The sequence below is a fragment of the Cellvibrio sp. UBA7661 genome (assembly GCA_002483365.1).
GTDB lineage: Bacteria > Pseudomonadota > Gammaproteobacteria > Pseudomonadales > Cellvibrionaceae > Cellvibrio.
The window spans coordinates 1-386712 of the sequence record DLHT01000005.1; the positions used below are offsets into that span (position 1 = coordinate 1).

Consider the following 386712-nt stretch of genomic DNA (forward strand, 5'->3'; position numbering starts at 1 on the left):
TCCTGCGATTAACAATCAGATATTTATGAAAAACCAACTCAATTTATTTTTTCTCGCGCTCGGATTTTTCAGCCGGATTCCAATGCCGAAGTGGGTGGAATATTCACCGGAAAAACTCAACCAATCCAGCCGTTACTTAACGCTCGTCGGTTGGTTGTTGGGCGCGCTGGTCGCCGCTGTATTTTGGGGAGCGCAAACGCTTTTTCCTGAAACCATCAGTTTGTGGTTGGCCATGCTATTTAGCCTGTTACTCACCGGTGCATTTCATGAAGACGGATTAGCGGACACTGCCGATGGTTTGGGCGGCGCTTTTGCGCGCGATAAAAAACTCGCAATTATGAAAGACAGCCGCATTGGCACCTATGGCGCTTGTGCACTGTTCATGGCATTGATTGGAAAATATTTATTACTGATTGAAAATGCCGACATTCTGATCGCGCTGCTTATCGCCTACCCGTTATCGCGTGCAACTGCCGTAAGTCTGATTGCCGATATGCAGTACGTCACCGATGATGACACCAGTAAAAGCAAGCCCATCGCCACCACACTCGGCAAAACCGATCTCACCATTTTGCTCGTCAGCGCACTGCCGGTGTTTTTGTTGGTGGATCACACCAGCGCAGTGTATTTTCTTGCCTGTTTGTTGCTGGTGCGCACCCTGGCAAAAGTGTATTTAAAAAAACAACTGGGCGGTTACACCGGCGATACCTTAGGTGCTGTGCAACAAATCAGTGAGCTGGTTATTTACGGAGTTTTGCTCGCATCATGATTGAACTCATTCTTGGGGGTGCGCGTTCCGGAAAATCACGCTATGCAGAAGCGCGCGCGCAGGCATCCAACAAATCGGTGTTGTATATCGCCACTGCAACAGCGCTGGACGATGAGATGGCTGCGCGCATTGCGCATCACCAACAACAACGGCCACAACATTGGCAACTGCTTGAATGCCCGTTAACGTTAAGTGAAACGCTTGCACAGGAAGCGCAAAAAGACCAAATCATTTTGGTGGATTGCTTAACGCTGTGGCTGAACAATCAGTTGTTTCATTATCCGCATCAAGATTTTTCCACGCTGTACGATGCATTGCTTTCCAGCATCGCCAATGCAAAAGCCGATATTATTTTTGTCGCCAACGAAGTGGGCTTGGGCATTATTCCATTAGGTGAAATCAGCCGCACATTTGTCGATGAAGCCGGGCGGTTAAACCAACGCATCGCACAAGCAGCCGACAAGGTATTTTTTATTGCCGCAGGCCTGCCGCTACAACTTAAAGGTGATTAACGTGAGCAACCGCATCATCACCCTTATACGCCACGGAAAAGTGAATGGCCCCGCCGCGCTTTATGGTGCAACCGATATTCCGTTGAGTGCAACCGGCCACAGCGATTTAACCAGCACATTACAACACCTGCATTCGCATAGCCCCATCAATCACCTCATCAGCTCACCGCGAATTCGCTGCCTGCAAGTCGCGCAGGCATTTTCTGCGCAAAATAAAATTCCGCTGCACGTTGATGACAACTTTCAGGAAATGGATTTTGGTATTTGGGATGGAGTCCCGTTTGATGAACTGGGCGATGAATGGAACAATATCGAAGCTTTCTGGCATTCACCTCACAGCATGCACCCACCACAAGGCGAATCCCTCACAGATTTCGCCGCGCGGGTGATTAGCAGCTGGGAATCACTGATGAACAATCCCAAACCGGGTCACAACGCAATCATTTGCCACGGCGGCGTGATCCGTATCCTCATCGCCCACATACTGCAACTGGATTGGCGCAACCCCGCCCTGTTTAAACAATTACAAATCGATTACGCGAGTTGTACGAGAATTGAAATTGGTGATTATGATAAGACGCTGCCGGTGATTAAATGGATTGGTGCACGCTACTCGTAATGCCAATTTTTTAGGCTATCGTCATAAGATCAATCAACAAGCTGCTTTTATTTTTTTTGGAATTTCCGTGAATATTCAAGACGACATACCGCAAACCCTACCCGACCACAACCAGACGCTGGTGCAACGCACGTTGCAAGAGTGGAAGCAGCTTGCGCTCTTGGGTGCGCCGATTTTTATTGCGCAGCTTGCGCAAATGGCGAACGGGGTTATTGATACGGTGATGGCGGGTCATGCCAGTGCAGAAGATTTGGCCGGGGTTGGTATAGGGACGAGTATGTGGGTGCCGGTGCTGTTGTTTTTTGTGGGTGTGTTGGGCGCGCTGCAACCGACGATATCCGGTCACCGTGGTGCCGGGGAATTTCACAAAATTATGCCAGCGGTTTGGCAAGGTATTTATATTGCCATCACCGGAATGGTGTTGATGGTTTTGCTGCTGGTGAATCTTGCCCCTGTACTGACATTGCTGAAACTGGATGCAGCAACCACAGCAATTGCGGATGGTTATTTAAGTGCGTTTGCCTGGGGTGTTCCGGCGTTGCTATTACTTACCGCACTGCGTGGCCTTACCGACGGGCTAGGTCACACACGTGTGATCATGGTGTTTTCATTAATCAGCACGCTACTGAACCTGCCACTGAATTACGCGTTTATTTATGGGTTTGATTTTGGATTTTTTCTACTGCCAGCGATGGGTGGTATTGGTTGTGGTTGGGCAACCAGTATTTCTAACTGGGTGGCGACACTTGCGCTGCTGGTGTATTTAAACCGCAGCAACATTTACAAAAATTTCCATCTGATTGGCAATTGGGCATCCCCCAAATGGAATGAGATTAATCGTTTGCTGAAGCTCGGGCTGCCGATTGGGTTTACGCTGTTTATTGAAGTCAGTATGTTTTGCATGATCGCATTATTTTTGGCACCGCTGGGCGCAACCACGGTTGCAGGCCACCAGATTGTGTTGAACGCGATATCGCTGCTGTTTATGTTGCCCATGAGTTTGGGCATGGCAATTACTTTGCGCGTGAGTTTTTTGGTAGGCGCGCAAGATACCGATGAAGCGCGTTTGCTTGCACGCAGTTCATTACTTCTCGCGCTGGGAATTGCGTGTATCAATGCACCGATTTTATTTTTTGGCCGCGATTGGCTTGCCAGCCTTTACACCTCTGACCCCGAGGTACAAAAGGTGGCTGCACAGTTGTTTATGTTCGGGGCTATTTTCCAAATCGCCGATGTTATTCAAGTGACCATGATCAATGTGCAACGCGGCTATAAAGACACCAAAATCCCGATGTTTATTATGCTGATTTCGTTCTGGGGAATTTCACTGCCGTTAGGTTATGCACTGACGTTTAAAGATTGGATTACCAACCCGATTGGCGCTCCGGGGTTCTGGATGGGATTGACCGTGGGATTAATTTGCGCCGCAATATTACTTACCACTCGGATGTTGCGTTTTAAACCGGCAGCAAGCGATCACTCATCTTTTGTTGACGCTCACTAATCTCATGTTGAAGAGCCAAAGGAGACGATTATGATCAGTTGTAACCAGCACGATTACATCGAAATAGTGTGCATGTATCGCTACCCGATCAAACTCACACTAATAACTGGCGATACACTGGAAGGAATTGCGCTGGACACCCAGCGCAATGATCACAAGGAAGAATGCTTAAAAATAGACATAACAGGTGTTGAAGAATTAGTGGTCTTGGAGCACATCAAAACGCTGGAAGTGCTGGTAGAAAATCCTCATCTACAAAAAATCGGCTTCTAATAAGCCACGCTGTTTATCTTCACCAACCACACGCCTGCCCTTTGTTTTGCTCATCCAACCAAGTTTTGAGCGGCGCAAAATAATCCAGAATGGCAGAGGCATCCATCTCGCGGGTGCCGATGGATTCTTCCAATACATCTTGCCAGGGTTTACTTGCACCGGCCGCTAACATCGCCTGCAATTTAGCACCCGCTTCTTTGCTGTTGTAAATCGAACATTCATGTAAGGGGCCGTTAAAACCCGCTGCATCGCATAAAGCTTTGTGGAATTGGAATTGCAAAATATGGGCGATGAAATAACGGGTGTAAGGCACATTAGCGGCGATATGGTATTTTGCGCCCGCATCAAAATCCGTTTCAGTGCGCGGCACCGGTGATTGTATACCTTGATATTGGTTGACTAACTGCCACCAGGCTTGGTTGTATTGCTCCGGCTTTACTTTTCCGGAAAACACTTGCCAGCGCCATTGATCAATAATTTTTCCAAAAGGTAAAAAGGCAACTTTATCCAGCGCCATTTTCATTTGCTGGTTGATAACTGCTTGCTGATTTTTTTCCACCTTATCGATCAAACCAATTTGCTTTAAATAATCAGGTGTCATGGAAAGCACAATGGTATCGCCTATGGCTTCATGGAAACCATCGTTTGCACCGTTTTGAAATAAATAAGGTTTGTCGTTGTAGGCAAGGTAATAATAAATATGACCGAGTTCGTGATGGATGGTAGTAAATTCCGCTTCCGTCGGCTCTATACATTCTTTAATGCGCACATCGTCTTTTGCATCCATATTCCAGGCACTGGCATGACATACCACTTCGCGGTCACGCGGTTTGGTGAGCATGGATTTTTCCCAAAAGCTTTGCGGTAATTCACGCAACCCGAGCGAGGTAAAAAACTGCTCGGCTGTTTTCGTAATCGCTACTGGATCTTTTTTGCTTTTCACTAACGCCGCTGTCACATCAAGATCACCAACCCCCGGATAGGGCGTCACCAGATCATAAATATTACCCCACTCCTGACTCCACATATTACCCAGCAGATGCGCAGGGATGGGTTTATCGAGTGGCACTTTATCGACACCATAATGTTTCGCGAGATCTGTACGCACTTTGCAATGCAAGGATTGATACAGCGGCTCTACTTGCGACCAAAGACGCTCTACATCTTTTTCAAAATCGGCAGAGGGCATGTCGTAACCGGATTTCCAGGATGCGCCCAAATCGCTAAAACCATAAGCCTGCGCGCCTGCGTTAGCAATCTCGATAAAACGCGCGTAATCGTTTTTGTACGCCGGTGAAACGGTTCGCCAACCCGTCCAGGCATCCAGTAATTCATCGTAAGTGCGGCTTTTGACCAATACATCGGAAAGCTGGTTTAAATCGCGGCAATCTTGTTTGCCATTGATTGTTTTGCAATATTTTCCTGCGCCGTAAACACCTTCCATGCTGGTGCCCAATTGCGCAAGCTCTGCGCGTTCCGCTGCTGTATCGGGCGGTAACAATGTTTTACCCAAGGTTAAATTGGTATACGCCTTGGCGGTAGATGCTGACATGGGTGACTGTTTGAATTCGCGCGCTTCTGCCAACACACCTTTTTCAAATTCCATGTACCGCTCATAGGTTTTTGCAGCGATTAGCGCAGTATCTTCATTGATGTATGTGACATAGGCCCATTGCGCCGCATTCATTTCGCGGTTCATATCCAGATAGCGCTGATTAACATCTGCGATGAATGCATCGGCAGATTTTGTAGTGGCTTTATGTTCGCTTTTTGTATCTGCCGATGGCTGGCACGCCGCTAAAAAAACACTTGCTACAAACACCGCCATCACACGATAGACCATTATTTTTTGTCGTTTATTCATCACACAATCTCTATCACAAATTTGGTTTTTAGTTAACGAATACCCGCCATACCACGCTTGAGCAAAGGCGAAACAATCAACAGACAAATACCGGCACCCACGCCCATCCACATCAAGAATTCAAACAATTCGGTATAGGTTGCCAACATGGCAGCAACATCGGTTTTATCCGATGGATCAATCGCCGCCCATTTGGATATACGAGTTGCCAGAGTTTCAGATAATGCCGTTGCGACAAACCAAATGCCCATACTCGCGCTGACCACACGCGGCAGCGATAATTTCGTCACAGCCGATAAACCAATTGGTGAAAGGCACATCTCACCAACACTGTGCAACAAATACGCGAGCACCATCCAGATAATTGCTACTTTGCCCACTTCATTAGGAAATTGTGCACCTAATACCAACGCCCCAAAACCCAAACCCGAAAACATAATGCCGATGGAAAATTTCACCGGTGTTGAGGGGTTCATACCACGCGCATCCAACCACGGCCACAAAAATGCCAGAGGAATAGCGAGCAAAATAATGAATGCGGGATTTAATGCAGGAAATTGGCTGGCGACAATCGTACTGCCAAACACCTCACGATCTAATACGCGGTCGGCAAATAACGTCATGGATGCAGCGGATTGTTCGATCAAAGACCAGAACACAATCGCGAAAAGGGTGAGTACCATTAATACCAAAGTACGGGTAAATTCCGCGCTGCGGTGACGTAAAAAGCCGTAGGCTACAAAACCCAACAGGGCCAACATTGCTACATACAAACAATATTCTGTGGCAGTTTCTGATAATTGGATCACCTGATTTTGCGTCATGACATTACCCAAGCCAATGGCAATCACTAACGCGGCTAATATCATCACCGATTTTTTTGATTCCCAAGGTGCAGAGTGGATCATGGAGTAGGCCAAAATTCCCACAATACCCACCAGCAGAAAAATATTTTGCGTGATGTGCACAATAGGTTCGCTTTGCACCAACCACCAGATAACCGGAAGCGCACACAAACTGCCCAGATAAATCCACCACTCGCGTTTAATACCCGCGCGCTTTTCTCTTAACCATTCAGGGCAAGGGGACTCGGTATACTCTTTGATGTAACGCTGGCCGTACATAAATACCAACATCCCAATCACCATACCGATACCAGCAAGCCCAAAACCGTACTTCCAGCCGTAAGTCTCGCCCAGCCACCCACACAATAAAATAGCGATAAAAGAACCTACGTTGATACCCATATAAAACAAGGTGAATCCAGAGTCGCGGCGCGGGTCATTCGCTGGATAAAGCTGTCCAACAATCACTGAAATATTCGGTTTTAAAAAACCGACACCCACCACAATCAGCGCAATCGCCAAATAAAAAATATTTAACGCCGCCGTATCCTGAATCGTAATGTCATTGGCGAGCACCGTACCGGCAGCCAACACTTCACCGGTTTTCAAGCTAAGTGATTCAACCAATACCGTACCGGCGGGATAATGCACAGCTTGCTGCCCTTCAAATGCCATTAAGAAATGGCCGATCGATAAAATAACAGCACCCAACATTACCGCGCGGCGTGTGCCTAAATAACGGTCGGCGATCAAGCCACCAATTACCGGCGTCGCGTAAACCAAACCGGCGTAAGCACCCAGAATGTCCAGACCGGCACCGTCGGAAAATAAATGGTATTTAGTGAGATATAACAACAGGAGATATTTCATCCCGTAAAATGAAAACCGCTCCCACATTTCCGTTGCAAAACACACATAAAGCCCTTTGGGATGGCCAAGAAAATCATTGTTATTTTTTATCATTATCTACGCTCACGTTAACTCACATTAATTCATATTAACGATACATCACTGCACCAATTCAATTAATCCAGCAATAGAGTCCACTATATAATTTGGTCTCACAGGCGATTGCTCTGCGTAGGCTGCACGATATTTTCCGGTGCGCACCAGGCAACCACGAATACCCATTTGTTGGGCACCACCTACATCGCTGTCAATATCATCGCCCACCATCAGCGCATCCATAGTATCAACACCGGCAGAATTCAACACGCGCTTAAAAAAACCGCGATTAGGTTTGCCCATCACTTGCGCCTCTTTATTGCATACATACTCAAGGCCAGCGACAAAAAATCCGATATCGGCCTTGAGCCCTTCCTCAGTTTGCCAGAAGCGATTTTTATGCAGGGCAATTAATTCTGCACCGGAATGCATCACATTAAACAAACGGTTGATCAGGGTAATATCCCAGGCATCGCCTATATCACCCAGTACAACATAATCCGGTGTGTATTCGTCCCAGAAAAACTCTGAAAAATCCTGTTTGATACTATCAGCCACCACAGGCCATATACGCACCGGCCGCTGCAGTTTTTGTTGCAAACTCAATAATTCGAGCTTTGCCCCAACAGGTGCACTGATCAGCTCATCCTCTTCCAGACTAAAACCCATTACCCGTAATTGAGCTACCAATTCGTCCTGTGGTTTGGTCGTAGTGTTGGTGAGAAAACGCAATTGTATACCGCGTTTACGCAATTGCCGTAGGCATTCAATCGCGCCGGGAATTGGCTGTTTGCCCACGTACAGGGTTCCATCCAGATCAAGCATAATTAACTCGGGAATTCGTTTCATAACAATGAATCCTTTATATGTCCGGATTGAGTTCACCCGCACAAGGGGTTACCAGAAAACTATAGACCTATTCACTCTGGCCCGTTCTCTACGCAGACTACAAAATCAGCGATCACAAAACTATTTCCTGAAAAACGCGGCTTACAAACTATGATCCCCCGCAATCACGAGCAATAAACATTCCATCAAATCCCCACACGCCATCCAGTAAATAGCAAGGATAGGAACAACCTGTAGTACAGCGTATACTGCCCGCTCTTTTAAATCACTGCTGAGGAGCGGTCATGTCGAAGTTCTGGAGTCCTGTGGTGCGCGAACTGGAGCCTTATGTGCCCGGCGAACAACCGCAAATTGATGGGTTAATCAAATTAAATACTAACGAGAGCCCCTACCCGCCCTCGCCTAAAGTGATTGATTTGATAACCCATGACGCCATCGACCGATTGCGCCTTTATCCAGATCCCAATTCCAAAAAACTGAAAACGACTATCGCCAATTATTACAAGGTAATGCCCGATCAGGTGTTTGTAGGCAATGGTTCAGATGAAGTATTGGCTTTGTTATTTATGGCGTTTTTTCAACAGGGAAAACCGCTGTTGTTTCCAGACATCAGCTACAGTTTTTATCCTGTGTATTGCAAATTATTCGGAATTGAAGAAAAAACCATTCCACTTCGCGATGATTACACCATTGATTTTGCCGATTATCCAACCGACAACGGCGGCATTATTTTCCCCAACCCTAACGCCCCTACTGCGATTGGTAAACCACTGGCAGAGATAGAAGCATTACTGCAAAAAAACACCGGGTCTGTTGTGGTGGTAGATGAAGCTTACGTCGATTTTGGTGCAGAAACAGCGATCACGCTGGTTGATAAATACCCCCATTTATTAGTGGTGCAAACGCTATCCAAATCACGTTCGCTGGCGGGAATGCGCGTCGGATTTGCCGTAGGGAATAAAGACCTGATTGATGCACTTGATCGCGTCAAAAACTCATTCAATTCCTATCCAATAGACCGCATTGCAGAAGCGGCAACTATTGTTGCATTTGAAGATGAAGTCTACTTCCAATCCTGCCGCGATAAAATTATCACCACGCGCAACTGGACAGTAAGCGAACTGGAAAAGTTGGGCTTTAAGGTACTGCCATCGCAAGCAAATTTTGTGTTCGCAGAACCTATTGGAAAGAATGCAGCCGATGTAGCCCAGCACCTGCGCGATCACAAAATTTTGGTGCGCTATTTTAACAAGCCGCGCATTAACCAATTCCTGCGTATCACTATTGGTACCGATGAACAAATGCAAGCCATGATCGCTGCCTTGAAGACCTATTGAGCGGATAGGTCTACACCAGCAACATAAAAAAAGCCCGGATTCGTAGCCGGGCTTTTTTATATACGCCAGTATGATAGCCGGCTTAACTCATCTCGGATATTTGCGTATTCTGGATAGAAAAATATTTATCCATACCCGTCCACTCAAGAATTTGCGCAACGTCTTTATTGCAGTTGCACAGTTTAATGGCATCGCGCGCTGATCCTTTACGTTCTTTAAAAAGCAACAACATCCCCAGGCCTGTCAAACTCAGCGCCGGTGTTTCATTCAAATTAAATTCAAACTCTTTGATATCAGTCCCTTCAGTTTCCTCAAGCAACCGGCTCCACTCTTTGCGCAGGTTATTGTCTATATTTCCATGAATACTGACACGCAAACCGCGCCCGCTATTAATCGATACCCAATCCAGGCTGGGCGAATCTGAAAAGGTAATCGAATTGACTGATGAGGCCAATTTCTTTTTTGCCGGAGCCGTTTTACCTGAGCCAGCTCTCAAGGGGACATGTGCGCGCGGAACCGCTACATGAGCAGCTGTTTTCGCAGGCACAGGTTTGGTTTTATCAAGCCAGCCTTCAGGCACCACATCATCCCAACTACTTTCCTGAGGGCCTTCGCCTACAACATCATCAATAACACGGCCACTGGTACGCTTTGCGCGTGCCGATTCATCATTGGCTCGCACAACCTTTCGCTCACCTACAAAAGGAACATGATGGCGCATAGAGCACTCCATAAATGCAATGCACTGCAAGGACTGACAGAACTATTTAAATTTTAGTGCAGCTATAGCCAAAAGCGAGTGTGGTATAGCGCAACACACTGGTTTCAAGAAGCTCCCTACGCGAAAGCGACCGTTTTTCACTCAACTTATGAAAACATATTATTGGCACATATTTCATCTTTTAGCCAAAATATGCTGCCATTTGGGAATTTTGGAAACACATACCCATTCTCACAGACACCAAAGTCTGGAATGTTTTTAGCGCAAACACGTCTTACCAATTTATTTATCATAAAAAAAAGCGCTAACGCACTTTTTTGTTGTAAAGTGCTGATTCGATATAGAAATTTGGGACGTGCAGGCACCGGAAGAGTGCCATTAGTTAGGTTTTTTAGTGTTAGTGGTCTGCCCTTATGAGAGAAAAATGTCATGGCAAGATGCACTAAATAGCGAAAACGATCACCCCAATTGAGCGATTATGCAGACGAGTGAATCAGGGCAGCCAAAGAATACTGCCATTGAGTTGATTAAAAAGTTCCAGCAACTTTTTACTGACTTAAACCATAAACAAATTGCCGAACGTTTGGTAAAACTGGTCATTGCCAAGCGAACCATCAGCCGCGCCGTGTTAATTGTTGAGCGCGACAGCCATCTTTATGTTGAAGCTATAGCGTCATCCGGTTTTGATGAGCCTTTCGTCAATGGCGTTGCAACCTCACTCAGCCGCTTGAATTATCTCCCGCATCAATACATACATCAGGTTTTTGATACCGGCTTACCTTGTGCATTGGATCAAGACACCATCAACCGCATGGGCGCGCTGTTCGTACAAAAAGGCACTCATTCCTGTTATCTGCACCCCATCAAAGAAAGACACAAAACCATTGCCGTGTTTTATATGGAGTCCACTCAGGGTTTGCAGCAACTGCAAAAAACCGTTGCCGAATTGGATACCGTATGGACCTTTAGCTCGCTACTCGTCCGTCAAGTAATTGATATGTGGCACCACGAGGAGCAAGCCGAGCGATTCCGGGTTGCAGAGCAGGCCCTCTGGGCAAGCGAAACCTATCTCAATGCTATTTTGCGTTATTCTCCTGCACTGATTTCGGTTAAAGATCTGGATGGCAACGTAGTACTCGCCAGCGAACACTTCAAACAAATGGCCAACATTGATGAAACAGGTTTCGTTGGCAAAAACGTGTTTGATGTCTATCCAAAAGACGTTGCTCAATCCATGTGGGAAATCGATAAGGCCACCAAAACCAAACAACAGACTTATGAAGTTGAATTGGATTTGATGCACAAAGACGGCAGCCAACACACCTATCTGATGGTGAAATTCCCGCTGCGCAGTAAAGACAATACCGTTTTTGGTGTCTGTACTATCGGCACCGACATTTCCGAACGTAAACTCGCTGAAAATGCGTTGCGTGAACAACAATCGCGCCTGAATTACATGGCATTTCACGACTCGCTCACATCCCTGCCTAACCGTTCTCTTTTTTACGACCGCATTTATCACGGTCTTGCACGCGCACGCCGCAGCGAATCAAAACTCGCGCTGATGTTGTTGGATATCGATCGCTTCAAAAATATCAACGACAGTCTGGGGCACGATGCAGGTGATATTTTATTGAAAGCTATTGCGATGCGCCTGAATGAAGGCGTGCGTGATATGGATACAGTGGCGCGTTTGGGGGGCGATGAGTTTGTAGTCGTACTTGAAGGCATACACGACATGGAAGATGTAGTGTTCGTTGCCAACAAACTACTCACGACGCTGTCGCGCCCGATTGAAATTAGCGGCCATAATATTTCCACCACGGTCAGTATCGGTGTCAGTATTTTTCCAGAAGATGGCGGTGATACTGACGAGCTACTGAAAAACGCCGACATCGCCATGTATAAAGCGAAAGAAGCAGGCAAAAACAACTGCCAGTTCTACACCAAAGGCATGAACGCTACTGCAGTGAATTATCTGCTGCTGGAAAACGATTTGCGCCGTGCGATAGAACAGCAACAACTCGTACTTTACTACCAGCCACAAGTAGATTTACGCACTGGCGAGATGATGGGTGTAGAGACATTGGTGCGCTGGCAACATCCGGATCGCGGTTTGGTATCCCCTGCGCATTTCATCCCGCTGGCTGAAGAAACCGGTTTGATCGTACCAATTGGTGAGTGGGTACTACGCGAAGCCTGTCGCCAACAAAAGCTCTGGTTGGATGCCAGTAAGTATGTTGGCAAAATTGCGGTGAACTTATCGCCACGCCAATTCCGCCAGAAAAACTTTCCCGGCAAGGTAGAAGCCATACTCAAAGAAACGGGCCTTGAAGCAAAATATCTGGAACTGGAAATCACCGAAAGCTGCGCAATGGAACACGCGGGAGAAACGATCAATCAATTAAACCAACTGAAACAAATGGGCATGTTTCTGGCCATTGATGACTTTGGTACTGGCTATTCGTCACTTGCGTACTTGCAGCGCTTCCCTATCCAGAAGCTGAAGATTGACCGCAGTTTTATCAATGACATCCACGATGACGATAACGATGCGGCCATCGCGAAATCGATTATCGGCCTTGCCCACAACATGCAGATGCGAGTAGTCGCAGAAGGCGTAGAAACCGAACAGCAAGCGGAATGGTTGCGCGATATGGGCTGCGACCAGGCGCAAGGCTTCCTCTATGCCAAACCCATGACGGCAAAACAACTGGAAAACCATTTCCACAATGGCCGCTTTTATTTCGACGGCACGATTGTCCACCTGGACACCCAAATGAAACTGGGAACCTGACAGCTCCCTTTTTAATTGATGTGAATCACTTTGATTGATGCGGACTAGCCTTTTCCACGTGTTTTATTGGCATTGGGACGCGCGTTTTCTTCAACAAATGCCACTATCGCATCAGCAACATCTTTACCGGTTGCCCCTTCTATACCTTCCAATCCCGGCGACGAATTCACTTCCATTACCAAAGGCCCCCTGCTGGAGCGCAATAAATCCACCCCAGCCACTTGCAGGCCCATGGTCTGCGCCGCTTTGATGGCTGTGCGTCGCTCGGTAGGGGTCAGTTTAGCGAGCTTGGCCGAACCACCGCGATGCAGGTTAGAGCGGAACTCGCCCTCGGCAGCCGTGCGCTCCATGGCAGCTACCACTTTGTCGCCAATGACAAAGCAGCGCAGGTCGCTGCCATTGGCCTCCTTGATGAACTCTTGCACCAGAAACTCGGCACGCAACTCGCGGAAGGCTTCAATCACACTCTCCGCTGCCTTCTGGGTTTCGGCCAATACTATTCCGCGCCCCTGGGTGCCTTCGCACAGCTTCAGAACCAGTGGCGTACCACCAACCAGTTTAATCAGCTCTTTGGCATCGTGAACGTTGTAGGCAAAACTGGTTTTAGGCAGACCAATACCTTTGCGTGACAGCAACTGCAATGCGCGCAACTTGTCACGTGAACGGCCCAAGGCAATAGACTCGGTGAGGCAATAAACCCCCATCATTTCGAATTGGCGGATTACCGCCAGACCATAATGCGTCACTGACGCTCCGATTCTGGGAATAACAGCGTCAAAATCTTCCAGAAGTTCGCCCATGTACCAGATCGCAGGACTGTCTGAGGCAATATCGATATAGCATTTAAGAATGTCGAGCACGCGCACTTCATGGCCACGTTTAGTGCAAGCCTCCACCAACCGACGGGTAGAATACAAGCGGCGATTACGCGACAAAATGGCGATTTTCATAGTAAACCTGATCAGAAAAATAAAGGGATTAAGGAAACCGGACGATGCACGGAAGCTACTGCTACCGGCGTCTGTAGATAATTTACATAGATGCTATAGGAGGATGGTTTTTGTTGCCGCCCAACAAAAAGGATTTACCGCTATCGACCAGAAAGCCTTGTTTAAGGGCGCTGCGGCCCAGCAGCATACGAAAGCGCATATTCTCGCGGTCAGTCAAGGTCACTTCCATTGAGAACGTCATACCGTTGATCAATAAGGTGGTATCGATCACCACGCGCTCTTCTTTATGTCCGCCAGAATCAGTCACCATGCGTACGTCTTTCACCGGAGCCTCACACTCAATGCAAGTCAGGCTGTCTTTCTGCAAGGGATGCAGGCCGAAACGCACCCAAGGCTTGCCGTCTTTTTCGAACGGCGTAACGTAGTAGGCATGCAGGGCACTAGTGCGCGCACCTGTATCAACCTTGGCTTTGATAGCGCTAATTCCAAGAGCAGGTAGCCCCACCCATTCACGCCAACCGACGACTTCAGGCTGTTTTTTTATCACCACCAGAACCTCCGGATTATCAAGTGCAATTGCCTTGGAACTGATCCACCCAAATAACGATGGACAGGCGCGCTTTGTACCTCAGATCCAAGCCAAGGTAAAAAGAAAAATTTTGATCCTACCCAGCAATTTTTCTTTTGTTTTTTTATGGGCTATGGTAAATAGCGCGGGTCAAATTTCCCCGTCGGGGAATCGATCCACCTACCCTCTCTCTGTCAATGTTGGAGTAGTTTTATGTCAGTTGATGTAGAGTCACAAGATACTGATCTGATCAGTGATGTTAGCATCGAAACCGAAGATGAAGAGGCTACCCCGAAACTTACGGGTAAAGAAGCCAGCCAGCACACACTGGAAATGCGCCGCAAAATCGAAGATCGTCTGGAGCGCCGCCGCATTAAGGATCAACTGGGATACGATGATCTCTCTGATTTGGACTTCTAAGCTTCAGAATGATAAGTAAATGCCCCCGGGGCAAACAAAGAGCGCGTGGAATAAAAGCGTAACAGCAACCTGATACAGGTATTCGGTCAATATCCACAAGCGCCATCAACACCCAATACTGCCTTTATCTTTTCACAGATAAAGGCAGTATTTTTTTGTCTATTTTGCGGGAATCAAAAACCCGAATAGCTCGATATCGCCTGTCATTTTTATACTTAAAAAGTCTTCGATATTTGTTTGCTATTCCAAACGGATATTATCCAAAAAAAAGGTTCGCGGTGCAGGTAATTTAGCGGCAAATAAAGCAAAGCCCGTTATTGCGTCCAACTGTATATCACGCTTCTTCGGTGCGCTACGGATGTCATCTACCTTGATACGAATTTCGTTCCAACCGGTCATTAACATCACAGGATGATTGAACCTGTCTGCTAATTCATTGTTGCCCATGTCATGTTGATAATCGGAAATTTTTAGTACCAGAACCAAAGGCTCCGGATCTGGATTATAAAAATCCATCACTAAAAATTGATACCCTGTCCAATTCCCATAAGGACTAACCAAACTGATACCCGCATATTGTTGCGTACTTAATTGCACCGCTAACACCTGTGAACCAGAGCGCGCACCAGTGTTATCTTGATGAACAGTTGTAGTAGCACCATTCACACGAATCTGTGCTATTTCCGCACGCGATTCAAAGCGGTTAATCATCGGAAATTGTGTTCGCATGGTTATATCTGCCCATGCAGAATCGATAATTAACCATGCCGGTGGCAATACACAACACGCGCTGGCAATGCGTAAACACCATATCTTTCTCGTTGGCTTTTGTCCCCAAAATAAACCCAGCCATGCACCAAAAAGATTGTGCAATACATCGTTCCAACTCACATTGCGCCCGACAAAAGATTGGGCGATTTCAATAAGTCCCCCCAAAACCAATACGCCAACCGAAACCCCTAACCACTCGCGCCAACTCACCAGAGGCTTAATGGATTGAATCAGTAACAATAAAACTGCAAAAAAAATGATGTGCCCAAAATCCCACAGATTTTTAATAACCTCTGGAGAATAATAATCTGCGCCACCCCAAAAAAATAAAGGTGCCAAAATCACAATGACCACACCCAATAGCCACGAAGGCAAACTCACTTTCAACGCAAACTCCATTACTGAAACAGCGAACATTAGAACAATTTATTACAAATCCCTGGCGTCTGGCTTGGCAATCTGTAATGACTAAATCGATGCAAGGTTTAGTATTAGACCAATGCAGGCATTCTGTGCAAATGACATCGCTACCTGATACCCCGGTCGCAACACAACGACATTAACGAATTGCGAATGAACGACATCACAAAAACAAGGTCACTTTATTTAACTACATAACAGGATTTACGATTATGAACAGCATAACCCGTTCACTGCAAAGCAGAATCAAAATCGCCCTATCATGGCTTGTGTTTTCACTGGCACTGATAGGATTAGGTGCCCACGCAAAATCACCCATCAACCCTAACCCGACGGGAACAACTTACATTGTCAAACCCGATTATCGCAAATGCGCATTTCCAATGTGTGGCGGTTGGCATTTAACACCAGTAAATCAATATTCAATTCAGCTGGAAACTGAAGACCAGGCGTATGAAAACTCAGCGCTACTACCCAATAGCATTTATGTGGCCTACATTAATTACAAGCGGCTCGGGCTTACCAAAAAGCAAATCGCCGAGCTTGGAAATGCCATCCGCACCGAACAAGTGTTAGTACGAGGCACACTGACCAAATCGCCCACCAGCGGAAAAATCATCACCAGTACCAAAACATTGGTTGCCAATGGTGCCTGGATCAGTGCAAATAAAAATGTACCAGTAGGCACTTATTTAAATATCACCAGCACCGGCATTTTTTGTATCACCACGCCCTGTCCTTCATTTAATGCGGCGTTGATCAACAGTGATTACAACACCCACTTCCATGATTTTTCACTGGAAAAAGCAACTCTAACAGAAGAACAGGAAGCGGCTGCCTGGGAAGCGATTTCAACAACAGGTTTGATTGTCACGGGTACCACCTATGAGACAACGGGTTTCAATGAAACCGGAGCAGAACCCGCAAAAGGCACCGGTGTTGCTGCTACCCAAGTCTTTTTTGCTTACCCTGCAAAAAAAGCAGGCGCAAAAAAATAATAGTGTCATTCACTGCAAAGCAACAACTCAAACAAAAATCCCCGGCTGTTAACTACATGCCGGGGATTTTTTATTCCGGGAAAGCAATAATCCAAACCTGATCAGTACTGCGATTGCCCCATACCATTAAATTGTTTAGCAAGATTGGTCGCATAGTTGTCTGTCATACCGCTGATATAATCAATCACCGCCATTAACGCCAAATATTTATAGTTGTCGCCGCGTTTACTGACATCAGGGTGGAAATTATTTTCACCAATCAACGCCATCACGCGATTATCTTTATAGGTCATTTGCGCTGGATCACCGAGCGATGCATAGACTGCAGAGCAAATTGTACTTAACAAAGTACCAATCACCGCATAAGCACCAATCTCCAATTCAACACGACGCGAGTGATTAAATATTTTTTGCTTTGCCAGATCTTTCGCTGCTTGTACCGCATTTTTTACTTTCGGGTCGCACAAGGAAATTAAATCACCTTCTACTTCGCCGTGTAAAAACGCATCCTGATGCTGAATAAATGCTGCAGTTCCGGCATTGATAAACGCATCAATCACCTTGCCGCGCACCAATGCCGGTTTGCGACCATCGTTCACTTTTTTCAGCAACCGCTCCAGGTCAGCTAATTGCGGGGAATCGGCAATCACCGGGTGCAGCAATTCATAAATTTCTGCCCAGTTGAGAATGCCCATTTCCAGCCCGTCTTCCAAATCGATAATGCCGTAACAAAAATCGTCGGCCGCTTCCATTAAATACACCAGCGGATGACGGCAATACCAATCACTGCCCAATTCAATCAAACCGGTTTTTTGTGCTATCTCGTGAAAGTGCTCAAGTTCGGATTGAAAAATACCGTATTTGGCATCTTTCGGGCGCTGCCCCAGCACAGTCGGGGTGGATGTCCAGGGGTATTTAATCGAGGAGGCAAGCGTTGCATAGGTCAAGCGCATACCATCGTGAAACTGGTGATATTCCGATGTCGTTAACACGCGCAAGCCTTGGGCATTACCTTCAAATACGCGAATGTCATCCTGCTCAGAGGGCGATAAATGTTTTAAAAACTCGGCACCTTCTTTTTGAAACCAGTTGCGGATTGCATCCTCACCCGTGTGACCAAAAGGCGGGTTGCCAATATCGTGCGCAAGGCAAGTCGCTTGCACTATATCGCCAATATCCGTCGGCCAAATATGCGCAGGCAAATCGCCTTTATCTTTTAACGCCTGCCCAACACGAATGCCCAGTGTGCGCCCCACACAAGCCACTTCCAAACTGTGTGTCATACGGTTGTGGATGTGGTCATTAGTAGCGAGCGGATGCACTTGTGTTTTACGCGCAAGCCGACGAAACGCACCAGAAAAAATAATCTTGTCGTGATCCGAGTGAAACGGCGAACGCCCTTCTTCATGCTTTGCCACACGCTTGCCCAAACGGTCTGCGCACAGCAATTGGTTCCAATTCATGGTCATACATAAATCCCTAACAATGTTTAAGACATCCAGTTTTTCTGGATTTTTTAGTGCGTACTTTGCCTACGTCAGGGACAACAGGCCGATAAAGTGTTCATCTCAAAAAGTCGTAATTTTGAGATGAACTATGAATTATCGCCTCTCATATCTCAATATTTTTAAATTTTGAGATGAAATGAGATGCGAAAATCAGCGCCAAACCGCACCAACTTAGCCCCCGCTTAAAATTCTCACGCACAACTTCAGCGCATAAAAGCCTTCTCAAAACACGACCAGAATTGCCTCTCCCCTATTTTTACTACGTCATTTAACTCATTGAATAATATAGATTTTATGCTTACCCAAGGGCGACATTCAGGGCGCAATTTTTGATTGGCATAGTTTCTGCTGAATACAAACTTGTATCCAAGATTGTATTTAAGATGTAACTGCGGGAACGATAATGATGCAAACAACAGGTTGGACTATTAGTGAGTGGCTGAATGCCTACCGTGACCACGGCTTGGTAGCACGCGCGGCGTTACAGCAGTTGCGTGCGCAACTTGATTCCGATGATAAAGCCTGGATTTATATTGTTTCTGCCAGCGAATTGGATGCCCAGATCAGCGCATTGGAAACCCTGGGCGATGCGCATAGCCTGCCTCTCTACGGCGTTCCCTTTGCAGTAAAAGACAACATTGATGTCGCCGGTATTCCCACCACCGCAGCCTGCCCTGCGTTTACTTATATCCCTGAAGCCGATGCCACCAGCGTCGCGCGCTTGAAAGCGGCGGGTGCCATTGTGCTCGGCAAAACCAACCTCGATCAATTTGCTACGGGGCTTGTGGGAACACGCTCGCCTTACGGCGCTGTGCCTAATGCATTTAATGCGGATTATGTATCCGGCGGTTCAAGCTCCGGCTCTGCCATCACCGTTGCCAAAGGTGTCGTGCCTTTTAGCTTGGGAACCGACACCGCAGGTTCAGGCCGCGTGCCCGCAGGCTTTAACAATATCGTCGGATTAAAACCCACTAAAGGCCGTTTCAGCACCAGCGGTGTTGTGCCTGCGTGCCGCAGTTTGGATTGCGTTTCTATTTTTTCACTCACTGTTGATGATGCAGAAAAAGTGGCATCAGTGATGGAAGGTTTTGATGTAGCCGATGGTTACTCGCGTACCGCACCTGCAAGCGCGACTTATTTTTCTGCCACCCCGCGTTTTGGTATTCCGGCAGCGCCCAATTGGTTTGGTGATGAACAAGCCAAAACCGCGTGGGAGAACGCACTGCAAAAAATGCGTGCACTGAATGTGGAATTAATTGAAATAGATTTCACACCCATGTTTGCACTCGCGCAGCTTTTGTACGGTGGCCCCTGGGTTGCCGAACGCCATGCAGCGATTGGCGATTTTATGCAAGACCACGCGCAGGATATGAATAACGTGGTGCGCAGTATTGTTGAAAAAGCTGTCGATTTTTCTGCAACCGATGTGTTTAAAGCCGAATACAAGCGCGCTGAACTTGCCCGCCTTATTCAAACCCAAATAAAAAATGTGGATGCACTGTTAGTGCCCACCTCACCACGCCATCCAACCATTGCCGAGGTTGCTGCTGACCCCGTTGGTGTCAACAGCCAACTCGGTACTTACACCAATTTTGTCAACCTCGCTGATCTTTCTGCACTCGCCTTGCCTGCGGTGATGCGTGCCGATGGCTTGCCGTTTGGTATCACCTTGATTGCACCCGCATGGCAAGACGCAGCGCTCGCTGCGTTTGGAAAAAAATGGCACGCGGCGACGCAATTGCCTCTCGGTGCCATCGATAAAAAACAAAACCCGTTTACCGCCTCTACAGAATCGCCAAAAGGATATGTCCGTTTGGCCGTTGTTGGCGCACACCTCACGGGAATGCCATTGAATGTGCAATTGCAGGAACGCAATGCGTTGTTTGTTGAAAGCACGTTCACTGCAAAAAATTATCGTTTGTTTGCATTACCTAATACTACGCCACCCAAACCGGGGTTGATTCGCACTGAAAGTGAAGGTGCTGAAATTATTGTGGAGTTATGGGATGTACCTGTGCAGCACTTCGGCAGTTTTATTGCGCTGATTCCTGCTCCGTTAGGCATTGGCACACTCACACTGCACGATGGCCGCGAAGTAAAAGGTTTTATTTGTGAAGGCGCTGCTGTGAATGGTGCGAAAGATATTACGCATCTGGGTGGATGGCGGGCGTACATAAAATCGTTACAAAAATAATCCCTCCCCCGCCCCTCCCTTTGAAAAAGGGGAGGATAGGAGGGGATTTAAAAAAATGACAGCCGGAGAAGAACCATGTTAAAGACCGTACTGATTGCCAACCGCGGGGAAATCGCGGTGCGTATTGCCAAAACGTTGAAAAAAATGGGCATCGAATCTGTTGCAGTGTATTCCGATGCCGACCGCAATTCAGCGCATGTCACCGCCTGCGATAAAGCCATTTGTCTCGGTGGCAATACCGCAGCAGAAAGTTATTTAAAGGCGGATTTAATTCTGGCTGCAGCAAAAGAAACTGGCGCACAGGCAATTATTCCCGGTTACGGATTCCTCTCTGAAAACGCAAAATTTTGTGAACAATGTGAAGCAGGAGGTATCGCCTTTTGCGGCCCTACACCGGCACAAATTCGTCAATTTGGTTTAAAGCACACCTCGCGTGAGTTGGCAGAGCAAGCGGGTGTTCCGCTCACCCCTGGCACCGGTTTATTAGCCTCTGTAGAAGAAGCCACTACCGCTGCGGCAAAACTGGGCTACCCAGTCATGTTAAAAAGTACCGCGGGTGGTGGTGGTATTGGTTTAACGCGCTGCAATAGCGAAGCCGAATTAATTAATGCCTATGAAAGTGTTAAACGTTTAGGGCAAAACTTTTTTAGCGACTCAGGCGTATTTCTTGAGCGATTTGTGGATAACGCCCGTCACGTAGAAGTGCAAATTTTTGGTGATGGCAAGGGCAACGTACTGGCACTGGGCGAACGAGATTGTTCACTGCAACGCCGCAACCAAAAAGTGGTAGAAGAAACGCCTGCTCCGAATTTGCCTGCTGCAACACGCGAGAAATTACTCGCGGCCTCAGTCAGCCTCGGCAAAATGGTGAACTACCGTTCAGCAGGCACCATTGAATATATTTACGACCCGGCACGCGATGAATTTTATTTCCTCGAAGTCAATACCCGCTTGCAAGTTGAACACCCGATTACCGAAGCCTGCACCGGTGTAGATCTGGTGGAGTGGATGATTTTAACCGCCGCAGATACACCGCCAAAATTGGATATTCAAATCAATCCAAAAGGCGCAGCAATTGAAGTGCGTTTGTACGCTGAAGATCCGGTACGTGATTTCCAACCATCACCCGGTGTATTAACTGACGTGCATTTCTCACCCAATGCACGCATCGACACCTGGGTTTCTACCGGCACTGAAGTATCGCCCTACTACGATCCAATGATCGCCAAAATTATTGTGTACGGCAAAGATCGCGCTGATGCTATTGCAAAAATGAGCGAAGCCTTAAACGAAACACGTGCAGCCGGTATTGCAACGAATCTTGATTACCTTCGCCAAATTATTGCAACAGACTTTTTCGCCAAGGGCGATGTTGCAACCAATAAACTTGCGAGTTTTGAATACAGCGCGCCAGTAGTGGAAGTATTGCAGCCAGGTACTTACACCAGCGTACAGGATTACCCCGGCCGCGTGGGTTTGTGGAGCATTGGTGTTCCGCCTTCAGGGCCGATGGATGATTATTCTTTCCGTTTGGCTAACCGTATTGTGGGCAACCATGACAGTGCTGCTGCACTTGAGTACACCATTATCGGACCGAAATTAAAATTCCATCGCGATGCGATTATTGCGCTCACGGGTGCAACATCGCCTGCAAAAATTGATGGTGAATTAATTCCGTTCTGGCAACCAGTAACCATTAAAGCCGGACAAATTCTGGAAGTCGGAAAAGCCGAACAAGGCTGCCGTGGTTATCTTGCTGTGCGCAATGGTTTTGATGTGCCGGTGTATTTGGGTAGCCGCTCTACGTTCGCGCTTGGTCAATTTGGTGGCCACGCAGGCCGCACACTGCGCGCGACCGATATGCTGCCAATCAGCAATCCCGCTATCGCAGCCTGTACCACTCCCGCACCAATTTATGAAGCTGCCGCTGCGCCAGTTGAATTGATTCCGTCCTGCTTTTCAAAAACAGACGCGTCAAACGAATGGGAAATTGGTGTGCTCTATGGCCCACACGGTGCACCGGATTTTTTCAAACCCGAAGCGATTGAAATGTTTTTTTCCACTGCGTGGGAAGTGCATTACAACTCTAACCGTTTAGGCATTCGTTTAAATGGCCCCAAACCCACATGGACACGTAGCGACGGTGGCGAAGCCGGTTTGCATCCATCGAATATTCACGATACCGAATACGCGATTGGCTCAATTAATTTCACCGGCGATATGCCCGTCATCCTCACCAAAGACGGCCCAAGCCTGGGTGGATTTGTTTGCCCGGTGACAATTGTAAAAGCAGAACTCTGGAAAGTTGGCCAAGTAAAACCGGGCGATAAAATCCGCTTCAAGCGTTTAAGTTTTGATACTGCATTGGCGATGGAATTAGCGATTGATCGCGCCATTGAAAACCTGAGCGTACAGTCTGCTGTGTTACCGGCTCCAATTATTGCACCGGAAAATACTATTTCTGAATGTATTGTTGCTGCTCTGCCACCGCAAGCTAGCCGCCCGTTGGTGAGTTATCGCCAAGCCGGTGACAAATATATTTTGCTTGAGTACGGCGACAACATTCTCGATCTGAGTTTGCGCTTGCGTGTTCATGCCTTGATGGAAGCGCTTAAAGCAGCGCCGATTGCGGGCGTGATTGAATTATCACCCGGTGTACGTTCACTGCAAATCAATTACGACAGCCGCGTAATTCATCAGCGCGATCTAATTAACCGTTTGTTAATTATTGAAGAAACACTGGGCGATGCGCGCGATATTAAAGTGCCAAGCCGGATCGTGTATTTGCCAATGGCGTTTGAAGATTCTGCAACACTGGATGCAGTTGCACGCTATCGCCAATCGGTGCGTGATACTGCGCCCTGGCTGCCAAGCAATACCGAATTCATGCGCCGCATTAACGGTTTGGATTCAGTCGATCAAGTGAAACAAATTTTATTTGATACCAGCTACATGGTGCTCGGTTTGGGCGACGTTTACCTCGGTGCACCCTGTGCAGTGCCGGTTGATCCGCGTCATCGCCTACTCACCTCCAAATACAACCCTGCGCGCACCTACACCGCAGAAGGTACCGTCGGTATTGGTGGTGTTTACATGTGTATTTATGGCATGGATTCACCCGGCGGTTACCAGCTCGTAGGTCGCACCCTGCCTATCTGGAATAAATTTCTGAAAAACCCCGTTTTCAAAAATGGTGAGCCTTGGCTGCTGAAATTCTTTGACCGTGTGCGTTATTACGAAGTCAGTGAAGAAGAATTAACCGCACAGCGCGAAGCCTTCCGCGAAGGCCGTTTAAGCCTGCGTATTGAAGAAGATTATTTCAGCCTTGCCGAGCATGAACAATTTCTGCAAGAAAACGCAGCGAGCATTGCCGAATTCAAAACCAAACAACAAGCTGCTTTCACTAAAGAAGTCGCACTCTGGCAAGCCGATGAAGAAAAAAATGTGGATGCAGCGCTGCAAGTCAAGATCAACACCAACCCGATTGAAGTGGATGGCCATGCAGTCACTGCAGACATCAGCGGCAATATTTGGAAGTTGCTGGTGGAGCCGGGGCAATTGGTGGAGCCAGACCAACCATTATTAATTGTTGAAGCAATGAAAATGGAGTTCTCTGTCTACGCCGACCGTGTTGCAAAAATCAGTGCGATTCACGTAGAGCCAGGCAAGCAAGTTAACGCAGGCGATTTGTTGTTGGTGTTGGAAGTGAATTGATTTAAAACACGAACGTAGGTTGGTGGTGAGCGAAGCGAACCCCAACATGACAGGGTTCAACATTTACGCGTTGCTTATGTTGGGGTTCGTTCCTCACCACCAACCTACGGAAAAAAATATGAAACTGCTCAAACACGACAAGACCAAAAAGAAAACCGATGAGCCGCGCACCAATTTAACGGAGCGGATTTATCAAACCATTAAGGACGATATTTTTTCGTTCCGCTTGTTACCGGGCGACCGGTTTAGCGAAAACGAAATTGCCGAGCGTGTTGCTGCAAGCCGTACTCCGGTACGTGAAGCATTGGCGCGGTTGCAGCGCGAAGGTTTTGTTGAAGTGTCTTTTCGCAGTGGCTGGCAAGTCAGGCCATTTGATTTCAACCAATTTGAACAACTTTACGATGTGCGCATTATTTTGGAATTGGCTGCCGTTAAAAAATTATGCGAAATGGAACCCGCACCCAATCTGGAAGATTTAAAACGCATCTGGCTCGTCAAGCCGGAAGACCGATTGGAAGATGGACCTAGTGTATGTGCACTTGATGAACGCTTTCATGAACAACTGATTGAAGCAACAGGCAACCGGGAAATGGCGCGCATTCATCACGAGATTACAGAGCGGTTGCGCATTATTCGCCGCATCGATTTCACCCAACGCAATCGCATAGAAGCAACTTACGATGAACACGCAAAAATTTTGCGCACAATCATGGAGCGGCGCGCAGAAGAAGTGAAAAGTTATTTAAAAACGCACATAGAGGCGAGTAAGTCCGAAGTGAGGAAAATTACGCTGCACATGTTGTATGAAGCACAGCAGCAACACCCGGACTAATAAACAGCATTACTAAAAGCAGTAATACACAGAGTGACAAAGTGCTTATTGCAGATAAGCACCCAGCACGGAAGCAAATCTGTCACCCACGATTCGCGTTAAAGGCGTTACCGGAAATTTTGTTTACACCACTGAGTCATTAAAACCATCAGGAGAAAGACCCATGAAGCTGAAGAAAATAGCAAAACATGTCGGGGCACTCGGTATCGCCTGCGGCTTAACCATCGCCTCTTTTAGTGCAGCAGCTGCCGATACAATCAAAGTCGGTGTACTTCACTCACTGTCAGGCACTATGGCCATTTCAGAAACCACACTGAAAGACACCATGTTGATGTTGATTGAAGAACAAAACAAAAAAGGCGGATTGCTTGGCAAGAAACTGGAAGCCGTTGTTGTTGACCCGGCATCAAACTGGCCACTGTTTGCAGAGAAAACCCGTGAGCTGCTAACCAAAGATAAAGTGTCTGCCATCTTCGGCTGCTGGACTTCAGTATCACGTAAATCTGTTCTGCCTGTTATTGAAGAATTAAACGGCGTGCTCTTTTATCCGGTGCAATACGAAGGTGAAGAATCATCACGCAATGTGTTCTACACCGGTGCTGCTCCAAACCAACAAGCCATTCCGGCAGTTGATTATCTGATGAATGAAATGGGCGTGAAGCGTTGGGTATTGGCCGGTACTGACTACGTGTATCCACGTACTACCAACAAAATTTTGGAAGCCTACCTGAAAGCCAAAGGCGTTAAACAAGAAGACATCATGATCAACTACACCCCATTCGGTCATTCCGATTGGCAAAACATTGTGTCTGACATTAAACGTTTTGGTTCAGCCGGTAAAAAGACTGCGGTGGTATCAACCATCAACGGCGATGCCAATGTTCCTTTCTATCGTGAACTGGGCAACCAAAAAGTAACTGCTGAAGATATTCCGGTTGTTGCGTTCTCTGTAGGTGAAGAAGAACTTTCTGGTATCGATACCAAACCCTTGGTTGGCCACTTGGCAGCATGGAACTACTTCATGAGCGTTGAGAACGATGCTAACTCTGCGTTCATCAAAAAATGGAAAGCGTTCATCAAAAATGACAAGCGCGTCACCAACGATCCAATGGAAGCACATTACATCGGTTTCAATATGTGGGTGAAAGCGGTTGAGAAAGCAAAATCAACTGATCCGGATAAAGTGATCGATGCCATCGTTGGTGTTGAAGTTCCAAACCTGACTGGCGGCGTAAGCAAAATGTTGCCAAACCATCACATCACTAAACCCGTATTAATTGGTGAAATTCAAGAAGACGGCCAATTTCTCACCGTGTGGGAAACCGAAGGTCTGGTTGCTGGCGATGCTTGGTCTAACTTCCTTGATGGCTCAAAAGACCTGGAGTCTGATTGGGTTAGCTTGAAGTGCGGTAACTACAACACCAAAACCAAAAAATGTTTAGGTGCTGCCGCTCAATAATCTCTCGTTAATGACCCGTCTTCCCAAGCATGGCTTGGGAGGGCGGAATCAAAAAAAATATCTAAAAAATAATAACGTTTTCCCAAACTATTTTTACTATTGCTTTTATCGAGACACGATTATGCGGAACACCATGCAGCTATTTGGACAATGGCAAGCGCCGTTAATACTGTTGTTATCACTTTGCTACTCTGCATCAGGGTTTGCACAAGACAGCAGTAACACCGCAACCGCTGATGTTGCGCCGACAGAAATACATTCACAGGAAACGCACGCAGCAGCAGCCGAAAATGAATTCGATTCGCTGGTTAAAGCGCTCACCCAAGGCAGCTTGCCCAAGCGGGCACAGACCGCCAAAAAATTAGGCAAGCTCGATGATCCGCGCGTTGCCAGTGTGATTGCTGCACTGCAACAAGGAAACCTTTATGCAGAAAAATCCAGCAACCCGGTTGTGGCGATTGCAGATAAATCCGGCAATTATACCAATGCAATCAGTGGCGAAAAAATTGCTGCCGATGCAACCAACACGCTAAAGCGCGTCCCCATCAACAACAGCATGCGCACCCAATTGCGCACCATTCTGGCCGCATTAAACCTGAACGATAAAAGTGCCGCCGTCCGTTTGGATGCAGTTAACCGCATGATTGCAGACGGCGTAGACAATGACATTATCAGCTTATTACAAGAGCGCCAAAAAACCGAACCCGATGACGATGTGCGCACCGCTATTACTGCTGCGGTCGCATTAATGAATTTACAAAGCAGCGACCAACAAGTGCGTTTGGATGCAATTACGATTTTACGCGGCAGTTTGCAGCAGGAAGTACGCACTGCATTACAGGAAATAGCCACTAACGATGCTGATACAAAAGTAAAACAACAGGCGCAGTTTGCGCTGGATTCGATTGAAGACCGCATTGCGGCTTATCGATTTACTGAAAATGTGTTTTTCGGCCTGAGTTTAGGTTCGGTACTGCTGCTTTCTGCGATTGGTCTTTCCATCACCTTCGGTGTGATGGGCGTAATTAACATGGCGCACGGCGAATTGATGATGATCGGCGCGTATGTAACCTGGGTTGTGCAGCAACTTTTCCCTAACCAGATTGCGTACAGCTTAATGATTGCAATTCCCGCCGCGTTTATTGTCGCAGGGCTGGTAGGGATTGCGATTGAACGCGGCGTGATTCGCTTTTTATACGGCCGCCCGTTGGAAACATTGCTTGCCACCTTTGGTATCAGTTTGGTGTTGCAACAAGCCGCACGCAGTATTTTCTCGCCACTTAACCGCGCGGTGGAATTGCCTGAGTGGATGAGCGGTTCACTGGTTATTAATCCGGTGCTCTCTATCACCTACAACCGTTTATATATTTTTATTTTTAGTTTGCTGGTGTTCTTTGCCCTGCTCGCCATTTTGAAAAAAACCACACTCGGTTTGAAAGTCCGCGCCGTTTCGCAAAACCGCGCCATGGCACGCGCTGTCGGTGTGCGCGCCAGCTGGGTCGATGCAATGACCTTTGGCCTGGGTTCCGGCATTGCCGGTATCGCAGGAGTTGCATTGTCGCAATTAACCAACGTCGGCCCCAACCTCGGCCAAGCCTACATTATCGATTCATTTATGGTGGTGGTATTTGGTGGTGTCGGTAATTTGTGGGGCACATTGGTTGGCGCAATGGGGCTGGGCATTATTAATAAGTTTTTAGAACCTTATGCCGGTGCGGTACTCGCCAAAGTATTGGTGTTGGTGTTGTTGATTTTGTTTATCCAAAAACGACCCAAGGGAATTTTCCCGCAGAAAGGCAGAGCAGCAGCTGACTAGTTTGTGGCACCTGTAGGTTGGTGGTGAGCTTGCGAACCCCAACATTCGCAATTGCAAACCGCACAATGCGCAGTCGCGTAAAAAATTAACAATCGCATTTTTATTTTTTTGGTTTGTTCGGAAAGATGGTCATGTTGGGGTTCGTTCCTCACCGCCAACCTACAAATTGAATGAGTTTATAAGAGAGAATCAAATGTTAACCCAACGTTTATTACTCAGTGATCGCGGCGGCATGATTGTGCTGGGGCTGGTTTTGTTGGCGATGGTGCTGGTGCCCATCTGCAATTTACTTGTGCCGGAATCATCCGCATTCCATGTATCCACCTTTATGGTGACCTTGCTCGGCAAATTTTTATGTTATGCGCTACTGGCGTTAGCGGTGGATTTAATTTGGGGCTACTGCGGAATTTTATCGCTCGGCCACGGCGCTTTTTTCGCGTTGGGTGGCTATGCAATGGGCATGTATTTAATGCGTCAGATCGGCCCGCGCGGCCAATATGGCGATCCAATCCTGCCGGACTTTATGGTGTTTTTAAACTGGAAAGAATTGCCTTGGTACTGGCAAGGTTTTGATATGTTTTGGTTTGCGATGCTGATGGTTATTGTTATTCCCGGAATACTCGCGTTTATTTTTGGCTGGCTCGCATTTCGCTCACGCGTGACCGGCGTTTATTTTTCCATTATCACCCAAGCGCTCACCTACGCATTAATGCTGGCGTTTTTCCGCAATGAAATGGGCTTTGGTGGTAATAATGGTTTGACTGACTTCAAAGATATTTTAGGCTTCCCCATCGCCGCCAACGGCACGCGCATTTCATTGTTTTTGGCATCGGGCTTTATGCTGATACTTGCGTATCTCGCGTGCCGTTACATTGTGACATCGCGCATGGGTAAAATTGTTATTTCCATCCGCGATGCCGAAAGCCGCACACGTTTTTGTGGTTACAAGGTGGAATCTTACAAGCTGTGGTTATTTGTATTTTCTGCGGTACTCGCAGGTATTGCTGGCGCACTTTATGTGCCGCAAGTCGGGATTATTAATCCCGGTGAATTTTCACCACTCAACTCCATCGAGCTTGTCGTATGGGTTGCAACCGGTGGGCGCGGTACTTTGTTCGGTGCAATTGTCGGCGCATTTTCGGTTAACTACGGCAAAACTATTTTCACTTCCTACTCACCCGAAACCTGGTTGTTTGCATTAGGTGCGCTGTTTGTGATTGTGACGCTGGTACTACCGAAAGGTTTGGTGGGCTTATTTAATCGCAGCAAAAAATTACCGCCTGCAAACACAACAAGTAACGACAAACCATCCACAGAGTCATCAACCAAGGAGACTGTGTAATGAATATTTTTTCACAAGCACGTCGCAGCCTTGGCCAGCCAGATCCAAACTTTGGTGCACCGTTAGATACCACCAAAGGCACCATCCTGTACGTTGAAGGGATCAGCGTCAGCTTTGATGGCTTTCGCGCACTCAACAATTTAAACCTGTATATCGATGAAGGTGAATTGCGCTGCATTATCGGCCCCAACGGCGCAGGCAAAACCACCATGATGGATGTGATTACCGGCAAAACCAAACCCGATCAAGGCAGTGTGTATTTCGGCCAACAAATTAATTTGCTGGAACTTTCCGAGCACCAAATTGCGCGCGGTGGTATTGGCCGTAAATTTCAAAAGCCAACCATTTTTGAAGCGCTGACAGTGTATGAAAATCTTGAGCTGGCCACTGCCGCCGATAAACGCGTGTGGTGGACACTCACCCAACACTTAAATGGCACACAGAAATTCCGTATTGATGAAGTTCTGGTACAAATTGGTTTACAAGAACACCGATACAAAAACGCAGGCGCCCTTTCTCACGGCCAAAAACAATGGCTGGAAATTGGCATGCTGCTGATGCAAAACCCGCGCGTGTTGTTGGTAGATGAACCGGTTGCGGGTATGACCGGCGAAGAGACAGAAAAAACCGCGGAATTATTATTGTCACTCGCAGGTGAGCATTCTGTGATTGTGGTAGAGCACGATATGAAATTTGTGCGCTCCATTGCGCGCAAAGTTACCGTATTGCATCAGGGTTCGGTATTAACCGAAGGGACTATGGATCAGGTACAGAATGATCCTAAAGTTATCGAAGTCTATCTAGGCGAATAACGCGCAGGCGAACGAGATTGGAGTAAGCAATGCTAACCATTAAAAACATTAACCAATTCTACGGTCAGAGCCATATTCTGTGGGATTTATCGCTCACCGTAAAAGAAGGCACCTGCGGCTGTTTGATTGGCCGCAACGGCGTAGGTAAAACCACCCTGCTCAAATGCATTACCGGTTTATTGCCCGTGCGCGATGGTGCTATTCAATTAAACGGTTACGACATCAATAAACTCTCTACTGAAAACCGCGCGCGCGGTGGTATTGGCTTTGTTCCACAAGGCCGCGAAATTTTTCCACTGTTAACTGTGGAAGAAAATTTAAAAATCTCTCTCGGCGCACGCAAAGACAAATCGCGCTTTATTCCCGGTTTGATCTACGAATTGTTTCCAGTATTGAAAGAAATGAAACACAGACGCGGCGGCGATTTGTCCGGCGGGCAACAACAGCAGTTGGCGATTGGGCGCGCACTGGTGCTCGACCCCAAACTATTGATCCTCGACGAACCCACCGAAGGTATCCAACCCAACGTGGTGCGCGATATTGGCGAGGTAATTCGCAAACTGAATCGTGAATTGGGTTTAACCGTATTGCTTGTCGAACAAAAACTTCCTTTCGCGCGCCGCGTTGCCGATGATTTTTTTATTATGGAAAAAGGCAGCGTAGTCGCCACTGGGCCCATCGCCAATTTGAATGATGATTTGGTGCAGCGGTATTTGAGCGTATAACCATTTATGCCCATAAGACATCGGGCGCGGTCTTTTTTGGCTACGGCCAAGGCTCAACCGAGGCCATAGGCCTCCTCTTCCTCCCCTCCTTCCCTACAACCCCCTTTCCTGCTCTTCCCTGCACCTGCTGCTTATTAATCTATTGCACTTGCCACGTTATATACACCTTGACTATAAGTAGTCTTTAAGCGATCCTATGGGGACTTGTACACCAGTTATTATCAACCTCCTGCGGTACGGGAAATTGGCATATACGTCTATGCTTAAACAACCCATTACTCTTATAAGAAGTCATACCAATGAATGAAAATGTGCAAAAGCTTTCCGTTATTGAAAAAGTGGGTTACAGCCTGGGCGACCTGGCCGCTAACCTGATCTTCCAAACCCTGGTTACCTTCCTCGCCTTTTTCTATACCGATGTCTACGGCATATCGCCCGGTAAAGCCGCGATGATCATGGCGGCTGGTGGTATTTTTGGTGCTTTCTTTACGCCGGTCATGGGGATCATCGCTGACCGCACCAACACCCGCTGGGGTAAATTCCGCCCTTGGTTGTTATGGACCTCGATTCCGTTTGGTGCCCTTGCATTGCTCGCCTTCAGCACACCGGATTTTGATGAAAACGGCAAAGTGATTTACGCCTTTGCGACTTACATTTTGTTGCTGGTGATCTACGCCGCCAACAACCTGCCCTACTCTGCGTTAAGCGGTGTACTGACTGGCAATATGGCCGATCGCAACAGTTTGTCTGCGTACCGTTTTGTCGCAGTGATGGTGGCGCAATTTATTATTCAAGTATTGCTGTTACCACTGGTATTGATTTTGGGCGATGGCGATAAAGCGGTTGGCTTCCACAACACCATGCTGGTGTTTTCCATCACCGGAACGATTTTCTTTTTGATCGCGTTTATCACCACCAAAGAACGTATTTTGCCAGTGGTCGAAGCACGCAACAGTATCGCGCAAGACCTTTCCGATCTTATGAAAAACCTGCCATGGGTGGTGATGCTCACCGTCACCATTCTGGTGTTTGTAACGCTCGCGTTAAAAGGCGGCATGTACATTTATTATTTTGAAAATTATTTGAGCGAGCCGCACCTCGCGCAGTTTTTAAATGATATTGGTTTTAACGGTTTTATCGCCGGACTGAATAGCGTACTGACCAGCATTGGTCTGTCTGAATTCCAATGGCCGAAAGATGCGCCCACCTCTACCTTCAGTTTGTTTAACGCTGGCGGCATCATCATGATGATTGTCGGCATCGGCTTCTCCAAAGGCTTGGCCGACAAATTCGGCAAACGCAATGTGTTTGCCTCAGCCCTGTTTCTTTCTACTGTGTTTGTATTTGCGTTCAAGTTTTACTCTGCAGAAAGCATTGGCATTGTGTTTTTATCGCAAATCCTGCACGGCTTTTTCTACGGTGTAACCATTCCACTGCTGTGGGCGATGATCGCCGACGTTGCGGATTACTCCGAGTGGAAAAATAATCGCCGCGCAACCGCGATGGTGTTCTCTGCCATGATTCTCGGCTTAAAACTCGGCCTGACCATCGGCGGCTCGCTGGTTGCCGGTTTACTCGCGCACTATGGCTATCAAGCCGGTCTTGAGCAGCAAAACCCCGAAACTATTGAAGGTATCAAAACCGGCGTGAGCGTATTTGCATCGCTGCCGTTCTTTATGGCGGTGGGCTGTATGTTCTTCTACGCGATCAATAAAAAATTGGAAGTGCAAATAGAAGCCGATCTAAATGAACGCCGCAAAGCGGCAGGAAAATAATTTTTAATCAATTGTTACCGTAATGTAGTGAGGTATAACTATGGCCGCTGAAGAAACTCTAGCTCCGGAAATCATCGCCGATTTAAAAGCGCGCGCGATTTCTGCACCGCTGGTTGAACATATTTACACCGCTGATCCATCAGCACATGTGTTCGACGGGAAAATTTATATTTATCCGTCGCACGATATTGAAGCGGGCATTCCGTTTAACGACAACGGCGATCACTTCGGCATGGAGGATTACCACGTAATCTCGCTCGATTCGCCCGAGAGCCCCGCTGTGGATAACGGTGTCGCCTTACATGTAAAAGATGTGCCTTGGGCAAAACGCCAAATGTGGGCACCCGATGCCGCGCATAAAAACGGCAAATATTATTTGTATTTTCCTGCAAAACGCGCAGACGATATTTTCCAGATCGGCGTAGCAGTTGGTGATTCACCGGTCGGCCCATTCAAAGCCGAACCCGAAGCCATCAAAGGCAGCTACTCTATCGACCCGGCAGTTTTTGAAGATAACGATGGCAGCCACTACATGTACTTCGGTGGCATTTGGGGCGGCCAGTTGCAGAGTTATCGCAACAACCAATATGACGCGAAGCGCGGTGAACCGGCCGATAACGAGCCAGCGCTGGGCCCCATCGTTGCGCGCATGAGCGACGACATGCTGCAATTTGCCGAAACACCACGCGAGATTAAAATCCTCGATGAGAACGGCCAGCCCATTCTTGCGGGCGACCACGATCGCCGCTTCTTTGAAGCATCCTGGATGCACAAATACAACGGCAAATATTATTTCTCTTACTCCACCGGCAACACCCACTTTTTGTGTTACGCCACAGGTGACAACCCTTACGGCCCGTTCACTTACCAAGGCCGCATTTTGGAGCCGGTCATCGGTTGGACAACGCACCACTCCATCGCCGAATACCAAGGCCAGTGGTATTTGTTCTATCACGATTCGGTATTGTCCAAAGGCATCACCCACTTGCGTTCAGTGAAGATGGCACCACTCACGCACAACGCCGATGGCAGCATCCAAACCATCGTTCCTTATCGCGATTAAACACCCACCGACACAATCCCTCCCAACCCCTCTTTTTCAAAGGGAGGGGCTCAGCTCCCCCTCTTTCAAAAAGAGGGGCTGGGGGGGGGTTAATAAATCAGCCATCACTTGTAATCCCCTTGATCGTCGCCATATTGAATACAGCGAAAAGCGGTATGACATCAGCTGGTAATAGGGGTAGAATGCCGCCACTCGCTGGTTGGACAGACTATCCCCCTCAGATAGTACCGTCCAGCGACTGGGGCCGATTTGGATTCGACGCCGGTAACAAAGCCCGAGGTGCATGTCGTGATGACAGCCAATCACGTTAATCCAAAGCTGTACTTGAATAGTCGCAAACGACGATTCTTACGCTTTAGCAGCTTAATTGCTGCTAACGGTCTCTGCCAAGGTGCCAGTACCGCGATAGAGCCCGTCATATAGAACTGGATCGCAGCAAAGCTTGCCTGGGGTGGCGCTGTTAAAACTCTACAGGATCGCGCTTTTCGTCCTGCCTGTTGGGCTGATAAGCGTTAAATCAATAAACGGACCTAAACATGTAGAGCCGAGGATGGAGTGCTGGCGGACGGGGGTTCAAATCCCCCCGGCTCCACCAAACACCCAGATAAAAAACCCGATCAGAAATGGTCGGGTTTTTTATTGCTCGTCACTAAGCAAAATGACTGGACCAGCCACTGATGGGCGGTTGCTTACACATGAGATACAATCATTGACAATCTTTGTATGCCGACCTAGCATTTTTCAAAGCAATATCCTTGGAGGCCACCATGCATATATCACTAACACCGGAACTCGAATCACGCGTTAAAGCCAAAGTAGAAAGCGGCCTTTACAACAATGCCAGCGAAGTTATTCGTGAGGCCTTGCGCTTTATGGATACCCACGAAGACTGGATTCATGAGATCAAACTGGCTCGTTTACGGGAGCAACTAAAAATTGGGGTAGACCAGTTGAACCGGGGCGAAGGCACTGCCATAGAATCCAAAGCTGCGCTCGATACTTTGTTTGATAGCATCAAAGACTAATTGCTGTGCCCAGTTATCAACTAATCATTGCCCCCGCTGCGAAAGCAGACCTAAAAGAAATCTATCAATATGGCCTGAGGCTATGGGGGCAGACTCAATCCAACCACTATCTGGAAATCCTGAAAGAAAAATTCTGGTCACTGACTGAACAACCACTCATGGGAACTGAGCGGCCTGAACTACTCGATGGTACACGCAGCCTGCCAATTGAAAGCCACGTGCTGTTTTACCGTGTTACGCCCAAGAGCGTGGAAATAATCCGCGTGCTACATGCCCGCCAAGACCCTGCACGTCATTTGAAATAATCAGCTAATCGCCGTTCAACTGCGCCGGGGGGATTTGAACTCCCGTCCAAGTTATCCCCGGTAATGGCATCAAACTCTCCAAGCGTCTATAGTCCGCTCTACTTACTGAAAGATTGTAACAACATAATTATTTTGAACTTTATTGGGTTATTTATGAACTCACTCGACAACCTGAAGTTAGCGCTACGCAAATTTGCCGAAGAACGAGACTGGGACCAATTCCATTCCCCCAAAAACCTCTCTATGGCTTTGGCTGGCGAAGCTGGAGAGCTGCTTGAACAATTCCAGTGGCTCAATGAAGATCAATCAAAAAACCTTTCAGATGAAAAACGTCTTGCAGTTGCAGATGAAATTGCAGATATCCAACTATACCTGATACGGCTTGCGGACAAATTAGAGTTGGATATTTTGGCTGAGTGCACCAGAAAAATTGCAATTAATGCTGAAAAGTATCCCATTGATAAATCAAAAGGCAAATCTGATAAATACACCAACATATAAAACGGAATTATTGAATGTTAGTTTACTCTGCCAGTAAAGACGATTTCGTTCGTGATATGCGCTCAAACAGAATTGAAGAAATTATTCAAAATGAAGTTTCACGAAAGCTAAATAGAAACTCACCCAAGAACGAAATCCTCTCTTGGAAAAACTCTTTGGATTATATGTTCAGAATATTAGTAGACCCTGATATTCCACCAACAGCCGGCGTCGCTATTGAATACAACATTCCATTAACCAATCGTAGAGTGGACTTCATCCTTACAGGTAAAGATGCAAATCGCAACGATACCGCCGTCATTATTGAACTAAAACAATGGCAAGAGGTTGATAAAACCCAAAAAGATGGAATCGTAAAAACCTTTTTAAATGGGGGAATTAGAGAAACCAATCACCCATCTTATCAAGCGTGGTCATATGCAGCATTAATAACTGACTACAACGAAACGGTTAGATCTGAATCAATTAGTTTGCAACCTTGCGCCTATCTGCACAATCTAAAATCCACCTCAGCGATTAACGATCCTTTTTATTCGCCCCATACTGATAAAGCTCCAGTGTTCATTTCTGATGACGCTCTGAGACTTCCCAATTTTTTAAAGCAACATGTCAAGTATGGTGATTCTGACAACATCATGTATCGAATTGAGCATGGAGTCATAAAACCATCCAAAACTTTGGCCGATAGCCTCGCATCAATGCTTAAGGGAAACAAAGAGTTTATCCTTTTAGATGAGCAAAAGTTGGTATATGAAACTGCTCTGGATATTGCACACAAAGCAAAAAACGGAAAAAAACAAACTCTAATTGTTAAAGGTGGCCCTGGCACCGGTAAATCTGTAGTCGCGATTAATCTTTTGGTTGAACTTACCAATAGAGAGATGGTAGTTCAATATACCACCAAAAACTCTGCTCCCCGCGAAGTTTTTAAAAGTAAACTAACCAAAACGTTGCGGCGAACAGCAATAGATAATTTATTTAGAGGCACAGGCAGCTACGTTACAACACCCACACAAATTTTTGATGCGCTTATTGTCGATGAAGCCCACAGACTTAATGAAAAATCAGGTTTGTACGCAAACCTTGGTGAAAATCAAATAAAGGAAATCATTAATTCATCCAACGCAAACATTTTCTTTATCGATGAAGATCAGCGAGTTACATTTCAGGATATAGGATCAATCGAAGCCATAACCCAGTTTGCCCAACGCGCCAATTCAGAAGTAACTATTCTTCAACTAGATTCACAATTTAGATGTAATGGTTCAGATGGATACATTGCCTGGCTTGATAACACGTTGCAAATTCGCGAAACCGCAAATACAGATCTGTCGGATATAGATTACGAGTTTAAGGTTTTTGATAATCCCACAGAGATGCGAAAAGCCATTTTTGAGAAAAATAAGCTGAGCAATAAAGCTCGAATGGTTGCTGGATATTGTTGGGATTGGAAAAGCAAAAAAGAAAAATCCAATTTTGACATCACATTCCCTGAGTTTAATTTCGAAGCGAAATGGAATCTAACTGACGATGGCAGTCTATGGATGATATCCCCAAATTCAGTTAATGAAATTGGTTGTATTCATACATGCCAAGGTCTTGAGGTTGATTATATTGGTGTCATTATTGGACCAGATTTTGTCATTCGTGATGGTCAAGTTGTCACAGATGCAGGAAAAAGATCATCAAAAGATAAATCAATAAAAGGCTACAAATCACTTTTGAAGTCTTCCCCAGTAGAAACCAAAAAGAAAGCCGATCAAATTATAAAAAACACTTATCGGACATTGATGACTCGCGGCATTAAAGGCTGCTATCTGTATTGCACTGACCCGGAAACCAATGCATATTTTTCGGCATTTCAACAATCGATCAATGAACCCCAATACTCATCCTTAGAGAAAGTTCCTTATGAAGGACTTGGCTACGCAGTAGTTTCCTTCGAAACAGCCCGCCCTTATGACGGCTTCGTACCCGTATTTGATATTGCAGCCGCAGCAGGTAGCTTTAGCCCACATCAAGATGCAGAAACTTGTGATTGGGTTGAATTACCCGAAGAATTTGCGACTAAAGAAGGAATGTTTGTTATTCGAGTAATCGGCGAATCCATGAATAGAAAAATACCCAACGGATCATGGTGCTTATTTAAATCAAATCCTGGCGGTACTAGAAACGGCAAAGTTGTACTTGTGCAACATAATCATATCTCTGATGTTGATCATGGTGGCTCCTTCACAGTTAAAGTCTATAAAAGTGAGAAGCGCCAAATTGACGATCAACTCATTCATGAAAAAATCGTTTTGTCGCCAGACACCAATTCCTTTGGTTATTCAGACATAGTCATAAAAGAAAATGATTTGGAGGAGTTTAGAGTCATCGGCGAGTTTGTAGCGGTTCTTTAGAAGGATATTGAATTACGTCAAGATGCTAGTCATTAACTTTATTTCGAGTAAAGTTAATGAGACATCATAAAATCCTAAATTTTCTTATGTTAAGAAATTATGTTGCTATAGCCAGGAAAAACCATGCCCAACACCTCCATCACCCAAGCCGCCGATTACATTCAACAAGCCGATGCGCTCATCATCGCTGCTGGTGCTGGCATGGGTGTAGATTCCGGTTTGCCGGATTTTCGTGGCAATGAGGGTTTTTGGAAAGCCTACCCTGCGCTTGCAAAAGCGAAAATAGATTTTACGCAAGCGGCGTCGCCCGATACGTTTGTGCGCGATGTGAAATTAGCTTGGGGGTTTTATGGGCACCGGCTCGCGCTTTATCGCAACACTATTCCCCACGAAGGCTTTGCGATTTTAAAACGCTGGGGCGAAAGCAAAGCGAAAGGTTATTCGGTATTTACCAGCAATGTGGATGGGCAATTTCAAAAAGCAGGTTTCGCTGCGGATAATATTTACGAGTGCCACGGTTCTATTCATCACGTGCAATGTCTTGAGCCCTGCTCCGCTACTATTTGGGAGGCAAATTCATTCTTACCTGAAGTCGATCACGAACAGTGTCAGCTTATTAATAAGCCTCCGCAGTGCCCCTATTGCAACCGAATCGCGCGGCCAAATATTTTAATGTTTGGCGATTGGGGTTGGATTAGCGACAGATCGGATCAGCAAGCCGAGCAATTACAACTCTGGTTGCAGCGCTGTAATAATCCAGTGGTGATTGAGCTAGGTGCGGGCACACATATTCCATCGGTGCGCCGCTTTTCCGAACAGGTTGTAAAAAATGTTAATGGAAAATTAATTCGTATTAATCCGCGCGATTATGAAGTACCGCCCCAAAATGCGGTGGGCATTAGCATGGGAGCGAAAGAGGGATTAATCGCCATTGAACAAGTCATCAAGCCCCAACAATAATAGCCGCACAGACTATCGCTATACTGGAAACACAATGTCCACCCACACCGTCCTCTCCACCGCTGTTGAATCCACCACTGAAGAAAAAAACAGTGAGTTCATTACTTTTTTGCATCCTGTCACTTCGCGTGAAGAGGCGATGGCGTGGGTGGATGTTTATCGCAAGCAGTACCCGGATGCGGCGCATGTGTGTTGGGCGTATGTGATTGGCAATACACGGCAGCCGCAGACGCAGGCATTTAGTGATGACGGTGAGCCTTCGGGTACGGCGGGTAAGCCGATGTTGCATGTATTAACCGAGCGCGATGTGGGTAATTCGCTCGCGGTGGTGGTGCGTTATTTTGGTGGGGTGAAGTTGGGTGCGGGTGGTTTGGTGCGCGCCTATTCCGCTGCGGTGTCGCAGGCGGTGAATGCGGCGGTGTTAGTTGCTGTTACGCCCAAGGTGGAATGTATTGTCAGCGTAGATTTTGCGCGAGAGGCGAAGGTTCGCCACTTGGTTAGCCAGTTTCAGGGCGAGATACTGGCGGTGGATTACGCGGCACAGGTGAGTTTGCAGATCCGTTTGGAAGAGGCGCAGTTGGATGCGTTTAGTGTGCAGGTGGTGAATGAAACTGCGGGCACGGCGATAGTGAAGTTGAGTCCTCTGAATCCCCCCTAGCCCCCCTTTTGCAAAGGGAGGATTCAAATAATTTTCTCTCCTGTCGAATTCCGACAGCCTGCTTCGACTAACCTACAGAACACTTCAGTACACAAACATCCATCTCAATTTTTAATGAAGGAGAACGCGTTATGAAAGTCATGGTTATGGTTAAAGCATCGCCCGGTTCTGAAGCAGGCAAAATGCCGAGTGAGGCGCTGCTGAATGCAATGGGCCAGTTTAATGAAGAGTTGGTGAAGGCTGGCATTATGGAATCTGGCGATGGATTAAAGCCCAGCAGCGAAGGTTTTCGTGTGCGTTTTAGTGGCGATAAACGCGTTGTCACCACCGGCCCTTTCACTGAAACCAATGAGCTGATTGCCGGTTACTGGATTTGGAATGTGAATTCCATGGAAGAAGCAATTGAGTGGGTAAAAAAATGCCCTAACCCAATGGAAGATGAAGAGTCTGATATTGAGATTCGCACGTTTTACACGATGGACGATTTCGCCGAGGCCGATGTAGATGGCAAGGCCGCTGCCCATGAAGACGCATTGCGCCAAACTCTGGCCATGCGCAAAGTACAGGTAAATAATTATTTATTTTTCTCCGGCCGCTGCGATGAAGCCTTAGCGTTTTACAAACAACATTTAAGTGCAGAGATTAAATTTCTAATCCGCTTTAACGAAAGCCCCGACCCTATGCCAGAAGGTGTATTGCAGCCGGGTTTTGAAAATAAAGTCATGCACGCTGAATTCAGTTTGGGCAATGCAAGCATTATGGCATCTGACGGTTGTAACGATGCCGAAACATTCAGCGGTTTCCGCATCGCACTGGATGTTAATGATGAAGCCGAAGCGCGCCGTATTTTTGCCGCACTGGCCAGCAATGGCGGCAAAGTGGATATGCCGTTAATGAAAACCTTTTGGTCGCCGTTGTATGGGCAAGTCACTGACCAATTTGGTGTTGGTTGGATGGTAATGTTGCCAGGTGAAGAGCCCGCCTAACTCTGGATGCTTGACCCTGATTGGGTATTCACACTGTGCTGGCACGAGCAGCACAGCGTGAAAAAATAGAAACAGTGTAAAAAAATAGAAGCAGTATGAAAAAAATAAAAACAATAAAAATTAAACCGGCGTGTTTTTGTTTTTCTTTTGCAAGTGTGTAATACGCCACCAGGTGAGCAGTGCTGCAGCGGCAGGCACAACAAACACCAACAAAAAGATGGGCAGCTCTTGCATAAAAGTGTAACCCGCGTAGTTGATACCCACCCACATATTGATGGCGGCGATCACAAACCACAGGGGAACAAATATCAGCAATGCTTTTGCGATGGGTTTAACGCCCTCGCCACCAAACACGCGCGCAACCAGTTGGCAAAAAAACAACAGAACAAAACCGCCAACCAAAACCATCAGTGTGTGCATAACAACCTCGTTATCTTGTCTGTGTTAATACGACGGTAAATTTAATCCCCGTGCGACCAATTCCACCATGGCGATTAACTCGTCATCTACTTTATCGACCATGTCCTGCTGCCACTCGCCAGTGTGTAATGCCTGCTCAAGTTGGAAACAATTCACTTCCAGTTGGTTCATTCCCAAACTGCCCGCAAGTGACTTCAGCGAGTGCACTTGATTGAGCGCTTCCGCTGGATTTTTTTCCAGTAATATTTGTAGCTGTGCCGGAAATTCTGCCCGCTCATGGGCAAAGCGTTCAAGCAAGCGCCGGTAGAGTTTTTCATTGCCCATCAAATTATGCAGGGCACGCTGTGTATCTATGCCGCCGTTATGCAAGAACTCCATACTGCCCGCACTGGAAACCAATTCCGGTGCTACACGGCAGGCATGCCCCCACTGTTCCAATGCGCGGCGCAGCAGAGCCGGTTCAATCGGCTTGGAGAGATAATCATCCATACCTGCTGCAAGGTAAGCCTCTTTATCGCCAGGCAACGCATTGGCTGTGACAGCAATAATAGGTAGATGTTTGCCTACTGCCTGTTCGCGGATGTGCGCCGTGGTTTCTACACCGTCCATACCGGGCAGTTGGATGTCCATCAGCACCACATCAAATGCCTGTTGCGCTAGCGCATGCTGTTGTAGAGCGGCAAGCGCCTCGGGCCCTGAACCAACACATACCACTTCTGCGCCCATGGACTCCAGCAGCGAGAAAATAATTTCCTGGTTGAGCAGGTTGTCTTCTACCACCAGTATTTTGCAATTGATGGCGGCCAATGCAGGATCGGGTATATCGGGCTGTATTACCGGAGTAATCGTCTGGGGGCGCGCCTTTTCCAGTTGCACGCGCAGGCGAAAACTACTGCCGTGACCGGGCGCGCTTTGTACATCGATACGCGCATTCATGAGATCCGCCAGGTTTTTACAAATCGACAACCCCAAGCCCGTGCCTTCAAAACGGCGCGCGCTGGAAGAATCGACTTGCTGGAAAGGCTGGAACAACTTGGCCTGTTTTTCAGCATCGATCCCTATACCAGTGTCCTGCACTTCAAACAGGACTTCCACGCGATCCTGCCAATCGCGCACTTTGAAGGCATTAATACTGATGCTGCCTTGATCGGTAAATTTCACCGCATTGGCGCAGAAGTTAATCAGGATTTGCCCCAGCCGCAGGGCATCACCCAAGAGCAGCGGGGGGATTTTTTCATCGATGTTCACATTGACAGCGAGCCCTTTGGCGGCCGCTTTTTCCCAGACTTGGTCAATGGTTTTATCAATCAATTGCACAACCGAGAATTCGCTATGGTCAAGGCTGAGCTTGCCCGCTTCCATACGCGAGAAGTTCAGGATGTCGTTCACAATGTCCAATAAGTGCTCGCCCGAGCCGCGCATTTTTTCCAGATAAGTGCGCTGTTTTGCTTCCGGGTTATTGGCAAGCGCTACATGGGCAAGGCCGATAATGGCATTTAACGGAGTGCGGATTTCATGGCTCATATTGGCGAGGAATTCTGCCTTGCTTTGCGATGCTGCCAGCGCTTCGTCTTTGGCCGCCATTAGCTCGCGGGTACGCTCGTCAATCATCTGCTCCAGATTTTGGTTCACCTCTTCCATGCGCTGATTGGCAACGATACGTTCCGTTACATCCACCCAAATACAGGTAATCGCCTGGGGTTCCTGATCCTGCCCATAGGTGATGGGAAAGCGGACTATGCGGTAATAGCGCGGATTGCCGTCCGGATGCTGGAGTTGCAACACCACATCCTTCCAATAAGAATCGGCCCCCACCTGCTCTTCAGCTTGCAGCAGTGGCTTGAGCCAGTTGGGAGCCGCTATTTCATGCAGGTCGATGCCCAACAGGTCATGCTCATCCAGCATCAATAAACTGCAAAACGCCGGATTCACAATAACCAAGCGGTGATCCATAGAAGTCATGTGGGTGGCAGCAGGCAAATTGTCCAATAGCGAGCGGAAGTGGCTCTCGCGAATCGCCAGACGGCGGCGGTTGATCATGCCCGTGATCGTCAGCAGGATAATCAACAGGTTGGCGCTCAGGCTCAGGCCGACAATGATGTTGCGCGATGCCTGATAAGGAGCCATAGCTTCATCAATATCCTGCTCGACAATCACCCCCAATTCCATTTCATCAATCCAGCGCCCTGCACCCGCGACTTTCACGCCGCGGTAATCCTCATAGCCTACCTTCACTAGCCCCGCTTCATGGTTGATCAGGAAGTCCACCATGTCGGTCAGTGGGCCAGCATCACTACTGTTGGCAGCGCGGCGCACTTTTTCGCCCAACCCGATCAGCGGTTGACCATGGCTGCTGTCATTATGGAAACGCAGCGGCGTCATCAGCCGACCGTGGTTATCAATTGCATAAATTTCACCGGAACCACCGGTGCGGCCTTTAAAAAAAATCGGGAAAAAACTGGCCTGGGTATTAAAACGCAAGCAGAAGTACCCGGGTGCTGTCACCTCGGGTTCAAGCAGAACACACATGTTTTGCATGAGCGTGCCCGCAGGTTGTGTTCCGCGCGGCCCTGAAATCGGGCGCAAGGCCGCAACCGGGCGCGAAATAGCCGGGTGGTTTGCCAGTGCTTTATCCAGAACCTCATGGGTCTCGGCGAGCTGGACTTTTTGTTTGTGGTAATTCTCTGAACTGGCTGCAACCAAAATACGTTCATGGTTAATCACCGAAAAGCCATCAAAGCCCATAACCATTAGCACCGGGTACAACCATTCGCGCAGGGCTTCATGGGTCGCGGGGTTATCGCCTTTCTCCAGCAAAACCTGCGTCAGTAAATTTTTGCCTTGGGATGAATTAGCCAGCATCTGGATGGCAGCGACATTCTGCTGCTGCCAGATAGTGATCAGTTCAGAGAATGAATTCAGCGAGGTTTGCAGGTGTTCGCGGATCACCCGCTCCTGGCTGGCGTGGATATGGCGCAATGCAACGGCAGTAAAAAAAAACAGCAGTGCTATGGCTAGCACTGCTGATATCAGGGGGGGATTGACCAGCGAGACAAATGAAAAATAACGCTTTAACCGGGATTTTTGCGCTACCCGGAACTTGAAGTTCGGCATATGGCTAACTTACGTTGTAGATCCTGATCGACCCAGCTCATCAAATCGCGCCCGGACATGGGACGCGCCAGCAGGAAACCCTGAGCCTGTTTACAACCCAGGCTTTTGAGCAAGTGTAGCTCGGCTTCTGTCTCTACACCTTCGGCAACCGTGATTATTCCAAGGCGATGCCCTAATTCGATGGCCGATTTCAAAATATTACGCATGTACTGCCGCTCGGGCGCACCCTGAATGAAAGAGCGGTCGATCTTCAACTCGGAAAAAGGGAAGCGCGACAACTGCTGCATGGATGAAAACCCGGTGCCGTAGTCATCAATAGAAATACCAAAACCTTTCAGGCGCAGGCGGCTGATGGTTGCCAGTGCCGCCGGCAAATCCACCACCAATGCGCTTTCGGTGATTTCAAAGGTAATGTAATGGGCGGGGATTCCCTGACGGATCACCCGTTGGATAATTTCATTGGCGAGATTGAATTCCGCGAGGGACTTGGCCGAAAGGTTGATGGCCACCGGAATATATTGCCCCTGCTCCCACCACTCATTCATGTCCTGCAACACTTGCTCCAGCACGGATAATGTCAGCGCGCCGATCAGTCCATGCTCCTCCGCAAGCGGAATAAATACCGCGGGTGAAATCCATTCGTCGTTGGCATTTTGCCAGCGCGCCAAGGCTTCTACACCGGCAATCTGCAAGGATTCCAGATCCACTTTGGGTTGGTAATGCACCTGTATTTGGGCGCGATCTATCGCAAGGCTCAATTGCGCCGCATCGGCTGATGCCGGTTTTTGGGTAGAGAGGATTTCCTCAGCGCTGACACCAATACTGTATTTGGTCAGGGCATCGGCCAAGTCAACCGGATTGACCGGCTTACGGAATGCACCCAGAAGCGACACCCCCAAGGCTTCGGCCATAGTGGCAACGGCGCTGATCAGGACTTCATCAGAACTGCTGGCGAGGACAACGGCGGGTTTGTTGGGCAAGAGTGCCAATTGTTGCAAGACTTCAATGCCGTCCATGACCGGCATTTCCAAATCCAGCAACATGACCGCAGGAACTTCTTCCATCTGCGCCAATTGATCAAGCGCAAGCCTGCCATTGGCAGCCTCATACACACGGCTCACCCCAAACGCTTTCAGGCAGAGATGGGCGCTGTATCGGTGCATGCTGCTGTCATCCACTACCATCACGCCCTGCTGATGGATCTGTCTGTGCAGATCAATCGATGCCAGGGTGGCCGAGGTATTGAGTGAAATCATAGGTTGCTCTCTAGCCTCAAAATCGCTATTGAAAAGGTGCGGAAAGATAACAGCTTTACGCAAACTTAGGGATACCGCGAGGGTATTCACAATCATTCATTACACCGCTAACTTTTGTAGAACCTGTACAGCGTCTGCTGGTTTGCGATAAATCGATGGACGCACCGTCGACAATTTAAGATTTAAACCCGTTATGCTTTCGCAATGACCAAGAATCAACCAGCCACCAGGGCGCAAGCATTGCAGTAAATTCTCAATCACTTTTTGCTTGGTAGGTTGGTCAAAATAAATCAGGACATTGCGCAAAAAAATCACATCAAATTGTTCGTCATTTTTACGTGTATGCATCAAATTATGTTGCTCAAAACGGATGCGTGAACGCAGTGAAGGCACGACTGCCAACATGCCTTCGTATTCACCAATACCGCGGCGACAATAATTTTTTAAGTAATTTGCCGGAATATGATCAATGCGCTCAGCGCGGTAAACACCGGTGCGCGCGTGCTCAAGTACTTTGCCGGAAATATCGGTTGCCAAAATATCCCAGTCGGTTTTACCCATCACATCGGATAACACCATTGCAATGCTGTGGGGCTCTTCACCGGTAGACGATGCAGCACACCAAACACGCATGGGTTTGTTGCGTTGCTGCGGAATAATTTCATCGCGCAAGAAATCAAAATGTGCGGGTTCGCGGAAAAAATAGGTTTCATTAGTCGTGAGCAAATCCAGCATGGTGCTGCGCTCCTGCGCACCTTCAGGGCTGGACACATAAGCGAAATAAGCTTCGTAGGTTTTGTGGCCATACAACTCCAGTCGACGCCAGAGACGGCCAGTTACCATGGCCGTTTTCTCATTACCAATCACAATACCTGCCGTGCGATAAACGTAATCACGGATTTTGTGGAAAGCAAATGGGCTGATGTTGTTATGTGTACTCATAATCCTGTATCGCTAACTAAGTGGACATTATGGGCACAGGCAGTGCCAACTCCGGGAATTCCTTGATTAACCAGCGGGTGATTCGCCGTTTGGCGGCTCACCTTCAGTGGTTCCCAGTGTGGCGGTTTGGCAAAAAAGCGGTGAGAGTAAAACTACTCACATACGGTGGGGGAAAACCCCTAATTAGCGGCTGGCGGCCAACTGCATGAAGTCGCGCATCAGCTCCATGGCGGAGTTCACGCGCAGCTTTTCCATAATGCGCGCGCGGTGGTTCTCCACGGTGCGCACACTCAGATTGAGCTTGTTGGCGATGTCTTTACTGGGCAGGCCGTCGAGTACCGCTTGCAGTACTTCCTGCTCTTTGGGGGTGAGTAGCGCGATGCGCGCCTCGCGGGTGGATAAATCTATGCGTTTTTGATGCAACTGGCGGCTGAGCGATAAAGCCGCTTGCAGTTTTTCCAGAAATTGGTGGCCATTGATGGGCTTTTCCACAAAATCAAACGCGCCTTGCTTCATGGCCTCTACTGCAGCGCTGACTTCGGCATAACCGGTAACAATAATCAACGGCGGTGGCACCGGATAGCGCTGCTGCAGGACTTTATGCAACTGCAACCCACTGACACCGGGCATACGCATGTCAGTAATTACACACTCGCAGGGGCGTGGTGTGTAGGCATCCAGAAAGGCCTCGGCGCTCCCGAAACACACTGGCTCAACCCCTATGGGCTCTACAATGCCACTCATGAGTTCGAGGGTAATACTGTCATCGTCAATCAGGTATGCCGTTGCTATAGCCGTTTTACTCATGAAACACTCGTCGATCCTGTCAATTAAATTGGCACCAAAAGAGTGTAGCAGAACACTGGCGCATTACCCGTTGGGATGCATTGGATTGCGCTTGCATCTGCGCCTTATGTCCGTTAAAAAGCCGCCCCCCAAGCACTATCACCTCTTTTTCCGTAGTTTTTTTACGGCAAAATTCAAATCTGCTATGCTAATCTCTCTATTTCCAGAGGAAAGCGCCATGCTGAACAAATTCTCCGTAAAAAACTTCCGGAATTTTTCCGACTGGCTTACTTTTGATCTATCAAGTCAACAATATGAATTTAACTCTCATGTAGTTCACGGTGGGAGTGTCCTGCATGGCATGATTTACGGACCCAACGGTGGAGGGAAGTCCAATCTCGGTCTGGCGATGGTTGATCCAATCTTGCACCTCATAGACTCCCCTAGCTTTCTCAACTCACTGGACAACAATTACCTCAACGGCGGCATGGGCATAGAACTCGCTGAATTTGCCTTCGACTTCAAAATTGATGGAATCGACATCAACTACCGTTATGGTAAAAAATCCCGTGCACAAATGGTTTATGAAAATCTAATTATTGATGGTAATGAGGTATTAGACATAGACCGCCGCGAATCACCCCATGCCACCATTCATTTACAAGGGGCTGAATCACTTAAAACCGATGTAGGCCACTCTGAAATCTCCTTGCTTAAATACGTGCGCAATAACGCTATTTTAGATGAGACACCAATTAATCAGAGTTTGGCCAAACTATTCGATTTTATTGAGGGCATGGTTTTTTTCCGATCACTGGATTCCAACCGAATTGGTGAATATGTGGGAAAAAATATCGGTGTGAAACGCTTATCTCAAAGTATTATTGAAAGTGGATCACTAAAAGACTTCGAAAAGTTCCTTAGTGAAGCTGGCATAGAATGCTCACTCATCGTTGATGTAGGTAACAACGGCGAAAAAAGTATTTTTTTTGATTTTGGCAGCACTAAATTGGAATTTGGTTTAGCGGCTTCTACTGGCACACTTTCGCTAGGTATTTTCTACTTTTGGTGGCTACGTTTTCAAAACAAAAACATCACTTTTGCCTACATCGATGAATTTGATGCTTTTTATCATCATGCTTTAGCATCTAATATCGTCGATAAAGTCGCACATTCTAGCTGCCAAACCATTATGACAACACATAATACCGGTGTAATGAGCAATGATCTTTTGCGCCCGGATTGTTATTTCATTCTGGATAAAACCATCAAACCGATTACAGCACTGACTGGCAAAGAGCTGCGCAAAGCGCATAACTTGGAAAAAATTTACAAAGGAATGTCCAGCTAATGGAGCGCACGCTGTTCGTATTTGAGGGTGAACACCGAGAAAAATTGTATTTTGAAAGTTTGGAAAAGGCCTTCTTTGACGGCCAGCAAAGTCGCATTCTGGTGAGTTTTCAAAATGATATTTACGAACTGTACAAACAACTCACTCGCGAAGATGATCTGGATCCTTTCGAGCTAATTAAAGAACTTAACCATCTAGACCAAAATACGGAGTTGCTTGCCAATTTAAGGCGTGACCAGATCGGGCAAATTTATCTGTTTTTTGATATGGAGCCGCACGACAAAGAATTCGATCCACAGAAACTTTTAAACATGCTTACCCTATTCAATAACGAGACAGAGCAGGGAAAACTTTTTATCAGCTATCCCATGATCGAAGCTATAAGAGATATCAACGATCACACTGAATACCTCACGCGCACAGCAAGACTAGATGATTGTGCAGGCAAGCATTACAAACCGCTATCGGCAGAGCGCGGCAATCCCATTTATCAGGATGCTCGGAAAATTAACAGGCCTCTCTGGCAAGGTCTGATAAGCGCCAATCTACAAAAAGCCAATTTTTTAATTAGCGGCAGTTGTGGCCAAACCCCGGTCATTGACCAACAGCTGATTGCGCAGGCTCAACTTGACCAATTTTTACCGAAAGGTGAAATATCTATACTTGCTGCCTTCCCGATATTTTTGGCCGACTATTTTGGAAAAAAAGTGTTACTTGGCGATGTAACACCACTAAATTCACGATGATATACCTATGAATAGATCCCCTTCCCCCGCTTATCTGCAACGCTTCGGTGGCATTGCCCGCCTTTATGGCGAAAACGCGCTGACGGCGTTGCACAACGCCCATTTTGCCGTTGTCGGCTTGGGCGGTGTGGGCACTTGGGTGGCCGAGGCACTGGCGCGCTCGGGGGTGGGTGAACTCACGCTGATCGAGATGGATGAGGTGTGTGTCACCAATACCAATCGCCAATCCCATGCTTTGCAATCGACCATCGGTCAATCCAAAAACCAGGTCATTAGCGCACGCCTGCGCGACATTAACCCGGACATCATCATTCACTCGGTAGAAGACTTTATCGATGACCAAAATATTCACCAGCTGCTGGGCAAACAGCACCATGTGATTATTGATGCGATAGATGCCGCGCATTTAAAAGCACGGCTGGTGGCCTATTGCTCGGCAGTAAAAATTCGCCTGATTGTGATTGGTTCATCCGGTGGTAAACGCGATTTGCAGCGCATCACCGTAGATGATCTGGCGCGTGCGCAAAATGACCCCATGCTGCACAAAATTCGCCAGCAGTTGTATCGCCACTTTAATTTTGCGCGCGATACCAAACGCAAATTCCGTGTGGATGCCGTTTATTCCGACGAACAAATGGTCTACCCGAAACCCGATGGCAGCGTATGCCAAACCAAACAGCATTTGCAGGATGGCGTGAAACTGGATTGTACCGGTGGTTTTGGCTCCAGCATGATGGTGACAGCGACGTTCGGTTTACTCGCGGCATCGCGCGCGATTGAGCGCTACCTTAATCAGCAGCACTAACAACGCAACAATACATGACCAGGCAAATAGGCGTGCCCCCTTATTCTGTTCGCATAAAAGGGGGGGCTCTGAATGTTCCAATTCAGCAAAGTTTGCAACGAATCCAATATTTCAATTAAATCTATTAATGCTGCAGTTAAATTTCCTTTTTTCATTAAAATTGAGTTAAATCAACTAATCCGCCTTAATTGCCTTTTTGTTTTTGGCACTCCGCACAAATCAAGCTAGTATGAAATCGGGCTCTCATATGCCGGAGGCACACCGATGCAGGATAAGCAACATCACACGACACCGCTCACCGCTGAACAGCAATTAGAAAAAAAGAAAGAGTGGCGGCTTTATATTTTTATCATCGTCTTTTTATTCCCCATACTCACGGTTGCCATTGTGGGTGCGATGGGTTTTTCCATTTGGTTTTACCAACTCATGATGGGGCCACCGGGACCTCACTGATATAGGGAATGAATAATGAATCACGCAACAAAACCAGCAAACACATCGTTACACACCATCCCCTTACGTGACCTCACACATACTCCCGCGCAATTGCATATTGCCAGTTTGGTAGCTCATGTGCGCCCCGAACAATTGGCAGCGACGCGCAATTGGTTACTCACACACGCATCAACCCATAATGCGATCCACATTGAAATACACGCCGAAGATACGCAGGGAAAATTCGTATTAGTGACCGAAAGCGAAGAAGAAAAAGCCATTGTGAATTTTTTGGATGATCTGCGCGCACAGCCCGGTGTGCTCAATGCCGCGCTGGTGTACCACGAGTATTTGTCTGCGCAGGATCTACAAGAGTCTGCACAGGATTCACAACCATCTGTACAAGATGCGGAAGAACCTACCTATAACACGCAAAACGATTTGCAACCGGAGGAAAACGCGCAATGAATATTTCACGCCGTTTATTTGCCAAAGCCAACGCCGCTGCAGTAGCGGCAGCCGCGATTGGTTTACCTGTTCCCGCAAGCGCGAGTAATTTAATTACCAACCGCGAACTCACTAATTTGCAATGGAACAAAGCGCCTTGCCGTTTTTGCGGCACTGGTTGCGGCGTAATGGTGGCCACCAAAGACAATCGTGTCGTTGCGACCCACGGCGATGTAAAAGCAGAAGTGAACCGCGGCTTGAATTGTGCGAAGGGTTATTTCCTCTCCAAAATTATGTACGGCAGTGACCGCTTGCATGAACCGCTGCTGCGCATGAAAAATGGCAAATACGATAAAAATGGTGATTTCACGCCCGTGAGCTGGGATACCGCGTTTGACATCATGGCGCAAAAAATGAAAGACGCCATCGCGCAGCTCGGCCCCGAAAGTATCGCCATGCTCGGCTCCGGCCAATGGACGGTATGGGAAGCTTACGCGGCAAGTAAATTATTCAAAGGCGGTTTGCGCTCCAATAACCTCGACCCTAACGCGCGCCACTGTATGGCCTCAGCGGTAACCGGTTTTATGCGCACCTTTGGCATGGATGAACCCATGGGTTGCTACGACGATTTTGAAGCCGCCGATGCGTTTGTGCTCTGGGGTTCAAACATGGCGGAGATGCATCCGATTTTGTGGAGCCGCATCACCGACCGGCGCATGTCGTTTCCCCATGTGCAAGTCGCGGTGCTATCACCTTATGAGACACGCAGTTTTGACTTGGCCGATGTGCCGCTTATTTTCAAACCCAATACCGATTTAATTATTTTGAATTACATCGCCAACCACATTATCCAAAGTGGAAAAGTGAATCAGGAGTTTGTGAAAAAGTACACGCGTTTTGCCAAAGGGCAAGACGATATTGGTTACGGTTTGCGCGCTGAAGATCCACGCCAGAAAAACGCTAAAGGTGCCGACAAAGCCAATACCTGGAGCGATATTACCTTTGAGGATTTTGCCAATTTTGTAAAACCCTACACGCTCGAACACACCGCCAAAGAAACCGGTGTTGCGCCCGAACATTTAAAACGTCTTGCCGATATTTATGCCGACCCGAAAATAAAAGTGATGTCGCTGTGGACCATGGGTTTTAACCAGCACACCCGCGGCACTTGGGCCAACAACATGGTGTACAACCTGCATTTGTTGACCGGAAAAATTGCCGAACCGGGCAACAGTCCCTTTTCATTGACCGGCCAACCTTCCGCTTGCGGCTCCGCGCGCGAAGTGGGCACCTTTGCACATCGTTTGCCTGCCGATTTGTTAGTCGCCAACCCTAAACACCGCGCGATTGCAGAAAAAATCTGGAAATTACCCGAGGGCACTGTGCCCGATAAAATCGGTTTTGCAGCGGTAACCCAAAGCCGAAAATTAAAAGACGGCGTCATCCGTTTTTATTGGACGCAAGTGTGCAACAACATGCAGGCCGGGCCGAATATCGCCCAGGAAATTTTACCGGGCTGGCGTAACCCCGATGCGTTTGTGGTGGTGTCAGATGTGTACCCCACCGTTTCTGCACAAGCAGCCGATTTAATTCTGCCCAGCGCCATGTGGGTAGAAAAAGAAGGTGCCTATGGCAACGCTGAACGGCGCACACAATTTTGGCATCAATTAGTCAAAGCACCGGGCGATGCAAAATCGGATTTATGGCAACTGATTGAATTTTCCAAACGCATCAATACCAATGATGTCTGGCCAGAAGCATTACTCAGCAAAGCGCCCGAGTATAAAAATAAATCTCTCTATCAAATTTTATTTACTAACGGCCAGGTCAACCAATTTGCCAACAGTGAGCGCGATGTCGCTTATTTAAATAGCGAAGCCGATGCCTTTGGTTTTTATATCCAGAAGGGCTTGTTTGAAGAATATGCACAATTCGGACGCGGCCACGGCCATGACCTTGCCGATTTTAATGCGTACCACAATGCGCGCGGTTTGCGTTGGCCAGTGGTAGACGGAAAAGAAACGCGCTGGCGCTATCGCGAAGGTCATGATCCCTATGTGGAAAAAGGTACAGGTGTACAGTTTTATGGCCACCCCGATAAGCGCGCCATTATTTTTGCATTGCCGTACGAGCCGCCTGCGGAATCACCCGATCAGGAATATCCATTCTGGTTGAGTACTGGCCGCGTACTGGAACATTGGCACACCGGCACCATGACCAACCGCGTAGAAGAATTGCACGCAGCGGTGCCCAATGCGCTGGTGTATATGAACCACGAAGATGCTGAAGCGATGGGAGTCAGGCGCGGCAGCGAAGTGCGGGTAATTAGCAGACGCGGCGCTGTACGTGTGCGTGTGGAAACACGCGGCCGGGTAAAACCACCGCGCGGTTTGATATTCATTCCGTTCTTCGATGCAACCCGTTTGGTCAATAACGTCACACTCGACGCAACCGATCCGATTTCACTGCAAACCGATTTTAAAAAGTGCGCGGTAAAAATCGAACTGATCAATTTGGCGTGATGCAGAGGATTATGATGATGAAAAAAATAGTATTCGCTCTCAGCATCTTCTGCGCGCTTTGTATCGCCTTTATCAATGTGCATGCGCAACAAACTACTGAGCCCATGACTGCAAAATTGGATGTGCCAGCACCCGATGGCATTCGCCCCGGAGGCACTTTGAATCAGGAATTACCGGCACCAAAAATTCCGCGCGATCGCATCAGTACTGGTCCGGCGAGCCGCAATTATCCGGAACAGCCACCGATGATTCCGCACAATATCCGCGGTTACCAAATCGATAAAAATTTTAACATGTGTTTGACTTGCCATAGCCGTAATGCCAGTCCGCAAACCGGTGCCACCATGGTCAGTATTACTCATTATTATGACCGTGATGGTCAGGCGCTCGCGGCCGTTTCACCGCGCCGCTATTTTTGTGTGCAATGCCATTTGCCCCAAGCCGATGTGGAACCGGCGCGCACCAATAATTACCAAAGTATTGATGCGCTTTTGCAAAGTGGCAGCGGGGAATAACTCATGTGGAAATTGATTAAAGATTACTGGCAGCGATTCAAACGCCCCGCCACTTACATCGGCATGGGCACTTTAAGTATGGGCGGTTTTATTGCCGGAATTATTTTTTGGGGCGGATTCAACACCGCACTCGAACTGACCAATACCGAGCAATTTTGTATCGGTTGTCATGAAATGAAAAATAATCCTTATCAGGAACTGTCCAGCACTATCCACTACACCAACCGCTCTGGCGTGCGCGCCATGTGCTCGGACTGCCATGTACCCCATGATTGGACAGACAAAATTGCGCGCAAAATGCAGGCATCAAAAGAAGTCTGGGGAAAAATATTTGGCACCATCAACACGCGCGATAAATTTCTCGCCAAACGGCGTGAATTGGCCGAGCGCGAATGGGCGCGCCTGAAAGCGAATGATTCATTGGAGTGCCGCAATTGCCATGCATTGGAATCCATGGATTTCACCCAGCAGTCGCCGCGCGCGCAAGCTATGCACTCCACCCTGCTCGCCAGCGGTGAAAAAACCTGTATCGATTGCCACAAAGGCATCGCGCACCATTTGCCGGATATGGCCGGTGTACCTATGGTGACGCAAGTCTGGCAAGACAAAATGATGGAGGAGCGTTTACAGGAGCCTTGGCAACAATCAATTAGCCGGATTATCGCGCAAGGGAACGCAGCAGAAAGTCATCCTCAATCCGCGCAATAATCACTTTCAAACCATTATTGCGCGATGGGGTCAGGTGTTTTTCCAATCCCAGAACACGCAGCGCGTGCTGCAAATCCAAACCCGCCAATTCTGTGCGGGTTTTTCCATTGATCTGTATCAGTAACAATGCGGCCAAACCATTCATGACGCTGCTGTCGGAATCAAACCCGAGATAGTGCTGCTCGCCTTGCTGCTCATGCGCCAGCCATACAGGAATTTCACAGCCTTTGATCAGGTTGGCGGGCAAACGGATATCGGCTTTGGGCTGGATTAACTTGCCCCATTGGATGATCAGTTTGTATTGCTGCTGCCAGTTGGTCACAGTCTTTAATTCATCCAGATTGATCTGGCTCAGGTCATCGCGGGGAATCACGTTTTTGATCTCACGGAAAATGGATGGCGGCAATTATAAGGGTTATAGGGGTACATAAGGGCGCGCGAAAACTTTAAGAATCTTTACCTGGTGCCCGCCCACAGCAGCGACCGTCAAGGCTAGAATAGCGCCATAACGTACAATCGCTGGTCACAGCGAATAACAATAAGCGTATTGATTACGCCCACCACCGCTGCATGCTCTCGCAGACAACCAATTTGCTGTTGATGACGAGGGTTTATATGAACGTGTTTTTGAATTCTTTATGCACCGCGGTGTTCGCACTGGGCATGATTGCCTGTAGTAAACCTGCTACAGAAACCACCCCTACTACCACACAGGAAACCAACGCGACGGTTGCTACTTCCAGTGCTCCGGCCGCTGCCCCCAACTACAAAGTGATTGCTTATTACATGGGCGATGGCTCGGATTTGTCGCGCTACAATTTCAGTCAATTGACGCACATCATCTACAGTTTTTTGCATTTGAATGGCAACCAATTATCGTTTGATAGCGAACAGGATAAGCTCGCCCTGCAGCGTCTGGTAGCGCTCAAACACCAGCATCCACATCTGAAAGTGATGTTGTCGCTGGGTGGTTGGGGCGGCTGTGAAACCTGTTCAGACGTTTTCAATTCTGCTGAAAACCGCAACGCCTTTGCGCAATCGACCTTAGCCATCATTAAAGAATACCAAGCCGATGGTATTGATCTGGACTGGGAATACCCCGTTGTCCCCGGCTTCCCTGGCCATAAATTTGCGCCCTATGACCGCGAGAATTTCACCGCGCTGATCCAGGAATTGCGCAACGCATTTGGCGATCACTATGAATTGAGTTTTGCAGCGGGCGGGTTTGACCAGTTTTTGGAAAACGCGGTGGATTGGAATGCAATTATGCCGCTGCTCGATAACGTCAATTTAATGAGTTACGACATAGTCAACGGCGCTACACCGCACACTGGCCACCACACCGCGCTCTACTCAACTCCTGAACAAAAAGATTCCACCGATAACGCCGTGAAATTTTTATTGGCCAAAGGCATAGCGTCAGAAAAAATTGTTATTGGTACTGCGTTCTATGCACGCATGTGGGAACAGGTTGCCGATACCAATAATGGGTTATATCAACCGGGTGTACACATCGATGGGGCAGACTACAAAGAATTCGCAGCGCGTTTTAGCACCGAAAACGGTTTTGTCTATCACTGGGATGATGTTGCCAAAGCACCGACTTATTACAACCCAAGCACAAAAGTATTCGCCACTTTTGATGACCCGCGTTCAATGGCGGAAAAAGCGCAGTATGTGAAAGAACATAAGCTCGGCGGCATGATGTTCTGGCAATTACCTCATGACACTGATGAGAATGGATTGCTGAATGCTATCTATACGCATCTGGTTGGCAGCGCACAGTAACGATCACACGCGCCTTGTCATACGTGTAATAGTCAGTTGCACCTGCTTTGCTGTAACTATTTTTTGGTAGTTACAGCAAAACGCGATAAAAAAGTTATAAAAAAACCGGTTTTTCCATGAGCGCATCATTGCCACTGTCAGCTTGCGGAAAACTATGCTTTACTGACAAAAATTAACACACGGCTACATCCCCTATTATGACTATCCAGCACGACATTCTAAAAGCAAGGCTGCTTGGATTACTCATTATCATTACTTTGTGCGCTCTGGCTTTCCAGCATTATGGGCCGGAGCGCACCCTTATTGTGGGGCAAGATTCAGGTCTCTACTTCGAGGCAATTGATGATCGCGGAAACGGCGGAAAATCGGTTGCCACCCTGTCCCGCGACGGTGAAAAATTTATTCTGGATTGCGACATCATCGCATCGGAATATGCATGGCCTTACTGCGAAATCAGTTTCAATCTTGCCGACCAAAAGGGTAAGGGCAAAGACCTGACCAATTATGAGCGTGTAACACTCTACGCAAAATATTCCGAGCCGCAGACATTTGGTGTGCGTTTCCAACTGATCAACTACAACCCTGCCTATGCACGCAAGGGTGAAGACAATTCGCTGAAATACAACGCGATCGAATTATTCGATACCCATGAACGCTACCCGCAAGTGATCGATATGAGCCATATGCAGGTGCCTACCTGGTGGCTGAGCCAAGGCAAAATCCCGCCGGAATTTTGGGGGCCAGAATTCAATGAAGTGCGCGGCGTACAAATTGCTACCGGCGAGCAAGTCAAACCGGGCAAGTACCAGATGATTATTGAACGCATTGAAATCAGCGGCAAATACATCAGCGACCGCACCTTGTATCTGTTGTTGCTCGCAATCTGGACACTGGCAGCCATGTCGTTTTTTATCAGCACGCTGCATAAGGCGAATATTGAAGTGATGCTCAACAAACAGCGGCAACACCAACTTGAGGCGTTGAATCGTTTATTGAATCAGGAGCATAAAGAGCTGGAAGAACGGTTGACGCGTGACCCGCTAACCGGAGTCTTCAATCGCGATGGTTTGGCTCCGATATTCCAGTTGGGATTCGACTCGGATGTGACGCCACTCTTGTCGTTGATCTTTATTGATATCGACCATTTCAAGAAAGTAAACGATACCTACGGCCACCCGATTGGCGACCAGGTGTTATTAGCGTTCGCCCAAACATTGAGTGCCAACACCCGCACCCACGATTTACTGGCGCGCTGGGGCGGCGAAGAATTTGTACTGGCCTGCCCGGATACCTCGCTTGAAAATGCTCTTGGGCTCGCGGAAAAATTGCGCCGCGCTATTGAAGAAAGCGAGTGGCCCAAGCAATTGAAACTTACCGCCAGTTTTGGTGTGGCGCAGATGATGGAAGGCGAATCGCCTACCGATTTTATCGCCCGTGCAGATAAAGCGTTGTATGTCGCCAAAGCCCAAGGGCGCAATTGCGTGCGCGCCTCCAACCAGGGACCTGCTACTTTAGTTGCAGTGAAATAAACGGCGCGTATTCGCAACCGTTTTAGCCGCGACCTCCTCCACTGATACTCCGCGTAAATCTGCCAGCGCTTGTGCAATTAACGGCAGTGCTTGCGATGTATTGCGCATACCCTGCCTGCCACTGGGCGGCATATCCGGCGCATCTGTTTCCAACACAATCGCGTCAAAAGGCACACGAGCAAAAGTCGCGCGTGTTTTCTGTGCGCGCTCGTAAGTAATCACCCCGCCTGCACCAAGACAAAAGCCCAGGTCAATCAACTGCATCGCCGTGTCATAGCTGCCACTAAAGGCATGCACAACACCACCGTATTGCGGCTTGTGTTTTTTACACAGGGCAATCAATTCGTTATGGGTTTTGAGGCTGTGCACAATCAAGGGTTTGCCTAACCGGTTCGCCAGATCAATATGCCAGCTGAAAATGCCTAGCTGTTGCGACAAGGGCAGATCGATCGTTTTATCCAAACCGCATTCACCCACCGCGACACAGCGGTGCCGCTCCTGCTCAGGGAGCCCAGCCAGATAAGTGTCTATTTGCGTTTCATAACGGCGCAATGAGTCTACATCCACCGGCACCTGATGAATCCAGCAGGGATGAATTCCAAACGCCCAGTAAAAACCCGGCATCGCCAATGACAGCTTCACCAATCTGTCCCACTGCTGCGGGTAAACACCGGGCATCACCAAGGCTTTCACACCCGCTGATTGGGCTGCCTGCCACACTTCCATGCGGTCAGCATCAAACTCGGGAAAATCAAAATGACAATGGCTATCAAAAAATGCGATGGAGTTGGACATAGTCATGTCTGCTTTTACACTCTTTCGGGATTACTTGGGCAAAGCCCTGCTTTAGCGACTATCATGAGTCTATAAAAAAGGGGGCAAACTGATTGGCCCTGACAAAAGTGACCACGGGAGAATCTGCCGGCAATTATGCTGACTGACTCAAAAAACAAATACCAGCGCGGAATGGTGTACCTGTTTGCCATACTCGCCGGCCTGTTCATTGCACCTTTTTGTGTGATTCGCTACCTCAATGGAGAAATCAGCAACGCCATTGTGGATTTGGCGATTGTGATTGCCGCGCTTGGCAGTGCGATTTACACCTACCGCCTTGGGCAGGCAACACAGCTGGTATCCAATATTACCGCACTGCTGTATTCCTCTGGTGCAGTTGCGGTTGCCCATCTGAATGAACCTATTTTTGTGTTTTGGGTATTTCCCTCGTTAATCGCCAATTTCTTTTTGCTGAGTACCAAAGCGGCGCTCATTACCAATTCGCTGACCATTATCGCGATATTGCCTATCGCGCTTGGTATGACAAGCACGACAGAAACCCTGGCGATGGTTGCCTCGCTGGTGATGTGCAGTTGCATGGCGTATGTATTTGCCTTGCTCACCCACCAACAACAGTCCTTGTTGCAAGGTTACGCCACGCAGGATGCGCTGACCGGCCTTGGCAACCGGCGTGCGATGGATGAAGAACTGGGCTTGTGTGTGGAAGATTATGAACGCGCCCAAACACCTGCCACCCTGATCGTTATCGATCTGGATTTTTTCAAAATGGTGAACGATAAGTTCGGTCACAACGTGGGCGATAAAGTGTTGATCGACCTGGCTGAATTACTGTCAAGACGTGTGCGCAAAACCGACCGCGCATTCCGCTTCGGCGGTGAAGAGTTTGTCGTGCTCGCGCGCAATACCACACTGGCCGATGCGCTGGTAATCGCCGAGCAATTGCGCCTGCAAATTGAAGCCGAACTCAAAGATCCCGAAGGAGCCATCACCGCTTCGTTTGGCTGCGCCCAGTTACAGCCCGACGAAAGCCCGGAAGAATGGTTTGTACGTGCAGACAAAGCGATTTACCAAGCCAAACAACAAGGTCGCAACTGTGTGGTTGCCGCCGATTAAGTAGGATTGATTGCTGCGCAGTGAGAAGCAGCGCCCGCTTTGCGATTCTTAATTCCTCCCCGTTCCCCCCTGCGCTATGCTGGCTACTGAATCGATTCTCGTTACAGGGTTGTCCATGCAGTCACTCATCCAACGCATTATTGAACAAGTAGACCAGATTGTTTTAGGCAAAGACCAACAAGTTCGTCTCTCACTTGCCTGCCTGTTTGCCGAAGGCCATTTATTGATTGAGGACCTGCCCGGCATGGGCAAAACCACCCTCGCCCACTGCCTTGCGAAAGTGCTCGGGCTGAAATTCGAGCGGGTGCAATTCACCAGCGACTTACTGCCTGCCGATATTCTTGGCGTGGCGATTTTTGAGCGGGAGCAAGGGGTTTTTAAATTCCACCCCGGCCCTGTGTTTACCCAAGTGTTGCTGGCCGATGAAATCAACCGCAGTTCACCCAAAACCCAAAGCGCATTGTTGGAGGCGATGGAGGAAGGGCAAGTGACGATTGAAGGTAAAAGCCGCCCATTGCCTAAACCCTTTTTTGTAATCGCTACCCAAAACCCGCTGTTCCAAAGCGGAACCTTTCCTCTGCCAGAGTCGCAACTCGACCGCTTTTTAATGCGCATCTCTCTTGGCTACCCCAGCCCGGCATCGGAGCGCATGTTGTTTCAGGGGGTTGATCCGCGTGCGCGTATCCGCGAGTTGAACCCACTGGTCACACATGAACAATTGGCGGCGATCCAAAGCGCAGTCCATCAGGTAAAAGCCAGCGATGCACTGCTCGATTACGTGCAGCGTTTGGTCGCCTTTACCCGCAGCGATAGCCAGTTCAGTTACGGACTATCACCGCGTGGCGCGCTGGCCTTGCTGCGCGCAGCCAAAGCCTGGGCACTGATCCACAACCGCGACTATTTGGTACCGGAAGATGTGCAGACAGTATTGCCCGCCGTGGTTGGCCATCGGGTGCGCGGCCGCGGCCACAGCCAGGATACCGAACCGCTGGTGAAGCAACTGCGCGACAGTGTGAATGTATTGGGTTGATCGATTTACCCTATGAACACTCTATTGGCAGCATGGCGACAGGCATGGCAACAGCGATTTTATCGCTGGGTAGACAAACGCACCCCGCGCGCGCAACAGGTACGGCTCAACCGCAAAAACCTCTACATCTTCCCCAACCTCGCTGGCGGCTTGTACCTGTTGGTGATGCTGGTGATCTGGATGCTGGGCACCAATTACCAGAACAATCTGATCCTCGCGCTCGCCTACCTGATGGGCAGTATTTTTGTGGTGGGTATTCACCACACCTTCGCCAATATGGCGGGCGTAAGTGTGCGGGTGGTGGATGCCAAACCCACCTTCGCCGGTGAGCAAGCCATCTTTGTCTTGGAACTGAACTGCACCCATAAAAACGGTTGCGACAACCTTGAGCTGCGCTGGCAAAACAACAGTGGCGAAACACAAACCATCAGCCTCAACCCCAACGAACCACAGCAGGTCAACCTGCGCGCACCGAGCAAACTGCGCGGTTATTTGCGCCCGGGGCGGTTATCGATACAAAGCCGCTTTCCGCTCGGGATTATCCGCTGCTGGACCTGGGTGAATCTGGATACCCAAGCGCTAATTTACCCATCGCCCATCGTTACCGACGAACCCCACGCCCAAGCCAGCGACGGAAAAGGTGAAGGCGGTAGCAGCCAACGCGGAGGCGATGATTTCAGCGGCCTGCGCGACTACCAACCGGGCGACCCCATCAAGCACATCGCCTGGAAGCAATACGCGCAAGACAAGGGTTTATTCACCAAGGATTACGAGGCACAGCGCTCGGCCGACAAATGGCTGGATTGGAATAGCCTGAACCATCCGCAGGAAATGCGCTTATCCGGCCTGTGCTACTGGGCGCTGGAATATGAGCGCCAACAAATTCCCTACGGGCTGCAATTACCGGGGCTAAGCCTTGCCCCCACGTGCGGTGAACATCACCTGCAAACCGTATTAAAAGCATTAGCGGAATTTAATTTACCGCGCGAGGCTGACCATGTTCGCTAAGCGCCAATCGCCCTTTGCCGCCAAAGTGACACCCAAGCAGCGCGTGCCAGACTATTTAGCGCGCGACAAACTTATCTGGCTGCTGGCGATGCAGGTGTTGGTGATACTGCCACTGCTGTTTTACCTGCCGATCTGGTTGTGGCTGGTGTGGGCGATTGCCGGATTCTGGCGCACCCAAATGTTCCGCGGCCGCTGGGGCGCGCCGGGTGGCGTGATCAAGACCTCGCTGGCATTGATTTGTGCTGCCGGGCTGCTCGCCAGTTTTTCCGGCAAGGCGGGCACTGAGACGATGGTCGGTCTGTTGGTCTGTGCCTTCGCCCTGAAATTATTGGAGGTCAACTCTGCGCGCGATGCGCAGCTGCTGGTGTTTATCGGTTTTATCATCAGCGCCGCCCAACTGCTGTTCAGCCAAACCCCCCAGGCAGCACTCTATTGCATGGGCTGCCTGATGGTGCTCATCACCTGTTGGCGTTCGCTCTACCTCACGCGGCCGGAGCCAACCAAACGGCGTTTCCAGCAGGGAGCCAAAGTGCTGCTGCACGCCCTGCCGATCATGTTGGTGATGTTTGTTGTGATCCCACGCTTGGGCCCGCTCTGGGCCATTCCCAGCCAAAACGCCGCCAAAACCGGATTTAGCGATAGCCTCTCGCCGGGCGATTTAGGCAATTTGGCGCAAGATCGCTCACCCGCCTTCCGCGTGGAGTTTGAGGGGAATCCCCCCGCTGCCAACCAGCTCTACTGGCGCGGCTTGGTGCTGGACACCTTTGATGGTCGTACCTGGCGTATGCGCGATTCCTGGGGTGGGTTCCCGCCGCGCCGTGCCGATTCGCAAAACATCAAACGCGATCCAATCAGTTACAAGGTCATCATGGAGCCCCACGGTCAGATCTGGTTATTCAGCTTGATGACACCCCAAAGCGCCACCAATACGGCCAATTCCATCCGTATCACCAGCGATTATTTGTTGATGCACCATATGCCCGTCGCACAGCGCATGGGCTATAGCGTTACCTCTGCACTGCAGGTCGAGTGGCCAGAAGCCCCACGACTGAACAGCAGCGAACGCGAGTTCTACACGCGTATTCCACACGAATTTAATCCGCAAACCCAAGCCATCGCCCGTGCCTGGCGCGAGCAAAATATCGGCGATGACCAAATCATCGCAAAGGCATTGACGCTGTTTAATCGCGAGTTCACCTACACATTGCAACCACCGTTGTTAGGCGAACACTCTGTGGATGAGTTTCTGCTGACGACCAAGCGCGGCTTCTGTGAGCACTTCTCCAGCAGCTTTGCGTTTTTGCTGCGCGCAGCGGGAATACCGGCGCGGGTGGTGGTGGGTTATCAGGGCGGGCGCTGGAATCCGCTGGAAAATTATCTACTGGTCAGCCAATCCGATGCCCATGCCTGGACCGAAGTCTGGGTTGAAGGCAAAGGCTGGCAGATGATCGACCCTACCGCAGCAGTTGCACCCAATCGTATCGAACAGGGAATAAATGAAGCCCTTGGTTTGGAAGATCAGGAGCTGGTCGCCAATGCCTGGCAATCCTCCAGCGTGCTGTACAACCTGCAATTGCGTTGGGATGCTGCCACTTATGCATGGCAGCGCTGGGTATTGAATTACGACACTGAAACACAAGAAGGCCTGCTGAGCCGTTTATTAGGCGGAAAAGAACCCTGGCGGCTGGCGCTCTGGCTGATTGGACTGGGGGTAATAGGCGCAACTATTTTTGCCTGGTCGCTCATGCGCAACCAACAACAGGTTGAGCTGCGGCCAGAGACAAAAGCCATCCGGCAACTGGAGCGCAAACTTTTGCAACTGGGCTACCAGCGTAACCCGGGAGAGACATTCGGTGATTTTGTGAAAAGGGTTGTGCACAGCGAACCGCAATTGAAGGACGGTTTAATCAGCATCGCCCAGTTATTTGAGAAGGTCGCCTATCAAAATCGCACCGAAGAGCTAATGCAATTGGAGCAGGCGATCAAACAATTTCCGTGAAAATAAGAAACACTCTTGCTCTGGGCTTTTTTTTGATGGGGATAAATTTTAATAAAAAACTAATTGCCAGTCGTTGGTGATAGGTCACCTGTGTTCGCTAATTGCGTTGCAATTTCCGCTTGCTTTGATTTGCGTTTAAGCAAATAAACCAATCCCGCCGCAGCAACTAATAACGCGAGCCCCACGAGCGGACGATAAAAAATCCATGCAATGCTGATGGTCGTTAACGCCAGAATTAATCCCAATAAAAAACTGACAATGCCTGTGCCTATCGCAACAATATTGCCAAACAGTGGAGCAATATCTGCCAGTACCGATAAGGGTTTGAAAATCATATTGAATGCGATTATCAGCAATAGACTGCCTGCCAATCTAATCATCCAGGTCAAGGTTGCATTATCGCTTTTGGCTTTTTCAAACATGGTATCTGCCGTATGCATGCCCGCTTGTAATAATGCAATTGAACGTCCATTACTAGCGATATGCTCAGTGAGTGTTGTCCCTGTGAGATCGCCGATAACACTATAGGTTTGTGCAGGAATATAACTAAATGAGATTTGTTGGTCGCCAATCTTGGGTTCCCGTTCATCCTTCCCGTAATAAAAACCATCGCTGTTTTGCGCTACACCTTTTGGTAATTCAATATTGCGTGGGATCACCAGTGGTTGAAAATTATTGATGCTATTTTTATGGGTTTCCGATAATTGGTATTGGCCAATATTAATCTGATCGGCTGTCCAACGCTCAGATTGATAACGCCATTTTTCCGGATTTTGATGGCCGCTGGGTTTTTTAAATGCGGATGAGTCTATGTATTTATCGGACCACACTTTTTCATAATTATAGGTGGTGATAGTTTCCGTATCGCCGCCCATATTTTTCTTTTCTTCGCTGTGCGATGTTTCTTCCCACTGATAGGTTTCCACTTTTCGCTGCAATTTCAATGCTTGCACACTCACAGGCAAGAGATTGTCGCTGAGTGTTTGTGTGCTAGTGGCTTCACCGGTTAGATGCACCAACTTGCCATTCATCTGCGGCGCTGCCTCCTGCGCATTAATGGAAACAACCAGGCCCTGCGACTCCACCAGTGCTTTGTGAGTTTTGACTGCGCGCCCTTCATTCCAGAACAGCAGGCATATACCAATAACAATAAACAGGATGCCGAACAGCAACCCTTTAATTGATGATCCAATTCGGCTAAACCAGGATGTGTGAGTTATTTCGGTAAATCTATCGCCCATGATGATCTCCTTACTTTCGTTATTATTAAGACTGGTTAGCGGCTGCGTATTGTTAACAGCTTGATTGGCTTCAGGCAATTATTTTTCTTTTCTGGCCTAATCTTTCTTGCCTTAATTTCCCCTTAAGTTTCCTTCCCTACTCTGCATCTTAAGAAATCCCAATCCGAGGATGCAGAGATGAAAGACTTGACCGCCACCTTAACCGAAACCCCTTCCAGCAGCTGGCATATGCCACGCCTGCCACAGATCAAAATTCCGCGCTTTGGATTGCAAACCCCCGGCTCACCCGAGCGTGCGGCAGTTGAGGCTTACATTCACGACCGCTTTGCCGGTGTGCACCACGCCGAGGTCACGCACTTTCTGCCCAACATTATCAGCTTGCGCTGCGGTGGCGAATATTCTGCAGCAGTCGGCTTGGCACCTGCCGGTAACGGAAAGGTATTTGCGGAACACTATCTGGATGCACCGGTTGAACAGGTCATCAGCGAAAAACTTGGCTTGCAGGTTCCGCGCGACCAGATCATTGAAATTGGCAACTTGGTATCTACCTGGAAAGGCAGCAGTTTGTTGCTGTTTATTGTGATTGGCGAAGTGATGGAGCGTTTGGGTTATCACTATGTGATGTTCACCGGCACACGCGAAGTGAAAGCGTTGCTCGCACGCTTGCGTTACTCACCGATTGTACTGGCCGATGCAGACCCCAGCCGCGTGCCCGATGGCGGTGCCAGTTGGGGAACCTATTACACCAACAATCCACAAGTCATGTTTGGCGATAACCGCCCCGCGATGGCTGCTGCGCGCAAAAATCCGATGTACCGCGCAACCGTCGCTGCCATCAGCCGCCCGATTGAAAAAATATGCGAACAATTCCGCGCAGCCAACGCATCTACCACACGCGCTGGTGTAAACAAAACGGAGCTGAATGATGAATAAAATTCTTACTGCAATCGCGCAACACGCTGCCGCTACACCAGACAAAATTGCACTTACCAGTCAGACGACCCAAGGTAATGTACAACTGACATACGCACAACTTGCAACACAGATTGAGGTATTGGCAGCGTGGTTACATGAACAACCTATTAGCCGCGCTGGCCTGTGGGGCGAAAATTCCATCGAGTGGATTGTTGCCGATCTCGCCGCGTGGAAAGCGGGCATCACCTTGGTGCCACTGCCACGTTTTTTTTCGCGCACACAATTGCAACATGTCATCGCACAGGCGCAATTGCCCTGCCTGTTAGTGTGCGGTGATATTGAACAAGTCACCGATATAGAAGAGCGGAAAACTTCACCGGTTGCTGCCATTTATCTTGATAAATTCGTCGTACATGAACAAGTCGCGCATGACAATTCGACGGAGCTCGACACTGTTGCCAAAATTACCTTTACCTCTGGCACCACCGGCACGCCCAAAGGCGTGTGCTTATCCACTGCGGCGCTGGAAAATGTCGCACTGGCATTGGCCGAGAGAATCTATTCCGGTGTCAACACTGACAACCTCAACACACATTTGAATTTATTACCGCTGAGCACATTGCTGGAAAATGTGGCCGGTGTGTATGTACCGCTTTACCTTGGCAAACGTGTGGTGGTGTTAGCAGGTAGCGCATTGGGGTTAACGGGCAGCTCACAATTATCACTGCCCATACTGTTGCAAATGCTGCATCACTATCAACCCAATAGCCTGATTGTGTTGCCGCAAATTCTGCAAGGTTTTGTTGCCGCCAGTGCGAAAGGTTTTACCTTACCTGCGTCACTGGAATTTATCGCCGTCGGCGGTGCACGCACACCCGCATCGTTAATTGAACAAGCCCGCGCAATGAGCATACCGGTGTATGAAGGTTATGGTTTATCCGAGTGCGCATCGGTCGTGAGTTTGAATTCACCTGTCGCCGACAAAATTGGCAGCGTTGGTAAAGCGCTGGGTCATGTTGATATCAAAATTGATAACGGCTCCATCATGGTTCGCGGCAATGTATTCAGCGGCTATCTTGGTCAAGAAACACTATCAAACGATGAATGGCTAGATAGCGGTGATTTAGGTTTTATCGATGATGACGGTTTTATTTTTATCACTGGTCGCAAAAAAAATCTGTTGATCAGCAGTTTTGGCCGCAACATTTCGCCTGAGTGGATTGAAGCTGAATTATCACTCTGCCGCTCCATTGCCCAAGTGATGGTAATTGGCGATTCGCAACCTTTTTGCAGTGCGATCATTGTTCCTGCATCTGCCCAAATAACGGCAGAACAGATTATCCGGGACATACACAGCATCAACCAACATTTACCGGATTATGCGCGCATTCAAAAAATTATTTTTGCTACAGAACCCTTTACCCCTTCCAACCAATTACTGACTGACAATGGCCGTTTACGCCGCGCCGCCATTCTTGGCCAATACCTGAATGCGATTGCGGCGATTTATTCCAACGCAACGGCTCAATCATTTTCCTCACAACAACACCCAGGAGTTGTTTATGACATTTTTTGATCGCTTGCAAAACGAAACACAGGCTGAGCGCAATTACTTGTTAAGTGCTCCTATCATTCAACGCTGCATCGGCCTCGGTCAATTTAGCCTGGATGAATACCGTGAGTTTTTAACCCAGGCTTATCACCATGTTAAACATACAGTGCCACTATTGATGGCAGTGGGCAGCCGCTTGCCATCGCAAAAAGAAAATTACCGCGAAGCTATTGCTGAATATATTGAAGAAGAATTGGGCCATCAGGAATGGATATTAAATGACATAGCCGCGTGCGGTGCTGATAAAGAAGCCGTGCGCAATGGCCGCCCGAATGCTGCGACCGAATTAATGGTGGCTTACGCTTACGATACCGTGATGCGCAATAACCCTATGGCTTTTTTTGGCATGGTGTTTGTACTTGAAGGTACGAGCATTAACCTGGCAAGCCAGGCAGCAGACATCATTCAAAAACACTTGGATCTTCCTAATAAGGCGTTTTCGTATTTGCGCTCACACGGCAGCCTTGATCTGGAACATATGATGTTTTTTGAGAAATTAATGAATGGCCTGACCGAGCAAAAAGATCAGGACGATATTGTTCATGCAGCAAAAATGTTTTTCACACTCTACGGCAATATTTTCCGCTCAATTGAGCAACAAAGCATTGCACAAGCAGCGTGAAAAAATCTCTCGCATTGAGGAGTACAAAATGACACTCAAAGGCAAACTGATTTTATTAACCGGTGCCAGCGGTGGTATAGGCCAGGCAATTGCACGGCGGCTCGCTGCACAGGGTGCACGTTTGATTTTGGTGGGGCGTTCCACAGAACAACTGAATGCATTAGCACGGGAACTGCATGTGTTAGCGAATGAAGGTTTTGTGTTGCAGGCAGATATTACCCAACACAGTGGCCGCGAAACCATTCGCACCGCCCTGCTCGCGCTGCAAGAGCCGTTGGATGCGCTCATCAATTGTGCCGGTGTCAATTTATTTGGCTTTCTGGAAGACAGTGATCCGGAGGCCATTGCACAACTGATCAATACCAATGTCACCGCCACGATTTTGCTCACGCAATTAAGCTTACCGTTTTTGCATAAAAGCACGGGGCGCATCCTGAATATTGGTTCCAGTTTTGGCAGCTTGGGGTATCCAGCATTCAGCGCTTATTGTGCGAGCAAATTTGCATTGCGCGGTTTCAGCGAAGCGTTGCGGCGCGAATTGGGCGATAGCAATATCCAGGTTGCACACCTTGCACCGCGCGCGACAAATACCAGTATCAACAGCGATGCAGTGTGCGCAATGAACCGCGAGTTAGGTAATGCGATGGACGATCCCGATATTGTCGCGGCACAGGTGGAAATGATGCTGTCAGCCAAACGCATGCGCGACCGCAATATCGGCTGGCCAGAGCGATTATTTTTACGGATCAACAGTATTTTTCCGCGCATTATCGATAACGCATTGCGTGGCCAGTTACCGATTATTCGTCGCTATGCGCAGCGATTGCCCGACGCTGGTGTAGCCACTAACACTATTTCGACCCGCTTATCCTAAAGGTGACATCATGAAAAAAAATCTATTGCAATTAATCGCCATGTTTATGATCAGTTGTGTTGCTGTCGTAAGTTATGCGGACGACACAACCGGTATCCAAACCCTGCAAACTCGCTGGGCCGACATTAAATACCAAACGCCGGAAGCCGATCAGGAAAAAGCGTTTGTGAGTTTGGTTGCAGAGGCAGAACAGTTGCGCAAGGCAAATAACACTGCGCCTTACTTCATCTGGGAAGCAATTATCCGCTCCACTTACGCCGGTGCAAAAGGCGGTTTGGGTGCGCTGGATGAAGTGAAAAAAGCAAAAAAATTATTGGAACAATCCATCAAACTTGATCCGGCAGCGATGAACGGTTCAGCCTATACCAGTTTGGGTTCGCTCTACTATCAAGTACCCGGCTGGCCTGTGGGTTTTGGCGATGACAAAAAAGCCAAAGACATGCTGTTAAAAGGCTTGAGCTATAATCCTGATGGCATAGACTCCAATTACTTTTATGGCGACTATTTGTTAGAGCAAAAAGAGTACAAGCAAGCTGTGGCTGCATTTGAAAAAGCACTCAAGGCGGCACCTCGTCCGGGCCGTGAATCTGCCGATGCAGGCCGTAAAGGTGAAATAGAAGCCGCCATGGCCAAGGCAAAAAAACATTTATGATGGATTACTACATCGATGCAAATACTGTTAGTGGAAGATAATGAACTGCTCGCGGAGGGAATAGTCAGTGCCCTGTCGCGGGCAGGTTTTACCGTTAATTGGTTAGCCACCGGAAAAGCCGCCTCCACACAAGTGGTTGCTGAACCGCCCGATATTTTATTGCTCGATCTCGGCTTGCCCGATATGGACGGGATTGATGTATTGAAACTGGTGCGGCAGAAAAAATTGCCGACGCAGGTATTAATTTTGACAGCACGGGATAGCACACACGCCAAAGTGATCGGGCTGGATTCCGGTGCCGATGACTATCTCACCAAACCTTTTGAATTGGATGAATTACTCGCACGCTTGCGTGTGCTCGAACGGCGGCTGGGTAACGCCACCTCATCCATGATTAGTATCGGCCCACTGAGCCTCAATACTGCTCACCACGAAGTCTTATTGGAAGGCAAACCCCTGGTGTTATCGCGGCGCGAATATATGTTGCTGAAGGCTTTGGTTGAGCACGTTGGCGTTATCCAAACACGTGAAGGTCTTGAAGCGAAATTATATTCCTGGGGCGATGAAGTGGCGAGCAACGCCATTGAAGTACACATCCACAACCTGCGAAAAAAATTGCCCCCGAATTTCATCCGCACCCTGCGCGGCATAGGTTACATGGTGCCGCGCCAATGAAATCCATTCGTGGATTTTTAGTCATCATTTTATTGGCGATAGTAACACTCGCTAATTTCGCCGCGGCCTTGCGCGGCTATTTAAGCAGCATGGATGAAGCAGAGCGTTTGTTTAACCAGCGCTTGTTACAGCAAGTGGACTTATTAAATTACACCCTGCCACAATTACTTTCCCACACACAAGCGCAACCTGCTCCCACCGTTTTTCCGGCGCGCGCTATTGCTGCAGAAGCATCGCTGGAATTCCAATGGGTATCACAGGATGGAAAGTTACTTGCACGTTCTGCCGCAATGCCTGAGAAGCTCATTGTTCCACTGGAAGAAGGTTTTCGTTTTATCAACTTTAACAACTATCGCTGGCATTTATTAGTAACGCCCAGCGCCGATAAAAAAAGTTGGTTTATTATTGCCGAGCGCGATGACCAACGTTACCGGCTCGCTGAATCCATGATTTTGCAAGCTGTATATCCAATGGTGTTGGCGATCCCGATTATTGGTTTGATTATTTGGTGGATATTGGGTGTTGGATTAAAACCCATTACAACGCTCGCACGTGAATTACAACAGCGTGAAGCAACTGATCTTCGCGCTATCGATCTCAATAGTATTGATCAGCAGAACACGCCCAAAGAATTGGCACAACTGGCACAATCCGCCAACGACTTATTGCGCAGGCTGGATGCATCTTTCGCGCGCGAAAAACGTTTTTCCGGTGATGCCGCCCATGAATTGCGAACCCCCATCGCAGCATTAAAAATTCACTGTGAAAATTTGCTGCACGAACTACATCCTGCGCCAGCATCGGTGATGAAATTAAAACAAGGTATTGAGCGGATGAGTTATTTGGTTGAGCAAATTCTGTTGCTCAACCGCACTGCGCCCGATCACTTTATGGGAAATTTTGAGACGATCAATTTAACGCAGTTAGCCAAGCAGGCAATTGTTGACCACAGCGAAGCACTGGACGTAAAGCATCACCAGATTGAATTTGAAGGCGACGAATGCTGGATTTCCGGTGATCGCGCTGCACTCACCAGCCTGTTAAATAATTTACTGGGCAATGCAATTAAATATACACCGGCAGGCGGGTGCATTGCTGTTAATACCTGGTTGCGCGGGCGCGATGTTGTACTGGAAGTCATGGACAACGGTCCCGGAATTCCCGATACGGATCGCGCACGCGTGTTTGACCGGTTTTATCGTTTGGGTGGCGACCGTCACAATTCCAAAACCCCTGGCTGCGGACTGGGTTTATCCATTGTGCAGCAAGTAGTAGATCTTCATTCGGCACATATTGCACTTACACAATCGCGTTATGAACAGGGCTTGCTCGTGATGGTCACGTTTGCCGCGATTAACGCGCCGGAAAGTGAAAAATGATTGCCCACAACATCATCATTACCCGTGTATCAGGCAGAGAATAATGAACAGGATAATCACTAGTACGCTCTTGGCTTTTGCTCTGTTCTGCACAGCAGCCAACGCAGAAGTCCCTACATTTACTATCGAAATACGTGAGCATTTATTTTATCCCTCGCAATTGGTGATTCCAGCCAATACCAAAGTGAAATTAATTGTGATCAACCGCGATGCCACGCCGGAAGAGTTTGAAAGTTATGAGCTCAACCGTGAAAAAGTGATTATGGGTGGTGCCAAAGCGATTATCTTTATTGGCCCGTTAATTCCGGGGGACTATCCATTTTTTGGTGAGTTCAATCCAAAAACAGCGCAAGGTATCATTCGGGTGGAGAACTAATATGCTCGATGCCGTATTGCTCATTTTGCGTGAAGTGCTTGAGGCAGCATTAATTCTTAGCTTGCTGTTGGCACTTGGCAATAAACTCAAGTTTCATTATCGCTGGAGTTTTTTTGCGCTGGCGATAGGCATACTGGGCTCCTGGCTACTCGCTCACTTTGCCTATGATATTGCCGATGCAATGGAAGGAATGGGGCAAGAATTATTGAATGCCGCATTATATGCAGCTGTTATCCTGAGCCTTATCGCACTGGCACTATTAATCCTGCCATTATTATTTACTCCCGCAACAAATTTATCGGCCTCCAGAATACTGGCAAAAAATCGCACCGGATTATTTCACAACTTATTTGTCATTATCGTCAGCTTGTCACTGATGCGGGAAGGTTCTGAAATTTGGATTTATCTTTCTGCGTTTACCCACAATCCGGATGCTATGTCATCCGCGCTTATGGGAGCAGCAATAGGCACCGGCATTGGCATGAGCTTGGGGGCAATTATTTATTATGTGTTTGCATTTATGCGGGAAAAATATTTTCTCCCTGTTTTTTTAGTGGTTATTACACTGCTTGCAGGTGGACTCTCTATGCAAGTGGCCAAACAGTTAATGCAAATTGGGCTGCTTGATTCAGGCCTGCCTTTGTGGGATAGCTCATTCCTGATTGATGAACACTCCTGGCTGGGCGAATTGCTTTATGCACTGGTCGGCTACGATTCCCGCCCGGCACCTGTTCAGGGCATTTTTTATTTATTCACTGTTGCGCCCATTCTGCTCGCCAGTATGTGGCGATTAGTGCGCTCGCGAGTTAATACACATGTGTAAATCAATTATTCGTAAGACACCACTACTGATAGTGCTGCTGTTAAGCACGCTAAGTACAACGCACATTCATGCAGAAATGAATCGCGTTTATCACCCTTACGTGGAACAAGGTGAACGTGAATTGGAATATGGCTTTACCCTGCGCGATGCCGGTGGCGAGAACGTGTTACTCAACCGCGCAGGGTTCGGTTATGCATGGAACGATAAATTATTTACCGAGGTGTATCTGCTCACTGAGTCAATAACCCATGATGGTGAACAAATTCGCGGTTATGAATTTGAGGCCAAATGGCAACTGACCGAACAAGGCGAATACTGGGCAGACTGGGGATTATTATTTGAGGCAGGTACCGCCAAAGACATTAATAGCCATGAGTTTGCTGTTGGCCTTTTATGGGAGAAAGAATTAGCTAACCGCTGGGTAGCAACCGCCAATGCTATTGCCGAATATGAATACGGCAGTGATATAAAAGATGAATTTGAAACTGCCCTTCGCGCACAATTTCGCTATCGCTACAGCGCTGCAATTGAACCTGCGCTTGAATTTTATTTGGATGACCAGGACTGGGCAGCAGGCCCTGCTGTTATGGGCATCATTAAATTATCGGGCCGTAAACAATTGCGCTGGGAGCTGGGTGTTTTATTCGGTTTGGACGCCGACACACCGGAAAACAATTTGCGAGGTGCAATTGAATTTGAATTTTAAAAAGCCGCTATATCTCACTACTCATTTACTACTCACTAGCAGTAGACACAATTATTCAGTCATATTTATCTAGCCCCTAGCCACGCACCCGCACTGGTTGCCAATAAGCCACAGATTAACCACTCATTTAGCGGCTCACCCAAAATAAGTGATGCACCTATACCAGCAACCGCGGGCACAAGTGCCATACAGGCACCGGTTCGGGCTGGGCCAAGTCTCGTCATGGCGGCCATGTAAAACACCATCGCAATCACAGCGACGACAACCCCTTGATAAAGTCCTTGCAGAAGAATGTCGTTGAGGGGAGCCGTCATTATCGCCTTGGGTAGCAACACGACGTAAACCGGTAAAAAAATGAACGCAGATAAAAGCGCGCCACCAATCGCCGTTTCCCACGCACCATAACCGGAGCGTTTGGCAAGAATGGTGTAAAGCGCCCAAAGTAGTGAGGAGGCAATCAACAACAAATCACCCGGCAAGGTATTTTCGCTACGGGAAAAAATATCCACCCCCAAACAAATAACCCCTACTGCAATTACCGGCAAGGCGACACGCAGGTTGCGGCGCAGAGGCTCACGCAGCACAACAAACGCCATAAGCGGAACAAAAAAAGGCAGCAACCCGGAAATGAGCACCGCACCATGTGCCGCAGGTGCATGCTTAAAGGCAAAGTAAACCGTCACGGAATAACCAATCCCACCCGATAAAGCCAGAGACAACATTTTGGTATTCAACAAGGGAACCCGCTTCCAGAATAACCACAGCGGCAGTAACACCAGAGAGGCAACACCAAAACGCAGTGCGGTAATATCAAAAGCATTCAGCACACTGGTTCCACCTATGCGAGAAACCAGTACAAAACCAGACCAGATTAAAACGGCACCCGCAACAAACAAATAGCCACTTTTGGCAGGAGATGATTGCATCTAAAGCACCACAAACCACAGGAGTTGAACAGACAGCGCGACAAAGCGCCACTGAAAGGAGCCCAAGTATGAGTGAGCCAATAAAAGCCGGCAAACAAAATGCTCGCTCTTATGTATCTTTTTATAGTAATTAAACGAATGGCCAATATTTTTATTCAACCCGAATAGCACACACAAAAAAGCCGCTCATTTTTGAGCGGCTTTTTCAACGAGTTTTATCACGTGGGCAATATTATGCCTGGCGTTTTCTTCTCACCAAACCCAGGCCTAACAAACCAAAGCCCAGCAATAACAAAACATTGGGTTCAGATACGGTAACTGCCGGAGCTACCGCATCTTTGGTCACAACATTCAACGTAGAACTGTCAATATAAAAATCACCCACAACACTTTTCACCGTGACAACCAACAGACCATCAGCATTTAACTCTACTAATGAGCTGAATGAAAAATCGTGGAACCAACTGGTAACAGGTTTCACATCCGCACCGGTAATTTTAGTTAAATCGAAAAAAATGTGCGCGTTTTCAGGGCCATCACTTTTTTTCAGGTCATCGTCACGGAACTCAATCAAAATACTTGCACTTTCTGCAGAACCCAACACAAAACCCTGATCCAGAATATTGTGAGTCCATGAGAAAGTCTGCTTGCTGCCAACATATTGGCCAGCGCCAAAGCTTTCTACATCGGTAATCAAGCCAGCAAAACTGTTAGCTGAAAAAACGCAGACCACTGCAACCAGAAAACGCTTAAAAGATTTAATCATGTTTGATTTCCGTTTTTAATAAAAACAGGCAACAGGCTATTGCCTTACCTCATTACAACAACGCCAATAACAGCGTTGCGTACACAGTTACGTTCAGCGAACGTACTACCAAGAACAAAGGGAGACCTGAAATAGGTCTCCCTTTGTTTTGAATTTTTAAATATTGATCAAGCGCGAGCTTTTCTTCTCATCAAGCCCAAGCCTAACAAGCCAAGACCAAACAGCATCAGGCCACTTGATTCTGGCACGCTGATTTCTTTGGTGATTACGCTCAGGGTTGATTTACCCACGATGAAATCACCCATTGTGCTGGTCACTTGTACAAACAAAGTACCATCGGCATTGAGTTTTGCCAGTGAGCTAACGCCCAGGTTGCCGAACCAAGCTACTGTTGGATTAGCTACACCGCCATCTTCCATATCGAAATTGCCGAGTTGAACCAAAGCAATTTCAAACGGCATATACCAAGGATCATTTTTGTCATCTTTGAGTTCAATAACAATACTTGCACTTTCTGCAGAACCCAATGCAAAACCGGTATCAAGAATATTGTGAGTCCAAGAAACACTTTGGCCAAAAGATACTGCTGTAGAAACACCTTCACGCTCAACATCAGTAATCAAGCCAGCGAAAGAATTAACAGAAAATACGCAAGCAACTACCGCTACAAAACCCTTCAAAGATTTAATCATGTTTGATTTCCATTTTTAATAAAAACAGGCAACAGGCTATTGCCTTACCTCATTACAACAACACCAACAACAGCGTTGCGTACACAGTTACGTTCAGCGAACGCACCACTCAAAACAAAGGGAGACCTGAAATAGGTCTCCCTTGTTGTGAATTTTTAAATATTGATCAAGCGCGAGCTTTTCTTCTTGCCAGTACCAGTCCAATCAAACCAATCATCAACATCACCAATGGGCTGGATTCGATCACATTGGCTTTGGCAGTCACAACAACACCATCAAGGAAATTACCCAAAGTACCTGCATCGTAGGTTGTGAAGGTGATGGTGCTGAGGGTGCTGTTAGCAACAAAACTGCCGGTGTACTGCTTCCAGCTACCGACAACATGATCGTTTATCAAGGCAGCCAAGGTACCGGCGCTAAAATGAAATTGCTCATTGGAATTGACACGCGCGCTATAGAAAAAAGACACATCGTATGTCTGGCCAATGATGGTGGCAAAATTTTGGTAGATGGAAAACACGGAACCATCGAACGGGTGGGCATTCAACTCAGCGTGTTGATTACCTTCAGGCGCTACTACACCGCCGTAGTGATCCCAAATTTCAATATTGTCGCCTTCCCAGCCATTTACACTGGCCGATGAAAAATAAGCCCAGTTGCCAGTAGCAACATTGTTCTCTTCAAACCCGCCATTCACGATCAAATTAGCGTTTGCGCTGACTGCGAGCAGCAAACCCGCCATCACACCAGCAACACGAACATAAACAGACTTGATTGACATAGGAATTTCCTTTGGAAAATGGATGCGGCATTGGCACTAGCGTATTAAGGCGCAGGTGGCATGCAAATCAACAATTTAATGTAAGCAAAAAACACACCAAAGATAAAATCCCCATCAAAATCATCAAAATAAAGATAACCGTGTCACACAAAATCAAAACGACTGTAAATAAAATCGACAATTGCCTGGCTAATTCTTATGTCTATTGGAAACCTGCACTGAATCGATAAGCGCTGCACAAACCTTGGGCTGAACGGTGCGCTCGATTTAGTGAGAATCGATGCTTATACTGCCGTCCGTGCATTTCTGGCCATGCACCTCCCCGAATTAACCAACACTCACAAGGAGTTACTTATGAAACATATCCTCTGGTCCGTCCTGACATCGATCGCCCTTATGTTTTCCCTGTCGGCGCAAGCCGCCCCCTTGCTGGTCAATCCTGACCCTATTGCTGTACCTGCCGGAATCACCGAAGTCCAAATCACCAGCGACATCAAGCGCGCATTGGTTAGTCGCGGTTGGGTTGTGAGCGGCGAAAGCAAGGGCAAGATTGATGCAACCCTCAATATTCGTTCACACTCTGCCCGTATCGCGATTTACCACGATCTGAAACAAGTGCGCATTGAGTACGTATCCAGCGAAAACCTGAAATACAAAGAAAAAGACGGTAAGCGCTATATCCATCGCAATTACCTGAGCTGGGTCAATAATGTGGCCGGCGATATCAGCAAAAACATGCAATTGAGCGCACTTAACTGATAACGGATGTAATGGTTTTACGATGACCTCCCTCGCGCTGCCAATATTCACTTCTATATGCCCGCATCACAGCGTGGTGATTATTGGCGGCGGCCCCGCCGGGAGCGTTGCAGCCTCCAGGCTGGCGCAAAAAGGTATTCATGCCCTCGTACTGGAACGCGAAAAATTTCCCCGCTTCCATATTGGCGAATCACTTCTCCCCAATGGCAACCACATACTGAAAAAAATTGGCGTGTGGGACAAGATCGCCAATGCCGGTTTTATTGAGAAACGCGGTGCCCAATTTACCCTCGCTGACCGCTCGCGCACAGTTCGCAACGTGTTTGCACAAGGCTGGATTCCCGGCCTGGATATGACCTATCAAGTCGAGCGCGCCCGGTTTGATGAAATCCTCCTGCGCCACGCCCAACAACTGGGTGCACAGGTTCAGGAAGAATGCCGTGTCACCACCGTATCCCGCACCGGTACCCATTGGCGCATTGAAGCCGAACACCAGGGTCAAACAACCACGTTTACTGCTGACTGGGTGATCGATGCCAGCGGCAGGCATTGTGTGATGGGGCGGGCAATGAAGCTGGAAAAATCCCCCTTGCCCTACCCCGGACGAATGGCGGTGTTTAATCACTTTGAACACATGGTGCGCGACCAAGGGGAGATGGCTGGCGACATTATCGTCATGCGCCTGAGCGATGCCTGGTTCTGGGCAATTCCCATCTCGCCCACGGTTACCTCCGTTGGTGTTGTCCTGCAAAAAAATAGCGGCCGTCAGGCGGGCGAACCCTGGGAGTCACTGTTCTGGCGTAAGGTCGGCGAATCCCCCTTTCTGACGCAGGCGTTAGCGCACGCAAACGCAGTGGGTGAGTATCGTATTGAGTCTGATTACAGCTTTTCCCACACTGATTTTGGCCGGAACCACTGCTTGCTTGCAGGTGATGCAGCAAGCTTTATCGACCCGGTTTTTTCCTCTGGCGTTTATCTCGCGCTTGAATCAGGGGTGCTCGCCGCCGATAAAATCGCCGGAGCAATAGCAAAGCCGCCCTCTGCGCGCGCAGAAGCAAGGCTTTATGCCAGCTACACCAACGCGATGAAAACCCGGATTGGCTATATGCGCCAACTGATTGATGCTTATTACGACGATGAAGCCTGCGAGGTCTTTATGTCGCCGCGCCCAACCTTGCGTTTGCCACAGGCGATCAATTCCATTCTGGCGGGCGGGCTCACACCGGGTTTTGCCGTGCGCTGGCGGTTGTGGTTGTTCAAACAAATTTGCGCGCTGCAAAAGCGCCGTGTGCTAGTGCCAAAGATTAATTGGCAATTGCCATCCGAAAACACTTTAGAAAAATAAAATACGGTAGAAAAATAAAACCAAAACCGCCCAAGGATTCGGCACCGCAATCCGTCTATTAGATGAACCACATGATTATGTGGCGCAACTCGATGTCTTCGCCTTCATATACCGCACTTGCGGCCAACACGAGATCACCGGATGGTATCGCCAACATCAGATGCACTCATCAAAGCAGCGCAAGCGGGTGACCGCGCGGCCTTTGCACAGGTCTTAAGCGACTATTACGACACCCTTTATCGCTTTGCCTACCGCTGGTGTGGCAATCGCAGTGATGCTGACGATGTCACCCAACAAGCCTGCATCAAACTCGCACAGAGTATCGGCCAATTCCGTTTTGATGCCGCATTCAGCACCTGGCTTTACCGATTAGTCGTTAACTGCGCCAAAGACTGGCAACGCAGCCAGGGGCGACATCAGCATGATGACATCGACCAGTTAACTCACGAAGCCCGCCCTGACCAGAGCGCTGAAACCGGCATTTACTTGCACCAGATTTTGACATGGCTGGATTCCCTTGCCGAAGGATTTAAGGAAACCGCGCTTCTGGTTCACGCCGAAGGGCTAACCCATGCCGAAGCCGCCAGCATCTTGCAGATCAAAGAATCTACCGTGTCCTGGCGGCTTCACGAAATTCGCAAACAACTGCAGCATTTTCAACCGCGCGATGGACGTTGGGAGGCCTCTCTATGAACAAACAGCCTATTAATGACGATGAGCTGCAACAACACTTGCAACAGCCCGCTCCCGCACCGGATGCCAATGCCAAAGCGCGCCATATGGCGGCTGCGATGGCAGCGTTTGATGCGCAGCAGGTCACCCCACAAGGTGCATCATCCAGCAGCGAATCTGTAGTGGAAGATTTATCGACAACAATAGAAACCGGGGTCGATGAAAAAAAATCCAATCTTCTCCAAGGATTTTTACAGCGCCTGCGTCTTACCCGTGACACCAACCACCACGGGAGCGAACCCATGCGTCATTCCAATGTTGATAACCGTTCTATTTGGCAAAAACCGGCGCTGCTTTCCGCTATTGCCGCCTCCAGTCTCGCCGTTGTTGCAGGGCTTACATTTACCCAACATTTTGTTATCCACTCAGGTGAGCAACCGCTTCAAGAATCCATCGCACTGGATTCTGCCAAGAAATCCCAACCAATAGTGATTGCCGATAACCAAACGGAATCTGCCGCACAACCTATGGCGAGCATTGCACTACAAGAACAAGAACAAGAAGCCAAAGAAGAGATTGTCGTCACCGGTGTTCGTCAAACATTAGCGCGCTCGCAAGAATTGGGACGAACCGCAGCCGCCGCTAAAACAGCGCCAGTTGCGCCGATAGAAATGCGCGAAGCAATGGTAAGTGCAGCGCCTGCTGCTCTGGCTGATCAGGTGAATATGCAACCGCCACAAGAATTCCGCGATCGCTTTGAAGATTTCAAAGAAAACGCCGTTGTGGCTACTAGCGAAAATCCGGTCTCGACATTTTCAATTGATGTGGATACTGCCTCTTACAGTTTTGTGCGGCGCATGCTCAATAACGGTCAATTACCCGAAAAGGACGCGGTGCGTAGCGAAGAATTAATTAATTATTTTGATTACGCCTACCCTGCGCCCAAAGACCGTACAACACCCTTTGCAACTTACACCACAGTAGTGGATTCGCCATGGAAAGCAGGAAATAAATTAATTCACATCGGCATTCAGGGTTATCAATTAGCGGCGAGTGAAATCCCGCAATCGAATCTGGTGTTTTTGTTGGATGTTTCCGGCTCTATGGATGAACCCAGCAAATTGCCGCTGATAAAACAATCCATGAGCTTGTTGCTGGATACGTTAAAACCCGACGACACTATTGCCATTGTGGTGTATGCCGGTGCCGCAGGCACTGTACTTGAGCCAACCAAGGTAAAAGAAAAAAATAAAATTCTTGCTGCATTAAATAATTTGCAGGCAGGTGGCAGCACCGCAGGAGCCGAAGGGATCGCACTCGCCTATCAATTAGCGGAAGCAAATTTTAATGCGCAGGGTGTCAACCGCATTATTCTCGCCACCGATGGCGATTTTAATGTCGGCCAAACCGGCGATGAAGCGCTGCAGGATTTTGTTGAGCGCAAACGCGAAAAAGGCATTTATTTATCTGTACTCGGTTTTGGCCAAGGCAATTATCAGGACGAAATGATGCAAACCCTGGCACAAAACGGCAATGGTACCGCAGCCTATATCGATACCCTCAGCGAAGCGCAAAAAGTGTTGGTCACTGAAGCGACATCGAATTTATTTCCTATCGCCAAAGATGTAAAAATCCAGGTGGAATTCAATCCGAATACGGTAAAAGAATATCGCCTGATTGGCTACGAAACCCGCGCGCTTAACCGCGAAGATTTTAGCAACGACAAAGTCGATGCTGGCGAAATTGGTGCGGGACAACGTGTCACCGCCATTTATGAAATTACCCCGGTTGGTGCGAAAAGTGGATTACTGGAAGAAAGCCGCTACCAAAAAGCGATCAAGGTTGATGCAGACAACAACAGCGAATACGCCTTTTTACGTTTGCGTTATAAATTACCGAACGCAGACCAATCAAAACTGATTGAAACACCTATCGAGAAAAACGTATTACTGGAGGAAAACTCTGCTTATCAGCAAGAAGTGAATTTTTCTATCGCTGTTGCGGGTTTTGCACAGCTGCTGCGCGGCAGCCACTATGCTGGCAATTTCACTTACGACAATGTTATTGCGCTTGCGCAAGCCAACAAAGGCAAAGATGAGTACGGTTATCGCACCGAGTTTGTACAGTTGGTAAGAAAGGCGAAAATCGCCAAGTAACAATCTATTTACATCGCAAATAAAAATGGCGCTCATTGAGCGCCATTTTTTATTAATTATTTATCCCAGATTTCCTTGGAGTGAAAAGCATATTGATATAAAGCGTAATATTGCATAAACAGTAACGTACCTAAACACAAGAGCGTTATTGAGATGAGTATATATACCACATTGTCGCCTTCAGAAAATACACTCCAGTCCTGAGTAATTAACGTATAAGCATCCCAAGCAATCGCGCAAGGTATGAAATATCGCCAGAACTTACTGAATATAATTTTTTTATTGTGCGCAAAACCAAAAACACCCAGTGTTATCACTGTATAAACAATCAATTCACCACATTTATCGACGATACTGGACCCCGCATCAGCAAAAACAGACCAAAGCGACAAGCACACCAAGGGTAGAAATATCCAGAAAAATATTTTCCAGCCTATTTTCCTTCGCAACACTCCCGTTTCAGACGTTAATTCTGACTGTGGTGCTTCATATGGATTAATCATTATTGGCCTCCTTGTTTTTTCACACTGAAACTCGCACTGACTTTACTTAGCAACGCTTTATTTTGTTCAAAGCGGGACGTTAACGTCCATGCATAAACAATATAAAAATGGGTATCACTTTCTATGGTAGTCAACAAATAAGTCACTTTTACATTTTCAGACAAGCCTGCCACAACTTGCTGCTCCGCTGGCAAGCCACCAACCTGCAGTGCGGTTGGGGTGCTGACACGATGAAAATCCTTCACAGTCTCTTCCATATTGCGAATGTGTATATCCAAATAATCACTGCGTGTGAGCGACGCATCAAAATCACTTTTATTGTCATCGATCACAATCGCATAAACTTCACCGATTTGATTGGAAACTCCCAGAATCGCAACATCATTCAAGTTGCGATCCCCTTTCCAATTATCCGGCACCGTTAAGGACACACGTTTATCGTCGCTGTACATACGCTTTCTTAACGCATTGCGGTTTGTCTCCGGTTGCACTGTCACTGCACCACTACCGCCGCGGCATTCAGGCACACGGTATTTATCCGGCATTGATCCACCCAGACAGCTCCAGATAATGTCGCCGTCTTCTTCTACCGGTGTCCAGATGATGATGTTCTGTCTGGTTTTTTCCAAATGCGGAATGCGGAACTCCACAATCATTTGTGCATCTTCACTCAGTGTGATGGCGCTGACAAATTCATTGCTGATGTTATCGGGCAAACCAGCCAACACATTTTCATTGGGATAAAACTCTTTTTCCTGAATCACCGCAGTGACTTTATCGCGGGTTTGGTTTACCAGCGGCAAACCGGCATGCACTTTGGAACGCGCGGTGTAATCTTGATACGCAGGCAGGGAGACCGCCGCAAGAATTCCCACAATAAATATAAAACCGATAAAACACGCAACACCGATTGCAACTTTGAACCCTGTGCTGGCAGCGGGTACTTGCCCGTATTTTTGTTGCCATGTTTGGCGCGATGTAAACCAAAACACAAAGGCTTCAAAAAAGGAAATAATGCTGGGAATCCAGGTAACCCAAAACAGCAGATAAAAAACACCCCACCACTGCCCCAAATAAAAACGGTGAATACCAAAACCACCCAGGAAAAACGCAAGCAGCCCTGCGGTCGTTTTGTCTTTGCTATTGAGCTGCACTTGTTTTGCATGGCAATAAGGACAATACGCCACGCCAGCTGCGATTCCGCGCCCGCAGTTGTAACAAAAATATTCCCGCACCGGATGTGCATTGGTTGCAGGTGCAGAATAAGGCGATGCAGATTGTTGATGCGGAGCACTATCGTTAGGGGCACTATCGGTAAATGAAGACTCCGCTGCAGATGAGTTATCAACCGCTGGGGTTAATGCCGTCGCCTCAACCGGCGCAACCGTTAATGCTGGCCGCGGTGCGACAGGGCTAAGCGCATCACTGGGAAATAACTGTTCGCCATGCGCAACAATTTCGCATTGGCCACCCGCTTTGTGGATAGCATTTTTGTATTTGGCTGCGGTGGCAGCATCAACATTGGCTTTGAGCAGGCTACGCGGTTTACGCAGCATCTTTTCAATGATGGGAACATCTTTTTTAAACGTGGCGGCAAGGTTGCGCACCAGTGCGGAACGCTCGGTTCCTGGCAGGGGGTCATTCAGTAAATAAATATCCAGACGATCTTCAGACATGGGCGCGCATCCTTATTTCTTTTTATCTTCGCGTGCCGACAGTAACCATTACAACTACCGCCGACACGCAGACTGATTGGCAATCCTATCCTTAGTAAAAACAAGGAGAGTTAGCGCGCCATATTAGCTTTTGTAAGGCATGCTTCCAAGATAATCCTTTTTGCCTACATCAACGCCGTTGTGACGCAGAATTGCGTAGGCAGTCGTGAGATGGAAGTAAATATTTGGAATGGCATGCTGGATCGCAAATTCAGTTCCGGTGAGATATTTACCTTCCCAACGCGGCTGGCTGATATGGCGCTCTGCCGCACCGGCAAAGTCGTCCGGTGTGAATCCGGCAAGATAATCCAACACCGATTGGATACGCGCTTTCAATTCCGGCAGGCTGGTTTCAGTATCCGGGTGCACCGGTGCGGATTCCACTTTTCCTGTTAAACGTGCAACACCCAGCTTGGCGGTATCGCAAGCAATTTGTACCTGACGGATAAGATTAAATTGATCCGGTGCCAAGCGGGAATTCAACAGCACTGATACGTCGAATTTTTTAGCCTCGGCATAAGCTGCGCCCTTGTCGAGGATTGCATTGAGGTTATTAAGCGCCTTGGTGAATTGCACGACTGTAAGTTCGTAAAACATGGATTTCTCCCGTGGATACAGTGAAAAGAATGTGATCTGGGCAAGATGCCCAATAGATACACAAAAGGAACTACATAAAAGGAACTACATAAAAGGAACTTGGGCAACTTGGGGCTGCAGGCTCGGCTATTCAATCCCACCAACCGAAAAAGGCCGTAAAACTAATGCAAGAAAATGCAAAGTTTGCATTTGCCGATTGCATCACTTTTATCTGAAATTATATAGTTCCCCTGAACAATCAATGACTTAGAGAAATTAACGACCTAGCAAAGGCGCACATCACTATGCCCCACAATATCAGCCTCATCACCACCATTGCCGCAGGCCTTGGCTTGGCCATGATCCTCGGTTTTCTGGTAACCCGTCTGCGTATGCCACCTTTGGTTGGTTATCTGATTGCAGGCATTATTGTTGGCCCTTATACACCTGGGTTTGTTGCCGATATGGAACTAACCGCACAGCTGGCCGAGATCGGAGTCATGCTGTTGATGTTTGGTGTCGGTCTTCATTTCTCGATTGATGATTTACTCGCGGTAAAACGCATTGCCATTCCCGGTGCCCTGGTACAAATCGCAGCAGCAACAACCCTCGGCGCAGGTGCAGGCTTATGGTGGGGCTGGAGTTTGGGAGAGTCGCTGGTCTTCGGCCTTGCTTTATCGGTCGCCAGTACGGTGGTTTTACTTAAAGCATTGGAAGCACGCGGGGTAATTGACAGTATCAACGGAAAAATCGCCGTCGGCTGGCTCGTAGTTGAAGATCTGGTGATGGTGCTGGTGCTGGTGTTGCTACCCGCATTTGCAGTTTTGCTTGGCGGCCATAACGGCGACGGCCATGCCCCCGTGAATGACAACCTTACCCTCACCATTTTGATTACCATCGGCAAAGTGGTTGCCTTTATTGCATTCATGTTGATTGTCGGAAAACGTTTGTTACCGAAATTGTTATGGTGGGTTGCCGGTACTGGTTCGCGCGAATTATTCAGCTTGTGCGTCATTGCCACAGCAGTCGGGGTTGCCTATGGATCGGCTGCGCTATTCGATGTTTCTTTTGCACTGGGCGCATTCTTTGCGGGCATGATGCTGCGCGAGTCAGAGTTCAGCCATCGGGCAGCAGATGATTCACTACCACTGCGCGATGCGTTTGCTGTGTTGTTTTTTGTTTCTGTCGGCATGCTGTTCGATTTTAATATCCTGCAGACTGAACCACTTAAAGTACTCGCCGTTGTTGCGATCATTATGTTTGGTAAAACGATTGTCGCCGTTGCATTGGTATTGGCGTTTCGCTATCCGCTTAATACCGCATTGATTGTGGGTGCGAGCCTCGCGCAGATCGGCGAATTTTCATTCATCCTGGCCAGCGTGAGCATGAGCCTGGGGCTGATGGAGTCCAGTGCGCAAAATTTAATTTTGGCAGGGGCGCTCGTTTCCATCGCATTAAACTCGCTGATCTTTACCTGTATCGAGCCATTGCAAAAATGGTTGCGTGCACGCTCGGCTTACGCGCGCTCGCTTGAAGCCAGCGACGATCCACTTGCCGTATTGCCCATGAGTACCGATGACGTTTTTTTATCAGGCCAAGCCGTACTTGTGGGTTATGGGCGTGTTGGCAAGCGCATCGCCCGTATGCTTGATGAAAAACAAATTCCCTATGTGGTGGCTGATACCAATCGCGAAATAGTCGAGAAACTGCGTAAAAATAATATTCCGGCCGTGTGTGGCGATGCCGCTGATCCTAATGTATTGATCCAAGCGCATATAGCCAAAGCAGGCATGCTCATTGCAGCAACGTCAAACACTTTTCATGTGCGACAAATGGTTGAAACCGCACGCACATTGAATCCTAAAATTGAAATTGTGATCCGTACTCACAACGAAGAAGAAGCTGATCTGTGGATGAAAGAAAACATCGGCAAAATATTCCTGAGTGAGCAGCAATTAGCGAGCGGTATGGCAACCCATGTGCTGCAACGCATGGGCAAGGGTGACCAACCGAAGGAATCGCATCAGCACTAATCATGCATAGCTACTGGCATCACCAGTAAGCAATCATGCGTGAACCCATAAAAAAAACGGGCTGGATTTCCAGCCCGTTTTTTTTATCTTCGGATAACACACATTTACCTATTACTGTGAGCTAGCCGCATCGATTGCATCGTCAACTTCTGCTGGCGATAAAAACCGTTGCGCGGGTTCAACCGGTGCAGGTGGTGCAAAAGTATCACCGCTTTTCATCAGTTGGCTGCTATCAATACCGACACCACTGCCAAGCGCATCAGCAACTGCTTTTTTCAGCACAATAATGGCTATACGGCGGTTGATCGGCTCGTTGGGTTTATCAATCACCAAGGGCGCAGCTGATCCCATACCTTGTACCGTTGCCACTTTAGCCTCGGGATAAGAACCTTCCAGCAATGCTCTGCGCGCTGCATTGGCACGGTCAGCCGATAACTCCCAGTTAGTGTAAGTCGCACCTGCTCCGTAAGGTGTTGAGTCGGTATGGCCGGTAACGCTGATTTTGTTTTGTACCTTATTCAAAATCGGTGCCAGCGCGTGCAAGACATCAGACGACCACTTTTGCAGATTCGCGCTTCCCACATCAAACATAGGACGCTGGTCTTTATCAACAATCTGGATACGCAAACCCAGCGCAGTAAAATCAATCAGGATCTGGTCTTTTATTTGCTGGAACACAGAATCCAACGCGTTAATTTCTGTTTCCAATTGTTTTTTCAATTCTTCCAGCTGCTGCGCTTCTATGCGTTCAATTTCTTTTTGCAGCTGTTCTTCTGATAAATCCTGTGCAACAGACTGATCATTGGCGCGCTCATCATTGGGGCTATCTGACTGCGTCATTTCCAGTGGCGTATCCTGATTAATCAACCCCAGGTCAGCTCCACCCTCTCCCACAACATATTTACTACCGGGATCATTGAAGTGCGCCGCAATCGCTTTCTGCTCTTCAGGTGATGTGCTGCCCAAAAGCCACATCAACAAAAAAAACGCCATCAGCGCCGTCATAAAATCTGCCAGCGCCACTTTCCATGAGCCACCATGATGGCCATGCCCATGCCCTTTCTTCTTTTTGATAATGAGAGGTTGCTGGTTCGCGCCCTTTTCCATCGACAATTACCTTGCAAATGCCTTAACGAGTTATCTCTTGGCGCGATATTGTTCTTCCAGCTCTTTAAAGCTGGGGCGGACACTGTGAAATAACACTTTGCGACCGAACTCAACTGCAACTTGCGGTGGTACACCATTCATTGATGCAACCAACACCGCCTTGATACATTCATAAGCGCGTGACTCATCGCGGTTTTTACCACTTAAATAAGATGCAAAAGGAGCGATAAATCCATAAGCAAACAAAATCCCCAACAAGGTTCCCACCAACGCTGCTGCAACCGCAGCACCAATTTCACCCGCTGGGCCGCCGATTTTCCCCATGGTGATGATCACTCCCAACACTGCCGCCACAATACCGAAGCCAGGTAAACCATCCGCCGCGTTTTGAATTGCACCCGGAATAACCGCAGCCTCCTGATGATGTCCGTCTAACTCCTGCTCCATGAGAGACTCAAGCTCGTGTGGTGCCATATTGCCGGCCACCATGATGCGCAAGTAATCGCAGATAAACTCCACGATATGGTGGTCTTTCATAATCTCCGGATAATTGGCAAAAAGCGGACTACTTTCAGGCTCTTCTATATCCCCTTCAATTGCCATCAAACCTTCACGGCGGGTTTTATTGAGGATGTCGTATAGAAGGGTCAAGATCTCCAGATAAAAGGTTTTATTAAATTTAGATGGTGTCAGTAATGCGCCTGCAGATTTAATAACACCCATGGTGACTGATAACGGATTGCCGATAATCATTGCACCAAAGGAAGCACCACAAATAATCATCACTTCAATCGGCGACATAAGCGCCATAGGATTACCACCGTGGATCGCAAACCCACCGATCACACACCCCAGGACAACAATAATCCCTAAAATAATATTCACGCAAAAACCCCCAGACAGGTAAAGGTTTAGATTAAAGCGGCAAAAACGATCAAATAAAATTCAACTCGACCATAACATGATGACCAGCACGGTTTGAGTATAGGCAGGTTGATTTGAGGATCAAGAAAATGGTGAATTAATCGCATTTATGCCCGTTGAATATCAGGGCTTCACTGGCTGACGACATATCCACAAGCATTGAATAACCCTAAAATACAGATCCCATTATTCCTCACTGGCTCGATAGGTAATTCACCATGAAGATTGACCAACTCCCCGCATCAACCCAACAAGCGCTGGAAGCCGCCACATTTCGCCGCCTCCTGGAACATCTGGACAGCCGCAAAGATGTACAAAATATTGAGCTCATGAACCTCGCCGGTTTTTGCCGCAACTGTTTAAGCAAATGGTATGTCGCAGCGGCAAAAGAAGCTGCGATTGAATTGGATTACGAAGATACACGCACACACATTTATGGAATGCCTTATGCGGAATGGAAAGATAAATTCCAGACAGAGGCCAGTGCCGCCCAACTGCAACAATTCCAGCAGGCGGCACCAGACAATAAATAAACCGTTAGTTCAACTGATAAGCAGTGACGGTGTTTTTGAAAAAGTTCGGCACAAATACCTGATTGGTATTAGGGTCGTAACCAATATCGGCAGTATTGATTTTTTGCGCTTGCGAATCGATCAATATCTGGATCTTGCCATCGGCTGAAACGTAATACACCAACCCCGGCCAGCAAGACACAATAAATTCACCGCGTTTGGCCAGCATCTCTATACCATCAATCCCTTGGGCAAAACCTTTGGCAAGCACCAGAGGTTTTTTATCTGCACCGAATAACAGCAATTCAGGGCCTGCACCGACAACTAAACTGGGTCCAAATGCTTTAAGGCCATTGGCATTGGCTACGTTTTCAAGATAGAGGCTGGGAACATCATCAACAATCCGGTGCACTTTGTTAGTACGCGTATCAGACACATAGACAACCCCAGTCGAATTGACCGTCACATCATTTAAGAAGACCGCGCCTTCAATTGGGATTTTCTTCAGCAGCTTCTGCGCTTTGATATCAACCACTGCTACAGCAGTAATATCAGCAACATAAAGGCGGTTCTCAAATATCGCCATGCCTTTGGGCGCATCGAGCCCGACAAGCCAGTCTTTTTCTATCACCGAGCCATCGGTCGCAAGCTTGGCAACACCGCCTTTCCCATCGGCGACATTACCTTCACCATCGATGAGGGATACAAACAGATAAGGATCATCTTTATCGGCAACATACAAAACCGATTCAGGCGTTGGCAAATCAGGTGTTTGCCATAACTGTTTAAGGTTATGTTGGGCAAATGCAGGTAGCGCCCCGAAAAGCACTCCAACCATAGAAAGCGTGTAAATCCAGTATTTCATTGCGATACCCCATTATTTTTGTAGTCATGCACCACCTGAAACGCAAAGGTCCCTATGACAGTGCCGTCACAACACAAACTACGTTAAATGATGTACTCCCAGTACACAATAAAGCGCTCCCTGAACTAGCCCCATGGTGCCATTTTCATTTTATGCACCGCAAAGTTCTTTGCAAATCCTTGCATGCACCACTGATAAACACCCATTTTCAGCCCAGGAATGCAATAAGAGTGCGAGATAACTTATTGCGCTTGTATAGCCTAAGCTCTACCCTAGCAGTCAACTACGACGACATATCCACTCATTTTGCTCATAAGCCCAATAACCTATGAAAACCAGTGCAGATAAACTCGCGCCCAAATCCAAAGCCACTATCAAAGATGTCGCCAAGTTAGCCGGGGTATCGTTTAAAACCGTTTCGCGAGTCATCAATAAAGAAGGGACTGTCGGACAAGAACTGCAAGACAAAGTCATGCAGGCTGTCAAAGCACTGAATTACCAACCTAATCTATCTGCGCGCTTGCTGCGTGGTGCGGCATCCTCCATCGGTTTTATCTACGACAACCCCAACAGCAACTACGTAATTGATATGCAAAAAGGGATTTTAGGTGAATGTCGTCGTCAGGGGTATGAACTGGTCATTCACCCTTGCGATTCAAAATCCGATGACATCATCGATGAAGTGCTCAACATGATTGATCGCAGCCAAGTGGGTGGACTGGTGTTAACACCGCCCATATCTGAAATGCCCGAAGTATTATCGGCCCTGAGCAAGCGCAAGCTACCATTTGTACGGATCTTATCCGGCTCACAACCGCCCGATAAAAAAGGCCCCTGTATTTTCATCGATGACCGTACAGCGGCATATAAAATTACCCAATACCTGATTGACCTTGGGCACAAATCCATCGCATTTCTCGGGGGGGAAGAAACACACAAATCGAGTATTGAACGTTTGGAAGGTTACAAGGCAGCATTAAAAACCAATAAATTGCCGCTTGATAAAAAGCTGATAATACCCGGTGAATATTCGTTTGAGTCCGGTGTAAAACGCACTCGTCAACTTTTGTCATCCGCTATAAAAGCGACTGCCGTCTTTGCATGTAACGATGAAATTGCAGCAGGCACTCTGTTTGCCGCCCGTATTCAAGGTGTAGATGTACCGCAACAATTATCGATAGTTGGATTTGAGGACAGCCCCTTCTCCCGTCAAGCCTGGCCAAACCTGACAACAGCGCAACAACCCAACCCGACCATCGCAGAACGCGCGACCAATTTATTAATCGATACCATCCGCAATAAGCGCGATGTAGAAAGCGAAGGCTTTTATCCGCAACTTATTGTGCGCGACTCTACTTGCCCAGCGCCGAGTAAACGCTAAACCTCAAACCTAATAATTAGACCTGATAAATAAAAAAGGGGATCGATTACTCGATCCCCTTTTTTACACATCCAGAATACAGACAACTCTGGGATTGACGATTATTTTGGTGCGCCACTCAACTGTTGTTTAATCTGCAGAATTTCGCGATTGGTACTGCGACGGAAATCATCGATAGCAGAAATAGCTTCTTCACTGTTACGCATACGACTATTTAACGTATCCAATGCCGTCATTTCCAAACGCATCTTATCCACTGCCTCTTTCAGATTTTGCACATTTTGTGTTTGCTGGCTGGTACTGGTCGCCATGCCATCAATTTTCACAGCGGCAGCGTCGGCAACGGCTTTATTAGCAGCAATTTCTTGCTTCAGTGTCGCAATTCCCGCTCTGGCATCTGTACCCAATTTCAGCGCATTGGCAGTATCACGGGTAACGGCTGTTGTTTTTTCGGTGTTCGCAGCAATCGCTTTGCGGTTGGTCTCTACCAAACCAGCAATACGACGCACTTCTGTATCCAATTTTTTGAGATTGGACTGTAAGGTCACTACAGATGCACTCGACTCTTCCGATGTCAAACTCAGCTGCTGCTCTAACCCCTGAATACGTACATCGGCTTGCTTCAGCATTGTTTGTGCTTGAAACAATTGCCAACCAAGAAAACCGGCACCGGCAGCGGCAATCAGCGCAATCACCAAAGCAATAGCCGGTAAACTACTGGAAGGTGCCGGTGCAGCATACGCGGGAGCAGCAGGTGCAGACCTGCGTGTTGGGCGATTTGACGTATCAGGTTCTGATTCTTGATAGCGACGCGACGGGGATTCTGCTGGTTCAGACATTCCGCCTGTCGATAATGTGGGTTCTCTGCGTTCCATAACAACTGTTACCTTCGATGATGCAGTGAGAAAAGTTCGCCAACCAGCGAACAATATGTGGTCGCATTTTATAGCACTGGCCTCCACAAACATAGGCCAGTCATTTTATTCTGGCCATAAAAAAACGGGCATTAAAGCCCGTTTTTTCTGCAAATCGCACTAGCCTTTATTTAGCGTAGTTAGCGTTCACGAATTCCCAATTCACCAGCGACCAGAAAGCGCCAATGTAGTTTGGACGTGAATTGCGGTAATCAATGTAGTACGCGTGCTCCCACAAATCGAGAGTCAAAATTGGAGTCACGGATGCATCAGTCAGCGGAGTAGCGGCATTGCTGGTATTCACAATCGCAACAGAACCGTCCGCTTTTTTTACCAACCAAGTCCACGAAGATCCAAAGTTGTTGATAGCTGAGTTGGTGAAATCTTCTTTGAATTTATCGAAAGATCCAAATGCCTTAGTGATCGCATCAGCAACTGCACCTGTTGGCGCACCGCCACCATTAGGGCTCAAGCAGTTCCAGTAAAAAGTGTGGTTCCAGATTTGCGCGGCGTTGTTAAACACTGGGCCAGTAGACGATTTAATAACGTCTTCCAAACTTTTACCTTCAAATTCAGTACCTGGAACCAAGGTGTTCAGTTTATCCACATAGGCTTTGTGGTGTTTACCGTGGTGATAATCCAGGGTTTCAGCAGAAATGTGTGGTGCCAGAGCGTCTTTGGCGTAAGGCAGTGCAGGTAATTCAAAAGCCATGATGTTTCTCCTAGTTCACGGTTGTATAGATTCAATCTCTGTTAAAAAAATCTGGTAGCAAATAATAACAACTAAACACAGACTCGCTTACTAAAAATTCGCGATTGCAAAAAAATGGGAAAACCAATCGCTGAAAACAATTACGGCCCACTAGGGGCCGTAACGATTGAGCGCGTTGATTACATCATGCCGCCCATACCACCCATGCCACCCATATCGTGGCCACCAGCAGCTGGCTTATCTTCTGGCAAATCAGCAACCATTGCTTCAGTGGTGATCATCAAACCAGCGATAGAACCAGCAGCTTGTAATGCAGTGCGGGTTACTTTAGCTGGATCGAGAATACCCATTTCAATCATGTCGCCATATACGCCAGTTGCAGCGTTGTAACCAAAGTTACCGGTGCCTTTTTTCACGGAATCAGCAACGACCGATGGCTCATCACCGGCGTTAGCAACGATTTGACGCAAAGGCGCTTCCATTGCACGGCGCGCGATGGTGATACCTGCGTTTTGATCTTCGTTGTCACCTTTCAGGTCAGCGATAGCAGCCACTGCACGAATCAGAGCGGTACCGCCTCCTGGAACCACGCCTTCTTCTACCGCAGCACGGGTAGCGTGCAGGGCGTCTTCAACGCGTGCTTTCTTCTCTTTCATTTCAACTTCAGTTGCTGCGCCCACTTTGATTACTGCAACGCCGCCAGCCAATTTCGCTACACGCTCTTGCAGTTTTTCACGGTCGTAATCAGAAGAAGTTTCTTCGATTTGTACACGGATTTGTTGTACGCGAGATTTGATCTCGTCCGCATTACCAGCGCCATCAACAATAGTGGTGTTGTCTTTGTTCATGGTGACGCGTTTTGCAGTACCCAAGTGCTCCAAAGTTGCGCTTTCCAGATCCAGACCCACTTCTTCAGAAATCACAGTGCCGCCAGTCAGTACGGCGATATCTTGCAGCATAGCCTTACGACGATCACCGAAACCTGGAGCCTTCACAGCAGCTACTTTCACGATGCCGCGAATGTTGTTTACTACCAGAGTAGCCAGCGCTTCGCCTTCAACGTCTTCCGCAACGATTACCAGTGGTTTGCCTGACTTGGCAACGCCTTCCAACACCGGCAGCAATTCGCGAATGTTAGAGATTTTTTTATCGACCAACAGGATGAACGGGTGATCGTGCTCAACGCTCATGTTGTCCTGATTGTTGATGAAGTAAGGAGACAGGTAGCCACGATCAAACTGCATACCTTCTACTACGTCCAGCTCGTTTTCGAGACTGGTACCTTCTTCAACGGTGATAACACCTTCTTTACCTACTTTTTCCATGGCTTCTGCAATCAGCTCACCAACAGAAGTATCGCTGTTAGCAGAGATGCTACCTACTTGAGAGATAGACTTGGTATCCGCACAAGGAACAGCAATAGATTGCACGTGTTTAACAGCAGCGGTAATCGCTTTATCAATACCGCGCTTCAGGTCCATTGGGTTCATGCCCGCAGCAACCGATTTCAAACCTTCATTAACGATTGCTTGAGCCAAAACGGTTGCAGTAGTAGTACCGTCACCCGCATCGTCAGATGCTTTGGACGCAACTTCTTTCACCATTTGTGCGCCCATGTTTTCAAATTTGTCTTTCAGGGAAATTTCTTTGGCGACAGAAACACCATCTTTAGTGATGGTTGGTGCGCCGAAAGACTTTTCCAGCACAACGTTACGGCCTTTTGGGCCAAGGGTTGCTTTAACAGCATCGGCCAAAATATTTACACCGGCCAACATACGTTGACGTGCGCTATCACCAAATTTCACTTCTTTAGCTGACATATCTTCACTTCCTACAGTCTTTTGTTAACACATGGAAACCGGCTATTGCGGTCTCACGTTAAATTCTTTGGCATTCGAATCAGATATTCGAATTACACCAGAACCGCTTTGATATCGGATTCACTCAGGATGACCAGTTCTTCACCGTCGATGGTAATGGTGTCGCTGCCAGCGTATTTGCCGAATACCACTACATCACCCACTTTCACATCCAGAGGACGCAATTCACCACTCGCCAGTACACGGCCATTGCCTACGGCTAATACTTCACCTTGATTCGGCTTTTCTTTCGCTGCGCCAGACAGGATGATGCCGCCAGCGGTTTTGGTTTCTTCTTCTTTGCGACGAACTACAACACGATCATGCAACGGACGAATTTTCATGGAACTTTGTCTCCTAACAAAACAGATTAAACACTCGCGGAACCCATCACCCGACACTCTACACATGAGCAAGGCATCAAGAGTGGGAGCAATGTGATCCGCGTGATGACATATAAGGACAGCCCGGAAAGTTTCAAGGCCATCAGTTAAGGCCACCGTTTTACAGGGGCTTCCCCCCTTAGTCTTAAACAAGGGCGGTGACCTAAAAGCGGTGACACCTATGTGGGGTTGGGTTTAAGGATTTCAACAGAAGGGTAGAGAAAATTTATGATATCCCGGCTTTAAGCCATTTCTGGTACCGGATAGGTTCTGGTTCAACTGGATTCTGGCTTGAATAGATTTCAGCGCTTTGTGGATGGAGAATCCTTTGGCGATGATTCGGGGCGTTGATCGATCAGGATCGCCTCTTCTGCCGGGTCACTCTTGGTATTCGCAGGCCCTTGGTGTTCGTACACATTGCCTTCTTGATACCCCCCGGATGTGCGCCTGAAAACCCCCGATGCAAACGGGTTAGCGCCGAAAGCCTGGCTATTGGCGGCAATTTTCGCCAGCCAACGGCGGAGTAGCCATTTACGCACCCAGGGAATAAAGCAGAGTATTGCCGCCACGTCGGAGATAAACCCGGGAATGATCAACAGTACCGCACCAACGGCTTTGAATAAGCCATCGGCTAGCGACTGTGCAGGCACCGCCCCGCCACTACGCACACCTTGAGCTGCGCGCAACATACTGGATGCACCTAAATAACGCAGCAAATTGAGCCCCACAATAATCATCCCGACCAACCAGGCAATCACCGCCAACGCACCAATTTCACTGCCGATAACAATCATCAGCCACAGCTCAACAAAGGGTAACAACAAGAGTGGGAGAATCGGCAGGCGCATTAGCGTAATCCAAAATGACAGTGCAGGCAGTCTACCATTTGTAACTCACTCCCAGCGACATGCGGGTGTCTTTTGGCTGGCGGGCAGGCTGAGGGTCTTTATCAAGCCAGTAATCGATTTTAAATTCAGAATAAATACGTTTGAGGATCATAGTGCTTAAACCCGTTGAGGTTTTTAACTGTAGATTCGGATCATCCTCGGTAGATTGCAGCACTTCATTGTTGTGAAAAATCCCAACCCCCCAAGGCAAGTTATAACTAAAATCCAAGGCGACACCCAAAGCGACAAAATCATCTTCCAATACATAATCACCAGTCACCCCTTCGAGCAGTTGATAGGACTCATCATGCAGTGCCAAACCCGACCTAAGCGCTAACGTCATCGTTTTATTTTCATAAAACTGATAGCCAGCACCGGACCCAAGCCGTTCATAAGAACGCATACCACGCTGGGGGTCTGCCCCTATCAACACACTGTTATACCAAAACCAATGCTCGCCCATAAACCAATCAAGTGAGTAATGCAGATTCCAGCGCTCCTGTGCAGTAGCGTAATTCCATGAAGCACGCGCAAATTCGCCACTGATAACATGACGAAAATCATTGCGACGTAAATTAACTTCACCCTGCGCATTCCATTCATTGCGCACCTCATTGCCACGAGAATACGCACCCCATAAATGAATACGGCCATGGTGCACGTAGGAATCTTTCACGTAAGTATCGTAGGGAATTAACGTTTTTATCCGCAGCAAAGAGGCCCGTTTTACAGGAGCTGATTCGCCACAGCGATAGCGTAAGTATTCGGCATCCATTGGCTCCAAATAACATGGATTGTTATTACCATTAATTTTCAGGGCAACATGGGTTTGAATATTTTTGATATTGGTTTTCTTGATATTTTGATCGCCAAAATTTTTGGATCGCCACAATAAATTGTCAGCATCAATACTAACCAGCTCACCTTCCAGACGATCGCCATTCAATAATTCAACGACTCCTGCATGACTAACGGGCGCAAACGACAAGAACAACAGACAAACAATCAATAACGTTTTGGACACAGTCCACCAATTGAGCAACAGAAGTGGTTTAATCAGGAATCGATTGTCATTAAAGTAACCTCTTGTCGTTACTGCAATCACATAAGTGTTAATAGTGTAAATTTAGGTTTCCGAGGGTTTAGCGGCGTAAACTTGCAAGGAAAATTGCTAACGCACGCACCAATCACGTAAAAACACGTCATCTATACAGTAATCACCATGAATAATTCAGGCTCAAATCGCGACGCTATTTATCTCGCCCTGATGACCATCCCGGCAGGCAAAGTGATCACTTATGGGCAACTGGCCGCACTAGCCGGCCTGCCCGGTGCTGCTCGTCTGGCAGGCACTGTTCTTTGTGGCTTACCCGAAAACACAGCACTACCGTGGCACAGGGTTGTTAACGCGCAGGGTAAAATTTCAATGCCGGAAGGCTCTCCCGGCCATAAAGAACAAAGGCATCGATTAGAAGCAGAGGGCGTAAAATTTAACAATCAAAAAATCAGTTTGCGCATTTACGGTTACAATAACTAAACACTCACAATCAAAAAACCAGCTTATCTATGACATCCTCACATTCAACAGAAAATAACTACAAAGGCTGGAGTGGAATAAAGCGCGCGTTCGCCACCCCTTCTGCGCTCACACTATTTTGTCTTGGCTTGGGTTCAGGCTTACCCTTTTTATTAGTGGGTGGAATGACATTGTCCACATGGTTGCGCGATGTCGGATTTGAGTTAAGTGTGATTGGCTTAATCAGCTTTGTCGGTTTTTTTTATGTGCTCAAATTTTTATGGGCACCATTGATCGACAAATACAGCCTGCCTTTTTTGGGCCGTCGAAAAGGCTGGCTGGTTCTGTCCCAAATTATCCTGATTGTCACACTGAGCGCTATCGCTTTGCTTGGCCCGGAATCATCGCTGGGTGTTTTTATCGTACTGGTAGGCGTTGCTGCATTTGCAGGTGCAACACTGGATACTGTTGTCGATGCTTATCGTATTGAAATTGCACCGATCGAGTTTCAAGCAGCACTCGCGTCTACTTACATCCTGGGATATCGCATCGGATTAATTTTATCAGGTGCCGTTGCATTTTATCTCGCTGAGCTATGGGGATGGACCAGCGCTTACTTAATGATGGCACTCTGTATGGTAATCCCACTGATTGCCGCAGTTATTTGCAAAGAGCCGACCACCCCACAAACAATCGTAGTGCGCGATGTGCATATTGTTGATGCTTTCATCAAACCGTTTCAGGAATTTTTTTCACGCAACGGTGTAATACTTGCACTGGCATTATTAGTGTTTGTCGGTTTATTTAAACTACCCGACCAAATGATTGGAGTTATGGCTGGGCCATTTTATTTGGACTCAGGTTATACAAAAGCAGACATTGCCACCGTATCTAAACTATTTGGCGTATGGGTGGGAATTGCGGGAGCATTTTTAGGTGGCATTTGCGTAGCAATATTCAGTATGCGCAGCATGCTATTTGTAGCCACAATAATTGTTTCTGTGTCCAATATTGCCTACTTATTGATGGCAAATAACCCTGGGCAAGACTGGGCATTTTTTACAGCTATCAGTGCCGATAACATTTCACAAGGGTTCGCTGGTGTAGTATTGGTCGCATTTATGTCTAGCCTGACCAACCAGAACTTTACCGCAACGCAATATGCGTTACTCGCCTCATTGGCAAACTTACCGGGTAAATTTATCGGCGGTTTGTCGGGTTATATTGTTGAGGCAAGCAGTTATTCCTGGTTCTACATTTTTAGCAGTTTGTCGGTGATTCCAACGCTGCTGATTCTCGCTTGGTTATGGAACCGGCTGCACAAAACTTCCGCGTAAAATAAAAAAGCCCTGCATAAGCAGGGCTTTTTGTTGATGCACCCACAAAAATTAATCGCGGAAGTTTTCAAACTGCATTGGCATGCCCAGTTCTGCTGCGCGTAACGCAGCAATACACTCTTGCAAGTCGTCGCGCTTTTTGCCTGTTACACGCACTTGCTCGCCCTGAATACTCGCCTGTACTTTTAGTTTTTTATCTTTTACCAGCGCAACAATTTTTTTGGCCAGTTCTTTGTCGATCCCGGTGCGAACAGTGACCTCACGCTTCACTTGCTTACCCGCACTTTTGATTTGTCCTATTTCAAGACAGCTGACATCGATACCATTTTTTGCCATAGCAGGTCTAAGTAAATCGAGCATTTGATCCAGCTGCATCTCAGCATCTGCCGTGATGGTAATTAGATATTCCTTAAGTTCGAAGCTCGCATTCACACCTTTAAAATCAAAACGATTGGTAATCAAGCGTTGGGCCTGATCAACCGAGTTGGTCAACGCGTGCTTATCAACTTCCGAAACCACATCAAACGATGGCATAACTAACCTCAAACTTTTTCAATTTAACGTTTGTACATATGTTTATTTTGTACACATCTCAATAAGGTGCATTACACGATCAGGGTCGCAAATGCGATTGCACACACCCAAAACAGAAGTGAACGTGTATAAAGCGGCATACTGGATTTAACCAACGCGAACGAATATGCAGGCTCCGAGTGAGTAGTAATTACATCACCCGTTAAATCTTCAATAATATCCTGCGCCTCTTCTTCCATTTCTTCCTGCATTTCTGCTTTTTCAGCAGGAGCCATTTGTGCCATAGCCGCATCCGAACATTCTGTCGGTGCACCTAAAGCGCCACGCAGGCATTCATTCAATACGTGTTCGGATGAGCTCTGTATATCCAATAAATTTTTACGAAGTGGGCAGGTTTCAAAATTGCCGACTAGCGCCCAGGTCACCCCCATCAAGCGCACCGACGGCAACTCTAATAACCACAGCCATTTGCTCGCAGCCTGTGCGGCATCACTGCCATGCTCAGAAAATTCGCGATAAAGCACGCTCAGGCGATACAACAGCGCACCAAACGGACCCGCAATAAAAAACCAGAATAACACGGCAAAAATACGCTCAAAACCGCGGTAAGCGATAATCTTTAGTGCTTCGCCATGCAAAGAACGCCAATCAGCATTATCACTACCAACCGTTTCAACATCGGTATTACCACGCAGCCTATCAAGTAATTGCACCGCTGCTACAGAATCACCACGCGCCGCCAGAGCAATATACTCCTGGATATCAGCAATCAGATTGCCGCGCCCCAAACTATAAAGCAGCACCAGTGAATACAGCAGAAACAAACCAAACCAAGGCTTATCAAACGCCTGGTTGATTACGACAAAAATCAACACCAGCACAGCCAATGGAATCACTAGCGCTACAGCAAGTGGCAAAGCAGGTACAGCAGCAAGGCCTGGCACTTTTTGCAGGCGGTTAATAAGCCATTTGAACCAACCATCGTGGTGGATGATGCTGGCCGATCCCAACCAGTAAATAATGGCAAGCACTGCAACTAAACTAAGAAAAATCATATGGCCCCACATTCATGAATCAATCCGGCCTACATCAATCCGGAATAGGTTAACCGGGTGAATAATTGAGCGAATCTCGATAACGCCGCCAATCAAATGCAGGCCCCGGATCTGTTTTTCGCCCGGGCGCTATATGCTCATGCCCGGTAATGCGCCCATGCGTTAGTTTAGGATAAGTTTGTAGCAACTGGCGAGTAACTTTATCCAATGAACGGTATTGTGCATCGGTATAGGGAATATCGTCTGCGCCCTCCAGCTCTATACCAATACTGTAATCATTACAGTTGGTAACCCCCTCAAAACTGGAATTACCTGCATGCCAGGCACGATCGTTGAATGAAACAAATTGGATTACTTCACCGCTGCGTTCAATAAATACATGCGCAGAAACTTGCATGCTGGCAATCGTTTCAAAATACGGATGCACACCCACATCCAACTGATTTTGGAAAAATTGCTGCACATAGCCTCCACCAAACTCTCCCGGCGGCAAACTTATGTTATGAATCACCAACAGGCTAACAACTGCACTTTCAGGTCGTTGGTTGTAGTTGGGCGATGGGTATTTTGTTGCCCACTCAAGCCAACCGTTAATGATGGTCACTGTATCTATCCTCTTTAGCCTGCAAATCAAGCAGGAATGGTGCGATCAGCTGCCCACTGGCGCAATCCTGCTATTTGCTCCGCCATCACCACAGACAGTGGACTGGTTGCAGCAATTTCCTTTAATAAAATTGCATCCGTTAACGCCTGGCCTTCCGCTGCCGCAGAATAAAGTGCCGCAATAATTGCCTGTTCAATTTCAGATCCGGAAAAACCTTCCGTTGCTGCGGCAAGTTGTTCAAGATTAAAAAGCGTCAATGTGCAATCGCGTTTAAGTAAATGGATCGCAAATATATCTTTGCGCACATCCAACTCGGGTAAATCGACAAAAAAGATTTCATCCAAACGGCCTTTGCGAATTAACTCGGGAGGCAGGCGCGAAATATCATTACTGGTCGCCACAATAAATACACGCGTGCGGCGCTCTGCCATCCAGGTCAACAGCGTTCCCAATAAACGCTGGGATACACCGTTATCGTGACCATCTTGTGCCATCCCTTTTTCGATCTCATCCAACCACAACACGCAAGGCGACATAGCATCTGCTAATTTTAATGCCTCACGTAAATTACGCTCGGTTTCACCATGGAATTTATTGTAGAGCGCACCTACATCCATACGCATCAACGGTAATCCCCATAAACCTGCCACAGCTTTAGCCGCAAGACTTTTACCGCCGCCTTGCACACCCAGCAATAAAATACCTTTTGGACGATCCAATTTTGAATCATCTTCATTAAACGCATCGCGACGCGTAAGCAACCAACGTTTTAAATTATGCAAACCACCTACGCTGGAAAAATCTTCGGTTTTTTGTTCAAAACTGATGACACCTTCCATATCCAGCAACGCAAACTTTGCTTTGTTTATGCGAGGTAAATCTTCTTCGTTAAGCGAGCCATCATTCCAGATAGCACCGCGCACCAAGCGGCGCACATCGCTCACACTCATTCCCTGTAAATTATTTACCAGTTTTTTCAGCGTAATGTTGTCAGTTTTTACTCTTGCACCCGCATGACGGTCAGACCAATCCTTGGCTTCTTCGCGAACAATTTCCATAATTTTGTCATCATCCGGCAAAGTCAAAGAATAAGAGGCGCTATATCGAGAAAGCTCAGGCGGTAACCGCAATTGATGACTCAACAACACCAATGTATGCGGCACTGCGAAATGATTCAGCGCGATATCTTTTAATAAGCGTACGACATGAGGTTGCTCGTTTAAAAATGGATGTATATCACACAATGCAATCATGGATGGCTGTTGCTGTTGCTTGATGTGACGCAGCATTTCCTCCGGATCATTTAATTCACTGCCTTTGGGCACCAGCTGTGGGCCGAAATTTAACCGAACCAAACCATCGGTGACTGACCAACGATGCAAGTCTTTACCTTGTTTATTGGCAACCTTTAGCAAGACATCCAGCGCTTTTTTTTCTTCATAGGTTTCTATAACCAAAAGCGGGATGCGCGCATCCAACAACAATTTGATTTCATCGACATCGTGCACGTTTGTCTCCTTCCTGCATTACATTATTGTGCTGTTGATTAGTAAGAATGCAGTGGGCGGCGCTGGCTTGCAATAGTTTTCCGTTACTGGTGTTTAAACCAGGTTTTCTGTTTAAATGACACTATTGCCAGAGGAACAACCACTATGCCCAGCAGACATTTAAGCCTGATTGACAATTTGATTATCAACGCTGACCGCGCACTACGCACACTGGCTGCAGGTAGCGATATGACCTGTGAACGCCCATCACCGGCAACTTCCATTCATGAGAGCCAACTAAGCGACGTTGAACGCAAAAAAGCAGCTGCACTGATGCGCGTGAACCACACAGGTGAAGTCTGTGCCCAAGCGCTTTACCAAGGTCAGGCACTAACAGCCAAACTACCAAATGTGCGCACAGAGATGGAAAAGGCAGCGGATGAAGAAATTGATCATCTGGTGTGGTGCCAACAACGCCTTGACGCACTGGGAGGCCATACAAGTTATCTGAACCCGCTTTGGTACGGACTATCATTTGCGATTGGGGCAGGCGCGGGGTTGATTAGCGATAAGGTGAGTTTGGGATTTGTCGCGGCAACAGAGGATCAAGTCTGCAAACACTTGCAAAGCCACCTGACACAACTACCCGAAGCAGATGTCCGCAGCCGCGCTGTTGTAGAGCAAATGCTGATCGATGAGGCGCAACATGCTGAAGTTGCGTTGGACGCAGGCGGCTATCGTTTCCCAAGGCCTGTCAAGGGCGTAATGACGTTGGTATCAAAAGTAATGACGGGCACGAGTTATCACATCTAAACCGAACCAGATATTACTCCAATAAAAATGCCCGCGATTGCGGGCATTTTTTTGGACAACCGGATCTGATCAAGCCTCACTAATCTCATATGAATGCGTAATCTCAACACCACCAGCTTCCAACATAATAGAGGCGGAGCAATATTTAGTTGCTGATAGCTCTACTGCGCGTTTGACCTGCGTTTCTTTTAGATCTTTTCCCTTTACCAGAAACTTCATATGGATTTTAGTAAACGGGGAAGGAACACCTTCTGCACGTTCCGCCTCCAATTCGCAACGGCAATCTGTCACTTGCTGGCGAGCCTTGGTCAAAATACTCATCACATCAAAAGACGAACATCCACCTAAACCAAGTAATAACATTTCCATAGGGCGCACCCCTGTATTGCGCCCACCGTGATCAGGAGGGCCGTCCATTAACACCGCATGACCGCTGCCTGATTCACCTAAAAATTGGGCACCATCCACCCACTTCACCACTGCTTGCATAATCACACCTGTTAACACTATTAGCACCCGAAAGAAGGCGCTAGCGTAACATAGACAAAGATCAAACTGAAAATGTCACCAAAATCAACACGCAGCCCCAAAAAGGCGATTTTATGTAGACAATTCAATTATCTAGGCTTATAACTGCATCACAAATTTTCAGGTTGTAGGGACATGTCTATAGCCGCCCAATCACCTTGTCGTCATAATAAATTTTTATTTGCATTCGTAATATAAAAACTTATCAACTGTCACTATTGATCACTTAGGGAGCCACACCTTGGTCGCTGTCTCACTCACACCGCACATTAAGAATGTGGAAGAATTTTTAGTTCATTGTCATCGTCGCCGTTATCCTGCAAAAAGCACCATTATTTATGCTGGCGACAAAAGCGACTCCCTGTATTACATCGTGAAAGGCTCGGTCACTGTTTTGATTGAAGACGACGAAGGTCATGAGATGATCGTCGCCTACCTGAACGATGGCGACTTCTTTGGTGAAATGGGCTTATTCGATGAAAAAGACTCACGCAGCGCGTGGGTTCGTGCAAAATCCGAATGCGAAGTGGCCGAAATCAGCTACGCTAAATTTCAGGAAATCTCCGAGACCCACCCTGAATTCTTATTTGCACTAGGCAGCCAAATGGCACGCCGCCTGCGGGCAACCACTCGCAAAGTGGGGGATCTGGCATTCCTTGATGTCACTGGCCGCGTCGCTCGTACTTTATTAGAACTTTGCAAAGAGCCAGATGCAATGACTCACCCCGATGGTATGCAGATCAAAATCACCCGTCAGGAAATTGGCCGGATTGTGGGTTGTTCGCGCGAGATGGTTGGCCGCGTCTTGAAAACTCTCGAAGAACAAGGCTTAGTAATGGTAAAAGGAAAAACGATGGTAGTTTACGGTACACGCTGACATAGCATCACCCGGACAATAAAAAAGCCCGCAATTGCGGGCTTTTTTATTGTTGCTTCAGCTAGGCTGACTAACAAGCTAAGCGAAAAACTCCGCCAGAGCAACGCCGGGTTCATCTGCACGCATAAATGCCTCACCCACTAAAAAAGCATTAACGTTTTTAGCGCGCATCGCAGCAACATCTGCCGGTGCCAAAATACCACTCTCGGTTACTACAAGGCGATCACTGCCAATACTATCCAGCAATCGACAAGTTGTATCCAATGTAACTTCAAAAGTATGCAAGTTACGGTTATTAATACCAATTAGTTTATTGGGCAACTCCAACGCTATATCCAACTCAGCCTGGTCGTGAACTTCTACCAATACATCCAAACCAATTGATAAAGCCAATGTATTCAGCTCTTTCAATTTTTCAGGTGATAAGGCAGCAACAATAAGAAGCACACAATCCGCCCCCATCGCTCTTGCTTCATAAATTTGATATTCGTCGACTAAAAAGTCTTTACGGATCACAGGCAAACTCACGGCAGCTCTCGCTTGCTGCAAATAAATATCTGCCCCCTGAAAAAAATCAACATCAGTTAATACTGACAAGCACGCCGCACCGCCTGTTTCATAGGAGCGTGCAATTTCATCAGGCACAAAATGCTCGCGAATAACGCCTTTACTGGGCGAAGCTTTTTTAATTTCGGCAATCACTCCGGCTTTGCCTTGGGCAATTTTATTTTCAATTGCTTTCACAAAACCGCGAGCAGCAGGTTGAGCAGCGGCACGCGCTTTTAATTCATCGAGCGAAATGTGTTGTTTACGTTCAGCAATTTCTTCCCATTTGCGCGCGATGATTTTGCGCAGCACGGTTGGTGTATCAGACATGAAATTTTCCAACAAAAAGTCAATAAGTTGATCCTGCCATCAACTCTAAAAACAGAGTCAATTATTCAAGATGCTGTTATTCAAGGTATTGAGTGAACGCCGCCAATTCGCGAATTTTTTCACCTGCCAGACTACTACCGATGGCATCACGAGCCATCTCTACACCATCCGATAAACTACTGGCAACGCCACTCACATAGATCGCAGCACCTGCGTTTAATGCGATAATATCAGCAGCCTTCTCGGCATACTGACCACGACGATTGCCCAGTGCATCGCGAATCAACAACAGCGAGTCTTCAGCATTACTTACACTCAAACCAATAAGGCTTTTGGACTGCATGCCAAAATCTTCAGGTTTGATAATGTATTCCCGGAGGTCACCATTTTTTAATTCTGCAACCTGTGTTTCGGTGGCAAGGCTAATTTCATCCAACCCATCTTTTGCATGTACCACCATCACATGCTCGCTGCCCAAGCGCGCCAATACTTCCGCCATTGGCTTGCACAATTCGCCATTGAATACCCCAATAACCTGGCGCTTCACACGAGCCGGGTTAGTCATAGGACCAAGCATATTAAAAATCGTACGCATTCCAAGTTCTTTGCGCGGACCAATAGCATGACGCATCGCACTGTGATGTGCTGGTGCAAACATAAAACCCACACCAATTTCGCGCACACAGCGAGCAACTTGTTCAGCACTGACATCTAATTTAATACCAGCCGCCTCCAGAACATCCGCACTGCCTGTTGAGCTGGATACGGAGCGATTTCCATGTTTGGCAACACGGCCACCAGCTGCCGCGACTACAAATGCACTCGCAGTAGATACATTAAATAAATTGGCACCATCTCCACCGGTGCCGCAAGTATCCACTAAAAATGGAACGTCAATATCAACGGGAGTGGCCAATTCGCGCATGACCATTGCCGCACCGGTGATTTCATCCAGCGTTTCGCCTTTCATGCGTAATGCCACTAGAAAGCCGCCAATCTGGGCAGGTGTAGCACCACCGGTCATAACCTCACGCATGACTGAAATCATTTCTTCAGTACTTAAATCAATACGTGCGACTAACTTTGTTAATGCTTGCTTGATTTCCATTGCCATATACCTTTTTCTTCTGCCGCAAAAGAATTAATACGCGGTTAAAAAATTACGCAGCATGTCATGCCCGTGCTCAGTCAAAATTGACTCAGGATGAAATTGCACACCTTCGATCGCGAGTGTCTTATGTTTGACTCCCATGATTTCTGCCATGCTGCCATCTTCATTTTGTGTCCACGCTGTGATTTCCAAACAATCCGGTATTGATTCCTTTTCTATTACTAATGAGTGATAACGTGTTGCTTGGAACGGATTTTTCAAACCGGCAAACACACCTTTGTTGCTGTGATATACCGGTGAGGTTTTTCCATGCATTACAAATGGTGCGCGAATCACTTTACCACCCAATGCCTGACCAATACTCTGATGCCCCAGACACACTCCCAGCAATGGAATTTTACCGGCGAAAGCCTTGATCGCATCAATTGAAATACCTGCTTCCGTGGGCGTACATGGCCCGGGTGAAATCACAATTTTTTCAGGTGCTAACGCAGCAATTTCTTCAACAGTGATTTCATCATTACGCACAACTTTAATATCGGCACCCAACTCACCAAAGTATTGCACCAGGTTGTATGTGAAAGAATCATAGTTATCAATCATCAGAATCATTTTGCATCACCTTTCACTACTGCGTTATTTGCACTACCTGCCGCGTTGCCGACCATATCAACTGCTTTGAAAATAGCACGCGCTTTGTTCATTGTTTCTTTCCATTCAAGCGCAGGAATTGAATCGGCCACCACGCCAGCACCCGCTTGAACGTAGAGTTTTCCACTTTTAATAACTGCAGTACGAATCGCAATGGCAGTATCCATGTTGCCATTCCAGGAGATATATCCAACAGCGCCGCCATAGATGCCGCGCTTTTCAGTTTCCAGTTCATCGATGATTTCCATCGCACGGATTTTCGGCGCACCACTTAACGTACCCGCAGGTAATGCAGCGCGCAGCACATCCATTGCACGTAATCCGGACTTTAATTTCCCCGTTACATTAGAGGTGATATGCATAACATGCGAGTAGCGCTCGACCACCATTTTATCGGTGAGTTTTACGCTGCCGATTTCCGCCACACGGCCAACATCATTGCGCCCCAAATCAATCAGCATGAGATGTTCAGCAATTTCTTTAGGATCATTGACCAACTCAACTTCCAATGCTTTATCTTCTTCAGGTGTGTGGCCGCGACGACGTGTACCCGCTATAGGCCGTACAGTCACTTCGCCGTCTTCCAAGCGCGCCAGGATTTCCGGACTGGAACCAACCACATGATGATCACCAAGATCCATAAAATACATGTAGGGCGATGGGTTTAAATTGCGCAATGCGCGATAAAGATTGATGGGCTCTTGCGTGAAATCAATCGACATACGCTGCGAAATAACCACTTGCATGGTATCGCCTGCAAGCACGTAGTCTTTGATCCTATCAACCATTTTGTGAAACTTGGCTGCCCCAACATTAGAAACAAAATGCGGTTCGTTATTTCCATTATTACCCAAGCATAAACTGGGTTTTGCAGGCGTTTCACCCCGCAGTTTTTGCTCCAACTCATCAAGCCGTGCAGTTGCTTTTGCAAATGCATCCTCAATTTCAGGATTAGCGTGGATTACGAAAATTAATTTGCCTGCGAGATTATCGAACACCAGCACTTCGTCAGATACGCTGAGCAAAATATCCGGGGTGCCTATAACATCTTTTGGCATGCTCGCTTTTAAATGTGGCTCTACGTAACGCACACAATCGTAAGCAAAATACCCCACCAAACCACCTGTAAATCGCGGCAAGCCAGGCAATTCCGGCGCACGATAACGCTGCTTGAATTCTTCAACAAACGCGAGTGCATCTGCGCAGGTGTGGGTCTCGACAACAACACCGTCGCGTTCAATTTGAATTTGACCACCAAAGGCTTTGAGTACCGTGCGTGCGGGCAAGCCAATCATGGAGTAACGGCCCCATTTTTCCCCGCCTTGCACAGACTCAAACAAATAAGAATACACACCAGAGCCCAGCTTGAGATAAGAAGAGAGCGGCGTATCCAGATCAGCCAGCACCTCGCGCGTGACGGGAATACGGTTGTAACCTTGAGAGGCTAATTCAGCAAACTGTGCTTGTGTAATTTGGGCCGAATGAATAGTGGGTTCGGAATTCATGACATTACCTTTAATACTCGCCAATCAATATGGGCAAGTTTTTATCTTTAATATTGTATTTGCGTGCCCTATTAAAAAGTCCCCTGAAAGGAAAACATTTAACAGCAGCAATACGCGAACAGAGAAAGGCAAGCTTGGCACAGCACCCGAAATAATAGGCACAGGCAAAGCAAAATGAATTAGCGACGCCATCGGGCGGCAAGGTAGGCAGCGCACTCTGTAATAAGGAAAGTTGCGTGTTTCACGAGGGGGATTCCTGTTTGAATTGAGGGCAAGTGTACTGAATTAATCGGTACATGCCTACCCTCTGCAATCGCTTGCCCGCCTATTTATAACGGTGTTATACCAGCATTAATTGCTGCCTCATTTGAGCGATAACCTCAGCATAATCAGGCGCATTAAAAATAGCTGAACCAGCAACAAAGGTATCCGCCCCCGCTGCGGCAACTTCCCGAATATTGTTCAAGCCGACACCACCATCAACCTCAAGGCGGATTGGCAAGCCACTCGCATCAATCAGGGCGCGCGCTTCGCGTATTTTATCCAACACATATGGGATAAATGACTGACCACCAAAGCCGGGGTTCACCGACATCAACAACAGCATATCGAGTTTACCCATGACGTACTTGATGTGATCAAGCGAGCTGGCTGGCGTCAGAACCAAACCCGCCTTGCAGCCCCTGTCTTTAATCAACTGTAAAGAGCGATCCACATGACGCGACGCTTCTGGATGGAAGGTGATGTAGGTAGCACCCGCATCAGCAAACTGCACAATCAACTCATCAACCGGCTCCACCATCAGATGTACATCAATAGGTGCAGTCACTCCATATTTGCGCAAAGCTTTGCAGACCATCGGACCAACGGTGAGGTTAGGGACATAATGATTATCCATGACATCGAAGTGAATAATATCCGCACCCGCCGCTAATACCGCATCAACCTCTTCACCCAAACGGGCAAAATCTGCAGAGAGAATGGAAGGCGCTATTTGGTAATCCCGCTTAAGATTCGTCATACAATCAAGTCCTGCATACAATTAAAGTCCTGCATAATTATCCCGATAACCTAAGTATCCAGACAAAGTCAGGTGGCTGCGCGCATTCTACGTGATAAGGCTAACCACACAAACCCATTACCCGAGTTGAACCATGCCAGTGAATGCACGGCTAAGGCCAATAAAACATCGCTATTTAAATGATAAATTGCTGATCCTGCTCGGTTTTTTGTGGTTCTTGGCGGCATCAATGTCCCATGCCCAAGAAGAACCCTCAACCACGCTGGATGCAAACACAGAGTCATCAACCAGCGGGGCCTCATCCAGTGCGCGTTCTTCAGAACCGCCGCTTTATCCTTCAAGAGATATTCGCGATAAAACCCTCATAGCCAATGCAATGGACGACGAAGCACAATGGCTGGACACCGAACACGGTAAAATTCTGGCTTTGTATCGCCAAACAGAAGCACGTAAAACCTATGGGATATTGGTGTTATTTCATGCTACTGAAAACCCGCAATCCTGGCCCCCCATCCTGGAAAACCTGCGGACACAGCTACCACGCTATGGATGGGAAACCCTGGCAATCAGCTTACCTCAACAATACCCGGCATTTATTCCAGCGCGACCAAGCTCATCATCCAGCAGCGTTTCAGCATCCAATACGTCTGACGATACAACTGCAAACAATCAACCCGCAGACAGCTCCACCACTGACGAAAATTCTACCCCCACAGAAGATACAACCTCCGCAAGCAGCTCCTCTGCAATTGCCGAAAGCGCATCCAGCTCGGCAGTATCATCCACCATCGCACGCGATGTATTAGTCACAACCTATGTAAACAGCGCATTTGAATTTCTCAAAAGCAGAGGACAATTCAACACGGTTGTATTAGTAGATAACAGCTCAGCAGAATTTGTACTGAAGGATTTATTACCCCAAATACGCGACAATCCAGCAGATCCATCCACGGTTGATGGACCACTGCAAGCTCTGGTAATAACCAACCTGCAACAACAAGAGCACATCAAAAAAGCAGAACTAGAGGAGATTTTTAGTAAAACACAACTACCGGTGTTGGACATTTTCTTTAGCCCTGACAATCAGGAACAGGGAATTGCCCGTGATTTGCACCAAGCAACAGCACTGCGCAAAAAAGTAATCGATTACCAGCAACTGCTATTGGATACCCAACCCAAATTGGTTGAACAAGATCGCCAAAGTTTTTTGCTTGGAAGAATCAGGGGCTTTATGAAACAAAAAGCGACAGGATCTGAAGTAAAAACATCAAACAGCACTGAAAATTAACTATAAAAAAACGGAGCCAACTTCCAGTTGGCTCCGTTTTTTTATGTCATCACAATATGGTCAGCATCCGGCATAACCACATTGTGACTTCTGCAGCCCTAACGCCGCATGACCCGAATAAAGCAAGTAGCAAAATTAGGCGCTTCCCTTGACCCTGCTTGGTCAACCAACCTTCCCTGACGACCTCCTTGTTAAAAGCTATTCTCCAGTAAAAGCAAATAGGAAAATAGTCGCAAACTTCACTAGTTCTTGTAGGAAATCACCCACACCGCACAGCGGTTATTGGCTGGCACGCGGAGGAAAAACGGCAACATATATAGACTTACAGATCAACAGACATAAGGCTTGAGCCGCTGATGCAAAGCACCAATGACAGGAGGCACAGCGCTGCGTGTTGAAAGGTAGTGCAGATTAAAAAGCTGAAAATAATCGAGCAGCACATCTGAAGCCAAGTTCTCACCAGCCATTTGCAAGCAAAGCCCCGCTGCTTCAGCAGTTGAAAGATAATGCTCCTGGTGTGACTTTCGCACCGCATAGCTGCGCATTAACGCTTCAGGCAACACAATGCAAGGAATACCCTCCAACCACCGACTCAAATGAAACATCCGGCCACTTTGTTTCCAGGTTCCATCCAACAATATGAAGGTAATGACTCTATCATCACTGGGTAGCTCATAAATTAGATCACGAGGTTTAGCTGCACCTTCATTTGCATCGGCAGGAAATACGATCACACAATAACGGCGGGGATCAGCCAACAATACCAATAGCTCACGTACAGGTTCGGTACGACTCCAACAAAACACATGGGTTCGGTGAGGAAAAACATCCGCAATCAAGCGGCCACTATTCGTCGGTTTAAAAACCTCATCGCGGTGCATAACCAAAACGAATTCACAACGAGCATCAACCTTTGGGCGCCAAGGGCAAAGACAAGCAAAAATTGCCAACTGACAGCTATTACAGCGAGAAACAGATTTACCTCTTGCCAAAAATTCCCGCGTCGATTCACTCAAGCGTTGTGCGCGCAAACGCAAATATTGATTGGAGTATTCATTAACGCTCATCAATTACTCCCGCCACAAAAAGTATCTACGACAAACCAATTCACTACACCATTTTTTACGCGAAAAAAAAGCGCTCATACTGAGCGCTTTTCATTTTGGTGCCCTGGGCCGGACTCGAACCGGCACAGCATTCGCCACTACGACCTCAACATAGCGTGTCTACCAATTCCACCACCGGGGCATAAAACTCTGAAAGCAATTATTTCTTTTCTTCAACTTCTACTGGTGCAGTCTCATTTTGCACCGCAGGAACATCCGAGGCTGCTGCAGGAACATCTACTGGAACATCAGATGTAGGAATATCCGATGCTGCCGGCACTTGTTGTGATGCAGGAATAACAACACCTTGGGTTGCCACTTTAGAATGATTTTTGGCAATTATTGCCAAACCAAAACTAGTGCAAAAAAACAGCGTTGCAATTATCCATGTTGCACGGGTAAAAAAGTTACCGCTGCCTTCACTGCCAAATACTGTTTGTGATGCGCCAGCACCGAAAGAGGCACCAGCCGCTGCACCCTTACCTTGCTGCAACAAGATCAATCCAATGATGACCAAAGCAGCGAGTGAGTGGATAATAAGTACAAATTTTTCCATACAAAGCTCTCTTGAGCGCTTAGTGTTAGTAGAACGGAATCAGTCTGCCGCTCTACATATTGCTAAAAATTCTTCGGCATTCAAAGATGCACCACCAAGTAAGGCACCATCTATATCAGGCAATGCAAACAACTGTTGTGCGTTGTGCGCTTTAACACTACCACCGTATAGAATTCTGATTTTTTCAGCTAGTTGGCCTAACTGGGCGCGCATAAAACAATGCACTTCTTCTGCCTGTTCTGGTGTTGCAGTCTTACCTGTGCCTACAGCCCATACAGGCTCATAAGCAAGTACCGCATTTTCAAAAACCTCTTTGCCGGTATGGGCAAATACTGCATTTAACTGCCTGTTGATGGTTTCTAAATGTCGCCCTTGCTCTCGATCCTGCAAAGACTCACCAACACATAGTATCGGTATTAATCCTGCTTTTTGTACAGCTACAAATTTTTGAGCTATTTGCTCATCAGATTCATGCTGCATACGGCGGCGCTCATTGTGACCAATAATTACAAATTTGCAATTCAAATCTGCAAGTATCGATGCGGATACTTCTCCCGTAAAAGCGCCTTTATCATGCTCATTTACAGTCTGAGCACCCAGCATGATTGATGTGTTTTTCAGTAAACCACAAACCTGCTGCAAATATGGAAAAGGTGGGCAGATAACGACTTCAGCATTACCTCGCCAGCCAGCAACAATTCTGACCAACAATTCTGCATTTTCTTGCAGACTTCCATTCATTTTCCAGTTGCCAACCACCAGTTGGCGACGCTTGGCGTTACTTGCTTTGTTCAACAGCAATACCTCCCCCAAAGCGGGCGCCAATGGTAGCTAAGATGATTTGAACATACAACCAAATCTTCGCTTACATTCTGATTTTTATCGTTTTTATTGTGCATAAACACACTACAGATAACGATTGTACATAAACCCTACAACTTGCAGGGTTCTTACTCTCAAGAAAGTGCAGACTCTACAATTGCAGCTAGCTCCTGAGCCAATTCCTTTACCTGCTTCTTATCTTCTCCCTCGACCATAACCCTGACTACGGGCTCAGTGCCTGACGGTCTGAGCAGTACACGCCCGGTTCCTGCCAATTTTTCCTCTGTCAGCTTTACTGCAGATTGCACAGTTTCGTTGGTAGCCAGATCAACCCTTTTAGCCATATGTACATTAATCATCACCTGTGGCAATTTATTCATCGCCTTTTTGATACGATGTAAAGGTTCGCCGATGGTCGTTATCGCCAGAAGCACCTGCAGCGCAGAAATAATGCCGTCACCTGTCGTTGTGACATTACTACAAACTATATGACCAGAATTTTCTCCACCCAAGCGCCAACCGTTATTGCGCATCATTTCAATGACATATCGATCACCAACTTTAGCGCGAGCGAAGGGAACATTGAGCTTTTTAAGTGCCAGCTCAAAACCAAAATTACTCATTAATGTACCCACAACGCCGTCACAACCACCGGTATATTCCTGTTGATAGGCCGCGATAATGTAGAGAAGCTCATCGCCATCAACCAATTCACCTTTGTGATCAACAAAGACAACACGGTCTCCATCACCATCAAATGCAATACCAAGGTCAGCGCCCAACTCAATCACCTTTTCCTGCAAGGCTTCCGGTTTGGTTGAGCCGCAACTACGATTGATATTGGTACCATTAGGCTCTACGAAAAGGGATGTTACATGCGCCCCCAATTCAGTGAATACATCAGGGGCAATGTTGTAGGTAGCTCCATTGGCGCAATCCAAAACAACGTGCATGCCTTTGAGATTGAACCCCCAAGGCATAGTACCCTTACAAAACTCAATGTAACGGCCAGATGCATCCGCAATACGGCGAGCCTTTCCTAATTTTTCAGCGGTGGACATTGGCTTTTCAAGCTGCGCCTCAATCAAATTCTCCAACTCATCTGGCAACTTACTTCCATTGCCGCCAAAAAATTTAATGCCGTTATCGACATAACTGTTATGCGATGCACTGATTACTATGCCGGCCTGAGCTTTGAAAGTGCGAGATAAATAAGCAACACCTGGCGTTGGCATTGGCCCCAGTAACCCCACATCAACACCTGCATTAATCAATCCTGCCTGCAAGGCAGATTCAAACATATAACCTGAAATACGCGTGTCCTTGCCAATTAAAATCATATTCTGACCATCAAACCTATCTTTGAGCACACAGCCAGCTGCCCAACCCAACTTGAGCATAAAATCAGGGGTGATCGGAAATTCGCCAACCAATCCGCGAATGCCATCTGTGCCAAAATACTTGCGAGACATAATTCCTTACTCCGCTAATTACCATTACACCGCGACTATTCAGTCACAGCTGCAAGAACATTTAATACATCAATCGTAGCAGCAACATCGTGCACGCGAATAATCGCAGCGCCTCGCTCAGCCGCCAGCATCGCCAATGCCAAACTGCCAGGCAATCTTCCATCAACAGGACGATTCAACAATTGCGCAATCATCGACTTCCGCGACATACCTACCAATACCGGATACCCAAGTGCACCCAATTCCGGGAGGCGTTGCAAAAGCGCGAGATTATGCGCGAGAGTTTTCCCAAATCCAAATCCTGGATCGAGGATAATTTGCTCGCGCGCGATTCCAGCATGAAAACAAGCCTCAACCCGCTCCAGTAAAAATGCCTTTACTTCGTCAACAACATCGCCGTAATCCGGCTTAAATTGCATATTTTGAGGTTGCCCTTGCATATGCATCAAACAAACAGGCAATTGGCTTGCCGCTGCTGCTTCCATAGCCCCCGGCCTCAGCAGCGCTCTCACATCATTAATTAAACCTGCCCCTTTACTTGCGGACTCACGAATCACTGATGACGTACTTGTATCAACAGACACTAACGCATCAAGGTTTGCCACTAATGCTTCAACTACAGGAACAACCCTATCCAGCTCTTCTTGCTCAGACACTGGCGCAGCACCAGGGCGTGTCGACTCTCCTCCAACATCAATAATACGCGCGCCATCTGCCAACATTTGCTCAGCCCTGCGCAAGGCCGCATCGATTGATAAGCGATTATTAATGTAACTATTGCCGCCATCTGAAAAGGAATCAGGTGTCGTATTCAAAATACCCATGACGACGGGACGGGAAAGATCCAGCAAGTGCTTGCCGCATCGAAGAGTTGATGAGTTGGGATCAAACAAATTATTCACCTCAAAAACGGTAATCAATAAAACAAGAACCCCGAGCAAGCCCGGGGTTTTTGATGAGACTGTAATTTATTTAGTGAGTATTGGCTGGGCCACCGATGGGGCCATTAGGAGATTCTCCTGCGTCCTTCTCATGCAAATGACCATTAAAATCATCGTCGTTCCACTCGCGAGGAGGACGCACTTTACGACGAGCCATGAGATCATCAACTTGTTCCGCATCAATAGTTTCATACTCCATCAATGCATCTTTCATTGCTTCCAAAATATCGCGATTGTCTTCCAGAATTTTCTGTGCGCGGGCATAACACTCATTAATAATACGACGCACTTCTTCATCAATATTTTTTGATGTTTCATCCGAGTATTGTTGTGTCGCCATACCTGGATACATTCCCTCTTCCTCACCGTAATGCAGAGGACCCAGTTTTGCTGACAATCCCCATTTGGTAACCATATTACGTGCAATGGCAGTGGCACGTTCAATGTCGTTAGAGGCTCCTGTAGTAATCCCATCGGATCCCAAGGTCATGTCTTCTGCAATTCGGCCACCAAATAACGTACAAATACTGGACTCAAGCGCACGACGACTTAAGCTGTATTTATCGGCCTCTGGTAAAAACTGGGTTACCCCCAATGCACGACCACGCGGAATAATAGTCACTTTATGCACCGGATCATGCTCTGGCACCAAACGACCAACAATAGCGTGGCCAGCTTCATGATATGCAGTATTTTCTTTTTCTTTTTCGCTCATCACCATGGTACGACGCTCTGCGCCCATCATGATTTTGTCACGCGCTTTTTCGAAATCTTCCATAGTGACCAAGCGCTTGTTAGCGCGCGCTGCCATCAGTGCAGCTTCGTTAACCAGGTTTGCCAATTCCGCTCCCGAAAAACCCGGTGTACCGCGCGCGATAACTGACGCACTAATGCGTTCATCCAGCGGGACTTTGCGCATATGTACTTTGAGGATTTGCTCGCGGCCGCGGATATCAGGAAGACCTACGTAAACCTGACGGTCAAAACGACCTGGACGCAATAAGGCTTTATCGAGCACATCTGCACGGTTGGTTGCAGCAATAATGATTACGCCATCATTGCCTTCAAAACCATCCATTTCTACCAAAAGCTGATTAAGGGTTTGCTCACGTTCATCGTGACCACCACCATGACCACCACCGCGATGGCGACCTACTGCGTCGATTTCGTCGATAAAAATAATGCAAGGGGCCTGCTTCTTCGCTTGTTCAAACATGTCGCGGACACGGCTGGCACCAACACCCACAAACATTTCAACGAAGTCTGAACCGGAGATCGAGAAAAAAGGTACTTTGGCTTCACCTGCAATCGCTTTGGCAAGCAATGTTTTACCAGTACCCGGTGGGCCAACCATTAATACACCTCGCGGTATCTGGCCACCCAAACGTTGGAATTTGGATGGATCGCGCAGATATTGAACAAGCTCCTGAACCTCTTCTTTCGCTTCATCAACACCGGCGACATCGGCAAATGTCGTTTTAATTTGATCTTCGCCCAGTAAGCGCGCTTTGCTTTTACCAAAGCTCATAGGACCACCTTTTCCGCCAGCTCCGCCTTGCATTTGGCGCATAAAAAACCAAAACACTGCAATGATAATCAGGATTGGAAAACTGGCGACAAGCAATTGATTGAAAAGGCTGGGTTTTTCCAGCTCTTTACCTTCAAAACTAACCCCATGATTATATAAATCATCGATCAACTTATCGTCGCGCACATAAGGGCGGACAGTGACAAAACTCGTGTTGTCTTGCAGGACACCTTCAATGGTATCGGGAGTAATCACAACCTCGCGCACCCGATCATCTTTAACGGCTGAAATAAACTCGGAGTAATTGAGTGTATTACTGTTAGACGGCTTATTGAAACCATCAAATACGCTAAAGAGGACCACGGCAATGATCAGCCAAAGCACGAGATTCTTGGTTATATCGTTCAAGGAGGAGTCCTCACAGTTACATCACAAAGGTTAAATCACGTTTACTGACATTTTGGGGCATAGCACACAAATTACAAGATGCTGAGCCGGAAGATATTACTTATTCGAACCATCAAAATAGGCTCGGGTTACACGGTCAGGGGAGGAATGGAGTAGAATGCTGCCCTATTTTTCTTAAACCCCATACAGACCACTAAGGTAAGTTTATGCCGATTAGCCCTGAGCGTAAAAAACAATTTCGTACTATTGGCCACAAGCTAAATCCTATCGTGACTATTGCAGGCAATGGTCTAAGTGACGGAGTACTTGCCGAACTTAATCGCGCACTGGATGACCACGAATTAATCAAGGTGAAGCTTGCGATTGCCGAGCGGGAAGATCGCAAAGAAGTTGTTGCTGAACTCGTCGCCCTGCCTAATGTTGAGCTAATCCAGGAGATTGGCAAAGTAGTTTTACTCTATCGCCATAATAAAAGAGCCAACCCCAAGCTCTCTAACTTGCATCGCTAAAACCTGTATATCAGACATAAAAAAACCGCCATTAGGCGGTTTTTTTATGTCTATAAAACTCATTGGATTAAAGGTGTTCAACCTTATCAATCTCATAATCAACGTCGCCACCGGGAGCTCGAACCACAACCACATCGCCTTCCTCTTTACCAATCAAGGCGCGGGCAATGGGTGAGTTGACTGAAATTTTATTGGCTTTCACATCTGCTTCATCATCACCGACGATCTGATAAGTTACAGATTGATCAGTATCCTGATTAATAATGGTCACCGTAGTACCAAAAATCACTTTCCCTGTATGCGGGATTTTAGTGACATCAATAATTTGGGCATTACTGAGCTTGCCTTCGATTTCCTGGATACGACCTTCGCAAAAACTCTGTTGCTCACGCGCAGCAGAATACTCTGCATTTTCCTTCAGGTCGCCGTGCTCACGCGCTTCGGCGATTGCTTGCACAATGCGCGGGCGCTGGACTTTTTTCAGGTCTTCCAATTCAAGCGCTAATTTTTCGGCGCCCTGAACAGTCATTGGGAATTTAGTGCTCATGGACAATCCTTATTTTTTCAGTTGCTGATGCAAGTCTTGCAAGCGACGCACTTCAATATGCTGGCCTTGCTTCAGCGCCATGCAAACTGCCTGGCTTGCAGCCAAGGTTGTGTTGTAATAGACGCGATGGTTTTCTGCGCTACGACGGATCGATGATGAGTCGCGTGTTGCCTGGCGACCTTCTACGGTATTCAGGATCAAATCGATCTCATCATTCTTGATCATATCCACGATATGCGGGCGACCTTCCTGAACTTTATTCACGATTTGCACCGTCAAACCGGCCTGTTGCAATACATCGGCAGTGCCACGTGTTGCTACCAGTTTAAAGCCAAGTTCCACAAGATCTTTACCAACACCAACAATTCCGTCTTTATCCATATCGCGGACACTCAGAAACGCAGTACCCGTAGATGGAATGCGATTGTTGGCACCCAATTGCGATTTGCCGTAAGCCTCACCGAAGCTGTCGCCCACACCCATAACTTCACCGGTCGATTTCATTTCTGGCCCGAGGATCGGGTCAACTGCCGGGAATTTGTTGAACGGGAATACCGCTTCTTTCACGCTGAAATAGGTCGGGATAATTTCTTTGGTAAAACCCTGCTCCTCCAACGAAACACCTGCTTGGCAACGCGCCGCTACCTTCGCAAGGGACACACCAATACATTTCGAAACGAACGGCACAGTGCGCGATGCACGTGGGTTGACTTCAATCACGTAAATTTTGCCGTCTTGATATGCCAGCTGGGTATTCATCAAACCGATAACGCCCAACTCAATCGCCATTTTCTTAACGATCTCACGCATATCGTCCTGCACATTAGCTGGCAGGGAGTAAGGTGGCAGTGAACACGCAGAGTCACCGGAGTGAACGCCACATTGCTCAATGTGTTGCATGATGCCGCCAATGACGACTTGCTTGCCGTCAGAGACAGAATCGATATCCACTTCGATGGCGTTATTCAGGAAGTGATCGAGCAACACAGGCGCATCTTCAGACACTTGCACTGCGGTACGCATATAAGTGCGCAGCTCTTCTTCTTTGTAAACAATCTCCATCGCGCGGCCGCCCAATACATAAGATGGACGCACAACGAGTGGGTAACCGACTTTGTCGGCTGCCAATAATGCTTCTTCGAGTGAACGTACAATCGCGTTTGGCGGTTGCAGCAAATCCAGTTTATTAATCATTTGCTGGAAGCGCTCGCGGTCTTCTGCCTTATCGATTGCATCCGGGCTGGTACCAATAATCGGTACGCCTTCTGCTTCCAGTGCGCGCGCTAATTTCAGTGGAGTTTGTCCACCGAATTGCACGATTACGCCAACCGGTTTTTCTTTGTGAACGATTTCCAACACGTCTTCCAGTGTCACTGGTTCAAAGAACAAACGGTCAGAGGTGTCGTAATCAGTAGAAACAGTTTCAGGGTTACAGTTCACCATAATGGTTTCGTAACCGTCTTCGCGCATGGCTAATGCAGCGTGCACACAGCAGTAATCGAATTCAATACCTTGACCGATACGGTTAGGACCGCCGCCGATAACCAGAATCTTTTTCTTGTCGCTCGGGTTAGCTTCACACTCTTCTTCGTAAGTCGAATACATGTAAGCAGTCGAGGTTGAGAATTCAGCCGCGCAGGTATCAACACGTTTGTAAGCTGGGCGAATATTTAAACCCTGGCGATAGTGACGCACTGCTTTTTCGGTAGAGCCAAGCAACAATGCCAAACGCTTGTCAGAAAAACCTTTACGCTTGAGTTGGAAGAATTTATCTGCATCCAAATCAGTCAGTGATTTGCCGCGCAGTGATTGCTCGATATCAATCAACTCTTTAACTTGCACCAAAAACCATGGATCGATTTTGGAAAGATTAAATGCATCGTTAACGCTCAAGCCCATGCGGAATGCATCGCCGAGATACCAGATACGTTCAGCACCCGCGGTAGTCAATTCGCGACGAATTTTTGCCTGACCTTCTTCGCTAGTGACATCCACTTTGGATTCAAAACCGGCAGAGCCCACTTCCAAACCGCGCAGCGCTTTTTGCAATGACTCCTGGAAAGTACGGCCAATTGCCATGACTTCACCAACGGATTTCATTTGCGTGGTCAAACGCGCATCGGCATCACCAAATTTTTCAAAGGTGAAGCGCGGAACTTTGGTAACAACGTAATCGATTGATGGTTCAAACGATGCTGGAGTTGCCCCGCCAGTGATGTCGTTTTTCAATTCGTCGAGGGTATAACCTACCGCCAATTTCGCAGCGATTTTTGCAATAGGGAAACCGGTTGCTTTGGATGCGAGTGCCGATGAACGTGATACACGCGGGTTCATCTCGATCACCACCATACGGCCATCGACCGGGTTCACCGCAAATTGCACGTTGGAACCGCCAGTTTCCACACCGATCTCACGCAACACCGCAATCGATGCATTACGCATGATTTGGTATTCCTTATCGGTAAGGGTTTGCGCAGGTGCAACGGTAATTGAGTCGCCGGTGTGAACGCCCATCGGGTCAAAGTTTTCGATGGAGCAGACGATAATGCAGTTGTCGTTCTTATCGCGCACCACTTCCATCTCGTACTCTTTCCAGCCGAGCAGTGATTCGTCGATCAACAATTCATTGGTGGGTGACAAATCCAAACCACGGGTACAAATTTCTTCAAATTCGTCCCAGTTGTAGGCGATACCACCACCGGAGCCACCCATGGTAAATGATGGGCGGATAATGCAAGGGAAGCCGAATTCTTTTGGCGCTTCGCGCGCTTCTTCCAAGCTGTGAACGATTTTTGCGCGCGCGCAGGAAAGACCAATGCGCTTCATCGCCTGATCAAACAGGTTGCGGTCTTCTGCCATGTTAATGGCTTCTTCTTTAGCGCCGATCAACTCCACATTGTACTTTTCCAGCACACCGTTTTTGGCCAGTGCCAGCGCGCAGTTCAATGCGGTTTGGCCGCCCATGGTGGGCAGGATTACGTCGGGGCGTTCTTTCTCAATGATCTTGGCAACGGTTTGCCACTCGATTGGCTCAATGTAGGTTGCATCTGCCATCGCAGGGTCGGTCATGATGGTGGCCGGGTTTGAGTTCACCAGAATGACGCGATAACCCTCTTCACGCAGGGCTTTACAGGCTTGGGCGCCAGAGTAGTCGAACTCACAAGCCTGGCCGATAACAATCGGGCCAGCGCCGAGAATCAAAATACTGTTTATGTCGGTACGTTTTGGCATGTCGGCTCCGATTAAGACTTGCGGGCTTGCATCAATTCAATAAAGTGATCGAACAACGTGTCGGCTTCGTGCGGGCCGGGGCTCGCTTCAGGGTGCCCCTGGAAGCTGAACGCAGGCTTGTCGGTGCGATGGATACCTTGCAGGGAACCATCAAACAGCGACTTGTGGGTCGGACGCAGATTGGCAGGCAAGCTGCTCTCTTCCACCGCAAAACCGTGGTTTTGCGCGGTGATCAATACACGCTGGGTGTCCAGATTTTGTACCGGATGGTTACCACCGTGGTGACCGAATTTCATCTTGATGGTTTTGGCACCGGATGCCAGCGCCAACAGTTGGTGGCCGAGACAGATACCAAATACCGGAATATCGGTTTCAAGGAATGATTTGATCGCCTCGATGGCATAGGTACATGGCTCAGGATCGCCAGGGCCGTTAGAGAGGAAGATACCGTCTGGATTCATGGCCAACACGTCAGCCGCTGTCGTTTTGGCGGGAACTACCGTCAGGTCGCAACCGCGGTCTGCCAGCATACGCAGGATGTTGCGCTTAACGCCGAAATCGTAAGCCACGACTTTGAATGGCTTGGCGCCATCCAAAACCTTGTGTCCTTCGCCCAGCGCCCAGCTGCTTTCATTCCACTGGTAGGCTTTGCTAACCGTAACTTCTTTTGCCAGATCCAAACCTTTCAGGCCGCCAAAGGCTTTGGCAGCGGCCAAGGCTTTGGCTTCATCCACATCATCACCCGCCATCAAGCAACCGTTTTGCGCACCCTTGTCGCGCAACAAGCGGGTCAGGCGACGGGTATCTATATCAGCGATACCAATCACATTGCGCGCTTTAAGGTAATCGGAGAGGCTTTCTGTATTGCGGAAGTTGCTCGCCAACAGCGGCAAATCACGGATCACCAAGCCAGTCGCCCAAATGCGCTCGCACTCTTCGTCTTCTGGATTGGTACCGGTATTGCCGATATGGGGATATGTGAGGGTAACGATCTGTTGGGCATAGGATGGATCGGTAAGGATTTCCTGATAACCGGTGATTGCAGTGTTGAACACTACTTCACCAACAGATAAACCCTCGGCACCTATAGCGGTACCACGAAACACACTACCGTCGGCGAGGACCAGAATGGCCTTCTTCGGGGCGGATTCCTGAGTAGTCAAAACAACCTCCTGGGCTGGCTGGGTTTTGGCTTGAAAGCGGCTAGCTGCCAAACGTTGTTTCAATCAGACCTTTATATCTACACCCGGTTCGAATTCACTTTCTTTGGGCTCAACAATCCGGTCGCATTGCTCCTTTTTGGGGTAATCAGCGCGATAAGTCGTTGTATATAAAGGCAAGATTAATCTGAATGCAAAACGTTTGGTTGTAAAAAAGCGAGATGAAACCCAAATCTCATCTCGCTTTTTTATGTTCTTGTGCGAACCATTTTGTATTTTTCTGCTACCTACCTTTCGGCTCGGCGCAATCTGGCTGCGAATTCTACGGGACTCCCGCCAACCTGTCCATCAGAATTGCCATCAAGTGCGGCTTGCACGCATCAGTCTGTCTGCAACATCGGACCACTCTTCTGTTGATGACAGCTGCCAATTTCCCACTCATCGTTTCCATAACCTGGGCTGCACTGGTTGGACTCAATTGTTTATGGGGATTTGCCGAAGGGGCGGCAAGGCAAAGATCGCCGTACCTGAGCAGGTTTAGCAAAGCGGGATGAGCAGGCATCCGCAGGGCGATGGTATTCCTTCCCCCTGTGATAACCCCATGCACTGAGTGCCGTTTTTCAAGCACTAGCGTCAGTGGCCCCGGCCAGAACTGCCTAGCCAACTCCCACGCCGATGCAGGAATACTCAGCGCCCAATCTTCAAGCTGAGCCGCATCACCCAGATGCACAATAAGAGGATGATGGTCGGGGCGTTGCTTGGCCGTGAAAATTGCGCGCACAGCCTCAGGTTGACGCGCATCGGCCGCCAAGCCATAGACAGTCTCGGTAGGCACTGCGACCAATTTCCCCCCGCGAAGCAACTGAACAGCCTGGGCTAGATCGCTTTCCACATTGGCATTCAACAATATCGTCATGAATCGCTACTCGATCAGGGATTACAAAGCGGACAAGTCGCCGGATCGGCATAAACCGCAGTTACCGGCGTAGACAAGCGATAGCCGCAGCCTCTGCAGTGCGCAACCTGCGCTCGCGCGCTATTGGTTGGGTAGCCACAATCACCACAGGGCAAACCGGTTTCCGTCTGGTCAGGCCAAAAACCCGGCAGCGCGCAAACACTGCACCGGCTATCCATCCGCGCCAACAAATTGGTTGTGGCACGGGCGATGTTAAGCCTGCGCAAAGGCGATTGATGCGCACGCAAGTCATAGGCTATACGTAATTGCGGCGGAATTTGTTCACCGTACCACTGGGCAAGCTGCGCATCGGCATCGGCGCGCGAGATAACCGCTTTGGCGATGCGCCCCTCTCCAATGAGCATGACTCCCTGCCCTGCGGGCAAATCCGACCAAAACCGGGCGACCGCTTCGCTATCGCCATACTGGCATTCCGAGACTGCCACCGGTTCTGCATGACAGCCCACAACAAACCAGTCGCCGCTGGCAGGCACACAAGCCACCAATTCCTGATTGATGACACTTAACCCCCACAACACCGAGCCAAAACTGCCTTCGCTGCCCAAGCCAAAGTCGGCGCCGGTCAACTCCACCGCTAACCGCGCCTTGCGCAGCACACATTCAAGGGGCGACAGGCGGCGCTCTACTTCACCGCTAAAAGTACCCAGGCTATCGGTATCAAAAGCCGTGGTATTGGTCAGGCGAGCCTGCCAGCGCTCAGCCAGTAACGGGGCGATGATAGATGCCTTGTCGTGCAGGCTTAGCAGGCCAAAATGCGCACCGTGAAATGGCTCAATGTGCGGGCTGGATGACATCAGAAATAGCCCTCGCGCTTTTTCTTTTCCATAGAACCTACCTGGTCTTTATCCAGCATGCGCCCTTCCCGCTCGCTGGTTTTGCTCAAGAGCAATTCCTCGATAATCGCGCTCACATCTGTGGCATTACTCAGCACTGCACCGGTTTGCGGATAACAACCCAAAGTGCGACAGCGCACTTGCCGCACCGCGATGGAGTCGCGCTCGGCGGGTGTCAGAAACGGCAGCATGCGCTCGTCATCCAGAATAAACACCTGCCCCGACTCCTCGCTGATCCAGCTCTGGCGCGGCGCGGCAAAATAGAGCGACACCAGGTCGATATTCTCGCGCAGGATATAGAGCCAAATATCCAACTCCGTCCAGTTGGAGAGCGGAAACACGCGCACGCTCTCACCGGGGTTTAAGCGGGTGTTATACAAATCCCACAGCTCGGGGCGCTGGTTTTTTGGGTCCCACCCCTGATGGGCATCACGCACCGAGAAGACACGCTCTTTGGCGCGGGATTTCTCCTCGTCGCGGCGCGCGCCACCCAGCGCCGCATCGAACTTGTACTGGCGCAGCGCCTGTTTGAGCGCCTGGGTTTTCATTTGGTCGTTGTACTTTACCGAGCCGGACAAGATGGGATGAACCCCCTGTGCCAGCGCCTCTTCGTTGATATGTACCTTAAGCTTCAGGTTCAGGCGTTCGGCCAAGCGGTCGCGGAACCGTGCCATCTCGGCGAATTCCCAAGTGGTGTCGATATGCAGCAAGGTGAAAGGCACTGGCGCAGGCCAGAATGCCTTGCGCGCCAAGTGCAACATCACCGTGGAATCCTTGCCGATGGAGTAGAACATGCATGGGTTTTCAAAGCTCGCAGCCACTTCGCGCAAGATAGCAATCGCTTCAGCTTCAAGAGTCTGAAGATGAGTCATCAATCTGCTCATAAGCTGCCCCGCACTGAAGTCGGCGTTGATGTCAGTGTCGGCGCTGGATACTCATGTCTGGGCAACGCGTGCCATTGCCCACGGTAATAGCGGCTGATGCTGCGCTCCTCCCTATCCCACTGGAACACATAGAGCCATTCGTTGTTGATGAGCGCGGCAATATCCGGGTGGCGCTGGATAATCGCCGCAATCGCCTGCCGGGGTGCAGCCAAATAGACATTCAAGCGCACCGGTTGATGGCGCCAGTCTTTGCCATCGTGCAGGGATTGCAGCGGCAGGCCGATGCGCAGATCGCCGCCGTTGCCCTCAAATACCCCCAAATTGCCACCCACCACATTGTGCAGCAGCTTGTTGCCGCTGCCGTAATGCAGGTTGTCGGTCATGGAGGCGTAGTACTGCAGGTTGATCCACTGGGTGACCACCATGGGCGCGGTGATGATTAATTCGAGCGTCGCAAAATCCTTATCCGCCTGCCAGTGATAGTCGTGCAAAAAGGCGCGGCCGCCCAGATTCAGACCGCGGGTCGCCGCCCGGGGCGCGACAATAAAGGCGGCGTTATTGGCCAAGCCCCACTCAGGGCGCAGCTGCGCCCAGTCGCGGGTGCGCTCGGCAAAGGCGCGCGCGCGCGCATCGGGTGTTGTGGCGCTAATCGCCATGGCACCGGCACGCTGCGCCCGCGCCCGCTCACTGGCCGCCTGCAGCCAGCGCTGCCAGGTTTCTTCGGCAGCTTGGGTGGGCTCATCGGGTGCGGCAAACCACTCAATGTCATCGCTGGTGGTGTTGTGCAAACAGGGGACAAAACGGGTCGTCGCAGGGATGTGAATAGCCTGCGCCGCCAGCGCCTCGCGCACCGGCAAGAGGTTGAGGAAATAGGCCAGCACGCGCACATTCACCTCGCCCGACTGCCCGCCGCAAGCACCGCAGTCCAAGCCAGCAGCGAGCGGGTTGTTGGCGGTGCAACTACCGTGGGCGACCAGTAACACCCGCGGGGCAAAGCCTTGGGTCAGCCCCATATGGCGCAGCACACCGGCAAGCAGATTGGCGATCTCTTCGGGCGACAGTGGTTCGCCATCGCGCTGCAATTCCCAGCCGCTGATATTGGCAAACTGGTTGAGCGGGTTGGCATCGTGCTGGTAGCCAAAACTCTGGGCGAGCAGGCGCAGGCCATCCACTATGCCCTTGGCCTCCACCCAGCCGAAACTGGCAGCAGCCTGTGCGCCGGTATTGGCTTTGGCGCGCTTGCTCAGCAGCGGTTTGAGCTGGCGCTGCTGGCCACCGGCTTGCAACACCGGGCGCGCACTGAGGGCGGGCTGCAAGAGCGCCGGCAACTGCGGCCGCTGCAGAGGCGTCGCCATAGGTTGATATGCAATCGGCAGACCAAAAAAGCCGGCAAAGCCGAGGGTTTGGATATCTGGCGAGACCGATTCCAGCGCGCGGCGCATAGGCTCGGAGCGCACATCAATACAAAATACCGCCTGCAGCGCCGGCGCAAGGTTGGCGCTGGCCTGCGCCATGGCAGGTGTGAGCGGTTCAACGCGGGTGAGCTGCTGGGCAAAATGCGTCTGCTGGCTCAGCTCCAGCGCGCGCTGCCATACCCAAAGGTACTGCTGACGCTGGTGACACACAGCCTCGCGCAACATGGCTTGCTGGAATTGCTCGATAAACTGCGCACGCACCGCGATGTTTTGCTGCGCAGGCTGCGCCAGCCACCACCAGAGCGCCCACTCCCAAGCAAGCCGCACCGCAAGCAAATCGCCCAAGCAATTCAAACCTTGGGCGTCAGTCGCTCCCTGCTGGGCGTTGCGGGCAAACACCGCCGCCCAACCATTAATGTCGAGCAGCAGCGCCAAACAATAATTTTCAAAGCCCGCCTCATCAATCACGCCTTGCTGTTGTAGCTCGCTGTACATATGGCTGATAACCGCCGCCGGGTTTTCTGGCAGACTGAGGAAAAAGCCATGCAGTTCGGGCGCTTCCATCAAAATCGCCAAGCCCGCGTCTTGCTGGATGATCTCGCGCCAAAAGCTGTAAAAACTGCCGGGTGCGTCCAAGGGTTTGGGGTGACGCTCGGGGTAGCTGTAGAACAGGCCGCAGGATTGGCTGATCTGCTGGGTGATCTCGTCGCGCCAGGGCATTTTGGTGGCTTGGGCGGGCTGCTCATCCAGCCAATCGCTCAGGTTTTTCCACTGGGGCAAATGCTCCGGCTCGTTCAGGTAATCCACCAAGGCTTGGGGCGATGCCGCTACGCCCAACTCACGCGCCGCCAGTATCAACTGCTCGGTGCTGATAGGTTCAGGGAAGTGGCGACGGTAATAGGCTTTGGGCATGAGCAGGCGCACAGCGCGCAGGCTGGCCAAACGCGCTGCCACCTGGCTCATGGGCGTGTCACGCCAGTGCCACCAAGGGTTTACGGCGACGGTTTTATCCAGCGGCCAGATTGGCGCGATACGCGCGCTGGCCGCTTGGGCAGCGCGCAAGGCAAAGGCATCCAGCGCTAAGGCGGTGTTCGGCAAACGATTAGCAAGCGCACTCATGATTTCACCTCGGCATCAAGAAAAGAGGGTTGGGTGGCACCGGGGGTCAGGGTCACTGGCCACCAGCGCAGGGTGAAGCGGGTCATCCATTCGTCCAGATACAGACCGGCGTTTAAGGCGATCCACAGGCGGCGCACCTGGGTATTGAGCGGCCAGCGCTGCAGGCTGTAACTCGCCAGCATAAGCACCAGCAACAGGCTGCAGACCCACAGGTCAGCCCAGAGATTGGCCGCTCTGGGGGCAAGCTCCAGCGCCTGCGCCAAACCGGTTTTGAAGGCGAGGTAAAGCGCAACCAAGGCCGCCGCCAGCAGCAAGCCAGCCAGCATCGGGCGCCACCAGTGACGGGAAAGCGCCGCCTGTTGCGCCAGCCCTTGGGCAACCAGGGTGATAAGCGCGACAGACAAAATCACCCAAGGCACTAGCGAACCGCTGATCGCGTTCGAGCCACTAATCGCGTTACTGTCGGCAGCCGCAAACAGGTAGCTGTGCGCCAACCAAACCAGCCCGGCTACCAGTGGCACCACCAGCAGCGTCGCCCCCAGCCATTGGCTCAAACTTGGCAGGCGCGCACTGCCCAAGGCATCGCCCACTGACTGTTCCAGCTGCTCATTGACCGCGTTGCCAGCGGCCAAAAACGCGCGCGCCTTGTAGCAGGAGTGGGCGATCAGGTGTAGCAGCGCGAGTTCGTACAAGCCGAGCGCGCACTCCACCAACATCAACCCCATTTGTGCGCAGGTGGACCACGCCAAGCGCACCTTGATGCTGATACGAGTAGTCATAATCAGCGCCGCGAGCACCGCCGATGGCCCCGCCACCAGCAGCAACAACCACTGGGCGACCACCACTTGGCTGAGCAAGGGCGCAAACAACAGCAAGAGCACACCACCCAAATTAATCACCCCGGCGTGGAGCAAGGCGGAGACTGGCGTGGGCGATTCCACCACCTGAATCAGCCAACCCTGCAGCGGCAACTGGGCGCATTTGAGCAGCGCCACCTGCGCCACACAGAGCGCCGCCAGAATCAGCGGCCAGCTCAGTTGATCGGCCTGAAGCTGGGCGATTTGCGCCATAATCTGTGACAAGGAGAAGCTATTGAATTGGCTGTAAAGCAAACCAATCGCGAGTGCCAGCAGCAGCTCGGAGGCTCGCGCGATAAGGAATTTTTTGTGCGCAGCCAAGAGGGCGCGAGGGCGATTCGGATAAAACAGCAGCAGCTGATTCAAACTCAGGCTGACACCCACCCAAGCAGCCCAAAACAGCACCAGGTGATCCACCAGCAGCAGGGTTTGCACTGCGAGCAGCGTCAGGGTAAGCCAGCGCAGAAAACGCGCGCCGTCGCTATCGCCTTGAAAGTTAGTGGCGGCATAGCGATAGATAATCCAGCCTAAAAAGTTCACCAGTACTAACAGCGTCGCCTGCAGCACGCCCAAGCGCAGCACACCGCTTTGCAGTGGCTGCTCCAGCGCCAGCAACCAGAGCCCCGCCGCGAGCAGCAGGTTAAAACCCGCCGCGCCTTGTGCCAGCGCCCACCCCCAGTTGCGCGCCGCCATTGCGCTAATGAGCAGCGGTATTAACAACAGCGCCCAGAGCGCAAAATTCCAAGGAACTAATTCGTTGATTGTCATCATTTACCCCCACGAGTGATCTATCGGGGGTTATTTTGGGCTAGCTGAAACCATCGGTAAAATACATAATTATCAACGTATCGTTCACTTTTAAAGAACAATAACGTCACAGGCATTGCTATGAGCAAACTCAATTACCATCACCTCTACTATTTCTGGCGCGTGGCCAAACAGGGCAACCTGACCAAAACCGCCGAGACGCTGCATATTTCCCAGTCGGCACTCTCGGCGCAGATTCGCCAGTTGGAAGCCACTATGGGCGTGGAATTGTTTGTGCGCGAAGGCCGACAATTGCGGCTGACCGAGAGCGGACAAAGTGCGCTGGTGTATGCGGAGGAAATTTTTAAACGCGGTGAGGAATTGGAGTCGCTACTGAGCCGGGGCATTCAGCCGGAATTGCTCACAGTGCGCATTGGTGTACTCACCACTATGTCGCGGAATTTTGTGGAGAGTTTTATCGAACCGCTGATTCGTCGCCCCAATACCAAGTATATGTTGCACGCGCGCGGCCAGGTGAATTTGCTCAACGCCGTCGCCAATCATGAATTTGATTTGGCGCTCACCAACATTCAGGTGCTGGGCACCAACAAAGAACTCTGGCAGTGCCAACTACTTGCACGCCAACCCGTGGCGATTGTCGGCCCGCCCGACCTGCCGCTCGGTAAAGCCTTTTCCAGTCGCTACAAGGATCACGAATGGGTCGCGCCCGTCAGCGAAAGCCCGGTTCGCTCAGCGTTCGACAGCTTCTGCGCGCAACATCAATTCAAACCGCGCATAGTCGCCGAAGCCGATGACATGGCCATGCTACGCCTCTTGGCGCGCGACACCGGCGCGCTCGCGGTAATGCCCAAGGTAGTGGTGAAAGATGAATTGCAGCAGGGCCGGCTGGTGAACTACCTGACCCTGCCTAATGTGTATGAAAATTTCTACGCGGTGACAGTGAAACGCCAAATACAAAATCAGCTGGTGAGCGAGCTGATTAACAGTGCCATTAAAACTTAACGCTGTTTCGTTTGAAAATAGTGAGCGATGGGAGACCAACACAGCAGAACACAGGCCCCAATAACAACGCCTGCTATTCCATTCAGCAGCGATGACGTTAGCCATCCAAGGGGTTCAGTGGCATGAGCAACCGCCTCAATTACATGATGGATGGGGACAATGTTGTGCGTCACAATTCCACCACCCACCATAAACATGGCTGCAGTACCCAGTACTGATAAAAACCGCATCAATTTTGGTGCAGCAGCCAGCAAGACGTTACCAAAAAATTGGGCAGTGGCATTTTGTTTTTTACACAGATGCGCGCCCATATCATCCAGCTTCACAATCAACGCAACAAAACCGTATACACCGATTGTCATTATAATGGCGATACTCACCACAACAGCGGCTTGTTTGGTGAAAGTGGCAGCGGCAACCGTCCCTAATGCAATCACAATAATTTCTGCCGAGAGAATAAAATCTGTGCGCACAGCACCTTTGATTTTTTCTTTTTCAAACGCAACCAAATCCACCGCAGGGTTGGCGACAGCCTCAATCAACTCATGATGTTGTTTATCTTTTTCGTTGGAATGGAGAAATTTGTGCGCGAGTTTTTCAAAGCCCTCGTAACAGAGAAATGCACCACCAACCATTAACAGTGGTGTAATCAGCCATGGAATAAATGCGCTGATGAGCAAGGCAGCCGGAACCAATATTAATTTATTGAGCGCTGAACCTTTGGCGACCGCCCACACCACCGGCAACTCGCGTTCGGCGCGAATACCTTGCACCTGTTGCGCATTAAGGGCGAGATCGTCTCCCAATACGCCGGCAGTTTTTTTCGCGGCTACTTTTGTCATCACCGCCACGTCATCCAACACAGTGGCGATATCATCGAGCAACATTAATAGACTGGAACCTGCCATAACACACCTTGTTTGGTAGGTTGGGCAACAATACCCAACAGATTTACATCAACAAACATGATTGTTGGGCGTGGCTGCCCAACCTACGCGAAAACTACCGCAAACCTAAAACATCCTGCATATCAAACAACCCCGGCGGTTGTTGTTTGAGCCACACGGCAGCGCGCACCGCGCCATTGGCGAAGGCTAAACGGCTGGAGGCTTTGTGGGTGATTTCTACGCGCTCTCCGTCGGCCATAAACATAACAGTGTGATCGCCCACCACATCGCCGCCGCGCACAGTGGCAAAGCCGATGGTATCGCGCGGGCGTGGGCCAATTTGACCTTCGCGGCCATACACTGCCACTTTTTCCAAATCGCGCTCCAGTGCATTGGCGAGTACTTCGCCCATACGCATGGCAGTGCCGGAGGGTGAATCTACTTTGTGGCGATGATGCGCTTCGTAAACTTCTACATCGTATTCATCGCCCAACACACGCGCGGCTAAATCCAACAATTTAAAACACAGGTTGACGCCGGTAGAAAAATTGGCCGACAACAGCAGCGGAATTTGCGTTTGGTACGCGAGTAAATCTGCTTTTTCTGCAGCACTAAAACCGGTGGTGCCAATCACAATCGATTTGTTGTGTGCCGCGCAGGTTTTAACATGATCGAGAGTTGCAAGCGGTGAACTGAAATCAATCAGTACATCAAACTGATCAATCACTGCCGCAATGTTATCGACCAAAGTGATACCCAATTTGCCTACACCACCTAACTCACCCGCATCAGCGCCGAGCAGTGAACTACCCGGGCGCACTGTGGCCGCGCCCAAGGTTGTTTGTGGATTTTTTTGGCAGGCCTCAATCAAGGCTTTACCCATACGGCCTGCAGCACCGGCGATTGCGATTCGTGTCATTTTTTTATCTCAACAAGAAAGGATTTGAACAGGATGATTTAAAAATTATTCATCATCTTCTGTATTAAATAAGTGCCCAAGCTTACCTTTTTTGGTTTCCAGGTATTTGGCGTTGTGTGGGTTGCGGCCGGTTTGGTGAGGCAAACGCTCAACAACGTTCACGCCCATATCCTGCAGGGCTTTTACTTTGCGCGGATTATTGGTCAGCAGTTTTAGCGATTTGATTTTCAGGTGCTCAATCATGGGTTTGAGAATGGAGTAATCGCGCATGTCTGCACCAAACCCCAATTGCTCATTGGCTTCTACTGTGTCAGCGCCTTGATCTTGCAAATGATAGGCTTTGATTTTATTGAGCAGACCAATGCCGCGCCCTTCCTGACGCAAATAAAAAATCACACCGCGTCCGACTAAGGCAATTTTATGCATCGCTGCTTGTAATTGCGGGCCGCAATCACAGCGCAAACTAAATAGCGCATCGCCGGTCAAGCATTCAGAGTGCACGCGCGCCAGCACTGGCTCATCGCCAGTGACATCGCCCATGGTGAGCACCACATGTTCTTTTTCATTTTCAGCATCGCAAAAACCGTGCATGACAAAAATGCCCCAAGGCGTAGGCAACTTGGAAGATTCTACAAAACGAACGGTCACAGGAACCTCACAGAAAACGCAATCAGTTGCAGCACTATTAGTGCGTAAACTCCGGCTAGCGCATCATCAATCATGATGCCAAAGCCACCGTGAACTTTTTTGTCCAGCCAACTAATTGGCCAGGGTTTTACAATATCGAACACACGAAACAAAACAAAACCAATTACGATCCACATCCATCCTGCTGGTGCCATAAACATGGTAATCCAGAAACCGACAAATTCATCCCATACAATTCCGCCATGGTCATGCACCCCCAGAGTTTTGGATGAACGGTCACACCAAAATACGCCCAACGCAAAAGTCACCAGTAACCACAGCACGTACAGTGGCCATGTCAGGTCTTGAAGCAACAACATAAATAATGGAATAGCGGCGAGTGTACCGAACGTGCCGGGCGCTTTAGGCGCAAGCCCGCTACCAAAACCAAATGCAAACACATGGTAAGGATTGGCAAATACTTGTTTGAGGCTGGGTGTTTTCATTGTTTAACACGCATCATCGGCAGCAGCATCAGAAATGTTGGTAGCCGGTTTTGGTTATTGCAAATGGCTGGCCTTCATATTCACAAATCACTTTGTTGCCAGCGACCATCTCACCAATAACAGTTGCATTCAGTTTGCCTTGAGCAATTAACATGGCAATGTCGGCCATTTTTTCAGGTGATACGGTAAAGCAAAGCTCGTAATCATCACCGCCACTGAGTGCCCACTCCAATGCTTTGGGTACGTCATCCAGCGATTGCAATGCAGGGGACAAAGGCACATTTTCTACATCAATCACCGCACCCAGATCACTGGCATCGCAAACATGTTGCAAGTCAGCGACCAATCCATCGGAAATATCCAGTGCGCTGCTGGCAATTGTGCAAATCAACGCTGACTCAACCAAACGTGGTGTAGGGCGATAAAAACGTTGCAACAAATAATCCGTATGTTCATCGGCAAAGATGTGCGTCTTTTGGATTGCAGCCAATGCAGCTGCACCATCGCCAAGAGTGTTGGTTACTAAAATAAAATCGCCAACATTAGCACCATCGCGTCGCAGCGCAGCGCCCGGCGTGGTCGCGCCCATCACCTGAATCGTAATACTGAGAGAACCTGAGGTTGTATCGCCGCCCACCAACGCAATGTTGTATTTGCGCGCGCATGCAAATAATCCACGGCTAAAACTGCGCAGCCATTCTTCATTGGCGTGCGGTAACGTCAGCGCCAGCGTAAACCAAAGTGGCTCAGCGCCCATTGCCGCAAGATCACTTAAATTAGTCCGCAGTGCGCGCTCAGCAATTAACTCCGGATCTGCATCTGCGGGAAAATGCACGCCTGCAACCAAAGTATCCACTGATACTGCCAATTGCTTACCCGCAGGAATTTGCAACAAGGCACAGTCATCGCCAATTCCCAGCAATACACCTGCGGCAGGCTGCTCGGCTTGCTCGCGCTGGAAAAATTGTCGGATAAGCTGGAATTCGCCGGGCACAATCAAAAGTAATGTTTAGTAGATATAGAGATGATGGAACGCCGCCAATTAACGGCTGCGTTCCGCTTTAACTTCAATCTCGCGCAGTACCAGTGCAGTCTTATCGAGCACACCGTTGATAAATTTGTGACTGTCTTCAGCACCAAATTTTTTCGCCAGAGATACGGCCTCATTGATGACCACTTTGTATGGCACGTCAATGCGGAACTTCAATTCATAAGTGGCCATACGCAGCAGCGCACGGGTGATGGGATCCAGCTCGTCCAGTGAGCGATCAACAAGATAAGGCGAAAACAGCGCTTCAAGATCGCTTAAATGTTCAGGCACAGCGTGCAAAATTTCATGGAAATATTCCACGTCTACTTTGCTCATATCATTGTCAGTGCGAAATTCCGCTTCGATCGCATTAATACTGGAACCTGCCATTTGCCATTGGTAAAGCGCCTGCATTGCATAATGGCGAGCCATACGGCGGATGGCGGCGGTGTGCCCCTTTTGCGCAGAAGCTCCGGCTTGACCTGAAGAAGTAGTCATGAACAATTACCTGATAAAGAACTTGAATGCCCGCGTGCACGGGCATGACATAAAAATAACAACTGAAATTCAGTTTTTAAAACTAGATTTTGCCGAAGAGCGAAACCATTTCCAGCGCGGTTGATGCAGCTTCCACACCTTTGTTGCCCGCTTTGGTGCCAGAGCGTTCGATGGCTTGCTCGATGGAATCCACTGTCAATACACCAAAGGTTACCGGCACACCGTATTGCAAAGACACTTGCGCCAAACCTTTGGTGCATTCGCCTGCAACGTAATCAAAATGCGGAGTGCCTCCACGGATCACAGCACCCAATGCGATGATTGCATCGAATTCTTTTTTTGCTGCGATTTTTTGTGCCGTCAATGGAAACTCAAACGCACCTGGTGCGTAATAGATGGTGATGTTTTCATCTTTAATGCCATGACGACGCAAAGTGTCCAATGCACCGTCTTTTAAACTTTCTACTACAAAGCTGTTCCAACGGCTGACGATCAACGCATACTTACCGGCAGATGCAGAAAAATCACCTTCAATCACTTTGATATTGCTCATAATATTTTCTCAAAAATAATCAAACATCTTGTTCAACAATGCGGAGGGGCGATAGCAAATCAATCACCTTCCGGACAAATATATTCCACCACTTCCAAATCAAAACCCGAGAGGGCTGAATAACGCATCGGGGCGGACATCACTCGCATTTTGCGCACACCCAGATCGCGCAAAATCTGCGAGCCGGTGCCGACTTGTTTGTAGAGCACTTCGGAACTGCGGCGCATTTGCTTACCTGATATCAGCCAATCGATGCTGTCTTCCACTTCTGCGGTGGATTCATCGTGACAAATCAGCAGTACAACACCTTTGCCCTCTTCACTGACTTTGCGCAGTGCATCCTGATAGGTCCAGCTTTTACCACCAGCAACCGAGGTGCGCTTGAGGCTCAGCACATCGCGGGCGATATCCATCACGTGCACCCGCACCAGCGTTGGCTCGGCGTTAATCTCACCTTTGGTCATTACAAAGTGCAGGTCGTCGCGCGCCAGATCGCGGTAGGTATGTAAATCAAAATCGCCGTAAATCGTCTCAACCTTGCGAGTATTGATACAGGCAACGGTCTGTTCTTTGGTGGCGCGATAGTGAATAAGGTCGGCAATGGTACCGATTTTCAGCCCATGCTGCTCAGCAAATTGCTCAAGATCAGGCCGGCGCGCCATAGTGCCATCGGGGTTCATCACCTCAACAATGACCGCTGCCGGCTCAAAACCGGCCAAACGCGCCAAATCACAACCGGCTTCTGTGTGACCTGCACGGCTCATCACGCCGCCGGGCTGCGCCATGAGCGGGAATATATGGCCGGGCTGGACAATATCGCTCGGCTTGGCATTGGCCCTTACTGCCGCACGCACAGTGAGCGCGCGATCCGCTGCAGAAATCCCCGTACTGACCCCTGCAGCCGCTTCAATGGAGAGCGTGAAATTGGTGGTGTGCTGGGATTTGTTGTCGCTCACCATCAGTGGTAAATCCAGCTGTTTGCAGCGCTCAGGAGTGAGCGTGAGGCAGATCAGGCCGCGCGCATAGGTCGCCATAAAGTTGATATCTTCTGGGCGCACCTGCTCGGCAACCATAATCAGATCGCCTTCATTCTCGCGGTCTTCGTCATCCATCAGGATAACCATCTTGCCGTGGCGCAGGTCTTCGATCAGTTCTTCAATGGTATTAAGTTGCATAGGAAATCCCGAATTGCCAATTACATAAATCCATTCTTCGCCAAAAACTCCAGGGTGATGCCCTGCCCTTCGCCCTCTGCCGCTTTGTCACCAAGCATCAAACGCTCCAGATAACGGGCAAGCACATCGACTTCCAGATTGAGTTGGGTACCGGTTTTGTAGCCATCCATAATTGTCCATTGCAAAGTATGGGGGACGATATTCAACTCAAACTCGGCTCCATCCACTTTGTTAACCGTAAGACTAGTACCATCCACGGTGATTGACCCTTTATGGGCAATATATTTTGCCAATGATTTGGGCGCACGAATGCGGAAACGCTCCGAGCGGGCATCGGGGTGACGGCTCACCACCTCACCAACGCCATCCACATGGCCGCTGACAATGTGGCCGCCCAGGCGCGTTTGTGGAGTCAGCGCCTTCTCAAGGTTGACGCGCTGACCGACTTTCCAACCGGGCAAGGTGGTATTGTCCAGCGTTTCGCGCGAGACATCTGCCCAGTAACCATCACCCGGCAATTCAACCACAGTCAGACACACGCCGTTGGTGGCGATGGAATCCCCCAGGCGCACGTCACCCAAATCCAGATTGTTGGTTTTGATGCGCAAGCGCAGGTCGCCATTTTTGGGCTGCAGGGCGACAACCTCGCCAATCGCTTCAATAATCCCGGTAAACATAATCTGCCTCGGCTCTGTGCGAGTAGTTAAACCACGTTGCTGTCTATAACAGGTTGCTTATATAGATAGTGCTGTAGAAAAAGTGGTGGAACGATAAGGGTGTTAAACGATGATGCTGTTGGGCTTGCCTGTCACGACAACAGGAATGCGCAAATCAATCACTTTGGTTTTGGCCAAGTGATCGTGGATACAGCGCTTGTCCGCGCGGAAAATAAATACGATATCCGCCAGACGCAGCAGCAAACCAATCACCGGCACCATGCCCATCAACCATTGCGATACATAACGCTGCAAGATCAACATCAGAAATGGGGGTTTCTGATTATCCATAGTCACAATCGCAATACCCAGAATTCGCTTGCCGATGGTTTGGCCAAATTGATGGAGTAAAAAACCGTGCAACAGGAAAAAAGTAATAATCGGGGAAAACGCGAGCAAACGCTTGCTGGAGTCCGGCAGGTTTTGCAGCTTTTGGATCATCTCGGCTTGTGCCGCTTCCATATCGTTTGATTGGGAAGGCTCAAGACCAAGGTATTGTAATAAAAACACCAGAGCGACCATCATCAATACGGTATCAATCACAAACGCGCCAAAGCGCTTCCCGTAAGAGGCGGTGTTATCCATAGCCGGTTGATGGGAGCGGAATTCAGGCTGGGAATCAGGGGTTTGATCGTTCACAAATTTACCTTCACGACTAGTATTCAGTATCCGGCACGGCGGTGATGCGCCAATCGCGGCCAACGGCGCGGATATCGTTGATCTTTAACGCAAGCGATGCCGACATAGTTTCTAACGGCAAACCAAACAAAGGACGCGCATGGCTGCCGAGCAGTTTGGGAACCATGTAGATAATAATTTCATCCAGCAGGCCGCGGCGTAAAAAACTGCCTGCGAGCGTCGCACCGGCCTCCACCAACACTTCATTGCATTGGCGCTGGGCGAGTTCGCGCAACAGCGCTTGCAAGTCGATGCGGCCATCTTTAGCGGGCAACGCAATCAGCTCGACAAAATCTGGCCAGCCACTCAGCTGCGCTGCATCCACTTGCCCGTTATGCACCAGCAATATCGGGGTGGATTGTTTAAACATCAAGGCATTGCGCGGTGTGCGCAACTGTGAATCCAGAATTACCCGCAGCGGTTGTTTGGCCGCTGCGGCTTCCGCATTGGGCAAACCCAATTCATCAACCCGCACAGTGAGTGAGGCATTGTCCTGAAGAATGGAATCTACGCCGGAAATAATTGCACACGAACGGGCGCGCAGACGCTGCACATCGGCACGTGCTTTGGGGCCAGTAATCCACTTGCTTTCGCCCGACTCCATCGCCGTACGGCCATCGATACTCATCGCCATTTTGCAGCGCACATAGGGCAGCTTGCGCTCCATGCGGCGGATAAAACCCGGGTTTAATGCGCGCGCATCGTTTTCCAGTACCGGGCCATCAACCACAATGCCCGCCGTGCGCAAAATTTCGATACCACGGCCAGACACCAGCGGATTGGGATCTTCCATCGCATACACCACGCGGCTCACACCAGCATCCACCAAAGCCTGCGAACAAGGGCCCGTACGACCGTGATGACTGCAAGGCTCAAGGCTCACATACGCCGTCGCACCGCGTGCGTTATCACCTGCTGCCAGCAGCGCATTCGCTTCAGCGTGAGGTTCACCTGCGCGCTCATGCCAGCCTTCTGCAATCACCTGCCCGTCTTTTACCAGCACACAGCCCACACGCGGATTGGGCATGGTGGTGTAAAGGCCGCGTTCCGCAAGACGGAAAGCGCGCGCCATAAAATCAACATCAGCTGCAGTAATAGCCATTGGGGGAAAATCGTTGGTTAAAAGAAAGCGGCGTTTTGCACCGCAGGTTATTGCTTGGTCTGCTCTGTTTCAGGCTGCTGCTCAAGGCGATCAATTTCCTGGCGAAATTCGTTTAAATCCTTAAAGCGGCGATACACAGATGCGAAACGCACATAAGCAACTTCATCAAGTTTTTGCAGCTGCTCCATCACTTTCTCACCCACCAACAACGCTTTCACTTCACGCTCGCCAGTGGCTTGTAAAAAGTGCTTGATATGGTTGATAGCAGACTCAATCGCCTCGATGCTAACCGGGCGTTTTTCCAGTGCGCGCAGCAAACCGGCGCGGAGTTTGTTTTCATCAAAAGGTTCGCGAGTGCCGTTCTGTTTGATGATGCGCGGCATCACCAGTTCAGCCACTTCAAACGTGGTGAAACGTTCATGGCAGGATAAACACTCGCGGCGACGGCGAACCTGATCGCCCTCTGCCACCAAACGAGAATCGATAACTTTGGTATCTTCCGCGCTACAAAACGGACAATGCATGATCAGCAGCCCCAGCGATGGTTAAAGTGGGCGCATACTAGCACAAAATGCGGGGTTTTCGTCCTCTGAGCCAATGGCTTTCGCGTGGGTGCTCGCCCGGATATTCGCTAATAGATTCCCCCTCTCTCTTGACTCTTCCCTTGAAAAAATACGGCCATTCCCAATATGCATATCGCAAGGACACTACCATCAGGAACAACAGCAACATGAACAATAGCCATTACGTTCTGTTAGGAATCACGTTCATTTTTTTCGCCTTGGTTTTTATTGGCAGCACTTACATCAAGTACCTACGCAGCAAACGGCATAACACCGAGCTGTGGGGCACTATCTTTGAGGGGATTACCAACAAGCTCGTTAATCTGGATGCGATTAAAAAGCCTGAGGTATTTATCGAAAAGAAAGCAAAGCGAAACGGCTTGGGAATTGATGACGAAACCAACGAAGCTGAAGATAAAAAACCGACCAAAGACCACTAACTAGCAACAATCTTACGGTACAGACTGATCATGCCGTCCTGCGCAAAATCACAAACGCGATCCACACGAAAAAAGCAGAAAACAACAAGCCGATAAAATGGCTGCGCACAATGCCCACTTCAAGCACGGCGATGTTGTGATTATCCGGGTTCACATAGACGCGAATATGCTGGCCTTTTTTTAATTCAACCTGCGGACGGCTAATGCCATAACCTATTTGCGAACCGCGGTATTTATTACCATTAACTTCATAACGGTATTCCAACCAGACACCGCCAAAATAATTCAACCCGCGACGCATTTCCTCAGTAACAACACCATCATAAACATCCCACTTTGCAGCAGCATTACTTCTGAGCATGTTGCTTGCACTAAACAAAAACAACATGCCCGCAGCAAGAATGCCCAAGCCGAAAAACAAAGAGCGTAAGCGTTGGTATTTTTTCTCTATTTCGGGATTCATTTTTTCATTTTCGATAATGTCAGGCGCTGGGCAACAATGCCCAACGCAATGATTTTTGAACACTTGATGCTGGGCATCGCTGCGCCCAGCGCCAACCTACACGTTATAATTTGCTCACTTCCGCAGCCGCCAACAACAACGCACCTACGCCATACAGTTGTGTATCTTCCGGTAATATTTTTTCGGGCGATGCACCCACTTGTTGTACCCAACCGAGCTTGCCGGATTTATCGACTGCGGATGCCAAGCCTTTCCAACCGGAATGGACAGCAGGCAAATAATCATCACGATTTAATAATCCGTTGTTGATTCCCCATGCAAGGCCGAAGGTCATAAAACCGGTACCACTGGTTTCGGGAACATTGAATTCGTCTTTATCCAATAATGACGATGGCCAAAAACCGTTAGGCTGCTGCAGTTTTACCAGACTCGCCGCCATGGTTTTGAACAGGTTTTCGTATTTTTGTTTGCGCGGATCATTTGCCGGAATTTGTTCAATCAACAATGGCAAACCTGCGAATACCCAACCGTTCCCACGGCTCCAGAATATTTTTTTACCGTTTTTACTGCGACGCTCAAAGAAGCGGCCATCGCGATAAAACAAATGCTCATTTTTATCGTACAGATAATCAATTGTTGCCTGATATTCTTCATCTACATAATTCAGGTAGGCAGGATCACCAGTTAACTTACCTACTGCAGCCCACACTGGCGGAGCCATAAATAACGCATCGCACCAACACCAGCGGCGCTGGCAAGTGGCTTCACCTTGGCCAGTTGGATCTGATGCATATTCAAGGCTGTGGGTCGCGCGGTTCGCCATAATTTGTTTAAAGACTTTTTGCGTTGGCGCGATCAGTGTTACATCATTTTCGCGCGCAGCAACTGCAGCGTAGGTGTAGCCAATAACCTGATCATCCGCATGCCAGTCTTTATCGCCGATTTTCCATTTATTCGCCTCACCTTTTGCAAACAAAGCGTGTAGATAATCGGGATTGTTAGTGTGCTCTGCCCAGCGGGTTAAGCCGACAAAAAACGCCCCCTGAATCCAGCCGTGCGGATTTTCTGTGTGATCACGAAAAGTGCGCACATAATCGAAAGTATCCATATGCGCCAACTGCCAATCCGCAGCGCGATTGGCAATCATCGTAATTTCAGAAGTATTGGGAGTAGAAAATTGGTCTTTTGGTGCTTCGGCTGTGCGGTTATTCGGGGCAGTTGCGCAACCGTTTAATAACGCAACAATCGCGGTAAAAAATGAAAGTGTTAGCAACGGCGATAGCAGAGATAACGGCGATAAATAGCGGGTTAATAGCGTTTTCATCCGGGTCTCCTACGGAAAAATCCAGTTTGTTTATTGTTATGTCAGGTCTTTTCATTTTTCTTGTATAGCGGATGCTAAGGGATGACTTTAGTAAAAAGAAGGGCTTTACCGAGCTTTACGTTTTTATTGAGTTTTACGTTTTTATTGAGCTTCACGTTTGTATTGCGCTTTATTTTTTAAGGACAATACCGGCAGCAGCATCCCTGCAGACAGCATCAGCATCATTATTTAACCGCTTCAATCCTGTTGCGCCCGGCAGATTTGGCAAGATACAAAGCCCGGTCAACACGCGCAAAGAAATGCACTAATGTTTCTACCCCGCCAAATTCCGCCACACCAAAACTGCCAGTGATGTGCAAGGTTTTAGTGCCTAATTGGAATTGCTCTGCCGCCATGACTTCGCGCAATTTTTCTGCCACACCCTGGGCGGCATCGAGCGAGGTTTGCTTTAATAAAATCAAAAATTCTTCACCGCCCCAGCGGCACAATACATCGCCATTGCGCAAACTATTTTCAAGTAGCCGCGCAACACGCATGATTACACGGTCACCGGTTAAGTGGCCGTGGTTGTCGTTAATTGTTTTGAAATGATCGATATCAAGCAAAATCATCGACAGCGGTGTTTTTGCCCGATGCGTTTCATGCACAGCCTGTTCAAACATCAATTCAAATGCATGGCGATTAAGTAATCCGGTCAGCGAATCCGTCGCGGCAACATTTTCCAAACGGCGCTGGAAACGGTTAACGCTGTATAAACACAACAACAACACTAACGCCGTTACCAACGCACTGATTGCAATATTCCCCGCCAGTACTTGTTGCACTTTGGCCATCTCGGCATCTTCGGTTTGCTCCACCACCAAATACCAATTGAACTCCGGAATATAGCGAGAACTGAGCATAATTCTGCCCGCTGCATTTTCATATTCCAGATGAGTGGGCTGGGTATTTTTATTGATAATTTGATCGGCAATGGTGGTAATTCCAGGCAACTCATGGATAGAACCTTTGTGCAATTCCCCCGTTTTAGCCGAGACAATAATATCGCCCTGGTTATTCACAAAATAAACCCGACGATTAAAGCGTTTCTGGATATCATCAATCACCCGCGCAAGGGATTCCAAAGGAACACCTATTCCCGTTGCGCCAATAAAATGTCCCTCGTAATCAAATACGCGATAATTAATAAACACCGTCACGGTGTCGTTATTGGCCAGATCTACATCCAGATTCATTTCGTAATTTTGTTTCATGTCGCGCACGCGAAAAAACCAGGTATCGCGCGGCTCGGTTTCCTTGATGGTTTTTAGAATGCCCTGTGAATAATAATAATGACGGGTTTTATCAGAGACTAAAAAACTGCTGACTGCACTGTATTCCTGTTTCACTTCATTTAAATAACGTGCAATTTGCGATGGTTCTTGCTCACCGGACAAAATCCAGTCGCGCACGAATGTATCGCTGGCCATTAGTGAAGAGATAAACGTAGGGCGCAGTACATCGCGCTGGATTTCTGAATAGATATTATCGCCCGTGAGGGGTAGGCCTTGATCGATAATAGAATGACGGATTTGATCGCGGGACACCCAATAGCTGGCCAAACTGGTGGCAAGAAAACCCATGATCAAAATTGCACCCAACCACACCAGCAAACTGTATTTCTTCCAGAACACGCTGAACATCAATCCACTTCCCGCTTTAAATTTTCAGGAAGTCTAGCAGAGCATTCCGGCACCACTTGATTGTTTTATCTGACCGCCCATAAAAAACCCGGCCTAAGCCAGGCAAAAGACAGACCCAAACAGACAATCAACTTTCACGCAAACAGATCAACCACCGGAGCTACACCGTACATTTACAGGCCTTGAGTGCTGCCTTGTACTCGACCTCCAATGCTTTCAAGTTGGCCAATGCCGTAGCGGCGGCCGTTGCCAAGCCTTGTGTTTTGGCTTTCTCCGCGGCTGTTGCAGCAACGGCCGCATTGTAGGTGGCCGTTGCTGTATTTGCCGTCAGGGTTGCAGGGGCGATTAACTGCTGCGCAGTATTGGCTTCCGCAAGGGCAGCAGTAATTTGTTCGATCAATGTGTTGTACTTGGTCACCAAATTATTGTAAGCCGTTAATTTGGCAGACTTGGCGGTAGAAGTGGCTGAATTATAGGCTGCCAACGCTGTATTCAACTGGGTAACCAGCGGATCAACTTTGGCGACCAATGCGTTGTATTTGGCAACGGCTTTTTCATAATTTCTGGTGGCTGTAGTCAAGCTTCTTGTCGCCGCAGTCAGATTGGTTTTCGCCGTCCTTTCTGCTGCGTTTTTTTCTGCAACAGCAACTTTATTGGCCGCTACCGCTGCTGCTGCAGATGAATGTGCGGCGCGCGCAACTTCCACTTTATTTTTCAACACGGCTGCATCGGAATTACTCACACTGCCTGCAGAGCTGGATGATTTACTGGACGATTTACTGGATGAAACTGTTGCACTGGAACTGGATTTTGATGACGATGACACTGCGCTTGATGCAGGCACACCGGCATAAAAATTGGCGATCTGCGGGCCGGTAATATTGAGCGCATAACGCGCATCGGCACCACTGGCTGTGTTGTTGCGATCAACTCCGCAGCGCTGGTTTTTACAGGTCACCAAATCAGGATTGGAAAATTTGTAAACCTTGCCATCCCAATAATCCACATTGAATTCATTTTGATACGCCATCACCGTCGTAAATGAATTAACAACGCCGTGCCCCAATGCGTAATGCAATACGCCGCCAACACCATCCTGTTTGCGCGAATGTTTTAAACCCATGTTATGGCCGAGCTCGTGGGCGGTAACAAAGTCGCCGCAAGAATTAATCGCCACATGGGAAAACATATACGCTTTGTGGCCAGCACTCATGGCACCGTTACTGCCGCCCACCCAGGCAACGCCACAACTGCCGTGAATTTGTTTGTAGGGGCGATACAAAATAACCATATCGGCTTTTGCTTGTTCACGCGCAGCAGCAACGCCACTAAAGGCTGCATCCTGATTAAAGGTAATCGCATTCAATGCAGTTTCAGCAGCATTGTCATCGGTGTAATTGACCTTCATGGTTTTAGCGACGCGCACTTCAATATCAACGCCGCTATCGGCGTAAATTTGATTGGTGACTTGAAAGATTTGATTGATACGGGTGGTGGGATCACCACTATAAAGCGCTGCAGCACCATCGGTATAAACGACAAGTACATCAATCACAGTGGAGGCAGCTAATGCAGGTAATGCCAGTGCAGATAAAAAAATCGCGGAGGTCGAGCGAATGCATTGTTGGGCAAAGGTTTTCATAAAAAGCTCTCTGTTGACTTTACTAAAAACCCTCCGTGATTAACAAAATAAGGAAACCATTTTCCAAATTTTGATGCGCATCCATTAAAGCCAAACCGCACTAACCGCTATGTTTTTTTACTCATTACCATCTGCCCCAATAAAATTTTTTGATTGTATTACTCATGATCATGCGCATGAGGAATTTCAAGATAATCGTTTTTTCCCGGCGCCGATAATTCAAACTCGGAAGGGTTTTTATACACCCAACCACTGCCGTTCACTGACTCCAGCGTGTAACTGCCTTGCGGTGTGGTGATGGTGGCAAATACTGAATTGCCGCCATAAGTCATCACCACCGGATATTCATCGCCATAGCCTTCCAAATACCCGCGCCAGCTGTAATCCCCGTTGGGATTTTCATGGATGGACGCCACCTTGGCGACCAGTTCACTTCCGCCTGGCAACATCAATTTCACCTGCTCACCCACACCGGGATACGCGGGGGAATCCATATCCACACTCACCGGTTCGTAATCCACTACTGCATCTGGCAAAGGGATGGCAGGGGAAACCTGCGAGTCGGTCTGCCATGCCTTTATTACCGTGCTCGCATCCAACACCGTGCTTGTATCAGAAGTTGTTGCCTTTGCTTGCCCCGCCACTTGCCCAATCAGGGCATCCTGCGCGTGCTGTAATGCAGCTTCGGAATTAACTAACACATCAGGATCAAGCGCGAGATTGGCAACAGGCGCTGGCTGCAGCTCTTGCAAACGCTCATCCGGCTGCAACAAGTGGCTATGACGAGTGAACTGATACAACACCAGCAATACCGCAATCACAACAAACACCCAGTAGAGGCGTTTTAGCTTGCTGCCGGAACTGCGTGACATACAGGCATCCTGATCAATAATTCACCTGTATAAAATTAAGCCGGAAATGGGAAAATATCGAGTTTTTATTACCACAAGTGAAAAATAATCTAATTTTTATTTATTTTTATAAATTGGATTATTAAAAATCCACTTCAGGTAATTAAAAATGTTGGCCTTAGCTGATAAAAACGATGAGCAACAGGCAATAAAAAAGGCAGCCGGTCAGGGCTGCCTTTTTGGTTGCGCTAATCTTGCGATTAGTTAGCGTAAACCGGGAAGGTTTTGCACAGATCAGCAACCTTGCCCCTGACCTGGTCAATCACTGCGTCAGCATTACCGGCTTCCAGCGCATCGAAAATGTCGCAGATCCAGTGGGTCAGTTGCACACACTCGGCTTCTTTGAAACCGCGGGTAGTGATCGCCGGAGTACCTACGCGGATACCCGAGGTCACAAACGGTGAACGTGGGTCGTTAGGTACAGCGTTTTTGTTCACTGTGATGTGCGCTTTACCCAATGCTTCGTCGGCATCTTTACCTGAGTAGGATTTGCCGATCAGATTGACCAGCATCAGGTGGTTTTCAGTACCGCCAGAAACGATGTCGATGCCGCGCTCCAAAAAGGTCTTGGCCATCGCCTTGGCATTCACCACGACTTGTTGTTGGTAAGCCTTGTATTCCGGAGTCATGGCTTCTTTGAAGCTGACCGCTTTGGCGGCGATCACGTGCATCAAAGGACCGCCCTGACCGCCTGGGAATACCGCTGAATTGAGTTTTTTCTCAATCTCTTCGTTGGCTTTGGCAAGGATGATACCGCCACGTGGACCGCGCAGGGTTTTGTGGGTGGTAGAGGTGGTTACGTCAGCAATTTGAACCGGGTTTGGATACAAACCGGCAGCGACCAGACCAGCCACGTGCGCCATGTCTACCATCAGGTAAGCGCCTACTTTATCGGCGATATCGCGGAAGCGTTGCCAATCCAACACTTGTGAGTAAGCAGAGAAACCGGCAACGATCATCTTTGGCTTGTGCTCAACCGCCAAGCGCTCGATCTCTTCGTAATCAACCAAACCGGTTTCCGGATTTAGACCATATTGCACAGAATTGTAAATTTTACCCGAGAAGTTCACTTTGGCACCGTGAGTCAGGTGACCGCCGTGGGCCAGGCTCATACCCAATACGGTATCGCCCGGTGCACAAAGCGCAGCGTAAACCGCGGTGTTGGCCTGTGAACCTGAGTGAGGTTGCACGTTGGCGTAGTCGGCACCAAACAATTGCTTGGCGCGCTCAATCGCCAATGCTTCTGACTGGTCAACGTATTCACAGCCACCGTAGTAACGCTTGCCCGGATAACCTTCGGCGTACTTGTTGGTGAGCTTGGTACCTTGCGCCGCCATAACCAGCGGGCTGGTGTAGTTTTCAGACGCAATCAGCTCGATATGCTCTTCCTGACGGCGACCTTCATTTTCAATAGAGGCCCAGATATCGGGATCAAAAGAAGCAAGCGTTTGGTTTTTATCAAACATAGGTAGTTCCTGTGGAAAGTCCTGAGTTGACCAGCAAGCCAGAAATGGCCGCCGTGTTAATGGGAAGGGGAGAAAGATAGGCACGCATTGTACACCAGCCGCCCAAATGCCTTCCACGCAAAAAACTCATCCCCAGCATCAATTCCATTCATGCAGATAACAATTTCTCCACATCGGGACGGTAGAAATTGCACCAATAGCGTGCAAAAAAGAGAAATTTCGAGAAATCTGGACAGGAATTCTCCGCGCCACACCTACATTTACGCGCCATTTTTTGAGTGTGTTTCTGGCTTGTCGCACAGATTTATCTTTTTTTTAGCATGCTTGAGTCAATTAGGCCTCGCTTTTGCAGTGATTGGTGTGATCTTCCTTATCTAACAACCTCTGGTCTAGCAGTCTCTGGGGGCTGACAGCTTTCAGGCTGACCAGTTTTTATTAAGGACAACACATGTCATCGGGATTTTCCAAATGGGTCGCTGGATTGGGTGTGGTCGTCGCCGCACTCGGTGCGCCAGCACAAGCACAAACTGCACACCACAACCTTGCCAGTTACACCATCGGTGCTGGCGATGAAATACGCATTACGGTTTATGGACAGTCAGAATTGGCCGCCGAAACCCAGGTCAGTGCCGATGGCATGGTCATGGTTCCACTATTGGGCAATCTGCCTATCGCTGGAAAAACCAGTGCGGACGCCGCCGCGCTGATCGCCAGCCGCTATGAAGCGGGCAATGTCTTGAAAAACGCCCAGGTCAACCTGCTGGTCACCAAGTACCGCAGTCAGGTTGTGGCCATTCTGGGTAAGGTGAATAACCCCGGCAAACTGGTACTTGAAGGGCCAACCAGCCTTACCCAGGCGCTGGCATGGGCGGGCGGTATTTCACCCTCGGGCAGCGAGCGGATTGTACTGATGCGCATCACCCGCGAAGGCAAGCAGGAGCGTACCGAGTACGACCTGCAACAGCTGCTGCATCAGGAAAATGAATTGTTGCCTACCGTCTGGCTCAGGAATGGCGACACCATTTATGTGCCCAACGCTGGTCGCTTTTATCTGAACGGCGAGGTTCACACCCCGGGAATGTATCCACTGGATCGCCCGCTGAGCATACGTCAGGCGCTGAGTGCGGGTGGAGGCCCAACCGCACGCGCCAGCGAAAACAGTGTGAAGCTATTCCGCCAGCAAGAGAACGGGGCGGTGAAAGAGTTAAAAGCCAAACCCGATGACCAGGTACAGGACGGCGATGTACTGGTGGTTAAGGAAAGCCTTTTTTAACAGGAGCGCTTGAATGAATCTCACTACCCTGATCGGCATTCTGCTCGCCCGCAAGTGGGTAATTGTGACCAGCTGTGTACTGGCTCTGGCAGCTGCCCTGCTGCTCACCCTGCTCACCCCTAAATCGTTCACTGCCTCGACGGATCTCTTGATCGATAACCGCGGGTTAGATCCGATCAGCGGACAAGCCCAACCGGGGCGCATCACTTCAGGTTATCTGGCAACCCAGGCGGATGTGATCCGCAGCCGCAATGTCGCCACGAAAGTGATCACTGACCTGGCGCTGGAGAAAAATCCCGCCATAGCTAAAGCAGTGAAATTGACAGGCGATGCAAGCAGCGACCAACGCCGGATTCTCGGGTTTCTCGCGCAGGGATTAGGGGTAACGCCCAAACGCGACAGCAGTGTGCTGACCATCAGCTTCCAGGCGCAAAACCCTGAGCTGGCGGCGAACATCGCCAATGCCTTTGCCCAGGCCTACATGATCACCAATCTGGAGCTGCGCATTGAGCCTGCCAAGCAAACCAGCCAGTGGTACAACCAGCAGTTGACCGGACTGCGCGATGAACTGATCGAAAAACAAAATACCCTGTCCAGTTATCAGGAAGAGCACAACATTCTGGCCTCATCGGATCGGCTGGATCTGGAGTCCGCCAAGCTTGCTGATTTGTCGTCGATGTTGATCGCAGTGCAAAGCGAGCGGTTGAACTCCCAAAGCCGCAGCGACCAGATTGCCAATGCCAAAACCGGGGATTTCAAAAGCCGTGCCATGGATAACCCACAAGTACAAAGTCTGGCGGCCGATTTAGCACAGGCACAAGCCCGCTTGGGCGAGGTGGGGCGCCAGGTCGGCGAAAACCACCCCCAATATCGTCAGGCGCTAAGCGAAGTCGATACACTCAAAAAGCAAATGAACCTGATGATTGATGTGATTACCGGCAGCTTGCAATCGTCGGTTGAACTCGCCATCGCCCGGGAAGAACAACTCAAAACAGAGTTGGCCAACCAGAAAGAACTGGTGCTGCAACTGAGCCGCAACCGCAACCAGCTTGCGCTGCTCAAGCAAGAGGCCGATAACGCCCAAGCCGCTTACGATGCAGCACTGGCGCGCAGTGCCCAGTCGCGCCTTGAAAGCCAGATCGCTACTACCGATGTCGCCGTGCTTAACAGCGCGCTCACTCCCTCGCGCCCGACCTCACCCAAACCGGCCATGACTCTGGTGCTCGCCTGCGTTGCCGGATTACTGCTAGGCACTGCCTTCGCCCTTGGCTGGGAGTGGCTCGACCAGCGCATTCGCCATTCGTTTGACCTTGAACAGGGGCTCGGTGTGGCCGTGCTTGCCTACATTCCCAATGAGGGTTCAGGCGCGCGTGCCACAACCGGCATGCTCAAGAAAACCGGTATTTTTAAGGAGGCGACATCATGAATGACCTTGCTCAGCGCATGACAGCCAACGCGCTTCACAGTGATCCGCTTCACCCCACAATCAACACCAACCAGATGGGGCCTATGTTGGTCGCGATGGGCAAACTCAGCCCCAAAAATCTGACACAAATTCTGGCGACCCAGAAGAAACTGGGCATACGCTTTGGCGAGGCTGCACTCAGTTTGGGGTTGGTGAGTGAAGATGACATCAACACCATCCTGGCCGAACAGTTTTCTTACACCCAGACACCCACAGTATCGAGCAAGCTGGATCATCGCCTGAGCGCCCTGTTCCAACCCGATGGCCGCCAAGCGGAAGCCTTGCGCAATTTGCGCAGCGAATTAATGCTGCGCTATTTCAACCCCAAACCGCACAGCTCATTGACACTGGTCAGTGCCGAGGACGCCGAAGGTTCAGCGCTGACCGCGGCCAATTTGGCGATCAGCTTTGCGCAACTGGGGCTGCGCACCCTGTTAATTGATACCAACCTGCGCGCACCACAGCTCAACCCCATGTTTAACCTGCCGGAGAATCTGCCCGGCCTGTCAGACTGGGTTGCCAACCGCACTTCGGTAGCACCGATTAACATCGATGCCGTGCGCTCGCTCTGGTTACTGCCCGCAGGAACCCGCGCGCCCAATCCCCAAGAGTTGCTGTCGGGCAAGCATTACCAGGAGCGGCTGGATGCATTGACGCAACGGTTTGACATCACCCTGCTCAGCACTGCCCCTATGGATTCCAACCGCGATGCCCAGATTGTCGCTGCACAATCGGGAGCGGCCTTGCTGCTGGTGCGCCAACACCAGACCAAAACCCAATCACTCGCAGCCATTTGCCAGCGCCTGCGTGAGCTGGGTGTGCGCCTGCTGGGATCGGCTTTGCTGGGTTAACCCCGAATACCTGTGACGACGTTGATGTAGGGAAAGGTCCAGATGAACGATTCAATAGCCAGTACGCTCCCGGACAAACGCCTGCCGCAATCTGCCCGCGCCTTGGGTACAGAGACTGGCCATGAGCAGCTATGGGTGACAGGTGTTTTGCTTGCGGCAGTGGCCTATCAGGCGTTGCTGTGCCTGATGAATACGTTTGGGCTGCACACCTCAGTGGCGATTGTCGGGCTGACCGAAGTGCTGATCATGCTTGCCTGTGTGCCGTTATTGATGCGCCGGTTACTGCCGGGGCTCATCATGATCGCGCTGCTGGCCGGAGCCTATTTTTGTATCGCTGCACTGGCCAGCGGCTGGCTCAACCCCAAAACCTTCCGCGACCTGATCATCCCCCTGTGTTTCTTCTGGTTTGGCTGCAATATCGGCCGGCCTGAAATGATCGACCGCGCTCTGCCGCCGATTATTGTGGTGGTCATCGCCCTGGGGCTATTTGAATTATTGATGCTCGATACCTATACCCGCTTTTTCGATATTTTCAGTTACTACGTCAGCACCGGAAACCTCGCACCAATTACCGATTTTGTACGCGACAGCAAATTGCAGCTCAATGGCACCCGCCCCGAGGGAATTGGCCGCACCTTGCTGCCCGGGTTGCTGGGCAACCACCGCGTATCGTCGGTGTTTCTGGAGCCGGTGTCGCTGGGCAACTTCGCCACTATTGTTGCGGCTTGGGGCTTTAGCCGTGACGGCAAAGACTGGCGCAAATCGGTCTTTTTCATCGGCGCGGCGATAGTGATGATTGTCCTGTGCGATTCCCGCTTTGCACTCCTGCTGTTACCACTGATGCTCGCCACACGCCTGCTGCTGCGCGGCCCCCTGCTCAATCTGGCCATGCTCGCCCCGTTTGTTGCGGTATCGCTGGTCATGCTGGCTGGAGCCATCAGTGAACATCATGGCGATGACCTTATGGGGCGTTTGACCGTGAGTGGTTTGTCGCTTCTGGAGTTTGATACAGACCTGTTGTTTGCGTTCACCGTGCCACCCTATTTTGGTGATATGGGCTACGCCTATCTGATTGCCGGCTTCGGTTTGCCCTTGTGCCTGTTGCTGTGGTTCAGCCTGTGGTTACAACCCTTGCCTGATGAACGCAGCCGTCGCTTCCGCGCACTTGCATCACTTTATATGGCGTTGATTTTAGCGGTCAGCGGAACATCGCTCTTTGCATTCAAAACCTCAGCGCTGCTGTGGTGCATGCTCGGCTGCATGCTGCAAAACCCGGCACCGCGCCGCGTCGGTATCGGGGGCGTTGCCGCCAACCCTGCCACCAATCCCCTTTTGCATAACGGGAGCTAGCCCATGTCGATCAGTGTCACCCATGTGGTCCGCCAATATTTACCCTCCATCGGCGGGATGGAGGAAGTGGTGCGCAATATCGCCCGCCACCAGTTGCGCTCCGGTCACAAGGCAACGCGCATCGTTACGCTCGACCGGTTATTCCGCAACACCGATGAGCGTTTACCCGCGCAGGAATCCATAGACGGCGTAGAAGTGATCCGCCTGCCCTACAAAGGCTCCAGCCGCTACCCTCTCTGCCCGGCAATCCTCCAGCATCTGGGCGATAGCGATGTCATCCATGTCCACGGAGTAGACTTCTTTTACGATTTCCTCGCCGCCACCAAGTGGTTGCACAAGCGCCCGCTGGTGCTATCCACCCATGGCGGTTTTTTTCATACCGATTTCGCCTCGCGCGCCAAGCAAGCCTATTTCAAAACCATTACCCGCCTGTCATCCAATGCCTACAGCAAAGTGGTCGCCACCAGTGCCAACGACGGCCATCTGTTTAGCCAGATCATGGGAGAGCGCAAACTGCAGGTCATTGAAAACGGGGTGGATATTGAAAAGTACGCCAATCAGGCCGCCAGTGTATTGCAGCCCAGCATTGTGTATTTCGGCCGCTGGTCAGTGAACAAAGGGCTGCTGCCAGCTCTGGAACTGTTTGCCGCCCTGCACCGCAAAAACCCGCAATGGCGCTTTGCCATCGCCGGGCGCGAATACGACCACAATGCGGAAGAGTTGCTCCAGCACATTGAATGGCTGGGCTTGAAAGATGCCGTACAGCTAATCGCCAACCCCAGTGATGACGAAATCCGCCGCCTGATCCGGCAGGCCAGCTACTTCCTGTGCCTGTCGCGCCACGAGGGTTTTGGTATCGCCCCGATTGAAGCGATGAGCGCGGGGCTAACGCCTATCCTGAGCGATATACCGCCGTTCCGCCGTTTGGTTGAAGCATCCCGTCTGGGATTCCTGACCCCGCTGGATGCAGCACCGACTGCTGCCGTAAACAACCTGCTCAGCCTGCATGAAGAAGGTGAAAGCAGCTACCAATTGCGCCGCGCAGAAGCGATGGATTTTGCCCGGCGCTACGCCTGGCCCGAGGTGGCTGACCGCTATCTGGAACTTTACCAACAGGTGAGACGACGGCCATGAACAGGTTTCTGGTATTGGCATTGAGCATCGTTTTGCCAGCGCTGACCTCCGGCAATAGCTGGGCGGGCTGTCTGGATAAAACCCGGCTCACCGGTGTGAATCTGGCCGGTGCCGAGTTCAATACCCGAAAGCTGCCGGGCGTTGTGTTTAAGGATTACACCTACCCCACCAGCAAAGAGATTGCCTACATCGCAGCTCAGGGTGCCAACATCATCCGCCTGCCGTTTCGCTGGGAACGCTTGCAGCCGAGCCTTGGTGGCAGTTTTGATGCCGCTGAACTCAAGCGTATCCAAAACGTGGTAGCGCAAGCACAACTGAATGATTTGTGCGTGCTGCTGGATGTTCATAACTACGCCAAATACTACGCAGATCCCATTAATACCCCGCAAGCACAGGAGGCCTTTGTCCAGCTGTGGGTGCGGTTGGCAGGGCAATTGGACAACCCTGACTATGTGGCCTTGGGGCTGATGAATGAACCGGCGCATATCCCTCTGGCAACCTGGGCCGCATTGGCCAAGCGCACTCTGGCTGCGCTGCGTGCGGCTGGCTCCACCCACTTGGTGATGGTGGGAGGCGGCGGCTGGAACGGATTGCACAGTTGGTTTCACGAACACGATGGACTCTCTAACGCCGAGGCATTCGCAGGACTGAATGATCCACTCAAGCGCAGCGTGATTGAAGTACATCAATATGCCGACACCTATTACTCCGGCATGGCACAAGACTGCTACCCCCCCGACCACTTCAACGCGCGCTTTGAACGCATTGGCCAATGGGCACAAGCAAATGGCCTGACATTATTCCTTGGCGAATTTGGTATGGCGGCAACCGAAGGCTGCCTGCAAACACTGGAGCGATTTCTGCAGTTGATGAAAGGCAACGAGTGGAAAGGCTGGAGTTATTGGGCGGCCGGTAGTTGGTGGGGCGCTTATCCGTTTGCACTCAATACCAACGCCGATACCCCATCGCCCCAATGGACTCCGCTGAAAAACCAGTTTTATCGCGGTGATGACCTGAGCGCCCCGCAGGCTCCGGGTGAGCCGCCGCAATGAATGTTCAAGATTACCGATCGGGATACATTAAGGAGTTATCTATGACCCCAACCGAATCAATGGCTGGCCCCAAGCCTGTCTTTTTGGTGCTTTCCGCACACGATTACCGCTCACCGCGCCGCGCCAACATTCACTTCATAACCCGCGAGCTGGCCAAGCTGGGCACTACGCGCTTTTTCTCTCTGCGCTACAGCAAACTGTCGCGCTACACGCACGATCCACGCCTGTCGCTCGATAGTGAAGCCAACAAGATAAGCGTATTTCAGGGGGTGGAATGTTACCTGTGGAAAACCTTGTACCATCCGTTCAACACCCGCCGCAGCTGGCTGCGCCCGGTCGAGAACCTGATGTATGCGCTCTACAGCCGCGGCCGCAATCCGGTATTGCGCCGCTGGATCAAAGAAGCGGACGTGATCTTGCTGGAAAGCGGGGTTGCACCAATCTTCTTCGGCTTGATTAAACGCCTCAACCCGAGCGCGAAAGTGCTGTACCGCGCCTCCGATGCGCTCGATACCATCAATGTGGCCGACTATGTGAACGAAGCCTTTGCACAGGCCGCACCGCAAATGGACACCATCGCCCTGCCATCCAAAGCTCTGGCCGATGGCATTCCCAGCCGCCACAATCTGGCGTTTGTACCCCATGGAATCGACCACGCCGTTGCCGAGCAAGCTGACCCCTCGCCCTACGGTGAGGGTATACATGCAGTGTCGGTCGGCTCGATGTTGTTCGATCCGGAATTTTTTGTGCTGGCCTCGCGCCGTTTTCCGCATATTCACTTCCACATTATTGGCTGCGGCCAACCTGCCCATCCGGATTACGGCCCCAATGTGCATCTGTACGGCGAAATGCCGTTTGCCCAAACGCTGCCCTATATCAAACATGCGCAGCTGGGAATCGCGCCCTATTCCAGCGTCAACCTGCCGGTTTACCTGCGCGATACCTCCATGAAGCTGATCCAGTATGCATTTTTCGGCGTGCCCGCGATCTGCCCGCATTTTATTGCCGCCGACTACAGCAACCGTTTCGGGTACGACCTGGGCGATGAAAACTCTATCGCCGCTGCGATTGAGCGGGCATTGCACCCCACCCAGCCCTTGCGCACCCAACCCGTGCTCAATTGGCAGCAAGTTGCCGAGCGCATGCTCAGCCCACGCACCTTCACCGATACGGAGATGGCGTGATGAATAGCGCGATCAACCAAACCCCCCATGACCGCCTTGCCTTGGGCGGATTTAGTGTGCTGCGCACTACCGGCCCGCAATTGATGGATAAGCTAAGCCGCAAACTCAATCAGGGTGAGCAAACGGCGCTGTTTTTTGCCAACACCAACTTCATTGTCCAATGTCAGGGGCTGCAAGCCGGTATGGTGAAAGACACACTTGTCATCAACGATGGCATAGGTGTGGATATCGCCACCTGGCTGGTACACCGCACCCGTTTTCCAGAGAATCTCAACGGCACCGATTTCACGCCAGCGTTTTTACAATCCCTTGGGCAACAGGGAAAGGTCTTCCTGTTCGGCGGCAAACCGGGCGTTGCACAGCGCGCCGCAGACACCCTGCGCACCCAATTCGGGGTCAATATAGTGGGCACCTGCGATGGCTACGCACAAGCTGCCGATACCGACCTGTTGGTTGAACGCATCAATGCCAGTGGTGCAAACGTCTTGTTGGTAGCGATGGGTAATCCCTTGCAAGAGCGCTGGATACTGCAACAGCGCCATCGCCTGCAACCCACGCTGCTGTTCGGCATTGGTGCGCTGCTGGATTTTCTCGCAGGCGACAAAGCCCGCGCACCCGAGTGGGTAAGGCGCTTCCGTTTGGAATGGCTTTACCGCTTGTGCCTTGAGCCAGCGCGGCTGGCACGTCGCTATACCCTGGACATTGGCCGCTTTCTCGCACTTTGCCTGCGCACCGGTAAACGCCTTGATACCGGCAATAGCCACTGAGGAATTTCACTATGCGAATTCTTGCCTCACCGGCATTTAGCAACGAAAAGGTCAATCCCTACAACGCACTCCTGTACCGGGAACTGCAACACCTGGGCGTGGACGTTAGTGAATATCGCCACGCCGATGCGCTCAAAAGCGATGCGCAGCTGGTGCATTTCCATTGGCCGGATGGCTATATCAACCAACCCGGGCTGGGCAAAAGCTGGCAGCGGATTTTATTGTTGGGCGCAATTGTCTGCCTGCTCAAACTCAGGGGCATAAAGTTGGTCTGGACCGTACACAACACCGCCCCGCACGATGCACTGCACCCACGCTTGTCACGTTGGTTTATGCAATGGTTTATCCGTCGCTGTGACGGTTTTATTTTTATGAGCGAGGCCAACAAGGCAGCGTTTTACCAACGCTACCAACCCTCGCATGATAGCCATTACGCCATTATTCCCCACGGCCACTATCGCAATTGCTACCCCGCAGCAATCGCGCCGCAAGAGGCAAAGCAAACACTGGGTTTGAACACCAAAAAGAAAGTGCTGTTGTTTGTGGGCATGATCAAACCCTACAAAAATATTCCCGGTTTAATGAACGCGTTTAACAGCGCACATTTGGGCGATTACCAATTGGTTATTGCAGGTAAACCGGATTCCCCCGAGTTGCGCGAAATTCTGGAAAACCTGAAGCAGCCAAACCATCGTTTATTTTTGCAATTTATTCCGGACGACGAACTTAATCTTTATATGAGCGCTGCCGATGTCGTGATCTTGCCGTACAAAGCCATCCTTAATTCCGGCGCACTCTTGCTTGCACTGTCGTACAACCGCCCGGTGATTGCGCCGCATATGGGTGCTGTGGCGGATTTGCAAAAAAGCCTCGGCTCACACTGGATATACGGCTATACCGGTGAGTTGACATCGGCTTGTTTACAACACGCGCTGATCGCATTGGAAAACAGCACACGCCCACAAGAATGTCCACTCGATAATTACGATTGGGACAAATTGGCTCGCAGCACTCTGGATTTTTATCGCCAGTTAACTGCACGCCCCGGTAAACCTGCGCTGACACATTCCTGAAACACAATATAAATACCGGTAGAGCAGGCTTTACTGGCTAACCTGTATGAACACATGACCAAAGGCAATTCAAAAACGTTATGAGCCTGAAAAAGAATTTTGGCAAAAGTACGCTGTGGATGAGCGCAGCCGCAAGCGGTAACAGTGTTATCAGTTTTATTATTTTTATCATCCTCTCGCGTTTGCTTACGCCGGAAGACATCGGCCTGGTTGCCTTTGCCTTGATCGTGGTTGAACTGGGAAAAATTCTGGTTAATGCCGGTTTACCGCAAGCCATAGTCCGCTACCCCGAATGGGACGAACGCTACGCTGCCACCTGTTTTTATCTCAACCTATTGTTGGCGGCGTTGGTAACCGCGTTGGTGTTTTTTATTGCCGCACCGGTGATCGCTTACTACTACGACACACGCGCAGAATTACTGGTGCAAGTGCTCTCTATTATTTTTGTGCTGGAAGGTATTAAAGCGGTACACGAGGGCAAACTCAAACGCGAGTTTAATTTCCGCGCTATCGCACTGCGTACAGTTGTCGGCAGTTTGTTTGCAGGCGCAGTGGGCGTAGCGCTGGCATTTTTGGGTTATGGGGTATGGGCGCTGGTATGGCAGCAACTCATCAACCAATTACTCGTCACGTTAATCACGCTGAAAAGTGCACATTGGCTTCCCGGTTGGCATTTCTCACGCGCACATAGCCGTGCGCTCTTGCGTTTTTCAACCCCACTCACACTCGCACAAATGCTCAGCAACATTGCAACAAAAATATATGAAGTGCTGGTGGGTTTATTACTCGGACCGGCAGCACTGGGCTTTTTCAGGGTGGGTGGCCGCGCGTTATTTATTTTGCAGGAAATTGTCCTCAAACCTTTTGAGCAAACCCTGTTGCCTGCGCTTTCACGCCTGAACGAGCAAGATGCCCGCGCCCATGCCACACTGCGGGTAATACGTATGAGTGCATACTTTACCTTTCCGATTTTTTTTGGTGCCGCAGCAGTGGGGCCAGAATTTATTGAGCTCGCGTTTACCAGCAAATGGGCGCAGAGCGGGCAATTAATGACACTGTTAGCATTGGGGATCGCCCCACTGGTAATTAGCTATCAGGTAAATTCCGCACTCACCGCCAGCGGGCACTCGCAAAAAGTCATGTGGTTGGCCTGCATCGCATTTACACTGAATTGTGTATTAGGCTTTTTATTAGTGCGCTACGGAATTATTATGGCCGCCGCTGGATTTGCGCTGCGCGCCTACCTCAGTATTTTTTTCAATATGTGGTTTTTCAAACAGGTATTCGCAGTAAGTATCGGACGCCAGTTGCGCACTATCGCCCCCACATGTTGCGCTGCGTTTATTATGTTTGCTGCGGTGCTCGCCATTAAATATCTGGTGCTTCCTGGCGATATACATTTAGGTGTGCGGTTATTGTTATTGGCTGGTGCAGGAGGAATTATTTACGTTGTGATCATGTCGTGCATTTTCCGTCAGGAAACCAAACATTTTCTGGGTGAAAGTGCCTCTATGGCACCTGCTAAAGCAAAACCGGCAATCCACAAACTTCAGCGCCTTTTGGGGTTAGCTTAAACCAAGCCATGCCGCACAAAAATGAGTGAACCAAAAAAATTGGGCTTGATGGGAAATAAATATCACCTATCAAGCCCAACTCTTGGTGCACATTTAATTACATAAAAAATTACGCAAAATTATTTTTCGCCAACGCAATTACCGACGGCAACGCAATTGCTATACGTTTGCGCAGGGTTTGCTGCATGGGCAAGAGTTGCAAGAACTTTTCTGCCACAACCTCTGGCTGTTCAGTTAATTCTTTGGGCGATGACAATAAATCGGCATCCACCAAATTAAAATGCTGGAACAATCCTTCAAATTTATCCTGATACGCAAAACAAAATGCAGGTGTTGTTCCAGTCATTGCAAGAATCGCTGCATGCATTCTTCCGGTAGCCAGAAAGTCTAACTCTGCTGTGACCGCACGAACTACACCCGGACTTACCGGCGGCAATGCGTAGATTCGCTCGCGATCCCGTTCAGGAACATCAGCAATGGCTAACTGCAACAATTTTTCATCTGGCATTTGCGAGCGAGTATCATGCGGAATTAACACAATCGAAATAGAGTGACGCAATAGGCTCTTCACAAACACCTTAAGCGCACGAATAATTTCTGGATCTTTTGCGGCGTGTAAACAGTTGGCATTCAGGCCGATAACCTGATCACCCGCGGCGCGACGCATGCTAATCCAATGCGTTGCGCTTAAGGCTGCTGGATGATCAGCGCGAGGCTGCAATAAAAAAGCTAAATCTGCGACCTGACGAATGGGTCGGTTCAACGTCTCTTCCATGCGTAACTTTGATACCGGATCGCGTGCACAAATAGTTACCGATTCCGGTAAATTACGCAGTGCATTTTTTGTCTTCTGTTCAGGGCGCATATTATAACTGGCACCCAGGAGCGTGGCTTTTTTGCCCAACCTGGCTGCCTCAGCCAACAGAGATAAACGTGCGCACACCGAGTTGGGATTGTAAGCGCCATCAATTACATCCGCCCCAGTGAAATAACATTCTGCATATTCAGGTAAGCGTGCAACTAATAACATCTGTTGCAATACAGATTGTTTATAAAAAAAACGCTCAGCCGTAATACATTTGTCGATAGTCTCGTCGAGCCCCCATCTACTCCTGTCGAGCAAATCCACTTTTGCAATACCTGCATCGCGCAAGCTTCGGATCGATCCGGAAACCATCGCCGCATCACCTAAACTGCCAGGCGCAGCGCACGGAATGATTAGCGCAGAGCGCTCACTGGTCTCTTCTTTTCCCCGTAATCCCGACAGCGCATAACCTAGTGAAACTGCTAAATTACCCATAATTTTTTCCTCACAATCCTATGCCAAAAAATTAAAACGTAAAATTAAATCCTATCGCTGCTAATGCGTAGTCATAATCGCGATATAACAACGGAGATTCACGATCAACCCACTGACTATTCATCCGGATTGCCAGACTGTCCGATAATCGGTACGTCAAGCGCAATGGGCTGATAATCGTAATATTTTCGTCGCGCGCTGGATCATCCAGCCGCGCTAAATAGGCAAGGTCGCTATAACTCGCATCCATGCTGAGCGACCACTTGGCAGAAGGTTCCCAACTCAATACCACTTTGCTGGTGCGAATATCCGCCGGAGAATCAGAAGTCTCACCCACTGCAGGTTCACTTTGGCTGTAGCTGAGTGCGAGGTTGAGTTTGTTGCTAATGTTCCATTCGAAATCGACTAACGCCTGGGTTCCCGTTCCTTCGTTGATATCACCTTCGCGCTTAAAACGTCCGGCAGTAAACCCCATCCGGGTTTTGCGTGTGAATGCCCAAACACCTTCCAAGGCTAATTGACGATACTCAAAATCCAGTACGCGCACGTTTCTATCAGGATTAATGAGCACGGGTTGTAAATAAAGCCGCTCACCATCGCGCAAACGTATACCTAAAGAAGATTGGTTTGCCGTGGTATAAGTGCCCGCGGCAAACCATTCTTCTTCATCAAAATTCAGCGATTCACGCAGGTCGTTGGAATGGGTCTGTTCGGCCTGCCGCACACCCATCACAAACCCCACACTGTTGTTGGCGTTCAACGTGATTTGGCCTTGCAGATTTTCAAGTGCCACTATGTCTTTATCTGCAAACTCCAAACGATCAACAGCATAAGCATCGCGCGTCCAGGCGACCGACGTTTTTACCCGTCGATTCCAATCGCTGCGCCAACTCGCCTGCCCTTCGTAAAAATTTGCATCCAAATCTTCACGCTCGGCATACTCATAACGGTTAGCGCTGGCATTCAAGGAAAAATTCTGTTTGCTAAAACGTTCTTTCAGTGCAAGTGATGTATACAGATGCGTGTAGTGTTCAGAATCTGTATCCGCACTGCGCGCAAAATTACTGTCCCAATATTCTTGCGCGCCCAGAGTCAAACTGAAGCGATCTGTTGCAGCAACGCTAATACCGGGTGCCCCCAAAAGCAGCATTGCTGCAAGTGTGTTTACTGCGCCTTGTGTAACAAATGTTTTCTTAATCAAGCATTTTGTCATCGACATTTGTTTTGTTGGCATTTGTTGCATAAACACCAGCTCAATATGCATTGGTATTAACGAATCCTTTAAAAATGGTTTTCCATAAAATTTTGATATCCAAGATAACCGACCAATTGCGAATGTACTCCAAATCATAGGCAATACGGCCAGACATTTTATCGAGCGTTTCAGTTTCACCGCGAAAACCATTCACTTGCGCCAAACCGGTAATGCCGGGTTTTACTTTGTGGCGCAACATGTAGCCTTTAATTTGCCCGCGATAATATTCATTGTGCGCCACAGCGTGAGGGCGAGGCCCCACTAATGACATGCTGCCGGAAATAACATTAAACAATTGTGGAAGCTCATCGAGCGAGGTGCGGCGTAAAAAATTTCCGTAGCGAGTAATGCGCGGATCAGCGCGTTTTGCTTGCGCAACATTTGCACCATCTTCACACACAGTCATGGAGCGAAATTTCCACACTTTAATTTTTTCACCACCCATACCATAGCGGGTTTGTTTGAAAAAAATCGGCCCGGGAGAAGTCAGTTTTACACCCGCGGCAATTATCAGTATGGGAATCGCCAACACCAATAAAATACCCAGACCCAACACCAAATCCTCCAACCGTTTGGCCCAGCTATTATCTACCAGAGGTGAATCATAAATACTCAGTGCCGGAATACCTTGCAAACAGGTCATGCGCGAATGCAACAGATCAAAATTAAATACATCGGGAATAACGTAAGGCGATACAGTGGTATCGGCAAGGCGATCAATAACAGCGCGCATACGCAACTCTGCGCGCATCGGTAGTGCAACAAAAACAAGATCCAACTTGCCATCATGAGCGTCTTGATACAGTTGGTCCAATCCGCCTTTAACATTAATATTGCCACCTACAAGACGACGGCCTATATCATTATTGGATACGCGGTCATCATAAAATCCCACGACCTTGTAGCCCAACCAGGGCATGTCGGACATCGAATTAATTAAACGCAAGCCCAAATCATTTGCACCAATAATGGCAACACGGCGCGGCTCGGTTGGCTTTGCGCGCAAACGCGCTAATACCAAACGCCTGCCGATATGCATACCCACCATCACTACCGGTGTTGTCACGAGCCATGCCGCTATAGGAAGCACACCGTAATTAACAAAGGGATACACCGCTGCCAGTGCCAGCACCAAAAACAATAAAGTCGCAAACCAGGCCAAAAATAAACGCACCGCAAGATCGCGCATGGAATGGCCGCGCCACAAATAATAAACTTCATTACTCTCGGCAAAAAAACTGAACACAATGACGGCGGCTATAGCAAATGTGGTGTACACATTATTCCAATGCAGCCCCGTTAAGCTGAGACAAGCCCATAGCATGAACACAATAATTGCGCTGTCGATCGCGCGAAAAAGGGCCAATATTTTGGAGTGATGAAAACGAACCACAGGCGGCTCGCTCGACAAGTTGCTGATAGGGCTAACCGGGTTGACCGCAACACTTTCTACCGATAAATCGCTCATTACTACCTCCATGCGAATGACTCATGAGTAAGTCACGAATATGCAAATGACGTGTTGTGTATAAAACGTTATTGGGCGGCAACAATTTTTAGCGATACACGGCCAATCCTTGTCTGCCTCAATGAGGAGAAAAGCATTTTTCAGGCCAACAATCAGCGATATTTTTTTACAAAACACATTTCCCGAACAATGCACATCAAAAGCGTGAAAAAAATCCGCTAGAAAAAAGTCGAACCTCACAAATCAATACATCGAAACAATAAAAATAACGAGTTTGTACATTGATCACTGTCGTCGCCCCAGGATAAAGCAACGTCAAAACACGAATGCACCAAGGAGAGCTCTGTAATTTTTACCCGGCCCGACCAATTTTTACTTAAAGCCGATGTAACCTTTATAATGGCTGTCGCTTATAACCACAGTCTGACCGATTTGCGCACTGCTATGACCCAATTGAAATATCTCACCGGCTACTCCACCGAAACCCTCACCCAGGTTCAGCAGATCATTGCCGAAGGACGGCTGAAGGAAATTTTGCTCAAGCGCTACCCGCAGGTGCACGATGTCCGCACCGACAATGCGCTCTACCAATACACCCAAACCATCAAAAGTGAATACATGGGCAAGACCCAGCCCTTAAGCAGGGTGAGCTATGACAGCAAGATCAAAGTCATCCAGCACGCGCTTGGCCAACATCACTACATCAGCCGGGTGCAGGGCGCGAAATTAAAAACCGTCAATGAAATTAAAATTGCCAGCGTTTTCCGCAAAACCCCGGAAGCTTTCCTGAAAATGATAGTGGTGCATGAACTTGCACACTTTAAAGAGAAGGAACACAACAAAGCGTTTTATCAGCTCTGCCAACATATGGAGCCCAATTACCATCAATATGAATTTGATTTGCGCTTGTATTTAACCCAGATTGAACTTTTTGGGGATATTTACGCCGGATAACATCCGGCCGTCATTAATATCAGCTGCGTAGCACAATACGCATAATCACCAATTGACAAGAGAGGTAACCGTGGCGATAGAAATTCATTTACGGGATTTGTTAACCCATTTTGGATTGGGAAACAGTGAACAAGCTTATGTCGCCAGCATCATCCTGGTAATCATATTGACATCGCTGGTGATTCATTGGGTTTTGCACCGCGTGGTGTTGAACATTGTGCGCGCCAACACGCAAGACTCACAGCAAGTCTGGGCGCGCGCACTCTATCAGCGCAAATTATTTACGCGCCTCGCATTAACACTGCAAGGCATCATCATCTATACACAAGCGCGCTTGTGGCTGGATACCGATGCAGGAGAACTACCCGCAATTGAAGTCATTACCCATTTGTGGATATTGCTGTTCGGCTTGCTCTCATTTTTCTCATTATTGGATACGCTTGAAGATGTGAGCGCAGCCAGTGAGTCGGCACGCCGTTTGCCACTGCGCGGTTTATTTCAGGGAGTAAAATTAATCGGTGCCATCATCGCGCTGATTTTTTCTATTGCATTATTGATTGGCAAATCGCCGCTGATTTTATTCAGCGGTTTGGGAGCCATGACCGCAATTTTATTATTGGTATTTAAAGATCCCATTTTGGGGTTGGTAGCAGGCATCCAATTGTCGGCCAACAGAATGCTCAGCTTGGGCGATTGGTTGGAAATGCCTAAATACGGCGCTGATGGTGAAGTGACCGATATTAATTTAACAACAGTAAAAATTCGCAACTGGGATAAAACCATCACCACCGTGCCTACCTATGCGCTGATCTCCGATTCATTTAAAAATTGGCGCGGCATGTCAGAATCGGGGGGGCGACGTATCAAACGCGCAATCCATATTGATGCAACCAGTGTTAAATTTCTGACTGAAGACGATATTAACAAGCTGCGTAAAGCACATTTACTGAGTGATTATATTGAAAATAAATTAACCGAAATTGCCCAATACAATAGCGCTAATAACATCGATACCAGCAACCCCGCTAATGGCCGCCGCCTTACCAATTTAGGTACTTTCCGTGCATATCTAAACGCCTATTTAAAAACAAGCATTCACATTAATCTGGATATGACCCACATGGTGCGCCAACTCAGCCCGGGTGCCGAAGGTATTCCGTTAGAAATTTATGCGTTTGCCAATAACACGCAATGGACTGAATATGAAAATATACAATCCGATATTTTTGATCACATTTTTGCGGTCTTGCCTGAATTCGGTCTGCGGGTTTACCAATCGCCCACAGGTTACGACATGCAGCAAATAGGAAAAACATTCACCAAAACAACAACCACTATCGCTAATAACGAATAAAAAATGACAAATTAAAAAAGCCGGTCAACTGACCGGCTTTTTTCTCGCAAGGGTTACAAACTTTTTACATACTCTACCAACGCCCAGCGTTCATCTTCGGACAGTTGTGTACCGTATTCATGCCCCGCATTGGAATTACCCGGCAGGCGGGTATTGAAAAAACTGGTGTTGTCCCCCGAGTGAGTCTGGTAACCCACCTTGTTTGTATCCAGTTCAATATTGCCCACATAAAACGATACCGGGCGCTGTGCGGCAGGCAGCAGCAAATCATAAATCGTGGGCACAGAACCATTGTGTAAATAAGGCGCAGATGCCCAAACACCGTTAATTGGCCGCGCTTTATAACTGTTATAGACGGACTGTTGTGGCGGATCATCATTGGAGCGATATTCTTTAAAGAGTGCTTTTGTGGTTTGCCAAGGCTGATTCAACAAAGCACCGGTAGCCGCATGCGTTACCAAATCCAAAGGCGATGTTTCGGCAGGCAATTTATCGCCAAACAATACCATTGCTTTTTCACCTTCCAGAATGCCGCTTTTGACTTTGTGCTGGATAAAATTTTCCGCCATTAACGGGTCAGTCCCCACTTCTTTATAAGGCGTGAGCACTGCGCGCAATTTACGTTTTTTATGGGTGGGATCAACAATGCTGTGACACTCAAGACAATATTGATCGTAGAGTTTTTTTCCTGCTGCAATTTTTGCCTGATCGAATTCACCGGCCAATTCTGTTGGCCATTTGGGTGCAACCAATTGATAAAAATCGCGCTGCATATTGCCAAGATTACTAATGCGGATCGACGATGGATAAGTCGTTTTATTTTTGTGGATACTGACAGTACCGTAAACCGCTAATGCCGTAATAGCATTTTGGAACAGCGGGCCGGGTTCTTTGTTCGGTGCCGAGGCATTCCACTGCACAACATTCAGGTGGGAGGCATCCCACAATACCGGATAGCTTGTGGGCGCATTAGGCATACGAATATTTTCTGGCATCGCCAAGGCTTCTGCCGCAATCGCATTAAAAATTTGCCCGAAGGCATCGAGCCGCCCATGGCCATAAGGGACATCTGTTACATTAACGGCGTAGTGTTGTTCCAGTTCTGCAATACGGATTTTTAGCTGTGCCGCAAGTTCATCCACACTAACAAGGTCTTTGGCTTTTGTGGAGCTAGCAGCAACATTCGCTGAAAAACGCGCAAATTTTTCGCTGTCTTCAACAGTTGCTTTTAATGCTGCAAGGAGTTGTTGTTCAAAGCCGGTGAAATCAATTAACGCCTGGCCACCATCGATACGGATACGTTTGCCATTAATAATCACTTGTCCGGTATGGCAGGCGGCACAAGTCAATCCGACATAATCACCATTTTTACGATCGCGATCACGCACCACACCAACCGGTAGGCCATCAGGATTGTACTCATCAGCCAAGGCCGTAATAAAACCCAACGCGCGCATATTGTTATTATCGCGCAACAGTGTGGTGCTCCCGGCTTGTTCCAGGGCGATAAACCAACTGTAAGGAATTATTCGGGAACCAAAAGAGGTGAAAGAAAGTTGCTGGCGGGTTTTATGATCCCACCCTTGGTCAAGATACAGAGTGTCATCTGCCTGTAGCGGCATTGCGAATAATAATAACCAGGGAATTATTTTTTTCATGCTGCATCCTCCAACATTGTTTAATGACTGGCCCCATATCCCGATGAGGCCAAATCCATTAAATTCCGCTGATGAATGCGAATTCCCTGCAAGACAATTTTTTATAACTGCAATCTATGAAGACTATAGCCGATGAATCCTCATCCGCATATTACCGCACCTAACATGTCACTCTGATTAACGCCGCCCGCCCAACAGCGATCCAAGAATGCCGCGCACAATTTGCCGCCCCAGATTGCTACCAATGGCGCGCGCCGCACTTTTGGCAAACGCATCTACCGCTGAATCTCGCTTGGCACTGGTGCGCCCTGCTTGTTGCTGAGCTTTTTGTTGTTCTTTTTGCTGCTGCGCATATTCTTTTTGTTGCTGTTTAAATATGCGCTCCTGCTCTGCACGCAATTGTTCCTGAATTTTTTGTTGCTGATCCGATTGGGTTTGCTGGGCAACGCGATTTTTTAACACTTCGTAGGCCGATTCGCGATCAATTACCTGATTGTAGATCGCCTTGTAAGGTGAGCGCGCCATCACATCACTTCGCTCTTCATCTGTCAGAGGGCCAATACGTGAGGCGGGCGGCGCAACCATCACACGTTCAACCGGCGTGGGTGATCCTTTTTCATCAAGTACCGACACCAAGGCTTCACCTATTCCCAATTCGGTGATAACTGCTTCGGTGGAAAATGCCGGATTAGGCCGGAATGTTTGCGCTGCAACTTTTACCGCTTGTTGGTCTTTGGGTGTGTACGCACGCAATGCGTGTTGAATACGATTGCCCAATTGGCCAAGCACTGAATCCGGAATATCGGCAGGGCTTTGGGAAATAAAATAAATGCCTACACCTTTAGAGCGGATCAATCGCACCACTTGCTCAATTTTATCAACCAACAGCTTGGGCGCTCCGTTAAAAAGCAAATGCGCTTCATCAAAAAAGAACACCAGCTTGGGTTTATCCGCATCGCCCTGTTCAGGTAAATTTTCAAACAACTCGGAAATCAGCCAGAGCAGAAAAATGGCGTAGAGTTTAGGTTGATTGACGAGCGTGGTTGCATCCAGAATATTGACAACGCCGGTTCCCTCCAGTGTCACTTGCATCAAATGATTTAAATCCAATGCGGGCTCACCAAAAAATTGATCAGCGCCTTCTTGTTCCAACATCATCAACCGGCGCTGTATTGCAGCAATACTGGCTTCACTGATTCCACCGTATTCATCTTCCAAATTTTTGCGCTCATCTTTCATCCAGTTGAGCATGGCTTGCAAATCTTTCAGATCCAACATCAACATGCCTTGATCGTCGGCAATTTTAAACGCAGCGTAAAGTACACCGGTTTGGGTTTCGTTGAGGTCAAAAAAATTAGCGAGCAATAAAGGCCCAAAATCTGAAATCGTTGCGCGTACAGGATGGCCTTTTTTTGCGTACAGATCCCAAAAAACACACGGAAATAACCGCTGCTGATAATCCGTAATATTCATCAGCTGTACGCGCTCATCGACCTTAGCGTGCGGCTTGCCCGCTTTGGCAAGGCCGGACAAATCGCCTTTGATGTCCGCCATAAAAACCGGCACACCCGCTTTGGCAAAACCTTCAGCGAGCACTTGTAAACTCACTGTTTTGCCAGTGCCAGTTGCGCCCGCAATCAATCCGTGGCGATTTGCCATACGCAAATTCAGCTGTGCATGTTGTTGCCCATTTCCGCCAATAAGAAAGTAGTTGCCCATAATGCATCCTGAAAAATAATGTTTGTTTATACTAACAACTTAAAAATTTCACGTTTTCCGGTTGAAACGACTGACCGCTATCACTGACAGTTTTGCTGCCGTAATATTGGCGGGATCAAACGCATGCATTCAACTCCATCACGTCCAATTACGATAGGCTAAAGGGATTGCGTTTGTTGTTGCGCATACAGCTTCTTAAGCTGATGCTTGGGTGTTTTTGTCAACGCGTGCATAAACCCAAATGATAGCGCATCTATATTATGTTGCTCTCGCAACTCATCAAGCATGCTTAACCATAAATGTGCAGTTACTTCAGCATCGGCCAATGCGCGGTGATAAATACCATCACTGGGTAAATTTTTATATTGTGCCAGGGTCGCCAATTGGTGATTGGGAGCCAATTGAAAAATGCGGCGGGCCGCCAACAAGCTGCAGACTATACCGCCAGAAAAGTATTTTTTAATACGCCGGAATTCTGCACGCAAAAATCGCTCATCAAAACTGGCATTGTGTGCAACCAAATTATGCCCGGCAATAAATTCATAGAAATCTGCCATTACCACGGCATTACTGCGCGCCTCTTTCACCATGGAATTGGTGATTCCAGTGAGATTTTCAATAAATAATGGAATGCGGATTCCCGGGTTCATCACTTGCTGGAAACGATCAGTAATTTTGCCGCTTTCAATTAACACAGCACCAATTTCTATCGCCCTGTCACCCATATCCGGTGAGAGGCCTGTTGTTTCAAAGTCAAATACAACCAAGTGATCAGCTGATTTTTGTTGCACATCCATCACCATTTGCGCGGTTCACCATACCTATTTATATCTTTAATATTAATTCACCAGAAAAAAAGGGATGCACTGACAAGCCAGTGCATCCCTTTTATCTTGCTGCAACATAACCGCAGCACCGCAATTAATCCGGAAGGGTAATATTCAATTCCAATACCGAACAATTATCGGAATTGTCGAGATTGACTGTTACCTGATCCGATTCGATATGAATATATTTACGGATCACCGCAATAATTTCCTGCTGCATTTGCGGCAAAAAATCCGGCTGATTCAGGTTGCGCTTGGTCCGTTCATGCGCAACGATAATTTGCAAGCGCTCTTTGGCCACAGAAGCCGATGAAGGCGCGCGTTTTTTCATTAAAAAATCCAGAATGCTCACGGCTTACACCCCCAGCAATCGTTTCAGGAAACTTTTCTTCTCCGCTTCAAGGAAGCGATGAGGAATATCTTTACCAAGCAAACGATCAACTGCATCGCTATACGCTTGGCCTGCCTGTGTTGCCTCATCAAGAATTACCGGTGCGCCCTGGTTAGAGGCTTTTAATACCGCTTCTGATTCAGGAATCACCCCCAGCAATGGAATTGCCAGAATTTCTTCTACATCATTTACGCTGAGCATTTCACCAGCATCAACGCGCGCTGGATTATAGCGGGTCAACAACAAGTGCTCTTTGATTGGCTCCAAACCTTGTTCTGCACGACGGGATTTGCTTTGCAAAATACCGAGGATACGATCCGAATCGCGTACAGAGGATACTTCAGGGTTAGTCACTACAATCGCAACGTCTGCAAAATAAAGTGCCATCAATGCGCCCTGCTCAATGCCTGCAGGAGAATCACAAACAATGTATTCAAAATCTTTAGCAAGTTCATTGAGAACGGCTTCAACACCTTCGCGCGTCAATGCGTCTTTATCGCGGGTTTGCGACGCAGGCAGTATGTACAAACCTTCGGTGCGTTTGTCTTTAATCAAAGATTGGTTAAGCGTGGACTCGCCTTTAATCACATTAACAAAGTCGTACACCACGCGGCGCTCACAACCCATAATAAGATCCAGATTACGCAGACCTACGTCAAAATCAATCACGACTGTTTTATGACCGCGCATAGCCAAACCAGTACTGATTGCTGCGCTGGATGTGGTTTTGCCCACACCGCCTTTACCTGATGTAACAACGATAATTTTGGCCAAGGGAAGGCTCCTGTTTGTATTCAATGTCTAATTAAGAAAATGGTTTTAAACGAAAATAAAAAATAGAACGGATTAAATGCGTGAACACAACAGCATTTAATTATTTACCAGCGCTTCAACAATCACTTTTTCTCCGCTCAGAGAAACTTGCACTGGTTTTTTTAATAATTCTTTCGGCAGTGAATCCTGCAATACAAAATTGCCGGCAACGGAAACCAACTCTGCTTCCATCTGCTGGCAAAAGATACGGGCGCTTTCGTCGCCTTTTACACCTGCCAGTGCACGCCCACGCAAGGTGCCATAAATATGGATATGGCCATCGGCCAATACTTCTGCACCCTCACTGACTTGCGCAAGGACAATCAGATCGGCACCTTCGGCATAAATCTGCTGGCCGGAACGCACCGGGCGGGTAACCACTTTGCTTTGGCGCTGCACCAGCCGCTCTTCGATCACTGTCTCAACCACGGTTTCGACAACCGTTTCTACCACACGCTCCACAACCGGTTCAGCTGATTTTGCCACCTCGGCTTTTGGCAGCTTGAGCGCTCGTTCGCTGGGGGTTGGCAGTACCGCCAACCCGGTCTTATTGACCGCCGCTAACAATACCTCAGGTACGCCGCTAAAACCTAGTGGTTGTAAATCCAGCTCGCGACAAATGGCAAGTAAATCAGCAGGCTTTTTCAGGCTCTCGGGGTTTTCAAGGCGATCCAGATTGATCAGTACAGGTGAGTTATTAAAAAACTGCGGCGCCTGGACGATCTTTTCTTTCAATTCAGCCAACAGGCTCTTGGGTTCGTAACGCACAATCGCCAATACCACCACGGTAACGGCACTGCCTTTTAATTGGAAATTCACATCGATCATGCGTGGCTCGCTTATTGGGCTCGGCTGTGGGATAAATCCCGGAGGGCATTTTTCACGAAAGTGCGCATTATCGGGGTGCCACCTGATTAGTCAAGCAAGGCTTGCACCTTGACCCTTATGTCGCTCGTATACAGTTCAGCTCGCGTTAAGCGCGAGACTCCTATAAAGAATCCATACCTGTACCTGCGCCCTCATTGAGGGTCATTATTGGCTAACCCAGCGAGCGCTATCATGAACAGCCATTTACTCCACAAGCCCGGTAAACTTGCATTGACCATCAGCCTGTTATTGCCGTTGTTGGTAGGCTGCACAACCAGCCAAGCCGTTGACCGACCGGGCTACAGTGCGAGCGCAGCACAAGCCAATTTCAGTGAAGCCCAAGTGGATGCACTGCTCGCCCCTATCGCCCTCTACCCGGATACCGTTTTATCCCATGTGCTTATCGCCTCTACTTACCCTCTGGAAGTAGTGGAAGCCGACCGCTGGGCGCGCAACAACAGCCGTTTGAAAGGGGATGATGCTGTTTCGGCAGTCGATAACAAAGACTGGGACCCCAGCGTCAAGGCACTGGTCGCCTTCCCTGACATCCTGAAACGTATGAGTGATGATCTGGACTGGACCCAACAATTGGGCGATGCCTTCCTCGCCGATGAAGAAGGCGTTATGGATAGCATCCAAAAACTGCGCAACCGTGCTTATGCCTCGGGCAACCTCGACAAAGTCGAGCATGTACGGGTGATACGCGAAGAAAAAACCATTGTGATTGAGCCCTCGGTTGAGCGCGTTGTGTATGTGCCCGCTTACGATACCCGCGTGGTGTATGGCAACTGGTGGTGGCCGGATTACCCGCCCGTGTATTGGCATTACCCGAGCAGCTATGTGTTTGTGTCAGGGTTTTATTGGGGACCAAGGGTATATATCGGCCCAAGCTTTTACTTCAGCGGTTGTCATTGGCGCGACCGCCGCGTGGTCGTGATTGATCGCCACCACCATCACGGCCAGCGCTTTTACGATAGCCGCAGCGTAGTGCGTTACAGTCAGGCCAAACACTGGCATCACAATCCGGTGCACAGACGCGGCGTTGCCTACTACGACAACCACACCCGTGAACGCTTCCAAAGTCCACGTGAAAGTTATCGCGATTCACGTGAATATCGCGCCAACTTACGCAACGACTTTCAGGGCGGTGAGCGCGGACGTGCAATCGAACCCAACCGTGCGCGCGACCAACGTCAGGGGCGCGACGAACAATTCCAGCAACGCCTGCAGCGCAACCAAGCGGGACAAGTGCAAACCAACCGCGAACGCCCGCAACAACAATTGCGTGACCAACACCGTGCAGAACAACCCCGCGTAGAACAGCCTCGGGCAGAGCAGCTGCGTGAGCGTATGAACAACCGTGAAGGTCGCCAGATTGACCGGACGGTATCACCGCGTACCCAGATGCAATCGCCGGAGCGCGCCGAGCGGACTGAAAGCCCGAAAGCCCAACGGATGGAGCGCACCACCAACACTGAGCGAGACCGCACTCTTGATCAACCTCGCTATGAGCGCCCGCAAACAGAACAGAGAATTGAACGTCGCGAGACATTGCGCATGGAGCGCCCTGAACGACAGGAAAGACTGGAGCGAACAGAGAGACAGGAACGAGCGGAAAGACCGGAACGAGTAGAAAGGCCAGAGCGGATCGAGCGTTTTCAACGGGAAGACCGCCCAAGCCCGCGCAACAATGAGCGCAGCGAAATACGCGGTGGCCGCGAGCGTTAATGATCCAAACGATTGATCCGACGAGATACATATAGCCCTGCACCTTAATCCCGGTCGGGGCTATAACTTATCGATAGTAATTCCACCTCCCGAATGCCTGTGCACAGCCACAGCAAACTTTTATACTACTGCAATATTCATCCACTAGACTGCAACCCCTGCCCCGTATAAGAGCCCAAAGTTGTTTATGCAGAAAATCGCATCCCTCTCGCGTATTACCACCTTAATAATCCTGATATCCGGCTTATTAGCTTGTAGCACCACAAGCAATAAAATTGCCCGTGAAGCCAATAGCTGGCCGCAAGGCATGCCATCGCGTGCGTACTTTGTAAAAGTATACGAGGCAGACAAGGCCAACAAAGACATCCAGACCCAAGAGGAATACCTCACCTGGATTGTGCGCTTTTATAACGGCTGGGAATTGTATCGTCGCGGTTGGATTAAAATGACCGACGAACTCGTCGCTCAAGTTGAAGATCCCCGTCAGGTCAAAGAAATCAAACACAAGATTGACCGCATAGGCAGACTTGTCTCTGGTGAGTGGGCAAAAAAATCCGATACCCGCACTATTTATTTGCGCCATGTTTCTATTTGGGGCAACGCTTTATTGGAATCGCTTGACCGCAATGAAGCGCTTCCACTTATCAATCGCGTCAATCAGGATGTTGATGATTTACTTGCACACAAAATTAACGCCGATGTCATCACCGCCGAACGTTATTTTCCGCCAGATGAAAACGATCCATTTCTTTAACAATTCCATTTCTACAATATCAAAGATTAAAAAAATCCCCGGTCGATTTACATCGCCGGGGATTTTTCATTAATACCTGCAAAAATTTTATGATGCCAACACTTTGATCGCAATTTCAGAGCCGGGCAAACCATCTTGGGCGATCAGGATAATCATCCCTAAAAACACCGCTACCACTACCAGATACCATAACACCGAGAACCAGATACCGTAGGATTTTAACGGTGTAATATCTTCTGCCAAGCCCACCTTCCAACCTGTAACAATATCAATCACACCCAGCACAATAAAAAAGGTGATGAAATAAAAACCCAATTTCCACGCTAACACAAAACACACTGCAGAAATCGCAAGCAGCGCAACCAATGCCAGATAGTTACGCCCGGAAAACACCAATGCCTTCACTACTCGCCCACCATCGAGTGGATACACAGGAATCAAATTAAATAAATTTAACAACGCACTGGTCGATGCAACCAAACCGGCAAAGTGGCTGTCGGTAACGAGATACACAATGTAAAACACAACGGTCATGATTAAACCGAACACCGGCCCCATCATGGAAATATAGACATCCTGCCAGCGGGTTTTGGGCATATCGCCAACGGCAATGCCGCCCACAAACGGAATCAAGTACATGCCTTTCGTTGGCAGTCCGCATTTTTTCATCGCGCGCAAATGACCATACTCATGAAACACCAATACCCCAATCAACGCGAGCGCAAACTCCAGAGTGAACATCACGCTGTAGACTGCTACCGATGCCGCAAGCAAAGCGACCTTAAACACCTGCACCGCTTTTAATAATTTGAAGGCAATCAAACCTATAGATAACCACGAGGTTGCAGGTTTTGTGTGTGCAGGTTCTTGTGTTGCGATGGAGTCTGCAGGTGCCGCTTGCTCATCAACTACTGGCAAAACCAATGGCGCAGTCGCATGCAATACCTGCAACTCATCCACCCAAAATTCATAGGTCACTTGCGCTGCCGCCACATCCATACGATACGCCAAACGCGCTTCACCCACGCCATCCAGATTAAAACGGTATTCGTTTTGTGGGCCAAAATTGCGCGCGTGAACCACCGGAGTAGCATCAACCAACACCACTTCTTCACCTGTACCCGGTGTTAATTCAACACGTATTTGCCTATCGGCATAATCAAACGACAACAACTGCATGCTCTTTTGCATAACGACAACTCAACTACAGCTTAAAAATCAAAGATCGGGATTTGCTGGCCTCAGCCTGCGCTTGGGCATAAACTATGCGCTTTATTTGCAGCACACTCTATTTGCAGCACACTATTCCAGATTTTTCACTCCTGCAGACTTCTCGCTACAGTAGACTTCTATAGAACAGGCACAAAAACAGGCACAGGCTTCCCATGTTACAAATCGGTAGAATCAACCGCTTAACCATCATCAAACACACTGACTTCGGCATTTTTCTTGATGGTGGCAAGTTTGGCAACATTTTATTACCCAAACGCTATGTCACCGACGACATGAAAATCGGTTTACCGCTGGATGTTTTTATTTATCTGGATTCCGATGATTGCATTATCGCCACCACACTCACGCCAAAAGCCATGGTCGGTGAATGTGCATTTTTAGAAGTCAAAGAGGTCAATAACGTCGGTGCATTTCTCGATTGGGGCTTACCCAAAGATTTGCTTGTACCCTATGGCGAACAACACAAACCTATGGAAGCTGGCCGCTCTTACGTGGTGTGCATTTATCTGGATGAATACACCGGCCGCATTACCGCATCATCGCGCCTGAGCCGCCACCTTGAAGAACGCGCAAGCGGCCTGCGTGCGCAACAAGCTGTTGATTTATTAATTTGTGGCCGCAGCGATATGGGCTACAAAGCCGTTATCAACCACACGCACCTGGGTTTGGTTTTCCGCGATGAAGCCTTCCGCACGCTGCTCTACGGTGAAAAAGTAAAAGGTTATATCAAAAGCATCCGTCCCGACCGCAAAATTGATTTGAGCTTGCAAGCGCAGGCACGCGACAGCAAAGATGATTTAGCAGAAAAAATTCTCGCCGATTTACAACGCCGCGGCGGCACTTCTTACCTGACAGACAAAAGCGAACCAGAAGAGATCTATAAAGCATTTAATGTTAGTAAAGGCAATTACAAAAATGCACTGAGCCTGCTTTACAAACAACGTAAAATTTTAATCACCAAAGAAAAAATTACGTTGGTGCAATAAGAATCAAGGTGAAGCAAGAGTAAAGGTGGAGCAATAACAACAATGACTGATGTAAATAAGACCATCCGCTGGGGCATTATCGGTGTCGGTGATGTGTGTGAAGTAAAAAGTGGCCCCGGCTTTTACAAAGCGCCCCATTCAGAACTTATTGCAGTGATGCGCCGCAATGGCGAAAAAGCCAGGGATTTCGCACAGCGTCATCAGGTAGCGCACTGGTACGACAATGCTGAGGCACTGCTCGCCAATCCGGATGTCAATGCAATTTATATCGCCACACCACCGGCGCAACATAAAGACTATGCCATCGCCGCATTACACGCCGGAAAAAACGTGTATATCGAAAAACCGGTGACGCTTAACGCTGGCGAATGCGATGCAATTATCGCAGCAGAAAAATCCAGCGGTAAAAAAGTCAGTGTTGCGCATTATCGCCGTTACGTACCCTGCTTTATGAAAATGGCAGAGCTGATTCGTACCGGCGCCATTGGTGATGTGCTAATGGTGCAGGTGGATATGTTGCGCCCCGTTAACGATAAAATTATTGCAAAAACCGAGGAAAATTGGCGAGTAAACCCAGCGCTATCGGGCGGCGGTTTATTTCACGATTTATCCCCTCACCAGCTTGATCTTATGTTGTATTGGTTTGGATCAGTCGTACAAGCAAGCGGTTTTGGTTACAACCAACGGCAATTCAATGCAGCAGATGATTGCGTACATGGCTGGGCAAAATTTGATAGTGGCGTAGTGTTACAAGGGCGCTGGCATTATGCAGTTGCACCGGAACAAACACGCGACCTGTGCGAAGTTATCGGAACCGCAGGGAAATTATCGATCAATTTTTTTGGCCAACAAGTTATTCGCTTGAGCAATGCAAAAGGCGAACAGGAAATAGTTATTCCCAATCCGCAACACATCCAACAGCCGATGATTGAACAAGTAAATCGCTATTTCCGCGGAGAACGGGATAACCCATGCAGCGTGAGCGAAGCCAAAAAAGTGATGGAATTGATTGATTGTTTTAGCAAGCCGTTAATGTAATTACAGCTACAATGTAGCCCGTATGGAACCTAGCGAAATAGGGATTCAACCCAACGCCCCACACCCCGCAATCCGTTTCACTCCTTGCGGGCTACTTGCCAAATAGATACGGAAACAGTTTTTGTTTTTCTTCTGCCGTTAAACTTTCTACTCGCGCCTTATTAATCTCTGGAATTTCATCCACATCAGAGAAATATTCCAGTGCTTTTTCCAGGCTCGCCTCGCGGATGATATGCAACACAGGATAAGGCGCACGGTTGGTAAGATTTTCTGCATCGTCCGGTTCGGCATCGGCAAAGCAATAATCCGGATGAAACGTGGCGATCTGATATACACCGATCCAACGATTGCGTTTGAGCAGTTGGTCAGCCCAATTTAAAAACTGGTTGTAATCAAAAAAATCCTGCAGATGATTAGGAATAATGACCAACGTGGTTTCTATCTCGCTGGCTGATTTTTCGTCGAGCAATTCCATTTCACGCTGCAGATCTTGCAATAAGGCTTCATCTTCCTGCGCATTGCTAACAACAAAACGTACGCGATTTTCACGCGTAGGCTTAGCGGAAAACGGGCAGAGATTTAAGCCAATCACGACCTCATTTAACCAACGAGCCACATTGGCGATCACCAGCGCGCTTGTGTCCATCCCTAAACCCCGGCAGCACGCTGCTGCAATAACAATCCGAGCCCCTCAATAAAATCGAGCACCAAGTTATCATCGCAAACTTTGTAATGCTCGTGACCGGGTTTGCGGAACAGTGCAGACAAATCGGATTTGGTTAATTCAATGGTTGCCAACTTAAGCGCATCGCGCACATCCTGCTCATGCAAATTAAAAGCGATACGCAATTTTTTCAGCACATCATTGTTGGAAATTTTGTGGTGTTTTTCGATGACTTCCGGTTGGGCATCGGCCTTTTTGCCGCGCTTTTGGTCGATTAAATTATTCAGAAAAATAAGCAGGATATGTTCCGGCATAGCTTCAAAGCCGGGTTGATAATCGGTTTTAAGCAGGTTAACGACTTCTTTTTCGCTTAACTCAATATCCGATTGTGCAAACACGACCTGAATTTGTTCTACGGTTAACGGCAAGGATTGCGTCAGTTTACGGAAAATATCATTGGTTCTCATAGGGTGGCTCTTTGAATGAATCAGTTAATTCGGGCATTCTACCGTAATCGACCCCATTCAAGTGAGCCGACCGATGAATCCTTTTACCGAAGTAAACCCGCATGATCCGCAGCTCAGGGCTGAACGCAAACGTGCCAAGCAACTTTGTCAGCAACTCAACGCCCTGCCCGCCGATCAAACCAAAGCGCGCAAGCCGATTTACCAACAACTCTTCGGGCAAGTATCAAGCGCTTACATCGAACCGAATTTCTTCTGCGATTACGGCAGCAATATTTTTTTGGGTGAAAAATTTTATGCCAATCACAACTGCATCATTCTGGATTGCGCCGAAGTCCGTATTGGCGACCGCGTCATGTTCGGCCCAAGCGTACAGATTTATGCAACAACCCATCCACTCGACCCGCTTGAACGCGCAACCGGCAAGGAATTTTGTGCAGCCGTCACCATTGGTGATGATTGCTGGATTGGCGGCGGTGCAATTATTTTGGCAGGCGTAACCATCGGCAAAGGTTCGGTCGTTGGTGCAGGCAGCGTAGTGACAAAAGATATTCCCGAAGGCGTTGTTGCGGTGGGAAATCCTTGCTCAGTAATTAGATCAACAGGTAACAATTAAGTACTACCGGATCAACATCCCACCGCATTATCAAGATCGCAACATGTCGAAATTTCTTACAAAAAGACCTTGCCAAAAAATATAAATTTCTATAAGCGATTGAAATTTATAATTATTTTCAATATGGCACCTGATGTGCTATTTGGGCGCCGAGGTGATGGCACCTCAATTAACTCTTTTCAAAGGAAACGAACCACTATGAAAATGTTTTTTACTGCCCTTGTGCTGTTGGCCACCTGCTCTGCAAACGCAGCTTTAATTGATTTCACTTCTGAATCTATTGGCTACAAAGCGAATGGATACACAGTAAGCGGCGTGCAGCTGTTTGACACCATGGGCAGCGAATTAGATGTGTATGATTACGGTCATCAATCACACGGAAATGCTCTGGCAGTGAATAGCGACGACCAAAGCCAGTTGAAAATGATTTTCTCAAATGTTTACAGCTTTCTGTCACTTGACTTTGGAAACGATGATGCCGGTTACTCCAACGCAGGCGACCTTGCAATGCTGTCATTGTTTCTGGATGGCGTAAATGTAGGTAGCACCACCGTCGTACTTAACCGCGATGACTACATGAACCAGTCAATCAGCCTGTCTGGTATCAATTTCAACTCAGCAATTTTCGCTTATGTTGATGCTACGTTTAATCCAATTAACCTGATTGAAGTTGTCGATAATATTTCTTTCGACGGCATTCAAAGTAACGTTCCAGAATCAAGCAGCTTTATTCTGATGATGATGGGTTTGTTGGGCGTATTCCTGACTCGCCGCCGCATCAAGTCAAACGCTTAAAAATGGATAATTCTCGCAACCAGTTATGATTGCCTTCATCCTCCTGCAAGCGCGCAGGAGGAGTCGCGACCTCAAATAAAACGCATTCTTTTTTCCCCTCAGCTCTCTTCATAAAACCGTAGCAAATCAACACGTCAAATCGACCACAACGCTCTTTTCCCTTTGCGTTCGTGCGAACATCCTATATTTTCCTTGCCCTCAGTAGCCATTTTTCTTAAGGTGTCGCAGCTTTTCAAGGCGCAATACAGCCGTACCTATTCTTATAACGAACAGCTGCAACATCCGCATATGGCAGCGTTTTACACGAGAGGTCAGTTATTTATGCAAACGACGCTACTATCGCAAGCGCTCGATTTACTCATCTTTGGCATGGGCACCGTCTTTATATTCCTCGGGCTTCTGGTGATCGCAGTCAATGTATTGTCGCGCTTTATCAGTACATTTTTCCCCGAACCCATCATGCCGGATGCGCTTGCTACGCCGATAAAATCCACTGCATCGGCTATTCAAAACGATATCGATAACGACACCCTTGCCGCCATCCAGGCCGCTATTCATCAACATCGCAACAAGCATCCACGCGCCTGATTCCGGAGTTTACCAATGACTAACAATAACCCACTCGGTATTACCGATGTTGTGCTGCGCGATGCGCACCAATCCCTGTTTGCTACACGTATGCGTTTGGATGACATGCTGCCTATTGCGGAAAAGCTGGACAGCGTCGGATTCTGGTCGCTCGAATCCTGGGGCGGTGCAACCTTTGATGCCTGCATCCGCTATTTGGGTGAAGACCCGTGGGATCGCATCCGCGAATTAAAAAAAGCTATGCCCAAAACGCCGCAACAAATGTTGTTGCGTGGCCAAAATTTATTAGGCTATCGCCATTATGCCGATGACGTGGTGGAAACCTTTGTTGAACGCGCAGCACTGAGCGGCGTAGATGTATTCCGCGTATTCGATGCGATGAACGATATGCGCAACATAGAAATTGCCATGAAAGCAGTAAAACGCCATGGCAAGCACGCACAAGGCACACTGTCTTACACCACAAGCCCGGTGCACACACTCGATGGTTGGATTGCACAAGCCAAACAAATTGAAGACATGGGCGCAGATTCTATTTGCATTAAAGATATGGCCGGCCTGCTCAAACCCTATGATGGTTTCAAACTGGTCAAGCGCTTGAAAGAAGAGTGCGATATTCCCATCCATATGCAATGCCACGCTACTACAGGCCTTGCACACGCCACCATTTTGAAGTGTGTTGAAGCGGGCATCGATAATGTGGACACCGCCATTTCATCCATGTCCATGACCTACGGCCACAGCCCGACTGAAACGTTGGTGGCGACACTGGAAGGCACCAACCGCGATACCGGATTAAATTTAATTTTGCTGGAAGAGATAGCCGCCTATTTTCGTAATGTCCGCAAAAAATACGCGAAGTTTGAAGGCTCGTTATTGGGTGTCGATGGCCGCATTCTGATCGCCCAGGTTCCCGGTGGCATGCTCACTAACATGGAAAGCCAATTGCGCGAGCAAGGTGCGATTGATCGCTTTGATGAAGTACTGCAAGAAATTCCGCGCGTGCGCGAAGATTTGGGTTTTATTCCGCTGGTCACGCCCACTTCGCAAATCGTTGGCACCCAAGCCGTGTTAAACGTATTAAGTGGCGAGCGCTACAAAAATATTTCCAAAGAAACCGCGGGGGTTTTGCGCGGCGAATACGGTTCAACACCCGCGCCGATCAATGCCGAATTACAAGCAAAAGTGTTGCAAGACGGCGAGCAAGCTATCACTTGTCGACCGGCCGATAATATCGCACCGGAATTGGAACAATTGCGTGCCGATTTGGAAAAAGAAGCCGCGTTGCGCAACATCAAATTGCGCATCAATGAGCAAGCATTGGATGACGTACTCACTTATGCGCTCTTTCCGCAAATTGGTTTACGCTTTTTGGAAAACCGCAATAACCCCAACGCATTTGAACCTGCGCCCACCGGTAAAGAAAGCAGCATAATCACCAGCGCAAGTGGTGAGGAAATTTATACCGTAGATGTAGAAGGCAAAAGATTTACCGTTACCGTCAGCAACGGCGGCGACATCACCGGCATCAAACCGCTACAAGCAACCAGCAATAGCGGGACAACAAAACCCGTATCAACCGCGCAAGCACGCAATTTGCCTGCACCATTGGCGGGGAACATTATCAAAGTGTTTGTGAATGTAGGGGATGAAGTCAAAGAAGGCGATGTCATTTTGCTGCTTGAAGCCATGAAAATGGAAACCCAAATCAGCGCGCCCTGCTCGGGCACCATCAGCAGCGTTGAAGTTAAATCCGGTGATTCTGTTGCAGTAGGAAAAACACTGCTCGCCATAATACCGGCAGGAGAATAACCAATGGATACCTTACTGAATCTTTGGCATTCCACTGGCATTTACCACATCCAATCCGGGCATGCGATCATGATGGGCATTTGTCTGGTGCTGTTATTTCTCGCCATTCGCAAAGGTTTTGAACCTTTATTGTTAGTCCCTATCGGTTTCGGTGGATTATTGGCGAACTTACCGGCAGCCGGCCTGGCGCTTTCCGCGGTTGAACAAGCGCTACAAAACGGCACGCCGGAAATTGGCGCAGCACTTGCGCAATTAGCAGGATTACATGCAACTGACCCGGATGCATTGATTTACAAAACTCTCGCCAATGGTGATCCACAACTTTATCAAACCGCCATTCACATGGCACAGGTTGCAGGCTATGGCGATGGAATGCTCTATACGTTTTATAAAGTGGCAATTGCAAGTGGTGTAGCGCCACTGATTATTTTTATCGGTGTCGGTGCCATGACTGATTTTGGCCCACTACTTGCCAACCCAAAAACATTACTGCTTGGTGCCGCCGCACAATTTGGTATTTTTGCAACCGTATTGGGCGCAATTGGCCTGAGTTATTTCGGGATGGATTTTTCCATCGCCGATGCGGCCGCTATTGGTATTATCGGTGGTGCCGATGGCCCCACTGCCATTTATGTTGCCAGCAAATTAGCGCCTGATTTACTCGGCGCGATTGCAGTAGCGGCTTACAGTTACATGGCGCTGGTGCCGCTGATCCAACCGCCGATTATGCGCTTGCTGACCACCCAAGCTGAGCGCGGCATTGTGATGCAACAATTACGTAACGTTAGCAAACGCGAAAAAATTGTATTCCCGATTGCAATGCTAGGCTTGGTCGGATTAATCCTACCCGATGCAACACCGCTGCTCGGTGCATTTTGTTTGGGTAATTTAATGCGCGAATGTGGCGTGGTCGATCGTCTGTCCGATACTGCACAAAACGCATTAATTAATATCACCACGATTTTTTTAGGTTTGTCAGTTGGTTCCAAACTCGCTGCCGATAAATTCCTCGATCCTAAAACCCTCGGCATTCTTGCACTCGGTATTGTCGCGTTTGGTATAGGCACAGCTGCGGGTGTACTCATGGCAAAACTGATGAATGTGTTCAGCACAAACAAAATCAATCCATTAATCGGTTCCGCAGGCGTATCTGCTGTACCTATGGCGGCGCGTGTTTCCAACAAACTCGGCTTGCAGGCCAATCCGCAAAATTATTTGTTGATGCATGCAATGGGGCCAAACGTTGCTGGTGTGATAGGTTCTGCGATTGCAGCGGGGGTGATGATTACGATAGTGTCTAACCTCCCGGCAAATTAACCCACTGAAGAAAAACAAAAGGCTGCAAAAGAAATTTGCAGCCTTTTCTATACGCGCTCACTTACCGTTATGCGCACTGAAAAATCAGTTTTTCCACAACCCCAAATCACCCAGCAGCTGCAATGAAAACGCGCGGCGGAAATTTTTAATCATTGTAAAATTTTCCGCTTCAACATAGATCGCAAAAGCCGCAGCAGGTTTTGCATGCTGGTCTTTGGTATAACCGACATACCAACCTTCAAAAGCACCATCAAAGTTTTCTGGATCGATTGGACCCGCGCCCGTTTTGGCATAAAGAGAAAAATTATCTTTTGTTTCTTGCAGCGCGATTTTCTCAAATGCAGCGTAGGTTGTAGCTTTCACGCCACAACGGTTTTTGAGTAAGCAAACAACGAAACTCACCTGTTCCTTCGTCGATATTTTAAGCTGGCCATCCAACCAAAAAGAATCACTGGGCGGCGCAAAGTTTTGATTGCCATAACTAAACTGAGCCAACCATTTTTCGTATTGCTCCGATGTAATACGCGACACCAACTCTTGATAATACCAAGCCGCTGAATGCTTAAACGCGGACGCCAACGTTTGATCTTGCTTCCATGTAGCTGGCCAAAAATCCTTAGCTGGACGTTTTGCTGGAACCCATACAATTTTTTCATCAACCGATTTTGCTGCACCTGTTTCCAGCGCAATCAACGTATGGGGAATTTTAAAACTGGAATAAGGCGCATGCCGTTGATCCAATCCCTTTTTGTTGATCACATGGCAAGTGTTTGTTTTTAAATCCACAGCCAGAAAAGTGACTTTGTTAGTGCCAATGTGCGCAACATAAGGAGCGGTATCAATAAGTTTTGTCGTTTTACATATATCAGCAACTGCCACCAATGGCAGAAATGCAAGTAAACCAATCAACAACTGACTTTTCATTCAACTAACTCCCTATCTAATTATTTTCAATCCAAAATAATATGCGGTAAAAATCGCGATGAATCTTTGGTGATGAGCGTTGCATCTTCGCGGATACAAATACCCGCAGCGCTATCGCCTACTACCCAGCTGCCCAGCATTGCGTAAGTATCGGCATTGCGGTATTCATCGCGATACTTTGGCAGTGCGTGAAAAGCCTGGCGAATGTAGCGGCCATCGCTGTAAGGACCTGCGGCAGAAATTTTCTCACCGTTTACGGTAATTAAATCGACATTCGCACCTTCGCGGGAGAATAGCGGTTTGCGCACCCATCCTGCGCCAAAAGGTTCGCTGGATGCCGTTTCAAAAAACGCGGGCAATAAATTGGGATGATTGGGGTAGCGTGCCCACAACAGTGGCAAAATACCTTTATTGGATAACAGCATTTTCCACGCGGGTTCTATCATTTGGGTATTAGCGGCGGTGATTGCGCGAGCGAAATCTTCCTGCACCATAAATTCCCAAGGGTACAACTTGAACAAACCTTTAATTGGCTGATCATCCAGATCGACAAACTGTTCGTTATCGCCGTTCTTATCTGCAATAACACCAATATCTTCCAATGGAATATAGCGAACATCCACACCGGCTTGTGCAGCCATATCCATTAAATAATTTACTGTGCCGCGATCTTCAATATTGTCGCGCACGCTGGTGAAATAAAAGGGTTGCGGCACATTCAGTTGCGCAAAGGCAGCTTCGATTTTGTCGTGCAGGGAATTAAATTGATCGGCATGCTCAGGCAACACACCGTTTTTAATTTGGTCTTCCAACCACACCCATTGGAAAAAACCGGTTTCAAATAAAGATGTAGGCGTGTCGTAATTGAGTTCAAGTAATTTTGCAGGGCCGGTGCCGTTGTATACCAAATCCATCCGGCCGTATAAATGCGGATCGCCTTTGTTCCAGGAATTCCACACGTAGCTCCAATAATCGCGCGGAATATTCAGCAGCGTGAGCATTTCTTCGCTGCGGGTAATATCGCCCACCATATCCATCACCATTTGGTGAAGCTCTTCAGTGGGCGCTTCCAGATCATTTTCAATTTGTTGCAAAGTGAATTGGTAATAAGCGGTTTCATCCCAGTAGGGTTCGCCGTCGAAGGTGTGAAAATTAAACCCTACTTCTTCGGCGTAAGCGCGCCAATTAGCGCGCTCGGCAACACTGATGCGTTTCATGCATTAACCACCAAAACTATTACGCGACGCCGCTTGCGCACCAAAACCACCACGGCGTACCACTTGGCCTACTTGCGGTTTCACTTGCGATGGCTTCAGTGAGATAGGACCAATGCCTCCTGCAACCGGCGTGTTGGTTGCCGTGCGGAAAGTAGCGCGGTCATCACGCGATTTGTACAGCGGTTGTGTAGGCACATTGGTTCCAGCGCCCGCACCTGCTGCTGCGGGTTGCTGTAAATTGGCACCGCCGCGATTCATCATTTGCCCGGCGAGATACCCCATCATCATCGGCATAAATACGCTGCCGCCCGATGTGGTTTGTTGCGGTGCGGTTTCGCAATTGCCTGCACCAAAATCCACTTCGCATTCTTCTTTGTTTAAATATTTTGGCGCAACTTGCGGGTGCAGCGCTTGCGCAGCGGCGTAATCGGCCTCGCACTGTGCGGCACTATTTAATGCAGCGGCACTGCATTCACTGGGGTCGGTAAATACCATTGCCTGCTCACGCTCTTCACCACAACCGGCGAGCAACAAAGTAGCAACAGGAACCATCAATACCAAAGCGGCTTTTTTACTGCGTTTCATCATTTATTTCCTGTAAAAAATTAATAACTCATACACGCGGCGTTGATCAGACCAACTGCAACAGCAGTGGCGGCAACAAAAATACCGGTGGCGATTTCACCTTGATTAATACGCTCGGGCAATTGCTTGACTGCCACACGCAACACTACAAAGGTCAACGCCTGAACGATTAACGCAACAGCGCCCCATACCGCACAATCCAGCAATGACAGCGAGTTTGTAATGGCACTGGACAACGGCAGTGCAAAACCAATCAAGGCACCACCAAAGGCAAGCGCCGCAGCGGGATTGTTCGCTTTTATCAGCGCCAGCTCATCTTGTGGTGTTAGCCAGGTGTAGATACGTATAAAAATCAGGACTAATACAATCGCCACCGCAAAATAGACAAGAAAAGGTGGAATACCGTTGAGTGATGACAATGTTGTGGCAAGCATGTGATGTCCTTGATTGAAAAAATGAAATTGAAAAACCGAAATCGAAACAATACCGGGAAAGGAAATTGGGCGGATTCTGACACAAATCAAGTGTCGACTCTATCTTGCTGAACTTGTGAATACTACCTATAACTTTTAACAATGATTGGCCGCCATTTCTGGCAGACTTGTTAAACACACCAGATGCATCAATAGCCCAGGGAATTGTATGAACGCTTTTTTACCGCATTCGTTGTTATTGGCGTTGTTATTGGTGATCGCACTGCAACTCACCGCTTGTAGCGAGCAGAACACCAACCTCGCGCTGGGCACACTGGAGCGCGACCGCGTTGTACTCAAAGCCACCGCTGCAGAAATCATCACCCAATTACCGATTACTGAAGGCAGTGAAGTAAAAGCGGGCGATTTATTGGTACAGCTCGACAACCGCCGCCAGCAGGCGCTAGTCGCCAAGGCCGAGGCCAACCTCGCCAGCGCCCAGGCTAACCTCAACAAACTGCAAAACGGCGCGCGCCCGGAAGATATTGCGGTGGCTCGCTCGCAAGTCAAAGGCGCCGAGGCGCAATTAATAGAAGCGCAAAAAACCTTTGCCCGCGCCGAGACACTGGTAAGTAAAAAACTCGCGGGCGCGGCCGAGTTGGATAGCGCCCGCGCCAAACGCGATTCAGCGCAAGCCAATCTGGATAAATCCCACGAAAATTTATTGCTGCTGACTAACGGCACCCGCGAAGAGGACTTGCAGCAAGCCGAAGCGCAAGTTGCGCTCGCCAAGGCCGCACTGGAATTGGAGCAATACAATTTGAGCGAACTGAGCATTCGCGCCACTGGCGATGCGCGGCTGGATCACCTGCCCAAACACTTGGGCGAACGCACCAGCATAGGTGAAGCGGTCGCGACCCTGCTCGATAAACATGCGCCCTACGCGCGGATTTATGTCCCTGAAACCCATCGCCTGAAAGTGAGTGCGGGGCAGGAATTGGTGATCCATGTGGATGGGCTGGATCAACCCCAAACCGGAAAACTGCGCTGGATCTCCCAAGACCCGGCCTTTACGCCCTACTTTGCACTCAACTCCACAGATCGCGCTCGCCTTGTCTATTTGGCGGAAGTGCAGCTGCCCGACTCAGCGGCCAATTTGCCCAGCGGTTTGCCAGTACAGGTTGAGCTGCCCCATGACTGATTCACTACAAATCGGGGCGAATGAATGGGCGATAGAGACACGCGGTATGACCCGCCGTTTCGGCGATTTTGTCGCGGTAGATTCGCTCGATTTACGCATCCCCCACAAAACGATTTACGGCTTCCTCGGCTCCAACGGCTGCGGCAAATCGACCAGCATGCGGCTGATCACCGGCCTGCTCACCCCCAGTGCGGGCAGCGTGCGGGTATTGGGAATGGATATTCCCGCACAGGCGGAATTGCTGCGCCGTCGCCTCGGTTATATGACGCAAAAGTTTTCGCTTTACGACGATTTAACCGTGCAAGAAAACCTGCGTTTTATGGCGCAGATCTACAACCTTGAAAGCCGCAGCGTAAAACAGCTGATCGACAGCCAGCTCAGCCGCTATCAATTGGATGAGCGCAAAACCCGTCTGGCAGGTTCGCTTAGCGGCGGGCAACGCCAACGGTTGGCCTTAGCGGCAGCGACTTTACATCAACCCGAATTATTGATTCTGGATGAACCCACCTCCGCCGTAGACCCGGAAAACCGGCGCGACTTTTGGGAGAAGTTATTTGACCTCTGCGATAGCGGCACCACCATTCTGGTTTCCACCCATTACATGGACGAAGCCGAGCGCTGCCACGGTTTGGCGATTATGGAGGGCGGCGTGAAACGCGCCGATGGTTCACCCACACAACTGATGCGCGAACTGGGTGCCAAGGTGGTGGAGATAGACGGCGAGAATTTGCGCCTGCTTAAACAGCAATTGGGCAAACTGCCGGAGGTGGTCTCCACCGCGCAACAGGGCACACACTTGCGCGTACTTATCAAAGAATCTATTGATGAGCCGGAAAGCTGGCTGCGCATTACACATCCCACATTAGTCGCCAATCGCCAGATACATGCGGTAAGGCCAAGCCTTGAAGATGTGTTTGTCCACTGCACTGGCAGCAACGCCGTTGGGCAAGGGGCTCGTCAATGAAGGGAACGGCAATGAACGCTCTCGCCCGGAGCTTGCAGCGGATCGGCGCCATTGTGTTTAAGGAGCTGCGCCAGCTCACGCGCGACCGCCCCACCTTTGGCATGGTGGTGATGGTGCCGCTGATCCAACTGTTGTTGTTTGGTTTTGCGATCAACACCAATGTGCGCGATTTGCCAGTGGGCGTGGTGGATTTAAGTCACACGCAAACGGCGCGGGCACTGATCAGCGACCTTACCGCCACCCAGGTGGTGAGTTTTACCGAAACCTATCAAACACCCGCACTGGCGGAAGATGCGATCCGCCGCGGCCATGTGCATGCGGTGCTGGTGATTCCCGAGGATTTTGGCCAGCGCCTGCAAGACCAACGCCCTATCGCCCAATGGTTGATTGACGGCTCGGATACTATGGTCAGCAACGCCCTGCTCGCCCTGCAACAAATGCACTTTGCCAGCGGTTTTGAAGCGCAGCCCATCGCGCGCAAAAGTACCTTTGAAATCGCACTCTTTTTTAACCCGGAGCGGCGCTCGGCAGTGAACATTGTGCCGGGGCTGGTGGCGATTGTGCTTACCATGACCATGGTGATGTTCACCTCGGCAGCGCTGGTGCGTGAGCGCGAACGCGGCAATCTGGAATTGCTGATCACTACGCCGGTGCGCTCCAGCGAAATTATGATCGGCAAAATTGTGCCCTATATTTTTGTCGGCCTGATCCAGATGGCGATTATTCTCGGCCTCGGCCATTTGATTTTTGATGTACCGGTGAATGGCCGTTTGGATCAATTGGTGCTCGGCGTATTTGCGTTTATCAGCGCCAGCCTCACACTCGGCCTGCTGGTTTCTACCATCGCAAAAACCCAATTGCAGGCGATGCAACTCACGGTGTTTTTGCTGATTCCATCGATACTACTTTCCGGCTTTATGTTCCCTTACGAGGGCATGCCCGAAGCGGCGCAATGGATTGCCGAAGCGCTACCCGCAACTCACTTTATTCGCATGGTGCGTGCCATTGTGTTGCGCGGCGCAACCTTGGAGGATTTGCAGCCAGACTTGTGGTGGTTGATCGGGTTTACGGTGCTGGGTGTTATTGCCGCCGCCAGCCGATTCAAGAAACGGTTGGATTAACTTCAACTCACACTTTTTTACGTTTGGGGCGTGTCGATAAAAGCCTAGCGCGCAATTCAATAGGCTTTTATCACCAGCTTGGCGTTATCATAGCCACTCATTTAATGACGCTAATGCTGCTGCGAATCGCTCATTTTGCACGCGACTGTTGCTTGGGCAGTAATTGATCACCCGGAGTTTTTATGAATTCTATGCGTAACCTGTTATCGGCTATTTGTTGTATGAGCCTGCTCTCTTGCGCGCAAACACCCACAACACCGCATCAAACCGAACAACAATCTGCTGCCAAAACGGCAGAAAAAAATACACCCACTGCATCTACCAATACGGCAGCGGCTTCACCTCTCCAGACTGCCGCGCCCATGATTTCCAACGCGGACTTTTCCGCTTGTTTGAAAACATTTTCAAACAAAGCAAAACATGAGGGCATTTCCGACAACATCATCCGCACCGGTTTGGGCAACGCCAAACTGAATAAACGCGTGTTGGAATTGGATCGCCAACAACCGGAATTTACCGCGACCTTTGCCGATTATTTTAATCGCCGCGTCACGGCACAACGGGTCGCGCAAGGCCGTGAGCTGTGGAAAAAACACAGCGCATTACTGAGCCACGTTGAACAGGAATACGGCGTGCCCGCGCCTTACTTGCTGGCATTTTGGGGATTGGAAACCAACTTTGGCAGCTACTATGGCAACATCCCCGTTGTGGATTCACTCGCTACACTCGCGTGCGACCCAAGACGCAGCGAATTTTTTACCATCGAATTAATTAATGCACTGCGCATTTTGGATAAAGGCGATATAGCGCCAAACAAAATGGTAGGTTCCTGGGCAGGTGCAATGGGCAACTTCCAATTTATGCCATCTGCCTATTTAAAAAATGCCGTGGATTTTGATGGGGACAACAAGCGCGATTTGTGGAACAGCAAATCCGATGCGTTCGCCTCTGCTGCGTATTTCTTAAAAAGTCTGGGATGGAATAACGATACCCGCTGGGGGCGCGAAGTAAAATTGCCGCGCAATTTTCCCTTTATGGAAGCCGGTTTGAAAAATCACAAATCCATTGCCGAGTGGAGCAAATTGGGCGTGATGCGTGCCGACAATACACCACTCCCGGCAGCGGAAATAACTGCATCATTACTGGTGCCTGCAGGCCACCAAGGTCCGGCATTTTTAGTGTACGACAACTTCAATGTCATCATGCGCTGGAACCGTTCGGAATTTTATGCGATTGCAGTTGGGCAGCTGGCCGATCAAATTGCCGGTGGCGGAAAATTAATGCAACCGCCGCCCACCGATGCACCGCGCTTACATCGCCAACAGGTCATTCAACTGCAAGAAACACTTAACCAAAAAGGTATTGACGCAGGAAAGCCCGACGGTATTTTTGGCCCCGGCACTCGCCGTGCGCTCAGTGAATTCCAACATCAACAAGGCCTGATTGCCGATGGTTTCCCCAACCGGAAAACACTCGATTTATTAGGCATTCACTATTAATTCTGTAACCGGCTATTTTATTCACAACATTATTTACTGCTTGAACCTGCAAGCGCTACACGAGGGATAATCTCATGAAAGTCGATAATATTTTGCAAACCATTGGCAACACTCCGCACGTCCGCATCAACCATTTATTCCGCAGCGATATTGAAGTGTGGATGAAGGTGGAACGTTTTAATCCCGGCTCCAGCATTAAAGACCGTATCGCACTCGCGATGATTGAAGATGCCGAAGCAAAAGGCTTGATCAACAAAGACACCGTAATTATCGAGCCGACATCGGGTAACACCGGTATTGGCCTTGCGCTGGTGTGCGCGGTAAAAGGGTATCGCCTTATTCTCACCATGCCGGAATCCATGTCAGTTGAACGCCGCAAAAATATGAAAGCGTTAGGCGCTGAATTGGTGCTGACACCAAAAGAATTGGGCATGGGTGGTTGTATCGCCAAAGCCAATGAATTACTCGCCGAAAATCCTAACAGCTGGATGCCACAACAATTCAACAACCCCGCCAACGTGGAAGTTCACCGCAACACTACCGCACAAGAAATTCTTGCGGATTTCCCCGAAGGTCTTGATTACATGATCACCGGTGTCGGCACCGGCGGCCACATCACCGGCTGTAGTGAAGCATTGAAAGAAAAATTCCCGCATTTAAAAACCTTGGCGGTAGAACCGGAAAAATCCCCGGTGATCAGCGGCGGTCCAAAAGGCTTACACCGCTTGCAAGGCATTGGAGCCGGATTTATTCCACAGGTGTTAAACAAAGAGACGCTAGACGGCACAGTACTGGTCAGCGAAGAAGCCTCGTTTGAAATGGCTCGCCAATGCGCATTAAAAGAAGGGATTTTTGTAGGCATCTCCTCCGGGGCGACGCTTGCCGCTGTCGCGCAAAAACAAGCAGAGATGAAACCCGGCAGCCGAGTGATTATTTTCAGTTACGATACCGGTGAGCGCTATTTATCGATTGAAGATTTGTTTTGATAAAACGTGTAAACGCAAAACAAAAAGGGCGCAATTACTTGCGCCCTTTTTGTTTCTACCGGTTTTTATTTAAAGCACTATTTGCTCTGCATCACCCGACATTACTCTACCGCAACCACTACAACTGATTTAGCGGGCAGTGATAATGCGAGTTTGCCATTTTCTGCTTTTGCAGAATAAGCGGCAGGTTTAATCGCGTCTGGTTTTGCAAATGTATTGTGTGTATCCATCGCTGCTGCGGTCAGTATTTCTCCGTTAACACTTTTCATGTTTACGCCCGCAAGGCTTACATTCACGGTTTCCGCTTTGTTCGGATTGGCGTTAACCAGCGCGATATAAATTTTGCCATCTTTAGCGCGCGCAGCTGTTGCACTCACCGCAGGAATAGATGCATCACCCAAGGTGTATTTGGGTACATCTTTTAATTCCAGAGGCAAGCTGGTTGCATCCTGGAAGGGCTTGTACATTTTGAACACGTGATAGGTCGGCGTCAGGATCATTTTTTCCTTATCGGTCAAAATCATCGCCTGCAATACGTTAACCATTTGCGCAATGATACTCATGTGCACACGGTCGGCGTGTTTGTGGAAAATATTGAAGTTGAGCGCCGCTACGATCGCATCGCGCATGGTGTTTTGTTGGTAAAGGAAACCAGGATCGTCATCACCGGTTACGTCGTACCATGTGCCCCATTCATCCACATAGAAACCAACTTTTTTCTCGGGATCATTTTTATCCATCACTTTTTTGTTGTTGACAATGAACTGATCCATTTTCAACGTGTTAACCATGGTGGACATCCACTCTTTTTCCGGGAAGCCGGTGGCTGCGCCTTTTACCGTCCAATCGCCGGTTGGCAAGGTGTAGTAGTGGAAGCTCACCGCATCCATACGCATTGCCCAATTCGGTTTTACGTTGGCAGTGAGGTGATCTGCCCAGCTGGTATCTTCAGTGTGGCCGCCGCTCGCAATTAAAATAGGCGTGTTGTCTTTTGGCGTTTTGAGGAAGCTGGCGTACTGTTTGTACAGATGCGTGTAGAACTCTGGCGTCATGTTACCGCCACAACCCCAGGCTTCGTTACCAATCGCAAAATAGTGTACGCGGAAGGGTTTATCGCGGCCGTTTTTGCGACGCAGCTCGGCCAGTGTAGATTTGCTGTCTGAAGTCATATATTCCAGCCACTCAGCCATCTCTTGCGGGGTGCCGGTACCCAGGTTGCCATTCACATAGGCTTCCGCGCCAAGCATCTCAACCAGATCAAAGAACTCGTGCGTACCCACGGCGTTATCTTCTATCACGCCGCCCCAGTTGGTATTCACGCGTGCCGGGCGCTTATCGCGCGGGCCAATACCTTCGCGCCAGTGATATTCATCGGCAAAACAACCGCCTGGCCAACGCACCAGCGGAACTTGCAATTCTTTCAGCGCACCCACGACGTCATTACGCCAGCCTTTGGTATTGGGGATTTTGGATTTGGGGCCAACCCAAATGCCTTCGTATATACCGCGCCCAAGGTGCTCAGCAAATTGGCCATAGATATTTTTATTAATGACAGGACCGGGCTTGGTGGTGTCTACACTCACTTGGGTATTGGCAAACACCAGCGATGAGGCACACAGCCCTATAGCGGCGGCAAGCGGCTTGATGAAACGCATAGAAGGTTCTCCATTGTTTGTATTTATCGTTAACTTCAAATGATGAAGGATAATCATGGCATCATCATATTGTCATACAAGTTAACCTAATTTTACCCATTAATCGAATTGCTGCCAGCGCCTGTCAGGATATTCGCCTGCCGGAGTCCGGCCCCGGCTGTCATTTTTCATATACTGTGTTTAAATACAGTATCGATCCAATATTGACCTGCCCCATGCGTAAAATTATTCATCTGGATGCCGACTGTTTTTTTGCAGCGATTGAAATGCGCGATGACCCTTCGCTGCTCAATCGCCCGATTGCCGTGGGCGGCCGCAGTGAAAGCCGCGGGGTTATTTCTACCTGCAATTACGAAGCACGAAAGTTCGGTGTGCGCTCCGCCATGCCTAGCAGCCACGCCAAACGCCTCTGCCCGGATTTGATCTTATTACCCCACCGTATGGACGCGTACCGCGAAGCTTCGCTGCAGATGCGCAGTATTTTTTACGAATACACCGAATATGTTGAGCCACTATCATTAGATGAAGCTTTTTTGGATGTCAGCGATTCAGAATTTCATCACGGCAGTGCCACCTTGATCGCGCAGGAAATCCGCGCGCGCATCCATAAAGAAATCGGGATTACTGTCTCTGCCGGTATCGCACCGAATAAATTTCTCGCCAAAATCGCCAGCGACTGGAATAAACCCAATGGGCAATTTGTTATTACGCCGGCGAAAGTACCTGATTTTGTGGCGCAATTACCGGTTAATAAAATTTATGGCGTAGGCAAAGCTATGGCGAGTAAATTAGCTGAACTGGCTATTTTTACCTGCAGCGATTTGCATAAATTTTCAGTATTTGAATTAACCCAGCGTTTCGGGCAAATGGGCGCGCGCTTGTATCATTTGAGCCGCGGCATTGATGAGCGCCCCGTAAACGTTGACCGCCGCCGCAAATCGTTAAGCGTCGAAAATACCTTTGCGCAGGATTTGCCCGGCATAACCCAATGCCTGAATGAAATCCCCTCACTCAGCCAACAATTGGCGATTCGCTTACGGCGAGTCGATGATGATTACAAAGTGGTTAAGCTGTTTGTAAAAATCAAATTTTCCGATTTCAGTATCACCACCATCGAGCGCAGTGCCAGCGCGGTATCGCTCGCAGAATTACAAAGCTTGTGCACTGAGGCTTATGAACGCAAAGGAATGCCGGTACGTTTGCTTGGGGTGGGAGTACGATTTATTGATTTGCGGGAGAACAATCATTTTTTTCAGCTGGAATTGTTTAACACAGAATTACATGCATACCATAAGCAACACACCATTCCTGTTTCCGTAACAGAAACGCCGCTCTCGCTACCAACACAGTAAAAATAAAAACGGCCCCCAATGGGAGCCGCTTTCATCACCCGTTACACGCTTTTATTTCACTCGGGTTTCAATGGTATAAACCCCGGAAATATCACGGTTAAATGCAGTGAAATCGTCTTTATAGAATTCACGGAAATCATCCAAGGTGCCGTTATTGATATTTTCATCACGGTTAGCAGGCACCCAATAGTGAGGGACATTTTTTCCATCTGGCCCGGGAACACCTTCTGGCGCATTACGCCAGGTGAGCAAGAACGAAATATTGCGTGCATCGACATCCGCCTTTAACGCCGCAATTAATTTACGGTACCACTGATTATCAAATTTACCTGCTTCAATATCCGGTGCGCGAATGCCAATTTCAGAGATTACCGGAATTTTTTCGCGCTCATCAGCCATACGCGCAACCAACGCAGCATTGGCAACTACATTTTTAAACCAGTTTTCGTTGTTTTCAACTTCACCGTAAGTATCGAACCCCAGCACATCAACATAGGCATCACCAGGGTAACGCTCCAAATAATTTGCTTCTGTTACCTCCCAGAAATTATTGGGTGAATACGCGTACAAAAAATTGTGCACGCCTTTGGTATCGCGCAAATATTCCACAGTGTATTGATAAAGTTGTTTATATTGCTCGGGGGTTGATTGTTCATTGCCCCACCAAAACCAGCTACCGGTATTTTCATGCAGTATGCGGAAAATCACGGGAATTAATTTGTCATTATCATCCTTCAAATTGTTAGCCCAATCGGCAAGCTGATCAAGATAACCGTTATACACGGCATTGGCTTCACCACCGGGTAACGCGGCGACAACCGCCGGGGTTTTATCCCAGGAGGTACCTGCTGGCCATTCACCTGCTTGTTTATCGCCAATTTGTTTAGACGTTAAAGGATTATCAAAATGCGAGCTCACGGTAATAATGCCACCGCGCGCATAAGCTTTTTTAATTTGCTCAACCACATCGCCTTCAGATTTTGGTGCAACGATAGAGAGCGTATCCCAACCATATACGGCAGCAAAATCACCTACCGCATTAAATGTATCGGATTGGGTTCCATCGGTGGCAGTGATAGTCAAGCCTTGCGTGGTTTCGTGCTGATGGCCAAACATAATCGATTCTTTGCGCTGTTTTTGCATGAACGCAAACAAGGAGCGGGTTTCGCTTGTGGCTTTTTTATCAACCAGAGCAACCTCGATTACAGTATTGCTTTGCTCCGCCACAATCTGGTTTACCACACTGGTTTCGGCAGACGCCGATGAAGAAACCACTGCAGAAGTCGATGAAGAGTCAGATGATTGATTACAGCCTGAAATAGTCAGCAGCATCGCTGCTAATAGCGAAAATAATAAATGCTTCATTGTTTTCCTCTCTGGAGTCTGGATTTTTAACCTTCGTTACGCAGCGTTAACGGCTAACGAAAAGGCAGTGGTTTTTTATAAAAATAATCGCTGCTGTGTTTTAAAAACGCACAACCGGCACGTCAAAGATCAGGCACCGGTTGTCAGAAGAGAGGTTTATCACCAGAGGCAAAAATTGCGTTCCGTTATGTAGATTGGTAGCGCACCCGGATTCCCAAATCAAATGACAAACGCAATTCATCTGCAGTCAGCTCACGCGGGAAAAAACATCCGGAAATATGCGCCTGGCAAAAACTGGCTCCTTCTAATTGGGTGGTCCGGAAGTCAAGGCCACGCAAGTCCGCTCCACGAAAATAGGCATCGCGTAAATCCAATCCGCTTACATCCAATTCGCGCAAATCCAAACCGCGGAAATCGCCGCCGCGCAACACCCCCTCTTTTATTTCACCACGCGCTTTGCGCTGGTTGAATTCTGCCACGCGCTCTGCTCGCAGCAGTCCGTAATAAGGGTTGTTGTGGATGATTGGTTTTGTCATAGCAGGCTCCATTTTTGCAAACACTTGAAGGATCAATACTTGCTTTGACTATAGCCCATTGATGAAGATTTGCTTAACCGATTCCACCACCGGCAACATTATACTGTAAACGGTTACATCCGTGTTTAAGAAGTGTAATTATCCTGTTAAATGCACCTGGAGGACTGTTGGTATTTTATCTGGCAAGCGTTACACTTACTGACAAGTTGCAAAATAGCAACGCGCCCAATTTTGAAGGTCATTGTTGTTTATCAATCTAGCCTTTGGGCAGGCAATCCTCGGTCAAACTTATTTCATCAGGTATCACCTGATGGGGTAACAATCATCAACCAGTCTCCTTTTCACAAGGTTCAGCGGCTCTTATGACGAGCCACGCTGTTGACATGCGTTGAGCGTTAATTTTTTCTTGCCATCGCACAGCCTCATGCGGATCTGCTGTGGCTTCGGCATTATTGAGGAATTGTGAGAATGAGCTTTATCCACGACGACTTTTTGCTCGATACCGAGCAGGCGAAAATTCTGTTCCATGAATACGCCAAGCAAATGCCCATCATTGATTACCACTGCCACCTCCCCCCGGAACAAGTAGGCCAAAATAAACAATTCAGAAATCTCTACGAAGTGTGGTTGGCAGGAGATCACTACAAATGGCGCGCTATGCGCTCAAACGGTGTGGACGAACGCTACTGTACTGGCGATGCCAGCGACTGGGAAAAATTTGAGAAATGGTGCGAAACCGTACCTTATACCCTGCGCAATCCGCTTTATCACTGGACGCATCTGGAACTGCGCAAACCCTTCGGCATTACCGACCGCCTGTTGGATAGCAGCAACGCCAAGCGCACCTGGGATGAATGCAATGAATTACTTGCCACACCGGAATTCAGTGCGCGCGGCTTGATGACACAGGCAAATGTGAAGATGGTGTGTACCACTGACGATCCGATTCACGACCTTGCGCACCACAAAACCGTTGCTGCGGATACCTCGTTCAAATCAGCGATGTTGCCAACCTGGCGGCCTGATCGCGCCATGATGGTGGACAACACCGAGGCCTATAACAAGTACCTTGATCGTCTTGCCATTGCGGCAGATATAAACATCAATACATTTGCTGATTTGATAAAAGCACTGGATATCCGCCACGATTATTTCCACGCAAATGGCTGCCGTTTATCGGATCACGGCTTGGAAACTGTCTATGCAGCCGATTACACGCAAGAAGAAATCAACGCGATTTTCCTGAAAATCCGCAACCACAAAGATCTGGATGCAATTGAAATTGAAAAATTCCAATCGGCGATGATGGTCGAATTTGCACTGCAGGATCACGCTAAAGGTTGGGTGCAGCAATTCCATATTGGTGCGATTCGCAACAATAACCCACGCCTGTTCCGCACTCTGGGAGCAGATACCGGATTTGACTCCATTGGCGACCACAACTACGCCAAACCGCTGGCCAAATTTTTGGGCCGTCTGGACGATCAAAACAAACTCGCCAAAACCATTATTTACAACCTGAACCCGCGCGATAACGAAGTGATCGGCACCATGATCGGCAACTTCCAGGACGGATCATCGGCTGGCAAAATCCAGTTTGGAAGCGGTTGGTGGTTCCTCGACCAGATGGATGGTATGACCCGTCAAATTGAGGCGCTTAGCCAGCTTGGCCTGCTGAGCCGCTTTGTGGGCATGCTGACGGATAGCCGCAGCTTCTTGAGCTATTCACGCCACGAATATTTCCGCCGCATTTTGTGTGGAATTTTGGGGCGCGATATGGCCAAAGGGTTAGTGCCTAACGACACCAAAATGGTAGGCAAAATGATTCAGGACATTAGCTTCAACAACGCGAAAAATTATTTCCCGTTTGTTGTTCCGGATTAATGATTAACGCGTTTTCACAAAGCCCGGTTCGCCGGGCTTTTTATTATCCATTCAACAGCAATCACTTAAAAACCACAGTTTCCTTAAAACCAACAATCATCTTAAAACCAACATCATCCGAAACGCTCTTCCAATAAACCGGTAACGTCAGTTTGAAAAATAAATAAATGGCCTGCTTGCGGCTGCTGCTGTAAAGCGGCATCGCTTAATCCCGCGCGCGCGCTGGTGACTGCAAGTAGACTTAAGTGCGCCCCGCCAAAAGCAACACAGGTTGGCTGGCTCACCGGCATTGGCAGAATAAAATCGATTTCTCCCAGAGGTGAATATCGCACTACCCTGCTCCCACCCCATTGCGCATTCCAAACACAACCTTGCGCATCAACACAAGCACCATCCGGCTCTATCCCTGCATCAGTTTGCGCAAACATATGTTTATTGGAAAGCTCGCCCGTCACCGCATCAAAATCATATACATTGATGGTGTGAGTGGGTGAGTCGGCGTGATACATCTTGCGCGAATCCGGGCTCCAACACAGCGCGTTGGAAATATGTAAACCGGTTAGATGTTGCTGCACATTTCCATCCACACTTAAGGAATAAAGCGATGCATATTCCCACGGCGTTTTTTGCTGTTCGCGGATGCTACCCATCCAGAAACGCCCCTGGCGATCACAACGCCCGTCATTGGAGCGATTGCCAATTAAATGCGCTTCCGGTTTTGCGATCCATTCCACTTCGCCCGTGTCTGGCGTAAACCAGGCAAACCCGGATGCAAATGCGGCGAGCAAACGCGAATCATTTTTTGCAAACGCAAAGCACCCAAGTTTTTCGGGCACATTCCAGTGCGATAAGGTTTTATCTTCCAGTTGATAACGATAAAGTTTTTGTGCGTGAATATCCGTCCACCAGAAACAACCATCCTGCGGATTCCACTGCACACCTTCACCCAACACATTCGCGCAAGGGACAATATCAACTAGCGTAAACGCAACCATAAGAAACACATCTTGTTAAAGTAAAAAAACAGATAAAAAAATGCCCCTGAACAGGGGCATTTTCCAAACAGGGCAAATACGGTTTACCACCAGGTAGCGTAGATCACAATCAACACCAACACTACCCCCAATGAAGCAGTATTAAAACCCGATGTAGTAGAGAAACTGACTCCGTTCAAATCGACTGCATTTGGTTGATCTTTTGCTCCACCCAAATAAGTCACTGCAGCAGCCAATACACAACACAGAATAAAGACCAAACCTACACGATCCATAAAGGGAACTTCGGGAATATAAATCTTAAACAGCCAGGAGAATGTAACCGACGCAATTGCTGCGGTCAGCGCAGAAGCTGCGGTCGCCTTCTTCCAGAAGAATCCAAACAGGAAAATCACCACAATACCCGGCGTAAAGAAGCCGGTAAATTCCTGAATGAATTGGAATGCCTGTTCAGATTTACCAACCAAAGGTTTAGCCAGCAACACTGCAATAATCATCGCAATTGCCGCAGTCAAACGCCCCACAAATACCAGCTTGTGTTCCGAGGCTTCAGGATTAAATGATTTTTTATAAATATCCATCGTGAAAATCGTGGACACGCTGTTGCTCATGGAACTGAGTGAAGATGCAATAGCAGCAACCAATGCAGCAAACGCAATACCTAATAAACCGTGCGGTAATAGTTTCATCATTTCAGGATATGCCTGATCAGCTTTTGTTAAATCTGGCGCAAGAACGACTGCGCAAATACCAGGCAACACAACAATAATGGGTACAAATAATTTTACGTAAGCCGCAAATGCCATACCTTTTTGCGCTTCCTGAAGACTTTTTGCAGCCAATGCACGCTGAATAATGTATTGGTTAAAACCCCAATAGCTGATATTCATAATCCACAAGCCACCAATCAATACCGAGATACCCGGCAGATTTGCGTAACTTGGGTTTTCTGGCGATAAAATCATATCGAATTTTTCCGGTGCTTTTTCCAGCAACGTAGAGAAACCGGAAACCACACCAGCACCATCAGAAATTTGGTTCAAGGCAAGATAGCTCACCAAAATCCCGCCCAATACTAATAGCGCAACCTGAATAATATCGGTCATGGCGACTGCTTTGAGTCCGCCATAAATGGAATAAGTCATGGAAAACAATGCAAGAAAGATCATCCCATAAAGCATATCCACACCGAGGAATTGCGAAATAGCGAGTGACCCCAAATATAACACCGAGGTTAAATTCACAAAGGTGTAAAGCGCGAGCCAGAAAATCGCCATCACAGTACGCACACGTCCGTCATAACGATTTTCCAAAAATTGCGGCATGGTATAAATGCCTTTGGCGAGGAAAATAGGCAAAAAATACTTAGCAATAATGATCAAGGTAATTGCTGCCATAAGTTCGTAAGCAGCAATCCCCATGCCTATCACATAACCGGAACCAGACATACCGATAATTTGTTCCGCCGAGATATTTGCTGCAATTAATGACGCACCAATCGCCCACCAAGGTAAGGATTTGCTTGCAAGAAAATAGTCATTGGCGTTTTTTTCGTGGCCTTTTTCATCGCGGGAAACCCACCAGGCAACACCCAGCAACATCAGTGTGTAGGCGACCAATACGCCAATATCCAAGCCGTTAAGAATCATGATTAACCTCTATGTAGCAGTACTTTGCACAAGCACGTGTTATTAAAAAATTTTGTTTTTATCAGGTCTGCGATTTTTTATGGAAGACTTTCTTGTGGCTGTGTTTATCCAATCGCTTTTTAACAATAGCTCTCTTTTTTTACTATTTTTTTCTCTGTTTTTATCTGTTTTTTTCTCTGTTTTTATCTGTTTTTACGCTGACTTTCTAACAAACGCTCCGTCTAAAAATTGCCCTTTTTAATAGCAAGAAGCATTCATCAGTTTGCTGATGAATGCTTCTTGTAATACACACCACTAACGCCAGTATGTAGGGGCTGTGCGTTAAATTCTCCCGCCATCGACAATAAATTCTTGCGATGTGATCATGGCAGAATCATCGGCCGCGAGGAACAGCGCGAGATTGGCAACATCATGTGCACCCAAACGCTTTTTCAGGCACACACGCTTCATCAATTCCGCTTCTTCTTCCGGGGTCAGCCATTTTTCCAATTGTTTGGGCGTTGCCACCCAACCCGGCAAAATAGAATTCACCCGAATATTATCCACGCCGTAATCCGTTGCCAGCGCTTTGGAGATCCCCAGAATTCCCGCCTTGGCAGTGATATAACTGGCCAGATTTGGCGGGCCAAATTGTACGTTGATCGAACTGATATTGATGATCGATCCACCACCCAATGCAACCATCATAGGGTGTACGGTTTGTGCCGCAAAAAAGGCGGGATGCAAATTAATCGCCAGACCGCGATACCAATTATCTGCCGTCATCGTACGGGTGTCGTAGCGCTGGTCATTGGCAGCGTTGTTCACCAGCACACTGATATCACCCACCATTTTTTGTGCGTTGAGCACACTCTGTTTGAGTGCGGCTATATCGCTTACATCGCACAGTTCAAACCAGGGACGAGCAAAACCTTTTTGTTCCAACTCGTCACACAATGCCAAAGCACCCGCTTCATCGATATCAATGAAAGCGACCTTTGCCCCCTGGGCCACAAATGCTTCCACCAAGGCTGCACCTATCCCGGTAGAGCCGCCGGTAATAAACACACTACGCCCAACCAGACTGGGGTAACGGGCGTATCCTTGGTGATTTGAAAAGCTCTGCATGTTGAATTCTCTCTGCTTGAACAGGTTCGCTTACCGATAGTAGCTTAGGTAGAAAACTCGGACCCTTGCAGTTTATTTCGGTTTTACCAGAGAGACATTAATTAGCTGCATAACCTCTTGCAGCAACACTTTTACTGCCCTGCTCGCCTCCTCTTTGTCACCCGCGCAAATAGCATCATAAATGCGCTTGTGATCGTCATAGTCAGCGGTCAATACACCTTTGAGCTGGTTGGTACTGGCAATACTGACGCGTAAGGCAACCTGAATGAACTCGCGCAACTGGAAGAAGAAGCGGTTGTTACTGGCAGCCAGGATCGCGCAATGGAACTCGATATCCGCAGAGAGTGGGTCATCATGCCCTTCATCCGCGCGCTTCATCCGCGCCAACGCATCGCCAATCGCTTTGATACCAGCGGCATCCTGATTATTTTCAGCAGCCAATACAGCTGCTTCCGGCTCAATCGCCATACGCAATTGGGTAAATTCACGCAGCAGCTCAAGCGATGGCCTGGCATTTAACGTCCAGCTCAGCACATCGGCATCAAACATATTCCAATGGCTGGAAGGCATTACCCGGATTCCCTGCCGCGGGCGCGATGCAATCAGCCCTTTGGCTGTGAGCATTTTTACCGCTTCACGGGTCACGCTGCGGCTGATATTGAATTGCTGCGATAGCTCAGCTTCCGTAGGGAATGACTTATCTATCGCATATTGACCTTGGACAATTGCCGCTCCCAGCTGATGAGTCAACTGGTGTGTGAGGTTGCGCCCTGTATCCAGCATAGTTAATTAGCCTATTTATATTATATATTTGCACTATATCCGGCAAGTGCTTTTATGTCTGCCCCTTTGGGCGAAAAAACATAGTTTATGTCGTTGATTACGCCGGATGTCGCCGTTCGGGGATCTAAAAAATAAAAACCCGCACCTGTACACAGGCGCGGGTTATTTAACAAGAGGATGCCATTTTAGTCACGCAAAAAATATTTACTGCTGACCGGCATTGTGGCTTCAGGCCATTCCTTACGAGCTATTCCTTACTGTTGATGTTTTCTTCAATCTCTTCCAGATTGGAGTGACGGACATCCTCACCGTTCACCAGATAGATCACATATTGCGCAAGGTTGCGCGCGTGATCACCAATCCGCTCCAGTGCGCGCAGCGACCACATGATATTCAACACGCGGGTAATACTGCGCGGATCTTCAATCATAAAAGTCACCAGCTCACGCATAGCAGTGCTGTATTCCATATCGACTTGCCTGTCGGTTTGCACCACATTGAGTGCTAAATCCATATCCAGACGCGCAAATGCATCGAGTGCATCCTGCAACATGCGCGACACATGGCCACCAATATGGCGCACTTCAATGTAACCGCGAGGTGCAAGGCCATCTTTATTCATGGCGATTGCCTGACGTGCAATTTTGGTTGCCTCGTCACCGATACGCTCCAAATCGGTAATCGCTTTGGTAACCGCAATCACCAAACGCAAATCACTGGCCGCAGGTTGGCGACGCGCAAGAATACGCACGCATTCTTCATCGATCGTGATTTCCATTGAATTCACTTTCAAATCAGCGCGCACAACTTGTTCTGCACGTTCAATATCCGCATCGATCAGCGCCTGGATTGCATCGTTTACCTGACGCTGCGCCATACCGCCCATTTCCGATAAATGCGTGCGGATGGTTTCGAGCTCGATATTGTATTGTTGCGAAATATGATGAGTGTGACTCGTAATATCCATAACCATGATGCGCCTCCGCATTAACCGTAACGGCCGGTGATGTAATCTTCAGTTTGTTTTTTACTTGGGTTGGTGAAGAGTGTGTCAGTCAAATCATGCTCAATCAAATCACCCATGTACATGAATGCGGTGTAATCCGATACGCGCGCAGCTTGCTGCATGTTATGGGTCACAATCACAATGGTGTACTGATTTTTCAATTCGTTGATCAGCTCTTCAATCTTTAATGTTGAGATAGGATCAAGTGCTGATGCAGGTTCGTCCAACAAAATAACTTCCGGTTCAATCGCAATTGCGCGAGCAATCACCAAGCGCTGCTGCTGACCACCAGACAATCCAAATGCGTTATCGTGCAAGCGATCTTTCACTTCATCCCACAACGCTGCGCCGCGCAATGATTTCTCTACAACTTCATCGAGAATCCGTTTGGATTTCACACCTTGTAAGCGTAGACCATAAGCAACATTTTCATAAATAGATTTGGGAAATGGATTGGGTTTTTGGAACACCATTCCCACTTGGCGACGCAGTTCGGCAACGTCAACACTCTTGTCATAAATGTTGCTGCCATCCAACAAGATTTCGCCTTCTACGCGGCACGCATCAACCAAATCATTCATCCGATTGAAACAGCGCAGCAGCGTTGATTTTCCACAGCCGGAAGGGCCAATAAATGCAGTGACCTTTTTTTCCGGAATTTTCATATTAACAGCGTTAAGCGCACGCTTTTGGCCGTAAAACAAGTCGAGGTTTTTTACTTCAAGCTTGATCGATTCTGCTGATGCAGTTGGCAATGCTGTTGGGCTCATAATCGGGGCCTGTTTAAGACTCGGTTAAATTTTGATTAACAATATATTTCAAATAAATGACAGATTTATTACAAAGCCTGTCATTAGTCCGATGCGCTACGATATTTCTCACGCAAATTATTGCGGATTTTGATTGCCGTAATATTCAACGCAATGATTAATAGCACCAACGTCAATGAAGTCGCATATACCAGTGGGCGCGCTGCTTCTACGTTAGGGCTTTGGAAACCCACATCGTAAATATGGAAACCCAAGTGCATAATTTTTTGGTCAAGATGCAGGTATGGATAATTCCCGTCGATGGGTAGCGCGGGTGCCAGCTTTACAACACCAACCAACATTAACGGCGCAACCTCGCCTGCCGCGCGTGCGATTGCCAAAATCAGCCCGGTCATCATCGCCGGCGTTGCCAACGGAACTACTACCTTCCACAGGGTTTCCGCTTTGGTTGCGCCTAATGCAAGGCTGCCTTGGCGAATCGTACTTGGAATGCGCGACAACCCTTCCTCAGTAGAAACAATCACGATTGGCAATGTTAATAATGCCAGTGTGAGCGAGGCCCAAAATAATCCCGGTGTACCGAATGTTGGTGACGGCAGTGATTCTGCATAAAACAATTCATCGAGGCTGCCACCTAATGTGTATACAAAAAAGCCCAAACCAAATACGCCGTACACAATCGATGGCACACCGGCAAGGTTGTACACCGAAATACGGATTATTTTCAAAAAGGTTCCCTGCTTGGCATATTCACGCAAATAAATTGCAGCGAGCACACCAAAGGGCGTAACCATAATTGACATCACAATAACCATGGTCAGGGTGCCGAAGATTGCAGGGAAAATACCACCTTCAGTATTGGCCTCACGCGGTTCATCGCTCATGAATTCCCAAAAGCGTTCAACGTACTGACCAATCTTGGCGACAACACCCATTTCATTCGGACGGGTTACGCGGACAATATGATCAAATGCAATAACCACTTCTTTGCCATCGGCCGTACGTGCAACCAATTGGTCGCGCGTTGCCTGCGCAAGAATTTCGTCGCGCTCTTTTTTAATCACATCGTATTCTGCTTCCAGTGCTGCACGACGCTCTGCAAATTCTGCATCGGCACTCGCCATTTTTGCACCGGTTGCGCCATCCAACTCCAAGCGGCGGCGTTCCAAACGCAACTCATCCATTTTGTTGTTAATACGGCCGATATCCACTTTTTCGATGCGGCTGACTTTGTGGTGTAAATCGAGTGCACGCTCCAAACGTTGGTTAAGTTGATCCCAAAAATCAGCGCTTTTTAATTCGCTGACAATTTTTCCCTGCTCTTTAATTAACACGGGATAACCGTAAAAATTACCCCACTCGCGACGCTCGATTGAAATTGCATCGGCCGGGTATTGCCATTCATCCATACCGGTTTCAAGAAACCAGGAAAAATCGCGACCATTAACATCACGGTTACCCATTTTGAATAGATAGCGAGTGATTAGCTCTACATCCTGCGCAACGGTATAACCACCATCGCGCGCTACTGATGCAGGGATAATTTCATCGCGCACCACTTCGCCCATCACAATCTGGCGATTGCCATCACGATCGACAACGGATGTTTGCAAAATATCGGCAGGCCAAAAATGGCCGAAGCCACGCACCGCAATCAAACCCAGCAAGCCCAACACCATTAACATACAAATGGCTACAGCGCCGCCGTTTAACCAGATCCATGGCGAGCCACTGTTGAACCAGGATGTTTTTCGTTTCAATAATTTTTTCATCACATTTTTCCGAAAAAGTTATCCAACATTACAGATTGCTGTAGCGTTGACGTAGGCGCTGACGAATAACTTCAGCCAACGTATTCACAACAAAAGTCAGTGCAAGCAAGACTAACGCAGCAAGGAACAACACACGGAAATGTGTACTACCGACTGCCGTCTCCGGCAACTCCACTGCAATATTTGCAGACAAGGTACGCATACCTTCGAAGATATTAAAATTCACAACAGGGCTATTACCGGTTGCCATTAACACGATCATGGTTTCACCTACAGCGCGACCAAAGCCCATCATTACAGCCGAAAAAATGCCTGGACTTGCGGTGGGTAACACTACACCCACCATGGTTTGCCAAGGTGTTGCGCCCAGCGCTAATGAACCTTGTGTGAGATGACGCGGCACACTGAATACCGCATCTTCTGCGATAGAAAAAATACTGGGGATTACTGCAAAGCCCATGATGATGCCAACAACCAATGCATTGCGCTGATCGTAATTAATTCCATTATCGGTAAACCATTGACGCATGCTGCCATCAAAAACCCAGATCTCGGTTAACGGGCTCATCGCAACACAGGCCCACACCGTCGCAATAATTGGCAACACAACAATCACTGCTTCCCAACCTTCCGGAATCCGGTTGCGGATCGATTCAGGAAACTTGCTCCAGATGAATCCGGTAACCAACATAATGACGGGCAACAAAATGAGAATGCTGAAAATGGCTGGCAAATGGTTTTCGATAAACGGTGCAAGCCATAAACCTGCAAGGAAACCAAGAATTACCGTTGGTAAGGCCGCCATAATTTCGATAGTTGGTTTTACAATTCCGCGCAATTTAGGTGTCATGAAATAGGCGGTATAAATTGCGCCCATTACACCTAGCGGCACAGCAAATAAAATCGCAAAAAAAGCCGCTTTCAAGGTGCCGAGAGACAAAGGAACAAAACTCATTTTGGCTTCAAAGTTATCGCTGCCTGATGACGCCTGCCAAATATAATCAGGTTCGTCACGCCCTTCGTACCACACTTTTTGCCACAGCGAACTGAATGAGACTTCAGGGTGTTTATTCCATACATCCAATAACGCTACATTTTTACTTTCATCAATCATCAGCGCGCGATTGTTAATCGGTGAAATCGCAATTTTGTCGATCGCTTTGTCGCTAATAGATTCATTGAATAGCGTGCGATGAGAAGTACCGTAGTAAATTCCGATATTGCCTTTATCATCGCCCGCCCAAAAACCACGGCGAGCAAACTCTGGAGCAAAACCGGTAACCGAACCCTCTAGCGAATCGAAATCGCGCACATGCGTTACATGATATTCATTGTGAGGATCGCGCACTAAAAACCATTGGCTGACATGCCCTTCACTGGTACCAACGACCAATGATCCGGTACCGACCAAAAATTGCATCGCTGTAATCTTGCCATTAGCAACCACAACCGCATCTTTGCGCTCTGCGCTGGATGGACTGATGATTTTGTACAACACCATCTGTGATTTATCAGTCGCTATCACTAAATGTTGTGCGCGCTCATCAATTTGCATGTGAGTACCAGTAACACCTTGCGGCAACGGAGGCAGGGTAAAAATTTCCTGCTCCAGCGTTACTGCACCAGTAATTAAATTGCGGCTACTACTGAATACTCCCAACAGCAAACGATTATCTTCCGTCAGTGCACCAATCAATGTGCCACTGGAAGTCTCCTGAATCGCCAATACTTTTAATGCTGCACCCTGTGCATCAAGCTGGATAGGTTGATCGCCCAATGGAAATTCAAGGCTGGGGGTAATTTGACGTTTATCATTTGGATAACTTAATGCGTATTCGGTTTTTGCAACGGCAACCTGACCATTGCTGTAACCATATGCAACCAGTCCGTGATCGGCTGTACTGGTGGCCAATACTGAAAAATTAGCACCATCCGCTTTTGGCATTTGGGCTGATAACAAAGTTTTTCCATCATCAACCGTAAAAAAACTGACTGCACCGCTGCGCTTGAAGTTGCCACCAATTTCCTCATAGCGTTCAAGCGTAAGAAATTCAGTTTCGTCCTGTGGTGCGTTATGCAGAGCTTCGGGGGTATAGGTTTTAACAATCTCTACCGACGCACCGCGAAACAGCGGAGCAATTTCAGAGAACAAGTAAAAAAATATCAAACCTAATGAAAAAACAACCGCCATACCGGCAGTCATTACTCCATACCGTGAAAGGCCATCCTTAAATTGACGGATACGGCGCAGACGCATGCGCTGTTCGAGTGTCGGCATCAAGCTGACAGATTCTTTTACCAATTGGGCGGGTTCGGACATGATCTGCTCACTGTTAATCTTATGGCTCGGAAATCCTAGCAACCAAAAATGACACTTTTGTTACAAAACCCTGCTTCACTGTCATTTTTCTGTAACACAGTTTTTTAGGGCAAAAAAAAGCCGCCCGGTCAGGCGGCTTTCATTAAGCAATAATTACTTCTGCAACTCAGCGAGTGCTTTGGTAACCATTGCCTCTGGCAGCGGGATATATCCATCGCGCACAACGGTTTCCTGGCCTTGCTTGGACAGAATCAGTTTCAAGAATTCAAGTTGCAGGGTATCCAACTTACGATTTGGGTGTTTGTTGATGTAAACATAGAGAACACGAGCCAATGGATAAGTACCATCCAATGCGTGTACTGCATCTGGAGTAACAAAAGGCTGACCATCTTTTTTGGATAATGGCAGTGCGCGAACACCAGACGTTACATAACCGATACCAGAGTAGCCGATACCGTTGATAGATTCAGAAACACCCTGAACTACCGAAGCAGAACCCGGTTGCTCATTAATACTGGATTTGAAATCACCTTTGCACAGGGCTTCGTCTTTGAAGTATCCGTAAGTACCTGATACTGCGTTACGGCTATAGATGGTGAAATCGCGATTTGTCCATGCACCTTCCAAACCCACTTCACCCCAACGGGTAATGTCTTTAGGCTCTCCGCATTTGCGGGTGGCAGAAAAAATGGCATCCACTTGTTGCAGAGACAATCCTTTTATCGGGTTATCTTTATTAACGTATACCGCCAAAACGTCAATTGCTACAGGTACTGGCGTTGGCTTGTAACCATGCTTGGCTTCAAACGCTTGAATTTCTTCTGATTTCATTTCACGGCTCATTGGGCCGAAATTAGCGGTGCCTTCGATCAAGGCTGGTGGTGCAGTCGAAGAGCCTGCTCCCTGAATTTGGATATTAACGTTCGGATACCACTTTTTGAAATCTTCTGCCCACAGAGTCATCAGGTTGTTCAGGGTATCTGAACCTATTGAGTTCACATTCCCTGATACACCTGTAGTCGCTTTGTATTCCGGCAATTTTGGATCAACCGCAGCTTGCAGCACAGCGGCACAAGCCATAGAGCCAGCAAATACCAGCCCTTTGATAATGTTCTTGGCGTTCATAGAGCGCTCCGTTAGTCATTGCGTAGATTGGTTAGATGGCAAGGCTTGCCTCACCATTAATAGCTACTCTAACGGCCAAATATGACACTAATGTGACCGCACGATATTTTTGTCATAAATATGTCGCACAAACGTCACAAACCAGCCCCAAAAATAACAACACCAGCCGTAGCTGGTGTTGTTAGAACATTATCGTTATTTAACGACACGCAATCCTGGTCGCTTTGCGCCATCACCAACAGACTTGAGCGATGGAGTTGATGAGGGAGGCTGTGGAGCGGGAGGCTGAGGGTTAGCCTCTGGCTCAAACATCATCCCCTGGCCATTTTCCCGTGCATAAATCCCTAAAACCGCGCCACATGGAACATAAAGATTATTAACGACACCACTAAAACGGGCATTAAAAGAAACGGCTGTATTATCCATAAATAAATCTTTAACAGCGCTGGGGGAAATATTCAGAATGATCTGTCCGTCTTTGTTTACATGTTGTTGCGGGACTTGGGTTCCCTGTACGTGGGCATCAACAAGAATATGGGGAGTGCAATTGTTATCCAGTATCCATTCATAGATGGCACGCAAAAAGTAAGGGCGGCTGGATGACATGGACATAAGCAGTTTTCCTTGGAATAAAACAATGCCGACAAATTACAGGGATTTATCAACAGACTCAAACAAAAAAGGGCGACTTTCGTCGCCCTATTTATCAACCCACTGATTATCAGTGAATGTCTCTCCAAAACTCGCGATTCAGGAAGTAGACAAAAATAAAGAGAATAACCAGAAAGCCCAATACGTAAAGTCCAATTGATTGGCGTTTCACGGCAACAGGCTCGGCAACATACTCAAGGAAATTCACCAGATCGTAAACTGCCTTATCGAACTCTGCCGATGTCATGGTGCCCTTGATTTTGCCCTCTTTCAAAGCGCCACAATGCTCATCCATTTCCATCTGACCAATATCATTGCGCAAAGCACCGCCATGATGATTGAGCTTTGGACCAGCACCGCACTCCAGCAAACCTTGTGGACCGATCAATACATGCGGCATACCCACATTAGGGAACACACGGTTGTTGACACCCCAAGGACGGGTTTCATCCTTGTAAAAGTTACGTAAGTAGGTATACAACCACTCTGGTGAGCGAGCACGAGCAACAAGCGTCAAGTCTGGAGGAGCAACACCAAACCACACTTTCGATTGTTGCGGCTTCATGGCAATCTCCATCAACTGGCCGATGCGCTCGTTACCGAAGATCAAGTGTTGTTCCATCAGGCTGTGTGGAATATCCAAATCATCAGCCACGCGTTCATAGCGTGAGTATTTAGCTGAGTGACATCCCATGCAGTAGTTAACGAAATACTTTGCTCCACGCTGCAGAGACTCTTTGTCTTTCAAGTCAGGCTCCATTGCATCACAAGGAATAGCACCACACTTAAATGCACCTTCTGCAGCAACTGCTTTAATTGGCACAATCGCCAGAATCAAGAAAAGAACGAAACCAGCAGCAACCAGCAGTCCCGGCAAGCCTTTGGCTTGGGTGCGAGTAGGCTCTACCAGATCCTTATCGCGCGCAGCCAGCAACGGCAATACAGCAAAAATAATTGCCAAGACAAAACAAAGCACTAACAACAACGCCGGAACATCACCGCCAATATAATCAATCCCCATCCAGGCAAAAATCACCGCAAACACGCCGCACAGAACCCAAGAGATTTTAGACTTGGCTTTTTCCGGGCTAGTAGTGGTCCATACAGGCATAGTTAGGAAGTATGCAAAATAGAAAGTAGTCGCAATTTGCGATAACAAAGTTCTACCTTCAGTTGGCGCCTTAACCCCCAAGTAACCCAGCACTACGAACATGGCTGCAAATGCAATCAACATGATGCGCGGGATATGGCCGCGATAGCGCATAGACTTCACCTTGCTGCGATCCAACCATGGCAACACAAACAAAATCGCAATCGCAGCGCCCATAGCTACAAAGCCCAACAATTTCGCAGTCAACACCATCGGCCCCAATTCAATTTGCAGGGTTACTGCACGCAATACTGCATAGAAAGGAGTGAAATACCAGACTGGTGCAATGTGTAATGGGGTTTTCAGGTTATTTGCTTCTTCAAAGTTGGCGTACTCCAAGAAGAAACCGCCCATCTCAGGCATAAAAAACATAATGAAGCAGAAGGCAAACAGGAACACAGTGATGCCAACCAAGTCATGCACCGTGTAGAAAGGATGGAAAGGAACGCCGTCACGCGGAATACCGTTTTCATCTTTGTTCTTTTTAATTTCTACGCCATCAGGGTTGTTAGAACCAACCTCATGCAAAGCAAGGATATGCATGACTACCAATGCCAACAGTACGATGGGCAAAGCCACCACATGCAAAGCAAAGAAACGGTTCAAGGTAATACCAGAAATAAGGTAATCACCGCGGATCCATTCAACCAAGTCATTACCTACAACCGGAATAGCACCGAACAGAGAAACGATTACTTGAGCTCCCCAATATGACATTTGTCCCCAAGGCAACACATAGCCCATGAAGGCTTCAGCCATCAAGACAAGATAAATCGTCATACCGAAGATCCACACCAATTCACGTGGGGCCTTGTATGAACCGTACATCATGCCGCGGAACATATGCAGATAGACAACAACGAAGAATGCTGAAGCGCCGGTGGAATGCATGTAGCGCAACAGCCAACCGTAATCTACGTCACGCATAATGTATTCAACGGAAGCAAATGCACCTTCTGCAGAAGGGTTATAGCTCATTGTTAACCAGATACCGGTTACCAGCTGATTAACCAACACCAGCAAAGAGAGCACACCAAAGAAATACCAGAAATTGAAATTTTTGGGCGCGTAATATTTGCCCATATGGGTATCCCAGGCACGCTGTACCGGGAGGCGCTTATCAACCCATTGCCACAATCCCACTAACCAATTCATATCAAGCCCCCTGGTCTTCACCAATGACAACAACAGCATCGCTTTCATATTTATGAGGAGGAACTTCCAAGTTCAGCGGTGCAGGTACGCCGGCATATACGCGGCCAGCCAGATCATATTTGGAACCATGACAAGGGCAAAAAAAGCCGCCTTGCCATTTATCACCGCCCAAATCGGCAGCACCGACGTCAGGGCGATACACCGGGGCACATCCAAGATGCGTACAAATCCCAAGCAGGATTGCAAACTCCTTATTGATTGCACGCTCAGGGTTCTTGGCGTATTCAGGTTGCTGAGGCTCACTTGATTCAGCATCCAACAACACACCCTGCTGCTCTACTTTCTTCAAGCTATCCAACGCTGCTTGCGTACGGCGAACAATAAACACAGGCTTGCCGCGCCACTCAACAGTAACCATGGCACCTGGCTCGATTTTACTAAGGTTGTACTTCACTGGCGCACCAGCAGCTTTTGCCTTGGCACTCGGGTTCCATGAACCCACAAAAGGAATAGCAGCACCCACTGCACCAACCGCACCCACTGCACATGTGGCTCCGATCAATACGCGACGGCGCGTTTTATTTACTGCGTCATTACTCATGACGATTTTCTCCCCTAAACACGGCTAGCAAATTGCCTAATATTATCGTCCAGCGACCTATCACAAAAACAGTTCAGAGTCTGACGAAATAAGGAATATTGGGTGACTCAAGAAAAGGCGGGCAATGGTAATGAATTAACGCACTGCTTACAAGAATAACCACACATAAACAGTGGGTTATAAGCCCGCAATTTTAGACGTAAAAAAACGCCCAAGCCAGTAAAGACTTGGGCGTTTTTGATGATCATCAACCAGCCAGCGAATAACCGACTGGCAAAAATCATTAACGCTTGGAGAATTGTGGCTTCTTACGTGCTTTACGTAAACCAACCTTCTTACGCTCAACTTCACGAGAATCGCGAGTAACGTAACCAGCTTTACGCAATTCGCTGCGCAGAGACTCGTCATACTCCATCAGAGCACGAGTCAAGCCGTGGCGAATAGCGCCCGCCTGACCAAAGCTACCGCCACCAGAGACAGTAACTTTTACGTCAAATTTTTCTACCATACCAACCAATTCCAGAGGCTGACGCACTACCATGCGCGCCACTGGGCGGCCGAAGTACTCATCCAATGGACGATCGTTAACAATAATTGCACCAGTACCTGCGGTGATAAATACACGCGCAGTAGAGGTTTTGCGACGGCCGGTGCCGTAAAATTGTGCAGACATGTCAGCTCCCCTTAGATGTTCAGTTCTTTAGGTTGCTGAGCAGCATGTGGATGCTCATTACCTGCATAAACTTTCAGTTTTTTGAACATAGCACGACCCAGCGGCCCTTTTGGCAACATGCCCTTAACGGCAGTCTCAATAGTGCGCTCTGGCGCTTTTTCAATCAACTTTTGGAAGCTGATAGATTTAATACCACCCACAAAACCAGTGTGAGAGTAGTAAATCTTGTCAGTTGCTTTACGACCAGTCACGCGCACTTGAGCAGCATTGATCACTACGATGTAATCACCGGTATCAACGTGTGGAGTGAATTCTGGCTTGTGCTTGCCACGCAAGCGTGAAGCAATTTCCGCAGATAAACGGCCGAGTGTTTTTCCCGCCGCATCCACGATGAACCAGTCATTAACGACAGATTCTGCTTTGGCAATATAGGTCTTCATGTTATTCCTGCCTAAATCGGATGTGGATAATAGCCCCTAAAATAGGGAGGCGGCATACTACACAGCCAATGCTTGTTTTTCAATCACTATTTATTACTGGCAGATTATTCCGGGCGATGAGGGCGGGCAAGATACTCATGGCTTTGCATTTCAAGCAAGCGACTGACGGTACGCTGGAACTCAAAATCCAACTTTCCTGTTGAGTACAATTCAACTAAAGGCTTCGCAGCTGATATGACCAGCTTGACCTGACGATCGTAGAATTCATCAACCAGATTGACGAAGCGCCGTGCCTGATCATCTTTTTCACGCCCTAAAGCAGGCACATTACTCAGAATTACGGAATGGTATTCTCGCGCAAGTTCAATGTAATCATTCTGCGAGCGGGGGCCATCACAGATATCAACAAAATCAAACCAGACAACCCCTTCAGCTACATAGCGCGAACGAATCATCCGGCCTTCAACTTCCAAATCAGCATTCTCATGAATATCACTATTGGTAGAAACCAAGCTTTTAAAGCTACACATCAGACTCTTATCAGCCTCATCATCCAAAGGAGAATGATAGAGCTCAGCCTGTTCCAGCGCCCTTAAACGATAGTCAACTCCCCCATCCACATTGACCACAAGGGTATGTTTATTGAGCAAATCGATTGCGGGCAGAAAGCGCGCTCGCTGTAACCCATCTTTATATAAGCCATCCGGAACGATATTTGATGTGGCCACCAAAGTAACGCCGCGCGCAAACAACTCTTCCATTAGCGTGCCCAGAATCATTGCATCAGTAATATCTGATACAAAGAATTCATCGAAGCAAATAACTCTCGCTTCAGCTGCAATGATATCCGCCACCTTTTTTAGTGGATTTTTCTGACCATCCAAGCGCTTTAACTCAGCATGCACACGGCGCATGAAACGATGAAAGTGTGCGCGCATTTTTTGTTCGAAAGGCAGGCTTTCAAAAAAATTATCCATCAGATAGGTTTTGCCGCGCCCCACTCCACCCCAGAAATATAAACCACGCACTAACTCTCGCTGCTTGGGCTTGATGAATCGTTTTATAAGCGCACCAAGAACGGACGCTTTCTGCTCCGCACGCCACGCAGCAACCAATTGTTCATAAAGATGCTGCAAGTGCGCAACTGCAGCGGCCTGCGCAGGATCATGACGAAAATCCGGGCGGGCAAGATCGCGCTCGTAGCGCTGCGTAGGAGAGAGCACGATAGATGAAGAAGGGGAGGAAAGATTAGAGACTGTCATATACGGGCAGATTCATTAACACTGGCAACCACTGTAATGAGAAGTTACCAGTAGCGCTATTTATTTAAATTACATAACCACGGGTCTAAGTTACATAACCACGCGTCAAAGAGCGGAAAGCTGTTCCAACAAAATTCTCGTTAAATCCGTTTTCATTTGAACTAAATAGCCATGAAAGAAATGTCCGGCTTCAGGATAGCGTAATAATTCATTAGGGCTGTCCAACGTTCCGAGCCAGGTGTAGACACCTTCAGCAAACACACGCTCATCCTTATCACCCTGTATGACCACCAGTGCACAGGGAAACCGACCATTGTGATCATAGGGATAACGTTCCACTGGCGGCGCAACCAGGACGAGATGTCGAACATTATCGACCTGATAACAGGCTTGTGCAGCAATAGAAGAACCAAATGAAAAACCAGCGAGCAAGAGCGCAATATCCGGCATGACTTGCTTGACCCATGTAATCACGGCAAGCAGATCTTGCAACTCACCTATAGCATTATCAAAAAGACCTTCACTGCTTCCTACGCCACGAAAATTAAATCGCAAAACATGGACACCAAGATCGCGATACGTCCGCATTAAGGTGGTCACCACTTTATTATCCATAGTGCCGCCATGGACGGGATGAGGATGACAAATAACCACCAAGAGGTTTTGCCCCGCAAAATGGCCGGTCTCATCACCCTGATGAACAATGGATTCTATCTGCCCGGCAGGCCCGGAAATCAAAACACTCTCTTCTTTTGCGAACGGAAAAATCATTTGTAGCCCCGCCATAAGGTGCATCCACGCACAGCCCGATAATTTTTGCCCATTTTAATGAGAAAATGGACTTATAATAGAGATATCAATATCTTCGGCTGCAAATGATCCATAAAACAGCCATGCTTAGTAGGAGATTTCCGTGTACTCATTTAGTGCTGTCGTTATTACCGGTGTGATTTGTTTGTTGGTAGGTGCAGGTCTTGGTGCCCTGACTCTTTATGTTTTTCGTACAAAATTACTGGGGCGCGGCATAGAACAACGCCTGCATGAAGCAGAGAGCTCACTGCAAGGCTATCAACGCGATGTTGCCGAACATTTTGCCCAAACCTCACAATTGGTAAATAACCTGACCAATGCCTATCGCGATGTTCATGAACATTTGGCGAATGGCGCATTGAAACTGGCCACACCCGCTATTAGCCGTCAAATACTGGACTCAGCCAATAACAATCTTGGTTCGGACAGCAAAGCCTACATTAATGAGCAGCGTATTGAACCGCCAAGAGACTGGGCTCCAAAAGCGCCCGGCGCAAAAGGAATGCTCAGCGATGATTATGACCTTCGTGACGATCAACAGGAAAAGGTCAGCATGCCAACCGAGTCAGCAGATGACTATGATTTTGATGGTAAAGCCAATCGCTATTAAATAGTTTCCGGGCTAACTGATAGCCCCGGTTGCGAACAGGACGTCGAACCCTTTTGTATAACCCCGCATCGCGGGGTTTTTGTTGGCCTGTAAAAGGCAACCTGAAAAATATCGACGGAGACGTTTTGCATGTCCTTAGAGCGAGTGCTGCAATTTATTGGCTGGCCAGTTACCGCAGGCATTATCATTGCGCTACTTGCACTTTTACTTTTCCCTCAATTGCGCCAACCTGCCGTTTTACCAGCAGCTAACAATTTGCCAGTGCAATACGGCATGGTGTCTTATGCCGATGCCGTTAACCGCGCAGCACCCGCGGTGGTGAATGTGTACACCGAAAAACGGGTATTGCAACGCTATCAAAACCTCTACAACCATCCGCTTTATCGCCAACTCTACAATAGATCCAACACACCACAACAACAGCGGATGCAAAATACGCTGGGTTCTGGCGTTATCGTAGATGCTCAAGGTCACATACTCACCAACAAACATGTTGTGAATGGTGCCGATAAAATTTTAGTCCTGCTTTACGATGGCCGAGGAGCATCAGCCGAATTAATAGGCACAGATCCGGAAAACGATTTGGCAGTACTGAAAATCAACGCTGATAATTTAAATCCAATCACTATCGGCAACTCCAATCATATTCGTGTAGGTGATGTGGTGCTTGCGATAGGCAACCCATTCGGTGTGGGCCAAAGTGTTAGCCAAGGGATTGTCAGCGCAACCGGACGATGGAATTTAGGTATTAATAGCGCCGAAAATTTCATCCAAACTGATGCCGCAATTAACCCAGGCAACTCCGGTGGAGCCTTGATTGATGCCTATGGCAATTTAATAGGCATCAATACCGCAATGCTGGATGAAACCGGAGCATCAGTTGGAATCAGTTTTGCTGTTCCCGCTGAAAAAGCGATGAACTCCCTCCAGCAAATTATCGAATATGGCGAAGTGCGGCCTGGTTGGTTAGGCCTGTCAGTTAATTCATTAACCAACGATCAAATTCAAGAATTGGGCGTAAATGGTTTGATTGTGACCGGCATTGAAAGCAAAAGCCCCGCAGAGAAAGCAGGCTTTCAAAAAGATGATGTCATTACACATATTGATGGTGTTGCGCTACTTGATGCACCATCACTGCGCAATTCCCTGCGCAACATCCAACCAAATGCAGAAATTACTTTCAAAGTAATACGCAACGGTGAACCCAAAGAACTCATTGCTATTGCAGGTTTTCCACCCACAAAAACCTGAGTAGATTATTGCTTTGTATTAATAAAAAACGGGTGCAATTTTGCACCCGTTTTTTTAACACAACACTGAATTATTGATTCAATCTTCTCACTCAATAATCCGATACTCCGCCGAGCGCGCATGCGCTTCAAGATATTCGCTGCGCGCAAGCACCGATGCTGTTTTGGACAACTCTGATGCACCCGATGCCGAGCACATAATAATCGAGCTGCGCTTTTGGAAATCGTACACACCCAGTGGCGATGAAAAGCGCGCAGTACCTGAGGTGGGCAATACGTGGTTGGGGCCAGCGCAATAATCGCCCAGTGCTTCAGGGGTAAAGCGCCCCATAAAAATCGCGCCCGCGTGGCGCACTTTCGGCAACCAGGCTTCCGGGTCAGCAATCGACAATTCCAAGTGCTCAGGTGCGATGCGGTTACTCACGGCAATCGCCTGCTCCATATCTGCAACTTTAATCAAGGCACCGCGATTTTTTAACGACACACTGGCAATAGTTTCACGCGCAAGTGTTGGCAATAATTTTTTAATGGATGCTTCAACTTTATCTAAATATTCCGCATCCGGGCACAGTAAAATCGATTGCGCCTGCTCATCGTGCTCAGCCTGACTGAATAAATCCATGGCAATCCAATCGGGGTCGGTCAAACCATCGCACACCACCAAAATTTCGGAAGGGCCGGCAATCATATCAATCGCCACCTGACCAAATACGGCGCGCTTGGCGGTGGCAACATAAATATTGCCGGGGCCAACAATTTTATCAACTTTGGTAATACTTTCCGTTCCATAGGCGAGTGCCGCAACTGCTTGCGCACCACCAATCGTAATGACACGATCCACGCCCGCAATCGCTGCAGCTGCCAACACCATTGGGCTGATTTCACCATCAGGCGCGGGCACTACCATCGTTAATTCATCAACGCCCGCGACCTTTGCCGGAATCGCATTCATCAACACCGATGAAGGATAAGACGCTTTACCACCGGGCACATACAACCCTACACGTTCCATCGCCGAAATTTGCTGTCCAAGCACAGTGCCGTCAGCTTCCGTGTAGCGCCATGAACTTTGCAATTGATGCTGGTGATAACTGCGAATACGTTCAGCAGCAACTTCCAGGGCAGCACGTTGCTCAGGGCGAATTTGTGTCAGTGCATTTTGTAATTCTGCTGGCGTGACAACAAAATCATTAATGCTTTGTGCTGCACGACGGTCAAATTTATTGGTGAATTCCACCACTGCAACATCACCGCGTGTTTTCACTTGATGCAAGATGTCATCGACAACTGCTGCAACACGGGTATCACTTACCGATTCCCAGGCCAACAATTGATCCAACTGCTGATTAAAATCGCTTTGGCTTGCATCCAAACGGGTGATGATAGAGTCAGACATGGAATTCTCTTTTAGACACAGAGTTAGACAAGATGAACTGATAATGCCGCTGATCAATTGCAAATGCACATTGGCATTTGCAATTGAGGACATAAAAAACTAATCGACTGCAACTGCCTTGGCGATATGGTCGATAATGTTTTGGATTTGTACGTGTTTCATTTTCATCGATGCTTTGTTCACGATCAAACGCGAGCTAATATCTGCAATAAAATCGCGCGGCTCCAAACCATTCGCACGCAGGGTATTGCCGGTATCGACAATATCCACAATTTCGTCGGCCAAATTCATAATCGGAGCCAATTCCATCGCACCGTAAAGCTTGATGATGTCCGTCTGGCGACCTTGGGATGCGTAATATTGTTTGGCGATATTCACATACTTGGTGGCAACACGAATACGACCAGCTGGCAGGGATTCGCCCTTCACGCCGGCAGTCATTAATTTGCAGCGCGCGATATTTAAATCGAGCGGTTCATACAAACCTTCAGCGCCGTTTTCCATCAAGGTATCTTTTCCGGAAATACCCATATCGGCCGCACCAAATTGCACGTAGGTGGGAACATCTGCACCGCGCAACAATAAAAAACGCACATTGGGTTGGGTAGTTTCAAATACCAGCTTGCGACTTTTTTCCATATCTTCAAGCGGGCGAATATCCGCAGCCGCCAGCAGTGGTAATGTCTCTTCCAGAATGCGCCCTTTGGTGAGCGCGATGGTCAGGGTTTGACTCATGGGTTTTACCTTTTTTATACCTTTGCGCTTATGAACCCTTAACACGGCGCACACTGGCACCGAGGCTTTGGAATTTCTGTTCGATAGCTTCGTAACCGCGATCGATGTGGTAAATGCGGTCGATCAGGGTCTCACCATCCGCCACCAAACCGGCAATCACCAAACTTGCCGAGGCGCGCAGGTCAGATGCCATCACTGGTGCCGCTTTTAAACGCTCAACACCCGTAACAATCGCCGTGTTGTGTTCAAGCTCGATATGCGCGCCCATACGGTTCAATTCGGCCACCTGCACCAGGCGGTTTTCAAAAATCGTCTCAGTAATATGGCTCACACCTTCTGCAACAGCGTTCATCGCCATAAATTGCGATTGCATATCCGTAGGGAATGCCGGGTAAGGAGCAGTTTTCAAGCTAACCGCTTTGGGACGATTGCCGTGCATATCCAGTGCGATCCAGTCTTCACCAGTGGTGATATCCGCGCCCGCTTCCTGCAACTTCAATAACACGGCTTCAAGAATATCGGCGCGGGTATTGGTCAATTTAACCTTGCCTCGGGTCGCTGCAGCGGCAACCAGATAGGTACCGGTTTCGATACGGTCAGGCATCACGCTGTATTCGCAACCGTGCAGTTTATCAACGCCATAAATTGTCAGGGTTGATGTGCCTATACCATCGATTTTCGCGCCCATAGCAACCAGCATATTGGCCAAATCGACAATCTCGGGTTCGCGCGCCGCGTTTTCCAGTACGGTTTTGCCTTCAGCCAATACCGCGGCCATCAGCAGGTTTTCAGTACCGCCAACGGTGACCATATCCATCAGGAAATGGCAGCCTTTCAAACGGCCATTGGAGCGGGCGCGGATATAACCACCATCGATTTCGATAGTCGCCCCCATGGCTTCAAGGCCGCGCAAGTGGATATCCACTGGGCGCGAACCAATTGCACAACCACCCGGGAAAGACACATTCGCTTCACCGTAGCGCGCAAGCAATGGCCCAAGTACCAGAATCGATGCGCGCATGGTTTTTACCAGCTCGTAAGACGCGGTGTAGGAGTTGATGGTATTGGGGTCCACAATAACCACATGCTCGCCCTGAATCTCAATTGTCAGGCCGAGGGTACGCAATAGCTGCACCATGGTGGTCATGTCTTTCAAGTGCGGAACATTGCTCAAACGCACTTCGGAATCGGCCAAAATTGTCGCTGCCAACAGCGGCAAGCCTGCATTTTTGGAACCAGAAATTCGCAGCTCGCCAGTGAGTGGACCGCTGCTGTTAATCAAAAACTTATCCATACAACCCTGAAAACAAAGAAGAGAAAAAAGAGACCCGAGCCAACCAATGCCGACTCCAAGCCGGAGACGTTACTGTTGCTGTTGCTGCTGTTGCTGCTGTTGCCACTGCTCGGGCGTGAAGGATTTGATGTAATCCACCGCGTGGATGCTGCGGTCAGCAAATTGCGCACTCAGGGTGGACAACACCAACTGCTGCTTTTTAACAGGAGTCAAACCAGCAAATGCCGGGCTAACAATCACTAAACCTATGTGATCACCCATGACATCGACCGATTTGACATCGCAGTCCGGGATTTGGCTTTCAATCAGCGCTTTGATTTGTTCAGCTTGCATAGAGTTACTCGATTAAGAAGGGCTGTGATCAGAAATGAGGCGCGAAGTTTACCGGAATGTCGCCAATATCGCATCCGAAAATCCGGCCCTGTAAAGCAAAACCCCCAGCACAGGCCGGGGGTTTGTCGATTTGCTGATTGCCGATCCGGTTAGGCATCAACCAACCAATTGGCGATCACTTTATCAATATCGCCATTGTACTTTTTAAGGCTCGCCTTGAATTGACCGCTAAACGATTGACCAAGGTTCACGCCATTGAGCACCACGTTAATCAATTTCCACTCGCCCGATTTTTCTTTGCGCATGGTGTAGTTCAACTTGTGGGTCGTGCCATCGGTCGACACTTCTTGCTTGACCACTTGGCGATTTGGATTGCTTTCATCTACACCTGCAATCACAACCTTGCTCTCGGCATACCCCAAAACGCCTTTGCCAAGCGATTTAACCATGCCGTCTTTAAAGACCTTTTGGAATTGTTCACGCTGCGCCGGAGTAGCTTGTTTGTAGGCTTTCCCCATGACCGAGGCAGCAATAAACGGAAAATTCACTACACCATCAAGTGCAGCTTCCACTTGTTTGAAATATGCGTCATCCGCCGTATTGGACGCTTTTTTGGTTTTAACCAAGTCAAATAGTTCTTGCGCGACAGACTCCACAATTACCTTTGGCGATTCAGTTGAAGGTGCCTGAGCCATAACATTGGCCGCAAACAACACCGATACCCCGAGAACAACACCAGACAATTTGGTGAGCAAATATTTCATCGTAAAACCTTCCATTAATTGAAACAGAACGACTGAGCCGTATGGCATTGAATCAACACTCGGACAACGCTAATTCCTTATGGTGCCATTCTTTATGCGATGTTTATGATCGTGGCGAGTTATTAAGCCTGGAGGCGTAGCGAGCAGATTTGCGGCGCGAACTATAGCATCGAGCGCATGACAGGCATAAGCCGCAACAGGAAAAAAGACGTAAACTTCCCTCGCCTTGTTTTTCTTGAAAGTTATAATGCAAGGCCATAAATGCCTTGGGTGAGCCATGACCCTCTCACTGGCTGACCATTTTGGAAACGGTTTTGGAACCTGCCATGACACATGATTACGTAAGCTCGGCATTGCGCACTATCAGCCTGGAGGCGGAGGCAGTTACCTCGCTCGCCGCGCGGGTCGATAAGCAATTCACCACCGCCTGTGAACTTATCTTGAACTGTGCTGGCCGGGTAATTGTCACCGGCATGGGCAAGTCCGGCCATATCGGCAAGAAAATCGCCGCCACTCTGGCGAGCACTGGAACCCCATCGTTTTTTGTCCACCCAGGCGAAGCCAGCCATGGCGATCTGGGGATGATCACCAAAAATGACATAGTGCTTGCGATCTCTTACTCCGGCACCTCCAGTGAAATCGTTACTTTGTTGCCGCTATTAAAGCGCGCCGGAGTAAAGATCATCAGCATGACCGCCAATCCGCAATCGACCTTGGGCGAAGTGGCTGAAGTCAATCTGGATATCAGTGTTTTGCATGAGGCATGCCCTCTGGATCTGGCCCCAACATCCAGCACCACCGCAACTCTGGTCATGGGAGATGCACTGGCAATTGCACTGCTGGAAGCGCGCGGTTTCACAGCAGAAGACTTCGCATTCTCTCATCCGGGAGGCGCATTGGGCCGCAAACTACTGTTGCGTGTCACGGATGTCATGCACACCGGCGACGATATTCCCCGTGTATTTGCCCACACCCCCATGCTGGATGCGCTGATGGTTATGTCTGACAAAGGCTTTGGCATGACAACAGTAATGGAAGGCGATGATTTGCTCGGCATTTTCACCGATGGAGATTTGCGTCGCAGCATCGACAAAGGCGTCGATATCCGCACCGCCACAGTGGGCGAATTAATGAATACCACCCCCAAAATGTTACGCGACAACACGCTGGCCGCCGAAGCGCTGGCGTTAATGGAGCAAGCAAAAATTAACGTTTTACTCGTTACCGACGAACAAAAAAAACTTGTCGGTGTCGTAAAAATCAATGATCTGCTGCGCGCAGGCATTATTTGATTGGCTCAACCAATCACCGCATCTGGACACCCGTGAATGAACTCCGATTTTTGTAACCAAACCGAATTACATGAACGCGCTGCGCGCATCAAACTGTTGCTATTGGATGTGGACGGAGTGCTTACCGACGGCCGTCTTTACTTCGGCAACCAGGGGGAAGAATTCAAATCGTTTAGCACATTAGATGGGCAAGGCATTAAAGCATTGCAAAAAACCGGCGTTAAAGTCGGCATTATTACGGGCCGCACCAGCAATCTGGTTGCCCGGCGCGCAAACGATTTGGGCATAACGATATTGGTGCAAGGGCGCGAGGACAAATGGGAAGCGCTACAAGACATTTTGCGAGAACATCCTGTAGCACTTGAACAGATTGCCTTTATGGGAGATGACTGGCCAGATCTTGGTGTTATGACTCGCGTTGGTCTTGCGCTGACAGTGGCGAATGCCCATTCCAGCGTGACTGAACGCGCCCACTGGCAAAGTCGGGAGCGCGGCGGCGAAGGAGCCGTGCGTGCAGCGTGCGACCTCATCATGAAGGCGCAAGGTACATTCGATACAGCACTTGCACCTTATTTGGCTGACGCATCCCTATGAACCTGTTAACTCGCGCTTATCGCATACATCAATATGTGCCCGGCCCCTGGATACTGGCTTTTGTATTGGTGATCTGTTTTTTTGCATTTTCATTGCGCCAAAAAGAAGAGTTGGCCGGCTATGAATATGATACGAGCAGCTTTCCCAACATCTATATGAAAGAAGTGGAAACCCGCGAGTTTGATCGCACAGGCAAGCTTCACTACCAATTATCGACACCTCAAGTAACCCATTTCCAGCTGCAACAAGAAGGCGCGTCAGCTCAGGACTACACTCTGATCGATCAGCCCGTGATGATGTTTTATGACACAGATACCAAAGCGCCATGGCAAGTTACCGCCAATACCGGGCGCAGCGAGGCTAATGGCGAGCTGATCCGCCTGCTCGATAACGTGCTCATCCAACAGCAAACCCCCACCCAAGGCTTGATACAAATCACCACTAGCGAGCTGCAAGTGCGTGCCAGTGAACAATTCGCGGAAACCGACAAAGCTGTTAAGATGCGCAGCGCCAAAGGTCAGATAGATGCGCTAGGTATGGATGCCGACCTGGCACAAAGTCGGCTTCAGTTAAGATCCCAGGTTAAGGCAGTTTATGATCCCCGCTAAATTACGCTATTGGTTACCTCCTTTGACGCTCATGTTGGCGGCAATAATGTCCCCAACCACAAGCCTCGCATTACCCAGCGACAAAAACGAAACCATCCGCGGCTCTGCTGATAACCTCACAGTAGATCAAAAAAACGGAGTGGCAACTTACACCGGCTCGGTCAAAATCCAGCAAGGGTCACTTGTCATTTCAGCCGATTCTATTGTGATTCACACCAATCCCGACAGCAGCGTTGAAAAAATGATTGCGACAGGCAATCCGGCACGCTTTCAGCAACAACCGGAAAAGGACCAGGGCATAGTGACTGCCGCCGCCAAACAAATTACCTACACCCCCAGCAATGAACATCTGGTACTGATTGAAGATGCCTCTGTTGAGCAAAACGGCGCGGTAATGAGCGGCCCACACATTGATTACGATTTAGTCAAAGAAGTAATGAAAGCCGCAGGCAGCAACAGTAGTAGCGGCGGCGAAGGGCAACGCATCGAAATTGTGATCCCTCCCAAAGCCGGAAAAACCGAGGATGCGCAGTAATGCCCAGTTTGCACGCCCGCCATCTAGCCAAAAGCTACAAAAAGCGCAAAGTGGTTATAGATGTATCCATCACTGTGGAAAGTGGCAGCATCGTCGGATTGCTTGGCCCCAACGGCGCAGGAAAAACTACCTGTTTCTATATGATCGCCGGCTTGGTGCCTGCCGATAACGGCACCGTATTGATTGACGAGCGCGATATAACCCAGCTGCCCATTCATGGACGTGCCCGCGCAGGCATTGGTTACCTCCCACAAGAGGCGTCTATTTTCCGCAAGCTGAGCGTGGCGGATAACATAATGGCGATTCTGGAGACCCGCAAGGATCTCAACCGCCAACAGCGCGAAGAAAAACTGGAGTCACTGCTCAACGAATTTCATATCACCCATATCCGCGACAGCTTGGGCATGGCCCTTTCCGGAGGTGAGCGCCGCCGGGTGGAGATTGCCCGCGCATTGGCGACAGATCCGCAATTTATCCTGCTCGATGAACCTTTTGCCGGTGTTGATCCTATTTCAGTCAACGACATCAAAGAGATTGTCCGCCACCTGAAAGATCGCGGAATTGGCGTATTGATTACCGACCACAATGTGCGCGAAACCCTGGATATCTGCGAAACAGCTTATATCGTCAGTGAAGGCCACATCATTGCTGAAGGCGATGCCGAAACCGTGTTGAGCAATAACAAAGTACGCGAAGTGTATTTGGGTGAGCATTTCCGCCTCTAACTGCAACTTCCCGATAAGATTTCCGGTGTTACAAACTGCCCATTGTCCGCGCGTTTAATCACACACAAACAACTTGACAAGTAACAATCTTTATACATTAGGCATAAAGCTTGCTTAAGCTTGTTGCTTGAGGCGCAAACCCTGACTAAACTCCACTTATACCGATGTTTTTCATCCTGCGTTTAAGGGTTTGTCGTCCGTACAATGAAGCAATCTCTCCAGCTCAAACTCGGCCAACAGCTGACCATGACCCCACAGTTGCAACAGGCAATCCGCTTGTTACAACTATCAACTCTGGATCTGCAACAGGAAATCCAGGAGGCGCTCGATTCCAACCCAATGTTGGAAGTTGAAGATAGCTTCGATTCTCCCACGCAAAACAGTGACTACGAAGGCAGCGAACAAGACAAATCGGATTATGACCGTCAGCTGGAAATTGCAGCAGAAAGCGGTACCGATAACGGCGCAGAGTTCACTGCCAGCGACAATTTCTCCACGAGCACCGATAACTACACCGATAGTTACAACAACGACAACAGCTATAGCGAAAGCGATAGTTTTGGCGAAGGTGACACTTTCAGGGAAAGTGAATCCATAGGTGATACAGATGTTTACGGCGAAGGTGAAAGCTTTAGCGCCGATAGTGGCGACTGGAGCGACTCCATTCCCAGCGATCTTCCTGTGGACACAAGCTGGGATGATGTCTATCAAGCCTCATCCAGTAGCAGTTCCGGTAATTACGACAATGAAGATGGTGATTTTGAAAGCCGTCGCGCTGCTATTGACTCCCTTTACGATCATTTGATGTGGCAGCTCAATCTGACACCAATGTCAGACCGGGACCGTATTTTGGCTATGGCAATTATCGATGCAGTGGAACCCAGCGGTATGCTGTCCATTAGTATCGAGGAAATCTTTGAAGGGATGGGTAGCGATCTCGAAGATCTGGAACTGGACGAAGTTGTTGCCGTGCAAAAACGCCTGCAACAATTTGATCCTTGCGGTGTATGCAGCCAAAACCTGTCCGAATGCCTGCTGGTACAACTACAACAGTTTGATCAAAAAACACCGTTCCTCGATCCAGCAAAATTAATCGTCAAACAGTATTTACCCGTGTTGGGTAGCCGCGACTACCGTCAGTTGATGCGTCGCACAAAACTCAAGGAAGCAGAATTAAGCCAGGCAATCGCGCTTATCCAAAGTTTGAACCCACGTCCTGGCGATATTATTGCCAGTGGCGATACAGAATATGTTGTGCCCGATGTTTTTGTCGAAAAACGCGATGGCCGCTGGATTGTGGAGCTAAATCCGGATATTGCGCCGCGCTTGCGGATCAATGCTGATTACGCCTCCATGGTGAAGCGTGCAGACTCCAGCAGTGACAACACCTTCCTCAAAGACAATTTACAGGAAGCCCGTTGGTTCCTGAAAAGCTTGCAAAGCCGCAACGAGACCCTACTTAAGGTGGCAAGTTGTATTGTTGAAAAACAGCGGGGCTTTTTGGATTACGGACCTGAAGCGATGAAACCGCTGGTCTTGCACGATATTGCTGAAATTGTAGAAATGCACGAGTCCACTATTTCACGAGTCACTACACAAAAATATATGCATACACCGCAGGGTATTTTTGAGCTGAAATACTTTTTCTCCAGCCACGTCAGCACCGACAGCGGTGGAGAATGTTCTTCTACAGCAATCCGCGCCATCATCAAGAAATTGGTCAGCGCGGAAAATCCCAAAAAACCGCTGAGTGACAGCAAAATTACTGATTTGCTCGCCGAGCAAGGCATACAAGTCGCGCGTCGTACTATTGCCAAATATCGTGAATCACTCAACATTCCGCCATCGAATGAGCGCAAAACAATTTAATCTGATGTAGATGATCACATTGGGAACTTACTGAAAAGTTTCAGGTACATTTAATAGTTCGGACAAAAAATTCATGGATGTAATGCGAGGTTACCTAACCGTAACCGTTTTGTTTCTAGCGAGAGGAAGTATCTATGCAAATACATATCAGCGGTCATCACGTAGAAGTTACCGATTCAATGAGAGATTACGTTTCCAGCAAGCTGGAACGTTTGAGCAACCATCATGACCGCATTACGAGTACCCATGTCATACTCTCGATAGATAAGCTGATCCAAAAGGCAGAGGCCACTATCCATGTGAGTGGCAAAGACCTATTCGCCGATGCAACTCATGAAGATTTATATGCTGCCATCGATGCCTTGGCCGACAAGCTCGATCGCCAATTGATTAAACACAAAGAGAAAATGCGCAGCCATCGCTAACGCGAGGCGCGCAACCGACGTTAACCATCTGATGCGCACTGGCTGCCACTGGCACCAGTCGCCATCGATCAGGGAGATGCCCAGCATCACTTTTTTATGCAAATCCAATCCCTCATCACCCCCGCCCGCACACTCTGTGGTGTAGACGGTGGCAGCAAAAAGCGCGCACTGGAGTTGCTTGCCAACACCATCGCACAGGATATTCCCGATATTGATGCCGACGAATTGTTCCGCCGGTTAATTGGCCGCGAACGGCTTGGCTCAACCGGCATTGGCCATGGGATCGCCATTCCCCATTGCCGTGTTGAAAATTGCAGCGGCACCGTTGGTGCATTGATCACCCTTGCCGATCCTATCGACTTCGATGCAATTGACTCCCAACCTGTCGATATTCTATTTGCCATGTTGGTGCCGGAAGATGCGCACAGCGAACATCTGCAAACTCTCGCAGCACTGGCAGCAGCACTGAATAACGCGGATTACCGTCAGCGTTTGCGTGCCGCAACCAGCAATGAAGAGCTCTTCCAAGCAGCATTAATGACGTAAACGGGTTCAATATGCATCTGGTGATTGTCAGCGGCCTTTCAGGTTCAGGAAAAAGTACAGCACTCCACGTTCTTGAGGATGTGGGGTTTAACTGTATCGACAACCTTCCCGTCAGCTTGCTGCCGGCGCTAGTTGCGCAAATCCAGATCCATAAAGATGACCAATACCGTTTCGCGATTGGTATAGATGTGCGCAACGCTTGGCAGGACCTTGCCATATTCCCGCAGATGATCAGTACCCTGAAGGAAGCCCACCTACCGTTTCGTACACTTTTTCTGGATTCGCAGCCGTCTGTCTTGATCCAACGGTTCAGTGAAACCCGGCGCAAACATCCACTGTCTGACAAACACACCAGTTTGGCAGAGGCGATCTATGCCGAGCAGCAATTATTGGAGCCCATCCGCGACTGTGCGGATCAAGTGATCGACACCAGTCATTTAAACCTTCACGAATTGCGTGATCTGGTGAAAGAACGGGTCGTTGGCCGCAGCGAATCTACTATGGCAATTTTGTTTGAATCCTTTGGTTTCAAACACGGAGTACCTGTAAACGCCGATCTGGTATTCGATGCACGCTGCTTGCCCAATCCGCATTGGAAGCCCACTTTGCGGCCACAGACCGGACAAGACCCGGAGGTTATTGCGTTTTTGGAGGGGCAGGTAACCGTCAAGGAGATGTATGAAGATATTGAACATTACCTGACACGCTGGTTGCCTCGCTACCAAGCAAACAATCGCAGTTACATTACGATTGCGATTGGTTGCACTGGTGGACAGCATCGTTCGGTTTATTTGGCCGAGCGATTGCAAACGCATTTCGACAAAAGCTTTCACGATGTACAAGTGCGGCACCGCGATATCAACAAACACAAAAAACACTAAAACTACCAAGAACCAAACACAGACTCCGGCAATGTTTACTGACACTCTCGACATTATTAATAAGCGCGGCCTCCATGCCCGTGCCGCCGCCAAGCTCGCTACGTTGGCCAACCAATTTCAGGCCAAAATTATGGCGCGAGTAGGGGAAGGCAATTGGGCAGATGCCAAAAGTGTAATGTCATTGATGCTGCTTGCTGCCAGTTGCGGAACCTGTTTGCAAGTCAGCGCCGAAGGCGATGATGCAGAAGCTGCAATAAATGCGATACGCGCATTGATTGCTGATCGCTTTGAAGAAGGCGAATAAATCACCTATTGTTTATCTTATGTCCACCGCAGAGGTTGTTGTTGCACGGCAACTACTCTAAGCTGCGCCCCCTTTTATTGATTCTGTCACCCCGACATTGATTGCTATGGTTTACAACTACGACGATATCAACCCCGATGATTACATCCTGAGCAAATCGCAGGTCAAACGCGATATGCATGCCTTGCAGGCATTGGGTGAAAGTTTCATCAACATGAACGAAAAACAGTTGGCCCAGCTACCTTTGAGTGAGGAGCTATTGGATGCCATCTATCTCGCACGCAAAATGCCACTCAAGGATGCACGCCGTCGTCAAATCCAATACATCGGCAGACTGATGCGCGAAGGTAACCATGAGGAAATTCAGGCAGCGGTCGATAAAATGCAAAATCGCAGCGACCAATATGTGCATCGCCAGCATCAGGTCGAGCGCTACCGCGACCTGTTAATCGAAGGTGATAAGCAGATTTTCCAGACATTGGTGACATCTTGCCCCGGGATTGATGTGCAGCACCTGCGCCAATTGATCCGCAGTGCGCAAAAAGAGCGCGAAGAAAACAAGCCGCCCGCCAATGCGCGCAAACTGTTTGGTTTTATCCGCGACCAACTGGAAAAGCAGGATTAACCAAACACTGATAATCACTCTTCCCAAAAAACTAAAGGCGCCAAATGGCGCCTTTAGTTTTTGGTATCTGAATCCTTGGAAGCTGGCGGATCTTCAGCTTCTGAAGGTTTTTGCTCCTCCTCTTTTACACTGTCACGCAGGCTTTGCTCACTCTCAAACAAACGATTAAAGCGCATTTTAGGATCATCCCAACTGCCCTTAATGGTGTAACTGACACTCGTTGCCTGATCCACCTGTTTTTTGAATAGTTTGCTGATGATGTAAATCCCTGCCGCTGCGGGCAAGCCCGTCGCCAGTGCAGTGTAAAACGTCATGTTACCGGCTACCGGCAAGGTAGCAACAAGGCGGGTATTCAGGGTTTCCTTGCGCAGATTGATGCTGCCAGCCATTTGCATACCACTCGATGGGGTCTTTACTGCCAAAGGCTCTTCAAAAACCAAAATACCCTGATTGAAACGCACTTTACCGTTGATGTGATCGTAAGCAAGCCCGCTTTTATAGAGATCAGAGAAATCAAATCTTAGCCGCCGCGCCAAAGTGTCAAAGTTCAGGATCGACATCAGGCGCAATATGCCTTCACCAGCACTGGCATCCCGCTTGAAGCTGCCCTCTTCAATCTGGATCGTCATTTCGCCACCAAGATTGACCAATGCAAAATCCTGTGGCGAACCGGGCCAAAATAAATCGGCCTGATAGCGTGCTTGTTTACTTTCAAGAGTATCCGGCTTATCCCAGGCTCGCAGTACCTCTGCCATATTGCCGGCACTCAAGCTGCCGATAAATCGCGTTTGCACTCCTACCGGGGTGTTTTGCCAGATTAATTTGGCACCTTCCGCTGTGTTGTCGATACCGCCAATAGTCACGCCACGGATACTGCCGCGGATGCTATCAATAACCGCACCTTTGGAGTCTGGCCGCACCCGCAAGGACCAGTTACCGTAATTGTTGCCATCCATAAACAGGGCTTTAAGAGTGATATCCGCGAGCGGAAGCTTGCGAGGATCCAGCACCTCCTTCGGGCTTTCCGCTTTTGGCTCTACAGCGGACGCATCGGTAATATCGCCCGTAAGATCATTGGCGCTGCTCGCCAAACCAAGTTCTTCGCGGCTCAGGGAAAGCCGTTCAAGATCAATTTTCAAAGGTACAAATTGGTTATTCGGTACCATCACATGACCGGCAAGAACCGCATTGTCCAACTGCAGCTCCCAACCTGAGGGCACAGGTGATGCAATAACATTCAGATTTTCCAATACAACTGCACCCAATTTGTACTGGCCCAACATCAGCTCCGCACGAAAGGGCAATCCAGCCACTTGTCCATCTGTATCATCAGCCGGCGCTACTGTGGCAGAGGAATCCTGCCCATAGGCAACCGCAGGTGCTAAACGTTTGGTGTAAGTCTGGTAGCGCGCCTGCACTTTTTTCCAGACATCCAGATCAATACCGGGCAAGAATCCAGACACGAGAAATTCGGGCTGATCACTGAGTTTGGCATCGCTGGCAAGAGCAATATTGGCATTCAGCAGGCGGTTATTAGTACGCTCCAGACGCAACAATGCCTGAACATCCGCGTTATAGCGCACATCTATTTGCGCCTGTTTCTCTTGCAGCCAAAACTTGAAATCCAGCGGGCGCTGCTCCTGTGCTGTTTTACCGTAAGGCGCGGGAAGATCGACGGCAACGCCCGACATATCACTGTTGATCCTGACCAATGCAAACGCCTGTGCAGTAAACGCGTCGGCCGATACAGCAGGCTCCACTGTACTGTCTGTATCGGTTACAGGTTCAGCGGTGATGTTTTGAGGCCGATGGAACAGCTCTACTACTGCTTGATAAGGAAGCCGCCCGTTCATAAACAGCAATTCCGGACGCTTGCTCCATTGGGCAAGGTGATTAATGTCGGCAGCACCACGGATATTGATCAGGGTTTTGCTGTGATCTTTTGCTTTCTGGTTGCTGAGCTGAGCCTCAATTGGCTCATCAAAAAAGCGTGCAGTGAGAAGATCGCTACTGATTCCGGTATCGCTGTTATAACTGATATGGCCATGCAGGTCATCGAGACTCAAGTTGAGATTTTGCAGTTCAAAACGCGGAACCTTTAGATCTACTTCCACTTGTTGATGCATCCCTTCAGGTTTTCTTTCACCCGTTCCGATAGGAATATCCAGATCGAGGCTGGCGTGCATATCACCCTGCATAAACCAGGAATCCATACTGCCCCCGAGATACTGGCGCAACATTCCCTCACGCAGTACACGTATACCGTCGCTGGCATCACCCTGGATCTTACCGGTCACCTGCAACAGTGAGCCTTTCCCTTGCGCGCGCGGTGTCACACGTACTTCGGCGCGCGTTACCCTGCTATTGAAAACCGCCGCATCATCAACGCTGGCAGCAACCTGTGCATCACTCACCAGCAGGCGGCCATCCAACTGTGCCAACGCAGGCCAACCGGGGTGATAGTTGAGCTGGGCATCTTCCAAATCCAGATACAACTGATAAGTACGCGCCATAGGATTTTTAGTATTGAGCGTACCGCGATAGACAAACCCAGCCTCTGTCGCCACACCGGTATTTTGTAATCCAATACTTTGCTGCAGCCAGGTTTTCAGGCTTTCCGGTACCAAAGCCGGGGTGTACTTTTGATACAGCCCTGCACTGAGCTGCTGGCCTCCAATCTGCAGATAGAGATCAATATCGCCGGTATTACGCTTCCAGGGTAAGGATAACCACATGTAGCCGCGCGCCAATTCATTCCCTTTCTGGAACTCCAACTGGCCACTATTGACGTAAATCTGGTTTTTTTCTGGCTGGAGATGCCATGCGACCTGCCCTTTGGCTCGGTCATATTCCATAGGGGCGGCGTAGGTTGGCTGGTAGTGCATAGAGAAGAAGCGGCGCGAATCTATATCGACAAAGCCTCCCGTTTGTCCCGCTTGCACATACCCATCAACGCCCGCCAATGCGGGAACGCCCTGCCATGCATGTACCGCAACTTGATCGAGGTTGGCACGGATCTGCCAGTCTTTAGGCTGCTCCAATGGCATCGTTAATTGCAGGTTGCGCAAGTGACCGCGCGGCGACAAAGTCTTTAAAAAATTGCTCAGCTTGCCATCGCCCAGAGCACCGGAATCAATGAGCATGCTCGCAAGGCGGGATAAATCCAGCTTGTCCATGCTGACTTGTAAGGGGCGTTTAAAACCGGGGGATGCAACTGCCAGATTAAGATCGCTGATATGTTGCTCTTTCATCGTCGCGTTGATGTTTTGCAAGCCCAATTGCCATTCGCCACCGGGCAACCAAAAACCGTTTAACTCGGTAGAAAAACCATCGAGGGATAAACGATTTGCGCCTACAGGAAGCGATAACCGCTGTAAACCAAAACGGCCGACCAAGTCATAGCCTGTACCTTCTGCCCGGGTTTCAAACCAAATATTGGCATCAACCCGTCCCTCGCTGCGGACCTGGGTATTGGTGCTGCCGCCGAGTAAAAATGCACTGGCCGCGGCCACTGGCTCGCTGGTAGGAAAGCGGTTTAATTGCAGATAGCCGCGGCTGCGGAATTGCTCCTGGTTACGCGGATCGCCTTGGCCTTCGATAATGAGATAAACGCTGCGCGGTTGGGCATCCACATCCACTTGCAGGGCGAGGCGATGAAAGTCACCGGCGTTTTCCAGCAGCAGCGACGGGGAGTCCAACACCACCTGCTCGCCCGAGGTAAATAAAAAGGTCAAATGGCTGCGCTGGAATTCAATCCGCGAGGAAAGCAATAGCATGTCAATCAGCGAATCGAGCTGCACCCCCTGCTTTTGCTCGCCCGTCCGTTGCGGCAAACCGGGAATATGCCAATGCCCCTCTGGAGTCTGTACAAAAGACATATCCACCTGGGTGAGAATGAGGTTGGTCCATACCAGGCGGAAATTCAGCAGGGATTCGAGGATATCCAACCGCAATCGGGCGAGCTTAAAGGCGGCTATGGGCTGGTCTGTTTGGCTATTGATCGAGAAATCTTGTATGACCAGACTGGGTTTCAGGCCATTCCACTCGGCATCAATGCTGCCGATTGCCACCTTCGCATTAAACTTGGCGGAGGCGTAAGCCGCAATATTCTGGTCGTAATCCCCCAGCAAATGGGAAAAGCTACGCCCGGATTGCACCAACACCGCCAATAAAATCAGGGCGATGGCAATCAGGAAGTAACACCATTTCACCAGTTTGCGTAAAGTGCGGGTCATTTAGGCGCGCGATTCCAAAGTCAGGGGGATACATTAACCATCAAATTAACGGTCATTAAACCAACACAATATCGTACTGCTCTTGTTGGAAGAGCGCCTCAACCCTGAATTCAATCGTACGGTTAATAAAAGCTTCCAAATCAGCGACATAGGCCGCTTCTTCATCCAACAACCGGTCTACCACCAGTTGCGATGCCAGCACCAGAAACTTCTGGTTATCGTAAGTCCGCGCCATGCGCAGGATCTCGCGGAAAATTTCATAACATACGGTCTCTGCCGATTTCACCTGACCACGCCCCTGACATACAGGGCAGGGTTCGCACAGCATTTGCCCGAGCGATTCACGGGTACGCTTGCGCGCCATTTCCACCAGACCCAGCTCCGATACGCCGGTAATACGTGTTTTGGCGTGATCTTTCTCCAACGCCTTTTCTAACGTCCGCAACACTTGCCGCTGGTGCTCCGGATCTTTCATATCGATAAAGTCGAGGATGATAATTCCACCCAAATTGCGCAACCGCAGCTGGCGGGCAATCGCCGTCGCCGCCTCCAGATTGGTTTTGAAAATCGTCTCTTCCAAATTGCGATGACCAACAAATGCTCCGGTATTCACATCTACCGTGGTCATGGCTTCGGTCTGCTCGATAATCAAATAACCACTGGACTTGAGCGCCACCCGGGGTTCCAGCGCACGGTGGATTTCTTCCTCAACACCGTACAACTCCAACAGGGGACGATCGCCGCTGTAAAGATCGATCAGATCAATCAATTGCGGCACATATTTAGACGCGAATTCCAGCATTTGTTGATAGGTCAGGCGTGAGTCCACCCGCACCCGATCAATTGGCGCGCGCGCCATATCGCGCAGCGCGCGCAAATAGAGCGGCATATCGCGATGAAGTTCCGCAGGCACACCCAAAGTCGGGATTTTTCCGCTCAAATCCTCCCACAGGCGCAGCAAAAACGGGATATCGGCGTTAATAGCGTCAGCATCAGCCCCTTCGGCAACTGTGCGCACAATAAAGCCGCCTTTAATATCCTGTGCGGCCACTGCACTTTCAACAGCTTGACGTAGTCGTTCGCGCTCGGGCTCATCTTCTATTCGGGTAGACACTCCGATATGGCTGGAGTTTGGCATGTAAACCAAATAACGGGATGACAATGTCAGGTGCGTAGTCAGGCGCGCACCTTTGGTACTAATCGGATCTTTAGCGACTTGCACCAGCAAGGTTTGGCCTTCGCGAACGAGCGAGCGAATATCCGGAACCTCGGTACGGCGCACTTCACCTTCGGGTGGTTCCGGCATCATGTCAGCCGCGTGGATAAATCCTGTGCGCTCAAGGCCAATATCCACAAACGCAGCCTGCATCCCCGGTAATACGCGCACTACTTTGCCTTTGTAGATGTTGCCGACATAGCTCTCGCCATGACTGCGCTCGATATAAAACTCCTGCACCACCCCGTTTTCCACCAAAGCGACACGGGTTTCAACCGGAGATACATTAATCAGGATTTCTTCACTCACCGCTCAGCTCTCCTACAGGGAGTAAACTTCTCGCGGACAAATCTTGCCCAGTCCACCAAGGTACCGAAAATTCTTTCAGCAGTTCACAGGTTGCCTCCAGAGGCAAACCCACTACACCGGAATAGCTACCGCGAATTTCTTTTACGAATACAGCACCCAAGCCTTGGATGGCATAACTGCCAGCCTTATCTTGCGGCTCTTCGGTCTGCCAGTAAGCGGTGATTTCTGCATCAGCTAATTCGCGAAAAGTCACGTCGGTAATTGAAACCCTCGATGCCTGACGTCCAGCTGAATGCAACGTAATCGCCGTAATTACCTGATGGGTACGGCCGGACAGTTGGCGCAGCATATGAAACGCATGAGTCTGGTCGCGCGGCTTCTCCAAAATTATTCCATCCAGTAACCCCAGGGTATCGGCTCCCAAAACAGGCGCAGGAAACAACCCTTGTCGTACTACTTGTGCGTAACCGGCAGCCGCTTTTTCACGCGATAAACGTTGCACGTAATCCATCGCGGTTTCATCTGCTGCTGGCTGCTCGGGAACACTGGCACTAATGACGTGATGGCGAACACCTATCTGCTGTAGCAACTCGCGCCGACGCGGTGACTGGGAGGCAAGATATAAATCGGGGTAGATGGCGCTCACCTTGAAAACTCCTGAAGCTGCGCGGTTTCACCAACGCCAGTTAATTATTGTAAGAAGCACAGAGCCAGCCGGGTTAATGGCGATGACGATGGGTCAAGCGATCCAACCAGCTATGACAAACAGGCCAGATCAACGCACTGGTCAGTGCCGGATATAAAAATTGGATACCAGACAATGGGCGCCCGGCCATCCCCTGAACCCAGTTATCCGTTAATTGGGCGATCCCAACTAATACAAATATCCAGGCTGACTGACGAAAAATGGAGAAATTGCGCACCCGCTGATAGGACAGTATGCAAATATAAGCCACTATCACCAGCCCAAGACTGTGTTGACCAAATGGCACACCCTCTAATAAATCCTGAAAAAGTCCCAGTGCGCACAGAAAGGTAAAACTCACTGTCAGCGGCATGTAAAAAATCCAGTAGATTGCCACCACCAGCACAAACTCAGGACGCCACCAGCGCATACCCATTGGCAATGGATAAACCGACAGAATAAGTGCTACCACTAAACTCAGGGCAATAATCAGGTAGAGGTTGAGTTGTTGGCCAAGCATTAGCGGGTACCGCTGGCCGCGCCAGAGGAAGAGGATGAAGAACTGGTGTTGCGCGACGCTCCCAATGCGCCCGGTACACTCGCCTGATCACGATCTGCAAAAACCAGCAGCAAATGACGGCTGCGATCCAATCGCGCCATGGGTTTTGCGATAACTGTGAGGAATGCTTTGCCAGGGTCGCGCACCACCTGCAAGACTTCTGCAACCGGATACCCCGTAGGGAAACGCGCCCCCATACCAGAACTCACCAACAAATCACCAGCGCGGATGTCGGTATTGGCGGAGACATGGCGTAAGCTCAGACTATTCAGATCGCCGGTACCTTCAGCAATAGCACGCACACCGTTACGGTTAACCTGCACTGGAATCGCATGAGTGGAATCTGAAATCAGTAATACGGTGCTGGAGTCTTCCCCCACCTCAATCACTTGTCCCATCAAACCAAAAGCATCCAGTACCGGCTGGCCTTTGAAGGCACCATCTTTGATACCGCGATTGATGATTACCTTGTGGCTGAGGGGATTAGGGGATACGCCAATTAACTCTGCGATCAATACCGTATCCTGAAGCGTCTGGCTGGCATTGAGCAACTGCCGCAAACGCACGTTTTCAGCAGCGAGGGAAGCAAGCTGTTGCAGCTTGCGCTGGTGGATAAGCAGTTCCGTTTTCAGCGCTTCGTTTTCGAGTTTAAGATCAGCATGGGATACAAAAGTATCTTTACGCCAATCATTCACGCGTGAAGGCACATCGGTTATTTGATAAAAAGGAGCAACCACGGCGGACAACTTCTCTCGCACGGGTTCAAGTCGGTCGGTATACAGCCCCACTACCACCAACACCATCATGATCAAAATGAACAAGAATGCGCGGCTGGTAGCGGATGAGCCTCTGGCAAAAAGCGGTTTGATGGCAAATCCTCCCCGGGTGCCGGGACCTGCGAAATGCAGGTCTCAAAACAAATCAGGACGACAGCAAATCAATATTGCGCTTGTCATTCATTTCCAACGCAATACCGCCACCACGGGCAACACACGTTAAAGGATCTTCCGCAACAATAAACGGCAAACCGGTTTCGTTGGACAGCAAGCGGTCAATATCGCGCAACAGCGCACCACCACCCGTTAATACAACGCCGTTCTCGGCGATGTCAGACGCTAATTCCGGTGGCGATTGTTCAAGCGCGCTTTTCACTGCCTGGACAATACCCGCCAAAGGATCTTGCAATGCCTCCAGAATCTCATCGCTGCTCAGGGTAAAGCTGCGTGGAACCCCTTCCGCGAGGTTGCGGCCACGGACATCGATCTCACGCATTTCGCTGCCGGCAAACGCACAACCAATTTCTTGTTTGATACGCTCAGCGGTTGCATCACCAATCACGCTGCCGTAGTTGCGGCGAACATAGTTAACAATAGCCTCATCGAAACGATCACCACCAATACGCACTGAATCCGAATACACCACACCGTTAAGGGAAATCACGGCGATCTCGGTAGTGCCTCCACCAATATCCACCACCATCGAACCATTGGCTTCGGATACTTTAAGGCCAGCACCAATTGCAGCAGCCATTGGCTCTTCAATCAAACGCACTTCGCGCGCACCAGCACCCAATGCTGATTCACGGATCGCACGCTTTTCTACTTCTGTTGAAAGACAAGGAACGCTGATCAAAACGCGGGGAGATGGGCTGAACCAGGAGTTTTCGTGAACTTTGCGGATGAAGTGTTGCAGCATTTTCTCGGTGACCTGGAAGTCTGCAATAACACCGTCTTTCAGCGGGCGGATGGCAGTGATATTGCCCGGAGTACGACCTAACATGCGCTTGGCCTCTACACCTACGGCTTCCACAATCTTGGTGCCATTGTGATGGCGTATCGCTACCACTGAAGGTTCGTTAAGCACTATGCCGCGACCGCGCACATAAATCAGGGTATTGGCTGTGCCGAGGTCGATAGAGAGATCGTTAGAAAATGCTCCGCGTAAAAGTTTCATCATGAGGGACGAGGCCTTAATAGAATATGTTGAAATAGAATTCGTGTCTTGATCGACGTTCGTGCCCGTTTTGCGGCGGCGCGCTCATGGCAACTGAACTCTGTCCTTGAATTGAACTTCGCACCTAGCGAAGAATCCATGCAAATTTTTATGAAGCGCGCAGTATAAGTGAATTTTCGCTTTTTATCCGACCTAAATTAGCCATAAAGTTCAAATAAATCCGTCATTTCGACGACGTTTATGTCTAATTTTTAAACAAAACCGCTTTCGCTTAAGTCCTCCGCACTCTATCAACCACAAGTGTTCAGGGCAAGGCGCAAATGTGGTACCTTGAGCACCCATTTTTGAGGGGATGACGCCGGATAGCCGCAACATCGCCGCACTTTTGATTTTCCATTTGTTGGAGCTAATACCACCATGGCTGTAGACCGTTCCGATATCGCCAAGCTGGCCAAGCTGGCGCGTATCCAGATTACCGATGAAGCCGCCGATGAAGCGGCAAAAAGCATCTCCGATGTATTGGCCCTGGTCGACCAATTGCAAGCAGTGAACACCGAAGGTGTTTCACCTATGGCGCACCCCTTGGATGCCGTCCAACGCTTACGTGCCGATGTGGTCACCGAACCGAATCAGCGCGAAACCTTTCAGGCTATTGCACCTGCCACACAAGATGGCTTGTATTTAGTGCCTCAGGTTATCGAGTAAATACTCGCCCCTCATTACAAAAAAATTTCAGGAATTTGCAATGCACCAATTCACCATTGCCGAGCTGGTAAAAGGTCTACGCAACAAAGACTTTTCCAGCACCGAAGTGACCCAACATTATCTGGACCGTATCACGCGTCTGGACAAAACCTATAACAGCTACATCACCGTGACTAACGACATCGCACTGCAACAAGCGGCAGCTGCAGATAAACGTTTAGCAGCAGGCAACGCGCCTGCACTGTGCGGTGTTCCTATCGCACACAAAGATATTTTTTGCACCACCGGCGTGCGCACGTCTTGCGCATCAAAAATGCTTGATAAATTTATCGCGCCTTACAACGCCACTATCGTAGAAAATTATCTGAATTCAAGCGTGGTGATGCTGGGCAAAACCAACATGGATGAATTCGCGATGGGCTCATCCAACGAAACCAGCTGGTACGGTCCGGTAAAAAATCCTTGGGCCATTGATTGCGTTCCCGGTGGATCTTCCGGCGGCTCTGCTGCTGCCGTTGCTGCGCATTTGGCTCCTGCGGCAACTGCATCCGACACCGGCGGTTCGATCCGCCAACCCGCTGCACTGTGCGGATTAACCGGCATTAAACCAACCTATGGCCGCGTATCGCGCTGGGGCATGATTGCGTTTGCATCCAGTCTGGATCAAGCGGGTATTTTGTCGCGCACTGCTGAAGACGCCGCCATTTTGTTAAACGATATGGCGAGTTTCGATGCAAAAGATTCCACCTGTGTTGAACGCGACGTACCGGATTACACTGCCGATTTAAACAAATCACTTAATGGTTTGCGCATCGGTGTTCCCAAAGAATATTTTGGGGAAGGCTTGAATCCAAAAACCGCAGCATTAATTGAAGCAGCCATTAAAGTGTATGAAAGTTTGGGCGCAACCATTCATAGCGTCAGCCTTCCACACACTCATCTTTCTGTTCCGGCTTACTACGTCATTGCTCCTGCCGAGTGCTCTGCCAACCTGTCGCGTTTTGATGGTGTTCGCTATGGGCACCGCTGTGAGAATCCAAAAGACCTGAATGATCTTTATATGCGCTCGCGCAGTGAAGGTTTTGGTGCAGAAGTGAAGCGCCGTATTTTAGTGGGCACCTATGCATTATCTGCTGGATATTACGATGCCTATTACAGTAAAGCGCAAAAAATTCGCCGCTTGATCAAGCAGGATTTTGTTGATGCATTCCAAAGTGTGGACGTCATTCTCGGCCCAACTTCGCCTTCACCGGCATTCCAGTTTGGTTCAAAAACCAAAGATCCAGTGGCAATGTATTTGGAAGATATTTACACCATCGCAACTAACCTCGCAGGCCTGCCGGGCTTGTCTATTCCTTGTGGCCTGGTGGATAACAAACCTGTTGGATTGCAATTGATTGGCAACTTCTTCGCGGAGTCACAGCTATTAAATGCGGCGCACCAATTCCAGCAAGCGACTAACTTCCACCAACAATCTGCACCTGGCATTGAGTAAGGAGCCGTAGCATGCAATGGGAAACCGTTATCGGGTTGGAAGTTCACGTACAACTCGCCACTAAAACCAAAATTTTCTCCGGTGCCAGCACAGCATTCGGAGCAGAACCCAACACACAAGCTTGCGCAATTGATTTGGCATTACCCGGTACGCTACCAGTTGCCAACGAAGAAGCATTTCGCTTCGCCACCATGTTTGGCCTTGCGGTAAATGCAGAGATCGGCAAGCGCTCGGTATTTGAGCGTAAAAATTATTTTTATCCGGACTTACCCAAGGGTTATCAAACCACTCAACTTGCCGAGCCAATTGTCGGAGCGGGTTTTGTCGATTTGGAATTAGGTGAAGGTCGCACCAAACGCGTTCGCATTCACCACGCACATCTGGAAGAAGATGCAGGCAAATCCCTGCACGAAGATTTTGCTGGCATGAGCGGTATCGATTTAAACCGCGCAGGCACTCCGTTGATCGAAGTAGTCACCGAACCGGATATGCGCAGCGCCGAAGAAGCCGTTGCCTTCGCCAAAAAATTACACTCAATCGTTACCTCACTGGAAATTTGCGATGGCGAAATGAGCCAGGGCTCAATGCGCTTTGACGTCAATATTTCTGTGCGTCCGAAAGGCTCCGAAAAACTCGGCACCCGCACCGAAACCAAAAATTTAAACTCGTTTAAATTTATGGAAGAAGCGATTGCTCTGGAAGTAGAACGCCAGATCGATGTACTGGAAGACGGCGGAAAAATTATCCAGGAAACTCGCCTCTACAACGGCGACACCAAAAAAGCGCGCAGCATGCGCAGCAAGGAAGACAGCAACGATTATCGCTACTTCCCCTGCCCTGACTTGCTGCCCGTTATTTTGGATGATGACTATATCGAAACTGTGCGCAAACAAATGCCGGAGCTACCCGAGGCAAAACGCGCGCGTTTTGTTGAGCAATATGGTTTGAGCAGCTATGACGCTGGCCAAATCACTATGGATAAATTCAGCGCAGCTTTCTTTGAAGCTTCTGCCAAAATCTCAGGCGAGCCAAAACTGACTGCCAACTGGATCATGGCGGATTTGGGCGCGTACTTGAATCGCACCGAGCAACGTATTGACCAATCACCGGTTACACCAGAATTGCTTGCAGGCCTGGTAGTGCGCATTAAAGACGGCACTCTCTCCAGCAAAATTGCCAAACAAGTATTCGAAGCGATTGCCAATGGTGAAGGTGATGCTGATACGATTATCGAAACCAAAGGTTTGAAACAGGTGTCCGATACGGGCGCACTGGAAAAAATTATCGATGACATACTCGCTGCAAATACTGCACAGGTAGAAGGCTACCGTGCAGCGCCGGAAGACAAACGCGCAAAAATGCTCGGATTCTTTGTCGGACAAGCGATGAAAGCATCCAAGGGGCAAGCGAATCCGCAAGCACTGAATGAATTATTGGTTAAAAAATTAAACGGCTAATCCCTCCCCCGCCTCCCTTCTTACAAAGGGAGGAGCTGACTCCCCAGTGAAGCTGATTTAGCAGGGAGTCCACTTCCCCCTTTGCAAAAGGGGGATCGAGGGGATTCAAATTTTAACAAGAGATTCGAAAAATGAGCTTACGCAAAGACAAAGAAAAAGTCCTCGGCGAAACCTTCGACGATGAACGCATCAAAACGTTTTTGAATTACCCTGCCCCCACAGGAGTCAATGCCGATTATCATTTATTGGAAAAAGCGTACCGCGGCATGCTCGGTGGTAACTTTGCAACCTTTGTGACGTTTTTTGTAGAAGCCGGAAAAGATCTGAATGCTATTGGCCCGGAAGGAAAAACCTTTTTGCAGGTGGTTAAAGCCCATCGCAATGGCGAAGAATACGCCCTTGCACTGGAAGCCGCTGGAGCCAAATAATCTTCACCACGATGTAAATCAAAAGGCAGTCAAACGACTGCCTTTTTCGTTTTTAACTTACACGACATCTGTGGGCAGTCACAAAACACAATAAGCAAAATAACGGACTGATATGCAACACTATAAATTTCCTGCACTGTTACTGCTAATGTTTCTTGCCGGATGGCTAGGCCACCAGTGGCTTTTACCAAGCTATTCATCTTCTCTGTTCAGCATAAAGCTACACAACAGCAAACAAGAGAACCTGCAAAGAAATATTATTTACGAAGCACCTGCAGAAAATCTGGATGAACCAATATTAGTACGCAGCGTGAGCCTGATACAAAACCGTCCAGAACAAATTATGCTGGAAATTGAATATACCTATAAGGGAGCCATTCCCGCCGAACAAGTCAAACTGTTTGTCCATATGGGATCTTCTTACACTTATATAGGAAGCACCGATATTGTAAGAGGCACGCACAAACGCCGAATCAACATCGAGCTGATTGCCAGTGATTTAAGAAAAGACAACCGTTACGAATTTACCACACATGACATCAGCATGAGCTTTGAGCATTACTTGCCAGATAAATACATGGGCGTCATCACCCGCACGATGTTTCCTTATGAAAAGCACTGGCAGTTGATTGAGTAAATTGGAATGGCAAAAAAAATTCTACTGCTAACTGCAGCCGCATTGATAGGTGTACTTTTTTCGATGCTCCAGCCCATCGCCCTAAAAAGTATAGGCAGTGAATCACTTGGCAAAAACAACCCAAACATCAGAGTGACTCACGCAGAAATCGCAGAGGAAACCGACAACAGCCTCACTATCAGATATTCATTGCGCAATTATGCAGAAGGAGTACAAATCAGCGCATGCGGTGAAGTGAATTATGCAACTTATGGCTATGCATGGGGATGCAAGCCAGTCATTATCCCACCCTATGCAGGCAGTATTGATATCACCTATGCCATGGCATCCACCGCTCGCCCAATCGAATGTTCGGATAACGTAGGAATTCATCTATATATTGGCAGTGGCTATCATTTTTATAAACATCTTTTTGCTTACGATAAAATCTGGCATAAAAATCCGGGGGCAGAATCCTGGAGCACTTACCATTCACGGGGCTGCGAGCCACCTAGACAGACTAGCGAACTACAACATCTATGAAGAATTATAACGCCTGTGAAGAGCTACAACGCCCATGAAAAAAATATCGCTCACACCCTCTCTCACAATATCGATCATGCTTTCAATTGCACTTCTCGCTCTCACAATGTTCGAGGAATCTTTATTTAATTTGCTCAGCCTGGATACAGAGAAGGTATCGTCCGGAGAGTTATGGCGCTTATTGACTGCCAATCTTGTACATTTTGGCTGGGTGCATACAGCAATGAATACTGCAGCACTTCTATTGTGCACACTGGCATTCTTTATCGATGATTCCGCAAAAAAATTCTTTATCTTATTTTTTTGGTGCTGCTTTTGTGTTGGACTGGGAATCTACTTATTAAACCCTGAATATAAACCCTATGCAGGTTTGTCAGGAGCCATTCATGGATTAATAGTCGCAGGACTGTTGCAAACTCGCGCTTATCCTGTATGGATTAGATCTCTTGGATTAATCCTCGTGATTGCAAAACTTACTCATGAAAACAGTGTGGGTTATCATGCGACGGATCTGCAATCACTTATTCCTGCAGCAGTTGCTGTTGAATCCCATACATACGGCGCAATTGCGGGGTTGATATTTACTCTTGGCAACTGGATTATCGCTCAACTTAAAAGGAGCAAATAAATGCAAGGCTCACCCGGCAAAGCAATTGATTATTTTCTTGCAGGCGCAAAGCTAATTACGCAGCCAGGCATGCGCAAATTTATTTTAATTCCGCTTATAGTCAACATCCTGATTTTCTTTTTGGTGACGGCTTATTTGTGGAATCTATTTGGCGATGTATTTGCGCAGATTCTGGAGTGGTCACCCGTCTGGCTGGATTGGTTTGCCTGGTTATTATGGCCGCTGGTAGCCTTTATTTTTTTAATTGTATACGGCTATAGTTTTAACATTATTACCAATTTTTTAGCCGCGCCTTTTTTTGGGTTGCTCGCAGAAAAAATTGAAGCACAATTAACCGGTACGGCTCCACCCGATGAACCTTGGAGCCAGTTAATACCCCGCACACTACAGCGCGAAACGATAAAACTTTGGTACTTTATTAGCCGCGGCGCATTGGTGTTTATTATTTTTTTTATTTTATTTTTTATTCCCGGCGCAAATTTACTCGGTGCATTTATTGCTGCTATCTGGAGCTGTTGGTGCATGGCAGTTCAATATTCAGATTATCCTGCAGACAACCACCAACTCAGTTTTCGCGAGTTGCGCCGCCGCTTGAATAAAAAACCATTAACCAGTTATTCCTACGGTGGAATCATCCTGTTGGGAAGCATGATTCCTGTATTGAATATTTTTGTTACGCCAATCGCTGTTGCCGGTGCCACTTTTTATTGGATCAAAGAAATTAAACATCCATCCAACTGATCAAAATCATTTATTCGCTCGCCTTGAAATAGTGGGATCCTGATATATAGTCAATTCATAACTATTGGCATATTTTCATATGCATCAAAAGGAATAAGGAAATGAAATCCCGATGCTTAGGTGCATTAAAAAGCGGCAAAAACGCGCAATAATTAGCCTAATCATTAAGTTACAACCAATAGTTAAAGCTTTCTCACGTTTTGTCGATATTTTAATACGCCTTGCATTTTGCAGCTGTCTGAAGGGCGTTTTTCCTTAAGTAACTTTGATCAATTTTCTATAGGATGTTTTCATTATGAAACCAACAAACGTAAAACTATTGAAAGGTCTTAGCGCTGCAGCATTGCTTGCTGGCGCAAACCTGGCAATGGCAGAAACAGTTACCGTACCTGCCACTGTTACTGTTAATAACGCCATTAACTTCACCTTTACTGGCACACTGGATTTTGGTCAGGTTCGCGCTAAAGCAAGTCCTACTGCAGCTACCTGTGTTGGCTTGCAGTTGCCAGCAAGTGCAGGCGCAGCAACACTGATTACCCCCGCAGGTACAGTTGCAGCCTATAACACTGCGTGTACCACCAAAACGGATACTACCAATGGTTTGTCCTTGCAAGCTGTAGGCGGCACTCCGGCTCGCCCAGTATTTACCATCGCCGGTGTTGCTCCTTTCACGACATTACAGCTGGCATTACCCAGTGCTGCTGAAGACTTGACTGCTTCGACTGGCCCAGGCACAGCACAATTCCAACTGGTTGACTTCACTGCCTTTAAAACCTCAGGTACTCCTGGTGCTGTTACAACCACAATCTCCACAGATGCAGGCGGTGGTGCGACCTTTAACGTAGGCGCAACTTTGATTACCGACCCATCCGGCCCGACTACCAGTAACTATCAGGATCTGGCGTACACCGGCGATTTTGATGTTTCAGTAACCTATTAATTATTAATAGGCTTTGACATGCTAAAGCCTTCAACCTGATACAGGTTTGAAGGCTTTTTTATGCGGGGAATTATGTTGAAAAAACAGAACTGGGTGTTTGGGCTTATATTCGCGTCAGCTTCCGCGGCTGCGGATTTTATTATTGACCGCCCACTCGACTTCGGTGAAATAGCAGTGCGCAGTAATACCCTTGTCAGTACTGTCAGCGTGTACCGCAATGGATCAACCCAGAGCACCAACCATATTTTTATCATTAAGCCTGGCTCGCCCGGCGCATTTACCCTGACCGATTTTCCACCTTATACCACCGTCAATCTCTCAGTGGATTTACCTGCAACTTCATCGATGGCCTACCCGCAAACCGCACAATTTTCACTGACCTCGGTGGACATACCTTCTGCCATCAATCTGGGCGCCAATGGTCGCGGACAGTTTACATTAGGGGGGACGCTGAGCACCTCAGGCAATCCTGCCAACAATTACTACAGCGGCGCTAGCTACACCATTTATCTGAACATTAATCTAGATTATTAATTTTTCTCTATTCAACAAAACCGATAAGGATTTGAGAAATGCTCAACACCTCATTTAAAGCCATACTAGCCAGCCTACTGTTAAGCCTGATTTCCCAATCAGGCTGGGCCAATTTACTAATCAACCCTACCCGGGTGCAGATCAACCCTAATGACCGCACGGCAGACGTCACTCTCATTAACATTTCCCAGGTAACAACGACTTATCGCTTGGGGTGGGAAGAGAAAAAGGCCAAACCGGAAGGGGGCTATACCAATTTGACAGCAGAGGCCGCTGCGGGCTTACCAATAGCCAGCAGCATGCTGCGCTTCTCACCCAAACAAGTCACCCTGAAGCCTAATGAACGCCAAACCGTAAAAATAGCTATCCGGAGGCCGCAGAACTTGGCAACAGGTGAATACCGCTCCCATTTAGCCTTCAAGGCCTTGCCACCAAAAACACAGGAAGAGGGTCTGGATCCTAATGCATCAACTATGTCGGTGAACATTGTACTTAGCTTCGCCATTCCGATTGTGATTCAACAAGGCTCGCCGGATTACAGCTTTGCCATAGACAACGCCTCTATCACCTACAATCCGAACAAAAAAGATGGTTCGGTGAATGTCAATTTGTCACGCAAGGGCATCCATTCTGTGATTGGCAATATCAGCGCTTACTGGACACCCAATGGTGGCAAAGAGCAATTAATTGCCAAGCAAGCCGACTACAACTTTTGGCCTGAACTCTCATCAGCAAAAACCTCTCTTATTTGGGTTGGCGCGGACTTTGCAGCAACCGATGGAAAGCTTCGTGTTGTATATGAAGGCGTCAAAAATTTCCGCGGACAAGTTTTCTTTGACAAAACCTTCAATATCAGCAGGAGCATGATAAAAACAGTCAATTGAGCAGGCAGAGATGGGCAAAAAATCGCAAAAAGCACCCGTTATCAACCACAGAAAAAATGCGATAATAGTTTGTTTAGTAACGATTTTTTTGTCTAATGTAGCAGAAGCTGCAAGCTCCGAACTGACCGAAATTAACAATAATCTTCAGACTATTTTCAAAAGCATCAAACAGAAATATGCCAATCACAATGCGCAGCAACTCGCCCTTGCTGCGCAGACGGAGGCGGCAAAAGTTAGCCTCCCCAATACCGCACCAAGCCAAACTTTTGACTCTTCCTCCAGTATCGTTACCGATAATAGTGTTTCTGACACTGAATTAACTAACGCGCCAACAGACACCACAAGCCGCTTCAGCGCTGGTGAAGAGTTGATCTTATCGGTTTGGATTGATGGTCAGGAAATGACCAGCATTTTTGCAATCAAAAGTGAACAGGGCTTAAAGATTAGCCTGAGCGACTTTTTACAGATTGTTGAGATTCCCATTTATGTGAACACTACAGCGGTCAGCGCTGAAGGCTGGTATCAAAGTGAGAAAAACCGATTTAACCTGACGCGCCAGCCCGATGGACACTTGGCCGTCACGCTTGGCTCAAGCCGTTATAAGGTCGCCACTGATGACTACATTATGGAGGCGGACTTACTGGTTGAGCTGAATGAAATTTCACGCTGGTTTGAGTTGAGTTATGAGCTGAACGAGGAAACCCTCAAGCTCTCTTTGTCCGCCAAAGATAAACTTCCCATACAACAACGCCTTGAGCGGCTCAACAAGCCACCCATTACTGCGGGTATAAATACCCAGTCGATAATGCCGCTGCAAAAATCAGGGTATCAGGCATTCTCTCCTCCCATGTTGGATGTGCAAACCTGGGTACAGGAAGCAGAAATGGTCACTCCGCCCCCTGTTACCGCGCCTGCAGGCACAGAACCACAAAAAGATCACATTACTTCAGCGAACTACTCAATACTCGCCAACCATGATTTGGCGTTTCTCAATACCGAATTGTTTTTGGCTGGTAACAAAAATGATTCTTTGAGCGATGCCTGGTTGACGTTTTCGCGCCAATCCGACAGCGGCGATTTATTAGGGCCGCTGGGTGCTACTGAGTATGCGTTTGGCGACATTGTTCCTGTTAACGCCGGTTTTGGTAATACCTTGGCCATGAGCAGGGGTTTGAGTCTTGGAAATACTCCCATTAATCAATTAGCCGATAACCGCAAGGTCAATATTACCGGTGAAATCCAGGTGGGTTGGGATGTAGAGCTTTACCGCAACGGTGTGCTTATTGATCAGCGACTGGGCGTTAGCGAGGGTCGCTATGAGTTTAATGACACCCTGTTGGATTACGGCAACAATGACTTCGAGCTGATTTTCTATGGCCCACAGGGGCAGCGTGAAACTAAAACAGAATCGTATCTGGTGGAGGGAAACACTGTTTCAGCGGGCCAGGGGATGTATCGCTTCTCGCTGGTGGAAGCCGGTGAGTCTGTTTTTAATGTGACACCTTATGCCGACGACCCAACCCAACGCGGCCTTATCGCCAGTACAGTGCTGGATTATGGGGTAACGGATTGGCTGGCGCTCAATCTGGGCAGCTCCGTATTTGAACCCCGGGAAGGCGAAACCCAACAATTTGTGTCCCTGGGAACCAGTGCAAGCTTTGGCAAGTTAGGTTTATTGAGCGCGCGCTTTCTGCAAGATAAAGATGAACTGCAAAGCCAGGATTACAATTACCGTACACGGCTGTGGAATACATCCTACTCCTTCAATTTCAACCGTGCCGAAGTGCTATCGCCAACTAGCGGCGACATCAGCAATCGCGATGAAAGCCGGGCGACTATGTCCGGCCAGTTGTTCACTGGCAGTTGGTTACCTATCAGTTATCAAAACTCATGGTACAGACTCGACGAAAAGGCAGCAGACACCCGTAAGGAATACTTCCAAAATGGTATCGGCCTTGGTACTCGATTAGGTTATTTATCCAATAGCCTCACCCTACACAAAGATGTCTCGTTGGAGACAGAGCTTGATCCATTACTTAACCCTGAACTGATGCAGGCAAAAGAAGACAGCCTTACCGGTACCTTTATGTACCGCAAAAACTTCGGCCGACTTCATACCCGGATGTTTACCAACTATGAGGTAAAACCCACCAATGAAGTCTATAGCTATGGTGGAGCCTTAAATTACACCTGGTCACAGAGTCTGAATAGTGAACTCAGGTATTCCCACTACAACTTGACCGACAAATACCAAATCAATCTGGGCCTAAATTGGAACAAAGATGCGTTTTATTTAAATACTAATGCAGGCTACAACGAGGATGGCTCCTGGTCTGCTGGTATTGGACTCCGTTTTAGCCTGGGATACGAGCCACTTGGCCGCAGCGTGTTTACCTCTGGCCGCCCGATTTCCCAATCCGGTGCCGCCGCAGTGCGGGTTTTTGAAGACCTTAATATGAATGGCGTTTTTGATGTAAACGAACGCCCTATTGAGAACGCAACCGTCAAAGCCGTACAAGCGTTTAGACAAGAACAAACCAATGAGTCAGGCGTAGCCGTTCTAAGTTCCCTGTATAACAACACCAAAACCGACATAGTCGTGGATGAATCCACCCTTGATGGCCCGTTCATGATTACTGCTATACCCGGTGTGGCAATCAAGGCGCGTAAAGGTTATGTAGAAACAGTTGAACTACCCGTTGTAAAAGCCGGCGAAGTAGAGGGTGTGATTTACTTCAACAAGGCGGATGGAAAAAATGATGTTGCCCCTTACATCATGCTTAATCTTGTCGATAAAAATGATGCCATCGTAGCCACCACCCGCTCTGAGTATGACGGTTACTACCTGTTTACCAACGTAAAACCCGGCAACTACACGCTCAAGGTGGATGAAAGCTACATCGACAGACGCGGCCTGAAAACTGCCAATAAGCAACTGGGATTTTCATCTGATGGCGATGTCATCGCCGGTGTCGATTTTGTACTGCGCCCGCTCGATGAAGCCAAAGGTTATGTGGCTATCGCAGGACAATTCCGCAACACCAGTATGCTCAAACTTTATTACCACATTCTGCGCCAACGCATGGGCGGCAGTTTCATCCAGCAGCCGTTTTATATACGGCAGCCCGAGGTAAGCAACCATCTGTTGGGGTTGGCTTACTTCCCGTCAGTTCAAGCACAAAACTCAACCGCCGAACAACAAGCCAGGGCCGCCTGTGCGCCTTTGCTAGTCCACAAACTCAACTGCGAAGTCCAATACATGGACTTTAAGTATTAACAAGAGCGATACCATCATGAATAAAGTCTATTTTGATCGCACTTTCAGGTTGATGCTGGTTGTATCAAGCGCGCTGCTGATCAGTGCCTGCGCCGGCAATCCGACCAGCTCATCGGCTGCAAACAACTCGCCCGAAGTCCAGCAAATGCTGCAGGAATGGAAAAGCATGAAGCCGGGTATTGAGCGCATGCTCACCATCGAGGAAGAAATGAACTTGCTGCTCGGCCAGCTGGGCAAACTGAATGAAGCACTGGATGGATCAGAAGGTGGCGAACAACAGGTTGCACTAGCACCCATTGACCAAGGGCTTCCCGTGCAAATTGAGTCGGGCCCTGCGCTGCACTCAAGTGCCTCACCCGAAATAGAGCAAACCAGCCCTGTTGCGCAACCTACCCCGGTCGCCGCGTTGCCGGTTGAAACCGCATCTGTACCGGAAGCGCAAACGGAGTGGAATGAATCCCCCGCTCATAATGCCCAGTACGCACTGCAGGTTGCCTCTATTCCTGACAAGCACCAACTACCGGTTGTCTGGCAGGAGCTCTATGCCCAAAACCCCGACTTACTGGCGGATTTACAACCCAATTTTCAGCATGCCTATGTCAACAACAAGGATTATTACCGCTTGAAATTGGGTGGATTTGAAACCCAGACACAAGCCCAAACCCGCTGCCGTCAACTCAAAGCCGCCGGTATTTCCTGCCTGGTAGCCGACTACAGCGCTTCTGATTTTGACCAGCTGACCCGCACTCAGTTAACCGCCAGAAACTAGGTGAGAAAGATGTCTAGAGTACAACCACATAATCCTGCCACGCGCCGGACCTCACTGGGATTGCAGCTGACAACCTGGGCATTGCTAGTCTGCCTGGGGGGATGCAACGCTTTTTTTCGTCCGGGGCAGGCCGGCGGAAGCGGCAAGGTTAATGATGCCCAACTGCAACAAACGATGGAGGAATGGCGTGAAGCCAAACCCAGTATCGACAAGCTTGCCAAGCTGGAGGGCGATCTGGATTTTCTGCTCAATGAAGTTAGCAAGATGTCTGCTATTGGTCAGGAGCCCGGTTTACCCGCGGGCGCGCCACCTGCAAATACAACCGCGAGCATCATCACCGAAGAGACCGTCAGGGTCGATGCGACCGGTCAGGCCCAGGTTCAGCAAGCTGCCCCTGCACAAGCTACATCAACAGTAGTTACCGCCGCACCTGCAGCTCCCCAGATCAATACTGCAAGCACGACAACCCAAACACCCTACACCACAATTGAAGGCAACTTCATAGGGGGTGGGCAAACCATTCCTACCAACTTCCAATGTGCACAGGCCTACACCAACAGTTACCAAAAAAATCTGGCTTTTTTCAGCTTCCCACGCTTGAGTATTGCCTCCAGCAACCTTGGTGCACTTTCCAATGTAGAACAACATCTTCCTATGTTGCTCAGCGCTAATTTACGCAATCGTCACGGTGTGCCTGCAGTACTGGAATTTGGGCAAAGCTTTTCACCAAATGGCAACAATGAGCTGGATGCATCCGAACAAATCCAAACCCTGGGTCGTCAATCGAATACACAATATTTGGTCAGTGGTGAGGTCGACGACATGTCGCTCGTCAATCCAGACTCCGTCGCCAAACCCGGTTTATACACACGCTTTGTCAGTGGCGTACACGATACGTTTAAATTCAGCAGCCGCTTTGATAAACGCAGCCGCCAATTTAGCTTTACGCTAAAAGTGCGCGACAGCATTACCGGACAATTAGTTTTTGCCAAACAATATAAAACCTATGGAAAATGGAACTCATCCGCCAATACCAAAGCTGGATTTGCAGCGCCTGCATTCTGGCAAACGGATTACGGCCAACAGGTAAAATATTTAGTAGGAAAAGCGAGCGATGAATTAGCCGGTGCATTGCAATGCCAGCCATTTATTGCGCGGGTGGATACTCAGGCAGGACGGGATAAATTAGTGATCCACAGTGGCACAAACAATGGACTGCAAACAGGGGATGCACTGGAGCTTTATCAACTGGTCTACGAACCAGTAACCGGGCAATACCAACGCTACGCTACGCGCATGATCAAACGTCGCAGCAAAGTTTATTTAATGGAAGTTTACCCGGGCCATAGTGTCGGCCATGTGGTAGATGAGCCATTGCTGGGCGGCCAGTACATCGTTAAAGCGCTCTGAAAAAAGGACGACGTAATCTCCCCTACCCCCTCTTTTTCAAAGAGGGGAATACAGACTCGCTTCCCCGTTGTTACTCTTCAGCATCACCATCATCCACAATCATATTGCCGCCGGATTCTTTTGCATTGCGCAAGTAAGTGTTGGCTCGCGCAATTTGCTGATCCAGACTTTGCCCCATGTGGCAGGTAACGCCTGCACTGAAATAAAAACGTGTTGCCTCACCATTAATCACACAATCATCGGCGGCCAATAATTGTTTTACTTTACTGAGTAAAGCCGCCGCTTTTTCATGATCCAACCCCGGCATCAGCACATAAAAATCATCACTGTCGGCACGCGCGAGCAGAAAACGCCCCAGCATATTATTCAGGCTGGTTGCGATATGTTTTAGCGCCACATCGCCCCAGGCATTGCCGTGGCGCTCATTGATATCACTAAAATGGTCGATGTTAATAATCGCCATGGAAAGCGGTACTGCTTTTTCCACTGCAGTTTTATACATGTCGCGTGCGACATTGAAAAAATGGGAGCGATGAAATAAACCGGTGAGATGGTCGCGCTGGGCGTTGTAAGTAATTTGTTCAACCAGCTCAAGCGATTCCACATTGTGAATAATGCGGCAATAAAATTCTTCCGGATGAAATGGCTTGCGCAAAAAATCGTTGGCACCGTGTTTAATAAATTTAGCAGAAAGCGCCTCATTACTTTCGCCGGACACACCAATCATAATCAAATCGGTTTTGTCATATTTGTAACGCAGGTTGCGCACCAACTCAAAGCCATCCATTTTTGGCATGTTGTAGTCGGTAATCAGCAATTTAATGTCGCTATTCTCCAGCATCACTTTAATGGCATCGACACCATCAACCGCTTCCAATACGTGAAATAAATGGCGACGGAATAAATTCGCCATATGTTTGCGCGATACATCCGAATCATCCACAACCAATACTTTAATGTGTTGGTTTTTTTCAAGGCGCTGGATCATGCCGATTGCTTTGCTGTAAGCGTAGCGCCCTTCTTTGGTTACGTAATCCACAATCCCTTTGGCAAATAATTGCTCGCGACGTTTTTCATCGTAAGAACCCGTAAGCACAATGGTGGGAATTTTTTTACTGAGTGTAAAATCCACCACTTCGCCATTAGGCGCATCGGGCAAATTCAAATCCACTAGTGCAGCAAAAAAATCGTTAGGGGTTTGCTCATAGATCGCAGTTGCCTGCGCAAGGTTTGTTGCATAGACAGCCTCATAAGGCAGTGATGCACTCTGCACCAAATGGCGCAGAATTTTCATCACCATATCGCTGTCTTCAACGATGAGAATTTTTTTCATGGAACATTACCCAATGGTTTTGCAAAGTTTCCATTGAGTGTAGCCAAGTTTCGGGAAAACGCGCCAAGCCACCACAGTGGCGATTATTTAACGCCAGATAAACCCTGAAATTGCCGTATTAAACAACAATCCGTTGAAGTTTTGCGCGGCAACAGGTGAGCGCTGGCTGGCAGCTCCCCAACATACATGCAAGGGCAACAAGTGCTCCTCACGCGGATGACTAAAACGGCCTTGGGGTGCAGAGGCCCATTCGCGCAAACGCAATTCGCGCTCCGGATTATCGAGCTGCGGAGCAGTCACCGTCTCTGACAGCCATTGGTCAAAGGTTTCACTTTTACCCCTGACACTCGGGTCGTTGGAGAAAAAAGCTCGCATGTTATGGAAGGACATCCCCGAGCCCAGAATCAACACGCCCTGCTCACGCAAAGGCGCAAGCGCTTTACCTAATGCGATATGCGCAGCAGGATCAAGGGAGGACAGCAGCGAAAGTTGTACGACAGGAATATCGGCGGCGGGATACATCAACATCAGCGGTACAAAAGTACCGTGGTCATAAGCGCGATGGTTATCCAAACGCGCATCAATAGTATTCGCAGCCAATAGTTGCTGGATTTGTTTTGCTAAAGAGGGATTGCCAAGGGCAGGATACGCAAACTCATAGCTCTCGGGAGGGAAGCCGTAGTAGTCAAACAACAGACCCGGTGCGGGTGCGTTGGTAATGCTGACAACCTCTTCTTCCCAATGTGCAGTAACCACCAGAATCGCTTCCGGGCGAGGTAAATCTGCAGCGAGTGATTGCATGAATTGCGTTAACTCACGGTGATTGGCATCGCCCAGTAAAGGCATGGGGCCACCACCGTGAGGCACAAAGAGCACCGGCATCAAATTCATACTTAACCTCCGGCTTTTTGATTGGCGATCACGCTCGCCAACCATTATTGAGTAAGAGCAGCGAGATACGCTTAGTGGCGCGGCCTACGGTTGCGATTGGCACCAGGGCGGTTGCCCACAGAACGATTGCTGTAGCGCTCAGTGCGTGAGCGCGGTGGCGCAGGTGGGCTATCGGGTGGCGCGAGCATCAATTCTTCCGGAGGCTGCTCACATTTAATCGGCTTGCCCAGCAAACGTTCGATCGGCTCCAGTAACAGCGCATCATCTTCACAAGCAAAACTGATCGATGTGCCGTTTTTACCTGCACGACCAGTGCGGCCAATACGATGCACGTAATCTTCCGGCTCTTCCGGCAAGGTGAAATTCACCACATGGCTAATACCGCTGATATGAATCCCGCGCCCTGCAACGTCGGTTGCGACCAGCACTTTGATCTCACCCGATTTAAATGCATCGAGTGTTGATACACGTTTGTTCTGTGCGATTTCACCCGAGAGCAAACCCGCCTTGATACCGTGGCGAACCAATCGTTCCTGCAGATCGCGGCATTCGTCGCGGCGATTGGCAAAAACGATCATGCTTTCCGCATGTTCCTGTTGGATCAGGTTATACAGCAGCGTGTATTTTTCTTCGGTCGATACCAGATACACATGCTGGTCAACGCGCGCGTTAGCAACCGATTCCGGTTCAATATCTACCGTGACGGGTTTGTAGGTCCACTGTTCCACCAGATTGCGTACGTCATCCGTAAATGTGGCAGAGAAAAACAATGTCTGGCGATCTTCACGCTTGGGGGTTTGGCGAACGATTTGGCGCACTTGTGGGATGAAGCCCATGTCGAGCATGCGGTCAGCTTCATCGATCACCAGAATTTCAAGCTGGTCGAGATACACATCTTTGTTGCCACAAAAATCCAGCAGACGGCCCGGTGTCGCCACCAGAATATCCACCAAATCTTCATGTAGGTGGCGCTGTTGCTTGACGTAATCCATACCGCCAACCAAGGTGTGAATTTTCAGGTCGGTATATTTGCACAAGCCTTTTGCATCTTCTGCAATTTGCATAACCAGTTCACGTGTCGGTGCAATCACCAATGCACGCGCTTCACCTGCATAGCGCTTTTCCCCGATCGGGTTTTTCAGCAAATCATCGATAATCGTCGTCAAAAAAGCGGCCGTTTTGCCTGTACCGGTTTGCGCTTTACCAACAACATCTTTTCCTTGCAGGGCATAAGGCAAGGACTGGGCTTGAATAGGCGAGCAATATTTAAAGCCCAATTCAGCAATACCGCGCATCAGCGGTAATTCAAGATCCAAATCATGGAAGCGGGTTTTCCCCTCAAGTGGCTCCACCACGAATTCGGAAATATCCCAAGGGCCGTGGTCAATTTTAACCGGACGCTTGCGGCGCTCTTGAGCGGGCTTGTTTTGTTTGGTGGAAGCTGGATCGCGCAACTGATCGGGCTTGGCAGTTTTATGCTCTGCTTGATGGGCAGGGCGCTGACCACGGTTATTGCGGCCATTGGCATTTTTTCGGCCTGAATTACGATCACTGGGCTTTTTAGGAGAGGAGGATTTGTCACTCGCGGGGCTGGCTGGCGATTCTTTTGCATCCGGCTTGCCAGAGCCTATTAATTTTTTAAAGAAATTTCCGATCAATCTATTCACCAAAGTTTATTGCATTACAAGACGAGGAGGCAGTCACGCAGACATACCTGTTGTGAGCGCTACCGAGGATCGCATGAGGCGAGACAACACCGCTACGGCAGCTAAAGAAGTGCGCAAATTGTCCAGTTTTTGCGCGCACAAACTCATTTGAGTATACACCAATCATCTGATATTCAGCGGCTTTGACGCCAACACAGCCGAATTAATGGGCTCAAATGGCAGGGTTTCTGCATAATCCTGCCTTTCCCTGTACCGTTTTATATACCGACTGTGCTAAATCAACGAGTAAAAGGAGCCGTTTATGAGAATCCACAGCCTGCAACACGTCCCGTTTGAAGATATTGGCAGTATGTCCAGTGACTTTCAGGCACGCACCTACTCCGTCACAACCACCCATTGGTACCGGGGGGATGTAGCACCGGCGCTCAATAGTTTTGATGCACTGGTTGTGATGGGAGGACCAATGGGGATTTACGATGAAGCCATTTATCCCTGGCTGGCGGATGAGAAAACCCTGATCAAGCAAGCGATTGATGCTGGAAAAATCGTGCTAGGCATTTGTCTGGGGGCGCAATTAATTGCAGATGTATTAGGCGGAAAAGTGACCCGCAACGCCCATAAGGAAATTGGTTGGTTGCCACTGAGTATTGAACCCGAAGCCAGTGGCCACCCTATCGCCCGCATTTTGGCCAAATACCCGGACGTATTTCATTGGCATGGCGATACCTTCGCGATCCCACCGGGGGCACTGCATATTGCACGCACCGAAGGTTGCCTGAATCAGGCGTACGTTTATAAAAATCACGTGTACGGATTTCAATTCCACCTGGAAACAACACCCGCTTCTGCACAGGCTTTGATTGAAAACTGCGCCAGCGATATCGATGGCTCACACTACACGCAAAGCGCCGACTCCATATTGGCCAGCCCGCAAAAATTTAATCGTATCAACCAAGCCATGAGCGAAGTGATTGCTCACATTTTTGATCAATAAACCGGTTAAGCCGCAACCCCAAACAAGTAACCCACCGCAGTGGTCATGGCCATGGCAGCTGCCCCCCAAAAACCCACGCGCATTGCACCAACCAGCACATTAGCTCCGCCCACCTTTGCCGCCAGCCCACCGAGCAGCAACAGCGCAAGCAAAGTGCAAGAAGCAATCGCAAAGCCCAGGAATTGCGCTGGATGAAGCAGTATTATCACCAACGGAATCACCGCCCCTACCGAGAAGGTAAAGGCGGAGGTGAGCGCCGCTTGTAACGGCCGCGCAGTAAACATATCGGTAATACCCAACTCATCGCGCGCATGGGCAGCAAGTGCATCATGTGCCATCAATTGCTTTGCGACCTCACTCGCCAATTCACGCGTGAGCCCGCGTGCCACATAAATTTCTTGTAACTCATGCAACTCGCCCGCTTCATCAGTTGCCAGTTCGTGTGTCTCACGCGCAATATCTGCCGCCTCAGTATCGGCCTGCGAGCATACAGAAACATATTCGCCTGCAGCCATACTCATGGCACCTGCAACCAAACCCGCGACGCCACTGAGCAAAATCGTACTGTTTGATGCCCCCGCCGCGACCATCCCCATCATGAGACTGGCGGTAGAGATAATGCCATCGTTTGCGCCAAGCACGGCAGCACGCAACCAACCGGAATGATGGGATCTGTGACCTTCGCGATGACGCATGGCAAAACTCCAGTAGAAAAATCAAAAATAGATTATTTAGGCTTGAATGGTGAAATTCGGGCCATTGTATTGTCACGTTTAACGTAGTGATGAAATAACCCAGCCAGAACGTGAAGACCTATCAAATAGTAACCAATTTCTCCGACTTGCTTGTGCAAGTCTTCTACTTGTTCGGCCAAAGCCGGATTTTTATCAACCAGCGGCGGCAGCTCTAATCCAAAAAAAGGAACACCATGTCCTTCAGCACTCAGAATGATCCAACCTGCAATTGGCATAAAAATCATAAATGCATAAAGCGATAGATGCATCAAAGTTGCCAGCCATTTTTCCAATGGTTTTGGGGTGGGAATAATTGCCGGCGTCTTGCCTGACAAGCGCACCGCCAAACGGATCACAACCAACAACAACACGCAAATACCCAACATAAAATGCAGCACTTTCACCAACTCGCGAGGATCACTGCCGCGAGGAAAAAGACTGCGCATCTCAATAGTGGCAAAAACCACTACCATCAATACAAACATAAACCAGTGTAAACCAATCAAGATCGGACTATAGCGGCTGGGATTCTGGATAGTATTCATTCAATTTCCTCTGCAAGTGTTTTTGGTATTTGTTAGATATTTTATTTATAGCTTATTGGTAAACACGTCCACGGTGTTTAAGCCAGCCACCGGGGTGTACTCCCTTGGGATCATGATGGGTCCAGTGGATCAAACCACCTTTGTTGTTCCATTCATATTCACCATAGAATTCTATTTCATCGCCCTCACGCAACCCCTCGATACGCGGCGCAAGATCGATATTATGCACAATCAGTAACGAATGCCCCGATTCAAGTGATACTAAAAACTTCTGATGGCGGCTGCCTTTGTTGTCATCAGGCAACGCACGAGTCACCCTCCCTGCTCCAGCCAGCTGCACATTTGAGCGGCCATTATTAAAAGCATCAACAATCAGGACATCAGAGCCCGCCACATATTCATGCGCAACAGTTAAAGGCAACTGCTCACGCGCAGATTCGGCATCCAATAATTGTTGTTTGTTCAGGCCATTAAGTAACGCCAGAGCCAGGACAAAAATTGCAAGGGCCAACAACTTCTTGAGCGGGGAACGCGACTGCATAGATACATCTTCCATCAATTGACAACCAATGCAGCTTAGCCAATCAGCAAGAGTAACGACAACAAATTAGCGATCCAAACTTAAATCAGACTTAAGCACAACGGGATTTTTCTATACAGAACAGATCTTTACATTGCCACGACGAGTTGACAGACCGTACGGTCTGTTATTAAATATCAACCGACCAGTTGGTCGGTTGATCAAAATTGATCGCCCGCAAGACTCATTTAATAACGGAGAAAAAGGAACTTCACATCAGGTATCGCAGCCAATTGCTTTCAGTCCCGATTCAGTCAGCCGCAGCGAACCTAGCACTTGGTGTACGGCATAACCTCACACCAAGAAAACATAAGCCACCCAAGGAATCCATTTGTAAATGAACAACTGTTTTAAATCATCGCTGGCACACATGCCATTACTGCAAAGCTTCCAAACCCTCGAATTGCGCACTCCCTATCACTTAACGGATCTTCAGCCTTTTTCTATTGAGCTGATGAGCTACACCCAACGCGTACAATTCATCGCACTCGCTTTTTTTATTGCAGGCTTACTCGCGATCAGCACCACCATCAGCTATGAGCTGTGGTTGCACAATCCTTTGGTTACTGCCGAAAATGCATTATTGGAGTTGGCACAAGGCGGCTTTTTATTGCTTGCTGCAGTAGTGCAGGGAGTACAAGCATCACGTACACCAATGCCTGGATTACAACGGGATATTCGTGTTGGCTTGGCGTTATTTGCATTTATGCTGTTCTTGCGCGAGGTTGATATTGACCGCTTGGGTGCAAGTGCATACTGGGATGTATTGGAAAAAGGCCTGCGCGCTACTGCGCTGCTATTGATGCTGGGTTTTATTGTGCACATGTCGCGCCGCTTTAAAACGGTCCTGCGCAACCTTGACCGGATTCTATTGGCACCGACTATTGTGATCAGCTTGAGCGCCTGTGTGCTTTACGCTTGTGGCTGGCCGTTTGATAAGGAACTCTTTAATATCGATAAGGGTCTATCTTTGTGGTTTGAAGAAACGCTGGAACTTAATGCCTGTCTGTTATTGCTATTTGCCGGTTTTACCCGCAGTTTGAAATCTGCAGTAGTGACTCTGAAAGCGCCGTCACTCTAACGGCGCGCCAGTTACAGGACTACATGCAACGCAACACATAGCAAATAGATAAAAGACATTGAGATACTTCACCGGGATGTCATGAACACTTACAACAATAATATCTATTGATACCCACGAGAATCTTATGGCTACCGAACGCAATGCAGAACACACCCGCACCAGAATTCTCGAGGCGGCGCAGGAAGAAATTTACCAGAATGGCTATCAAGGCATGCGTATTGAAGCCATTTTGCAAAAAACCCATCTTGCCAAAGGGGCTCTTTATCACCACTTCCCAAATAAACTTGCACTGGGTTATGCGGTAGTCGATGAAATTTTGATGACGCACATCCAAACCAATTGGAATGAATACGCCAGCAAGTACTCTGACCCTCTTACTGCCATCCAACAAATGTTCCTGGACAAGGCCGAGTGCTATAAAAACGAGGAATGCTTTAAAGGTTGCCCGCTCAACAATTTGAATCAGGAAATGGCCGCAATCGATCAAGGCTTTCATGAACGGTTGGAAAAGGTGATGGAGTCTATTTACCAATCTATCGTTGGCTCGCTGGAGCTTGGTCAACAACAAGGGCATGTACGCGCCGATATAAATCCCACCAAAATCGCGATGTTTATCATGGCAAGCTACCAAGGCATCATGGGTGCCGCAAAATGTATGCAAGCACCCGAGCTGCTCAGCGATTTATTCGGCACCTTGAACGATTACATCGATACCTTGCGCGCGCCAGAAAAAACGCATTAGTGGCTGATCATCCACGGGCGCATTGAAGGAAACATTTTATTCCCGCCTGCGGTGTACATTAAATTCGATTTGCGTATTGGCTTATCGCCACAACCACAACCCTTTCCATGCTTATGTTCACGCCGCGCTTGCTGTTCAGCGCGATATTCCGGCGTGGATAACACCGGGGCATGCACAGCCGCCTCATTGCGCGCATGGGCCGCGCGATTTTCTTTTTTCATATCCAGAAATTCAGGCGCAAGCATAATCACTCGTGCGCACAATTTGCTGCAATGCGGACAGGACATTGGCTTATTCGAGTCTTGTATCGCGGCCAACTCATAAAACAAACCGTGATCTGCGCATTTGTAGTCGTAAACAGGCATACATAATCTCCAAAAAAATTAGCAGGATCTGCCACGCTGGATTCCGGTATTTGCTTTGGGACCGTATGCTGCATGGATGCAGCATTCGAGCCTACAAGGATGTATTCACGGCGAGTCCCAAAGTGAATACCGGAATCCAAGCCCTATGCACAAATGCTATTTATCTTTTGAAAGTGGTACATCCATACCCGGTGTCACTTTCTTGGTTGGCCCTTCCGCACTCGGATTAACATCAAAATCAAAAATATCCGTCGGCAACCACAGCGTTGCGCAGGCGTTTGGAATATCGACCACACCCGAGATATGCCCTTGCACCGGGGCACAACCCAAAATTGAATACGCCTGGGCTTTGCTGTAACCAAATTTGGTCAAATAATTGATCGCATTCAAACACGCCTGACGATAAGCAACGTGCACATCCAAATAATGTTGCTCGCCATATTCATCAACAGAAATACCTTCAAAAATTAAATAATCATCATATTTCGGCGCGATAGGACTGGGTTTGAAAATGGGATTTTTAATCCCGTACTTTGCCATGCCGTCTTTGATTAAATTCACACGCAGGTGAATCCAGCCTGCCATTTCGATCGCGCCGCAAAAAGTAATTTCACCGTCGCCCTGGCTAAAGTGTAAATCGCCTACGGACAGCCCACCGCCTTTTACATAGACCGGGAAATAAATTTTGGAACCGCGCGATAAATCTTTAATGTCGCAGTTACCACCGTGTTCACGTGGAGGCACAGTACGCGCACCTTCGGCGGCGGCAATTTTTGCAGCATCAGGAGCCATTTTTCCCATGTGCGCAGTGTCGGCATAGGGCAGCGTCGCCAAGGCGGGAACGCGGTCAGGTTCGGTGTCGTACAGTTCTTTTTCGCGTTTGTTCCATTCCATCAGCATTTCTTTTGATGGCAAGCAGCCAATCAAACCTGGATGGATCAGCCCCGCGAATTCTACGTTGGGCACATGGCGGGATTTGGTAAACATACCATTAATATCCCAAATGGATTTTTGCGCTTCTGGAAAATGTTCGGTTAAAAATCCGCCGCCATTTTGTTTGGAAAAAAACCCATTAAAACCCCACAAACTTTCCTGGAAGGCACCGATATCCAGAATATCCACCACCAATAAATCGCCCGGCTCTGCGCCCTCAACGCCAACAGGGCCGGAAAGAAAATGTACTTGCGATAAATCCACATCGCGCACGTCATCGGCGCAATCATCGTTTTTAATTTGGCCGCCGGTCCAGTCGTAACATTCGATAATAAAATCATCGCCAGGTTTTACTGTTTTCACCATGGGAATATCCGGGTGCCAACGGTTGTGGATCATTTCATTTTCGTAGGGGGATTTTGTTAGATCTATTTTGATAATGGTTTCAGCCATGGCTCTGACTCCTGATGAATAAGGGAAAATATCCCGGAACAGGGTCAGTATCAGGCGCAGGAGGGGAGAATCACCATACGACAAATAGCGCGCGCCACTACGCTATTTGACGTATAGACAATCAGCTTTTACGGTTGACTTGATCTACGTAATCGGTCGGCGTCATATTCATAAACTTTTTAAACGCACGATAGAAAGTCGATTTACTGTTAAAACCCGCATCTGCCATCACATCCAGCATAGAGGTTTTGCTATTGCGGCTAGCCAGAATACTGGCTGCTTTTTGGACGCGATAGGAATTGATGAAATCAAAAAAGTTTTGGCCTGCATCGCGATTAATGGCAGCCGAAATTTTGCGCACCGAAATCTCGCTAATCTCTGCCAATTGCTCCAATGTGAATTCCGGATCGAGATAAAGTTCTTTGTCTTTCATCAGCTGATTGAGCTTGGTCATAATGAGCGGGTCATATTTTTCCGGCTCAGGTACATCGGCTTTTTCTTCATCTTGTAACAGCATTTGTCGATAGCCAATATTGGCATGGGCCATACTGTAAAGCACCAGCGCGTTGACAAATACAAAGCTAAACACATTGCCCGAAATACCAATCAAATTTCCCAGCCACTGGGATGAATTGATCAATGTCAGCAAGTAGGCAATAAACACCCATACCCAAATCATCAAAAAGCCACCAATTAACATTTGTAGCCAAAACATATCGATGTTTTCAATGTTGGAATAGTGTTGCTTCAAACGGTTTTTGTATTGGAAAAGCAAATAAAAACACGCGATGCCATAGCCCACATACAACAAATGTCTTGCCCATAAATGCAATTGAAATGCAGGCTCATTAAATAACAATCCAAATTGGGTAATGCCCAGCACCCGCTCTTCTGCCGTCAGGCCGGTATAGAGCGCAACAATAAATAATGGAAATGCGAGCAGCGGTAATAAATGCACTGCATCCCGCCAGCGCGGTTTGAAGTCGGGATCAATCATCGACTTCACATAAAAAAACAGCATAGGCGCAGCGAGATACACGCTAAATTTCAACCAGTAAAAAATATGGACTGCGCCATCAAGGTAGGCCACTTTGATACTGGGGCTCCAGTAGATCAAAGTATCAAATGCATCAAGACCTATGGCGAGGAGAAATATCGCGAGGAAAAAATTGGCCTGGCGTTTTCCCAGATTGACCGTTAATAACAGAACTGAGAACAATAAGGACTGGAATATAACCAGGATAAGAGGAACATCGTTAAAACTTAAAACTAATTTATCCACCTGAAGCACACCTGTATTTGGTTATTTTTATATCACATCATCCTTTATGAACCCACCTGAAATCAGCATAGTCCATGGGTTGAATACCAACAACCAAAAGAAAATTTGAATAGCTTGCACTGCGGGCAAGTAAACCCATCGCTAAAAAAAACCGGCGCAATTGCGCCGGTGACAATCACACAAAAACTAATCTTTTATTGCACAACCCAACTGTGCGGCTGGTTGTTATTGTTGGCTTCACCACGCGATGCAGTACTGACCGTGAAGTAATAGCTGATAGCAGTACCTGGCGCTACATTGGGGATAGTCACCTCAAAGCTATTGCCTTGCACGCGCGTCATGTTGTTCCAACCAGGCGTAAATACCCACGCCCAATTCAGATTCTCCTGGGTAGTGAAGGTAATTTTTACACCGCCATTACTGTACTGCGCTGTAGTGGTGTAAGCCACATTCGCACCGTTAGGCATAACCGCTGTAGCGGTATAACCGTTACCGGCAACGGATGATGAGCTGCTGGATGACGATACCGACGAGCTGGATACGCTGGATGGTGTGGATGAACTTGAAACACTCGATGGTGCCGATGAACTTGACTGGCTGGAAGCCGAAGAGCCACCCAGATAAGTCATTGAGGTCAAGCTGTTTTCTACCGGGCCAGGATAGAAGCTCTGGCCAGTGGCAGGAGTAAAGGTATAGAAGCGCGCTTCCACCAAATTGCCCGCGGTATAAGCGCCACTACGGGTAACCTGATAGGTGTAAGTGCCATCACCATTATTGACTTCTCCACCTGGCTGAACCTGCACATCATTGATCACATAATCCTGCAAACCATTGCGGCGGGCAAAGAAATGCACCTGTTGTTTGCGCTCACTCAGGCGAACACTGAATTGCATGCCGCCATTTGCCAATGGTGCCATCTTCACCACACCGATCTCATTGGCGACGGATGAACTGCTGGGCACACTTGACGATGTGCTTGGTACGCTTGACGATGTACTGGGCACACTGGATGACGTACTCGGTACCGATGAACTCGACGAACTGGGAGCACTGGATGATGTACCACAGTTCGCGGTGCTGTGTGTGTATTGGTATGGCCCGAGGTCATGCCCCACGGTATCAAAGTAAGTAAACCGGAAACTGACTTGGCTGCCGTTGTTCAAACCAGCCACATCGAAGTAGGACTTGCCATCGGCTGTTTTGGGCATGCGATATCCACCGGATTGCAGTGGCGAGGTCAACAAAATATCGGCCCACACCGCATTGCGATTCAGCGTGATGCGCACCGCATTGCAGCTTGTGGTCTCAACACAGTAAGGCGCAGTAGCGTCACAGGCAGGCGGTGTCTCTTTGGTCACAAAGCTCAAGGTTGCCGCTGGCGATAACACACCATTACTGCGCGCTACCAGACTCACTGTGTAGTTGGTCGCTGCACTCAAGCCTGTCAGTGTCCGCTCGGTGATGCCGCCGGTCGATGGAATCGTTTGTACCAGCACGCCTTGTGTGCGCAATTCGATGGCGTAATCCGCGTTCAGGTACACCGATGGAATAGCATTCCAGCTGATCTTCGCGCTTTCATGGGTGAGGTTGCTGGCCGCCAGATTTTCTACGCGTGGTACCTGGCTAAGATCCAGCTCTGTGGTGAAGCTGCTGAATGCAGCGCGGCCACTCAAGCCATCGAACAATGAGATGACACGCAGGGTGTAATCGGTGTTGTGCACCAAACCACTGATGGCGGCTGAGGTTCCGCTGACCGTCTGATCAAATACAGTGGCATTACTGCTATCGGTTACCACCACACGATAACTTGCCCCTGTCCACTCGCCTGACAATGCACTCCAACTGGCAGTTGCCGATGTCGTAGTCACCTGCCCCACAGTGAGGTTCGTGACCGCCGGTGCAACCACATCATCGCCACTCATACTGAACGGGGCGACACTGATACTCACACCATCGCTGAAAGTGACGGTTTTAGGCGTTGCCGTTGGGTTGTAAGCAACGTAGGTGCGCGTACCGTTTTTATCAAACACCGCATAGTGCGCTGTATTAGCACTGATGTTTTTCACCGGGCGACCTAACTGACGCAGGTTGAAAATCCAGTGATATGTGTGGGTTTTGCTGGCACCCGCTTCACTGCGCACTTCATCGTTGGGGTACATAGGCGCGAGCGATGAATCAAACTCGGTCTTGTAATTACCCGCCGCATTGAACTTTTGTACCGCCGCCTGAGGATTTACCAAGGCTTCGGCTTGCCACATCAAGTCATCCCAGAATTTGGTTTTACGACGGAAATCGTACTGGATGTACTCGGCAGGTAAATCGCGATGCCATAACTGGGTCGCGAAGAAATTCGTGTCTTCGTCCAAACGGTTCACAATTAATTGCAGCGATGGAATGCTACTGCCGTTAGCCAATTTGCGATCCATATGCCCCAAGTGCAGCGATGCACCGGTGATCGGCAGGAAGTTGATGCCCGCAATCATGCGCGGCGCAGCAGAGAACCAGGTGCCGTAGTCCGCTTTGCTATGCCACACCAAACCGACCGACGCGCGATCGAAATCTTTTTGCACGAATTGGCTGCCGTTATCCCAGAACACGTTGCGCGGGAAAACCTGGTTATCCACGTCAAACCAATATTGTTGGATAGCCTGGATTTCGCTGGCGTACAGGAAAATACCCAGATCGCGAATTGCGCTATCACCCGTCTCGGAACCCCAGAGCGCTACCGCTTGGGCAAAGTTGATACTTTCGGAAGACGATTCCTGATTGCCGCCCGCATCCATATTCAAATGGCCATTCGCCAGCGAGTAGCCGTTATAGATGTCGAAATAACGCAGGTATTGGAAGCGGGTATCGTTGCGGTCCCAGTTGGCAGAATCTTTAATCAGCAGGTCAACCATGGGTTTCCACTGCTGTGCCCAGCTGTGGTCATAGCGCGCAACGGCAGCGGCGGCCGAAATCAAATAGCCCGCGTGAAAGTGATGGTCGTTCAACTCAGTGTCCGATCCGAAACTGGCGGGATAGCCTGTCAGTGAGTTCCACTGTTCGTTGTAGTAGAAATATTTTTTCTCGTTCGCAAGGCGCAGGTCGCGATAGCAATTGCTACGCATCGGCTCTGCCATCGGGTTGCACTGACTATTGATGTACGCCAGATCCTGTTGCCAGTCATCAGCGCTCAACCAGTCTTCCAAATGGGCTTTGATACGCCCCATCAATGTCGCAGCGACATCGGCGCGGTTGGTCTGTTCGGCAATGTGCAACAGCTGCAACATCCAGTTGAGTTCTTTACCGTTGTTGTAAGTATCCAACACGTCATTGCGGGTCAGGCCATCGGCACCGAATTGGCCATTTTTGTCCTGATCCAACAGGGTCATCAAACGCTCAAGCTCTGCGCCCTCCAGAGTATTGGGCAGGTTAGGCAGCAAACCCGGGTGATGGATGTGCGTAGTAAAACTATTGCCCTTAATCACTTTCATCTCACCGCGTGGTGTGGAATAGGTGTAGGCAAAATCCAAACCGCTGGTATTGATGTATTGATGGCGATACAACCCCATCATGGTTTGGTTGGTCACACCGGTATCACCCGCCATGGCCGTAGGCAATTGGGTAGTCACTTCATAATCCGAGGTCACCTCGGATTGGGCTTCATCGTACTGGTATTCAAAATGAGTATCGGTCGGCAGCGCAAATGCATGGCGGCGATAGTCAGTAACCAGCGCGTCCAGCTCCTCCACCCCTACACCGTCACCGGGTTCATCCTCGCGGAAGAAGTCACCCACCAAGCGCGACACCACCAATGGTTGGCGGGTACCGGCGATATGAGTAGGCAAGTTACTTACGGCAGTACCTGCAGCAATCGCAAAACCTTGCTCGGTGTAGCTGATCGGCGCTTTGAAAATCGCGTTAATCTCGTTCGGCAGGATCGCCACACTAAAATGCTGGTGACCTGCTGGCAGTGTCATGGTGATCTTGCCATTGCTGGCCAGTTCTTTCAGATCCAGGTTCGCCAGGTTGTAACTGAACTGGGTTCCCTGGGGGGCAAAGATCGCATAACCCGCACGCACGTCACCCAAATACAGTGCCAGCGCACCGTTGGACTCGTGGATGATGCGCATGCCATTGAAGTAGGTAAAGCTGACAGTGCTCAAACCGGTTTTTTGGAAGTGGATAAAAGGAGAGCCGTTGACCAAGGTCACACGTGCACTCTGGGTACTCTCATTGGCACCGGGATTTTTCAGCAATACGGTCGCGGCAAAATCGCTGTAGTCATCAAGCAAGGTTTCGTCGGCATCCAAACCGTCAAAACGGATATTCAGCTCGGTGCCACCCAGTGGATCAAGGCGTGGGTCGATCCGCGCTGGATAGGTATAGGCGGTAAATTTCGGGTTGCTGGTAGAGGGCAATACCCGCTTGTCCGACGTTGGGTCTTCATAGCGGTAGGGCACCAGCAGCGGAATTTGCGCATAGGTCAGGTTGATACCGGTATTGGTGAACTTGAGCGTGTAAGGCGAATTGCTCATCCAATGCGAATAAGGCACGGCATCCACATTGGTTTCAATCACACCACCGTTTTCATTGCGGATTAAATTTTTTACCGCATGCGGCCAAATCACCGATGACCAAAACTCATGCGTTGGTGTGGGCTTACCGGAATTCTGGAAACGCGCTGACACCTTGGGGCCGATTTCCTGACGCGGCACATAAATACCCCAGGGCTGACCTTCCGGTACCGTTTGGTCATAACCTTCCGCAGTTGAGGGTGCCCAGCGATGGGCGGGTTTTTCGGTGGTGTAGCTACCAGCACCGGCCGCGACCTCGCCCGCTTGTACGGAGAAAGACACCGTTAACAAGCCGGGTAAAACCAGGCCGGGCAAAACACTACCGATCAATCGTCTATAAGATTGCATCTTGTTTACCTCGTTATTGATTATTGTGAGTGCCGCAAATGCGGTTACTTCATCTAATCAAACTGCAAGGCAAGTGTCGTCCCAGCGGTGGAATAGAGCCAGTTGAGACCTCGGGCAAGAGTCCCATCGGAAACGCATGCACTCTCTGTGACGCGTGCCATTTTTCCTAAGATCCCCCCATGAAAAAAGCCAGCAATCGCCCGAGACTTAGCGAAAGCTGGCTGAAGCTGAAGTAGCAGATATTTTTTTTAAAAGTGGGCGTTCGATTAACACATAAAAACGCCTACCTTCCATCAAATAGGCCTATTCTTCAGGAGCGCAATTTATTGAATGATGCAAATCCATAAAAAAATTTAAACGGATAAATAAGAAGCGACCTTGGCCTCATCGACGGTCGCGCGCAATTCCTCGTGCACGATTTGCCCTTTTTCAATCACCAAAATGCGGTCGGCAATATCCAACGCAAAACTCAGCACCTGTTCGGATACCACAATCGACAAGCCGCGCTGGTCGCGGATGGCTTTCAGGGTGCGCCCCATTTCGCGGATGATCGAGGGTTGGATACCTTCCGTCGGTTCATCCAGAAATAACATTTTGGGATCACTTGCCAGCGCGCGGGCGATAGCTAGCTGTTGCTGCTGCCCGCCCGATAAATTCCCGCCGCGCCGGTTGCGCATTTCCAACAGCACCGGAAACATGTCGTAAAGTTCTTTGGGCACACTGCGCCTTTTGGTCGTGGTCAAACCGGTTTCGATATTTTCTTTAACCGTCATACTGGAAAAGATCATCCGCCCTTGCGGCACAAAACCGAAACCATTCGCGACACGCTGATGGCTTTTTAATTGGCCGACTTCTTTTCCCTCCAGTTTCACGCTGCCGCCCGAACTCGGGATAACCCCCATCAGCGATTTCATCAGCGTGGTTTTGCCCATGCCGTTCCGCCCCATCACCGCGACGATTTCGCGCGGTTTCACTTCAAAGTTGAGCCCGTGCAGCACTTCACTCTGGCCGTAACTTACACGGTAATCGGATACAGATAACATAATGAATTTCTCCGCAGGCTTATGGGTAATAGGCATCAGTCACCTATCTGGATTAATGCCCTCTTTTACTTAATGCCCTCTTTTACTTAATGACCTCTTTTAATTAGTGACCTAAATAGACTTCAATGACTTTCGGATCATTTTTGACTTTATCGACCGAACCCTCCGCGAGAATTTTTCCCTGATGCAATACCGTTACCTTGTCAGCAATCTGCGCGACGAATTGCATATCGTGTTCAATCACAATCACCGAGCGGTCTTTAATAATGCTGCGCAGCAATTCTGCCGTCTGCTGGCGCTCGCCCACTGACATACCTGCAACCGGCTCATCCAACATGAGCAAGTCCGGGTCTTGCATCAGCAACATACCAATTTCCAACCACTGCTTTTGCCCGTGACTGAGTAATTCAGCTTGCCGGTCAAGTTGGTCGCCCAGGAAAATCATATTGGCCACCTCGTTCACTTTGCTGATCACTTCTGCATCGCGTTTGAATGCCAAGGCGCCAAACACTGAGCGCCCGCGCGGGAATGAAATTTCCAAATTTTCAAATACGGTGAGATCGCCATAAATAGACGGGTTTTGGAATTTGCGCCCTACCCCCGCTTTTACAATTTCGTGCTCACGTAATTTGGTGAGTTCTTTGTTGCGAAATTTGATTGAACCTTCGGTGGCTTTGGTACGACCGCAAATCAAATCCAACACCGTGGTTTTACCCGCACCGTTAGGCCCGATGATTACGCGGATTTCATTTTCATCCACATAAAAACTCAAATCATTTACGGCTTTAAAACCATCGAAGGATACCGTGAGGTTTTCCACGGCCAAGACAAAGTCTGTATTGCTACTCATGGATGGCTCCTTGCGGCATTGCCGTGCTATCAATTTTTGATTCGGTTTTTGATTCAGCTTTCAATTCAGTTGTAGCCACAACCGGTTTGCTGGCAATAGCGCTTGATGATGGTGGCGAGGCAGAGGGAGGTATTTTCTTTGCCGTGAATTTTTCCAACAGCGCATCCACTTTCGGTGCAGCGTAGGTGTTATACAAACCCGCTAAACCATTGGGGAATGCCATCACCACGGCGATAAATAATCCGCCCATCGCAAACAACCACAACTCCGGAAAACTTTCCGAGAAAGAGGTTTTGGCAAAGTTCACGATCAATGCGCCGTAGACCGCACCGATAATCGACAAGCGGCCACCCACTGCGCAAAAAATTACCATTTCAATGGACGGAACAATTCCCACCAGCGTTGGCGACATAAAACCCACTTGCAAGGTAAACATGGCACCGCCAATCGCCGCGAATACGCCACCAATACAGAACACAAAGATTTTAAAGTTGGCAACGTCGTAGCCTGAAAAGCGCACACGGTCTTCTTTATCGCGCATGGCCACTAACAAACGGCCGAGTTTACTTTTGCGGATAAATTGCGCAGCAGCAAGGCAGCAGAACAACAGGAACACACAGACAAAGTAGAAAACATATTTTGCGCTGTCGGTGCGGATGTCGTAACCGTGAAGGGTGCGCAAGTCGGTCATACCGTTTACACCGCCGGTATAACCTTGTTGGCCAATAATTAAAATCGTGAGAATCGCTGCAAGTGCCTGGGTGATAATCGCAAAGTAAACACCGCCCACACGCCGCTTGAACATGGCAACACCAATGATGTAACCAACAATACAAGGCAACAAAATAATTGCAGCAAGTGTAAAACCAAAACTATGGAAGGGTTCCCAGAAAAGCGGCAACTCAGTGAGCTGGTTCCAATCCATAAAATCGGGAATGCCGGGCGTGGATTGTATTTTGGTACTTTCAGGATCAGAGGCTTCCAATTTTAAAAACATCGCCATGGCATAACCGCCCAATCCAAAAAATACGCCCTGCCCCAAACTTAAAATACCGCCATAACCCCAGCACAACACCAAACCCACCGCGACAAATGCATAGGTTAAATATTTGCCGACAAGATTGAGCCGGAAAATATCGAGCGTAAGCGGAAGAATCACCACCAAAATAAGCGCAAGGACTACAAATCCGAGCATGTCTTTTTTGGGAAACATTGAAGCCAGACTTGAATACGACATGATTACCAGCTCCTCTTAACGACGCACTTTCAAGGTGAACAAACCTTGTGGGCGCAACATCAGGATCAACACCACAAACAACAAGGTGAGTACTTTGGACATGGAACCGCTCATGAAAAATTCCATGGTAGATTGCGCTTGCGAAATACTGAATGCCGATGCAATGGTGCCAAGCAAACTGGATGCACCACCAAATACGACCACGAGGAAGGTATCCACAATATACAGCTGCCCGGAAGTGGGCCCCGTTGAACCAATCATGGTAAATGCACTGCCCGCTACACCGGCAATACCGCAACCCAATGCGAAAGTAATGCGGTCTACTTTTCCCGTATTGATTCCAACTGCACCGGCCATCGCGCGGTTTTGCACCACAGCGCGCACTTGTGTTCCCCAGCGCGAGCGGTACATTAAAATGGCCACCGCGAGTGAAATGCCTAATGCAAGGCACATCACAAATAATCCATTGATGGGCAACTCAATCGAATCGGTTAACTGGTATGAGCCCATCAACCAATCCGGCAAGGTCACGCCCACTTCACGTGCGCCAAATACAGTGCGGTAAAGTTGTTGCAGAATTAAACTCAAGCCCCAAGTGGCCAGCAGTGTATCGAGCGGGCGATTATATAAATGCCGGATCATGCCCCACTCCACCAATGCGCCCAGCGCAGCGGCGGCGATAAAGGCGAGAATCATCGCGAGAATAAAATAGAGGCTGAAAAAATCCGGAAAATAAGTGGAGAAAACATTGGAGGTTAAATAAGTAACGTAGGCACCGAGAATCATAAATTCGCCGTGTGCCATATTGATGACGCCCATCTGGCCAAAAATAATCGCAAGCCCTAAGGCCATAAGCACAAACACGGAAAACAAAATCAATCCCGCTACGCCTTGCATGGCAAAGATCGACATCAACTCCGAGGTACTGTATTCAGCAAACATGGCTGTATCCTCATCTCGATTCGAAAATTTTTTACTGGATTTTCACTTCGATGCGAGGAAGATAGTTCGCTTTAAAACACGCCGTAAACACCTCCCTGTGGGCTCAAATCGGCATCCATGCCTCATATGGTTTTAAATCAAACTATCTTCCTCACCCCCCAGCATTGTGGTTTTAAACTGACAACCAGCCTTTCGGCTGGCTGTAATTTTTATTATTGATAACCTTTCGGGAATGGATCGGGTTCGATCAGATCTTTGGTCTCGAACACTACGTCATACTGACCGTCGCTACGTGCGTGGCCGATGCGGGTTTTTGACCAGAGGTGATGGTTCGGGTGAACTTTTACGTAGCCTTCCGGCGCGGTAGTCAGCTCAATACCGGGTGATGCTGCGCGCACTTTATCGATATCAAATGAACCGGCTTTTTCCACTGCGGCTTTCCACAACCAAGGGCCAAGATAAGCAGCTTGGGTTACGTCACCGATCACGATGTCTTGACCATATTTCGCTTTAAAGTCAGCCACAAACTTTTTGTTGTTGTCGTTCGGCAAGCTTTGGAAATATTTCATCGCCGCGTAAGCACCCACCATGTTCTCACCGCCGATACCAAGAATTTCGTCTTCGGTTACCGAGATGGTCAGCACCAGTGGTTTCTCTTTGGTCATATCAATACCAGCCGCTTTTAATTGCTTGTAGAAAGCCACGTTAGAACCACCTACGACAATTGCGTAAATCACGTCTGGTTTTTTCAATTTGATTTTGTTAATCACCGAGTTAAATTGCGTGTGGCCAAGGGGATAATATTCTTCACCCACCACACTCAAGCCCAACTTCTCAATGTGCTTGCGTGCAATTTTGTTAGAGGTGCGCGGCCAAATGTAATCTGAACCGAGCAAGTAGAAAGACTTGGCACCTTTGGTTTTGGTTACCCAATCAATACCCGCAATAATTTGTTGCGTTGCTTCCTGACCGGTGTAAATCACGTTGGGTGATTGCTCCAAACCTTCATAAAAAGTTGGGTAGTAGAGCATGCCGTTGTATTGCTCAAAAATCGGCAATACGGCTTTGCGCGATGCCGAAGTCCAGCAACCGAACACCGCAGCAACTTTATCGTTCACCAATAATTTTTTGGATTTCTCAGCAAAGGTTGGCCAGTCGGATGCGCCGTCTTCCTGGATGTATTCAATCTTGCGGCCGAGCACACCGCCCATCGCGTTGATTTGGTCAATTGCTAATTTTTCTGCTTGCACAGAACCGGTTTCGCTGATGGCCATAGTGCCGGTCACCGAGTGCAAGATCCCCACTTTTACAGTGGTATCCGTCACCGCCAAACCGGTGGTGTTGACCTCGGCTGCCTGCGCACTGCCAATCGCCAATGAGGCGGCAAGTGCGAGTAACCCTTTTTTCCAACGGCTGGCCGCTTTTAACGGCTCGCCCAATTGCAACGTGCTGCGCATGGTCATGTTCATGGTGTTTCCTCTAGTCATTAACAAACAAGTCATTAGCGAATTTTGTTTAACGAAACAGTTTTGGTACGACGTGTTACCTGCAAGAACGCCAGTTCACGCTTCACAATCTAGGCGGGGGAGCACTTTCAAACCATTCGATAAATGACACAGACCACTACGTCATTTGACGCATGGCAGTAGCAGGCAAGTTGGTACAGCAATTGAGTAAGGATTATGTGCCGGTATTGAAACGCCGCTATTACGGCGATAAACCGATACACAGCAGAAAAAATGCACCAAGAAGGAAAAGTTTGCGGCGAGGATGCACAAAAATAATGCGCGCAATATAAGCGCTACAACAATATTCACCACTCACTTACTTTTCACAACGAGACGTTCCCGGATGAACAGATTGTTTAACGGGTAAAGCATGACGGCCAAGCAACATATATTTCGTGTGCGGCGCAATTACAACCAGTGGGTTGCCAACCAAACACTGGAAGATTATGCGTTGCGTTTCACCGCCAAACGCGCGCGGCGCTGGTCGGCTGCGCGCGTGGCAACCACTGCATTAGGTGCCATTTCATTTCTTGCACTGGAAGCCATCGGTGGTGCCATCACCTTGCATTACGGTTTTAATAACGCCGTCGCGGCAATTATGGCCGTGAGCGCAATTATTTTTCTCACCGCAATCCCGATTAGTTATTACGCAGCAAAATACGGTGTCGATATTGATTTACTCACTCGCGGTGCCGGTTTTGGTTACATCGGCTCCACCATCACCTCATTAATTTACGCATCCTTCACATTTATTTTTTTCGCGCTGGAAGCAGCCATTATGGCGATGGCGCTGGATTTGCTGTTTGGAATTCCGCTCGCATGGGGTTATTTAATTAGTTCGATTGTGATTATCCCTCTGGTCACGCACGGCATTACCTTTATCAGCCGCTTTCAATTGTGGAGCCAACCGCTGTGGATCATTCTGCAATTACTGCCGTTTATTTTTATTATTTACGCCGATGCCAGCGCAGTGGAAAGTTGGACAGCATTTTCAGGCAGCCTTGAACAATCCACCGCAACGACAGGCGTTAATGTTTTGCTATTCGGCGCGGCATCGGCGGTGATTTTTTCATTGATCGCACAAATTGGTGAGCAAGTCGATTTTTTGCGCTTTTTACCTGCACCGAAAAATACCACTAACGCGCGCCTACGTTGGTGGGCAGCGTTAATTGCTGGTGGGCCGGGGTGGATTGTGATTGGCGCTATCAAAATTCTCGCCGGTTCTTTTCTTGCGGTGCTCACATTGAACCACGGCATCAGTATTGAAGAAGCGGCTGACCCAACACGCATGTATATGGTGGCATTCAGTTATATCGCCAGCTCGCCCGAAGTGGCGTTATCGGTTGCGGGAATTTTTGTGATTTTGAGCCAGCTCAAAATTAATGTCACCAATGCGTATGCCGGTTCAATTGCCTGGTCCAATTTTTTTTCGCGTTTGACACACAGCCACCCTGGTCGAGTAGTCTGGTTAGTGTTCAATGTGGCGATTGCATTATTGCTGATGGAACTCGGTGTGTATCGCGCGCTGGAACAAACACTGGGATTTTACGGCATAGTGGCCGTTGCCTGGTTGGGTTCTTTAGTCGCGGATTTGGTGATCAACAAACCGCTCGGCCTCAGCCCGAAACATATCGAATTCAAACGCGCCCACTTGTACGATATTAATCCGGTCGGTGTTGGCTCCATGCTGATTGCATCGGTACTGGGCATTATTTGTCACACCGGTATTTTAGGCGCTGTGCCGCAAGCGCTTTCCCATTTTATTGCACTTGCGCTCGCACTTGTTTGCGCACCATTAATCGCCTTTGTGACTCGTGGCCGTTATTACCTCGCACGCCCGATTGTGAATGTCGCGGAAGACGCTGAAACGACTGATGGTGCGCACGCGACGATTTCTTGCTGCATCTGCGAACATAAATTTGAAACCGAAGACATGACCCACTGCCCTGCCTATGCAGGCCATATTTGTTCGCTGTGTTGTTCACTGGATGCGCGCTGTCAGGACTACTGCAAACCCGGTGCAAATTATTCCACCCAGCTCAGCGATTTCTTTAAAGGTTTTTTACCAAAATTTATCACTGCCAATATCAATTCCCGCGTTGGCCATTTTGTGGTGCTGGTGTTGTTTATTAATGGCCTCTCGGCAATTTTACTGTCGCTTATTTATTTTCAAACTCCGATTGACGCACCAGAAACCGCCGCACTGCTGGAAGCAACATTGTGGAAAGTGTTTTTTCTATTAGTGATTATTACCGGCGTGGTGAGTTGGCTATTTGTATTGGCACATGAAAGCCGCGTGGTCGCACAGGAAGAATCTCAGCGGCAAACACGGTTATTGATGGAAGAAATAGATGCGCATGAGCGCACCGACCGCGCACTGCAAACCGCAAAAGAAGAAGCAGAAGCGGCCAACCAAGCCAAGAGCCGTTACCTCACCGGCATCAGCCATGAATTGCGCTCACCTCTAAATGCCGTTCTGGGCTATGCGCAATTATTAGAAAAAGACCCCAGCATGCCCGCACATCGCAAAGATGCACTGGGCGTGATTCGCCGCAGTGGCGAACATCTTGCGGATTTAATTGAAGGCTTGTTGGATATTTCCAAAATTGAAGCGGGGCGATTGGATTTGCATCAGGATCAAGTGCGCATTGCGGTATTAATGGAGCAATTAGTTCACATGTTCCGTTTGCAGGCCGAAGCCAAAGGTTTGCAATTTGTGTATGAATGCAAAGATCGCCTGCCAGAATTTGTGCGCACCGATGAAAAACGTTTGCGCCAGATTTTAATTAATTTGTTATCCAACGCGATTAAATATACCGAAACAGGCAGCGTCATTTTTAAATTGCGCTACCGCAGTCAAGTGGCGGAATTTACCATTACCGATACCGGTGAAGGCATTGCACCGGAAAATATTGAACGGATTTTTCGCCCCTTTGAACGCGTGCGCCGCGCAGGTTCTACCGCAACCGGCACTGGCTTGGGGCTTACCATTACTCGCCTACTCAGTGAAATTATGGGCGGCGACATTGCTGTCACAAGCACAGTCGGGCAAGGCAGCACTTTTAAAGCGAGCTTGATGCTCGCCAGTATTACTAAACCGCACAACGAATCTGTTACACCGCCCGTGCAAACCATTTACGGCTACAAAGGCAGTGTCAAACGTTTGATGCTGGTTGATGATGAGGCTTCTCACCGTCAATTGATGCGAGCGATGCTATCCCCGCTCGGGTTTGACATTATTGACATCGATACCCCCTTACAAGCACTCGACCGTTTCACGCAAGAAATTGACCAAGGCAACTGCCCGGATTTAATCATGCTGGATGTTTCCATGCCCGGCATGAATGGCTGGCAACTGGCAAAACAATTGCGTGAAGCCGGATACCGCGCGCCCATTATTATGGTGTCTGCCGATGCCAGTGAAGGTAAGGATTTACCCTCGCACCATGCGAGTGATAGTGCCCCGCTGCACGATGCTTATGTCATTAAGCCGGTGCGAATCAATTTATTGTTGGATCACATTGGGCGTTTGCTAAACCTGGTGTGGTGTTACGAAAAAAGCGAACCGAAAATATCCGCATCTTCATCGTTAATAGGCACGGCTCATTTGATTGCTGCGATGGAATTACCAGATGAGCATCACCTGGATGATCTGGCTCACTTTGCCTCCATCGGGCACAAAAAAGGCTTGCAGGAAAAAATCCGTGAATTGGAAGAAGCCCATGCAGCACACCCATTATTTTTGCAAGAACTTAAACACTTAACGGCCAGTTTCCAGTTTGAAAAAATATTAACTCTGCTCAACATCAACGCAACAGAGGATATTTTGGATAAATGAAAACCATCAATAACAACACTATTTATTTTTAGTCCGTATTTGATTTTTACATCGTGCTTTATTTTTGAGACCGGGAGCATCTGACCATGAATACAAAATCGCCAACGCCTATCGTATTAGTGGTAGATGACTCTATCGACAGCATCCATATGCTGAATGATGTATTGGAAGAATCGCAATTCACTGTGCTGGTTGCGCTGGAGGGAACACAAGCCTTAACCATCACCAAAAATATTCGCCCGGATATTATTTTGCTCGATGCCATCATGCCGAATATGGATGGATTTGAAACCTGTCGGCAATTAAAGTTGAATCCACAGCTTGCCGATGTACCGATTATTTTTATGACCGGCCTGAGCGATACCGAGCATGTGGTAATGGGGCTTACCGCCGGCGGTGTGGATTACGTAACCAAACCGATTAACCCCGACGAATTGATTGCGCGCATGCGTGTACATCTCGCTAACGCGCGCATCACCCAAAGTGCACGCGCCGCATTGGATACCGCCGGGCAATATTTATTCACCATCGATTTACACGGCCAACTGGTGTGGGCCACGCCGCAGGTATATCAGCTATTGGATAAAGCGGGGGCGACGCAAGACTCGATTGCACTCACGGATGCGGTCAGCCATCAGCTGCGCGATTGGCTTAAACACAAACCCGATACTGGTCGCCAATTGCCGCTACAACACTTGCATGAAACATTAAGTATTGAGATGTTGAATTTAATCGATGGTAAAGAATATTTATTGCGCCTGACCAATCCCCATAAACCCGCCGAGGATACGCAATCGCTCAAACAACAATTTGCCGTTACCGGACGCGAGGCAGATGTATTGTTGTGGATCGCCAATGGCAAAACCAACCGTGAAATTGGTCAGATTTTGGAAATGAGCCCGCGCACCGTGAACAAACATTTGGAACAGATATTTAAAAAATTAGGCGTGGAAAACCGCACTTCTGCTGCGGCAGTTGCCATTAAATGCCTGACACGCGCTTGAGTTAAAAACGTGAACCCGAAGTGAGTTACAAACTGCTACATATTTTACGCAAAATGCCATTGTCCGCAGCGAGGTCAAGCGCTATCGTGCGCGCGTTTGATATGACAACCATGTTGTTCAGGAGAGTTAATCATGGGATTGCTTGTACTTGCCATTTTTGTGCTGTGCGCTTACTACGTACAAAACCGCGGTGTCGTCCAGCACGATACCATCACCCGCAAAATCACTGACCACGCCAACCTGCTCGCCCCCATCAACTGCCTTTTTTATGCATTTTCCCGCGATAAAGCATCGGCTTACGTGGCAGTAGATAAATTTCCGGAATTAAAAATCCTGCAAGACAACTGGCAAGTGATCCGCGATGAAGCCATTAGCCTGAACAATGAGGCGCACATCAAAGCCTCTACTGATTTGGATGACCTGGGTTTTAACTCGTTTTTCCGCACCGGCTGGAAACGCTTTTACCTGAAATGGTACGGTGCCAACCTGAAATCAGCCGAACAGTTGTGCCCCAAAACCCTGGCATTGTTGAACCAGTTGCCCTCGGTAAAAGGCGCTATGTTTACCATGCTGCCGCCGGGTTCACGTTTGGGCAAACACCGCGACCCTTATGCCGGATCATTGCGCTACCACCTTGGCTTGGTAACGCCCAACTCAGACGATTGCTATATTTCTGTGGATGGACAGGATTACTCCTGGCGCGATGGTGAAGCGGTGATGTTTGATGAAACCTATATCCATCACGCCGAAAACAAAACCGACCAAAACCGGATTATTTTATTTTTGGATGTAAAGCGCCCGGTGAGTTTTTTTCTGGTCGATTTTATCAACGAAGTGTTTTCCCGCATTGTGGTCGCGGCCTCTGCAACCAAAAACATTAAAGGGGATAAGGTCGGCTTTCTCAACCGTATCTTCAGTGTGGTGCATCGCATCAGCCTGATCGGTAAAAAGATCAAAGCGTTTAACCGCCCGCTGTACAAAGCATTGCAATACGGTATTTACATCGGGCTGATTTACTGGATTTTCTTCTAGACCCATCGCCCTGCTACAAGGGAATGACTGGAACACATCCAGAAGTTCCCTTGCGTGGCTTAATTAGCAACAGTGGTTTAATTAACAATAGTGGTTTAATTAAAAATAGACCATCACTTAAAGTGAATTTTCATTAAGGTCGCGTTACCGCCACGGTAGTTTTCGTGCGCAATAAACTCCCACCCCAAGCTCTCATAAAACCGCTGCTGGTCAGGCGTGAATAAATAAAGTGGGCTGATGCCCTGAATGCGCGCCTCTTCCATCACCTTTTTAACCAATGCTGCGCCTACCCCGCGCTTGCGGTAATCCGGATTGACGAACACGCTCGCGAGCCAGGGTGATAGTTCCGGGTGGCTATCCATATCGCTATCAACCAGTGCAGCGGTTCCCAACAACGCGCTGCCATCCACCGCGATGTACATCGCTGGGATTTTGGCGCCAGACAAATAGCGCTTCATTCGTTCAATGCGAGTTTCCACCGTGCCGCCCGGATTTAGGTAGCCCCATTCGGCCTGATGCCACGCAGCGATTTGGGGAATATGTTCAGGAGCTTTGGCCAGGTTAATAATGTCTATCATTTCTCTATTCCAGTTAGTACCCGTTCTCAGTATCGATTCAATACCACTTATTGCATAAGCCAATTTTTTCTCAGGCTTATTTCTTATTTAAAGGAGTTTCACTCTTAATATTCCACAAAGTGAACCCTCCCATGTTGACGCCTATTTTAACTTGGGACGACTTCCCACCTCCTACGCCAGTAACGTGGCACCGCGACATGCCTGACACTCAAACCTCTTACAGTCAGGCAATGACGACGCCAAGAATAATATTCGCGCTTCAAGACTCACTATCAATAACGCTAACGATAAAAGGACAGTCCCATGAAAAAGCTCAAGCATGCCTTGCTGGTCTGGGGGGCGGTTGTGTTTGCACCTGCCTGCTCAGCCGCTGTTACCTCTTTCGGTGCCGGTAATATCAGCGATGCTCCAAACCCTGCAGGCTATAAGTGTGCCATCGACCACGGCTACTGGATTTACAACGCCGGTATCGTCAAACCCGGCGTGAGTAGCTGCAGCCCAATAGGCTCGCCCACACCGATTTTCCCACAAAAAGTCGCGCCCGCTACCAGCAAACCAACCATGACGCACCGCTGGTGGGGTTCCATATCCTTTATGGGCGAGATGAAGGTCGGTGCACCTACCGATGCAGGTTACATCACTCCTGATCCGATGACCGCGCGTATCACTGACCGCGGCGTGCGAATCCTGGGCATTCCCGGCGGCTTACGCACTGGCCCAACCTCTACCCAATATTCAATTCCCGATCCGTTCAATGAAGTATTTGACGGGATTGCCATCGCCAACAGCGATTACCCGAACCTGGAAGCCTACCTGAAAGATTACAGCGACGGCTCAGTCACCGTGCAGTGGAACAGTGCCGGTACGCCGGTGATGGAAGCCACCTTTGTGCACGGCTCGCCCTATGCGTACTTCACCGCGCTCAAAGGTAATTTGCAACTGCGCACCAAAGCGGCCGATGGTGGTGAAAAAGGGGTGTTCTACCAACAAGGCAACTCGTTAGGTGTATGGACCAATGTGGCGGGCAACCACAATAACTTTTTGATCACCGGTCACGATGCCACCACGTTCAGCACACCCAATGGTTCAACGATTGGCGTGAACAATACCAGCAAGCGCATGACCGTTACGCTACTGCCGCAAGTACCCGGCACGCCTTCTACGGCGATGATTCAGGCCTTCGCGCAATACGCAACCCAGCGTGTAGATGCGGTTGACATTACCTACGCAGTTAATCGCAGCAACAGCAAGGTCACCGTCACGCACAAATACAAATTCAACAACACCGCCGTAACCACAATGGCAGGCATGCTGCCGATGGCGTGGAAAAATTCCAACCAGGCGGTGACTCCTTATAAAGTGCGCAGTGCACGCGGTGTAACCAAATTTGCAGCCACCAACAGCTTTAGTTACACCATTCCGTTTGTGGGTGTGCTGCCTTACTTGCCGGAAAATATTGGCGATTACAATGAAGCCCAACTAAAACAATTCGTCACTGAATTTGTGAGCCAAGGGCCTGCCGCCTGGAACGATAAACTCGATACTTATTGGGCAGGTAAAAACTACGGCAAAGTTGCTGAACTCGCGGCAATTGCCCGCTCAATTGGTATGACAGCAGAAGCAGACCAATTAATTAATTGGCTCAAAGGTGAATTGCAGGATTGGTTCCGCGCAAACACCAACGGCGGGTTGGACACCACTAAATATTTTTCTTACGACAGCAACTGGAACACTTTGCTGGGTTATGACGAATCATTCGGTTCACAACAACAATTAAACGACCACCATTTCCACTACGGTTATTTTGTTCGCGCTGCGGCAGAAATTTGTCGCGTTGATGCAAGCTGGTGTAGCGCAACGCAATACGGCCCGATGGTGGATTTATTGATCCGCGATTACGCCGCGCCACGCAACGATGCCATGTTCCCTTACCTGCGCAACTTTGACCCTGCTTACGGTTTCTCATGGGCATCTGGCCACGCGAACTTTGTATTGGGTAACAACAATGAATCCACTTCTGAAGCAGCAAATGCTTACGGCGCGATGGTGCTCTACGGCCAAATCACCAATAACCGTGCGCTAACCGAACGCGGGATTTATTTGCACGCATCCTCTACCGCAGCTTACTGGGAATATTGGAACAATCTGGATCGCTTCCGCGGTTTAGGTGGCGATTACGATAACTTTGATAGCGCCTATCCCAAAATGACTACCTCCATTATTTGGGGCAATGGCCACGTATTCTCTACCTGGTTCAGCGGTGCTTACGCGCACATTTTAGGTATTCAAGGCCTGCCACTAAGCCCACTGGTTTTCCACGTTGGCCAACACGCCGATTACCTCAACCAATATGTTTCATTGGGCATGACTGAATCCAGCAACGGCAAACCATCCGGTTTGGTGAACGACCAATGGCGCGATGTCTGGTGGAATATCTGGGCGATGTCAAACGGTCAGGCCGCTGCCGATGACATGAACAACTATGGATTCAATTACATTCCTGAAGCGGGTGAAACCAAAGCACACACTTATCATTGGGTGCACACCTTGAAAGAGCTCGGCCATTTGGCAACTGGGACTGGTGCACTGACCGCATCCAGCCCGACTGCGGTTGCGTTTAATAAAAATGGTTTGATGACTTACATCGCTTACAACTACGGATGCAGCCCGCAATATGTGTTGTTCTCCGATGGCATGACGCTGAATGTACCTGCAAGAAGTTTCCGCATAAAACGCACCGGCGAAACACCGGATAGCTTGCCAACTTCAACCAGCTGTACACCGGCGACAAGCTCATCAAAAAGCAGCCTTGCCAGTTCGGTAACGAACAGTGTGACTTCATCGCAAGCTAGCAGCATTGCCGTGACAACATCATCCAGCAGTGCGGTGATGACCAGCAGTTCAACCGCAACCAGCAATGCGGTTGCATCCAGCAGTGCGACCAGCGCATCCAGTTCATCAGCAGCGAATAACAATAATTACGGCCACAACATTAATGGCAGTAACGTTGAGTTTTTTGCGAACAATGCGGCATGGGCGGATATTCATTTCATCGTCAACGGCGGTGGCCAACAAAATATCCGTATGCAACATAACGCAGACAACTCCAACTCTTATGTATTAAGTGGCGTGGCTGCGGGCGCAACGGTGAAATATTTCTTCACCATCGCACAAGAAATTGGCGCAATGGATACGCCTTGGACTGAATTTGTGATGGGCGGTGCAACCGCATCATCCAGTGCAGCATCCAGCACACCGGCAAGCAGCTCTTCCAGCAGTTCCAGCTCTGCCGCTGCGTTCAGCCGTTTTATTGAGGCAGAAACCTACGCGTTTATGTCTGGCTTGGAGTTGTTCCCAACCGCAGACAGCGGCGGCGGCCAGGTAGTGGGTGCAATTGATGCAGGTGATTGGATGGCATTCACCAATATCAACTTCCCAACCACGGGCGCTTATTTAGTGGAATACCGCGTTGCCAGCCCGACCGGCGCGCGCCTCTCACTGGATTTGAACGGCGGCTCCATCGTATTAGGCACAGCCGATATTCCGGCAACCGGCGACTGGGGTAATTTCACCACCGTTAACCAAACCGTGACCGTGAATGCAGGTACTTACAACCTTGGCATTTACGCACCACAAAGCGGTTGGAGTATCAACTGGTTGCGCATTACCAAACTGTAATCGTTAAAACACAATGCGGCCGCACGGGTAATTCTGCGGCCGCTTTAAAAACATAAAAATCACAACACTTATATACACGGAGTCCACTATGAAAAAATTATTGCAAGCACTCGCACTTTGCACCAGCTTGGTAATTGGTGCACACGCCAATGCCGTTATTATTGACTCATCCACCATTATTCCCGATGAAAATATTTTGCTGAACTTCAATGGTTTGGGATTGGATTGGGTTTATGCAGGTCCTATTGCACCCGGCGAGTGGGGTCCCGGAAATATCGAAGAACCGGAATATCGTGCAAGTGAAGGTTGGCGCTACGCTACAGAAGAAGAATGGGTTCTACGCCCTGACTGGACAGACTTTATTATTGGTGGCGTAACACTTGACCCTGTTTCCAATTTTGGCGATCACTCACTTTATCGTTTTGCATCCGAATACTGGAGCAATTTCAACCATGTCGATTTAATTGATGCTGCGGATGGATTGTTGGTTAGCACTGCTGATATAGACTCCTTTTTTGGCAGCTACGAAACCTGGTACGTACGCGATGCACGCATCACTACACCAGTACCAGAATCATCATCGATTGTTTTATTTGGTTTAGGCTTAATGGGATTATTCATGTCGCGCCGTAAATTTTTAAAGTAAAAAATACTGCAGCTCCTGCAACATAAAAAAACCGCACCAAGTGCGGTTTTTTATTTTCTTTATAGAATGTCGCAACATCAACCTTCTTGGTTTGAATACAACCCAATCACATGCGGGAATTTAACAAGAATCAGCAGTGCCATAAAATCGTAAACGCCGTGCCAGACCATTACCATGAGCATGCTGTCGGTAAAGTAATAGCCCACACCAAATGCAATACTCATCAATATTGTAGAAATAAAATAGGCGTGCGATAAATAATGCAGTAATCCAAAAACAATCGACACGATTAAAATAGCCACAGCTATTGAACAATATTGATTGAGCCAAAGCTGAAACACACCGCGAAACAGCAACTCCTCACCGACGCCCGCAAATACCGCCACAAGCGCCAAATGCCACCAGGAGCGGCCGTTGAATATTACCGATACCCTGCGAATATCATTCAGAAGCGATTGCGCAAACCAACCACCTATTCGATAAATCACACCGAATACAGCGAGAGTCAGCAAGGCAAGTAAAGTCCCGACTGCAATGGCCTGTGCCGAACTTATTGCAGATGTAGGCAACTGTATTTCCAATAACCACAATAAAAATACTGCAAGTCCAACAAGAGAAAATTGGCTTAGTGCCAGCAGACCAAACCCTACGGTGTTTTGTTTATTGTGCATATGTATATCCAGTTACCAACCGCTATTAACGCATGGTCATGCGCATTAATTGCATACCGCCAACATCCGTACCAAAACCAAATTGCTGATAATAGGTTTGCAGCTCAGGCAAGCAATACAATTCAATATGTTTGACCTGCTGCAAGCGTGGATGATTTTTGACTGCGGCCATCAGACGTGAACCCAATTGCTGGCTGCGATATTGTTCATTGACGATCACATCAAATACCAAGGCTTTAAAAATACCATCGGTCAACACGCGGGTAAACGCAATTAAATGATTGCTCTCATCAACCACTCCCAACACAAATGAAGATCCCCGCACAACCTGATGCGTTTCTTCAAGGGTGCGCGTATTGGACCACCATTGCTGTTGGTAAAGCTGGTGTAATTGAAAAATGTGCGAATCGTTAAGTTGTTCGATGATATGCATGAAAATAAACCTGCGAATAATGTTTATTGCCGCTTCCGCAAACGCAACACAGCTGCCTGCTGGTCAATCACAAAATCAAAACGCCCGAGAATATCGACGCCTAACAATCCATCGAACAAATCAGCATTATCCATTGGCAAGCGCGCCAGCATGTGTTTATTGAAGGTCACGTTATCGATGGTGAGTGTATCAACCAAAAACAAATAGGTTTCTACCGTACCGCTTGCGGTGTTGAGCTGGATAGGTTTGGGCGATTTTACTGAGGGGTAATGACGGTTGATAAAACTCGCTGTCAGGCCGCTAATAGATGCGCCTGTGTCCAATAATAATTTTACCTGTTCGCCTTCAATGGTAACCGGCACCAAAAACTGGCTGCCAAAACGAATTAAAGGGATTTGCATTTCTGCGGGCGAATCATCTTGTTGTGTGCCTTCATAGAGTTTCGCCAATAAACCTTCTGCACGCGCCTGGGTATCGGGTTGGTTAGCGGCCATGAGTGCGTGATATTGCGCCTGCTCTTTTTCTTCAAGTTTCAAATGCATTTTTGCCAACAGCAAATGCAACTCACCATTGTCAGGGGTGAGTTTGATCAGGTCATTAATTTGCAGCATTAACCATTCATAACTCTCACCAAATATGGCGGGATTTTCACTCAGGCGGATTAAATATTTCGCCAGATAAGCCAAAGCATCTTCCATTTTTTTTGCATCGATCTCGATACCGAGATAACGAAACCAGGTGGCAACTGATTCTTTATGCAGCCCCTGCTGTTCATAAACGCGCGCCAATAGCCAGAGCGCCTCAGTGTTGCGCGGCTCATGCCCAAGCAATTGCTGCAGCAAGCGCACGGCTTCGCCGTAGGCACCATTGGCAATTAATTGATTAGCTCGCTCAAGCGGTGATTGTGCTTTAACAGAGGGCGGTAGATGAGGCAATGCAGAGCTGGTGGTTTGCGATTCAGAAGAATGATTCCGGGGTGAATCATATCGCTCAGGAACCACATCGATCGCTGAAGAAGTTACAGCGCCAATATCATGAGCGCGCTGTTGATGGCGATACTCGCTGGCATAAAAGCCCAGCGAGAATGCGATGATTGAAATAACGAAAACAGGAAATCTTTTCATGTGCCCAGCCTGCACGGCCGGGCCTATTTAATCAATACTCGGCGGCTGGTTTATCCAGGGTTTTTATCTGGATATTGCGGAAGAAGGTTTCTGCACCCTCTGACTGGATTTGCAATTTTCCGCGCGTGAGTGGAACGTATTTGCCATCCACCATATGACGGGAATTAAAACCGCGGAACACCTCATGACCATTCACTTTATGGATCAGGGTTTTGCCATCGGTAATCACTTCCATCGTATCCCACTCGCCACTCGGCTTTTCATAGTTGCCGAGTTTGAGCACGCGCGCAGCAATATCTTTACGCAGCGGCAGCGATGGATCGTAGCGATAGAATTTCCAATCGCCGATATTGGTATCACCCGCGTGCACATCGATGATCACGCCATCAAGACTGTGGTAGTCACCGCTATCACCTTCCTGCACCTGAAATTCATGGCTGCGCATCCAATGGCTGCTCTGCGCGCCTTGCGGGCCTACCGCAAAATACAAAATACCGTTATCGCGCGGCGCATCCAGACGCGGAGGCCATTTTTTATCACCCCACTTCACCTCAAATTTCAAATGAAAGTTTTCAAACTCCTCAATGCTGGTCAAGCCGCCCCACTCTTCGCCCGATACGCGCAGCAAACCATCCACTACCGAGAAGACTTTTTTGGGGTCATTGTTCAGACCGCGCGGTTTGTGTTTGGAAACCAGATTGTATGCATTTGTCTCTGGCTGGTAGCTCACATAAGCTTCCCACCCGGTGAGATCCTTACCGTTAAATAAGCTTTTCCATTCGCCGGCAAAACTCTGGGCACTGGCCAGCAGCCCGCAGATCAAAAATCCTGATATCAGTCGTTTCATTGGTAGTAGTCCTCGCGTTTTTTTGTTGTGCTGCGCAGACTAGGGACTGATACAAAATGAGTCCATATCAAACATAACGTCATTACAGTCCTTTACCTTGGGCGGGATTAGAAACGGATGGTACTGAGTTGATACACCTTGTCGCGCATGTTTTGTGCGTTATCCGCTTCACCCAACGCATCGTAAATAGTGGCGGCCAGTGTGTAAAAGCGAGCTTCATTGCCTTCTTTTTTTATCGCTTTTTTAATCAGCTCCAGAGCCGCCGGATAATCACCTTTTGCGATCTCATCCTCGGCGCGTTTGAACATAAAATAAGGATTGGCATTGCGATGCAGACGCACACGTTTTTGATAGTAATCGGCACGCTCTTTATTGCCTATCTCCTGATAAATGCCTGCAAGATTGTGCATGATGGTGTAGTCGCGCGGATTAATCTGCAAGCCATGCAAATACACTTTTTCGGCTTCCGGCAATAATCCCTGACGACGATAAAAGCTGCCGAAATTGCTCCAGATATAACTTGGCTCCTCGCTCATTAGCAGCGCCTTGCGCAGATATAAAAATGCCTCGCGGGGCTTGCCTTCCGCGGCCAGCTCCATTCCGCGATTGGAATAAAACTGCGCAGCGACCAGTGGTTTACCAATCACTTTCTGTTTGTAATGCGGACGAAAACGGCGCATTTCCAGATCGACAACAATATCGCTGATATCCGCATTACCCACCACTCGCACCCAGCTTTGGTTAGCGCGCGGCATAAATACTTTGGCGTTCACGTGACGCATCAACAAATAGGTATCGGTTGCGCGCATATCCCAAGTGGGCGGCAAGATCACCTCGTTCACTTCCGCTTTCAAACCGACATGGCGCGCCATTGCAACATACAACAAGGTATAACTCAGGCAATTGGCCTGGCGGCGCTCAAACGCCTCAATGCCTGTGATGGTGTCGTAGGCGCTATAGGTAATACCGCGGCCGCCATAATTGGTCGATGTCATCAGCGCTTTATGCAGCGCCTCTGCTTTGGCACCACTGCTATTGATACCCGCTGTCGCCGCTTCGGCAAATTGTTTCATCTCGGGCGTCAACCCAAACAGTTCCAGATCGGGCAGCTCTGCCGGCAAATACGCGCGCCCCAGAATCAGTTCGCCAGACAATTCTTTTGCCAAAGAGCTTTTATCTGTCAAAAGAGGGACTTTCTGCACCACCGATGAACAGGCACAGAGCATCAAACAGCTAAAAATAAATAATAACCGCGCTATTTTCATTGTTATCAGGCTCGCAACTGGTTAGACATTCACTGTCAGTATAGGAGCTATTCCTGCCTCCCGCGCGTCACAAATGTCACGCTAAACCTGTGAGATACAAACATTTTTTACTGCATGAGTGAACCACTTTAAAAACCATTCAGGCCACTGACTGCTCCCACCCAACGCTACCTGAACACACCATGCGCAAAAAAAGTGCGCACATGCTCCCATTCGGATGAGAAACACGCACACCATTCCCACAAAAACAGGCACCAAAAAAACGCAGCTATTTTTTGCGCGATCCACAAACGGGCAAAAGCAAACGAAACCTTGCAATAAGCATAAAAACACTGCGCCGTTAAAGTGCGCCACCGTTTTTGGCACAGTGTTTGAATAAGCCCTGTTGTACTGAATCAATACACCCAACCGTTTTTTGATCGCGATTTAATTTTCAACGAAAAATTAAATTCCAGTTTCACAAAAAACAAAGCAGAAAAAAGTAACCGTAAAAAATTTATTTCCGCAGCTAATTTTTTATCGAGCCAGGAGTTCTAGATGAACAAGACGATGAGAACAATGAAAAAAATTTCATACGTATTAAGACCATTTGCAAAAACAACACTGGCCATTGCTGCCGCATTTTCATTAATGGCATCTGCACAAGCCGAGACTGGTCCAGCAGAAAAAACCGAATTGAAATTTGGCTTTATAAAACTGACCGACATGGTGCCTTTAGCAGTTGCTTATGAAAATGGCTACTTTGATGATGAAGGCCTGAGTGTTGAGTTGGAAGCACAAGCCAACTGGAAGGTAGTTCTTGACCGCGTAATTTCGGGCGAGCTTGATGGCTCACACATGCTATTGGCACAACCGGTTGCCGCCAACGTTGGTTTTGGTACACCCGCAGAATTAGTGTTTCCTTTCACCATGACACAAAACACTTATGCGATTACCGTTTCCAATGAAATTTGGAAAAAAATGAAAAAGAATGTGCCCGTTGATGCGGATGGAAAACCTGTCCATCCCATTAGCGCCAGCACATTAAAGCCTGTTGTTGACAGTATGAAAGACGCAGGAAAATCCATCCAAATGGGCATGGTATTTCCTGTATCAACACACAATATGGGCCTGCGTTACTGGCTAGCCGCTGGCGGTATTAATCCCGGTTTATATGCACCACACAAAGGAGATATTACCGGGCAAATCGATGCCGATGTTTTATTATCGGTAACGCCACCACCACAAATGCCCGCCACCATGGAAGCCGGAACCATCCAAGGTTATTCCGTCGGTGAGCCATGGAATCAGCAAGCGGTATTTCGCGGCATTGGAGTACCGGTAATGGCGGTGCACAATAAAATTGGCGATAAAGTACTTGGCATGCGCAAAGACTTTATCGAAAAAAATCCCAACACCAGCGTGCGCGTGGTGAAGGCCATGATTCGCGCAGCGAAATGGCTGGATGAAAACAATAATGCAAACCGCAACGAAGCAGCCAAAATGATTTCTGCCGCGCACTATGTGGGCGCTGATTACAAAGTTATCGCCAACTCCATGACCGGTGTCTTTGAGTACGAGCGCAAAGATGTTCGCCCAACACCGGACTTCAATGTGTTCTTCCGCTACAACGCGTCTTACCCTCATACATCTGATGCAATTTGGTATCTGACCCAAATGCGCCGCTGGGGCCAAATTCCAGAAACAAAACCAGACAGCTGGTATATGGAAATGGGCAAAAAAACCGTAGCACCAGAAATTTATCATCAAGCGGCTGCAGACTTGATTGCCGAAGGAAAAATGAGTGCAAGTGACTTTCCCGATTTCAAAACATTTAATGGCATTCGCGCAGCAGATGAAACCGTGTGGATCGACGGCGTGCAATTTGATGCAAACAAACCTAATGAATATCTCACCAAATTCAAAATCGGTTTAAAAGGCGACGAAAAAATTTAAGCGCCTCACGCTAAATAGCACAGCTGAAATCATAAGCCCGCACCGCTCTCAAGGATGAGCGCACAAAGGTAACGCGGGCACCGCAGAGGAAACGATCATGAGCAATACGTTAGTGACTTTGAAAGTTGAGCAATTCAAAGCCATCAAATGGCGTGAAGTATTTATCAATACATTGATGCCGATAATGGGAATACTGTTATTTATTTTGGTGTGGCACTCTGCTGCGCCCGGCATCAAAACATCACTGGGGGATTTTCCCCAACCCAAACAAGTGTACGAACAATGGGGCAATTTGGTAGATGAGTACACTGCCGAACAAGCGCGCGCAGCGGTATTTTATGAGCGCCAGGAAAAACGCAATGCAGAATTATTAGCAAAAGACCCAAATGCAAAATTGGACGTGCGCGAATTTAATGGCCGCCCTACTTTTTTTGACAAAGTACAAACCAGTTTGGTCACTGTTTTATCCGGCTTTCTGGTTGCAACGGTGATCGCCATCCCGGTGGGGATCATGATTGGTTTAAGCCAAACACTTTATAGCGCCATCAATCCACTCATCCAAATTTTCAAACCCGTTTCGCCGCTAGCCTGGTTGCCGTTGGTCACGCTGGTAGTCAGCGCTGTGTACGTTTCTGACTCCCCTGCCTTTTCCAAGTCATACATTATTTCGCTGCTGACAGTGAGCCTCTGTTCACTGTGGCCAACCATGATCAATACCGCGGTTGGCGTTGCCGGAGTGAGTAAAGATTTGGTGAATGTCAGCCGCGTGTTGCGCCTTGGTTGGTTCACGCACGTCATGAAAATTGTGCTGCCTTCAGCTATTCCCATGATGTTTACCGGCTTGCGTATTTCACTCGGCATTGCGTGGATGGTATTGATCGCCGCTGAAATGCTCTCGCAAAACCCCGGCCTTGGAAAATTTGTGTGGGATGAATTCCAAAATGGCTCGTCCGATTCATTGAGCCGTATTTGTCTTGCGATTTTAGTGATCGGCCTGATTGGATTTTTACTCGACCGCGCGATTTTAATGCTGCAAACCTACGTCAATTGGGACAAAGGGGCCGTTGTACGTTAACCACGCCACCCTCACCCCAGCCCTCTCCCGTAAACGGGAGAGGGAGAGGGAGTTAAGTTTCAGTCCACCTCTTATGGGTAAGGGCACCAAGCGTTGTGCCCCCTCTCCCACCTGTGGGAGAGGGTTGGGGTGAGGGCAAAATTAAATGAAATTTTTATCACAGAGGAATCCACCATGAGCCAGATTCATTTGGAACTCACCAAAGTCGGCATCGAATTTCCCACCCCCAAAGGGCCTTTTTGCGCGCTGCAAAATGTCGATCTGAAAATCAAAAAAGGCGAATTTGTTTCACTCATCGGTCACTCGGGTTGCGGCAAATCCACCGTACTGAATATTGTTGCCGGTTTGTATCAAGCCACTACTGGCGGAGTGGTCTTAAATGGCAAAGAAGTGAATGAACCCGGCCCTGAGCGCGCGGTGGTTTTCCAAAACCATTCACTGCTGCCATGGTTAACGGCGTATGAGAATGTCGAGCTGGGTGTGAAGCGTGTATTCAAAGGCAAAAAAACCAGAGCGGAAATGCGCGAGTGGATTGAGCACAATCTTGAACTTGTTCATATGACCCACGCCATGCACAAACGCCCCGATGAAATCTCGGGTGGGATGAAACAGCGTGTCGGTATCGCCCGCGCTTTGGCGATGGAGCCGCAAGTGTTGCTGATGGATGAACCCTTCGGCGCACTAGACGCACTAACCCGCGCGCACCTGCAGGATTCGCTGATGGAAATCCAGACCGAGCTGGGCAATACCGTAATCATGATTACCCATGATGTAGATGAGGCAGTGCTGCTCTCTGACCGCATCGTAATGATGACCAATGGCCCGGCCGCGACCGTGGGGGAAATCCTCGATGTTCCACTTGCCCGCCCGCGCAACCGCCTGGAATTGGCCGACAATCCCGAATACAACCACTATCGTTCTGCCGTACTGCGCTTTCTCTATGAGAAGCAGAAAAAAGTGGAATCGATTGATACCAAACGCAACACCAAACCCCTTGAGCAAGAGGTCACTAAGACCAAAAGTGTCGCCTGACTTTACATAACCCTTGCTTGATGACCTCTGTTGCCCCGGCTTGCCTGGGCTTTTTTATGCACAACAAAAATAAATACAACCTTATGATTTATAAAACAAAAATAATAAAAATTCAGCTTGCCCAGCATAAAAACCATGGCACATTTTTCATCATTGGTATAGATTGTGCAGCACATATAGCAACATTCATCTGTGACGGATCACGCACTTTTGTAAACAAGACGCGAAATCCATGCTGCAGCTTATCAATTCAAATTTTCCACTTCCCAATCCACTGCCATCAACCCAAGCCAATCCCACTACACAAACAGATACCGCACCCGATGCCGCACCACCGGCACAGCAGACGACTTATGCTGACCTGATTGTGGATTATCTGGCCCAGATGGGTATAGACACGGTATTTGGCGTTCCCGGTGGCGCAATTGAGCCACTGCTCAATTCACTTGCCCGCAGTGAACGCAAAGGCGGGCCGCGCCTGGTAGTCGCCCGCCATGAATGCGGCGCAGCGTTTATGGCCGATGGTTATGCGCGCGAGACCGGCAAGATGGGTGTGGTGTGCGCAACCACCGGGCCGGGCGCAACCAACCTGATTACCGGTGTTGCATCAGCCTTGGCCGATGAAGTCCCTATGCTGGTGATTACCGCCCAGACACCGCTGCCCAAGTTCGGCAAGCGCGCGCTACAGGAATCCAGCTGTACCGCTATCGATACTGTCGGCATGTTCCGCTACGTCACCCAATTCAATACGCTGGTATCGCACCACGAACAACTGGAAAGCAAACTGGTGTCGGCCATTATGGCGGCGCACCGCAAACCCAACGGGCCTGTGCATATCAGTATCCCGGCGGACGTACTGCGCTCACCAGCCACCATTAATGCCCATATCCACAGCGACTTGCTAATACACGACTTCGCCATGGCCGACGATTCCGCCATCGCCCGTCTGTGCGAGAAGCTGGGTAAAGTCGACAACCTGGTGATGTACATCGGCAATGGTGTTGGCAAAGCCAGCAAACAAATTATGGAGTTCATCGAACTGACCGGTGCCGCTTTTGTGACCGGGCCTATGGGTAAAACCTGGGTTGATGAACATCACCCGCTCTACCGTGGCGTGTATGGCTTTGCCGGGCATGAGAGCGCCCGCCAATTGTTCCAAAGCAAAGAGGTAGACCTGATTCTGGCGGTAGGTACCGAGCTGGGCGAACTGGGCACCAGCGGCTGGCAAAACGATCTGCTCAACACCAAGCTGGTGCATATCGATTCATCGATTGAGCACTTCACCCGCTCCCCTATGGCCAACCTGCATGTGTTCGGCAATATCGATGTGATCTTTGACCGCCTGGTTAAAAGCGTACGCGAAGTGCGCAAATGGGGCCGCTCCTGGGAAACACTGCCCAACGCAAACCAAACCCCCAATATCAATGGCGGATTTTTTACCCTGCGCGAAGCCGACAAATGCCTCTCTAACGCCAGCCCGGTAAAACCGCAGCGGCTGATGACCCATTTGTCACACGCGCTGCCAGACGATACGCGAATTTTTGTCGATGCCGGCAATGGCTGGTCATGGGCAACTCATTATTTATCGCGCTCCAATAGCCAGGGTTTATATCGCATCGCCATGGGTTATGGCTCTATGGCCTGGTCGATCGGTGCGGCCATCGGCTCAGCTATTGGCAACCGCGCTGCGCCCACACTGTGCATTGTGGGCGATGGCTCTTATTTAATGAGCGCACAAGAAATTACCGTGGCAGCCCAACAACAACTGCCGGTGGTTTTTCTGGTACTCAATGATGCAGCCATGGGCATGGTGATGCACGGCCAGCAACTCGGCCAGCAGGAGTCCATCGGCTGGGAACTGAATGAAGTCAATTACGCGCTCATGGCACAGGCAATGGGGGTCGATGGCATTGTCATTGATTCACCGGAGCAACTGGACAAACTTGACTATCAAGCCCTCTTCCAAAAACGCGGCCCGACACTGTTGGATGTGCGGATCGACCGCAATGAAATCCCCCCAATGGGCGATCGAATCAAAGGACTTGCGATCAATGGTTCTGCAACACCTGGCGGCTAGGCTGGCTGGGGGTTACAGGCCTCTGTTCGCCAAAATCATTCCTATGCGAATAGCCATCGGCAGTTTATGCTAGGCTGAAAGGATATGAATTCGGAGACCCATGAGTGTTAACCAATAACACCAATCAACTTCACTCGCCCATAAACCTCCTGATCGTTAATAGCGACGATGCTGCATTGGCCGCTATTAGCGCCAGCTTACAAGCTGATGGTTTGCACAATCTGGTCTGTGTTGAGTCCGCACAAAAAGCCCTGCGCACCCTGCGCCAACAGGCTATTGATGTTCTGATTGTTGACATAGACACACCGGACATGGACGGTTGGCGGCTTTCGCGCTTGGTCCGCAGCGGCATACTCAAATGCCGCGCCGACCTGCCCATTATTATTATCGCCAGCACCTGGTGCGAACGCATTGCCGAAGTCACGGCGCGCGAATACGGCATCAACCATTTACTCGCGCTCGATCACATCAACCAACTCCCTACACTGGTCAGGCAACTGACCACGCCGGAACACAATGCCACCCAAAAACCACGCCTGTTAGTGGTGGAAGATGAACCCGATACTGCCGATCTGATCAAGCGCGTGCTTGCACCTGCGTTTGATATTGAAATCGCCTATGAAGGGGATACAGGCCTTAAAGCCTGGATACAAGGCCGCCACGATCTGGTACTGCTGGATGTGATGCTGCCCAAATTATCCGGCCGCGATATTTTGATCGAAATCCAAAGCGTTGATCCCAAACAACCGGTTGTGATCATGACCGCCCACACCACCACCGAACAAGCAGAAGAATTAATGCTGCTGGGCGCGGTCGATTTTTTACCAAAACCGTTCCGCGCAGAACAACTGCGCAAAGTGTGCGACATCGCCATCCATCGCGAAGATTATCTGGTCAGCAACGCGCAATTTGCCGCGCGGGTAAACTCGCTGCAGGAGCGCGAACTGGCATTTCGCCAACTCTATGAAAACCATCACCAACTACTCAATGATCTGCAATCTGTGGTGATGGAATTGGATGCCGAATTCCGTATTTGTTATCTCAACCGCGCATGGGAAACCATGATGGGATTCCCTATTGCAGAATGTATTGGTGTCTCGCTGGAATCATTTATCGCTCCGGATGACCTTGGCCAATACACATTGTTCAAAAACAAAATCCGTAAAGCACTGCACCACAACAAACCCTGCCCGGAAATTGAAATTTGCCTGAGCAACAAGCACGGCCAAAAGTTGTGGGTACAGTTAAAGATCAGCCGCTCCACCAAGGCAGAACAACAAAGCAACTTGACCGTTTGCCTGGACAACATTACCGAGCGCCGCGAATCGCAAGAACAGCTTAAATACCTCGCGATGCACGACTCGCTCACCGGTTTGTATAACCGTCACTTTTTTGAAACCACACTCGCGCAATTAACGGCAGATTCGGTGCGCAATAATCGCCAACATGCGCTGGTGTATTTGGATCTGGATCACTTCAAGGTTATTAACGATACCTTCGGCCACCAAAAAGGCGATGAAGTGCTGCGTGAAATGTCGCATCTGTTAAGCAAACGGATTCGCGGTGCCGATATTCTCTGCCGCTTGGGTGGCGATGAATTTGCCATTTTGCTGCGCGATATCCACAGCAAAGAAGTGCATGAGTTCGCCCAAAGTATTCAACAAATTATTGGCGAATTCAGTTTTCAATTGCAGGAGCAGCGCATCAATCTCGGCAGCAGTATTGGCCTGACGTTGATTGATGGCAGCACCAATAATGCCGAAGAGCATTTGATGCGCGCCGATATCGCTTTGTATGTTGCCAAAGGGCGCGGCCGCAATTTGATTCACCAGTATGATCCGCTCGATAGCGAGAGCGACGAGCTGCGCCACTCCATCAATATGTCGCAAAAAGTGCGCAAAGCGATTAGTGAAGATCGCATGACGCTCTACTTCCAGCCGATTTTTGATGTGAAAAAACAAAAAATTTCGTATTACGAAGCATTGGTGCGCATGATTGAACCCGACGGCAGGATTGTAGGCCCGGACAATTTTATTCCCGCGCTGGAATCCGCTGGCGAAATGCATTTGCTGGATCGCTGGATTATTAAATTAGCGCTGCGAACACTGAAAAGTAATGATGAACTGATCCACATTGCCATCAACCTGTCAGCACAGGCATTCAAAGATGACAATCTGGTGCCGACTATTTTGGAGAATCTGAAAGCAACCGGCGTTGATCCAAAACGGATTACGTTTGAACTGACAGAAAGCGCCAGCTTGTTCAATTTGCACATTACCCAGCGGGTGATTGCCGAGTTACATAAATTGGGTTGCAGCTTTTCAGTGGATGATTTTGGCTCAGGCTTCAGCAGTTTTGCTTACCTGAAAGATTTACCGGCGGATTACATCAAACTTGATGGTTCGTTTATCCAGAATTTGCATCGCGACCAGATCGACCAGACACTGGTGAGATCCATGATTCAGGTGATCCAGGCACTCGGGAAAAAAGCTGTCGCAGAGTACGTGGAGAATGAAGAGATCCTGCAAATCCTGAAAGAGATGAATATCGATTTCGTGCAGGGGTATCACATCGGGCATCCATTGCCGGTAGAGCAAATCAGCTTATTTTCAGAGATGGATCCGGATGCAACACCGGACACCAGCCGCATGTTGCATCACTAATCGATGCACTTAATCTGCATCAGGTTCTGTATTGGTGCCTGTATCAGGAACAGTGCGCTGCGCTACGCCTTGATAATCAATATCGTCACAGCGCAGCGGCAAAAATGTGTCAGGCGGGCGCTTATAGGTATCGAGATAACAGGCAGTCACTCCGCTCGCCACCAGCGTCGAAAACAAATTATACGTTTCCTGCGGTGAAAAATCGTAGTCAGACAACACTGCCGATACATAACCATTCACGTTCATTCCCTCGTCGTACTTTTCCATCAGCACCTGTTCAATGGCGTATGCCAACGACAAGTGCGAGCCTATTGGCATGTTCAATTTTTCGGCGACTTTTTCCATTACCTCAAGGCGCTCGTCACCTTTTGCGATCGGCCGAATGTAACCCACTATGTAAGGCTTGCCCCCTCGCACTGCAGCAGCCGAGCTTACAATATCATCGGCCGATGCCCCTTGCTTGTGTTGTACCAAGGCATTCTGGATAAAACCAACGCCTTCAATTAACGGTAAAACACCGTAAGAGCGAGAGTCTGTCGCAAGAACACCCATTGCAGTACCAGCCACAACCGATGCGCGAGCGGTACCTGCCAGCGCGCCAATCTGATTACACCAAATACGTGGATCCGGCCAACTCAGGCAACCATATACAGCCTCAATCCAATCCGCGAGCGGCCGGTCAATCAGCCGTCCTGTTGCATTCAGCACTAAAATTTGAAAGTAGGATTTTTCTCCAACCAGCTCTTCCAACATGGAATAGCCGTGGCTAAAAACACCTTTACCGGGAAACCAGCCACCTGTGTTGCTGATAATTTTTCCGCGTCGCTGCTGCAGATAATCAATCACATTGGCATCGCTGTGAGTGGATGAGCCTGCGCTGATTTTATCGTTCAATAACATAATTTTCGTCGCTCACAAAAGGCATTGCAGTGATGGGTTTATTGGCTAATTCAATACCATGGGCAACCAAACCAGGAGCACCTAATAATTGAAATAAACTGCCACCCGCACGCGGTTGGAAACCAAGATCAGCAAATACCGCAGCGGCAATACCGGTAGTCATCCAACCAATACCCTGATCCTCCAGATTGGCTGCGAGCTCACTCCCCCATCGCAATGCTTTACCCGCTGCATCCAATTCACACAGTTGTGTAGCGATATTTTTTGCAAGCAAATCAATGCCGCCCTGATACCTGCCAAAACCCGGAGCAACACATAGCTGCTCATCTGCATTCGTTGCTGATGCATATTGCTGTCTCAGAGTTGACGCAACCTGCTGCGCATCCAACTTTTGTTGCTTGCGTAAAAAGCGCATGCTTTCTTCTACGATGCCACCGCCTGCATATTCACCACCCAATACTGCAGCCGCGATAGGAAGGATATGAACCGGGTCGGTTTTGCCAACGCCCACGTTCATCGCAGCGCGCGTTGCTGGATGGCGCGGCCCCGGATTTATCAAAGCAATCATTAATGTTTGCAGCAGTTGTGCTTCCGCTTTATCAGGCAACTCACCGCGAAATAATAAATAAAACACATCGACAAATGAGCGTTTATTCATTAACTCAAATAAATCATAACCGTGGCAGAGCGCGTGACTTGCGATAAAGGGGTTGTCCTCACTCGGAATTTCTTTCCAGATACGCGTTGCTACGCGCGGTACGAAAGGCTCGTTACGGCTGCGCACTTGATCGTGCTTAGGTCCTGACATGGGCGATTCCAAATAAAAATCTAACGATGTATGTAAGGTTGTAGCGCAACCTATGTGAAGTGGTAACGCTACCGACGGAAGCTGTAACGCAGCTTATTTGAAGTTGTAACGTAACTCGATCCAAAAACTGCGCGATTCCAGCAAATAATCTTCTGCGATTTCGCCACTACTGGGCTCACGTGCATCTTCATTGGTCAGGTTGCGTACCACCAAGGATGCATCGAGCTCGGGCATGATATTTTTGCGGCGAAGGGTGAGATTTACCAAAGCGTAATCATCTATGGGTGAGCGCTCTATGGCAGGTGCAACCGCCGGCGCGCGCTGACGATCGCCAATCCAATTGAGCTGGCCGTGTACAAACCAATTGGAATTGAGTTCCCAATTCAAATCCACTTTAAATTGTTGGCCGGGCGCATCTGGAATGGCTCTGCCAGTGTCTCCATCTTTTGCATCCTGCCTCGCATAACTACTGGCAATATGTAATCGCGGTGACGGTTTCCAATTCATTTCCAATTCAAAACCACTGCCGTCTTGATCGCGAGCGTTAGCGGCTGTTTTGGTTGTTGCAAATTCATCCTGAACGAATTCGATCATATCTCTGGCGCTATAATCAAACAGCGTCAAATTAGTCACCAAGTCTTTACTCAGGCTATACGCAAAACTGATCTCTGCCGTGTCTATTTTTTCGGGATCAAGATCAGGATTTCCTAATACGACCGGATTGTTTTTACCAAATTGCTCGGTAAATGAAGGAGCACGGAATGCACTGCCATACAATAATTTGGTAGTGAGGCGATCATTCGCGACCCACACCAACGCCATACGCGGATTTGTTGTAGTACCAAAATCGGAATAATCGTCGTGACGAACGCCTGCGGTAAACTGCAGTTCATTCGCGATTTGCCACTCATCTTGCAGGGAAATATATTTCACGGTGCGTGAGCTATCCACAAGAAAAACATTGTCGGTATTGCTCACATCCGTAAGCGTTCCATCAACAATAGTCTCACTGCCATCAAGTACACCCGGGCCAAAGTTTTTCTGTTCTTCCGGTCTGATGGATTGATAGCGTGAACCCACCGCAAAACGCACGCGATGCGATTCAAACCCGGTATAGAGTGACACCAGATCGAGCTGGATATCTTCTGCAACTCCACTGGGTTTACCGATATAGCCATCGGTGAAAACAGCCATTCCTACCGGATTTTGGAAATCGATATTGCCATCCTGTCCGATGAGTAGCTTGGTGCCCACTGGAAACAGAGTGAAGCTGGATTTCTGATCGTAATGCAAGTAACTCACGCGCGCGCTGTTGTCCCACGCATCCGCGTCATTGGGGTTCAAACGATAGGTGACATCACCCATCCATAAATTACTGTCATCGCGTCCCGTTGGGTCTAATACTTGCGCGCCTCCCGCTCCCACACCTGCATCAGCCGAACGCCAGTTCCATAAATTAAATTGAATCTGCTCGCTAGCTAACATCAAATGCGTATCAAGCACCGAGTATCTTGTTGATAGGGAGCCAGGCGCGTTTGAGACATTCGTCCCCAATAAATAATCCAGCGCGGATTGCAGATCTGCATTTACCCGACGATTATCATCGCCATCGCTCTCTTGGTAGGCCATGCTGAACGCAACATCAACATCATTCCATTTTGTTGCCGTTTGAAGCCACAGATCGCGCGTATTGAATGAACCAACTCCACCGCCTATTTGGGTTCCCTCTATAGCATTAGCATCTTTGGTGATGACATTAATGACACCGGCATAGGCATCCGCCCCATAAATAGCAGAGCCAGGTCCGCGAATGACCTCCACGCGCTCAATACTGGTGACGGGTAAACGGAATAATGTGGGGCGCCCACCCTGTACGTTGTACTGCACAGGTACACCATTCATCATTAATAAAACTTGTGGATTAAACCCGGTGTGAATACCGCGAATGGAATACACCGAATCCAACCGGCTGAGGGATGAAAGTGCAACATGAAGACCTGGCACTGTTTCCAGTAGCTCATTTAAATTGCGTGCACCCATCGCTTGGATTTCACCTGCTGTAATCACAGTTGCAATCGCAGGTGCTTGGTCAATTGGAGTGTTGTTGCCCGTAGCAATAGAGATTTCGACTTGGCCCAATTCAGCCAAGGTCAAATTGTAAAAATCATCGGGCGAGGCAGAAGGGCTGCTCTGCTGGGCAAGTAATCCCTGGGAGCACAACAGTACTGCAGCAAATAGCGGACATCTTTTTATCGTTATTGCGCGCATATAATGACAACCTAATTCAAATGGGTAGATGTCACTCCGCTGACACAATCACTCAAACAACTCAGATACTACAAAACCATAATAAAGTGCAACACGCATTGCACCCGAATCAAATACTGATCGTCGAACATTTATTCCTGAAGATGCTGAAAGCACGCGTAAAGATAAATGACCTTTCCCCGAAAGCAAAGGCCTTACTGGGAAGATTTATCAATATCCGACATTTTATGTGGTGCCAAACGCTGGATTGCCAATTTTAAGGTTTCCCGTTTGACGGGTTTGGTCAGATATTCTTCAGCGGGCTGACGATTGAAACGTTTACGCTCCTCAATCATTGATATGACAATAACAGGAATATCGCAGACATCCGGATCGGCTTTGATACGCTCAAATAAAATCCAGCCATGTTGGTCGGGCAAAAATAAATCCAACGTAATCACTTGCGGTTTAACCGATTGGATCAAACGCCAACCATTTTCTGCATCAGCAGCGGTGTGCACTTGATAACCTTCCGCACGGATAGTGCGCGCCATAATGTCGAGAAAGGCAGGGTCATCATCAATCATCACAACATGCTCGCCCGTAGGTTCGGCAGCGGATGGTAATGCCGGAACCGGCTCCTCTTGTGCATCGGATTTATTAAGCGACTGCGGAATGTGCTTAATCGGCAGCGGCAGCTCTACAATAAATTTCGAGCCAACACCCAATTCACTTTCAACGCGGATGCTGCCTCCCATTAACTCACACAGTTGACGGGTAATAGACAAGCCCAATCCGCTGCCCTGAAATTTGCGTGTAGTGCCTGAATCTGCCTGCTTGAATGGATCAAAAATCGTTGCTTGTTGCTCTGCCGATATCCCTATGCCGGTATCAGCAACGCTGATGTAAATCCGGTGCGGTTGATGATACGCCTTGATACGCACCTGTCCGTTCGCCGCAAACTTGATCGCATTGCCCAATAAATTAATGAGTATATGCAGCAGCTTTTCCGGATCAGCCACTGGCAGCACATCACCGTTATCGACATCGACATGCAAACGTATGGCATTTTTTTCCAGCAGGGGTGCAACGGTTCCCAGCGCTTCATCGACCAGGCTGGATAATTTAACTTCCGTGAGATCAAGATCCATACGCCCGGATTCAATTTTGGCCAGATCCAACACACTGTTGATCAATTTCAGCAGGCGCTCACTATTGAGAATGACACGATTCAGATCGTTAAGGTGACGCGTATCATCGGCCAATTTCAATTCTTCAATTACCACTTCGGTGTAGCCGATAATCGCCTGCAACGGCGTGCGCAATTCATGGCTCATCAGCGATAAAAATTCACTCTTCGCCTGGCTGGCATCTTCCGCTTTGCGCTTGGCAATCGCGAGCCGGTCGCGCGCCATTTGTAAATCCTGGCTGTGCGCTGCCAAGCGTTCGTTATCGCGGCGCTTGATGGTATAGGCAACAAAAATCGTGATGATCAAAAGCACCCCCAGAAACACAGATCCCCATAAATAACGCAGGGCGATTTTTTGGGAATCTACCAATTCATCAAGATTTACGATTTCGTTTTTTTGTTTAAGGATGGTCTCTTCTTGCGAGGTAATAGTTGCATTCAAATAGTTCAATCGCTGCTCGCGCGTTTCAATTTCAGCGAGGATTGTACGTAAATGCTGTTGTTGCTCATCAAGCTCACGGGTGCGCTGCTTGACCTCAGCCAAGAGCGTCTCACGCTCTTGCTTGCTGGTTTCAATTTGTTGTTGCTGTTCTTGCAGTAACGCTTTTTGCTCAGCGATCAGTTGGTCGCTTTTTTGGATGCCTTTATTCAGCTCCGCCATCTGCTCTTGCAGACCATCATTAATGGCCTGCTGGTTTTGGACTGCCTCGCTCAATTCATTCAAAGCCTTTTCGCGCCCACGCAATTGTTTCTGTAGCGCAACCAATGATGCCTGACCTTCGCGATACAACTTGGCAACATCAATTTCGGTACCGCCATTAAGGATAAGCTCCGGTAGCGGCACTAGCCCGTGATTGATGATATTGGATTTATTAACCTCAAATTTAAGCCGGTCATTTTCTGTCGTCATCAGGTTAATCATGACCAATTGTTTATTGGCATAAGACTCGGTCACGATCAAAACCGGCTTGCCTTCCAGCGCATCGTAAATATCGGCAATCGTTTTAGCGCTCGCCTGTTCGATATACACCAAATTGAATCGGCTGAGCTCATCAATATGGTTGGTTGCCGTCACATTGATCGGCAAATTGCGCAGCTTCACACGGTCGCGCAACACCGCCAGTTCAGACATCAAGGCAGGGTTCTGGGCGCCATAAACCCCGATTGAAAACGAGGTCATTGCTGCCTGATTCGGCCACTCAATATTTTTGGCAAAGTTATACAAGTAAGACGCAGTTATTTTTTCTTTGTTGAGCCCTTGGGCAACTGCCGGAGTCGCCACACACAAGAGCAATACTTGCAGGAACATGGCACACGCATATAACCACTGCCGTAGCAACCCACGACGACTCAAGGTGTTAAGCACAGAAAAAGGGGAAGTTATCAGCATTGGGGTTAGTCTTATCGCTATTTTGATCACTGAAGCATAGCCGGTTAACCGGGCTATTCCTAGCTCCCAGGCGAGATGGACGATGAGTAGAACTACCCGATACTGATCAATACAATTGGCCAATAAAAAAGGCACCCGTGCAAATACATCAGGTGCCTTGGATAAAATATACAACCATTAATCGATAACAGTTATCGAAATACTACATATAAGCCTTGGCAAAGGCTGCCTTGGATTCCTGGATATACGTGCGGACTTTAACCGCATGGGATTCCCAGAGCGCGCGGTCAGTCTCGCTTGTAAAAGGGTTTTGTTCTTTGGCTACAGAGCGATCAAATTTATCGTAAAAAGTAATGACTGATGATGCAATTTGATTAAATCGTTCTTTAAACACCTGGGTTTCTTCCATCGTGCCCGTCGCCTTCATCATGAACTGTACAAACTCTGTATTGGAACTGGAATGGTTCTGATAACTTTCGGCCTGCAAGAGAAAATAATTATTAATTTCTTGCAACGCTGCCGTGCGAATTGTTTCATCCTTGCTCAGAACACGGTTGTAGTTTTCCTGGCCGCGCCCCATACCACCGGCAATCAGCGATTCTTTTAAATGTTTATCCAGATCCTTGCGGAATTTATCGACCTCGCGCTGGATGTCCATCAGGTCTTTATCCAAAGCGACAACCATGTTTAATTCTTTTTCCACCTCGCCTAAAAAGCCTTCGGCCTTGGCAAAGGTTTTCAACCCATTGGCTTCTGCAAATTTGCGCGCTTTGCGATCAATACCCGCATTTTCATACGACACGCGATCAAATGTGGTGGCGACAATGGTTTTGAATGGCTCGGCAAACGCCTGATAGGCGCCCTGGGTCATCACGTTCAGGCTTGCAGTCGCAATATCACCCAAAGGTTTCAGTAAAGATTCCATGCGCGATTTTTGAATAGGTGATGCCACCATACGTACATCACTGACAATCCCTTTAAACGTGTGGTAACCGAGCGGGTTCGCCATTTTGCCGCGCTCGGATGTTGCCAATACCAGCGTCACGCTGGAATAGATACCGTTAGCGTATTCAAGGTACTGACGCTGCACATCAATCTGTGCTGCATAATTTTTACCCAGAGTGCGCAATGCATCTGCCTGCACCTGATAATTTTTGTCATCACGTAATTTGCCCAATACTTCGGCAATCACTTTTTCCTGATTTTTTTGCAGCGCAGTATCAAGCAGGATTTTTTCTACGCTTAAATCATCAATCCATACTTGCCCGTTGGTCACTTCAAAATCCAGGCGCAAATATTTTTTGCCCGGATCATCAATCGAAATACGTTTGGCATGATATTCCGTTGAGTCATTGCTGCCTTTAATTTGCCCGACCTGCATCCAACCGCTGTCAATATTCTGGTTGGTAGCCACCAACACGTTAATGGTGTACTGCGTTGCGGGCGATGAGGTTTTTATCCAAAACTCCAGCGTGCCCTGCTCATTCAAGTTCACCCGCGAGCGCACCGATGCCTCGCCCTCTTCCACCAATAATGCACCTGTGCCTGTGCGTGCCTGTTCGGCAACGGCTTTGGTGCCATAGATCAGCGCCCATTTTTTCAAATCGGTATCGCTATCAAAACCATTTTTAAAAATGACTGATTTTTGTTGCGCGCCGGCTTGCATAGCAAGAGCACTGGCCACACACAACACCCATAATTTTGCTGTTGATTTGAACATATATATCCGCAACCTTGTGTAAGCAAAAAATTTATTCAATAAAACCGGGCACGTTACTGTGTAAAAAAGCATCCACTCGCGCTTTGCGATCCCCTAATACCCGCCAATAAGCAACGCGCTCATCTGCCAAACGGGTAATTGAATTCATATACCCATTGGCACCCCAGCGATTTGCCGCAACAGGGTTGGCAATGGGATCATTAAAAACCGTTTCAGGGGGAATAATTTTCCACCCCTGTGCAATTAATTGATCGACCAGCGCCACAATAAAATACGCAGCCAAATCATTTTCCTGTAATACTAATATTTGCTTGGGGGAATAACCCAAAAGATTAAATGCTAATGCATCTTCCTGTACGAGCGATGTACTGATCAGATCCACATACGCTTTTTCAAGTGCAGCCATATTGACTGCGCGATTACTGCGGATTTTTTTCTGGTACAACTCATCCAGATATTGGTCTACACCACGCAGTGGATTGGGATTGGCAAATGCAGGGCGATAACCTCGCTCTTGCAAAAAATTAGCGAGACCCTGTTGGATATTGGCGTCGCCATATTCATGCAAGTAAGAGAAATACACATGCTTTTTGTAACCGCGATAGGAGCGCAAAATACGGTTGGCTTTGAGTATGCCAATTTCATAGGCATAAAGATCGCTTTTGGTTACCAAGCCGTGCCCGTGCCCGGCATTTACCAACAGATGTCCTTTGTCACTATAAAGTGAAAGGCGCGCTTTATCTTTTTGGTCAATGCCTTTGGTTTTAATCAAGAACATCGCTTGGGGTACACCTGCAGTTGCCAAATTGCGCACCAGCATTTGTGAACGGGCCATTGCATCCAATGAGCTGGAGGGTTGCAGTGTATTTTCAAATGCAATGGCCAATTCCCGTGCATGCACCAAGGTGCTGCCTAATGTGGAAAAAAGTACAGCAGAAAGCACGCATACGCACCGGATAAACCATTTTGTAGTAAGCACCGTTTTTATCTCTCGCAGCAAAAAAAGTGAAAAGAAAAACTACTCAGGCAATTCATACAATTCCAACGGCAATCCATCGGGATCTTGAAAAAAAGTAAACCGTTTGTGGGTAAATTCATCCACCCGGATGGCCTCTACGGCAACACCATTAGATTCTAACCAAACGACATAGGCATCCAGATCACGCACCACAAATGCCAAATGGCGCAAGCCACAGGCTTCCGGTCGCGATGGTCGCGCAGGTGGATTGGGAAATGAAAATAACTCCAACTGCGAGCCATCCGGTAATGCCAAATCCAGTTTCCACGAATCGCGGGCAGCGCGATAATTTTCTGCCACCACCACCAAGCCTAAAACATTGACGTAGAAATTCCTGGACGTCTGGTAGTCCGAACAAATCAGTGCAACATGATGAACTGCTTGTAAAACGGGTGAAGCCGCTGCCATAAATAAGTGCCCTGTGGATGCACACGGAAACCGGAGCCCAAGTATAACGTCCACCCCTTAAAAGACGATGCCTTTTGCGTAACTTGAGCTTCCTGCAACTGCTTCCTGACATGCAGATGGCGGTTATGGTGGCGCGCGGGAGCTGTATCCAAAATGAATGGCTTCTGCGGCACCCGTAACCTGCACGTCTGATTGCACTATAAAAAAATCCCGCCAGGGCGGGATTTTTCAGGGGTGGGTTTTCAGTAACCCGGATGGCCGCTTATTCTGCGGTTGCTATACGCATCACCCGGGCCACATACACATGGCAAATCATCTAATGCTTCTCATGCTGGCGGCGCAACTGGCTCAAACCGGATTTTATCCACACCAGCAAATCATCGGGGAATAGTGGCTTGGAGAAGTAATACCCTTGCACCAGATCCACACCCAGCTCGGCAATGATCCGGTAATCCTCATCTGTTTCCACCCCTTCTGCCACCGTGGTGAGGTTCAGGTTTTTGGCCAAATCCACCGTGCTGGCAAGAATGGTGCGCTGCTGGGGACGGGCAGCCGCGCGATGAACCAGGGAGCGGTCGATCTTTAATTCCGTCGCAGGTACGCGCGATAACTGCTGCGCATTGGCAAAGCCAGTGCCGTAATCATCGATAGCAATATGGAACCCTTTCAGGCGCAAACGTGCCAAGGTCTGGATCGCACTGGCCAGCTCCCCCAACAGGGCATTTTCGGTAATTTCAAAGGTAATTTCCGAGGGCGCAATACCGTGGTCTTCGGCCATTTTGCACAACCATTCCACCATGTCGGAATCGGCCAGTGACAAAGGCGAAAGGTTGAACGCAAGATTGAAGCGCAACCCATAATTTTGCCAGGTGCGCTTATGTTGGAACGCAACTTGTAGCAGATGCCGTGTCAGCATATCGATCATGCCGTGACGCTCGGCCAAAGGGATAAATACCCCCGGAGAAATCACCCCTTTTTGTGGATGACGCCAACGCGCCAAGGCCTCTACCCCTTTGAGCATCAGACCTTGCACTGTCAGTTTCGGCTGGAATGCCAAGGTCAGCTCGTTATTGGCAAGCGCCTCACCCAACTCAACCGCAGTCACTTCATTCTCTTGCTGCACGTGGGGTTCGGCCGCTTTGTTTTTGGTGTCCTGGAGAAAGCGCAACAGGCTGCACTCCAGCGCATCCGGCAGGAGGGGTTTTTGGAAAGTGCCTAATACGTGTAAACCATCGGCCTCTGCCATGGTGCCCACACTGGCAATCAGGATCGGGTCTTTGGCACTGAGAATGATCACGCTGCTGGCCAGCTTTTTCTGCGCCATTGAACGAATGAGTTCAACCCCATCCATAATCGGCATTTCAAGATCAACCAGAACGACATCAACCCCGCGCGACTCCAACACATTCAGCGCATCCACACCATTGGCGGCATCGTGCAAATCTTTCACGCCCAATTCGCTACAAAGCCCTTTTGCATATTGGCGCTGGGTGAGGCTGTCATCTGTCACCAGTACGCTCAGTTCGGAAATTACCGACTTCATGCCTTGCCTCCCAGTACGGCAGGAATTTGGGATAACGGCATTACCTCTTTGGCAGCCCCCAAGTTAATCGCCTCTTTAGGCATACCAAACACAATGCAGGACTGTTCATCCTGCGCAATAGTTCTGCATCCCACTTGCCGCATTTCCAATAAGCCGCGGGCGCCATCATCGCCCATACCGGTCATGATGATTCCCATTGCATTGCGTCCGGCAGCGCGGGCAGCAGAGCGGAACAGCACATCAACCGATGGGCAGTGGCGATTCACGCTCGGACCGCGGAACACCTTGGCGATGTATTGCGCCCCCGAGCGCTGAACCTCAAGGTGATGTCCGCCAGGCGCGATTAACACCCGGCCAGGAATCAAACGATCCCCGCTCTCGGCTTCTTTCACATCCACCTCACACAAACTATCAAGACGTTTGGCAAACGCGGCGGTAAATTTTTCCGGCATATGTTGTACAACAGCGATGCCGGGGCAGGTGCGCGGAATTTTGCTGAGAATCTCCTCCAGCGCTTGCGTACCGCCTGTAGAGGTGCCAATCACGATGATGCTATCGGTTGTCGCTGTCATGCTGACCAGATCGGCCGCCGCTGGCATGACCGGTGCAGATTTTTTAGCATCAACTCCCATGCTTGCCCGGCGCGACACATGGGCACCGGCAGCACCACGCACGGTTTGCCACAGCAAATGTTTCGCTTCCAACAAAAAATCTTTTACACCCAATTGCGGCTTTGTAATCACATCAATCGCGCCGGCGGACAGCGCCTGCAAGGTCAGCTCTGCGCCTTTTTCAGCGAGCGACGAACAAATAATTACCGGCGTCGGCCTTTCGTGCATCAGATGGCGCAAAAATGTCAGGCCATCCATACGCGGCATTTCGATGTCCAGCAAAATGACATCCGGCCATTTTTTTTGCATTTGTTGTTGCGCAAAAATAGGATCGGATGCCGTAGCGTAGACATTAATGTCAGGTGCTTCATTCAGTACACCACTGAGAACCTGGCGTACAACGGCTGAATCATCCACTACCAGAACATCAATTGTCATAATTGCTCAAATTTCCCAAAAAGTACCCGATCCGTTATCACTCATATCAGTGTGGTTATGACGTCGGCCAGTGTATTAGTGTACGAACCAGTGACTTAACAAGTATTGTTCATCGGCATGTTATTTCAATGTTCAAGGCGGGTTCATTGCATAATGTTTTAATTGAATATCACCCGTCGATATAACCAACATCAAGGAGCGGGAAATAGTTCCGCCAACATCAACATGGGTTGGTTGCAGTTTTTCGCGCATCAACCACTGCCGGGCATAGGCAATATTGTCAAAGCCAATTGAGGTCGCGGTTCGGTAGGGAAACATATCGCCGCCACCAAAAATCCCCAGTTGGAATTCATTCATATTGCCGTAAGCCTGCATCGATTTTTTCATTTGCTCCAACGCATGGACGGCATAACGGCAATCCCCTGCGGACAATGATTTACGTCGTGCATCTGCTTTAGACGCAGGCTCATTGGCCAGAAGATAATGGCACATGCCGCCAACCTTCAAGGTGGGATGCCAAGCGGTGAGCGCGACGCAAGAACCTAACACTGTGTGCAACCGCTCATACTCCACACCGAAGTACCACTCCCCGGGATGTATGCTATGGAGTGGCTTGACGATGGGTACAACTGCCATAACGACTACCGCCCTGCTAATTGGTAAATAGCTGGCTTGAGCGGGATAAAACGAGAGCTAATACCATGCAAACTTTCCGAGTGGCCAACAAACAGAATACCGCCCGGTTTTAACTTATCCGCGATCCGCTCCAGTATTTTTGTTTTGTTGTCATTTTCAAAATAAATCAGCACATTGCGTAAAAAAATCAAATCAAACTTGCCAATGTCAGGAAAATTTTCATGTAAGTTCAATGTGAAAAACTGCACCGATTCGCGCAATTCTGCCACCACCCGGACATTTCCCTGTTGCGGGCCAATGCCTTTGCGGCAGTAACGTCGTAAATAATCTTGTGGGATATTTTTCACACGCATCTCCGGGTAAATCCCGATCTTGGCCTGCTCAACTACCGAACGGTTTACATCAGAACACAGCAATTCCCAATCGCACTGGCAGCGATCCTTTAACACCATCGCAATACTGTAGGGTTCCTCTCCTGTTGATGAAGCAGCACTCCACACACGAAAGTTTGCCCCGGGGCGATACTTGGGAAGAATAACCTCCTGCAAGTAATCAAAGTGTTTTTGTTCGCGAAAAAAATAAGTTTCATTCGTGGTAATCAGTTCCAGCGCTGTATTTAATTCGCCCTTGCCTTGCGGGCTTAAAATAAAGCGATAGTAATCACTAAAACCTTTTACCTGGCACGCCTGTAAGCGTTTCCATAAGCGATTGCTTAACAGCGCTTTTTTTTGCATGGGCAAAAAAATGCCCAGCTTTTCCTGAATCAACTCTTGAAACAGTTGAAACTCTTTATCCGTAGGGACAGATGCTGCGCTTTCCATTTCCATAATGGTCATTCACACTCACTTATCGTTGTAATCAAACTGAGTCAAACGTTATAGGCTCTTTGGCACTGCTTGTTGTACGGCGTGACTATCCAGCCAATTTGAAATAGCCGATAGACTCTTGTAATTGAATCGCCTGCGAACTCAACTCTTCCGAGGTAGAGCTCAACTCTTCCGCAGCTGCTGCATTTTGTTGCATGGTTTGGCTCACCTGCCCAATGGCGGCATTAATTTGGTTAACGCCTGACGCCTGCTCTGCTGACGCAACAGAAATTTCCTGCACCAAATCTGCTGTTTTGCGGATTGAGGGCACCATTTCCTGAAGTAATTGTCTAGCGTGGCCAGCCTGGTTGACAGTCTCACTGGCAAGACTACCAATTTCTTTTGCAGCCACCTGACTACGCTCCGCCAATTTCCTAACCTCTGATGCCACTACCGCAAAACCACGGCCATGTTCACCCGCACGTCCGGCTTCAATTGCAGCATTGAGCGCTAAAAGATTCGTTTGGTAAGCAATGTCATCAATCACACTGATTCGCTCAGCAATTTTGTGCATTGCCTCTACAGTACCTTCTACCGCCGTACCGCCCGATACAGCATTATTCGCCGCCTTTTGTGCCATACCATCGGTAACCATAGCGTTTTGGTTATTTTGGGTAATTGAGGCAAGCATTTGATCCATAGAGGCCGAGGTTTCTTCCACGCTAGCGGCTTGAACTGATGCGCCTTTCGCCAAAGATTGCGCTGTAGCGGTCACCTCTTCTGAAGCAGATGCCAGGGCATCGGAAGAAGAGCGCACGTCACCTAATACTTGCGAGAGTGTAGTAGCCATTCTGCGCACAACAGCAAGCATGCTTGTAGTATCGCCAGCTTTAACATTAACACTCTGGGTTAGATCACCCGCTGCAATTTTTGTCAGTACTGCTGCCGCATACGCAGGTTCGCCACCCACATCACGCATGATGCTGACAAAGACCCAGCAGGCATATAGGAAAAGCGCTGCGGTAATTAGCACAAGTGCGCCTAACTGAATGTTAGTGACATAGTCGCCGACACGCGTTACATCGGCGCTTTTTGCCTCCAGTATTGCTTCCAGTTTTTTCGTCAATACTTCTTGCTCGGTTTCCAGTACAGCAAATGCTTTCTGGAATTCAGGCAGCTGGTTTTCGCCCCGCTCCAGATTTTCACCAAAGGTATGAACAATTATTTCTGCAGTTGAAATGTAATTTTCCAACGCGGGACTAATCTCTTTCAGCAACACCATGAGATCAGGCGAAAGAGACAAATTAAAATTGTTACTTAAATTCATCCGGAAGCGATCGGCATGCTCCCGTAAGTTTTCTTCACTTTCTTTAATGAGAGCCTGATCTTGTTTAATCGCATACAAATTTGCACTCAACACATCGGCCCGAATCGCATCATGCATCATGTCTCCATCGACATGATTTTGCAGTGCATGACTTATAATTTCCTTTTCAGTATTGATAGCATCCATCTTTAGATGACCAACAAGCCCAACCACACCAATCAGAATTGCTGAAGCCAAACCGGCTCCAGCCAGGGATAAAATTTTGAATCGAAGTGTGAGCTGCATCGGTCATCCCTTGTAAGCCATAGTTGATCAACAATTTATGAGTAACGAACAAAGTCTTTATCGAGATCATCATCACTACTGATTTTCTTCTGCGATTTATTGCGCGAAGGAGAAGGAGCAGAAGGCGAAAAATTTCCACTGCTTTTTTGGGAAGCGCGAGGCGCGATCACTCTGTTATCCGATTTGGCCAACACAAAATAACTCACAGCATCTTGTAAGCGCATAGCTTGTGAACTGAGCTCCTCAGAGGTAGAACTCAACTCTTCCGCAGCGGCGGCATTTTGCTGCATGGTTTGGCTCACCTGGCCGATGGCTGCATTAATTTGGTTAACACCCGCCGTTTGTTCAGTGGATGCTGCCGAAATTTCTTGAACTAAATCAGCCGTTTTACGAATAGAAGGAACCATTTCCTGCAACAGTTTGCCCGCATTGTCTGCCTTGCTCACAGTCTCTCCGGCGAGCGAACCAATTTCCTGTGCAGCAACCTGACTACGCTCAGCCAACTTACGAACTTCTGAAGCCACTACTGCAAAACCGCGACCATGTTCTCCCGCACGCCCGGCTTCAATCGCCGCATTCAGTGCAAGCAAATTAGTCTGGTAAGCAATATCGTCAATCACACTAATACGGTCTGCAATTTTTTGCATCGCTTCTACCGTGCTGGCAACCGCATTGCCACCTGTCATCGCATCGGCAGCAGCTTTCTGGGCCATGCCATCGGTAATACTGGCGTTTTCATTATTTTGCATAATGGAGGCAGACATCTCTTCCATTGATGCCGAAGTTTCTTCAACGCTTGCTGCTTGTACTGAAGCGCCTTTGGCCAGCGATTGCGCTGTTGCATTCACCTCTTCCGAGGCCGACGCCAATGCATCTGCCGAGCCGCGAACTTCACCCAATACTTGCGACAAGGTATTCGACATTTCGCGAATAGCCGCCAACATGCTGGTGGTATCGCCCTGTTTAACAGCCACCTCCTGGGTTAAATCGCCCGCCGCTATTTTAGCGACCACTGCCGCCGCGTAATCCGGCTCACCACCCAATTGACGTAGCAAGTTACGGGCAATAAAAAATCCAATTACCGCAATAACAATTAAGGTAATAACCGAAATCACTACAGAATAAAATGTTGCCTGGGCTTTACTGGCTAACGCGGTGTTTTTTGCGTCTTCAGCGATATCCATGTTGTACGCAGATTGATTATCTATAGCGGCAGATGCCGCCATAGCATCGGGCGTTGTCTTTTCTAACAACTCCCGCGCGAGATCAAACTGCTCCTTCTCTGATGCAGCAATAATCGCAGGGATATGTGCTACAAAACGATCAAAGGCATCCACACTTGCTTCTAATAATGCGAGGTCTTTGTCATTTGCAATCATGGATTCATATTTTTTAAAGCCCTCTTTTGCCTCTGCAATAACGTCATTCAAACTTGCTTCAAGTTTTTGTGATTGTGACTTATCTGTGTTAACGATATAGCGGTTAAGACGGATACGGGCACGGTATACGTTGTTCTGGATAAGCCCCAGCAAATGCATACTGGGAACAACATTTTCATTCGTGTAATTCGTCTCTTCAAATACTTTATTGATTTGAATTTGGGCAGCGCCCGCCAACACAATAATTCCCAGCAACGCTGTTACTACCAACAGCACCATTTTCTTGGCAACGGTCATTTCATTACTCCGGTAAAAATCCATTAAACATCAAAGCCTGATCTTCATATCAGGTGGTATTTATTAGCTATAACGTACAAAATTTTTGTCAAGGTCATCATCATTAGCGTGGGCTTTCTTAACCTGCGCAGGCTTGCCAGGTTTAACCCCAGCCGGTGGTGGATTTTTTTTCGCAGTGGGCTTGATGGGGTTATTCGCACTGCCCTGCCCCAACTTGAAATAAGTCATAGACTCTTGCAGGCGAATGGCTTGCGCACTCATTTCTTCTGAAGTAGAGCTCAGCTCTTCTGATGCCGCCGCGTTTTGTTGCAGCGTTTGACTCACTTGGCCTATGGCAGCGTTAATTTGCGAGACCCCTGCATTTTGCTCTGATGATGCAGCAGAGATTTCCTGTACCAGATCGGCGGTTTTGCGAATAGCAGGCACCATATCTTTAAGCATGTTGCCCGCTTGTTCCGCACGTTTGACGGTATCACTTGCGAGCGAGCCAATTTCTTGCGCGGCAACTTGGCTGCGCTCCGCAAGCTTACGCACTTCCAAAGCGACCACCGCAAATCCGCGACCATGCTCACCTGCGCGGCCCGCCTCGATTGCAGCATTCAAGGCTAGTAAATTGGTTTGGTAGGCAATGTCATCAATTACACCAATGCGCTCGGCAATTTTTTGCATCGCCTCCACTGTATTCATAACAGCTTCACCACCGGTTGAAGCATCGCGTGCAGCTTGCTGTGCCATACCATCGGTAATTCTGGCGTTCTCACTGTTTTGGGAAATAGATGCCGACATTTGCTCCATTGAGGCGGACGTCTCTTCAACACTTGCCGCCTGAACCGATGCGCCCTTGGCAAGCGACTGCGCGGTAGCATTAACTTCTTCTGACGCAGAGGAGAGCGAATCGGCAGAGCTGCGTACATCGCTAATAATTTCAGCCAATTGTTTGCGCATATTTTCCACGCTGGCGAGCAGCGAATGCTGGTCTCCTTGCTTCAATTGAATATCCACATTGAGATAACCTTCGGCTACCTGTGACACTACATCTGCAGTATAAGCAGGCTCTCCGCCCAGGGCTTTAAACATATCGCGAAAGATAAATACCATCACCGTAATGATAATGACCGAGGCACTGATACAGATAATCAGCAGCAAACGCACAGTATGGCTATAAATTTTTCCGGTTTTAATATCCGACTCAATCAGAAATTGATCAAACTCACCGGTTGTTTTGTCAGCCAGCTCTTGCATTTGGCGGCTGGCTTCGCGATCCATACCACTCACTAATTTATCGACGATTTTCCCTGCTTCGGGATTTTCCTGATTAAAGCTGCCGAGCGCTTCACGGTAATTTTTGCCTAATTTTGCGTGTTCTTTTTGCAGCTGCTCCAACGCATCAACAGCAATACCTTCTTGTTGTTGTAAAGCCATTGCTGCGGCAAGATGTTTTTGCACTACAGATTCAGCTGTAATAAAACCATCCACATATCGAGTGAATTGATCGGCGTTATTGCCACGAATCAGGATATTTTTCCATTCCTGTACCTGGGTTTTAAAATTAATCGCTGCGGATTGGATTTCCACCAAAATTTCCGAACGTCGTTTACTGTGGATAGCGGTATCGTGCACCACAGTATTAAATGAGTGAATTTGTAAGTAAGCGGTAAGTCCGAGTGTAGACAGCCCCACTACAATCAAGCTGCTAAGTAATAAAATTTTGGCTTTCAAGGTGAGGCCACTGAGCATATCTATTCCCTCAAAAATATTGAGTTTTATTTTAATAATGATTACTGCAGCTGAGCCTCAACCAAATGCGCCAACTCACGGATGGAAAGTGCATTATTTGCATCCAGCAACACCACAAATTCATCCTCTCGTTTGGCAATGCCCTGAATAAAATCAGCGCGGATATTCGCACCGAATGATGGTGCGTCCTCGATGTTTTCATCATTCATTTCAATCACTTCGCTGACCGAATCTGCCAACAAACCCAGCACATGATTTTGTTCATTGCTTTGCAGCTCTACTACAATGATGCACGTGCGCTTTTGGACTTCGATCGGTTTTCGCCCAAGGCGAACCGCCAGATCAATTACAGGGACCACTTCCCCCCGCAAATTAATCACGCCGCGCAAAAAATTAGGCATTAAAGGCACTTCAGTGATTCCGCTGTACTCGATAATTTCGCGGGTTTGCGACAATTCCAAACCATAGTTTTCATTGCCTATCCGGAAGGTGAGATATTGCTTGATCACTTCAACAACATGGCTCTTTTTTTGTTTACTTAGCTGATTCATTATTCTTGCTCCTGCACATTTACTGCAAAGGCATTATTGCGTAAATGTTCGCGATTAATCGCAAACCCGATTAACTGTTGGATATCCAAAATCAACGCAACAGCACCTGTACCTAACAGACTTGACCCACCAATTCCTTTGAGCGCCTGAAAAATAGGCCCCATCGGTTTTACTACGGTTTGTATTTCACCGTGCAAATCATCCACCACTATGCCCGCACGCTTTTCACCAAACTGCACCACAACAATTTTTTCACGCGAATGGTCCTTGGATTGCAATGAGAAAATTTCACGCAAGCGGATATAAGGCACCTGTTCACCACGTAAATTTACGCAGTTCTGACCTTTCACATGCATGAGTGAATCCAGATCAACGCATTCAAGAATCGTATTTTGCGGAACAATAAAATCGATGTGCCCTGCGGTTACATGGAAACCGTCAATGATCGCCAGTGTCAGCGGCAAACGGATGCTAAAACTGGTTCCCACTGTCAGTTCACTTTCAATTTCAATGCCGCCCTGCAGCTCTTCAATATTGCGCTTGACGACATCCATACCCACACCGCGGCCGGACAAATTTGTCACCTGTTCTGCAGTTGAGAGCCCTGGATGGAAAATTAACTGGAATAATTCCTGACGGGATAAATGAACGCCCTCTTCCAGGATTCCATTGTTAATGGCTTTTTTGCGAATTTTTTCCACATCAAGGCCGCCACCATCATCATGGATGCCAATTACAATATTGCCTGCATCATGACGTGCAGTCAGTTTGATGGTGCCCGTACCCGATTTGCCGCGCGATTCACGCACAGCGACAGACTCAATGCCGTGATCCATTGCATTGCGCACAATGTGCATGAGGGGGTCATTGAGTTTCTCTACCATCGAGCGGTCCAATTCCGTTTCCGCCCCTTCAATTTCCAACTCAATTTCTTTGCCGATGGCTTTAGCGGTATCGCGCACAACGCGTTTGAATTTTTGGAAAGTATCGCCAATAGGAACCATGCGCAGAGTCAATGCTGCATCGCGGATCGCTTCGGTGAAATTCCCCATCGAGGTCACAGCCTCAATCAGCGTGGCATTACCTAATTTTGATGCAAGCAGATCAACGCGTTGACGGTTGATAACCAATTCACCAATAAGATTGATCAAGGTATCAAGACGCTCTGCATCAACGCGAATAAAACGGTTTTCAGAACTGGTTTTTTTCTCGGCGATTTTCTTTTGCTTATCGAGCGCGGCATGCACAATTTCAGGCGCGACTGCTTGCTCCTCAATCAGGATGTCGCCCAACATGCCCACCGCACCGGTTGATTTGGCTTGTTGTTTTTGAGTCGCTAACGCAGCTTCCAGCTCTTGATAGGTTATCGCATGGCTTTTTACCAAAATCTCACCGAGCCGCTGGGTATTTTCCGGCAGGGATTTGATCAAATTAACGTAGGCTTCGATATTGCTGCGCGGCGGAATAATTATGATCTGGGACTCTTCGCGCACAAACATGAAGGCATCTTCAATTTGCTGTTGCGTAGCATCGCTGACCAAGGTGATTTCAAAACCCAGGTACAATTGTTCCGGATCAAACTCATTAAATTCGGGCAAGTGATCAGTCAGTGTGGTGATATGTGTAATCTCACCCAGCGAACCTAAAAAGCGCATGATCGACAAGGGGTCCATACCATTGCGCAACAAATCCGCACCCAGACGCACAGAAATATGCCATGCCTCACGATTATGGTTTCCACTTTGTAGCGCAGCGTTATTGGCTAAGGTAGCCGGTGCTTTTGCAGCGGGCATCGCAACAGGTTCAGTAGTTGCCGGTTTGGATTCCAACCATGGCGTTAATGAATCTAACAGTGCATTGCCATGCGCCAGACACTCTTCATCGTTTTCACTTCCATGCATTGCATGCTCGACGAGCGTGGCAATGTGATCGCGGCACGGCAGCAAAATACTGAGCAGATCACCACTGATGGTAATTTTTTCATCGCGCGCACGATCCAATACGTTTTCCACAATGTGCGTAAAACTCACAATGTCATTCAAGCCGAATAAACCGGCAGAACCTTTGATCGTGTGCGCCGCGCGGAAAATTTCATTGATGGTTTCCATGTCATGATCGCCATCATCCAGACGCAAAAGTGCCGACTCCATGGAGTTGAGTAAATCCTCGGCTTCGGCAAAGAAAGTCTGTAATGCACCGTCGAGATTCATAGTGTGATTCCTTATGATTCCATGGCAAATTGGGATTGCACATCAAGCGCGGTCAGCACTGACTCAACTGACTCGTTGCTTTTGGCAATAAACACTGAGCGATGCACTGAATTGAAAAACTTCTTCATAAACAATAAAAGTTGGACACCGGCAGTATCCAACTCGGTAACACCTTCCAGATTCAAAGCGATTTTATCGGCCAGTTTTTCGTAATCGGCAAAGATTTCATCCTTCACTTGGGCAACGTAATAGATCGTAAAATCCCCTTCAAATACCAGGGTTGATGTGTCCTTGCTTTTTTTGCGCGAAATATTCATAGCCTTTTCCTGTAAAAAATAATTCCAGTTAGATCAGCATGGAAACTGCTTGCAGCATTTGCTCAGGACGAAACGGTTTTACAATCCAGGCTTTAGCACCCGCAGCTTGGCCTTCACGTTTTTTCTCATCCGCACCTTCGGTGGTTAACATAATGACTGGTGTAAATTTGTAATTTGCTTTGGCTTTCATTTCTTTTAAAAAGGTGATCCCATCCATGTTGGGCATGTTCACATCGGAGATCACCAGATTAATTTTTTGGCCATCTAACTTGGTCAATGCATCCTTCCCATCGCAGGCTTCAACAACGGTGTATCCCGCACCGCGCAATGCGATACCGACTACTTGCCGAACACTGGCAGAGTCATCAACTACAAGAATTACTTTGGACATTCATTACTCCTAGAAGAACGTGATTTCTGAATTGTTTGAACCCTGAACCTGTGTGCTGCTCCCGCGATGCACATCAACTTGTTCCAGAGTGGTGTAGGTTTTTTGCAACGAACGCAACCATTCGTTGATATCAATATTGTTGACTTGCTCGCCATGACGCAAACGGGTTTCATGGTCGGCAACAGCAGCAACCAGTTTTTCCATATCATCAATGACGTGACCGAGAATTTGGCTAACACGATCCTGAAATTGCAAATTCACCAGCACTTCTTCAACGCTGTTCTGCACCGCAGCGCTTTCCTGTTCAAGAATATGAGCTGATTGCAAAATGCTTTCACCGGAATTTTGGAATTGTTCCAACACTTGCGAGATAGACGTTTCTGATTTGGCAAGGCGGGTATTGTCTTCTGCCGCATATTCAGCCGTTCTGTCCAACGTGGTTTGCAGCGCAGAATTCACTTGCTCAATACGACGGCCAATGCGCGCACCGGTTTCACCGGAACGGGTTGATAAGGTGCGGACTTCATCTGCTACTACGGCAAAGCCGCGCCCATACTCGCCCGCACGTGCGGCTTCAATTGCCGCATTCAGCGCAAGCAAATTCGTTTGCGATGCAATCCCCGCAACTTCAGCACTCATACCGCTGAGTTCAACCGTAATTTTGGATAAGCCGGAAATTTCGTTTAACAATTCATCGCGTTGATCAATTGCCTGACGCAGGGTATGGGTAATCTGGCTCAGTTCACTGTTGGCAAAATGAATGACGCCGCCCAGCCCTGTATCGCCCTTCATGCTGCTGGCAGTCGTGGCAGAGCTGGCTACCGCGGCCTGTAAGCGATGATGGATTTCAGAGAAGCGTCCAACCAATTCGGTGATGCTGGTTTCCAATTGGTTGCGCGCCAATTCAGTCTGGCGCTGCCACATCGGCAGAATTTCTTTTAAAAGTTTTTGGTAATTTTCTACGAGTGGACGATACATCTGCACAATCTGCTGATTGACCTCTGCTTGCTGTAACGCGAGCGCGGTATCCTGTGCACGTTTGGATTCGCGGGAAATTTGCGTAAGCGCAAAACCGGCCGCAGCCAATATTGCCAGCAACAACAATACTTTCCAGATAACACCAAGCTGGGCAAGCGCAAGTAACAACAATCCAATCAGCCCCAGAAGCGCAACAGCGCCTAGCACTGCGGCCTGTGCGAAACCATTCTGGCGAGAAAGATGTGCGGGCAGGAAATAAGAAGGGACACGGGGAGCATTCCCGCTCAGGTGCTTGCTATTCATGGGTCTCATCCGTCAAATTCGATAGCAAATCCGCAGGTCGCTTATGATAAAAATCCCTGCTTACTTTGCTCTTACAATGGGTTAACTAGGTATAGACGGGGTTTATTAGGGTGTCAAAGCACGCTGCCTGAGTGAATTTACTCAGAAGTATCACGCGCAGAAAAAGAAGCTCAAAAAAAACAAAACCCCCGCTGGTATTCACCAGCGGGGGTTGTAGAAAAAAGCAGCAACGAAAATCAAATCAACCCGTATTGCGCATACCTGCAGCAATACCTGCCATGGTCACTTTCAGTGCTCGTTCCAGATCAGGGCTGATGGTTTCACTGCTGCGGTAACGCTTGAGCAATTCCGCCTGTAAATAGTTAAGCGGATCGACGTAAGGTTTACGCACCTCCAATGACTGGCGCAGCATCGGATCATCAGCCAAAAGCGTGTCTTGCTTCTTCATTTTATTGATCAAGCCTTCCAACGCTTTCAAATCACCGCGCAGTTCCTGCCCCAAACCACGGTATTCCATCGGCACCAATTGTTGCTCGTAATAGGTACAGATAGGGCCATCAGCTTTACCGATCACCATCTCTAACAGATCGAGGAAGCTGGAGAAAAACGGCCAGTTGCTGACCATGTCATCCAATAATTCAGGCTCTTTTTCCAATGCATATTCAAACGCCTGACGCGTGCCCAGCCATGCAGGCAGGTTCAAGCGTACTTGTGTCCAGGCGAATACCCATGGAATCGCACGCAAGCTTTCGACACCACCGGTCGATTTACGCTTGGCAGGACGGCTACCCAGCGCCAGTAGACTCAATTCTTGTTCTGGTGTCAGGTTGCGGAAGTAAGGAACGAAATCTTTATGGCCGCGAACAACACTGCGATACGCCTCAAGGCTGGCTTTACCCATGCGCTCAATCAGATCGCGCCACTCTTGTTTGGGCGATGCGTTAGGTGCCATGGTCGCACGCAGGGTCGCCACTACGTAAGATGACAAACTGCTGAACGCAACACGCGGCAAGCCGAACTTATAACGGATCATCTCGCCCTGCTCGGTCACGCGGATGCGGCCTTTGACAGAACCCGGCGGTTGCGATGCCATCGCTTTTTCCACAGGGCCACCACCACGGCCAACAGTGCCGCCACGGCCATGGAACAACACCAGCGACACACCGTATTTATCAGCCAAGGCCACCAATTTTTCCTGCGCTTTGTACTGCGCCCAAGTGGCTGCGATCTTGCCTGCATCTTTGGCGGAATCGGAGTAACCGATCATGACCGTCTGCTGATGCGCGGAATACTGTTGGTACCACTCCAGATCCCACAAACGCTCCATCACAATGGGTGCGCGATCAAGGTCATCAAGGGTTTCAAACAGCGGCACGATCGGCATATTCCAGGTCATACCGCACTCTTTCAACAAGAGTGCCACGGCCAGCACGTCTGACGGTTGCTGCGCCATAGAAATAATGTAGTGCGAGAGGATCTCGCGCGGCTCTTGCGCGACGATACGGCAAGTCGCCAGCACCTCAGCCGTTTCATCACTCATTGGCCATACGGGTGGCAACAATGGGCGCTTGCTGTTTAACGACTCCAACAGGAAGGCTTGACGCTCTTCTTCCGACCAGGCGCGGTAATCGCCCAGCCCGAGGTATTGCACCAGCTCATCGATCGCCTGCACATGGCGCTCGCCATCCTGGCGGATGTCCAGCGGAACCAGATTGATACCAAAGCAGTGAACACGACGGATGGTGTCTACCAGTGGGCCGTTGGCAATGTGTGGCAAGCCAACATCATTCAGCGAGCGGAAACACATCATCAATGGAGAGAGCAAATCTTCGCGGCTGGTAATCAGATCAACCGGCTCTTCTACAGCGCGGCCTTGCAAACGCGCTTCAGCCCACTCAAGGGTGGCCTGGATACGGCGGCGCAGGTCATACATGGCATCGCGGTACGGAGTTGCACTGCCAGGATAAAGCGCAAGCAGCTCATCGCTCGCTTCGCTCATACTCAGGTCGCCGCCCAGACTATAGATGTCGCGCGAGTAGAGCTCAGCCGCCATCCAGCGGCCCAGCAGCAATACTTCACGGGTAATTTTGTGCGTTACATTCGGGTTGCCGTCGCGGTCGCCGCCCATCCATGAGTAGAACTTGATGGGGCGGATATCCACTGGCAGTGAACCGCCCAGATGGCGTGAACACATGCGGTCCAAATGGCGGATAAAGTCAGGGACGGCTTGCCACAAGCTGTTTTCGATAACCGCAAAGCCCCACTTGGCTTCATCGACAGCCGTTGGGCGTGTAGTACGGATCTCATCGGTCGCCCAGATTTCCTCAACCAGACGATGCAAGCGACCACGCAGTTTGTCTTGTTCAAAAGCCAGCAAACTGCCGTTTTGGCGATCGGCCAGGGTGTCTACAATTTGGTCGTATTTACGGATAAGGGTGCGGCGGGTGACTTCAGTGGGGTGCGCGGTAAGCACCAGCTCGATACGTAATTTATTGATAACTTCGGTCAATGCGTCTTTGCCATGCTCTTTGGCGAACTCAAGAATCATGTTCTGCAGGCTGTCTTCACGTTCAGCTTCGGCACTGGAGAAGTACTCCTGATCGGCAATATTCGCCAGATTCAGGAATTGGTTGAAGGCGCGCACAATCGGCAGAATGTCACGATCATCCAGACTGCTCAGCATGGCAACCAGCGGAGCAGAATCACCATTTTCCGCTTTGGTAATAGCCTTTCCCAGTTTGCGGATACCCTCTACCTTGGAAAACAGCTCTTCTCCCTCGTGGGCATGAATGGTTTCACCTAAGAGCTCCCCCAGCAGGCGTACGTTTTCGCGCAGGGTTTCAGGCAGCTTTAACATTGGGTATCTCCAACAAATCGAGGGATTAAAAAACGCACAAGCGAATCACCAAAAGAGGGCGGCATTCTACGCCAACAACAAGGGCTAGGGTAGAAAGACAGCGTAAACACCAGACTCTGGCACTTAGCTTTCTCCCCAAACTCCAATAGTTATTCACAGTTTTAGATTATTCAGGCTTTTCGGCGGCCGCGCAGATTACAAAGGTGCACGCGCCTATGCAAGCGCACCAAGGCAATGCAGCAGCCAAGGGTGGATAAAAAACGTAAATTTAACGTCATTTACCCCGACATTCACTAAAAACCCATCCAGAACGGATCGCCAATACGCCTCCTACGCTGGCTATCGATAATCATCGCCTCTGCTTTGGTCAGGGTGTTTTAGCAATTGCAGGTACCCGCTGGATGCAGAGCAAATACTGTGCCCGTATCCAGCATCTTGAAAGTATCCACAGAAGCTGTGAATAACTCTGTGGATGCCACCGTAGTAAACCACTCCAACCCAGAAATGGCCTGCCTTATCCGGCACTGTTCATTTCATGGACGCCGCCACACAACGTCTTTTATCCCTCAACCGCCAGTGCCCACGTCAGAGGGCTCAATGTGACCCCAATCACCTTGCGTGTCGCTTAAATTTTCATCCGGACAAATTCACTATGTCCCTACCTAAAGTCGAACGCAAAAACACCGGATTGGCGAAAAGTCAGACTAGCGTTTTATGGCGGCCTCCATAGACTCGTCTCTGGATAAAAATTCCACTCACAGAGTGAGCCCTACTTTCATTTGGGGAATTTTTATTCATGTAATTACTTTTCATGCGTTTATTAATCAATGCGTTTTTAGTTAACACATCCAATATCAACCCCGATATTTAATGGAGCGAAAAAGTGAACATGAAAATAATCAATAATCGACCCGTGGTATCCCGACTCAAATCACTTAATGCATTGGGTTTTTCTGCACTTGTTGGCGCAGCAACGTTACTGAGCGCAGTTGACGTTAGCGCACACGGTTATGTGTCCAGCCCAAAAAGCCGCGCATTTTTGTGTACGTCTGCCCAAGGTGGTGGAAGCTCACCTGCGTGTGTTGCCGCAGCTGCAGCAGGAAACTCAAGCCAGTATGAACCGCAATCTATCGGTATTGGCGGAGCCAACGACAACCACCAAAGCCTGATCCCCGATGGCAAATTGTGTAGCGCCAATATTGGCAGTATGAATGGTTTAAACCTCGCCCGTGGCGATTGGGGCGCAACAACCGTGAGCGCAGGTACTCGTGCCTTCGTGTGGACCAATACCGCACAACACAAGACCAAATATTTCCGCTATTACATCACCAAGCAAGGCTTTAACCCGGCGACGACCCCATTAAAATGGTCCGACCTAGAACAAATTTATCAATCAGGCCCTTCTGATCGCGAAGCGACATCTACCCACATGGTCAATCTGCCAGCACGTACTGGCCGCCATATTGTGTACAGTATTTGGCAGCGCGATCCCGTAGCCGATGCGCCGGAAGCTTTCTATCAATGTATCGATGTTGTGTACGGAACATCTAACAGTTCTGTTCCTGTCGCGTCATCGTCTGCACCATCTTCTGTTGCGGTAACCAGCTCGTCGACCGGAACCACCTCCAGTATTTCCAGCAACACCTGCGCAGGCTTGCCAGAGTGGAATGCCACTACCGTGTACAACAAGCCACAGCAAGTACAACGTAACAGCAAACGTTACCAAGCTAACTATTGGACACAAGGAAACGACCCGGTTCTAACATCAGGCCAATACAATTACTGGTTGGATCTGGGCGCATGTAATGAAGGGGCGACTTCTTCTGTTGCATCATCCGTTGTTGTGGCAAGTAGCTCGAGCTCATCCGTGGCCTCATCGGTTTCAACCGGTAGCTGCACATCACCTGCTTATGTGAACGGTGCAAGCTACGCAACCGGCGCTAAAGTTGTTAACGGTGGCAGTGAATACCAATGCACCGTTGGTGGCTGGTGCTCACAAGGCGGCGCATATGCACCGGGAACTGGCTGGGCATGGACTAATGCGTGGTCACTGGTGCGCAGCTGCCAATAAAACGGTTTAGCAATAACGAGTAAAAAAAACGGCAACTTCGGTTGCCGTTTTTTTTGAAGCGATTTATTGCACCGCCATCGACATCACTACACTCGGGTAATTAGTAAATGGCCGCCAATCACAGTGACCCACCAATTGATATCCCCAGGATTTATACATTTCTATCAGTGGCTTTGCTGGCTCGGCGGTGTCTAATGCAATCGTCGCTACCCCCATTTGTTTCAGCAATGCCAAACCGCGCGCATGAATCGCCTTGCCAATACCCTTGCCTTTGTGTTCTGGCAATACGCCAAATTGCGCCACTGTCCATACCCTTGGGCTGCGATATAACTCAACTGGTGACTCTGGTTGGGGGCGACGAAATAAACAGGTTCCGACATATTCATCTTGATGTAATGCAACAAGACAAATGCCCATCGCGATCCGCCTTTTGGTGTCGTCAACCGTTTGGTGAGTTGCCCAATATTTCAACCCCGATGCCGCATGGGATGAATAAGCAGAACGAATCAACTCTGTTAGTTTTTCTATATCGTCTGAATCTTGAATTTCGCGAATCATTAATTCCATTTATAACTCCTGCTACCACTTAAGCGATACAACACCTTTAATTCATATTGATGAGCTCTACATTACCCGGTGTACAAAAACTTGCCTAGCCTTGGGGCGAAGCCTACCATGCCCCAAAAAGCCGGAAGTTGGGTATATGCCTCATATTGTAATTTTGGAAGATGAACCTTCAATTGCGGAAAGCCTGGTCTTTGTCTTGCAAGCGGAGAGTTTTACGACGCATTGGGAAACGCTGGCCGGTAAGGCAATTGATTATCTAAAAAATACACCTGTCGATTTGGTGATAATGGATGTCGGCCTTCCGGATATGACCGGCTTTGAAGCGTGTAAGCAGTTGCGCAAATTTTCAGAAGTGCCGGTGATTTTTTTAACCGCGCGCGGCGCGGAACTTGACCGGGTAGTCGGGCTGGAAATTGGCGCAGATGATTATGTGGTTAAACCTTTTAGTCCGCGCGAATTAGCCGCGCGAGTCAAAGCCATTCTCAAACGCACGCGCACTACCGCAGCACCCGAAACTGCAATTCATACACACGCCCTTCATGCTCTTGACCTTAGTAAAAGGAAAGACCTCGTTAATACGACGATCACTACATCAACGCAGGCCGATGAATTTTTGATTGATGATGTGCGCAAACAAATTTTTTATCACCAGCAGCCATTAACACTGACACGGCTGGAATTTTCGCTATTGCAAACATTGGTCGGCCAACCTGGGCGCGTGTTTAGCCGAGAGCAATTATTGGATGCTGTCGGCGTAAGTGCCGATGCCGGTTATGACCGCACCATCGATGGCCATATAAAAACCTTGCGCACCAAATTACGTGCTATTGCACCCGATGCAGAACCGATTAAAACCCAGCGCGGTTTTGGTTACGCCTACCAACCGCTTTCACGTTAACTGGTGTAATAAACTCCGGGGCGATTTTAAAAAGGAAATCCGATGAGTCTGAGCTTGCGAATATTTATTGTGTATCTGCTGTTTGTCGCACTGTGCAGTTATTTTGTGTTGCGCACGGTGATGGATGAAATACGCCCCGGTGTTCGCCAAACGACAGAAGAAACCTTAGTGGATACCGCGAATTTACTCGCCGAATTTTTACGCGAGCCGCTGCTCAATCGCCAACTGCAATCACCCTCAATTCGCGCCATATTGCTCGCCTACGGTCAGCGCCAACCCAACGCCAGTATTTGGGGTGTCAATAAATCACAAGTGAACCACCGCATTTATGTGACCGACAATAAAGGGATTGTATTGCTTGACTCCAGCGGGATAGCCGAAGGGCAAGATTATTCGCGCTGGAATGATGTATATCTTACGCTGCAAGGAAAATACGGCGCGCGTTCTTCGCTGGAAACACAAGGCGATGAAAGCTCCAGCATTATGTATGTGGCAGCCCCAATCATTCATGAAAAAAAGATTATTGGCGTTGTCTCAGTCGCAAAACCCAACCGCACTGTACAGCCGTTTATTGACCGCACCCAACAGCGCCTCGGTTTATTGGGCGCAGGCTTAATCTTGCTCGGGCTGATTTCCGGTGCGCTATTTTCGTGGTGGTTTAGCCGCGAGCTGCGCCGCTTGCGCGAATATGCGTTGAAAGTCAGCCAAGGGCAGCGCGCAGTGTTGGCTCCGGGGTTAATCAATAGTGGCGAGCTGGGGCAATTAGCGCAAGCGCTGGAATCCATGCGCAAGCAGTTGGATGGCAAAGCCTATATCGAACACTACATCCAAACTTTAACGCATGAATTAAAAAGCCCACTCGCAGGGATTCGCGCGGCGAGTGAATTATTGCAGTCACCGATGAGCGAGGAACAGCGGCAAAAATTTATCGGCAATATCGATACCGAAAGCCTGCGCTTACAACAACTCATTGAACGCTTATTGAATCTGGCGATGGTTGAGCAGCAGCAAAAGTTGCACGACCCGCAAACGCTATTATTGAAACCACTGATCGAATCACTGGTAAATGCGCACGCCGCACGCATTGCACAACAGGCGATCCAACTTCACATCAACATCGATGAAAATGCCAGCGTACATGGCGAGAAATTTCTGCTTGAGCAAGCGCTGTCAAACTTGCTGGACAATGCACTGGACTTTACCCCGCAAGGCGGTGAAATGACTATTCAACACACTCAGGAAAACGCACACAATGTGATTCAGGTTATCAATCAAGGGGAGCCGATTCCTGACTTCGCAATGGCGCGGCTTACTGAAAAATTTTTCTCCCTGCCTCGCCCTGCCACCGGCCGCAAAAGTACCGGCCTGGGATTAAGTTTTGTGCAAGAAGTGATGAGCCTTCATAACGGCGAATTGCGCTTGGAAAACACGCTTCAGGGTGTGAGTGCCCAATTGCGATTTTCGTAAACGTTTATTTTAAAACGCATCATCCACCCTAAACTCCACACAAACTCCATATTTCGCGCATCAATACTCCACATTCGCAGGCGACTATAGGTTCATCCCATCCACAAGGAGAACCTTATGAAAAAGCCTTTACTGTTTAAATTACTGACCATCGGCCTGTTAATGCTGTTGCTGTTGATTCCATTGGCGATGATTGGCAGCTCTATCGATGAACGCAAAGCCTACAGCGAACAAGTGGTACAAGACATTGCCAAAAGCTCCAGTTACAGCCAAACCATCACCGGCCCAATACTGGTGATTCCCTATATTAAAACTGAACGCATCGCCTATCTGAACGACAAAAAAGAACGCGTGTTTGAAGAAAAGGAAATCAAGGGCAAATTGTATTTCTTACCTGAGTTGTTACGTGTGGATACTGACATGAACACCGAGCTGCGCAAACGCGGTATTTATCGCGCACATTTGTATCACACACATAATCTGTTGGACGGCCACTTTTCGGTGCCCGAGCAATTTGGTTTGGGCGATGCGTTAGCAAATTACCAATTGCAACCTGCGTACATTGCGTTGGGCATCAGTGATATACGCGGCATCGAAAATGCACTGGATCTACAATGGAACCAAAAGACATTAACGGCTGAACCAGGTAGCCATCTCAGTGCGTTGGGCAACGGCGTTCATATTAATGTAGGCGATATTGAAGCCGCCAAAAAATACAGTTTCTCACTGCCACTTCAATTACAAGGCACAGGGCATTTCAATGTAATTCCGTTAGGTAAAGAAACGCACCTTGCGCTTAACTCCGATTGGCCTCACCCGAGTTTTATCGGCGATTACCTACCGGTGGAGCGCAGTATTTCCAGTAGTGGATTCTCCGCCCGATGGCAGACCAGTTTTTTCTCTACCAATATGTCTGAAGTCTTCGCTCGCTGCGTTAACAAACGTGAGTGCGATAGCTTTAACCAAACACAAATGGGGGTTAACTTAATTGACCCGATAAACCAATATGTAAAAAGTGATCGCGCAATTAAATATGCGCTGCTCTTTATCGCACTCACCTTTGCCGGATTTTTCCTGTTTGAAATATTAAAGCGCCTGCAAGTGCACCCTATCCAATACGCGCTCGTCGGTTTATCGCTGGCCTTTTTTTATCTGCTGTTAATTTCATTGTCCGAACATATTGGTTTTGCAACGGCGTATGGTGTTTCCGCAGCCGCGTGTGTGAGCTTGATCGGGTTTTATGTGAGTTATGTATTACACAGCATTGCACGCGCATTCGGTTTTACCCTTGGGCTCGCGCTGTTATATGCATTGTTATACGGCTTGCTCAGCGCGGAAGATTACGCATTGCTGATGGGATCGGTGCTGCTCTTTACCATGCTCGGTGCATTTATGGCACTCACACGAAATGTCGATTGGTACAACCTGAACGGTGCGAGTAAGTGAAAGATCGCTACGCAGCCACATTGTTGAAAACATCGGCATATCGCTAGCGCATCTATCCACAGAAACTGTGGATAAGTTTGTGGATGTACTTTTGGTAAGCCTCACAACCCCCGAAATACGGGGGCTTGGTGAGGTTGGTTACTATAGCAACACAGACTGCGCACAAAAAATATCAAAAAGCAGTTATCGATTATTTTGCAAACAACACAGCAGGATCAAGTATTTGCCCGCGATGGGTTAATTCAAAATGGAGGTGATTGGTTTGCGGCTTTGCGCCCATGCTGGCAAATGCCTGCCCAACCTTCAGGTGCGTGCCCACAGATACATTTACCTGATCCAAACGCACATAAGTGGATTGCAAACCTTGCGAGTGGGATATGCGCACCATAAAACCAATATCGTGCGGTGGCTTGGTAATGCTTTCAATGACACCGGCAGCGAATGCACGCACCGGTGTGACGGTCGCGCTTGCAACACCAGGGGCAAAATCAATCCCTGCATGAAATACATCGCGTGTTGGTAAATAGCAACCTAACGGCTCATGAAAATGCACGCCGCCGGTAATGCGCCCGTTTTCCAATGGCATCACATGCGGAATCGTCACCAGCGTTTTTACTGCATCGCCTTGAATAGCAGGCGATGCCGGTTTACCCGTTCCGCCCAGAAAAAAACTCACACACAGCAAGCTGACAAGCAACGTGAGTGGCGGCCACCAGCGGTAGGTGTCGGCATTAGGGCTGACCAACGCTTGCAAACGCAATTGCACATCTTGTGCGAGCAATGCGGGCACAGGAATTTCTTGCTGCTCTTTTACACCACCACCGAGTTGTTCAATTACGCGCAGTAATGTTTGTGCATAAACACGCGGATCAAAACCACAGCGGCGAATCGCCAGATGGTCACAGCAAATTTCACGCATCTGCGCCAACTGGCGATTGGCGTAACCAGGAGCGCTATGCAGGCCGCTTATCATGGGGAGGCGATACGCTGGGCGCAGTGGTTGCACTGTCGAGCGTATCAGCTGAACAAACGACCGATAACAATGAAATGAAATACGATGCGAACGGCATTCCCACCTTATTTGATTTATTAACACGTGAAACCAATTCTGCGATGGCGAAAATCGAATTCGCGCCGAGTGAAGAACATCATTATATGTTGTCATCACTCTACACCGAATTTTTGGATCACGAGTTGCGCAACATGTACCAGCTGCGCGCGGATCGTGCACGCAGTGCAACACACAACGATACAACCAATCCCACCAGCGGCGATTTGGTCGGTGTGCCGGTGCGCAGTTATTTGCAAGACGGCAATTACAAAACATCCACATTTACCAACACTCTGGGTGGCGATCATCAACTCACCGGGTGGAAACTCAACTGGCGTTTGAATTACACAGAAACCGAATCGGATGTGAGTTTGCCCATTGTGCTGCAAGACCAAACCAATCCATTGCAAATGCCTTCATTTAGTTACGACCGCAGCAACCCGAATATGCCGCGTGTGCAGCTCTACACTACTGTTAGCAATGGCGCGGGCGGTTATATCCGCGGCGAAGCCGTTTCGCGCATGAACCAAACCGGTTTTGGTGCACATAATTTACTGAATTATTTAATCAATTTGACGACCGAATCGGTGGTGGCAAAAACCGATGCGGAACACGAATGGCAAATGGGCAATGCCGATGCAAGATTATCGCTCGGTGTTCAACTGGATCAGCACGATGCAGGATCACCCGGCAGCAGTTCCGCACTCGTACCTGTCGGCCAACTGGCACAAGCAAACGGTTTAACACTGTCGCCCAATGATTTTGTGAGCGACACATTATGGAAAACTGATTTTGAGCGCGGCTTTGATGCAACCTATGTCGATAACATCGGCTTTCGCCGTCAGTTAAATAGCGTGATGGATTCGCTGATCGGCGCGGAAAAGTCGATCCGAAAAGTTTTTATCCTGCAGAAACCCGCTACGACATCAGCGAAGATGTTCTCAGCGTTTACGCCATGAATCGCTGGCAGTGGAACGAACAGGAAATTGTAGTGGGCGTGCGCGTTGAAAAAACGGAATTGGATAGCCAGGGATTTTTTAAAGATAACACCAGCACCACCAACATCGAATTAAGTAACAGCGAGACGCAAGTGTTCCCCAGTATTCACTGGAACATGGATATCAGTGAGCAAATGAAAATTCGCCTCGCTGCAGTCACCGGCACCAGCCGCCCCAACTTTACCGATTTGCGCGCAGGTGCTGTTGCCAATGACACCACTCAAACCGTCGGTGGTGGCAACCCCTATTTAAAACCCGAAATGGCACAAGGTATTGATGGTTCATGGGAGTGGTACTTCACCGATGCTGCGCTTGCATCCATCGGTGTTTTTTATCGCAAGGTCGATGATGTGCTTTATGACGCAACCACCAAAGTGGGCGACGATCGCTTTGACAGCGCCGGAATAGATCGCAGTAATTACGATTACGCCACTGTATTAAATGGCGATGAAGGTGAAATTTCCGGCGTTGAATTTGCGTACATGCACCAGTGGGAATTTTTACCAGAGCCACTACAAGGTTTTGGTATGCAAGCCAACCTCGCGCTGCTCGACAGTGAATTCACTACACCGGACGGGCGCAAATCCGCTTTCACCGGCACCTCCGATAAAGTCATCAACGCCTCAATCTTTTATGAAAACTATGGCTGGTCAGTGCAATTGAACTGGCAGTGGCGCGACGCTTGGTTGGATGACATTTCTGCCGATGCCACCAGTGATTACTACTGGAAAGATACCGAGCGTCTGGATCTTTCCGTGCGCTACCAACTTAATGACACCATCGGCTTCTATCTGGATGCCAATAACCTGAGCGATGAAATTGGTGTGCGCTATCAGGGAACAGAAGCATTACCCGTTGAGGTGGAAGGTTTTGGTCGTCGCTATTTGCTTGGTGTACGCGCGAGCTTCTAAAGCGCGAACGCGGGCATTCATAAAACTAATTTTAACTATGAGGTAATTATCATGAACCTGTTTGCAAAAAAGACTCTTTCCATTAACGTTCTCGCCGCCGCATTGTTAATTAGCGGCTGCCAAAACACGACGCACGAAACTGCTGCAACCAAGTCACCCGTCGTTATTCAACATGCACAATTGCTCACTCAAGAGCAGCCATTGTTAGCATCGTCACTGTTAGTAACCTGGACATTGAGCGATGCAAAAACGCCGGTGGATATTTATGTCGCCAATCATCCACACGATGAAAAAACACTGGTTGCGCGCAACGTTACCGGCAACAGTTATTTACTGCAGCGCACACCCGACTCGCGCCAGTATATTTTTGTGCAACCGAAAACAGGCGCAGGCCAGTGGGTAGCTGAGCGCGTATTGCCATTGGAAGGTGGATTTAATTTCCGTGACCTGGGCGGCTACAGCACTAACGATGGCCGCATGGTGCAATGGGGGAAAATTTACCGCAGCGGCACCATGGTCGATTTAACCCAGCGCGACTATGAATATTTGGGCAAGCTGGATATCAATGTTATGTGTGACTTCCGCTCGCGTGAAGAAATTCAACAGGAGCCCACAGCCTGGAAAAACTTTGCACCGGATGCGGATTATCAAACCAAAGATTATTCCATGCGCGAAATGATGTCCGCATCGCTGCGTTTTGATCAGGTTAAAACTGCCGAACAAGCGCAAGAAATGTTTAAAGGCTTTTATCGCACTGGCCCTTACCGCTTCAAAAATGAATTGAGCAAAATGTTTAACGATCTTGCCGACAACAAAGCCCCACTCGCCTTTAATTGCTCAGCGGGCAAAGACCGCACCGGCATGGCCGCCGCGCTCGTACTTACCGCGCTGGACGTACCGCGCAATTTAATTGAGCAAGACTATGCGTTAACCGAAAAAGTCGCCAACTTTGGCCAGCGCGAAATGCTGCGCCGCATGCGCGCCGAACAACAAGGTAAAACCGCTGAAGCGCCTCACTCAGGCATAGCGGCCATGCCTGCAGAAGCGCGCAATGTCTTTATGGGTTCAGACCCTATTTTTATTCAAGCAATGTTTGAAGAATTGGAAAAAAATCACGGCAGCGCACGTAATTTTATTCGCGATGAATTAAACATCGACGACCAAAAAATTGCGCGGATCCAGAAGTTATATTTAATGGACGTAAAATAACCAGTTAGCTAACACGGATTTTTTAAACCCGGGCGGTATGACCGCCCGCGGTGATTTGATTTAATGCCCGTTATTAATGTGATCGATTGTTCATTATTTCCCATGAAAATCTAAAATTATCGCGCCCACACAACAGAATGAGGTGATACCGAAAATTTGGTCTATGCTAAATGATTATTTGTTAGACCAGAGGATTTATAATCCCAAAAGGAGGCCGCATGACATGCCAACGAATGCAGAAATTAACGTTTGCACTGGCCACACTCTTCGCGCTGGACACACCTTCCTGCCTTGCTATCACTGATTACTTCGATATGTCACTTGAGCAACTCATGCAAATAGAGGTGCTCAGTGTTTCCAAAAAATCAGAGATGGCTGCACAAGCAGCTGCGGCTGTTTACGTCGTGACGAATGACCAAATCCAGCGCTCTGGCGTTACCACCATTCCTGATGCCTTGCGCATGATCCCCGGCGTGCAGGTTGCACGCTCCGATACCAATAGCTGGGCAATCAGCATCCGCGGTTTTAACAGCACACTGGCTAATAAATTATTAGTACTTATTGACGGACGCAGCATCTACAACCCGGTTTTTGGCGGTACCCTGTGGGAAGCACATGACCTTATGCTGGAGGATATCGAGCGCATTGAAGTCATCCGTGGCCCCGGCGGTACACTGTGGGGAGCCAACGCGGTAAACGGTGTCATTAACATTATCACCAAGCACAGCCGCGATACCCAAGGCAACCTCGCCAGTGCACTCTATGGCAATGAACAAAAAGGGATTGTCAGCGTGCGCCACGGAGGGAAACTGGACAATAAAGGCAGTTACCGTGTCTATGCCAAAGGCTTCCGGCAAGATCCATCACATAAACCTGACGGTGGCGACACCTACGACGCCTGGGATGGCCTACGCACCGGTTTTCGTGCAGATTGGGGCAATAAGTTTACCCTGCAAGGCGATGCCTACCGTACCAACGCTGAACAATTGCGCATCGATTATTCACTCATAGCGCCTTACATGCCCGTAAAGCAACAAGATATCCGATACCAAGGTGCACATTTGCTAGGCCGCTGGAGCGATCTACGAACGGATCATTCACAATTAAGTATCCAGGCTTATATCGATTGGACAAAACGCGATGAGCCGTTCAATTTTGTCGATGACCGCATCACCTACGATCTGGATGTGCAGTACAACTTCACCCCGCGTAAAGCTCATGAACTTGTTATCGGAGGAGGTTTGCGCTTGCTCAGCGATGACAAACAAGGCAACCGCAATGTGCAATTTTCGCCGCAAAAGCGCCGCGATGAGCTGTACAGTTTTTTTATCCAGGACAAAATTACCCTGCAACCCGAAAAATGGTTTTTAACACTCGGCTCTAAATTTGAACACAATGATTTTTCTGGCCATGAACTCCAACCTAATATTCGATTGCAATGGAACGCTACTGCAAAACAAACACTGTGGTCAGCAATTTCACGCGCAGTGCGCACCCCTACTGCAATCGAAGAAGATGCCACCAGCACCCTGGGCACTGCAGCCAATGCGCGCCTGGCCATAGTGCCAAATGACCACTTTCATCCGGAAGAATTGGTGGCCTACGAGTTAGGTTATCGCCAGCAAATCAACTCCCGAATGTCTGTGGATATCACCGCTTTCTATAACGACTATCAACACCTGATGACCACCAGAATCCAGACTCCACAATTAGTGATCAATGATGTTGATCCACCACATCTTTTCATTCCCGTACAATTCACTAATAACATGCAAGGAAAAACCCGGGGGTTTGAGATCGCCAGCAACTGGGCATTCACTGAACACCTGAATGTCGTCATGAATTATGCCTACCTGAACTTACAGCTCGATGCAGTTGACGCTGCACAAAAAAGTGCGACGCAACTTTACCCTCGCCACCAAGCCGGTATTGCGCTGTTTTATAGTTTTGGCAACCAATGGACATTGGATACCACGGCGACTTATGTAGACCAATTAGCGACAACGTCCGCTTACATCCGCTGGAACTTGAACCTGGGAAAACAACTAGGAAAACACTTGCGGTTTAATCTGGTGGGGGAAAACCTGGGTGATAACCAACATCAAGAATTTGGTAGCGCTGCCGATTTAAATGCAGCAGAAATAGAACGCAGTCTATTTGCCAAAGTTACCTGGCAATTTTAACGGGCAACTGCGAATATAAGTGATAGGCATAAACCTGTTACCAAAAAAATACGATAGATGATGGTCAGCGCTCTTACCATCACGAGGGATTCAATTGCCACAGCGTATAGTTAAGTGCAGCCGCAAAACTCACCCACAGCAAATAAGGAACTAACAACACACCGGCAGCGGGTGTAATTCGCCAAAACATCACCAGAGTAGCTGCAATCAGCAACCACAAGAGCACTATATCGACAAACGCCAGAGCACTATCGCGCCAATAAAAAAATAGCCAGCTCCAGATGGCATTGGCGATCAGCTGGGCAATAAACAACAGCAGCGCCATGCGCGCCCTACTGCCACTATTTGCACCAAATCCATCAATACGCCACACCAGCCAAGCCGCAATCGCCATGAGCGTATACAACACTGTCCACACCGGGCCAAACAACCAGGCTGGCGGTGCCCAATCGGGGCGTATTAATTCTGCATAGAAAGGTGCCGCCTGAATGGATGCCGCACCGCCAATCGCGGCAGTCACAACACTCAGTAATAGCCAGGCAAAAAGGCCGATAATTTGTTGGTTTCTTGAAAGGCTCATAGATCAATCCGTTAGTGTGAATAAAAACGACTGGGCATCAACTTATTGATGATAGTACGTTTAGCACGCCCTGACAGATTACAGCCCCACTAAACAATAGCCATAACACACGCAAGGCTATTAATAACGCAAGAGATCGCGATCATCGGTGGGCGTTAATAATGCTCAACTCATCAGCCGCCAAAGTAACGCCTTCCTGCGCGGCCTGCTGCATCAATTGCAACCCTTTGGCTTTATCCTGTTGCACATCGCCCACGCCGTAATACAAATTAAATCCGTAAGTAAACTTGGAATGGGAATGCCCTTGGGCGATGGCGCGTTCAAAATAATCGCTAGAGCGTTTGGAGTTGTTCTCCACAAAATCGCCGTACAGATAAATTACACCCAAGCGGTAGGAGGCTTCTGCAATACCAGCTTCTGAGGCGCTGTTTAATAACTGCATGCTGCGCGCTTCAAATTCATCTTCCGTTTCATTGAGGATTTCAAGACTAAAACTGGAATATAAAAACTGTGCGTAGCCGTCGCCTTGTTCAAGATAAGGCGCAAGCAATTCGTAAAGTTCAACCAATTCACCCGCATCCAGCAATGCGTCGGCTTGTTGTTTTATGTGATTGTCCACTGATAACTCCCAAGTGCGATAAACATGATTACTGCCGTACAGATAAACCATCATTCAAGCTGCGCCGGTAGGCAATCACCGCAGGAATAATCGCCATTGCAAGAGCAACTGCGAAAAACACCGCGATGTATTCCAATTGCTGACGCCCCAAAATATCTGCCGAAATACTTAACCCCCAGACGCCTAACAACCAAGGTTGTAATGCGTTAATCAACAACACCAGCAGGATAATCGCCAACGCAATTGCCGATGCAGCCAATAAAAAAACTTCACCTATCACCAAACTGACAATATACAGAGGGTGCGCCCCCAGTGAACGTAAAATGGCAAATTCACGCTGCCGCTCATTCAGTGCAGTCAATATGCTTGCAACCATTCCGAGCAAACTTGCCAACACCACCAACCATGCAATCACATTAAAAGCAACTTCAACAGAACCCACTAGCTGCCACAATTCTGCCAATGCAAGACCGGGCACTATGGCTTGCAGTGGTTCACCAGTGTATTGATTGATTTGCCGCTGCACCGTAAATGTTGCAGCGCGACTTTGTAAACCGACAAAGATTGCACTTAAAGATTGGTCGTGTGCGTGATGATCATGCGCTTCATGTTCGGACTCTTGTTCATGCTCGTGACTGTAATCGTGTGCGTGATGTTTTTCGACATCTGCATGAGAGTGTTCATGATCATCGTGTGCGTGCTGCGTAATTGGCGATTGTTTTTTTGCAGCGGGAATATGCACACCGGATTGCCAATCCTCATGAATTGCGGCCATACCCGCAAGGGAAATATACAGGCTTTTATCGACAGGAGTGCCGGTGGGCGCAAGAATACCTGTCACTACAAATGGCGACTCATCGTGTTTGGCAAGTGACACCTCGGCTATCCCGTGAGCCAATACAATCTTATCACCCACTTGATAATGTAATTTTCGTGCAACTGCCGCACCTATCACCACATCGTATTTTCCGGCAAAGGCTTTTCCTTGTGCAAACGCGAGCGGTTGTTTTTTACCGTAAGCATAGTGCGCAAAAAAATCCGGTGTAGTGGCAACAACGCGGTGGCCCTTGTGCGAGTCACCCATCGCAAGTGGCACTGCCCATTTGACTTGACTGTGTTTTACCAATTCTTCATAAGTTTGCCAGCGAACCGTGTGTGTGCTGCCGCCCATATGAAATACGGAGTACAACAATAAATTTAATGCGCCGCCGCGCGCACCCACAATTAAATCGGTTCCGGAAAGCGTATTGTTAAAACTCTCTTTTACCTGCGAGCGTACATGGGTAATACCAAGTACCAACATAATGCCAATGGTTAACGACAACACAGTCAGCAGTACTGTTGCGCGGCGATTCAATAAACTTTTACCGGCAAGACGAAGGCGGATCATGACTGCACCTCCGGTTGTGACTGCGTATCTGGTGCTGTTGCACGAAAATCCTGCATATTGAGCACGCGGTCAAAACGCGGCAACAGTTGCTGGTCATGGCTGACAAACAGCAGCGCAGTTCTTTCATCCAACAATTCAAACAAGAGCTGCATAAAGGTTTCGCGCAGGTCTGCATCAAGTGCAGACGTAGGTTCATCCGCAATAATAATACGCGGGCTACCCAAGAGTGCACGCGCAAGCGCCACACGTTGCTGTTGCCCTACACTGAGTTGGTTTGCTTGCTGTTGCGCTACATTGGTAATTCCCAACCGCTCCAACAAAACCGGAATCTGCGCAACGGCATTCTGTTTTTGATCGCGCGGCAGAAACTCTACGCGCATCTGTAAATTTTCCACACAATTCAGATAGGGAATTAAATTAAATTGCTGAAAAATAATGCCCATATATTGCGCGCGGAATTGGTCGCGCTGGCGATTGCTCATACGGGTTATATCTTGGCCCAATACATGAATACTGCCTGCGCGTGGCGATACCACACCTGCAATCAAATTCAGCAGCGTACTTTTGCCAGACCCGGAGGCACCGTACAGAAATATTTTTTCCCCTGATGCGATACGCAGATCATCTATCGCCAAAAAAGGGGAATCCTGTTTAGCCCATGCATACTGGACGGATTGCAGTGAAATTGCGCTGTTGTTGATGCTGTCATTCATAAGAAAGGCTTGTATGATTGCGTGATTAATCCTGCTGGTGCAGGTGTGATGGTAATGTGAGACACCGAATGATGAAACTCTATCCAACAAAAAAAGCGCTCTTTCCTGTTTACCTGTGCTCGCTTGCAATCCTGTTTTTTGTTAGTACCGCTCACGCAGCGCCCGAAAATTTGGCGCGCCCCGCGGTGACAGTGGAATGGACAGAATTACTGCCCGACGAGGATTTGCGCTTATTGGAATCCATTCCGCAAATCGATCACCAATCACTCAGCGATGACCAACTCGCGCAGGATGCACCCGCCGAGGGGTTCAATAGCAACACATCGGCATTTGAAGATCAAATTGCCAAGGCTATTGCTGATTCAAAGCAATCAATAGAGGATGAAAAATCCGGCCGCAATTGGCGCGATGCCCTTAAATCCACCAAAGTTCGCCCCGAATTTAATAACAAACGCATCCGCATTGCAGGTTACATAGTGCCGATTGAATACGACGATAACCAAGTCATCACCGAATTTTTTCTGGTGCCCTACTTCGGCGCTTGCATCCATGTTCCACCACCACCGCCCAACCAATTAATTTACGTTAAGCATCCCAAGGGTTTTACTTTGCCCGATTTGTACACACCCTTTTGGGTTGATGGTACGGTGGTGATAGAAACCCAGGAAAATGATCTCGGCTTATCGGCCTACTCCATGCGCAATGTAAAACTTGAACGCTACGAAGAACCCGAAGAGCCGGAATTTTTGAATTAAAAAAGTGCGAGTTGTGGCCTGTATGGAGCCTAGCGGAATACGGGAGATAAATTTATTAAATAACCCCGCATTTCGTTAGACTCCATGCGAGCTACTCGCTGATACAAAACGCCGTTCGGTACGTATAAATGTAATTAATTTAATCAAAAACACTGAATTGCAACTCCATGAAAACAGCGCTCTATTGGTTTCGATACGATTTGCGTTTGGCGGACAACCCCGGCTGGACACAATTAATCGCCACTCAGGATTCAGTGCTCGGTGTGTTTGTGTTACCGCAACAGTGGTTTCGCCAAGGCCGTTACCAATGCAAGGGAATTGATCGCCATCGCCTGATTTTTTTACTGGAATCCCTACGCGATTTACGCGAGCAGTTGCGTCAGGTCGGAAGTGACCTGGTCGTTCTGCAAGGTGATCCAGTCACCGAAGTGGTTGCGCTTGCACAGCAATTAAATGTGGGCGCTGTTGCCGTAGGCGATCATCCGGGCAGTGACGAATCCGATCAGGTTGCACACGCAAAAGCCCAACTCGATGTCCCGCTTTATATCTCGGAAAATTTCACGCTGTTTGATCGCGCCGAATTACCCTTTGCGCTGAATGATTTGCCGAATGTGTTTTCCCAATTCCGCAAACTGATTGAAAAGCGCCCGCCAACACGTGCGCTGCCTATCGCACCACCACTGAGAACGCGCGTTGTATTGGGCAATGTTCATTGCGAGCTGGATTCACTCTGCACCCGATTTGCACACAGCAATGAGGAGCAACCATCCAACAGCTTACATTTTTCGGGCGGCACTCGCGCGGGCATGCAACAGCTGGATTATTTTTTATTTGAATCCCATTTGATTGCCAATTACAAACAAACCCGCAATCAGTTAGACGGCTGGGATTTTTCATCCAAGTTATCGCCCTGGTTAGCGTTCGGCTGCCTGTCGGCACGTCAAGTGGCGGAATCAATCCGCCGTTATGAATCCACACACCAAGCCAACGAATCTACTTATTGGCTGTACTTTGAAATTCTCTGGCGTGAATACTTTCAGTGGCTGGCTTATCGCGCAGGCAAAAAATTATTTTCCTTGCGTGGCATACAAAATAAAAACCCGTTGCTGAGTTTTTATCCCAATGAATTTATGGCGTGGTGTTATGGCAATACCGCGAGTGATTTTGTGAATGCCTTTATGCGGCAACTGCTGAACACCGGATGGATGTCCAACCGGGGCAGGCAAATTGTCGCCAGCTATTTAATTAATGAACTGGGAGTAGATTGGCGCTACGGCGCAGCCTGGTTTGAACAACAACTGATTGATTACGATGTCGCCGCCAATTGGGGCAACTGGCAATACCTCGCCGGAGTAGGAACCGACCCACGCGGCCGCCGCCACTTCAACATCGAAAAACAACAACAAACCCACGACCCCGACCTCACCTTTACCCACCGCTGGATGCAATCGTAGCCTGTATGGAGCCTAGCGGAATACGGGAAATAAATTTATTAAATAACCCCGCATTTCGTTAGACTCCATGAGGGCTACTCGCTTGTTAAAAAATGTTTCACACGAGATACTCAACACTCGTGCCGTTGCTCACAGAAATTACTTTAGCATTTACTAAATAATTAACCTGATTTTGAATAGCAACTTCATTACCTTTCAAGCCAAGATGAGAAGCAATATGATTTCTCAGGCTAACCACTTTTTGGGGTCTTTTTTCTTTAGGTTTTGAGGTTAGACTTAAAACCAACTTGTTACCATATTGAGATTGCGATTCAACTTTGATTTGTTTACAAGCTCGTCCGTTTGCTTTGACGTGGGAAATTAAAGGTGAATAACCATTGTCATTGCTTATAACCTCGAAAGCGATTTGCTTTTCAGCAATAGAGTCGTACTTCCCCAAGTAATAGGACAAATGGAAATCGAGGTTGTTGGCCTGCACAGCCTTCATTTGTATGATGACTAAATTTAGCAGCTTGTCATATTTTTTTTCACCAAAGTCTAACTTTGGTTGCTTAGCACCAAGAAATATGATGATTTTTTCATATGCAGCCAAATCTATTTTATCCAAATTACTTACGTTCTCGTAATCGATAAATGCCCACTTCATGTGGCAACTCCATTTTTTAACACTGTGATAAGCGATGGTTTAAGCTGCTCTTTTGCCACAGCCACTTTTTAGGGTTTTCTATTTTTAGCAATAGAAAACCAATAACACAGGCTCACCATCACACCAGACAAGCCTGTGTTATCACAACCTTACCCCTTCTTGCGCCCCATAAAAAACCACATAAACGCACCAAAAAACAGGCCGCCTATAGCATTAATGATCGCAAGGAAAATAAATTTATCCAGTGTTATTCCCCCACGGAAATATTCCGCAGAGACAAAAAATGCGAGCATCAATAAACCAAATGATGCACCCATTTTTATCCAAGTAAATTTATTAATAGGTTTGGCGATATTTGCTTCTGCTTTTTTGTAACGTGAGAGTTCGTAGGCGATGTATTTTTGTTCGTAGATTTTTTTAAGAGGGAACCAAATGGGAAAAAGCACAGCGAGCAAAAGCAGGCTGAACACATTCCATAAGCTGGGAATTTTTTGTTCGCAATTAGGGCAGATGTAGCCAAGCCAATGACCAAAGGCATTTCCTTTACCCCATAACATGCCATGATGAATTGCGCCGCATGATGGACATGGGACATAGGTGCGCTCAATTAATGATGCATTGCTGGTTTTGTCGATCAGTGTGACTTTGGGGATGCGCTGGCCAAGAATGACTTCATTAATTGCCAAGCCGGGATTCAAGATCCAATGCAGTAGCAAAGGGTTGGGAAGTTTTTGAACGCTATATTTATTTTCATCGTATGCCATGGGTGTGCTCCTTGTATTCTGGCATTTCATTTGATGCTACGCCCTTTTGCCAATCCGCCTCTGTCACAGCAAGCGGTCAAATTTTCAACGGTTAAATAGCGCGCCAAGGATGACTCAGTTCAATGGCTGATTCAACTCAACCAAGCCAATAGGCATGCTTATCCACTCAGCTTAACCCCACCCTTTTCAAGCCCAAACCTCACCCTACACACCTGCCAACATGAATATTATTCACGTTTTCATGAATTTATATCGTTTTTATTCACCTTAATGTTCCAGTATAAAGACAACCTGTGCTTTACCAGAGCCGACTTTACCCTTGCCTCTTCATCAGGTTGCGACATCACCATGAACAACGATTTTACGTTTAGCATCAAAAGTATTGGTTTCGATGAGAACTATCGTCCGGCGGACACTACGCGCGCCACTACCAACTTTGCCAATTTGGCGAGGGGAAATAACCGGCAAGAAAACTTACGCAATGCGCTGACGATGATTGACAATCGTTTTAATGCCTTGGCGCATTGGGATAACCCCAAAGGCGATCGTTATTCGCTGGAGCTGGAGATCATTTCGGTGGAGATGGATCTTGCTCGCGAGGGTAATGGTGATTTATTTCCTGCGATTGAAATTTTGAAAACCACTATTCTGGATCACTACAACAACCGGCGCATTGAAGGCATTGTGGGAAATAATTTTTCCTCTTATGTGCGCGATTATGACTTTAGTGTGCTGCTGTTAGAGCACAACAAAAACCAAGCGACATTCAGCATTCCCGATAATTTTGGCGATTTACACGGCAAACTGTTTCAGTGCTTTGTGAACTCGGCTACCTACAAAACGCATTTTAATAAACCACCGGTGATTTGCCTGAGTGTTTCCGATAACAAAACCTACAAGCGCACTGAAAACCAGCACCCGGTGTTGGGCGTTGAATACCAGCCCAATGAATCCTCATTGACTGAACAGTATTTTAAAAAGATGGGTTTGGCGGTTCGCTATTTTATGCCGCCCAATAGCGTTGCCCCTTTCGCCTTTTATTTCTTTGGGGATTTTCTGGTGGATTACACCAACCTTGAACTGATCAGCACCATTAGCACTATGGAGACTTTCCAAAAAATTTATCGCCCTGAAATTTATAACGCGAATGCGGTAGCGGGAGCCTTTTACAGGCCCAATTTAAAAAATCAGGATTATTCATTAACCAAAGTGGTTTATGACCGCGAGGAGCGCAGCAGGCTTGCAATTGAACAGGGGAAATTTGCTGAAAAACAATTCATCAAACCCTACCAGCGCATTCTTGAGCAGTGGTCTGCTAACTACGCGTTTTAATTCGCCACGCTGCTGATTTTTTTGGATACCCGCATTCGCGGGTATAACGGGAAGTGAATATTTCAGAGCTTCCCGATAACTTTTAAACAGACAAGATGATTCATCTATGAACAAACTATTGCCCACATCAACCGCTGGCAGCTTACCCAAGCCTTTATGGCTTGCGCAGCCTGAAACACTTTGGTCGCCCTGGAAATTACAAGGTGATGAATTAGTGGAAGGCAAAAAAGACGCGCTGCGTTTGTCATTGCACGAACAGCAACTAGCAGGGATTGATATTGTTGGCGATGGCGAGCAATCGCGCCAACACTTTGTGACGACCTTTATTGAGCACCTGAGCGGCGTTGATTTTGTGCAGCGCGAAACGGTGAGAATTCGCAATCGCTATGATGCGAGCGTACCCACGGTGGTAGGCGATGTGTCGCGCCAGAAGCCGGTGTTTGTTGATGACGCAAAATTTCTGCGCGCGCAAACCACACAACCGATTAAATGGGCCCTGCCCGGCCCCATGACGATGATTGATACGCTTTACGATGGCCACTACAAAAGCCGCGAAAAACTGGCTTGGGAATTCGCTAAAATTCTCAACCAGGAAGCGAAAGAATTAGAGGCAGCGGGCGTGGATATAATCCAGTTTGATGAACCTGCTTTTAATGTATTTTTTGATGAGGTGAACGACTGGGGCATTGCGACATTAGAACGAGCGCTAGAAGGTCTTAAGTGCGAAACGGCGGTACATATTTGTTATGGCTACGGCATTAAAGCCAATACCGAATGGAAAAAAACACTGGGCTCTGAGTGGCGCCAATATGAAGAGATTTTTCCCAAACTGCAAAAATCCAACATCGATATTATCTCGCTGGAATGCCACAACTCGCGCGTGCCGATGGAATTACTGGAACTGATTCGCGGCAAAAAAGTGATGGTCGGTGCGATTGACGTAGCCACCAACACCATCGAAACGCCCGAGGAAGTCGCTGCTACTTTACGCAAAGCATTGCAGTTTGTTGATGCCGACAAACTCTGTCCCTGCACCAACTGCGGTATGACACCACTACCCCGCCAAGTCGCGCTTGGTAAACTCAAGGCTTTGAGCGCAGGCGCAGAAATCGTGCGCAAGGAACTCGCGCGTTAATACAAATCCGGCAGCTGGCAGGTTGGGTCGGGCCGCGTAGGCAGCAATGCCCAACCTGCAGGCTCACGAATTTTCTTTCAACCACTGCATTGGCGATACGCCGCATTGTGATTTAAACGCGCGCGACAACGCCGCTTCACTGCTATATCCGGCTTCTTCCGCAATTAATCGCAGCGACTGCCCTTTCTTCAACCATTTTTGCACCAGACCAATGCGCCAGCGCTGCAAATAATTAGCGGGCGTATCGCCTACGGCATCGCGAAATTGATTGGAGAAAACACTGCGCGACATGCCCGCGATTTTTGCCAAACGTTCGACTGACCAATCCTCTTCCGGTTTTTCATGCATCGCCACTATGGCGCGACGTAGTTGTGTATGCGCAAGGCCTGTTAACAATCCCAATTGTGGATTGTTACTTTCCATCAGCTCGCGCAATAACTGGATCAAAATCACCTCAAACAAACGGTCGAGCACAGTTTGCCGGCCGCAATGATTGGCTTCGGCTTCTGCAAACAAAAGCGAGAGCAGCGCGACACTGTGAGGTAATTGCGCGAGTGGAATGCAAATACACGCGGGCAATGCATTCAGCAGCGGGTTGGCCGAGCCGCCTTCAAATAAAATATTCGCGCACACAAAATCGGCACCATGTTCGCTGTCGGTCACAAAGCTATGGGGTGTCGGGCGCGGATAAAACAGCAGGCTCGGCTCCTCCAGCTCATAGGCTTTGGTATTTCCATGCCATACCTCCGCTTTTCCGCGCCTTAAGAGATGCAACTGCCCATAGGGTTTGCTGCCATCCAACGTGTTAATGCCGCACAGCGGGCCGGTTTGGAAGGTTTGGGCGCTTATCGCAAAGTGCCCCAAAAGTGCTGCAAGACGATCAACCATAAAAAATACGATTTGTTAAAAATTGAAGATTAATTGTATCAATTCGTACCAGCCTGTCTAGCACAATGCTCCTCGTTGACACACGCAACGACTTTTACCAAACACCCCATCAGGAGCACAGATTATGAAACCTTCAAACATCCTTTATACCGCAAACGTTGTTTCAACCGGTGGCCGCGAAGGCCGTTCGGAATCCAATGACGGCGCGCTGTCAGTACAACTTTCCACACCCAAAGCACTCGGCGGTGCCGGTGGCCCAGGCACCAACCCCGAGCAGTTATTCGCCGCTGGTTACTCCGCCTGCTTTTTAGGTGCACTCAAATTTGTGGCAGGCCAAGCGCGCGTTCAAATTCCGGCCAGCGCACAAATCGCGGCAGAAGTGGGCATCGGCCCCATCCCAACCGGTTTTGCACTGCGCGTTAAATTGGAAATTTCATTGCCCGGTTTACCGTTGGCGCAAGCGCAAGAGTTGGTTGAAAAGGCGCATCAGGTTTGCCCTTACTCGAATGCAACCCGCGGCAATATCGATGTCGAGTTAGTGGTTATCGAGCAATAAATTCATCCACATTTTTTCTTAACTTTATTTTTTATTAACCATTGAAACTTGTTAATTATTTTTGAGATTCGTCATGAAAAAATTTATGCATATTCTGAGCGCTTTTGTTTTCACCACAGCGTCTTCTTTTGCTGCACTGCACACTCACGCTGCAGAAAAAATTGAACACACTGCCAGCACTGTTATTACACGCGATGGCGTACAAATTTATTACAAAGATTGGGGGCCTAAAAATGGCCAAGTGGTGATGTTCAGCCACGGCTGGCCGCTGAGTTCCGACAGCTGGGAATCGCAAATGCGATTTCTGGCAGAGAAAGGTTACCGCGTTATTGCGCATGACCGCCGTGGCCACGGCCGTTCCAGCCAACCATGGGATGGTAATGATATGGATCATTACGCCGATGATTTGGCTGATGTGATTAGCGCGCTCAAAGTGGATGATGTCACGTTGGTAGGTTTCTCCACCGGTGGTGGTGAAGTGGCTCGTTATATCGGCCGCCACGGCACAGAACAGGTTAAAAAGGCTGTACTGGTGAGCGCCGTTCCGCCGATTATGTTGAAAACCGAAAGCAATCCCAACGGGTTACCGCTGTCGGTATTTGATGGCCTGCGCAAAGCCTCTATCGACAACCGCTCACAATTATATTTGGATATCGCCTCTGGCCCGTTCTTTGGATTTAATCGCCCCGGCGCAAAACCTTCAGCAGGTTTAATCCAATCTTTCTGGAGACAAGGCATGCTGGCCGGTGCAAAAAACACTTACGATTCTATCGCGGCATTTTCAGCAACGGACTTCAGGGGTGACCTTGCTAAATTTGATGTGCCGACCTTGGTCATTCACGGCGACGACGATCAAATCGTACCGATTGAAACATCAGGCAAAGCGTCGGCAGCATTGATTAAAGGTGCAAAACTGTTGGTGTACACCGGCGCTCCACACGGTTTGGCCGATACCCACAAAGACAAATTGAATCAGGATTTGTTGGAGTTCTTGCGTAAAAAATAATGCTTCAACTCTGCAATCATGCAGAAACAACAATGAAATAAATGGGTGAAATAAAGGTGATCGATTTATATATCGATCACCTTCACATTTTTTCTGTTTCGGTAAACAAGCACTGATTGAGTTGTGCGGTGACGTATTCTTGGCCGGGCGATACACTTCCCTGTGCCACCAGATTAATTCGAATGTAACCGCAAGATTTTGGCTGCCTTGTACTGCTGATAGAGGTAAAGTAAGGCGTATTATTTCTGACCTGTGTTTTGACCATGACCGACAACGCCAAACAACCCAGCGATGAATACTGCTGGCAGCAACTGGATAACGAGCAGGCCGCAGGGCAGTTTTTTTATGCGGTAATCACCACCGGTATTTACTGCCGCCCCGGTTGTCCATCGCGCCGCCCCAACCGCGACAATGTGCGCTTTTTTAATCTGGCGACAGAGGCAGAGCAAGCCGGGTTTCGCCCATGCAAACGCTGCCATCCGCAACAGCTCACCGCGCACAACCAACTGCTGGAGCGCATAACCAGTTTATGCCGCTATATTGAAACCGCTGCTGATGAGCCCTCGCTTGTGCAACTTGCCGAATATGCGGGCGTGAGCCGCTATCATTTACAACGGCAATTCAAAGCCATTACCGGTATTAGCCCCAAAGCTTATGCAAAAGCGCATCGCCATTCTGTGGATAAACCTATGAACAGTTCACGCAAATATCACGAAATTATTTCTTATTGTTGTAGTCAATCTTCACTCGGGCAATTGTTGGTTGCGCGCAGCAGCAAAGGTATTTGCGCCATTTTGTTGGGCGATGACCGGCAAGAATTAATTGCCGATTTGTCGGCACGTTTTCCTAACGCTGATCTGCAAGAACAGGCGCAGGATTTTTCCGACTCGCTCGATCAATTAGTCGCATTGATTGAACATCCCGTACAACAACAAAACGCTGCACAATTGCCACTGGATATTCGCGGCACTTTATTCCAGCAGCGCGTATGGACATTACTGCAGGAAATACCCGCCGGTGAAACACGCAGTTATACCGATATTGCACATGCTATGGGTGCACCTAAAGCGGTACGCGCGGTAGCCAGTGCCTGCGCGGCCAATGCGCTGGCGATTGTCATTCCCTGCCATAGAGTGGTGCGCAGCGATGGCAACCTTGCAGGGTATCGCTGGGGATTGGAGCGCAAAAAAACATTGTTACAGCGCGAAAAAGATAGCGTTTAAATTCAGGGCAGCGCGATGCAAACAACAATCACGCTAACACTTCCGGCTGATTTTCGCCGCACGGACTTTATTGATTTTCATCAGCGCGATAACCAGATGCTAGCCGAGCGCTGGGATGAATCTCATGTGTATAAAGGAATTATCTGGAACAATTTGCCTGCGTGTTTGCAATTTTCGTTTACATCCAAACAGCAGGTGCAGATTAATCTGGATATCGATGCAGGCCGCAAAAAAATAGATACCGCACAAACACAACAGCAGTTGCACAAACTCGCCAACCACATGCTGGGCTTAAACCAACCCACCAAAAAATTTGAAACATTCGCTCAACAACATGCCGATGTGTGCAATCTGGTCAATCAACAATCCGGTTTGCGGGTTCCGCAAGCGGCATCGCCGTTTGAAGCATTAAGCTGGGCCATTACCGGGCAACAAATTAGTTTAGGTGCGGCCATTTCATTGCGCCGCAAATTAATCCAGCGCGCAGGCATTGCGCATTCATCCGGTATTTTTTGTTATCCGCAAGCAAAACAACTTCTGGAATTAACGGAAGACGATTTGCGCGCGTGCAGTTTTTCCACCACCAAAGCCACCACCCTACTCACATTGGCACAAGCCATTCACAGCGGAATATTACCGCTGCAACAATGGTTGGATGATTACTGGAATGGCAACCCACTCGCTGCCGAGGATATTTATGCACAGCTGATTGGCATGCGCGGTATAGGCCCTTGGACAATTCACTACGCGCTCTTGCGTGGATTCGGTTGGCTGGATGGCTCATTGCATGGCGACGCCGCCGTGCGGCGCAATTTGCAGCGGTTACTGACCGCACAACAAAAATATCGCAGCACCGAAAAAATATCCCCTCGGGAAACCGAGGCGTGGCTCGCCAATTTCTCACCCTGGCGCGCGCTGGTAGCGGCGCATTTGTGGGCGATGCAAGAAAAACCTGATTAATGAAGCGCAACAATGCAGATAACTTTGCAACACAGCAAAGCAACATAATGAAGCAACACAATACAACAGCACAGCAAAACGACACACCGAAACAACGCACTGACACAACGCACCGACACAACACAGTGTAAAGATAAGGCAATGTCGCTGTTTACCCCTCAAGCGCTCTTGCCCACAACTTGTAATATAATATATCTTATTCTGCAATCCACTCGCCTCCGCGAGCCCTGGGCGCCTATGTGATAACCATCATGTGGCGCGTGTATGGCACCCAGGGGATTTACACCAATAACGATAAAATCAACACAATCCCAGAGTTCAACAAAAAACTTACGCAAATTTTTTTTGCATAAAAAAGTTCTGCAAATAAAACGGCGAATTAAAAACAGCATAGCGATAACAGGAAACATTTTTCAAACCCGTTATTGGATTATGCGCAGAACGCATCGCTCGCTTTGCATTTCCGCATCCACATAAGGATCGTAATGTGTAGAGCATTAAAAAAATGACATCTGGAGATCAATCTATGCAATGGCAATTCACACGATTTTTGCGTTCAATCCTGTTTGGTGCAGTGTGCCTAAGTAGCGCCGCCGTCTTCGCGCAAGATGGAAAAATGTACCCTATTGAAGCGCCCAAAGAACCCAACGCAATTCCACTGAATACCGGTGGAGTCGCCAACCAACCCGCACAAGAAAGTTGGTTCCGCCAATGGGGTGATCCTATGGCGAGAAATATCACCAAAGCCACACTCACTCCCTTTTTGGCTGATCCGAAAAAAGCCAATGGCACCAGCGTGATTGTTGCACCGGGTGGTGGTTTTATGTGGTTGTCGATGGGCAATGAAGGCTGGGAAGTTGCCGAAGCACTCGCGGCTCGCGGTATCAATGCGTTTGTATTGAAATATCGCCTGCAACCCACTGCCGATTCACTGGAAGCGTTTGAAAACCAAATGAACCAGCGTTTTGCTGAAGCAGCAAAACCAGCGAGCGAAGATAAATCCGGCGAAAAAAAATCGGGCACCGACAGATTGCAACGTAATCTGGACAACCAACTCGCCGATGTGGAAGCTGCTTATGCGTTAATTAACAGCCGCGCCAAAGAATGGAATGTCGATATGAAAAAAATCGGCATGATGGGCTTTTCTGCCGGTGCAGGATTAACCATGGCAACCACATTGCAATCCAAAAAAGTGAAGCTGGCGTTTATCGCACCGATTTACGGTGGCATGAATGCAGTTGATGTTCCAAAAGATGCACCACCGATGTTTGCCGCAATCGCGGTTGACGATTTTCTATTCCACGGCGAAACCGGTTTGATTAAATCCTGGTACGACGCAAAAATTCCTGTGGAATTCCACCTCTATCAAAACGGCGGCCACGGCTTCGGCTTAGGCAACCCCGACCGCACCAGCAACAAATGGTTTGAATCTTTTATCTATTGGCTGGAAGTCAACGGTTTTGTAAAACCGTAATTTATTATCGCCATTAAAACGCCAAACAGGTTGGCCAGTAAAAACCAACCTGTTTGTTGCGCGTTCACCTCACCTTTCATCTCCCCCGCTTTTATCTACCCATTTCATCTCCCTTGAAAATAGCTACCTTTGCCCCGCACTTCACCTCCATTTTCCAGTTCAATATTCGCCTTTATTCCCCCTTTTCAATCCAGGCTGACGCTGGTTTTAGGCTGCTTCGCCCCTTATTAAAACAATATTTATTTACCGTTTATCGATAAATAAATATTGCTATTTGTCAGTTTCAGGTTATTCTTTGGGCTAACAACAGTCACCCCAAGGGATTTTTTATGGACATCCAGCAGCACGAGCGCATTACCCGCATCAAAACACTGAGCCGTTATTTGTATTGGGCGCTCACCGGTATCCAGTACCTGATGTGGGTACTTTTGCCCTTGACCATGGGGTGGTTGTGGTTTGGCACCAAAGGCATGGTCACACTGTTTGACCACTCGATTGATAGCGCAAGCCTGAGCCTTATGCAGCGCTGTTTGCTCATGATTCCGATTGCGCTATTTGTGCTGGTGTTGTTAAAAGTGGTTTATCACCTACGGCAATTAATTCTGCATTTTGCCAGCGGCAAGATTTTTAATAAGGCAGCAACTGCCCATGCGCGCAAGGCTTTACACTATGCACTGGCGGCTTACGGATTTTCTTTGCTCGCGGCTGTCGCCACCTGGATTTATCTGTATATACAAAATAATTTTTTCAGTGTGACCGTAAGCGGCGATTTTATTTTCGGAATTATTATTTTTGGTTTGATGTATGTGTTGCTGTGGGCACTCGAAATCGGGTGCGATCTTAACGAAGAATCCGAGTTGACGATCTAAGGAGTTTGTATGCCCATTATTGTTAATTTGGATGTCGTGCTTGCACAGCGAAAGATGCGCTTAAATACATTGGCAGAGTTGGTGGATATTACACCGCAAAATCTTTCAGTATTGAAAACCGGCAAAGCCAAAGCGATTCGGTTTGATACGCTGGAAAAAATCTGCGCGGCATTGGAATGCCAGCCGGGCGATATTCTGGCCTTTGCAGACGAGCCATCGTCCGACACCTGATTCTCTACTCCACTTTTTTGATCGATTGACCCTGCGTTATGCAGAATGGTTGTGGTGCCTTTTGCCTGCTTTTTTGATATCGGTATTTCTCTAGCCACTTTTTTATTGATAATTTTTAAATGGAAAACGCGTTTATGGAAAATTTTATAAAATTTTTTAAAATAATAATCTGCCTGTTACTGATGATTATTTCTGTCTCTTATCCACACGCCCAAACATTGGAACAGCTAAAAACCAATATAGAAAACGCGCGCGTGGAAACCGGCTTGACGGGTTTGGGCATTGCGATTGTCGATGAAAATGGCCCGGTGTGGGTGGCGGGATTAGGTGAAGCCGATAAAACCCAAAAAACACCCGTCACGCCCGATACCTTATTCCGCATAGGCTCAATATCAAAAATGTTTGTGGCGCTTTCGGTGCTGCAATTGGTTGAGCAAGGTAAATTGCATTTGGACGATAAACTAAGTGACCTTGCGCCTGAGGTATATTTTGACAATCAATGGGAGCAAACCCACCCCATTCGTCTGGTGCATTTGTTAGAGCACACCACTGGCTGGGATGATGTTAGTTTCTCTGTGTATGCAAATGAAGATGCTACAATTTCGCTGAAAGACGCGCTGGCGTTTCGCCCCCAGTACCGGCAATCGCGCTGGGTTCCGGGCACCCGATTTGCGTATAACAATGCGGGCCCTGCGGTAGCAGCTTATATTGTGCAAAAAGTGACGGGACAACCATTTGAAGATTATGTGCAAACACATTTTTTTAATCCGCTGCATATGAACAGCGCAACTTTTTTTGAATCTGACTTGTATAAAAAAAATGGCGCAACCCTTTACTCAATAGACGGATCAGCGCGCGATTACTGGAATATTATTATTCGTCCGGCGGGTTCGATTAATGCATCCATCGCCGATATGGCGAAATATTTACAATTTCTGATTGCGCGCGGGGAATACAATCAACAGCGCTTACTGAGTGAGCAATCCGTTACACGCATGGAAACACCTACGACAACTCTGGGTGCCGTTGCAGGTACAAAAGCGGGTTACGGCTTAAATAATTATGCAACCGGTTTTGAACAGGCTGGCATTGCCTTTCGCGGACATGATGGGGATGTATGGGGCGGCCACTGCCGCTTGAGTTACATAATTGAATTAAAGTTGGGCTATGTATTGTGTATCAATCAGGATAACAATATCGCCCTCGATAAAATTCAAAATTTGCTGCGCGCGTATTTAATAAAAGGCTTTGCCAAGGCAAGCCCAACTGAAATTGAATTACCAGAAAAATTCAAGCAACTCGCGGGCTACTATATTCCCATCAATTCACGCGTAGAACAGTTTGAATTAGTGTCAGAATTAACCGGCGCCATGCGTATTACGGTAGGCGATAACCGGTTGCATCGCATGCCTGTACTCGGAGGTTGGCAATCACCCAGCGATGATTACGCCATCAATGAAAATATTCTTGTGAGCCGTCACACAGGGCTGCCGACCATTGCGATAGTGAACGATCCGCTTGCAGGCGAAGTAGTTGAAGTATCAGATGGCCCTACATTGAAACGCGTATCGGCATTTTGGTTGATGGGTATGCTAGGGCTCATTGTATGCACTTTGGCACTAGGCCTAAGCAGTTTGCTATTCGCTCCCATCTGGATTACACGCTTACTGGTAGGAAAACTTTCACGCGGTGCAACCATCAGCATCCGTCTATGGCCATTGATCACTTTCCTCGCACCGGTTATTACTGTCTGCGTGATTTATCTATTCGGCACTATGAAAACAATAGGAACAATATCGCCAGTCACACTCACTATTTTTATCTGCAGCAGTATTTACCCACTACTCGCGATTTACAGCTTGATCAATGTGTATAAATACCGTCACGAAAAAATAAACACGTTGGTGTATTGGCACTCCGCAATATTCAGTATTGTCCACGTCTGTATGGCAATTATGCTTGCGCAATATGGAATGCTGATGATGAGACTTTGGGTGTGAACTGAAAGCAACTAATCAGCGCGCTGTAGGCTGGGCAGCCATGCCCAGCATTTTCTATTTTTTGTTTTTAAATTCAGGTGTGTCTTGGCATATGGCGCAATGCGGCCCCCTACGCGATTGATAAATTCGGGCAACAATGAAAACTGAAGCAGTAATGAATGCGCCAAGTAAAACCACAAAAAACCGTTTAATCCAAAACTTTCTTCCCACGACAAACTCCTTATTTAAACTTACTGGCACCAAGAGAAAATTCGATTTTTTTAAGCCAATGACATTCCGAACAGCAGAAATCTATCTTTATATAAACTCAATTTCTGTATATGGGTACCATCTACCCTGAATTATTTTCAACATATCTTTAGTGATTTGATCTGGCAATGCATTTTTGGCTATATGCAGTAAATTCTTTTGCCGCATCGCAAAGTTCGTCAATCACCGCAGCGACCTCTGCACTTGGCAGTATCTGCTATTTATTGCGGGTTTGCACTGAACACAGGTTTATGTGGTGCGTAGGTTTAATACACATCGCGCAGGTAACGTTTATCCATATTTAATTTACGGATGTAGTTGACGGTTTCTGCTTCATCGAATTTGCCGTATTGCTGGATAATGTCGCGCAGCGCCTGATCTACATCTTTGGCCATACGGCTGGCATCGCCGCATACGCAAAAATATGCGCCCTGCTCTAACCATTTCCACAATTCTGCAGCGCGTTCACGCATGCGGTCTTGTACGTAAACTTTTTGTGTTTGATCGCGCGAAAACGCGAGGCTTAATTCATTTAGCACACCGTCTTTTTGGAATTGCTGGATTTCATCCTGATAATAAAAATCGGTGGCGGCGTGCTGCTCGCCAAAGAACAACCAGTTTTTTCCGGCATCACCACGCGCTTGGCGCTCTTGTAAAAAACCACGGAAAGGTGCGATACCGGTGCCCGGGCCGACCATGATTAACGGGGTATCGCCATTGTCCGGCACGTGAAAATGTTTGCTTGGTTGAACGAAAATAGGCACATCAATATTGGCGGCACGATCCGCAAGGAAAGTAGAAGCAACTCCTTTGCGGATTTTTTTGCTATCGCGGAAGCGTGTGTAACGCACAGCAGATACCGTTAAATCAATACGGTTCGGCTGCGCTTTGGGGCTGGAGGCGATGGAATATAAACGCGGCTGGATGCGTTTTAATACGGCGAGCAACTCTTCCGCATTCGCGCGCACAGGAAATTCTTGCAAAATATCGACAAGCTGGCGGCCGTAAAGCCAATCCTGCAATTCCTTTTTATGTTCCGCATCCAACAAGGTTTTTAATTCTTTGCTATTGGCACGCTCGGCAATGAATTGCAGCGCTTCCAAACTCGGGCGACAGATTTCGTAGTTGTCGATCAGTGCGTGATGCAAGGGTTTTTCATGCGTATCCACCACTACTGGTGCATCGGCATTGATATTTAATGCCTGCTCCAATTCGTACACATAATTCGAGCAATTTTTTGGCCACACACCAAGTGCATCGCCCGCCTCATAGGTGATACCGGAATTACCCAAGTCAAATCCGAATTGGCGAACATCTTTTCCTGAGCCTTCACCACTTAAACGGTTATTCACTGTCAAGCGCGCAGCATAGGGATTCGCTTTGGTAAAACCGGATACAGCAGATGTAGTAGACCCAGATGTGGTAGACATAGACGATGAAGTACTCGCAGAATCACGTGTAGAACCGTTGGCGGCTCCCAGTGTGACAATATGCGGAGCCAAATGTTCTTTCAGCTTAGCAAACCATTCACTCGCCGGGGCTTCAAAATCGGTATCGCAATCGGCACGCTCTACCAATGCGGTTGCGCCCAACACTTGCAAGCGCGCAAATAATTTTTTGCCGTGGCCACAGAATTGGTCGTAATTGGAATCGCCCAGCGCGAGCAATGCAAAGTGCAATTGGTTTAATACCGGTGCGGAATCACTATTTAATTGATTCCAAAAATCGCCGCCGTTATCGGGCGCATCGCCATCACCAAAGGTGCTGGTAACAAACACCGCATACTTATCCTGCGCGAGTTTATCGACTGAATAGTCATTCATGGATTGGACATTCACCGCCCACCCCTGCGCCGACAATTGCGAGGCAAATTGTTGTGCGAGGTTTTCAGCATTGCCAGTTTGCGATGCCCATAAGAGCGTGAATGCCGGTTTATTTGCAGCAGGTACAGCACTCACCCCCATGGGCAATACACGCGAAAACATTCCCGCGAGTAAACCATTTACCCACGCGCGATATTCAGCGCTTATAGGTGCATCGGCAGGCAATGCAGGCACCGCCTGAATTAACGCTGCGCTCGTCTGCAAGCCACCCACAAATCCGGACAGGTAATGCTTTTCATCCAGGGAAAACGATGGCGCAACTACGTCTGTCACACCGATTTTTTCAGCAAACATATTGATCAAACTCGCAGCAGTCGCCTCAGCGATGGGCGCAAAGGCAACCGCTGCAGGCAATTCATAATCGTAATCGTGAGCGTCGGAATATTCGGCAGAGTGCATTGCAGGGTCAGCAAGATTTTCTTCTGCAAACACTTCAACGCGCGTGAGTGCAACCGCGGCGACTTTTAATTCCGGCTGCTGTGATATGGCATCGACTTTGTCGCTGGTAACGGCGTTGATGCACAGGTTATCGCCATAGACATCATTCCAATGAATCGGTGCAAAACAGCAACCGGGCAATACGCGATCCGTGACTAGCGCAGGCAATATGGCGTAACCGCGACGCGAGCGAATTTCTACTTTGTCTTTATTTTTGATGCCCAACTCCACGGCATCTTGCGGATTGATTTCCACAAAGGTGCCTGGATTTAATTTATTGAGCGTGGGAATTTTTCCGGTTTTGGTGAGCGTGTGCCATTGGTGTTGCACGCGGCCAGTGTTGAGCACCATGGGGAATTCGGCATCGGGCATTTCTGCCGGATTTACATGGGGGCGCGCATGGAAAATCGCCTTGCCGGATTCGGTGGCGAATTGCAGCAGCGGCTTGCTGCCATCGCTGTGGATTTTCAACGGCTGGTTGATGCCAGTATTTAAATAGCGGATCGGATTGCGTGTGGATTCATCATTAGCGCACGGCCACTGCAAAGGTACTTTGCGCAAACGTTCGTAGCTCACGCCGCGCAAATCGTATCCGGTTTTGGGGTTGTAACTTTGTTTGATCTCATCAAAAACGTCGGATGCGGAATTAAAATTAAATCCTTCACTAAAACCCATTTCACACGCAACACGCGCGACAATTTCCCAATCCGCCATCGCCTCACCCGGTGGTGAAACTGCTTCTTGCATCAGGGTGATATTGCGCTCGGAATTGATCATCACGCCTTCCGCTTCGGCCCACAACGCACCGGGCAATAACACATCGGCATAGCGATTAGTTTCGGTATCGAGGAAAGCATCTTGCGCAATCACCAGCTCCGCTTTTTGCAAAGCCTCAATCACTATTTTGCGATTGGGAACTGAGGCAACCGGATTGGTGCAAATAATCCAGCAGGCTTTAATATCACCAGCAGCCATGCGCTCAAACATATCCACCGTACCTTTTCCTACCTTGGTACTAATGGAACCCTGCGGAATGCCCCACAGGTTTTCAATAAAATCGCGGTCTTGCTCAACCACCAACGCGCGCTGGCCGGGAAGCCCCGGCCCCATGTAGCCCATCTCGCGCCCGCCCATGGCATTGGGTTGGCCCGTCAGTGAAAAAGGCCCGCTGCCCAAGCGGCAAATTTTTCCGGTCGCCAAATGCAAATTGCAAATTGCGTTGGTGTTCCAGGTGCCGTGCGTGCTTTGGTTTAACCCCATGGTCCAGCAGGTCATAAACTCGGGCGCAGCGCCAATCATGTCGGCAGCCTTGATAATCGATTCAACCGAAAGCCCGGTTATTTCGCTGACATTTTCCGGTGTGTAGTCGGCTAAAAATTCCGGAAAACTTTCCCAGCCTTGGGTGTATTTTTGAATAAATTCGGCATCGGTTTTGCCATTGTTGTGCAGCAAAAATAACAGGCCGTTTAAGAGCGCAAGATCAGTGCCGGGTTTGATGGGCAAGAACAGATCGGCTTTGTCGGCCGTGGTGGTACGGCGCGGGTCGGCGACAATTAATTTTGCACCGGCTTTGACGCGATCCATCATGCGTAAATACAAAATCGGATGGCAGTCGGCCATGTTCGCGCCGATCACAAAAAACAAATCGGTGTGATCAAAATCCTGATAGGAGCCGGGTGGCGCATCGGAGCCTAACGACAATTTATAGCCCGCACCCACACTCGCCATACACAAGCGCGAATTGGATTCGATGTTATTGGTGCGCACAAAACCCTTGCAGAGTTTGTTGACCAGATACTGCGATTCGATGGACATCTGCCCGGAAACATAAAAGCTGAGCGCGTCGGGGCCGTATTGGTCGAGGATTTCACGCAGGCGTTTGGCGGTGTAACTGATCGCCTGTGCCATAGGGGTTTTCACCGGATCGCGCTGACGTTCACTGCGCACAAACGCAGATTCCATCCGGCCGGAATTGGCAAGCGCTTGGGCGCTGGTTTGGCCCTTGGTGCACAGGCGGCCGAAGTTGGACGGATGGTTTTTATCGCCGGTGACCTTGATAACGTTTTTACCGTCAGTTTCCAGCACCATGCCGCAACCAACACCGCAGTAAGGGCACACTGTGCGAACCGATTTATTTTCTGTTTTTGGAAGGGATTCAGACATAGGCTTGCAACTCCTCAATGTGAGGGGTTTAGCAATGCCTATGCCAGTGACCAGCGGTGATGATTTTTTTGTTGGCAGGCACTATGACCACCGAAAAAACAATCACCAACTATTTGATTTATATAAACATTATTTGTAGCGCAAAAAATGGAAGAGGGCTTATACGAGACCCAACCCGTCACTCATCCGAAATTTTTGCCCTGCTTGAACGCAATTTTTAAGCGCGCGGGCATGGATATGTTTTTTAATGGTGCAGCGCTGCAAAGCAGCCTAACAACACCTACTTGACCACCCCGCAAAAACGCACCAAATAAAAGCAAAATCAGGTCTTGAACTGGCCTACCAGCTGCTGCAATTCCACCCCCACCCTGGCCAAGGCCTCACCCGATTCCTGGGAGCGTGCCGCGTATTGGCTGGCCGACTCGGTTGCATCGGCAATCGCATGCATGCTTTGGTTGATAGTCTCAATCACCTGTGTCTGCTCTTCAGCTGCGGTGGCGATTTGCAGGCCTCGTTGGTTAATGGTGCTGACCTGTTGGTCTATGGCACTGAGCGCATCGGAAGTGGCGCACACCATCTGCACTGAAACATCACCCTTGACCAGACTGCGTTTGATCGATTCGCTGGCATTGCTGGTGCTGTTTTGCAGGCACTGGATCATTTGCTGGATTTCCTCAGTAGAAGCCTGGGTACGCGCAGCCAAGGCGCGCACTTCGTCGGCGACCACCGCAAAACCGCGCCCCTGCTCCCCGGCGCGCGCCGCTTCAATAGAGGCGTTGAGCGCAAGCAGGTTGGTCTGTTCGGCAATACCGCGGATCACATCCAACACAGCGCCAATGCCGTTCACATCCTGCTGCAACTGCTGCAAGCCATCGGTATTGAGCTTCACCTCGGTAGAGAGCGCTTGAATGTTATCAATCGATTTACTCACGGTTGATTGGGCATTTTTAGTCGTGCTTTCAGCAACCGTGGCAGCGGAGGCTGCTTCTTGGGTGCTGCGTGCCACTTCCACCGCAGAGGCCGCCATTTCATTGATCGCACTCGCCACCTGCAGGGTTTGCTCGCGCTGCTTGTCGAGGGTGAGATGGGTGGCGCTAGTGTCTTGGGATACCTGCTGGCCGATGTTGGCCACCTGCAAGGTGAGCTGTTGAATGCGCTGGATCATGCTATGGATGGAGTCCACAAAACTGTTGAAAGCGCTGATCACTGCGCCAATCTCATCGTTGCTGGTGCGCGTGAGGCGGCGGGTCAAATCACCTCCACCACGGGCAATCTGCTCCAGACTGTGCACGAGGCTATCGAGCGGAGCGAAGGTTTTGTTGGCGATATATACGGAAAGAAGCGCAATTGCCGCAAGCAACACCAGCGCTAACGCAAATACCCACATGAGGGTGGCGGCGATGTGCTCATCTGCAATGGCCCGTGCGCCCGCAACCGCTTCATCAATACTGTCGATATAAAAGCCGGTGCCCAGCATCAGGTTCCATTTATCCAGCCAAATGGCGTAGCTGAGTTTGGGATAAGCCGTATCGCCCTGCCCCAAACGGGGAAAATGGTAGGTCACAAAGCCGCCGCCGGCCTGCCCTTGCTTGACCAGCTCATTGATCAGGAAGACCCCGTTCACGTCTTTATAGTCGCGGAAACTGTCGCCAATACGTGCACTATCGCTGCCGGAAAACACCCGCACTGAGCTGCCATCATAGCCAAAGAAGTAACCATCCTTGCCGTACTTGAGCTGTTTGAGCACGGCAATCGCCTGCTCTTTTTGCACGGAATCGCCACTGGGTGCTGCATCGTACAGCGGCTTAATGAGGGAGCTGGCGATATCCAGTGAATTGCGCAGTTCAGTTTTATGCGCGTTGAGCAGAGTATCGCGCAGTATGGTCATATCTTTATCAACAATCGTCTGCATACGGACACTGACCAACAACAGGAGCACCACCAGAATGGCAATGCCCGGTACCAACCCCAGCAGGATTAGTTTGTGTTTCATTGACATGGATCCCATGTGCGCCCTCCTTTAATAGTATTTATTGTGAGTTATGTAGTGGCTTTGATATATCATATTTTTATTATGACTAATTGTAATCGCTGACAGACGAACGACCAGTTAATCAGACGAAAAGTTCTAAAGTCGTCTATATTCAGAGACATAGTTATAACCATCGATTACGCAAGTGACGCCTGAATGAGCATCGACCCACACATTGAACAACTACTCAAACGACTGATCGTGCCCAATCAGGATCTGGCACAGCTGGGTTTTTGTGGCGGAAATAAAGAGTCTCATGTAAAAGCCTGGCTGCAAACCTTACCCCTGACCCAGGCGCAACAAGTCAGCGGCGCACTCTATGGGGCGATACATGAAGTCAGCCGCGTGCGTATGGGCAGTGAGCAACGCCTGGCGATCCTTGAGTTGTTGCGGGTGCCAATCCACCAAACACTCAATGGCCTCGCACTCAAGTATTTGAATCAACCCTTGATACTGCCAGAAGCGGCAATGAAAACGGCTACGGTTGCCCAGGCGATCCAAAAGCACTTTCTGAACGGCTACCTGATGCTGGTGCGCGAGCTGTGCAGCGCCCCCGCTCTAAAAGACAAGCAGGAATTACAGGCACTGGTTATCCATAGGGCGATGACGGCCATCGGCTTGTTAATGTTGCGCTCTTACCAACTCTATTTGCCCATTGCCAGTCAGCTGTGGTCCGAGCTACATGCCTTATATCAACTTGCCTGTTTGCTGGGTGTTGAACAGCTTCCGGTGGAAGACCGGTTGCCACATCACCAGGGGCTGAAAACCATCCATGTGGTGTATTTACGCAGCTTGTTATTGGCCACTGCCCGCCCCAACCAGTTGCGTCAGGATGAGATCGAAAACACCTATAATCTGCTGGAACAATTAGCGCCCTTTGCGGAACTGGTTGACTACGATGCAGCGGGCAAGGAAAACCTGTTTGTGGTGTTGACCGACAGCAATCGTCCGCCTTTTTATAAATCCCACTGGCGTCCGGCCAGTAACCCCGGCGCACAACAACCGGGTGAAATCCGCACCAGCCATCTGGTCAGCAAACTGCAAGACCAACAAAAGGTCGGCACAGAGCCTGCTGATAGCCATACCGGGCAGCACAATCATCTAAACCTCTCGGCAGCGCTGACCAAACATCTGGCACAAGTCTGGAGCCATTTGGCACTGCGCAGCTTTGAGCGGCAGGATGTCAGCGCCGAAATTGAAGTGACCGTCGGCCTGACCAATATTCATTTTTATTTGGCGGGCGAGCAGCCCTTCAATATTTTCCTCAACCAAAGCTCGGCAATTAGCGGCATACCGGAAAAAGGCGCGCTCTACCAAAAGCGCGGCGTCCAACTCAAACCCGATAAAACCAAAAAAGAAGATGACCCCTGGGGCGATGCCTTTGATATTACCGGTACCGCACTGGATGGCCGCGTCTTGCCCACATTCAACATTGAAAAGAAGATCAAATCCCGGGAGGTTGAGAGCTATCAGGGGCAGCATCCGATTTACACGGTGCCGCTGATGGATCGCAGCGCAGGTGGCTACGGCCTGGAATGGCGCAACGAAATACCAGTACAGGTACGCGCCGGAGAACTGCTCGGGCTGCGTGAATACGGGCGCAACAAATGGTCTATCGGCGTGGTGCGCTGGGCACATCAAATCAAGGGCGCAACGCAGTTGGGTATTCAGGTACTTGCACCACAGGCGCTGCCCGTGGGCTTGGCCGTTGTACACAAGACCGGGGGGTTTGCAGAGTATTTGCGCGCATTACAAATTCCTGAGCTGCGCGCCATCAACCAGCCCCCCAGCCTGATTACTAATGCCATCTCATTCCATGAATACAGCAAAGCGCGGCTTTATGCACAAGCACAACCGGGGGTCAGTTACGAGGGCGATAAATCCATCCAATTAACCCAACGGCTATTTGCCACTGGTTCTTTCAGCCAGTTTGGCTTCCGTGAGTTGGCAACTGCCAAACCTGAAACCAAATCCAGCAAGGACGATTTTGATTCAGTCTGGGAGTAATTTAGGCAGCTACTTGTGAACCAGGGCACAAAACCCTCGACCAGATCGCATAAATGGTATGACAAGTTGAGTGAACCTTGGGATTCAGTAATATAACCCGCATCCGGCTCTGTTGATCAAACCGCCACGCCAACGCAAGCAGTTGGCGACGCAAGGCTGGCTCTTTTGGATTACTGGCAGGTTTTGGGGTCTCATCAGCACATAAATTGACTAAAAAGTTGATGTAAACCCACTCCAAACCCTGTGTAAACGGACTCATATGCAAAAAAACGCGCTATAGTCAAAAACACCAAGCGCAGACTATCGCCTTAGCCAATTAGAAGATATATGACCACCACCGAAACAATCCGCCTTTTGATTCTCAACAACCAGCGCTCGGAGGCCGAGCGGCTGATTAGTATGTTGCATGCGTCCGGCCACCCTTGCCGCGCACAACATGTCGAAAGCGAAGAGGCACTGGTAAAACTCCTGCAAGAACAAAGCTGGGATTTGTTAATTGGCCATAACAACACCACTGCGCCAACACCCCAAACCGCTATCAAGCAAATCCGCCGCCTGAATAAAGATGTCCCCGTTATCCTTCTCTATGAAGAAGATGAAGACGAAAGCCCTTTTGCTGTTGTAGAAGGTCTGCGCATGGGCGCAACCGATGTGATTAATCTGGACGATGACCAGCATTTGCTGCTGGTGATTGACCGCGAGCTGGCTAACCGTGAACAGCGTCAGGCGCGCCGCAACACTGACCGTCGCTTTCGCGAGGCAGAGCGCCGCAGCCAGCAATTGCTCGATAGCTCACGCGATGCCATCGCGTTTATTCAGGACGGACTTTATCTCTACGCCAACGAATCCTTTGCCGAGCTGTTTGGCTATGAAGACAGGGATGATATTGAAGCCATGCCGATCATGGACATGGTGGCCAAAAGCGATCAGGTGCGCCTGAAAAACTTTTTGAAAGATTTCACCTTCAAAGGCGAAGAAGCAGAATCCAGTTCGCTGAGTTTTACCGGCATCACCCAGGAGGGCGAAGAAACCCACATTGATCTGGAAGTGTCGCTGGTCACCTATGATGAAGAGCCGTGCATACAATTCCTTGCGCGCGCCGCCGCAACGATCATCGCCAACCCCAACAACGAAGAACTGGAAGCGCAGCTCAAACAAATTAAATGGCAGGATTTGGTCACCGGCGTTTACAACCGCCAGTATCTGATCAACCAGCTTGACCACATCATCGATACCGTTGATGAAAAGCACTATTACTGTTTGTTTTATATTGAGTTGGATAATTTCAGCGAGCGTGTGAAAAATACCTTTGGTGTTGCCGGTGCCGATTTGGCATTGATTGATATAGCGACGCTCTTACGCGCCAAAGTAAATACCAGCGATACTATTGCCCGCTTGGGCGATTCCACCTTCGCCATTATCGCGCCCAATGTAAAAGCTGATGCAGCGGTCAACCGCGCACAGCAGATTTGCAAAGATCTGGAAGCGCATATCATCGATATCGATCACAAAACCCTGCAGATCACCTGCAGCATTGGTATTTCACTGATTAACGAAAATACCACCAGCACTAACACAGTGATCGAACAAGCGCGCGCTGCGATGGAAAAGGTGCTCAGCACAGAAGGCAACAGTGCACAATTGTTCGAGCCGGATGCCCCCAAAATCGATCTGAAAGTTGATATCACCAGCGCCATCCAACATGCGCTGGACAATGACCGCTTCCGTTTATTGTTCCAACCCATTATCAGCTTGCGCGGTTCTGACGAAGAATATTACGAAGTCTATTTGCGCATGGTGGATGAAAACGGCAACGAAATTTCACCCAACCACTTTTTGGAAGCCGCGGCCAATATGAGCGCCGCCACCAAGATCGACCGCTGGGTGATTTTGGAATCGATAAAAATGTTGTCGCAGCATCGCGCCAAAGGCAACAAAACCAAGTTGATTGTCAACATTGGCCGCCAGTCGCTGTGCGATGAATCACTCGTGCCCTGGTTAGGTGTTGCCTTCAAAGCCGCAAAACTCAGCGCCGATTCAATAGTGTTCCAGGCCCAGGAAATTGATGTCACTAATCACCTGAATGCAGCCAAGCACTTTGCAGAGGGATTGGAGAAAATGAAAACGCATTTTGCGATCAGCAACTTTGGCTGCTCACTTAATCCGTTCAATACGCTGACCCACGTTCCCGCCAACATGATTAAAATTGATGGCTCTTTCACTACCGATATCCAAAACAATAATGAAAGCCCGGAAACACTGATCCAGCTTATTGAAAAATTGAACGGTGAAAGCAAAATCACCCTTGTTCCCTTTGTGGAAAATGCCAGTGTACTTTCCACCTTATGGCAAGCCGGTGCGCATTATATTCAGGGGCATTATTTGCAAGAGCCAAGCCATGGTATGAATTACGATTTCAATATGGAAACCTAAGGCATTAATGGACAGACATCTAAGGTTTTAATAGACAGTAACCTAATGTCTTAGCAAGCAAAACTGAAATCATTACATCCAAAAAAACAAAAGCCGTATTGGACATCCAATACGGCTTTTTAATTGGCGTGCGTTTTAAATTAATTAGACAACACACTGTCGCGCTCGCGGAAACCTAACAGATACAAAATCGCATCCAAGCCCAAATTAGAGATTGCATGTTCGGCCGATGCTTTCACCAAGGGTTTTGCACGAAAGGCGACGCCCAAACCAGCGACGCTCAACATCGGCAAATCGTTGGCACCATCGCCCACGGCGATGACTTGCTCTAACGTAATGCCTTCCTGTTTTGCCAACATCGCCAATAACTCTGCTTTGCGCTGGCCATCGACAACAATGCCTTTTACTTCGCCAGTGACCTTGCCATCGACAATATCCAACTCATTGGCATAGACATAATCAATACCGAGTTTGGTTTGCAGATAGCGGCCAAAATAATTAAATCCGCCTGACAAAATCGCCGTCTTGTAACCAAGTTTCTTGAGCGATGAAATTAATTTCTCTGCGCCTTCGGTGATACACAATTGCGCCGCAATACCTTCCAACACCGATTCATCCAAACCTTTAAGCAACGCCATGCGCCGCGCAAAACTTTGTTTGAAATCCAATTCACCGCGCATCGCCAGTTCGGTAATTTCCGAGACCTGATCGCCCACACCGGCAGCTTTGGCCAGCTCATCAATTACTTCGGCTTCAATCAAGGTGGAATCCATATCGAAACACACCAAGCGGCGGTTGCGGCGATACACCGTATCGCGCTGGAAAGCGACATCGATATTCAAACGCGCGGACAGCTCCATAAAATCAGCGCGCAAGGCAACTAAATCCGCTGGCGCACCGCGCACCGAAAATTCAACGCACGCACTGCCTTTGTGTTCGTCGCCCGCATCCAATTCCGCAAGTGACACGCGGCCAGACAAACGGCTTATGCTGTCGATATTCAACCCATGCTTGGAGGTGATAGAAGTCAGTTCGGCAATCATGTCGGCATCTATCTGGCGCGCCAGAAGGGTCACGATGTGGCGAGTCTTGCCTTGCTGTTCTGTCCAGTGTTCGTAGCTTTCAGCCGTAACAGTTTGGAAACGCACTTGAATACCCAATGGCTGGGTCGCCTGTTGGATTTGCTCCAGCAATTGCGCGCGCGCATCGGCCTCTATGCGCAGTTCAACCAAAATGCCAAGCGCGAGGGTATCGTGGATCACCGCTTGTCCAATATCGAGTACGCGCGCGCCGCAACGGGACAACACATGGGTGATGGCAAGGGTAACGCCGGGTTGATCCTGACCTGAGGCGTTAATCAATAAAAGTTCGTTCACAGTTTTCTCTCATGACCGGACATAACCGGATCAAAATGGGACTAAGCCAACAAAATAGGACTAAGCCAGCAAAACGGGGCTGAGCCAGATAGAATATGGGTGCGTTTGCGCAAAGACGCGCATTCTAGCGGAATTAACGGCTGTCCACAGCAGCTTCTCATGGCTGATTCTTAACACTCACACGGGTTGGATGGCGACCAAGCGCGGCTTAGCGCCACCAAAGAACTTAGGCTAGAATGCAATTCCACACGACAACCGCCAGCAACCACAACTGCAGCGGATTGCAACGACTGACTCTGGCAGGAACTGGGGTTACATCATGAACGCACAACAAGGGCACGGATCTAACAAACAATGGCATTGATCAAAACCTACCGCACTTATCCGCAGCTGACACTCTGCAGCCTGCTGCTTATCGCATTGGGCGCATTTGGCGCTTGGGCTTATCTTCACAACAGCGAGCAAAACCAGCGCGAACAAATCGAACACTATGGTCAGGTACTGGCCAACAGCGCTGCACGTCAGGCCGTTAATGCGACCCTGCAACAGGATCTGGTCAGCTTGCAGGCAATTCTGCTGGAAGTGGGGCAATACCCTAATGTGATCGGCACGACTATCCACAGCGTGGAAAATAAATTGCTGGTACAAAATGGTTTCAAACCCAATCAGGTAATTAAAGGTCGCCGCTACGATTTTTCTGCGCCGATTGCGCTGCACAATAACGTTGCCGGTTATCTGGAAGTAACGCTGGATGTACCGCGCTTCAGTGAGCGCGATTACCGCTTTTTTATGTTGTGGATGGCCGCGATATTTTCATCGCTACTCGTGATTTGGTGGTCAATCCAACGCCAGTGGTGGTCGCAGTTAAAAGATAAATTACCCACCACCAGCGAGATAGTAACCGCAGTGGTAGAAAAAATGCCCACCATTGCCGAAGCCCCCGAACCAGAGCCCGAATTGCCCAAGGAAGTTTCTGTACGCTTGAGTCTGGATATTGTGAATATGGGCAAGTTGTACCAACAATTAAACAGTGAAAGCTTCGCCAATGTTTTGCGTCGTTTTGAAAAACAATTGCAGGGCGTACTCAACTTATACAGCGGCCAGCGGCAAATGTTATCGGGCGAAACCCTGATTATCGATTTCACCGGCGAAGCATTTTACGAATGCAGTTTCCGCGCGGTGTGCGCTGCGCAATTATTGCAAAACCTCACTACCAAAAACCCCAGCCCACGTTTGCATTTAGCTGCCGCCGTGCATGAATTGTCTGCCCCCATCAGCTCAAATAAATCACTGCTGAAAGATTTTGTGGTGCAGCACAACAATCATTTAAAACCCGACAAAGGCGAAATTTTAATTAGCCAGCGTTTGATTGATAACGATCTGCAAGAGCACTTGGACATCGTCAACGACAGCGGCAAATTAATCGGTTTAAAAGCACCTTATGCTTCGCTTCTTGCCAAGCAAGAAGAGCAGCTGGTGAATGCGGCGGCGGGAATATAAAACACAGGGGCATACGCTGTGAAGGATGACCAATGAATAACGCACTTTGCCCTACAGTAAAAATTGAACATTTATTAGTGCGTAAAACGCAGCAAGTTGTTCTGAACGACATAAACCTGAACGTTTATCCGGGGCAAGTGATTGGTATTTTGGGCCACAACGGCTCCGGAAAAACGACACTGATGGAAACCATGCTGGGTTTCAGCGAAGCGACCTCCGGCTCGGTGAAATTATGGGGTGTCGATGCTGTTCAATTGTCGGCAACAGAAAAACACAAAATAGCCTATGTGCCCCAGCAAGATGATTTTCCGGAGAACATGTCGGTTAAAGACTCGATAACTTTATACAGCTCCTTTTACCCGCAATGGGATCATGAATTAACAGCCCAACTGTTGGCTAGCTGGGGAATCGAACAAAATAAAAAAATAAACCAATTATCCGGTGGGCAAAAACAAAAATTATCCATTGTCCATGCATTGGCGATATCGCCAGAATTAATTGTGTTGGACGAACCTGTCGCCAGCCTTGACCCCATTGCCCGTTCGTTATTTTTACAACAGCTCATCAAACATGTATCAGTTCAGCATCGTGCACTGATTATTTCGTCGCATATAGTGGCCGACCTGGAAGGTTTTATTAACACACTGTGGTTATTAAAAGGCGGTAAAGTGCAATGGCAAGGCCCTGTTGAAAAAGCCGCACAAGCATTTGGTTTGCCGGACACCGCCAGTTTAGAGCAGGTATATCGCAAGGCGATGCAAGCATGAAAATGCGTGCAATTTCTACTTGGCTTTCGTGTTGGGTACTGTACAAAGGCTTTTTTAATGTGGTGCCAGGGCAAAAAGGACTAGTTGCTATTGGGCTTTTGCTCATGGCGTTAGGATACATGCAGTCCGGAACTCACCATGCAGAATTATTTACCATGGCAGGCACTGCTTTTGTAGCAGGATTCACACTACTATTTGCAGGCCCTCACTTTCGCCAGCTTGCCAGTTTTAGACGGCACGCACTAATCCCACACTTTAGAAAACATCTCATCATTAGCTACTTGCTCGCGTTAATTTCACTTTCTTTATTTACGCTCATTGGAATAACGCTACTGGATAATCAAAATCCAACATTACTACCATCACTTGGAAATATCCCAACAGGTCTACTCAGTTTATCACTCTCAGCCACGGTGATTATCATTAGCCTATTCGGTTTCTTACCGGGATATTTGCGTTATCCCGCTTGGTTATTATTAATTGTCGGCACTATTAATATCCCCACATTGGGAGAAGTATCACTGCGACTATTTTTGTACACCGTGATTGGTGTTTCTATTACGAGCCTGTTTTGCTTTATGTATTTCATGCTCAACATTAACAATCCGAATTTCTACAACAAAAAAGCAATCTCTTTAACAAAATATCTACCCGGTTTGAATGGTAGTTTTCAAGAGCGCGGTGTAACTGCCATCGGCAGTATTTTACTGGGCATATCCGACGGTAATAGTTCCCGTTTTATTCGCGCGCTTTTTACTGTTTTTTTGCTCCCCGTCGCATTAGCTTGCACAGCGCTACTAACCGAAAAATATTCCGCAGAACAACTCTTCCAAAATCCTTTATTCATCCTCATGGGCTTGATAATGGGGGCATTGCTACAGATTCACTTTGCCTTTAGCGTTGGAACCAGAAAACGGTTTATTTGGTTAAGGGCGGGTGGCAACCGCCAACAGATCAACACCGTTGCGCAAAAAGTATTGGCTAGGGAGCGATGGGTGATGGCGCTGTGTTTTGGATTATGGTGCATTCCTGCCGTCGTCATTTTTCCATCAACTGCTGTATGGCTATTGGGAGTCGCCATGCTCCTATGGATCATGATACTCCTGCTTGAGCACATTATTCTCACGCTAAAACACCAACTGAGTCAGCGAGCAGAGTTTTATATGCTGCTGATGTTTATTGGAATAGTGATTGGTTTTATTGCTTCAGCCCATGTCCATCAACAACCCACAATACTGTGGTGGGGTGTCGCTACCCTATTTCTGTTTTATGCAGGGAGCCTTCTTTACCGCTGGTGGGGATCTATAGGTCTTAAAGAAAGATATTAATAAAGTCAAAAGCTGGATTCCCGCCAGCGGGAATGACGATAATCTCGCGCACTCACTGTCACACACCTGCAACATTTCCATCACATAACCGTCACCGATTAGTCATAGCCTTGCAGTATCCCCCATCGCAAGGTTGTGACTGCCATGCTTAATATCGAACAATCCATCACTACCAAATTTCCCGGGTTTACCCAGCAATCGCCCATTGTGCGCAACTCAACGCTCAGCATTTTGCGCAAGCTCACTCACGAGAAAGAAATCAATGCATTCTTGCGCGAGCACGAAGGTAATCGCGGTATTGATTTTATTGACCGGATTTTTGAGTACTTTAATTTCAGTTACAGCATTTCCCAACGCGAGCGCAATAATATTCCTGCACAAGGGCGGGTGATTATTATCGCTAACCACCCAATTGGTTCTCTCGATGGTTTGGCCTTGGTGCGCTTGGTAAGCGAAGTGCGCAAGGATGTCAAAATCATCGCAAACGATATGCTCATGGCGTTTGAGCCGCTGCACGACTTGTTGTTGCCGCTCGATAATATGACCCGCGCCGCTTACAAACAAAGTTACAAAAACATCCTGCAAGCACTCAATAACGACGAAGCGATTATTATTTTTCCTGCGGGGGAAGTATCGCGCGCGAGCCCTACCGGTATTAAAGATGGCAAATGGCAGGCAGGATTTCTGCATTTTGCGCGCAAAACCAAAGCACCACTGTTGCCGATATTTGTCTCTGCCAAAAATTCCATGCTGTTTTACAGCGCCTCTATGATTTTTAAACCGCTGGCGACAGCCCTGCTCGCCCACGAAATGTTCAACAAGCGCTCGGCAGAAATTAAATTCCGTGTAGGCGAGTTAATTCCATACCACGCGCTTGAATCTGACCAGCTCGCTGATAAAGCGTTAATCAAACGCCTGAAGAAACACGTTTATAAAATCGGTAAAGGCAACGCCTCCAAAAAAAATCGTACGCCTGTGTTTGTGACGGAAAAAACCATCGCCCATCCGGAAGACCGTGCAGCACTGAAAAAAGAATTAAAGACAGCGCAAGTGATTGGTAACACACGCGACAACCATGTGATTTATTTGTGCGATTATAACCAGCACCCTGTTGTGCTGCGCGAAATTGGCCGCTTGCGCGAGCAAACATTCCGCTTGGTTGGTGAAGGCACAGGCAGCCGCCGCGATCTGGATAAATACGACCACTACTATCGCCACCTGGTATTGTGGGACGAAGAAAAACTGTGCATTGCCGGCGCATACCGTTTAGGTGAAGCGCACAAACTCATCAAAAAGAAAGGTGCCAATGCGCTCTACACGGCCGAGTTATTTGATTTTAATCCGTCGCTCACACCTTATCTGGAACAGGGGTTGGAATTAGGACGCAGTTTTGTACACCCGGATTATTGGGGCAAAGCCAGTCTTGATTATTTATGGCAAGGATTGGGCGCTTATTTATCGCACCACCCACAAGTTCGTTTTGTATTTGGCCCGGTCAGCATGAGTGCACACTATCCAAAAGTGTTGCGCGATTTATTGGTGTTTTATTACGAGCGCTACTACTCAGTAAAAAACATCAATGATGAGAGTCTCGCGGAAGGCAAACACCCGCACGAAATAGAAGAAGATATGCTAATTGAATTGCAAAACCGCTTTGCCAAGTTAGACAGCGAACAAGGTTTTGATGTTCTGCAAGAGGAATTTAAAAAGCACGACTGCAAAATTCCCGTGCTATTTAAGCAATACGCAGGCTTATATGAAGAAGGCGGCTACCATTTGCTCGGCTTCAGTGTGGATTCTGAATTTGGCAACTGTGTAGATGGCTTGTTTATGGGCGATTTAAGTTGCATGAAAGCCGCCAAACGCGCGCGCTATTTTTCTGCACCGGATCAATCAAAAGCCACTGAAAAATCACTCGGCTGAAACCAATAGCGTACATTTTTTTCATCGGCAAAATCGGGCAGGTAATGATTAGGCACGACCAGCAAGCGCTTGACCACTGTTGCCTGCAGTGGAAAAGCGCGGCGAGTATGTTCATGCTGCTGCATATAGGCCAACAATTCGCCATCATCAATCATTTTTTCCAAACCATCCTTTAACCATTGCGCCAACGTTTTATTGCGCGGATGCACATAAAAATACGCGGCGAATGGGTAATGCAGCATTAAGGGTTCATACACCATTAGCTCTGGATAAATATCGGCGCGATTGGCCAACTCAATTTTCCCCTGATGAAAACCGCGCGGATAATAATCACAGCGCCCCGCCACCAACAATTTAAATAAACTTTCGTAATTGACGCTGGTGACTAAGGGTAGCTTGGCCGCGCGCATTATTTCAGTATCGCTCCACTGCGCACCCTGGCACGCTTTAAATTTGCGCAGATCAGCAAGCGTGTTGATCGCATCAAATTCGGCCATACGTGATTTGCGAATGATAAACTGGCGATATCCCAGCAAACCGCGCTCAAGCGGGATAGGCACTACCAGCAAATCGCGTGCACGCTCCTTGCTGCCGCCCAACCAAAGAATATCAATGCGCCCGGCCCTAAGCTCGCGCACCATGCGTTCTTCTGCCATCTCAATAGTTTTGACTAATGGCGGTACTGCGCGACCATTCGCCGCTTTGTGCAACGCTTTTTGTAGCAGCCCGGAAAAATAAAGATAGGCAGGGCCATCAACTGTATGCGGTCTGGAAATACGCAATTCGGTCAGCTCTTCAGCTGAAAGCGTTAGTGGCAACAGCAAGAGCAGCCCGCAAATTCCGACAAGCCAGGATTTCATAACATGATCCGCAGTATTGACAGTGGTGATGCAATATCGCCTTCACACTGTTCATTATTATCAAGAGTTGCAATCGTCAGGAAAGTATAGGTTAATCCGTGCCAATCACCGGAACATTTCCCTAAAAAGACAGAGCAACTTATGCATATCCATATTCTCGGTATTTGCGGCACCTTTATGGGCAGCCTTGCACAACTCGCCAAAGAACTTGGCCACCGCGTCACCGGCAGCGATGCCAATGTTTACCCCCCCATGAGTACACAACTTGAGCAGGCAGGTATTGAGTTGATACAAGGGTTTGACCCTGCCTATTTACAGCCACCCCATATGTCCACACCGCCGGATTTGGTCATCATCGGCAACGCCATGAGCCGCGGTAACCCGAGCGTGGAATATGTTCTTGATAAAGGCATCCCCTACACTTCTGGCCCGCAGTGGCTGCGCGACCATGTGTTGCAAGGCAAATGGGTATTGGCGGTTGCAGGCACGCACGGCAAAACCACAACCTCTTCAATGCTCGCGTGGATTTTGCAATACGCCGGTATGGAACCGGGTTATTTGATTGGCGGCGTAACCAAAAATTTCCCCACCTCTGCACGCTTGGGCGGCACGCCGTTTTTTGTAGTGGAAGCCGATGAATACGACAGCGCCTTTTTTGACAAGCGCTCCAAATTTGTTCACTACAATGCGCGCACAGTGATTTTAAATAATCTCGAATTTGATCATGCCGATATTTTCCCCGACCTCGCCGCTATCCAAAAACAATTTCATCATTTGGTACGCACCGTCCCCAACAATGGTTTATTAATTTCACCGGTCAATGACAAAGCACTCGCTGAAGTTATCCAACAAGGCTGCTGGACACCGCAACAGCAATTTGCGGTGATTGATAACGAAAAAAGTGAGCAAGAAAATACTGCCGAATGGCAAGCAAAGTTATTGGCAGCAGACGGTTCATCATTCGCTGTATTGCATAATGGTGAAGAGGTTGCGCAAGTACATTGGGCACAAACCGGCATCCACAATGTCAATAACGGACTCGCCGCAATAATTGCCGCACGCCATGTTGGTGTAACACCGGAACACGGCGCAAAAGCACTTGAGCAATTTGCCGGTGTTAAACGGCGCATGGAATGTTTGGCCGATGTGCACAGCATTAAGGTCTACGACGACTTTGCCCATCACCCCACCGCAATTAAAACCACCCTCGCCGGTTTACGCGCAAAAGTCGGCGACCAAAAAATTATCGCCATCATCGAACCCCGCTCCAACACCATGCGCATGGGTGTACATAAAAACGCACTCAACCAAAGCGTAACCGATGCGGACGATGTTCTGTGGTATCAACCAGCAAACGTAGATTGGGCAATGGATGAAGTCGTCAACAAAAGCCCCGTCCCTGCAAAACTCTTGCGCGATTTGGACGAATTAATTCACTGCGCGATTTCACTCAGCGAAGCCAATACGCATATTGTGATTATGAGTAATGGCGGATTTGGCGAGGTGCATCAGAAGTTGATTGAACAGTTGACGAAGCATGCATTGTAATTAAATTTCAATTCGTAGGGTGGGTGGAGCGTGAGCGATACCCACAGAACAATTCAATACATAACTGGAAATGATATGAAGGAAAAAGAAACTACATTGCTTGGAAAGTTAGGTTATGGATTGAAATATACACTAGCAATAGCTATTGCAATTCTAGCGATATGCGCCGCGTGCTTTATTTTCATAAATATCACCACATATTTCGCCCCGCCATTACAACCTATGTTTGATCAAGAGCGACTTGGCCAACTTGGGGATTTCTTGGGAGGGACATTGAATCCAATTTTTGGGTTTGCGACTGTTTGTCTTTTACTCTGGTCAGTGTTTATTCAGCGGAGAGAGCTTTCACTTACAAGAGATGAATTAAAAAAATCAAGTGAAGCACTGTCAGGCCAATTAACACAAAATCGAGATGAAAGTGCCAGACTGCAATTGACCGAGCTATTATTAAGAGAACTTAACCAACATGAAAAATTATTTAATGAGACATTTGGTGAGAGCGAAGATGATAAGACATCTGGGCTATACCGCATTTATGGACACAAATCTTTGGCCGAAATTGCAGAATATGCAACCACTGATGAAATAGCCGAAACATTGCATGACGCATATATTAATCATGACCCATCCAGAGCTGTCGAAACGCCACAAGAAGAATTTATGTCGATTATTTGGCTTAGAATTTTTAATGTGTCAAACACATTAGAGCGAATTATTAATATTTCCGAAGACTTACTCAAGGTTTGTCATGTAGCGCAAATTAAAAAATACTGGTTTGGCAGAATACATGAAGTAGTTATGAACAGCAGACAAGCAGGCGTAATGGATATAGAAAATGAAAAAGAACTCATATCAAGACTTCAAGCAGTTCTATCATGACCAATAGAAAACCAGCTGTATACCTTAGCCTAATAACTTTTAGGCAATATCATTAACGAGAAAAACGCTTTAAAGTAAAAAGTCCACCTACAAAGCCAAAAATAAAACCCGCAATTAAAAATAGATTAAAATTCCGTTGCTGGTCAGCTTCTGAAGCATACAGTTGAATAGAGAATTGGTTTAACAACATACCCAGCGCCAACATCAGCAGCAAGCAAACACTCATGCCAACGCAAAATCCGATAATAAACAATGCGGTTTTACGCATCACACCACCTCAAAAAAGCGAATTTTTTTGGCTTTTCGAAAATCAGACCAGAAGCCGGGAACAACAATGTTGAACCTCACTCTTAGCCAAGATCCCAATCCAGTCAATCCGTGTCCATCCCAAATATCTATATGATCGCCACCCGCCCCGCCAGTGGCAGCATAATAATCCTCAAAACAAATAACGCCTTTTTTATCTGAAATTTTATTGCGCCAATTATCACCCGTTATATTGATAGACTTTTTGATTTTGAGAACTGCCCCACCATCTAACCAATCAGCAAGTTCTTTAGCAGCAAGAACATGATCCTGATCTTTATGAACCCAGCATTTTCGTGCTGATGAAAAACTGCTAAAACTGATACCAGATTTTTTCATTGCATAGCTTAGTTTTATGGCGCACTGGTTTTTAAAAAGAAGTTCATCCTTGTCATTTTTTGCATCGCAAGGAAAGCTAGACGGGTAATTAGAACGAAGAATTGCAAAGAAAGACATAAGATTTCCTTTTATATGTCAGAGTGAAGACAATGAAACTGCTTGGTGATTTTATAGCTTGAAACTACCAGAGTTCTCAAACTGCATCATATTTATGTAATCAAGCTAGAACTGCTGTGAGAATCGTACAGCTTGAGCTGTAAAACCTGCACATTACACAAAAACCACCCACTCCCTTCAATTACCGCTCATCCCCCTATATCATTAACACTTCTGCAAAAAGATCGGTCATTACCAGCAACAGCGCCAAAGAGCCTGATTTAAAACCCGTTGTTTATTTTTAACAGAGAGCTTTTGCCATGAAAATTGCATTAATGAACGAATTCAGCCAAGCCGCTAAAAACGCGATTGTGTTGCAACAGTTGAATGAGGTTGCGGCCGTACAAAACCACAGCGTATTTAACGTGGGTATGTGCGATGACAATGACCATTACCTGACTTACATTCATTTGGGCGTAATGGCCAGTTTGCTGCTTAATTCCAAAGCCGTTGATTTTGTGGTGAGTGGCTGCGGTACTGGCCAAGGGGCGATGATGTCGCTCAATGCTCACCCGGGTGTATTCTGCGGTTACTGCATAGAACCTACCGATGCCTATTTGTTTGCGCAGGTGAATAACGGCAATGCTTTAGCACTGCCCTTTGCCAAGGGTTTTGGTTGGGGTGCTGAACTGAATATCCGCACTATTTTTGAAAAAGCATTTACCGGTGTGCGCGGACAAGGTTATCCGGCCGAGCGCCGTGAATCGCAAGTGCGCAATGCGGGAATTCTTACCAATATTAAAATCGCCACTGCAAAAAATTATCTGGATGGGCTGCGCGCCATTGATCCGGAAATTGTGAAAACAGCGGTCACTGGCGAGCGCTTCCAGGCGTGCTTTTTTGAAAACTGTCAGGACGACAGCATCCGTGCATTTGTGAACGACGTATTAGGAAAATAAATTCCTCTGCAAACCTCCCCCTTTGTAAAAGGGGGAGCGAGGGGGATTCTCTTTTTCTGTAAACATATCCACCACAATCCGAGGCGCATGACATGACTCAATTAAAACCACGCTCAGTGACTCTCGCAATTACCGGCGCATCGGGTGCACAGTATGGATTGCGTTTACTGCAGTGTTTGCTCGCAGCAGATTGCAAAGTATTTTTGATGATTTCCAGCGCCGCTGAAGTGGTGATACGCACCGAAACCGATTTGGATTTGCCACGTGATTTGGAAGACCAGCAGGCAATGCTGTGCGATATGTTTGATGCCGATGAAGAACAATTGCAATTGCTCGCCAAAGACGATTGGTTTGCCGCAGTGGCATCGGGCTCAAGCTCGCCCAGCTCAATGGTGATTTGTCCTGCAAGTGGCGGCACCCTATCGGCCATTGCCCACGGTGCCAGCAATAATTTAATTGAACGCGCAGCAGATGTCGCACTGAAAGAGCGGCGCAAATTAATTGTAGTGCCGCGTGAGACTCCCTACTCTGAAATACATTTGGAAAACATGCTCAAGCTTACGCAGATGGGTGTAGTAGTATTGCCCGCGAGTCCCGGCTTTTATATGCAACCGCAATCAGTTGAAGAGCTGGTGGATTTTATTGTCGCGCGCATTTTGGATCAGCTCGGTGTACCCCAAGATTTAATGCCGCGCTGGGGCGAAGACTAATATCATGATTAATTTACCCAAAAAAGTCCGCATTGTTGAAGTTGGCCCGCGCGATGGCTTACAAAATGAAAAGCAAGCGATTCCCACTGCAGCCAAAATTCAACTGATAGAAAATCTTGTCGATGCTGGATTGAATTACATCGAGGCCGGTAGTTTTGTAAACCCGAAATGGGTACCGCAAATGGCCGATAGCGGCGAGGTGTTTTCGGGTATCGCGCGCAAACCGCATGTAACTTACGCAGCACTCACTCCGAACTTACAAGGTTATGAGCGCGCCGTTGCGGTGGGTGCAAATGAAGTAGCCATATTTGCAGCGGCATCAGAAGCCTTTAGCCAAAAAAATATTAACTGCTCTATTGCAGAAAGCATTGCGCGTTTTGAAGCGCTGATTAACACAGCAAAAGCACAACACATTCCTGTGCGCGGTTATATTTCCTGCGTACTTGGCTGCCCCTATTCAGGCGAAGTTGATGCAAATCAGGTTGCCTGCATCGCAAACGAATTGCTCGCGCTGGGTTGCTATGAAATTTCACTCGGCGATACTATTGGCGTAGGTACAGCGGGGCAGACAAAAAAATTAATTGAAGCCGTCGCGCGCAATATTCCCATCGACAAAATTGCCGCCCACATGCACGACACCTACGGTCAGGCACTCGTCAATATTTATGCTGCGTTGGAAATGGGCGTAAGCGTGATCGATTCCTCTGTTGCAGGCTTAGGTGGCTGCCCCTATGCAGCAGGTGCAACCGGCAATGTCGCCACTGAGGATTTGGTTTATTTATTAAACGGCCTCGGCATTGAACACGGAGTTGATTTGGATAAATTAATCAATGCAGGCAACACGATTAGTGCGATATTAAACAAATCGACCAATTCAAAAGTCGCAAAGGCTAAAAGCAAATCCCTCTAGCCTCCTTTTCCAAAGGGGGATTTACATCCTGCATTTGGAAAAGAGAGGGTTGGGGAGGGATTAAAATATCGAGGTAAAAATGACAAACGAGCTCGAGCAACAAATTAATTTGGAAACTGCACAAATCCGCTGGCATGAGCTGCAACGCTTTTTTGCCAGCGGCAATGCCATTGCTGTAGACCCCAGCCTGGATTTAACTCACGTCGCAGCCCAAATCGTTGCAGATAACGCCACACAAATTAAAGAATGGATGGATGTAAGCTTGGTTGATGCGGTAAAAGATACGCAAGCACAGCAATGGTACGAACAGGATGCGCTGGTGTGGGCAGTAGTGATAAAACCTTGGGTATTGGTACAACCCATTATTCAATAACACGTGGCGGTTTCGGATAATAAGTGCA

At 48.5% G+C, this 386712-nt stretch carries 341 protein-coding genes, 1 tRNA gene, 1 other RNA gene and 1 pseudogene; 166 read left to right on the forward strand and 178 right to left on the reverse strand.

Annotated elements, in window-relative coordinates:
- The 5 genes from B2739_RS02480 to B2739_RS02500 all read left to right on the forward strand — a co-directional run.
- Positions 1-769: adenosylcobinamide-GDP ribazoletransferase (locus B2739_RS02480; protein ID WP_331344298.1), on the forward strand; the 769-nt coding region annotated here is incomplete at its 5' end.
- On the forward strand, positions 766-1281 hold the full coding sequence (gene cobU / locus B2739_RS02485; protein WP_331344299.1) for a bifunctional adenosylcobinamide kinase/adenosylcobinamide-phosphate guanylyltransferase: 516 nt from the start codon (positions 766-768) through the stop codon (positions 1279-1281). The genes B2739_RS02480 and cobU, both read left to right, overlap by 4 nt.
- Position 1282: 1 nt before the next feature.
- Positions 1283-1900, forward strand: a complete 618-nt coding sequence (locus B2739_RS02490; RefSeq protein WP_331344300.1) for a histidine phosphatase family protein — start codon at positions 1283-1285, stop codon at positions 1898-1900.
- Positions 1901-1967: 67 nt separating this feature from the next.
- Positions 1968-3404, forward strand: coding sequence for an MATE family efflux transporter (locus B2739_RS02495; RefSeq protein WP_331344301.1), 1437 nt, complete (start codon positions 1968-1970; stop codon positions 3402-3404).
- Positions 3405-3434: 30 nt separating this feature from the next.
- On the forward strand, positions 3435-3677 hold the full coding sequence (locus tag B2739_RS02500) for a Rho-binding antiterminator (RefSeq protein ID WP_331344302.1): 243 nt from the start codon (positions 3435-3437) through the stop codon (positions 3675-3677).
- Between the two features lie 19 nt (positions 3678-3696).
- Here the strand turns inward: B2739_RS02500 and B2739_RS02505 are convergent, their stop codons facing one another.
- From B2739_RS02505 to B2739_RS02515, 3 genes are read right to left on the reverse strand one after another with little or no spacing between them, the layout of a single operon-like run.
- Entirely contained in the window at positions 3697-5541 is a 1845-nt protein-coding gene (locus B2739_RS02505; RefSeq protein ID WP_331344303.1) for a M2 family metallopeptidase, read from the reverse strand.
- A 32-nt stretch (positions 5542-5573) separates the two neighbouring features.
- Complete coding sequence (locus B2739_RS02510; RefSeq protein WP_331344304.1) at positions 5574-7349, reverse strand: peptide MFS transporter; 1776 nt, start codon at positions 7347-7349, stop codon at positions 5574-5576.
- A 45-nt stretch (positions 7350-7394) separates the two neighbouring features.
- Positions 7395-8180 (reverse strand): TIGR01458 family HAD-type hydrolase, encoded by a 786-nt coding sequence (locus tag B2739_RS02515; protein WP_331344305.1) that lies wholly within the window; start codon positions 8178-8180, stop codon positions 7395-7397.
- A 284-nt stretch (positions 8181-8464) separates the two neighbouring features.
- Between B2739_RS02515 and hisC the strand changes: the two genes are divergently transcribed.
- On the forward strand, positions 8465-9517 hold the full coding sequence (gene hisC, locus B2739_RS02520) for a histidinol-phosphate transaminase (protein ID WP_331344306.1): 1053 nt from the start codon (positions 8465-8467) through the stop codon (positions 9515-9517).
- Positions 9518-9599: 82 nt separating this feature from the next.
- Here the strand turns inward: hisC and B2739_RS02525 are convergent, their stop codons facing one another.
- Positions 9600-10238: an STAS domain-containing protein gene (locus B2739_RS02525; protein ID WP_331344307.1), complete on the reverse strand. Its 639-nt coding sequence runs from the start codon at positions 10236-10238 to the stop codon at positions 9600-9602.
- Between the two features lie 478 nt (positions 10239-10716).
- On the opposite strand from B2739_RS02525, the gene B2739_RS02530 reads away from it, so the two are divergent.
- Positions 10717-13035 (forward strand): putative bifunctional diguanylate cyclase/phosphodiesterase, encoded by a 2319-nt coding sequence (locus B2739_RS02530; protein WP_331344308.1) that lies wholly within the window; start codon positions 10717-10719, stop codon positions 13033-13035.
- A gap of 44 nt (positions 13036-13079) precedes the next feature.
- On the opposite strand, the gene rimK is transcribed toward B2739_RS02530, so the two are convergent.
- Both rimK and B2739_RS02540 read right to left on the reverse strand, forming a co-directional pair.
- Complete coding sequence (rimK, locus tag B2739_RS02535; RefSeq protein WP_331344309.1) at positions 13080-13985, reverse strand: 30S ribosomal protein S6--L-glutamate ligase; 906 nt, start codon at positions 13983-13985, stop codon at positions 13080-13082.
- An 82-nt stretch (positions 13986-14067) separates the two neighbouring features.
- Positions 14068-14535, reverse strand: coding sequence for an ATP-dependent zinc protease (locus B2739_RS02540; RefSeq protein ID WP_331344310.1), 468 nt, complete (start codon positions 14533-14535; stop codon positions 14068-14070).
- Positions 14536-14766: 231 nt separating this feature from the next.
- Between B2739_RS02540 and B2739_RS02545 the strand changes: the two genes are divergently transcribed.
- Complete coding sequence (locus B2739_RS02545) at positions 14767-14973, forward strand: PA3496 family putative envelope integrity protein (RefSeq protein WP_049630385.1); 207 nt, start codon at positions 14767-14769, stop codon at positions 14971-14973.
- A gap of 240 nt (positions 14974-15213) precedes the next feature.
- Here the strand turns inward: B2739_RS02545 and B2739_RS02550 are convergent, their stop codons facing one another.
- A complete protein-coding gene (locus B2739_RS02550; protein WP_331344311.1) occupies positions 15214-16161 on the reverse strand; it encodes a hypothetical protein in 948 nt (315 codons plus the stop codon).
- Positions 16162-16376: 215 nt separating this feature from the next.
- Between B2739_RS02550 and B2739_RS02555 the strand changes: the two genes are divergently transcribed.
- Positions 16377-17162, forward strand: coding sequence for a DUF6748 domain-containing protein (locus B2739_RS02555; protein WP_331344312.1), 786 nt, complete (start codon positions 16377-16379; stop codon positions 17160-17162).
- A 101-nt stretch (positions 17163-17263) separates the two neighbouring features.
- On the opposite strand, the gene B2739_RS02560 is transcribed toward B2739_RS02555, so the two are convergent.
- A complete protein-coding gene (locus tag B2739_RS02560) occupies positions 17264-18631 on the reverse strand; it encodes a deoxyguanosinetriphosphate triphosphohydrolase (protein ID WP_331344313.1) in 1368 nt (455 codons plus the stop codon).
- 442 nt (positions 18632-19073) lie between these two features.
- Here B2739_RS02560 and atzF point away from each other — a divergent pair, with 442 nt between their 5' ends.
- From atzF to B2739_RS02650, 18 genes are all read left to right on the forward strand, one after another.
- Complete coding sequence (gene atzF / locus B2739_RS02565) at positions 19074-20864, forward strand: allophanate hydrolase (RefSeq protein WP_331344314.1); 1791 nt, start codon at positions 19074-19076, stop codon at positions 20862-20864.
- Positions 20865-20939: 75 nt separating this feature from the next.
- Positions 20940-24578: an urea carboxylase gene (gene uca, locus B2739_RS02570; protein WP_331344315.1), complete on the forward strand. Its 3639-nt coding sequence runs from the start codon at positions 20940-20942 to the stop codon at positions 24576-24578.
- A gap of 118 nt (positions 24579-24696) precedes the next feature.
- Positions 24697-25410 carry a GntR family transcriptional regulator gene (locus tag B2739_RS02575; protein WP_331344316.1) on the forward strand — a complete coding sequence of 238 codons (714 nt, stop codon included), beginning with the start codon at positions 24697-24699 and terminating at the stop codon, positions 25408-25410.
- A gap of 163 nt (positions 25411-25573) precedes the next feature.
- A complete protein-coding gene (urtA, locus tag B2739_RS02580; protein WP_331344317.1) occupies positions 25574-26869 on the forward strand; it encodes an urea ABC transporter substrate-binding protein in 1296 nt (431 codons plus the stop codon).
- A gap of 133 nt (positions 26870-27002) precedes the next feature.
- Positions 27003-28685, forward strand: coding sequence for an urea ABC transporter permease subunit UrtB (gene urtB / locus B2739_RS02585; protein ID WP_331344318.1), 1683 nt, complete (start codon positions 27003-27005; stop codon positions 28683-28685).
- A 193-nt stretch (positions 28686-28878) separates the two neighbouring features.
- On the forward strand, positions 28879-30027 hold the full coding sequence (gene urtC, locus B2739_RS02590; RefSeq protein WP_331344319.1) for an urea ABC transporter permease subunit UrtC: 1149 nt from the start codon (positions 28879-28881) through the stop codon (positions 30025-30027).
- Positions 30027-30839 carry an urea ABC transporter ATP-binding protein UrtD gene (gene urtD, locus B2739_RS02595; protein ID WP_331344320.1) on the forward strand — a complete coding sequence of 271 codons (813 nt, stop codon included), beginning with the start codon at positions 30027-30029 and terminating at the stop codon, positions 30837-30839. Before urtC (B2739_RS02590) ends, urtD (B2739_RS02595) begins: the two co-directional genes overlap by 1 nt.
- Positions 30840-30868: 29 nt before the next feature.
- The gene (gene urtE / locus B2739_RS02600) at positions 30869-31564 is read left to right on the forward strand and encodes an urea ABC transporter ATP-binding subunit UrtE (RefSeq protein ID WP_331344321.1); all 696 of its coding nucleotides are present in this window, start codon (positions 30869-30871) and stop codon (positions 31562-31564) included.
- Between the two features lie 299 nt (positions 31565-31863).
- Positions 31864-33339 carry an MFS transporter gene (locus B2739_RS02605; RefSeq protein WP_331344322.1) on the forward strand — a complete coding sequence of 492 codons (1476 nt, stop codon included), beginning with the start codon at positions 31864-31866 and terminating at the stop codon, positions 33337-33339.
- Between the two features lie 40 nt (positions 33340-33379).
- A complete protein-coding gene (locus B2739_RS02610) occupies positions 33380-34402 on the forward strand; it encodes a glycoside hydrolase family 43 protein (protein WP_331344323.1) in 1023 nt (340 codons plus the stop codon).
- Positions 34403-34642: 240 nt separating this feature from the next.
- Positions 34643-34997: a transfer-messenger RNA gene (gene ssrA / locus B2739_RS02615) on the forward strand.
- Between the two features lie 172 nt (positions 34998-35169).
- Positions 35170-35427 (forward strand): type II toxin-antitoxin system ParD family antitoxin, encoded by a 258-nt coding sequence (locus B2739_RS02620; RefSeq protein ID WP_331344324.1) that lies wholly within the window; start codon positions 35170-35172, stop codon positions 35425-35427.
- Positions 35428-35432: 5 nt separating this feature from the next.
- Positions 35433-35732 (forward strand): type II toxin-antitoxin system RelE/ParE family toxin, encoded by a 300-nt coding sequence (locus tag B2739_RS02625; protein WP_331344325.1) that lies wholly within the window; start codon positions 35433-35435, stop codon positions 35730-35732.
- A 153-nt stretch (positions 35733-35885) separates the two neighbouring features.
- Complete coding sequence (locus B2739_RS02630) at positions 35886-36233, forward strand: nucleotide pyrophosphohydrolase (RefSeq protein WP_331344326.1); 348 nt, start codon at positions 35886-35888, stop codon at positions 36231-36233.
- A gap of 14 nt (positions 36234-36247) precedes the next feature.
- Positions 36248-38635, forward strand: coding sequence for a DNA/RNA helicase domain-containing protein (locus B2739_RS02635; RefSeq protein WP_331344327.1), 2388 nt, complete (start codon positions 36248-36250; stop codon positions 38633-38635).
- Between the two features lie 123 nt (positions 38636-38758).
- Positions 38759-39595 carry an SIR2 family NAD-dependent protein deacylase gene (locus B2739_RS02640; protein WP_331344328.1) on the forward strand — a complete coding sequence of 279 codons (837 nt, stop codon included), beginning with the start codon at positions 38759-38761 and terminating at the stop codon, positions 39593-39595.
- A gap of 34 nt (positions 39596-39629) precedes the next feature.
- A complete protein-coding gene (locus B2739_RS02645; protein ID WP_331344329.1) occupies positions 39630-40253 on the forward strand; it encodes a YigZ family protein in 624 nt (207 codons plus the stop codon).
- Between the two features lie 131 nt (positions 40254-40384).
- Positions 40385-41239: a YciI family protein gene (locus B2739_RS02650; RefSeq protein WP_331344330.1), complete on the forward strand. Its 855-nt coding sequence runs from the start codon at positions 40385-40387 to the stop codon at positions 41237-41239.
- 120 nt (positions 41240-41359) lie between these two features.
- On the opposite strand, the gene B2739_RS02655 is transcribed toward B2739_RS02650, so the two are convergent.
- The 5 genes from B2739_RS02655 to B2739_RS02675 all read right to left on the reverse strand — a co-directional run bounded on the left by B2739_RS02655 (position 41360) and on the right by B2739_RS02675 (position 47778).
- Positions 41360-41659 carry a hypothetical protein gene (locus tag B2739_RS02655; RefSeq protein ID WP_331344331.1) on the reverse strand — a complete coding sequence of 100 codons (300 nt, stop codon included), beginning with the start codon at positions 41657-41659 and terminating at the stop codon, positions 41360-41362.
- A 24-nt stretch (positions 41660-41683) separates the two neighbouring features.
- Positions 41684-44773, reverse strand: coding sequence for a PAS domain-containing hybrid sensor histidine kinase/response regulator (locus B2739_RS02660; RefSeq protein ID WP_331344332.1), 3090 nt, complete (start codon positions 44771-44773; stop codon positions 41684-41686).
- The gene (locus B2739_RS02665; protein WP_331344333.1) at positions 44749-46125 is read right to left on the reverse strand and encodes an EAL domain-containing response regulator; all 1377 of its coding nucleotides are present in this window, start codon (positions 46123-46125) and stop codon (positions 44749-44751) included. Before B2739_RS02665 ends, B2739_RS02660 begins: the two co-directional genes overlap by 25 nt.
- A gap of 3 nt (positions 46126-46128) precedes the next feature.
- The gene (locus B2739_RS02670; RefSeq protein ID WP_331344334.1) at positions 46129-46971 is read right to left on the reverse strand and encodes a protein-glutamate O-methyltransferase CheR; all 843 of its coding nucleotides are present in this window, start codon (positions 46969-46971) and stop codon (positions 46129-46131) included.
- Between the two features lie 183 nt (positions 46972-47154).
- Positions 47155-47778 carry a response regulator transcription factor gene (locus tag B2739_RS02675; protein WP_331344335.1) on the reverse strand — a complete coding sequence of 208 codons (624 nt, stop codon included), beginning with the start codon at positions 47776-47778 and terminating at the stop codon, positions 47155-47157.
- Here B2739_RS02675 and B2739_RS02680 point away from each other — a divergent pair.
- From B2739_RS02680 to B2739_RS02715, 8 genes are all read left to right on the forward strand, one after another.
- Positions 47777-49108, forward strand: coding sequence for an AAA family ATPase (locus tag B2739_RS02680; RefSeq protein ID WP_331344336.1), 1332 nt, complete (start codon positions 47777-47779; stop codon positions 49106-49108). The genes B2739_RS02675 and B2739_RS02680 overlap by 2 nt on opposite strands.
- Positions 49108-49854: a hypothetical protein gene (locus tag B2739_RS02685; protein WP_331344337.1), complete on the forward strand. Its 747-nt coding sequence runs from the start codon at positions 49108-49110 to the stop codon at positions 49852-49854. Before B2739_RS02680 ends, B2739_RS02685 begins: the two co-directional genes overlap by 1 nt.
- A 7-nt stretch (positions 49855-49861) precedes the next feature.
- Positions 49862-50659, forward strand: a complete 798-nt coding sequence (tcdA, locus tag B2739_RS02690) for a tRNA cyclic N6-threonylcarbamoyladenosine(37) synthase TcdA (RefSeq protein WP_331344338.1) — start codon at positions 49862-49864, stop codon at positions 50657-50659.
- 264 nt (positions 50660-50923) lie between these two features.
- On the forward strand, positions 50924-51112 hold the full coding sequence (locus B2739_RS02695) for a periplasmic nitrate reductase, NapE protein (RefSeq protein WP_331344339.1): 189 nt from the start codon (positions 50924-50926) through the stop codon (positions 51110-51112).
- Between the two features lie 15 nt (positions 51113-51127).
- Positions 51128-51562, forward strand: coding sequence for a chaperone NapD (locus B2739_RS02700; protein ID WP_331344340.1), 435 nt, complete (start codon positions 51128-51130; stop codon positions 51560-51562).
- Complete coding sequence (gene napA / locus B2739_RS02705; RefSeq protein WP_331344341.1) at positions 51559-54063, forward strand: nitrate reductase catalytic subunit NapA; 2505 nt, start codon at positions 51559-51561, stop codon at positions 54061-54063. The genes B2739_RS02700 and napA overlap by 4 nt, the downstream gene beginning before the upstream one ends.
- Before the next feature lie 11 nt (positions 54064-54074).
- Positions 54075-54578 carry a nitrate reductase cytochrome c-type subunit gene (locus tag B2739_RS02710; protein ID WP_331344342.1) on the forward strand — a complete coding sequence of 168 codons (504 nt, stop codon included), beginning with the start codon at positions 54075-54077 and terminating at the stop codon, positions 54576-54578.
- A gap of 3 nt (positions 54579-54581) precedes the next feature.
- On the forward strand, positions 54582-55286 hold the full coding sequence (locus tag B2739_RS02715) for a NapC/NirT family cytochrome c (protein WP_331344343.1): 705 nt from the start codon (positions 54582-54584) through the stop codon (positions 55284-55286).
- Here the strand turns inward: B2739_RS02715 and B2739_RS02720 are convergent.
- The gene (locus tag B2739_RS02720; protein WP_331344344.1) at positions 55237-55659 is read right to left on the reverse strand and encodes a SufE family protein; all 423 of its coding nucleotides are present in this window, start codon (positions 55657-55659) and stop codon (positions 55237-55239) included. The genes B2739_RS02715 and B2739_RS02720 overlap by 50 nt on opposite strands.
- Positions 55660-55901: 242 nt before the next feature.
- On the opposite strand from B2739_RS02720, the gene B2739_RS02725 reads away from it, so the two are divergent.
- Positions 55902-57074 (forward strand): glycoside hydrolase family 18 protein, encoded by a 1173-nt coding sequence (locus B2739_RS02725; RefSeq protein WP_331344345.1) that lies wholly within the window; start codon positions 55902-55904, stop codon positions 57072-57074.
- Between the two features lie 197 nt (positions 57075-57271).
- Positions 57272-58603, forward strand: coding sequence for a GGDEF domain-containing protein (locus tag B2739_RS02730; RefSeq protein WP_331344346.1), 1332 nt, complete (start codon positions 57272-57274; stop codon positions 58601-58603).
- Here B2739_RS02730 and B2739_RS02735 read toward each other — a convergent pair.
- Positions 58586-59398 carry a TatD family hydrolase gene (locus B2739_RS02735; RefSeq protein ID WP_331344347.1) on the reverse strand — a complete coding sequence of 271 codons (813 nt, stop codon included), beginning with the start codon at positions 59396-59398 and terminating at the stop codon, positions 58586-58588. The genes B2739_RS02730 and B2739_RS02735 overlap by 18 nt on opposite strands.
- Before the next feature lie 135 nt (positions 59399-59533).
- Here B2739_RS02735 and B2739_RS02740 point away from each other — a divergent pair, with 135 nt between their 5' ends.
- From B2739_RS02740 to B2739_RS02755, 4 genes are all read left to right on the forward strand, one after another.
- Entirely contained in the window at positions 59534-60511 is a 978-nt protein-coding gene (locus B2739_RS02740; protein WP_331344348.1) for a GGDEF domain-containing protein, read from the forward strand.
- A 115-nt stretch (positions 60512-60626) separates the two neighbouring features.
- Complete coding sequence (locus B2739_RS02745; RefSeq protein WP_331344349.1) at positions 60627-61541, forward strand: AAA family ATPase; 915 nt, start codon at positions 60627-60629, stop codon at positions 61539-61541.
- 12 nt (positions 61542-61553) lie between these two features.
- On the forward strand, positions 61554-62549 hold the full coding sequence (locus tag B2739_RS02750; protein ID WP_331344350.1) for a DUF58 domain-containing protein: 996 nt from the start codon (positions 61554-61556) through the stop codon (positions 62547-62549).
- On the forward strand, positions 62539-64548 hold the full coding sequence (locus tag B2739_RS02755; RefSeq protein WP_331344351.1) for a DUF3488 and transglutaminase-like domain-containing protein: 2010 nt from the start codon (positions 62539-62541) through the stop codon (positions 64546-64548). Before B2739_RS02750 ends, B2739_RS02755 begins: the two co-directional genes overlap by 11 nt.
- A 59-nt stretch (positions 64549-64607) precedes the next feature.
- On the opposite strand, the gene B2739_RS02760 is transcribed toward B2739_RS02755, so the two are convergent.
- Positions 64608-65789: a TMEM43 family protein gene (locus B2739_RS02760; protein ID WP_331344352.1), complete on the reverse strand. Its 1182-nt coding sequence runs from the start codon at positions 65787-65789 to the stop codon at positions 64608-64610.
- Positions 65790-65966: 177 nt separating this feature from the next.
- Between B2739_RS02760 and B2739_RS02765 the strand changes: the two genes are divergently transcribed.
- From B2739_RS02765 to B2739_RS02810, 10 genes are read left to right on the forward strand one after another with little or no spacing between them, the layout of a single operon-like run.
- Positions 65967-66722 carry a thermostable hemolysin gene (locus tag B2739_RS02765; protein ID WP_331344353.1) on the forward strand — a complete coding sequence of 252 codons (756 nt, stop codon included), beginning with the start codon at positions 65967-65969 and terminating at the stop codon, positions 66720-66722.
- Positions 66712-68280, forward strand: coding sequence for an AMP-binding protein (locus B2739_RS02770; protein WP_331344354.1), 1569 nt, complete (start codon positions 66712-66714; stop codon positions 68278-68280). Before B2739_RS02765 ends, B2739_RS02770 begins: the two co-directional genes overlap by 11 nt.
- Entirely contained in the window at positions 68267-68938 is a 672-nt protein-coding gene (locus tag B2739_RS02775; RefSeq protein WP_331344355.1) for an iron-containing redox enzyme family protein, read from the forward strand. Before B2739_RS02770 ends, B2739_RS02775 begins: the two co-directional genes overlap by 14 nt.
- A 28-nt stretch (positions 68939-68966) precedes the next feature.
- Positions 68967-69812, forward strand: coding sequence for an SDR family oxidoreductase (locus tag B2739_RS02780; RefSeq protein WP_331344356.1), 846 nt, complete (start codon positions 68967-68969; stop codon positions 69810-69812).
- A gap of 10 nt (positions 69813-69822) precedes the next feature.
- Positions 69823-70464 (forward strand): hypothetical protein, encoded by a 642-nt coding sequence (locus B2739_RS02785; protein WP_331344357.1) that lies wholly within the window; start codon positions 69823-69825, stop codon positions 70462-70464.
- A 15-nt stretch (positions 70465-70479) separates the two neighbouring features.
- The gene (locus B2739_RS02790; protein WP_331344358.1) at positions 70480-71139 is read left to right on the forward strand and encodes a response regulator; all 660 of its coding nucleotides are present in this window, start codon (positions 70480-70482) and stop codon (positions 71137-71139) included.
- The gene (locus B2739_RS02795) at positions 71136-72518 is read left to right on the forward strand and encodes a sensor histidine kinase (protein WP_331344359.1); all 1383 of its coding nucleotides are present in this window, start codon (positions 71136-71138) and stop codon (positions 72516-72518) included. Before B2739_RS02790 ends, B2739_RS02795 begins: the two co-directional genes overlap by 4 nt.
- Before the next feature lie 43 nt (positions 72519-72561).
- Positions 72562-72894 carry a cupredoxin domain-containing protein gene (locus B2739_RS02800; RefSeq protein WP_331344360.1) on the forward strand — a complete coding sequence of 111 codons (333 nt, stop codon included), beginning with the start codon at positions 72562-72564 and terminating at the stop codon, positions 72892-72894.
- Between the two features lies 1 nt (position 72895).
- On the forward strand, positions 72896-73717 hold the full coding sequence (locus B2739_RS02805; RefSeq protein WP_331344361.1) for an FTR1 family protein: 822 nt from the start codon (positions 72896-72898) through the stop codon (positions 73715-73717).
- Positions 73710-74423 carry a hypothetical protein gene (locus tag B2739_RS02810; protein WP_331344362.1) on the forward strand — a complete coding sequence of 238 codons (714 nt, stop codon included), beginning with the start codon at positions 73710-73712 and terminating at the stop codon, positions 74421-74423. The genes B2739_RS02805 and B2739_RS02810 overlap by 8 nt, the downstream gene beginning before the upstream one ends.
- A gap of 65 nt (positions 74424-74488) precedes the next feature.
- Here B2739_RS02810 and B2739_RS02815 read toward each other — a convergent pair whose 3' ends face one another.
- The 4 genes from B2739_RS02815 to B2739_RS02830 form a co-directional block, all read right to left on the reverse strand.
- Positions 74489-75349: a DMT family transporter gene (locus B2739_RS02815; RefSeq protein WP_331344363.1), complete on the reverse strand. Its 861-nt coding sequence runs from the start codon at positions 75347-75349 to the stop codon at positions 74489-74491.
- Positions 75350-75581: 232 nt separating this feature from the next.
- Complete coding sequence (locus B2739_RS02820) at positions 75582-76115, reverse strand: PEP-CTERM sorting domain-containing protein (RefSeq protein WP_331344364.1); 534 nt, start codon at positions 76113-76115, stop codon at positions 75582-75584.
- Between the two features lie 167 nt (positions 76116-76282).
- A complete protein-coding gene (locus B2739_RS02825; RefSeq protein WP_331344365.1) occupies positions 76283-76807 on the reverse strand; it encodes a PEP-CTERM sorting domain-containing protein in 525 nt (174 codons plus the stop codon).
- A 166-nt stretch (positions 76808-76973) separates the two neighbouring features.
- Positions 76974-77588, reverse strand: a complete 615-nt coding sequence (locus tag B2739_RS02830) for a hypothetical protein (protein ID WP_331344366.1) — start codon at positions 77586-77588, stop codon at positions 76974-76976.
- Positions 77589-77942: 354 nt separating this feature from the next.
- Between B2739_RS02830 and B2739_RS02835 the strand changes: the two genes are divergently transcribed.
- From B2739_RS02835 to B2739_RS02850, 4 genes are all read left to right on the forward strand, one after another.
- Complete coding sequence (locus tag B2739_RS02835; RefSeq protein ID WP_331344367.1) at positions 77943-78347, forward strand: hypothetical protein; 405 nt, start codon at positions 77943-77945, stop codon at positions 78345-78347.
- A 22-nt stretch (positions 78348-78369) separates the two neighbouring features.
- The gene (locus B2739_RS02840; RefSeq protein ID WP_331344368.1) at positions 78370-79692 is read left to right on the forward strand and encodes an NAD(P)/FAD-dependent oxidoreductase; all 1323 of its coding nucleotides are present in this window, start codon (positions 78370-78372) and stop codon (positions 79690-79692) included.
- A gap of 141 nt (positions 79693-79833) precedes the next feature.
- Positions 79834-80385, forward strand: a complete 552-nt coding sequence (locus B2739_RS02845; protein ID WP_331344369.1) for an RNA polymerase sigma factor — start codon at positions 79834-79836, stop codon at positions 80383-80385.
- Positions 80382-82520, forward strand: coding sequence for a VWA domain-containing protein (locus B2739_RS02850; RefSeq protein ID WP_331344370.1), 2139 nt, complete (start codon positions 80382-80384; stop codon positions 82518-82520). The genes B2739_RS02845 and B2739_RS02850 overlap by 4 nt, the downstream gene beginning before the upstream one ends.
- 56 nt (positions 82521-82576) lie before the next feature.
- Here the strand turns inward: B2739_RS02850 and B2739_RS02855 are convergent, their stop codons facing one another.
- The 3 genes from B2739_RS02855 to B2739_RS02865 form a co-directional block, all read right to left on the reverse strand.
- On the reverse strand, positions 82577-83023 hold the full coding sequence (locus tag B2739_RS02855; RefSeq protein ID WP_331344371.1) for a hypothetical protein: 447 nt from the start codon (positions 83021-83023) through the stop codon (positions 82577-82579).
- Complete coding sequence (locus B2739_RS02860; protein WP_331344372.1) at positions 83023-84699, reverse strand: NINE protein; 1677 nt, start codon at positions 84697-84699, stop codon at positions 83023-83025. The genes B2739_RS02855 and B2739_RS02860 overlap by 1 nt, the downstream gene beginning before the upstream one ends.
- 123 nt (positions 84700-84822) lie before the next feature.
- Positions 84823-85335 (reverse strand): DUF1993 domain-containing protein, encoded by a 513-nt coding sequence (locus tag B2739_RS02865; RefSeq protein WP_331344373.1) that lies wholly within the window; start codon positions 85333-85335, stop codon positions 84823-84825.
- A gap of 284 nt (positions 85336-85619) precedes the next feature.
- Here B2739_RS02865 and ybaL point away from each other — a divergent pair, with 284 nt between their 5' ends.
- Positions 85620-87347, forward strand: coding sequence for a YbaL family putative K(+) efflux transporter (ybaL, locus tag B2739_RS02870; RefSeq protein WP_331344374.1), 1728 nt, complete (start codon positions 85620-85622; stop codon positions 87345-87347).
- 111 nt (positions 87348-87458) lie between these two features.
- Here ybaL and motB read toward each other — a convergent pair whose 3' ends face one another.
- On the reverse strand, positions 87459-88454 hold the full coding sequence (gene motB, locus B2739_RS02875; protein ID WP_331344375.1) for a flagellar motor protein MotB: 996 nt from the start codon (positions 88452-88454) through the stop codon (positions 87459-87461).
- Positions 88455-88484: 30 nt separating this feature from the next.
- Positions 88485-89339 (reverse strand): flagellar motor stator protein MotA, encoded by an 855-nt coding sequence (motA, locus tag B2739_RS02880; RefSeq protein ID WP_331344376.1) that lies wholly within the window; start codon positions 89337-89339, stop codon positions 88485-88487.
- A gap of 257 nt (positions 89340-89596) precedes the next feature.
- Here motA and B2739_RS02885 point away from each other — a divergent pair, with 257 nt between their 5' ends.
- Positions 89597-89911, forward strand: coding sequence for a DUF1244 domain-containing protein (locus B2739_RS02885; RefSeq protein WP_331344377.1), 315 nt, complete (start codon positions 89597-89599; stop codon positions 89909-89911).
- 4 nt (positions 89912-89915) lie between these two features.
- On the opposite strand, the gene B2739_RS02890 is transcribed toward B2739_RS02885, so the two are convergent.
- Positions 89916-90755 (reverse strand): GTP-binding protein, encoded by an 840-nt coding sequence (locus B2739_RS02890; RefSeq protein ID WP_331344378.1) that lies wholly within the window; start codon positions 90753-90755, stop codon positions 89916-89918.
- Positions 90756-91083: 328 nt separating this feature from the next.
- Here B2739_RS02890 and B2739_RS02895 point away from each other — a divergent pair, with 328 nt between their 5' ends.
- A complete protein-coding gene (locus B2739_RS02895) occupies positions 91084-92136 on the forward strand; it encodes a LacI family DNA-binding transcriptional regulator (protein ID WP_331344379.1) in 1053 nt (350 codons plus the stop codon).
- Positions 92137-92237: 101 nt separating this feature from the next.
- On the opposite strand, the gene B2739_RS02900 is transcribed toward B2739_RS02895, so the two are convergent.
- The 6 genes from B2739_RS02900 to B2739_RS02925 all read right to left on the reverse strand — a co-directional run bounded on the left by B2739_RS02900 (position 92238) and on the right by B2739_RS02925 (position 97915).
- The gene (locus B2739_RS02900) at positions 92238-93011 is read right to left on the reverse strand and encodes a hypothetical protein (RefSeq protein ID WP_331344380.1); all 774 of its coding nucleotides are present in this window, start codon (positions 93009-93011) and stop codon (positions 92238-92240) included.
- Positions 93012-93177: 166 nt separating this feature from the next.
- Complete coding sequence (locus B2739_RS02905) at positions 93178-93762, reverse strand: superoxide dismutase (RefSeq protein WP_331344381.1); 585 nt, start codon at positions 93760-93762, stop codon at positions 93178-93180.
- Positions 93763-93941: 179 nt separating this feature from the next.
- Positions 93942-95582: a chaperonin GroEL gene (gene groL / locus B2739_RS02910; protein WP_331344382.1), complete on the reverse strand. Its 1641-nt coding sequence runs from the start codon at positions 95580-95582 to the stop codon at positions 93942-93944.
- Positions 95583-95674: 92 nt separating this feature from the next.
- Positions 95675-95965, reverse strand: coding sequence for a co-chaperone GroES (locus tag B2739_RS02915; RefSeq protein WP_049630449.1), 291 nt, complete (start codon positions 95963-95965; stop codon positions 95675-95677).
- Between the two features lie 341 nt (positions 95966-96306).
- The gene (locus B2739_RS02920; RefSeq protein ID WP_331344383.1) at positions 96307-96852 is read right to left on the reverse strand and encodes an FxsA family protein; all 546 of its coding nucleotides are present in this window, start codon (positions 96850-96852) and stop codon (positions 96307-96309) included.
- Positions 96853-96883: 31 nt separating this feature from the next.
- Positions 96884-97915 carry a DUF481 domain-containing protein gene (locus B2739_RS02925; RefSeq protein WP_331344384.1) on the reverse strand — a complete coding sequence of 344 codons (1032 nt, stop codon included), beginning with the start codon at positions 97913-97915 and terminating at the stop codon, positions 96884-96886.
- Positions 97916-98113: 198 nt separating this feature from the next.
- On the opposite strand from B2739_RS02925, the gene B2739_RS02930 reads away from it, so the two are divergent.
- Positions 98114-98428: an MGMT family protein gene (locus tag B2739_RS02930; protein ID WP_331344385.1), complete on the forward strand. Its 315-nt coding sequence runs from the start codon at positions 98114-98116 to the stop codon at positions 98426-98428.
- Between the two features lie 29 nt (positions 98429-98457).
- Positions 98458-99744, forward strand: coding sequence for an AmpG family muropeptide MFS transporter (locus tag B2739_RS02935; RefSeq protein WP_331344386.1), 1287 nt, complete (start codon positions 98458-98460; stop codon positions 99742-99744).
- A gap of 51 nt (positions 99745-99795) precedes the next feature.
- Here B2739_RS02935 and B2739_RS02940 read toward each other — a convergent pair whose 3' ends face one another.
- The 4 genes from B2739_RS02940 to B2739_RS02955 form a co-directional block, all read right to left on the reverse strand.
- The gene (locus B2739_RS02940; protein ID WP_331344387.1) at positions 99796-100278 is read right to left on the reverse strand and encodes a YajQ family cyclic di-GMP-binding protein; all 483 of its coding nucleotides are present in this window, start codon (positions 100276-100278) and stop codon (positions 99796-99798) included.
- Positions 100279-100349: 71 nt separating this feature from the next.
- A complete protein-coding gene (gene ampE / locus B2739_RS02945) occupies positions 100350-101333 on the reverse strand; it encodes a regulatory signaling modulator protein AmpE (protein WP_331344388.1) in 984 nt (327 codons plus the stop codon).
- A gap of 49 nt (positions 101334-101382) precedes the next feature.
- Entirely contained in the window at positions 101383-101937 is a 555-nt protein-coding gene (gene ampD / locus B2739_RS02950; RefSeq protein ID WP_331344389.1) for a 1,6-anhydro-N-acetylmuramyl-L-alanine amidase AmpD, read from the reverse strand.
- Between the two features lie 26 nt (positions 101938-101963).
- Complete coding sequence (locus B2739_RS02955; protein ID WP_331344390.1) at positions 101964-103445, reverse strand: AAA family ATPase; 1482 nt, start codon at positions 103443-103445, stop codon at positions 101964-101966.
- 144 nt (positions 103446-103589) lie between these two features.
- Here B2739_RS02955 and coq7 point away from each other — a divergent pair, with 144 nt between their 5' ends.
- On the forward strand, positions 103590-104237 hold the full coding sequence (gene coq7, locus B2739_RS02960) for a 2-polyprenyl-3-methyl-6-methoxy-1,4-benzoquinone monooxygenase (RefSeq protein WP_331344391.1): 648 nt from the start codon (positions 103590-103592) through the stop codon (positions 104235-104237).
- Between the two features lie 69 nt (positions 104238-104306).
- Here the strand turns inward: coq7 and B2739_RS02965 are convergent, their stop codons facing one another.
- Complete coding sequence (locus B2739_RS02965; RefSeq protein ID WP_331344392.1) at positions 104307-104726, reverse strand: OsmC family protein; 420 nt, start codon at positions 104724-104726, stop codon at positions 104307-104309.
- Between the two features lie 280 nt (positions 104727-105006).
- Here B2739_RS02965 and crp point away from each other — a divergent pair, with 280 nt between their 5' ends.
- Positions 105007-105642, forward strand: coding sequence for a cAMP-activated global transcriptional regulator CRP (gene crp / locus B2739_RS02970; protein ID WP_349681264.1), 636 nt, complete (start codon positions 105007-105009; stop codon positions 105640-105642).
- 78 nt (positions 105643-105720) lie between these two features.
- On the opposite strand, the gene trpC is transcribed toward crp, so the two are convergent.
- The 5 genes from trpC to rpe form a co-directional block, all read right to left on the reverse strand.
- A complete protein-coding gene (trpC, locus tag B2739_RS02975; RefSeq protein ID WP_331344393.1) occupies positions 105721-106518 on the reverse strand; it encodes an indole-3-glycerol phosphate synthase TrpC in 798 nt (265 codons plus the stop codon).
- Positions 106519-106594: 76 nt separating this feature from the next.
- Positions 106595-107626: an anthranilate phosphoribosyltransferase gene (trpD, locus tag B2739_RS02980; RefSeq protein WP_331344394.1), complete on the reverse strand. Its 1032-nt coding sequence runs from the start codon at positions 107624-107626 to the stop codon at positions 106595-106597.
- A 33-nt stretch (positions 107627-107659) separates the two neighbouring features.
- The gene (locus tag B2739_RS02985) at positions 107660-108241 is read right to left on the reverse strand and encodes an aminodeoxychorismate/anthranilate synthase component II (protein ID WP_331344395.1); all 582 of its coding nucleotides are present in this window, start codon (positions 108239-108241) and stop codon (positions 107660-107662) included.
- Positions 108238-109752: an anthranilate synthase component I gene (gene trpE, locus B2739_RS02990; protein WP_331344617.1), complete on the reverse strand. Its 1515-nt coding sequence runs from the start codon at positions 109750-109752 to the stop codon at positions 108238-108240. The genes B2739_RS02985 and trpE overlap by 4 nt, the downstream gene beginning before the upstream one ends.
- A gap of 373 nt (positions 109753-110125) precedes the next feature.
- Entirely contained in the window at positions 110126-110806 is a 681-nt protein-coding gene (gene rpe, locus B2739_RS02995) for a ribulose-phosphate 3-epimerase (RefSeq protein ID WP_331344396.1), read from the reverse strand.
- Positions 110807-110939: 133 nt separating this feature from the next.
- On the opposite strand from rpe, the gene B2739_RS03000 reads away from it, so the two are divergent.
- The gene (locus B2739_RS03000) at positions 110940-112094 is read left to right on the forward strand and encodes a DUF3530 family protein (protein WP_331344397.1); all 1155 of its coding nucleotides are present in this window, start codon (positions 110940-110942) and stop codon (positions 112092-112094) included.
- A gap of 329 nt (positions 112095-112423) precedes the next feature.
- Here B2739_RS03000 and B2739_RS03005 read toward each other — a convergent pair whose 3' ends face one another.
- The 7 genes from B2739_RS03005 to ftsH form a co-directional block, all read right to left on the reverse strand.
- Positions 112424-113161 carry a tRNA-uridine aminocarboxypropyltransferase gene (locus B2739_RS03005; protein ID WP_331344398.1) on the reverse strand — a complete coding sequence of 246 codons (738 nt, stop codon included), beginning with the start codon at positions 113159-113161 and terminating at the stop codon, positions 112424-112426.
- Positions 113162-113257: 96 nt separating this feature from the next.
- Positions 113258-113342: transfer RNA gene (locus tag B2739_RS03010), tRNA-Leu, on the reverse strand.
- An 18-nt stretch (positions 113343-113360) separates the two neighbouring features.
- Positions 113361-113756 (reverse strand): preprotein translocase subunit SecG, encoded by a 396-nt coding sequence (secG, locus tag B2739_RS03015; RefSeq protein WP_331344399.1) that lies wholly within the window; start codon positions 113754-113756, stop codon positions 113361-113363.
- A 39-nt stretch (positions 113757-113795) separates the two neighbouring features.
- On the reverse strand, positions 113796-114551 hold the full coding sequence (gene tpiA, locus B2739_RS03020; RefSeq protein ID WP_331344400.1) for a triose-phosphate isomerase: 756 nt from the start codon (positions 114549-114551) through the stop codon (positions 113796-113798).
- Between the two features lie 161 nt (positions 114552-114712).
- Positions 114713-116050, reverse strand: a complete 1338-nt coding sequence (glmM, locus tag B2739_RS03025; RefSeq protein WP_331344401.1) for a phosphoglucosamine mutase — start codon at positions 116048-116050, stop codon at positions 114713-114715.
- Positions 116051-116085: 35 nt separating this feature from the next.
- On the reverse strand, positions 116086-116874 hold the full coding sequence (folP, locus tag B2739_RS03030; RefSeq protein ID WP_331344618.1) for a dihydropteroate synthase: 789 nt from the start codon (positions 116872-116874) through the stop codon (positions 116086-116088).
- Positions 116875-117022: 148 nt separating this feature from the next.
- Positions 117023-118927, reverse strand: coding sequence for an ATP-dependent zinc metalloprotease FtsH (gene ftsH, locus B2739_RS03035; protein WP_331344402.1), 1905 nt, complete (start codon positions 118925-118927; stop codon positions 117023-117025).
- A gap of 206 nt (positions 118928-119133) precedes the next feature.
- Between ftsH and B2739_RS03040 the strand changes: the two genes are divergently transcribed.
- Positions 119134-119436, forward strand: coding sequence for a YhbY family RNA-binding protein (locus B2739_RS03040; RefSeq protein ID WP_331344403.1), 303 nt, complete (start codon positions 119134-119136; stop codon positions 119434-119436).
- Between the two features lie 67 nt (positions 119437-119503).
- Here the strand turns inward: B2739_RS03040 and greA are convergent, their stop codons facing one another.
- The 8 genes from greA to B2739_RS03080 form a co-directional block, all read right to left on the reverse strand.
- Positions 119504-119983 (reverse strand): transcription elongation factor GreA, encoded by a 480-nt coding sequence (gene greA / locus B2739_RS03045; protein WP_331344404.1) that lies wholly within the window; start codon positions 119981-119983, stop codon positions 119504-119506.
- Between the two features lie 9 nt (positions 119984-119992).
- Entirely contained in the window at positions 119993-123214 is a 3222-nt protein-coding gene (gene carB, locus B2739_RS03050; protein WP_331344405.1) for a carbamoyl-phosphate synthase large subunit, read from the reverse strand.
- An 11-nt stretch (positions 123215-123225) separates the two neighbouring features.
- A complete protein-coding gene (gene carA, locus B2739_RS03055) occupies positions 123226-124377 on the reverse strand; it encodes a glutamine-hydrolyzing carbamoyl-phosphate synthase small subunit (protein ID WP_331344406.1) in 1152 nt (383 codons plus the stop codon).
- Positions 124378-124696: 319 nt separating this feature from the next.
- Positions 124697-125290, reverse strand: a complete 594-nt coding sequence (locus B2739_RS03060; RefSeq protein ID WP_331344407.1) for an L-threonylcarbamoyladenylate synthase — start codon at positions 125288-125290, stop codon at positions 124697-124699.
- Positions 125291-125304: 14 nt separating this feature from the next.
- Positions 125305-126144, reverse strand: coding sequence for a DUF6671 family protein (locus B2739_RS03065; RefSeq protein WP_331344408.1), 840 nt, complete (start codon positions 126142-126144; stop codon positions 125305-125307).
- Positions 126144-127067, reverse strand: coding sequence for a sulfate adenylyltransferase subunit CysD (gene cysD / locus B2739_RS03070; protein ID WP_331344409.1), 924 nt, complete (start codon positions 127065-127067; stop codon positions 126144-126146). The genes B2739_RS03065 and cysD overlap by 1 nt, the downstream gene beginning before the upstream one ends.
- Positions 127064-129601 (reverse strand): DUF2309 domain-containing protein, encoded by a 2538-nt coding sequence (locus tag B2739_RS03075; RefSeq protein ID WP_331344410.1) that lies wholly within the window; start codon positions 129599-129601, stop codon positions 127064-127066. Before B2739_RS03075 ends, cysD begins: the two co-directional genes overlap by 4 nt.
- Positions 129598-131229 (reverse strand): NADH-quinone oxidoreductase subunit L, encoded by a 1632-nt coding sequence (locus B2739_RS03080; RefSeq protein ID WP_331344411.1) that lies wholly within the window; start codon positions 131227-131229, stop codon positions 129598-129600. The genes B2739_RS03075 and B2739_RS03080 overlap by 4 nt, the downstream gene beginning before the upstream one ends.
- 117 nt (positions 131230-131346) lie before the next feature.
- On the opposite strand from B2739_RS03080, the gene B2739_RS03085 reads away from it, so the two are divergent.
- Positions 131347-132228, forward strand: a complete 882-nt coding sequence (locus B2739_RS03085) for a LysR family transcriptional regulator (protein WP_331344412.1) — start codon at positions 131347-131349, stop codon at positions 132226-132228.
- Here the strand turns inward: B2739_RS03085 and B2739_RS03090 are convergent.
- The 12 genes from B2739_RS03090 to nrdR all read right to left on the reverse strand — a co-directional run bounded on the left by B2739_RS03090 (position 132225) and on the right by nrdR (position 141443).
- The gene (locus B2739_RS03090; RefSeq protein ID WP_331344413.1) at positions 132225-133136 is read right to left on the reverse strand and encodes a DUF808 domain-containing protein; all 912 of its coding nucleotides are present in this window, start codon (positions 133134-133136) and stop codon (positions 132225-132227) included. The genes B2739_RS03085 and B2739_RS03090 overlap by 4 nt on opposite strands.
- Before the next feature lie 94 nt (positions 133137-133230).
- Positions 133231-134034, reverse strand: a complete 804-nt coding sequence (gene dapB, locus B2739_RS03095; RefSeq protein WP_331344414.1) for a 4-hydroxy-tetrahydrodipicolinate reductase — start codon at positions 134032-134034, stop codon at positions 133231-133233.
- Between the two features lie 45 nt (positions 134035-134079).
- Complete coding sequence (gene ribA, locus B2739_RS03100) at positions 134080-134682, reverse strand: GTP cyclohydrolase II (RefSeq protein WP_331344415.1); 603 nt, start codon at positions 134680-134682, stop codon at positions 134080-134082.
- Positions 134679-135167 (reverse strand): phosphatidylglycerophosphatase A family protein, encoded by a 489-nt coding sequence (locus tag B2739_RS03105; protein WP_331344416.1) that lies wholly within the window; start codon positions 135165-135167, stop codon positions 134679-134681. The genes ribA and B2739_RS03105 overlap by 4 nt, the downstream gene beginning before the upstream one ends.
- Positions 135168-135195: 28 nt before the next feature.
- Positions 135196-136161 carry a thiamine-phosphate kinase gene (gene thiL, locus B2739_RS03110; RefSeq protein WP_414633206.1) on the reverse strand — a complete coding sequence of 322 codons (966 nt, stop codon included), beginning with the start codon at positions 136159-136161 and terminating at the stop codon, positions 135196-135198.
- Between the two features lie 48 nt (positions 136162-136209).
- Entirely contained in the window at positions 136210-136695 is a 486-nt protein-coding gene (gene nusB / locus B2739_RS03115; protein WP_331344417.1) for a transcription antitermination factor NusB, read from the reverse strand.
- Positions 136696-136777: 82 nt separating this feature from the next.
- Positions 136778-137248: a 6,7-dimethyl-8-ribityllumazine synthase gene (ribE, locus tag B2739_RS03120; protein WP_049630483.1), complete on the reverse strand. Its 471-nt coding sequence runs from the start codon at positions 137246-137248 to the stop codon at positions 136778-136780.
- 59 nt (positions 137249-137307) lie between these two features.
- A complete protein-coding gene (gene ribBA / locus B2739_RS03125; RefSeq protein ID WP_331344418.1) occupies positions 137308-138423 on the reverse strand; it encodes a bifunctional 3,4-dihydroxy-2-butanone-4-phosphate synthase/GTP cyclohydrolase II in 1116 nt (371 codons plus the stop codon).
- 20 nt (positions 138424-138443) lie between these two features.
- The gene (locus B2739_RS03130; RefSeq protein WP_331344419.1) at positions 138444-139100 is read right to left on the reverse strand and encodes a riboflavin synthase; all 657 of its coding nucleotides are present in this window, start codon (positions 139098-139100) and stop codon (positions 138444-138446) included.
- A gap of 102 nt (positions 139101-139202) precedes the next feature.
- Positions 139203-139778, reverse strand: a complete 576-nt coding sequence (locus B2739_RS03135; protein ID WP_331344420.1) for an RDD family protein — start codon at positions 139776-139778, stop codon at positions 139203-139205.
- Positions 139779-139794: 16 nt separating this feature from the next.
- Complete coding sequence (ribD, locus tag B2739_RS03140) at positions 139795-140919, reverse strand: bifunctional diaminohydroxyphosphoribosylaminopyrimidine deaminase/5-amino-6-(5-phosphoribosylamino)uracil reductase RibD (protein WP_331344421.1); 1125 nt, start codon at positions 140917-140919, stop codon at positions 139795-139797.
- Between the two features lie 47 nt (positions 140920-140966).
- Positions 140967-141443, reverse strand: a complete 477-nt coding sequence (gene nrdR, locus B2739_RS03145; protein WP_049630488.1) for a transcriptional regulator NrdR — start codon at positions 141441-141443, stop codon at positions 140967-140969.
- Positions 141444-141649: 206 nt separating this feature from the next.
- Between nrdR and B2739_RS03150 the strand changes: the two genes are divergently transcribed.
- A complete protein-coding gene (locus B2739_RS03150) occupies positions 141650-141922 on the forward strand; it encodes a hypothetical protein (RefSeq protein ID WP_331344422.1) in 273 nt (90 codons plus the stop codon).
- A gap of 28 nt (positions 141923-141950) precedes the next feature.
- On the opposite strand, the gene B2739_RS03155 is transcribed toward B2739_RS03150, so the two are convergent.
- The 6 genes from B2739_RS03155 to glyA all read right to left on the reverse strand — a co-directional run bounded on the left by B2739_RS03155 (position 141951) and on the right by glyA (position 149410).
- A complete protein-coding gene (locus B2739_RS03155) occupies positions 141951-142385 on the reverse strand; it encodes a DUF3592 domain-containing protein (protein ID WP_331344423.1) in 435 nt (144 codons plus the stop codon).
- A gap of 103 nt (positions 142386-142488) precedes the next feature.
- Positions 142489-143709 carry a glycoside hydrolase family 88 protein gene (locus B2739_RS03160; RefSeq protein WP_331344424.1) on the reverse strand — a complete coding sequence of 407 codons (1221 nt, stop codon included), beginning with the start codon at positions 143707-143709 and terminating at the stop codon, positions 142489-142491.
- Positions 143710-143933: 224 nt separating this feature from the next.
- Complete coding sequence (locus B2739_RS03165) at positions 143934-145391, reverse strand: sensor domain-containing diguanylate cyclase (protein ID WP_331344425.1); 1458 nt, start codon at positions 145389-145391, stop codon at positions 143934-143936.
- A 160-nt stretch (positions 145392-145551) separates the two neighbouring features.
- Positions 145552-147033: a M12 family metallo-peptidase gene (locus tag B2739_RS03170; RefSeq protein WP_331344426.1), complete on the reverse strand. Its 1482-nt coding sequence runs from the start codon at positions 147031-147033 to the stop codon at positions 145552-145554.
- A gap of 158 nt (positions 147034-147191) precedes the next feature.
- Positions 147192-147905, reverse strand: coding sequence for a hypothetical protein (locus B2739_RS03175; protein ID WP_331344427.1), 714 nt, complete (start codon positions 147903-147905; stop codon positions 147192-147194).
- Positions 147906-148144: 239 nt separating this feature from the next.
- Positions 148145-149410 carry a serine hydroxymethyltransferase gene (glyA, locus tag B2739_RS03180; RefSeq protein ID WP_331344428.1) on the reverse strand — a complete coding sequence of 422 codons (1266 nt, stop codon included), beginning with the start codon at positions 149408-149410 and terminating at the stop codon, positions 148145-148147.
- Positions 149411-149858: 448 nt separating this feature from the next.
- On the opposite strand from glyA, the gene B2739_RS03185 reads away from it, so the two are divergent.
- The 10 genes from B2739_RS03185 to B2739_RS03230 all read left to right on the forward strand — a co-directional run bounded on the left by B2739_RS03185 (position 149859) and on the right by B2739_RS03230 (position 161133).
- Entirely contained in the window at positions 149859-150683 is an 825-nt protein-coding gene (locus tag B2739_RS03185) for a polysaccharide biosynthesis/export family protein (RefSeq protein WP_331344429.1), read from the forward strand.
- Positions 150684-150696: 13 nt separating this feature from the next.
- Complete coding sequence (locus B2739_RS03190) at positions 150697-152109, forward strand: Wzz/FepE/Etk N-terminal domain-containing protein (protein WP_331344430.1); 1413 nt, start codon at positions 150697-150699, stop codon at positions 152107-152109.
- A complete protein-coding gene (locus B2739_RS03195) occupies positions 152106-152999 on the forward strand; it encodes a polysaccharide biosynthesis tyrosine autokinase (RefSeq protein WP_331344431.1) in 894 nt (297 codons plus the stop codon). Before B2739_RS03190 ends, B2739_RS03195 begins: the two co-directional genes overlap by 4 nt.
- Positions 153000-153041: 42 nt before the next feature.
- Complete coding sequence (locus tag B2739_RS03200; RefSeq protein WP_331344432.1) at positions 153042-154349, forward strand: polysaccharide biosynthesis protein GumE; 1308 nt, start codon at positions 153042-153044, stop codon at positions 154347-154349.
- A 3-nt stretch (positions 154350-154352) separates the two neighbouring features.
- Positions 154353-155483: a glycosyltransferase family 4 protein gene (locus tag B2739_RS03205; RefSeq protein WP_331344433.1), complete on the forward strand. Its 1131-nt coding sequence runs from the start codon at positions 154353-154355 to the stop codon at positions 155481-155483.
- Complete coding sequence (locus tag B2739_RS03210; protein WP_331344434.1) at positions 155480-156535, forward strand: glycoside hydrolase family 5 protein; 1056 nt, start codon at positions 155480-155482, stop codon at positions 156533-156535. The genes B2739_RS03205 and B2739_RS03210 overlap by 4 nt, the downstream gene beginning before the upstream one ends.
- 41 nt (positions 156536-156576) lie before the next feature.
- Positions 156577-157719 carry a glycosyltransferase gene (locus tag B2739_RS03215; RefSeq protein WP_331344435.1) on the forward strand — a complete coding sequence of 381 codons (1143 nt, stop codon included), beginning with the start codon at positions 156577-156579 and terminating at the stop codon, positions 157717-157719.
- Positions 157719-158486 carry a WecB/TagA/CpsF family glycosyltransferase gene (locus B2739_RS03220; protein ID WP_331344436.1) on the forward strand — a complete coding sequence of 256 codons (768 nt, stop codon included), beginning with the start codon at positions 157719-157721 and terminating at the stop codon, positions 158484-158486. Before B2739_RS03215 ends, B2739_RS03220 begins: the two co-directional genes overlap by 1 nt.
- 11 nt (positions 158487-158497) lie before the next feature.
- On the forward strand, positions 158498-159559 hold the full coding sequence (locus tag B2739_RS03225) for a glycosyltransferase family 4 protein (protein WP_331344437.1): 1062 nt from the start codon (positions 158498-158500) through the stop codon (positions 159557-159559).
- Positions 159560-159639: 80 nt separating this feature from the next.
- Complete coding sequence (locus B2739_RS03230) at positions 159640-161133, forward strand: lipopolysaccharide biosynthesis protein (protein ID WP_331344438.1); 1494 nt, start codon at positions 159640-159642, stop codon at positions 161131-161133.
- 109 nt (positions 161134-161242) lie between these two features.
- Here the strand turns inward: B2739_RS03230 and B2739_RS03235 are convergent, their stop codons facing one another.
- The 3 genes from B2739_RS03235 to B2739_RS03245 are packed head-to-tail and all read right to left on the reverse strand — an operon-like array spanning position 161243 to position 165156.
- Positions 161243-162433 (reverse strand): polysaccharide pyruvyl transferase family protein, encoded by a 1191-nt coding sequence (locus tag B2739_RS03235; RefSeq protein WP_331344439.1) that lies wholly within the window; start codon positions 162431-162433, stop codon positions 161243-161245.
- A 31-nt stretch (positions 162434-162464) separates the two neighbouring features.
- On the reverse strand, positions 162465-163697 hold the full coding sequence (locus tag B2739_RS03240) for a hypothetical protein (RefSeq protein WP_331344440.1): 1233 nt from the start codon (positions 163695-163697) through the stop codon (positions 162465-162467).
- On the reverse strand, positions 163687-165156 hold the full coding sequence (locus B2739_RS03245) for an undecaprenyl-phosphate glucose phosphotransferase (protein ID WP_331344441.1): 1470 nt from the start codon (positions 165154-165156) through the stop codon (positions 163687-163689). The genes B2739_RS03240 and B2739_RS03245 overlap by 11 nt, the downstream gene beginning before the upstream one ends.
- A 444-nt stretch (positions 165157-165600) precedes the next feature.
- Here B2739_RS03245 and B2739_RS03250 point away from each other — a divergent pair, with 444 nt between their 5' ends.
- Positions 165601-166110: a M48 family metallopeptidase gene (locus tag B2739_RS03250; protein ID WP_331344620.1), complete on the forward strand. Its 510-nt coding sequence runs from the start codon at positions 165601-165603 to the stop codon at positions 166108-166110.
- A 70-nt stretch (positions 166111-166180) separates the two neighbouring features.
- Entirely contained in the window at positions 166181-167464 is a 1284-nt protein-coding gene (locus B2739_RS03255; RefSeq protein ID WP_331344442.1) for a mechanosensitive ion channel family protein, read from the forward strand.
- 53 nt (positions 167465-167517) lie between these two features.
- Here the strand turns inward: B2739_RS03255 and B2739_RS03260 are convergent, their stop codons facing one another.
- The 6 genes from B2739_RS03260 to minC all read right to left on the reverse strand — a co-directional run bounded on the left by B2739_RS03260 (position 167518) and on the right by minC (position 173700).
- Positions 167518-169122, reverse strand: a complete 1605-nt coding sequence (locus B2739_RS03260; RefSeq protein WP_331344443.1) for a di-heme-cytochrome C peroxidase — start codon at positions 169120-169122, stop codon at positions 167518-167520.
- 177 nt (positions 169123-169299) lie between these two features.
- Complete coding sequence (locus B2739_RS03265) at positions 169300-170841, reverse strand: helicase HerA-like domain-containing protein (protein WP_331344444.1); 1542 nt, start codon at positions 170839-170841, stop codon at positions 169300-169302.
- A 158-nt stretch (positions 170842-170999) separates the two neighbouring features.
- Complete coding sequence (locus tag B2739_RS03270; protein ID WP_331344445.1) at positions 171000-171632, reverse strand: 3'-5' exonuclease; 633 nt, start codon at positions 171630-171632, stop codon at positions 171000-171002.
- 130 nt (positions 171633-171762) lie between these two features.
- Complete coding sequence (gene minE, locus B2739_RS03275) at positions 171763-172020, reverse strand: cell division topological specificity factor MinE (RefSeq protein WP_049630528.1); 258 nt, start codon at positions 172018-172020, stop codon at positions 171763-171765.
- A 3-nt stretch (positions 172021-172023) separates the two neighbouring features.
- Positions 172024-172833 carry a septum site-determining protein MinD gene (gene minD, locus B2739_RS03280; protein ID WP_331344446.1) on the reverse strand — a complete coding sequence of 270 codons (810 nt, stop codon included), beginning with the start codon at positions 172831-172833 and terminating at the stop codon, positions 172024-172026.
- A 96-nt stretch (positions 172834-172929) separates the two neighbouring features.
- The gene (gene minC / locus B2739_RS03285; protein WP_331344447.1) at positions 172930-173700 is read right to left on the reverse strand and encodes a septum site-determining protein MinC; all 771 of its coding nucleotides are present in this window, start codon (positions 173698-173700) and stop codon (positions 172930-172932) included.
- A 231-nt stretch (positions 173701-173931) separates the two neighbouring features.
- Here minC and B2739_RS03290 point away from each other — a divergent pair, with 231 nt between their 5' ends.
- Entirely contained in the window at positions 173932-175467 is a 1536-nt protein-coding gene (locus B2739_RS03290) for a DUF3300 domain-containing protein (RefSeq protein ID WP_331344448.1), read from the forward strand.
- 187 nt (positions 175468-175654) lie between these two features.
- Positions 175655-176221, forward strand: a complete 567-nt coding sequence (locus B2739_RS03295; RefSeq protein WP_331344449.1) for a hypothetical protein — start codon at positions 175655-175657, stop codon at positions 176219-176221.
- Between the two features lie 87 nt (positions 176222-176308).
- On the opposite strand, the gene B2739_RS03300 is transcribed toward B2739_RS03295, so the two are convergent.
- A complete protein-coding gene (locus tag B2739_RS03300; RefSeq protein WP_331344450.1) occupies positions 176309-177412 on the reverse strand; it encodes a site-2 protease family protein in 1104 nt (367 codons plus the stop codon).
- Positions 177413-177606: 194 nt separating this feature from the next.
- Here B2739_RS03300 and B2739_RS03305 point away from each other — a divergent pair, with 194 nt between their 5' ends.
- The gene (locus B2739_RS03305; protein ID WP_331344451.1) at positions 177607-178440 is read left to right on the forward strand and encodes a CvfB family protein; all 834 of its coding nucleotides are present in this window, start codon (positions 177607-177609) and stop codon (positions 178438-178440) included.
- 42 nt (positions 178441-178482) lie between these two features.
- The gene (locus tag B2739_RS03310; RefSeq protein ID WP_331344452.1) at positions 178483-179478 is read left to right on the forward strand and encodes a Gfo/Idh/MocA family oxidoreductase; all 996 of its coding nucleotides are present in this window, start codon (positions 178483-178485) and stop codon (positions 179476-179478) included.
- A gap of 91 nt (positions 179479-179569) precedes the next feature.
- Here B2739_RS03310 and B2739_RS03315 read toward each other — a convergent pair whose 3' ends face one another.
- On the reverse strand, positions 179570-180124 hold the full coding sequence (locus tag B2739_RS03315) for a DUF1415 domain-containing protein (protein ID WP_331344453.1): 555 nt from the start codon (positions 180122-180124) through the stop codon (positions 179570-179572).
- 2 nt (positions 180125-180126) lie between these two features.
- Positions 180127-180609, reverse strand: coding sequence for a DUF1456 family protein (locus tag B2739_RS03320; RefSeq protein WP_331344454.1), 483 nt, complete (start codon positions 180607-180609; stop codon positions 180127-180129).
- Between the two features lie 73 nt (positions 180610-180682).
- Between B2739_RS03320 and B2739_RS03325 the strand changes: the two genes are divergently transcribed.
- The 5 genes from B2739_RS03325 to B2739_RS03345 all read left to right on the forward strand — a co-directional run bounded on the left by B2739_RS03325 (position 180683) and on the right by B2739_RS03345 (position 185734).
- A complete protein-coding gene (locus tag B2739_RS03325) occupies positions 180683-181222 on the forward strand; it encodes a sugar O-acetyltransferase (protein WP_331344455.1) in 540 nt (179 codons plus the stop codon).
- Between the two features lie 198 nt (positions 181223-181420).
- A complete protein-coding gene (locus B2739_RS03330; protein WP_331344456.1) occupies positions 181421-182017 on the forward strand; it encodes a PEP-CTERM sorting domain-containing protein in 597 nt (198 codons plus the stop codon).
- A 219-nt stretch (positions 182018-182236) separates the two neighbouring features.
- Positions 182237-182605, forward strand: coding sequence for an OadG family protein (locus B2739_RS03335; protein WP_331344457.1), 369 nt, complete (start codon positions 182237-182239; stop codon positions 182603-182605).
- 15 nt (positions 182606-182620) lie between these two features.
- Positions 182621-184417 (forward strand): sodium-extruding oxaloacetate decarboxylase subunit alpha, encoded by a 1797-nt coding sequence (gene oadA / locus B2739_RS03340; protein ID WP_331344458.1) that lies wholly within the window; start codon positions 182621-182623, stop codon positions 184415-184417.
- A 3-nt stretch (positions 184418-184420) separates the two neighbouring features.
- A complete protein-coding gene (locus B2739_RS03345; protein WP_331344459.1) occupies positions 184421-185734 on the forward strand; it encodes a sodium ion-translocating decarboxylase subunit beta in 1314 nt (437 codons plus the stop codon).
- Between the two features lie 84 nt (positions 185735-185818).
- Here B2739_RS03345 and B2739_RS03350 read toward each other — a convergent pair whose 3' ends face one another.
- The 4 genes from B2739_RS03350 to B2739_RS03365 are packed head-to-tail and all read right to left on the reverse strand — an operon-like array spanning position 185819 to position 188894.
- Entirely contained in the window at positions 185819-186658 is an 840-nt protein-coding gene (locus tag B2739_RS03350; protein WP_331344460.1) for a penicillin-binding transpeptidase domain-containing protein, read from the reverse strand.
- Positions 186659-186684: 26 nt separating this feature from the next.
- Positions 186685-187875, reverse strand: coding sequence for a glutathionylspermidine synthase family protein (locus tag B2739_RS03355; RefSeq protein WP_331344461.1), 1191 nt, complete (start codon positions 187873-187875; stop codon positions 186685-186687).
- A 3-nt stretch (positions 187876-187878) separates the two neighbouring features.
- Entirely contained in the window at positions 187879-188463 is a 585-nt protein-coding gene (locus B2739_RS03360) for a DUF1190 domain-containing protein (RefSeq protein WP_331344462.1), read from the reverse strand.
- A gap of 17 nt (positions 188464-188480) precedes the next feature.
- Positions 188481-188894: a DUF350 domain-containing protein gene (locus tag B2739_RS03365; protein ID WP_331344463.1), complete on the reverse strand. Its 414-nt coding sequence runs from the start codon at positions 188892-188894 to the stop codon at positions 188481-188483.
- Positions 188895-189102: 208 nt separating this feature from the next.
- Between B2739_RS03365 and B2739_RS03370 the strand changes: the two genes are divergently transcribed.
- From B2739_RS03370 to cysK, 5 genes are all read left to right on the forward strand, one after another.
- The gene (locus B2739_RS03370) at positions 189103-190074 is read left to right on the forward strand and encodes an HlyD family secretion protein (RefSeq protein ID WP_331344464.1); all 972 of its coding nucleotides are present in this window, start codon (positions 189103-189105) and stop codon (positions 190072-190074) included.
- Positions 190075-190120: 46 nt separating this feature from the next.
- Entirely contained in the window at positions 190121-191038 is a 918-nt protein-coding gene (locus B2739_RS03375; protein WP_414633207.1) for an ABC transporter ATP-binding protein, read from the forward strand.
- Between the two features lie 11 nt (positions 191039-191049).
- Positions 191050-192159, forward strand: a complete 1110-nt coding sequence (locus tag B2739_RS03380; RefSeq protein WP_331344466.1) for an ABC transporter permease — start codon at positions 191050-191052, stop codon at positions 192157-192159.
- 182 nt (positions 192160-192341) lie between these two features.
- Positions 192342-193658 carry a lytic murein transglycosylase gene (locus tag B2739_RS03385; RefSeq protein WP_331344467.1) on the forward strand — a complete coding sequence of 439 codons (1317 nt, stop codon included), beginning with the start codon at positions 192342-192344 and terminating at the stop codon, positions 193656-193658.
- A 74-nt stretch (positions 193659-193732) separates the two neighbouring features.
- Positions 193733-194644: a cysteine synthase A gene (gene cysK, locus B2739_RS03390; protein WP_331344468.1), complete on the forward strand. Its 912-nt coding sequence runs from the start codon at positions 193733-193735 to the stop codon at positions 194642-194644.
- Positions 194645-194745: 101 nt separating this feature from the next.
- Here the strand turns inward: cysK and B2739_RS03395 are convergent, their stop codons facing one another.
- On the reverse strand, positions 194746-196299 hold the full coding sequence (locus B2739_RS03395) for an alpha-N-arabinofuranosidase (protein WP_331344469.1): 1554 nt from the start codon (positions 196297-196299) through the stop codon (positions 194746-194748).
- A 215-nt stretch (positions 196300-196514) separates the two neighbouring features.
- Here B2739_RS03395 and dinB point away from each other — a divergent pair, with 215 nt between their 5' ends.
- The gene (gene dinB, locus B2739_RS03400; RefSeq protein ID WP_331344470.1) at positions 196515-197651 is read left to right on the forward strand and encodes a DNA polymerase IV; all 1137 of its coding nucleotides are present in this window, start codon (positions 196515-196517) and stop codon (positions 197649-197651) included.
- Between the two features lie 51 nt (positions 197652-197702).
- Here the strand turns inward: dinB and B2739_RS03405 are convergent, their stop codons facing one another.
- Both B2739_RS03405 and B2739_RS03410 read right to left on the reverse strand, forming a co-directional pair.
- Positions 197703-199016: a glycosyl hydrolase gene (locus B2739_RS03405; RefSeq protein ID WP_331344471.1), complete on the reverse strand. Its 1314-nt coding sequence runs from the start codon at positions 199014-199016 to the stop codon at positions 197703-197705.
- A 185-nt stretch (positions 199017-199201) separates the two neighbouring features.
- On the reverse strand, positions 199202-199552 hold the full coding sequence (locus B2739_RS03410) for a pentapeptide repeat-containing protein (protein ID WP_331344472.1): 351 nt from the start codon (positions 199550-199552) through the stop codon (positions 199202-199204).
- Positions 199553-200020: 468 nt separating this feature from the next.
- On the opposite strand from B2739_RS03410, the gene uxaC reads away from it, so the two are divergent.
- Positions 200021-201436, forward strand: a complete 1416-nt coding sequence (gene uxaC, locus B2739_RS03415) for a glucuronate isomerase (RefSeq protein ID WP_331344473.1) — start codon at positions 200021-200023, stop codon at positions 201434-201436.
- A 113-nt stretch (positions 201437-201549) separates the two neighbouring features.
- Here uxaC and B2739_RS03420 read toward each other — a convergent pair whose 3' ends face one another.
- The 16 genes from B2739_RS03420 to B2739_RS03495 all read right to left on the reverse strand — a co-directional run bounded on the left by B2739_RS03420 (position 201550) and on the right by B2739_RS03495 (position 219681).
- The gene (locus B2739_RS03420) at positions 201550-202431 is read right to left on the reverse strand and encodes an SMP-30/gluconolactonase/LRE family protein (protein ID WP_331344474.1); all 882 of its coding nucleotides are present in this window, start codon (positions 202429-202431) and stop codon (positions 201550-201552) included.
- Positions 202432-202514: 83 nt separating this feature from the next.
- Entirely contained in the window at positions 202515-204080 is a 1566-nt protein-coding gene (locus tag B2739_RS03425; protein ID WP_331344475.1) for a sodium/sugar symporter, read from the reverse strand.
- A gap of 321 nt (positions 204081-204401) precedes the next feature.
- Positions 204402-205187, reverse strand: a complete 786-nt coding sequence (locus B2739_RS03430) for an SDR family NAD(P)-dependent oxidoreductase (protein ID WP_049630551.1) — start codon at positions 205185-205187, stop codon at positions 204402-204404.
- A 72-nt stretch (positions 205188-205259) separates the two neighbouring features.
- Positions 205260-205970, reverse strand: a complete 711-nt coding sequence (locus B2739_RS03435) for a FadR/GntR family transcriptional regulator (protein WP_331344476.1) — start codon at positions 205968-205970, stop codon at positions 205260-205262.
- A 247-nt stretch (positions 205971-206217) separates the two neighbouring features.
- Entirely contained in the window at positions 206218-206937 is a 720-nt protein-coding gene (gene phoU / locus B2739_RS03440) for a phosphate signaling complex protein PhoU (RefSeq protein ID WP_331344621.1), read from the reverse strand.
- A gap of 20 nt (positions 206938-206957) precedes the next feature.
- Positions 206958-207746: a phosphate ABC transporter ATP-binding protein PstB gene (gene pstB / locus B2739_RS03445; protein WP_049630554.1), complete on the reverse strand. Its 789-nt coding sequence runs from the start codon at positions 207744-207746 to the stop codon at positions 206958-206960.
- An 83-nt stretch (positions 207747-207829) separates the two neighbouring features.
- Positions 207830-209518, reverse strand: a complete 1689-nt coding sequence (pstA, locus tag B2739_RS03450) for a phosphate ABC transporter permease PstA (protein ID WP_331344477.1) — start codon at positions 209516-209518, stop codon at positions 207830-207832.
- Between the two features lie 28 nt (positions 209519-209546).
- Positions 209547-211838, reverse strand: coding sequence for an ABC transporter permease subunit (locus B2739_RS03455; RefSeq protein WP_331344478.1), 2292 nt, complete (start codon positions 211836-211838; stop codon positions 209547-209549).
- 153 nt (positions 211839-211991) lie between these two features.
- Positions 211992-212963, reverse strand: a complete 972-nt coding sequence (locus B2739_RS03460) for a phosphate ABC transporter substrate-binding protein PstS family protein (protein WP_331344479.1) — start codon at positions 212961-212963, stop codon at positions 211992-211994.
- Between the two features lie 195 nt (positions 212964-213158).
- A complete protein-coding gene (locus B2739_RS03465) occupies positions 213159-213575 on the reverse strand; it encodes a ClpXP protease specificity-enhancing factor (RefSeq protein ID WP_331344480.1) in 417 nt (138 codons plus the stop codon).
- Between the two features lie 109 nt (positions 213576-213684).
- Entirely contained in the window at positions 213685-215919 is a 2235-nt protein-coding gene (locus tag B2739_RS03470; RefSeq protein WP_331344481.1) for a ubiquinol-cytochrome c reductase, read from the reverse strand.
- Between the two features lies 1 nt (position 215920).
- A complete protein-coding gene (gene petA / locus B2739_RS03475) occupies positions 215921-216520 on the reverse strand; it encodes a ubiquinol-cytochrome c reductase iron-sulfur subunit (protein ID WP_331344482.1) in 600 nt (199 codons plus the stop codon).
- Positions 216521-216803: 283 nt separating this feature from the next.
- Positions 216804-217193 carry a 30S ribosomal protein S9 gene (rpsI, locus tag B2739_RS03480; RefSeq protein ID WP_331344483.1) on the reverse strand — a complete coding sequence of 130 codons (390 nt, stop codon included), beginning with the start codon at positions 217191-217193 and terminating at the stop codon, positions 216804-216806.
- A gap of 11 nt (positions 217194-217204) precedes the next feature.
- Complete coding sequence (rplM, locus tag B2739_RS03485; RefSeq protein WP_049630562.1) at positions 217205-217633, reverse strand: 50S ribosomal protein L13; 429 nt, start codon at positions 217631-217633, stop codon at positions 217205-217207.
- Positions 217634-217737: 104 nt separating this feature from the next.
- Complete coding sequence (gene zapE, locus B2739_RS03490; RefSeq protein ID WP_331344484.1) at positions 217738-218895, reverse strand: cell division protein ZapE; 1158 nt, start codon at positions 218893-218895, stop codon at positions 217738-217740.
- 105 nt (positions 218896-219000) lie between these two features.
- Positions 219001-219681 (reverse strand): alpha/beta hydrolase, encoded by a 681-nt coding sequence (locus tag B2739_RS03495; RefSeq protein WP_331344485.1) that lies wholly within the window; start codon positions 219679-219681, stop codon positions 219001-219003.
- Between the two features lie 127 nt (positions 219682-219808).
- Here B2739_RS03495 and B2739_RS03500 point away from each other — a divergent pair, with 127 nt between their 5' ends.
- Positions 219809-220315 carry a YhcB family protein gene (locus B2739_RS03500; RefSeq protein WP_331344486.1) on the forward strand — a complete coding sequence of 169 codons (507 nt, stop codon included), beginning with the start codon at positions 219809-219811 and terminating at the stop codon, positions 220313-220315.
- 129 nt (positions 220316-220444) lie between these two features.
- Positions 220445-221566 carry a S1C family serine protease gene (locus B2739_RS03505; RefSeq protein WP_331344487.1) on the forward strand — a complete coding sequence of 374 codons (1122 nt, stop codon included), beginning with the start codon at positions 220445-220447 and terminating at the stop codon, positions 221564-221566.
- An 87-nt stretch (positions 221567-221653) separates the two neighbouring features.
- Here the strand turns inward: B2739_RS03505 and hisD are convergent, their stop codons facing one another.
- From hisD to B2739_RS03530, 5 genes are all read right to left on the reverse strand, one after another.
- Positions 221654-222961, reverse strand: a complete 1308-nt coding sequence (gene hisD, locus B2739_RS03510; RefSeq protein ID WP_331344488.1) for a histidinol dehydrogenase — start codon at positions 222959-222961, stop codon at positions 221654-221656.
- Between the two features lie 99 nt (positions 222962-223060).
- Positions 223061-223696 carry an ATP phosphoribosyltransferase gene (gene hisG / locus B2739_RS03515; RefSeq protein ID WP_331344489.1) on the reverse strand — a complete coding sequence of 212 codons (636 nt, stop codon included), beginning with the start codon at positions 223694-223696 and terminating at the stop codon, positions 223061-223063.
- Between the two features lie 28 nt (positions 223697-223724).
- Positions 223725-224990: a UDP-N-acetylglucosamine 1-carboxyvinyltransferase gene (murA, locus tag B2739_RS03520; RefSeq protein WP_331344490.1), complete on the reverse strand. Its 1266-nt coding sequence runs from the start codon at positions 224988-224990 to the stop codon at positions 223725-223727.
- A gap of 69 nt (positions 224991-225059) precedes the next feature.
- A complete protein-coding gene (locus tag B2739_RS03525) occupies positions 225060-225323 on the reverse strand; it encodes a BolA family protein (RefSeq protein ID WP_331344491.1) in 264 nt (87 codons plus the stop codon).
- A 149-nt stretch (positions 225324-225472) separates the two neighbouring features.
- Positions 225473-226135, reverse strand: a complete 663-nt coding sequence (locus tag B2739_RS03530; protein WP_331344492.1) for an ABC transporter substrate-binding protein — start codon at positions 226133-226135, stop codon at positions 225473-225475.
- Positions 226136-226413: 278 nt separating this feature from the next.
- Between B2739_RS03530 and B2739_RS03535 the strand changes: the two genes are divergently transcribed.
- From B2739_RS03535 to yjgA, 11 genes are all read left to right on the forward strand, one after another.
- Positions 226414-227379: a KpsF/GutQ family sugar-phosphate isomerase gene (locus B2739_RS03535; protein ID WP_331344493.1), complete on the forward strand. Its 966-nt coding sequence runs from the start codon at positions 226414-226416 to the stop codon at positions 227377-227379.
- Positions 227380-227415: 36 nt separating this feature from the next.
- Positions 227416-227973, forward strand: a complete 558-nt coding sequence (locus B2739_RS03540; protein WP_331344494.1) for an HAD-IIIA family hydrolase — start codon at positions 227416-227418, stop codon at positions 227971-227973.
- Positions 227970-228581: an LPS export ABC transporter periplasmic protein LptC gene (gene lptC, locus B2739_RS03545; protein ID WP_331344495.1), complete on the forward strand. Its 612-nt coding sequence runs from the start codon at positions 227970-227972 to the stop codon at positions 228579-228581. The genes B2739_RS03540 and lptC overlap by 4 nt, the downstream gene beginning before the upstream one ends.
- Positions 228582-228627: 46 nt before the next feature.
- A complete protein-coding gene (gene lptA, locus B2739_RS03550) occupies positions 228628-229116 on the forward strand; it encodes a lipopolysaccharide transport periplasmic protein LptA (protein WP_331344496.1) in 489 nt (162 codons plus the stop codon).
- Positions 229116-229841 (forward strand): LPS export ABC transporter ATP-binding protein, encoded by a 726-nt coding sequence (gene lptB, locus B2739_RS03555; protein ID WP_331344497.1) that lies wholly within the window; start codon positions 229116-229118, stop codon positions 229839-229841. Before lptA ends, lptB begins: the two co-directional genes overlap by 1 nt.
- A 204-nt stretch (positions 229842-230045) precedes the next feature.
- Entirely contained in the window at positions 230046-231710 is a 1665-nt protein-coding gene (locus B2739_RS03560) for an RNA polymerase factor sigma-54 (protein WP_331344498.1), read from the forward strand.
- A 134-nt stretch (positions 231711-231844) separates the two neighbouring features.
- Positions 231845-232135 carry a ribosome hibernation-promoting factor, HPF/YfiA family gene (gene hpf, locus B2739_RS03565; protein WP_331344499.1) on the forward strand — a complete coding sequence of 97 codons (291 nt, stop codon included), beginning with the start codon at positions 231845-231847 and terminating at the stop codon, positions 232133-232135.
- A 96-nt stretch (positions 232136-232231) separates the two neighbouring features.
- The gene (gene ptsN / locus B2739_RS03570) at positions 232232-232681 is read left to right on the forward strand and encodes a PTS IIA-like nitrogen regulatory protein PtsN (protein ID WP_331344500.1); all 450 of its coding nucleotides are present in this window, start codon (positions 232232-232234) and stop codon (positions 232679-232681) included.
- Between the two features lie 11 nt (positions 232682-232692).
- A complete protein-coding gene (gene rapZ, locus B2739_RS03575; protein WP_331344501.1) occupies positions 232693-233562 on the forward strand; it encodes an RNase adapter RapZ in 870 nt (289 codons plus the stop codon).
- Positions 233563-233593: 31 nt separating this feature from the next.
- A complete protein-coding gene (locus tag B2739_RS03580) occupies positions 233594-233866 on the forward strand; it encodes an HPr family phosphocarrier protein (protein WP_331344502.1) in 273 nt (90 codons plus the stop codon).
- Between the two features lie 106 nt (positions 233867-233972).
- Complete coding sequence (yjgA, locus tag B2739_RS03585) at positions 233973-234491, forward strand: ribosome biogenesis factor YjgA (protein WP_331344503.1); 519 nt, start codon at positions 233973-233975, stop codon at positions 234489-234491.
- Positions 234492-234544: 53 nt separating this feature from the next.
- Here yjgA and B2739_RS03590 read toward each other — a convergent pair whose 3' ends face one another.
- The 6 genes from B2739_RS03590 to B2739_RS03615 all read right to left on the reverse strand — a co-directional run bounded on the left by B2739_RS03590 (position 234545) and on the right by B2739_RS03615 (position 243451).
- On the reverse strand, positions 234545-238726 hold the full coding sequence (locus tag B2739_RS03590) for a YhdP family protein (RefSeq protein ID WP_331344504.1): 4182 nt from the start codon (positions 238724-238726) through the stop codon (positions 234545-234547).
- A 55-nt stretch (positions 238727-238781) separates the two neighbouring features.
- Positions 238782-240251, reverse strand: a complete 1470-nt coding sequence (gene rng / locus B2739_RS03595; RefSeq protein ID WP_331344505.1) for a ribonuclease G — start codon at positions 240249-240251, stop codon at positions 238782-238784.
- Complete coding sequence (locus tag B2739_RS03600; protein WP_331344506.1) at positions 240244-240897, reverse strand: Maf family protein; 654 nt, start codon at positions 240895-240897, stop codon at positions 240244-240246. Before B2739_RS03600 ends, rng begins: the two co-directional genes overlap by 8 nt.
- 73 nt (positions 240898-240970) lie before the next feature.
- Positions 240971-241456: a rod shape-determining protein MreD gene (mreD, locus tag B2739_RS03605; protein WP_331344507.1), complete on the reverse strand. Its 486-nt coding sequence runs from the start codon at positions 241454-241456 to the stop codon at positions 240971-240973.
- Positions 241456-242403 (reverse strand): rod shape-determining protein MreC, encoded by a 948-nt coding sequence (gene mreC, locus B2739_RS03610; RefSeq protein WP_331344622.1) that lies wholly within the window; start codon positions 242401-242403, stop codon positions 241456-241458. The genes mreD and mreC overlap by 1 nt, the downstream gene beginning before the upstream one ends.
- Positions 242404-242416: 13 nt before the next feature.
- The gene (locus B2739_RS03615) at positions 242417-243451 is read right to left on the reverse strand and encodes a rod shape-determining protein (RefSeq protein WP_331344508.1); all 1035 of its coding nucleotides are present in this window, start codon (positions 243449-243451) and stop codon (positions 242417-242419) included.
- A gap of 414 nt (positions 243452-243865) precedes the next feature.
- Between B2739_RS03615 and gatC the strand changes: the two genes are divergently transcribed.
- The 14 genes from gatC (at position 243866) to B2739_RS03685 (ending at position 257875) form a co-directional block, all read left to right on the forward strand.
- Positions 243866-244153 (forward strand): Asp-tRNA(Asn)/Glu-tRNA(Gln) amidotransferase subunit GatC, encoded by a 288-nt coding sequence (gene gatC, locus B2739_RS03620; RefSeq protein WP_049630587.1) that lies wholly within the window; start codon positions 243866-243868, stop codon positions 244151-244153.
- A gap of 40 nt (positions 244154-244193) precedes the next feature.
- Positions 244194-245648, forward strand: coding sequence for an Asp-tRNA(Asn)/Glu-tRNA(Gln) amidotransferase subunit GatA (gene gatA / locus B2739_RS03625; protein ID WP_331344509.1), 1455 nt, complete (start codon positions 244194-244196; stop codon positions 245646-245648).
- A gap of 11 nt (positions 245649-245659) precedes the next feature.
- Entirely contained in the window at positions 245660-247105 is a 1446-nt protein-coding gene (gene gatB / locus B2739_RS03630; RefSeq protein ID WP_331344510.1) for an Asp-tRNA(Asn)/Glu-tRNA(Gln) amidotransferase subunit GatB, read from the forward strand.
- A 131-nt stretch (positions 247106-247236) separates the two neighbouring features.
- Entirely contained in the window at positions 247237-247533 is a 297-nt protein-coding gene (locus B2739_RS03635; RefSeq protein WP_331344511.1) for a PA4642 family protein, read from the forward strand.
- 112 nt (positions 247534-247645) lie between these two features.
- Positions 247646-248170 (forward strand): hypothetical protein, encoded by a 525-nt coding sequence (locus tag B2739_RS03640; protein WP_331344512.1) that lies wholly within the window; start codon positions 247646-247648, stop codon positions 248168-248170.
- A gap of 6 nt (positions 248171-248176) precedes the next feature.
- Positions 248177-248692: a hypothetical protein gene (locus B2739_RS03645; RefSeq protein WP_331344513.1), complete on the forward strand. Its 516-nt coding sequence runs from the start codon at positions 248177-248179 to the stop codon at positions 248690-248692.
- Between the two features lie 34 nt (positions 248693-248726).
- Complete coding sequence (gene rrtA, locus B2739_RS03650) at positions 248727-249320, forward strand: rhombosortase (RefSeq protein ID WP_331344514.1); 594 nt, start codon at positions 248727-248729, stop codon at positions 249318-249320.
- The gene (gene cysZ, locus B2739_RS03655) at positions 249321-250061 is read left to right on the forward strand and encodes a sulfate transporter CysZ (protein ID WP_331344515.1); all 741 of its coding nucleotides are present in this window, start codon (positions 249321-249323) and stop codon (positions 250059-250061) included.
- A gap of 295 nt (positions 250062-250356) precedes the next feature.
- A complete protein-coding gene (locus tag B2739_RS03660; RefSeq protein ID WP_331344516.1) occupies positions 250357-251001 on the forward strand; it encodes a hypothetical protein in 645 nt (214 codons plus the stop codon).
- Positions 251002-251073: 72 nt separating this feature from the next.
- Positions 251074-251535, forward strand: a complete 462-nt coding sequence (locus B2739_RS03665; RefSeq protein WP_331344517.1) for a DUF4402 domain-containing protein — start codon at positions 251074-251076, stop codon at positions 251533-251535.
- Between the two features lie 38 nt (positions 251536-251573).
- On the forward strand, positions 251574-252419 hold the full coding sequence (locus tag B2739_RS03670) for a hypothetical protein (RefSeq protein WP_331344518.1): 846 nt from the start codon (positions 251574-251576) through the stop codon (positions 252417-252419).
- 88 nt (positions 252420-252507) lie between these two features.
- Positions 252508-255696, forward strand: a complete 3189-nt coding sequence (locus tag B2739_RS03675; protein ID WP_331344519.1) for a hypothetical protein — start codon at positions 252508-252510, stop codon at positions 255694-255696.
- A gap of 16 nt (positions 255697-255712) precedes the next feature.
- Entirely contained in the window at positions 255713-256465 is a 753-nt protein-coding gene (locus B2739_RS03680; protein WP_331344520.1) for an SPOR domain-containing protein, read from the forward strand.
- Positions 256466-256474: 9 nt separating this feature from the next.
- Positions 256475-257875, forward strand: coding sequence for a flagella assembly protein FlgT middle domain-containing protein (locus B2739_RS03685; RefSeq protein WP_331344521.1), 1401 nt, complete (start codon positions 256475-256477; stop codon positions 257873-257875).
- Positions 257876-257945: 70 nt separating this feature from the next.
- Here B2739_RS03685 and B2739_RS03690 read toward each other — a convergent pair whose 3' ends face one another.
- The 3 genes from B2739_RS03690 to rhlB all read right to left on the reverse strand — a co-directional run bounded on the left by B2739_RS03690 (position 257946) and on the right by rhlB (position 261766).
- Positions 257946-259208 carry a response regulator gene (locus B2739_RS03690; RefSeq protein WP_331344522.1) on the reverse strand — a complete coding sequence of 421 codons (1263 nt, stop codon included), beginning with the start codon at positions 259206-259208 and terminating at the stop codon, positions 257946-257948.
- A gap of 87 nt (positions 259209-259295) precedes the next feature.
- Positions 259296-260099, reverse strand: a complete 804-nt coding sequence (locus B2739_RS03695; protein WP_331344523.1) for a class III extradiol ring-cleavage dioxygenase — start codon at positions 260097-260099, stop codon at positions 259296-259298.
- A 71-nt stretch (positions 260100-260170) separates the two neighbouring features.
- Positions 260171-261766: an ATP-dependent RNA helicase RhlB gene (gene rhlB / locus B2739_RS03700; protein ID WP_331344524.1), complete on the reverse strand. Its 1596-nt coding sequence runs from the start codon at positions 261764-261766 to the stop codon at positions 260171-260173.
- 301 nt (positions 261767-262067) lie between these two features.
- Between rhlB and B2739_RS03705 the strand changes: the two genes are divergently transcribed.
- Positions 262068-262760, forward strand: coding sequence for a type 1 glutamine amidotransferase (locus B2739_RS03705; protein WP_331344525.1), 693 nt, complete (start codon positions 262068-262070; stop codon positions 262758-262760).
- 5 nt (positions 262761-262765) lie between these two features.
- Here the strand turns inward: B2739_RS03705 and B2739_RS03710 are convergent, their stop codons facing one another.
- Genes B2739_RS03710 through B2739_RS03720 form a run of 3 tightly spaced genes read right to left on the reverse strand, consistent with a single transcriptional unit; the run spans position 262766 to position 264580 of the window.
- A complete protein-coding gene (locus B2739_RS03710; RefSeq protein ID WP_331344526.1) occupies positions 262766-263455 on the reverse strand; it encodes a VIT family protein in 690 nt (229 codons plus the stop codon).
- A 32-nt stretch (positions 263456-263487) separates the two neighbouring features.
- On the reverse strand, positions 263488-264039 hold the full coding sequence (locus B2739_RS03715) for a cytochrome b (protein WP_331344527.1): 552 nt from the start codon (positions 264037-264039) through the stop codon (positions 263488-263490).
- 52 nt (positions 264040-264091) lie between these two features.
- Positions 264092-264580 (reverse strand): DUF3465 domain-containing protein, encoded by a 489-nt coding sequence (locus B2739_RS03720; RefSeq protein WP_331344528.1) that lies wholly within the window; start codon positions 264578-264580, stop codon positions 264092-264094.
- A 376-nt stretch (positions 264581-264956) separates the two neighbouring features.
- Between B2739_RS03720 and B2739_RS03725 the strand changes: the two genes are divergently transcribed.
- Positions 264957-265700, forward strand: coding sequence for a hypothetical protein (locus B2739_RS03725; RefSeq protein ID WP_331344529.1), 744 nt, complete (start codon positions 264957-264959; stop codon positions 265698-265700).
- Between the two features lie 127 nt (positions 265701-265827).
- On the forward strand, positions 265828-266445 hold the full coding sequence (locus B2739_RS03730; protein ID WP_331344530.1) for a TetR/AcrR family transcriptional regulator: 618 nt from the start codon (positions 265828-265830) through the stop codon (positions 266443-266445).
- Here B2739_RS03730 and B2739_RS03735 read toward each other — a convergent pair.
- From B2739_RS03735 to urtA (B2739_RS03780), 10 genes and pseudogenes are all read right to left on the reverse strand, one after another.
- A complete protein-coding gene (locus B2739_RS03735) occupies positions 266442-266690 on the reverse strand; it encodes a hypothetical protein (protein WP_331344626.1) in 249 nt (82 codons plus the stop codon). The genes B2739_RS03730 and B2739_RS03735 overlap by 4 nt on opposite strands.
- Positions 266691-266696: 6 nt before the next feature.
- Positions 266697-266810, reverse strand: a pseudogene (locus B2739_RS03740) (zinc ribbon domain-containing protein); the annotation flags it as partial.
- A 156-nt stretch (positions 266811-266966) separates the two neighbouring features.
- Complete coding sequence (fmdA, locus tag B2739_RS03745; protein ID WP_331344531.1) at positions 266967-268196, reverse strand: formamidase; 1230 nt, start codon at positions 268194-268196, stop codon at positions 266967-266969.
- A gap of 121 nt (positions 268197-268317) precedes the next feature.
- Positions 268318-269478: a helix-turn-helix domain-containing protein gene (locus B2739_RS03750; protein ID WP_331344532.1), complete on the reverse strand. Its 1161-nt coding sequence runs from the start codon at positions 269476-269478 to the stop codon at positions 268318-268320.
- A 194-nt stretch (positions 269479-269672) separates the two neighbouring features.
- Positions 269673-274385 carry a glycosyl hydrolase gene (locus tag B2739_RS03755; protein WP_331344533.1) on the reverse strand — a complete coding sequence of 1571 codons (4713 nt, stop codon included), beginning with the start codon at positions 274383-274385 and terminating at the stop codon, positions 269673-269675.
- 353 nt (positions 274386-274738) lie between these two features.
- Positions 274739-275428 (reverse strand): urea ABC transporter ATP-binding subunit UrtE, encoded by a 690-nt coding sequence (gene urtE / locus B2739_RS03760; RefSeq protein WP_331344534.1) that lies wholly within the window; start codon positions 275426-275428, stop codon positions 274739-274741.
- Positions 275429-275531: 103 nt separating this feature from the next.
- Positions 275532-276278 (reverse strand): urea ABC transporter ATP-binding protein UrtD, encoded by a 747-nt coding sequence (urtD, locus tag B2739_RS03765; RefSeq protein ID WP_049630613.1) that lies wholly within the window; start codon positions 276276-276278, stop codon positions 275532-275534.
- Complete coding sequence (gene urtC, locus B2739_RS03770; protein ID WP_331344535.1) at positions 276271-277515, reverse strand: urea ABC transporter permease subunit UrtC; 1245 nt, start codon at positions 277513-277515, stop codon at positions 276271-276273. The genes urtD (B2739_RS03765) and urtC (B2739_RS03770) overlap by 8 nt, the downstream gene beginning before the upstream one ends.
- Before the next feature lie 15 nt (positions 277516-277530).
- Positions 277531-278457 carry an urea ABC transporter permease subunit UrtB gene (gene urtB, locus B2739_RS03775; RefSeq protein WP_331344536.1) on the reverse strand — a complete coding sequence of 309 codons (927 nt, stop codon included), beginning with the start codon at positions 278455-278457 and terminating at the stop codon, positions 277531-277533.
- A 212-nt stretch (positions 278458-278669) separates the two neighbouring features.
- Positions 278670-279920, reverse strand: a complete 1251-nt coding sequence (gene urtA, locus B2739_RS03780; RefSeq protein ID WP_197085597.1) for an urea ABC transporter substrate-binding protein — start codon at positions 279918-279920, stop codon at positions 278670-278672.
- A gap of 415 nt (positions 279921-280335) precedes the next feature.
- Here urtA (B2739_RS03780) and B2739_RS03785 point away from each other — a divergent pair, with 415 nt between their 5' ends.
- From B2739_RS03785 to B2739_RS03795, 3 genes are all read left to right on the forward strand, one after another.
- On the forward strand, positions 280336-283803 hold the full coding sequence (locus tag B2739_RS03785; RefSeq protein WP_331344537.1) for a hybrid sensor histidine kinase/response regulator: 3468 nt from the start codon (positions 280336-280338) through the stop codon (positions 283801-283803).
- A gap of 86 nt (positions 283804-283889) precedes the next feature.
- Positions 283890-284807: a response regulator gene (locus B2739_RS03790; protein WP_331344538.1), complete on the forward strand. Its 918-nt coding sequence runs from the start codon at positions 283890-283892 to the stop codon at positions 284805-284807.
- Between the two features lie 132 nt (positions 284808-284939).
- Positions 284940-285839, forward strand: coding sequence for an aspartyl/asparaginyl beta-hydroxylase domain-containing protein (locus B2739_RS03795; protein ID WP_331344539.1), 900 nt, complete (start codon positions 284940-284942; stop codon positions 285837-285839).
- A 113-nt stretch (positions 285840-285952) separates the two neighbouring features.
- Here the strand turns inward: B2739_RS03795 and B2739_RS03800 are convergent, their stop codons facing one another.
- A complete protein-coding gene (locus B2739_RS03800) occupies positions 285953-286417 on the reverse strand; it encodes a GNAT family N-acetyltransferase (protein ID WP_331344540.1) in 465 nt (154 codons plus the stop codon).
- Positions 286418-286720: 303 nt separating this feature from the next.
- On the opposite strand from B2739_RS03800, the gene B2739_RS03805 reads away from it, so the two are divergent.
- Together B2739_RS03805 and B2739_RS03810 are read left to right on the forward strand one after the other, a co-directional pair.
- The gene (locus tag B2739_RS03805) at positions 286721-290095 is read left to right on the forward strand and encodes a glycosyl hydrolase (protein WP_331344541.1); all 3375 of its coding nucleotides are present in this window, start codon (positions 286721-286723) and stop codon (positions 290093-290095) included.
- A gap of 88 nt (positions 290096-290183) precedes the next feature.
- Complete coding sequence (locus tag B2739_RS03810; protein WP_331344542.1) at positions 290184-290741, forward strand: PEP-CTERM sorting domain-containing protein; 558 nt, start codon at positions 290184-290186, stop codon at positions 290739-290741.
- A 77-nt stretch (positions 290742-290818) separates the two neighbouring features.
- Here the strand turns inward: B2739_RS03810 and B2739_RS03815 are convergent, their stop codons facing one another.
- From B2739_RS03815 to B2739_RS03835, 5 genes are all read right to left on the reverse strand, one after another.
- Positions 290819-291412 (reverse strand): CPBP family intramembrane glutamic endopeptidase, encoded by a 594-nt coding sequence (locus B2739_RS03815; RefSeq protein ID WP_331344543.1) that lies wholly within the window; start codon positions 291410-291412, stop codon positions 290819-290821.
- Between the two features lie 25 nt (positions 291413-291437).
- Entirely contained in the window at positions 291438-291845 is a 408-nt protein-coding gene (locus B2739_RS03820) for a GNAT family N-acetyltransferase (RefSeq protein WP_331344544.1), read from the reverse strand.
- A 23-nt stretch (positions 291846-291868) separates the two neighbouring features.
- Positions 291869-292969 (reverse strand): aspartyl protease family protein, encoded by a 1101-nt coding sequence (locus B2739_RS03825; protein ID WP_331344545.1) that lies wholly within the window; start codon positions 292967-292969, stop codon positions 291869-291871.
- Between the two features lie 31 nt (positions 292970-293000).
- The gene (locus tag B2739_RS03830) at positions 293001-293816 is read right to left on the reverse strand and encodes a DUF1080 domain-containing protein (RefSeq protein WP_331344546.1); all 816 of its coding nucleotides are present in this window, start codon (positions 293814-293816) and stop codon (positions 293001-293003) included.
- 107 nt (positions 293817-293923) lie between these two features.
- Positions 293924-295000, reverse strand: coding sequence for a transglutaminase domain-containing protein (locus B2739_RS03835; protein WP_331344547.1), 1077 nt, complete (start codon positions 294998-295000; stop codon positions 293924-293926).
- Positions 295001-295639: 639 nt separating this feature from the next.
- On the opposite strand from B2739_RS03835, the gene B2739_RS03840 reads away from it, so the two are divergent.
- The 5 genes from B2739_RS03840 (at position 295640) to B2739_RS03860 (ending at position 303863) form a co-directional block, all read left to right on the forward strand.
- Positions 295640-297016 carry a CmpA/NrtA family ABC transporter substrate-binding protein gene (locus B2739_RS03840; RefSeq protein ID WP_331344548.1) on the forward strand — a complete coding sequence of 459 codons (1377 nt, stop codon included), beginning with the start codon at positions 295640-295642 and terminating at the stop codon, positions 297014-297016.
- 97 nt (positions 297017-297113) lie between these two features.
- Positions 297114-298091, forward strand: a complete 978-nt coding sequence (locus B2739_RS03845; protein ID WP_331344549.1) for an ABC transporter permease — start codon at positions 297114-297116, stop codon at positions 298089-298091.
- A gap of 174 nt (positions 298092-298265) precedes the next feature.
- A complete protein-coding gene (locus B2739_RS03850) occupies positions 298266-299123 on the forward strand; it encodes an ABC transporter ATP-binding protein (RefSeq protein WP_331344550.1) in 858 nt (285 codons plus the stop codon).
- A 232-nt stretch (positions 299124-299355) separates the two neighbouring features.
- On the forward strand, positions 299356-301200 hold the full coding sequence (locus B2739_RS03855) for a thiamine pyrophosphate-binding protein (protein ID WP_331344551.1): 1845 nt from the start codon (positions 299356-299358) through the stop codon (positions 301198-301200).
- A gap of 104 nt (positions 301201-301304) precedes the next feature.
- Positions 301305-303863: a GGDEF/EAL domain-containing response regulator gene (locus tag B2739_RS03860; RefSeq protein ID WP_331344552.1), complete on the forward strand. Its 2559-nt coding sequence runs from the start codon at positions 301305-301307 to the stop codon at positions 303861-303863.
- A gap of 9 nt (positions 303864-303872) precedes the next feature.
- Here B2739_RS03860 and B2739_RS03865 read toward each other — a convergent pair whose 3' ends face one another.
- The 20 genes from B2739_RS03865 to ppc form a co-directional block, all read right to left on the reverse strand.
- Positions 303873-304763, reverse strand: coding sequence for a hypothetical protein (locus tag B2739_RS03865; protein ID WP_331344553.1), 891 nt, complete (start codon positions 304761-304763; stop codon positions 303873-303875).
- The gene (locus B2739_RS03870) at positions 304747-305571 is read right to left on the reverse strand and encodes a citrate synthase (protein WP_331344554.1); all 825 of its coding nucleotides are present in this window, start codon (positions 305569-305571) and stop codon (positions 304747-304749) included. Before B2739_RS03870 ends, B2739_RS03865 begins: the two co-directional genes overlap by 17 nt.
- A 93-nt stretch (positions 305572-305664) precedes the next feature.
- Positions 305665-307839 (reverse strand): TonB-dependent receptor, encoded by a 2175-nt coding sequence (locus B2739_RS03875; protein ID WP_331344555.1) that lies wholly within the window; start codon positions 307837-307839, stop codon positions 305665-305667.
- A gap of 194 nt (positions 307840-308033) precedes the next feature.
- Positions 308034-310397, reverse strand: a complete 2364-nt coding sequence (locus B2739_RS03880; protein ID WP_331344556.1) for a YfiR/HmsC family protein — start codon at positions 310395-310397, stop codon at positions 308034-308036.
- A gap of 202 nt (positions 310398-310599) precedes the next feature.
- On the reverse strand, positions 310600-312117 hold the full coding sequence (bdpA, locus tag B2739_RS03885) for a BAR domain-like protein A BdpA (RefSeq protein WP_331344557.1): 1518 nt from the start codon (positions 312115-312117) through the stop codon (positions 310600-310602).
- Between the two features lie 31 nt (positions 312118-312148).
- Positions 312149-313060 carry a hypothetical protein gene (locus tag B2739_RS03890; protein ID WP_331344558.1) on the reverse strand — a complete coding sequence of 304 codons (912 nt, stop codon included), beginning with the start codon at positions 313058-313060 and terminating at the stop codon, positions 312149-312151.
- 75 nt (positions 313061-313135) lie between these two features.
- Positions 313136-313543 (reverse strand): VOC family protein, encoded by a 408-nt coding sequence (locus tag B2739_RS03895; RefSeq protein ID WP_331344559.1) that lies wholly within the window; start codon positions 313541-313543, stop codon positions 313136-313138.
- Between the two features lie 316 nt (positions 313544-313859).
- On the reverse strand, positions 313860-315086 hold the full coding sequence (locus tag B2739_RS03900; protein ID WP_331344560.1) for an EAL domain-containing response regulator: 1227 nt from the start codon (positions 315084-315086) through the stop codon (positions 313860-313862).
- The gene (locus tag B2739_RS03905; RefSeq protein WP_331344561.1) at positions 315083-316135 is read right to left on the reverse strand and encodes a chemotaxis response regulator protein-glutamate methylesterase; all 1053 of its coding nucleotides are present in this window, start codon (positions 316133-316135) and stop codon (positions 315083-315085) included. Before B2739_RS03905 ends, B2739_RS03900 begins: the two co-directional genes overlap by 4 nt.
- Before the next feature lie 132 nt (positions 316136-316267).
- Positions 316268-316771: a chemotaxis protein CheD gene (locus tag B2739_RS03910; RefSeq protein ID WP_331344562.1), complete on the reverse strand. Its 504-nt coding sequence runs from the start codon at positions 316769-316771 to the stop codon at positions 316268-316270.
- 5 nt (positions 316772-316776) lie between these two features.
- A complete protein-coding gene (locus B2739_RS03915) occupies positions 316777-317607 on the reverse strand; it encodes a CheR family methyltransferase (protein ID WP_331344563.1) in 831 nt (276 codons plus the stop codon).
- A 76-nt stretch (positions 317608-317683) separates the two neighbouring features.
- The gene (locus B2739_RS03920) at positions 317684-319189 is read right to left on the reverse strand and encodes a methyl-accepting chemotaxis protein (protein ID WP_331344564.1); all 1506 of its coding nucleotides are present in this window, start codon (positions 319187-319189) and stop codon (positions 317684-317686) included.
- A gap of 35 nt (positions 319190-319224) precedes the next feature.
- Complete coding sequence (locus B2739_RS03925; protein ID WP_331344565.1) at positions 319225-320865, reverse strand: methyl-accepting chemotaxis protein; 1641 nt, start codon at positions 320863-320865, stop codon at positions 319225-319227.
- A 63-nt stretch (positions 320866-320928) separates the two neighbouring features.
- On the reverse strand, positions 320929-322602 hold the full coding sequence (locus B2739_RS03930; protein ID WP_331344566.1) for a methyl-accepting chemotaxis protein: 1674 nt from the start codon (positions 322600-322602) through the stop codon (positions 320929-320931).
- A gap of 41 nt (positions 322603-322643) precedes the next feature.
- Entirely contained in the window at positions 322644-323153 is a 510-nt protein-coding gene (locus B2739_RS03935) for a chemotaxis protein CheW (protein ID WP_331344567.1), read from the reverse strand.
- The gene (locus tag B2739_RS03940) at positions 323153-325363 is read right to left on the reverse strand and encodes a chemotaxis protein CheA (protein ID WP_331344568.1); all 2211 of its coding nucleotides are present in this window, start codon (positions 325361-325363) and stop codon (positions 323153-323155) included. The genes B2739_RS03935 and B2739_RS03940 overlap by 1 nt, the downstream gene beginning before the upstream one ends.
- A gap of 11 nt (positions 325364-325374) precedes the next feature.
- The gene (locus B2739_RS03945) at positions 325375-325680 is read right to left on the reverse strand and encodes an STAS domain-containing protein (protein WP_331344569.1); all 306 of its coding nucleotides are present in this window, start codon (positions 325678-325680) and stop codon (positions 325375-325377) included.
- A 28-nt stretch (positions 325681-325708) separates the two neighbouring features.
- Positions 325709-326071 carry a response regulator gene (locus B2739_RS03950; RefSeq protein ID WP_331344570.1) on the reverse strand — a complete coding sequence of 121 codons (363 nt, stop codon included), beginning with the start codon at positions 326069-326071 and terminating at the stop codon, positions 325709-325711.
- Positions 326072-326080: 9 nt separating this feature from the next.
- Positions 326081-327352 carry a methyl-accepting chemotaxis protein gene (locus tag B2739_RS03955; RefSeq protein WP_331344571.1) on the reverse strand — a complete coding sequence of 424 codons (1272 nt, stop codon included), beginning with the start codon at positions 327350-327352 and terminating at the stop codon, positions 326081-326083.
- 241 nt (positions 327353-327593) lie between these two features.
- A complete protein-coding gene (gene ppc, locus B2739_RS03960; protein WP_331344572.1) occupies positions 327594-330209 on the reverse strand; it encodes a phosphoenolpyruvate carboxylase in 2616 nt (871 codons plus the stop codon).
- An 889-nt stretch (positions 330210-331098) separates the two neighbouring features.
- Here ppc and B2739_RS03965 point away from each other — a divergent pair.
- The gene (locus B2739_RS03965) at positions 331099-332280 is read left to right on the forward strand and encodes a lytic polysaccharide monooxygenase (protein WP_331344623.1); all 1182 of its coding nucleotides are present in this window, start codon (positions 331099-331101) and stop codon (positions 332278-332280) included.
- Between the two features lie 63 nt (positions 332281-332343).
- Here B2739_RS03965 and B2739_RS03970 read toward each other — a convergent pair whose 3' ends face one another.
- Positions 332344-332847, reverse strand: coding sequence for a GNAT family N-acetyltransferase (locus B2739_RS03970; RefSeq protein WP_331344573.1), 504 nt, complete (start codon positions 332845-332847; stop codon positions 332344-332346).
- Positions 332848-332983: 136 nt separating this feature from the next.
- Between B2739_RS03970 and creB the strand changes: the two genes are divergently transcribed.
- From creB to creD, 3 genes are all read left to right on the forward strand, one after another.
- Entirely contained in the window at positions 332984-333745 is a 762-nt protein-coding gene (gene creB, locus B2739_RS03975) for a two-component system response regulator CreB (protein WP_331344574.1), read from the forward strand.
- A 42-nt stretch (positions 333746-333787) separates the two neighbouring features.
- On the forward strand, positions 333788-335212 hold the full coding sequence (creC, locus tag B2739_RS03980; RefSeq protein ID WP_331344575.1) for a two-component system sensor histidine kinase CreC: 1425 nt from the start codon (positions 333788-333790) through the stop codon (positions 335210-335212).
- Positions 335213-335329: 117 nt separating this feature from the next.
- Positions 335330-336658 (forward strand): cell envelope integrity protein CreD, encoded by a 1329-nt coding sequence (creD, locus tag B2739_RS03985; RefSeq protein WP_331344576.1) that lies wholly within the window; start codon positions 335330-335332, stop codon positions 336656-336658.
- A 190-nt stretch (positions 336659-336848) separates the two neighbouring features.
- Here the strand turns inward: creD and B2739_RS03990 are convergent, their stop codons facing one another.
- A complete protein-coding gene (locus B2739_RS03990; protein WP_331344577.1) occupies positions 336849-337577 on the reverse strand; it encodes a peptidoglycan DD-metalloendopeptidase family protein in 729 nt (242 codons plus the stop codon).
- Between B2739_RS03990 and B2739_RS03995 the strand changes: the two genes are divergently transcribed.
- The 4 genes from B2739_RS03995 to B2739_RS04010 all read left to right on the forward strand — a co-directional run bounded on the left by B2739_RS03995 (position 337511) and on the right by B2739_RS04010 (position 343010).
- Positions 337511-338668 carry a hypothetical protein gene (locus B2739_RS03995; protein WP_331344578.1) on the forward strand — a complete coding sequence of 386 codons (1158 nt, stop codon included), beginning with the start codon at positions 337511-337513 and terminating at the stop codon, positions 338666-338668. The genes B2739_RS03990 and B2739_RS03995 overlap by 67 nt on opposite strands.
- Entirely contained in the window at positions 338635-339618 is a 984-nt protein-coding gene (locus tag B2739_RS04000; RefSeq protein WP_331344624.1) for a TonB-dependent receptor domain-containing protein, read from the forward strand. Before B2739_RS03995 ends, B2739_RS04000 begins: the two co-directional genes overlap by 34 nt.
- Positions 339619-339669: 51 nt before the next feature.
- Entirely contained in the window at positions 339670-340827 is a 1158-nt protein-coding gene (locus tag B2739_RS04005) for a tyrosine-protein phosphatase (RefSeq protein WP_331344579.1), read from the forward strand.
- A gap of 218 nt (positions 340828-341045) precedes the next feature.
- The gene (locus B2739_RS04010; RefSeq protein WP_331344580.1) at positions 341046-343010 is read left to right on the forward strand and encodes a TonB-dependent receptor; all 1965 of its coding nucleotides are present in this window, start codon (positions 341046-341048) and stop codon (positions 343008-343010) included.
- 79 nt (positions 343011-343089) lie between these two features.
- Here the strand turns inward: B2739_RS04010 and B2739_RS04015 are convergent, their stop codons facing one another.
- The 4 genes from B2739_RS04015 to B2739_RS04030 form a co-directional block, all read right to left on the reverse strand.
- Complete coding sequence (locus B2739_RS04015) at positions 343090-343590, reverse strand: TspO/MBR family protein (protein ID WP_331344581.1); 501 nt, start codon at positions 343588-343590, stop codon at positions 343090-343092.
- 142 nt (positions 343591-343732) lie between these two features.
- Positions 343733-344263, reverse strand: coding sequence for a hypothetical protein (locus tag B2739_RS04020; protein ID WP_331344582.1), 531 nt, complete (start codon positions 344261-344263; stop codon positions 343733-343735).
- The gene (locus B2739_RS04025) at positions 344238-345599 is read right to left on the reverse strand and encodes an ABC transporter permease (protein ID WP_331344583.1); all 1362 of its coding nucleotides are present in this window, start codon (positions 345597-345599) and stop codon (positions 344238-344240) included. The genes B2739_RS04020 and B2739_RS04025 overlap by 26 nt, the downstream gene beginning before the upstream one ends.
- Entirely contained in the window at positions 345596-346312 is a 717-nt protein-coding gene (locus B2739_RS04030) for an ABC transporter ATP-binding protein (protein ID WP_331344584.1), read from the reverse strand. The genes B2739_RS04025 and B2739_RS04030 overlap by 4 nt, the downstream gene beginning before the upstream one ends.
- Positions 346313-346380: 68 nt before the next feature.
- Between B2739_RS04030 and B2739_RS04035 the strand changes: the two genes are divergently transcribed.
- Entirely contained in the window at positions 346381-347067 is a 687-nt protein-coding gene (locus tag B2739_RS04035; protein WP_331344585.1) for a DUF3299 domain-containing protein, read from the forward strand.
- Between the two features lie 167 nt (positions 347068-347234).
- The gene (locus B2739_RS04040) at positions 347235-348521 is read left to right on the forward strand and encodes a DASH family cryptochrome (RefSeq protein ID WP_331344586.1); all 1287 of its coding nucleotides are present in this window, start codon (positions 347235-347237) and stop codon (positions 348519-348521) included.
- A 97-nt stretch (positions 348522-348618) separates the two neighbouring features.
- Here the strand turns inward: B2739_RS04040 and B2739_RS04045 are convergent, their stop codons facing one another.
- Together B2739_RS04045 and B2739_RS04050 are read right to left on the reverse strand one after the other, a co-directional pair.
- Positions 348619-349167 carry a PIN domain-containing protein gene (locus B2739_RS04045; protein ID WP_331344587.1) on the reverse strand — a complete coding sequence of 183 codons (549 nt, stop codon included), beginning with the start codon at positions 349165-349167 and terminating at the stop codon, positions 348619-348621.
- 149 nt (positions 349168-349316) lie between these two features.
- Positions 349317-349931, reverse strand: a complete 615-nt coding sequence (locus B2739_RS04050; RefSeq protein ID WP_331344588.1) for a hypothetical protein — start codon at positions 349929-349931, stop codon at positions 349317-349319.
- A gap of 348 nt (positions 349932-350279) precedes the next feature.
- On the opposite strand from B2739_RS04050, the gene B2739_RS04055 reads away from it, so the two are divergent.
- Complete coding sequence (locus B2739_RS04055; RefSeq protein WP_331344589.1) at positions 350280-351263, forward strand: DUF1852 domain-containing protein; 984 nt, start codon at positions 350280-350282, stop codon at positions 351261-351263.
- A gap of 106 nt (positions 351264-351369) precedes the next feature.
- Entirely contained in the window at positions 351370-352398 is a 1029-nt protein-coding gene (locus tag B2739_RS04060; RefSeq protein WP_331344590.1) for a methionine synthase, read from the forward strand.
- Between the two features lie 63 nt (positions 352399-352461).
- On the opposite strand, the gene B2739_RS04065 is transcribed toward B2739_RS04060, so the two are convergent.
- The gene (locus B2739_RS04065; RefSeq protein ID WP_331344591.1) at positions 352462-353286 is read right to left on the reverse strand and encodes an AraC family transcriptional regulator; all 825 of its coding nucleotides are present in this window, start codon (positions 353284-353286) and stop codon (positions 352462-352464) included.
- 124 nt (positions 353287-353410) lie between these two features.
- Here B2739_RS04065 and B2739_RS04070 point away from each other — a divergent pair, with 124 nt between their 5' ends.
- The 8 genes from B2739_RS04070 (at position 353411) to B2739_RS04105 (ending at position 361605) form a co-directional block, all read left to right on the forward strand.
- Positions 353411-353842: an organic hydroperoxide resistance protein gene (locus tag B2739_RS04070; protein ID WP_331344592.1), complete on the forward strand. Its 432-nt coding sequence runs from the start codon at positions 353411-353413 to the stop codon at positions 353840-353842.
- A gap of 85 nt (positions 353843-353927) precedes the next feature.
- A complete protein-coding gene (locus B2739_RS04075) occupies positions 353928-354848 on the forward strand; it encodes an alpha/beta hydrolase (RefSeq protein WP_331344593.1) in 921 nt (306 codons plus the stop codon).
- Between the two features lie 263 nt (positions 354849-355111).
- Positions 355112-356071 carry a methylated-DNA--[protein]-cysteine S-methyltransferase gene (locus B2739_RS04080; protein WP_331344594.1) on the forward strand — a complete coding sequence of 320 codons (960 nt, stop codon included), beginning with the start codon at positions 355112-355114 and terminating at the stop codon, positions 356069-356071.
- 15 nt (positions 356072-356086) lie between these two features.
- Positions 356087-357031, forward strand: a complete 945-nt coding sequence (locus tag B2739_RS04085) for a hypothetical protein (protein ID WP_331344595.1) — start codon at positions 356087-356089, stop codon at positions 357029-357031.
- 526 nt (positions 357032-357557) lie between these two features.
- Positions 357558-358505 carry an alpha/beta hydrolase gene (locus B2739_RS04090; protein ID WP_331344596.1) on the forward strand — a complete coding sequence of 316 codons (948 nt, stop codon included), beginning with the start codon at positions 357558-357560 and terminating at the stop codon, positions 358503-358505.
- A gap of 329 nt (positions 358506-358834) precedes the next feature.
- Entirely contained in the window at positions 358835-359374 is a 540-nt protein-coding gene (locus tag B2739_RS04095) for a DUF2975 domain-containing protein (RefSeq protein WP_331344597.1), read from the forward strand.
- A 9-nt stretch (positions 359375-359383) separates the two neighbouring features.
- Entirely contained in the window at positions 359384-359605 is a 222-nt protein-coding gene (locus tag B2739_RS04100; protein WP_331344598.1) for a helix-turn-helix transcriptional regulator, read from the forward strand.
- Between the two features lie 134 nt (positions 359606-359739).
- Positions 359740-361605 carry a serine hydrolase gene (locus B2739_RS04105; RefSeq protein WP_331344599.1) on the forward strand — a complete coding sequence of 622 codons (1866 nt, stop codon included), beginning with the start codon at positions 359740-359742 and terminating at the stop codon, positions 361603-361605.
- 515 nt (positions 361606-362120) lie between these two features.
- On the opposite strand, the gene B2739_RS04110 is transcribed toward B2739_RS04105, so the two are convergent.
- Positions 362121-366338: a bifunctional nitrate reductase/sulfite reductase flavoprotein subunit alpha gene (locus tag B2739_RS04110; RefSeq protein WP_331344600.1), complete on the reverse strand. Its 4218-nt coding sequence runs from the start codon at positions 366336-366338 to the stop codon at positions 362121-362123.
- 322 nt (positions 366339-366660) lie between these two features.
- Entirely contained in the window at positions 366661-368331 is a 1671-nt protein-coding gene (locus B2739_RS04115) for a methyl-accepting chemotaxis protein (RefSeq protein ID WP_331344601.1), read from the reverse strand.
- A 195-nt stretch (positions 368332-368526) separates the two neighbouring features.
- Here B2739_RS04115 and B2739_RS04120 point away from each other — a divergent pair, with 195 nt between their 5' ends.
- Entirely contained in the window at positions 368527-370377 is a 1851-nt protein-coding gene (locus B2739_RS04120; RefSeq protein WP_331344602.1) for a hypothetical protein, read from the forward strand.
- A gap of 327 nt (positions 370378-370704) precedes the next feature.
- Positions 370705-372810: an EAL domain-containing response regulator gene (locus tag B2739_RS04125; RefSeq protein WP_331344603.1), complete on the forward strand. Its 2106-nt coding sequence runs from the start codon at positions 370705-370707 to the stop codon at positions 372808-372810.
- Positions 372811-372950: 140 nt separating this feature from the next.
- Here B2739_RS04125 and serB read toward each other — a convergent pair whose 3' ends face one another.
- Entirely contained in the window at positions 372951-374186 is a 1236-nt protein-coding gene (serB, locus tag B2739_RS04130) for a phosphoserine phosphatase SerB (RefSeq protein ID WP_331344604.1), read from the reverse strand.
- 354 nt (positions 374187-374540) lie between these two features.
- Between serB and B2739_RS04135 the strand changes: the two genes are divergently transcribed.
- From B2739_RS04135 to B2739_RS04150, 4 genes are all read left to right on the forward strand, one after another.
- Positions 374541-375686, forward strand: a complete 1146-nt coding sequence (locus tag B2739_RS04135; protein ID WP_331344605.1) for a hypothetical protein — start codon at positions 374541-374543, stop codon at positions 375684-375686.
- A 32-nt stretch (positions 375687-375718) separates the two neighbouring features.
- Positions 375719-376453: an ABC transporter ATP-binding protein gene (locus B2739_RS04140; protein ID WP_331344606.1), complete on the forward strand. Its 735-nt coding sequence runs from the start codon at positions 375719-375721 to the stop codon at positions 376451-376453.
- Positions 376450-377781 (forward strand): hypothetical protein, encoded by a 1332-nt coding sequence (locus tag B2739_RS04145; protein WP_331344607.1) that lies wholly within the window; start codon positions 376450-376452, stop codon positions 377779-377781. Before B2739_RS04140 ends, B2739_RS04145 begins: the two co-directional genes overlap by 4 nt.
- Before the next feature lie 144 nt (positions 377782-377925).
- Positions 377926-379704 carry a lysophospholipid acyltransferase family protein gene (locus tag B2739_RS04150; protein WP_331344608.1) on the forward strand — a complete coding sequence of 593 codons (1779 nt, stop codon included), beginning with the start codon at positions 377926-377928 and terminating at the stop codon, positions 379702-379704.
- On the opposite strand, the gene B2739_RS04155 is transcribed toward B2739_RS04150, so the two are convergent.
- Positions 379671-380564, reverse strand: coding sequence for a hypothetical protein (locus B2739_RS04155; protein ID WP_331344609.1), 894 nt, complete (start codon positions 380562-380564; stop codon positions 379671-379673). The genes B2739_RS04150 and B2739_RS04155 overlap by 34 nt on opposite strands.
- A 141-nt stretch (positions 380565-380705) precedes the next feature.
- Between B2739_RS04155 and mpl the strand changes: the two genes are divergently transcribed.
- Together mpl and B2739_RS04165 are read left to right on the forward strand one after the other, a co-directional pair.
- Positions 380706-382112 (forward strand): UDP-N-acetylmuramate:L-alanyl-gamma-D-glutamyl-meso-diaminopimelate ligase, encoded by a 1407-nt coding sequence (gene mpl, locus B2739_RS04160; protein ID WP_331344610.1) that lies wholly within the window; start codon positions 380706-380708, stop codon positions 382110-382112.
- 30 nt (positions 382113-382142) lie between these two features.
- Entirely contained in the window at positions 382143-382991 is an 849-nt protein-coding gene (locus B2739_RS04165; protein WP_331344611.1) for a hypothetical protein, read from the forward strand.
- A gap of 52 nt (positions 382992-383043) precedes the next feature.
- Here B2739_RS04165 and B2739_RS04170 read toward each other — a convergent pair whose 3' ends face one another.
- Positions 383044-383259, reverse strand: coding sequence for a hypothetical protein (locus tag B2739_RS04170; protein WP_331344612.1), 216 nt, complete (start codon positions 383257-383259; stop codon positions 383044-383046).
- The gene (locus tag B2739_RS04175) at positions 383259-383753 is read right to left on the reverse strand and encodes a T6SS effector amidase Tae4 family protein (RefSeq protein ID WP_331344613.1); all 495 of its coding nucleotides are present in this window, start codon (positions 383751-383753) and stop codon (positions 383259-383261) included. Before B2739_RS04175 ends, B2739_RS04170 begins: the two co-directional genes overlap by 1 nt.
- 299 nt (positions 383754-384052) lie before the next feature.
- Between B2739_RS04175 and B2739_RS04180 the strand changes: the two genes are divergently transcribed.
- The 4 genes from B2739_RS04180 to B2739_RS04195 all read left to right on the forward strand — a co-directional run bounded on the left by B2739_RS04180 (position 384053) and on the right by B2739_RS04195 (position 386684).
- Positions 384053-384691: an RpiB/LacA/LacB family sugar-phosphate isomerase gene (locus B2739_RS04180; protein WP_331344614.1), complete on the forward strand. Its 639-nt coding sequence runs from the start codon at positions 384053-384055 to the stop codon at positions 384689-384691.
- A 92-nt stretch (positions 384692-384783) separates the two neighbouring features.
- A complete protein-coding gene (locus B2739_RS04185; protein WP_049630689.1) occupies positions 384784-385401 on the forward strand; it encodes a flavin prenyltransferase UbiX in 618 nt (205 codons plus the stop codon).
- Positions 385402-385408: 7 nt separating this feature from the next.
- Positions 385409-386311, forward strand: coding sequence for a hydroxymethylglutaryl-CoA lyase (locus tag B2739_RS04190; RefSeq protein WP_331344625.1), 903 nt, complete (start codon positions 385409-385411; stop codon positions 386309-386311).
- A 79-nt stretch (positions 386312-386390) separates the two neighbouring features.
- Positions 386391-386684, forward strand: coding sequence for a DUF2288 domain-containing protein (locus tag B2739_RS04195; RefSeq protein WP_331344615.1), 294 nt, complete (start codon positions 386391-386393; stop codon positions 386682-386684).
- Positions 386685-386712 lie beyond the last annotated feature (28 nt).

Coding starts and splice junctions, on each gene's coding strand:
- cobU (WP_331344299.1), top strand. CDS start 766: ATGATTGAACTCATTCTTGGGGGTGCGCGTTCCGGAAAATCACGCTAT.
- B2739_RS02500 (WP_331344302.1), top strand. CDS start 3,435: ATGATCAGTTGTAACCAGCACGATTACATCGAAATAGTGTGCATGTAT.
- B2739_RS02505 (WP_331344303.1), bottom strand. CDS start 5,541: ATGAATAAACGACAAAAAATAATGGTCTATCGTGTGATGGCGGTGTTT.
- B2739_RS02510 (WP_331344304.1), bottom strand. CDS start 7,349: ATGATAAAAAATAACAATGATTTTCTTGGCCATCCCAAAGGGCTTTAT.
- B2739_RS02515 (WP_331344305.1), bottom strand. CDS start 8,180: ATGAAACGAATTCCCGAGTTAATTATGCTTGATCTGGATGGAACCCTG.
- hisC (WP_331344306.1), top strand. CDS start 8,465: ATGTCGAAGTTCTGGAGTCCTGTGGTGCGCGAACTGGAGCCTTATGTG.
- B2739_RS02525 (WP_331344307.1), bottom strand. CDS start 10,238: ATGCGCCATCATGTTCCTTTTGTAGGTGAGCGAAAGGTTGTGCGAGCC.
- B2739_RS02530 (WP_331344308.1), top strand. CDS start 10,717: ATGCAGACGAGTGAATCAGGGCAGCCAAAGAATACTGCCATTGAGTTG.
- rimK (WP_331344309.1), bottom strand. CDS start 13,985: ATGAAAATCGCCATTTTGTCGCGTAATCGCCGCTTGTATTCTACCCGT.
- B2739_RS02545 (WP_049630385.1), top strand. CDS start 14,767: ATGTCAGTTGATGTAGAGTCACAAGATACTGATCTGATCAGTGATGTT.
- B2739_RS02550 (WP_331344311.1), bottom strand. CDS start 16,161: ATGTTCGCTGTTTCAGTAATGGAGTTTGCGTTGAAAGTGAGTTTGCCT.
- B2739_RS02555 (WP_331344312.1), top strand. CDS start 16,377: ATGAACAGCATAACCCGTTCACTGCAAAGCAGAATCAAAATCGCCCTA.
- B2739_RS02560 (WP_331344313.1), bottom strand. CDS start 18,631: ATGACCATGAATTGGAACCAATTGCTGTGCGCAGACCGTTTGGGCAAG.
- atzF (WP_331344314.1), top strand. CDS start 19,074: ATGATGCAAACAACAGGTTGGACTATTAGTGAGTGGCTGAATGCCTAC.
- uca (WP_331344315.1), top strand. CDS start 20,940: ATGTTAAAGACCGTACTGATTGCCAACCGCGGGGAAATCGCGGTGCGT.
- B2739_RS02575 (WP_331344316.1), top strand. CDS start 24,697: ATGAAACTGCTCAAACACGACAAGACCAAAAAGAAAACCGATGAGCCG.
- urtA (WP_331344317.1), top strand. CDS start 25,574: ATGAAGCTGAAGAAAATAGCAAAACATGTCGGGGCACTCGGTATCGCC.
- urtB (WP_331344318.1), top strand. CDS start 27,003: ATGCAGCTATTTGGACAATGGCAAGCGCCGTTAATACTGTTGTTATCA.
- urtC (WP_331344319.1), top strand. CDS start 28,879: ATGTTAACCCAACGTTTATTACTCAGTGATCGCGGCGGCATGATTGTG.
- urtD (WP_331344320.1), top strand. CDS start 30,027: ATGAATATTTTTTCACAAGCACGTCGCAGCCTTGGCCAGCCAGATCCA.
- urtE (WP_331344321.1), top strand. CDS start 30,869: ATGCTAACCATTAAAAACATTAACCAATTCTACGGTCAGAGCCATATT.
- B2739_RS02605 (WP_331344322.1), top strand. CDS start 31,864: ATGAATGAAAATGTGCAAAAGCTTTCCGTTATTGAAAAAGTGGGTTAC.
- B2739_RS02610 (WP_331344323.1), top strand. CDS start 33,380: ATGGCCGCTGAAGAAACTCTAGCTCCGGAAATCATCGCCGATTTAAAA.
- B2739_RS02620 (WP_331344324.1), top strand. CDS start 35,170: ATGCATATATCACTAACACCGGAACTCGAATCACGCGTTAAAGCCAAA.
- B2739_RS02630 (WP_331344326.1), top strand. CDS start 35,886: ATGAACTCACTCGACAACCTGAAGTTAGCGCTACGCAAATTTGCCGAA.
- B2739_RS02635 (WP_331344327.1), top strand. CDS start 36,248: ATGTTAGTTTACTCTGCCAGTAAAGACGATTTCGTTCGTGATATGCGC.
- B2739_RS02640 (WP_331344328.1), top strand. CDS start 38,759: ATGCCCAACACCTCCATCACCCAAGCCGCCGATTACATTCAACAAGCC.
- B2739_RS02645 (WP_331344329.1), top strand. CDS start 39,630: ATGTCCACCCACACCGTCCTCTCCACCGCTGTTGAATCCACCACTGAA.
- B2739_RS02650 (WP_331344330.1), top strand. CDS start 40,385: ATGAAAGTCATGGTTATGGTTAAAGCATCGCCCGGTTCTGAAGCAGGC.
- B2739_RS02655 (WP_331344331.1), bottom strand. CDS start 41,659: ATGCACACACTGATGGTTTTGGTTGGCGGTTTTGTTCTGTTGTTTTTT.
- B2739_RS02660 (WP_331344332.1), bottom strand. CDS start 44,773: ATGCCGAACTTCAAGTTCCGGGTAGCGCAAAAATCCCGGTTAAAGCGT.
- B2739_RS02665 (WP_331344333.1), bottom strand. CDS start 46,125: ATGATTGTGAATACCCTCGCGGTATCCCTAAGTTTGCGTAAAGCTGTT.
- B2739_RS02670 (WP_331344334.1), bottom strand. CDS start 46,971: ATGAGTACACATAACAACATCAGCCCATTTGCTTTCCACAAAATCCGT.
- B2739_RS02680 (WP_331344336.1), top strand. CDS start 47,777: ATGAAACACTCGTCGATCCTGTCAATTAAATTGGCACCAAAAGAGTGT.
- B2739_RS02675 (WP_331344335.1), bottom strand. CDS start 47,778: ATGAGTAAAACGGCTATAGCAACGGCATACCTGATTGACGATGACAGT.
- B2739_RS02685 (WP_331344337.1), top strand. CDS start 49,108: ATGGAGCGCACGCTGTTCGTATTTGAGGGTGAACACCGAGAAAAATTG.
- tcdA (WP_331344338.1), top strand. CDS start 49,862: ATGAATAGATCCCCTTCCCCCGCTTATCTGCAACGCTTCGGTGGCATT.
- B2739_RS02695 (WP_331344339.1), top strand. CDS start 50,924: ATGCAGGATAAGCAACATCACACGACACCGCTCACCGCTGAACAGCAA.
- B2739_RS02700 (WP_331344340.1), top strand. CDS start 51,128: ATGAATCACGCAACAAAACCAGCAAACACATCGTTACACACCATCCCC.
- napA (WP_331344341.1), top strand. CDS start 51,559: ATGAATATTTCACGCCGTTTATTTGCCAAAGCCAACGCCGCTGCAGTA.
- B2739_RS02710 (WP_331344342.1), top strand. CDS start 54,075: ATGATGATGAAAAAAATAGTATTCGCTCTCAGCATCTTCTGCGCGCTT.
- B2739_RS02715 (WP_331344343.1), top strand. CDS start 54,582: ATGTGGAAATTGATTAAAGATTACTGGCAGCGATTCAAACGCCCCGCC.
- B2739_RS02725 (WP_331344345.1), top strand. CDS start 55,902: ATGAACGTGTTTTTGAATTCTTTATGCACCGCGGTGTTCGCACTGGGC.
- B2739_RS02730 (WP_331344346.1), top strand. CDS start 57,272: ATGACTATCCAGCACGACATTCTAAAAGCAAGGCTGCTTGGATTACTC.
- B2739_RS02735 (WP_331344347.1), bottom strand. CDS start 59,398: ATGTCCAACTCCATCGCATTTTTTGATAGCCATTGTCATTTTGATTTT.
- B2739_RS02740 (WP_331344348.1), top strand. CDS start 59,534: ATGCTGACTGACTCAAAAAACAAATACCAGCGCGGAATGGTGTACCTG.
- B2739_RS02745 (WP_331344349.1), top strand. CDS start 60,627: ATGCAGTCACTCATCCAACGCATTATTGAACAAGTAGACCAGATTGTT.
- B2739_RS02750 (WP_331344350.1), top strand. CDS start 61,554: ATGAACACTCTATTGGCAGCATGGCGACAGGCATGGCAACAGCGATTT.
- B2739_RS02755 (WP_331344351.1), top strand. CDS start 62,539: ATGTTCGCTAAGCGCCAATCGCCCTTTGCCGCCAAAGTGACACCCAAG.
- B2739_RS02760 (WP_331344352.1), bottom strand. CDS start 65,789: ATGGGCGATAGATTTACCGAAATAACTCACACATCCTGGTTTAGCCGA.
- B2739_RS02765 (WP_331344353.1), top strand. CDS start 65,967: ATGAAAGACTTGACCGCCACCTTAACCGAAACCCCTTCCAGCAGCTGG.
- B2739_RS02770 (WP_331344354.1), top strand. CDS start 66,712: ATGATGAATAAAATTCTTACTGCAATCGCGCAACACGCTGCCGCTACA.
- B2739_RS02775 (WP_331344355.1), top strand. CDS start 68,267: ATGACATTTTTTGATCGCTTGCAAAACGAAACACAGGCTGAGCGCAAT.
- B2739_RS02780 (WP_331344356.1), top strand. CDS start 68,967: ATGACACTCAAAGGCAAACTGATTTTATTAACCGGTGCCAGCGGTGGT.
- B2739_RS02785 (WP_331344357.1), top strand. CDS start 69,823: ATGAAAAAAAATCTATTGCAATTAATCGCCATGTTTATGATCAGTTGT.
- B2739_RS02790 (WP_331344358.1), top strand. CDS start 70,480: ATGCAAATACTGTTAGTGGAAGATAATGAACTGCTCGCGGAGGGAATA.
- B2739_RS02795 (WP_331344359.1), top strand. CDS start 71,136: ATGAAATCCATTCGTGGATTTTTAGTCATCATTTTATTGGCGATAGTA.
- B2739_RS02800 (WP_331344360.1), top strand. CDS start 72,562: ATGAACAGGATAATCACTAGTACGCTCTTGGCTTTTGCTCTGTTCTGC.
- B2739_RS02805 (WP_331344361.1), top strand. CDS start 72,896: ATGCTCGATGCCGTATTGCTCATTTTGCGTGAAGTGCTTGAGGCAGCA.
- B2739_RS02810 (WP_331344362.1), top strand. CDS start 73,710: ATGTGTAAATCAATTATTCGTAAGACACCACTACTGATAGTGCTGCTG.
- B2739_RS02815 (WP_331344363.1), bottom strand. CDS start 75,349: ATGCAATCATCTCCTGCCAAAAGTGGCTATTTGTTTGTTGCGGGTGCC.
- B2739_RS02820 (WP_331344364.1), bottom strand. CDS start 76,115: ATGATTAAATCTTTTAAGCGTTTTCTGGTTGCAGTGGTCTGCGTTTTT.
- B2739_RS02825 (WP_331344365.1), bottom strand. CDS start 76,807: ATGATTAAATCTTTGAAGGGTTTTGTAGCGGTAGTTGCTTGCGTATTT.
- B2739_RS02830 (WP_331344366.1), bottom strand. CDS start 77,588: ATGTCAATCAAGTCTGTTTATGTTCGTGTTGCTGGTGTGATGGCGGGT.
- B2739_RS02835 (WP_331344367.1), top strand. CDS start 77,943: ATGAAACATATCCTCTGGTCCGTCCTGACATCGATCGCCCTTATGTTT.
- B2739_RS02840 (WP_331344368.1), top strand. CDS start 78,370: ATGACCTCCCTCGCGCTGCCAATATTCACTTCTATATGCCCGCATCAC.
- B2739_RS02845 (WP_331344369.1), top strand. CDS start 79,834: ATGGTATCGCCAACATCAGATGCACTCATCAAAGCAGCGCAAGCGGGT.
- B2739_RS02850 (WP_331344370.1), top strand. CDS start 80,382: ATGAACAAACAGCCTATTAATGACGATGAGCTGCAACAACACTTGCAA.
- B2739_RS02855 (WP_331344371.1), bottom strand. CDS start 83,023: ATGATTAATCCATATGAAGCACCACAGTCAGAATTAACGTCTGAAACG.
- B2739_RS02860 (WP_331344372.1), bottom strand. CDS start 84,699: ATGTCTGAAGATCGTCTGGATATTTATTTACTGAATGACCCCCTGCCA.
- B2739_RS02865 (WP_331344373.1), bottom strand. CDS start 85,335: ATGTTTTACGAACTTACAGTCGTGCAATTCACCAAGGCGCTTAATAAC.
- ybaL (WP_331344374.1), top strand. CDS start 85,620: ATGCCCCACAATATCAGCCTCATCACCACCATTGCCGCAGGCCTTGGC.
- motB (WP_331344375.1), bottom strand. CDS start 88,454: ATGGAAAAGGGCGCGAACCAGCAACCTCTCATTATCAAAAAGAAGAAA.
- B2739_RS02885 (WP_331344377.1), top strand. CDS start 89,597: ATGAAGATTGACCAACTCCCCGCATCAACCCAACAAGCGCTGGAAGCC.
- B2739_RS02890 (WP_331344378.1), bottom strand. CDS start 90,755: ATGAAATACTGGATTTACACGCTTTCTATGGTTGGAGTGCTTTTCGGG.
- B2739_RS02895 (WP_331344379.1), top strand. CDS start 91,084: ATGAAAACCAGTGCAGATAAACTCGCGCCCAAATCCAAAGCCACTATC.
- B2739_RS02900 (WP_331344380.1), bottom strand. CDS start 93,011: ATGGAACGCAGAGAACCCACATTATCGACAGGCGGAATGTCTGAACCA.
- B2739_RS02905 (WP_331344381.1), bottom strand. CDS start 93,762: ATGGCTTTTGAATTACCTGCACTGCCTTACGCCAAAGACGCTCTGGCA.
- groL (WP_331344382.1), bottom strand. CDS start 95,582: ATGTCAGCTAAAGAAGTGAAATTTGGTGATAGCGCACGTCAACGTATG.
- B2739_RS02915 (WP_049630449.1), bottom strand. CDS start 95,965: ATGAAAATTCGTCCGTTGCATGATCGTGTTGTAGTTCGTCGCAAAGAA.
- B2739_RS02920 (WP_331344383.1), bottom strand. CDS start 96,852: ATGCGCCTGCCGATTCTCCCACTCTTGTTGTTACCCTTTGTTGAGCTG.
- B2739_RS02930 (WP_331344385.1), top strand. CDS start 98,114: ATGAATAATTCAGGCTCAAATCGCGACGCTATTTATCTCGCCCTGATG.
- B2739_RS02935 (WP_331344386.1), top strand. CDS start 98,458: ATGACATCCTCACATTCAACAGAAAATAACTACAAAGGCTGGAGTGGA.
- B2739_RS02940 (WP_331344387.1), bottom strand. CDS start 100,278: ATGCCATCGTTTGATGTGGTTTCGGAAGTTGATAAGCACGCGTTGACC.
- ampE (WP_331344388.1), bottom strand. CDS start 101,333: ATGATTTTTCTTAGTTTAGTTGCAGTGCTTGCCATTATTTACTGGTTG.
- coq7 (WP_331344391.1), top strand. CDS start 103,590: ATGCCCAGCAGACATTTAAGCCTGATTGACAATTTGATTATCAACGCT.
- B2739_RS02965 (WP_331344392.1), bottom strand. CDS start 104,726: ATGCAAGCAGTGGTGAAGTGGGTGGATGGTGCCCAATTTTTAGGTGAA.
- trpC (WP_331344393.1), bottom strand. CDS start 106,518: ATGTCTGATACACCAACCGTGCTGCGCAAAATCATCGCGCGCAAATGG.
- trpD (WP_331344394.1), bottom strand. CDS start 107,626: ATGGAAATCAAGCAAGCATTAACAAAGTTAGTCGCACGTATTGATTTA.
- B2739_RS02985 (WP_331344395.1), bottom strand. CDS start 108,241: ATGATTCTGATGATTGATAACTATGATTCTTTCACATACAACCTGGTG.
- rpe (WP_331344396.1), bottom strand. CDS start 110,806: ATGACGAATCTTAAGCGGGATTACCAAATAGCGCCTTCCATTCTCTCT.
- B2739_RS03000 (WP_331344397.1), top strand. CDS start 110,940: ATGCCAGTGAATGCACGGCTAAGGCCAATAAAACATCGCTATTTAAAT.
- B2739_RS03005 (WP_331344398.1), bottom strand. CDS start 113,161: ATGAGCGTTAATGAATACTCCAATCAATATTTGCGTTTGCGCGCACAA.
- secG (WP_331344399.1), bottom strand. CDS start 113,756: ATGGAAAAATTTGTACTTATTATCCACTCACTCGCTGCTTTGGTCATC.
- glmM (WP_331344401.1), bottom strand. CDS start 116,050: ATGTCTCGCAAGTATTTTGGCACAGATGGCATTCGCGGATTGGTTGGC.
- folP (WP_331344618.1), bottom strand. CDS start 116,874: ATGGGTATTTTGAATACGACACCTGATTCCTTTTCAGATGGCGGCAAT.
- B2739_RS03040 (WP_331344403.1), top strand. CDS start 119,134: ATGCCGATTAGCCCTGAGCGTAAAAAACAATTTCGTACTATTGGCCAC.
- greA (WP_331344404.1), bottom strand. CDS start 119,983: ATGAGCACTAAATTCCCAATGACTGTTCAGGGCGCCGAAAAATTAGCG.
- carB (WP_331344405.1), bottom strand. CDS start 123,214: ATGCCAAAACGTACCGACATAAACAGTATTTTGATTCTCGGCGCTGGC.
- B2739_RS03060 (WP_331344407.1), bottom strand. CDS start 125,290: ATGACGATATTGTTGAATGCCAATGTGGAAAGCGATCTAGCCCAGGCT.
- B2739_RS03065 (WP_331344408.1), bottom strand. CDS start 126,144: ATGTCATCCAGCCCGCACATTGAGCCATTTCACGGTGCGCATTTTGGC.
- cysD (WP_331344409.1), bottom strand. CDS start 127,067: ATGAGCAGATTGATGACTCATCTTCAGACTCTTGAAGCTGAAGCGATT.
- B2739_RS03075 (WP_331344410.1), bottom strand. CDS start 129,601: ATGAGTGCGCTTGCTAATCGTTTGCCGAACACCGCCTTAGCGCTGGAT.
- B2739_RS03080 (WP_331344411.1), bottom strand. CDS start 131,229: ATGATGACAATCAACGAATTAGTTCCTTGGAATTTTGCGCTCTGGGCG.
- B2739_RS03085 (WP_331344412.1), top strand. CDS start 131,347: ATGAGCAAACTCAATTACCATCACCTCTACTATTTCTGGCGCGTGGCC.
- B2739_RS03090 (WP_331344413.1), bottom strand. CDS start 133,136: ATGGCAGGTTCCAGTCTATTAATGTTGCTCGATGATATCGCCACTGTG.
- dapB (WP_331344414.1), bottom strand. CDS start 134,034: ATGACACGAATCGCAATCGCCGGTGCTGCAGGCCGTATGGGTAAAGCC.
- B2739_RS03105 (WP_331344416.1), bottom strand. CDS start 135,167: ATGAAAACACCCAGCCTCAAACAAGTATTTGCCAATCCTTACCATGTG.
- nusB (WP_331344417.1), bottom strand. CDS start 136,695: ATGACTACTTCTTCAGGTCAAGCCGGAGCTTCTGCGCAAAAGGGGCAC.
- ribE (WP_049630483.1), bottom strand. CDS start 137,248: ATGAGCAATATCAAAGTGATTGAAGGTGATTTTTCTGCATCTGCCGGT.
- ribBA (WP_331344418.1), bottom strand. CDS start 138,423: ATGCAACTTAATACCATTGAAGAACTGATCGAAGACCTGCGCCACGGC.
- B2739_RS03130 (WP_331344419.1), bottom strand. CDS start 139,100: ATGTTTACCGGGATTATTGAAGCGATTGGCGAGGTTGTCGCCCTGCAG.
- ribD (WP_331344421.1), bottom strand. CDS start 140,919: ATGGCTATTACTGCAGCTGATGTTGATTTTATGGCGCGCGCTTTCCGT.
- nrdR (WP_049630488.1), bottom strand. CDS start 141,443: ATGCATTGTCCGTTTTGTAGCGCGGAAGATACCAAAGTTATCGATTCT.
- B2739_RS03150 (WP_331344422.1), top strand. CDS start 141,650: ATGAACAATAGCCATTACGTTCTGTTAGGAATCACGTTCATTTTTTTC.
- B2739_RS03155 (WP_331344423.1), bottom strand. CDS start 142,385: ATGAATCCCGAAATAGAGAAAAAATACCAACGCTTACGCTCTTTGTTT.
- B2739_RS03160 (WP_331344424.1), bottom strand. CDS start 143,709: ATGAAAACGCTATTAACCCGCTATTTATCGCCGTTATCTCTGCTATCG.
- B2739_RS03165 (WP_331344425.1), bottom strand. CDS start 145,391: ATGTTCAGCGTGTTCTGGAAGAAATACAGTTTGCTGGTGTGGTTGGGT.
- B2739_RS03170 (WP_331344426.1), bottom strand. CDS start 147,033: ATGAAAACCTTTGCCCAACAATGCATTCGCTCGACCTCCGCGATTTTT.
- B2739_RS03175 (WP_331344427.1), bottom strand. CDS start 147,905: ATGTCACGCAGTTCCGGCAGCAAGCTAAAACGCCTCTACTGGGTGTTT.
- glyA (WP_331344428.1), bottom strand. CDS start 149,410: ATGTTTGATAAAAACCAAACGCTTGCTTCTTTTGATCCCGATATCTGG.
- B2739_RS03185 (WP_331344429.1), top strand. CDS start 149,859: ATGTCATCGGGATTTTCCAAATGGGTCGCTGGATTGGGTGTGGTCGTC.
- B2739_RS03190 (WP_331344430.1), top strand. CDS start 150,697: ATGAATCTCACTACCCTGATCGGCATTCTGCTCGCCCGCAAGTGGGTA.
- B2739_RS03195 (WP_331344431.1), top strand. CDS start 152,106: ATGAATGACCTTGCTCAGCGCATGACAGCCAACGCGCTTCACAGTGAT.
- B2739_RS03200 (WP_331344432.1), top strand. CDS start 153,042: ATGAACGATTCAATAGCCAGTACGCTCCCGGACAAACGCCTGCCGCAA.
- B2739_RS03205 (WP_331344433.1), top strand. CDS start 154,353: ATGTCGATCAGTGTCACCCATGTGGTCCGCCAATATTTACCCTCCATC.
- B2739_RS03210 (WP_331344434.1), top strand. CDS start 155,480: ATGAACAGGTTTCTGGTATTGGCATTGAGCATCGTTTTGCCAGCGCTG.
- B2739_RS03215 (WP_331344435.1), top strand. CDS start 156,577: ATGACCCCAACCGAATCAATGGCTGGCCCCAAGCCTGTCTTTTTGGTG.
- B2739_RS03220 (WP_331344436.1), top strand. CDS start 157,719: ATGAATAGCGCGATCAACCAAACCCCCCATGACCGCCTTGCCTTGGGC.
- B2739_RS03225 (WP_331344437.1), top strand. CDS start 158,498: ATGCGAATTCTTGCCTCACCGGCATTTAGCAACGAAAAGGTCAATCCC.
- B2739_RS03230 (WP_331344438.1), top strand. CDS start 159,640: ATGAGCCTGAAAAAGAATTTTGGCAAAAGTACGCTGTGGATGAGCGCA.
- B2739_RS03235 (WP_331344439.1), bottom strand. CDS start 162,433: ATGGGTAATTTAGCAGTTTCACTAGGTTATGCGCTGTCGGGATTACGG.
- B2739_RS03240 (WP_331344440.1), bottom strand. CDS start 163,697: ATGCATATTGAGCTGGTGTTTATGCAACAAATGCCAACAAAACAAATG.
- B2739_RS03245 (WP_331344441.1), bottom strand. CDS start 165,156: ATGAGCGATTTATCGGTAGAAAGTGTTGCGGTCAACCCGGTTAGCCCT.
- B2739_RS03250 (WP_331344620.1), top strand. CDS start 165,601: ATGACCCAATTGAAATATCTCACCGGCTACTCCACCGAAACCCTCACC.
- B2739_RS03260 (WP_331344443.1), bottom strand. CDS start 169,122: ATGAAAAAAATAATTCCCTGGTTATTATTATTCGCAATGCCGCTACAG.
- B2739_RS03265 (WP_331344444.1), bottom strand. CDS start 170,841: ATGGGCAACTACTTTCTTATTGGCGGAAATGGGCAACAACATGCACAG.
- minC (WP_331344447.1), bottom strand. CDS start 173,700: ATGATCGATGTGAATTTCCAATTAAAAGGCAGTGCCGTTACCGTGGTG.
- B2739_RS03290 (WP_331344448.1), top strand. CDS start 173,932: ATGAACAGCCATTTACTCCACAAGCCCGGTAAACTTGCATTGACCATC.
- B2739_RS03295 (WP_331344449.1), top strand. CDS start 175,655: ATGCAGAAAATCGCATCCCTCTCGCGTATTACCACCTTAATAATCCTG.
- B2739_RS03300 (WP_331344450.1), bottom strand. CDS start 177,412: ATGCAAAAGAGCATGCAGTTGTTGTCGTTTGATTATGCCGATAGGCAA.
- B2739_RS03305 (WP_331344451.1), top strand. CDS start 177,607: ATGTTACAAATCGGTAGAATCAACCGCTTAACCATCATCAAACACACT.
- B2739_RS03310 (WP_331344452.1), top strand. CDS start 178,483: ATGACTGATGTAAATAAGACCATCCGCTGGGGCATTATCGGTGTCGGT.
- B2739_RS03315 (WP_331344453.1), bottom strand. CDS start 180,124: ATGGACACAAGCGCGCTGGTGATCGCCAATGTGGCTCGTTGGTTAAAT.
- B2739_RS03320 (WP_331344454.1), bottom strand. CDS start 180,609: ATGAGAACCAATGATATTTTCCGTAAACTGACGCAATCCTTGCCGTTA.
- B2739_RS03325 (WP_331344455.1), top strand. CDS start 180,683: ATGAATCCTTTTACCGAAGTAAACCCGCATGATCCGCAGCTCAGGGCT.
- B2739_RS03330 (WP_331344456.1), top strand. CDS start 181,421: ATGAAAATGTTTTTTACTGCCCTTGTGCTGTTGGCCACCTGCTCTGCA.
- oadA (WP_331344458.1), top strand. CDS start 182,621: ATGACTAACAATAACCCACTCGGTATTACCGATGTTGTGCTGCGCGAT.
- B2739_RS03345 (WP_331344459.1), top strand. CDS start 184,421: ATGGATACCTTACTGAATCTTTGGCATTCCACTGGCATTTACCACATC.
- B2739_RS03350 (WP_331344460.1), bottom strand. CDS start 186,658: ATGAAAAGTCAGTTGTTGATTGGTTTACTTGCATTTCTGCCATTGGTG.
- B2739_RS03355 (WP_331344461.1), bottom strand. CDS start 187,875: ATGAAACGCATCAGTGTTGCCGAGCGCGCTAATTGGCGCGCTTACGCC.
- B2739_RS03360 (WP_331344462.1), bottom strand. CDS start 188,463: ATGATGAAACGCAGTAAAAAAGCCGCTTTGGTATTGATGGTTCCTGTT.
- B2739_RS03365 (WP_331344463.1), bottom strand. CDS start 188,894: ATGCTTGCCACAACATTGTCATCACTCAACGGTATTCCACCTTTTCTT.
- B2739_RS03370 (WP_331344464.1), top strand. CDS start 189,103: ATGAACGCTTTTTTACCGCATTCGTTGTTATTGGCGTTGTTATTGGTG.
- B2739_RS03375 (WP_414633207.1), top strand. CDS start 190,121: ATGACCCGCCGTTTCGGCGATTTTGTCGCGGTAGATTCGCTCGATTTA.
- B2739_RS03380 (WP_331344466.1), top strand. CDS start 191,050: ATGAACGCTCTCGCCCGGAGCTTGCAGCGGATCGGCGCCATTGTGTTT.
- B2739_RS03385 (WP_331344467.1), top strand. CDS start 192,342: ATGAATTCTATGCGTAACCTGTTATCGGCTATTTGTTGTATGAGCCTG.
- cysK (WP_331344468.1), top strand. CDS start 193,733: ATGAAAGTCGATAATATTTTGCAAACCATTGGCAACACTCCGCACGTC.
- B2739_RS03395 (WP_331344469.1), bottom strand. CDS start 196,299: ATGCGTTTCATCAAGCCGCTTGCCGCCGCTATAGGGCTGTGTGCCTCA.
- dinB (WP_331344470.1), top strand. CDS start 196,515: ATGCGTAAAATTATTCATCTGGATGCCGACTGTTTTTTTGCAGCGATT.
- B2739_RS03405 (WP_331344471.1), bottom strand. CDS start 199,016: ATGAAGCATTTATTATTTTCGCTATTAGCAGCGATGCTGCTGACTATT.
- B2739_RS03410 (WP_331344472.1), bottom strand. CDS start 199,552: ATGACAAAACCAATCATCCACAACAACCCTTATTACGGACTGCTGCGA.
- uxaC (WP_331344473.1), top strand. CDS start 200,021: ATGAGCTTTATCCACGACGACTTTTTGCTCGATACCGAGCAGGCGAAA.
- B2739_RS03420 (WP_331344474.1), bottom strand. CDS start 202,431: ATGGTTGCGTTTACGCTAGTTGATATTGTCCCTTGCGCGAATGTGTTG.
- B2739_RS03425 (WP_331344475.1), bottom strand. CDS start 204,080: ATGATTCTTAACGGCTTGGATATTGGCGTATTGGTCGCCTACACACTG.
- B2739_RS03430 (WP_049630551.1), bottom strand. CDS start 205,187: ATGCAGAGCTTTTCAAATCACCAAGGATACGCCCGTTACCCCAGTCTG.
- B2739_RS03435 (WP_331344476.1), bottom strand. CDS start 205,970: ATGCTGGATACAGGGCGCAACCTCACACACCAGTTGACTCATCAGCTG.
- phoU (WP_331344621.1), bottom strand. CDS start 206,937: ATGGATATTACGAGTCACACTCATCATATTTCGCAACAATACAATATC.
- pstB (WP_049630554.1), bottom strand. CDS start 207,746: ATGAGCCCAACAGCATTGCCAACTGCATCAGCAGAATCGATCAAGCTT.
- pstA (WP_331344477.1), bottom strand. CDS start 209,518: ATGAAAAAATTATTGAAACGAAAAACATCCTGGTTCAACAGTGGCTCG.
- B2739_RS03455 (WP_331344478.1), bottom strand. CDS start 211,838: ATGTCCGAACCCGCCCAATTGGTAAAAGAATCTGTCAGCTTGATGCCG.
- B2739_RS03460 (WP_331344479.1), bottom strand. CDS start 212,963: ATGAACGCCAAGAACATTATCAAAGGGCTGGTATTTGCTGGCTCTATG.
- B2739_RS03465 (WP_331344480.1), bottom strand. CDS start 213,575: ATGTCCATGTCATCCAGCCGCCCTTACTTTTTGCGTGCCATCTATGAA.
- B2739_RS03470 (WP_331344481.1), bottom strand. CDS start 215,919: ATGAATTGGTTAGTGGGATTGTGGCAATGGGTTGATAAGCGCCTCCCG.
- petA (WP_331344482.1), bottom strand. CDS start 216,520: ATGAGTAATGACGCAGTAAATAAAACGCGCCGTCGCGTATTGATCGGA.
- rpsI (WP_331344483.1), bottom strand. CDS start 217,193: ATGTCTGCACAATTTTACGGCACCGGCCGTCGCAAAACCTCTACTGCG.
- rplM (WP_049630562.1), bottom strand. CDS start 217,633: ATGAAGACCTATATTGCCAAAGCAGAATCTGTCGTTAATGACTGGTTC.
- zapE (WP_331344484.1), bottom strand. CDS start 218,895: ATGACAGTCTCTAATCTTTCCTCCCCTTCTTCATCTATCGTGCTCTCT.
- B2739_RS03495 (WP_331344485.1), bottom strand. CDS start 219,681: ATGGCGGGGCTACAAATGATTTTTCCGTTCGCAAAAGAAGAGAGTGTT.
- B2739_RS03505 (WP_331344487.1), top strand. CDS start 220,445: ATGTCCTTAGAGCGAGTGCTGCAATTTATTGGCTGGCCAGTTACCGCA.
- hisD (WP_331344488.1), bottom strand. CDS start 222,961: ATGTCTGACTCTATCATCACCCGTTTGGATGCAAGCCAAAGCGATTTT.
- hisG (WP_331344489.1), bottom strand. CDS start 223,696: ATGAGTCAAACCCTGACCATCGCGCTCACCAAAGGGCGCATTCTGGAA.
- murA (WP_331344490.1), bottom strand. CDS start 224,990: ATGGATAAGTTTTTGATTAACAGCAGCGGTCCACTCACTGGCGAGCTG.
- B2739_RS03525 (WP_331344491.1), bottom strand. CDS start 225,323: ATGCAAGCTGAACAAATCAAAGCGCTGATTGAAAGCCAAATCCCGGAC.
- B2739_RS03530 (WP_331344492.1), bottom strand. CDS start 226,135: ATGCCATACGGCTCAGTCGTTCTGTTTCAATTAATGGAAGGTTTTACG.
- B2739_RS03535 (WP_331344493.1), top strand. CDS start 226,414: ATGACACATGATTACGTAAGCTCGGCATTGCGCACTATCAGCCTGGAG.
- B2739_RS03540 (WP_331344494.1), top strand. CDS start 227,416: ATGAACTCCGATTTTTGTAACCAAACCGAATTACATGAACGCGCTGCG.
- lptC (WP_331344495.1), top strand. CDS start 227,970: ATGAACCTGTTAACTCGCGCTTATCGCATACATCAATATGTGCCCGGC.
- lptA (WP_331344496.1), top strand. CDS start 228,628: ATGTCCCCAACCACAAGCCTCGCATTACCCAGCGACAAAAACGAAACC.
- lptB (WP_331344497.1), top strand. CDS start 229,116: ATGCCCAGTTTGCACGCCCGCCATCTAGCCAAAAGCTACAAAAAGCGC.
- B2739_RS03560 (WP_331344498.1), top strand. CDS start 230,046: ATGAAGCAATCTCTCCAGCTCAAACTCGGCCAACAGCTGACCATGACC.
- hpf (WP_331344499.1), top strand. CDS start 231,845: ATGCAAATACATATCAGCGGTCATCACGTAGAAGTTACCGATTCAATG.
- ptsN (WP_331344500.1), top strand. CDS start 232,232: ATGCAAATCCAATCCCTCATCACCCCCGCCCGCACACTCTGTGGTGTA.
- rapZ (WP_331344501.1), top strand. CDS start 232,693: ATGCATCTGGTGATTGTCAGCGGCCTTTCAGGTTCAGGAAAAAGTACA.
- B2739_RS03580 (WP_331344502.1), top strand. CDS start 233,594: ATGTTTACTGACACTCTCGACATTATTAATAAGCGCGGCCTCCATGCC.
- yjgA (WP_331344503.1), top strand. CDS start 233,973: ATGGTTTACAACTACGACGATATCAACCCCGATGATTACATCCTGAGC.
- B2739_RS03590 (WP_331344504.1), bottom strand. CDS start 238,726: ATGACCCGCACTTTACGCAAACTGGTGAAATGGTGTTACTTCCTGATT.
- mreD (WP_331344507.1), bottom strand. CDS start 241,456: ATGCTTGGCCAACAACTCAACCTCTACCTGATTATTGCCCTGAGTTTA.
- B2739_RS03615 (WP_331344508.1), bottom strand. CDS start 243,451: ATGATGAAACTTTTACGCGGAGCATTTTCTAACGATCTCTCTATCGAC.
- gatC (WP_049630587.1), top strand. CDS start 243,866: ATGGCTGTAGACCGTTCCGATATCGCCAAGCTGGCCAAGCTGGCGCGT.
- gatA (WP_331344509.1), top strand. CDS start 244,194: ATGCACCAATTCACCATTGCCGAGCTGGTAAAAGGTCTACGCAACAAA.
- gatB (WP_331344510.1), top strand. CDS start 245,660: ATGCAATGGGAAACCGTTATCGGGTTGGAAGTTCACGTACAACTCGCC.
- B2739_RS03635 (WP_331344511.1), top strand. CDS start 247,237: ATGAGCTTACGCAAAGACAAAGAAAAAGTCCTCGGCGAAACCTTCGAC.
- B2739_RS03640 (WP_331344512.1), top strand. CDS start 247,646: ATGCAACACTATAAATTTCCTGCACTGTTACTGCTAATGTTTCTTGCC.
- B2739_RS03645 (WP_331344513.1), top strand. CDS start 248,177: ATGGCAAAAAAAATTCTACTGCTAACTGCAGCCGCATTGATAGGTGTA.
- rrtA (WP_331344514.1), top strand. CDS start 248,727: ATGAAAAAAATATCGCTCACACCCTCTCTCACAATATCGATCATGCTT.
- cysZ (WP_331344515.1), top strand. CDS start 249,321: ATGCAAGGCTCACCCGGCAAAGCAATTGATTATTTTCTTGCAGGCGCA.
- B2739_RS03660 (WP_331344516.1), top strand. CDS start 250,357: ATGAAACCAACAAACGTAAAACTATTGAAAGGTCTTAGCGCTGCAGCA.
- B2739_RS03665 (WP_331344517.1), top strand. CDS start 251,074: ATGTTGAAAAAACAGAACTGGGTGTTTGGGCTTATATTCGCGTCAGCT.
- B2739_RS03670 (WP_331344518.1), top strand. CDS start 251,574: ATGCTCAACACCTCATTTAAAGCCATACTAGCCAGCCTACTGTTAAGC.
- B2739_RS03680 (WP_331344520.1), top strand. CDS start 255,713: ATGAATAAAGTCTATTTTGATCGCACTTTCAGGTTGATGCTGGTTGTA.
- B2739_RS03685 (WP_331344521.1), top strand. CDS start 256,475: ATGTCTAGAGTACAACCACATAATCCTGCCACGCGCCGGACCTCACTG.
- B2739_RS03690 (WP_331344522.1), bottom strand. CDS start 259,208: ATGAAAAAAATTCTCATCGTTGAAGACAGCGATATGGTGATGAAAATT.
- B2739_RS03695 (WP_331344523.1), bottom strand. CDS start 260,099: ATGAATTTGATGCCGGTGCTCTTTGTGCCTCACGGTGGTGGCCCCATG.
- B2739_RS03705 (WP_331344525.1), top strand. CDS start 262,068: ATGAGAATCCACAGCCTGCAACACGTCCCGTTTGAAGATATTGGCAGT.
- B2739_RS03710 (WP_331344526.1), bottom strand. CDS start 263,455: ATGCGTCATCGCGAAGGTCACAGATCCCATCATTCCGGTTGGTTGCGT.
- B2739_RS03715 (WP_331344527.1), bottom strand. CDS start 264,039: ATGAATACTATCCAGAATCCCAGCCGCTATAGTCCGATCTTGATTGGT.
- B2739_RS03720 (WP_331344528.1), bottom strand. CDS start 264,580: ATGCAGTCGCGTTCCCCGCTCAAGAAGTTGTTGGCCCTTGCAATTTTT.
- B2739_RS03725 (WP_331344529.1), top strand. CDS start 264,957: ATGAACAACTGTTTTAAATCATCGCTGGCACACATGCCATTACTGCAA.
- B2739_RS03730 (WP_331344530.1), top strand. CDS start 265,828: ATGGCTACCGAACGCAATGCAGAACACACCCGCACCAGAATTCTCGAG.
- B2739_RS03735 (WP_331344626.1), bottom strand. CDS start 266,690: ATGCTTGCGCCTGAATTTCTGGATATGAAAAAAGAAAATCGCGCGGCC.
- fmdA (WP_331344531.1), bottom strand. CDS start 268,196: ATGGCTGAAACCATTATCAAAATAGATCTAACAAAATCCCCCTACGAA.
- B2739_RS03755 (WP_331344533.1), bottom strand. CDS start 274,385: ATGCAATCTTATAGACGATTGATCGGTAGTGTTTTGCCCGGCCTGGTT.
- urtE (WP_331344534.1), bottom strand. CDS start 275,428: ATGTTATCTGTATCCGATTACCGTGTAAGTTACGGCCAGAGTGAAGTG.
- urtD (WP_049630613.1), bottom strand. CDS start 276,278: ATGAGTAGCAATACAGACTTTGTCTTGGCCGTGGAAAACCTCACGGTA.
- urtC (WP_331344535.1), bottom strand. CDS start 277,515: ATGTCGTATTCAAGTCTGGCTTCAATGTTTCCCAAAAAAGACATGCTC.
- urtB (WP_331344536.1), bottom strand. CDS start 278,457: ATGTTTGCTGAATACAGTACCTCGGAGTTGATGTCGATCTTTGCCATG.
- urtA (WP_197085597.1), bottom strand. CDS start 279,920: ATGACCATGCGCAGCACGTTGCAATTGGGCGAGCCGTTAAAAGCGGCC.
- B2739_RS03785 (WP_331344537.1), top strand. CDS start 280,336: ATGACGGCCAAGCAACATATATTTCGTGTGCGGCGCAATTACAACCAG.
- B2739_RS03790 (WP_331344538.1), top strand. CDS start 283,890: ATGAATACAAAATCGCCAACGCCTATCGTATTAGTGGTAGATGACTCT.
- B2739_RS03795 (WP_331344539.1), top strand. CDS start 284,940: ATGGGATTGCTTGTACTTGCCATTTTTGTGCTGTGCGCTTACTACGTA.
- B2739_RS03800 (WP_331344540.1), bottom strand. CDS start 286,417: ATGATAGACATTATTAACCTGGCCAAAGCTCCTGAACATATTCCCCAA.
- B2739_RS03805 (WP_331344541.1), top strand. CDS start 286,721: ATGAAAAAGCTCAAGCATGCCTTGCTGGTCTGGGGGGCGGTTGTGTTT.
- B2739_RS03810 (WP_331344542.1), top strand. CDS start 290,184: ATGAAAAAATTATTGCAAGCACTCGCACTTTGCACCAGCTTGGTAATT.
- B2739_RS03815 (WP_331344543.1), bottom strand. CDS start 291,412: ATGCACAATAAACAAAACACCGTAGGGTTTGGTCTGCTGGCACTAAGC.
- B2739_RS03820 (WP_331344544.1), bottom strand. CDS start 291,845: ATGCATATCATCGAACAACTTAACGATTCGCACATTTTTCAATTACAC.
- B2739_RS03825 (WP_331344545.1), bottom strand. CDS start 292,969: ATGAAAAGATTTCCTGTTTTCGTTATTTCAATCATCGCATTCTCGCTG.
- B2739_RS03830 (WP_331344546.1), bottom strand. CDS start 293,816: ATGAAACGACTGATATCAGGATTTTTGATCTGCGGGCTGCTGGCCAGT.
- B2739_RS03840 (WP_331344548.1), top strand. CDS start 295,640: ATGAAAAAAATTTCATACGTATTAAGACCATTTGCAAAAACAACACTG.
- B2739_RS03845 (WP_331344549.1), top strand. CDS start 297,114: ATGAGCAATACGTTAGTGACTTTGAAAGTTGAGCAATTCAAAGCCATC.
- B2739_RS03850 (WP_331344550.1), top strand. CDS start 298,266: ATGAGCCAGATTCATTTGGAACTCACCAAAGTCGGCATCGAATTTCCC.
- B2739_RS03855 (WP_331344551.1), top strand. CDS start 299,356: ATGCTGCAGCTTATCAATTCAAATTTTCCACTTCCCAATCCACTGCCA.
- B2739_RS03865 (WP_331344553.1), bottom strand. CDS start 304,763: ATGTTATTGAACGATAAAATCAGCGCAGGCTCATCCACTCACAGCGAT.
- B2739_RS03870 (WP_331344554.1), bottom strand. CDS start 305,571: ATGTCAGGACCTAAGCACGATCAAGTGCGCAGCCGTAACGAGCCTTTC.
- B2739_RS03875 (WP_331344555.1), bottom strand. CDS start 307,839: ATGCGCGCAATAACGATAAAAAGATGTCCGCTATTTGCTGCAGTACTG.
- B2739_RS03880 (WP_331344556.1), bottom strand. CDS start 310,397: ATGCTGATAACTTCCCCTTTTTCTGTGCTTAACACCTTGAGTCGTCGT.
- bdpA (WP_331344557.1), bottom strand. CDS start 312,117: ATGTTCAAATCAACAGCAAAATTATGGGTGTTGTGTGTGGCCAGTGCT.
- B2739_RS03895 (WP_331344559.1), bottom strand. CDS start 313,543: ATGGCAGCGGCTTCACCCGTTTTACAAGCAGTTCATCATGTTGCACTG.
- B2739_RS03900 (WP_331344560.1), bottom strand. CDS start 315,086: ATGAAGTCGGTAATTTCCGAACTGAGCGTACTGGTGACAGATGACAGC.
- B2739_RS03905 (WP_331344561.1), bottom strand. CDS start 316,135: ATGACAATTGATGTTCTGGTAGTGGATGATTCAGCCGTTGTACGCCAG.
- B2739_RS03910 (WP_331344562.1), bottom strand. CDS start 316,771: ATGGCAGTTGTACCCATCGTCAAGCCACTCCATAGCATACATCCCGGG.
- B2739_RS03915 (WP_331344563.1), bottom strand. CDS start 317,607: ATGACCATTATGGAAATGGAAAGCGCAGCATCTGTCCCTACGGATAAA.
- B2739_RS03920 (WP_331344564.1), bottom strand. CDS start 319,189: ATGCAGCTCACACTTCGATTCAAAATTTTATCCCTGGCTGGAGCCGGT.
- B2739_RS03925 (WP_331344565.1), bottom strand. CDS start 320,865: ATGACCGTTGCCAAGAAAATGGTGCTGTTGGTAGTAACAGCGTTGCTG.
- B2739_RS03930 (WP_331344566.1), bottom strand. CDS start 322,602: ATGCTCAGTGGCCTCACCTTGAAAGCCAAAATTTTATTACTTAGCAGC.
- B2739_RS03935 (WP_331344567.1), bottom strand. CDS start 323,153: ATGAATCAGCTAAGTAAACAAAAAAAGAGCCATGTTGTTGAAGTGATC.
- B2739_RS03940 (WP_331344568.1), bottom strand. CDS start 325,363: ATGAATCTCGACGGTGCATTACAGACTTTCTTTGCCGAAGCCGAGGAT.
- B2739_RS03945 (WP_331344569.1), bottom strand. CDS start 325,680: ATGAATATTTCGCGCAAAAAAAGCAAGGACACATCAACCCTGGTATTT.
- B2739_RS03950 (WP_331344570.1), bottom strand. CDS start 326,071: ATGTCCAAAGTAATTCTTGTAGTTGATGACTCTGCCAGTGTTCGGCAA.
- B2739_RS03955 (WP_331344571.1), bottom strand. CDS start 327,352: ATGAATAGCAAGCACCTGAGCGGGAATGCTCCCCGTGTCCCTTCTTAT.
- ppc (WP_331344572.1), bottom strand. CDS start 330,209: ATGTTAAAGCTGCCTGAAACCCTGCGCGAAAACGTACGCCTGCTGGGG.
- B2739_RS03965 (WP_331344623.1), top strand. CDS start 331,099: ATGAAAATAATCAATAATCGACCCGTGGTATCCCGACTCAAATCACTT.
- B2739_RS03970 (WP_331344573.1), bottom strand. CDS start 332,847: ATGGAATTAATGATTCGCGAAATTCAAGATTCAGACGATATAGAAAAA.
- creB (WP_331344574.1), top strand. CDS start 332,984: ATGCCTCATATTGTAATTTTGGAAGATGAACCTTCAATTGCGGAAAGC.
- creC (WP_331344575.1), top strand. CDS start 333,788: ATGAGTCTGAGCTTGCGAATATTTATTGTGTATCTGCTGTTTGTCGCA.
- creD (WP_331344576.1), top strand. CDS start 335,330: ATGAAAAAGCCTTTACTGTTTAAATTACTGACCATCGGCCTGTTAATG.
- B2739_RS03990 (WP_331344577.1), bottom strand. CDS start 337,577: ATGCGTGAAATTTGCTGTGACCATCTGGCGATTCGCCGCTGTGGTTTT.
- B2739_RS04005 (WP_331344579.1), top strand. CDS start 339,670: ATGAACCTGTTTGCAAAAAAGACTCTTTCCATTAACGTTCTCGCCGCC.
- B2739_RS04010 (WP_331344580.1), top strand. CDS start 341,046: ATGACATGCCAACGAATGCAGAAATTAACGTTTGCACTGGCCACACTC.
- B2739_RS04015 (WP_331344581.1), bottom strand. CDS start 343,590: ATGAGCCTTTCAAGAAACCAACAAATTATCGGCCTTTTTGCCTGGCTA.
- B2739_RS04020 (WP_331344582.1), bottom strand. CDS start 344,263: ATGATGGTTTATCTGTACGGCAGTAATCATGTTTATCGCACTTGGGAG.
- B2739_RS04025 (WP_331344583.1), bottom strand. CDS start 345,599: ATGATCCGCCTTCGTCTTGCCGGTAAAAGTTTATTGAATCGCCGCGCA.
- B2739_RS04030 (WP_331344584.1), bottom strand. CDS start 346,312: ATGAATGACAGCATCAACAACAGCGCAATTTCACTGCAATCCGTCCAG.
- B2739_RS04035 (WP_331344585.1), top strand. CDS start 346,381: ATGATGAAACTCTATCCAACAAAAAAAGCGCTCTTTCCTGTTTACCTG.
- B2739_RS04040 (WP_331344586.1), top strand. CDS start 347,235: ATGAAAACAGCGCTCTATTGGTTTCGATACGATTTGCGTTTGGCGGAC.
- B2739_RS04045 (WP_331344587.1), bottom strand. CDS start 349,167: ATGAAGTGGGCATTTATCGATTACGAGAACGTAAGTAATTTGGATAAA.
- B2739_RS04050 (WP_331344588.1), bottom strand. CDS start 349,931: ATGGCATACGATGAAAATAAATATAGCGTTCAAAAACTTCCCAACCCT.
- B2739_RS04055 (WP_331344589.1), top strand. CDS start 350,280: ATGAACAACGATTTTACGTTTAGCATCAAAAGTATTGGTTTCGATGAG.
- B2739_RS04060 (WP_331344590.1), top strand. CDS start 351,370: ATGAACAAACTATTGCCCACATCAACCGCTGGCAGCTTACCCAAGCCT.
- B2739_RS04065 (WP_331344591.1), bottom strand. CDS start 353,286: ATGGTTGATCGTCTTGCAGCACTTTTGGGGCACTTTGCGATAAGCGCC.
- B2739_RS04070 (WP_331344592.1), top strand. CDS start 353,411: ATGAAACCTTCAAACATCCTTTATACCGCAAACGTTGTTTCAACCGGT.
- B2739_RS04075 (WP_331344593.1), top strand. CDS start 353,928: ATGCATATTCTGAGCGCTTTTGTTTTCACCACAGCGTCTTCTTTTGCT.
- B2739_RS04080 (WP_331344594.1), top strand. CDS start 355,112: ATGACCGACAACGCCAAACAACCCAGCGATGAATACTGCTGGCAGCAA.
- B2739_RS04085 (WP_331344595.1), top strand. CDS start 356,087: ATGCAAACAACAATCACGCTAACACTTCCGGCTGATTTTCGCCGCACG.
- B2739_RS04090 (WP_331344596.1), top strand. CDS start 357,558: ATGCAATGGCAATTCACACGATTTTTGCGTTCAATCCTGTTTGGTGCA.
- B2739_RS04095 (WP_331344597.1), top strand. CDS start 358,835: ATGGACATCCAGCAGCACGAGCGCATTACCCGCATCAAAACACTGAGC.
- B2739_RS04100 (WP_331344598.1), top strand. CDS start 359,384: ATGCCCATTATTGTTAATTTGGATGTCGTGCTTGCACAGCGAAAGATG.
- B2739_RS04105 (WP_331344599.1), top strand. CDS start 359,740: ATGGAAAATTTTATAAAATTTTTTAAAATAATAATCTGCCTGTTACTG.
- B2739_RS04110 (WP_331344600.1), bottom strand. CDS start 366,338: ATGTCTGAATCCCTTCCAAAAACAGAAAATAAATCGGTTCGCACAGTG.
- B2739_RS04115 (WP_331344601.1), bottom strand. CDS start 368,331: ATGAAACACAAACTAATCCTGCTGGGGTTGGTACCGGGCATTGCCATT.
- B2739_RS04120 (WP_331344602.1), top strand. CDS start 368,527: ATGAGCATCGACCCACACATTGAACAACTACTCAAACGACTGATCGTG.
- B2739_RS04125 (WP_331344603.1), top strand. CDS start 370,705: ATGACCACCACCGAAACAATCCGCCTTTTGATTCTCAACAACCAGCGC.
- B2739_RS04135 (WP_331344605.1), top strand. CDS start 374,541: ATGGCATTGATCAAAACCTACCGCACTTATCCGCAGCTGACACTCTGC.
- B2739_RS04140 (WP_331344606.1), top strand. CDS start 375,719: ATGAATAACGCACTTTGCCCTACAGTAAAAATTGAACATTTATTAGTG.
- B2739_RS04145 (WP_331344607.1), top strand. CDS start 376,450: ATGAAAATGCGTGCAATTTCTACTTGGCTTTCGTGTTGGGTACTGTAC.
- B2739_RS04150 (WP_331344608.1), top strand. CDS start 377,926: ATGCTTAATATCGAACAATCCATCACTACCAAATTTCCCGGGTTTACC.
- B2739_RS04155 (WP_331344609.1), bottom strand. CDS start 380,564: ATGAAATCCTGGCTTGTCGGAATTTGCGGGCTGCTCTTGCTGTTGCCA.
- mpl (WP_331344610.1), top strand. CDS start 380,706: ATGCATATCCATATTCTCGGTATTTGCGGCACCTTTATGGGCAGCCTT.
- B2739_RS04170 (WP_331344612.1), bottom strand. CDS start 383,259: ATGCGTAAAACCGCATTGTTTATTATCGGATTTTGCGTTGGCATGAGT.
- B2739_RS04175 (WP_331344613.1), bottom strand. CDS start 383,753: ATGTCTTTCTTTGCAATTCTTCGTTCTAATTACCCGTCTAGCTTTCCT.
- B2739_RS04180 (WP_331344614.1), top strand. CDS start 384,053: ATGAAAATTGCATTAATGAACGAATTCAGCCAAGCCGCTAAAAACGCG.
- B2739_RS04185 (WP_049630689.1), top strand. CDS start 384,784: ATGACTCAATTAAAACCACGCTCAGTGACTCTCGCAATTACCGGCGCA.
- B2739_RS04195 (WP_331344615.1), top strand. CDS start 386,391: ATGACAAACGAGCTCGAGCAACAAATTAATTTGGAAACTGCACAAATC.